Here is a 457,833-nt window from a genome sequence, read left to right on the forward strand (position 1 = left end):
GCGGGAATTCTGACACCACCACAAAATCACGTCCAAGTTGTCGCCTTTGATATCAAGACGGAGCGACGCGATGAACTCGTTGATTTATTAAAACGCTGGACACGGTTATGTGCCCGACTTGCGGCTGGGTTACCATATGGCGATTCCGACTCCCGTTACGTCCCACCGGAAGATACGGGGGAAGCCGACGGATTATCGGCCGGTCACTTGACGTTTACGTTCGGGTGCGGTCCGAGTCTGTTTGACGGTCGCTTCGGCATCCGTCATAAGCGACCGGAGGCGCTTAAACCGTTGCCGACGTTCGATCTCGATCGTTTAGATGAAAAATGGGGCGGAGGCGACCTCGTCGTCCAAGTTTGCGGTGATGATGCGCAAGTCGTCTTCCATGCAATTCGTAACCTCGTCCGTGTTGGGCGCGGAACGGTCGCGATGCGTTGGTCCCAAGCTGGTTTCCAGCGCAGTAAAGCAGCAGATGCCTCTGGCGGGACACCGCGCAATCTGTTCGGCTTCAAGGACGGTACGGGAAATCCTGACGTCTCGAATAAACAGGTCCGGAAAGAAGCACTCTTTTGCCAGTGGCAGGACGGGACGCCATGGTTGACGAACGGCTCGTTCCTCGTTGTCCGTCGCATTCAGATGCATCTCGAAGTCTGGGACCGGACGATCCTAAAAGAGCAAGAACGGACCTTCGGGCGCGAACGTGCTTCCGGGGCACCACTTGGCTCTACAGACGAATTCGCTTCCGTTACACCATCGAAACGGCAAGAACGGGGCGAAGCTGCTTTACCCGTTGACTCGCATACGGCTGTCGCGCACGGAGACGGGAAGACAGCCATCTTACGCCGTTCCTACTCGTATCAGGACGGCATCGATGAAAAAACGGGTGCCCTCGACGCTGGACTACTCTTTTTATCGTATCAGCGCTCGCCAAAACAATTTATCGAGATTCAGCGTCGTCTTGCCGCACAGGATCGACTGAATGAATACATCACGCACCGTGGAAGTGCCATCTTCGCCTGCTTCGGTGGGATCTCGAAAGGAGGCTACATCGGTGATGCGTTATTTGCGTAATCTTGTCCTTTTACTTGTACTCCTTGTAGCCGGTCAACACGCGGTGCCTGTCCAAGCTACTTCGACGGATGATCTCTATGTCGCAATCGGACAAGCTTTGTCTGCCGTCGCAAGTGAAGATCGCGCGGCACTGAATCAAGCGATTGATGAACTAGGACAAGCTGCTCAAGACTTAGCTGATCAACAAGCGGCAATCACGAAAGCTGTCAAACAGGTCGATGCGAAACGGTCGGCAGCGTTTCCGGAAGTCCGCGAGCAACTGACAGCACTCTCTGCTGCCGTCCGGAAGCAAGAAGAAGCTACTAAACCGAAGACAGATCCGGTCGCGAAAGCAAAGGTGAAACAATTGCTTTCATTGACGAAAGAGATGCGGCAGGTCAAAGCGAGCGACCGTCCGGCAGCGGAGCAACGATTGTTGACCGCATGGGCGACGCACGAGAGTCTTGTCCGAAATGACAGTGTCGGTCACTATGGCAACATCGAGATGGCGCTTGCCTCGATTCGGATCGCCGCGGCGCGAAAGCCTGCGGATACGAAGGAGTGGAAGACGGCACTTGATCAATTCGATACGGCCGTTCAGTCCTTCCTCGACGGAGAACAAGTCCAAGCGAAGAAAACAGGACTGCAGTCACTGCTGACACCGCTTGAAGAGGCGCAGACCGCGCTTGCAGCAAGTGATTTGCCGCAAGCGAAGCTGGCACTCGAATCGTTTCTGAAGACCTGGCCGCGAGCCGAAGGCGAGGTCCGGACACGAAATGAAGGTCTCTATTCCCAGCTTGAATCAGACGTACCCTTGCTACTTGCTCGGCTGACGCCGGAAACTCGGCAAAAGACGGCACAAGAACTCCAGTCGTTCGAGAATGCTATTGCACAATTACAAACAAAGACACATTATACGTTCATCGACGCGATGCTCGTGATGCTCCGGGAAGGTTTGGAAGCATTATTAATCGTCAGTGCACTTGTTGCCTTTGCACGGAAAAGCCGAACCAAACAAGAAGGTAAGGTCTGGGCAGGTGCCGGGCTTGGTCTGATCGCAAGTGGTCTGTTAGCCCTCATCCTGCAGACAGTCTTTCAAGCCTCATTCGCAGCAACAGGTCGCGAACAAATCGAGGGCTATACGGGAATCGTCGCGGTCGTCGTCATGCTGTTCGTCGGCTACTGGTTGCACTCGAAAAGCGCCGTCGCGAAACGCAAACACTTTTTGTCGACGCTCTCAACGACGTCCTTGTTCTTCGTCAGTTTCTTGACGATCTTCCGGGAAGGTGCCGAGACGTTGTTATTCTACATCGGAATGGCACCAGCGATGACGAAGACTGCCTTGTTGTCCGGGATTGGTCTTGCAATCGTCATCATCGGACTCGTCTCGTATGCGGTCATCCAGATCGGTGTTCGTTTACCGATCCATCGTTTGTTCCAAGTCGCATCCTGGTTAATTTATCTGATGGCATTCAAGATTCTTGGTACGAGTCTGCACGCGTTGCAGCTGACAAACGTCTTACCGATCCATCCGATCAATGGACTCGGAACCGCCGGCTGGATCGGCTTCTATCCGACGATCGAGACACTCATCCCGCAAGTCGTCCTGATGATTTTGATTGCGATGTTTACGATCTGGCAAAAACGACGCACAGCAGCAATCCAGACGGCTGCTTAATCCATTTTTCAATTTCAGGTTTTAACTATTATGTTTCGGGTATAACTTCTTATCAGCAGCTTGCTGCATGAAGGAGAGGGATTTTTATGCTTGAAACGCGCATCGTACGAAACATGACCGCTGTCGACGCAGAAGTGACGAGCCTTAAATCAAGTGGTTATTCGAATAAACAGATCTATATCTTTGCGAAAGACGAAGAACTCGCGGAACGCATCGCGAACGATACGCAGACGTTACCGTATCGCGTGACGAAGAAGTCGTTCTTCGAGACCTTATTATCAGCCGTCCGGAGTAACCGGAAAGACCGGATCGCTCAGTTGTCCGAGCTTGGTATGACGAAGGATGTCGCCGAGGACCTAGAAGATGAAGTCCGACACGGTCGGATTGTCATCGTCGGTTCGAAGTCTGATTTACTGAATCCAGCGTTTGCGGCATCGTATGTGGCGGATGAAGCAACCGATTATGGTGCTGGCGTCCCGAAACTCGAAGATGAGGAAACGACAACAACATTACCAGCCGATCAAAATGTCAAATTAAAAGATGAATGATACGTAAGCCTCCTGTTTCTCAGTATAGAGACAAGGAGGCTTTTGTTTAACCTTCTCTTGGAAGGGAATGGAAAGGATGAAAGGAGGAAAGATGATGCAATTCTTATATGTTGGCTATTACGATGCAGACCAGATGGATGCTTTATCGAAGGAAGAGATTGACGCCTTGATGTCGCGTTGTGATGCGTTGATGAACACCTTTAATAAACAAGTGAACGTTTTATCAGACTGGCACCCGGGTCTAGCGACACAAGCATTTTACTGGCGAGATGGTGTCGTGCAGACGAATGATGAACCAGATCGCTCGAGTGGGGAGCAAATCGGCAGTTTGATCGTCTTTGAAGCACGTGATTTAGATCATGCGATGGAACTAGCTTTCCTTCATCCGACGACTCAAGTCGCAGAAGGGGAATCTTACGGTTGGCGAGCGGAAGTTCGACCGTTATCAGGTACCTCATGATGTATGGATTATGGACGACATTTACGACTCAAAACGGACAACGCGACAACGTCATTGCCCTGTTGCTTGAAGCTGCGGCTTCTCTTGCGACGCATCCGGGCTGCCTGCACTACATCATCAGCCGTTCTGACGAGCCAGATGTTTTGCATGTTCGCGAAATTTGGACGGATTCGGCTACTCATCAAGCATCCTTAACTTTACCGGTGACACAGCACTTGATTACGCAAGCGCGTCCGTTACTTGAACATGTTGAACGTGTACTGGAAGATCAACCGCTCGGTGGCAAAGGACTCATATAAATCAAAACCCCTTCTCTCATCGAGAAGGGGTTGAATGCTGTTAGGTTGCCTTCCACTTGATATCGATGACGTCCGACGCTCGCACCATTCGGCGCATACCTGTCGATGTGACGAGTTCAATCGTTCCACGGTCATGAAAAATCGCTTGGATTGAACCGGATACCGTATCCAGTGGTTTCAATCGGACGTGGACCGTCTGTCCGGTCCGGACTGCACGTTCCATGATGTGTTGCAAGGAGAGGCGATCACGAACAATCGTCTCTTCGCGTGATTGATACAAATGTTCAAGATGAAGGATATGCTGGCGTGAAGTCAGTTGTTTCCACTTGCGATTCGATCGTTTTTTAGATGCGAACATGGCTGACCACCTCCTGAATTGAGTCGTACGCTAGACAGTCGTGCGCTCTGCTTCAGATAATTCCCTTCAAGATCCGTGCTTAAACACGTGCACCTGACATTTTTTCGCGAAACGCCTCGATGGCCACAATTGCTTCTTGATCGTGTTCGACCTCACCCGGTGCATTCCCTTCGGCAAGAATCGTTGTCTCAAGCGTCGCACCGAGGAACGACGCGATATGCTTGAACTGCGTGACGAGTGCCTGTCCTTTGATGCGCGGATCGTCTCCACCGACGGCAATCAAGTGGAATCGTTTCCCTGCCATTCGGCTTTTGAAGTCGAGCTCTTCGTCGCGAAGTGACTCGCTGAATCGGTCGATGAATAATTTCATCTTCGTCGACATCGAGTACCAGTAAATCGGTGTGATGAACAGGATGTCATCGTGTTTAAGCATCGCTTCGACGATTCGGCGATAATCATCACCGATCGGCAAAAAGCCACCATGATGACGGCGGTCTTCAATCGGCTGAATCGAGACGTTCGCCAAATCGACAGCCACATGAGGGATGCCTTTCAACGCTTGTTCACCGAGCCATTCACTGTTTCCTTTACGTGAGCTACCATAAATCGTATACATATCGTGCATCTCCTTTTGAATTCGATTGTTTTATTCTATTCCAAACTTCACTGTCAATACACCGATATGCTCACAATTGGTTTTGAATAAGGGTTTTGCGGAAAAAGACAAGAAGACGAAAAAACAAATGGGGGAGGAACAGTCGAATGGAGAGAAGTACGCTCATTGCGCTAGAAAAACACTTATATGCCATCCACCTCGAAATGGATGGACTGGCGCGGCTGATTACGAAACAATTGATTCATTTGAGCCAAGTGGCTGCATCCGTCGAACATTTTCGGCGGATGAGCTTTGATATCTATAAACATCGGACGTCGCTCGAACAGGTTCCGTCACAAGTCTTATATGAGACGGCTCTCGATTACGAAGATTGGCTCGAGGAAGAGTTTGATGAGATTCCTGCTAATTGGCAACTGGCGACGAAAGAAGAAGAGGTACTCGAGCAGCTCTGGTGGTTCGAATTCTCACGCATTCTAGCGGAACTCGAAGAATGGCTCAGTCTTTATCTGATTCGCCGAATTCGAGAAGATGTCCGCTATATGCCACCGGTGATCGAGAAGAACGCCTACGCCTTGTCGGAAGATGCCCGACACGTCTTTTGGCGACTTTTACAACGTTCCGTCGCGAAGCCTTCATCAAAAATCAAGGCCAATCAATTATCGTGCCGAATGGGGATCGCCGAGATCGCCCGCTGTGCCCGCCTCAATCAAGATCGAACACGTCGTGCGATCGGTGAACTGAAGAACCGGGGACTGGTTGCGATCGAGGAGGACGACGAGAAGTTGAAGATGCGGCTTCGGCTTCAAGTCATCTGATTGAAAGCGATGAAGCGTTCAATCATGCGTTCATCCCGACGCGCGGATGGACCAATCCAAATGAGATGACCGGGGCTCTTCGATTCGATGAACTGTGCATGCGGAATGCTTCGTCGAGCGTGTTCGGCGTGTTCGAACGGAACAGCACGGTCTGACTTTGAATGGACGATCAAAACCGGACACGTGACGGCTTTGAGTCGCTCTTGTCCTAAGTCTTGCGTGATATCGAACAACACACCCCGTCCTGGACCATTTTGAAGACCGACCTCATATAACAACGAAGCATCCGTCTCACTGATGTGAGTACGGATTGTTTCGCGTGGTAAGAGACTCGTCATCTCGACCATCCGAACGGCCGCTTCTTCAGGAAACTTCCGAATTTTATCCTTCACATACGCCCAAATCCCCCATTGAATGAACTGCAAGGGACGCTGCAAGACCGGTTGGATGAGTAGGCGATGATAAGGAAGTGAAATCCGATGCGTCATCGCACACGCTAAGACGAGGGCATGAACGCCCGTATCCATTCCGGCAAGGGCGATTGCCGTCGGTCCTCCGGCTGAAATGCCGTAAACGGTATAGTTTCCGATTTGACGGGATGCGAGCCACCCGGCGTAAAATGTCGCGAGCGCCTCTGGATTATCTGCGAGTTGAAGTGGTGTTCGCCCATACCCCGGACGCGATGGTACGATGACACGATACCCTGCAGCAATCAATTTCTCGACATGGTAGATTTCCCGATAATCCGACTGCGTCCCATGAATTAAAAGAATGACGGGACCGCTTCCGCTATCCCGGTAATCAAAGCGCTGACCGTTCCATTCTGCGATACAATGCATCCAAATTCTCCTATCTCTTAATATTTACCATTTTATTGTTAATCTAATTCTCTTTTTCATGTATACTGTAAAGTATAACCAAACCATTGTGACTTAGGAAATGAGGATGCGTAGTGTCAAACGAAAAATTAACAAACCGTGACCGCTTACTTGCTGTACGAGAAATCTTCGAACGTCAGTCGGATGAAGATCATACGTTGACGCTTGAGGAATTAAGCATGGAACTTTCGAAACGAGGCTTAATCGAGAAGCTATCCCGAAAATCGTTAAAGGATGATATTGCAGCACTTGCCAAATCAGGCTTCGACGTCGTGGCGGAAGAGACGAAGAATGGACTTGCCATTCCGTATCATCTCGTCAGTCGTCCTTTTGAACATCATCAGCTCCGATTGCTCGTCGATGCCATCGCTAGTGCGAAGTTCATCTCGGAAAGTGAGACAACAGCTCTCGTCAAGACGCTTCAATCCCTGACGAGTGATAAGATGGCGGAGTCACTTCAGCCGGTCCTACATACTGTCAAAAAACCAAAAGGGATGACATCCCGCTCAATCGATACGATTCAGAAAGCAATCAGCGAAGGTTTCGTCATCAGCTTCCAGTACCAAGGGAAATTCAATGAACGGACGCGAAAGTTCGAGTTACGCAAGGATGGCGAGCATTATCTCGTTTCACCAGCACACCTATTGATGGATAACGGAAATTACTATTTGATCGGAAGAGACGAACGGATCAAAGAGATTCGAACGTATCGGGTCGACCGAATCGTTGATTGTAAAGCATTCGAACCGATGGAAGAACCGGTCTATGTCGAGCCAAGTTACTTAAGTAATATGTTCAACATGTATGGAGGAGAGAACGAGCAATTGACGCTTAAATTCCAGGAGAGTCTGATGCCGACCGTCGTTGACCGGTTCGGGACCGATATCCGTTGTCGTCGTCTCGATGACCTCTGGTTCGAGGTTAAGGTCGATGCGCTCTTTTCTGACGGCTTCATGATGTGGCTGATCCAGTTCGGCAACCAAGCAGAAATCATCGCACCTGTCGAACGCCGAGAGGCATTCAAGAATAAAGTAGCGGGTCTTGCGACGATGTACCAAGTCGAAACACCTGCTCTTTAAGAGGTAAAGCAAGGTTCATTTGACCATGGATCTTGCTTTTTTAATGATTGAATAAAAAAATGTCGTTTTTTGTCGGATATTCATATTTGAATATTTTAAGCGAATAGTTCCAGTTACTATTATAGGTATCTGATACTTATGTAGGAGGAACGACATGCAACAGATGGAAAAAAGCCGATCAAACGGGATGCGGAAATTAGGTGCTTTCCTGTTCTTCGTTTGTTTATCCTATACATCTTGGTACTTATTCTCACTTTTTGTCTTTCGTCTCGTGTTACCAGAAGATGTCATGACATCACTCGACATCGTCGCGTTCGGATTCAGTCCGGTTATCGCTCTTGTTGTCACCATCGGATCGCTACGTTTGATCGAACGGCGCATGAAACCTAAATTTACCCCCCTTTTATTCATCGGGTATATGCTTTCAACAAGTGTTTTGATCTATTATTCAGTTGCCTACGCGCTTCTACCCCGACTGTAACTTGCAACTCCTAAGCAATTGGCATATGCTACGCTTATAGCTTGCTAGGTAAGGGGGGATACGATGAACGCACAGTATATCCTCGACTGGATGCCGCTCGTGATTCCTGTCGGTGCCATCGTCTTTATTGTCGTCATTGCGCGTAAGGCTTCAAAAATCGATGCTGAAAAGTAAGAAGACTCCAGCTAGGGAGTCTTTTTTTATCGGGTTCCGTTGACACTTTATTTACGCAATTTCCCTATTGTTCGAAAACATAACGCCACACATTTAATGGTATAAAGAAACTAGGTGAAAGACCTAATATCAGGAAACCATGGATGGACGGATGAGCCAAAGAACCGTCATGACTTTACTTGCACTCAGTCTACTGCTTACGGTGTGTATGTTGAAAAAATCGACGTTGACGCCAAAAGCTAGTACCATCGATCTCACCATCGCTGTCGTCGGAACGGCTCCGGTTCTTACACAATCTCCGAACCTCCACTCAATTGATCTGCAGGAAATCAAAGGAGATTTACGTCAATATGACGCCGTCATGATCATGCCGGAGTACTTACATAAGGCAGCGGGACGTGACTATGCCTCCGTCTACCGGAAAGCACATATTCCATTTTTCTTCATCGGCTCTCAAAAATCCATCGAACCGTTTCTTAATCCGAGTCTCTCCTATGAGGGAAGCCTCAATCAATTGATGCGCACTCAATGCGACAAAAAGCCCTTACTCCACGAGCAAGGGCTTTTTGTTAACGTTCGATTTGTTCGCGTACTTGACGCCGGAACGTTTGGATATCATAGGCGGGTTCGCTTGTGCTGAATTCAATCCCGTCGATTAAACGCGCATTGGATGACGCATCCGGGAACTCAATCCGCATCAACCACTCAAGCGTCGTCTCCTCATGACGTCTTGGGAAGGCTTGTTCAAGTTGCGAAGCAATCTTCAGCAGCGGGTGATGACTATAACGTTTTGGAGCATGCGTTCGTACCTGTTTGGAACGTTTGACAGTCTGTTCCATTTCAATCGGAATGACTTTTCGCTTCCGGATGACGTACAGCGTGATTGCAACGAACAGTACAGTCACGATTGCCGTCACGATCCAAATCCAATGTGACGTTCCCGCTTGGACCGTTGCTTGTTTGACGTCTTCCACGCTTTTGATGTTTTCAAGTCCCATCGCGCGGTTCGTCATGTTGTCCGCTTTTCGTCCGAGTGGCTCCGTCCAAAGGAAGAGGGAGCCAAATGCTTCAAACAGCGGTCGGATCGAATTCGTCACGGACCCTACGAGTGCTTCCTTCGTCAATCGAAAAAGACCGGCTAAAAGGAGCCCTAACGTCAGCATCAGACCAACTGTTGAGAAGATACGTCGCCATTCTGTCATATAGGTGACGACGAATGGATACGCGACGACAAGGAAGAGGAGCAAAAAGGCACCAAACGGTGGAGTCACACCTGGGAATAGAATCATCACGCCACCGACGATCAGTCCACTTGCGGCGTAACGCCAAGCTGACTCGACCGTATCAAGAAATGCGGTCCAGGCGACGAAGATAAGAGCTAAAATACAAGCAACCGGAGATAGAATGAACAGTAATCCCGCTGCGAGTAGCTGTAGTCCAATCCGAAGCGAGCGGTGCGGCACGAAGGCAAGTGCCGGGAAAACGAGTGCTAGATAGAACGGAACGGGTAATAGACTCGCTAGGAAAATCCACCAGAGAATCATGCGCTCACCCCTTTCTGCCGATGACCGAGATGGATCTCTGCCGTCGTTGACGGAACGCTCCGTTGTAAGCGTTTCGTGAAATAGCGGCGCTCGAGTGGTAAGTCATATTCCGAGATCCGGGCAAGACATTCCATCGTCCGCAGGAACTGATGTTTCCCCGTACCGGACGGGACATGATACCACTGACCCGTTCGATTGACCATCGAGATCCAAAGACTGTAGGAAGCGCCTTGTTTTTCGAGTTCGCGGATGATTGTTGCGGCACGCGATAAGAGTTTCTCGAAGTCAGAGCGGAGGGCGAGCCCATCTGCTGACAGACCATCGACGATCACGGCATAATCATGATTACGTTTCCGATCATATTGATACGAATACAGTTCGTTTGTCTTTGCATAGGCAGACCAATAAATCGATTTCGCGTCTCCGGAATAGGGAACGACTGAATGAAAACTCGAACGATCCGAAAACGGACTCGAACGATCAATCGTCTCACCCGGAATCATCCGCTCGTTCCACTCGACGGACGCTGGCGCGAAGTCTGGGAAGACATGCCCAAGTTCCTGGATGTCGAGCGTGATATAGATCGTCATCAGATGAAACGGATCCGAGATCATGATGTCAAACGATTGAATCCGAATTGTTCCTCGCTGTGCAGCGATGACATCGATTGAAAACGGGACGATCGTCTGTTTACCGACATACATGTGTTGACGCCAAAACTGACTACTCGCGTCAGGAAGCTTGATTTGATCCCCGAGTAGACCGGAAATCGTAATCCGTCCAAGCGGTAACTTCGTCGGATTCGTCAGCTCGAACGGAATCTGGATCGCTTCTTCTCGGAAAGCACGGACTGTCTCAAGGAGGCGGACGTGGATTCGCTTCGCGATGTATTCAAGATAATAGGGCATCACCCAGCCGTATATCGTATAGGCAAATAATATAGCCGCCATCCAAACAGGACCATAGAGTCCGACGATGATCCCACTTGCGCCCGTCATGGTGAGAATGATGAGGTTAAAGGCTTTTGGTGTGATCAATTGCATGATTACACCTCAGTCGGAACGGTGAGTGAATCGAGCACCTGCTGGACGAGACGTTCGTTCGACAACTTCAGCGTCGCTTCAAGTGTTAGGACGAGTCGGTGAGCGAGAAGCGGCGTTGCTAAGTGTTTGACGTCTTCCGGTGTGACGTACGTCCGCTCTTGCATCCAAGCACGCGCTTTTGCTGCCTTTAAAAGGGCGAGTGTCGCTCGTGGACTTGGTCCAATCTCAACGTCACGATGGGCGCGGAGTGCATCACAGACATCAAGTAAGTAATTTTCGACGCTGTCCTCAATCGTGACCGCAACCACTTCCCCTTTCCAGTCGTTGAGTTGTTCAAGTGGAATGTGTAGATCGGCTGCGGTCAGATGCGCTCCATGTAACAATGCTTTTTCCGCTTGACGCGTCAAGGGAGCGAACGACAACTTGAACAAGAAGCGGTCGAGTTGCGCATGGGGGAGCGGGAATGTGCCGTGTCCGTCGAACGGGTTTTGTGTCGCGATGACAAGAAAGTGTTGGGGTAGCGTATACGACATATCACCAATTGTCACTTGCGCCTCTGCCATGGCTTCAAGGAGAGCGGACTGGGTCCGTGGAGTCGTTCGGTTGATCTCATCAACGAGGACAATGTTGGCAAACAGCGGACCAAACCGTTGTTCGAACGACCCAGTGAGTGGGTTGAACAGCTCCATTCCGAGTAAATCCGTCGGTAACGTATCTGCTGTACATTGAACACGTGAGAATTTTGCATCGAGTGTCTGCGCGAGCGCTTTTGCTAGTGTTGTCTTACCAGTGCCGGGACGGTCTTCGAGTAAAATATGCCCCTCGGCAAGTAAACCAATCAACAAATGATCAATCACATCGTCCTGACCAAGGACGGATTGCTTAAGTGATGTCCGTAACGTTTGAAACATAAATGATTCCCCCTTTAAGATGCTTTGTATTTCTAAAGTGTACGAAAATTCAGAAAAAACCGCTAGTGATTTTCCTAAAACGATTGGTCTAGAAATACGTCTACCTTTTATACTACCATTTTCATCCAAAAGTTTCGTGAAATATCAAAAACATTGAAACAGGATTAGGAAGTCATTGATCGAATAATGTATTTAGGGTTGCTAAGATAAAGAGGAATGGACTCATGAAACCATATACTACGGAATCCGATACCACTCCAGTCTTTCAACATGACGTCGTCCATAGTCCGCTCGATGATTACCAACGCGTCGTTTCCGGAGGTCCCCCGAATCGTCGTGCCTTTGCCGCGATTCGTCGACTCCCAATCGGATTACGTTTGCTTACGTATACGCTTGGTTTCTTATTCACAGCAAGCATCCTCACTGGACTCATCATCAGTCTACTTGATTAAAAAAGACTCCCTCAGCGCACCGAGGGAATCCCATCATTCTTCAAAGAGATCATCCATCAGCTCGGTGATCTCTTTTTTACGCACGTTCGTCTCATCGCGTAAGATTCGAATCGAGCGTCCGCTCCAATCGAGTCGGTCGCCAATCGTCGCTTGGCGCGGTAAACGACTTTTCGGTAACGTGATCGTCTCACGGTCGTCGGTCTCACAAATTGCTAGATCATCTTCAAAATCAGCTACGGTCAATCGCATCTGATACACCTCCGCGTCTCGTTATTCCGGTCGTAAATCAGGCCGGTTTGATTCCTTGATACCGTCACCAGTCGAGATATACTGAATCGTTCCACTTTGATCGGTTCGGTCAATCGTAATCCGTTCTGCCTTCAGTTCTTGTAAGACGGAAGGACGTGGATGACGATAGGCATTGTCCTTTCCGGCTGAGATCAAGGCACGTTTTGGTGATACAGCTTGTAGGAAGGGCAGGGAGGACGATGTGTCTGCCCCGTGATGTCCAAGCTTTAAGACATCAGCACGTACATCGGCGTTTGACTCGAGTAATTGTCGTTCCGTTCGGATCGGCGCGTCGCCCATGAAGAGGAAGCGGTCTTGTCCATGTTCGACCCGGAGGACGGCACTCCAGCTGTTAAGATCCTGTGTCCCGTCTGTTAGAGGAGCAAGGAACGTAAAGCGTGCGGCTTCACTCGGTATTTTAAGACCTGCCTTAACTGACTTGATCGTCACCCCTTCGCGTTTGACGGCAAGGAGGAAATCGCGATACGTCTCCGTCGTATGCGTGACTCGCGGGGCATAGACGCTGTCGACTGGAAAGGCATCGAGGACGGTATCGAGTCCACCGATATGATCGGCGTCCGGATGTGTCGCAATGACCGCTGTTAAGCGTTTGATACCCAATTTTTGCAGGTAGCGGACGACATCTTCGCCTTTGCCGTTATTCCCACCATCAATCAAGATCGCATCTTCCTTCGTTCGGATGAACGTACTATCTCCTTGACCGACGTCAAAACCATAGATCTCCATCTGTCCTGCCGTCGGGGCAGGGGGTGCTTCGTCCCGTGTCGTATAGAAGATGACGATTAAACAGAGTGCTAATAGAATCGTTGATCCCCATTTCAACATGTCGGTTCCTCTTTCTCGAACAGATACAGCATGCCATTGCGCGGATGACCGAACCGTGGTCCGCTGTAACCGCGTCGTTTTAAGGCAGCGCGCATCAGGATCATCATGCCGCCGTGACCGACGAGTAGAACCCGTTCGTCGTCTTCGAACATTAATTGATTTAAGAGCACTTCAATCCGTTCATTCGCATCCTTGATTTCGGCTTGTATTCGTTTACTGAACGGGGCTGCGAATCGACCGAGAACCGCCCAGCCGAGGAACGGTAATCGGAGATTCGACCGAATCGTCGGAAACGGCACTTCACGCAGCAGATCCGTCACGATGATTTCTTGATCATAAACGCTTTGCGCCGTCTGGACGGCACGCGGCATGCTACTGGCATAACAGACTGTCCAGTCAATCTGACCGAGCTCGACCGGTTGAATATCGATCTCTGACGTATCATACCGTTCAATCCATTTTTCAATATCGCTAGCGCTAATCCAGCCTTTCGTCGGATATCCTTCCGTCACCCGGTGATGCCTGACTAATCCAATTTGTTTCATATGCCGTACGACGGATTAAACCTAAACCGTCTCCCTCACTTTCATTCATCGTTTACAAAGCGACACGGATCGCCAGTCCACATAAAATCGCTCCTAAGATACTGAGCAAGCTCCCGATGATGTAATATTCCGCAAAGCGGCGATCTTCAAACTGTTTAAAACGAGCCAGTGCCTTCAAGGCAATGATGAAGCCAATGGCTCCAGTTGCATTCGTGACAACGAGCAGGGTGATGATTGCGCGTTCGACGAGACCGATATAACGTCCGATCCCGCTTAATTCCGTCGTATAACTGCGTGCAGAATCTTCGACTTCGTGCGTGACGGTCCGCGAGATGCCATCTAATTGCTCTTTGCGTGTCACTTTCCGCTCGAAATGCGCTTCAATCAATCGCGGGGCGAATGGTGCGAGCATCAAGGCGATTCCGTGACCGAGTAACTCCGTCGTCACTAAACTAAAGCAAAGAATCCACAGGATCTGCTCCGGTCGCGAGAACGACAACGACCAATCGATCGAAACGAACACCCATGTCAAGGCGATGATGGCAACGATATGTAACGCTTGATCGATCCAGTACGCTACTGCTTGTTTGACGCGGCGTTTGAGCGGGGAAGCATCGAGTAGGGCGTGAAACACGAGAATGCTGCCTCCAAGCCATCCGGCGATGTCGATGGTCAATTCCCCTTGGATGACGAAGAACGCAAGCACAAGTAGCATCAGAGCCGCATGAACGGCAAGATGTTGGAGTAAGATTCGTTGGTGTCGATGTTTCAATTGCGCCATTCGTTTCGTCTGTAATGGAAAATCAGCAAGTAGATGGACAAGTAAAAGACTAAGTAAGACGGTCACCGAATCGCCTCCCAGACTTGGAATTGCTCCAGTGCCTGGGTCAAGGCAGCTTCAAGTCGCTTCCGTTGCTTACGTTGCGAGCGGGAGACGAGTTTTGCGACATTTACGCGGGCATCTTGTTCCTTGAAGCCCATCTTCAGTCCGATCTCCTCATACGTATCATCTGGATATCGATCCATCAACCGGTGCAGTTCAATCTGACGGTCCGTCTTCCCGAAGTAAGCCGGATACAGCATCTCGAGATAACCGTTCAGCAGGGCGGTCGGTAAGTAGGGCGGTCCAGCAAAAGCAATCCGCGATGGAAGCGTCTTCGCCAGTTTCTGTGCTTCAAAGGCATGAATGATTGCACTACCATTGGCTTCTTCAGCCCGCGTCGTCGAAATCGTCTCATATTGACCAAATCCAATCCCGATGTAACCTGGCAATTCTTGATTCAATAAGTGCAGAATGACCGGATAACTAACCGGATAATCTGCGAATACCGCTAGTAAACTATCGCCGGATTTGATTTGAAACGGAACGATACTCAATGGAAATGCTGTATTCAGATCGTTCGCGAGTACACGAAGCCCTTGAAGTAATGCTTCTTTGCTCGGATAATCGCGGGAGCCTTTGACATCAAACGACAAAGCAACAGCTTGCATGACGATTCCTCCTGTTCATTTGTTACCGCAATCATGGAAACATTTAATTTGTTACCGTTAAAAAGGTAACATTTGCAGTGTTACTGTTATTAGAGTAACAAAGAATAAGGAGGAAGACCAACAGGACGATAGACCGATTTTTAAATGGCAGGGGGATAAATGGATCTGACTAAAATATCATTTTTTTATTCAAGTTAACATAACATATATTATCAATAGTTATGAGAATTTGTCTCATAATAAAGGTAAACTTAAGATAGTGAGACAAAATAAAAAAACACGGGGTTAACCGTGTTTTCGACAATCATACGGACGTGTTCGTTCCAATCGATGAATCAAACGATCCAAGAATATATGATGGCGGCGTTCGAGTTGCGTGATCCGTTCAAGCGGCAACCACGCAAAATCAAAGAAATCACCGCAATCCTGACCGTCACCAGCAACACAGTGCGTCCAGCGGTTCTCTTGGCATTCGATGTGCGCATGATAGAAATACGTGTAATGCACCCGCATTCGCTCCGGATAGCGCATCTCTTCTTCGCCGATGTACTGGACGGATGTTAACGAGAGACCACTTTCCTCAAGCGTCTCACGGACAGCCGCTTCTTTTGCGATTTCAGCATCTTCGATCGTACCTGCAGGAATCTGCCAATCACTCTCAGGAGCCGATTGCGGATGAAAAACAAGTAGTTCCCATCCGTTAGGTTTTTCCCGAGTGATATAGATTGCTACTTTTTCGCGACGTCTGAATTTCATCTTCATCACCTCTCCAAGGTCGGCAGATTGCACAACAAGCAGCTAAAGGGACGGTCCCGTAGCTGCTTGATCAATTGACGCTATAAGCAAAGCTGCGGAGACGCGTGACCCGACGCTTGTTCGTGACGAATCGTGACCTGACTATTTCTTCTATTGTAGCCGTTATTGGTCAGTGTTTCAATTTGTAAACGATATTTCTCGCGATAAATCTCAAAATTCCGAGCATTTGTCTCAAAATCCCCTCTCCTGCCCTGCTAAATCTAAAAAAGCTCCCCCGTTATCCGGAGGAGCCTTATCTCATCGTGTATACCAGTCGAGCAATGGACCGAATTTCTCTTCATCATAGGCGAATGAACCGTTCGATAAGCGGTCGAGGAACGATAACGAACCGATTTGGATCGTTTTCTCCTGCTCTTTCCCGCTGAGAACTAATTCCTTTGCTTGCGTGACATCGATCAATGCTGCGACCCGGTGTGGTTTTGATTTCAAATCACGCAGTAACTGTAAGCCACGTAGCGCACGGCTCGAGACTTGGAACTGATCCGCGAGACGCATCTTCTTCAAGGCACCCCGTTGCGTCAAAAGAACGATCTGCGGCGCTTCCTTGAAGCCGATCGCACCCGCGACGACGTCCTGATCCTTCAGGTTGATCGCCTTGACACCAGCGGCCCGGACACCGACGACCGGGACGTCATCTTCCGTGAACCAGAGTCCGAAACCGTTCTGTGTCGCAAGGAAGAGGTCCGTTTGACCCGTCGAGACCTGAGCGTACAAGACTTCGTCATCTGCCTTCAGACGGACACCTTGGAGTGGTTTTGACTTCCGCTGTGCATTGTAATCACTCAGTTTCGAGCGTTTGACCATCCCTTGACGGGTAACGAACAAGCAGTGATGGGCTTCATCGAACGAGCGGACGAGATCCGCTGAAAGAACCCGGTCACCCGGTTCGAGAGGGACGAGGTTTGCGACGTGTTGACCGCCATCTTTCCATTTCGTATCCGGCAATTGGTGGACCGGAATCAGCAAGTAGTTTCCGCGAACGGTCCAGACGATCAAGTGATCGGTCGTCATCGCTTGCCCTTGGAGCAACGGACGATCCTGTTCCTTCAAGTCCGGCAAGTCGTTCGAGGCACCGAATGAACGGAGTGATGAACGTTTGACGTAACCGTTCTTCGACAGGAAGACCATCGTTTCCTCGACAGCGATCATGACTTCCGTCTTCAGCTTCAGTTCTTCAACTTCCGCTTCGATCGTTGAGCGACGTTTGTCCGCAACTTGTTCTTTCAAGACCGTCAATTCCTTGACGATGAGACGATTCCGTGTCTTTTCATCGTTGAGGATCTTCTCAAGACGAGCGATCTCCTTTTCGAGTTTCGCTGCTTCTTCCTGCAACTCGACGATATCGGTATTCGTTAACCGGTAGAGTTGAAGCATGACGACGGCTTCCGCTTGACGGTCCGTGAAGTTGAAGCGCGCGATCAGCTTCTCCTTCGCATCTGCTTTATTCGATGCAGAACGGATCAAGGCAAGTGTCTCATCGAGGACAGAGATCGCTGTCATCAAGGCGGAGACGACTTCCTGGCGGCGTTTCGCTTGCTCAAGATCAAACGCCGTCCGACGGATGACGACTTCCTTGACGTGTGCGAGATACGCATCAAGGAGCGTCAAGACGCCCATTTGCCGCGGTGTCCGCTCGTGGATCGCGACCATGTTGTAGTTATAGGCAATTTGTAAGTCAGTCTGTTTGAGGTAGAAGTGTAAGACACCTTCTGCGTCCGCTTCCTTCTTCAACTCGATGACGACCCGTAAGCCGTCGCGGTCGGTCTCATCACGGACTTCAGCGACACCTTCGACCTTTTTATCAAGACGGAGTTCTTCCATCCGTTTAACGAGATTCGCTTTATTGACCTCATACGGGAGCTCAGTGATAACGATTTGCTGGCGACCGCCCCGCAGTGTCTCAATCGTTGAGCGCGAGCGGATGATGACTTTCCCGCGTCCTGTCTCGAACGCCTTCTTGATGCCGTCAAGCCCTTGGACGACACCACCAGTCGGGAAATCAGGACCTTGCATGTGCTTCAATAAGTCATCGACGTTCTGAACCGTACCGGAGATCCGACCGATCGCAGCATCGAGGACTTCTCCCGCGTGATGCGGTGGAATCTCGGTCGCGTAACCAGCGGAGATCCCCGTCGAACCGTTCATCAGCAGGTTCGGCAGTAGTGATGGTAAGACGAGCGGTTCCTCCGTCGTATCATCGAAGTTGAGCGTGTAATCAACGGTCTGTTTGTTGATTCCGTCAAGAATGAGACTTGAAACTTTCGACAGACGGGCTTCCGTATACCGCATCGCTGCCGCACTATCGCCGTCGATTGATCCATTGTTTCCTTGCATATCGATCAACGGATAACGGAGTTTCCACTCTTGGCTCAAGCGGACCATTGCTTCATAGACCGATGAGTCACCATGCGGGTGGTAGTTACCGATGACGACGCCGACCGTCTTCGCCGATTTTCGGTAAGCACGGTCGAACAGGTTGCCTTCCGTATGCATCGCATACAAGATCCGGCGTTGAACCGGTTTTAGACCATCTCGGGCATCCGGTAAGGCACGATCTTGAATGATATATTTCGAATAACGACCAAACCGGTCGCCGACGACTTGCTCGAGCGACAGGTTCAGGATGTTTTGTAGATTAGACATGTTCGTTCACACTCTCTTTCGTCACGTGCTCATTCTCGATGATCGAGAGGTCTTCTGCGAGACCGAAGGCGACATTGTCCTCGATCCACGTCCGGCGGTGTCCGACGTTATCTCCCATGAGGACAGAGACGCGTTTTTCCGCTACGGCAGCATCGTCGATCGTGACCCGAATCAATGTCCGTGTCTCGGGATCCATCGTCGTTTCCCAGAGTTGCGGTGCATTCATCTCCCCAAGTCCTTTGTAACGCTGGATCATATAACCTTTACCGAATTTCTTCGTCGTTTTCTTAAGGGTCTCTTCGTCCCAGACGTATTCAAATTTCTCCGATTTGCCTTTTCCTTTTGAGACACGATAGAGCGGTGGTAAGGCAACGAAGACCTTCCCAGCGTCGATCAACGGACGCATGTAGCGGAAGAAGAACGTCAACAGCAAGACTTGGATATGCGCGCCATCGGTATCGGCATCGGTCATGATGATGACTTTGTCGAAATTACAATCCGACAAGTCAAAATCGGCTCCGACACCGCCACCAATCGCATGAATGATCGTGTTGATCTCTTCATTCTTCATGATGTCAGCGAGTTTCGCTTTTTCCGTGTTCAAGACCTTCCCACGGAGTGGAAGAATCGCTTGGAACGTCCGGTTTCGTCCTTGTTTCGCAGAACCACCGGCAGAATCACCCTCGACGAGGAACAATTCATTCTTGTCTGCGTTTTTTGAAGCCGCAGGTGTCAGTTTTCCGTTCAAGATGCTCGAACGTTTTTTCTTTTTCCCGTTTCGTGCTTCTTCGCGCGCTTTCCGTGCCGCTTCCCGGGCTTGCGCAGCGCGAATTGCTTTTTTGATTAACAGCGTCGCCGTTTGTGGATTCTCTTCCAAGTACGTCGAGAGACGACGACTGATGACAGCGTCACAGCTCGTCCGCGCTTCCGGTGAGCCGAGTTTCGACTTCGTTTGTCCTTCGAACTGAAGGAATTCTTCTGGAATTCGGATCGAGACGATCATGGTCAACCCTTCGCGGATATCATTTCCGTCAAGGTTCTTATCCTTTTCCTTCAAGAGCGTGTTCTTTCGGGCGTATTCATTCATGACTCGTGTCATTGCTGTTTTTGCCCCGACTTCATGTGTGCCGCCGTCGCGTGTCCGGACGTTGTTGACGAACGAAAGGACGTTTTCCGAGTACGCATCCGTGAACTGGAAGGCGATATCGACTTCGATCTCATTTTCCGTTCCTTCGAATGCAACTGTCGGATGAAGCGTATCTTTATCATCGTTCAAGTACTGAACGAATTCGCTGACACCGTCTTGGTACTGGAAGATGTCCTGTTTGTCGGACCGTTCGTCCGTCAACGTAATCTTCAGACCTTTTAGCAAGAAGGCTGATTCGCGTAAGCGTTCCGCAAGCGTATCGTAGTTGTATGTCAACGTACTGAAGATCGAGCCATCTGGTTTAAAGTAGACGCTCGTTCCTTTTTGACGCGTCGTACCCGTTTCAAGCAACGTCGTCTTCGGAATCCCGCCGTTTTCAAACGTTTGCTCATATTGTTTCCCGTCACGGAAGATCGTTACTTTCAAATCCGTTGATAAGGCGTTAACGACCGACGCCCCGACGCCGTGTAAGCCACCGGACGTCTTATATCCACCTTGACCGAACTTACCACCGGCGTGAAGGACCGTGAAGATGACTTCAGCAGTCGGTTTTCCCGATGCGTGCATCCCCGTCGGCATCCCACGTCCATGGTCACGGACCGTGATCGCATTATCTTTATGGATCGTGACATCAATTTGTTCCCCGAATCCTGCGAGTGCTTCATCGATCGCGTTATCAACGATCTCGTAGACGAGATGGTGAAGTCCACGGTGATCGGTAGAACCGATATACATACCAGGGCGCTTCCGGACTGCTTCGAGTCCTTCGAGCACCTGTATGGCATCATCATTGTAGTTATTTAAGTCTGTCGCCATTCATTTCACCTCAAAATTCAAAATTACGACGTCGTTTTTACAAACGTTCGTTCGTTATTTCAAGTAGTCTGTCTCTAATTGTAGGCATCTTCTTGCTTCCTGACAAGCATAACCTGTAATGGGCATGAAAAAAGACACCTTCACGAACGGGTGAAGATGCCTATAGTCGTGCGATGATTCACAGGTATTGATGCTCGATTTTGATGCAACGATTCTCAATATATGGAATGCCAGCGCCGAGCGCCAGGCTCTCTGCTTCGACACTTGAGAGACCCAGTTGATTCCAAATCATCCCGACGTCACCGTGAGCGACAGCATCTTTCGCGACATCCGCCAAAAACTCAGACCGACGGAAAACGTCAACGATATCGATGTGTCCTGGAATGCTTGCAACACTTGGATAGACTTTTTGACCGTTCCACTCGTTTAACGTTGGATTGACCGGAATGACTTCGTACCCGTGTTGAACCAAGTAGTCAGCAATCCAGTTCGCCGTCTTCCCAGAATCACTTGAGACACCGACGACGGCAATGCGTTTTGCATCCTTCAAATACTGACGTGCTTCTTGATCGGTAATCATTTAGAACTCCCCCTTATGAAAATAACTCTTACCTAACACTCTATACCCGAACCAAGATGAAGTATGCGAAATCGAGCACGTTTTCGACGTTTTTCAGAAATCGTCTTGAAATCAAATGAGTCGACCAATGACCCATCAGACGTCTTCTCGATGCAACTGAGAGCGAAATTGACTATTCATTCTTTTTTAGTGATTTAGGTGACATAATACTATTATTGTTATTAAATAGACTCTACAACCCTTAAACCTCTAAAAATAAGTTAAATTCTCACGTGCATCGAGTTGACCAACGACCCGTCTATCACCTTGTCGATGCAACTGAGCGCTCCCTGTCTGACAATTTAATGTTGCGTGAAATAACTATTTCACGCAAACAAGTGTCTGACGTACCAACGTTTGGTATACTACTACTAGAGGGGTGATTGTCGGATGAGTTTATTTAAAAACCTAGGAAAAACAATACATAAAACGACTGTTTCGGTTACAGCACCAGCGATTCCCGGTTATGAGCGAATGCCACGCTTCATTCAGTCCTATTTGGATCAGTTAGCAGCCAAACATTTCTCACTAGCAACGATGCGCCGCTACGTCTACGATTATGAGGCGTTCTTTCAATTCGTCGCAACAGCGTCAGGTGAAGAGGTAACGGCGCGAGATATTCCGCTTGAAGCATTCGTCGAGATCGATGCAGCAGGAATCGAAGCCTACGCCGAATACCTTGCCTTAACGAAACAAAATGCACCGAGCGTCATCAACCGGAAGTTATCAGCGTTACAGTCACTGTTTCGTTATTTGGTCGATACCGGTCAGTTGTCGGAAAATCCGGTCGCCAAAGTCAATCGACCAAAACAAGCGAAGCGGGAACCGGTTTACCTGACGAAACGCGAATGGAACGAATTGATTCAATTATTACCGTCGAACGTCGAGATGAATGCCCGGGAAGCATCGCATTATGAACGGGATCGTGTCCGCGACGTGACGTTGTTCCAACTGCTCGGCTATAGCGGGATGCGTTTAAGTGAGATGACGCAACTCGTCTGGAACGATGTCGATTTCCACGAAAACACGCTCCGCGTCATCGGGAAAGGCAATAAAGAGCGACTGATCCCGCTCGCAAAGCCAGCCCGGATCGCCTTACGCAAATACGCGATTCATTATCAGATGCCAACGAGCGGCGCCGTGCCTGTCTTCCAAAAACATGGGAAACCACTCAGTCCACGGGCAGTCCAGCATATTTTGCAACGGCACACGGAACGATTGAAACCGGTCCTACCCTTTTTAGAGCGCAAAAAAATTACACCGCATAAATTGCGGCATACGTTTGCGACACGTCTTGCGACCGGTGGGGTCGACGTTCTGACGATCCAGCAGCTACTCGGTCATGAATCCGTCGCAACGACACAAGTCTACGCCCATATCGGAGATTCCGAGAAAAAACGCGCCGTCGATTTATTCGATGGTGAACGATAATAATATTATGTCAACCAAAGGAGGGATTTCATGAATTACGGGCTCAGTGAACGCAAAATCAAACAGATGTCTGATGCCTATGCCTTTCGACGGGGAAAGAAGTATGTCGCTGCCCGAAAGGTCACGTTACACAATTACCGGATGGGTGACGAGCTGATTGAAGCGAGCGTCGACGGCGAGGAACGATTCACGGTGACGGTCCGCGTCAAGGCGCACGGCGTCGACGCTGGCTGTAATTGTCCGTCGCTTGCGATGGATACGTCATTTTGTGGACATATCGTCGCTGTTTTGCTGGCGATGCATCATGTACAGGCACACGGCACACCAACACTGCTCTCACCACAGATTCGTCCGTTCTCGGCGATTCAAGTCGACGACGCAGGCGCGCGCAACTATTTACGCAGTCTCACACCTGATCGTCGGGTGGCGATCCATTTCGAACTGACCGGACCCGTCGTGACGCTCAACCGATTGACGGATAAACAGCAGCATCAACTGTCCCTGCCCTATTTCGATCGTTTGCTTAGACAGACGGAGTATTTGCAGCGGGTTGCGGATGTTTCGTTCAGTCCAGATTTACAGGAACGGATCGTTTCCGTTACGCCGATCGTTAAGCTCCATCTCGATCGAACGGCGCGGGAAGTCGAAGTCCGCGTGTCGTTTGATTATCAAGGGATTCAGCTGAATCCACTCGACGAGACGATTTATGCTGGACGGGATCAAGTAACGGAGCAAAGTGTCTTACGCTATTTACGTGAATTCCAAGCAACACCATCGAATTCGCACTATGTCATCACCAGTGACGCCGCGCAGTATGCTTTTTTGCGGAGTCTGCTTGACGAACGGGTTGCGCTTGGTCAACTAGAGTTATTTGCAACGCAAGCCATCCGAACGACGTTACCAAAAGGACCATTTCATCCGCGGATCGAAGTCGACGTGACAGACCGCCTCGACTGGCTTGTGTTCAACTTTTCGATGGACGGAATTCCGGAAGACGAGCTGAAACGTGTCCTGAAGTCGCTTGTCTTACAAAAACGCTATCACCGCTTGAAATCCGGACAGTTCGTATCTTTAGAGGCACGGGCCTTTCAGCAGTTGCAACGGGTTCTCGCCCAGATGGAAGCAAGTGAACGCGACTTACGCGACGGGCGACTCGTCTTACCTGCCGTCCGGAACATGAAGCATCTGATCGGTGCCTCCATCCTGCATCTCCATGCCGATTTGCTCGAGAAATGGATCGAATTGAAATCCGGACAAGGATTCCGGCTCAACTTGCCGAATTCGTTAGAGTCACGACTCTATCCGTATCAACGGACGGGCATTCAATTTCTGAAGAATTTGGACGCGCACGGATGTCACGGCATCTTGGCCGATGAGATGGGGCTTGGAAAGACAATTCAAGCGATTGGTTATGTAGCAACGATTTCGGATAGTCGTGCACTGATCGTCGCACCGGCATCACTGCTCCGCAACTGGGAGGCGGAACTGAAGCGCTTTTTACCCGGTCGACCGGTTCATGTCGTGACGGGATCTCAAACTAGCCGACTTTCCGAACTGAAGTACTTGGCTGAAAACACAGTGACGATCGTCTCCTACACGACGCTTCGGACCGACGTCCGTCGCCACCCCGTATATGACGTCGTCTTCTTTGATGAAGCACAGCACTTGAAGAATCCGCAGTCACAAACGGTCAGTCAACTACGACATCTGCAAGCAAAACGCCGGTTCGCCTTGACGGGAACTCCACTTGAGAATCGACCGCGCGACATCTGGTCGATTTTCCATGTCTTGTTTCCGGAATTACTGCCGGATTTAGCGACGTTTGAGAAATGGTCGTTTGATGACATGCAACAATTCATTCAACCATTTTTATTACGGCGTGAGAAAAAAGATGTCTTACAGGACTTACCAAAGAAGCAGATCGAGCATCATTATGTCGAGCTTGGACCGAATCAAAAACGGTTATATGCGTCGTATCTCGCCAAATTGCAACTCGAGACGTTGCAACATTTAGACGAAACGAAACGTGAAGATCGTTTGAAGTTACTGGCGGGCTTAACGCGGTTGCGGCAAATTTGCAACGATCCGGGATTATTCGTCGAAGGGTACACAGGGGAAGCAACGAAACGAACGCGTCTGCTCTCACTGATTGCAGAAAAACGGGCAGCCGGAAAACGGATCTTGATCTTCTCGCAGTATACGCAAATGCTCGAGCGCATTCGCTCAGATCTCGCGCAACGTCACCTCCCCCATTTCCTATTGACGGGTGAGACACCGCTCGAAGAGCGGGTCGCGTTATGCGACCGGTTCAATGACGGTGAAGTCGATCTCTTCTTGATTTCGCTTAAAGCCGGCGGAACGGGACTGAATCTCGCAACTGCTGATACCGTCATCCTGTTTGACAGCTGGTGGAATCCGGCTGTTGAACAACAGGCAGCCGATCGCGCCCATCGCCTTGGACAACAATCCGACGTGACCGTCATTAAATTGCTGACACGCGGAACGATCGAAGAGAAGATGACCGAATTACAAGATCGAAAAGCCAAAATGGTCGATGCCGTCCTGACAGCTCCAGACAGTGACGCCTTGACCGTCAAAGAACTCGTACATCTCGTAGAAACAAAGGAGGAACAACGGTGATCCTTGATCTCCTGCTTGGTTATCTCATCGGTAGTATTTTAGGTGGTACGCTCTGGAAGTACGTCAGTCGTACCGATTTGGCTCAGGTTGGTTCCGGAAACATCGGTGCCCGCAATGCCCATCGTGCCGGTGGGCTTCCGGCTTTTGTATTCGTTTATCTGTTTGATGCCGCGAAGACGGTCCTTGCACTACAGATCACAGACATGTTTTATCCGGTCGCCCTCACCGTGCTCATCGGTCACTTGTTTCCGTTGTTTCACCCACGACGCGGCGGTAAAGGGTACGCTGTATTTTCCGGAATCGTCTTCTCTATCACGCCGTGGGCATATCTTGCCGGATTAGGCATACTCGGTTTGTCTTATCTCGTAACGAAAGATAGTGTCAAAGCGGGGCTTATTCCGGTCGTTTTACTTCCGTTACTACCCGTCTTCTTAGACGCAGGGTCAGTCAATATCTTGTGTACCGTTGCCGTAAGTCTACTTGTCCTGTGGGCTCATGATGCACTCCACAAGCCAGCCATTACATAAGGAGGACGTCTCCATGATCGACTTTTCCATTGCAACTGCGGACGACGCGGAAGCAATCCATGAATTGAACTACCTCACATTCACAGAAGAGATTCCACAACATCAACCGAACATCGAACGGAAACGAATTGATCGATTCCATGATCAGAACACTTACTTGATCGGTAAGGAAGACGATCGACTCGTCGCGATGATCGCCATTCGAAAGCATCGTCCCTTTTCGCTTGAGGAAAAGGGCGTGACGCTAGACGAGACACTGACGGATCCAGCAGAAATCCGCTTACTTAGCGTTCGTCCCGAATACCGCAATAGTCGTACGTTCATGCAATTGATGCGCTTTCTAATGGTCTACCTCGAGCGGGAGACGATTGATCATGTCTATATCAGTGGTACGACGCGAGAAGCAAAACTATACGCGCGGTTCGGCTTCACACCGATTGCAGCGACGCTTGGTAGTGGTGACGCCCAGTTTGTACCGATGTTGTTGTCGCGCGCAACATACGAACGATCCGTCATCGCGGATGTCTTACGTCCCCTGCATTTTCTAGCCGGTCCGGTCGAGGTTGCGCCGACGGTCCGTCAAGCGGCGCAACAAGCACCGCGTCCACACCGGACGGCCTCGATGCGTCAGCTCGATCAAGATTTACGTGGCCGAATGTGTCAGTTGCTGGATTTGCCACATGTCTCGATGGCCGTCGGCAGCGGTACGCTCGCCAATGATATTGTCGCGCAACAACTCACTGGACATGGATTGATCCTGAACGGTGGCGAGTTCGGTCAACGCTTGATTGACCATGCGGTACGTGCCGGCAAGTCTTTTGATATCCATACGCTTCCCTCCGGTCACCCGATCGATTTGGAGCAACTCGCTCATCAATTGAGGCAAACGGCATACAACTGGATTTGGTTGACGCATTGTGAGACGTCAACGGGTGTTCTCTATGATCTTGATGCAGTAAAAGTGCTGTTAGATCAACGAACCGCACTCGTCGTCGATGCGATCAGCGCTGTTGGAACCGGACATTTCTCATACGATGGCTGCACTTTCGTCACGACTGTTTCCGGGAAAGCGATTGGTGGTTTACCGGGTCTTGCGTTCATTGGTCACGCAGATCGCGTCCTACCTTCTCTCTGTATTCCCCGTTATCTGGATTTAGGACTCTATGCGGAAGGGGTTGCCTTTTCCGGCTCGTCGAACCTGTTGCTTGCCTGTCAGGCAGCGCTTGATGCCCTCGATCTTAATCAAGCAGCAATCAAGATGACCTATCTCGAACAAGCCGTCCGCGCAACTGGATTCCAACTGCTCGCACAACAGGAAGCACAAGCGCCGGGAATACTGACGATCGTTCATCCGTTCGCAACTGATTTAGGCGACGCTCTGCGCATTCAGGGGTATCACGTCCAGTACGAAAGCGACTATCTCGTTTACAATCAGTGGCTTCAAATTTCGACGATGGGACAGACGACGATGCGGCAAATTGAACGTCTCGTTCGTGTTTTAGTTCGTGAAAATCAACGAATCATCATAAAGAATGAAAAAAACGAAAGACCTCTCAACCCTTGATTTCAAGCGGTTTGGAGGTCTTTCGACTTCAAAAAGATAAAAAAGAGGTTTATGGATTTAAAACATAGGGGTATAAACTCATTAGCACCGCATCAAACCGGTGACTTATTCACACATGTTTCTCAATATCAGCGTAATGACCTGGGAGAGAAATGCAAAGTCACGAAAGCGTCAGACTCATGAGAGTCTGAAACCGATTGTCTTAGCATGATTCATATTGTTCAGGATTCGTCCTGCTCCTACATTCATTACCTTTTGAGGGCTATACCAAATTCAAGGGGGAAATGAACATGTCAGTTAATTTAACAGCCGAAAAACGCGAGGTACGTCCACGCTCACTCCGTAAACAATTGCGTCATGAAGGAAAAGCTCTTGGCGTCGTGTATGGTTACAAAGTGGAAAGTACACCAATCGCATTTGAAGAAAAAGAATTGCTTAAAATCGTCCGAGAAAACGGTGAGAACGTCTTGATTTCACTCAAACTCGACGGTAAAAATATTAACGTCTTGATCAATCGCCGTGATATGGATGTCTTCACACCAACTGTCGATCACGTTGAATTCATCGCCGTTAAAATGGATGAAGAAACAGAAGTCGAAGCAGACGTTGTACTCGTTGGGGAAGCAGCCGGTGCAAAAGTTGGCGGTTTCCTATCACAAACACTCTTTAAAGTAACAGTCGCTGCAACGCCAGATAAATTACCAGAGAACGTCGAAGTCGACGTCACGAACCTCGAAATCGGCGATTCGATTTCTGTAGCCGATCTTCCAGAACAAAAAGATTTCCGCATCGTTACAGAAGGCGACATTCAAGTCGCAGCTGTCGTCGAATCGACACTCGAGCAGGATCTTGAAGAAATCGAGGAAGCAGAGGCACAAGCAGAAGCTGGCGAAGACAACGAAGCGGAAGCAACAGAAGCGTCTTCAGAAGAAACAGCTGAAGAAAACGAAGACAACAAATAAGTCGTTTAACGATACGCCCTTTGTTGCGTATCGTTTTTTTGTGTCTTGACAACAGGCGCTAGATTGCCTAAAGTGAACAGCGTATCACCTATTACCATATCCACTAGGGGAGCCCAATTGGCTGAGACGATTCACTTCGGACCCTTCGAACCTGATCTAGTTCATACTAGCGTAGGAAAGTGGAGCGATCACATCCAATGACTCCTGCTGCGCGCAGTTTTTCTGAGGACCGCTCTCTTTTTTACGGAGGGCGGTCTTTTTTGGCGTCTCCCCCATTCAAAGGAGGACGTATCTGATGCAACACTGGAAAATGAAAGAAATCATGGTCATGATGATGCTAGCCGTCGCTTGCGGCGTCATCTATCTCGGTTGGTCAACACTCTGGTTACCGATCTCAGCGATCTTCGGACCTGTCGGTGCCAACTGGATGTTTGGTATCTGGATCATTGCGAGTCCGCTCGTCGCAGCAATCATTCAAAAGCCAGGTGCCGCTTTAATTGCGGAAGTCGTCGCGGCAGCCGTCGAACTGTTCACGGGAAGTCATTTTGGTTTATCCGCTCTTCTGATCGGAGTCTGCCAAGGACTTGGTGCGGAACTCGTCTTCGCAATGACGCGTTACCGTCGTTATGACACATGGACCTTGATGTTATCGGGTGTCGGAGCCGCGATTGGTAGCATCGTCTATAGTCTAATCGCGAACGGATTCGGTTACTACACAACGACGACGTTGCTTGCGACAACTGGCTTACAATTGATCAGCGGCGCATTACTCGGTGGCTTGCTTGCAGCGATTCTCGTCCGTCGCCTTGTTGCGACCGGTGTCTTGAACGGGTTTGCGGCAGGACGAGCGAAACGGAACGTCGCATGATTACTGTCGACGACCTCAGCATCCGCTATCCGGGTCAGATAAAATCGGTGCTCGATCATGTATCGCTGACGATCGAGTACGGGACGACCCTTTTGCTTGGTCGCAGTGGGAGTGGCAAGACGACATTACTTCATGCCCTTGCCGGACTGACACCGGAAACGATTGAAGTCGAACAGACTGGAACTGTTACCCGCTCTGGTTCGGTCGGAGTGCTGTTCCAAAATCCAGAAGAACAGTTTTGTATGGAGACGATCGGACGGGAAATCGCTTTTAGTTTAGAAAATCGCTCGATTCCACGCGTGGAGATGGATGAACGAATTGAACGCTTACTCGCACTCGTCGGTCTCCCTCTCCCCTTCTCGACACCAATCGCGAGTCTATCCGGAGGAATGAAACAGCGTCTCGCGCTCGCAGCGGTCCTAGCACTTGAGCCGACGATCTTATTACTCGATGAACCAACGGCTCAGATTGATCCAATCGGACAACATGAGCTGATGGCGTTGATTTTTCGGATTCAAAAAGAACACGATTTAACGATCGTCTTGATCGAACACCAACTTGATGTCTGTTTGCCGTACGTCGACCAAGTCGTCTTACTTGAGGACGGATCGATTACTGCGACGGCGGATCCACGGGATCTGTTCCCGCAGGATTACAAAGAGCTTCAAACGAAAGGTATTGCCGTTCCCTCTTTGTATCCGTATACCTTAGAGACGTTACCCATAGATGGACCGCAAGCGGCGCGACTTCAGGTGCCTTCCGCTGTCGCTACAGCTGGGAGCTCTTTGTTACACGTCGCTGCATTATCGACGAAAGCACCATATCCATTGACCGATGCGACATTTTCCATGCAGACAGGAGAATGGGTGATGCTGCTCGGGGCAAATGGATCCGGGAAAAGTACATTGCTTGCGACACTCGGGCGGTTGCTTCCCAATCGTGGAACGTATCAGCTCCAGGGGCGTCCGGTTCATCGTTACTCCCGGCGTCGCTTTTATGAGCACGTCGGCTATGTCTTTCAACAACCGGATCTGCAGTTTCTTAAGCTGACGGTCGAAGCGGAAATCGACTGGAGTCACCGGGCAGCGACGAATGTTAAGCGCGCGGCGTTGCTTGAACGGCTGGAACTGACATCTGTCAAACAGCAGTCACCACTTGCTCTTAGTACGGGGCAACAACGACGGCTCAGCGTCGCAACGATGCTCGGACAAACGAAAGACTTGTTGTTGCTCGATGAACCGACCTTCGGACAAGATGGATTGACGACACGACGCTTAATGGAACAGTTACAGATGGAACAACAGAACGGTACGACACTCGTCATGGCGACGCATGATATGGAGCTCGTCGCCCGGTATGCGGATCGTGTCCTCGTCATGGAGCAAGGACGGATTGCTTTTGACGGTCGCCCAAGCGAGTTATTCGCTGACGTTCCATTACTCGAGCGCTGTCAGCTACAACGTCCACTTTCGTACCAATTCCAGGAGGTGAAACGTGATGCAAACGAACGTGTCCCCGTTCGCTGAACTCAATCCCGTCATTAAGGGAAGCGGATTGTTTTTGATCATGTTTGCCTTGATTGCAACGAATGACTGGGTCAAAACGTTAGTATTCCTGAGTTTTGCTATCGCACTGCTACTCCTCTCCGGATGGGGTCCTTTTGATTTCTTGAAGCGACTTGCGCCGTATAGTCTATTATTCTTATTGACGTTCTGGATGATGGCGGCTTTCGGCAAAGGAACGAATACTCTTTGGTCGTTCGGTTGGTTTCATGTCACGTCGGAAAGCGTCACGCACGGCTGGTTACTTGCCTTGCGGATGGCCACGTTCGTCTGCTTGAGCCTCGCTTTCGTCACGACGACCGATGCGACCCGTTTCGTAATGAGCTTGATCCATCAGGCGAAGTTATCGCCCCGCTTTGCTTACGGATTCCTTGCCGGGATTCGCTTTCTGCCGCAACTGGTCGAAGAAGTCCGCGTTTTGCGGCAAGTCCGGATGATTCGCAATGTGCACAGTCGCTTTCCTGGTGATGGATTTCTTTCAATTGGCTTACCGCTCTTCTCACGGTCGATCCAGCGGGCAGAACGGATGGCGATTGCTCTCGAAGCCCGTCACTTTTCAGCAGAGCGAACGTATTACGAGGTACCGGTCGTTCAGCGTCAGGATATTATTTATCTCGTGGTCATCCTCCTATTCATTAGTCTTGTCTTTTGGCTATGATTACCGCCACCCGTATACGGGTACACTCTAGCAAGACAGATTGAAGGAGAACGACATGAAACGTATCCTCTTGATTGGTGCAGGTCACGCTCACCTGCATTGCATTACACACGGACCAACAGAAGACGTCGAGTGGCTGGTCCTGAACGCCTCGACGTACCAATATTACTCGGGCATGTACTCTGGACTTGCTGACGGAACATACGACATGGATGAGATGCGTATTGACGTCGCCGCCTTATGTCGTGCCTATGATAAACCATTCATCAAGGAGACCGTCATCAAAGTCGACCCTGTTGAAAAGGTCGTCTTCGGTGCATCCGGCAGACGTTACACCTATGACGTCGTCTCAACGAATATCGGTTCATTCGACTGGTCGGAAGATACGACGCGATTATCGATTAAACCGAACTACCGGTTACCGGATACATTAAAGCGACTGCAACAAGCAAAGCGTCCGGTCGTGATTGGGAGCGGACCAGCTGCCGTCGAGATGGCGGCGTCCTTGAAAGCGGCGGGTGTACCGATCACATTGATCACGGATCGAGATATCCTTTCTCGTCATCCGGCAGCGGAAGCCATTACGAGACGGTTAAAAGAACTCGGAGTGTACTGGATCAGGGAACGTCCTATAGATGACGAACTACCACTCCGCTTTAAGCAACACCCACCAATCGAGTCAGATGCAATCGTCCGCTTGACGGGTGCCAAAGCTCCGGCATTGTTTGCAGACAGCAATCTCTTCACGGAAAACGGATTTTTACTCGTCAATGAACAGTTACAAGCGCTCGATCATCCAAGCTTGTTTGCTGCGGGTGACGCGGCGACCCTCGTCGCCTACCCCGACATTCCGAAGAATGGTGTCACGGCTGTCCGACAAGCGCCAATTTTGCTTACGAACCTTTTACGATACCTCCAGGAAGAAGCACTGCAAATCTATCGTCCGCAAACGAACTATTTGACGATTTTATCGATGGGACCGCGTCATGCGGTTTCCCTATATGGTCGTCATTATTCGACTCACCCGTTCGGTTGGTACCTGAAGCGCTGGATCGATCAACGGTTCATGCGGAAGTATCGCTCTTAAAAGCGTGCGCCGGCGCACGCTTTTTCTGTACACAAAAATAAGCCATGGACGCGTGTCCATGGCTTATTAAATTAGACGGTTTGATTTCCTTTAACGTACGTCAGTAATGTCTCGTTGAACTTCTCTTGTTCGTCAAGTAACATCCCGTGTCCACTCTCTTCGAAGACTTCGAGTCGCGCATGTGGGATTTCCTTTTGCATCTCTTCCGCAAACTCGAACGGACAGACTTGGTCTTTTTTACCGTGGATGATCAACGTATCGACTTTGATGTTCTCGAGTTTTCCACGTAAGTCTTCGTCACGCAATGCGATTGCTGACTGAATCGTTCCGTGGGATGAAGCGGCGATGCTAAGACCATGGAACCATTGTTGTAGCGGTTCTGGATGCTCCTTCGCAAAGAAGATTTTCCCGAATCCTTTGAGCATCGACGGACGATCCTGTTTCGTGTCGGCAATCAACGCATCGACTTCTTCTTTTGTCATCCCGTATGGATAACCGTCGCGTTGCGTAAAGACCGGTGCCGCAGCTCCCGCAAGAACGAGCTTACTGACTTTTGAATCCCCGTAGTGCAAGAGATAGGACAAGGCGATTCCTCCTCCCATCGAGAAGCCAAGCAACGTGACATTCGCTAATTTCAGCTGTTCGATGACTTCATTGACATCGGACGCCATCGTCTTATAATCGTATCCCGTTGCTGGTGCATCTGATTTGCCATAACCACGATAATCGATTCCGACGTAACGATACCCTTCTTCGACGAGCAGGTTCTTTTGGTACTCGAACATGTTGTTGTTTGCCGGCCAGCCGTGTAAAAAGACGATCGGTTGACCCGAACCGACATCCTCAACGTAAATCTTCGTGCCATCAACTGCTTGAATGAATGTACCCACCATAAAACCCCCATAGTAACAGATTGACCATGCATGCCTCTATTATTCCCGAGTTAATGGATGTCAAACATCTTGATGTTGAAACGTTATAGAAAATTCTGTCTATTATAGAAAATATGGTAAAATACAGACAATCGTATAGAGGAGGTTTTTCATGAGACGCTATATACATACCAGTATTCTCGCAGGAGCAGTTCTCCTTGCCGGGTGCGGAAAAGAACAATACTTAGATCTTACATATGATGCCAATTACTGGGGCGGTATCTCGACTACCTTTGATGGTCAAGAGATACCGGATCTCCCGAAAAAACAAACGGCGGCTTTGTTGAAGGTTTGTCAGCAAAAACCAGATAAGATGCGCTTGCCAGATCGATATGTGCAACACGAAGGATTTGATTTATACTTCCTACCTCCGAGTGTCCAAGGGCGCGAGTTCCAACACGTTCGTTTCCTGTCAGACGAAAAAAAGGACTATTTGGCGTGTCAGCCGATTCGCCACGCGGATTATGCGGTCCACCAAATCAAGCGCAGTGATTACCCATTCGTCGATTGGTCGAACCAACCGCTTAAAGCTAAATCGACAGACGTTCGCTTTAAGCCTGTCCCAAAAGAAGTGACGGATCAACAAAAACAAGAAAATGAAGAAAGTAAAGACACGAAAGGACTTGGTCGTTACCTTTTCCCATCGTATCAATTGTCCTTACCACCGGAAGGACAATTCGTTCTCTTCATGAAAGACAAAAATAAGGATAAAGAACAAACACTCTTCGAGACGACAGAGTCCCGAGTCGGTTCCGAATTGAATTTAGCTTTTCGTGTCATTCCGAATAGTGGTTTGCAGCACACATCGATTGAACTCATGACCAGTGGTGATCGTATTGGGATTCCATCCGTCATTCAAGACCATGTAATGGGGCAATCATATCAAATCCAGCGAAAGCAACTTCCTGCTACGCTTTCAATGGGACAGACGGTTCCTTTTGCGACTGTTTGGAAGAAAGAAGGAGGCAAAATCGTTCAAGAAACATCGCTATATATGCGTCTCAATCAGACCTACAAAAAACCTGAGAATTACAAATATGGCTTTCTTGATGCATCACCAACCACATATGTCGGCTACATTCACGACTCACCAAAGCAGCTCGTCGATAACGATTTTAAATTCATCTCGGCCATTCCAGATAAACTAGCAAAAAAAATGGCTCAAGAATTAAAAGAGACCGATGTGATGGAGCCACAAGGAACAAAGCTGAAACAGAAAAAATTGACCTTGATCCGCAAAGGAAAAAGTCAAACGTTCGAACTATTCGAACGCAAACGAGCTAAAAAGCTTGAAATCTATGTTGTCAAACCGGGATCAAAGAAAGGTGCGAAGCTGTCAGGTACGACAAGTGAAGCACTTAGTGAGGTGCTCAATCAATGAATAAACGTTACTGGATCGGACTAACACTTGGAGCGACGCTCGCATTAAGCGGTTGTCAAAGTGACGCCCCGAATTTTAAATGGGATTACTTATCACAAATGTATGATGGAGGGCAATTCAACGAAAAAGAATCTCGCACTTTGTCAGCTAAAGAGCGAACCGTCATCCAAAAAACGTGTGCGTCTAAAGCGAGCGATGCACCCGTCAATTACGCAGTCGGTAACATCTATTCCGTCATGATGACGAATCCGTTCGAAGATTATGATAGTCAAACCGTTCGTTACGTGAAAGCTGGGAAAAAGACGTATTTATATTGTCAGACATCGTCTAAAGATGGGTATTATCCGTTACCAAAGAAAGAAGACATCTTCAAGAAGACTACTCTGACTCCACAACGGAAAAACTTTAGCATGAAGCCTGTTGTATTAAAAAAAGACGACTGGTTCAATCCTGATGAGAAGATCGCAGACCATTCTGCTCGAAAATTAGAACTTCCAGGATCAGGTTACCTCGTCATCGAGGCAACGGATGTCACAAAAAAAGATGCACGGACGACGACTTTCGCATACGCGAATTCTCTGACACCGTTCACCCGTGATGTCAATCTCTACCTCGTCTACAATCAGCAATACGATTCGACATACGACGTTTCGGTTCGTATACCGCAGTTGTATGGTGGACGCCGTGCGGAACACCCGATCCATTCAATGAAACAACCAGGAAAGGTCCGATTCGTTCCGGGTGACGGCACGCCGGAACATTATGGAACGGTCATCGCAACGGAGAAAAACGGACGCGAATTCCGCTACGAATTATCGATTCGCCATACGATGCAACAACCGACTGAACTCCAAGGACCGGATCGAACAACAGACGACGACGTTGCGGAAAACCAAAACGAGACACTGTTCCATCAAAAACAGTTTTCGCATATCCGTTTTGAAGAAGATGATCGAGGAAATCAGTTTTCGGAAAAAGATATTGATTGGGAAAACATGATCATGATGACAAGTGATGAATCCGGAAAATTAAAAAAAGCGATCAAGACGAGTGAACAGGCTGATGTGCGGGGCAAGAGGGCGAAGTGGAAATACTTGACGTTCCGAAAAGGCGTGACTGGTCAACAGTACGAAGTCTATCTTGATAAACGCGTCAAAAAGACTGACATCTACTTAAAGGATCCAAAGCGTGACGTGTCGATCCACTTATCAGCAACGGGTCGTGACATCATCCTCCCTTTATTCGAGCAGTATGAAAAATGACTTATGTCATGAAGACGAGGTGTTGCAGTAAATAAATCAAGGAACACCAGCAGATGAAAGCGATCCCCTCTCGCAACCACTCTTTACGTGTCAGCGGTTCACGTAAGAAGGAGACGCAAGCAAACAGTAAGACGAAGAAGTAGAGATAAATGAAGCCACCGCTCGTCAAGAAACCGAAGAGCAGGATCATACCACCGAGGACGGATAGGCTAGAGACGACAGGTTTACGATAGACCATACGATGCCACCTCGTTTCATCTAGTTTGTTAGAATATACCCAGATTACGGAAAGACAATCTATTTTAACTTACTAGACAAGACCCCTTGAGAGACGTCCTCTCAAGGGGTCTTGTATTTATTCGGTTGCAGCGCTATGGTCGGCGACGATCGCATATTCCGTGACGGTATTCGACGTCACGAGCGGTTTGACTTCGGACGTTCCGTTATCTCGTTTATGGTGAACCCCTTTATACGCTTGACTCTCCTGCCATGCATGAAACGCCGCTTGATTCGACCATGTCGTCATGATCGTGACGATGTCTTCTTCTTCCTGACTAATGTCGACGAGGACTTGCATCCGGTGGAACCCCTCCATCCGTTCGATTCCCTTCGTCGTCTTAAAACGCGCTGCGACTTGATCTGCTGCGCCCTTCACGACGTGTAGCTGATTCATGACGATCCACATGTTCTTTTCCCCCTTTTTCGTCTTCAGTATACTAAAAGTCACGGGTCATAGAAAACGCAGATGCGTTTTCGCTTCATGACGTCAAGCGTTGGATCGTCTCTTTTCCATCCATACGCGTCGCGATCATTTCGAAGTAGAGCGAATGTGGGAAGGCATCCGGTAACGGTTGGATGGTATGGAAACGTTCCTGACCCGCGACGGTTAACGAGCGCTGCATCGGACGTAATGGTACTTCCCCATCAGCCGTCATCTTATACGGCTCGAACCGAATCGTTTTCATTTGTTTTGAGCCATTCATGCCGTAGGCGACGAGATACCGACCTTCCGGTGTCGCAAGTAACCGTCCCTCGAACCAATCCGCCTCCGTCGTCTGCTTGGTGCGAATGATTCGATCGATTCGTTGTGCCTCATCGGTTTGTTGCAGGAGCAGAAACAAGCGATCATGTTTCGCTTCAAGATATGCGACGGTATAATGTTCAGACAATCGTTCGACGAAGTAGACATCACGCGCTTCGATCGATGTGTTCGTCATCTGTTTATATAACTTCGTGACCGTTTTTGCAGTGAAGGAAGGGGTCTCTGGACGCTGGTACATTCCCGTCAATGCTCCGAGTACTAATCCAATAACTAAGATAAAAAGAAGTTGGCGTTTCATCGGTCGACCTGCTTGACGAGCAGGTGATAGCTAGCACCCGGTGGATAATCATCGATTCGCCCGACTTCGATGAATCCCTTTCGTTCATAAAACGAGAGCGCTTGAAATGAAAAGGTCTCGACACGGATTCGGTCGATTCCTGCTTCTCGTGCCCATGTTTCCAATCGATGAAATAACGTCGTGCCGAGTCCACTTCCCCGCTCCTCCTTGACGACAAAGAACCATTCAATATGTAACCAGTCCCAATACGCATCTCCTGTGATGCCACCGATCGGTTGATCGTTTCGCTTCGCAAGCAGAGTGACGGCTTGTGTTCCATTTGACCGTTTTATGGCATGAAACGGCGAAGTCTCGACGTTATAGCGTCGCACCTGTTGTCTGATCCAATCTTGTCCGTCTTCATTTTCATTGAGTTGAAATTGCAGCATATCCGGACTCCTTTCTTGCTATAGTAGTAGTGGAGGTGAATACGATGGAACCTACATTCCAAATTGATTGTACAAATTGTTTTGGTTTATGTTGTACGGCACTCGCTTTTTCGAAATCCAGTGATTTCGGTCATGATAAACCGGAAGCGACACCGTGTCGCAATCTTGACGCGGATTACAGCTGCCGCATCCATGACCGGTTACGCGATAGCGGCTACAAAGGCTGTACCGTCTATGATTGTTTTGGTGCCGGGCAACATTTGTCACAGCGGACGTTTCAAGGCGATGATGCACCAAAGCGACGCCAAGCGATTTATGCTGCCTTCCCGAAGATGGTTCACTTGTTTGAGATGATGTGGTACGTAACGGACGGAAAACGTGATGTCACGCGTGACATCCACAATCAACTCGATGAGATGCTTGCCGCATTGACCCGATACGCTGCCTTACCGGCGGATCAATTTGCACGGCTTGACCTGATGTCAATCCGTCAAACCGTCCGTCCCCTCCTTGAAATGATCGCTTCTCGTGTTCAAGTTCAGTATAGCGGAAGACGCGACCAGACACCACGCGACTGGGTCGGAAAACAGCTACAAGGACGAGATTTTTCAGGTGCCAGCGTTCAGAACCAGTGGTTGCTAGCGACGAACTTGTCGAATAGCCGTTTGTGCGGTGTCAACTTTCTCGGGGCTGATCTGCGAGATTGTAACGTCAAAGATGCCGATCTGACAGACGCGCTCTTTTTGACACAAGCACAAATCAATGCCGCGATCGGCAACGCGGCGACACAGTTACCGCCGCGTTTGCTCCGTCCGTCCCATTGGCGTTAAACAGAAGCGAACGATAAAGAGACACGTTTTCGGATCATCGACCGAAAACGTGTCTCTTTTTGTATGCTTGTTATCTTTTGCCGAGCATAAAGCCGTCAAAATAACGCCCGCCAAACGGTGTGAGATAATCGTCGACTAACGCGATGACGACTCGGCGGTCATTCGACTGATAATATAACTCAAAAGCCATTGTGTGTCGACTGGCATACTCTTCGTCAAACTCCGCAAGAGCACGAATTGTCCACTTCCCTTGTCCGATGTAGCATTGATTGGCACGAAGGACGAACTCGATGCTCTGTTCATATAAACGTGACGCAATCGCTAGACCTTCTGCGCGGTTCGTCACACTCTCGAAGTCGTCGAGCAAGTCACTTAAAAAATAACGAGCGCGTTGTTGCTCCGGATTCGACCACGCAACAGGTCCATCCGCCAATTGTTGAACGGCTTCCTTGCGGACAGAGGCAAGATGTGGATGATCCTCGATCGTCCAGCTGTCAGCAATCATGCGTTGCAAGGACGGGCGACCACGTTCCCGGTCACTCTCGAAAAAATGCGCGATCGTCTCAAAGGAATGGACGAATGCTTCGATCGGGACACCGTCATAGGTAAACGATTCCCGGTATGCCTGCCGTCGCCTTGCTTCAAAGATGATTAAATCGACATCTGATTGTACGGTCGCTTGTCCTCGCGTATGACTACCGGCAAGTAAGACGGCACAATGATCCGGATAACGTGACGCGACGAGCGGCATGATCCAATCACACCACTCCATGCGTGTCCACTTAGTCTTCAACTTGTTCACCAATCCCGGAGAAGACGGCTAGTTCGTCACCCGGTACGGCAACGATCGTCGCGTCGGCTCGGTGTGGCGCGAGACCGATATCAATCGCCCACGATTCGTAATATGTATCCGATCCATTCAGGACGAGCGTTTGTCCGTTACTGAAGGTCAAGAATAAATGTGGTGCCGTCTTGCCGATCCGGACACCGGTGATCCGTTCCGCGTGCAGTGAAACGATCAAGTGTAGCATCTCTTCCTTTGTCGCATGTCGGACGACCCAATTCTGTGTCGTCTCGACATCGCCATAAAATAGACGGTCCGTCTCGATCCGAAGTCGCAGTTCAGGCGCTGTCGTATCGAACAAATTGATGAATTCGAGCGTGACGTAGCCTGCGACATGAACCGTCGCCAATTGTGTGCCGATGAAATAGGTCGTCAAAAGCTGACGGGCGAGTTGATGATCTTCTTTGTTCATGATGAGCACCTCATTTAAAAAGAATGAATGGTATAAGGATGAGTCCGAGAAACTTACTTCCACTCAATTTACCACAAATTAGTCGATCCGAACATGAGAAGAAAGGCATGTTTTTGGTTTTCTGCGGCACGAAGGTGAGAATACGGTATACTGATGAGGAACTGACGTCGATCGTGATCGACAGAGAGGAGCTCCATTTATGCAATATTTCTATATGAGACCCTATCCGGATGATCCAGACTGTTCTGCGCAACAAGCAGAGGCGGATCAGATTGATGTGACGGTACGTGTCGTTGAGACCCATAATTCGGCCAAACGCCGAATGGAACTTGAACAGATGCTTGAGGCGCTGCAAGCGGGAGACGAAGTCATCGTCACGCATCTCTACGTCCTAGCAGACTCGACGCGGCACTTGATTGAGATGCTCGAACAAATGGAGACACGTGGCGCGACACTGTGGTCGCTCCGCGAACACATTCGCACGAGCGAACGGGCATCTTTGTCGTTCCTTGAAACGGCCCGCCACCTGGTCCAGTTGCAAAGTGATGTCATCAGCATGTCGACGCGTGCCGGACTCTCAAAAGCAAAAGAGCAAGGAAAACAGACGGGTCGACCGCGGAAACCCGATGAAAATGTCCGCCGCGCGATTGCGATGTATCAAAGCAAAGAGTATTCGCTCGCTGATATCCGAGAACAGACCGGTATTAGTAAAAGTACGTTATACCGATATCTCGAAAGCGAGACGATCGATGCAACGGATAAAGGCTGATTCCACAATGGAGTCAGCCTTTTTTGTCAGCTATTTTGCTTTAATGTGTTGCCAAGCCATTTTTGGAGGGCTTTACCGCCTTCATAGAACGAACAATCCCGTAATTCATACGTATGACCGCCTTGTTCAATCAAGTCGAGGAACGTATTCCCGACGTCCCGGTTTTCCCATTTCCGCTGATCCGTCAAATACTTGAAGCCAAAGTTACACTCGACGTTGAAGATGATGTGGAAGGGTTCCTTGAAAGATTGGACGGCGCGGATCATCTCGATCAAAATCATTCGTTTTGGTGACGACGCTTCGAACGTATCGAACAGTGTCGTCCGGCGTCCGTGAAACTCGATGACGCGGATTGCGCGTCCGGTATCGGCTTTAAAGTCATAACTCGTCCGAATCGAGACGATGATTTCACGTTGGTCTGGTTGTACTGGCATGGTGTATCGCTTCCTTTCTCTCGGTCGATTATAGCATGGACCTGTTCCATTTTAATAGATGTCAACGACTCGGTCTCAAGAAGGATTGTCGTAACCCAAAATTTGTCTTATACTAAAATTACCAAATACATAAAGGAGCGTTTTCGTGAAACATCTATTTTCGATACTCCTCTCGGCGAGCCTCTTGATCACGGGTTGCTACTGCACTCTCGACGAACGGACGGACGAGCCACACTTCAAATCACGTGCCCGCTCCATCTCCTCGTATCATACTTTCGACATCGAATACGCAAAAGGACTACGCAAGGAACAAGTCTCAAACCGTACGGTTACCGTGACGGATTCAAATGGTGAGCGGATGCAAACGGAGATTGAAGTCCTAGACGGCAAAGAAATCCGAATCAAACCACCGCGTACTGGATACAAAAAAGGGCGTCGCTACATCATCCACATTCGGGATTCAATCGACGCCCGGAAAGAAGTACATACGAATACGATTCGGGAACGAACCTTCACTGTCGACCGCTGACAGCCAAGGTTCGTTTTTATTTAGAGCGAGCTGGAAAAACGGTATAACTCATCGAGATGACGCCGTCGATCACAAGAACGAGTCCCCACAGTTGTAACGTCCGCAAGAGGATTTTAGTTTGTTCGGTATTTCCGAGCCAGAGAATCATTGCTCCGAGTAAGGCACCACCAATCAAGAATGCCAGGATGTGCCGATAGAATCCGTTGCGTTCGCGTCGCGCACGCGATATGCGTTCTTTTGCTACTTGTTCCCTGAGGATCACTCGGCGATACACCCCATCCGCCCAAGCAATCATCTGCTTCCCAAATGCGAGCGATACGCCGATGTAAATCGCAGCAAGTCCGTGTGCAAGCGTAGCTGTGCTACCGCGACTTAAGTCAAACACTGTTAAGACCAGTAAGACGATATCAATCACGGGTGACATCGCCATCAATCGAAAACCAAGCTTCTCTCGTCTGAATCCATAACGCATGATCAGTCCTGAGATGATGACTACCCAAAATAGAATTTCACAACAGACGATTGCCCAAGCGACGAGTTGCATCGTGATCCTCTCCTTTTTAATACGACTGTATTATAAAGATAACATCACTTTCATTACTTGGCTAGTCTTTTTAATACATTCGTGCTAAAAAAGCTGATATACTTAATGTATGCCAAAACAAGTCAATCACGAAGAACGAAAACACCTCATCGCAGAAGCGACGTGGCGCACGATTTCTAATGTCGGTATCGAACAAGCTAGCGTCCGGACGATCGCCAAGGAAGCAGGTCTGTCCCTTGGTGCCTTACGGTATTACTTCACGACCCAAGAAGAATTGCTCCGTTTCTCGATGCAACTCGTTCAAGAAAGGGTCCAAGAACGCATTACAACCATTTTCGAGAGAGGAGGAACACCAGAAGAGACGTTATGCAACGTCTTACTAGAAGTCTTGCCGTATGCACCTGAGCATCAGCTTGAGATGCAGGTCTGGTTCCAATTCATGATGTCTGCATATGCGTCTCAATCAACAGAGAATCCAGACGACATTTACCACATGTGTCTGGTATTACTGACACGGATTCCGGACGGTACGTTCCGAGCAGATATAGACATCGAACTTGAGAGCGAACGTCTCGCAGCACTCGTTGATGGATTAGCCTTTCATGCGCTGTTTCGACCAGAACGTCTCCCGAAAGAACGATTGCGTCATGTCCTTGTCCATCACTTGAATGCCCTATTCGTCCGTCCTTTAGCGATCGACGACAAATAACCCGAAGTTCCTTCATCTACATGAGGGAACTTCGGGTTATTCATTGTTTCGCTTCTACAAGGATCAACGATAAGGAGCGGATTAAAAAGAACGTCAGAAATGCTGCCCAGACTCCTTGATTGTCAAAACTTGATGTCGACAGCAGCACAATCGCAAAACCGATCCCTGCTTGAATCATCGAGTTCCGGACTGGAGTTGCCTCGACACGACCAGCAAAGATTCCTTCGTAAATCATCGCCCACCCGGCAATCAGCGGTAGGATGATGATCCAGAGATAATAGTCGCGCGCCACGTCTAGGATCGCTTCTTCTGAAGTGAATAACTGAAGCAGCGGTGTTTCAAGGAATAGGAGCACAAGTGACCAGAACACGACTGAGTAGAATCCGAACGTCCGTGCCAAACGGACACTCGTCCGGTATGCTTCCTGATCTTGATACCCTCTCGCCCGACCGACAAGAACGGTTGACGCATGACCGAGTCCACCGAACCAATAAGAGATCAGATACTGAATCTGCAGTAGGATTGCGTTGGCTGCAAGGATATCCGGTCCGAATTGTCCTCCCGCTCGTGTAAACCAGCCGGTAACGAGTAACAGGAAAATCGTTCGAATGAATAAATCTCGATTGACACGAAAGAATTTCCGGTAGGCGTGCCAATCCGTCAAGGCACGCAGTTCGTCGCGCGTCATCAACAAATGACTCCGAATCAGATAGAGACTGCAGGCAACAATGCTGATTTCCGCAATGACGGTCGCAAGCGCAATTCCAGCAACACCGGTGTTCAATCCGTAGACGAATCCAATATCGAGTACGACGTTGACCCCGATACTGAATAATTGGACGAACAAAGCATGTTTGACTTGTCCCGTTCCGATTAACCAGCCAAGTAACGCATAACCCATCAAGACGAACGGTGCGCCAATCATCCGGTACGAGATGTATGTCTTGACCGCATCCAGCAAGTCAACAGGTGGTGCAAGTAAATAGAGTCCGAGCTGCTCGAGCGGCTGGCGGAATAATAAAATGAGCAAACCGATACAAGCTGCTAGGAACAGCGGTCGGTAGAGCGAAATCCGTAAGGCATGGGCGTCATTCGCGCCGCTTGCCTGAGCACTGAATCCTGTCGTACTGACTTTTAAAAAGCCGAACAACCAGTAGATTGTATTGAAGAAAACGGCACCAACAGCAATGCCACCGATCGCGCGCGGATCACCGGATTGACCGATGACGACGGTATCGGTCACACCAAGCAACGGAGTCGCAATACTTGAGAGAATGAGCGGATAGGCAAGTAACCAAAACGTTTTGTGGTTCGGTTGAGTACTCACCATACTAGCTGGACCTTCATATGTAAGACAAATGATGTAGTAGTGGGTTCAAAAATCATTGGTTCACATCCCTTCAAAGTAATTTTCGAACATACAAGGTATGTAAGCCCTAAGGATATCAAACTCTTTTTCTAAACACTATGGTTTTAGTAGCATGAACCAATTGTATAGATTAAACTTTATGTTGTATTTAAAAGTACAAGAATGAATTTGGTAAGTGAAATAAATAGTATGATATTTTCTTTATTTGCGATCTTTTCGTATTCTTTTTCTACCTCTATAACAGCATTGCATTGCTAATTGTTTGCCATATTTTTTGTAAATGCATAAAAAGAAGCCGGACCTAGGGTCTGACTTCTTAAGTCTATTTAAATAGTGTCACTCGTTCATAAGACATCGACGAATTGTTTTGCCTGGTGCTCCAGTTGTTTCGCAGAATCAGCCAACTGATCGAATTCACTCACCGTATGTTCAAGCTGACCGGTACTGTCCTTTACCTTGCTTGAAATCCGTTCGATACTGTGCGAGACCTCCTTGATCCGCTCAACGATCCCTTCGATATTCTCCTTGATTTCTCCGATCGAATGCGAGACTTTATTCGACAGGTTTCGGACTTCGGTCGCGACGACATCGAATCCACGTCCATGTTCTCCAGCACGTGCTGCCTCAATTGCCGCATTCAAGGCGAGTAGATTCGTCTGCGCTGCAATTTCACGGATCGTCTTGACGATGTCAGTGATCGAGTTTGCGTCTTCACGCAAGGCGACAAGACTCGATAAGTTCTCGACGGATTCCGACTCGATTTGTTGGATAGTCGCAAGAACGTTCAAACCGTCTTGTCGACCACTTTCCGATTTGACCGTCAAGAAGGCTGATGTCTCATTGAGTTCGGCCGCCATTCGTAAAACGTCCTGCTGGCGAATCGTGATGTCCGATGCAATTTTCGAGACCCCGACGACCCGGCGTCCGTCATCCGAGTAAATCGGCATATATGTCGCTTCGAGCCACTTCTGTTGTCCGTCAGCAGCCCGGCGTTCAATCTTATCCTGATACGTGATGCCTTGCATCAATTTTCGCCAAAACAACTCGTAATCTGGACTATTAACGAAAGCCGGAAAACAGAGATCACGATGGTATTTACCGATTAACTCTTCCACTTCGTACCCCATCGTCCGGGCAAACAATTCATTTACGTATGCGACTTTGCGTCGATCGTCAAAACGAATGATGGCTAGATTTTGTTCGATTGCCCGGATGACTTGTGTGTCGGTGACCTGTGTTACTTGCTCATGCATCGACATACCGATTCCTCCCTGGATTCAAACTAAAGTCATGATTTACCTATTGTCATATTATCCCTTATATCGACAAGTTCCTGCTATTTTAAATAAAATCTAGTAAATAAAGTGTTCATTTTAATATGCACTCCATCCCCCATCTAGGACGACGATTGCCCCGTTGATGAAACTCGCCTCGTCAGACACGAGAAACAATGCCAAATTTGCGATTTCATTCGGCTGACCGGCTCGTGGATTGAGACCCATGCCAAGCATCGCGCGCCCCATCCCGAATTCATTCAGGTTCGACATCGATTGTCCGATGTTCGTCTCGACAGCGCCAGGTGCGATTCCATGAAAAAAATACCCGACGATTTTCGTCAGGTCCTATAGCTAGTTCGTTGTAATTGGTTCATCGCGACTTCAGCACGTAGTCGCCGTCCGATTTTCAACGATGCTTGGAATATACTTGGATCAAATAATCTAAAGTGACTATCAATCCAGTTTTGTCGATAGATTTCATGTGCTTGTCTAACGATTTCTTCGTCTGACAACTGTTCCATGTCTATTTCCGTGCAGTCGAAATCATCTACACCGAACTCGAAACCACAACATTGACAAATTTCGTTACTCCCCGCAAAGTGTTCATAATATGGTGGACCCTCGAGTTTATTCCATCCACATACGGGACACATATAATACGAATCGTTTTGATTCAAAGATGTGATGCCTCCTTAAACAAATGATCATTCTTATATCTATCGTACCCCATCCGAAATCGTAATCGTTCCGTCACCCGTTTGGATTAACAGTCGTTGACCTTTCGAGCGGCTAAATAATCCTGTGAATAATAGAATGACGAATATGAATGCTAAAAATCCTCCAATGGATAGAACGGTATAGATATAACATTGCTGATCCTGCCATTGCTCGATTAACGAACTAAACCGTGGAACATCATACACACCGAGCACAAGCAGCCCGACACTGATTAGTCCGAGTAATGCCTATGATGACGAGTAAGAATCGTTTGAACCCATTCATCTGCACCTCTGCTTTACGATTATTGACTTCTTTCACCTAGGTGATTCAACACATGAAATATTATGTGTGTGGTGTGTTTATCCCCGTTCATTAGAACCCGAATCATTTAAATACACGTTCGTTAAAATGTTAATATATTCTGATTATTCAGACTAAATCAATCAAAACTAGTGCTTTAATTACTATATTTCACGAAAAAAACCTCTTCCAACTTAAGAAGAGGTCAGTATTCGATTTATTTATCATTAAACACATATCCCGTCAATACGTTTTTTCTGTTTTTTCATTTTACATCAATTGGAAAGGCAAAATCGCCATTACCTTCTTTCCAATCGGCTTTAATCTGATAGACGTACTTTCCGGGAGTCGAAGGAACGGTAACCCGCTCAATCTTCTTATATGTTTTCATCTTTTTATGATCTTTGACCGACCATAAGACAATCGCGACGGACTTCGGAGCTGGTCCGTCTTCAAAACGAATCGTCAATCGATCATCAGGATTTGTTCGCGTACTCGGATCACCTTTTACTAAATCGACGGCTTCGGCCTTTGCATCAGCTGTTTCTCCGCGAAACATGCCTGACCAACTATAGGTACCTCTATATACCTTTACTTCACGGTTTTCGATTATCACGGTTGGTTCTGGTGGTTGATGTCGAAATGGATCAAGTAAAAAAAAACATCCGACTGCAATCGCAATCAATCCAATAAATAAAAAACGTTTCATAGACAAACCTCCTATGGGCTAACCTAAAATTTTAAGACAATATAAAACACCTTCGGAGTGGTACACTTTTAAAAAGTACTAACATCGGAGGTATTTTTGCATGGGCAAAAACGTATATTCAAGTGAAGTGAAATGGGCAGTAGTAAAAGATAAGCTGAGTGGTAAGTTTGGTTCTGTTGATGCCATCGTCAACAACGCTGGATTAATGCCACTATCGCACCTCCATAAGAATCAGCAGGACGAATGGAACACGATGGTCGATGTCAACATTAAAGGCGTCCTCCATGGAATCGGAGCAGTCTGCCGTATATGCGCGAACAAAAAAGCGGACATGTCATCAACATCTCTTCTGTCGCCGGTCATGAAGTCATGCTGTCGAGCGCCGTCTACAGCGGTACGAATTCGCGGTGCGCGCCATCACGGAAGGTCTTCGTAAGGAAGAATCGGTCGACAATCACATCCGTGCAACATTCATCTCACCGGGAGCGGTCGATACGGAATTGAAGGACCATATCTCGGATGAAGAGATCAAACAAGGAATTGGTGACTTGAAAGCCATTGATGCGAGCGCGATTGCGCGTGCCATCGCATATGCTGTTAACGAACCAGAAGATGTCGCGGTCAACGAGATCTAATTCGTCCGACAGCGCAACGTTAATTGAATGTAGATGTGTAGACAGGACCCCTCATTAGCAAAACAGCTATTGAGGGGTCCTGTTCTGTTTAAAGAAGTCGCTCCGCGATGAGCTGGTACGACTGTAATCGCTTTTCTTGATCAAAGGCATTGTTGATCAGTAAAAACTGATCTGTTTGATAACGCGTTGCTAATGCCTCAAGCCCCTGCGCAACAACGTCCGGTGTACCGACAATCGCTCGCCGTCGATCTTTACGGATCCGTTCCGTTTGAACGTCATTCCAGACTTTTGCTTCAGTCGAGGCAAACGACGGAACGATTGAATTGCCGAGTCGAACGCCTTGAATCCAGGCATCTTGAGTTCGAGCGAGACGTTCTGCTTCTTCTTGCGTCGGGGCACAGATGACGAAAACGCAGACGATGACGTCTGTTCCTCCTGCCTCACGATAAGTGGAAAGTGTCTCTTCCCAACGATCTGGATTGATGAAGTGACCAAAAACAAGACCACGGTCTTGTTCTGCAGCAATTTTCGCACTACGTGGCGACAGACCAAGGATTGAGATCGGAGACGCTTTTCGATCACGCGGTGTCGTCTTGACGATCCGGTATGGGTGTCGATTCGATAGACTATCTGTCAAGAAGCCAGCCGTTTCCTGAACGAGTCGACTAAACTCAGCTGCCCGGTTTTTTTCACCATCTGTCAAAGCAAGTCGTGTCCGCTCACTTCCACCCGGAGAATTACCGATCCCAAGTTCGATCCGTCCCGGATAAAAGGCGTCGAGCGTCGCAAAGCTCTCGGCGACTTTCAGCGGATGATACTGCGGCAACAACACTCCACCTGAACCAAGCTTTATTTTTGACGTCTTCGCACCCATTCGGGCGATGAACAGTTCCGGTGCCGCACTGAGCAACCCGTTCGTATTATGATGTTCAGCGAACCAGTACCGTTCATAACCGAGTCGCTCAGCTTCTAAGACGAGTCGTTCCGTCGCTTCCATCGTCGCTTCAACCGTATCGCCCTCATGTAACGGCACTTGATCCAGTATTCCTAGTCGCATCACGCATTCCTCCTCTACTCTTTCAGTGTAAAGCGTGGAGGAACGGAGTTCAAAAACGAGGCTCAGACACGAACGAGTCGATCTTCGATGATGACGCCGTCTCGCATCTCGATCGTTCGGTTCGCTCGTTCGGCGAGTGCCGGGTCGTGGGTGACGAACAAGACGCCGCATCCCTTCTCTTCGTTTAATGACCGTAAGAGATTGAAGATGATTTCTCCCGTATCCGTATCGAGGTTCCCTGTCGGCTCATCGGCAAGCAACCATTTTGGTTCATGAACAAGTGCTCGGGCAACGGCGACCCGTTGTTGTTGTCCACCGGAAAGTTGCGACGGCAAACTGCCTGCTTTGTCGGCGAGACCGACTTGCGCGAGTAACTGCTCGGCGCGTTCTTTTTTATCATACGGTACTTTCCGACCGAACAGTGGCGCCATGACATTTTCAAGCGCCGTCAGCGTCGGAATCAAATGAAACTGCTGGAAGATGAAGCCGATGTTTTCGAAGCGAAAGTCGGATAATTCTTTACTGTTCAATTTGTTGATTGGTTTCCCGTCATAATGCAACGCCCCGCTCGTCGGTCGATCGAGCGTGCCGATTAGACTGAGTAACGTTGATTTTCCAGATCCCGAAGGTCCGATGATCGAAATGAAGTCGCCCGCCTCAAGTGTCACGTCGATGTCTTGTAACGCTTGTGTCTCGACACCGTCTCCTGAAAATGATTTTCCCATCTGTTTGCATTGAAATGTTCCTTCCATATGTACCCCTCCATTATTCTTGATAACGTACTATTCAAGAATAGATTGGTAATTCCTTCTAAATGAAAGGAAATAAAAAACAGTACTCTTATGGAACAAGAATACTGTCAGGAAACTCTCGGTTGAATAGAAACGAAATTTTTACGATAGACGATCTCATACGGTAAGACGAACAATATACATGCAAGAGTCGTGAACTGAATCATGCTACCGATTGGTGGTAGTGGTGACAGCGATGCTTCATGCCATACTTCATATAGACCAATGAACAAAAACAGAACGACGCTACTCGTCGTCACGTAGATAAGCAGCCGAAGGGGCAATGGATAATGTCGGACAATCCATAACATCGGTAACCCAAAGATAAAATAGGATAACGTCATCGCAAACGTCCCGAACTGATAGACGATCTCAAAATCAATCGTTGTCAGGAACGAATACGCCGTGAACGCTAAGAACGAAAGAATCGTCACAACAGCCGCATAACTGATCCAGCGCATACGGTTGGCTCCTCTCCTGAATGTTATTCCTGTACACGCGATTGTGACAGAAACCAAATATGTACAATTAGTGTAGGTAGTTCGATTTCATTTGTCAATTATCTTCAGATTAACTTATTCAGTCTATGTACGATTGCAATGAGAGCGAATTCATAGAATAATGAAAAAAGTGAATAAGAAAGTGAGGTTTTATCGATGGATGAACAATTAACGGTGTTTCGTGATCGCTTTGAAGCTACACCTGATTACCACGATGGTCTTTCGTTTATTGAGGTCGAGTCACGCCTGACACCTTCAAAACGAGCAGCACTCGCTTGGATGGAACAAACAGGAGGAGAACCGAATATCGTAAACCTTGATGGACGATTCGTCATCATCGATACGGTCAAAGAGAGTCCAGCCGGTCGACGAAGCGTTTGTTTTGACGAAGTCGCTCGACTCGGTCGAAAGAAAAATGCGCCCGGAGCTAGCGTCGAGTCAATGATTGAAGCACTCGAACTCGACCTGTTGACACCAGAACAATATCAAAAACTTCAGACACAGTTTTCGTTTGACGAAAAGACCTCCAGTTGGCTCGCAACACCAGACGTGATTCGTCAAAAAGGTGGCGCTTTGTTTGGAGATCGTCGTTATGAGACGACATTCATCTATCACAACGGAGTGGACTCCTATTATGCGAGCCGCGGATTTCGTGTTTTACTTGAATTGGAATAAGCCAAAAAACCGATTCGTAGTCCAAACGAAGCGGTTTTTTACAATAATAGGGAATAATACCCAATCGTGATATGATGGACGATGAGTACAGGAGGTGGACGTCATATTTGTATTGGGATTGATTATGGGTAGTCTTTTAATGTTGCTCAGTTTCCGGTTATTCCACCAGCAACAACCGGATACAATTGCGTTATGTAAAGATATCTTCTATGTGTTTGAAGTCCATCCGGAATATCGATTCCGATATATCAGTCCGTCCCTCGATGACCATATCGGCAAGGGAGTGGCAACAGCCAGCTATATGGATCCGGATCAGTGTTTTGCAAGGATTCATCCGGAAGACATCGAAGTCTTGATGTCGAAGATTTCGGGCGACTGTGACTACGATCAACCGTTCCGGCAACGCTGGCGGACAAATGACGGGACGTACGTCTGTTTCGAAGAATATGCGACACCCATTCGCGAAAACGGACAGATTGTTGCCATCCAAGGGGTGATCCGGAACATTGACGAGCAGTTGAAATCACAACAGTCGCTGCTCGATCAATACCGGATCGATGCCTTGACTGGTCTAGGAAATCGCCATGCCTTCAACGAGGCTGTCCGCGATCTCGATCAAGAGAAGACGACGTATGGATTGATTCTGCTTGACTTGAATGAACTAAAGGAGCTTAACGACCGGTTCGGTCACGCGGTCGGTGACGCCTTGCTTGAACAAACAGGACTTTGCATCCGCCGCTTAACAAATCATGGTTACCGGATTGGTGGTGATGAATTCGTCTTGATCGACGATAGTGCGTCGATTGACACGTTTGAGGCATTCGTCGAACACGTCCGCTCGACGTTCGCGACGCACGAGATTGGACTCGCGATCGGCGCCGTGCATACGACAACAGGACGCCGTGTCGACGACGTCCTGCATGAGGCAGATGCACGGATGTATCAAGAAAAGATGAATGAGCGCTTAAGTCGCCAGCATGAATTGATAGGCTTGAAGCAATAAGGTGTTGAAACGTTCCGGTTGATCGAGATTCGCTGTATGCCCGGCTCCCTCGACTGGTAAGACGATGACGTTCGGCACGTGTTCCGCAACGAATGCGGTTGCGTCGACTTCGTATATTTCATTCGTTCCGTTTAGAATGACGACCGGCAAGGTGATCGACTGCAACATCGTTTTCGTCAGTGCCGGGAAACGGAACGTCATCAAATCAAGGACTGCCCGCGCCGTCGTTTTCCAGGCAGGACCATGCAACTGTACGAACTGTTCGGCAATTTCTGGTGCTTGCTGTTCGAGGTCGAGGAAGAACTCTCGTTGCTTGCGCATCAGCGGTTCCATCGCTTTAGGAATGAATGGTGAAAAACCCGTGATACATACCCCTTCGAGTTCGTCCGGTGGGTCGAGTGCCAGTTGCATCGCAAGCGTCGCGCCGAGCGACAACCCGAGAATCCATCCTGGACCTTCCTGTGCCATCCGTTCGCGGATGGCACGTGTTGCTTGTTGTAGATAATCCTCCGTTGCCGGTTCCGTCGTCATTCCGTGACCAGGTAGATTGATCGGAATGAACGTAAAATCATCCGCTAAAGCGGAGAGCTGTGGTGCAAAGTGTGTTGCTGCTGTTCCCATTAATCCATGTAATACGTACATGCGTGTCATAAATTAAACTCCTTCGATTGATGTAGTGTCAATATCGCGTTTACGATGACGTCCGGACGATCGCGATGCATCAGGTGAGATGTGCCCGGAACGAACGTCACGTTCGCCTGATCGGATAGTTTCGCCTGTCGCTGAATCAGTTCCTGCCATTTTTCTTCCATTCGCTCCAGTTCGTCTTTTGGAAAATCAGCAGCGCTCATCGTTTCGATCGACTGCGCTTTGTCCCGTCCAAGAACGGTCAACGGAACACCGAGATCGCGCATGCGTGGTTGAAGATCTTTCGCATCAGGTTTCCACCGCGAGATGATCGCATGCATCGCCCGGTAATACGCTGGGTTCCAATCCGTGCGGTCATCCCCTTCCGGGAAACGGTCACGTAAATCAGTTGCTTTTGATAGTTCTTCGAACCGATCGATCCAGACGGCGTCATCCCCTTCCCGGTCGAGCATCGGTGTATCCAGCTGATCGAGTTCTGCTAAATCAACGGACGTCGCATCCACGAGAACGAGACCGGCGACACGTTCTGGATGATGTAGAGCAAAAGCTTGCGCGACAAGACCACCGTAGGAATGACCGACGAGGGTGACCGGAGTCGCAATATTCGTCGCGTTAAGAAATTGATCGATTTGCCGTAAGATGCCGGTCGTCCCGTCGATGTAATCCTCCGACCATTCGTGTGGATGAAAGCTGACGACGCGATAGTCCGGTGTCAGTTTCGTCAAAATGTCCGCCCAGTCTTGATACGTTCCACCGAGTGAGGGTAACACTAACAACGGTCGACCTGTCGAACCGTCATCGTAGTACGTCACTTGTTTCTCTTGTTGCTGAATCATTCGTTCCATTATAATCACTCCTCTATACTTTGAAAGATGGTGTTTACCTTGATTCGTGCTTTATTGTTTGATTTAGACGAGACGTTACATGACCGATCCGGTTCTCTTCCCTATTTCCTTCGGGATCAGCATCAACGTTTTCGTGAAGTTGCGCCTGTTCCGATCGACGACTACATCACGACGTTCTTATTGCTTGATCAAGAAGGACGCGTCTGGAAGGACGTCGTCTATACGGAAATGATTCGTCGCTTCGAGTTGTCGCTTTCTGTTGAAGTACTGCTACACGACTACGTGACGCGTTATCCGTTCTTCGCACGGAGCTTTCCGGGAGTCGACACCTTTTTTGCGCAATTATCGCCTGAGCTACCCATCGGCTTACTGTCGAACGGTCGGACGACGTTCCAACGTGCCGTCTGTGACGCCATCGGACTGTCTCCCTCCTTTACGCAGATCGGGATCTCGGAACAAGAAGGCGTTCGTAAACCGGATCCGACATTTTTCCTTCGCTTAACGGATCGTTTAGGTGTTCGCCCGGACGAAGTCCTTTATGTTAGCGACAATTACGACCACGACATCTTACCGGCACGCGCCCTCGGCATGCAGGCGCTTTGGAAGCGCACAGGCGATGTTCCATTGACTGACACGCAATTTTCGGACTGGCGCCAGTTACCTGCCCCACTCCAAGACTTGATACGAAAGGAGAACCAGCCATGACGGAACAGATTCGCCGTTTCCAACCTGACGATTTTGAGCAGATTCATCGATTGAACGCATTAGAAGGATGGCAGGATCTCGTCGCTGATCAAGAGCGAACCCGCAACGCGTGGATGAATGCAAATGCCGCTTTCGTCCTTGAGTCTGACGGAGAAATCCTTGCCTATGTCCGCGCTTTAACGGACGGTTCAGTGACGACGTTCGTCTGTGAGCTCCTCGTCAGCCGAGACGCACGCAAGCGTGGGTATGGGCAACAGTTGCTCGATCACTTGCAACTCACCTATCCGACGCGGATCGATCTCCTGGCAAACCGTCAAGCTGCTTCCTTTTATGAACAACAAGGATTTCGTGCTTTCCATGGTTTCCGTAAATCACGATGAAGCGAGTGATTTCGAATAACTCGTGCTCGTCACGCTGTAGCCCATCGATTGATAAAAGTGATGGGCTGCTTCGCGTTCTGGTCGATTACCACTGTTCAGTAAAACGGCAGTTGCTCCTCTTGCATGCGCCCAGTCTTCCGCTGCTCGGATCAAACGGCGTCCAATTCCCTGCCGACGATGTTTCGCGTTGACGACAAACGCGACGATTCGGACATAGGTCGTATCATGCTCGAACGCTTGCGCCTGAAACAGACCGACGCAGCCGAGAAGAATATCGTCGTCTTCTAACACAAGCAATTCATAATCCGGATGACGGGTGACCCGCGAAAATCGTTCGCGTAAGACGTCCTCGCTTGCAGGATAACCAAGCTGCGTCATCAATCCGACCAATTGTGGTAGATCGTCTGTTGTCCAAGACCGGATGGTCATATTTCTCTCCCCCCATTATCGTGTGGGCGACAGAATCATCACCCGTTCTCGACCCTCTTCCTCACCGACGACCAGCACGTGCTCAGATACCGGATCATCCTTGATTTGATAGACGGTAAACGCATCAAGGTTCGACGCAAAATCAGATGTGTCCTGTTCCAGTCCCGTATCGGTCAAGACATCATCCGTGACCCCAAGTCGTTTCCCTTTCAGCTGTTGCCAGTCTAAATTCGTCATCTCTTTTGCTACTTTGTAAAACTGTTCATCATAATACATGCCGACGACCATCGATTGCGACGATTGCTCGGGAACGGTCTCATGCAAGGAGCTGAAACCAATGATCGTCAGACCTGCAGCAAGGCAAACAGCTCGTACCGAGCGCCGGCGCCGTTTTGCTTTTCGGATACCCTGAATTGTTCGTTGCCTGACGGATGACGGTACGTCGGTCAAGAATTTTGGCTCGTGATTCATAGACTCATCCCCTTCTGTCGTCGTACTTTCTCGAGTGCGCGGTACAACGTGCTTTTGATCGTACTCAGTGGCACATTGAAGGTTTGCGCAATCTCTTGCAATGACAAATCTTCTTCATACCGGAAGTAGACGATTGATCGCTCGGTCGGCTCGAGGACATCCAGTAAATCGTCCAAGTACAAGCGATCGACGAGACGCTCTTCAAACGACGTCGTTTGACTGGGTTCGATCGCGAGCGGCTGAAACGACGCTCGATGTTGCTGGAAAGCGCAATTCATCGTGATGCGCGTCAACCACGTCTTAAAATACGAAGCATCCCGTAAACTCTTTCGCCCACGCCATGCCCGGTACGCGACCTCTTGGACGTTCTCAAGCGCTGCCACCTCCTCTTTCAGATAAATGAAGGAAATACGGTACACATAGTCTTCTTCTGCGAATAAAGTTGCTTCAAAAGCAGCGTCGGATAATGCTGCACCTGACTTTCGAAACACATCGGCATCCTCCTTTTTTACAATCACTCCCCTATTAGATACGCGACACGTTTAAAAAGTTTCATTTTTTTCAAATTTTTCTTATAATTCCCTTTTCTTGCATGAATGAATTCGATAGGATGGGAAGCAGAGAGGGTGATGAACGTGTACAAGAAACTCATTGCTTTACCGGAGCTTACGCACCTCGAAGGGGCGGTCTCCATCCACCAGCAAGGTGAACAAATCTTTAGCCATGCTAACGGATTCGCACATCGGGGCTACCGTATATCGAATACAGAAACGACGCGCTTCGGAATTGCCTCTGGTGCAAAACTCTTCACGGCGGTCGCCATCTTACGGTTAGTCGAGGCAGGAAAGGTTGCACTCGACGAACGCGTCGCGACGATTCTACCGGACATAGGAATCGATCTAGACGGTGTGACCGTGCATCATCTGTTAACCCATTCGTCAGGCATCGGTGATTATTTTGACGAAGCGACGATGACCGATTTCGAGGAGGTTTTTCAAGATTTCCCGATGTACCGTTTGCGTCGTCCCATCGATTTTTTACCGTTGTTTCAGGACCAAAAAAGACTGTTCACTGCGGGCGAACGTTTTCATTACAACAATGCGGGATACATCCTGCTCGGCCTCGTGATCGAACAATTGACGAAACAACCCTTCTCGGATTACGTGACGAACGAATTATTCGCTCGTGCGAAAATGACACAGTCTGGTTACTTCCGACTCGACTCGCTACCGGCAGATACAGCCATCGGTCATATCGAGAATGAAGACGGAACGTGGCGAACGAACCACTATGCGTTACCGATCATTGGTGGACCTGATGGCGGCGCCTTCCTCACAGCATCAGACATGGAACGTTTTTGGCGAAGTCTTCTGACGCATCAGTTGCTGTCCGAATCGATGACCGCGCAACTGTTTCATCCCCACGTCAAAGTCAACGATGTTGCGTCTTATGGTTACGGCGTCTGGCTGAAACGACTCGATGCCTCGCACGAGAAGTGGCACATCATGGGTTATGACCCGGGTGTCAGCTTTCATTCCGCCTATTATCCACAATCGAAAACGATCGTCACCGTCTTATCGAATACGTCTGACGGAGCCTACGCGCTCGTTCAGGCCATCGAACAACTTTTACTTGAGAAAGGAATCCATACATGAACCTTTATATCGCTTCTCGCTTTGATCACACGTTGACCGTCCGCTGGCTCCGCGATGAACTCCGCTTGCGTGGACACGATTTAACATACGACTGGACGATGAACAATCGGGCAGAGGATCCTGAAGCATTACGAAAGATTGGTCTTGCTGAATTCGAAGCTGTACAACAAGCGGACGCCTTCGTCCTCGTGTTACCGGCAGGAAAAAGTAGTCACGTCGAACTCGGGATTGCGCTCGCGACGAATCGTCCGATTTACTTATGCATGCCGGATGCGACCTACTTCACCGGACCATTGGCCAGTACGTTTTATCATATCGGACGGACGACCCCTTGCTTCGGAGCGAAAGAAGATTGGCTCGCGCAGATTCTCGCCGATCGCTTACCGGAAGAACAACTGACGTCATGAGGACCGTCCTGTTGACGATTGGACCGACCCATGCCGGGAAAACGACGTTCGCCCGACAGCTTGCTCAACGTCTACCAGCAAGCCTTGTCATCGATCAGGATCTTCAAGCACGCTTTTTGCTCGAACATTATTCGGACCTCGTTCCAACAGAAGGACCGAATCAGATCAAACATGACTTGACGGGATGGTTGATCGAACAGGCAATCACGTCTTCCGTCGAGACAATCATCTTATGTAATGCCAACACCTCGCGGATTGGTCGGAAACAATTATTAGATCCTTTCTCCCGTTCGACGTTCCGCTCGATCCTCGTCTGGTTCGATTTACCCGAAGCCACTTTTTTAAACCGACTGACTCACTCCAAACGCGATGGACGAGAGATTCGTGGCGACTCGTCGTACTACGACATCTATCAGCGGCAACAAATCGAGCCGCCAGTTTCCGGTGAAGCGGACCAAATCGTTCGTCTTCGTTCGACGGAAGACGTTGACACACTCCTCGACCATGTCACGAATCCGTCGCTTGATGCTCTCTTCGATGCGGTATCGACTGATTGAAGAACATGACAATCGCACGTAAAGCACCCGCTTCTTCATCAACGCATGCAAAAAGACTAGCCGATATGTAACCGATTACAAAAGAAAGAAGGAACACTCATGTCTGAAGAACAACGATTGACCGGCGGAAATGTCTCCGCTGTCTATCAAAAAGGTGAGCATGTCTATCGCTCACAAAAAGAGAACAGCAACAACGTCCAACGGTTATTACGCCACTTAGAAGCGAAACGCCTATCCGGTGTTCCCCGTTTCGTCGGTATCGACGAACAAAATCGAGAGATCCTGACCTTTCTCCCTGGCGAAACGGCCGATTATCCCCTAAAAGCATACATGTGGCATGATGACGTATTGGACGATGTCGCACGTCTGATGCGCCAGTATCATGACGCGACAGTCGACTTCGACGTCTCACCGGACTGGGCACCGTTGCTCAATACCCCGACTCCATACGAAGTCATCTGTCACAACGATTTTGCCGTCTACAATACGATTTTTCAGGATCAAAAACTGAGTGGCGTGATTGACTTTGACCTCGCGGCACCCGGTCCACGTGCTTGGGATATCGTCTACACGCTCTATACGTTCGTTCCGCTTAGCAGCAGACGACAAGCACCTGACGGATCCGTTCTTGCTTATTCACCGGAGCAAGATGACACACGTTGCGCCAAGCGAGTGAGTCGGTTCCTTGATGCGTATGGCTATGAAGGACCGCGTTCCGAACTGCGATCCATGTTATTGTTGCGCATCGAAGCCCTCTATCTATTAATTGATCAAAGAGCTGCGGACGGTGATGCTGCCTTCATCAAGATGAAAGAAGAGGGTCACGACACACATTACCGCGCGGAATACCGTTTCATCGCGGAACATGGGGAAAAGTGGTTCATCGATAAAGATTCATCAGAAAAATAACAGTTTATCTTTCACGTTAGATGTTCGTGATCTTCATAGAGGAGTGATTTCCCGTGAAAACGATTGATCTTGATTTTTTACTGGCGACTGAAGAATACGAACTTGAACTGGATAAGATGTCGCTAAAGGCAAATGATCATTATGCGATTGATTTCTATTTTTATGGGGCTGACGAAGCGTTCAAGCTTATAATCAACGATCCTTCGCGTGATTACTTTTTGATGCGTTTTGAAAAGTACGCCGTCTTCCTAGGGACATTACAAGAGCATGGCATCATCGACGAGAAGCTTCAAAATCCATATCCAGTCGTGAAGTCAAAAGAATCGATGTTCGGTGATTTTGCTGCGAAGTTTATGAGAACGAAGGAACTCTATACTGAACGGGGAGACTTGCACTTATTTGCCATCAGGACGCATGAACAGGATTTTTACATTTTGTCCTACAGCGATCCGATCGTCATTGATTATATGGCGAAAGAGGATTGATATAGAAAGCAGTTGTTACATCATAAAAAAGGAGGATGAACGTAACTTGAAAAAATCATTGATATTACTTTTAACTGCTCCCCTTCTGTTTTTGTCTGCTTGTACAGAGGAGCAAAAGACAACACAACCCACTACTGAACTGTTATCAAAGAGTACAAAAGTAAAATCCGAATCTGTAAAAATCGATGCCGAAAGTAAATTGAACATTGTTTTTCTTTATGAACCATATAAACAATATCTACAATCGTCCTTAAAAAACAATGATCCTGAAGAAGATAAAAAGAATTATGCGAAATATGTCTTAAGCTATATCGACAAAATCGGGGAAAAGGAGCAGTTTGCGACAGCCGACTTGAAAGGTTTCCCGATGTTGCAATCAACCGTGTACGAACAAGAGCTACTCGATAAAATCGAGAACTTGATGAAACAACAAGATGACATTACAAAAATCATCAAAAAAAATTACATCGCTTCTCATAAGATCCTTCCCAAAAAGAAAAGTACCATTATCGTCGCTCCGGTTAATCCTGAATCCTCTTTCGATCTTCAGTCGATGAAAGGTGTTACAGGAGCAGCCTATAAAGATGCATTCATTCTCTACCTGGATACAAACTACGATCAAGACATCCTGGCATATTCGACGGCACACGAATATCATCACTTAGTCCTCAAGGATACACCTGATTTTAGTTTAAGTACGACTCTTAATTCCGTCATCGTCGAAGGAAAGGCAGATGCCTTTGCCGACCGAATCGTCAAAGGCGTCTCCCCTCCATGGAATGTCGAAATGGATGAAGCAACGAAGAAACATGTCGTACATCTGGTCAACAGCAATGAAGTATCACAACTCGACTTCGTCGTAGGTAACGAACAAAAAGAGATTCCTCGTTGGAGTAACTACATGTTGGGGCGTGATATCCTCAATCACTATTTTGAATCGCATCCAGATCAGTCCATTGCTGACTGGACCTATACGGATCAAGCAGATATCTTAAAAGGATACACGTATCAAAAGATTCTTGAACAATGAGGTGCTTTCATGAAATACACATGTTCCGTCTGCGGATATGCGCAAATGGACGACGTTGCTTATGACGAAAATGGTGACGCTTCGTTTGAACTTTGTTCTTGCTGCGGCTTTCAGTTCGGAGTAGACGATGATGTCGAAATCGAAGACGGTATTTTTTTATCGAGAAGTGAGACACACGACTTGTATCGCGCGAACTGGCTCAAAGAAGGTGCTAAAGTCTTTAGCCCTTATGCCTTTAAGCCTGGTCCAGGAAAGGGTGAACCTTTAGCGAGAACGGCTTTGGAAAAACAATTACGAGCAATTCATATCAGACTAGAAACATATTAAAAGAGCGCCACACTTCACGAAGATCTCGTGTGAGTTCGCGCTCCTTTTTTATGTCATCATGCTCGAATCTCGTGCATCATCAACAAAACGGTCACGATAGTTCCTTGATGCAGATGATTCTCAATCGTTACCTCACCATCATGTGAATCGATCATCCGTTTGACGATTAACAGATACGTCTAGTAAATCAAGGACAATTCGAAGTGATTTCTTCGTCCACTGTTGTTCCAATATTAGGTGTGACGTCCGAGGTTGTTTATCGAGGCGGTACCGTTTCCTTTCAATGACCGTCTACCGATTTTTTGTTTCAAGCGTTTCTGAGAAATAGAAGAATATTTTTAATGTTTTCGACTCCACTACTCTTTTCGTTCCTTATGCCTCTCATCGTCCTAAAAAGATGGTGGTATCGATTCACAGGAGCATCAGCATGATTCTTCCACTGATCCATAGCCTTTTCTTGCATCTTCATTTCGTTTTAAATGCCTTCCTTGATCGGTGTTTAATCCAGTCTTAGAGAGAAGTTATGAGAAAAACATAAATGAGTAAGGATTTCGAAAATAAAAACACAATAGACAAAATTTTCTAAAAATAATACACTATATTTAACCAAATTATGTAAAAGGAGTGGTCGCATGAATATTACCTTTCAAGATGTTTCGCACTCGTTCGAGCGAAGCGGTGTCCGGACCGATGTCTTGCATCAACTAAACGGACAATTTTTGCAATCGGAAGTAACGGCACTCGTCGGTCCGTCCGGGTCCGGAAAATCGACGTTCCTTAGTCTCCTTAGTTCGCTCGATCGTCCGTCGTCCGGTCAGATTCTCTATGACAGACAGGACATTACGTCTTGGAAGAACAAACGGTTATCACAATTTCGCTCGCAAGAGATCGGCTTCATCTTCCAGCAGTTTCATCTCCTACCGTCACTGACGGTGTCTGAAAACCTAAAGGTCGCCTTGTTAAAACAAAAGACATCGTTTAATCAAGAAGAGCGAATCCTCGAGCTGCTCGATCGGGTCGGACTCGACGACAAACGAAATGCTTTACCTGCTCAACTATCCGGCGGGCAACAACAACGGGTGGCAATCGCCCGCGCCTTGTTGCATCATCCGCAATGGATTCTTGCAGATGAGCCGACTGGTAATCTTGATTCCATGACCGGTGACGCGATTTTTGAACTGTTGCTAGAACTGCATCGTGAAGACAAATGTGGCGTTTTATTTGTCACACACGACTTAGAACTCGCCGAACGCGCTGACCGAATTCTCTTCATGCAGGATGGTCGGATCGTCGAAGACCGCCGAAAACGCACGGTGCAATGTGTTTAAGTACTGTTTAAAGGGAGGTGTCTCGCGTTGCACACGTTTCGTGCCAAATTAATCACGAGCTTTATCGGCTCACTTGTCGTTTTTCTATTGTTGTCGGTATCGACGCAGTCTGCGTATGAAGCGTTTCGGAATGCGGACTTCTCGGAACAGGAGACGACGATCGTACGAGATTGTAATCATGATGACTTATCAAAACTTATTTTCAAAAAAAATAGTTGTACACTCGATAACACGATCGACGAAAATTCTGAAGGTGAAATTTTAGGTATAAGTACAGGTAAAACGGAAAAAGTGGATGGAACAGCACGTGGAAAAGCCAATGCTATCAAGTCGCCAGGCTTTTTGAAATCAGCCGAAGAAAAGGCAGGCTCTAGTTTTTCGATCATCCTTCTCTTGTTGCTTCTTGTCGGAAGTTTCATCATTTATTTTGTAATCAAAAAACGAAAGCGACTCACAGGAAAACATACTTTAGACATTACGGAGACTATGGAAGATCAATCAAATCTTTCTTTCAAGAATAAAACTTCGTCTACAACAACTCAGTCTATGCCTACTCCTCCTATAGAATCATTACGCCTGATGCTATTTGATTTTAACCAACGATTACCACGTGCCCTCAAGCGGCGAAGTCATGAGTCGTTGACAGACTGGACGGAGCGCATTCATCTGGTAACGCCACTCTCTCCTTACTTCGTCACCCGCTACGCAGCGCAAGCAGAAGTAGAAGCACTCGATGCACAAGCGATTCACCATTTCGAACAAGATCTTGCACATTATTTAAAGACGCAAATCTCCCAATAACAAGCAAAGGAGACTACATATGCTTCGTTTCGTCATCAATCAATGGCGCCGGCAGCGCGGGAAATTCATCCTTACGCTCGTCGGTGCGCTCATCATCAGCGCTGGACTCAGTCTGATGTTCAACTTGACCGACTCCAGTCAAGGCACGGTCGAACAGACGTTACAGAAAAAATGGTCATCCGCCTACGATATCGTCGTCCGACCAAAAGGCAGTCAGCTTGCAAGTGAGTCGAATGATTTACTCGAACCGAACTATTTAAATGGTATCAATGGTGGAATTTCCTTTGAACAATACCAACAAATCAAACAAATGAATGCGATTGATATTGCAGCTCCGGTTGCTGTCATGGGGTACGCCAATATCGGCATCTCGATTCCAAATCAAATCCACTTTCCGGACGAGCCTGGTATTTATCGACTGAGTAATTCACATTATGGTGCTGGTGGATTTTCGAAAGAACTCATCGCACAGGATGGTGCCTACTTTTCAACTATGGAAGAGCCGCTTGTTCCTTCGAATACGCGATTGATCCATCTTCAAAATCCGCAAGATTTTTCATCCATACAACCCTTTACCTATAGTCTTATCGTCGGAATCGATCCGGAGGCGGAAGCGCAACTCGTCGGTTTGGATAAGAGCATCCTGAATCAAAAGAAGTTTCGTTACTTTAGTCAAGAGGATGTCTCCTCAGCCAGCAAGAAGAGTTCCAATGAATTCAATATTCCGGTATTGATTAATCCAAAATCCTTCAATACGGGATATAGTCAATTCAAGTTAGAACAAGTTAACGTCGATCTGAAAACGAAACAAGCACGCGACACATTTTATCAACGACTAGCTCAATCGAACGCTCCTCAACCTCTCGATCAAGAAAAACGAAAGATCATCCAAGACATTAAAGTCGATGCCTCTAAAGTCGAGAGCGCTTTTTTTGATTCCCTACTCGGTCAAAAAACTAAGGTACTTCCGCATTCGGAAGCAAATACTAACGCTCAACTCGTCGCCCAGACAGGCTCATTGACTTATCAAACGGTGAAGAGTCCGTTCCCTACACGATGGGAGAATGCTTATGAAATACACACAGCACCTACTGCATTCAAAAATGCTATATTACCATCCTCTTATCTTCCGAAGCGTGGCTTCCGGATGGTAGATTCTTATGAAATAAAAATGAAAAAATCGGATGGATCTACTTTTAAGTCAATGAATCCTTATCTGACGTTTAATGTCGTCGGTTTGTATGATCCGAACAAGATCAATGTCTCCAAAGATCCATTGAACGAATTACCGATGGAGACCTATCGACCATCGGCTGCGAGTATCGTACTTGACTCAAAAAATGAACCAGTCAATCCTGCCCAACCGATCAACACGACCGGGAATCCAATTGGTCTGTTGACGAACTCTCCAAACGTTCTTACGACAGTCGATAGTGTCCAAGAGGTGATGGGCGATCAATCGATTTCATCGATCCGGTTAAAAGTAAAGGGTGCTTCTTCTGTCGGTGAACAATCAGATAAAACCTTACAAAGTATCAAGTCGGAAATCGAACGAGAGACTGGTCTTATCGCTACGATCACCAAGGGTTCCTCCCCACAACCGGTCGTTACGAAGGTCGTCGATGACGGCAAGACGCTCGGTTGGATCGAACAACCGTGGATCCACATCGGTGCTGCAATGACAATCTTCCGTGAGACAAGTGTCGGTTTCTCAGGAGTCATCTTCGCGATGCTCGCCGTCGCCATCGTTTATGTCCTTGCAACGAGCTACGTCTCGATGCTCGCTCGCCGGAAGGAGTTTGCCGTATTACTCGCACTTGGTTGGCGGACGAAGGACCTTTATAAAATCGTCTTGATTGAGGCAGCCATCCTAGCCGGATTCGTCTCGACGATTGCCTTGATCGTCGAAGGCATTTTCTCGCTCGTTCGGAACGAAGCGATGAACGGCTGGAGTCTTGTTTGGATTGCCCTATTCAGTCTCGTCATCTACCTGGCTGGCGCGACCTGGTCGGCGTGGACGATTCGCCGGATCTCGCCGTATGAAGCGATCAAGACCGGCGAATACGCGAAATCGGCTCGTATCGGACTGAAGCTTCGTTCGACCGTGACATTGGCGCTAAAAGAACTACTTGGGAAATGGAAGCGGAACAGTTTGTCCGTCCTCTCGATCGCTCTACCGACGGCATTGCTGACGTTCTTCTTATTCGTGACGTTCCATTTACAAGGAGTGCTTTATACATCGTGGCTCGGTCAATTCGTCGCCCTGCAAGTCGGTCCGATGCATTACGTGACGATGGGTATTGCCATCACAATCGCCATTTTGACGACGGGAGAGATCATGTGGCAAAACGTCACCGATCGCAGGGCATCACTTGCTGTCTTAAAAGCGCTCGGTTGGACGAACGGCGCGATCCGACAATTGATCGTCCTCGAAGGATTCCTTGTCGGTCTCATTTCCGGCATCGTCGGACTGATTGTCGCTTATACAACGATTTACTTCCTGTATGATCTTGTTCCGTGGAATGAACCATTATTGTTTGGCGTATCACTTGCCTTACCGATTTTGTTCGGTGTCATCGCTGCCTTCATCCCAGCACAACTGGCAGCACGTGTTCAACCGTATCAAGAATTAAAAGATGCTTCGTAAACTAAGGAGTTGTACACATGAATTCTATTCAAGCAATATTTTTTGACCGAGACGGAACGATTGGTGGAGATAACACCGTCCACTATCCCGGAACGTTTACGTTATTCCCTCACGTCGCTTCACTAATGGAACGTTTACGTAACCAAGGTATGTTGTTGATTGCGTTTACGAATCAGCCTGGTATTTCAAAAGGACTCGCGCGTGAAGAGGAGTTCCGGACAGAATTACAGGACTTCGGCTTTGATGACATACTAATTTGTCCGCATGCAGCGGAAGATCACTGCACCTGTCGCAAACCATCACCAGATTTATTATGGCAAGCACAAGCAAAACACGATCTCCGACTCGAGCAATGTGTCGTCATCGGAGACCGCTGGAGTGATATGGTGGCAGCCGCTCGTGCTGGATGTATCAAAATCTTAGTCCGAACCGGTGCTGGAGAGAGCTCCATTCGTGATTACGCTGACCGGATGGATCAAGCAAACGTCGACTATATCGCCGACGACTTGGCAGAGGCAATCGCTTGGCTCGACACGCAAAACTGAATAATCGAAAAGGCGCGACTTCCGTAAACGGAAGTCGCGCCTTTTGTTATTTCTTGGAACGTTTCGATTGAGAAGCTGCGTAAACACTGACCGCTAACACAAATAAGATTGCAAACCATGTCCAAAATGACATGCTACCGTCTCCTTTTGATGATGCGAGGGTACTTAAACTGTCTTCTTGTTCTTACCAAAAAGTTCCTGCAATCATTTGTTAGCGATTTTTCGTAATAGATAGAGTGCATAGATGATCGATGGGATCGCCATCGCCATAAGAATGAGATGGACACTCCCAAATTAAAGATTCATTGCTAGACTAAAATCTGACACTTTTGTTTCCTCCTACAGCTCAATTCTTCTTCTAGTTACTCTTCTAGAATAATACATTGATTCGTGTTCAACGCCTTACAATTATGTAATAAATTTCAATTCACATTCTTTTTCCAATACTTCACGGTTACACTAAACGTATGAAAAAGAGAAAGTACTCATCGATGGTCTTCTCTTTTCCTTGAATAATTAGCTGATATTGTACACCTGTTTTTGATCAATCATCATTATGAATCAGCTAATCGTTATTTAAAGGAGTGAACGTAGTGCATATCATAACTACCCAATTAATCGAATTCATTCTCGAGAAGTATCAGTTAAATGATTACATTTTCTATGAGTCATCTTACGCTCGACACAAAATAAACGACCAAACCGTCTACTCTTTTGAAACGTTTTGGATTCCGCGAGGTGCATCTGTTATCGAGGAAGAGGATGGAACGATGCTTCCAGAAGGAACCGTGCAGATTACGATTGACCCTGTTACGAAACGAACGACGACGTTATCCTTACACGGTCCGAACTCGATTCATTCCGTGCCTGACGATTTACGTGATTCAACCACTCGGATGGCATGGATCGAATCAGAGACCGATATGATCCATGGTACGCATTTCATGCTCGAAGAAGAAAATGACACTTTTTTCAGTTATGTGAGTTGTCACGAAGGGATTCGGCTGTCTCCCGGTTGTTTCATTCATCTGACATTAACGGAAAACGGTCAACTCGATGAGTTGTTCCTATACGGTCCTCACCCGAGTGATCATCATGTGAATCAGGAACCTTTCGCTTTAACGCTCGAGGACATCGACTCGCTAGCTAAACAACAAATAAAGTGGTTCTCCTATACAAAACCAGGACATCAATACGCGCATACTGTCGTCGAGACGTTCGTGACACAAGAAGGATCAATCCTTGTGCCTAGTAAACTGGATTTCACGTCATCACTCGATCGAAATGACATCTTAACGTGGGCAAATTCGTCAACTTCAATTCTCAAACGCCATCCTTTCCAATCAGCAGCAAGTGTGACAGCAGAGGATGTAATCATGCAGACCGAACATCCTGATTTTCATCCGATTTCGCAAGAGACAGTGAACGCCTGTCGAAACGCGATTCAAAAAATCGTCCAAAACGTCTACCCTAGTGAATCCGGACAATGGATGATTCGTCATATCTACCGGCAACATCCTTACCTTGCTGTCAAATTGTCACGCGCGCATCCGACGTCATATGTTGATCAGCAAAGACGCGTCACGATTCTCCTTGACGAAAAGACGCTTGACTGGATTAGCTTGACCGACGATCAGGAACTCCATACCGCGCTCGCATCCGTTACTCCACCGGAACTCGAAGATCATCAGCAAGACATCATCTTCAACGCATTACGTCCGTACCTTTTACTCACGCCGCGTTATGTGTTTGCCGCTTCAAAAGGTCAATACGTTCTCTGTGGTTTGCTTGACTCGAATCATGCTTACTTACCGGCAACGAACGAAGTCGTTTTAATGCGCGACTTATGAGTTAGTTCAGCCATTGATCTATCCGATTGCTTACGTCTTTCGGGAGATTAAGTCGTCTCAGTTGTTCGAGTCGTTCTCGGTCCACTTCCTGATCAGCAAGACAGTGCTCAATCATCACGACTTTTTGTTCTCGTCCTGGGATCAATTGATAGATGACATACCAATCGACGAGTGACATAAATGGAAGTCCGGTCTCATTAATAATCGTTTGTTCAGCAAACGGATAGATAAAGATCCCCTCGTCATGGCGAATCTGCAGACCGCTCATTAGATCGAGATCGATTCCTTCGATCATAAATTCTTGGAACACTTCCGTCGCGTAAAGTGACGTCTCGTCTTGTTCAACGACAGTTCCCATCTCAGATAACAATAGGACTGCCCGTTCGGCGTCCGCTAACGCGACGACGAGATCGATGTCGCGCGGAGTGACAGGCAGTCCATGATGGTATAACAATAATGAACCACCGATGCCAAAGTGAATCCGTTCTTGCTGCAAACACGCGACGACTTTTTCTAAGACTTGCTCAATACTCATCGTCGGAACCCCGCTGCTCGAAACGGCCCTTCCATCGAAATCGTAAAGATGATCCGGGCAATTTCTTCCGGTGATGTCTCGTTTGGATGGCGCAACCAGGATTCGATGACACCGAGATGGGCGGCTGAGAGATAGGCAATGAGATAATTTTCTGGAACGAGCCGTTCTCCTTGTTCCGGTAGTCCCAAGAACAGAATCTGTTGCATGTAATTACGGACTCGATTCCGAAACATCCCGTCACTCGTCGGACTGAGCAAGATTCGCATCAGCGTCCGATTTTCATAGAGGAAGATCAAAAACGGGATGATGCGCCGGTATGGCGAGTTCTCCTTTTGGTTGATTAAGACAAAGGGAATCTCGCGTTCAAACGTCGCTTCAATCTTTTCAAAAATCTCATTCGTCATCCGCTCGAGTAGTTCGTATTTATCCGCGTAATGATGGTAGAACGTCCCGCGGTTGACTTCCGCCCGATCCGTCAACAACTTAATCGTCACAGCATCAAAACCAACTTCGTCGATCAGCTGAAGGAACGTCTCACGAATCCTCCGGTCGGTCCGAATGACGCGTAAATCCTGTTTTTTCATTGAAATCGCCTCTTTCTTCAACAGTTTGTCGAGATGTGTCGCTTATGCGACAGATGGACGTCAAGTGGTCATTGCTCCCAGTTTATCTCCCTTTTATAATGAAATTAATCAACACGTTGTTCAATAATTATTTCATAAAAGGAGGGAGAATACGATGGATTTACAATTGCACGGTGTATCAAAATCGTTTCATCAACAGAACGTCCTCCAACAGATTGATCTTTTGATTCCGTCCGGTGAGATTTGTGGCTTGCTCGGTCCGTCAGGTTCTGGTAAGACGACACTGATTCGTTTGATGATTGGTGCGATCCAGGCAGACGCAGGTTCGATTCAGATTGGTGACACTTCGATGCCAAGCTTCAAGATGTTATCGCAGATCGGTTTCATGCCACAAAACGATGCCTTATACGAGGATTTATCGGGGCTTGCGAACCTACAGTTTTTCGGTTCCTTATACAACATGTCTCGTCAGGACTTAGCAAAACGAATCGAAGAAGTGTTGACACTCGTCGATTTAACGAATGATCAAAAAAAGCTCGTTCGCCATTATTCCGGCGGGATGAAGAAACGATTGTCCCTCGCCATCTCAATCCTACATCGTCCAAGCATTCTATTCCTGGATGAACCGACCGTCGGGATCGATCCCGTGTTACGCCGCCAGATTTGGAATCAATTCCAAGCGATTCGTGCGCAAGGTACGACGATTGTCGTCTCGACCCACGTCATGGACGAAATCAATGAATGTGACCGGGCAGCATTGATCTATAACGGTCGGATTATCGCCTACGATCCGCTCGACCGTTTGCTCGCACAGACTGAAAACGGTCAGGTCGAGGAACTGTTCCTGCTCGCTGGAAAGGACGTGACGTGATGTGGCAACTCGCACGACGGGTCATCCGTCAAACGTTGAACGATAAACGAAGCGTCGGACTGATTTTGCTTGCTCCGTTATTAATCTTCACCTTGATCTATTTCCTACTTGGAAACGATGACTACACGCCTGTCGTTGCCATCAGTCAAGATGTACCGGCTCCCGTCTCACAATCGATCGAAAAACAGGATCTGTCGCTTAAAACGTATAACGGCAGCGATGCTGACGCCTATCTCAAGGACCATGAAACGGTCGACGTCGTCTTAGACATGAAAGACAATCAGCTAGCGTTGAACCTCCGCGAACCTTCGACGAAAAGTTCCAAAGCGTTACGCGAAATTCAAACTGGACTGGCATCCCTGCAACCGACGATGCAACTCGAGACGAACTATCTGTACGGGGATGTTGATCAATCGACCTTTGACGCGCTCGGTTTCGTCTTTTTATCCTTATTCTCGTTCTTTTTCGTCTTTATCTTATCGGCAATGGCACTCGTCAAAGAACGCAGTGGCGGCACGCTCGAGCGCTTGATGATGACACCGATTCGCCAGACCGACGTCATCTTCGGCTATACGCTCGGTTATAGTGTCTTCGCCTCCATCCAGGCAATTCTTGTCGTCCTGTACGCGACGACCGTTCTTGACTTACCGTCTGAAGGTTCGATCATCTGGGTCTTCCTGACGATGCTTGGACTTGCCGTTGTCGCGGTCTTGTTCGGAGCAACGATTTCGATATTTGCCCAATCTGAGCTACAGGTCGTCCAGTTGATTCCCTTTACAATCGTTCCGCAGATCTTCTTCTCCGGTTTGATTCCGCTCGATCTGATCCCATATGGACTTGGTAACATCGGATATATCACTCCGATTTTCTACGGAGCGAGTGCGATCAAAGAGGTACTCGTCTATGGTAACGGTTGGTCGAGCATCTGGCCGTACTGGCTCGGATTATTTCTCTACGGAGCCGCCTTATTCCTGTTGAACATGCTTGCCCTTAACAAGTATCGCGGACATCAAAAAAGACACGGCTGATTACACGAGCCGTGTCTGATTTTGCTTAAGCTGTTCGAGGAAAGCAGTCCGTCGAGAGGGATCGAGTGTCTGCTCTTCCACGTCGGCATAGCGAACGAGCTGATAGATCTCATGCGGGACTGTGACTTCTAAGCGTGTTAACCACTCCGTCAGCGTCTCATGTGTCCGTCGTTGCTGCGCTGAAGCAAGTGACCGATTGAACGCGCGCAACGCTTCACGAATTTCCGATTCAAGGAGTCTGTCTTCTAAGGAGAACTGGACTTCAGGCGTTAGCGAAAGCGATGCAGGAGATCGTTTTGTTGGATAACGAGATCGAAATGACCACTGCATGCGGTTGAACCGTTGTCGACGATAGAGATAGATGATCATTACTAGAGCGACCATCCAAGGAGCCACGCGAGTGATTTGATTGATTGCATCCGTCCATGATCCCTTTCCCACTTCAACAACAGGTTTCTTATCCGGCTCTTTCCGATATCCTTTGTGCCCATTTTTTGAAGAGTCCAGTGCCTTTGTGATCAAATCTTTTTTCGTATAGATGACTTTTTTAGTCGGTAAGATCGTGCTCGGGACATGTACCCAGTTTCCCGTCGACTGATCGATCGGAGGATCGACTAATGCTTGATACGACAGTTTTACACCCTCGACGCCTAAAAATAGCAATACGCATGTCATGAACGTCATTCCAATCATTCGACTTCTCATTTCATTTTGCACCTCCAAAATGAATTGAAATCCTTAACACAAGACCTTTTCCCATATGTTACCATGAAAGGAGGCGATTCAGATGAGTTACGAAAAAGTATTTCAAATGCCGATGTTGCAGCTGTATCAGGTATACCGCCAAAAAGTCGAGCGTAAGCAACGGACACAAGAGGAGCTCGATGACGTGCTGTTCTGGTTGACCGGACACACGCCATCAACTCTTGAACAAGCCATACAAACCCAAACCGTCGCAACCTTTTTCGAGCACGCACCCGACCTGAACGAACGCCGCTTTCTTGTCACTGGCGTCATCTGCGGGATTCGTGTGGAACATCTAACGGATCCGTTAATTCGTAACATCCGGATTCTTGATAAACTCGTTGACGAACTGGCGAAAGGAAAAGCATTAGCTAAAGTCTTACGATAAGGAGGAATGCTGATTTCTACGATACTCAGTACACTGGCCATCCTCATCATGGTTACCAGTGTGGCTTATTTCACCGTCTATCAAGTTAAACGAAATAAAGGAACCCATCGTTCCCCCGTCTATCGACTTGTCTTTAGTGGTCTGTTGGTCGGCTTGATGGTCAGTTATTTTTTGTTGACGTGAGTCGTGATTTTCAGTTTTTGATTTAAACAATAAAATCATTAATACAGTATTTGAAATAATAAAGGAGGTATATGCCTGAAACTTCGAAAATGGATCCTTCCACTTTTATTGCTCACCTGTCTCGTCTCACCGAATGCTGCGACGTCGTATGTGAAATGGACGATCGCTCCGGCTGGTCACTATCTCGAAAGGCTTCAAGCGGCTGACATTTCTTATAAATTTCGGCAACAGACGCTCTACATTCAAGAAAAGGATTTGCATCGCGTCACGACGTGCTGTACGTAATTCCTATACAAAATCCCCTCATTTCAGTCCGAAATGAGGGGATTTTGTATAGGAAAAGATTTAGCGAATCGTTTTCAGCGCCGTTGCCCACGGGATGACTTGATCGAGCATCTGGTTGACCGATGTTTCTTGAACGGCTGCCGCTTTTAAGACCGATCCGTTCTCAAAATCCGTGAACAAGGATAACGCCGGATGCACACGGACATCGGCAATCAATAATTCACCGAGGATGCCGCGCAAATGTTCTGCTGCCCGTGCTCCACCGACGGAACCGTAAGAGACGATTCCTGCCGCTTTATTGTTCCATTCGACGCGTAAATAATCGAGCGCGTTCTTGAGTGACGCTGCAATCGAGTGGTTGTATTCCTGGACGATGAAGACGAATCCGTCTTGCGCCGCGACATCCTTCGACCAATCAGCAGCACCTGATGCATCCGCGTCTTTTTCACCAAGCAGTGGTAATTTGTAGTCCGCGATATCAAGAATCGTATAGTTTGCGTCCCCTCGTTGATCGGCGAGTTGTTTGACCCAGTTCCCGACCTGTGGGCTGAGACGTCCTTCACGTGTTGATCCTAAGATGATCCCAATGTTTAATTTCTCCATCTTCATTTCCTCCTCTTGTTTAGATGCTGTCAGCTTACTTTTCTTTTAAAGATATTCTTTTTCGATGTTGCGTGTGCTCCGGACCGTATCAATCGGACGGACCATTTGTTCAATCTGTGCCCGTTGTGGCTCGAGGAATGGTGGTAACGACAATTTCTCCCCGACCGTTTCGTATGGTTCGTCACCCATGAAACCAGGACCATCCGTTGCCCACTCGAACAAGACACCGCGCGCGACACGGGCATAGAGGGACTCGAAGAAGAAGCGATCGACGTAACCGGACGTGTTGAAGCGTAGTTGTTGCATCCGCTCGATCCATTCCTTTAAGGCAGCCGTATCTTCAACGCGGAAAGCGACGTGGTGCACCGTTCCGAATCCTTGCCGTCCGCTTGGTAGAACGACGTTGTGCTCAACGATGACTTGGGCGCCGTTTCCTCCTTCGCCCATCTCGAACAAGTGCAGGGAACCAGCTTGATCGACTTCGCGCATCAACATCGCTTGTTCAAGTACCGCTTTTAAATTGTCGAATTCCGCGATCCGGATGTGAATTGGACCGAGTCCCGTGATTGCGAACTCGAGTGGCACCGGACCGTTTTGCCACGGTGTGCCGGAAGCGACACCTTGATTGTGCTCGTCAGAGATCAACATGTATTGTTGCTCATCGAAATCGACGAACGAGAGCGTCTGCTTGCCGAATTGTTCTTTGATACCACGGTGCTTGACGTCGTATTTGTCAAAGCGTTTAATCCAGTATTCAAGTGCCGCATCCGTTGGAACACGGAACGCCGTCTTGAAGATTTCATTCGTTCCGTGTGATCCTTTTTGAATACCAGGGAAATCAAAGAACGTCATATCCGTGCCGGCAGATCCTTTATCATCGGCGAAGAATAAGTGATACGTCTGGATGTCATCCTGATTGACGGTCTTCTTGACCAATCGCATCCCTAAGACATTCGTAAAGAAGTCATAGTTTTTCTCGGCACTGCTCGTAATCGCCGTCACGTGGTGGATTCCTTTTAGTTCATTCATGAAAAATCGCTCCTTTAATCGTTATTATCTCGAATTCGAGATATCAGTCTAAAAAATTTTAATGTTTTTTTGCTTGATAGCCGATTGTTTTGGCTGTCTCGATGAATGCTTCGAGGTCTGACGGGGCTATTCCTTGAAATACTTGATTAATCGCTTGCTCGTGCTTTGGAAAAATCGTTTCCATCAGTTGTTGCCCTTCAGAGGTCAGTTCCGCAAATGTCACGCGCCGATCTTCTGGACATGCTTTCCGGAAGACATAATTCTTTTTTTCGAGCTTATCGATGACATAGGTGATGCTACTGCTCGTAATCAAGACTTTTTTCCCAATCAATTGAATCGGTTGCCTGCCCCTGTGAAACAGCAACTCAAGAACCGAAAAATCCGTCGGGTTCAGTCCCCACTGCGCAACGTCCTTCTTGATGACTTCATGTAAGGCATCGACTGCGCGCACCATGACTGTCAATGCTTTCAAGTTCGGATTCGGTCGCGTCATTTCGTTCACCTCTTTTGTATCTCTAATTCATATATCTTTAATTCGAGATAAATATACCATCTCAATTTTTGTTCGTCAACTGTTTTGATTCACTTTTAATCACGATGATGAACACAACGGATGTTCGAAGCGTTCATCATCATTTAAAACAAAGCACGTACCCTTCGCCTAATCGATAGTGATCGGTCTCAGATTGAATATACGCCGTATTGTCAGGTAATCCGATCGCATAATTCATTTGAGGCAGGTATTCCTGAAAACGAGCTGCTCGTTTTTCCTGATTCAAATGAGGACAGAGACAACCGCTCAGACAGCCTTGCCCCAAATCCAGGCAATAACCCGTTCCGCCCTCACTCGTTCGGATCCCGTATGTCATCGCATAGATTGCTCTAGCGCTGACACCGACGTACCGTGCTGTGATTCGGTATACGGTCAAAGTTCCCTCTTGCTCATCGAGCTTTTCACGTCCTCGATCTCCCCCGTCAGTTGTTCGATCCGTAAACGTGTCGCCTCCATCATATCGTATACCCCGTGAACGGAACCGGTGTCGACAATCGAATCCAAGTCGATGGTTTACCAAAGACAGACGCGTCATCGAGAAAACGTTCTAAAGTTGCAACGGACTATGTTTGCAACTTGACCATGAAGTTATAGCTACCGGTCAGGCGGTGGCACTCGACGACTTCCGGATGTCCTTTACAAAATTCAATCAAGCCTGCGCAACGTGTCCCTTCGAACATGACGATCGCGAGTAACCCTTGCGCGATTGCTTCTGGATTAATGACAGCGCGAAATCCTTCGATGATCCCTGCGTCCTCCATTTTTCGGACCCGTTCGATGACGGCTGGTGCCGATAACCCGATCTGTCGTCCGAGTTCCGACCATGGAATCCGGGCATCATCTTGCAGAATCCGGACAATCTGTTGATCAATTTGATCCATTTTCCATCCTCCTTCTGATTCAAAACCACTTTCTTCAAATTAACATGGAATCAAAGGAAAATATAGCCTTTTACTTTGTTCTGCTGCTGTGTTCATCGAGTAGTATTTCTTATACTACTAATAGGAGGTGATACGCATGGAACCAACCTGTGTCCGGTGCCAAGAAACAATTGAAACGACGGTCTATCAATGTTCACATGCTTGTACGTTTTGCGAACCATGTACAAAAACGCTCGATCATATTTGTCAAAACTGTGGGGAGCTGCTCGAACCCGCCACGCCAGTCACTACATAAAAAGACGGATGCCTCGGCACCCGCCTTTTGTCTATTCAGATCGTTTCTTGTGATTGCCGCTCGGATAGTCGTTCCTTTGCCTGTTCCTGGTGCGGTTTGATCGCCGACTCGCCAATCGAGTAACGCATGTGTCTTCCGAATTCCATAATCAAGTGTCAATAACCAGTATACGGCATCATTCGAGTCAGGATGGGAACGAATCATCGCGTCGATCGCTTGATACGTCTCAAGCCGTTCTTCGAGCAATCATGCATGCTCCTGAATTTTCTTCAAGGAGACCTCTTTTGAAGCATGCCGCGCAAAATAGAGCTTCAATAACAAGTCGTTTCGTTGCACCGGCAGTTCGATGGACGGTTCAGCGATCCACCGCGCGAGCTCCACATGTCCGTTTTCCGTCAGGGCGAATTGTTTTCGTTCCCCATTCGTGACCTCTTCCACGATCAATCCTCTCGCCTCTAACCGTTTAAGCGTCGGATAGACTTGTCCGAAGTTGATTTTCCAAAAGTGATTCAAGTTCGTGTCGATCGTATGTTTCATCTCATAACCAGACGTACATCCGCTGGCGAGGAGTCCGAGAATCGCATAACGGGCATGTTTTCTTTTGGCATCGGTCCCTCCTCTATCTAAAAGATACTATCTTTTAGATAGAGTTACCGTTCATTTAAATGCCAAACAGGAAATTTACTGGATGGAGCAGGAATTCTCGTTTTAAATCCGAATTCTTGTTCACATACTTAATTAAAAGGAGTTCTCACATGACATACGCTAAAGCTTCTATCTTTTTCAGTCTGATTGGTCTGTTCATTGCCTATATGATTTTCCCACCAATTAACTGGCCATTCGGTCCAAACTCGATGATTACGATTCCAATCGGACTTGTCATTTATCTGTTCGGAATCGGACTTGGGATCGTCGCCATCAAACGACGGGAGCCCGGGATTCTTAAATATGTCAGTCTCGCCTGTGCCATTCCGCTCGGTGTGCTACTACTACTCTTTCTCGGTTTCATCTTCAGCGGTCAAATTTAATCGTCTTTCTATAGATGTTCATGAGACGCTTTCTTGAGGGCATCGAATGTCAACCGGTGAATCGCTGGACTCGACATCGCATCTAACCATTCGTTCGCCGTTCGCCCAGTATATTTTTCAAGAACTAACGCCAATACAAGTCCATGTGTCGCGACGACCACTCGGTGGTGCGGGTGGGTTTTACGTAGCTGATCGATGACTGTTAGAGCACGATTACGTGCTATTTGATTCGACTCTCCGCCACTTTGCGCGTAATCATCATTTTGAAATGATCGCTTCAACAGTTCTTCTAGCCGTTCAGGCGATAAACTTTCGTCTGTTTCCTAAAAACGCCGTTCCTGAAACGCTACCTCGTAGATTCGCAAACCTCGTTGCTCAGCAAGTGGGCGAACGGAGTCTACCGTCCGTCACATCGGACTCGAATATATGGCGTCAATCGGCAGCGCTTCAAAGAACGCTACGAGTTTCTGCGCTTGTTCTTGACCTGCATCCGTTAATCCCCGCCCTCGATCACTGCCTGTTTTGATCGATTCGCAGTGGCGAATGAAATAGAGCGTCCTCATCGGAACTGGACCCACTTTCCTTCAGAAATTACGTCTACATTCGAACCGATGACACGAATCGCTGTCGCGTCGTCGATTGCGTAAGCTGGATTCGTCAATGTCTCGGCCCAAGACTTGGCAGCTTGTAAGTGATTGTCTGGTAACTGCGGATGATCGAGATGCGGGAAGATTGAAAAATCAACGAGACCTAATGTTACGTCCGATTGCTCCGGCGTCTTTTTCCATTCAACAAAATCCGTTCCGATTCGTGGTGTCAGAATCATGCTACCTGCGCTCATCCCGACATAAACCCCTGTCAAATTCGGTAACATGCGATCAAAACCCGATTCGACGAACCAGTGATGTAGAAAGAGTGGATCACCACCATTAACGAGAATGACATCCGCTTGTTCGACCGCTGGTTGCCAAATTGCTGGATCAATTACCGAGACCGCTGATAATTCCAACAGACCGACTGACTTCCATCCTAAATCGACCATCGGTGCCTCATCTTTTCCTTGAATGAAGTTGACAGCGAGGTCCGTTCCTCTGCCTAATGCGTAGGATGCTGTCGTGATCGCGATGGCATGGCATTCCTCAATCGGTTTTCTGAGCATCTCACGTAACGCGTTGTGAATCGATGGATTTTGTACCCCACCTGAAGTTAATAGATAGTCCATCGTGACACCTCCTGTTCTTTGCTTCAGTTTACAATATTTGTGCGTTTCTGGTATCCTTACTTTTATTCCCACTAGAATAGGAGGAATCATATGTCTTTCGACTTAATGACGTTACCTGAAACGACGTTACACTATCGTCTGATTCTCGGAACTTCCGATCAACCAACGTTTATCTTTGAAAATGGATATGGACAAGATCTTTCAACCTGGCAACCAATCATGGATCAAGTTGAAGGACTTGGAACGATTTTGATGTATGACCGTACGAACATCGGTGGTAGTATGCAGCATGATTCCGAGACTAGTCGCCAGAGCGTGAATCGCCTTCGCCGTTTGATCGATACCTTATCTCTCAAACCACCCTTTATTCTTGTGGGTCATTCCTATGGCGGCACGTTAGTTCGACAATTTGCATCGCAATATCCAAGTGAAATAAAAGGTCTATTGCTCATCGATGCAACACCAGAATCCTATATTCAACGCTTCTTACCAGTAATGCCAAACACGTTCCAAGCCATATACAAAAAAACAATTCACGCTCGAATGTACATACGAAGATTTTAAAGAGAGTATTGAAGCGACGAACGTCGATGTCCTCTATCCCTTTCCAGTCGTTGTTCTGTCTGCTGGTAAAAAGGATCATTATTCGCGTGAGGCGCAACTATTGTGGCACGAATTGCAACGACAAACTGCTGCACAGTCGATCCAAGGGTTGTTGATCGAAGTTCCAAACAGCCGGCACTTCATTCAACAGGATGCCCCCCATATTGTTGTCGATGCGTTACATCATTTGACTTCAGGTGATTCTTAAGCTCTTTTCAAAGGAACTATTTCCCATTTCCGAACGTATACTTAATATGAGCTTGATTCGACACACTGATTGGAGGCACATATGTACTCGATTCCTAGCTACTTCATACTTTACTTAAAAATCATGCTGACGGATAAGATTCCGGTCTTTTGGTCGTTGATCTTCCCATTGATTCTCGCGTTCGTCTTCGGGTCACGACTCGATTTCACAGAGAGCAGTTTCCTATCATTTCTTGCACTCTTTTGGGGCTATATCTTACTTTCGATTTATGTCAACGGCATTGGTCTCCAACTTGCCCGGATGCGGGAACATGGTTTGATGAAGACGTATATCATGATTTCCGGTAGTAAGATTGGTTGTATTCTCGCACTCGTTCTCGTTCAGCTCGTATTTGCAGCCGTTAGTTTAACGGTCTTTACGACAGTCCTGATGCTCGTATTCGGCCTCTTCTCACCTTTGACGTTGTTACTCGCTTTTCTCGTCTTGTTGCTCAGCATCCCGCTTGCTTTTGCAAGCATCGCCTTGACGATGCTTCCGGCTAAGATTTCGAGTATGTCGACATTAATCAACATCGTCATGTATCCTCTGTTCTTGTTCGCGAATAGCCAACCGGATCGCTGGTACAGTTACTTGAATCCTTTTTATGTCATAAAAACACTTGGTCTCGCCGTCTCTGAGCACGTTACGGGAGCATCGTTACTGATCTTGACCGTCGTACTCGTCGTTTATCTGTTACTTGGTCTATTCTCTGTCAAACGCTTTAATCTCATGTCATTACTGACCCGATAGGAGGATTCAGATGCACGTTCAACATGTACGCTTCAACTATCCGAAATCACCTGATCTGTTACACGATGTCTCCTTTTCGCTTGTTCCTGGGAAACTGAACGTCTTGATCGGGATGAACGGTGCCGGGAAAACGACACTGTTTGATTGCATGACCGGTGCCTTACCGATCACATCCGGAGGACTGGACTTACCCGATATCTCGGACATTCTCTATTTGACGCAATTCATCTATTACTCGGATGAACTAAAGGGTAAGGATGTCGCCGTCTTCGTCGGTCGGCTCGCTCGTTTGAAAGCATATCGCAAACAAGAGACCTATACGCGTCATCTGAAACAGCCGCGAGAGCTCGACCTATTCGCTCATCTGTGGGAAATGAAAATTGGTAAGATGTCCGCTGGTGAAAAGAAATGGTTGTTCGTGACCCTGTTGACGACAGTACCACGTTCGCTCTACATCTTTGACGAGCCGACGAGCGGGGTCGACCCGGCAACACGGCTTCATATCATGCGACGCTTCGAGCAGATGACAGCAAACGGTCAAACGTGCCTCTTCTCGACCCATCAATTACATGATCTATTGCATACCGATGCCCATGTCATCTTCCTTCATCAAGGTCGTATTTTGTACGAAGGCGACTTCAAGGATTGGTTGAACCGATTCGAGACGACAGATCCGGACGTCGCGTTCGTCCAAATGCTTGAACTAGCAGGATAACGTTAACCACCTCTCTTTTGGAGGTGGTTTTTTTGTAATATTTGAAATGTAGGTTTTTAATAAACATGTACAGGATATACACATTATAAGAAAGGAGGTCGTCCGATGAACTTCATTTCCGGTCAAGCATTTATCACGATGATGGATTCACTTTTCAACGAAGATGAATGGAATCGACACGTCTTATACATCACTGCGAATTCAGCAGCGATCCACTTACAAAAACGATCTACCACCATTCTCTCGCAGCCTATGGAATATCAGATTTCGTTTCTCGTGCATTTACCAACGCTAGAAAAACGACTGATCGTCAAATCGAATCAACAGGAGACGCGTCAATTTTTCTTTGATTCAATGGCTTCCATCGATTGTATGTGCACTAGTTTGATGCCATGGACGAATCCAGGGCGATTCAATAAGGAGGAAAACGTTCATGTCCACCAACACTCTTGAAGAACGCATGAATGCCGTCCTCGATTGTTTGGCGGCCGCAAAGGACTACCAACGCATCGCCGGAAGGCATGAGGTGTCGTATCAACAATTGTATAACTGGGTCCGGCGCTATGAGAGCGGCGGTATTCCTGCCCTGACGGATCGCCGTGGTCGGAAGTTACGAAGCGAACGATTTACTTCGACTCAGCATACGCCTTGAACCGATCAAGGATCGCCTGCCAGCCCGCTTGTTGCATTTCAGGCGGGTTGATTGTTTCGGCATCAAACGATTCGACGACTTCGGTTTGTTCCCCGTTCCGAGTGAAGTCGATCTTCACCTGACGACCATCCTCGAGGACATACGCAATGCGTTCGTAGGGAACGATTGCCTCATATGTACCCTTGAAATCAAATCCCATGCTACCGTCTTTTGCTTCCATTCGATTCGTGAATTGACCACCGACCGTCAAATCATTCGTTGACGCCGTCGTATGCCAATCGTCAGACGCTGCGTTCCAGCGTTTGATGTCTTCCGGTGCGTTCCAGATCTCCCACACGGTCTCGACCGGACGGTCAATCACAGCTTGAATCGTTAGTTTCGTCATCTTTTTTCCTCCTTACTAATTGAAGTTCCCTCCCTATTTCGAGGACGATTAAATGAATTCCTTGTTATTTTCGATTAATTCAGGTGTTAATTTGAACGCTTTGTTTTCCATACCATGAACATTAGAATCGCCGGAATGAGACAGATGATTGCATCGGTAACGGTCGGCAGTCGTAACGCGGGACTTGTTAAAAACCGAACGCCTTCCACTGTCCAAATCGTCAACATACAGGCGGTCAACGCTGCAAGCCGCCATCGTCTCGGAATCCGGATCCAGTAAGCGAGGAGTCGCTCCGATAACTTCATCTTCCTTCCACCTTTCGAACCGCTCTCAGGAAGCTTTGTTCCGTCTTATAGGAGGTGTCGCGCCACATGAAACGTTTCGTATGTTTGAACGTATTTTGTTCAAACTGGTTCCTAGAACTCGTCTTGAAGTAATGGGCGACACTTAACGAACCATCGAATGTGTTTTTGATGATCGTGTTGTCATGGACATCATGCTGGACGAGCAATTGACCACCCTCGAGCCCTTTCGTATCATTGCCGATCAGCTGATTTTGCTCGATCCGGACACGTTTTGTACCGCCTCGCTTCGTGTCATACCCACCGATCGCAATTCCGGTGTAGACGTTTTGCCGTACATCATTCTGGCGGACGATGACATCTTCTGCGTATCGTCCGGCATGTTCACTCGTCACTTCAATCCCGATGTCACTCGCTTCGACGAGGTTCTTCTCAATTGTTAAGTTTTTCCCACCATCGACATAGATACCGGCTGCATTGTATTCCTTCCCGTAAGCAGGATTGCCGTAGCTCGACGTCCGGTAAACACGATTTTCCGACACGACGCCCTCACGGACGTAGTCGTCTTTCTTCGACTGAGCGATCCCTTCGTGTCCGATCAAATCAATGCCGATGTTGTCGTTATCCCGTACGACGTTCTTCGTCACCCGGAAATGTTTGACGTTCCCGTTTAAGACGAGGGCTTCACTGAAACCGAGACGATTCTGCTCGACTCGGTTGCCGGTGATCGTCAGGTGACGAATCGCTCCCGTTCCGTAGACAGCGATGCCGTGTGCATTTCCGTCTTTCGCGAGCGTCTTGATCTGGCGGACCGTATTGTTCTTCAACGTGATGTGTGATCCTGATCCCGTAACCAAAATACCGATCGGTGTCGCGTCCGACCGTTTCGACTGAACGGCTTCGATTGTCAGTCCTTGGATTGTCACATATTTTTGATCCTTAATCTGGATGATCGGTAAGGTTGCGTCTCGATCTTTAATGTTTTCCCCATTTAAGACGACTCGTTCTTGTTTATAATTCCGAAAGACGATTGGATGTTGTTTCGTTCCACTTTGTCTAACGTTCAGCTTCTCGTGATACGTTCCTTTTCGCAAGTAAACCGTCGTACCCGCAGTCGCTTTTAGTGTCGCCTGTCGGATTGTTTTAAACGGATGCTTCAACGTGCCGGTATTTTTATCACTGCCGTTCGGTGCGACGTATAACGATTTTGCCGTCGATTCGGCCTCTTCCCCCGTCGAGGTACAACCGACGAGCAGGACGGTTGCTAATAACCATTTGCCTTTCATGATTTCCTCCTTTATTTAGCAAGAACATTGTTGGTATAATCTAGGTATCATTTCTAATTTTTTGAATATTTTATTTTTTCTCGATTCACTATGACTATGGAAAAGAGGAACACGTCATGAAATACGCGCTCTTATTCACCCTTCCCTTCTTGCTTGCTGGTTGCACAACGGAAGCAACCGTCCTTCCTAAAGAGACCGTCAAGATCAAGAAGTCGTACTTTTCGATCACACCTTCTACCACGAAGGACGAGTCGCAGCAACAGCGGACATTTTTCTTAACTGGTGCACTCGATCGCCCGCTCCAGCTCAAAGCGGTCCAATTTGACGATACAGAACCACCAAAGGTGCTGATCGACAAATCGATTCCTGCCGGTACATATGATCGCACACCGTTCCAATTGACGTATGATTTGAACCTGCTCAACGATTCGCATGCCTTCACCTATTCGCTTGATACGAAGAATGGTATTCCTGAGACGAAAACGGTCTATACCTTACCTCAAAACGTCCAGACTGACAGCGGTCAATTCAATGATCAGAAACAGACGAATGCTTCATTCTATCCCTTACTCCTCAAACGCTATACGACAGGAGAATCGATCATCGGTCGCTCGATCGACACGTTAGCCTCTCCTCACCTAAAGGTCAGAAAACAAGAAGGCGCAATTTTGATCTATTTGATGAAATCACGATAAGGAGAACGGCGGACCGAGAAAAAGTCCGCCGTTTTTTTAGTCCGCTATGACATGCGACATGTCAGCTTCTAATCGAATCACGGCTTCCCCATCCCTGTATTCGACGATCGTCAAACTCGTTCCATGAATGAACGGCGGATCCCATAATGTCGCGAACGGCTTACGTTGAAGATATGTCAGCAAGATGTTAAGGAAGATGCCGTGGGTGACGATTAAGATGTTTTCGTCTTCTTCATGGTCTGCCAGTCGTTCCAAAAACGATAGGATGCGCTCGCGGACCGCGTCAAAGGATTCTCCACTCTCCGGTATGTAGGTATGCGGCGTTTGCCAAAATGCAGCATGAGCTGCACTTCTGAGTCCTCTCGTAATCGTCGTTCGATATCCACTAGATTCATGCATTTCTCCTCCGAATCTACTTCCTAAATGATGACTCTTTCTTCAGTTTATCTCAATTCATCGATTAGGAAATCATTTCCTTCTTTTTATTAAGAACGATTAAACAAACAGCTCGTTCTCAACGTATCTATCCATACGTTAGAACGAGCTGTTCTTAAATGCGGATCAACACGATACCTCCAAGCATGACAAGCAGACTGACGATCTGCACACCCGTGACCGGTTGTTTTTTTGCACCGAACCAGCCGAAACGATCAATCAACAGACTGCCGGTCAGTAAACCAATCGTGACGATCACGACAGCGAGTCCAGTACCGACGAGCGGAACGATGAAGGCATTACCGGCAACGAACAATGCGCCAATCAATCCCCCGATCCAAATCCAAGCAGGTAAGGGTTGCGACCGATCGATGTGCCACTTCGTTCGGAGGATCAGATTCAGCAATAACAAGGTGATCGTACCGATGACGAATGAAATCAAGGCGCCTTTGACGGCTGACCCGAGAACACTTCCGAGATGACCATTGATCGCCGTCTGGGCAGCACTCATCATACCGGTCAGAACTCCAAGTATACGCCAAACGAGTAACGAATTCCCTTGAGATTCTAGTCGTTTCTGACGACGCCGTGCCAAATAGTCACCGAGCGCGACTGTTCCGACGACACCGAGTAACACAAGCATTGCACCGATGATCCGCGTTAACGAAAATGTCGTGACGTTCGCTTCAAACAATCCGAAATGATCAATCAACAGTCCCATGATGACCTGACCAAAAATCGGCATGATGACCGTTTGGACGCCTCCGAGTCGCGGAAACAACAAGATGTTCCCGGTCAAATAGATGACACCGAGTACCCCTCCAGCCCAGATCCAGTACGGTTCATCGGCAGCAGCTGTGAGACCTGTGAGGTTCCCGTCGACCAGCAACACAAGAATCAATAAGAATAATGAGCCAATCGAAAAGGAAATCAGCGAAGCGAGGAATGGCGAACCGACGACGCCCCGCAATCGCGTATTGACACTCGTTTGAACCGGTACGAGCAAACCGATGATAAATCCAATGATGATTGCAAGCATACGAGGACCTCCTTATTCATGTGCCCTTTCATCATACGGCAGTCTCGCACGCTGAAGCGACCGGAATGCTCAAAAAGGAGCCGGTTCAACGACCGGCTCCACCAATTAAATCTTTTTCCACGACTTCGGATGCGTCCGCAATTCCTTCTTCGTCGGATGCTCGACATCGAGACGTTTTCCGTTTTGTTCAAGTAGCATATCTGATACGAGCAAAGCGATAGCAAACACGACATAGACGGCAAAACTTAGGAAAAATGGTAAATCGAATACGATTAGTATTGGAAAGAATAATCCCATTAAGATGACGAACAGAAAATCCGTTACATACTGCCATTGAATGATTTTCTTCATCTGTGGTTCTATCGTTAAAGCCATATCACGTTCGACTTCTTGCGAGTGGATCCGCGCAATCCAGATTAGTGCTACAAATAATAAAAATAGTGGCCAGTACATGTCCCGATTGGCGACGACCAACAGGATGCTAAAGCCGTACAGTAACGAGCTGTACAAACGTGGTTTAGCGAGTTGACGTTTTTCTTCTTGAATGAACGCGATACGTTCGGCTTTCGTTTTCATTTAAATCCCCCAACTGATTCAACGTACCTGTTTAATCTGATCGAACGGTTCGTGATCGACCAATGTATTCGACCTTATTCTGAAATACACGGTACATCCGGTATTCTCCAGTCGGTGCCGATTTCAATTGAACGGCAATCTGGTGACGTCGTGATTTTGATGATTCGGACGCTACGAAATAAGGTTTGACTGACGCGATATTGTCGCGCCCGAACTGCTTCGTCACGTGCCGAACGACTTGCACTTCAACAATCTGCTCATAGGTTGCATCCCGTTCATCTGCGATCATCCACCAACCAACACCGCCAATCACTACAAGTAATAAAATCGCCCCGATCGTTTTTCGCAATTCGATCCCCCCGGTTCACTTGCCCATACTTACTGTTTCAATTCGTGAACGAGGTTTTCCTGCTTCCGTCGGGTGACGAACCAAGCTATGGCTAGGACAAGCACCACCAAACCGGCAATAGTTCCAGCAATCGTCGGGACGTTGAGATAGAATGATCCTGTATCATCAATCCGTGTCACGAAGATTGTCGCACCAAGACCACTGATCAGTCCAAAGATGATGCCGCTCCCAATGAACAAGAGCATTTGAATGAGTGTCAATTGACGCAGCCTGTTTCGAGTCAGCGCAATCGTTCGTAGCAAGGCATACTCGCCTCGTTTTCCACTCACGAAACTGAGTAAGGCGTTTGCAAGTCCGAACCAGACGGATCCACTCATGACGACAAGCGCAATGATGAAGACGAACCAACGTTCCGTCGTTTGTTGCTCCGCATCATGAAGCGCGTCAGATAGTCGATTCATTTGCAATGTCGGATAACTTTGCGTGATCTCTGATAATTTTTTTGTCACTTGCGCCTTCTTTAACTCGGATGGAACGTCGATAAAGACATTCAAGATGTGATCGCTTGGTTGCCGTAGCTCCTCATTCCGCCAATCCACGAGGATGTCTGGTGCTATCTTCTTTTCGATTCCAACGATTCGGAATTGACCGAGCGAAACGCTTCGCTCTTGTTCCCCATCCCATCGGCCGAGCGGCAACGTATCGCCTTTTTGGAGACTGTGTTTTTTAGCGAAGGTACGTGAGATGATGATTCCGTCTGTGTCACTCGTCTGTTCTCCCTCTAAGACGTCAAGACGACGATAGTCCGTCACTTCGTACTCGATTGAGACATCTTCCTGAAGCAACTGGTATTCAAAGGAGCTTCGAGACGATAGGAAGGTCGCTTTTGCGCCAGGTAACTCGGTTTCAATCCGTCGAATCAATTGTAGCGGGTCTCCTTGCGATCCTTCATCCAAACGACTCTTTAAGACGACCTCCGTCGGATATTGGCTGATGATGTACTTCCGCTCGTTTTGTTGCACCGTCTCAAGGAACGTCGATCCGATGACGACGATGATCATTAAGACTTGAACGATCAGCATCAACCAGGCATTTTTCCGAAGTTGCGGCAACACGCCCCGGAAGGCGACGAAACTCGTCGGTCCCGCTAACCGACGAACGATCGGTTCCGCTCGATGGAGCACTCCCTTCAAGAGCAGTGGCGTCGCAAGATACATTGTCAGTAAAAAGGCAATAGTTGCACCGATCCAGGTCATCGCCCGCGCCCCTTCTGTGCTTGCGATCACTTCTGCGAATAAGATCAAGCTAGCAGTCAACCCACTACTAGCAAGGACGAGACGTTTTCGTCGTGTCGGTCGTGACGCTGTTTTTAGATTTTCTCGTAAGACGTGGAGCGGTAACACATCTCGTTTTCGGTAAGCGGTGCTCGCGAGCAACATCAGAATCAACAAGGCACTACCGAGCGTGATGAGCATCAAGAACTCTCCCTGTTCGATCATGAGAGAGACGATCATTTTCCCTTCTGTTGGCCATACCAGTTGACCAAGTAACGGTAAGCAAATACCACCCAGGATTGCGAGGATCGTTCCCGCTAAGACAATCAAGCCGGACTGGACAAGGAACAACTGAAACAGTTGCCGAGTTGTCGCCCCAAGCGTCCGCATGATCGCAAATTGAACAGCATGTTTACGCAAATACAAGTCGAAATTCGCCATCAAGATGAAGCCGGACACGACAAGGATGAGCATTGATAAGATTCCAATATAGCCGTTCATTGCTGGAGAGAGTGCTTGTCCTTCTGCAAGTTCAATACGAAGCTTCGGATTCGCTTTGACGAACGTATCGGCATAGCGAACGGAACTTGTCTCTTTTTTTAGATCAAGCAAGACGGATTTCATTTCACCTGGATGGTTCTTTTTAAGGTCAGCATAAGAAAGCAAGACTTGATCTTGCGAAGTTTCAGATATTTTCGCATTTGGTAAAATCTCACGGATTCGATACGTCTCTTCTCCAACGCGAAGCGCTTGCCCGACACTACGGTCAAGCGACTTGGCAAGTCGATCTGACACGATTGCTTCTCCCTGTTGCAAATTATTTGTGAAATGATAACGACCTTTCGTCAGGGCATCCGAATGGACCCCAAGTGTTTTCACATCGGCGATTGTTTGACCAGCAACGCGTGCTGTCGTCTGTAAAATCGACGCTTCGCGCAAAACAGCTTGATCCTTTTTAAGTTTTTTATGCACGCTCTTGTCCATCCGTTCATCATGTGATGCATATTTGATTGTCAGATCGACTTGACCGTATCTTTGTTCACGATCTGTCTCGATCGCAGCTTGATTATGTAGTAAAAAGATGACCATCGTTAAGACGAGACCAATCGAAATCATGACGCTTCCGATTGAGGTCAATAGAATCATCGGACTTTTACAGTACAGTCGGTGAGAAAGACGGAAGAGATGTTGTCGTTTCATACAGCCCCCACGAACTGCTCGTATGTCTCTAAAATCGGTGCCACGTCTCCAGTCGACGGCTGATCGGCGACGATCTGTCCGTCATGAAAATACAGTACACGTTTCGCATGAGCGGCAACAGTTGCATCATGGGTCACGAGTAGGATGCTCGTCTGTTGTTCGCGATTAAGTTCTTGTAGCAACTGCATGATTTCAGCAGATGTCTTGAAATCGAGGTTCCCCGTCGGCTCATCCGCTAAGATGATCGGTGGTCGACTGATCAAGGCACGTGCGATCGCGACGCGCTGTTGTTGTCCACCAGACAGTTCTTGCGGTCGATGGTCTTTCCACTTCGTCAGTCCGACGCGATTGAGCCAAGTTTCGATCTCTTGATTGATCGTTTTGTCATCCATCCCCTTCAACATCAATGGTAAGGCGATGTTCTCCTGGACCGTCAAATCATCGAGCAGGTGAAACGATTGAAAGATGAACCCAATGTGTTGTTGACGGTATAACGTCGCAGCAGGTTCAGTGAAGATGTCGCATTGCCGTTTTCCCTTTAGCGTCAACGTTCCGCCGGTTGGTGCGTCAAGTGCCCCTACTATATTCAATAGTGTACTTTTTCCAGAGCCACTTGTTCCCATGATGGCGATGAAACCACCTTCTTCTAACGTGAAGGAGATTTGTTTTAATGCCTCGACCGTTTCTGTTCCCCGCGTATAGGTTTTTGATAATCGTTCTATTTCTAAAAAACTGTCCACCAAGACCCCTCCTGCAACATGATATCATTACAATAACCAATATAAGTATTTTTTAGAAGTAAATACATAAAAAGCTGTTATACACAAATTATCATGGTAATAAAAGGAATTGTACTCATTTGAACGAGCTAGTCCTACTAAGGAAAAGGCAAACATACAAATTAGAAAGTGAGTGAATAGATGATTTGCACGTTAGATCACTTTATTCAAGAAAAAGCTGTTTCTCAATCGATTTCTGGATTTTCGCTAGCGAGCGTCAAAGATCAGGAAGTCATCTACTCCAATGGATTTGGGGTGAAAAATCTTAAGGATAGCGGGGTTCCCGTCACAGCGAACACATTTTTTGAATTTGAATGGAATCGAGATGATGCTGTGTATGCACCAGGACAATCTCTACTTCACTCAGGATACGGATGAAAATCTAATTGTGACAATCGGTTTTGTCGAGAACGTAAACGAGGACGTCCATTATATCGTTCTAAATGGACAAACTTGCAATCGGATTGAACAGGGATTACTCGAAATAAAGGAGAACGAACACTGCAATACCTTGATTGTCCAAGGCAGTTGGGAGTTTGATCAACTGGGAATCAAATCGAGCCTTATCTGAGCTAATCGACTTTTACCTCATAAATACGAAAGGACCTCCCTATCATTTGATAAGGAGATCCAGCGTTTTTCAGTATTGTTACCGATTTACATCATCTCAGCCTCGGTTTCTGAGAATATTTTGCAAAATCCGTTCCACCCTATACTTACTACATATTTTCTGACGACGTTATTTTTTGTTATTACACTTCACAATTCTTACTTCGTACGGTTGTAGTAACACAGTTCCGATGAGTCGTTCTCCCGTCAAATAGTCTTCGACTGGTTTTTTTAGTTCAATCGTTTTGCGTTCTTCCGAAAAATTCATGATAAATCCGTAGATAGACGATGCATCGATTCTCACCTGCACCGAGACACCTTCTGGATGTTCAATCTGAAGAGGCGACAGCAAATTCAACGAAGAGATGATTTCTGCATAAAAATCGTTTTGGAATCGCTCCTCCAACCTTCCACCAATGTACCAAGCGACGCCCTCTCCGTGATTATTCCACGTCACTGCCGCTGTGTCAGCATAAAAGTCTTCTGTATAAACTCCAACTGTTTCAGCTGTCACTACTTTCAAGACTGTCGCATAATCCTTTAGTTCATATGTCTTATCGCGGAACTTCACTCCATTTTTATCCATTGGGTATAGCGTATCGTTTTCAACTGGCTCGATTCCGAACATCGTTGTTAACTCACTTGGCCATCCACCAAAATAAGTTAAGTCAGATTCATCAACTAGCCCGGTCAAATACGTCGATATGAGAGTCCCACCTTGCGCGACGAATCGATTTAACCGTTCGATTGTCTCTTGACTGACTAAATAAAGCATCGGAACGATCAACAGTTTGTAACCATCAAAATCTTGTTCTTTTGTAATGACATCTACCGGAATATCACGCTCGTAAAACGCCCGGTAATGTTCTTGGAGTGTTTGGGGATAACGCTTCGTGTCATTCGAAAATCCTTGCGCATCGTCAAATGCCCAGTTGTTCTCCCAGTCGTATAAAATCGCAACTTCGGCTGGACGATGTGTACCAACGACTTCATCTAAATGTTCTAACAAACGACCGACTTCTGCAACTTCTTGAAAGACACGATTTTCAGAACTTCCATCATGATCGACGACTGCCCCATGAAATTTTTCAGATGACCCTCGAGATTTACGCCACTGGAAGTAAAGTACGCTATCCGAACCATGGGCAATCATTTGCATCGAAGATAACAAATGCATTCCTGGTCGTTTAGCTTTATTGACAGGATGCCAATTAACGGCACTCGGCGTCGATTCCATTAACAAGAACGGTTGTTGTTTTAGATTACGAAATAAATCGTTAATAAATCCGACCTTCATCGCCAAACGACTCGTTGACTCCCTGTCGTTATGCCAAGCTGGATACGCATCCCAGCTCACGACATCAACATATTTCGCGAACTGACTATAATCAAGCGACTGGAAGGGAATCAAATCATCCGTATCTGCCATGAAATTGGTAGTCACCGGTATATTCGGAGTCACTTCGCGTAATGGCTGAATTTCATTTTGATAGAAATTAATGGTTTGATCCGTGATAAAACGACGCCAATCTAAATTTAAGCCGTGGACCATGCTTTCGCCGATTGGCGACGGCGATTCAATCTGCGACCACTCATTGAACGTATGGCTCCAAAATGCTCCCCACCAAGCAGCATTCAGCCGATCAAGTGTTTTATATTTTTCTTGTAACCAGATACGAAAAGCGGATTGGCATTGATCACAATGACACTCTCCCCCGTATTCATTCGAGATATGCCACATCAATAATGCCGAATGTTTCCCATAACGATTCGCCAATAGTCGATTGATGTGTTGCGTTTTTTGCCGATAAACACGCGAACTGAAACAATGATTATGACGTCCGCCATGAAGCTGTCGAACCCGTCGTTCATCGACGCGCAATACTTCAGGATATGCTTGCGATAACCATGCGGGTCTCGCTCCACTCGGTGTCGCTAAAATTACATTTCCACCACTTTGATGAATGTCATCTATGATTCGATCCAACCACTCGAACGTGTAAACCCCTTCTTCCGGCTCTAATGCACTCCAGGCAAAAATGCCGATGGAGTACGTATTCGTATGAGCGAGACGCATCAATTCGATATCTTGGCGTAAGACATGCGGAACATCCAACCATTGATCTGGATTATAGTCTCCACCATGGAGCATTCGCCTAGCAGACGTTACATAAGATTTACCTGATTTCTCCATAGATATTCCTCTCCTAAAAAAACTGATTTCTATCTATTACCCTTTTGTTCCACCAGCCGTCAAACCGGCTACGAAATGCTTCTGGAGCAGAACGAAGACGACAGCGATCGGAATACTAATCAAAATCGCACCTGCTGCAAATGTCGTATAACTTGCTCCCATCGCTTCATTCACTAAGTTAAATAGACCGATGGGTAATGTATAGGATTCTTGTGTTCGAAGTATCGTCGATGCCAAAACAAAGTCTCCAAGTGGTCCGGTGAACCCATTCATCGCAATGACCGCTAACATTGGTCGACATAATGGCATGATGATTTGAAGGAATATTCTTGTATTACTTGCACCATCCAACTTTGCACTTTCATCTAAGTCTAATGGAATTGAGTCCATATAACCCTTCATCAAGTACGTATTCATCGGAATTTGCCCGCCTATGTACAATAAAATTAACAACCAATGGCTGTTCATCATCCCTAGAATTTGCGCTAGCACGAACAACGCGATTAAAGCCGAAAATTGAGGAATCATTTGAAGTAACAAAAATAAAGTCAATGCTTGATTACGTCCTTTGAAACGAAAACGCGAAAAAGCATATGCAGTGAAAGAGACACTAATGACAGTTCCAATCATCGTAAACAAACTGATTTTCAATGAGTTCATGTACCACTGACTATATTGAAGGCTTTCTTTTCCAGCAAATAATTCGCGGTAGTGATCAAGTGTAGGATTTTTCGGAATGAGCGATGTACTGACCAAACTATTTCCTGGATTAAAACTCGCACCAATCGTCCATAGGAGTGGATAAAAGATGGCGAGCGATACGACTAACAAAATGACATAGGTGATCGTCATACGAATGAAACGTAGTCTTTTTATATTCGACACTAGCGTCACGCTCCTTCCTTAAACGAATTTGTTCGTCTAAACTGCCAAAGCGCAATTGTAATGACAAAAATCGATAGTAAAATCGTTAAAGCCGCGGCTAGTGCATATTGACCTGATTGCATCGTCAATTTGTAAATCCAAGATACGAGAATATCGGTCCCTCCCGCATTCGATCCAGGTACAGACGGACCACCACCATTGAACAGATAAATGATATTGAAGTTGTTGAAATTAAATGTAAACTGCGTAATGATGATTGGCGACATCGCAAGTAATACCATCGGCATCGTGATGAAGCGGAATTTTGCAAAGAATGAAGCGCCATCGATTGTCGCCGCTTCATATAAATCTTCAGGAATCGATTGCAAGACTCCTGTCGTGACAAGAAACACATAGGGAAAGCCTAACCACCCTTGCATGAATACGAGTGCCACCCTTGTCCACTTTTCGTTCGTCAGCCAAGGTATGGCGTCGATGCCAAAAAATGCGAGGACATCGTTGTTAATTGAACCAAAACTATCATTGAATAGTCCCGCAAATACTAGAATCGTCACGAATCCTGGAACTGCCCAAGGAAGGACGAATATTGTTCGAATGACTTTTTTAAAACGAACTTCTTTCTGGTTGACAAGAACCGCTAAAAATATCCCGACTGAAATTTGTAAGGTCGATGCGACTAATGTCCAAACAATCGTCCATGACAACACATCAAAAAATGTCGATCGCCATATATCGACTGTGAATATTTGAAGAAATGTAGAAAAACCGACCCAATCAGCTAATTTTGCTGGTGGAGAATGATAAAGATCATAGTTCGTGAAGGCTAAAGCAAAACTAAATAAAATCGGAAAAATAACCGCAAAAATCAAGAGAAACAATGCTGGACTACTTACTAAATAAGGGTATCCTTGTCCAATCAGGTTCAAGTAATCTGATTTGAATGAACTTATATGTAATCCATCGTCTCTTTTTTGTCCTGTTCGATATGCATCTCGAAGATTATAAAAATATAGGGCAAGACCGAACATCAATACAATAATAGCGATGATACCTTGTGCTAGTAAGAATATAGAGTTGTCTCGCGGCACTTCCGTACCAAGCGTCACGATACCCCACAACCCCATATTCAACAAGTCAGCGAACGCAATTAAAAATGCAATACTTACCGTAAATAACAACACGCCTTTAATCCACTGACGATGATACAATTGCCCGAGTCCGGGAATCACTGACAAAAGCATACCTATTCTACGATGTTGCACGCCTTTCACCTCTTCACAAATTATTTAGCAACAGACTGCATCAATGGGCTAACCGACGGATCGGAGTCATTTTTCTCATTTTGAGCTGTGCTTCGCTTTAATTTGTCCTTCAATGGTATCAACGGCTTGAGTCATCGCCTGTTTCGGTTCAGCTTTTCCTGTTGCGATGGTTTGGAGGGCTGCATCGACTGGCTTCCATACTTCATTCATTTCTGGGATATTCGGTGTCAACTCAGCGAATTTTGATTGTTCTGCCACGGCTTGAGCTGCTGGACTTTTTGTAACGATTGGGTCATTCGCCAATGCGCTGATGGCAGGTACTTCTTTAGTGATTTCGAAGCGTTTTTTTGAATTTTCTTCGTTCGTTAAATAGAGCGCTAATTTTTCAGTAAGCTCTGCGTGTTTTGAATAGCTACTAACGTTATAACTTTTTACACCTAAAAATGAACTCATATTTTTCCCATTTTCAAGCTCAGGAAGTTTGGCGACCCCAAAATCGATGCCCGCTTTCTCAAATGGTCCAACATTCCATGGACCAGAGATGATAGCTGCTGCCTTTCCTTCCGTAAACAGTGATTCCAAAACGTTAATCCCTTGTTCACCAATAATTCCCGACGGAAACAGCTTCTCCTTGTAGAATTTTTGAATGTGGTTTGCTCCTTCGATTGCGCCAGCATTCGCTAAACCGATGTCTTTTGTGTCGTATACTCCACTTTCCGAACGCTTGAATATGTAACTGCCATATCCACTCATGACACTCTGCGCATAATAAACTTGGTCAAACAATGCTAAAAAACCGAACGACTTTTCAGTTTTCATCTTTTTCGACAATGTATACCAATCTTCTATCGTTTTAGGTAACGCTTTATCTGAGACTAATTTCTTGTTGTAATATAGAATCGTCGTCTCCACAGCTTTAGGCACGCCGTAAATTTTGCCCTTGACGATTTGTGAATCAAGTGCAACATCCGTATATTGAGACTGGACTTCTTTCGGAACCTTTATTTCTTTTATGATTCCTTCCGTTACTGCCGTTCCGATTTGGTCTCCAGGCATCGTCAATAAATCGGGACCTGTTCCGGCAGGTCCGTCCAACCGGAGATCTTCAATTTGTTTTGCGTACGGTTTTTCAACAACTTTGATGTTAACATCATTCTCTTTTTCAAATCGTTTCACAGCAGACTTGATTCCTTCGCTTTTTTCGATATCTTCCCAAACAATCAATTTGATTTTTCCATTTTGAGTCTCTGTATTTTTTGCTTCATCTTGCGGACCACACGCAGCTAACGACATACTCAATACAAAACCACTAAGCACAGCAGAATATTTTAATTGTTTTTTCATAAAAAACCAAACCTCCTTAGAGAATTGTAAAACACAAATGAAAGCGCTTTAACAAATAAAATATAACACTCTAAAAAGATTTAGTAAATAATTTTAGTAAAAATTTTACTAAAATTAAATGGTGCTTTTTCTCATAATTAACTCAGAACCTATATACAATGTTTTTACTACTTTTCGTTTTTCAATGATTTGTTCAAGTAATAAGTGAATCGCGTTTTTACAAATTTCTTCAATATCAATATTGAAAGTCGTCAAGGGAGGCGAAACATACTTCGCGATACTCGTATTATTCACACTGATCAGGCTGACGCGGTTCGGGACATCAATTTGTTTTTCGTGAAGTGCTTGCAGACAGCCGACGGCGATTGGATCTGCCGCTACAAAAAAAGCGGTTGGCATATTTTCACCAAGGCGTTCAATCGCTTGACTCATTAAAAAATAGCCATTATCAACTGAAAAACCATGATGACAGAAGATAAATGTCTCATTTAGCATTCCTTCTTGCTGCATATACTTACGAAAAGCACGTTCCCGCCCATCCATTTCTTCTACATTTGTATCAGCATTCTGAAAAGTTCCACCGATAAATCCAATTTCTTTATGTCCCTGCTGCTTCAAAACTTCAATTGTCTTTCGTGTGATTTGGTCAAGGTCTGGACGCACCGAATCATAGTGTTCAGCATCTGGTGTCGAATCTATGAAGACCCCATTAGTCGTCAACTCTCTTAAATATTCCAGTTCTCGATCCATAAAAGAACCCACTGCAATAAATCCCTCGATGTTTAGCGGAATCTTTTCAATCCCATCCGCTACTTTGTAAGTCGTTAACTCCATGTTATTCTCCCTAGCCAATCTCTCGATCGCAATTCGCATCGTGTGAAAATAAATATCTTCAAGCTCCTCTTTATCTGTCAACCAATACAAAAAAGCAATATTTTTAACGAGTGATTTCATCGTCTTTTTTTTGTAACCAAGCTCTTCAGCTACCTCAAATATCCGCGTTCGCGTCTCATCACCAACCGATAAACTTAAATCATTATTTAATACCCGTGAAACTGTCGAAATTGAACAGCCTACTTTTTTAGCAATATCTTTAATCGTCGCCAAATGATAACACTCCTTTTAAATTTAGATTTAAGTAAAATTTTTAAGTAAAATTACAAATTTTATATTTTTAAATTATACCTTTCTTTTTTTTATATTACTTCATAATTCATAAAAAGAGGAAGGAAACCATAATGAGAAGAAAAGAATGCATTAACGATGTTGAGCTTTTTTTAATTACAAAACTAAGTGTTCTACAAAAAGAAAAACGAAGAAACTACACATCTCAGACGATGATAGTTCCTTCGTTTCTTTTTTAAATCAACGAATTTTATTCCATTCTTATAATCACGAACGAACATATTTAAGTGGAATTAAGTCTGCAATCCGCACTTTCGTCAACTGATCGTCGATCTTCAAGAGGACAAATGCGTCCGGTGCATAATCAGAAATCAATTCGCGACACATGCCGCACGGACTGACGACATGAATCGTTCGGTCCGTCTCATCCGAATAGGGATGTCGAACTGCGACGATCGTCTCAAAATCCGTCAATCCATCCGTGATGGCGGAACCGATCGTAATGGCTTCCGCGCACACCGTCACCCGTCCGATATACGCTTCGACATGAACACCCGTTTTCGTCGCGCCATCTTTTGTCCGCAACGCAGCTGCGACGTGATGTTTATCGTCAGCGTAACGGCTTTGAATCGTTTTGGTTGCTAGTTCGACCAGTTGCAGGTCGGCTTCAGTAATCGGATAAGTCTGCATAACGTGCTCCTTACGTGTCTTTTTTCTTATAGGTCAAACCGATGAATTGTGCTTTTTCATTGAATAGTCGACGGTAGGATAGAAAACCAACGAGGACCGATGCCATCGCCGCCGTCGTCAAGATCAGGAATAGAATCAATAGTTGATAAAGGACCGCTTCCATTGGATCCGCGCCACCGATGATCAACCCACTCATCATCCCTGGCAATTGGACGAGGCCCATCGTTTTTTGCGCTTCAATCGTTGGAATCATACTTGTCCGGATCGCGCCTTTTAAGCTCGTATCAATCGCTGTCTTCGCATCTCCACCAAGCGAAAGAATCAGTTCGATGACCTCGTCGCTTCGTTCGACCTCGTCCTTGAACTTATTAAGAAACAACAAGGACAAAATCATACAGTTCCCAATGACCATCCCGCTGATCGGAATGACTTGCTGGGCTTCAAACGGAATGATTTGTAATCCAAGCAAAATGCCCATCGTCAATGCTTCGACCGCAATCAATGTCAACAAGATGATCCACTGGATCCCGGGAATCCCGTCCCCTTTACGGATGACGTTCAGTGTCGCTGCACCGATCATCAACAGAATCATGAGTAACATGAAAATTGGACTGCTGCTTTCAAAGACGAACGTCAAAATATAACCGATGATCAAGAGTTGGACGATTGATCGAACGGTTGCGATGAGGATGTCCTTCTCTAGACCAAGCCGTAACGTCCGCGCTAAGACGAGGGGGATCAAAATGAAGATCAGCGAAGTCGCCAGTTGGAGGTAACTCATATCGATACCCCCTTCAAGAACGCTTGTGTCTCTGCTTGACCACTTGAAACGAGTTCTTTAAAAGCACCAGACTCGATCAATCGACCGTCTTTTAAAAACCAGACGTCGTCGCTGACCCGCTTGGCTTGCTCTAAGTCATGCGTAATCCAAATGATCGTCGTCTGCAACTCCTGCTGTAAATCAAGAATCAGCTTCTCAATTTCTTGTACCATCCGGTAATCGAGACTTGCCGTGATTTCGTCAAGCAACAGGACGTCCGGTCGATTAACGAGTGTTCGTGCGATTCCGAGTCGGCTCCGTTCGCCACCGGACAAATCTTTGACCGGTCGTTCAAGTTCGACGGATAGTTCGACTTGTTGTAGCAAGCGTTCCGCCTCCTCGCGTGGTAACGATTCCCCGAAGATCGATTTCGGTAAATTAATATTATCGTAGACGGTACCTGGAATCATCGGCGCGCTTTGGAACGCCATTCCGATCCGTTTGCGGACGTCGAGCAGATTCATCTGCTCGAGTGGTTCGCCTCGAAAACAAATTTCGCCGCGATCGGGAGAAATAAGTCCGTTGATGTGTTTCAATGTCGTGGATTTTCCGGCACCACTCGGTCCGACGAGCGTCGTAATGACACCTTCGCGGAACTCACCCGTTATTTCGTGTAAGATGTGTTGATAGCTGACTTCGTCAAACGTAAGAATCGACATACTGTGTGTTCACCTGACTTTCTACAAATTTCGGGTAAGGCTCCTGTAATGTTGTACCCGAAAATCCGGCACCTTAGTACGTCAAGCGACACTTCCTTACGCGTGAATGATCTCTCCGGCAAAATCATACGGTACCGTTCGACCAGCAAAAAGCGACTCTTTTGACGCTTCCGGTAAATTAAGATGTTTGAACGCTTCTTCACGGTCCATCCAGACGAGTCCGGAAATTTCTTCTGGAACATTCGTCTTCAATTGACCGGAAGTGATTTCTCCCGCGAAGAAGAAAAACAGACAATGTTCCCCCGCTTGCGGGAAGAATGCTTCCGCCACATGGACGATGTCCCCTGGAATGATGGTGAAGCCTGTCTCCTCAAGTACTTCACGCGTGATTGCAGTATGTAGCGTTTCGTCATGTTCGACGGTTCCTCCCGGCAGTGTATAGTAGTCACCGTGTTCGCCACGGTTCTCGACCATCAATATCTGACTGCCTGTAGTATTGAATAACGTCGCATAGACAATGTTTTTACGTATATTCATGTTCGTCCTCCTATCGTTTTGTACATCTGTCGCTCCGGATTAAGACTTTCTCTTTTTAACATCTTCATCGTCTAATTGATCTAACTCATTTATCCAAGCTTCGATTTGACCTTCTAGAAATGTCAGCAACTCTCTCATTTTCGCATCACTCGGTAAGAATGACACACCCGCTCTCGCATAAACCTCTTGAACCGAATGGGTTTGACTGAGCGCTAAAGCTGCAAGGAAGTCCTTCATCGTTTGGGCAGGATCTTTCGTATAACGGTGATACAACTGAAGAGCGGCAAGCTGCGCTATAGCATACTCAATGTAATAGAAAGGCGTCTCAAAGAGATGAATGACACTCATCCATTCGAGTCCTTTCCAATCAGGCGTTTCCGACCAATCGAGGATGTCCGTATCATAGGTCTCCCGGAGACGTGCAAAAGAAGCTTGTCGTTCTTCCGGCAGATGGTCAGGGTGAGCATAGAGCCATGATTGAAAACGATCGACGATGATCGTTTGCGGCAAGAACTCCACTATCGAACGGATCTGTTCGAGTTTCGCCCGGGCAACGTCTCTTCGATCTGGAATCACTTGGTGCCACTCGTTCATCGTCAACAGCTCAAGTGACATGGCGGCGAATTCCCCTACTTCGAGCGGAATCGGTTGAAGTCCATCATACGTCTCTTTCATTGCATCGTGATGGACGGCATGCCCCATCTCGTGCATGAAGATGACGAGATCATCGAATGTCTGCATACGATTCATGAACAAGAATGATAGACGTTCGACGGGAAAATACTCACAAAATCCTCCTCCAGCTTTGTTTGAACGGGCATCGATATCGAGATGAACCGCTTGGCGCATTTCTTGTAATATGTCAGCAAAAGACGGATGAACGCTCTCAAGAATCGCTTGTGCCTTATCTAAAAATGAAGCGTCAGAACCGGTTATGCGATGATCAATCTGCGTATAGGCCGATTGCCGGACGTCCCACGGATGGAGCGCCTGTTTGCCAAGAAACGTTTGTTGCTCGAGCTGAAATTGCTGTTTAACCGGTCGGAAATAAGTTTGAACGATGCTGGCGTAATGATTGACATCCTTGCTTGAATAATCGATACGACCAAGCTCCGAAAAAGCCAATTCTTCGTAACTCGCCTGATGGCTTGCAGAAGCACGCACTTGTCGCATGTCGACAAGTTGCGAAAATAATCGTTGAATGACGGATTCATTCGTCCGGAACGCTTCTTCAATCGATAAGAATGCTTGTTTCCGTGTCGGCTCATCTGCATCAAATAAGGCGGCATAGAGATCAGAAACCGCTTCTCCTGATTGTGTCAGCATCGTTGCCTCAATCCGAAGATACTCTTGGATGAGACGCGCTTCCTCTTCCGTTACACGCGTCGCTCTGAGTGACTGTTTCCAGAGTGCTCGCGTTCGGAGCGGGACATCGTCGCGAGAGATAAGATTCATTTTTACCGAACGTCTTAACGTATCGAGTTTGTCTAATAGCTGCTGACGTCCTTGTTCATATGTATTACTTGCGTCCGAGTCTGTCACGTCTTGGAGATAGGTGATTTTTTGTTTGAGTAGTGTCTCTTCGATTTGTAGAACCGAAGCGATTTGGCACGTACCATCCTCATCATGATAAAAAACATCGTTTACAGATGACTGAGATTTCATCGATATGTTTCACATCTCCTTTCGACTTATTCTAGTATACAATTTATCCCATCGATATGATTGATTTACATATTAATGACCATCATATTATCTTTTTTGACTATTATCGTTGTCAAAAAGACTATGATAAGTTACATTATATAGGAGGTGAATCCCTATATGAAATCCCGCTTAAAAGAATTACGTGCTCGTCACGGATGGAATCAGTCTGAACTGGCGCGGCGTGCAAACATTTCACGCCAGACAATCAGCTTAATCGAGCGTGAAGAATTCATGCCTTCGCTATTGATTGCTGTCAAAATTTCTCGTGTGTTTGATACGCCGTTAGAAGAAATTTTTTATTTCGATGAGGAGGAATTAATATGAAAAAAGAAGCAATCAAAGTCATCATCGCAGCACTGCTCGGTTTCATTAGTAGCTATATCGTTATGTCTGTCTTCAATCATACCAGCTTGTCAAAGTTTGAACTATCGCTCTATCTTAATTACATATTCACTGGTCTTTTCGTTATCTTGACGGTTCTTACCCTCAGTTATATCGTGCGCTATTTGCAAATTCGTCAATTGACTCGACGTCCTGTTTCTTCAGACGACGAGGATGCGATTGACGGTCAAGTGAATCGATACTATGCGGATGGCATGATGATGGTTCAGGTTTCTACTCTTCTCAGCATCGGTCTCGCATCTTTTAGCATCATCGAAAATCATTTCGGACTTCATTTATTACTAAGTGGTCTCTTTTTCATCATCAGTAGTTTTGCATCCTATTATTATCTTAATCTTATGCGTCACATCTACCCAAACCGTGATTTCCCAAAGTACTCGGAAACAAACTATGTCAAAAAGCTATTTGCCGCCTCTGATGACGGAGAACGACACGTCATGTTAGAAGGTCTCATTCGTTCACAATCTTCGTTGCAACTCCTATTGATGGGTGTCATCGTCGTATTGGTCATTTATTCGTATGAAACCGGACAGTCTCAGATCTTCGCAATCAGTTTATTGATTATCGCCTTGATTTGGAGCAACGCGAAATATTTCCTTTATGTACGCAATCGCTAAAAAGGAGCATACAGTCAATCGACCGGATGCTCCTTGACATGCCTTCAAAAATCACGATGATTTTGCTGCTGATGGACGTCGTGCTGGTTCAGCGTATACTCCTGACCATCGAGCGAACGATGCTTCGACTGACTGCGCGCTGAAATGAACCAGACGACTCCACCGACGGCGAGAAAAATAGCAATGAAGATCATAGACACCTTTCTTTAGATTCTTTTTTTACTTTATTCTTCCAACATCCTTAATTTTCCTTTACGATAAGGTAGAAGATAAAAATATAGGGAGCGATAGGATGTTTGGTAAAGAACCGACATGCATTCATTGTGGCAAAACGATCGAAGGAAACGAAAAGGTTTATATCCAGATGCGTTATCCAAAACATCGCGGGATGACGGAAGTAAAAGCTTACTTAAAAAGCGAAGGTCGTTTCATTTGTGAGAAATGTTTCGCTGAAAAGACGGAGTCAAAGGAGTAAGCATCATGAACTTAAACGAGAGTACGATTTTGATTACAGGGATGACCGGGACGCTTGGCTCACGTGTCGCGCAACGTTTTCTTAAAGAAGCGTGTGAAGTTCGAGGACTCTATCGTTCTCAGGAACAGGCGGATCACTATTCAACAAATGACGTTATTCCAATCATCGGCGAACTCGGTAATCCGGCTTCGCTTGTTGCAGCACTTCAAGGCGTCGATCTCTTGATCCACTGTGCTGCCTACCTTGGGGATGACCCCGACTTAGCGGAAGAAGCAAACGTCACAGGTGTGAAACATCTCGCCGATGCTGCAACAAATGCTTGTGTCAAGCGCATCATACATATCTCGACGACTTCCGTTTACGGAGAAGTCGTGAGTGGACATTTTTCGGAAACGTCACCGCTCCTACCGTCAGAGCACGTCTACATTCATACAAAGCAGTTATCGGAACGCCTGTTACAGGAATATACACCCGATTCCGATTTAATCATCCTCCGACCTGGTTCTATTTGTGCCGAGAAACAATCCTACTGGGGGGATCGACAAGTCGAGCGGATGAAAGTGGCAGATCTCATTACTTGGGTACACCCGGAAGACGTCGTTCCGTGGATCCATGCGGATAACCTAGTCGAGATGATTGTTCTTGCTGCAACAAATGCGCAAGATGGGGACATCTTTAATGCGATTGATGTTAATCTGCCAGAAACAGATTTCCGCATGAAATTGATTGAAGCAAGTGGTAAACAAATTCAAGCACCAGATCGTCCAGCGGAACAAGCGACATTTTCGAATGACCGGATCAAGCAACTCGGGTATGTTTCGTTTCGTACTCCTGAATCAACCGTTGAACATCTAGTCAAATCATTTTAATAACGAAAGAGGCATCGAATCGAATGATTCAGTGCCTCTTTCTGATTATCATCTTGCCAATATCCCCTTAATCCAGAGATTCCGGTCGTGAACCTGTAGTTCTTTTATCGTTAAAAGGACCTGCTCTGTTCCGAGCGTTCGTTCCGCTTCAGGAACACTGCGTTTCCCGAGTGAACGATCCAGATTGAACTTCAGCCAATCCAACTTTCCTTGGACACTGATATTGATGACATGAAGCCAGTCGACATCAGGCAAACGTTGATTTATCGTATAACCAGCAAGAACTGCGTTAAATCGATCACGATCAAACGTATCGTCTTTACGTTTTGACCAATAACAGGCGGTTTCAAATACGTCGACGGCTCGATGAATCAATCCTGCAGACTCCCAGTCGATCAAGACCGGACCATTCGTTGTCCAGAGAACATTTTTCGGATCAAGATCACGATGGCTGACGATCCAGTCTTCAGGTAGTTGCAGTTTTGCTTCCAGTGCTAATCGTTCCAGTCGTTGTAGCTGTTCCTGTTCTTCGACTAGCAACTGTAGCCAGTCTGATTGCTGTCGCTTTCCTTCTTCTAGGTAATCGTTCCAATCGATTGGCATACTGGAGGTATCTGGCTTTGGAAAGCCAGTCGTCGCCACGGAATGACCATGCAATCGTCCTAATTGAACTCCGATTTGTCGTGCATGTGTCGGTCGAATTTGATCGGCTGATAACGTCTTGCCATCGACCCAATCAAACACTTGATCGTTGACGCGACGTGCTGGTAATGCTGCTAAGTAAAGAGACGCTTGCATCGCAACGTCTTCTGACATCTTAAAGTTGTTTCGTGCTTCAGGACGTCGCATGATTTCCTGATTCAATCGTTTTAAGACATAGAATCCTGTCGTTGTCTGTAGTCGCCACGACTCATGCAGAAGACCACCCGTCAATCGGACAGGTTCGCTGATCGTTTGCCCTAACGAAAAACGTTCACACATCAAATTTATGGCATGTTGCATCGTATTCTCCATTTCTATCACTCCAACTGATCCGCGAAATGCTACACTAGTTCTGCATGATTTCATTGAACACGAAGGAAGGTTTTAGTATGAAACAAATTCATCACATCTGTATTCAGACGACGGATTACGTCGCGTCTAAACAATTTTATGAACAGCTCGGCTTTTCGCTCGTTCAAGAAACACCCGATTTTCATGACCGCGACTTTAACAGCTGGTTACGTCTCGGTGATTTCTACATCGAGTTACAGACACCCAAATCCGGTCAACCGTTCACCGATTACACAAAACAAGCAGCGGGTCCTGTTCATTTCGCCCTCTATGTTGACGACTTGCAAGAGGAAGTAACACGACTGGAACAACTCGGGATGCCTTTTTTACCAAAACACGGTGGCAACATCTATTTCGTCGTCAATGGACATCTGAGTAAATTAAAAGCACCGGAAGGAACGATCATTGAATTGCGTGATACGTTTGCGATCGAGGGTTGAATCGTGATCATGTCGGCTTTCATTTTCTTTATTGCTGGTTTAAGTGAGATTGGTGGCGGATATCTGATTTGGCTATGGCTAAGAGAGAGACGACCTTCGTACTTCGGTCTGATTGGTGGATTGATCCTGATTTTATATGGCATCATTGCTACGTTTCAGCAATTTCCAACATTCAGTCGCGTCTATGCAGCTTATGGTGGTGTATTCATCGTCATGTCCGTATTTTGGGGCTGGATCGTAGATCGTAAATCACCAGATACCTATGACATAATTGGTACCTTAATCTGTTTAATCGGTGTCAGCATCATGCTGTTTGCTCCACGCCACGGTTAAAGTAACATAACTTCTTACTACATATCATTAATAATAGCTAAATAGCTAACGACGCGTATCTTAGAAGTACTCAGGTACACATCGTTAGCTATACTTTTATTTAATTTTAATATGTTTTTGATCTTCTATACAGGCACCATTAGATGCAATTACTTTTTTATACCAATCAAAGGACGCCTTCTTCCGTCTACTATTCGTTCCGCTACCATCATCATGACGATCTACATAAATATAGCCATACCGTTTTGCATATTCACCGGAAGACGCACTGACGAGATCGATACAGCCCCAACTCGTATAACCGATGAGTTCTACTCCGTCTTGTATCGATTCGTACATTGCTCGAATATGATCTGTTAAATAAGAAATCCGATAGTCATCTTGAATGTTTCCTTCTCCATCCAATTCATCAAATGCACCTAAGCCATTTTCGACGATGAATAAGGGAAGTTGATAACGGTCGTATAGCTGATTTGCTGTTAGACGGAGTCCTTTCGGATCAATCGTCCATCCCCATTCTGATTGATTCAAATATGGATTTTTGACAGTCGGGAACACATTCCCCGCCGTCATTTTATCCAGTATTTCTGGATCAGTACTGATACAGCGACTCGAATAATAGCTAAAACCAATAAAGTCCACTGTGTGGTTGCGTAATAGTTCAATATCACCTTGTTCCATCTGAATTTCAATACCAGCCTCTTTCAATTGTCTTAATGCATAACCCGGATAGGCACCGCGAGCTTGTACATCAATGAAGAAGAAATTCTCACGATCACGTTCCATTGCTTTTTCGACGTCATCTGGATTACAGGTATAAGGATACGTCATGGCTGCTGCCAACATACACCCTACTTGAAGATTCGGATTGATCGTATGAGCAATTTCCACGGCACGCGCACTCGCTACCAATTGATGATGTGCCGCTTGATACTGAATCTGTTGTCGATTCTCTCCTTCTGCGAATACTAATCCAGCTCCCATGTAAGGAAGATGGAACAACATATTTATTTCATTGAAAGTCATCCAATAACGTACTTTCGAATGATAACGAGATACGATCGCCTCAACATATCGTTCGAAGAATGTGACCATTTTTCGATTACGCCAACTTCCATAATGCTCTACTAAATGAACGGGTACATCAAAGTGTGCCATTGTAACGACTGGCTCAATTCCATATTTTAATAATTCATCGAACACCTCATCGTAAAACTTCAATCCTTGTTCATTTGGTTGTTCTTCATCACCCTTTGGGAAGATACGTGCCCATGAAATCGATAAACGAAGCGCTTTAAACCCCATTTCAGCGAATAGAGCGATATCCTCCTTATAACGATGATAAAAGTCAATCGCCTCATGGGATGGATAAATTAATTCTGGAAGGGGCTCATAATGCGATAATTCTCCCTTCATAACGGCTCTTCGAGTTGAACCACTAGGAATTAAATCAACGGAAGATAATCCTTTCCCATCGGATAAATAGGCACCTTCTGCTTGATTGGCCGCAATAGCGCCACCCCATAAAAAGTTTTTTGGAAATTGCATCGTCTCATCCTTTCTTATGCAAAAGCAGGTTTATTGTATTCACTTACTGAAATTTGATCCTGATCAATCGTAATTTGTCGTTCTTCTGATAAATTCGTGAAAATCACAGGTGTGATGATGTCATATCCTTCCGCTTGAATCGATTCAATATCAAAAGTGATTAATACATCTCCTGGTTCGATTTTCTGGTCTTGTGCGACGTGTAATTCAAAGTGAGTTCCATCTAAGCGTACCGTATCAATCCCAACATGAATGAGGATTTCCATCCCATTCTCTGATCGAATACCAATCGCATGCTTGCTTGCAAATATAGCAGTTACTTGACCTGATACTGGGGCGATTACTTTTCCTTCAGTTGGAACGACTGCGAAACCTTGTCCCATCGCTCCACTCGCAAATACACTATCAGAAACTTTTTCGAGAGAAACGATTTGACCTGAAACTGGGCTTGGAATCGTCATATCTGTTGATGCACGAACATTTTTTTCTGCTTCTTTTTCAATCGGATCATCTTCAAATCCAAGGATGTATGTTAAGACCATCGATAAAAAGAATGAGACACCGACACCAATTAACAACCCGTAAAATGCTGTCATACTATCGCCAATGAAGACGGGTAACGTCAATAATCCCGGAGGACCAGAAGCTACTGCTACACTTCCAAAATGCCCTACGATCCCTCCACCCACTGCTGCACTAATGACAGCTGCAATGAAAGGACGCTTTAAGCGTAAAGTGACTCCATATACGGCAGGTTCTGTAATACCGAATAACGCGGTAATTCCCGTAGAACCTGCTAATGTTTTTAACTTTTTATTTTTTGAACGAAGCATGACACCGAACGATGCTCCTGCCTGTGCAAAAATTGCTGGAGCAGTTGCCGGTTTGATATAGTCATATCCTTTAGTGGCAATGTTATTGATGAAAATCGGAACGACTCCCCAGTGAATACCGAAAATGACGAGGACTTGCCATACACCAGCAATGAACGCCCCTGCTAAAATTGGGTTAAATGCTAATACCTTTAGAATGAAGGCAGCAATCAAGTCGCCTGACGTGACACCGATTGGTCCAAACACGATTAACGTTAATGGAACGATTGTAATGAGAGCAATCAAAGGTGTAACAAAATTTTTAACACTCTCATGGACATGTCGATTGAAGAATTTTTCAACATAACTCATAACCCAAACGGCAAGAATGATTGGAATGACCGTAGATGTATATGACATCATCGTCACGGGTATACCGAAGAATGTCGTCGCGACTGCATCCGTCTTCAGTTGAATGATTGTTGGATAGATCAAAGCACCCGCTACTGTCATGGCAACAAATTGATTGGCACCAAACTTCCGCGCTGATGTAACCGCTAACAAAATAGGTAAAAAGTAAAAGAGACTATCCGCTGTAGCATTTAAGATGATATACGTTGTTTCAGTAGGAATTAACCAACCTGCATTCGTCGCAATCGCAAGTAAACCCTTTAAGATACCAGCTCCCGCCATGACACCAAGCAATGGCGTAAAAATACTTGAAATAATATCGATTGCTCGACCAAAAATGTTTCCTTTTTCATTTGTCTTACTAGTTTCTGTCGACTCCTCCATCAGCTTTGTTTGTTTTCCAATTGCTTGATATACCTCAGGTACTGTATTTCCGACAACGACCTGAAACTGCCCTCCGCTCTCTTTTACAGCAATGACACCTTCTAATTTTTCAAGTTTTAATTTATCTGCCTTTGCTTTGTCTTTAAGTACGAAACGTAGTCGGGTCGCGCAATGAACAAGTGAACTAACATTTTGTTCGCCTCCGACAGATTCAATGATTTCTTTTGCCAATTGATCGTATTTCATAAGACACCTCCATAGTTGATAGACACAAAAAGAAACCCAGATGAGAACAAGTTACGTATTTCATAGAAATACGCATTGCTTCACCTAGGTTTCGCCTGCTTGACCAGTAACAATCCTATTAGATAAATATATATTTATTAACCATATAATAACAATACATTAATATGTCAATCTTTCTTTTTTTCTTTAATCAATCTTGTAATATGAACCGTTAGGTATAATTTCTCTTCATCCGTCAACCGATAATCATACTTTCTCTGAATAAAGGAACCGATTTTTTCAGTGCAGACATAGGATTTTGGATATTGCATTTTCACTAGATCAAAAAGTGCACTCTCATCTCCTTCGTATTCAGTACGTGTCACGAGTCGTTGCGCAAAAAATTTTAAATGAGTAACAAAACGATGATAAGCGAGAGCATTCTCATCCCATTCTAGTGCAAAGTGATATTTTACAAGATTCAATACTTCTTGAATGACTTTTGTCATTGAAACGATGTTCGGCATTTCTTCATTTAATTCAGCATTCACGATATGAAGCGCTATATAGGCTGCTTCGTCTTCAGGTAGTACGATATTAAATTTTTCTTCAACCAGTTCAAGCGCTTGCAAACCAACATTAAACTCATCTTGGTATAAACGTTTAATCTCCCAAAGCAATACATTTTTGATCTCTAAACCTTTTTCATGACGTTCAAATGCAAAATGTAAATGGTCGGCAAGAGCGATATAGACAAGTTCATTGAGTTTTTTTCCAAGCGTCAATTTAGCAATCGTTACGATATCATCAGTCAAGACGATGATTTCTTCAGGAATTTCTTGAAGTAGTAATTTAAATCGTTCATGATTGCCAGCATCATCGAGATAAAAGACTTTTTCAACATCAGAGGCTAATATCGTCTGCCCTGAATTCCGTTTAAACCCGATTCCCTTCCCCATGACGACTCGCTCACGCCCTGCTTCGTCAAATACACTGATGACATTGTTGTTGAAAATTTGGTGAATGATCATCGGTGACCTCCTTTCAAATCAGCAAAAATAGAAAAACCCAAATCAAACGTCACTCACGGTTCCAGTGATCGCTGATTTGGGTTTCGCCTGCTTGACCAGTAACAATCCCTATTCCATTACATTCTATACCATTGTTGATAACGGTTACAAGTAGCATTTTTATAAACATTCACTTCTTCACATCTTTCGATTCACGTACAGCAATACAAGAGGAAAGAATAAAAGTTGTCCTCCCAATGCCAGCAACAGAGCAAATTGAATGTCTTGAATGATCGACAGATTGACGAGTAGCAAGATTAAGAAAAGATATCCGATACTTACGAGATAAGCGATATGTCCACTACGAATTTTAATCGTTCCTTGGCGCTCATCATACGGTTCCGTTGGCGAGAAAACCGCTCCTGTGATACGTGACGTGATGCCAGCTAAAACGAGGATGATTCCGAGTGTTTTAGCCGCCGGATCTGTCATCGTTAAGTACAGACCTACTCCAATTAAAATGATGTCTAGTAACACATTGACTCGCTTCATTCTGTTCCCTCCTCGTTCATTCGATTCGGTGTAAAGATGTCTTCGATGCGCCGTTCAAACAGATCAGCTAGTGAAAACGCGAGGTCGAGTGACGGATTATACCGTTCTTTTTCGATGGAAATGACTGTCTGACGCGACACGTTCAATCGTTTTGCCAGTTCGCCTTGCGACCAACCTCGTTCTTCGCGCATCTCCTTCACCTTATTTTTCATGATTTCACCTCGTAATCCCACTATATGTAAATAACATACTACCTGTCAAGTTTCCTTTACATCCTCTTCATGCGCTCCCACATGATATACCGATCGTCTCTCCCGACCTGAATCAATCCCGCTTTTTCGAGTACTCGGATTGATGATTGATTCGTCGACTCCGTCTTCGCAAGTATCCCTGTCACTTCCGTTTGTTCAAACGCCCATTCAATCAATGCTTGAACTGCTTCCGTCGCAAACCCTTGATTGAGATACGCTGGTAACAGACCATAACCGATTTCGACCGCTTGACGTATGTCCGGCTTCCCCTTGAATCCGATATCCCCGATTACTTGACCATCCTTTTTCATGACGAGCCAGCTGCCCCTGTATAATAGCGAGGGATCTGACGCTATTGACATCAAATGATGCTGAACTTCCGGTCCGTTATCGTAGTGCTGTTGTTGTAAACGTGTCACGTCATTCGCTGTACATGGATAAATCATCAATCGCTTTGTTCGAAGGGTTATCATTACTTTGTCTCCTTTTTTAGGTTTGCCACCACTGTTGTAGGTAACGTTGGATATACCAACAAACGATGAAAAGACTTGTTGCACCGAGTACACTGTAAAAAACAGGAATACCTAAGCGGATCAATCCATATAAGACGGCAAGCAATAAGAACGTCGCTGGTAATCCGAGTAACACACTCTCTAAGAATGTACTCAGTTCTGCCCGTTCACTTCCCTGTTTAACGAGCCAGGCAAAGCTGATCAGACTGACGACGGGCAACGCGGACAACACGCCCCCCAGTGACGGTGAACGCCGGGCGACTTCCGTGACGAGACCGATGACCAGTGCGCTCGACAGCACCTTAACGAGAAAAGCAGTCATCTGCTGCCTCCCGCAACAATCGAAACGCCTGTTCAATCGCCTGTCGGTCTGTTTTTGACATCGTAGCAAGGACTTGATTCAACCGCTTGGGATCGAGTTCCGTATGACGACGAACGATTGTATCCCCCAAGTCTGTCAAACCAATCGTCACTTGGCGTTGGTCTTCTGGATTTCGTTTTTTTTCGATATAGCCTAATCCCTCCAACTTTTTGACGTGCTCAGACGTCGTATTATGTGAGAGGCGAAATGCCTCGGCAATCTGTTTGATCGTCGGATTCGTCGCAAATTGAATGTATTGCAAAATGCGCACACTTTGGTGAGACAGGTTTTCCTCGAACCGTGGATGTAGTTGATAATAGATTTTTGCAAAATCAGATGAAATCATAATGCTCCCCCTTATATCGTATAATCCGAATATATCGTAAATTACGATATATAACCAGAGAAAGAGGTATTTTCATGAAAAAAGTGTTAGCTACTATCGTATTGGTCATTCTTTGTCTCAGTGGATGCTTAGCGGAGACGACGATGACAACGGTGGACCTCATCGCGGCGGAAGCCATTGAACAAGCTCAAGACGTCATCCGCTTGAACGATCGCGTGTATCGACTAGATCAGGTCGTAACCGTCTCGAGTCTTTCTTTGACTCCCGGACCACGTATCCAAAAAATAACATCCGAAAAGACGCTCAAGGACGGCATGGCAACTCGTCTTCAGAGCGGTACGGTCATCTATCAAGAAAAAGATGATACGATGTTTTTATATGTACAGCGAAACAAGAAGTGGTATCGCTATCAATCCATCCCTGAAGGATGAGGAGGAAAACAGATGCAGTATCCAACGACATTGGGCACGAAAAATGGCTACATCCACAATCCAACTTCCGCTGAAGCGATTCCTGTCCGTTATCGTGCCGTGATTCAGGACGTCGTCGCCTATGTACAAACCTTATCTGCGTTTCATGGCGTGTACTTGTATGGCAGCGTCGCCAAAGGAACGGCGCGTCCCTTTGAATCCGACCTCGATTTTACACTGATTTTGACAGAACCGTTGACGGAAGAAAAACACATGCAGTTAGATAAACGGACGGAACACTGGTTGACGGACTATCCCTTCGTCACCAAAATCGATTATGACATCGGTCTGCTTGGCGACGTCATACGGGATGACGAAGCACTTCGCTGGGGCGTCTGGTTGAAATCCGTCAACTTGTTTTTGGCAGGCGAAAATCTCCAATCTCGATTTCCGTATCTCCGTCCGACACGTGCTCTTGGCTTCGCATTAAACAGTGGGCTATCCGAGCAGTTGAGGTCTGATCTATCACGTCTAGAGAAAGGGCAAGTCACCTTGCTTGATTCGGATTCGATCGTGAAGCGGATCGTTCGGAGTGCCTATCATTTCCTCTTAGAAGACGATCAAAGCTTCGTGCATGACTTAGAGACACTCCGCTCGATCCTGTTTCATTATTTTCCTGACGAACCGCGCTTTTTAACGTTGTTCGCCGCTTACGATACACACCAAATCGTCTCGCTAGAAGATGTCCGTTACTTTGTGGACTGGTTCACGTCTCGAATGCCGGACGAATCAATCCTTTAATCGAAACAAACCGGTCCACAGTCCAGCATGACCAAATAATGCCTCTGGATTGTCGACGGGTTTCATTTCCGTTAGTTCGATGACGTCGAATGCATCGAATATGGAGAGTAATCGCTCTTTCGTATAGCCGAGTCCGCCTTGGAGACTATTTTCTTGATAGACTTCCCAGTCAGTCAACGTCGCCCCGCCAAGCGGACCGCCCGCAACAAAACACGTTAATCCGAAATATCCTCCTGGTCGCAACATCTCCTTCATTCGCGTCACGTAGGTCAAACGTCGATGTGGCGCCATATGGTGAAAACAGCCTGAATCGTAAATGAAATCATATGTATTCTGTTCTGTCGTCTCTAAAAAATCTTGCTTTCGAAACGCAACGTGTGCTCCAGTCTGTTGTGCTTGTTCCGTTGCCCATTCTAATGCGGTTGCTGAAAGATCCAGTCCCGTCACCGAGAAATCGTGTGTTGCGAGATAGATCGCATTTCGCCCCGGTCCTGTTCCGAGATCTAGTGCTTCACCTGGCGAGATCCAGCCCTGTTCGACGTAGCGAACTAAGTTCTCGTCCGGAATGTTCTTAAAAAACGGGACCGGTTTCGTCCGATCTTCATAAAACTTGTCCCAAAACGGGTCTGGTTCACGAAATCGCGCATCAAGCATCTTTAAAATATCCTCCATCGTATCAATCGTTTGTGTTTCGTTCATTCATCGTTTCCCCCTCTTTTCTTCTATAATATTGCATTCGTGTTCCACCTCTTATTTTCCTGTATTTCTCGGATGAAAATGCTCTATTTTTCTTACCTTACGATATTGTTAGTATGTTCTCGCAATCGCCCATGCTACACTAGCCTTTAATTGAAACAACCATTCAAAAGGGAGATATCTTGCATGCGTCAACATCCGACTTCCACTTCCACCTTAGCAACGGATGAGAAGATCATCCGCTTGATTCAAGGTCTTCATCAAATGCACCATTCACCTATGAAAGCTACCCATTATCAAAAGTTAGCAGCTCAACTTCCTTACCCTTCGCTTGAAGAAATCAACGCCCGATTCGGTTCGTGGGCACACCTGTTAGAACGAGCTGGAATCGTCAAGGCTTCCCATTTATCGACGAAAGAACGCATGACGCTGAACCGTCCCGCTGCGGTCAAGCGAACGAAGCGGTGGTCGATCGAAGAAAGCGTTGCTTTTTATGTCGCACAAAAAGGAACGAACATGACGATTCGCTCCTACACGGAATTGCGGGATCTAAACCCCGAGATGCTGAGTGCGAATACGATCATTCGTCGGTTCGGCACTTGGAAAAAGGCCTTGGCACACTTCGATCTCACCTCGAACGGCTTCTTCACCGATCAAGACTGCTTAGACGCTCTTCAACAAGCTGCAGCCACACATGGACCGCTTCTGACGAGCCAACAATATGCCAAGTGGGCGCGTGCGCACCAAGCACCTTCACTAACGTTGTTGATTGAACGCTTCTCCAGTTGGCGCGAAGCCTTGCGTCGTCTCGACATCGAATAAAAAGGATCGTGCCCGCTGATTGATTCGACGGGACACGATCCTTTTTGATTATTGTGTTAGCAATCGTAAGAGCTCATGATCCGCCCCTTCAGCGCATTGGCGTAACGTATAGACCGACTGTTCCTTCTCGCTTGTCTTGACGAGTCTCTTACAGACTTCGTTTTTACGATCATCGTCTGTTGTACCGAACTGATCACGCGATGAATCGGACGTGTAGTGATACGACTTACCATCATACTTGACGTCATACAACACCGGGTCGCCTTCAGTCGTAAACGCCGTGATGCGAATCTGATCTGATTTCCCTTGCGTTGAGTTCTTCAAAAAGGACTCGAATCGGTCGCTGTTCGTAACATCCTTCTGGACGATGATATCGCCGTTCTCCTTCGCCTCTTCCATCGTATACTTTCCGCAACCGGCTAAACAAAGCAGACATACTATAAGACTGAGCTTCCGCATCCCTCACCGACTCCTTCTCACTGTTTCACTAATAGACGATCGAGGCGATACAGTTGCGACGTAAAGCCCTCCTTCATCCCCATACCGAGCACTTCTTGCACGGCTGCTTCTGTCTCATAGGTCGACTCGAAGACGATCAACGTCGTCTCCCCGTGGTCGAGAAATGTCGTGACATTCTCGCTTCCTGGTAAATGTTCAGAGATCGCTCCTGACGCGTCCGAGAAATAATCGGCATGACTATACGTGTTCGGAGCATCGATGTGTCTGAAAATCGCTTTCCCCCACGACTCCATGCCGTAGAAGTCACCTTGCGCCGGATCAATACAGCGCATGCAATAATGCCACACACCACCTGGTTGAAACTCAAACGTCTCGATCGTCGTCTCCCAGCCTTCCGGTCCCCACCACGCTTCAAGCTGCTCTTTTTCCGTGAATGCGGCAAAGACGCTATCTCGCGGCGCCTCACACGACCATTCCATTCGTAGCGTCTTCCCCTCAATCGAAGTCTTCAATTCCTTTTTCATTCGTCCCGTCTCCCTTCACGTTCGACTGAATCTGCTTCAAATGTGCGTCTAGACGATGCATGCGGGCTTCCATTTGTGCAAGCGAGTTGCTCCACATGACGAGCTCTCGAAACGCTTCTGGACGAAGGCTATACAAGCGACGATTCGCCTGCCGTTCGACAGTGATTAGTTCCGCGTCGAGCAACAGCTTCAAATGCTTCGAGGTTTGCGGTTGGCGTAAGTGTAGTTGTTCAGCTAACTCATTGACGGAGCGAGGACCGTTTCGTAACGCTTCGATGAGTTGAATCCGTGTCGCGTCTCCGAGAGCTGAGAATCGTATTGGTATCCGATCATTCATATCCGTTCACCTCTTTATTTTATATATTCCCAATTTAGAATATTCCAAACTAAGAATATAAAAAATGCAAAATGATTGTCAGATGCGTTCAAATGACGTACGTTCTAAACAACCTGTATGAAAAGAGCGTGAACCAATGAAGACCGAATGGATGGAAGCATTCCTCGTCACCGCGGAGACCGGCAGCCTGACGAAAGCAAGCGAAGTACTGCATATGACGCAACCGGCGTTAAGTAAACAAATCAAAAGTCTTGAGAGTGCACTCGACGTCTCGCTGTTACACCGTTCGGCACATGGTGTCACGTTGACGACAGCTGGCGAAATTGTCTTTGAAGAGAGTCGCGAACTGCTTGACCGGATCGATCAGATGAAACGGCGGATCGGTACGATCGACGAACGAACGACCCTGACGCTCGGATCATGGCCAAGCGTCGCGATGACGTATCTCCCCCGACATGTTTCACGACAAGCGACGGCACCGGATCTCAAATTAAAGACGGCGCATACGACGATCGATTTGATGCAAGGTCTTGAAGAACGCCGATATGATGCTGTCTTACTCGACGATCGTCACCATGTCCATCCTTATCATACGACCCATTTGTATACGGAGAACTTTTTGCTTTACGTCCATAAAGACGACGAACGATTCACAGGCTGTGCGTCTGTAGCGTTTGATCAAATTCGTGACGCCTCTTTCTTATCGCTTCCGATCGATTGCGATTCGACGAACATCCTAAAGGACGCGTTCATCGAGCGAGGTGCCGTCTACCAAGCAGAAAACGAGATGGAATTCGGATCGAGCGTCCTCGGTTTCATCCGTGCAGGACTTGGTATCGCTCTATTGCCGGAGATTTTCCAAGATGGACTGTCACCTGAAATCAAGACGTTACCGGTCGACGGGTTTGATGTCGTCCGCGAATTGTCACTCGTCTCACGAGACGCCTCCCATCATGCGATCCTGCTTGATTTACTCGGTCAGTCGCGCTGAAGGTGCACTTGTAGTTCATGTCTTAGATCATCGACCTGATCTTGTGAAATCGCCGAGTCCGGTGTCTCACCGTACCGGACGAGATGATAGATTGATGGATCGAGCGTGACATCAATCCGCTGTAACCATTCGCCGACCGTCTCTTCGGAGCGGCGGCGTTTTTGTCGTGTCAGTTGCCGATCGAACGTTTGTAACAGACGGCGAATCTCTGACTCTGATTCTTCACCAACAAGTGTTTGTCGTATCGAACGATTTGGGGAAAACACCGGCGGCGGCTCCATTAAATCGTCGATTACAGCCTCTCGTCTGCGTCGTTTTCGCAAATACTTCAAGAAGTAACGTACACTGAAGATGACAATCAGTAGTATGACAAGACCGACGACACCGTAAAAGGTAACAACTCCTAATGCATCCTTATCCGCAAATCCCCCGCTTTGGATGTCCATTTTTTGCTTGGTCGGTTTTCCTTCTTCCTTTCCGCCTCCATCAACCATAAATCGGGCTTGATAGGTTGCCGGATCATAAAAGAAATAACGATAGACTTCTGTACCGACTAGTTGAATCGTAGCAAGGCTCACGAGTGATATACATAATGTCACAACTAAACCACGCTTCATCCCATCCCTCCTTTTCAATATTTTACCATCTCCACTCTAGCTCGGAGTGATTTTTCTTTCTTTTCAGTCAATTTTTCATTAGAGTAAGTGATGACTCTCAATAAAAGGACGTGACATCATGTATCTTCCAAGTTTTTCGTTAACCGATCAGACATTTCTCATCACAGGAGCTGGTCGAGGCATCGGACGTGCGCTCGCCATCGGAATGGCAGAAGCAGGTGCCGACATCATTCTCGTCGCCCGGACGGAACGGGATTTGAAGGAGACGGCACAAGAAATCGAACGACTCGGTCGAACGGCTTACATCTTCCCGTGCGACATCACTGACCGGAAACAAGTCTTCGAGACGGTAGCTCGTGCCTACGAACAAGTACCGCAGATTGATGGGCTCGTCAACAACGCTGGAATGAATATTCGCTCGAAGGCACTCGATGTAACGGAAGAAGAATGGGAAACGATCCAACAGACGAATCTGAAATCCGCCTTCTTCTTTGCTCAAGAAATTGGGAAACGGATGCAGGAGACAGGTGGAAGCATTCTGAACATCGCCTCGGTTGCTGGTCACGTCGCCTTACGGACCGGCGTCGTGTATGCGACGACGAAAGCGGCAATGATTCAGATGACGAAAGTACTTGCGCTTGAATGGGGACCACAAAACATTCGTGTCAATGCGATCGGACCGTGGTATTTTAAGACACCATTAACGGAACCATTGCTGAAAGATCCTACATACCTGCAAGAGATCGTTGACGTGACACCGCTCGGTCGGGTCGGTGAATTAGAAGAACTGGTTGGACCAGCTGTCTTCTTATCGTCTGCTGCAGCCCGTTACGTGACCGGGCAAACGCTTTATGTCGATGGTGGGATGACGATTAAAGGTTTTTAAAGACAGAAGAAGACGGATGCGCATCTGCCCATCCGTATTCTCGTATCTGAAAGGAGTTTCATCATGTCAAAACGGATTGCACTCGTCGCTGACGCCTCGCGTGGTGCCGGACGTGGCATCGCTTATGCCTTGGGTGATGCTGGAACGATCGTCTACGTCACGGGACGGAGTACTAATGAACAGACAACGGACAACCGTAGAGAGACGATCGAAGAGACAGCTGCTGGTGTCACAGCACGCGGCGGACTTGGCATTCTCGTCGTTTGTGACCATAAGAATCAAATGGACATCGATCGTCTGATTCAGCAGATTCAGCACCAACATGGTCGAATCGATCTCCTCGTCAATTGTGTGTTCGGTGGTTCGAAAAGCCACTTACCGTCTGGAACTGGACGACGGTTTTGGGAGCGACCACCGGAACATTGGGACGCGATGATGTCTGCCGGACCAAAAGCGTATTTGTGGACGATTCGGGCTGCGATGCCCTTGCTACAACAAAGTCCAGCTGCGCTCGTCATCAATTTGACGTCATTCACTCCAGATCAGGTGGCCGGAAACCTCTATTATGATTTGGCGATGCAAACGATTAATCGAATGACACACGTCATGGCGCAGGAGTTAGCTCAGACGACCATTTCTGTCATCGCGCTCTGCCCCGGTTTCATGCGAACGGAACGAGTCGTTGATGCTGGTTTCGCGAGTGCTGCGACTGAATCGACGACTTATATCGGACGAGCCGTTACAGCGCTGATGGCGGATGACGCCGTTAGCCATTATTCTGGACAAGCCGTCTTCGTTGCCGATCTCGCGAAGACGTATCAATTTACAGATCAGGACGGGACGCAGCCACTACCGTTTTAATTGCTTTACTCGATGGATTAACTAGTTTTCAATCACTCACTTCCGTTCCGGTCGCGCTGGATCAAAGACCTTTTTCGCATCAAAGAATGGATCGAGGACACTCGTCTTTCCAGCAACGGCTTGACGTAAACGAATCCCATCAACGTTGATTCGAGCTTGGCGGAAGTAGTCGGGTCCAACTTGTTTCCACGCATGTTGACTCGCATCCACATTGAAGAAATAACGGAACCCACTATCGATGAGCAAACGATATTTCTCACCCGAATAATCGTGCCAATCCCCGACATCACTGCCGTACGGATAAATCAATTGCGTCGTTTTTCCGATCAGCGGTGCAACGTCCTGTTTGTAGCGTTTAAGATCAGCGCGAATCGTCGTGACTGATTCTTTCCCGACCCAAATATGTCCGTACGTATGACTCGCGAACTGCCAGCCGTCCTGTTTTAATGCGACGGCGGTCTGTTTCGCTTGTTTTCGAGCCGTTTCAACCTGTTTAATATGTCCGTATTGATTGTAAGAAGAACGATACCCGAGTACCCCGTTGTAACCTGTGATACCGAGCAACCCTTTTGCTCCTTTATATGAAAAGTCAGGATGAGACTGGACGAACGCATCGACGAGCGGTACGAGATCATAAGCACCATCCGGCTTTCCGACCATCTCGTTGACGATTTTACCATCCTTTACTTTTAAATTCTTCGCAAATCCATCCCCTTCCATGTATTCATAATAATTGACGTCGTCCTGAGAAAGAACGAGCGGTTGTTTTCCTTTTGGTAAACGGACGGGTGTCTCGACGATCTTGCCGTTCATCTCTTTTGCTAAATCCGTCGGTCGAATGAGTACGTAATCGTTTTTGTATAACGCATCTAAGATTCGTTCGAACTCCTGTTGCGTCACCATGTAATCATCGTATCCTGCTTCCTTCCGGTCGCCGTCAAATGCTCGTTTTGGATCGGCAATCAATGAATGGAAAAAGAGATGCGGCACAGGTTTCGTCACAGGCAGGAGCGCCTGCTTTTTCTGTTCGTATTCTTTCGTTCTTTGTATCGTCTCTTTTGTGCGTACAGGTTTTAATACCTTGATTGCTCGCTCATAATCGTACTGGGCAGCGTAACGCCCGGCACGCTGTATCGTCTTTTCTATGTATGCTTGCTGAGTAGCTTGCCTTTTTTGTTCAGTTTCTCGTGGTTTTTCAGACTTTTTCTCGGCGACTTCGCTTCCCCCACATCCACTTAGTAGAAGGCTCATCGTCATACCGCCAATGATCCAGTTCCGTTTCATTTCTTTCGACCCCTTTATCAATTTTGACATTTTGATTCCCCATATATTGTATCTGTTCCCGATTATTCAGTCGATTAACTATTTTGTTGAGTCATTCCGTTTCGTTATGACAGTCCATCCAAAGCGGAACTTCCGTTCACTCGTCTTGAGGTGTTTAATAAAGAACGTAACGAAATTCACGGAGGTGCAACAAGATGATTGAAAAGAACTTAATTAATGGGGAATGGTACGATAAGTCAGAAACGATTCCGGTCTATGACCCAGCAACGAAAGCATTGCTCGGACATGTTCCGGCAAGTTCAGCGGAAGACGCACAACGTTCCGTTGATGCAGCGAGCGAAGCATTCGTGAAGTGGTCAAACGAAACCGCAGACATACGTGCGAATTTAGTCGACGCCTGGTATCGCTTGATCAATGAACACCGCGAGGAACTCGCCCGAATCATGACGACGGAACAAGGGAAACCGTATGTCGAAGCGCTCGGTGAAGTCGATTACGGCAATCAATATGTCCGTTGGTACGCTGAAGAAGCACGTCGGATTTACGGTGAAACGATTCCGGCTTCCGTTCCAGGAAAGCGACTGTTCGTCGAAAAAGAACCGGTTGGTGTCGTTGCAGCAATCACACCGTGGAACTTCCCGGCAGCGATGATCACACGTAAACTCGCACCGGCTCTTGCAGCGGGTTGTACGATCGTCCTTAAACCATCGGAAGAGACACCGTTTACGGCACTTCGCCTCGTTGAACTAGCAGAAGAAGCAGGTATCCCCAAAGGTGTCATCAACGTGCTAACAGGTGATGCAGCAACCATTAGTGGCGTCTGGCAAGCAGATTCCCGTGTTCGCAAAATCACGTTCACAGGTTCAACAGCCGTCGGGAAATTGATCATGCGCCAAGCAGCCGATACGATGAAAAAATTGTCACTTGAACTCGGTGGTCATGCGCCATTCATCGTCACTGAAAACGCAGATCTCGACAAAGCCGTCGAAGGTGCGATGCGCTCGAAATTCCGCAACGGTGGTCAAGCGTGTGTCGCAACGAATCGTTTCTACGTGCAAGCATCGGTTCTTGACGCATTCACAGAAAAGTTCACAGCTGCCGTCAAACAATTACAAGTCGGTAACGGCATGGACGCTGATTCGACAGTCGGTCCATTAATCAATGCGAAAGCCGTCGCAAAAGTCAAAGCACACATCGATGACGCTGTCGCAAAAGGAGCAACCATCCTGACTGGTGGTACGATTGACGAATCCGTCGGCTACTTCGTCACTCCAACCGTGCTTGCGAATGTCACTGAAGATATGCTCTGCATGCAGGAAGAGACGTTTGGTCCGCTCGCACCGATCTCTGTCTTTGAGACGCTTGATGAAGTCATCGAACGGGCGAACAACACACCATACGGACTGGCAGCTTACGCGTTTTCTGAACGCATCGATGAAGCATTGATGCTCGGAAAACGACTCGAATACGGGATTGTCGGTCTGAACGATGGCGCACCATCTGCTGCACAAGCTCCATTTGGTGGCTATAAAGAGAGTGGCCTTGGTCGTGAAGGTGGCGTCTACGGCATCGAAGATTATCTCGAAGTCAAATACTTGTCGCTCGGTTAATCCATCAGACATTTCGTTTGAAACGAACGATCTTTATTCAAAGGTCACCCCTCATTTCTTGAGTGAAATGAGGGGTTTTTATATGACGCATGCTTCCATACCAATTTGTAAGGTATGATTGAATTCAAATGATTATACGAAAAGGAGTGATTAAACAATGGATGTTATCACTTTCGGGCAGAGAGAACAGAACCAACACTACATCACGAGACCTGCTGTTTATGCGGTCATGCGTGACTCTCAAACAGGTAAAATCGCCGTCATTCAAAAAGGGACGGTAAGTTGTTTCTTCCAGGTGGCGGTATCGAGGACTATGAGTCGCATGAAGACTGTCTTAAAAGAGAGGTAGTAGAAGAAACAGGGATGGACGTCGAAATCGTTGATTTCATCGGACGAGCCAATCAACATTTCTATTCACAAAATGAAACGGCATATTATTTGAACGAAGGGCAGTTCTATCGTTGCAATGCTGGGCAGAAAGTACAAGATCCGATCGAGGATGATCATGTCTTACAATGGATGGATCGATCCGGCTGATGCAATCAAACATCTATTTCATGAACATCAAAGATGGGCTGTTCAGAATGCACTAAAGAAAAAATATGAAAGTGTGTAGAAAAAAGTAAAATCAGGGACTATCAATTGGCTGTAAATTCATGATAGCTCCGTAGTATTGAGATGCTGTACAAAACGTAATGAACGCACATAACTCGCTGATTTCTGGAATAGTAAATGTTTCATTCATGAGTAAAAATATTGAATCAGGGATATTTCCTTTCACCTTTAAAAAAAGATCTGCAAATCCAGTTGCTAAAATCATTTTCTCATCCATCATGTTTTTCTTTGGCTTTCCCTTTGCCTTGCAATATGCACATCCATTTGATTGTGCTAATGTTCTTCTAACTTGTTCTTTCACATCCAAACTTAAGGTTCCCTCTTCAATCAAATCTTTTTCTAACCTTGTCCAACTGGATAAGATTTTAGGGTTATGACCTAGTAATTTTTGAAATGGTGTTTCTCCTATTTGGGATAAAGGTATTTTTGTCATTTTATTCACTCCTTCTACAATAATTTTATATAATGATTAAAAATTATCACATTTCATTTGAAACAAATATCGAACTAATACTTTATATCCAATAACTTATTTTGAAGGAGGATTTACATTTGAAAATCGATATGATTGATCGACAAATATTAAATGAACTGGCTCAAGATAGTCGACTGTCGATGCGTTCATTAGCTAAACGAATTAATTTATCAGCTCCTTCAGTAACAGAAAGAGTCCGCCAAATGGAATCTTATGGACTCATAAAACGATATGGTTTAACAATAAATTACGAAAAGTTAGGTTCCCCTATTGAATGCTTAGTAGAAGCAAGCATTAAAGAAGGGCGCTATGATAGATTCAAAAAGTACATACAGCAACTTTCGAACGTTGACTTTTGCTATCGAATTTCTGGTGATTCTTGCTTCATGCTAAAGTTACATTTCCAAACGTTCCAAGAGGCGGAATTTTTTATTGAACAAATCCATCCATATGCCCATACGGTTACTCGCTTTATTTTTTCAGAAGTAGATACTCGTGTCACTTTATAAAAAAAGACAAGAAGAGCATTCAAAGATTGCTCTTCTTGTCTTTTGATAAATATTATTCAACGTATTCGTAGAGAACGACACTCTCGATGTAGTGAATGAAGCGGCGTAACTCCTTCTCCTCTTCCTTCGAGAGATCGCCTTCTTTTGACATATTGGCGATTTCAAGACGCTGAACTTCGATTGCTTTTAAGCAAAGTTCTTCTTTTTGTTGATCGACGTCCTTGCCACCGATTGGTGACGACCAGCGCGTATGTTTGAAGCGGAGTCGCTTATAGAACTCAAGCACACTTTGAACGACGTCTGGCGGATAAGACGTGCGGCAATTCTCGAGACGTTCAATGACTGTGCCCATCACCTTTTCATATAGTTCATGCTCGACTTGCGTCATTTGAATCAATGCGTCAGATGACATATTCGATCGTTTCCGTTTCCACCACAATTTACGAATCGGTTGGACGATCTGGAAGCGCGAATCTTTGCCGATCGCCTTACGACGGTTTTCGATTGAGCGGAAGACATCCTTCTTCAATAAATCCGGTACCTTATGTTCAGCAACGAAGCGTTTCGATTCTTCCTTCTCCCACTGAACCGCTTCAAGACGTAGGGCTTTTAATTGATCATTGAACTGGTTTAGTTCTTCCTGACTCTTCTCCTGCGCTCGCAATAACCGAAGCATGACATGATATTCATTAAGGAGATCAAACGCAACGACTGCATTGTCTTCGTCCGTCACTTGTTTGATTTCTGAGATTGCCCGGCGAATCATCCGTTGTTTTTGAGCGTTCAAGTCGAGTGCGATTGGTGTTGACGCTTCGCCCCGGTTCAAGACCGGTAAAAGAATCGTCGCGAGAACGAGCGTATAGATGATGACACCCGCTGCAAGGAAGATGATCAACGAGCGTTCCGGGAAGGCTTCACCGGACTCCGTCAGGAATGGTAATGATAACACCCCGACCATCGTGATCGTTCCGCGAACTCCGACTAGTGTCGTAATCAAATCTTGCTTGAATGATGGTCGACGGTGTTCCCGGTCCTCTTTTTTGAAGAACCGATGATCGAACCAATTGAAGAACATCGTCCAGACGAGACGGATCGCAAGAATGAATGAACCGATTTCGATGACATATAACATGAGACGCCAGTTGTTGATCGCGTCATCCGCAAAAATCTCGCGTGTCGCTTCTGGCAATGTCAAACCGAGCAATAAGAAAATGATCCCGTTTAGCGTATACGCAATCATCGTCCAGATGTTATCCGTCAACGTCTGCTCTTGCGCAAAGAACGTTTCTGTTCGTTCTTTGATCAAGGCGTGCAAGATACCACCTGTGACGACGGCGATGACGCCTGACGCATGAAACCCTTCTTCAGCGATGAAGAAAATGATGAACGGCGTCAAGATTTGCAACAAGGCATAAAAAACGACGTCTTCAATACCGGCGCGACGCAAGCGAACCTTGAGAAAGTTCATCGTGAGCGAAATCAACAATCCGATCAAGGCTCCAACGAAGAACATGTAAAAGAACTCTGTTGTCGCACTCTGAATCGAGAAGTAACCCGTGACAACAGCGGCAACCGCGTAACTGAATGCAACTAATCCCGATGCATCATTAATCAGCGATTCTCCGCGAACGAGTGTCAAGATTTGTTCTGGAATCTGGACACGTTTTGCAATTCCGTTGACGGCAATTGGATCCGTTGGCGATAAGATTGCGGCTAAGGCAAACGCAGCAGCGACTGGAATGACCGGAATCAACCAGTTGATAAAGTATCCTCCGACGATCGTCGTCAATAAGACGAGGATGATTGCATTACCGAAGATCGCTGTGCGCATCCGCCATAAATCTTCACGCGGAAAATGAGAACTATCGTTGTAAAGTAATGGCGCAATGAATAATAAGAGGAACCACTCGGATTCGACCTCAATCGTCAAGCCGCTCATTAAGAGTGCAGCGACGGTTCCGGCAATGATTTGAATCAAAGCCGTTGGGATGAAACGGATGTAATGCCCGATGACTTGCGTCAGTAAGATGAGCGCAAGCATCAATAAAATTAGTGATAGTGTTTCCATGGAAGACCCCTTCCTCTATTGTTTCTTTCTAGCTATATCGTAACATAGTTTTTTAATCAATTCTGTCCGAACGGCTTATTGGACTGTTGCACAGCGATCATTTTTTCTGCTTGACGAATCAATTGTTCGCGGAGATCCTGCGGTTCTATGACTCGAACTTCCGGACCGATCCGCATCAATTGTCGTCCTAAAAAAGTGAGCTCGCGAATCGGAATTTGCCATGTTCGGTCACGACGAGGAGGTAAAATGCCTTCAAGCATTCGTTCACCTAAAGAAGTTAATTCTAGTTTCACCGTCGTCATCGGTACATGTGTCATATTCTTTTCTAAATCAGAAAAGGTCAAATCAGTTGCTGGCAACTCATGAAGCGATACACCTAGAACTCGGTCGACACGGAACTGCCGAAATCCACGGTCAGTCTGTCCATAAAAATACCAACGATTGTGTTCGAACGATAAGCCGATCGGATCCACTACGATCGACTTTTTACCTTTTGTCGTCTCATAGAGAATATTCCCCATACGTCCGCTCTCTAAAAGGTCGAGTAACGCAGGATTTTGCGGTGACGGTGGTGTATCGACCGCTTGAAAGCGAAAGCGGTCTTTCCATTTTACAATCTGTTGCTCCGTCATCTTCGGTAACTCGTTCGCATAGCGTTCAGCGACTTCCTGGCGGATCGTCCCGAACGGAAAATCTGGAATCTGACCGACCCATTCGAGTAGTATGAACAAGACAATCGTCTCTTCATTTGTCAAAACGAGTGGCGGCATGTTCCGGTGCGGCAGCATCCGGTAGCCCCCGGCTACACCCGGTTCACTGTAAATCGGATAACCATTTGCTTCAAGTACCGTCATGTCTCGTTGAATCGTCCGGATCGATACCTTACATTCTTCCGCCAGCATACGTGCAGAAAAGTGTTCCCCCCGGTTTAATAAACGGACCAAACGCCATTGTCTCGTATTCATACAGTTCCTCCTCAAATGACGACATCTTTTGTCGTCATTATACGCTAAGATGAAGTCAGATAAATCTAAAGGAGGAATTTTAATGTCTCACTCTACGACCGTACTGTATATCGCTTGTAGTCTTGATGGAAAAATTGCCAGACACGATGGTTCACTCGACTGGTTATTTGCTGTTGCTGGAGACGGTGATAATGGTTACCAAGCTTTTTATGAACAGATTGGTGCCGTCATCATGGGTCGAAAAACGTATGAGGAAGTCCTTCAACTCAGCGAGACGTATCTATACGCGGATATTCCAAGTTATATTTACAGCCGGACGCAACGAACGTCAGAGACGGTCACCTATACGGATGAACCGCTCGATCAATTACTTGAGCGGATCACACCGACAATTGATGGCAAGGTCTGGCTTGTTGGTGGTGGCGAATTGATTCAAGAAGCGCTACGGTTACAGTGCGTCAGTTCAATCGAACTCGCGATTGCCCCTGTCATTCTCGGAACGGGTATCCCGTTATTCCCAGAAGGAACCGTTGAAACGAAACTTCACTTGAAGGGCAGTCGTCAATCGGGACAATTCCTGATGGCGACATATGATGTCTTGACTTAAACAAAACAACAGCCAGTTCGAGAAATCCGAACTGGCTGTTCGTTTACATCGTATTACGCATTTTTCTTTGTCTTTTTCTCTTTTGGTTCCGTCCATTTGAAGATTTTATTCATGACGTTGTAAATGCGTTTCGATTCCTTCGTCATCAGTGGTCCGAGAATCGCGAGAATCAAGACATACAGAGCCGAGAATGGGGACAAGATGTCCATCAATCCACCAGCGATTCCGAGATTCGCGACGATGATCGAGAATTCTCCCCGCGAGACGATCGTTAAGCCGATGTTCGATGAAGCTTTATGCGAAAGTCCTGCTTTGCGTCCTGCAATCATTCCCGCGACATAGTTTCCGACAATCGTGATGACGACAGCACCAAGTGCGAGCCAGACAGCATCTAAGAGCATCGTCGGATCGATACTCAATCCGAAACTAAAGAAGAAGATGGCGCCGAAGAAGTCACGGAACGGTACGACAAGATGTTCAATCCGCTCTCCTTGATCGGTTTCCGAGAAAACGAGACCGAGCAACAAGGCACCAATTGCTTCTGCGACATGAATCGTTTCCGAGAATCCGGCGATGAAGAACAAGGCAGCAAAGACAACGATGATGAAGACTTCATCCGAAGCGATCTTCAGCATCTTATTCAAAAGCGGTGTTGCCTTCCGAGCGACGATGAAGAACAGCAACATATAGCCGAGGGCGATCAAAATCGAGGTAAGGGACGCGAGTAACGTCGTCCCACCACCGAGAAGCAGTCCCGATAAGACAGACAAGTAGACGGCGAGGAAGATGTCCTCGAACATAATGATTCCAAGAATCAATTCCGTCTCCGTGTTACCGGTCCGGCGGAGATCAACGAGGACTTTCGCTACAATCGCACTCGAGGAGATCGTGATGATCCCGGCGATGACGAGCACTTCATAGAGTGGGAATCCGGCGATGAATCCGTATAAGAGACCACCGGAAAAGTTAATCGATAAATAGATCGTTCCGCTCGTGACGATCGATTTTCCAGACCGGATCAACTTACCGATCGAAAATTCGAGTCCGAGATAGAACAAGAGGAACAGGACGCCAATTCGCCCGAGGAAACTGATGAACTCAGCACTTTCAATGAACTTGAAGTCTAGTATCCCGATTGTCGGAGCGTGCGGTCCAACAATCATCCCGAGAATGATCAGAAATGGGATAATCGAGAAATTGAGTCTGTTCGCGAGTACTGCCGCGATCGCCACTAAGATAAGCGCGGTACCGACTTCAAATATGAGATGATCCATATATTATCCGCCTCCTTCGATTGAGAATAATGCTTTCGTGATGTGACGGACGTTTTGACGTTCTCCTGACAGGACAATCGTATCTCCCGCTTCAAGGCGCGTTTCTGGTCCAGGATTTAACGATTTCGAACGGTCATGTTTAAGCACTGCAATGATCGAGATGTCATATTGGTTACGGACATCGAGTTCCCCAATCGTTCGATTGTTGACCTTTGAATCCTGACCGACTTTAAACCACTCGATGACGAGATCATCAAACGCCAGTTCAATTTTTTCAAGATCCTTCGGCTTATAGGATAATCCTCCGAGAATTCCTGCCATCTGACGAGCTTCTGCATCATTGAACGTCACGCTCGAGATGCTCTCATCAAAATCATCGTCATCATAATGATGCATTTCGCGTCGTCCGTCGTCATGGACGATGACGACCACCTTATCTCCTCGTGTCGTGATGCCTTCGAACTTCCGTCCGATTCCTGGTAAATCTACTTCGCGCATATCCATCTGTTATTTCCTCCTTATTTGTTTTTTACAAATGATGATTCGCTTTGTGGATGAGCGTCTTGAACGTCTCATCGCTCAATATATCTTGAAGGTCATGCAGCTGTTTCAAATCCGCTTTCGCCATGATGACAAACCCGTCCTCCTCAATGAATGCCACGCGATCTCCTACCTCCACTTGCAAGGCTTGCCGAATTTTTTTAGGGATGGTGATTTGTCCTTTTGACGTTAACTTTGATAGCTCCATCACAAACTTCCTTCTTTCTGTGTTTTTCTTGTATTCCTTACTTCCTTACTTTTCTTATTTCCAATATATCATACATTTAAACTTATTCCGAGTATTTTGCTTTGAATTAAAAATTTTAAAAAATGAATAAAGAAAAAACGCATCTTATGCTGAGTGGATGCGTTCGTTCTTCATATCGTTCTATTAGAAGGAATCGAGCAGGCTCAATTTACGGTAGTAACATAATCAATCATTGTCCGATATAGGCATGCATTAGCCGTGAACCCATCTCTTACCTTCCCTCATAATCACTACGTGTGATCGCATAAATCTTTAAATCCCAGAAACGCTCTTTAACGTACAAAGCACTCCGAGAGACGCCTTCAAATGTCATGCCAATCTTTTCCATGACACGAGCTGATCCGTCATTCGCAACAAAACAGCGTGCTTGAATACGTTCAAGACCGAGCGTCTCGAAACCGTACTGCACAAGACGCGCTGCTGCTTCAGGTATCAAACCCTTTCCCCAGAAGTCGCGCGACAGCGCATAACCGAGTTCTGCTTGGTGTTGCTCAAACGAGACTTTGATGAAATCAATCGTTCCGATGACCCGTCCGCTCGTTTTGTCTTCGATTGCCCATGGTGCCGGATTCCCTAGTTCGTATTGGCGAAGGATGTGTTCGACGAATTGTTCAGAATCCGTGAGGCTTTTATGCGCATGCCAGCTGACATATCTTGCTGTCTCTTCATCTTTCGTATAGGCATAGATATCTGCTGCATCTTCCGTGCGAACTGGTCGCAAACGGAGCCGTTCCGTTTCAAGTACAGGCAAAGCTTGATATAAATCGATGGTCGTTAACATGATCGAACCCTTCTTCCTTTGATTTTTTCCAAGTATACCCACTCTTTCTTAAAAAGTATAGAGATATATGAAAACGTTATCTGAATTTTCTGGTATACTATTGGAAAATGATGTAAGAAAGGATGCTGTCATGTCTTCTCGTGAACGGACGCTTCTAAGTGCTCTCGGTATCTCGCAGTTTGGCGACTTCATATACCTTGTTGCGATCAACGTTCATATTTATCGCTTAACCGGCTCCGCATCCGCTGTTGCTGCGCTGTGGATCATCAGTCCGGTCGTCTCTCTCGTCATCAAGTCGTTCGCAGGAAGTTGGGTCGACCGATCCGACTTACGTCGACTATTGATTCAGACTGATTTGTTGCGTGTTTTCTTAATTGGTATCATGCCATTTCTACCATTATCGTTGCTTTACATCGATTTGATTGCCTTAGCTATCATCAAAGCAGTCGTTGAACCGGCATCGTTGACCTACATCACGACGCTTGTTCCGCAAAACGATCGGACGTCGTTTAATGCCTATCGTAGTCTGATCACGTCTGGTGCTTTTTTAATTAATCCGGCTCTCGCTGGTGGACTCTTATATGTCGCTTCTGCTGACGTTGCGATTTGGCTCAATGCCGTCTCATTCCTCGGATCAGCGGTTCTGTTGATACGGTTGCCGCGTTTTTCCGCTTTGGTCAATCGAGGGATGCAACTACAAGACATCCTGTCCGATTGGCAGCTTGTCTATCAGTTCAGCAAAAGCGCACGCTACGTGACGGGATTATATATCCTCGCGATGCTAATGATGATTGCGACGCTTGCACTCGATACACAAGAAGTCATCTTTTTACAGCGAAGCATCGGCTTATCGGAAACCGACTACGGCTTACTCATGAGCCTGACGGGGATTGGTTCTGTTGCCGGTAGCTGGATCGTTGCTCGTTTCGCTAAAACCCTTTCCGTTCGGACGATGCTGACGATTGGCTATACGTTTGTCGCTATCAGTTATATGCTGTACGCAAGTGCAAATTCGTTTTCAATCGTCTGTACTGGTTTCTTGTTGCTCGGAGGTTTCCACGCATTTGCAGGAACCGGTTTTCTGACGTTCCAACAGATGAATATTCCGCTTCATTTGATGGGACGCTTTACGAGTCTTTACGGTGTCGGCGTCAGTCTGCTACAGATTCTAGCGATCGTCAGCATTGGTCTACTCGGCGATATTTGGTCGATTCGCTTCAGTACGATTCTATTTGCCTGCCTCCTCGTGATCGTGACAATCTGTTTTCTCGGATTGGTTCTCCTCCCGCACAAGCAACAGTATTTTACAACGGACGAAGTGAAAGAAGAACAACATGCCTAAAAAGCAGGGAATCCCGTCAGCGCGGGGTTCCCTGCTTGAGTTGCTGCTCTAACTGCCTTTTCATCACTTCTGCATGCGCGACTAGCGGAAAAGACCCGTCTTGTAGTTGGTTCTGGATTTGCTTTGCTTCTGCCCAAGCGAGCGCATAGTCTGATTGTGAGACCGTCCCTTGCTCCCGTGCTACTTCCAGTTCGTCCGCATCGACTAACAAGACTTCTCCCGATGGCAAAACAATCAGATCAAGAAATAGATCGTCCCAGTAGACACGTCCGTTTTCCATTCCAGTACGAAGGCAGATATCAATATAGGTTTGCACCAACTGACCTGAAGCATCAAACATCGAGGTCACGGCATAATGTGCATCACTTGGAAACTGTTGTATCCAAACGTAACCAGCGTCAGCGATTTGAATCGTTTCGTCGCCATACTTGACGTCTAATGGTGAAGCGACTTCAATAAGTTGAAGAAGCGTCACTTGCCCTTGAAACACTTCATTCTCGACCTGCTCTTGAACATAGTGTCGCTGTTTGATACGATCCCAGTCACACCGATCAGCATATCGTTTTTTGATCATCTATTTATCCTCCGTTTTTCTTTAGTGTGGCATACCTCGTCTCTTTTTCATTCCAATCCTTAAAAAAAAGAGGCAACGGATTTTTCCGTTACCCCTTGCTTCATCATTTTGCTGTCTCTGAACTGTGTAACGCAGCACCATTCGTCTCGATGACGTGACGGTACCAATTGAACGAGTCTTTTTTCATCCGTTCCATTGATCCGTTGCCTTCGTTATCTCGGTCGACGTAAATCATACCGTAGCGTTTTTTCATCTCACCTGTCGTAAAGGAGACGATGTCGATGACGCCCCACGGCGTATACCCAATCAACTCAACACCATCTTCGAGGACGGCTGCTTTGAACGCTTCGATATGCGCACGCAAGTAATCGATTCGCGCCGTGTCATGGATCTGACCATCTTCGATCGTATCAATCGCACCAAAGCCGTTCTCGACGATGAACAACGGAATCTGGTAGCGGTCATAGAGACGATTCATCGCGTAACGAAGACCAACCGGATCAATCGCCCAGCCCCAGTCACTCGACTGGATGTACGGATTCTCAACACCTTGTGCGAGACCACCGTTAACGATGTTACCTGTATTATTGACGACGGCATCATGTTTGACGGTTGTCGACATGTAGTAACTGAATCCGAGATAGTCGACCGTTCCGTTACGAAGAATCTCCGCATCACCGTCTAAGATTGGAATGTCATATCCTTCTCGTTTGAACTCATTCAATGCGTAAGACGGATAATAACCACGGACTTGAACATCCGGGAAGAAGTAACGCTGACGCATCGATGTCTCAGCAAGCAGAATATCTTCCGGGTGCGATGAGTACGGATAGATCGGTACATGGGAAACCATCGCTCCGATCTCGAAGTCCGGGTTGATCGCTTTCCCTTTCGCGACAGCTAGTGCACTCGCGAGTAACTCATGGTGTCCCGTTTGATACATGACTTCCATCGCGTTCTCATTCGGGTCGAGGAGGACACCTGAATTCGTCCAGAGGAACAGTGGATTGCTGACGTCCATCTTGTTGTTAATTTCATTGAACGTCATCCAGTACTTGACCTTGTCTTTGTAACGCATGAAACAGACTTCCGCGAATTTTTCGAAGAACAGCGCTACTTTCCGGTTGCGGAATCCACCGTATTCACGTGCGAGGTGGAGCGGCATCTCAAAGTGCGACAGCGTGATGATCGGTTCGATGCCGTATTTCAGTAATTCGTCGAAAACGTCATCATAAAACTTCAGTCCTTCTTCGTTCGGTTCTGCCTCGTCTCCGTTCGGGAAAATCCGACTCCACCCGATTGACGTCCGGAGACATTTCAGTCCCATCTCAGCGAACAGGGCGATGTCCTCTTTATAACGGTGATAAAAATCAATCGCCTCGTGATTCGGATAGAATTCATTCTCCTCTACCTGATCCGTGATGCGCCGTGCTACACCGTGTGCTCCTGCCGTCAATATATCAACGACGCTCGGTCCTTTTCCGCCAGCATTCCAGCCGCCTTCGAATTGATGCGCTGCTAACGCACCACCCCATAGGAAATCATTTGGTAATGTCTTCATCTTCATGTCCTCCTTCTATTTCTCTTACTTGATGATCGTCAAGATCTGTGTGTTTGCCGTCGTGACCGTCTCGTCCGTCGGTAGGATTTGTGCATAACTCTGCGTGTTCGTAATGATGATTGGCGTGATCGTCTCGAGTCCATTCGCTTCAATCGCTGTCGCATCAAACGTTACGAGGAGCTCGCCTGTCGTCACGGATTCGCCTTCTTTGACGTGAAGCGTAAACGGTTTACCGTCGAGCGTCACGGTCTCAAGACCGATATGGATCAAGACTTCGACACCACTCGTCGAGCGTAATCCGATCGCGTGACCTGATGGGGCGACCATGACGACAGTACCGTCAAACGGAGCCGTGACCCGGTTGTTCGTCGGACGAATCGCTACCCCTTGTCCCATCGCACCGGAAGCAAATACAGGATCCGGTACATCCAATAAGGCAACAATCGTTCCTTCAAGTGGTGCGCGAAGCGTCTCTTCATTTGTCAGAGTTGCGCTGACTTCTTGTTTTGCAACTGGTGTCGCTGTACTTGCAGGTGCTACGACCGGAGCAGCCTGCTCCCCGAAGCCGAACACTTGAATCAAGACGATCGGTAGAATCAAGGCAATTACCGTTCCGATCAATAAGCCGATGATCGACGATGGATAGTCGGAGTCGATGCCGTTGACGAGCGTCAATGGTCCCGGTAATCCGGCGTAGGCAAAGTAATATGGTTTAAAGAAACTAGCCGTGACAGCGCCGATTGCTCCGGAGATACAGCCATAGATGAACGGTTTCTTAAAGCGGAGCGTCACCCCATAGATAGCCGGTTCCGTGATACCGAAGATACCTGTCAGTCCGGCCGAGACTCCGACTTTTTTCGTTTCTTTGTTGCGTGCTTTCAAGATGACTCCGATGACGGCACCGATTTGTGCGATGACGGCAATCGTTTGGTAGGCCTGGAACGAGTCGCGACCATATTGTTCGAAGTTCGCGAGCACCATCGGCGTGACACCCCAGTGGACACCGAAGATGACGATGACTTGCCAGAAGCCACCGATGATGAGACCAGCAACCGCAGGAGTATTCTCTGCTAAGTAGTTATACCCGTTTGCGATCCCCTCTGCACCCAGTGTCGTGATCGGTCCGATCAAGAGAATCGTAAGCGGCACCATCAACACCATGCTGAAGAATGGGACGAACAACGGACGGACGACTTCATGGATCGTCTTGTTCAGGAATCGCTCGACATAAGACAGAATCCAGACGAGGAACAATGGCGGTAAGACCGATGACGTATACGTTGTCCCGGATAAAGCGATTCCTAAAAACGTGATGGATTCACCAGCCGTGATGCGTGCTGCGATATCTGCCCATGTTGGACTGACCAGTGCCGCACTACAGGCGACCGCAATGAAGGCATTGACCTTAAAATGATTTGCTGCCGTGATGGCAATGAAAATCGGCAAGAACGTAAACGGTGCCCATGAGATGAAGCTGAAGACTTCATAAGTACCTGTCTTCGCGAATGCTGGAAAAGCGAGCGTCGTCAAAATCAGAGTTCCCTGCAGAATCCCCGCTGCAGCTAAGATGTAGACGAACGGTGCAAAGACCGCTGACATCGTCGCTATAATTCGGTTAAGGACCGTCCCTTTCGGTGCCTCTTCCGTGTCCGGTTGCTCTAGATCGACGAGTTTCACAAATTCTTGATGGACTTCTCCAACGTGTTGACCAATGACGATTTGAAATTGCCCGCCAGACTCAACGACCGTAATGACGCCAGGTAATGCACTGACCGTTTCTTTGGCTACTGGATCTGAACGTTTTAAGACAAGACGAAGTCGTGTAGCGCATCGAACAGCACTGATGATATTCTCTTCTCCTCCAACCGCTTCTAAAATCGCGTGCGCCAATTGTTGATAATCGCGAACCTTGCCCATATGGTGTACCTCCCCTGAATATGACGCGTTGAATACCCTTTCATTTTAATTGTACATGCACAATTAATCAATACATAAATAATTAAATTTACCATGTTATTAATCAAGAAATGGCTTATGCTATACTGAAGAAAGAAAAAAGTTCGCAAGAAAAGAAGGTGTCCTATGCTGAAATACCAACAGACAGCCGATGAAATCGAACGGTACATAGAACAACATCAGTTGAAACAAGGGGACAAACTCCCGATTCTCGAAGAGTTGATCCGGCAGTTCGCTGTCAGTAAGACGACGATGACAAAATCACTTGAGTTACTTGAACGAAAAGGAATCATCTTTCAAGTCCGTGGAAGCGGGATTTTTGTCCGGAAGACGAATCGGACTGGCTACATTCGCCTGTTCTCGACCCAAGGATTCAAGCAGAATTTCGTCGGTCATACGATCGAGTCGACCGTTCTCGCACTCGAATCAATTGCTGCAACCGATAACATCGCGAAGAATCTCGGGATCGAGGCAGGTGAGACGATTTATTACGTCAAGCGAATCCGCTACATCGACGGCAAGATCCTCTGTCTCGAAGAGTCTTACTATCGTCAATCAATTGTTTCGTACTTAAATCGTGAAATCGTCGAGCAGTCGATCTTCGAATACTTAGAGACGGCACTCCAATTGAATATTGGGTTCTCGGATATGTATATGCACGTCGGGAAGTTAAGCGCTGAGTCGGCTCGTCATCTGGGGCTCACCGAGGGCGATCCTGGATTAACGATTGAGACAGTATTTCATTTGACGAACGGTCGTCCGTTCGACTATTCCGTCATCACATACCACTATGAACATTCACAATTCGTCGTTCAGGCAAACGGACTATATCTTTAACAAACGAAAAAAGTAAAAAAGCGAAGTCTGATGATCGTCTTCATTTTACTGAAGACGTTGCATCGGATTTCGCTTTTTCTTTTAAGAAACTAACTAAAATTAATATACAAAACGGATAAATCGCTAAAACGACAATCAATAATAAGCCAAGAACTGGGCTCGGAAAATCAGTAGGATACATGACTGGGAACCACTGACTCAATGCATACGACATGAAGACAAAATACGGTATCTAACTAAAGGAAAACGACCAAGTAAGTCGACTTCGAACTATTATCCCCTGCATCAGACGAATAGGTGTAAAGAATAGGATCATACACACCGTGATTATAGAAAATCCATTAGGTAAAAAAACTGATATGATGTTCCCGTTATGCGGATAATACGTTCAATGTTTAATGTCATCTCAACAGGAAGAAAGAGAATCAAAGCGAAAAACAGACTCCATCCGTTCCATTTTACAAATAATCGCATACTTTAAATACCGATCTCTTCTTTACTCGAATTTTCGAGATACAGTTCCCCATCAAACGTCGTCAAGGCAATCACTTTCCTGTCTTTTTCATACCATGCTGTCGCTCCTTCACGATCGAGCTCTTTCCAACCGGCTTGGCGAATCCGAGTTCCATAGAGTAGACCCGGTCCATCGGTTTCCGAGACAAGACGCGTTTTGATTTTCCACTCGCCTTGTTTTTCAACTGCCGTAGCAAATCGTGGCACTGGAAAACTGGATACCTTCGATTCTTGAAATCCAGCATACCAACCACCGACGACTACAATGAGCCCAAGACATATAATGGCGATCCATCTCTTTTTCATAAGCATTCTCCTTTACTTTCCACCCTCATTTTAAAATTACCAAAATATAGTTTTATTTCCCTCATCCTAAAGACGGATTACTGATTTTTTCGTTGTGAAAACACATGAAAATTATTTCGAATTTATGAAAACACCCAAAAAATTTTCAATTTTTTTCATAAAAAATGCACACCTTTGTTCGTCCTTAGAGTCGCAACGGTTTGACAACTCCAGGCACAGAGCCATTTTCAATCATTTTCAAGTGGTTAAGCACATTAGCAACTTGACTTCATTTCCTGCTATGGTACGATACGAACTTATTAAAGGGAGTGAACAGAACTTATGAAATTCAGAAAAGAAAAAGTCAATGTCGTTGACATGAAGCAAACCAAAAAAAGTGTCTACGCGACCGGAATTGGGAATGCGATGGAATGGTTCGATTTTGGTCTTTATTCCTATCTCGCAATCATCATCAGTCAAAACTTCTTTAGCGCTGTTGAAAATGATGAACTGAAGCTCGTCTTTACATTTGCGACCTTTGCGATCGCTTTTTTAATGCGACCAATCGGCGGAATCGTCTTTGGACGAATTGGAGATCGACTCGGGCGGAAGGTCGTCTTAACGACGACGATCGTCATGATGGCTGGTTCGACGCTCATCATTGGACTATTACCGACCTATGATCAAATCGGAATTTGGGCACCGATTCTGTTATTGTTAGCCCGTATTTTACAAGGATTCTCGACTGGCGGTGAATACGCCGGTGCAATGGTCTACATTGCCGAGTCGTCACCTGATAACAAACGAAGTGCTCTCGGAAGTGGACTTGAAATCGGTACACTCGGTGGATATATTCTCGCCTCATTACTTGCTACAACACTTTTCGTCACCTTATCGGATGATCAAATGGCATCTTGGGGATGGCGAATTCCCTTCATTCTTGGGGCACCACTCGGTTTATTTGGTCTCTATTTACGTCGTCACTTGGATGAATCACCGATCTTCGAAAATGAGATCAATGAAAATACAGAAGAACCCGCGACATTCCGCGAAATCCTGCGTGACCACAAACGTGATATCATCGTTTGTTTCATCGCTGTCGCCTTCTTCAACATTACGAACTATATGCTCTTGTCCTACATGCCATCGTACCTCGATGAAGTCATCGGCATGTCAAGTTCGACAAGTACGATTCTCATCACCGGTGTCATGGTGATCATGATTCCACTCGCTTATTTCTTCGGAAAACTAAGTGATAAAAAAGGCAATCGCAATATCGTCCTATTCGCGTTAGCAGGACTATCGTTGCTTTCGATCCTGTCGTTCTTCTTGATTGGTCTTAAACCACTCTTGTTCGTCGGAATCGGAATCTTCATCCTCGGATTCTTCTTGGCGATCTTTGAAGGAACGATGCCAAGTCTGCTACCAAGTATCTTCTATACGGATGTCCGCTACCGGACACTATCCGTGACGTTCAATGTCTCGGTCTCGATCTTCGGTGGAACGACGCCACTCGTTTCGACTTGGCTCGTCCATGAGACGCAAAATCCGCTCGCTCCTGCTTTCTATTTAACAGCAGTCAGCGTCATCGGGTTCGTCACGTTCTTCTTCCTCTTTAAAAATACAGCCGGTAAAGCACTTAAAGGATCGCATCCGACTGTATCGAGTGAAAAAGAAGTCGCGTCGATCGCAAAAAAACCAGACGATGCCCTCTGGTGGGCAGAATAATTGCTACAAGTAAGAGCCGTCTTCCGCAGAAGACGGCTCTTACTTGTAGACAGCACTCAGCTCTGTTACGATTCGGTCCGCAACTACGAGTTCCTGCTCTTGCGCAAAATCGAACTGGCAACCGATTGCTACTAGACCGTTCGCTTGCGCTGCTTTGAAATCGGACAAACGGTCACCGACGACGTATCCGGACGAGATATCGTGCGTCTTACAAATCTCTCGTACGAGAGCTGATTTATCACCGGAACGAATGTCTTCAATGCTATAGACATGATCGATATACGCTTCAAGACCATACGTCGTTACGATCGCTGATAGGTAGGACGGCCATCCGTTACTAGCGATATAGACCGAGTGACCCGCTTGTTTCAAACGAGCGAGCAACTCGACCGTTCCTGGATATAAACAACCATGCCCGGACTTGACTGCCTGCTCTAAGCCATGTCGAAACTTTTGATCCGCAGCCTGTTGGTCTATGGGTGAAAAGTCCGGTAGTAACGTCTGCCAGACTTCCGGTAACGAGACGCCCATGATCTGCTGATAGAGCGCGAGTGGAGTCTCTCCTTCCCAGCGCCCCGTCTGACGCAACTCATGAAAGACATCTTCTAGCGCATGCGCAAGCACAGCATTTGTTTGAAACAATGTTCCATCCATGTCAAAAATATAGTGTGTCATTGACTCTCTCCTATCTGCTCACGCTTTATTATCTGAATCATGGCTTCTATGGATCTATCCTCAGCAATCAGACGATCCGTCGGGCGGTGATCCTGATCAATCCACCAGCGTTTCATATCCGTCTCAGAAAACTCCGTCGGCTGGCGCATTGCGTGGCGACGGACGGTTTCTTCGAATGAAACGTCAAAATAATATGCCACGTACCGTGAAGTAAAGCGTCGTTCCAACCGGTCAATCATCTCACCGTACCAATCCTGTGCGAGAATTCCTTCTAGCAGAATCGTCGCATGACGTCCGTCAGCAAGTCCAACCAACTCCTCGATCCAGCGAATCGTCGGATTTCCTGGTCCATCTTTTACGTTCAACATTTCTCTACGGATGACATCTTGCGAAAACAGGATACTATCCGGTAAGACCGATCGTAATGCCTTAGCTAGCGTCGTTTTTCCACTACCGGAGTTTCCACGGATGACGATCAAGCGCGACTTCATGTCGTGAACCAGTCTCCGTTCAAGGCAGCAATGTACCGCTCTGCAGAGCGCGCTACAGCTTCAGACGCACCGGTTTCGATCTTCCGATAAAAGGCGTCATATAATTTTTCAAAGCGAAGCGGGCGTATCGTTTCTGCCATGCGCGCGACCGTCTTTGCAGGAAGCGGAATCATATTCGGATAACTGTACATGAAACTGACCCATGCCCGATCGGCAACGATTCGAATGATGTCTCCTGTCAACAACAGTCCTGCTGCCGCATCTTTTCGTTCACAGATGACTGCTCCTTTAAAGTGACCACCGACGCGATGTAACATCAACTCTTCCGTTAACTCCAAGCATTCACCACTCCAGAATACGATGCGCTCACTTGGTCGCGTCACGAACGACGCATCGTCTTCATGAATATAGATCGGTACGTCAAAAGTCTCCGCCCATTCGACTTGTGTCGCGTAATAATGCGGATGTGATAAAGCGATCGCCTGAAGCCCGCCTAATTCGTCAAGCTGCTCTTTCGTTGCGGAATCAAGATATGTAATGCAGTCCCATAACAGGTTGAACGATTTTCCTTGGACGAGATATGCCGTTTGACCGATGCCGAATGCTGGTGTCGTCTGAATCGCATAGACACCTGCTCCGTCGTCCATAATGATATTTTGGTACGTTCCTGACGCTTGCATGGCAGCGAGTGTCGTCCATGTTTGACCGGTCGGATTGACATACTGTCGTTCTTCTAAGCAAATCGGACACGTTTCGCGATGCGGATTGATTTGTTCGACACCACACGTCGTACAGATGATGGTTTCCATATCATCATTCCTTTCCAATTCGTAAATGATTTTCCTGATACATCATAACATATTCCAATTATAGGGATTAAGATGTGCTCGCTGAAATGAACAAGTATGAAAAATGAAGCATGAGATTATTATGTCGATTTCGTTTCCTCTCATTGTGCACTGTTTGAACACTGTCTTTTAGATGTAAAACGTTTCGCCACTTGGTATCACTAGTTACTTCAGCTGCCGTTTGATTCGTTATGTGTCACGTCAACTGTCTATAATAATCCCTTCGAAGGTCCAGCTCGTTTAACGCTCGATGATCACACGAATGACGCAATAGGCAGAAGATAAGACAAAAGCAGGTCGAACCACTGATGTGGCTCGACCTGCTTTATTTAATAAGACGTTCGATCGTCATTTATGACGCTTTGAAAATGTTCTGTGAATCGATTGATCGCTTCTTCTGTATCAAGATTTCCAGAAAACCAGATCTTTTTGTCTTCTGAAAATGTAAGATGCAATGAGTCATCTATTGTAGACTCCACTTTAAGTGTAGCAATCGTATCTGACTTCATTAATGTCTTTTGTGATAGAGTGACCAGTTCATTCGTCAACGTTTCGCGTGTATCTTCTGACGTCTTTTCCTGGAGAAGATCAACTGTCTTATGAAGCAATACGGCTTTTGAGACTCGCGATAAATTCAACTCTCGAATTTCAAACATGTAGGCGTTCTCATGTTCATGCTGACGCTGGACGATGAATCGTGGAGAATGTACTAAATGTTGAACGAAGTGAACGAACATTTCGATGGTCATTTCGGACATACCGAAACCCTCCCTTTTGCATGGATCAACGGACGAATGCCTTTAATCCTTTATGTGAATGGACAGTAAGAGTCCTGTATGAAATCAAGCAGGTGAATTGGGAAAAAAACCTCCCTTCTGTAAAGTTATACCACAAAAACAAGTACAAAGTGTACATGTTTATGTTTCAAAACTAAGATTCGAATAGCCTCCGAATCTTGTTTATAGTAACATAAAAGATACTAGTTATAATCATATTTAATATGATCATCTGATAAAAATCTGCATGACTGGAATATGTACACGGATAAAGAGCCAGAGATCATCTATTCCTCTCTGACTCTTCCATCAATCGTTCATCGTTGGCGCGATTAAATCTTGTAACGTATATGCCTGCAGCGCGTCCGTAAAGGACGTGAATGCTTGATCGAACGCTTGTCGTGTGTTTTGCAAACTACCATTTTTATTTGGAACTGTCACATTTTCAAGATAGGATACTTCTTCAAATAAATGAACGATTTCTCCTAACGTAATCGTTTCTGGGGATTTCGCTAATTTGAACCCACCATTACGACCTTGTACAGAAATGATGAGACCAAACTTGCTCAATGAATGGACAATCTTCATCAAATGATTTTTAGAAATATCATAATGGGTTGCCACTTCCTGAATTTGCACGAGCCGAGTCGGATGCGACGCTGCGAAAATAAGCACACGAATGGCATAGTCCGTAGAGCGAGTCATCTTCATCCATTTCACCTTCTTTTTCTTTCCTTTATATAGACATAGTACAGAAGCTCACTCATTTTCACAATCAATAGTATGGCTTAAAGTGTCGTTTATAGTGGTTTTGCACGTATGTATATCGTTTATCTTAAAGGATATGAAGTGTCAAAATCTAGGCATTTCTCGGAAAAAGTAAAATGGTATTTTAATTTGATGAAGCAAACCATTTAGTTATTTCAAGTCTATGATAAGATTCTTTTAAACATGTACGTTTAAAGTTTATTTATATATTTTTTAGAAAGAGGTCTTGTCATGAATTGGCTCTCATCAAGTATGTTCCATCGGTTTTATATTTTATTGTTTTCGAATTTCTTAATTTTTGCAAGCATCAGCGTCTTAACATTTTACTTTGCTCAAAAAGAGCTAGAGCAACACCGAACTTCATCACAGAAGATCACATTACAAAAAACGCAAGCTCGCACGCTTTGGAATGAAGCACAACAAGTCAATCTCCAAGTCCAACAAATTGATTTTAATGATCAAGATGATCTGAAGCAAATCAATAAAAGATTGAAACGTTTACAAAAAAACGTTGAATCGTTCAGTCAACGTTATTCAGATCCATCAGACGAACGATTTGCGCATCAACTCGTTCAATTTTCAAGATTTTTGGAACAGGAAGTCACTTTGCAAATACGTACGGATAATCAAAAGCTGGTTCAGCAGTCTGACTTCGTCGTTAACGACTACTTTCGAATGATTCATAATGAAGAGAAAAACGCACAGCAGTCGCTACAACAAAGAACCGCTGAAGTATTACGCTACGCCTTTGGTGTGATGATCATCGCTTTTTTTCTTCTCAGTTACTTGATTTTAAGACTTGTGCGGTCTTTTCGAACAGATTTACTCGATCTCGTCGATCAAACGAAACAGCCTGATCGATTGGAACAGAATGATTTTCAGAACCGTTCCGATGAGATTGGTACACTTGGGCGATCGATGCAACAAATGACGACGTTGCTCGCATTTGAACACCAGCAAACACAAGTTGCTAATTTACAACTTCAAGAGTCTTTATACCAACAAAAAACAATCGAGCGACAACTTCAATTTCAAAATCAGTTAGCCACTCAAATTTTGCGTCATCAATCTACTTCAGGTCTTCACACCTGGCTACAAGTAATTGGTAGTCATTTTCGGGCGGCTCATATCTATTTTTCACCGCAGTCGGAGAATTTTGAACCTGTCCATATCGCACTATCAGACGAACCAATTTATGACAAAGAACGGTTGGAGTTAGAAGCGAAGACCGAGCTAGATACATCCATCCATCTAATCGAGAAGGAGCAGTTGACGTTATGTGCTCTCCCTTTACACAGTCCGTCAAAATTCATTGGTTCATTGACGTTACAATTTCATCATCGTTTTACTGAGACTGTCGCACTTCAGAAAACGACTCATTTATTAAATATCGGGTTGATGCGATTGCTTGATGACATTCGTATAAAAGAACACCATCAATTAATTCAGCGCATTTTAAATGGTTTACGAGAAGCTATCTTATTCGTCGATGTGACGAATACGAATATCTTTACGAATCGCATGTTTCATCAATTATTTCCGAACTGGTCACCTTCTGAAAACCAATCTGAAAACTTAGCATTCGTCATCGAAGCCTTCGAACCGTTGATTCTCGAAACAGAGGCGTTATATGCATATGTCGAACAAATCAAAGCAGGCTTTGACCACGCATCAGTTATTCCAGCTCAGGATTTTTCAATGCCAGACGATCGTCATTTACGACTTTACACAGAATTTTTACCCGAACGTCAAGGTATTCTATTTGTTTTTCGTGAACGCACAGTTGAAGTCAACCATGCTAAAAAGGAGCAAAACTTCATTTCGGTTTTATCACATGAGCTTCGAACGCCACTTGCATCCATCGAAGGATTCAGTGAATTAATGTTACACCGGTCGTTATCTCCTTCAAAACAGCGAAAATATTTAGAAACCATGCGGAGTGAGACACAGCGACTCAGTCAACTGTTAACCGAATTCCTAGATTATCAGCGACTTAGTCATCAAAAAGAATCCTATCAGTTAGAATCATTTTGCATCGAACATATGCTCATCGAGTTAACGGAGTGGTTGAACGTTGCGACATCGACGCATCATTTACAAATCCAAACTGACGGTCCTTGCCTGATTACGGCTGACCAAGAAAAAATCCGGAGAGTCTTATTAAACATCTTGAATAATGCGATAAAATACTCTCCCGTCGATTCAATTATCCAAGTCTCGTTAGCGTGTTGTGAAGCGGAAGTCGTCATCACCATTAGCGATGACGGATATGGTATCCCAAAACAAGATCTCCCCTACCTGTTTGATCCATATTACCGTGTCGAACATGCAGACCATCTCCAAGTTCAAGGAACAGGTCTTGGTTTACCGATTTGTAAGGAAATCATCGAAGCGCATGGCGGACGGATCACCGTTCATTCAGAAGTCGGGAAAGGGTCTGACTTTTTTATCCGTTTACCTCGTGATGAAGAGTGGAACACAACCAATAACATGTACAATAACAGTATGAATAATCTACAACTAGGAAGTGAAGAACGTGGAAGCTGATTTAAATCAAATCGTTCACTGTTTAAATCAAGATTTTAAACAGCATAAAACTGTCTTCAGTGCAATGGCACTGAAAGAAACCAACCCCTGCATCGTTTTGATGGAGGATCACCGCAAAAGACGATTGAATGATGCTTTGTATCAATACTCTGATTTCATCGCTGAATTGGAATCTCTTATTTATCGCTGTTTAATTGATGTCCGGGGAGCTCGTGAATCCGCCTCCCCTTCCGAGATTTTTATCTCTAAAGCCCAACTTTATTCGCCTTATCATTATTTGATTACTTTTTTATGAGAGGAGTCCACCATGACTGTTCAAGAAAATACAGCATTGTTGATCATTGACGTCATTAATAAGATGGATTTTGAAGGAGCTGAGCAGTTAATGCAACAAACGCTCCCTATCCTCTCACCACTCACAAAATTAAAACGACATTGTAAACGTCAAAATATTCCCGTGATTTACGTCAATGACAATTTTGGTCTGTGGCAGGAAAATGTCAATCAAATCATTGATGAGTGCCGCGGGGGTCTTGGGGATGTACTCATCGAAGCACTCCATCCAGAAGAGGATGATTACTTCATCATCAAACCCAAGCACTCAGGTTTTTTCGGTACTCAGCTCGATATTTTATTGAAGCATTTGGATGTCTCGCGTCTTATCATTACCGGTCTAACGACCGACATGTGTATCTTATTTACAGCAAATGACGCCTATATGCGGGAATATGCCATTCATGTCCCTGCAGACTGTACGGCAGCAGAAACCGCTGTCGCAAAAGATCATGCCTTAGAAATTCTCAGTTCGACATTATCACTGGATTGCTCCTCGAGTTCATGCTTGATGAATAAGGAGGAATAACCATGCTTCATTATTTTTCTGGAACGTATGAATCAGCACGCGAACGTTTCAATGAGACTGCACAGTGCATTCTTTCTCAGCATTATCCGAAGCTAACGCATGATTCACTGGAACAACAAGCGTCACTCTATTCCGATTGGTGGCACGGCCAGTCCGGTAATAATTCAACATTACTGATCTTAACCAGTGGATTACATGGAATCGAAGGGTACGCAGGGAGTGCCATGCAGCTCCAGTTTTTATCAGACCATATGAAACAGGTAAATACGGGAGAAGTCGATATTTTGCTGATCCATGGTATTAATGCATATGGGATGAAACATCATCGAAAAGAAACACAACATAACCTCAATTTGAATCGAAACGCGATTCACGATTTTTCAAAGGCAGATTTACGCAATCCGGGTTTTGATGAGTTGCAATCTTTGTTTATAAAACGGTCAGGTTCAGGACGGCGTCTGGATTATATACCGTTTACACTGCATGTCTTATACGACTTGCTTCGTCTAGGTCCACACGCTTTTTTAAAGGCTGCGACACTTGGACAATTCAAGCATCCGACCGGATTCTATTATGGCGGACATACGCAAGACGCTTACTTCTCCGATGTGTTAAGTCGGCTCGTCGATACACTATCTGCTTACCAACACGTCGTGATGCTCGACTGCCATACAGGTTATGGACCAGCGGGTCAAGTCCAACTCGTCATGTCGTCGGAAGATCCACGACACGCTAGGGAGGTAGAAGTATACACACGTTATCCGATCGTCGATCAACCACGAGATCAACAGTTTTATGCAATTGAAGGAGAATGGTTAAACTATCTGTATGAAGAAACAAAAAATCGACACATCGGTTTTTTAGGTTTAACATTAGAGTGTGGAACGCTTGGAAAGCATCCTTTTGCCCTACTCCGAACGTTAAAAGCAACGATTGATGAAAATCGTCTCTTTTTCAATCAAGCAGTTGCCCCTCGACGGATTAGAGAGCGATTCGATGCACTTTACATCCCTAAAAATAAACAGTGGCGACGGTCCATCTTGAACGAGACATCCTTCATCTTTAACAACATCACTGAATGGATCAATGATCCTAAAAGTCATTCTTTGATTAAACGTTCACTTCAACCTATCGAAAAATAAGGTAAAACAGGTTTGAAAGAAACTGATTAAGGTATATAACATGTGTAAATCGCATATGTTTAAAACTTAAAGGGGGTTCTTTTCATGTTTCGCCATCAAAAAGAATTACAATTCGAAGTCAAGGTTGATCGACCCGATCCAAAGCTTGCTCGGGCCGTGCAAGAGGTACTCGGTGGACAATTCGGTGAGATGACGGTCATGATGCAATATCTTTTCCAAGGCTTCAATTGCCGTGGTGAAGAAAAGTACAAGGATATGCTGATGGATATCGGGACGGAAGAAATCGGGCACGTTGAAATGCTGTGTTCCCTCATTTCTCAATTGCTCGACGGGGCGTCACCGGATGATCAGGCAGAAGCTGCCAAAGATCCAGCGACGGCAGCAATTCTCGGGGGTATGAATCCACAGCATCTTCTTGTCAGCGGTCTCGGTGGACTGCCATCGAACGCCAACGGCATTCCGTGGAACGGATCTTATATCGTCGCGAGCGGTAACTTATTGGCAGACATGCGTTCGAATTTACATGCTGAATCACAAGGTCGTCTTCAGGTCGCTCGCCTCTATCATATGACGACGGATGAAGGCGTTCGCGCTACCTTCCGTAAGATGCTCGCTCGCGACCGGTATCATCAGTATCAATGGATGGCTGCGATCGAAGAACTGGAGACGAAAAATGGAGTTGTCGTGCCTGCTACTTTCGCACCGGAAGATGAAATGGAAGCGCAACCGCATGCTTATGAGTTCTGGGACCTATCGGAAGGCACAGCTTCAAAAGAAGGTCGCTGGGCTCAAGGGGAAGCGCAGGATGGAACCGGTGAATTCGTTCATCTAGAAAATCCTGCACCGCAAGGAAATATTCCGAACATGAAGGTACCGGCACACAAACTTCACCACGACCTAGCAGAAAAAACAGGAATGCAAAACGTCAAAGATACTGTCAAACGTATGTTACATGATAAGGAGTGAGATCGATGGCTAAATCACCACTCGCAATCCATGAAACACTCGAAATTCATTAGCCGTCCCAGTAAAAAACGCGGACGAGTTGATTGCGACAGACTTCTTGATTAGCAGCAAATCACTTGTCCGCGCTTATGCTGTTGCAATGACGGAAACGGCTTCTCCTGACGTTCGAAAAGTCTTGACTGAACAGCTGAACAAAGCCATTCAGACTCACGCAGCAATCGCCGGATACATGATCGATCATGAGATGTATCACGTGCATGACTTGAAAAAACAATTAAAACACGATCAAGAAAAACTAGAAGTCGCTAAAAACTTACTATGACGTTCCCCCTTCCCTTCTGATTTTGAAGTGGAAGGGGTTTTCTTTCAGAATTCGTGTAAGGAGCGATCAGTCTCATGATTGACATCAATCATATTCAAATCAAACAAAGTGGAGAAACTGTTTGTCTCACCTGGGAAGGGACAAGTAACGTCCGTCTCTTATTAAATAGTAGACCGTGTTTCATTCAGAACTCGAATAGCTATCAAACGGAGACACTTCCTTTATTTGAGCCTTTGTCATTCGAACTGATCGATTCAGATTCGAAGACACGTATCGTCACCGCTCTTGTTTCAAGTACAGATGATTTGTTCTGGAACCGAAAAATGACTGTCCTGATCCAACAAAATCATGCTGTCCGACTGTTGTGGGGTGAAATCCCAGAGGTATCGCATTATACGGTATTTCAAGATGGGCATCGATTAGGTCAAACTGCGTCACCCGAATGGAAAGGAACGATTAACCCTGAACAATTTACACGTTTTGAAATCCGGGTGCTCCGTCCAATTTCAAGAAAATCGATGCCGTTCGTACGGATGATCGAGACGTTCGCCCGCGTTACGAATCAGATAAAACAGGAACAAGACCGTGAACGAGAATTTGAACAATTCGTGCTCTATTTTTCTTTGTACCCGCTATCCGCTTCACATAAGAAGGTTTCTTCTTACCGATTGCGTGTACTGACGTTCATTGCTCCTCCAATTCTCATGAACCCGAATCCGTTTTCTCCGCATCGTTATTTCGAAGGCGATGCGCGACAATATTCGCCTTTTTCAAAAGAGTATCGCACCTTTACAGAAGTCCTGACATTTGATGGTGAAACCACTCATCAACTATCAAAACAAGCAAACCCTACCCGATCTTTTGATGCTCGTCATCAGTTATATCGAGAAGATGTAGCGTCGACTCAGCGGGTCTATTTATCAGATCAATCAAAAGCACGATATACGCTCCACCACTCTGTCGGCAATCCGCTCGTCGTCTCACCTAATATCGACTACGAAATCAAGGTAGCGCATCATGCAAATCTTTGGCGTATCGCAGGAACACATCTCCAATCACCGCACCATGAAGTATATCTGGATGAAGGAGACGATTGTTTTGAAACAATCCACCAAGCCCATGATTTAGGTTTAAGTTTCCTCGGCAATCCGTTGCCAAGTTGTAACTGGTTGCATGTGACTAACTAATGAACAGAAGAAAACCGCGACCGATTCGTCGCGGTTTTTCATCTTTAGTCGTGAAATCGAGCTCGCGTCTCCGGAGACGGCAGTGCACACTGCTGCTTTTGTCCAAACCAACGATGACGATTGTTTGCAACGAAATCATAGACGCGATCCCGGAGTGAACGTGGAACAATGCGAAGCACTCTCAACAGACGCCATCCACCTCGTAAATGACGGGCAATTCGTAACGCAGCATCCGATTTGATATACGGTACACCTCGGTCAATTACAACGACACTGTCAATCGTTTCCGGGAGATGGTGGCGCTTTACGAGTTCTTGCCCTGTCTCCCCTTGTAACGATGCAAAATCATGGTACCCCTGGTCTCGTTTTAAGATGAACTGGACGCTCGCGTCACAGAGATTGCATTCTCCATCGAATAAGACGATTGCTTTCATGATTGATTCACCCTTCCCTACCTGTTTAACGAATGATTTTGTACACTTTTCCTTTACCACACTTTGGGTATAAACATGCAATTATTTAGTATGTTAAATCATGATAACGCTTTCTCTTCTTCTCTTCATTCCGTTATACTGATTCTGTAAACATTTGGTTTTTACAAATCCATCTACTTAAAAGGAGCATATATATGACAAAACGATCGATTGCCATCGTGACCGGTGCCAGTCAGACACGCGACATCGGAGCTGCAATCTGCCGCCAACTTGTCTCTTCCGGACATGACCTGGTCTTTACTTATTTTAAAGCAACAGCGGATTGGGCGGATAGTTTTACAACCGAACTCGAAAATCAAGGTGCCCGAGTCCTTGCGATTGAAATTGATTTAAGTCAATCAGATGCTGCTGACGAGTTATTCGCACGCATAGAAGATGTTGGAGCACCAAGCATCCTGATCAATAACGCTGCTCATTCGACAATGACAGATTGGCAAACGCTCGATGCAGCAAGCCTCGACCAACACTATGCCGTTAATCTCCGGGCACCGCTATTACTCGCGACACGTTTTACAAAGCGATTCGCTGAAGCACATCTAACGTCCGGTCGTATCATCCAATTGACGTCCGGACAAGAACTCGGTCCAATGCCTGACGAGATTGCGTACGCTACGACGAAAGGTGCATTGTCAACATTTACGAAGACGTATGCGGCAGCCGTAGCACCGCTTGGTATCACCGTTAATGCCATCAATCCGGGTCCAACTGACTCGACTTGGATGGATGAAGCAACACGGACAGCGCTTAAACCTAGTTTTCCATTTGGGCGAATCGGTGCGCCGGAAGACGTCGCACGATTGATTCAATTCCTCGTTAGTCCAGACGGTGGCTGGGTGACCGGACAAGTCATTCATTCCGAAGGCGGATTCGAACGCTAAACGTGTAGCATGCAAAAACATCCCTCTGACGTCAAAATCAGAAGGATGTTTTTCATTATCGAAAGACCGGACCCATTTCCGTCAAAAAATCGTTCCAGGCGACTTGATGCAAGTCGCTATAGAGTTCTGGCATCTGGTCTCTTTCAAAAAAGGCAATGTCCAATGATTCATTGGAGTCGATCGTTAACTGTCCTCCATTGACTTGGCAAACAAAAAAATGAACGATTGGTTGGGCGACATCCCCATTCGGATAAATCTCTTCGTACTGCGAATAAACACCACTCAAACGTTCAATCGCGACATGAATTCCGGTCTCTTCGAAAATCTCACGCTTGGCTGCTTCGACAATCGACTCTCCGAGTTCCAGTGCGCCGCCGGGAAAGCCCCACGCTTGTTGCTCCCGCCGTTTTTGTAGAAGAATGCGTCCCTCTTCGTCGAAGACAATGCCACCTGCAAAGTTCAACATCACTTTTTCCTGACCGACCTTACTGCGGAGAAAACGTATATAGTCCATCTGTTGCCCCTTGAAGTTTGACTTGCTTCACCCAGACAATCAGTTGTTCGATCATCGCCTCCGTCACAGTATGATTCACACCCGGAAAAACACATAATTCAGTCGTTTGCGTCATACCTGCTTGAACTGCTGTTACGTGATAGTACTGCTGGATTGATAGTGGAATAATGTCATCAGCATCCCCGTGCAGGAGCAAACGTGGACGCTCATCCATCACATCGATCGGATCGATCTTCCATGGTACATCTGTTTCTTTGATAGCAGGTCGTCCGTCGCGCGTGCGGAATTGATGCTCCGCTTCAAGAAAGGCACCGCCCCCATTGATCGCAATGAGCGCTTTAATCGGCAAACGCGCCATGATTCCGTGGGCAATGAACCCACCCATCGAGGCGCCGATCGCGATCACATCTGAAACATGCCAGCCTGATTGTTCGATGATAGCTGTCGCTTCCTTGATCGATTGTTCAACGACCGTCCAAAAATAGGTCGTCGATACTTCTGGATCAAACGGATGATCAAACGGTTCACGTTGATCGTGTCGAATAAGTTCCGGGATAAAGACATCGAACCCTTCTTCAGATAATTGTCGTGCAAACTCTAGATAAGAAACAGCCGTACCGCCCCAACCATGGTAGAGTAAAATGGCTCCTGTTGGGTGAGAGGAGCGGACGCTATGGACATGAAAATCAAGCTTCATTTTTTAGCTTCTCCTGGTTCAAGCGGACGATCGTTCTCGCAAAGTCATCTTCCGGTAATCGTTGTCCGTTCTCGAGAAACGGTTTCCAGTACGGTCGAATCTTAAACAACGAGACCGTATCGCGATAAACTGTTCGACGGACGATTTGTTTCGTCGTCAACGGCAATCCGTTCTCGCTCTCGACCTGTATGCCACAGATCTGACCACCAACCGTTTTTCCATTCAACAGTTTTAATTGCGCGACTTCTCCTAGAAAACTGATCGTCGGTTGTGTCACGACGGCGTGAACGACTTCTGACTTCACACGTCGTAATACCGTTTTTTCGATGACGACGGAAAGTCCGAGATAGACAGCCTGGTTGATGATATACGCACCGATTCGTCGTTTTGTTGTTGAGTGCATGGATGATCCTCCTTATACGTTAAAATAGACGACAGCGCCGAGTGCACTGACAGCAATCAAATAAAAGACGATCGCGAGTCGTTTGTTTGCGGTAGAGATATCCTTTCGGACAAGGATTTTACTGTACCGAAACGTCAAGAATGCGAACACGAGCAAAGCCAAAATCAATAATGGTTCCATTCGACCTCCCCCTTCCCTTACTTATTCTACCTCATTTCTGGTTTCGAATTGTTATATTTTACAAGTAAAGTGGTATATGCTTGATCCATATGTCATCAATCCAACAATGAAATGAGGTTTACATGTTGAACACTACAACGATTTGCTGTCTTGTGGAGTCAAAGACACCTGGTTATCTTGTTCGGAACCTACCGCCGCTCGGCATCCATGACGTCCACGTCCGCACCCTTGCCGGTGCCATCAGTATCGGTGCCGAACTTCCCCAATGGCTGGAACAAGATATGACTGAAACCGATTATGTCTATCCGCTAGAGACCGGATATGAAAGTTACGGTAAGGTGCTTGCTGTTGGTGACGCCGTCCAAACCGTCAAGCCCGGTGATCGGGTCGTCAGCTTCTATGGTCATCAAGATCAAGCGGTCGTACCTGAGTCGAAGGTCATTCCGGTTCCTGCTCATGTCTCACCACGTGAAGCCTTGCTACTGATTCTATCTTGTGACGCGGCAAAAGGCGTTCGAAAGCTGACATTGACGCCCGACACAAGCGTCTTAGTTTCTGGAATGGGTACGATCGGTTTGCTTACGGTACATTACTTACGGCATTACGTTAACGTTCGCCAGATAGATATCATCGAGCCGCTCGCCTCCCGAGCTGAACTAGCACGTCAATTAGGCGCACACATCGTCACGCCGGATTCAGACACGTATGACGCCGCCATCGAATGTTCCGGACGTCAAGCGGCCTTTGCCGAGCTTCAGTCTGCTGTCCGTCCTCATGGTGCAATCTGCGTCTTATCGGACGGCAACCGGGAAGCCTTGACGTTGACGCCCGCATTTCACGCGAAAGAATTTCAGATCGTTGCATCGAGTGACGGTTGGGACTACCGCAAGCATGCGGACTGGCTCTTTTCCAACGATCGTCACGCGACATTGCCCGCTTTATTCGAACACGAGACTTCGTTTTCGGAGCTTGCCAGTTGCTTCGCTAGCTTAATGAAAACACCAGATCTCCCGATCAAAGTCTTCGCTGATTATGAGCAGACGAGCTGAACACCGTTCGGATCCGTGCCTGCTAGCGATCCGTCGGAAAAGACTGCTTCTTGCAAGACGGTCTTCTCCCCGCGGACGGTTTGAATTTGCGGAACCGGTTGATCGAACAGTTTCGCTAAATCCGCCTCTAATCCTTCGAGCGGCGTCGCTAGGATCAGACGCTCAAGTGTCGTTCCATCCGTATCCGCAATCGCATCTTCATGGATTTGCAGTTCAATCCGTAATCCGTATGGTGTCTGCAAGAACGTCCGACGCTCATTCGGTTGGACTGTAAACGAAAGTGTTTCTGCACGGTCAAGGATCATTTGTAAGTCACCAGGCTGTATCAAAAATCCGATGTGATCGAAGCGAACTATTTTTCCGAATCCGATCGTCACATTGACCCCTCTCCGTTTCATTTCAATGATTCGGAATAAAATTTGATCCGTTCGAAAATCATCCCATGACAGAGGTGGATTAAACGACGAAAATTCTCCGTCTTTCTTCCCAATCCGCTGAGAAACGTGAAACCCGCGTGCCGTGTACCAGGCTTCTGTTTCTTCCAAATGTGGTGTCCAAATATGGTAGTGAAATAGCATTTACATACACTCCTTTTCGTTGTTCCAATCATTCCACGTCATCTCTTCGACTTGGTTCGATTCATTCAAATATTGTCGTAATAACGGGAGGTGCGCAGCACCGTACAAACAGACGATTCGTTCGTTCGCCTGAGCGAGGTGCAGTAAACGATTTGCAATCTTTTGATTACGGACTCGCCAGTAGCGTTCAACCCAAATCCGCCCGCTCTCCAGTCGTTCGATTTGATCATAGACCTCAGCCGACGCCGCAATCGTTTCTTCAGCGTGCAATCGATCGAGCCATTCGGAGAAGGATAACTGCTCCATCGCGTGCTCTAACTGTTCAGTCCGATTCATCTCAGTCGCGACGATCGTCTCAAAGGCTTCCGGATGATGTGAACGGACGATTCCTAAATCCGGTACGCCGGGTACGATCTCGTTCCAATCGACCCCATGGAGATCTGCTACTCCTGCCATCCGGGCTAAGCGAAAGCCGATTTGTTGTCGTTCATTTTCGGTTAAATCGCTCTCGTGTTGATAGGTTTCATATGTATGTTGCAGGTCACTCATGCGTTCAGGAGCCGTCTCAAGAGCAACGCCTGTCGGTCGAAATGCATTCAATCGAGCAACGACTTCTTGAATTTCTCGTTACCTTCTCTCTGACGCGACATCAAAAATTGCTGGACGAATCATGTCACCATTGGTCGGGCGATCGAGATGGAACATGCCCAACAATAAAATCCGAGGTTTCATCTATCTCCCTCCTTTTCCTGATTTTACCTTATACTTGGTAAAGAAAGCGACTTTTACCTATCATGAATTTACATTACTATTCAACGAATACTTATATAAGGAGGTTCCGATGAAAAAGATATTCGTCATTGTGTTCATCGGATTTTTATTCGGATGCAATCAAACCGGTATAGAGGATGAAACAAGTTATGCCATGATCGTCATTGTGAACAATAAAGAATATAACGGAACAGAAGCTGAATTGGACGCATCTAAAAAACAAGGAGAAAAAATTAGTACGATATTAAAGAAAACAAAAGCTCATGAAATGCCCCAAGCGAACAGTCAATCGAATCTCTTTTCAGTCGGGTCCACCATCTATGCTGTTAAAGGAACAGAAGATTTTATCATCGTAAAAGACAAAGAAAATAAAAAATGGCTTTTACAAAAGGGAAGAGATATCGAAAATAATTTGAATGACTGAGGTAATCTAACATACCCTTAAAGTGGTACACCTTTAGAAGTACTAATAACGCGTGTATTTTAAAATATATGTTTAAACGAGGTATGATGAGAAATAATTAGAAGGTGGACAGCTGGTAGAGAAATAGAGGAAAGCGATTGTAGATTACTCTTTGATACCCATGTCCTCGTTACTTTACGATACCTGCTATATCTGACAGGAATAGAACAAAATCAGGGAAGAGTAAACCCTGACAAATTGTGTTTGCCTTGGACAGGTCAGTTGCTCATTGCACCAATATACTAAAGACAAGGAGGTGACAAGATGTGGCTCGAATCCATTCAACGCGTCATCGATTATATCGAGGATCATTTAGAGGAACCGCTTGATCTCAACGTTTTAACAAATGTTGCTCAGATACAGGCATATCCTTTACAACGAACGTTTTCCTTACTTGCGATGATGACCTTACCTGAATACATCCGGGGGCGACGTCTGACGCTTGCTGCACAACATTTGACACAGACGGATGAAAAAATTATCGATCTCGCCTTACGTTTTGGATATGAGACACCGGAAGCTTTCACAAAAGCTTTCAAACGTCAGCATGGTTGTTCCCCGACGTTGATGCGAAGCGAGCGACGTCCGATTCACGCCTATAACCGCCTGAGCATTCAGGTGACCTTGAAGGGACTGGAGCAAATGGATTACCAACTCATCGAACACCGGCTTTACAGATTTCAGGATGGCGAAAACATTTCTCGACGCAAGATGGTGCCCAACAACAACTGATTCCGTTGTTTTGGAATGATGTGAATCATTCTGGTCAAGATGCTACGTTGTTCAAACAAAATGACGGTCAGATTGAAGGTGTGATTGGTGTCTGCTCCAATTTCACCGAAGCATCGATGGATTATTGGATTGCGACGACAACAACGGAAGTCCTACCCGGTCAGGAAACGATGACGATTCCTGCTGGTCTTTGGGCGACGTTTCCGGTCGTCGGTCCAATGCCACACGCCATTCAAGTGATGTGGCAACGTATCTATCAAGAGTGGCTTCCGTCACATGATTATGAACCGTTACTTCATGCAGACCTCGAAGTCTATTCGGCAGGCGATCCATATGCCGCCGATTATCAATCAGCAATTTGGGTCCCGGTTCGTCCGCGATCATAATTCGAACGGTTTACGAGATATTCGAAAAACGAGACACCCCATCTTAGGGGCGTCTCGTTTCTTATATTTTTGCATGAAATATTTCATCCAGCGTATTGTTGTTTAATTAGTAATGTTTTTCCACTGATTTCTTTCGGAATTTCTGGTACAGCGCGCATGACGACATTCAGTTGTCCTTCAAACAATCGATCCAGAACGAAAAAGAGTTTCTTCTCGTGTTCTTTTTCGAAGCACCGTTCATCTGGTACATACAATAACACAATCTCATCCCGCGTCTCTTGAATATATTGCACACGTTCGATACAGTTCGGGAATGCTCGAACGATTCCCGCGAGCTCCCCTTCAAAGACACGGTGTCCATTTCGTAACTGGATGAAACTTCGTCCTCGTCCGTCAATCGAAGCGATGATCGGACCTTGATGACCACAAGGACACGTTTCCTGACTGAACGTCATACGATCGCCGACCCGGTAACGGATGAGCGGTGTACCATGTGTATCGAAGCTCGTCACGAGAATTTCGCCATCCTCATCGCGTTCAATGATTCCCATCTCATAATGTAAATGTTTTTTGCCATACGGACATTCGGCGACGATCGGCGCCCCTTCTGAAGACGCATATTGATCATATATGGGCGCATGGAAAACATCCTCGACAAGTGCTCGCTCATCTGCCGTCATCATCTCAGCCGTCGGAAAAATCGCTTTTGGACGAAACGTGCAAGTCATGCCATATTTTTTAGCATATCGTGCAACTTCGATCATTCCTGAAGGCAAACCATCAATCGATTCCGGCTGAAACCGATTGAGCTGTTCAATATATGCGGCTGCGGTTTTCGGATTGATGTTTTTGATCGAGAACAACATTTGATTGATGACTTTATTCGTCCGCCAATAAACCGGTGCCTTTTGTTGTGGTGAGGCAAGGGTTTGACCGGTAAAACTCGCGCGGCGCATCCCTTGATCGACGCCATGTGTCCATTTGAAAAAGTCGAGATGCGCCATGCGGATTTGCATGTCTTCTTTCGTGTAATGGACTTGAATCGATTTGCCGGTCGTACCGCCCGTTTTCCCGAGAATCGGAGCATGGACGCGCGCATGGACATCCTCATTTTGTTGTCGTAAGATTTCTTTCGTCAAAGGAGGAATTTGTGTTAGTTCGTCAATCGATCGTAGAGGGAGCTCTAACGCAAGAGAGGAAAACAATTCCTGATAATACGGACTATGCGTTCGACAAAAAGAAAGGAAGTCGTTTAATCGATGCAACTGTTCCGCTCGTACATCATTCGGTCGTCCTAACTTCTGCTTCAGTTCTTGTAGGCGTTGTTGATAGGCTGGACCATATCGTTCGTGGAACAGGCGACGTCCTTGTAAAGTCGTCAACAAGTTTTGGATGAAGATCGGTGAGTGAAAGTAGATCGATTCTTTGAGCTGCATGATGTCACTCCTTCCATAGATAAACCACCTTTTACTGATACTTTCATCTTATTTCCAGTCGTCGCCCACCTCAATTAGTTCTTCGTGAATAAACTTAGCTTTTATTTTCAGGACGATTTATTTTATTGAACTCTGATTTACGAACAACTTCTCATCGATTCTTGAACTTACAACTTTTCTTCCATCATAAAAAATCCGACGACGAATCAGGAAGTCTCTTCGTCGATCGGATTCATATACGTGTACCATTACGATTTCGCGACTTTTTGTAACATCTGACATCCGTAAGCCCGCAATTTAATCGCTTCGAGTACGAGCGACATCTGTTGCTCATCCAATCGTTCAATCAGCTCGATGATCGTGATCGTCGTTCGTCCATTATACAATTGGACGATCAAGTGGATGATCGCTTCTAACGCTGGACTTGGATAGGGTTCTGCCAGAAATTCACGATCAAAAAACTCACCACTATCCGGAAAGAAATAATCCGAGAATCGTTCAAGCACTTGTGGCTGTCCTGTTGCGAGATACAGCATCGAGACCATCGCTGCATCTTCTCGTTGTTTCGGCTTTAAGCGTCTCCACAACAGATCGAATCGTCGTTCATGTTCCGCTTGCATGAATTGTATCGTCTGCATGGTTGAAGCCTCCTTTGTTTTTCATTCTTCCTGTTGATTCTTTTCCTTATATTTTTATTCCCTATTCCATCTAACTGAATCATCTCAGCGTATCCTCTTGCGATTGAACTGACACGATTGGGGGTACATTACAACAGATATAAGAGAGGAGTTTACATCCATGCCAACGCGCCTAGCTTTAGCCGGAGCTACCGGTTACATCGGTCATAATCTACTAAACGAACTGAAGAAAAAATATGACGTCATTGCCCTTTCTCGAAACGGCGATGATAAGGACAATGAGGAACGTGTCGAATGGCGATCGTGCGATCTCTTTTCTCTAGACGATACGATTGCTGGTATGAAAGGAGCGGACATCGCTGTCTACCTCGTTCATTCGATGATGCCTTCTGCTAAATTGACACAAGGATCGTTTGAAAACATGGACTTATTGTTAGCCGATAACTTTGCCCGTGCAGCAAAAGAAAATGGTATCCGACAAATCATTTACTTAAGTGGTATCATTCCTGAGGAAACAGAAGATCTATCGCGTCACTTAAAGAGCCGACTCGAGGTCGAACGCGTTCTTGGTGCTTATGGCACACCGGTGACGACGATCCGTGCCGCATTGATTGTCGGTCCAAAAGGCTCATCTTTCCCAATCTTATCGAAGCTCGTCAAACGCCTCCCCGTCATGGCACTCCCACGATGGACACGTAACAAGACACACCCCGTCGCTTTACCGGATGTCATTCATGCACTTGGTGAAAGTGTCGATCGCGATGATGTTAAAGACCGGGCAATCGATATCGGTGGACCGGAAGCGATGACCTATAAAGAGATGATCCTTCGAACTGCTGACATCATGGGAAAACGACAACCGACCATCGATATTCCTTTATTGACCGTTAAATTATCCCGCCTTTGGGTGACACTCGTGTCCGGAGAACCAAAAGAAACCGTCTATCCACTCGTTGAAAGCATGGTCCATGAGATGGTCGCAGATCCTGAAAAAATGGTTCCCGGCATCAGTGACGGCAAAATCACATTCGAACAATCAGTCCGAGATGCGTTAAAAGAGGAGGAGGAACAAAAAGGATCTTCTTCCTCGTCGTCTTCGACACCAGACGTCCTTGACGTCCGATCGGTACAACGTGTTCTTTTGCCAAAGGATCGCGATGCCGACTGGGCAGCTGACGATTATATGAACTGGTTGTCATCATTTGCCCGCCCCTTCCTATCGTCAACCGTGAAAGATCAAGTCGTTGGAATCCACATTCCGTTTTACGAACAACCGCTGCTTGAATTGACGAAGGAACCGGTTCACGATCGACAAATGGCGACATACCGGATTACCGGCGGATTGTTCGCAAAAGTCGAGCAAGACAGCCGTGGCCGGATTGAATTCCGGCAAATTCCCGGTACGCAGGAATGTATCATCGCCATCCATGAATTCGTCCCTGCGCTACCGTGGATACTCTACAAGGCAACACAGGCGAATGTTCACCTGCTCGTCATGTATCTCTTCAAATTACACTTGTTGCGCCGGATTCATTCGACGGAACAAGAATCGACACGCGCGGACGAAATCGTTCCGTCATCTTGATCCCGATTAAAACGATCCGCCTCTTCCTTGGCGGATCGTTTTTTGTCGCTTGCAGAAGGATGACGAAACTAAAAAAATCGTGATACACTGAACGATGACTGAAAGAAAGGGGTTTCATTGCATGCGCTCATTTGAGGAACGATTATCGAACCAACTCGAAGCGACAGCTTCACTCGCCACGTTGATTCAACCTTCAACGGATCAACTCCGTTTAGATAAACTAGATAAATTCGCTATGAAACTATTGAAACGAGAGTTCACGATTGCTTTCGCTGGTCATTTCTCGGCTGGAAAGTCAAGCATGATCAACGCCTTGACGGGTGAATCGGTCTTACCGACAAGTCCGATTCCGACGAGTGCGAACATCGTAACACTTCAGCAAGGGGACACTGATTCAGCGATCGTTCACTTTCACGAACAGCCTTCTGTTCGTCTGACAGCAACAGAGCAAGAGGAGCATCTTAAAACACTTGGGAAGAGTGGTGATGTCCGTCAAATCGATTTGACGCATGCTGCGTCCAATCTGCCTCCTGGTCTCGTCTTGATGGATACACCAGGCGTCGACTCGGTCGATGATGCCCACCGTGTATCAACGGAATCCGCCCTTCACTTGGCTGACATCTTGTTTTACGTCATGGACTACAATCATGTTCAATCTGAATTGAACTTCATGGTGACGAATGAATTACAAGCTGCCGTACCGGAACTATATTTAATCGTCAATCAAATCGATAAACATCGTGAAGATGAACTATCATTCGACGTCTTCCGCCGCTCGGTCCATGCATCTTTCGCTGAACATGGTGTCGCGCCGAAAGGGATCTTCTTTACGAGCCTGCGGAAACCAGATCATCCGTATAACGATTTCATGGAAGTCGAACAGCTCGTCAAACAAAGCATTCGTGATGCTCAACCGAAGTTGTTGGCTTCTGCCGCTTTAACGCTTGAAAGTCTTCATCAAGAGCATACACGTTATCTCACACGTCTCGTCTCAGAAGCCCACGAGACGATGGCTGAACAATTGAATGACGCTGAACGACGTGATCCAGAGACGATCGAAACCGAATTAGCCCACGTTTCGCAACAATTAGAAGCACGTCAGCCGGACCGCTGGGTACAGACGTTTTCGTTGCATCGAGATCAACTATTGAAAAATGCGACATTGATGCCGTTCGAATTACGCGAGAAGATGCGCCGTTTCCTCGAGTCACGCCAACGCGACTTCAAGGTCGGATTGTTCCGAAGTACAAAAAAAACGGAAGCGGCTCAAGCAGAGATTGCACAAGATGTGTTGCGTGCCTATCAGACGGTGACCGCTTCCGAGATTTCGCTCCATTTACGTAACTTGATGAAACAATCGTTACGCGACCTTGGTCTCCTGCAGGATATGCATATCGTCGCGATCGATCAGCTTTCACTCGCCCCGCCGCTTTCCGTACTCGAGAGTGCCCTGCCGACTGGCATTACGATCACGGGTGAATCGGTGCTCCAGTTCACGAATCGTGTCGCCGAACAGACACAAGCTTGGTTCGTCAAGCAAACGAATGCATGGCGTGAGCTTATTCGTCAAGAGTTGACGACAACTTTCCCGAAACAGCAATCTGAGCTATTGCAACAACAGACGTCACTACAGCATAAATGGAATAGCGTTCAAGCATGGCAACAAGCTACCGTAGCACTCGAACGATATGAGCATGGCGTTGCTAGTCCATCCGACCAACAACTCGAACAGGCTCGGACGCAAGTTTCAATCTGGGAGGAGCAATTGATTCAGCAAGAAGCGGCAATCGTCTCCTTTACCGGGTATGAATCGGTGACAAAAACTACTGCGTTTGAAATTGCGACGACGATCAGTGAGCAACAAGCCGTCCGTTATGCACCGGAAGACGTCGCTCGAATCCGTCATCATCTGAATGGTCTACAGGGCTTTGAAGAAGCCGTCGCTTATTTGAATGACAAATTGGACCGACTGACACACCAATCGTTCACGATTGCCTTATTCGGTGCCTTCAGTGCCGGAAAATCATCGTTTTGCAATGCTTTGCTCGGAGAGAAGGTCCTCCCCGTCTCTCCGAACCCAACGACCGCGTCCATCAACCGGATTCATCCCGTTGACACTGCACACCCACACGGCGTGGCAGAAGTCACATTCAAGTCGGAAGCAGCGATGCTTGAAGACTTAAATGAAGCGATGGTCGCAACGATGACGTTCGAGTCAACGAAACAGGCATACGATACGCTCTTACCACGTGCCGCATCGCTGACGGATCCGTTCTTGCATGCCTTCTTGACAGGATTCCCAACCGTTCAATCATTCATCGGTACCGTCCAGACGGTCGATCAAGAAGCTTTTAAACAATATGTCGCACAGGAAGAGCGAAGCTGTTTCGTCGATGTCATCGACTTCTATTATGATAGTCCCTTAACTCGTCTCGGCGTGACACTCGTTGATACACCAGGAGCGGATTCAATCAATGCCCGTCATACCGATGTCGCCTTCGATTACATCAAAAATGCGGATGCAATCTTGTTCGTCACGTACTTCAATCATGCCTTTGCTCGCGCTGACCGTGAATTCTTGATTCAACTTGGTCGTGTCAAAGATGCATTCGAACTCGATAAGATGTTCTTCCTCGTCAATGCGATTGATCTCGCTGCGTCAGAAAGCGAACGTCAAGATGTCTTGAACTATGTCGCTACGGAACTGCAACGCTTCGGGATTCGGTCGCCCCGACTGTATGGAGTCTCGAGCTTACAAGGTCTCACGGAAAAGCAACAAGAGCGATCGGATTCAACTTCCGGTTTACCTGAATTCGAGGAGGCATTCCATCACTTCCTAGCGGAGGATCTGACCGGTCTCGCCAAAGTATCGTTGTCTGAGCAGACGGAAAAGACCGTCCAGCGACTCGAACGATTTATCGCTGCGACTGAAGCGAATCTGTTGCGAAAAGAAGAACGGTTGGCTGAGCTGTCTGCTTTAGAACAGCAGGTCACCGATCGTTTCGAGGACAATCGTGCTACTTTGATCGAACCTGCACTCAAAGCAGAGATTCATGAACTGTTGCACCATGTCGTACAACGCATTTATTACCGTTTCCCTGACTTCTTCAAAGAAGCCTATAATCCCGTTCGTTTTGCTCAGACGAGTAAAGGGGTAGCACTACAAGAAGCCTTGACGGAACTGTTGACATTCCTCCGGTTCGACTTTGAGCAGGAGCTCCGGGTCACGCATTTCCGCGTCGACCAATGGCTCGAAGCGGCCTTAGTCCGTCGTCAGCAAGAGGAGCAACAGTTGCTTGAGCAATGGAACGAATCCTTCCAGCTGGCGCCTGTCACGGTCTCTCGGTTGAACGAAATGTCGTTCGACGGACCCTTCGAGGATGCAACCCCTTATATTGGTGTCAAACGCCACTTCCGGAATGCGAAAGCCTTCTTTGAGAAGAATGAGAAAGAACAACTGAAGGAAGAACTGGCGACGTTAACTAAACAAGAAGCACTCGCATACACTACTGCTCAAGAAGAGCGTTTGCTGACAGTCGCGACGGCACATCTTGATGTCTCTTTAACATCCCTTTCAGAGCACCTGTTACGTCAAGCACTCGAACAACTCGAGAGTGAACGTGCGACGTTACAGGCACAAGAGACACTGACACCTTATAAACAAGCTGCCGCAAAGATTCGCAATCTGACGCAGCACGTCACGTCATGAAACATGATCAATCCATACAAAAGACCGGAGCGCGACGCGTTCCGGTCTTTTGTATTTTCTTCACCGCACAGGCGTTGGCCAGAACGATTGAAAATAGTGGACGATGTATTGATGGACGTGCCGGACGACTGGGCGTAATTCTGTCCCGACAAGTCGGTTCAACGAGACATCCCATAACATCGGCGGCTCGAACGGGATGATTTTAATGTCATCCGCATGATGAAACCGCAGAATCGGTTCCGGTAGGATCGAGATGACGTCGAGTTCTTGAACCATCCCGATCAACAAGTCCCATGCACCAGACATGAAGAAGATATTCGGTTCTTGCTGCACTTTGCGAAACTCCGATAGTATTTGATGATGTAACATGAATCGATCATTTAAGATGACGAGTGGTTCATTTCCGATATCACTATAAGATAGAGCTTCTTTTGCTTGAAACGGATGATTTGGGCGAACGGCAACGACGACTTCATCTTCAATCAATCGAAAACGTTCAATGCCATAGGATTCACCTGGTTCGATCAAAATGGCCAAATCGAGTTCTTCAAGTAGCAGTCGACGTTTGAGTTCAAACGCCCCTTCTTCGATGATTTCGAGTTCAATCCCAGGATGTTCCGCCATGAACTTCGGGATTAACTGTGAAAATAACACAGGGAGAATGACAGGAGGGATTCCGAGACGGACTTTCCCTCGGACGACGTTTGAGCGTTCGCGCAGATGCCCCATCAATGCTTGATGACGTGTCAGAACGATCTTCGCATCTTCATACAATTGACGTCCCGTTTCCGATAACCCTGTCAACCGTCCGTGCTTTCGAATGAATAATTCCACTTGCTCCAGCTGTTCGAAGTCGCGAATCATCTGACTAAGCGCCGGTTGCGAAATCGACAAGTGTTTCGAAGCACGCGTTAAGTTATAGCCTTGCTCGACAATTGTCGTAAAAAAAGTAACTGTCGAATATCCACTTACATCTCTCCTTATTCATCAAACCAACGATTTTTTTTGAAGAACAGAATCATCCCTAAAGCAAGGAGTCCCATTGCCCCTAACGTCACGAAATAACCATACCGGGTGGTCAGTTCTGGCATATGTTCAAAATTCATGCCATATATACCAGCGATGAACGTCAACGGCATGAAAATCGTCGTAAAGATCGTTAACGTCTTCATGATGCTATTCATCCGGTACGAGTTGAGGGAAATGAAGTTATCCCGAAACTCAGATGTCATCAATCGGTTGTATTCAATCATTTCGGATAACTTTAGTAAATGATCATACAAATCGCGAAAGAATGCTTGCTTCTTCGGATGAATCGATAACCGCTTCGATTCGACGACCCGATACAATAAGTCCCGCATCGGCATGACCGTCCGTGAGATTCGAAGTAACTGCGCTCTTAGTTCGAAAATTTCTTCCATCAACCGACGATCGTTTCCGCGTGATCGATAGCGTTCCTCAAGCGAAAACAATTCATCTTCTGTCGCATGGACGATCGGAAAATAACCGTCGACGATCTTATCCATGATTTTATGTACGAGATCGACCGTTTCTTGTGTGTGTAGGCAATGACTGTATTGTTCAAACACGACGTCAATTTCCGGCGAGGATTGCTCATGGTAGCTAACAAGATGCCGATCACTTGCGAACAAATTGATCTCTCGACTCATCAACGTTCCTTCATCAAGTGCATGAAGGACAAAAAAACTATGATCCGCATAATACTCGAGCTTCGGACGTTGTAAATAATGAAAACAGTCTTCAATCGCCAGTGGATGAAAATCAAAAACCTCAATCAATTTTTGCTTCTCTGCGTCTGTCGGTTGATCGAAATCAACGAAATAACGTTTGATGCCCGACTCCTGTATCCGACTTACATCATCGGTCAAAATGATTGTGTCATCCGCATCGATCAGTATACAACGAATCAACTTTTTCTCCCCCTTTTCCTATGTAAGCGTACTATATTTTTTCGTATGCAACAAAAAAAGGATTCCCTCGAAGAGAAATCCTTTCAGATTGTAGACAAATGAACTGACTCAAAGAATGACACACCTTTTCACGCCCTTTCCTCAGGCGAGATACAAGCCAGTTTTCCCGCTCCATTCGAGCAGGAAAACGGGTCTTGTTTGTCTCTGACAGCGCAAAATCGCACTTTTTCCTGTAGGAGTGGCGTGTAATGCGTCATTTTTTATATCCGGAAGAAGGACCGAGAAGCATTTTGTTCACTCGACATCGCTTCCTAGAGAAAAACAAGCAAGAGCGACCCTGCAGCGAAGCGAAGCGGCGCGATGCTTGTCCCAGGAAAACGATGCGAGTCGAACAAAAAAAGCGCAATCCTTCTCGTTAGAGAACAATTGCACTTGTCTTCAGTCTCAAAAGATTTCCCCGAAGAGAAATCCGTTTCATATAGCAATCAACCATGTTCAATATAAAATCCGCTCCAATAAACCTGACGATACGTAAACTCTTTTCCACTCTTCGTCGTCACAAGCATTTCATCTTCTGCCATGACGGCGATTTTAATGGGTACTTCACCGTGATCCGTCAAATAATTGAGGATCTCAAGATGCCGATTCAACCAAAGACGACGGCGGAACCAACGAAAACGACTGAATGCCGCACTGAAGTGGAGTAAGGCAAGCGCAAGGATAATTAAAGCAAACGGAAGTGGAATATCGAACAATGCAATCAAATATACATCTGCGATCAGCAAGGATAACGAGAGACCCATTTCCGTCATCTCCATGAAAGATGCTTTATAGGTCGCAAAGTAGGTCATCACACGAAATAGGAAAATGACCGTGAGGTACGGTACGAAATACATTTGAAACACATGGTCCGTGCCACTGTTGACGAACATGAGCAGTGGCAGGAAGAATAGCAATTTCCAGATTAGGATGGCGGAATAAAATAAAGTATGATCCGTGTAGCGTTTGCGTACGATGGCTTGACTCATATTCATTGCCTTCCCCTCCTTCATGATGGACCGTTTCAAAGTCAATGATGACAGGACATGATGCCTATAAGGGTATGTTTCCAAATTCAACTGTTTCTAATCATCTAATTCACAGTTTATAGAAATTGTATATTTAGTATACGTGATTGGTTTCGAAAAAGTTCACTTTCCCCATCATTTCCCATTATTCGATGTGCTACCGATCCGATTCTCACTCTTGCTAGTCGCCCAGATCTTCTACTGCTACAATATAAGATATTCCAATTGAATAGAATCGAGTTGAATTTTTCATGTACACCCATATCATTGTCGGTGCCGGAATTCTTGGTGCCTCGACAGCTTATCATTTATCAAAGGCTGGTGAACGCGTCTTACTCGTCGATCGGAAGGAACCCGGTCGCGCCTCCCATGCGGCAGCCGGCATCATCTGTCCATGGATGACACAACGACGCAATAAGGCATGGTACAAATTAGCGAATAACGGTGCTCATTTTTACAAGACATTGATTCCTGAACTCGAAGCACTCGGCGAGACGAGCACAGGTTATCAGCAAGTTGGAGCGATTGCCTTACACGAAACATCAAAAATCGATAAGATGGAGACGATTGCGCAAAACCGCTTTCCAGAAGCCCCTGCCATCGAACGGATCGAACGACTCGATCAAGAACGTGTCAAAACGCTGTTTCCGCTCGTTGAACAGATCGAAGATGCCTTATTCGTCTCTGGCGGTGCACGTGTTGATGGACGTGCCTTATGTGCCGCTATGATCCGTGGGGCTGTCGAACACGGTGCGACTGTACTAGAAGGAGATGCTTCTCTTGTCGTAGACAAAGGAGTCGTCACCGGTATAACCATGGAAAACGAACAGTACTCGGCAGACCACTTCATTTTAACGGCAGGCGTTTGGTTGAATGACCTTCTTCGGCCGCTTGACCTTAAAATCGATTTGCACCCAGAGAAGGGACAAATCCTACAACTCGACTTGACGGATTCTACATCAACGACGTGGCCTGTCGTCATGGGACAACGCGGATTGTACCTGGTTTCGATCCACGAAAAGAAACTGATCGTCGGTTCGACACATGAGAAACAGACCGATTACAACTTAAAGCCGACCGTCAAAGGAATGCATGCTTTATTGAATCGTGCTTTACCTGTCTTACCAAGTCTCGAGGAAACGACAATTGATGAACTCCGAATCGGCTTACGTCCCTATACAAAAAACTCGTTACCAGTAATCGGACCGCTTCAAAATCATCCAAACGTGTTCTTAGCAAACGGACTCGGCGCATCCGGTTTGACGATTGGACCTTATCTCGGTAGCCAATTAGCGAAGCTTGCAAATCATCAAACGCTTGATATCGAATGGCAGACCTATGAGCCGACATACGTCTCTTTCGACTCCTAACTCACTTTATGCTTTTTGAAAGGAAGTACGTCATTGTCCATGAAACCAGTAGTTTCACTTGAATTATTTGATGCTTTAGATATTCGTGTCGGTACGATCCAGTCGATTTCGAATCGCACGGATGGCTCAATTCAGCTTGAGCTACAATTCGACGGATTTACACGTTCTTTTTCACTCGCTTGGGATTCACTACGACCTGATGTCCACGAGCTGCTTGGAAAACAAGCGATTGCTGTACTCAACGTACCTGGTCGTACGCCAGAAGAGTCCGGACGAGTACTTGAGATTGGGCGTTCAGAGCAATGGATGCCGATTCTCGTCGTGCCGGAACATCCGATTCCAGAAGGTGCACGGATCGAATAAGACACTTTAATCTATGAAAAACACTCCCCAGTCATGCTTTTAACGGAAGCTTACGTGTAGGAGTGTTTTTTAGTTATGACGCCGTTACATTTTTTCTAAATAATGCACGCTAAATCGTTTGTCATCATCAATCCAGCAATTGACCGGATGAAAACCACTTTGACGAGCGAGTGTCTCAAACTCTTCTTTACTGTATTTATAAGAGTTCTCCGTATGAACCGTCTCCCCCTGTTTAAACGGAACTGTCACGTCTCCGACTTGTACTAATTGATCAAGTTGACTCCGAAGATGCATTTCGATTCGTCCTTTTTCTTCATTATAAAAAGCATGATGTTTAAATCGGGTCACATCAAACGTTCCATCGAGCATCTGGTTCAAGTGCGTCAACATGTTCAAATTGAATGCTGCCGTGATACCGGCTGCATCGTTATAAGCACGTTCAAGGACATCGGTCGATTTTTTTAGATCAACGCCGATCAAGAATCCATCTCCACTTTCAAGGATCCGCGATGAATGACGTAAAAAGTGCATCGCTTCCTCCGGTTCAAAGTTCCCGATCGTCGAACCTGGGAAAAAGATGACCCGTTTTTGAGACTCCTCTACCGGTAAGGAAATGGCTTGTGAATAATCACCACAAACAGCTTTAATATGCAATGCAGGATACCGCTCCGATAATTGACGAGCAGATTCCATCAAAAAGTCTTTTGAGATGTCGATCGGCATGTACGTATCCAAGTGCGTAAACGTCTCAAGCAACATCTGGATTTTACGACTGCTTCCACTTCCATATTCGATCAGCGTATGCACATCCCCAATACTCTGAGCGATTTCCGCTCGGTGTTGCTCCAAGATAGCAAGTTCCGTTCTTGTCGGATAATATTCCGGTTGTTGCGTGATCTGCTCGAACAACTGGGAGCCGATATGATCATAAAAGTATTTCGCCGGTAAGACTTTTTGTTCGCGCATCAGACCTTCGATGACTTCTAAACGCATGTTTTGTTGCGGCGTATATAAATCGTACCCAATGACCGTCTCGCGCATCACATATCACCCGCCAATCGGAAGCCACCAAATAACCAGCGTTTATCGGGTGGGAAGAAGTTTCGGTACGTCTCGCGAATATGATCGTCAGGCGTCACGCACGCTCCTCCACGTAGTACCATTTGATTACACATGAACTTCGCATTGTACTCTCCAAGTGCTCCCTCGAGTGGTTTACTGCCTGGGTACGAACTATAAGGACTTGATGTCCATTCCCAGACGTTACCGAACATGCTCGCAAGTGTCGTCTCTGACTCTTTGACTACGACTGGATGAAACGTACCGTTTCCCATCATGTTGCGCTTCGTAACGGAATCGACTTGACGAGAAGCCCATTCCCATTCCGCTTCTGTCGGCAAACGCTTCTCTTTAAAACGGCTGTAAGCATCCGCCTCATAAAAGCTAACGTGACAGACTGGTTCGTCGAGCCGTAATGGTTCGACGCCATTCATCGTAAAGATCGTCCATTCTCCCGCGTCATCCTTCATCCAATATAATGGCGCTTTCCAGCCTTCTTTTTGAACCGTCGCAAAGCCATCAGATAACCAATACTCTGACTTTTCATAGCCACCTGCTTCAATAAATGCCAGATACTCCCCGTTCGTGACAGGACGTGTCGCGAGTTCAAACGGATGCAGCCACGTTTTATGGCGCGGACTCTCGTTATCAAACGCAAAACCGTCTCCTGTATGACCAATCTCGACGAGTCCTTCCTCAAATGGGATAAAGGATGTTTCCATGAGTGCATTTTCAGGCACGTCCTGTTCTAACGACTTTGACTGATAGGCAGGTAATAACGGATTCGTGAAAAAGTTATACTTCACGTCCATCAAAATCAATTCCTGATGTTGTTGTTCGTGTTGTAGTCCCATCTCGACCAATGCTTCGATTTTTCGTTGATCTTCTGGAATCCGTTCTTCTTTCAAGAACTCGATCATTTGTCCATCGACATATGCCCTGTAAGCGATGATGTCCTCGACGGTCGGACGTGACAACATTCCCCGTTGTTGACGAGGTTGATAAGGTCCGATTGAATTGTAGTACGAGTTAAACAAATAATTGTATTTCGGATGGAAGACTTGATAGTTTTCACTATATTCCTGTAGTATCATCCGTTCAAAAAACCAAGTCGTATGAGCAATGTGCCATTTTGGCGGACTCACGTCTGAACTAGCTTGAATGATGAAATCCTCTGCTTCGAGCGGTTCGATTAAGGCGATCGTTTGGTTGCGAACGGTTGCGAATTTTTCAATTAAGTACGATGTCGTTTCAAATAGCATGTCAATCACTCCCTATCCAAAATATTCCGAATCTTTTGATCCATTTGACTTATACCCCTCCTATGGAAGAGTTATGCTAAGGAAACAAAAAAAGTCCGCTCTGTTAAGAGCGGATTCATCATACTTAAAATACTTTATCACCGTTGAAGATCGAGTTTTTGACGACAACGTAGTCGACCGTCCGAATCGCCTTCAATTTATTTCCACCAGCGTAGGAGATCGCTGATTGCAAATCTTGCTCCATTTCAATCAATGTATCTGCTAGACTTCCTTTATGCTCGACGAACATCTTTTTCCCTTCAACATTCTTGCGTTCGCCTTTTTGGAACTCAGAAGCAGAACCGAAATATTCCTTGACGAGCACCCCGTCCACTTCATGTGTCTCACCAGGCGATTCTTCATGCCCTGCGAAAAGTGAACCGATCATGACCATCGAAGCACCGAACCGAACCGACTTCGCGATATCCCCATGCGTCCGAATACCACCATCGGCGATAATCGGTTTGCTTGCTGCCTTCGCACACCAACGAAGTGCTGCGAGTTGCCAACCACCTGTACCGAACCCTGTTTTAATTTTCGTGATACAAACTTTACCTGGTCCAATCCCGACTTTTGTTGCGTCTGCTCCTGCGTTCTCAAGTTCGCGTACCGCTTCCGGTGTACCGACGTTTCCAGCAATAACGAAACTTGTTGGCAAAAGCGACTTGATGTGGCGAATCATCTGAATGACTGCTTCCGAATGACCGTGTGCGATATCAATTGTGATGTATTCAGGAGTTAGCCCCTCTGTCGCGAGCTGTTCAATCAGCTGATATTCTTCTTCCTTGACACCCACGCTAATCGAAGCGAACAGTTGACGCTCTTGCATCATACGAACGAACGCCAGGCGACGTGCCGGTTCGAATCGATGCATGATATAGAAATAATCGCCTTCAGCTAAGAACGAAGCAATCGATTCATCAATGATCGTTTGCATGTTTGCGGGTACGACCGGAAGCTTGAAACGACGACCGCCGAACTCGACTGACGTATCACATTCCGAACGACTACCAACGATTGATTTTGCTGGAATTAATTGAATATCTTCATAATCGAATACTACATCCATGAATAACACCTCTAATAACGAATATTTTTTGTATATCGGCGATAATCTTTCGCCCCTTGACCACTATAACGAACTGTTATCATGGTGTCAAAGAAATTTTCGCGTTTTTAAGGTTTTTCATGAACTTTTTTTAGTAAACAACAAAATAATGTTCGGATTTTAACAATATTGTTGTTGTAAATCAGTCAACCATTGTTCTTCCCACTCGAAAAAACTCGATGCCTCCGATTTCTCAAACACTTGATCAGGATAAGGCAAGGCAAGTGGCGGACGCTCATTTTTTGGAAAATAAGCCAGTTGCTTAGATTCCCCATCAATGGCCTCGAGCGTCCCACTGACTACCTCACATTCGAACATCGTTGCTACATACTCGACCTCGTTTCCGTCAGGGTACGTAAGTCGAAACGATTCCCCACCAAATGTCGCGATTAGTCGGACGGGTCGAACGAATAGACCCGTTTCTTCATAGACTTCGCGAATGACTGCTTGTGCAGGGGATTCTCCTAGTTCAATCGCCCCGGCAGGTAAACTCCAAAACGGACCACCTGGATCCTGGAAAAGGATATGCCCTGCTTCGTTTCGAATGATTGCTGCGACGCATGGTGTAAACAGACGTTGTGTTCCGACATATCGCCGTAGATTGGCATAATAATCAGAGATTGGCATGACGTGACTCCTCCCGGTCTTCTTTTAATAGAGCAAACAGAATAAAATCTTCCCAGGCATCATTGATGAAGAGATTTTGTTTCGCGATTCCTTCTTTACGAAATCCGACTTTTTCAAGAACTCGGATTGATCCGATGTTCCCCGGCATGACCTCAGCACGAATCCGGTGGAACTGATGGACATCAAATAGATGGTCTACGAACAATCCGACTGCTTGAGCCATAAATCCTTTTCCGCCATAAGCTTCATCTAACTGATAGCCGATCATGCACGTCTCGGCTGGTCCACGCTGGATGAACATCGCTGAGACATCGCCAATCAATTGATCATTCTCCGTTAAATAAACACCGTAAGCATAATACGCATCTTTTTTCATCAACTCTTGATGACGAAAAATTCGTTCACGCTGCCCCTCTAACGTGTACTGTTCAGGTAACGGCTTAACTGGCATCCAGTATTCGAAGTGTTCACGATTTCGTAAGTTCATCTCAAGAATAACTGCCGCATCATCTAAGACATACGGGCGAATATATATAGGTAACATCATTTTTTCTCCTTTAGATTATTATCTTTAGTTCAAGAAGTTTGCGTGTTTCATAATTCATCCAGCGGGAATCTACATAATAGTTCATTACATTACAGTGACAGCATGCTATAAAGAAAACTGTCGAAGAAGGAGTGACCTATGTATTCAGACACTGATTTGCTCAATCAAATCAAACGGCGTGATTCTGTTGCGCTCGAACGATTATACGATCGTTACGAAAAAACACTCTTTCTTTTATTTCGTCGTACACAGGTTGATGAAGCACTTATTCATTCTGCAATGACCGAGTTATTCCGCACTGTTTGGGAACAACCGACACGTTACCCGAACTTCCAAGGATTCATTTTGCATACATTACGACAACTCAGTAGTAAAAGAGAACATATTCCGACTTAATTGAAAGAATCAGTTATACTCTTTCGACACAGGTAAAATGAACCCTTTAAATCAATGATGTATTTAGAGAAGAACAGCTTACTTTGTTCTTTTTTTGTTTTGTCCTTTCTTTTTCGATACGGGCATGCTATATTATTAAGTAATTATTGTTGTTCGGTGGAGATACGAAGTGTTTCACTTTATATTCGATGAAATTGATCACGGTAGTAATAATCAGTGTGCCAGTCACACGCAGGAGGCAATACACATGGAACAAGGTAAAGTAAAATGGTTTAACGCAGAAAAAGGATTCGGCTTCATCGAGCGCGAAAGCGGAGACGACGTATTCGTACACTTCTCAGCAATCCAATCTGAAGGTTTCAAATCACTTGACGAAGGTCAAGAGGTTTCTTTCGAAGTTGAAGAAGGTCAACGTGGACCACAAGCAACTAACGTTGTAAAACTTTAATTTCTTTTAGACCCTGCTCACGCAGGGTCTTTTTTTGTTTATATATGCTACACTAGCGATTCAGGAAGAAAGGAGATGTAACATGACACTCGAACAAACGATGCAACACCTTCAAGATGCTATGCTAAAAGGAGATTTATCACAAGTCTCGCATCTATTATCTCCCGAATTTACGTTCATCGATGCATTAGGGCGGTCATTTGATGCCGAGACCTACCTCGATCATTACGTGGATCCTGCAAACATCCGCTGGTTATCCCGGACCGATGATTTTTCATACATTGATCATTTCGAAGATACGGCAATCCAGTATAGTTTGACAGAAGACCGATTTGAATACGGGACAACTCAATACGTTGGTCGTTTCCGGATCGTATCCATCTATCGTGCTACGTCAGATGGTTGGAAATGGCACTTTGGTCAATTGACATCTCTTGATCCTTCGTAACGGATTCAAGGGATGTTTTTGTTTTCATTTTCCATTCATCGTCAGTTGGAATTGCTTCTCATTTTTCATTCCGTTACACTTGAGTGGTACATATTTTCTGAAAATTCAAGAAGGAGTGTTCCTCATGACGGTTTATAACTTTTCTGCCGGTCCAGCAGTCCTTCCTGCCCCGGTCCTATTGAAAGCTCAATCCGAGCTACTCGATTATGAAAATTCAGGACAATCCGTTTTTGAAATGAGTCATCGTTCGCCAATCTTCGAATCGATTCGGGAGGCAGCTGAACAATCCTTACGGAGACTGATGTCGATTCCCGATTCGTACTCCGTATTGTTTCTTCAAGGAGGAGCTACACTTCAGTTCGCGATGTTACCGCAAAATCTGGCGACGAAGACCGGACGGATTGATTTCATCGATACCGGCGGCTGGTCGACGAAGGCGATTGCAGATGCCAAACTGTACGCCACGGTCAACGTGCTCGCCTCTTCCGCTGATCACGGATATCGCTTCATTCCAGAAGGTCCGTTCACGTCAACAGCCGACTATTTGCACATCACTTGGAACAATACGCTCGAAGGGACGACTTATCAGACACCGCCTCATGTCGATGTGCCACTCGTCGCTGATGTCTCGTCATCGATTTTGTCTGAACCATTGCCAATCGAGTCATTCGATGTGTTGTATGCTGGTGCTCAAAAAAACCTTGGTGTCGCTGGTTTAACGGTCGTCATCGTGAAGAACGAGTTGCTTGATCGTGTTCCTGACACGATCGGTGCCTACTTACGGTATGACATCCATGCCAAACAGCGATCTCTTTATAACACGCCACCGACGTTTAGTCTTTATATGACGAAATTAGTGCTCGATTGGATTGAAGAGACGGGACTCGAGACGATCGCGGCACGAAACGTCTCACAAGCGCGCATGTTATATGAAGCAATTGATCAATCCGATCTATTTCATAACCATGTAGCCGTCAAGGATCGAAGCCGGATGAACATTCCATTCTCGACTGGAAGCGAATCGGAAGACGCTGCTTTCTTGAACTTCGCTGCGCGTCACGATTTGATCAATCTTGCCGGTCACCGCTCGATTGGTGGAATGCGCGCGAGTCTTTACAATGCGATGCCGACCGAAGGGGTTACGGCACTGCTTCATATCATGCACCGTTTTGAACAGGGGGAACGCTAAATGTATCAAATTCAACTATGGAACGATTTATCGGATAAAGGATTAAAACGATTCACAGACGACTATCACGTCCAGCGGGAAACGGAGCAACCAGACGCCTTTCTCGTCCGCAGCAAGGATTTACATGACATGCGCTTCCCGGATAGTCTTAAAGCCGTAGCCCGAGCTGGCGTCGGTGTCAATACGATTCCACTTAATCAACTTGCGAATCGCGGGATTCCTGTCTTTTCGACACCAGGCGCTAATGCAAATGCCGTCAAGGAACTTGTCATCGGCAGCTTATTCTTAACGGCGCGAAAGCTCGTCCCCAGTCTACTTTGGACGAACAACTTACGCGGACCGGATATTCCGGAGCGGATTGAAGCGAACAAAAAACAATTTGTCGGAACGGAGTTGCTCGGGAAACGAATCGGGATCGTAGGACTTGGAGCAATCGGCGCGAACTTAGCCAACACTCTCCATGAGCTTGGCATGACCGTTACAGGCTATGATCCACATATGTCCGTTGAGTCCGCTTGGCGTGTCTCAAATCAAATTCAGCGGGCAACACAGCTTGAGGATCTGCTCGCGACAAGCGACTACATCACGTTGCATCTTCCGCTCGTTGACGCTACGAAGGGTTTACTCGATGCATCACTCTTGTCGAAGATGAAGCACGGCGCGACGTTGCTCAACTTCTCGCGTGGCGAACTCGTCGATGAACAAGCGTTAGCCGATGTACTCCGGTCTGGTCGTCTGGCTAATTATGTGACGGATTTCCCGAATGCCTTCATCTTGTCCCTTCCACGGGTTATCGCTTTGCCGCATATCGGGGCATCAACGAGTGAAGCGGAGGAAAACTGTGCCATCATGGCGGTCGATCAACTGCGTCTGTTCCTTGAGACAGGAAACATCCGTAATGCTGTCAATTTCCCAGCTGTCGAGTTACCGTTCACCGGAAAACGACGGATTACGATTGCTCACCATAACATTCCGAATATGGTCGGTCAAATTGCCTCCGTGTTAGCACAAGAGTCGATCAATATCGCGAATATGATCAATGGTAGTAAAGATGCTATTGCCTATACGATCATCGATATCGACAACCATGCGGACGAGTTGATTTCGCTCGACCGACTGAATCAAATTCCTGGCGTCTTGAAAACACGTCTACTTTAAAAGGAGTGATCCCCATGCCAACGTTCGAACCTTTTGCCGCGTTACGACCGGATTCAAAATATGCAGCAGATTTTGCTGCTTTGCCCTATGATGTTTATTCGCGCGAAGAAGCACGGTCTGAGATTCGTCGTCATCCGCTGTCTTTTTTACGGATCGATAAAGCAGAAGCCACGCTTCCGTCATTAATCGCTGAAGATGATCCACGCGTTTATCAGCAAGCAGCTCTCGCCTTCGAAGAGAGTCAAACAAACGGCATCTTACAGCTCGACACGGACGAGACGTATTATATCTATCAACTGTCTGACGGGACACATACACAATCCGGTTTCGTCGGATGTGTTTCCGTTAGCGATTATGAAACGAATCAAATTCGTAAACATGAGTTCACGCGTCCGGACAAAGAGCGCGATCGTGTCCGACATGTCGAACATCTAAAAGCTCATACTGGACCTATTTTACTTGCGCATCAAACGGATGCCCAGCTTCAAGAAATCGTCTCGACGATTACTGCAGGTGATTCCCTATACGACTTTACTGTCGATGGAATCACACACCGAATTTTTAAAGTCATCGATCGCCATCATCTGTTGACGATCGGAAGCCAGTTCGCACGCCACGACGCCCTCTATATCGCTGATGGTCACCATCGCGCTGCAGCGGCAGCCGTCGCTGCCAGTCGGACGGATCAGGAAGAAGCCCAACGCTTCCTTGGTGTCTCCTTTCCGCAGGAACAATTGCGAATCCTCGGCTATCATCGTGTCGTCGAAGATCTGTACGGTCAATCCGTCGTTGATTTTCTCGAACGTCTAGCCCATCGCTTCACGATCGCCAAAGGACGTGCCGAACAAACAAAACGTCACCAAATCGAGATGTATCTCAATCGGCAATGGTATACCCTTTCGTACGATTCTGAACGAACAGGGACGAAAGCGAATCTCGACGTCTCGATTTTACAAGAAGAGTTATTGACACCGTTACTCGGTATCGAAGATCCACGAACGGACGCACGTATCCAGTTCGTCGGTGGTCATAAGGGGTATGCCGGTCTTGAGCAAATCGTGGATTCCGGACATGCCGCGGTCGCTTTTCACTTGCATCCGACTTCGATCGAAGATTTAATGGCTGTGGCTGATGCAGGAGAAGTAATGCCCCCGAAGTCGACTTGGTTCGAACCGAAGCTTCGGAGTGGTTTACTGATCCATCCGTTTGATTCGTAATGCACACGCACTAAAAAAGCAAGTCATGGATATCGCATCCACGACTTGCTTTTTCTTAAACGTGTCGTAAAAGAAGAGCTGACACAGCTTTTACTTGAATAGTTCCCGATAACGTCGTTGCATCTAACAGACTTTCATACGTTCCCTCAAGCGAAAGAGATTGTGCCTCTTCACTTACGTTGACAACGAGCAAGTAAACCTGTTCGCCCTGACGTCGCTCGACGACAAATGTCTGTTTTGTATCATCGATCCTTTGGAAATGATACGTTCCGGAATTTGCTAAAACCGGATGCTGTTTTCGAAGGGCGATCAACTGTGCAGCGTGATCGAACAAATCACGGTTCTGCTTCGTCTCATCCCATTCCATGCATGCACGGTTGGCCGGGTCTTGTCCGCCCATCATTCCAATCTCATCGCCATAATAGATGACGGGTGAACCCGGAAACGTCAACAGTGTAGTGAAGAGTAACTTCATTCGATCGATATTCCCTTTCGCACGCGTTAGAGCACGCGGCGTATCATGCGAGTCAATCAAATTGAACATGACCTCGTTGACATTTTGAGAATGCCAGTTTAAATTCCGGATGACTGCATGTGAGAAATCACGAACGCTCGTCTCGCCCGTCGCAAAACAAGTCAAAAAGCTCTCTGTCAAACCGTAATTCATAACGGCATCAAATTGATCGCCGAGGAGCCATGGTTGTGAATCCGTCCAGCATTCACCGACGATATAACATGTTCCGTTCGCAGCCCGGACTTCCTTTCGAAAATCACGCCAAAACGCATGATCGACTTCACTAGCGACATCCAGACGCCAGCCGTCAATTCCGAATTCCTCGACCCAGTAACGTCCGACGTGAAGCAAATAGTCTTTGACGTCCGGATGGGCAGTATTCAACTTCGGCATGTTCCGTTCAAATGCAAACACTTCATAGTTCGGGATCGACGGATCGACCGGGAAAGAGTCAATCGTGAACCAGTTGACAAATTTTGAGTCTTGTCCCTTTTCTAAGACATCCTGAAATGCTGGGTGCTCTTCACTAATATGATTAAAGACGGCATCGAGTAATACGCGGATACCGTTCTCATGCAGCACATCGATCATCTTACGGAACGTTTTTTCGTCACCAAAGGCAGGATCAAGCTTTAAGTAATCAAGCGTATCGTATTTATGATTCGATGGTGCTTCAAACACTGGACAGAAGTAGACACCGGTGACGCCGAGCCGTTGTAAATGATCGACGTGATCGATGACCCCTTGAAAATCTCCACCGAAGAAATTCTGAAAAGCTGGTGCTTCACTTCCCCACTCCTTCGTTCCCGCTGGATCGTTCGCCCGGTCACCATTCGCGAATCGTTCCGGGAAAATTTGATACCAGACCGTATCTTTCACCCAATCCGGTGTATCAAAGACATCCGTCGCATGAACATATGGAACAGAAAAATAATAGCCCGGATGATCGAGTGGCGCTTCGTCATACCAACCGCGTTCGGTCAAAACGGCTGTGGTTTCGCCATGAACCTCGAACCCATACCTTACCCGCTTCCGTTCTGGACGGATTGCAATGAACCAATAGTCGTACGTCGCGTCACTTCCATTGTATTGCATCGACTTCTGTTGCACTTTCCAGGATTTTTCTTTCTCCGGATCAAAATTCCAATCTCGATCTTCTTCTTTTTCCGCTTCCCATTCATACGGATCACCATATATCAATTCAACTTTTTCAATATCGTCTTTAGCCGTCATGAGTCTAATATGAACGGTCTCTTGATCATAGGCATAAACGAATGGTGATAATGCGCGATGAACTACTCCAGCCTGGTTCAAATACTGTCACTCTCCCTTAAATTGATATTTCTCTATCGGTAAAGTTCCTTTCTTCCGCATCACTTAAACGCATTTAGTAGAAATTCAACTGTTCGACCGACATTTTAGTTCAGTCTGTCAGGTAGTTTAAGGTATACTGATAACGCATAGGAAATCAGGGATTTCTGATATTACGGAAAGAGAGTGGATATGAAATGGGTCGTAAATGGAACAACATCAAGGAAAAAAAAGCATCAAAAGACAAAAATACGAGTCGGATCTACGCAAAGTTCGGTCGTGAGATTTATGTAGCGGCTAAACAAGGTGAACCCGATCCAGAATCAAACCAAGCATTAAAGGTCGTTCTCGAACGAGCGAAAACATACAACGTGCCACGTGCCATCGTCGATCGGGCGATTGAAAAAGCAAAGGGTGGAGCGGAAGAAAACTACGATGTCTTGCGTTATGAAGGATTCGGTCCAAGCGGTTCAATGGTCATCGTCGAAACGTTGACGAACAACGTTAACCGGACGGCTTCTGACGTTCGTGCTGCATTCGGAAAAAATGGTGGAAACATGGGCGTGAGCGGATCCGTCGCTTATATGTTCGATGCGACGGCAATCTTTGCCTTTGAAGGTAAAACTGCAGATGACGTTCTCGAATTGATGATGGAAGCGGATATTGATGTGCGCGATATCCTCGAAGAAGACGAATCTGTCATCATCTACGCTGAGCCGGAACAATTCCATGCTGTACAAGAAGCGTTGAAAGCTGCAGGGATTACCGAGTTCTCCCTTGCTGAACTGGTCATGCTCGCCCAAAACGAAGTCGTGTTGTCTGAAGACGACGTCGCACAATTCGAGAAGATGATTGATGCACTTGAAGATCTTGAGGATGTGCAACAGGTGTACCATAACGTAGAGTTATAATCAAAAAGACAAGAGGATGGTCACGACCATCCTCTTGTCTTTTTGATTATACAGTTTCTGTATCGGCTAACGCCCGCAATCGGTTACGCACCGTCTGTCATCATCATAAAGTATGAAACGCGTTTCATAACAAGATTAAAAAAGATTCATTTTTGATGTTTATTTCTTCAATTTAATGGGAAAAGTAATATTCGGAGTTGATTATAACTTATCTTGTTTTGGAAGAAATAAAGGGAGGAACGAACGATGACATATTCTTTGATTGAAACATTCAAACACATCGTAAGCGAGGCAACTAGCTTTAAGCGCGTTGATTTCGGGGGTTACGATATTTATATGCAGACGACGGATGGACGAACGATTACGGCACACATCCGCTATGATGGTGGTGGTACGGACTTCAATGAAGCTTATTTAATGCTTGAATCGAGTACTGGTCAACGTCGCACAGCGACCTTAACGCTTTATCAATTCGAACATCTCTCTTCTTATACTGCACATAGTGAACGGACACGTGCCCTAGTCACAACAAGTGCTTAATGACCATAAAACACGCCTCTCATTCGAGAGACGTGCTTTTTTAATTTTCTTCTCGCTCGAGGCGTTCGAGTTCTGCGTGCGTTTGTGGGAATCCATTCGCTTGCCAATCTGCCCGATGAATGGAATCAAGTTGTGTCAGCCCGACTTCAGCCGGATCGCGTTTCGCGTCGACACTTGGACGATGATCAATATCGTCTGAAGTTGTTTTTCGTTGTTGGTATTGTTGATAGGCGATTGTCGCAATCGCCGCTAGACCACCTAAAATGACACCTGTCTTGAATGTTGCTCGCATGAAAGTTCCCCCTCTATGGTCATTAGTTGTGCTCTAGGTAGATGTACCCGAGTTACTTGAATTTGAATCATTCTTCTCATGGATCAACGTGTTATTTGAAAAAAATCAAAAAAAATTTCAGCCTATTTCTGCCGTGTTCCTACATATTTAATAATCAAGAGAGAAAATGGCTCTATCCCTTATGCTTCAACGCTTCACGTCATGCAAGAAGGAAAAAAGTACGCTATACTTGATTCAGAAACATCTTCGACGAACAAAATGAATTGTGTCTTCTACTGGACAGTTCCGAGCTTCAACAGCTTGCGTTCGCGTCCCTTTTTCATTTTTGGTCGTCGATGTCACAAAGGAGGGAATTTCGTGTCCGTGATGCACGGGGCTATTTTACTGCCCATATTGATCAGTCTTTTCATTCCGCTTCTAGCGAAACGCCTTCCGAACATTCATACCGGTTGGTTTGTACTTGTCGTACCTGTACTGCTCGTTTCGTATTTCAGCCGCTTTCTCGCTGGTACGATGTCAGGTGAGACCTTTACGGCACGCATGCCGTGGATACCATCGCTCGGTATCGATTTCGTCACGTATCTCGACGGACTCGGCTTATTGTTCGCACTATTGATCACAGGAATCGGCTCACTCGTCGTTCTTTATTCGATTTTTTATTTAGATGCGAAAAAAGAATCACTCGGAACATTTTATGTTTATCTGTTGATGTTCATGACCGCCATGCTTGGCGTCGTGCTGTCAGATAACATGATCGTCCTCTATCTGTTCTGGGAATTAACGTCGATTTCGTCGTTCTTATTGATCGCCTATTGGTACGAGCGGGAACGTTCTCGTTACGGCGCTCAAAAATCGATGCTGATCACCGTCTTCGGTGGACTAGCGATGCTTGGGGGAATCGCGATTCTCTCAACACTCAGTGGATCGTTAAGTATTCGTGAGACCTATGCGTCGCTTGAATCGATTCAAGGTGAACCCTTCTTTTCGGTCGCCCTCGTTTTATTCTTGCTAGCTGCCTTCACGAAATCGGCTCAATTTCCGTTCCACATCTGGTTACCGGATGCGATGGAAGCACCGACCCCTGTCAGCGCCTACTTGCACTCGGCAACGATGGTCAAGGCAGGGTTGTATCTTGTCGCTCGTTTCAGTCCGATTTTTGCGGATGAGTCGCTCTGGTTCTATCTCGTCTCATCTGTCGGAATATTCACCTTATTCTGGGGTTCACTCAATGCGGTGAAACAACATGATTTGAAAGGAATCCTTGCTTACTCGACGATTTCTCAGCTTGGATTGATCATGTCCTTGCTCGGACTCGGAGCAGCCGCCTTGCACGTCGACGCGTTAGATGACGGATTATATACGATTGCGACAGTCGCTGCGATCTTCCACCTGATCAACCACGCGACGTTTAAAGGCAGTCTCTTCATGATGGCGGGAATCGTCGATCACGAGACTGGTACTCGCGACATTCGGAAGCTCGGTGGTCTTGCGCAACTCATGCCGATTTCGATGACGATTGCGATGATCGGGACCCTTTCGATGGCGGGGATTCCACCATTCAATGGTTTCTTAAGTAAAGAGATGTTCTTGACAGGTGTACTTCAAGTTTCAGGATCTGACTTGTTCCACTTACCGTCTTACGGTTGGATTATTCCTGTACTCGCCGTCGTCGGAAGTATCTTTACATTCGTCTATAGCATCTTGATCGTCCGCAGAACGTTCTTCGGTAAGCGTCAAGACGACAAGTTACCGAAAACACCACACGAGGCACCGATTGGCATGTTGATTCCACCTCTCGTCCTCGTCTCGCTCGTCGTCATCATCGGACTCTTCCCGAATATATTATCGGATACGTTGATTCGACCGGCAGTCGAAGCGATCTTACCGCAAGTCGTTGATGCGGGTGGCAAGATTGATGTGCATATTTCAATGTGGCATGGATTCAATACTGAATTATTCCTGACACTCGTGATCATCAGTGCTGGCATCATCTTGTATAAAACACTCCCACGTTGGCAATCGTTTTACAACCGGATGCCTCATGCCATCTCCTTGAATCATCAATATGACGCTTTGTTACGCCGTGGTGAACAGACCTCGACAAAGATCCATGATACGGTCATGACCGGATACATGCGGTCGTATCTCGTCTACATCTTCGGATTCATCGTCATCTTGATTTTGACGGCATTATACGGGTTTGATGCCTTCCGCTTCGCGGTTGATCCCATCAGCACGATTGACGCGTATGAGATCATCCTTGCACTCGTTCTCGTTTCGAGTGCACTCTCGATCACCTTTGCGCGTTCACGACTGACATCGATCATCTTGCTCGGTGTGACAGGTTATACGGTCGCTCTGTTCTTCGTCTTATTCCGAGCGCCAGACCTTGCTTTAACACAACTCGTCATCGAGACAGTATCGGTCGCTTTGTTCCTGCTCGTTTTCTATCGTTTACCGGAAATCAGCCGGAAAGAAGAGCGCATCCCGTTCAAGCTCGGCAATGCCTTGATTTCAGCACTCGTCGGATTGACAGTGACACTCGTCGCCCTTGCTTCTCTCAGCCAACGATCGTTTACTTCAATCGCCAAGTATTACATCGATAACGTCGCTGATCTTGCCGCTGGCGGTAATATGGTCAACGTCATTCTCGTCGACTTCCGTGGCTTCGATACGTTGTTTGAGATTGCCGTTCTCGCACTGGCTGGAATCGGTATTTACACGATGATTAAATTCAGACGAAGAGGAGGGATAGATAAATGAAAAAGCAGGCAAAAAAGCATACGAATGACGTCATCTTAGAGTCCGCGACTTCCTTTATCACGTTCATCATCTTCCTGTTTGCTGTCTACTTGTTCTTTGCTGGACACTACACGCCAGGTGGCGGATTCATTGGTGGTCTCGTGACGGCTTCTGCTCTTGTTTTGATCCTACTTGCTTACGATATCAAGACATTGCGCCGGATTTTGCCATTCGACTACAAATGGATCACGGCTCTCGGTATGTTGATTGCCGTACTGACGGCGTCAGGAGCGCTTCTGTTCAACGTACCGTTCTTCACACATGCACATGATTATTTCAACCTGCCGTTGTTCGGCAAGACATCGCTTCACACCGCGATGCTGTTTGATCTTGGAGTGTATCTTGTCGTCGTCGGTGTGACGATGACGATTATTCAAACGATTGGGGAGAGTGATTAATATGGAAATCATCATGGCGATCGCCGCAGGCATCCTGACGATGTGTGCCATTTATCTCATTCTTTCGAAAAGTATTCTTCGCATTATCATCGGAACAGGGTTGCTCAGCCATGCTGCCCATCTGCTTGTCATGACAATGGGTGGACTAAAACGAGGCGCTGCTCCGGTTTTAAAGGACGGCGTGACTTCCTATACGGATCCACTACCGCAAGCACTCGTCTTGACCGCCATCGTCATCAGCTTTGGTGTCACTGCCTTCTTCTTGGTACTCGCTTATCGTGCCTATCAAGAACTCGGAACCGATAATATCGAAGAAATGAAAGGAACCGATTCGAATGATTAACTTACCGTTATTACCAATCATCATCCCGTTGTTGACGGGTGTCATCTTGATGTTTTTCCCGCGACACCTCAAAGGACAACGAATCGTTTCCCTCTTTTCGACGATTTTGACTGTCTGTGCCTCCATCTATCTTGTGCTGACTGTCCGGTCGAACGGCATCTTAACAGTCACACTCGGTAGTTGGCCAGCACCTTTTGGTATCACGCTTGTCTCTGACATGCTATCCGCTTTACTCGTCACGACGACGAGCATTCTTGTTCTTTGTATCATCTGGTATGCCATTGTCTACTTGAGCGTTTCCTATCAACGGTACTACTATTTCATTGCCGTTCAATTCCTGCTCGTTGGTGTCAATGGTGCCTTTACGACAGGTGATATTTTTAACATGTTCGTCTTCTTCGAAGTTTTCCTGATTTCGTCTTATGTCTTGATCGTTCTCGGCGGGAAACCGGCACAGTTACGAGAATCGCTGAAGTATCTTTTGATTAACGTCATCTCGTCCGCATTATTCGTCATGACGGTTGCCTTCTTGTACGGTATCATCGGATCGCTCAGCATGGCGGATATCAGTCAAAAGATTTCAGAAGTCGGACAACCGGCAATCCTAAACGTCATCGCCTTGTTATTCTTGATCGTCTTCGGATTAAAAGGTGCGATCTTCCCGCTTTACTTCTGGTTACCTGGTTCTTATCAAGTACCACCGACGCCTATTCTTGCTTTGTTCGGTGCCTTGCTGACGAAGGTCGGAGTCTACGGGATTTTACGGACGTATAGTTTGTTCTTCTCAAATGAGATTGGAACGATTCATCAAATCTTAAGTATCCTTGCACTCAGTACGATCGTCATCGGGGTGATCGGTGCGCTCGCGACACGAGATGCGAAGCAAATCATCATCTACAACATCATCGTCGCAGTCGGAGTCATCTTGTACGGGGTTTCCCTCATGACACCGCAAGCGCTAGAAGGTGCGATTTTCTACCTTCTTCATGATATGTTGATTAAAGCCGCTTTATTCCTACTCGTAGGAATCATGGTCGGCATTGCCGGCTCGAGTAAGCTGAAAGATATGGGCGGGATGATCAAAGCCTATCCTGTATTAGGTTGGACGTTCTTCATCGCGGCGTTATCACTTGCCGGGATTCCACCGCTCAGCGGATTCATTGGGAAATTCCTGATTGTTCGTGGTGGTATTGAAGCCGGTGAGTTGATTGGACCAATCATCGTTCTACTATCCAGTCTACTCGTCTTGTATTCGGTCGTTCAATTGTTCATGCGTGCCTTTTGGGGAACACCGAAGACCTACTCTGGTGATAAACAAGCGCTTGTTCCAAAGCTGCTCGTTCCTACGATTGCCTTAGTTGCGCTCAGCGTTCTCTATGGAGTAGGTACTGAGGCGATGCGTCCACTGATTCAACAAGCCGTCGAACCGTTGACGAATCCAACGCTCTATATCGATGCCGTACTAAAAGGAGGTCGTTAATTCATGGCATTTCAAGTCTTGCTCAACTTATTTCTTGCATTCTTGTGGATGTTTCTCTCAAACAATTTCTCGGCCTCCGGTTTCGTCATCGGTTACGCGCTAGGGCTGATTGCGATGTTCGCTTTCCGTCGCGGCTTCAAAGGTCGCTTTTATCTCGGACCTGTCGTCGCACTCGTCCTATTGTTTTTCCGCTTTCTCTACGAGCTTGTCGTCGCGAACATCGATGTCTTGAAAATCATTTTAAAGCCGAAGTTAGATATTCAACCTGGTATTTTCGCCTATGAGACCGAACTCGATCAACCGTGGCAAATCACGTTGCTGTCAATGCTGATCACGCTGACACCGGGAACGCTTGTCGTTGATATCTCGGATGATAATAAGACACTCTACATTCATGCACTCCACATGCCAGAGGTCGATGAAGCGGTCGCTTCGATTCGTGATAGTTTTGAGAAAGCCATTCTGGAGGTGAGTCGGTGATGTTCGATATTTTAATCTATATCGCACTCGGGGGTGTCTTTCTCTCGATGCTTGGTCTGTTCTACCGGGTCATCAAAGGACCAAGTGTTGCGGATCGTGTCATCGCGCTTGATTCAATTGGTATCAGCTTGATTTCAATCGTTGGACTTGTCTCGATCATCTTACGGACGAGCGACTACCTCGAAGTCATCCTGTTGATTGGTATACTCGCCTTCATCGGTACAGTTGCCTTTTCAAAATATATCGAGAAAGGAGAGATCATCGAACGTGATCGCAACCAATGAATGGATCGTCGCGGTCTTCGCCTTGCTCGGTATGGGATTTAGTCTCGTCACCGCGCTTGGTCTGATCCGCTTACCGGATGTCTATACGCGTGCTCACGCTGCATCTAAAAGCGCGACATTAGGTGTCATGTCGATTTTAATCGGCGTCATCATCTATTTCGTCACTGAAGATGGATTCTTCTCCTCTCGTGTCGTTCTCGGCATCCTGTTCGTGCTCATCACAGCACCGATTGGTGGACATTTAATTGCGCGTGCTGCTTACTATAGCGACGTGCCATTATGGAAATCGTCTGTCCGTGACGACTTGTCTAAGAATAAAGAACATGTAGAACCGAAGAAATGCCAAGATGACATGTGAGTATATCGACATGACAAAACCCTCGCTTCCGCTTACGGAAACGAGGGTTTTTGATTAGGAACGCTGTAAGGGTGAAGCAGCAAATAAGAGCGCCAACTCATCACGATTATCTAACAATTCTTCTAATGTATGCTGTTCCAGTTCCCGGATAAAAGCTCGAAGCGCTCGTCCGAGCACACCTTTTAGACGGCATCCTGGTTCGATGACACAATGACCGTTGCTTCCAAAACACTCGACGATATCCATCGGTTCCATTTCCCGAACGACTTTCCCGATGTTGATGTCTTTTGGATCACGAATCAAACGGAGTCCGCCTGACCGACCTCTTGTTGATTCGACATAGCCAAGTTTCGCTAATTGTTGTGTCACCTTCATTAAATGGTTGGATGAGATGCCATAATGATTTGCAATCTGCGGCATTGGTGTGATGACATCCCGGTGCACCCCGAGATACATCAACACACGTAGTCCATAATCCGTATACTGTGTAATTCTCACGATCCTCACTCCATTCCTTCCCAAAACTGCACTGTTATCGTACCATGAAATACGAAACTGACTACATTGTTTTGTCTCATGATTCGAAATTCTGATAAACCTCTATTAGGTTTACGTATGGAATGAAATATTGGATTTAAAATACGAGTTTTAAAAACAAAAAACTATTTCTTCTTTCCTGTTCGAAAGAAGAAATAGTCCTGTATCGTCCTTACTTTATTTTTTGTATAGTCCTTTCACGACATCATTAAAACGGTCGGCATAGTTCGTGAAGACTCCTGTGACACCATAGTCGAGCATACGAACCATATCCGCTTTTTCATTCACAGTATACGGGTGAAGTAACAAATCATGAGTCCGAATCGCTGAGATGTTTTCACGTGTCAATGCTTTGTAGGAAGGACCAACACCGACTGCATACTGACGGATTGCGGTTAATCGATCATCCGTCAAAGCCTTGACTTCATTTGCTTCCATCAACTGAACCAGTGGAACGTTCGGGTCGATGGCTCTGACTTTTTGAAGACTCGCTTCACTAAACGACTGAATCAAGACTTGTCCTGGTTTGACCTTGTTACTCGACAATCCGTTCTGCTTTAGTACGTCGAGCAATTTCTGTTCCATTCCGGGATACACTTCCGGTGATTTCGTCTCGATATAGTAATTCGCATGCTTCCCATACTTACTCAAGACTTCTTGAAGCGTCGGTACTTTCAAACCGACATATGACTTTTTCGCAAGCGTCGGGTTCGCTTCATTAAACCAGCTACCAGCATCAAGTTTCTTGATTTCAGCAAGCGTTTTATCTTTGACGGCACCTGTTCCGTTCGTCGTCCGATCGACGGTTTCGTCATGCATCGCAATCAAATGACCGTCTTTCGTCATCTGTAAATCAATTTCGATGTAATCTGCTTTAAATTTCTTATGTCCCATTTCGTAAGCTGGCATCGTATGCTCCGGCGCATAACCTGAAGCTCCACGATGAGCAACGTTAATGATTCGATTTGAATCGAGTAACGATTTGCCTTTTGATTGTGCACCGACATCTTCTGTCGGAAGTCCTGTACTTAATGCAACTCCCGCTACCATCGTCAATCCGATTTGTTTCAGCATCATCTATTCCCCCTTGAAATATTCTTACAACACTTATCTTAAATTGTTTGTATGAAGCTGATATAGAGAAGCTGTAAACGTCGTTTCGTGATTTGATGACAAAGTGATATCAACAAAAAAAAGACCCGCATCTAAAACGGGTCTTTTAATGATTACGCTTCGAAAATCAATGACTCTGGATCTTCAAGAAGATCTTTAATGTGTTTCAGGAACGTAACAGCTTCTTTTCCATCAACGATTCGGTGATCGTAAGAGAGTGCAACATACATCATCGGACGATTTTCCATGCGTTCTGCATCAATGGCAATAGGGCGCAGGTTGATTGCGTGCATGCCGAGAATCGCGACTTGTGGACCGTTTAAGATCGGCGTCGACATGAGTGAACCGAACGTACCACCATTCGTAATCGTGAACGTACCACCCGTTAAGTCAGATAGACCAAGTTTATTATCACGCGCTTTGACCGCTAATTGAATGATGTCCTTTTCAATTTCAGCGAAGTTCTTTTTGTCCGCATCACGAACGACTGGAACAACGAGACCGTCTGGTGCTGAGACGGCAATGCCGATATCATAGAATTTCTTCAGGACGATTTCATCGCCTTGAATCTCAGCATTCAGGTATGGCATCTTTTTGAGTGCTGCGACTGCTGCTTTCGTAAAGAATGACATGAAACCGAGTTTAACTTCGTTTTCCTTCACGAATTTCTCTTGACGACGTTTACGCAGGGCCATGACCGCTGACATATCGATTTCGTTGAACGTCGTCAACATCGCTGCCGTTTGTTGGACTTCAACAAGGCGATTCGCAATCGTCTTCCGACGACGTGACATCTTGATCCGCTCTTCCGGTTTCCCAGGAGCGGCTGCAGGTGCTGGTGCCGGTGTAGCAGGCTTCGTAGGAGCAGGTTTTGCTTGCTCACGTGGTGCTACTTCAAACGTCGCGACGTCTTGCACGCGAATCCGACCGAGCGGATCTTGCGTTGCCACTTGTGCTAAATCAATTCCTTTTTCACGAGCCAGTTTACGGGCAGCAGGTGAAGCAATCGGACGATCCGCAACAGATGTACTTTCAGTCGCTGCTGCAGCCACCGGTTGTTCCGCTTTTTCTTCTGCTTTTGGTGTCTCTTTTGGAGTTTCTTGTACTGTTTCTGCCGCAGCCGGTTTTGGAGCCTCGCCACCAGCAGAGATGACAGCAATCGTTTCCCCGACGCGGACTGTATCTCCTTCAGCAGCCATCACCTCCGTCAACGTACCAGCTTCATCTGACGGCACTTCGATGTTGACCTTATCTGTCTCGAGCTCAACGATGGCTTCCCCTTTTTCCACGTGATCACCTGGTTGTTTTAACCAAGACGCCACCGTTCCTTCTGTAATTGATTCGGCAAGTTCTGGTACTTTGATTTCCATCGTATTCTCCCCCTATGACTCGTTTCTATCTTACGTTATGATGTGTGATTCGATACGTGTGATGGTGCTGTTGGTGTAGAAGCTGTTGGTGTGAGTGCATCATTGATGATACGTGCCTGCTCTACTTTATGACCTGCCGGGTCACCTTCTGCTGTACTTGAACGGCGACGACGACCAATGTAACGAACATTTTGAATTCCGTTCGGTGCGACTGTTTCAAGCCGTGGTTCCATAAAGGACCACGCCCCCATGTTTTTCGGTTCTTCTTGCACCCAGACCATCTCTTCGACGGATTCATAGCGCGCAATGACTTCTTGTAAGGCTTTCGCTGGGAACGGATACAGTTCCTCAACCCGGACGATTTGTAACCAGTCGAGATTCTCGTCTGATTTCGAGACCGCTTCCGCTAGATCAATTGCCATCTTACCAGAACAGAACACAAGACGTTTGACACGATCTGGTGCTTCGCCAAGTCCCGCTTGTTCAATGACACGACGGAAATTACCCTCCGTCAATTCAGAGACGTCAGATGTCGCAAGCGGATGACGCAAGAGACTCTTCGGCGTCATGACGACGAGCGGTCGGACTTCCTCTTTTCCGAGAATCGCTGCTTGTCGGCGCAATAAGTGGAAGTACTGGGCAGCACTCGATACGTTCGCGACTGTCCAGTTTTTCTCACCCGATAACGTCAAGAAGCGTTCTAAACGACCACTCGAGTGTTCTGGTCCTTGCCCTTCATAACCATGCGGAAGCAACATGACGAGACCTGATGTTTGTCCCCATTTCGCTCGGCTCGCAGAAATAAACTGGTCAAAGATGACTTGACCTGAGTTTGCGAAGTCTCCGTATTGCGCTTCCCATAAGACAAGCGTTTCTGGTGCAAAGACATTATAGCCGTATTCAAAACCAAGAACACCCGCCTCAGAGAGTGGACTGTTATAGACCGAGAATGATGCAGTTGCCGTTGATAAGGCATGGAGTGGCGAGAAGCCTTCTCCTGTTTTCACATCATGAAGATTAATGTTCCGTTGTGCGAACGTTCCTCGTTCAGAATCTTGACCGCTCAAGCGGATTGGTGTTCCATCTGAGAGAATCGAAGCAAACGCCAATGTTTCGGCATGTCCCCAGTCAATACCGTTCTTTGTCGAGAACGCATCCGTCCGGCGCTTCAGGACCTTCTCAAGTTTATGGAACACTTGGAAGCCATCCGGCCACTGTAACAATTCTTCGTTGTACGCCGTCAATGTTTCAATCGAGACCCCTGTCTCAATCGTCGGAACGCCTTTAAAGACGACGTCCGGCATGACCCCACCATACTCTTTCTCCGCGTTCGGTACTTTTTCACGAGCCGCTTTCATTTGATCATTGATCGACGTTTCAATCGATTGAATTTCGTCAGCTGTCGCATCCCCGTTCGCGACAAGCGTTTTCCCGTACAAGACACGAATTGGATCATGTTTATGAATCAAATCGTATAAGACCGGGTTCGTATTCATCGGTTCATCCATTTCGTTATGTCCAAAACGACGATATCCGATTAAATCAATCATGACGTCTTTCTTGAATGTTGCCCGGTACTCGCTCGCGAGCAAAGCGACTGCGAGACAGCTTTCCGGCTCATCCGCGTTGACGTGGAAGACTGGGATCTCGTATCCTTTGGCAAGATCACTCGAGTAACGCGTCGAACGGGAGTCCGTCGGCTCCGTCGTGAAGCCGATCGTGTTGTTCGCGATGATATGAATCGTTCCGCCGGTGTTATATCCTTTGAGATTCGCTAAATTCAAAGTTTCAGCAACGATTCCTTGACCTGGGAACGCTGCATCCCCATGAATGAGGATCGCAGCTGCTGCTGCTTGCTCTTGACGTGGTGCCCCTTTTTGGGTTCGGTCATCTTGTGCCGCACGTGTGAAGCCTTCGACGACTGGGTCGACGAACTCAAGGTGCGACGGATTGTTCGCAAGCGTCATCCGCACGTTACGTGTCTCTTGCTCGAGTTTTCGGTTTAAACCGAGGTGATACTTCACGTCGCCCGTCCAACCGTACGTGATCCCGATCGATCCTTCAGATGGTACGAGGTCGTGGTTCGGTGCATGCTGGAACTCAGCAAAGATCATTTCATATGGCTTCCCAAGTACGTGCGCCAAAACGTTCAACCGTCCACGGTGTGCCATTCCGATATTGATCGTCTCCGACCCATTCGAGATGAGGTGTCCGACGATCGTGTCGAGCAATGGCACCATCGCGTCAAGTCCTTCAATCGAGAAGCGTTTTTGACCGACATATGTTTTGTGCAAGTATTTTTCGAAAAGGTCCGTTTCAGCTAAGCGTTTGAACAATTGTTTCTTTTGTTCAGCGTCTAGCGTCGCCGTCAAAGCACCTTGCTCGATTTTCTGTCGGAGCCATTTCTTTTCATCGAGATCGTCGACATGCTGGAACTCAACTGCGGCTGCTCCCGTGTACTGCGCTTTTAAATGTTCGATGCCTTCAAACGCGTCCTGTACACCAGTTGGTGGTTCAGGACAGACGAGTGAGACTGGCATTTTTCGAAGATCTGCCTCTGTCAATCCGTACTGACTCAATTCGAATAATCCTGTTTCTCGCGGATGGTCCTTCAGCGGATAGATATCCGCCGCAAGATGTCCTTTTGCACGAATTTGTTCCGCTAAACGATTCGCCGCAAGATATTTTTCGAAATCTCCTGTCTCGACTTGCATCGGTACGACTGCTTCCGTCACGGGTGCACCATGCTCTTCGAAATAAGCACGTGTCTCCTCATCAACGGATGTCTTGTCTTCTAAAAAACGCTCGTACAATTCAATGATGTAGCCAAGGTTTGGTCCATAGAATGCTTGTTGATCTTGCTCGTGGCCTGCCATGTACGGTTCCCCCCGTTTCTATATTTCTCCCCACACATCCAGTGGATACTCGATGTGTTTCCAGCCCCCTACCTGTTAGCGCTTTCAAAAGGAATTGCATGAATAAAACGCTGAACGTCATGAGAAGGAATGATCGTGTCATTCTTCCATGAAAGTGCCTTCGTTACTATATTACTACTCTTTTCCTATGTGTGCATTTCGAATTCCCAAATTCTCACGCTTAAATGTATAAGTTTTTCTTATGAGCGCTTAGACAGTTATTTATGATTCGTCAAAAAACCGGCGTATCCGCATTTAGATACGCCGGTTCCATCATAAGACCTTACTAAGGAACGATTGCGTCCGTTCGTGTTGTGGAAAATCAAACAATACTTGTGGCACGTTCTCTTCGACGATATAGCCACCATCCATGAATAAGACGCGATCTCCGACCTCTCGAGCGAATCCCATCTCATGGGTCACGACGACCATCGTCATGCCTTCAAGGGCAAGTTGTTTCATGACGGCAAGCACGTCACCGACCATTTCCGGGTCAAGCGCTGACGTTGGCTCATCAAATAACATGATTTTCGGATTCATCGCGAGCGCGCGGGCAATCGCGACCCGCTGTTTTTGCCCCCCAGATAATTCACCTGGATAATTATCCGCTTTTTCCCGTAATCCGACTTTATCGAGTAGTTCAAGTGCCCGCTGTTTCGCCTGTTCTTTATCCGATTTACGCACTTTGATCGGTGCAAGCGTGACGTTTTCTAGCACGGTCTTATGCGGGAAGAGATTAAAATGTTGAAAGACCATCCCGACTTCTTCCCGGACCTTGTTGATATCGACCTTTGGACTCGTAATATCGAAATCATCGACGATGACCGTGCCACCTGTAATCTCTTCCAATCGATTCAAACAGCGTAAAAAAGTACTTTTCCCAGATCCCGACGGACCGATGACACAAACGACTTCTTTTTCGGCAATCGAGACGTTGATGTCTTTTAAGACTTCATTCGAACCGAATGATTTCTTTAGATTCTTTACTTCTATGATACTCATCGTAATGTAAACCTCCGTTCCAAGAACTTCGCCACGAATGACAAGAGATAAATGATGACGAAGTACATCAATCCGACGACAGACCAAACGATGAATGGCTCAAACGTCGTCGATTGCTGAACTTGACCTTGTTGCGTCAAATCAGCGATGCCGATGATCGATAACAACGATGTATCTTTTAAGCTGATGATTGATTGATTCGTAATCGTTGGTAACATCCGTCGGAATGCTTGCGGTAAAATGATTTGAACCATCGTTTGACGTCCTGTCATCCCGAGTGAACGTGCGGCTTCTGTTTGTCCCTTATCAATCGACTGGATACCTGCTCGAATAATTTCCGCGAAATAAGCACCAGCATTGATCGCGACCGTCAGTATCCCTGCATACATCCGGTCCATCGATAACCACTCAAGCGAGTTGAGTCCAAAGTAGATGAAGAAAAGCTGAACGATGAACGGTGTACCACGAATGACATCGATATAGATGATCGCGATCGCGTTCAAAATCTTTAACGGTGACAACCGCATCAATGCGACGACTAAGCCAATCAGAAAGCCGATGATGACCGCAATGATGAAAATATACAATGTGACTTGAAGCCCTTCCAAGAAAAATGGAAATGCGGTTTTGACCACTTCCATTGGCTATCCCACTCCCTTATCGCCTTGCGACTTATTTCAGATACGTGTCAACGATTTTATCGTATTCACCGTTTTCTTTCAGATTCGCAAGTCCTTTGTTGATTTTCTTCAGCAGATCCTTATTCTCACCTTTTAAGACAGCGATCCCGTAGTTATCACCGTTGAGACGGTCTCCGACAAGTTTTAATCCAAGGTTTTGTTGTTTGTTTGCATATGAGATGACCGGATAATCTTCAATCAAGGCAGCTGCGTTACCGTTCTTTACTTCTTGGAACATCGCTGGACTGTCATTGAATTGTGTAACAGTGAAGCCAAGTTTATCCGCGTTATCCGTTGCATATTTTGCACCCGTCGTTCCCTTTTTGACGGCTACTTTTTTCCCTTTAAGATCGTTAACGGATTTAATACCATTCTCATCTTTTTTGACGACTAAAATAAGACCAGCTTTGAAATATGGGTCTGAGAATGTGACGACTTTTTTCCGTTCTGGTGTAATACTCATACCGGCAATGGCAACGTCCAATTGATTTGCTTGAAGTGCTGGAATGATACCGCTGAAATCCATTGCTTCAAATTTAATCTTGAAGTTTTGATCCTTAGCGATTGCTTTCATAAGATCAATGTCGATTCCTTTGTACGTGTCCCCGTCTTTGTACTCAAATGGTGGATACGTGACGTCGATACCAACTTTATACGTCTTTCCTTCTGAAGACCCTTCATCCTTCGAACCGATACTACATGCACCAAGTACGAGAATACAGCTCATCAAGAGCGCTAGCAAAATACTTCCTTTTTTCATGTTTGTTTCCCCTCTCCTATGTGTTAAAGATTGTCGACTCCACTTAGTACTTTCCCTGAAGAGTACCCTCTTTAAAACGTATTTTACCAGAAAAGTTCTAAAAAGATAAACATTTCTGAATTTTTATTCGATGCAATCGTTTTCTATTCATTATCAAAAAAGGAGGCAACCCCTTGATGGGATTGCCTCCTTCAATCATTTATGCCGCCGAGAGGACTTGAACCTCCACGGTGTTGCCACCACTAGATTCTGAGTCTAGCGCGTCTACCAGTTCCGCCACGACGACGTTGATTTATGATATTAATATAGCGGGTAACGAACTGAGTTGTCAATCATTTCGCAAGATGTTCCGGACGAACTTCTCAACGACGTCATCATACAAAGCCGGATCCTCGAAATATGCCATCGCGTGTGCGGCATTCGGAATAACGACCAGTTCCTTTTCCGTTGGACAGGCTTCGTACAGCTCATACACCATATCTGTCGGTACGAACGTATCCGCACCACCATGAATGAAGAGAATCGGAACCTGTGACTTTTTGACCTGTTTCAGCGCTGATGCTTCACGGAACGTATAACCTGCCTTTAGCTTCGTTAATACGCTCGTCATCCCTAAAAACGGGAAGTGTGGTAGTCGATACATCCGCTTCATCTGATACGCAAGAACAGCATTGACGGACGTATAGGCACAATCAGAAATGATTCCTTTGATTTGTGGTGGAAGTTGTTCGCCACTCGTCATCAATACGGTCGCCCCTCCCATCGACACACCATGTAAGAACAGTTTCGCATCCTGTCCAATCCGTTCAATCAGATAGTTCGACCAACTGAGACAATCTTCCCGATCATGCCATCCGAATCCGATATAATGACCGTCACTCATTCCGTGTCCTCGATTATCGGGCATCATGACATGGAAACCGGCCTGATGGTACAGATAGGCGAATCCGGCTAAATCCGTTCCGACGCCTCCGTATCCATGCACGAGAATGACAATCCGATCTGACGGAACAGGAGACGGGAGGAAATGTCCGCGCAACGTTAAGCCGTCTTTCGCTTCAATCTCGATCCGCTCGAGCGGCTGCTCCTTGATCCATGTTTGTCCAGGTTGCATCAACCGGACCATCTCATCACTCAAATCCCGATTATTCGATAAGAACGGCTTCGGATTCGTGGCGATTGCCATCTCATAAAAATAATAACTCGCTGCTACTAATCCGGATCCGATGACTCCGATTCCAATTTTTGTTCTGCGACGCATCTGCCCCACTCCTTCTTTCCGTTATAGCTCGATCTTCAGTTGAGCAGCATGGTCATCCTCTTCATCCTGCAAGACTTGTTGACGTAATCGTTGTTCCTGTTGCTGACGCCGGTAGGCAAACTCTTGGACAAGCTCTGTACCCGTGAATCCATCTTCTACGAGTTCGCTCAATAAATCCGTTTCTATCTCGACGACTTCCCCCGGACGACGCATGACGAGAACATCTCCGACTTGTGCAATCAGCAATTCATCTTCTAGACGAAGTGCATCGTAAAACGGTTCCGGTAACGTCATTCGACGTGTCTCCGGGTTAATATGGACGCGTTTATAAACGCCTAATGCTTGAAACTTACGACGTGCCATTGCGTGCTCTCCTTTTTAGTTGAACGTAATATCGATTCGTGAATCTTTTCCTTGAATACGAACCACACCTGTCGCTCCATTGATTAACGTCAACTGCGGTGGCTGATGACCGATGTCAAGATCATATAAGACTGGTAAGCCTGTTTCATCCGCTAGATAGTGATACACGTCTAGCCATGTCAGATCTTCAGTAATCCTTGCAGATGTACGCCCGAATAAAAAGCCAGCCGCATGGTCGAACCATCTAGCATACGCCATTTGTCGAAGCGTCCGATGCACCTCTGCAGAACTCGCTTCAGATACCTCAAAGTACCAGAGAATCGGTTCTCCGTTGATCTCTTCACGCTGAAAACGACGCACATCTCCGTACGGTGTCCCTATCAGATGGCGAATCGTCTCCAGACAGCCACCAAGTAACCGTCCGGTCACTTCTGTTCGCTCATCAAGTGCTTTCCATTCCGTCGCTTCCGTTAACTGAAATAATGAACCTGCTGGACGTTCTTCATCAGTCCACTCGGATTGATAACGATCGGAAGCCCACTGTGTGACGGTTCCTCCAGTTGGCGTCGCGAGCACCCGTCGCCAGGCACTTGTCGTCTCATCCCACTCTTCACTTCGAAGCTCAACGAAATTCGGACCATGCGCTGTCGCAATTCCTGTCTGAAGCGTCAGACTGAGCAATAACGTACTGATATCGGAATAGCCAAGCAACCATTTTGTTTGGTAAGTAGCTGGCGTCAACTCGGGTAAAAGATCAATGGCGCGTTCCCCACCAAATGGCGGGATGACGGCATCAATCGTCTCATCCGTCATCATGTGATTCAATTCCTCAGCCCGTTGTTTGACCGGTGCACTTTCAGCAAGTTGATGCGACCAAATCGTTTCGCCCAAACGGACGTTTATTTGCCGTGCTTGTACCTGTTCAACTGCTCGTTCGACCCATTCCTGTTGCTGTTCACGTAATCCGGAGGAGGGCGCCGTCACTCCGATCGTTTGACCTGTCCAACCTAAAAATGGATATTTCATGGTGACCCCCTATAATGTCTTAGTGTGAAAAAATCTTCTCGTCAAAATATGAGTTCATTATACCGTTCTTATGCCGCATTACCAACTTTTATCCTGTTAGAACGCTGTAATACGAACAAAAACACGATTCTGTACAAGCGACCTGAATGAACAAGTCGCCTAGACAAAATCGCGTTTGTATCCTTCATTAACTTGATGCTGATAGTTCAGCGTTTTCCTCTTGCGTGAACGCACGGGAGCGTGTCAAAAAACGTTTCCCTTCGACACCCTCAAGAGAGAACATTCCGCCTCGACCATCCACGACATCAATGATGAGTTGGGTATGTTTCCAGTACTCATATTGATCTTCATGAATATAAAACGGACAACCACCGATCTCTCCTAGTTTTTTATCCTGATCTCCCAGGAATAAATCGCCTTGCGCAAAACACATCGGGGAACTGCCATCGCAACAACCACCAGATTGATGAAACATCAACGGACCGTGTTTTTCTCTCAACTGGTCGATCAACTCAAGACAAGCTGCTGTCGCCTGAACACGTTCCACCATTTGCATCCACGTCCTTTCCGACTTAGAAGAAACCGAGTTTATTCGGGTTGTAGCTAACGAGTAGGTTTTTCGTTCGTTGGTAATGGTTGAGCATCATCTTATGGTTCTCGCGTCCGATACCTGACATTTTGTAACCACCAAACGCCGCGTGAGCTGGATATTGGTGATAACAGTTCGTCCAGACGCGCCCTGCTTCGATCGCACGACCAAACCGATAAGCACGGTTCATGTCACGTGTCCAGACGCCGGCACCAAGACCATATAACGTATCATTCGCAATTTCGAGTGCTTCTTCTTCCGTCTTGAATGTCGTGACCGATAGAACCGGTCCGAAAATTTCTTCTTGGAAGATGCGCACCTTATTGTGGCCTTTGAAGATCGTTGGTTGGATGTAATATCCTTCTGCGAGATCTCCTTCGAGCATGTTGCGCTCTCCACCGATTAGACACTCTGCGCCTTCCGACTTACCGATTTCAAGATACGAAAGAATTTTCTCCATCTGTTCGTTCGAAGCTTGAGCACCCATCATGACGTCGACATCAAGAGGATTTCCGATTTTGATGGCTTTGACGCGCTCTAGAACACGTTCCATGAACGGTTCGTAAATCGATTCTTGAATCAAGGCACGCGACGGACACGTACAGACTTCCCCTTGGTTCAACGCGAACATCAATAATCCTTCGATTGCTTTATCGAAGAATGCATCGTCTGCCTGCATGATATCTTCAAAGAAGATGTTCGGTGATTTCCCACCGAGTTCGAGTGTGACCGGAATCAAGTTCTGCGAAGCGTACTGCATGATCAAACGTCCTGTCGTCGTCTCACCCGTAAAGGCGATTTTGGCGATTCGTTTGCTTGAAGCGAGCGGTTTCCCTGCCTCAAGACCAAATCCATTGACGATGTTGAGCACACCTGGTGGAAGTAAATCTTCGATGATCTCAACGAGTACCATGATGCTCGCTGGTGTTTGTTCTGCTGGTTTTAAGACAACACAGTTTCCTGCTGCGAGAGCTGGTGCTAATTTCCAGACAGCCATCAGGAGCGGGAAGTTCCACGGAATGATTTGACCGACGACGCCAAGTGGCTCATGGAAGTGATACGCAACCGTATCTTGATCGAGTTCGCCAACCGAACCTTCTTGGGCACGAATGACCCCAGCGAAATAACGGAAGTGGTCGATCGCGAGCGGTAAATCGGCGTTAAGTGTCTCACGAACGGCTTTTCCGTTCTCAAGTGTTTCCGCATAAGCGAGCATCTCGAGATTTTCTTCCATTCGATTGGCGATCTTATTTAAAATATTCGAACGTTCGGTTACAGATGTTTTTCCCCATGCTTCTTTTGCCGCATGTGCTGCGTCAAGAGCGAGTTCGATATCTTCCTTTGTAGAACGAGCGACTTGGCACAACACCTTACCAGTAACAGGTGTCACATTATCAAAATATTCTCCCCCGACAGGTGCCGTCCACTTTCCATTGATGTAATTTTCATACCGTTCCTTGTACTGTACTTTTGACCCTTGCTTGTTCGGAATGTCATAAATCATGCGTTATTTCCTCCCTCAACTAAAATGGTCAAGCAGTGAGACGGATGCTTGTATGCGCTTACATTTTAATATAGGCTAAAACAGTCCCCTCGATACCATCGTATCAAAATTATATGAAAAGTCAAAAAATTCAGGTAACTATTTGTGATTTTTTTCGAAAAAAAACATCTCCATTTTCGGGAGATGTTTTGTCGGTCAAGACCGTGTCGGATCGATTCCATCTTCTTGATCAGACGGTGTATCGGAACTACCAAAGTCACTTACTTTCGAGAATCCGTCCGTATCACCGTCGATGTCTTTCCCGCGAGCTGTGACAGATGGATCTAGTACATCTTCTTCGCTTGGTCGCGAATTCGGATCGTTCTCGTTTTGTTCTGCTTCTTCTTTTGCATGCTCAATGCATAATCGGGTTTCTGGAATGATATCAAGACGTTCGAATTCAATCTCTTTTCCACAGACTTCGCAAATGCCATACGTTCCGTCCTCGATTGCTTTTAAGGCGCGATCCACATCCGATAGCATATCCTCTTGCATATCCGTGATTGCTTGATCACGTTCCCGCAAGAACAATTCATCGCCGGAATCGGCAGGATGATTATCGTAACTCGACAGTTCACCTTCATCGTAATCGGTATCGCGTTGTTCGATGTTTGATGTCGTCTTTTCTTTTTCCTTCAATAACCGTTGCTTGAATTCTTCCGTCTGTTGTTTAGATAACATGATTGTTCGACTCCCCTTCGTTAGAACCTCTGTTAAGAATGTAGCCTATTCGAAGAAGAATTAAACCATCACGAACATTTATAAGACCGAATTGATCCATGAAGATCACAGATAACCGTCATGCATTCATTCCCATCGTTAAAACAAATCTGATGTGATCGTCCGTTCTTGGATGTCGTGATGTCATCAATCCACAGTTGCGAAGCATCTGCTGAAGACAGCATCGCGATTTTGTCGCGAATCATGAATAAATCAAACGGTAACAGATTCAAGGATTGAATCGTCAAACCATGTTTACGGAAGAGTGGATCAAGCTGATATTGCGAGAGACTGTACAAACACTTCTCGGCCCCACCAATCAACAACTGAATCGAATGGGAGGGTTCATGACTATCGATTCGCTCCTTGTGCAGGATAATTCGTCCTCGAACACCAGACTCATTGAAAATTCGTTGCGTATCCTCTTGTGAAAGGCGTGGTCCACCTTCCTTCACCTTTAAGACGATATGAGCGAATTCTGCGAAATCCGGTTTTCCGATTTCAAGCGCTGGGATATGACGAACTTCTTCACGTTCAATGATTTCAATCAAGTCACGCTCGACTTGGATGCTGACCGTATCTGTTGAAAAGACACGGACGTCGATCACGAATTGATCAAGTACCGCATTTACTTCGATCGTATACGTTAAATCTAGGTTTTTTTCTTGCTCAACCAACAATCGATTCAAGATGAGTTGATGCAATAAATGGACTGGTGTACGTGAAGAAAACTGACTCGAATAAATCAAATGTTTTGGTCCGGTTCCTTTTGTAGTTTTTGGTCGTGCTCCGTTTAATCTATATACATTCACTTTATAATTCAACATATGATCACCTTCTCTTACCTGAAAAATCGGAATAGAGATGTTCCGTTCATATAGCGTACAATGTATTTTATTCGCTAAATATTCGTTTTCGAATATTCCAAATTTAATATACAAATTGTAATCAAATTGTGATAGCAAGATTTTTAGAAACTGCTTATTTTGTCGATACCATGACATATTTAAATCGCAAACTAAGAACACCCTTCACAGATGTGAAAGGTGTTCGGCTTACAGAGTTATTCATTCTTAAGCAATCGAGTTGAGTTGTTGTTGCATCGCTTCATAATGTTCAACGATCCGAGATCCAAGTGGATCCGTTGCTGACAGTTGTAGATATGCGTTCAGCGCATCTTCGATTCCATGTTTCGTAATATACGCATTTAATTCTGAAGATTCTGAATCATTTGGATCGAAATAGGTCAGGGCTGCTGCGATCCCACGTGCTAATCCATCTGCTTCAATCCCACGCTCCATCAATTCCTTTGCTGGTTTGACAAGTCGGTCACTTGGACTCAATTTACGAATCGGTGAACGGGCGACACGAATGATTTCATCATGAATTCGCGGGTTTTCAAAGCGTTTCATATTCTTTTGGATGTACGCACTATGATCGACCGGATTAAAGCCGTACTTTTCAAGTAACAACCACCCTGTTTCGTAAAGTGCCGTCTGGACACCCCGACGGATGCGTGGATCTGTTAGACTTTCAGCGATCGTCTCTTTATGAAATAGTGCTCCGAGGTATGAAGCAATTGCATGTCCCGTGTTGACAGTGAACAGCTTCCGCTCGATGAACGGTTCGATATCCTCGACATAGGTGACGCCTTCGATCCGTGGATAGGCTTCCGGTAGTCCAGTCGTTTCGATCACCCATTCGAAGAATTCTTCCACTTCGACGTACAACGGATCTTCGTGATGCTGAAGTGGCACGATCCGATCAACTGCTGCATTCGGGAAATACCAATTCTCCGCTACCGGTTGATGTTTCGCCACCTCTGTTTGTAAGTGTTTTGACCCCCCAATCATGTTTTCACAGGCAATGACGTAGACAGGTGTCTGTTGATCCCGTTGACGTAACCCTTCCGCGATCAAAGGAGCTACTTTCGACAACAAACTCGGTCCGACAGCTGTCGTGATTACATCTGCTTCACGAATCGCTGCAACGACCTGATCTGGTTCAGATAAACTGTTAAGTGCCGTCACGCCGTCGACCCGTTCACGCCCTCCTCTTTCAGAGGCATAACCCACCTCATAGGTATGTCGTGTTTTTAATGCATCGACGACTGTCGTATTGACATCTACGAAGCATACTTCGTAACCCGTCTTGACGAGTTGTAAGCCAATGAATCCTCGTCCGATATTACCGGCACCAAAATGGATGGCTTTCATCATTACACCTCCGCTGTCAATAACGCGATGATTTCTTCTTTTGATGTCGCTGCTACGATGCGCTCTACGTTCTCCTCATCGGAGCAAATGACTGCGATATTCGATAACAACTCGAGGTGTTCATCACCGACGCCAGCAATGCCGATAACGAGTCGTGCTTGTTCCGTTCCGAACGCTACGCCTTGCGGTACTTGTAGAATCGATAGCCCCGTTTTCTTGACCTGTGATTTAGCCGACTCTGTTCCGTGTGGAATCGCGACATGGTTGCCAATGTAGACCGTTGATAAGGCATGACGTTCCTGCATTGAATCGATATACCCCGCTTCGACATATCCGTGATCGACGAGGAGTTGACCGGCAGCCGTGATGGCTGCCGTCTCGTCTGCGAATTGTTGATCAAGTAATACAAGTTCCGGTGAAAGGTTCATTGTCGTTGTCATGTTTATTCCTCCTTGAGTGTCTTTATCTTTATCTTTATCTTTAAGAAATCTTATTCCGTGCTGTTTCGATCTCGTGGACGAGTTGATCATAATATCCGGCATTCAGGAAGTTATCGACTGACCGGTGTTCTGCCGTTGGTACCTGTTCCTTTGCCCGCTCCGTCAAATCACGGTGTGTGATGATCAGTTCAGCGTTTGACGGAAGTTGGCTGATCGACGTATTCGTCACTTTGATGGGTAAGCCCGCCTTATTGATTTTATTGCGAAGAACGGATGCACCCATTGCACTCGATCCCATACCAGCGTCACAAGCGAAAATGATATGTTCGACTTCCGCAAGTGGTTTTGCATCAGCTGAAACGAGTGATGAGGCAATTGATTGTTTTCCTTTCATCGCACTGACATTCGCGCTTGCCTCTTCAAGCGACGTTTCTTTTGCCTTGCTAGTTTTTAGCAGGACAGTCGAGACAATAAATGTCACAGATGCTGAAACAAGTACACCTGCAATCAATCCGACGTAAGAACCGCGTGATGCCATTGCGAGGACCGCGATGATACTACCAGGTGAAGCGGGTGCGACTAATCCGACATCAAACAGGACGAAGGTGAGGATCCCACTCATGCCACCTGCAATCATCGCAAGCAACAAGACTGGCTTCATCAAGACGTATGGGAAATAGATTTCGTGAATTCCACCGATGAATTGGATAAATGCTGCACCGGGTGCTGTCTTCTTCGCTGCACCAGAACCGAAGAACGAGTATGCAAGTAACAATCCAAGACCTGGACCCGGGTTGGCTTCGAGTAAGAACAGAACTGATTTACCCGCCTCATTTACTTGGTCGAGACCAAGCGGGCTTAAAATACCGTGGTTGATCGCATTATTTAAGAACAAGATTTTTGCCGGTTCGATGAACAAACTCGCTAGTGGTAACAAATGTGCGCTGACGATCGCACCAACTCCTGCGGCCATGATGTCGTCAAGACCTGTCATGAGTGGTCCGAATACTTTGAATCCACCGAGCATCAACAAACCACCGATGATTCCGACTGAGAAGTTATTGACGAGCATCTCGAGACCTGGTTTGACTTTTCCTTCAATTAAGTGATCGAACTTTTTGATGACGTATCCACCAAGTGGTCCCATGATCATGGCACCGAGGAACATCGGAATCTCTGTTCCGACGATAACCCCCATCGTCGCAAGCGTCCCGACAACGCCTCCCCTGACGTCATGCATTAACTTCCCGCCCGTGTATCCAATCAGCAACGGTAAGAGATAGGTGATTGTCGGACCGACAAGTTCACCGAGTTCCTTATTCGGTGCCCATCCAGTCGGGATGAAGAGTGCCGTGATGATCCCCCAAGCGATGAATGCACCGATGTTCGGCATGACCATACCGCTTAAAAAGCTACCGAACCGTTGAACTTGTACACGGATACCCCGTGCTCCATTTTGAGCTGTCGCCATTGCGTTAGCCTCCATTTCGTGTATGAGTTGATAAGATGATTGCTTTGCTATGCCCTTATTGTAAGATCATTGCAAGCGCTTACTCAATCTTTCCTAGTTCAGTCTTTGTCCAAGAAGTTGGACAGACTGGAAAGAAGCCTGCCTGATCCAAGAAAAAATCCCTGCCACTTCAAAGTTCGAGTGACAGGGGTTTTTCAAGTATTGCCTAGGAATTGATCAATTACCGTTCGAAACGTTCGATTTAAAAGCAGACGAATTGCATGTTCCTCTCCGAACTCAAATTGATCCATTTGTTCGGGACTTTCAATGATTGCGGCACTAATCGAACTGAGTAATTCAAGCAGTTCGTTTGAGGTCTCTTCCGGTGCGACAAGGACAAGAAGCCTTTCGACGGATTGCAACTGTTGATCCATCCCGAGTAAGTCGATTGGTTCAGGCAATTCAAAATGAGAAATCCTCCTCTTTGAATTGTCGCATCACGTCCGTGGAATAAAGCAAGCCGTGTTCCTGGAATACCAAGACCCGACATCTCATGACGACGCAACAATTGCGCCGAGAGTGAAACAGCTGATTTTGCTAATCCTTGGTCGACTATTCGTGTGCTGATCTCAAATAATAACGATTCAATCCCATCGTCCACACGCTCCAACCGTTCCATTTGAAATCCGTTCGACACTTGAATCGACGATGCAACGAGCCGATGCAATTGCTCGAGATCGAGCCATTCTGTTTTCGTCTGCCGTGGTTCTGGTTGGAAGGATTTTGGTAAGGCAAGAATCAATTTTCGGATCCGTTCGACCTCATCCTGAGGGAGCAACGGGTTGACAAGAAGATGTGGTGGGCGGATGTCAGGCAACGGCACGGTCGATAAAACGAAGTCATACGATTCAATCGGTAACCGTTCAATGCCAAACAGTGACGAGTTATCGATATGTTCAAGTTCAGTAAATTCTTGCCGTAACCGATTCATCAATAACTTTGAAGAGCCGAGTCCAGCAGAGCAGACGACTAAAACGCGATATGGTAGTTTAGGTGTCGGTTTGCTGAGAACAGCCCCGAAATGCATGACCCAAAATGCTAAATCTACGTCTTCAAATGTCGCATCTGTGAAGATCGATAATGCTGCTTGTTTGACCGCATCGAACAGACGTGGATATTCCCGTTCAATTTGTTTGATGACATAGGACGGATTAACGCTATTTTGACGCGTATAGGATTGTATATGCGAAACGAGCCCCCGCTCCAAAGCATGATCTTTCGTAAAGTTCGTTCCATACAATAAGGAGACATGTTCAATCAATCGTTTCACACGGAGGCGCGTGACGAGTTCTTCCGTATCTCCTGCGTCCGATTGAAAGAAAGCACGCAATTCTTCTGATAACCATTGGCGTTCGGCAATCGACAATGTGTCAGGTAATCGCTCTTCGACGCGTTCCACCCATTTGAGGATTTCGACCGGATACGCTTTTAACTCGTAACGTATCGGAAACTGATCTTTTCGTAACGCTTGTAAAGCTAAGCTGAGTGTCGCACGCATGATTTGTCGGTCATTAAGACGCCCTTCTTTCGTCAACGGTGCAATGACTGCATACGCTTGATTGATCATCTCAAGCCATGATGTTCGGTTCATTTGTAACAGATGAGGTAATTGCCCAGCGTCGCCTTGCAACAACCGATAGAAAGCAAGAACATCCCATTGCGTAAAGATCAATGAAATCAGTAAACGGCGTTTGTTGATTTCTTCGCCGATGACTTCGGCACCAATACCTTTTTTGCGCTTGATTTCAAGGTCATATTGTAGAAACCACTCATCAATCCGCTCTAAATCCTGGCTAACCGTGCTCGGAGCCACATACATCGCATGGGCGATTGCCTGTAATTTGACCATCCCGTCTTCTTGCAGTAGCCGATACGCTAACTCGACTTGGCGATCTTCAGCGTTCGGTAATTGTTTATGTGACAACAAGAGTTGGTCCCGTAATGCATGTTTGGCTTCGTCCGTTCCCTCAATCAAGAGACCTCTGCCGCGAACATATGTCAAACGCAAATCATGATCTTCTAAAGACTGGGCAAGACGATCGCGTTCACGTTGAATCGTTCGTTCCGATGTCTCGAGCGTTTCCGCAATCTCTTGTATTTGAACAGGTTCCTCGCGTGATAAGAGGAAAAATAAGATATCATGTTCACGTGGTGTAAATTCAGTCATGCAGCCTCACTCTTTTCTGCCAAGATTCGAGGATGACGTCATATGCAGTCGGATCAAGAATCCGATCGACTGGATGAACCGAACAATGTGTTTTCCATACGTGTCGATGGACGAGTTGCGCTTCTCCGACGATAAAAGCTGCTTGATCAGGTAGTTCTGCGATCCGACATGTCTTGACGTCTGTCGTAATACCGCATTCAAGTAAGCGCTTTTTTAAAATCGTAGCCCCCATGATACTACTCGCCATTCCACTCTCGCATACGAAATAGATGATTTCTGAATTCATCTGTCATACCTCCTCTTCATTTTATAAGAATAGCAGAAATATTTTCGGTGTTTCACCTTGAAACAAAATCAATAGTTATTTTTGAACTGGCAGATTTCTTTGCCAAACACAAAAAAGCCTGGATTTCCGATGTTGCCAGAAAATCCAGACGATGTGATTTAGCCTGTTTGTTGCATTGCTTTTAAATATTGTCCAACGGCTTCTGCTACTTCACGACCTTCGCGAATCGCCCAGACGATCAATGATTGACCACGTCTTGCGTCACCTGCGGCAAATACTCCTGGACGGTTCGTCGCGTAACGAATCGTCTTGATTTTCCCACGTTCCGAGGCGACTGCTAAATGTTCGAGTACGTTCTCTTCGACACCACTGAATCCAATGGCAATCCAGACTTGATCGACTGGGAAGTAACGATCGCTCCCTTTGATCTCCTCAAAGATCACCGCACCCGATTCATTTTTTGTTTTCGTCGTCTGAATCGTCCAGACACCGGTGACTTGACCCGATTCACTTGTCGTGAATCGCTTGATGGCGATCAAGTATTCACGGGGATCCCGACCGAATTGTTGGAATGCTTCCGCATATCCATAATCAATCGAATAAAGCAAAGGTGTATCCGGCCACATGTTTCCTGTTGCACGTGTCGTACCCGGTTGTTCATGCTTGCCGAATTGGACGACGGAGCGGCAGCGTTGACGGAGCGCCGTCGCTACACAGTCCGCTCCGGTATCGCCGCCACCAATGACGAGAATATCCTTATCTCTCGCATCGTGATCAGGAGACAACGGTTCTTGCGAGAGCACGTGACGTGTCACCCCTGTCAAATAATCCATCGCATAACCAACTCCACGCGTTGGCGCATCCGTTAATTTGCGTGGTTCCGTCGCGCCGACACATAAGATAACGGCGTCATACTCCGCTTCAAGTGTCTCGAGCGTGATATCTGCACCGATCGTGACGTTCGTCCGGAAGTGGATTCCTTCTGCTTCAAGCAAATCAACACGGCGCTGTACGACCTCTTTATCGAGTTTCATGGCTGGTATACCGTACGTGAGTAATCCGCCAATCCGATCTTCCCGCTCATAGACCGTCACTTGGTGACCGGCTTGATTCAGCTGATCGGCAGCCGCAAGACCGGCAGGACCAGATCCAACGATGGCAATCGAACGTGTCGATCGTATTGCTGGAATTCGGGGCACGACCCATCCTTTTTCGAAGCCAATGTCGATGATCGCCCGTTCGATATCTTTAATCGCGACCGCAGGTTCATGAATCGACAACGTACACGACCCTTCACATGGCGCCGGGCAGACGCGACCCGTGAATTCCGGGAAATTGTTCGTCTCAAGAAGGCGATCGAGTGCCTCTTGAAAACGTCCTTCTTCTACGAGCAAGTTCCATTCTGGAATCAAGTTATAGACTGGACAACCAATCTTCACTTGATCAAATACTTCCCCTACATGGCAAAACGGGGTGCCACAATCCATACATCGACTTGCTTGTTGACTCGCTTCTGCTTCCGTCAAAGCCGTCTTATATTCCTTAAAATCACCCACTCGTTCGCTTGGGTGTCGTTCCGTTCCACCCGAACGAGCAACTGTCATGAATTGATCGCGTCGTTTCATCGTACCCCTCCTGTTCTGCGCCCTAGATGTGTCTCGAATGCGAGCAACATCGCTTCTTCGGTGTTGTGTCCTTGTTTAGCGAAATCAGCCATCAACGTTGTCACTTTCTCATACGTCGAAGGAATGACGCGGATAAACGAATGAATGACATGATCCCAGTTCGCTAGAATCGCATCTCCCTGCTCACTTCCGGTCCGTGCGACGTGCCGCTCGATGAACGTCTTCAGTCGCGCAATCTCTTCGACATGCGTGACAGGTCCCGTCGAGACGAGTTCGCGGTTGACACGTTGTAAAAATTGTTCAGGATTACGCGGCAAGACATAGGCGACACCACCTGACATACCGGCAGCAAAGTTTTTTCCGACATCGCCAAGTACTACGACGGATCCACCGGTCATATACTCGAGTCCATGGTTGCCGATTCCTTCGACGACGGCGACGGCTCCACTGTTTCGAACCGCAAATCGCTCACCTGCCTGACCGTTGACATAAAGTTCTCCACTTGTCGCCCCGTAAAGTGCGACATTACCGATGATCGATTGATCGGACGAGACGAACGAAATCGAACGTGGAGGATGAACGGCGATGATACCCCCGGACAATCCTTTCCCGACGTAATCATTTGCTTCTCCCGTGACATCAAGCGTCATACCACGTGGTAAATAAGCGCCTAAACTTTGCCCGGCAGATCCCTGCAGTTCAAGTTTCAATCGATCCGTCGGAAGACCAAGGGCCCCAAATCGTCTGGTCAGCATGGCACCGGTCTGCGTGCCAATCGCACGGTCTGTATTTTGAATCGTTAAACGTAGTGTCTGTGGCTGACTGAAATCTGCCTCCTCCAAATACGGCGAGATTTCACGAGCGTCAAAGGAACGCTCAACGTGATGCTGTTGTTGTTCAGCCGGACCGTGTGACACATGAACGAGGAGACGAGAGAAATCAAGACTTTTCGCCTTCCAATGCGTTCGTTGTCGTTCCGATGGTTCGAGTAAATCCGTACGCCCTACGAGATCTTGCAACCGTCTCACACCTAGCTTTGCTAAATGTTCTCGTACTTCCTCAGCGATAAATGTCATGAAATGGACGACATCATCGGCAGATCCGGTAAATTTCTTGCGGAGCTCTGGATCCTGTGTCGCGACACCAACAGGACACGTATCGAGATGACAAGCACGCATCATGATACAGCCGACAGCGATAAGTGGTGCTGTCGCAAATCCATATTCATTCGCTCCTAGCATTGCTGCGAGGATGACATCACGACCGGTCAATAGCTTTCCGTCCGTCTCGAGAACGACACGCTCGCGTAACCCGTTTAATGTCAACGTTTGATGTGTTTCAGCAAGACCAAGTTCCCATGGCAGTCCGGCATGTTGAATACTCGTCTTAGGTGAGGCGCCCGTTCCGCCGTCATGACCACTGATGACGATAACATCTGCTAACCCCTTCGCAACGCCAGCAGCAATCGTTCCAACGCCTCCTTTGGCGACGAGTTTGACGCTAATCCGGGCTTGATCGTTCGCACGTTTTAAGTCATGAATCAACTGGGCTAAATCTTCAATTGAATAGATATCATGGTGTGGAGGTGGGGAGATCAATCCAACACCAGGTGTTGATGCACGCACACGTGCGATCCATGGATAGACTTTTTCACCAGGCAATTGACCACCTTCACCAGGCTTCGCACCTTGTGCCACCTTGATTTGTAATTCGTCGGCATGTACCAGATAATGACTCGTCACTCCAAAACGACCAGAGGCGATTTGTTTGATTCGGCTCATCCGGAAATCGCCATTTTCATCGTGTTCGTATCGCTCTTCTTCCTCCCCACCTTCACCACTGTTACTTTTTCCACCTAAGCGGTTCATCGCAATCGCGAGTGTCTCATGCGCTTCTTTTGATAACGAGCCGTATGACATTGCACCTGTTTTAAAGTATTTGACGATTTCGCTAATGGGCTCGACTTCTTCGATCGGGATTGCCGTCGTCTCCTTGAATGTCAACAGATGTCGTAGCACCGTTGCTGGTTCCTCCTGAATGCGTTGTGCGTACTTTTGATAGAGCCGGTAATCATTTGTGCGGCATGCGTGTTGCAGCAAATGAATCGTCGCTGGATTAAACGCATGATGTTCTCCTGCTTGACGGTACCGGAAGACACTGCCGGACTCTAAATGAATCCGTTCATCTGCAACCTGTTGTGCTCGTCGGACTTCTTCTTCCATCAGCTCAAGCGTCATCCCACTCAATTGAGAGACCGTGCCAGTGAAATGCTGTTCGATGACAGAGCGATCGATTCCGACTGCTTCAAAGATTTGAGCGCCCCGATAACTGAAGATCGTCGAAATGCCCATCTTCGACATGACTTTGACGACGCCTTCCGTGACTGCTTTTTGATAACGTTTGGCTACATCCGTAAAACGATCCCCTACTGCTTCTTCAAGCGTCGCATATGCAAGGTACGGATAAATCGCATCCGCACCATACCCGATCAACGTGGCGACATGATGGACCTCACGAATTTCTCCACCTTCAACGATCAAGCTGAGATTTGTTCGTAATCCCTTACGGATCAGCGCATGATGAATCGCACTCGTTACTAAGAGGATTGGCATCGGTAATGCTCCAGGGCGAACGAGACGATCCGATAACGTCAATAATTCATACCCGTTTTGTGCAGCGGTCACAGCCTCATCAACGATCATGTCAAGCGCTTCTTCAAGCGAGTCGGTGAACGTCGTTGAGATCGTTTTCTGCTTAAGTCCACATTGTTTAAGCACATGGGCTTCGTCTGGTCGCAGGATCGGCGTCTCTAAGCGAACACGACGACAGTTCGCACGGTTCGGCGTCAGCAGCTCCCCTTGTCGACCAAGCCATGTTAGCGTCGAGGTGACGATCTCTTCGCGTAACGCATCGATTGGTGGATTCGTGACTTGTGCGAATAGCTGTTTGAAATAACGGAACAAGGATTGAGGACGTTCACTTAAGACCGCTAGCGGTATGTCCGTTCCCATCGCGCCTAACGGATCCTTTTGTTCTTCGACGAGTGGAATCAAGTATTGATCGATATCTTCACGCGTGTATCCAAAATGCCGCTGTTTCGTTCCAAGTTCAATGAGTGTTTCCTTGAAGTCGTTACTTGAGAGGGAAACGACTTCTTGAGCGAGCCACTCCGCGTAAGGGTGACGTGTCGCTAACTCCCGCTTGATCTCTTCATCTGCGATTAACTGACCGGACGCAAAATCGAGTAAAAGGAGTTCACCCGGTGCTAATCGTTTTTTGTACAAAATGTCTTGTTCACGAAGAGGGAGTACTCCTGCTTCTGACGACAACATGAAATGACCATCGCGTAACAATACATATCGCGCCGGGCGTAAACCGTTTCGGTCAAGCGTCGCACCAATCTGTTTTCCGTTCGTGAAGACGATGGCAGACGGACCATCCCACGGTTCCATCATGCTACTGTGATACTCATAGTACGCGCGCTTCGCCGGTCTGATTTCGGCATGTTCGAATGGTTCAGGCACGAGCATCAGTGCTGTCTCAGCGAGAGAAAGACCTGACAGATGAAGAAACTCAAACGCATTATCAAGCATTGATGAGTCGCTACCTGTCTCATCCAATATCGGCAACACTTCCTCTGCCCGATTACCGTACGTCGTCTCAGCAAGTCGACGTTCTCGACCGCGCATTGCCCGGATGTTTCCTTGCAACGTATTGATTTCGCCATTGTGAATCAAATAACGGTTTGGATGGGCACGTTTCCAACTTGGGAACGTGTTCGTACTAAAACGTGAATGTACAATACCAAAGCCTGACTGATAGCGTTCGTCTCGTAAATCATCAAAGTACGCACGTAGTTGATCCGTCGTCACGAGTCCTTTGTAAACGATTGTTTCACTCGAGCTACTCAGGACGTATTGTTCAAGACCGAGTTGCTCCGATTCACGTTCAAATGCGCGACGAATCAAAAAGAGTGTTCGTTCAAATGTCAATCCTTCCATCGCCTGTGCACCAATGAAACATTGACGAATGACTGGCTCCGTGCGGCGGGCACCCGACCCAAGCACTTCGGACTGAACAGGTACGGTACGCCATCCTAAGACGTCTTGTCCTTCCGTCAAAATGATTGACTCTAACGTTCGTTCGAGTCGCATCCGTTCCCGTTCCTCACGTGGTAAGAACATCATGAAAACGCCATAATCCCCTTTTTTAGGGAAGGAAATGTGACGAACCGTTTCACGAAATAAACGATCTGGTAATTGCGTTAAAATACCCGCCCCGTCTCCGGTTTTCGCATCGCTTCCTTGTCCACCACGGTGTTCCATTTGACAAAGCATGGCCAATGCATGTTCAACGATTTCATGACTCGCTCGTCCTGTTTGATGTGCGTAAACCCCGATCCCGCACGCATCATGTTCCATACGAGGGTCGTATAATCCCTGCTGTTCAGGGTATTGATGAAATGTCATAGTAGCACTCTCCTTGCCTTCTTAATTTTCTGTATATTCAGTTAAATTATACTTTACACCCTTTTATGTTTATTCGCTACTATGCATAATCACCATTTTGTTCAACCTCTAGAGATAGAATTACCATATATCAACATTGATAACGCTTACATAAACTTGGATATTCATTCAATATTTTTTTTGGTTGAATTCTACACTTTGTGCGCGTATTACTTTGCCCGAACATATGATTCCGTGGTATTTTTAACTATGAAAAGAGTTATTGATCATGGAAATAAAGAGAGGAATAATACGATGAAAAAAACAATGCAATTTACGGGTCTCTTGATCGCAGGAAGCTCGATCTTATTAAGCGCATGTGGTCAGCAAGAGGAGAAGGCAACCGCATATGACAAGATTCAAAAAGAAGGAACGATTGTCGTCGCTACGGCTGGTACACTTTATCCGACATCTTATCATGAAGAGAAAAACAATAAGTTGACTGGATTCGACGTTGAAGTCGTCAAAGAAGTAGCCAAACGACTTGATTTGAAAGTGAAATTCAAAGAGATGTCATTCGACGGTATGTTGACAAGCGTCAATACAGGTCAAGTCGATCTTGCCGCCAACGACATTACGATCACCGATGATCGTAAAGAAAAATTCGCGTTCTCAAAACCATATAAATATACGTATGGTACGGCAATCGTTCGTAAAAGTGATTTGTCAGGCATCAAGTCTCTCGAAGATCTAAAAGGAAAAAAAGCTGCCGGAGAAGCTACAACGACGTATATGCAGATTGCTAAAAAATATGGTGCAAAAGAAGTCACGTACGATAACGCGACGAACGATCAATATCTACGAGATGTCTCAAATGGTCGAACAGACGTCATCTTGAATGATTACTACTTGCAAACACTCGCTGTCGATTTCTTCAAGGACTTCGATATTACGATTCATCCTGATATCGCTTATAATCCAAGTCAGGTTGGTTTAATCATGGATTTAGATAACAAGGAACTTCAATCCAACATTAACGAACAACTCGATAAAATGAAGGAAGACGGCACGTTAAAGGAAATTTCGAAGCAATTCTATGCTGGAAAAGATGTCTCCCAAATGCCTGACGTCAAAACGACAATCGTCGATGTGAACTGACGATGTCTTCGATTGATTGGCGGTCCGTCTTCAATCCGGAATTGGCGGTCGAATCGTTTCCTTATATTTTGAGTGGACTGGGACAGACGCTATGGATTTCCTTGCTCAGCATGGCCGTTGGTCTCGGAATCGGGTTAATCCTTGCCCTTTGCCGTCTGTCTCACCTTCGACTTTTACGCATCGGGGCTAGCGCTTATATCTCGTTCATGCGTGGTGTTCCGATTCTCGTGTTGCTGTTCATGTTGTATTTCGGACTGCCGGTCATCAATATTCAACTTGACGCGTTAACAGCAGCCATCACCGGTTTTAGTTTGAACAGTGCTGCGTACATGGCGGAGATCATTCGCTCCTCCTTGTTGTCGATTGATCGTGGTCAAGAAGAGGCGGCAGTGTCACTCGGTTTATCCAGGTATCGGACGTTTGTTGGTATCATTTTGCCACAAGCGATCCGGATTGCCATCCCACCACTCTCAAACGTTTTGCTTGATCTGGTTAAAGCTTCATCGCTTGCTGCCATGATTACAGTTCCTGAGATTTTTCAAAAAGCAAAAATTGTCGGTGGGCGCGAATTCGATTATATGACCGTCTATTTTGTCGTTGCGTTCATTTACTGGGGAATCTGTTCTTGTATCGCAGTCATTCAAGAGGTTCTCGAACGTCGTTTTGCGCGGTATCTGTGATTCATTGATATACAGTTATACAAACAGGCGATGGACTATGTCCATCGCCTGTTTCCTTTCTTTTTTTGATATACCATATCGTCAGCCTTCTCGATATATCGTCAAAAAGTGTTCTAATTGTCTTGGTTGTAACGGGCGATGGAAGAGATATCCTTGCAACGTATGACATCCCAATCGCTCGAGCAATGCCGCCTCTTCTTCTAATTCAATCCCTTCAGCTACAATTGTCATATCTAATCGCTTTCCTAACTGAATGATCGTCTCGATCATTGCTCGTTTCTTCTCTGAATGAATGGCTTCTTGAACGATTTCTTTTGGAATCTTCAATTGATCGAACGGTAACTCCACTAACGATTGCATCGATGAAAATCCCGTTCCGAAGTCATCGAGCGCAATCCGGATCCCGTATAAATGAAGTGCGTTTAATGTCTCGATGATTTGCTCTGTTCCTTCAATGAAGATGTGTTCTGTCATCTCGATTTCGAGTAATGACGGAGGGAAGCCAGACTGTTTTAAAATCCCCAATACGCGATCCATAAAATCGGATTGACGTAATTCCCACGGCGAGACATTCACGGAAATCGTTAACGGCTCCTTCCCCTCTTCCAACCATGCTTTTCCTTGGAAACAAGCTTGACGCATGACCCAAACGCCTAATGTCTCAATGAAACGTGTCCGCTCCGCAAGTGGAATGAACTCATTTGGCGGAACGAGACCATATTCCGGATGATTCCAACGAATCAATGCTTCGACTCCTGTAATTTGACGCGTTTTTGCATTGACTTGAGGTTGAAATAAAATAAAAAAGTCGCGATCCAACTCTGCATCGTATAAGTCGCGTGTTAACTGAAGCGCCCGTTTTCGTTCATTTTGTGTCGCCAAATCTGTAATCGCATACGTATTTTTACGATTGGATTTAGCAGTGAACAAGGCAATCTCCGCATCATTGATGACATGGTCCGTCGTTTCGTCATTCATATAGGAAACACCAATACTTGCAGTGACGTTAATCTGTTTAAAGTCGATTTGGACGCGTTCTGATACACTCGATAAAATATCGTCACAAAGGCTTCGTGCGTCGTAATGGCTTGGTGCATGCAGTAAAAAGGCACTTCCGCTTGCTTTCGCAATCGTACAATCCGGAAAGCGATTCATCAATCGACGACCAATGATGTGCAAAGTGCGATCACCTGTCCGGTAACCAAAAGCATCATTGACGGTTTTAAAATCATCCAGATCAACAAGACAAATCATATCGCCTTCTCGCTTTTTCTTATCCACTTCAATGACAAAAGAAGAACGGTTCGACAAACCTGTCACGGGATCCGTAAATGCTTGTTCCTGTAGACGGGCTAAGTAGACAATATTGCGTTCAAGACGAGTAACATATTGATTATGAATCAGTAAACTAATGATCGTCGCAATCAAGATGAGTCCGATGCGCGCGATGTGATCGGATGCAAACATCGAAGTATTTTCAAGTGACGGGGTTTGATACCAAATATAAAGAAGAGAAACCGTCGTGATGCTTGTTGCATACAGTAGCATCGTCCGGTTGATGACGACTAAGGACGCTAAAATGAAAAGAAGGGCACATGCCCAAACCGTCTGGACTCCCCGATCGATGAATGGATAATAAATATAAGGAATCAATAAAAAAATACTCGACATCATATGAGGTTTTAAACGATCTGACAACGAACTTTTACCGATGAAATATTGCACGATTCCAGCACTTGCAATGACAAGTGCACGTGTCCAATCCTCCCCGTTCAGACCAGAACGACTAAATACGTTGGCAACGATATATAAAACGGCACCACAACTCGTCAATACAAAAATGATCATCCCGAACAATTGATAATTTGCTCGAATCTCTCGATGATATTGCAGACTATTGGAAGAACGTCGCTGTGTATTCACCGCCATCCCCTCTTTCTAGTTCCTGTCGTTTATTTTTCCTTATCAGAACCGATATAAAACTTGAATTTTCTAAAAATAATAAAATATTGGGAAGTCATGATTTTAAGTAGAATGGGAATAGAGAGGTATAGAAAGGAGTAATGATTATGTCACATTTACTATTCATCGAAGCGAACGATAGCACACATCAAAAAAAAGGCATTAGCTCTGAATTGAACGATGCCTTTTTGAACGCGTATCGTGAAACACATCCGGATGATACAGTTACGGTTTTAAATTTATTTGAAGAACGTCTTCCCTTCTTCGATTTGAAACTGGCGAGCGCGGCAGGTCGCCTCTTTAAAGGCGAGGAATTAACTGGAGAGGATGCGACACATGCACAGCGACTTCAGGAGTATTTAAACGGTTTCTTAGATGCCGATAAGGTCGTCTTCTCATTTCCGATGTGGAACTTGACGGTTCCGGCACCGCTGCACAATTATATGGATTACCTTGCTCAAGCTGGTCAAACATTTCGTTATACGGCCGAAGGTTCGATTGGACTTGTTGAAGACAAACAAGTCTTGTTGATTCATTCACGCGGCGGTGATTACTCGACGAAAGAGAAAGCACCGAGTGAACACGCTGTTCGCTACATGCTCGACCTATTGGCATTTTTCGGCATTGAGGATGTATCGACTGTCATTCTCGAGGGACATCAGCAATATCCGGAACGTGCCTCTGAATTAATCGAACAAGCACTTCAAGAATGCCGACAATTCGGTCGTTCGTTCTAAGTTGGGAAGAGAACGTACTCTGCATGTTCTTCCAGAAGCAGTTTTTCATGAATTGGCATATCAAATGCTCGAAAAACGGAATAGGCCATCGTAAAATCGCGTTGGATAGCTGAAAGATCGCCATTCAGTTGTTGAGTGAAATATCCTCGCTGATAATAAAAGTGACCTAAGAAATGACCATCTTCTATTTGAAGACTCTCTTGAATACCTTGTTCGGTGATTTTTAGACCGGCAAGGTATTTTTTTTGCCTAGAAAGTTGTTGTCCATAGTTATATAAAATCTTGATTCGAACCTTTTTCAATTCGATGGATGGATAATTCGATTGAATCAATGCCTGGAAGATACCCTCCGCTAAATCGAAGTCACCGTGTTCAACATACAAATTCGCTATCGCCATCTGAATTCTTATATACAGAATAGCTGATTCAAACCAAAGGTGTTCTTTATTGAGTAATCGTTCGAGCAATTGAATGGCTTTTAAGTAGTGAAGTTGACCACTTTTTTCCTGAACGATGACTTGATAATATGCTGCCAAATCACGAACTTCCTCAAAATCTACCGTTGAAAGAACATGTTCGATCATCTCTAAAGCATCAACGTATTGATTAGTCCGCAATAGTTCTGCTAATTGCTCGTCATACGATTGAAAAACATCGCTTCGTAAATGATCCTGAAACAACATCGACAATGGTACTTTTAATCGTTTTGCGACTTGTTGGAGCAAATCGATAGTGGGTGAATTTTTACCATTTTCGATTTTACTGATTTCAGCTTGGCTACAAATGCCTTCACACAATTCTGCTTGTGTAATCTTTTTTTCTTTTCGAATTCGCTTGATTTCATAACCAATCGAGACGGGTAAGTGATCCATTATATCGTCCTTTCTTTCACTTCCGTCCTCACATTTGAAAGTGGAGAAATTGTTTTTTTCCTTTTAAGACTAACGCGGCATGATTATCATTGCCAAAGGCAGTAAAAAGGGAATAGGCAAGAGTAAACGCATCATGAATATCACACTTTCGATAATTCAATTCTTCATAGAAACATCCTCTTTGATAAAAGAAATGTCCTAACATCGCTGTATCTTTTCGTTCAATGGATAAACAAATTCCTTGTTCAGTAACCTGTAGTCCTGTTTTAAAGTCATTTTGAAAATACAACTGTTGCGCATGATTATATATGATTTTACACTGTAATTTTTTGAGTGCGTATGTCGAATACTCATACGTTAATAAATCTTCGTAGATTTTTCGTGCATATGGATATTGACCGTTCAAATAATAATAGTTCGCGACTGACATTCGAATACGTAAATAAAGAACAGGATACTCTATTTCCATTTGGTGTTCATCCGATAAGCGAAGCAATTGGGAGATACATGTCCGGTAATCGATATCTTTTTTACCTTCGCGAGCGACCCAGTCAAAATATTGAATCAATAATTGAACGGAAGAAGGAAGACTAGTCGGTAAACGTTTCATAAATTCTAGCATTTCATCATAACGACGTTGCCTAGAAAAGTCCGACAGTTGTACGTCATAGTCATGAAATAGCTTTACTTCATTTGAATCGATGAAGATTTGTCCCATTGAAATATGTAACTTTTGAGACAAACGTTGAACAAGATCGATTGTTGGCATTATTTTTCCATTTTCAATCTTACTTAATTCCGCTTGACTACATACATCCTTTGCCAATTCTTTTTGTGTTAAATTTTTCTCGATTCGTAGTTGTTTTATCTGTTTACCAAGTGACTCGATACGCAACCTTTTCTCCTCCTTTCTTGTATTTTTTAGTCATGATCTTAGTCCAGTACAGATTGTAAATAAGAACCTTTCGTTTTTAGAACGATGGTAGCGTATTGTTTCATCTGAAAAGCAGAGAATAATTCATACGCCATCGTATAATCATATTTCATCTGCGTGACGTCCATATCCATCCGTTCATGAAACTCACCACGTTGATAATACAAATGTGCTAAGTAGGAAGTCTGTTTCAATTGTCGACTGAGCTGTATGCCTTCCTCGATGATACGAAGACCCTTTTGAGGCTGACCCATTTTATATAATAATTTTGCATAGTTATAAAGAATCTTTAGTCGTTCACTCTTTAGACCGCTGATTTCTGTAGTAATGCGTAATACTTCATCATATATTTTTTCTGCTTGTTGGTATTGTCCGCATTCCGCATATAAAATGGATAATGCCATCTTGATTCGAAAGTAAAGCACCGGATCTTTCACCCATAAATCCTCTTGGTCCATCCATCGCGTAAATAAAACAGAGGTCGTTCGATAATCAACTTGTTTTTTTCAATATGCAATCACAATTTCATAGTAGGTCATTAATCGTCTTATTTCATCAGAGGATTCACTTACTGAGATTTTTTTCATTTCATGAAAACATTCATTAAAAGCATTCTCGCGTAGTAAGGTACTAAGTTTTTGATCAAGGATATTTACCTGCTCCAATTGATGTTCAGAATCGCTCTTTAATAATTCTGATATAGGAACACGAAGTACTGTTGCGATTTGTTGTAATAATTCCACAGTCGGCATCGTCTTTCCGTTCTCGATTTTACTAATTTCAGCTTGACTACAAATCCCTGCACTCAGATCTTTTTGCGATAACCCCTTCAATTGTCGGAAAAATTTTAGTTTCTTACCAATTGGATGTTCGTCCTTCATCTCATCACCTCTTTGAAATAAACGAGTTGCACTTTTCATGAAAAAACCTTCTTGTTTACCAAGAAGGTCACGTATCCTTTTTATTAATTCTCAAAAGTGAACAACATATAAGACTCCTTCATGCGAAGAATCATTTTCTTTCGAACGTCGTGCTCAAATGCATGAAATAGTGCATAGGCGACTGAATATTGTTTTTGGAGTGACTTCTCATCCTCACCTAAGTATTCATCATAGTGAGCGAGTTGATAATAAAAATGACCGAAGAGAAATGTATGATTATGCATCAAGCATAACTCATATCCTTTTTTTGCGATGACGATACTTTCCTCAGACTTCCCTTGGTACTCAAGGATCTGACAATGATTGAAGTAAATTTTCAATAGCGCATTTAGATGGGTAGTGGACTGAAGAACTTCGATTTCATTTTCTAATTCCTGATACACGGATTCCGTTAAATGAAATAAGTCCTGCTCTGAATACATATTCGCAATTGCCATTTTGATTCGAATGTACAATTGAATGGACCGAGACCAGACTTCTTTTTCAATCAACAAGTTGCTGAGTAAGCTTGCCGCTGTCCGAAAATCGATTCGATTTTGCTTTAATTCAATGATCGTCTTGATGTAGCTTTTTAAAATGTCGATTTCGACGATGCTATCCTTTTCTTGCTTGTGAATTCGCTCTAACGCCTCTTTGTATTTCTCTTCTCTAAGCAAATCGGATAAGAATCGATCTAGTTGAAAGAACTTTTCCTCATCGGTATGTTCTTGAAACAACAAAGAGATGGGAACTTGCAACCTTACAGCAAGTTGTTGTAATAAATCAACAGTCGGAGAATTTAACCCGTTTTCAATTTTACTAATTTCAGCTTGACTACATAAATCAACACATAGTTCTTTTTGAGTCATTTGCTTTTCGATACGAAATTGTTTGATTTTTGTACCAATCGATGAAGTTAAAGTATTCATCTCCATCGTTTATTCACTCACTTTCATTAATCGGAAATAAGAGGTGTTCAGAAAAATAGGTTTCAAGGATTTTTAGATAAGAGTGACTCTGAGTAGCAATGAAAAAAGAATAAGCGGTCGTATACGCTTCCTTTGTTTCTGATTCAGATCCTTTTAACGCCTCTAATAAAATTCCTTTTTGAAAATAAAACTGTCCAAGATACGTTAAATCCTGCAATTGTTTTGTCTCTTCGATGACCTTTTCAACTTCCTGCAGCCCTTCTTCGAATCGTTCAAACTCTACTAAATTACGTATGAAATTATACATGATCTTCATTCGAATTTTTTTATATTCTCTTGTTTGATAAGGTAAGTCTAATAGTTCCTTATAAATTTGATGGGCACGACTATATTCTTCGTGGTTCGTATACAGAACAGCAATCACCATCTGAATTCGTGTATAAAGAAGAAAGGATTTGTCTTTGACCTGTTCCTGTCTGACAACTTGTAATAAGGAGGCGATACATGTCCGAAAATCAATATTTCCTCTTTCATAGTCTAGTAATTCTTGATGGTAGCGAATTAAAATTTGAGTTTCAACCGCATTATTAACGTTCTCATATTTTGCTAAGTCTTTTGCCATATCTGAGTACGTTTTTTCACGCAAATGCCGAATCATTCGTTGGTCTATCTCATTTAACTTTTGTGATACGATTTCATCTTCAAAAAACAATGAAATCGGAATGCGCAGTCTTCGACAAATTTGCTGTAGTAAATCAATCGTCGGAGAATTTCGACCATTTTCGATTTTGCTGATCTCAGCCTGACTACAAATTCCTTCACAAAGTGCTTTTTGTGTCATTCCTTGTTTTTTTCGTTCTTGCTTGATCTTATCGCCAACAGAATGAATGACTGAATGCATGAAGTTCACTCCTCAATCAAAGATGAATCCATCATAAAAAAAGTCTTTCGTTTCAAGTATATATCACTTGAGACGAAAGACGCATGTATGCTTCCGGCGAGAATCGAACTCGCACTGCAGCATTACCATTGCTGAGGTCTGCCATTAACCTACGGAAGCTTGTAAAATCTGTTTCTAGTATAACTTATAAAAAAAGACAAGACAAGAAGTCGACGTGATTTCCACGCAACTCCTTGTTACTTTTTTACAGTGTCGTTTTTGTTAATGAATTATCATAGACGACTAAAACCGAATAATGTTCATCCGCTTTAGACGCGACGAATGTTGAAAATTTCAACGTAATGATGGCGTTTGACCCAACACCGTTGTTCTCAAAAAATTCGTTCAATCGTTCTTCTAATTCTTCAGGCGTTCGCCCGACAACTACTTTAGAATGTAACATGATCATCACTCCGTTCTGTTATGGTAGGTTCGAGTTAAATAATTGCCTGATCGAATAAATGTTAAACCTTTTATTTTCCGACTTGCTCCTTCCTCTCTTTATCCGCTATGGTGAAATGGAGCAGTTTAACTTAAAAAGAATAGGAAGTGAAGTCTGATGGAGCAGATTAATTTCGATGAAACGATTGAGAAACGAAATACAGGATCCGTCAAATGGGACGGACTTCATTCACTTTATGGATCCGATGAGCTGATTCCGATGTGGGTCGCCGACATGGATGTCCGTCCACCGCATCATCTCACAGAACGGTTGACAAGACGTGCTGCTACAGGTCATTTCGGTTACTCGATGTTTGAAGAGGAAGCAAAACGAGCGATTCAGCATTGGTTTCAAAAGCGGTATGACGTATCAATCACTACTGATTCCATTCTTTATTCAAGCGGTGTCGTTCCTGGACTTGCGCATACTGTCCTAGCATTGACTGAACCAAGTGATGAAATCATCATCCAAACACCGGTCTATCCTCCATTTCATCAAATCATTCAGTCTAATCAACGACAACTCATTGAAAGTCCGCTTCTTTTAGACAGTGAGACGTACCAGACCGACTTTCCACTTCTCGAACGACAAATGCGAACAGCACGTATGATGATTCTCTGTAGCCCGCATAATCCAAGCGGTAAAGTCTATCCGAGAGAAGAATTACAACAAATCGTCGAACTCGCGAAGCAATATGATGTTTATCTTGTATCCGATGAGATTCATGCGGACCTCGTCTATACAGGTTCCGTGCACACGCCTATTCTTGGTTTGGATTATGAAAAACTCATTTTAGTAAGTGCACCATCCAAAACGTTCAATATTCCGGGTCTCTATGCGTCTTATCTGATTGTACCTGACATCTCGATTCGTCAACAGATCGAGCGTATACAGCAGCGTCATTTCGTTCACCCGAATGCATTAGCTTCGACTGCTATTACAGCAGCGTATGGTGATGTTGCGAGTGAGCAATGGCTTTCACAATTACTTGTGTATTTAGAAGGAAATCGTGACCATGCCATCCGACGGTTTCGCCAAGAGATGCCAAAATTAGACGTCGTCATTCCAGAAGCAACTTTCCTGTTGTGGATCGACTTCAAAGCACTCGAGCTAGATAGTAAAACACGAGCAGATTGGCTCGTCAAGGAGGCAAAAATCGCTCTAACGCACGGTTCTTCGTTCGGATCTGGTGGCGAAACGTTTGAACGTTTAAACATCGGCTGTCCTCGTGCTCAATTAGATCAGGCAATAGACCGTTTAAGCGCCGCATACCAACGGTTTTGGACCAATTAACATCACATAAATGATCCTAATTTATTGGGGTCATTTATTTTTTATTCAATCATTCTGAATATTTCAAATTGATGAACTTCAATAGGGACTAAAACCGTCCCAATCCCTTAAGGCACTAGGCGTAGCGGCACTTTTCATGAATTTGACGTGACTTGCAAAGTCGTTTTATCCCCTGTAAGGTGGGGAACATATCATTTGGCGAACAAGTCAATACATGCTTGATCGCTGAAAAAACTATTGCATTTGGAGGATTTAACTTTATGACGCAAGAATGGATTTCGATCATCCTGTATCTTGTTCTCATGTTGGCAATCGGTTATTTTGCCTACAAGCGAACGACGAATACAGAAGATTACATGTTAGGCGGACGCGATCTCGGTCCAGGTGTCACAGCACTCTCTGCTGGTGCATCGGATATGAGTGGATGGATGCTTATGGGACTTCCCGGCGCCATGTATGCAACAGGTGTATCAGCCCTTTGGCTCGCACTTGGTTTATTGATTGGATGTTACGTAAACTATATCGTACTCGCACCACGTTTCCGTCTCTATACGGAAATGGCAAACGACTCAATTACGATCCCTGATTTCTTAGAGAATCGCTTTGAAGACAAATCACGCGTGCTTCGTACCGTATCAGCACTCGTTATCATCATCTTCTTCACGTTCTACACATCAGCTGGAATCGTCTCAGGCGGAAAACTATTTGTCAGCTCATTTGGATTTGATTACCATTATGGTATGCTCTTGACGATTGCGGTCGTAATCGCCTATACACTTTTCGGCGGTTTTCTCGCAGTTAGTTGGACCGATTTCGTCCAGGGCTGTATCATGTTCATCGCACTCGTGCTTGTTCCTGTCGTCGCATTGACAGACGTCGGCGGAATCGATGGTGCGTACAACTACGCTGAAAAATTAGACCCTTCGTTATTTGATCCACTTAAAGGAACAACAGTTCTTGGAATCATCGGATTCCTTGCTTGGGGACTTGGTTACTTCGGTCAACCACACATCATCGTCCGCTTTATGGCGATTCGTTCTGTTAAAGATTTAAAAAGTGCCCGTCGCATCGGAATCGGTTGGATGTTCGTCTCGATTCTTGGTGCCATGATGACAGGACTCGTCGGAATTGCCTATTTCGAAGGTCAAGGGAATGGACTTGGCGACCCGGAAACGGTCTTTATCCGCTTCTCTGACGTACTGTTCCACCCTTATATCACTGGGTTCTTGATGGCTGCGATTCTTGCAGCAATCATGTCGACGATTTCATCACAGTTGCTCGTTACTTCGAGTGCGTTGACAGAAGATTTTTATAAGACGTTCTTGAAAAAAGACGCATCGGATAAAGAACTCGTCCTGACAGGTCGAATTGCCGTTCTTGTCGTTGCCGTCATCGCAAGTATTCTCGCGTGGAATCCGTCAGCGACGATTCTTGCACTCGTCGGTTATGCATGGGCTGGATTCGGTTCTGCCTTTGGTCCGATCATCTTGCTTTCTCTTTATTGGAAACGGATGACGAAACAAGGTGCACTAGCTGGTATTATCTCAGGTGCCTTGACTGTCATCATCTGGGTTCAACTCGGACTTAGTACGACGCTTTATGAAATGGTACCTGGATTCTTCACAAGCTTGATCTTTACGGTCGTTGTCAGCTTGATGACAAAACAACCGGTCAATGCCGTTCAGGAAACGTTTGAAGAGATGGAAGACGAATTAAATGACGCAGTTCAATAATCAGCAAATAACAAGTAAGACCTCTGCCGAAACATCGGCAGAGGTCTTTTTTGACTTACAGTTCAATCACGCCATAATGCAACTTCGACGTCTTCCGCTTAGTTCGTTCAAACCCAAACCGTTCAAACAAGGGACTCTCATAATGTGCTTTTAAAACGATACGCTGACGTGCCACACGCTTCGCCTCCACCATCGCTTCCTCGGATAAAGCTTCATAGTTCGCAAGCGTTCGTAAAGCATCGAGATGCGTCGATTCTTCGACGGTCTGTTCGAACATAGGATCAAAGTAGATGACATCAAAGGAGTTATCCGGACATTCTTTCAAAAAGGCTAAATGGTGTTTGACTTTCACTTCGATTCGTCGCATCGCTTGATTGATCGGTTCGTAAGATTCTTCCCACCGTTTTAATCCATTCTTGACGACAAATGCTGTCTCAACCCGGCTTTCTAACCCGATGATCCGCCCCCGCTCTCCGATGGCATGACTCATGACGATGGCATCTGCTCCAAGACCAAGTGTGCAGTCAAGCACACGCATCCCTTCCGATAAGCGTCCGATTGTAACGAGAGGATCGCCTCCTCCTGCATCAATTTGTTTGATGCGAAACACCGCACTCGAAGGATGGAAAAAGAACGATGTGGTCTCACCTAGTGGATATAAATCAAGCCGTTGTTTATCGACGACAAGCACCGGTAATCCTGTCTCCTGTTGCAAGTGTTCTATGCTTTTTTTCTGACGCACGACATAGATAAAATGTATCGTCTCATCCGCTAACAACTGCTTCACACGATGATGCACGTCGTCAGTCGGACGAAGACATGTCGTCAGTCCAATGGTTGGTTTCATAATGCGTTCCTCCATAAAAAAATAAGCTAGCCGGAGCTAGCTTATTTCTTTTTCTTCAATAATCCTTCGATATCTTCAATCAATGCTTTTTTCGAAATCAGGTCTTCTTGCTTTTCCTGTTCGACTTTTGCATCGACCGTCGTCCGCTTCATGAGTGCCTGAAGCGTTTCATCGATGCTTGACTTCAAATGATCGCGGTCTTCTTTATTAAGGGAAAGATCATGTTGAACTTCATCCCCTTGTTCATCTAATTGGCGTAAGCGTTCCGTCAATTGTTTCGCTTCACGATTCAAGTCCGAATACAATCGTTCGATTTGCTCTAGACGCAATTTGATTCCGTCACGTTCTGTGAACACGTTTTCCAGCCCCTTCCAGTATGCAGTTGTCTACATCATTACTTTACCATATTCCGAGGTAATTAAAACAATCACAAGATGATTACAGAATGACTTTTTTTAGATTTCTTCCTGCGGATCGATTCCAGTTAATTTTTGCAATTGCACGGAGGGTATCGCTATAATGTAAACGAAGCATCAATTGGGATGAGGGAGGATTTTGTGATGGAATTGAGACGTCGAACATTACGTCATGTCGATCAAGCTGAGTACGATCATTTCTTGAAGTATGGCGAGCAAGCATATGGACTGACTCCGCAAGAAATCAAAGGGTATGACCATGAGCTTGGAGAAGAGCGGGCTTTTGATTCCGTCGAGCACAGTTATCCTGAAGATTATTACTTTGATATCGTTGAAGCAGATACGATCGTGGGGCGGGTTCTGCTCTTAAAAATGGGTCATTACTTCCAACTCGACTTCATGGTGTTTGATCCCTATACGCGTCGGGGTCTAGCTACTCAAGCAGTTGCTGAAGCATTGACGTATTCTGGGGTACTAGATCGTCACGAAGTACGCGCGCGTGTCCTTGAACAATCACCACACGCTTCGTTTGCAAAACGCATTTTGGAAGCGAATGATTTTACGTCGACAGAGAACTATTACGTCAAAGGAAGACGTCGCCGGTACTCTCTGCAACGAATGGGCTAAAGACCGTCCGAAAGACCATGAAACTCATGGTCTTTTTTTTATGCCCCTCGTCGCTTCGTCACCTTTGACAGTTGATGAATTTCAGCGTACAATTTTCATCTGTATGAACAGAAAGGAGTACATCTCATGAACGAATGGTTATGGATCCCTTCCATTTTTTTAACGATGGGATTATTGATTTTCAGTTATTATTTATTTGGTAAGACAGGATTGTTGATGTGGATTGCCATCGCAACAATCATTGCAAACATCCAAGTCACACAAACCGTCGATATTTTTGGTTTCGTCTTTACGTTAGGGAACGTCGTATATGGCAGTTGTTATCTAGCGACAGATATCCTCAATGAAAAATACGGAAAGCAAGTCGCTCGTAAAGGCGTCTATATGGGGTTCTTCTCCCTCATTACGACGACCGTCCTGATGCAGTTCAGTCTCTTATATACACCACTTGCTGATAAGGCTGCACTCGAAACATCCGATTCCTTGCATTTATTGTTCGGACTCTTACCATGGATTGCTGTTGGTAGTCTTGCCGCTTATCTTGTATCGCAACTATTCGATGTCTTTATTTATTCAAAGATCCGTCAGAAGACAGGCGAACGGAAGCTTTGGTTACGGACGACAGGGTCAACTGTATTAAGTCAATTGCTTGATACATTGACGTTTTGTGCGATCGCCTTCCACGATATGCCCTTCTCCATATGGTGGCAAATCTTCATTACGACGTATCTCGCAAAATTCGTTGTCGCTTGGTTCGCGACACCATTCATGTATTTAGCAAAACGTATCCACCCAACGAAACAATCGACAGACGCTGCCGCATGACCTAAAAAAAACTAGAAGACTTGACGAAATTGTCGGATAATGGGATTGGAGGTGCCTACATGAAAATCAAACGCAATGAACCGTTTCGATATACGCTGAAGACTCCTATAATTGGTGAATTTTACTTGCTCAAAGATGAACAGCGTACACCGAAAGGGTTGATGAAGATTCATAATATCTCACCGAACGGACTAGCAATCAGCACAGAACTAAAACTTCCACTCCTCAAATCAATGAAAATCGTCGTTGAATTCTCATTGATTGAAGGACAAGTGCCACTATGCATCGAAGGGTTTTTATTGCATGAGAAGCCTTCCGGTCCTGGGCGGTTGTACGGTATCCATCTCAATTCGACAACAACTGATCGTGAAAAAATCATTTCACAAGTGAAACAGATCGCGAAATCAGAACGATCCCTTCTTAATGATTAAAATGGCATTGCCCCTACATATGTAAGGGCAATGCCATTTTTTATCGAAACAATTTATGCGTCAAACGTACGGAAGACGACGGCTTCATAAGGTCGAAGCGTTAGTTCATCGGTAACAACGGACTCCTCATAGTTTCCGATGATCCGGTCTGACGTATCATGCGTAGACGGAATATTCACATCATGATCCGCAAACGAACAGTAGACATACCATGTCTCCCCTTCAAGCGTTCGTGAGTAGGCGTAAACTTCTGGATGATCTTCGAGTAAGAGTTCATAGCGACCATAGACGACGAGCTCATGGTCATGTCGTAGACGAATCAACTGCTGATAGTAATAAAAGATAGATTGCTCATCTGCAAGCGCCTGTTCGACGTTGATTTCCGGATAGTTCGGATTGACCTTCAACCATGGTGTTCCCGTCGAGAAACCAGCGTTCTCCGATGCATCCCACTGCATCGGTGTCCGCGCATTGTCACGTCCTTTGACATGGATGGAACGTAGTAGTTCAGCCGGTGATGCTCCTTGTTCCGTACGTTCTTTCCACATGTTCCGAATTTCGATATCTTCATAGTCCGCAATGTCTTCAAAAGCGACGTTCGTCATGCCGATTTCCTCGCCTTGATAGATATATGGTGTCCCTTTTAACAAATGCAATAATGTAGCAAGCATTTTAGCTGACTCGACGCGGTACGTCGTGTCATTTCCGAATCGACTGACGACGCGGGGTTGATCGTGGTTGTTCCAATAGAGCGAGTTCCACCCCGTCTCATGTAAGGCCGTCTGCCATTTGGTGAAGTTTTGCTTGAGTTTGAGTAAATCAAACGGAATGACGTCCCATTTCCCGTTCGGACCTGAATCAAGATCCATATGTTCGAACGTAAAGACCATGTTGACCTCTTTACGTGCCGGATCCGTGTAAAGAATGGCATCATCCGTCGTCGCTCCTGGCATCTCACCGACTGTCAGGACATCGTATTTACCGAAGGAAGCTTCGTTCATCTCGTGTAAAAACTCATGGACACGTGGTCCGTTGATATAATGTTCTCCACCATCTCCATACAGTGCTCCTGGATGGACCGTCGCATCTGGTAAGCCAGGTGTCTTCGAAATCAAGTTGATGACGTCCATTCGGAAACCATCAATCCCTCGATCCAACCAGCGACGAATCATCCCGTACACATCGTGACGCATCTGCTCATTTTCCCAGTTCAAGTCAGGCTGCTTCTTCGAGAATAAGTGAAGATAGTATTCATTCGTTGTTTCATCATATTCCCAGGCAGGTCCAGAGAAAATCGACCCCCAGTTGTTTGGTAGAGAACCGTCTGGATTTGCCGGGCGCCACATATAATAATCCCGATATGGATTGTCCTTGCTTTGACGCGATTCCGCGAACCACTGATGTTCATCTGACGAATGATTGATGACAAGGTCCATGACGATTTTGATATCTCGTGCATGTGCCTCATCTAGAAGACGATCAAAATCATCCATCGTCCCGAATTCCTTCATGATGGCTTCATAATCACGGATATCATAGCCATTATCATCGTTCGGTGAATCATAGACAGGACTTAGCCAAATGACGTCGATACCAAGCGTCTTCAAATAATCCAACTTTTCGATGATTCCGTTCAAATCACCAATCCCGTCCCCATTCGAATCATTATAACTACGTGGGTAAATTTGATAAACGACACTATCATGCCACCATTTACGTTCCATCCTCAACACTCTCCTCTTTTATGTACGTAACGTGCTACATATTGAGCAAACGATTGCATCAATTTGTAAAAGCGCTTTCAATTATCACAACGTCATCTTAACATGTCCATGAGAGGTGCTCAAGCAAGAACCTTAACATATTTGATATCATGAAATATGAAATACAAGTGTTTACTACATCCAAGATGATGGAAAAGAAAGGTATGAGAGAGGAGTGTGGACAAATGTATCGTCGATATTTGCTCTTCCTTGTCTGGGCGATTGCTATTGTCTTCATCTTATTATTTGGAAATAATCGTGTCTTTCCAGAAGGTTTCTTGATTTCGTTTTTATGTTTCGACCAAAGTCAATTTGATACATCCGCGTTAAGTTTATTTGCCTTACTCGGTATTTATCCGTTCGCTTTCTTTTTACTATTTCTAGATGAGAAACGATTCATGCGCCCAGGACCGCTCGTCGCAAGTATTGGATCGTTCTTCTTAGGTGCCTTCGTGTTGATGCCTTATGTCGCCCTCGCTATTCCAAGGAAAACGTTTCTTCCTTTTCGTCGTCGCGGGTGGATTCCTACCGTCGTCGCCTTACTTAGCGTCGTGACGACATTATTGCTTTGGATTGCTCTTGCTCGATCTGATTGGAGTATATTCCGCATCTACTTTGAGACCAATCAATTCGTTCGAACGATGACCGTCGATTTGTTATTATTCTACACTCTGCAAGTCTATCTGCTCCGGCGCATTCGTGTTCGGAATGCACAATCATTAGAGTGGCAAGACGTGATTCCGCTCTTTGGCTTATTTCGTTATCTATTCGCAAGACATTTACCGACATCCTCAAAATCTTAATTTATGGTACAATGAAATTTGGATTTTTCGAAAAGGAGATGTCATCCGATGGAACAATATCATGCACTTTGCGAACACATTTTGGAACACGGAAAAAAAAAGGAAGACCGGACAGGAACGGGAACGCTGAGCGTGTTTGGTCACCAAATGCGCTTCTCCCTTCAAGATGGCTTTCCGCTTATCACGACGAAAAAGCTACATATGAAGTCGATCATCCATGAGTTGATCTGGTTTATTTCGGGTGATACGAATATTCGTTACTTGCAGGAAAACGGAGTGCGCATTTGGAACGAATGGGCAGATGAGAATGGGGATTTAGGACCTGTGTACGGGGCACAATGGCGTTCTTTTCCACGTCCTGACGGAACAACGGTCGATCAACTCGCACAAGTCATCGAACAAATCAAGACGAATCCGGATTCCCGTCGTTTGATCGTCAGCGCTTGGAATCCTGGACAAGTCGATGAGATGGCGTTACCTCCATGTCATCTCTTGTTCCAATTTTATGTCGCTGACGGAAAACTGTCCTGTCAGCTGTATCAACGCTCTGCCGACGTCTTTTTAGGCGTACCGTTCAATATTGCATCCTATGCCTTACTGACACACATGGTTGCTCATGTGTGTGGACTCGAAGTCGGTGACTTCGTCCATACGCTCGGAGATGCCCACATCTATTCGAACCATGTGGAACAAGTCAATCTTCAGTTGACACGTACCCCTAAAAAATTACCGACGCTGCGCTTCGCTCGAACTGTCGATCGTATTGAAGACTTCCGCTTCGAAGATATCATCATCGAAGGATATGATCCTGATCCGCATATTAAAGGTGTAGTAGCTGTATGATTACACACATCGTAGCGTACACGAAAAATCATGTCATCGGACGCGATAATGCCATGCCGTGGCACCTTCCATCTGATTTAGCACACTTTAAGCGTACGACGCTTGGTAAACCGATCATCATGGGGAGAAAGACGTTCGAATCAATTGGACGCCCGTTACCTGGTCGAGAGAACATCGTCATCACGCGTGATCAAAATTATGTAGTAGATGGTGTGACAATTTGGCATGATTTATCTACCTTACACCCATATGTTGATTCAGAGGAAGAAGTCTTTTTGATTGGTGGAGGGGAATTATTCGTTCAAACGCTTCCTCTCGTACGGCGCATCTATGTAACAGAAATTGATGCGACGCTTGAGGGAGATGTCTATTATCCCGAGATCCCGTCTACTTTTCAAATCACGTCTGAAACGCATTATGATGCAGTAGAAGGAAATGATTACTCCTTTGTCATTCGCCAATATGATCGATCATTATAAAACCAGCCTCTTCCATCCGAATAGCGGAAGGAAAAGGCTGGTTTTTTTTACGGTATTTGCATAATCCACTCTGTGATCCATTCTTCCACTTCTTGATCTACATGAGTTACCATCACATAATCGGTAGCCCCTCGAGATAAGGCTTCTGCAAGACGATCATCTTCTTGTTCTGTCACGACCAAAACATCAATGATTGAATCTCGTTGTTTTCTCCATTCTTCTAGTCGCAGAAAGTTCTCGATCGCTAATTGATCAAGCGAAAGAATCGCCAGTTGTAGTTGTGTTGTCTGCCGATCGTCTAATGGAACCACTTCGAAGTGGTATTTGGGATGATCGGGTAGATCCAACTGACGGACTTGTTTAAGCAATCTTTCCTCGACACGGATAGACACCGATAATTTTTCAATCGATATTGCCGTAGAATAGGAAAGGACTTGGTTACGTCCATTACGTTTTGCTTGATATAACGCTTCATCTGCCTCCGCCGTCGCTTGAGCAAGCGTCGTATGTATATCAAATGAAAAGGATAGACCAATCGAAACAGTAATTTTTAATCCATTCGCAAAAACATGTCGTTCGATACGTTCACGTATTTTATTCATATTAGCGATTGCTTGAGGCAATGTTTCTGCTGAAAACAGTAAAATGAATTCCTCACCACCGAAACGAATGAACTCATCGTCGAGACGAGCCGCTTGTTGAACGACGGTCGCTAGTTCGGATAGGACTAAGTCTCCTGTCGGATGTCCATGTAAGTCATTGATTCGTTTGAAGTGATCAAGATCAAAAATCGCTAATCCAAATGTTCGTTGTTCACGTTCTAAACGTGCTGTGCGACGATCAAATGCATTCTGAAGGTATTTCCGATTATAAGCCCCTGTCAATTCATCGACCAAAATTGTTGACGATACAACTCTCAGTTTTCGTAAAAGTCGCGCAAGGCGGACATGACGTTCTTCATTCCTCACAGTTTCATCCCAATAATCATCGGCCCCCATCTCATAACTACTTTGTCGGACTTCTGATTGGCTCGGACCGACGATGATGATCGGAACGAATGCGGATTCCATCTGCTTCATGAGCTTTTTGAACACTTCCACTGAATCAGTGATACATGCATAATCGATGATGACGGCGTCCATCGTAATGTCGTGTGACATTGATAAGGTATCTTCTACCGAGCTAAAAAAACGTGACATATAGCGCGCTTGTTCCAGTGACTTTTTCCATTTGATATTCTCAAGAAAACGTTTTGTCACAGTGACGACTAATTCCTTTCGGACCCGGTTAGCACGTGAGCGCTCTGATAACTGATCGACGATAGGTTGCAATAATTCTTTGACGCTTGACTGATCAATGACAACGTCTACTCGTTCCCAAGTAATTTTTTCATGGCTTACTTGATCGGCGAGTCCCTTAAAGAGTTCCTCTCTGCCGAGTCCTTCCATCCAGCTCGCCAATGCAAGCAATTCTGATCGTGGTACAGCCGGCATCCGAAGTAATGTCTCTACCATATTGATCGTTTGCTGTAATTGTTTTTCTGCCCGCTTTCGATTTTGCTCCATGCAATTCCCTCTCTTTCTATAGATCCGAATAACATTTCTCGGATAAAGAGAAAGCGAGGGAATATCCCCCGCTTTTTCAACTCATGCTTTTAAGTTCGGACGAACCATGTCTGCTGGTACAATCCATTGATCATATTGTTCTTCTGTTAGCAATCCTGTCGCAAGTGCCGCTTCTTTTAATGTCGATCCTGACTGATGCGCCGCTTTCGCAATTTTTGCCGCATTCTCATATCCGATATGCGGATTGAGCGCTGTTACGAGCATCAGTGACCGTTCGACGTTCTCAGCGATGACGGACTGCTCAGGTTCAATGCCGATCGCACAATGGTCATTGAACGAATGCAAGGCGTCTGTAAGTAAACGAACGGATTGAATAAAGTTATACATGATGACCGGCTTGAAGACGTTTAGTTCAAAGTTACCTTGACTTGCAGCAAAACCAATCGTTGCGTCATTTCCGAGGACTTGCGCAGCGACCATCGTCAATGCCTCACTTTGAGTCGGATTGACTTTTCCTGGCATGATTGAGCTCCCTGGTTCATTTTCTGGAATCGTGATTTCACCGATTCCTGCTCGTGGACCAGATGCAAGCCAGCGGACGTCATTTGCAATCTTCATCGCGTCCATCGCTAGTGCTTTGACAGCACCATGTGTGAAGACGAGTTGATCGTGGCTTGTTAAAGCGTGGAATTTGTTTTCCGCACTCGTGAATTCATAACCCGTCTCTTCACTCATCTTCTTCGCTGCCAAATCACCAAACTCAGGATGTGCATTAATCCCCGTACCAACAGCCGTACCGCCGATTGCTAGTTCCGTTAATGGGTCAAGCGTCCGTTCGATCATTTGCTTCGAAAGCGCAAGCATCCGGACCCAGCCGCTGATTTCTTGACCAAGTGTGATTGGTGTAGCATCTTGCAAGTGTGTTCGTCCGATTTTAACGATATCCACAAAAGCCTTTGCTTTTTCATCAAGTGTCGCATGTAGAGCATCGATAGCTGGGAAAAGTGATTCCAATAAGACTGTTTTTGCCGCTAAATGCATCGCTGTTGGATATGTATCATTTGAACTTTGTGATTTATTGACATCATCATTCGGATGAATCGTCGTTTCACTGCCTTGTTCCTTTAATTTGCGTGTCGCGACCCGAGCGATCACTTCGTTGACGTTCATATTAGACTGAGTACCTGAACCCGTTTGCCAAACGACAAGCGGAAACTCATCATCGAATTTCCCCGCGATGATTTCGTCACATACTTCAGCAATGGCACCAGCTTTTTCTGTCTCAAGCACACCTAAGTCGCGGTTCGCAAGCGCCGCTCCTTTTTTCAGGACTGCAAATGCACGAATGACTTCAATCGGCATTTTTTCCGTTCCGATCTTAAAGTTTTCTAGACTACGTTGTGTTTGTGCGCCCCACTCCTGCGCTTCCGGTACACGAATTTCCCCCATCGTGTCACGTTCTACACGGTATTCCATAAACAAATTCCCCCTTTTGATTACTTCTCTTCTAGTTTACCGGAAAGCTCGCAGAATGGGAATGAGGGAGACAGTTTTGGGGAATAGTTTATTATCGAAAAGGAGTGAAGATTTCATGTGGTTAATAAATTTAATAATTGTTTTATTATTGATTCTGGCGAACGGTATATTTGCGATGACCGAACTCGCTTTGCTCTCTTCCAAACGATCGAAATTAGAAAAAGCAATGGATGATGGTAAAAAATCAGCCCATGTCGCATTAGAGTTGCTGGATCGACCGACTGACCTGTTATCGACTGTTCAAGTCGGCATCACGTTAATTGGAATCGTCAATGGTGCATTCGGTGGTGCCGCGCTCTCTGGTCCTGTCATCAATTGGCTCGCTCAATTCGGATGGATCGCTCCTTATGCCAGTACAATCGGTTATATTCTTGTCGTGACAATCATCACCTATATTTCGCTCGTCATCGGTGAACTCGTTCCTAAACGTGTTGCTCTTGTCAGTCCAGAACGAGTTACGATGTGGCTCGCCCCACCGATGCGCTTCTTCTCGATCGTTCTTCGACCATTCATCTGGGTTTTGAGTAAATCGACGAGTTCCATCTTCCGCTTGATTGGCCTCGATCGATTGCAGACGAAAGACGAGACGGAAGACGAAGTCCGGCAATTACTAATTCGTGGCACGAAAGAGGGAACATTTAATCGTTCAGAAGCTGAGCAAGTTTCTCGTGTCTTTGATTTTCATGATTTATATGCATATGAACTGATGGAGCCCAGAACGGTTACGGAGTGGATTGACTTAGCTGATGAACCCGACACGATCCTACAAGAGCTCCGACAAGCGCGACACCGAAACTTACCGGTCGGTCACGGGGATTTGGATCATTTTGTCGGATTCATCGATGCAAAAGAAATACTATCAACGGAACATCCTGTCAAAGAACTTGAACGATTAATTCAATCTCCACTGATTGTTCCCCGCCAACTGAAAGCAACCGTTTTACTTGAACGGATGCGGAAGGAAACTGTATCGATTGCATTCGTTTTAGACGAGTACGGTGGTTTTCTTGGCATGATCACCTTGTTCGATATTCTCGAAGCATTCGTCGGCGAGATTTCAAGCGTCGAGGAAGAACCGGAACTCGTCATGCGGAAAGACGGTTCGTTCCTAGCGGACGGATTATTGCACATCGATGATTTAAAACGAACGCTCGGCTATACAGATGACTTACCCGGTGAACAGTTAAACGCCTATCATACAGTTGCCGGTTTAATCCTGTATATGTTAGGTGATGTACCAACGCGTGGAAGTGCTGTCGTGATTGGATCATACCGCTTTGAAGTCGTTGACTTAGACGGACGTCGCGTCGATCAAATTCTGATTGAGCGCATCGAACATGAACAAACACCCCTTCCATAAGGATAGGGGTGTTTGCCTTCAATTATGCTTCGTATAATCGTAATGCCTTGCGTGCGACGCGATCTGCTTTATTCTCAGACCGCGGAATCCACTTCACGAAGGCGAGTGGTAAGAGTTGATAGCGTTCAAAAGCAGGATCAAAGATCGTCTGCGTTCGTTTATTCTTGACGAATTCACGTTCGACCGCTAATGCAACCGCTTCTGAATCCGTCCGAAACGAAATGACGCTTTCTCCTTGAGTAATTAGTTCGTGCGCCCACTCGACGGCTTTTGCAAATGCGATGAATTCTGCTTCATGATTATTAATTGCTTGAATTTGATACATTTTTTCTGTGACTTCGCCCTCGGAGCTTTTGCTAAACAGTCCAACCGCTGCTTCGTCGTTTGAGGGACGGACCGTTCCGTCAAAATAAAGTTCAACCATGTTCAATTGCCGCCTCGATTCCTTTTCGTATCGCTTGCTCATCTAGCCCTTTCCCAATGAAGACGAGCGTCGTCTTTGGTTGTTCGCTAAATGGTTCTCGGATTGCTGTTCCGTAAATCATCCCTGTCCCTTGTAAGATTACTTTTCGTTCTGTATCTGCAAAATGGATGATCCCCTTATAACGATAGAGATCTTCCGCGTAGGCTTCTAACACCTCACGTAGGACCATACCGAATCGATTTCGATTCAATGGTCGTTCCTCAACGATCGTTAGTGCCGTAAAATCTTCGACGGATTGATGAATCTGATCTGTTTGTTGGCTGAGTCGCACTTGTTCTTCTTTTGGAAAATGGAATGTTTCAAATAGTCGATTTGATTCCAGTTGTCCCTGTTCCGTTTCAATGATGGCTGCAGATGGATTTCGTTCGCGCAGCAAAGCAATCAACGTTTCGCGTTCTGATGCTTTAATTAAATCCATCTTATTTAATACAAGTACATCAGCAAATCCGATTTGTTTCACATTTTCTTGGAACGTCAATTGTCGTTCTAAGTGATACGCATCGATGACTGTGACGACACTTGAAATCTGATAAGACTGTTCAACGGCTGGTTCAAAATAAAATGTCTGAAGAATCGGTCCTGGATCAGCGACACCAGTCGTTTCGATCAATAATCGATCGAATGATAGTTCCCCATCACGGCGACGTTTGGCAATTCGTAGCAATGCATCCCGTAAATCACCTCGAATAGAACAACAGATGCAACCATTTGTCAATTCGATCATCTCTTCATCGCTTCGCTCAATCAATGCTTCATCAATGTGAACAGAACCTACTTCATTGACAAGCAACGCAAACTTCTCTGTCGGTTGAGAAACAAGATGGTTGAGTAACGTGGTCTTACCAGCACCTAAAAAACCAGTAATGACGGTCGTACGTATTTTGTCTTGCATGATTTCACTCCTTAGCGTCCTTGTTGCTGACGCCATTTTTCTTTTCGTGCATCGAGCAGATCAATCGCATGAAGATACCAGGCATCCGCCGTTTGCGGCGTAACACTTGATCCCCACTCGCGTTTCCCATGGTGTGATAATACCATATGCATGAGACGGTGATAGACCGCTCGTGGTAACCGAATATCTTCTTCTCGAAGCGTTTGTTCGAGCACGAAGCATCCGTATGGCATATGTCCTATAAGAACACCATCTGGATCAAGCGCAATACCTGCTAGTTCTTCTTCTTCTTCGGTTACGTGTAACAGTCTCGAAAAACGATCTGTCGATGCACCTGCATGTGTATATTCCCATAGTTTACCGATATCGTGCAATAAAATACCGAGCAACAATTCATTCGGATTCGGTCGTTGATCTAACAGAGCAATTCCTTTTGCTGCTTGATAAAGCGCATCAAAGCTGTCATCCCAAGAAAATTGACGCATCTCTCGTTCAGATGCTTGGAATAGTTCATTTTTGTGATCGGCCTCTGCTTCTTGGATACATTTCAGCAATGTCAAATACGGTTGTTCACTATCACAGATTCCTTGACCAATCGTCATCATACAGGCAGTATGTTTTAATAATCCACCGATATAAGCATGGTGATGAAATAAGGCAGCCGGTCGCGTTGAAAAGTCCGCCCAGTACTGTCTCAGAATCGATAGCGCGATTTCTCGGTAAGGCGTATCTAGTTGATCGATCAATCCAAGTAACTGATCACGATACGTTTCAAGCGACTCCTCTGACGGTAGCTGCGGCAAGAACTGCGTAGGTGAAGCATCATAAATCGGTGTGACGCGTTGAACCGTCAATGATTTATTACCGGATTGCGGCGGATACTCTTCTACTTTTGCTTCGACTCGAACAATTCGTGTCTCGAGATATGGACGGAGTGCTTCTTCTGCTGTTCCTTGATTGATCCATTGTTTTCCTTTACAAGATCCAGCAGGCGAGTTGAATGTAAACTGTAACCACTCTCGTCCGGTTTGACCTGTGCGAATTTCACCCGAGGCAACGAGTAGTACTTCTTCGATTCGCTCACCAGGAACAAGTGTATCTAGCGAAAGTCCAATCGGTTGATTTGATTGATTGATAGAAAAAGCGTCATTTTCATTAGAAGGCATCGTCACTTCTGGAAGCGCCTTGAATAATTGTATCACTTCATCTCACTCCTTTTTCTTCATCCATATCATAGCAGAGACGATTTCATCACGACTACTATCAAACATATATTGTAAGCGTTTTCTAAATGAATTATGATGAACGTGGAAGTCAATTTTTATGCTTAAAGGAGGAGAAACGATGATTCGACCACTTACTCATTTATACAGCGAAGCTGTCGTCACACACGATCAATTGGATCCATCCAAAATCGTGACACGCGACCAGATTCGGCAAGCTGTTCAATCGTATGATCCGTACCAATCGCATATGTCGCATGCACTGGAAGAGTTGTTGCTTCATGAGTTACGTCAGGCATGTCATTGTGTTAAAGAAGAAGGACTATCCTTGGCTGATATGCAGACGGAATTGTTGATCCTCTCTGCTTTCCAATGTGATGCAGGTTATTTAGCAGAAGAAATTCAACATATGTCACCGACCGCTATCAAACGACATCTTTCTACACTTGATGCCGCTTTCAATCGACTATTGCATCAACTGTTTTTACATCAGTCGCAACCAGACATTCTTTGTCAACGGTTTATGACAATCCTCGCTGGTGCAGTCGCTATGAAATGTAAAATCCGTGCTAAGCGTCTCAAGGAAACCATGCTTGTTCATCCATAATAAAAAAATCCTGACTCGTATGAGTCAGGATTTTTCATTCAACGACCTGGCATTCCAGCTCCTTGATTGGTTTTGTATGAAAATGCGGCGTTCCGCTTCGTCATATTCTATTGTCATCATGCCAAACTATTCAAGTGTTGTCAATTCTTTTCTAAAAAAAGTGGACCGATTTTCGATTGAAAATCAGTCCGAATGGAAGAGTGAATAATTACCATGGCAATGCTTGATTTCATCATACAATGCTATGGAAGCGTTTACAACCCTTTTCCGTTAAATTTTTTCAAGAAAATATTCGTTTGCGAGTGGCAAGTGGATGACTTCGATTCCACTTTGTCGCATCAGGTTCAATCCGTCCCCATATTCATATCCTGTCGAATAGACGACACGATCAATTTTAGAGGCAATAAGCGCTAAGCTACACGCATGACACGGACTATGTGTGACGTATGCTGTCGCATGACGCGCACTCGTCGAATCGGCAGCTAGCTTGCCGAGTGCATTGATTTCAGCATGAATCTCATGCTGCTTCGACCATTCATGATGTTCCTCTTGATTTTCACAACGATAAAAGAGAATCCCGTTTCGTTCAATCGACTCTTCAGTAATCGGATGGTCGGATCTTGATGTATAGAGAATACCCTCTTGCTTTAAGTAAATTTCATTACAATTCACATGCTGACTGGGTGTTCCGTTTATCCCGATCGAAATCGGCTTTTCGTCTTTGACGATGACACAGGCAACGGATTTTGAGGCGCATTTTGAATGACGATCTGCCATCATCCGCGCAAATAATAACCATGTTGTGTCCCACTTCAATTGCTTCTCTTCTATATTCATTTAAAATCCTTCCTTTCATGAAGGAAAGGAACACGAAAATCCGTGTTCCTTAGTATGGTCGATTCGGTAATTCTCTACTTTTTGAGGCAACTTCGATGACTTTTTGTTTCAATTCGTTTTCCATTCGTTCTAATTCATGCTCAGCGTCGCGACGTTTTTGTTTTCCTTCTTGTTGAATGCGTAATGTCTCATCAAGTGTCTCAATCAAGTTTTGGTGTGCCACTTTTAATGATTCGACAGAAACAATTCCTTTTTCGTTTTCTTCCGCAATTTCAATCGACGATTCTTTCAGTAACTTCGAATTTTGCTCAAGTAGCTGATTCGTCGTGTTGGTGACATCCTTTTGCATTTCGAGTGCTGCTTTTTGACGTGATAAACTTAAGGATAAGACGACTTGGTTTTTCCAGAGCGGAATCGTATTGACGACTGCCGATTCGATTTTTTCCGCTAAAATTTGGTTATTTTGTTGAATGACGCGAATTTGCGGCGCCATTTGCAAACTGATCGTTCGTGATAATTTTAAATCATGGATTTTCTTTTCGAAACGGTCCGTCAATTGAATCAAGTCATTTAATTCCTGTAACTTCGTCTGATCCCGAGATACCTCGACTTCTGTCCGTAGCGGTTCGATTTCATGCTGACGCACATGAGCGATTTTCGTCTCGCCAGCCGCAATATAGACGTTCAATTCTTCAAAATAACGTTTATTTTTTTGATACATTTGGTCGAGTAAAGTGATATCTTTCATCAATCCAAATTTCGATCGATCAAGATTGTGTACGACTTCCTCGAGATAAGCACTCATTTTCTCATACTGCAAGAAATACGTTTCTGCTTTTTTCTTTGCTCGCCCAATAACCGGAACGTTCGACCAGAAACTCTTTTTTTCTTGAAGTGTGTCTGGATCCATTTGACGTACACGTTGCATTAAATCACTCAGCAGTTTTCCTGCCTCCCCGCCGTCCTTCATTTTTACTTCACTTAAGACTTGATCGGAGAATTGAGAGAGTTCACGCTGGACGGGTGCTCCAAATTGCATGACGGCATCCGTCTTTTGAAGATCGATTACTTGTAGCAAACGTTCGATCTTTTGTCGCTGTTCTGCTGGAACATCCGAAGGAATCATCTCTTCGACAGGGCGTGCCGGCATTTTAGGAGGTGTCTCCGCTATATTTAGATCGACCGACGGATCGGAGATCGTTGGTTGATCTTGCTCATCAGGCCATTGTTGCCACGTTTCTTTATCAGAATGGGTCATGTCGGTAACTCTCCTCCTGTTTTTGTTGTTCGGTCTCTTGTGCTAGAACCTTTTCAATCGTCAAGAGTTCCCGTTCTAAATCAACGGTATCCCCTTCGAGCAATAAGGTTTGTTGTTGTTTTAATTTTTGACCAATCATTTTCAAATTCGAAATCAGTTGATTTTTCGTATCAACTTGAACTTGGGCACCTCGGCGTTCCAGATCGGCGTATTTTTCTGAAATCGATAATAAGGAATCTAGGTAGAATGTAAAGAAGTCCCGGACTTTTTTGACGTCTCGTGGACTTTCATATAACTCTTCGAACAATACATGGGCTTCGCGTGAAACCATTCGCATCTCACTTCTAATTTCACCATCTCGTATGGAGGGAACGATTTGATCATACGTCTGGATTTTCACAAATCCTTCCTCAATCGTCCGTTGCAAGACTTGAAGTTCTAAATCATCCGTCTCCTCAAAGCGTCGTGTCGCCCGCTCGGGTTTTAAGATGACACTGCCCACAAACTCATCTTCGTCATCGAGTAGTAGTTTCTTTTTGACATTTTTCCGCTTGATTTCGGTCGACTTTCGTTCAGTCCGATATCGTCGTCCTGGTTTAGTCCGGTAACCACTCCAAATGAACCATAACCCAAGTGCGATGAAGATTCCCGAAAAGTTGAACGTATCAGCCAATTGTAAAAATACGAACATCATACCGATGGAGCCAAATATCCACCATGAAGACTTCATATCATCCCCTCTTCCTTCTTGCTGATTCTTTTATCAGGTCTACGTGTCTTTATTTTAACATTACGTAACGTTTAACAAAAAGTTTCCCGTTTTCCCGAAATATTACGCCTCGTATATTTATATTTCAACATACTTTTGCAGTAATGACATCAGACCGAAGAACGAACTGTTCACCTTTTTTATATCAACTCTTACGATAAAGAAGGTAGTCGACATACGTTGTCGACTACCTTCCGAGAGTTTTATTTATATATCATCCAAAAATTGGCCAGATGAGAATGATCAAAATCGCAATCGGACTCAAGTAGCATACGCTTATCCGCCACACAGGAACGATTTTTTTCATGAATGGACTTGTTATTAGCTCCTGCTCGATAAGAGTTCGGTCGAGTTTGTAACCGGCAAAAATTGAAATCAATAATGCACCAATCGGCATTAGAATGTTTGAGACGAGGAAATCAACACTGTCAAAGAATGTTTTCCCCATGAATTGTACATCACCTAGAATTCCAAACGAGAGTGCAGATGGAATGCCGACGATGGCGATTGCGAGTGTCGCAAGCCAAGTCGTCCGCTTTTTATCACGCATCGTCGCGTTTTCTTTTCGATCCGTCAAGGAAGCAACGACGACCTCAAGCATCGCAATCGATGAAGTGATCGACGCGAAAGCGAATAACAAGAAGAATAGTATCAAGAACAACGAACCAAATTGAATTTGGCTGAAGACGGTCGGCAAGACGATAAAAAGTAACGCTGGGCCTTCTGCCGGGTCAAGACCTGAAGCAAAAACGGCTGGGAAAATCGCAAATCCTGCTAATAATGAGACGGCTACATTCATCGCAACAATCCATGCTGCCGAACGGTTAATTTCTCCACGTTCCTTCATATAGGATGCATACGTCAGCATCGCTGATACACCGAGCGATAAGGAAAAGAACGCTTGCCCAAGGGCACTCAGGACAGAAGTTCGGTTGAGCACCGAGAAATCAGGCTGAACGAAAAACTTGACGCCTTCCATCGCACCATCAAGCGTTAACGATCGTAAGACAAGAATGATGAAACACACGAATAATAATGGCATCATGATCTTACTCATTTTTTCAATACCAGATTGAACACCACGTAAAACGATCCAACATGTCAGAGCGAGAAAAATCAATTGCCCCGAGATGACATAAAGCGGTGAGGCTGAAATCGTTCCGAACAATTCACCGAGTGCTCCACTATCCATTGTCGTTAACCGACCTGTAAAACCAAGAATGGTATAAATTAAGACCCAGCCTCCGATGACGCTGTAGAAAGAGAGCAACAAGAAACAGGCGATGACACCCAGGACACCAATGAACGTGAACTTCTTATGACCAAGCGCCGAGAACGCTTGAAGTGCCGTTTTCCCACTCGTTCGACCGATTAAAAACTCAGCAATCAAGACAGGCAATCCAAGTAGCAAGGTAAACACGAGGAATAAAAGTAAAAAGGCGCCCCCTCCGTTTGTTCCAGTCGTATACGGGAATTTCCAAATGGCCCCCAGACCAATGGCGGATCCCGCTGCTGCTAAAATAAATCCAACTTTTGAAGCCCATGCGTTTCCTTTCATGGTGCTCCACCTCCTTTTCAAAATACTTTTTCATTGTACAGAAAGAAATCATGAAAGTCATCCTTTATCAAATATTTTCTTTAAAGCGTCAAAGCATAACCGCATATACGCATTGCATGAAAATAAAAAAAAGAAGGTCGAATATTATCTCGACCTTCTCTCGACTCAAATTGTATTAATCAGTGCCACCATACATTCGAAGGTATTCCGGTAACACTTTGACGGTAATTGGTGTATGGATGGCTTTTTCACCATCTGTATCAATGACTTTTGCTTCTTTTGTCTTTAATTGAAATCCGCTCGTCAAGATATGGGTAAAAGATGGATCATTGGCGAGACCAATTTTTTGAAGGATGACGTCCCGGATTGTCGTCAAATTTACCTCATCAACAATTACCAAATCTAGTTTTCCATCATTATAAGCTCCATCCGACAAATTCGTCTCGATTCCACCCAGTGATTCTCCATTTGCTGCCAGAATCAATACTGCTTCACCTGTCATTTGACGACCTTCATCTAAAATTAATTCATATTCGAATGGTTTTGCTTCTAAACTCGAGCGAATCGTCGATAAATAATAGCCCATCTTCCCAAGACGCGCTTTTTCTTCTGTATCGATCCCAATCGACGCTTCAGCGACGAGACCGACACCGAGAAAGTTCAAGAAATAGCTATCTCCGACTTGCCCAAGGTCGACTTGAACGACATGTTGCATAGCAATTGCTTCTGCTGCAAGCCGTGGCGCCATCGGTAAGCCAAGTGTTCGTGCGAAATCATTACACGTACCTCCAGGAATAATGCCAAGTATCGGGCGATTTTCTAATTTCGCTACACCATTGATCGTCTCAAAGACCGTCCCATCTCCACCGATGACGACGACAGCGTCAAACGCGGATGATTCTTCCGCAAAATGCATCGCATCTCCTGCTTGTTTTGTATTTCGAATGACGATCTCGTCGAACAACATACTTAACGGTTCGATGACTTCTCCGAGTAATCCTGTACCATTCGTACCGGCTGTCGGGTTACTGATCAGTAATAGTTTCATTGGATGATGCCTTCCTTCTTCAAGTAATCGCGGGCGACCGCATTTGCAGTTTTTCCACCATACGCGACAGCTTCGTTCATTTTCGACATCTCTTCATCGGAAATCTTACCCGATAATTGCTCAAGCGCTTGTTTTACCTCTGGATACTCATCGATTGTCTCTTGACGAAGTAAAGGTGCTCCTTCGTACGGTGGGAATAATTGCTGATCGTCTTTTAAAACAAGCATGTCGTATTTTGCAATCTCTGGATCGGTCGAGTACGCATCAATGACATCGATTTCACCAGATTCAATCGCTTTATAACGCAATTTCGGTTCCATCGTGACGACCTTCTTGAAATTGACATCATATTTATCTTGGATTCCTTTATAACCATCTTGGCGATCCTTGAATTCTAATGTAAATCCAGCCGTCAGTTGATTCGCGACCTGTTTTAAATCAGAAATCGTCTTTAAGTCGTAGCGTTCCGCTAATTTCTTCGGAACGGCTACAGCATAGGTGTTGTTATAGTTCATTGGTGGCAATAAGGTCAAATCTTGTTTTTTTAGACCGGTTTTCGCCTGTTCGTATACTTCTTTTGCATCGTTTGATTTTGGTTTTTCATTCGTCAAACTAGCGAGCACCGTTCCTGTGAATTCTGGATAAGCATCAATGTCTCCTGACTCGAGTGCTTTATAAACGAATGTCGTCTTCCCGAAGTTTGGTTTGACTTGAACCTTTAAATCCGTTTCATCTTCGATGACGATTTTATACATATTCATTAAAATTTCCGGTTCCACGCCCAGTTTTCCGGCAACGACGAGATCTGGTCGTTCGCTACGGCCGAATGCGAAAGGTGCGATGACGATTGCGACCATTAAGACGACTGCCGTCACGAGACGTGCCGTCTGCCGCTTACGAGTTGCGACTTCCGTTTGGCGTAGTAAACCGTCAAATAGAAGAGCAAGGAGAGCTGCTGGAATCGCACCAAGCAAAAGGAGATAGTTATCATTACGGTCAATTCCAAGGAGAATGATTGACCCTAGTCCACCGGCACCAATCAAGGCAGCAATCGTTGCCGTACCAATGATCAATACCATCGCCGTTCGAATTCCGGCCATCATGACAGGCAAAGCTAACGGAAGTTCGACTTTCCATAGACTTTGCATCGGGGTCATCCCACATGCGCGTGCCGCCTCTTTAATTGAAGGATCGACTTCGGCGAGACCTGTGTAGGTATTACGAACGATTGGTAATAAAGAATAGAGAACAAGTGCAATGATAGACGGGACTGTACCAATTCCGACAAGTGGAATCATCAGACCAAGTAGCGCTAATGATGGAATCGTTTGAATGACGGAAGTCACACCAATCGACCACTCACTCAGACGTTTATTCCGTGATAAGTAGATCCCAAGCGGAATGGCGATGAAACATGCGATAAGTAACGAAATGACCGATAGTTGAATATGCTCAATTAACGCTTGAAGCAATTCACTTTTCCGATCTTGATACGTTTCAATCAAGCCGTTCATTCGACTTTCCCCCTGACTTGACGCATGAACTCTTGAACAAATGGATCATTACTCGCTAGTACTTCTTCCTTTGTTCCGATGAAAGCAATCTCCCCAGCATTCATCAGACAAATGCGACTGCCCAGTTTTAATGCCTCGTTCATATCGTGCGTAACGAATAAAATTGTTTTTCCAAGCTCTTCGTTTAGATGCAACAAATCATTTTGTAATTGTTCACGTGAAATTGGATCAAGGGCGGAGAAAGGTTCATCCATCAAGATGACGTCTTGCTCTGCTGCGAGCGCACGCATGACACCGACACGTTGTTGTTGCCCCCCCGAAAGTTCACTCGGATATTTCTTCTTAAGCGATATGTTTAAACCTGTCAGACGGAATAATTCATCGACTCGACGCGCCACCTTTTCTTTGTCCCACTTTAATAATTCTGGCACGACACTGACATTTTCTTCGATCGTCATATGTGGAAAGAGGGCAATCTGTTGTAAGACGTAACCGATTCGCCGCCGCAGTTCATGTTCGTTGATTGACATGATCGGCTCACCGTCGATCCAAATTTGACCCTCTGTGTGATCGATCAATCGATTGACCATCTTCATCGTTGTTGTTTTTCCGCAACCCGATGGACCAATCAAACAAAAAATCTCACCCTGATCAACGGTGAAGTTAACGTGTTGCACCGCTTTTGTTCCATCCGCATACGTTTTGCCGACATCTTTGAACTCAATCACTCCTCATCCCTCGTTTCCCCTGTTTATTATCTTTGTAAAATTCCCCTTTCTTGGACATTCTAAAACCTATTCCGTCCACTCTTTCCCCTGTTTTCTAAATCCAACATCGAACAGATCGTTATTATATTCTTCATCAAAACAAAAAAGACGATGGAAACTATCCATCGCCTACCCATATACGCCTCTTATTCGAACGTCACCGTGACTTGACGACGTCCCCATTCTAGTGCTTCTTGTTTTGATCCTACTAGAAGGTCCATGATTCTTCCACGAATCGCACCACCTGTATCGAGTGCGATTGCGTCACCAAAACCTTCTACATGAACTTTTGTTCCAAGCGGTACGACCGATGGATCGACAGCAACGATGCGACGTCCTTCGTATGTAATCGTATTCGTGACGTCATAACCCGATGCCGTTAAGGCGCGACCATTATACAAGCGGCTTCCATTGTTTTCTGGATTTGTCGTATACGCTGTCGTTTCAAATGTTACCGTACGTTTTGATGAACGATTCGTCTTCACTTGCTTCCGGCTTTGCTTCGCAGCTTGTCGTGCTCTCTTTTTAGCATTTGCATTTGCTTTCTGCTCCGCTTCTGCTTTTTGTTTGGCTACGGCTTGTAATCGAGCTCGCTTTTCTGCCTCAGCTTGTTCCCGCTTTTTTTGAGCAGCTTGACGTTTCATCTCTAACGGATTTTGTACGATAGTCTTCTCTGTTCCAATCCCGATTTGTGCCGCTGAAGCTTCATGATGCGGCAAAAGAATAAATATGAATCCCACTAAACAGAGGGATAATAGGAATGATGTTCGTTTCATGTTGGTGCCAACCTTTCTCGCCGTTTTACGACCCGCACAACGTATCACGGCGACAAACCGTTTGAAAAGCGAACACCATGATTTGAAATATATCTGTCAAAAAGTAACGAAATGGTTACACGCTTACAAAAAACGCTCTCATTCGTTGTGTAGCAACGCTTTTATATTTTGTAACCGTTCCGTTACGATTCATCTTTTGTTACTCTTTTGTAATAAATGTATCTTTTCGATGTTTTCAGTCATTTCGATTGACCTATCTACACTCCAGCCAATATCATATTTCATTATTATTCAATTTGTTGAATGAACATAAAAAAAGCACACCATAGTAGCTTGGTATGCTTTCATGTATTATTTTGTTTTACGTTCTAACAATTCAATCTCTGTCTTTAACAAGACTTGTTTTTCAAATTCTAAACCGAGTGCCTCAAAGTTTTTCGTATGGGATACATCACCGACGACCGTATTTGTCAATACAGCTGTTACTTCCGCAACCCAGCCTTCTTTTGTTTTTACCATATCACCAACGATATAATCGAATAACTCTTCTGTTTCTTCCATTTGACTCATCTCCTGACACGTTCAATTACAGTTAATCATATAAAATAACGACCAAAAAAGCTAGTCACGCGTCAATTGAGCTAAGAACTGGCGCAAGATTTTAGCGGTTAATCCCCAAATTAGATAATCCCCGTGCTCATAGAAATGCTCCGTGACTGTATACGTACGATCGAGATATGCTTCTCGATTCGCCATTCGTTCGGTCGGCACTTCCTTACCAGGGCGTATCCGCCACTCCATATCCCCTTTGATTGGTTTCGAAGTCATCAATTCTGTCAAGGATACGAGAAAGACATGATCGACTTCTGCCGGTGAAGGATTAAAATCCGTTGCATGTAGAATACCAAGATACGGATAAATAATTGACCGGTTCGGTGTTACGAGTGGTTCGAGCGTTCCAATCACTTCAATCTCGGAAGCACTGACATTTAATTCTTCAATCGTTTCACGGATGGCTGCTGCTTTCGGTAATTCACCGATATCGATCCGACCACCCGGAAAAGCGATTTCGCCTGGTTGCGAACGTAGGGTTTTAGCTCGTACTTGAAATAACAGATAGACTTCGCCATCCTGTTCAACCAAAGGAACGAGTACGGCTGCTGCATGTCGAGGTAAACGTTCTTCTGAATCTACATAGTGTTTTCGGATATCGGCTAAGTTCACCTGCTTCATCGCCCTTCTTGTGCCACGTGTTGGTACGCTTCTTCAAGATGACGCATACGAACGATCAGATCCGCATTTTTAGCGATCCGGTCCGATAAAATCGACCCTGCTACCGTCTTGTAGTAGGCGTTTAAAGCATTGCGCTTTGTCAGATGAGCCTCGTTCTGACGGATATATTCCTTAAAATTCGCAATCAATCGTTCTGTCGTAAAAAGTTGTTCGTTCACAAGTTTCATCCTTTCACACGTCGAGCGTGTCATCAATAGTTTAATGGTAACGAGTTTTGGCTAAGATGTAAATTAAGGGGGGTTATCCGTGAATAAAAAATTAGATGTCCTCATTATTGGTGCCGGACCAACCGGTTTAACACTCGCACTCGCACTCTCGCGCTATGGATTATCCTTCCGCATCGTCGAACGTGCAAGTGGACCATCTGTCGTCTCCAAAGCCATCGGCATTCAAGCACGTTCCCTTGAATTGTTCGCAAGACTTGGCGTGGCAGAAGATTTAATGGAAAATGCGATCAAAATCAATCAAGGAAACCTCTATGTTAATGGTGCATGGCAGGCAAAGCTTGATTTTACTGATTTAAATACACCTTTTCCGTTTGTTACGCTCTTGCCTCAAAGTGAGACGGAACGGATTCTCGAAGCACGACTCGCCACTTACGGACATATCGTTGAACGAGATACGGAATTAACAGGATTCGCTCAATTCCCAACGTTCGTTACTGCTACCTTACAACATAAAGGAGAGACAGAGACGGTAGATGCTTCCTTTATCATCGGAGCTGATGGCGCGAATAGCTTTGTTCGTCGAGAACTTGGACTTCCATTTAGCGGAAAATCGTTCAAAGAGTCGTGGGCATTGGCCGATATCGAAGTCGACTGGCCGCTCTCTTCCGAAGAGGTCCACATTTTCTTCTCTGATCATGGAGTCATCGAGTCTTTCCCACTTCAGTCAAATTTATTCCGCATTACAGGCAATCTAACGAGCGGACCTGTTCCAACTGATCATAAAGCGATTGATGATTTTTTACAAAATCGAGCCAAAGTACCGTTCGAGCTAAAAAAAGTCCATTGGTACTCCATGTTCCGTGTCCATAATCGAATTATCGAGAAATTTGGTCACCATCGAATTTATTTGATTGGGGATGCGGCACACATCAATTCCCCTGTCGGTGGTCAAGGAATGAATACAGGGATTGCTGATGCGATGAACCTTGCTTGGAAACTTTGGTGTGTGCATCAGTTCAAAGCGAGTTTTCCGTTGCTTGATTCTTACAGTGTCGAACGCCGCGAAGCGGCACAAGGTATCTTACGATCAACGAATTTAGCAACCGAACTCTTGCAGATCAACATTCCGTTTTTGTTGCCTCTACAAGAAAAAGTCATTCGAAATAGTCTCAAAATCGCACCCTTACATCATTTCGTGACAAATCGAATTGCTCAACTCAACAGTCACTACCCAGCAAGCCTGACCTTTGTCACGCAAGGACACTTCAGTCCATTGACACCTAAGCCGGGTGAACCGATGCCTTACAGTGAAGTCGTACATCCGCGGACGAAAAAAAATGAACTCTTGTTACGTCGCGCGGATCGAAATTTCTTATTACTGTTGTTCTTACCAAAAAACGCAACTGACGATCTTCTTGAGCCATTTAAGGAACTCGCCTATACCTATCCAGATCTATTTGAGACAGTACCCATCCATCAATCCCTTAAAGAGGATGGTGTCGTCGATCAAGGTGGCGAACTCGCACGACGCTTCGGCATTAAGCAATCCGGACTATATTTGATTCGCCCTGACGGTTATATCGCGTATCGCCAGCAAGGTTTAAAAAGTAAATCGTTCGCCCGTTATGTTGAACGTTTACTTTATGCGCGCTAACTCGGTATGATAGAAGATGAGGTGAAGGCAGATATGGATATACAACTGATTCGAACGATTTTGATCATTCTTCTGATTGTGGCATTTCTTGTCATCGTCAGTAGACGAGCGAAGGAAAATCTCCGATGGTCGCTTCTCGGAGAAGCATTCGGTGAAAAAGGAGAAGATTTATTGAAGGATGCTGCTCGACTAGAGGCAGCTGATCTAGACATTCGAGTCGAACGTGGCGTCAAGACTTCGTTTTTATTCCGACGCTTCAGTAAAGATTTAGACGATCGCGTAGCGGTGTATGTCTTAAAAGAAGACCTGGATCAAGCCGAGAACATCCTTGCGTCTCGACCAAGACGATAAATTTAAATGAAAGGCAGTGAAGCGTTCGCTTCACTGCCTTTATTCATTCCTGTTGCTGCGCGAGATAAAACGCGACTTGTTTTCGTTCTTGCTCTTGAACAGGAGAGGATTTCTTTGAAACAATGAACGCTCGCACATCTTTGAATGTATGACCCGTCGGAAATTTAATTCGTTCCGTCCGCATCTGTGGTGCATTCGGAAAAAGTGTGATGCCATGAATCGGTATGACGATCCCTTGTTTTTTTAGCGTTTTTCGAACCATTTGGACAATTCGTTTCGATTGATTAATCGGATGGGGTGAAAACACCTTTTTCCCATGCATAGGATCGATGACATGACAGGATTCTTCCGTCATCCATTTAACGACTGCATCGTTTTGCAACACAAGAAACAACCCTTTTGGACCAATCAAAGCAAAGGGAATGATAATCGTTTCAGTTAGACGTATACGTTCAAATAACATCCAATCAAAACGACATACATGACGGATTTCATTGCAGAGCGCATCTGTTTCATGCGTCATCGTATTCACTTGCTTACTTGCAAAAAAGCGACGGCGTGGTGGTGCCGGAACAGAAGCAGTCATGACTTGTAACATGATTCATCATCCTTTGTAATATGTATTAGTAGTTATCTTAACACCGTTTTCGTATACATGACGATTCTTTCAAAAAGAAGGAAATCAAAAAAGACATTTCTGACGATTGGCAGAAATGTCTTTTTTCATTAGTCTTGATGAGGGCGACCGAAAACCGCCTTCTCAAGATTCGAAATACGACGTAACATGTCATAATTGGACGAGCTCGACACTTGCGGTTCAACGTGTTCGACACGACGCTCTTCCCGTTTTTCTGGTTGAGCCGGTGCTTGTTTCAACGCCTCATTCTCTTTCTTCAGACGCTCGATTTCACGTTCGAATCCTTCATAGTCTTTAATGATTTGATCCAAGTACCCATCGACATCCTCGATGACATAGCCACGGAGGCCGGTCTTGAATTCCTTTTTGTAAATATCGTCCGCTGTCAACAATGGCTTATACATCCTCTTCACTCCCACTGATCATTGTATTGTAATTCTTGTTCGAGCCAAGATAAATCATCTTGTGTAATCAAAAATAACTGATAATCGGATTGTTCCATTTCCATTCTAGCACGCTCTACTAAAAATTTCGCTGATCCTCCATGCTCTTCATCAAAAACCGACAACAATCCTTGGCTTTTTTGGATCATGAATTCAGTTTTATTGCGCAACTGCGATGGATCCGTATACGGTTTCTGACTGATTGCTTCGACAAAGTCAGCTTGTTCAAGAATCGAAAGATACTGTGCTTGGACTGGTTCTTTCCAGCGCGCTTCCTGTTCTAAAAACGGCAAGAGGATACCAAGATGAATATCTGGATACTCTTCTTTTAATTCAAGAACGACCTCGCATGCCCAGATTTCGCATCCAGGCGAGGCATTCGTAATGAACCACTCTGTTCCACGGTCTTCAATCAAGCGAATCATCCGCTCTCGGTATGCTGCCTTTAAGACCCGGATACCCGGGTGTTTTTGATCAAAGATGCCTAGTTCATTTGGTTTGTATCCTGTGATGGCGACTACTTTCACGAGTTACACTTCCTTTTTAACCGACGTTCTCGATGATCCAGTTCAGCTAATATTCGTTCTTTTTTAGTGATTAACCAATGATGCCGTTCGACGTGTTGTCGTGCTCGTTCCGTATAATCATAAGCAAGCACAGGATTTTTTGCAATGTGCTCTGCCCACTTCGCAAGTTCGAGATACCCCAAGTAACTATCGCTTTTTAAAAAGCAGTCTCTAGCTTGTTCATGGTTCTTCATTTTTTTATGCAAATACCCTTGGCGTAGCCATCCTTCTGATGATAATTCTTTAACCTGCTGAAAATGAGCATGGGATTCTTCATGGATTCCAAGATCCGCTAACCAAATCGCGATGTTCTCTTGAATAGGAGAAGGTGCTTCCGCCCGATGCGTGACAAGACGGTTACACGCATCATACAGTCCAACGAGCGTTAGACAGTCATCTAGATGATGTTGTAAGACGCCCATCATGATTTCCGGTTGCTGATGTTCGACATATTGGAAATAATGCATTGGTGCCAAAAAACCAGGTAGGTCACCTTCCCGCTCGAACCCAATCCGCTCTTCCATCGCTGTCAATCGATACGAGTCATACATTCCTTTAAAAATGCGCCGCGCAACATGGAGTAAATCAAGATGACCGACTTTCGGTAATCGTGGAACACGTTCCCGAACGAAAACGTGTCGTGTCTTGATTTGCGGCCAATCAAAGCTTTTTCCATTATAGGTCACGAATCGGACATCATCCCCGATATCATGCAGGAAATGATGGTAAAAGGCAGCCTCAAAGTGCGGATGCGGTAAGAAATATTGTCGCATCAACAATCCTCCCTGCTCAAAGCGCGCAAACCCGAGTAAAAAAATCGTCGTTCCGGTTCCCCGCAATCCTGTCGTCTCCGTATCAAAGAAGATGACCTGCTCAAGTGGGACATCCAGCGCAAGTGGTGGATGAGGAAGCTGTAAAGACTCATACACTTCGGCAAAACTCCGGTCTCCATGCCGGTCCGTCAAAGCATAGCGTTTGTCGATCCTGACAATCCACTCTTGTTCGAATGTTAAGATATCCGCCCCACGATCAATCCAGGCTTGTTGCTCTTCAGTCCATCCACTTGTTGGCTTTAGCGTTTCCACTTCGAGGACAGAAGGCTCTATATTCTCCGATGAGACGTCTGATGTAGATTTCAGCATTCGTCTAAGACGATTTTTCATGATAATTCCTTCTCCATTTCTGCTAACAACTGAATCGTTCGTTCTTTCTCGTCTGCTACGCCGACCATGCCGATACAAGCAGGACAACCGTCCTGGCAAGGACATGTGACAATCGAATCACGCGCTGCGCGTAGCATGACACCACGTTGTTTGTAGATTGATTCTGCGAGACCAACGCCTCCAGGATAACGATCATATAGATAGACGGTCGGTTGCTGCGTGTGTGTCGCCTTGACTTGCGGCACGACGAAGACATCACTAGCGTCACACATCAAATAAAGCGGAGCAACACGTCGTAAACTATTCGCGACACCTTCCAACACTTGTTCAAGCTCCGTCGAGGAGCGTGCATGATCGGGTAAGGTGAACCAGACACCTGTCGTATGAATCTCTCGTTCTGGTAAGTGAATCGGACCAGACCCGATGTTCTCATGTGTTCCGAACTTGATCTTCTTGAACATCGTCGCCATCCCCCGAACACTGACATCTCCACGCGCAACACTGTATTCTCCCACTGCATACTGTTCATCTTCTTCGAGAACGGAAAGGTCGACTGAAAAATTAGCATCTGTATAATAATCAACGTCTACTGCACGGACGAATGCTTTTTTCTCCTCAAAATCCAAGTACTCGACTTGGTATTGATCGGCCCCATGCAAATAAATGGCTTCGTCATGTAACAACGTCATTGCACTAAAGGTATCCATCTCGCCGATGACTCGATTCGGTACCTCGGTCTGATCGACAATGATGACATTCTCTTGATCACTCGACCGTAGCGATATCCCGTGTGCTGGAAACGCGTCATTCATCCAATAAAAACGATCGCCTCGCTCATGCAGGACACGCTCTTCGACTAAGTACTCGAGGATGTCTTCCGTATCAAGCGTTCCAAATGATTCGCCTTTCGTAAAAGGCAGTTCAAACGCCGCACATTTGACGTGATCGACGGCAATGATCAAATTATCTGGATCAAGTCGCGCTGCTTCCGGGGATTGATTCAAGAATAACTCTGGTCGTTCCGCAACATATTGATCGAGCATACCAGATGAGGCGACAAGAATGATTAGTGCATCATCTTGCCGACGCCCCGCTCGTCCTGCTTGTTGCCAAAGTGAAGCAATCGTACCTGGATAGCCGTTCATGATACACACTTGCAGTTGACCGATGTCGACACCGAGTTCAAGAGCATTTGTCGAGACGATACCTGTGATTTCTCCTTGGCGTAACCGTCGTTCGATATCGCGACGTTCACTTGGTAAATAACCACCCCGATACCCTTCGATGGATCGAGGACCAAGCTCGTGCGGATAGATACTTCTCAGATACGTCAGTAAGACTTCGACGCGGACGCGAGACCGTGCAAAGACGATTGTCTGAAACTTGTTCTTGATGAAGCGCATCGCTAATTGTTTTGTCTCAAGTGTCGCCGAGCGTCGAATACCGAGTTGTGCGTTGACGATCGGTGGTTGATAGACGAGAAAATGTTTTCGTCCTGTCGGCGCACCATTCTCATCAATTAGTCCGACTGTTTTCTCCGTTAATCGTTCGGCTAGTTCCTTTGGATTTGCAATCGTTGCACTTGTCATGATGAAGACGGGATTACTGCCATAATACCGACAAATCCGTCGTAAGCGACGAATGACATTCGCGACATGACTGCCAAAGACACCGCGATACGTATGAAGCTCATCGATGACGATATATTTTAAGTTCTCAAATAGTTCGATCCATTTTGTATGATGTGGTAAGATTCCGGAATGTAGCATATCTGGATTCGTAATGACGATGTTCCCGGCTTTTCGTACTTTTGTTCGAATCGTCGGTGACGTATCTCCGTCATATGTGAAACAACGGATTGGAGCCTCTAATTGATCGATCAGTTCGAGTAACTCACTATTTTGATCTTGTGCCAGCGCTTTTGTCGGGTACAGATACAACGCTCGTGCGTTTGGATGTTCGAGCAAGTGTGATAAGACCGGTAAATTAAAACAATAAGTCTTTCCCGAGGCGGTTGGTGTGACGATGACCGTCGACTCGCCTGCTTGTACGCGTTCATACGCCAATCCTTGGTGACGGTATAACTGAGTGATGCCACGTGTCCGGAGAGCTTGGCGCAAGCGTTCCGGTAACTGTTCTGGAAAATCGACATAGCGTCCCGCTGTCGCTTCCATCGTTTTCATATACGTAATCCGCTCCATGAATGAACGGTCCTGTTTCAATTCTTCAAGAAATGCAACGAGCGTTTGTTTCGCTTGCATGCCTTCACTTCCTTCCACTTTTCATTATACAAAAAAAGAAGCAAGACCAAAGAACGATCTACTCGTCTTTGGTCTTGTCTTTCTTTACAAGTCGTGCTTATGGTGTTGTAGAATTCGTAGCGTCGTTTCCACGACCATTATTTCCATTATCATTCGAGTTGTTTCGTTCCGTTGAACCGTTCGAATTGTTTTGTGCATTCGCACCATCATTTGAATTCGGTGTATCTGTTGACGGTTCATCCGTCGTTGGTTCGTCTGTCGTTGACTCGTCCGTTGACGGTTCATCCGTCGTTGACTCGTCCGTCGTTGGCTCGTCCGTTGACTCGTCCGTCGTTGGCTCGTCTGTCGTTGACTCGTCCGTTGACGGTTCGTCCGTTGACGGTTCATCCGTCGTTGACTCGTCCGTCGTTGGCTCATCCGTTGACTCGTCCGTTGACTCGTCCGTCGTTGGCTCGTCCGTTGACGGTTTTTCTTCTTCAGGATCGGTGACCGTTACCGTCGTCGAGACTGGTCCCGATTTTTCTCCTGACGCTTTCGCTACGACTTGGAATATCGAGCGACCTGGCTTTAACCCACTGATACTGATTCGATTCGTCGTACTCGTTCCGACTGTCGATGATTTACCATCAGCATCTGTCATCTTCACTTCAAACGATACATTATCATACCCATTGGCACGAAGCGCAGCGTCATTGTAGTTCCAAGTCAGTTCACCGCTCTTTTCGTCTTCATCGTAAGATGCTTGTAATCCAGTCGGAGCGGGTACCGTCTTTTTTTCAACGACAGGTTCCTTCGTCCCTTTCACGTATAATTCGTTTCCGATACTGAGGACAGAACTTGGTTGTTCAAATGGCGCTGGCGTTCGATCGCGTGTTTTTGTAATGAAATCTTTCCAGATTTGCTGTGCCATCGTACTGTTATATGGACCACTGAGTCCGGATCCATTGTTGTTTCCTGATTTCGTTGTTCCTGTCCAGACACTGATCGAGACATCAGATGTATATCCTGCAAACCAGACATCTTTATAAGCATTGGTTGTCCCTGTCTTACCGGCTGCATCAAACGACAACCCAGCACTTGGGAACGTACCACCTGGTTTCAAGACATCACGAAGCATATCCGTCAACATATAAGCTGTGTAGTCTTCCATCGCCTTTTTCGATTTGATTGGTGACTTGATTTTAGATCCGTCACTGTACTCAATCGATTTAATGACGTGTGGTTTGATGTAATCGCCCCCATTACCCAGTGTTGCATAAGCTCCTGCCATCTGAGTCGTATTAAAACCATGCTTCATCCCACCAATTGCATAAGCTGGTGAAATCGACTCATCGTCTTTCATTTTCAAGCCAGACTTTTCAGCGAATGCTTCGACTGCATCCCCACCAATTTCTTGGAACGTTTGAATGGCAGGTGTGTTAGCCGAGATTTTCAACCAATGACGAATCGTATTCGTACCACGATATCCATCATAATAGTTTCCAATCTCTTTTCCGTTGACTTCTGTCGGCTTATCCGTCAATTGTTTCGCAGTCGACCATTTGTCATTTTCGATGGCAGGACCGTATGCGAAGAATGGTTTTGCGGATGATCCCGGTTGATGGGGTTCATTTGCATAGTTTCGTCGCGCTGTTCCTTTACCTGGATTTTTACCATCGACGACTGCAAGAATTTCTCCGGTTTGCGTATTAATTGCCGTAGCAGCCGTTTCAGCATATTCCGGTAATTGAACGATTTGATCTTTTTTGATCGCTTCGTTCATATAGTCATGCATCGGCTTATCAATCGACGTATAGATCTTTAACCCTTGACCATAGATATCTTTTCCTTCTAGACCAAAATCATCTTCTAACTCTTTTGATACCATGTCGAAGATGACACTATCATATGATTCATCTTTCGTTGACTTCGGCGCCGGATTGATTAATTTCGAAATTGGTTGTTTGACCGCTTTATCTCGTTGCGCTTTTGTAATGACGCCTGTCGTTTGCATCGCATTGAGGACTTGTGTCTGACGCCATTTCGTTAGCTTCGGATCTCCTTTGATGGGATCATAAGCTGTCGGACGTTGCGGTAATCCCGCGAGCATTGCAGCTTCCGCATAATTCAACTTATCAACTGATTTATTGAAATAGGCTTTTGAAGCGGTCTGGATGCCAAATGAGTTTTGACCATAGTAGTTTTTATTCAAGTACATCTCTAAAATCTGATCTTTCGTATAATCCTGCTCTAAGCGGATCGCAAGCCATTGCTCTTGGACTTTCCGTGTGATTGTTTTATCAAAGCTGAGGAATGATTGTTTGACGACCTGTTGTGTGATCGTCGAAGCGCCTTCAGAACCAAATCCATCGGTGACGTTTGCGATGATGGCACCTCCGAGACGGCGGAAATCAATCCCGTTATGCTGATAAAAGCGACGGTCCTCGATCGAGATGAATGCGTCCTTGACGACTTCTGGTACTTCATCGATCGACACATATTCTCGGCTCGTTCCGCCTTTTGTGATTTCCTCTTTATTACTTGCATAAATCTTTAACGGTAAGGCATCACGAAGCTCTGCTTCATCAAGCTCAGGTGCCGTAGCAATCGCATAAGCCGCAAATCCGCCTCCGATCAACATCATCAAGATGAATAATCCGGTAGCAATCAACAATAACTTTTTCCAGAGTGGACCTTTCCCACCGGATCCTCCACCTGATTTTTTCTTTTGGGGACGTTTCGTCCGTTTCATCTTTTTCTCAGATGACTTCGTCTCTTCACGACGTGCGACACGACTTCTTTCCATATGCTATCCTTCTCCTTCAATCAAAAAGTGTCTGAATTGAAATATAGTTCGTCCACTGCCTTTAAATAATCGATAGCAGGGTACGCGCCAGTCTCGACTTTGATACCGTCTTGTTCGATGATCGTCAGCGGAATGGATTTCCGTCCGCTTTCGAGTTGATCCCACCAGGGGAACACGTGCTCGACTGAAAGCACATATTGCACATTATACAGACTGAATCGAATGATGACAAAACAAATTCCTCCATGTTCGACACATTGACGCATGTGTGCGATTTGATGGGGGTGAAAATTTTTTATCGGGAAGGACGTTTTATTTGTCGTCTCCTTCGCTTCGAAATCAATATATTTTCCGCGGTAGACACCATTATAATCGGTCGTCGATGGTTGCTTAAAATAAGCTTCTTTGACGACAGCTGCAGACCGCTTTGGATAATCCACTTGAACGATTTGTAACGGAGTGGGTTTCTTGTGAATGATTGCCCGATTATGAGTCAGATAAAACGTATTACTTTCATTCAATAATTTTTCGAGCGTCATCCCACGATTTGAAAAGGTTGAATCGGTTGATCGTGCCTTCTTGATTCGGGTTCCGTGCGACTCGAGTGGCTTTTGAAATTTTTTCCCATTCGGGTAGTTCAAAACGATTCCCCTCCTATCGTGTTTATTGTACCATGATATGTGATTGTACCGTATCGGCCGAGAGGAGTAGTTAAAAACCAATGACAATTGAACCGTTATTACAAGAGATTGAACGTATATATCAAGAAGGACGTGCCGGAACCGAATATGACTTCAATCGAGACGTCGTACCGTTCGTCGAACGAGCAGATCAACTGATTGCGCAGTGGCAAACGAATGCCCAAGATAGTCCTTACTTACGTCCGAGCATGGTCGAAAGTGCTGTGGATCAACTGAAGCAGATTTCTGTCCAAGCCTTTCAGCCGAAGACGAGTCTGAAACGTTTCAATGAAACGATTAAATCCGTCCGCTATATCGATCGATTGATGAATGGCGAAGAATAATAATTAAAAACAGGAGTTATCTTCCTTGAGTCGAACACCTAATCTATAAGGGAATGTTTCACCGGTTTCACTTGCCAGGCTATAGCTTTTCAGTCGCCTAGCGTGTAAAGTGGCATCAAGAGCATTTCTTTCTTAAGACTGTGTAATTATCGTGCAATTGGAGGAGATTCATTTGAACAAACGGGTACAATCGAACGTCAAAGGCGTTGATGTCAAAGGATTTCCTAAGAACTCAACCCCTGCCCCGAAGAAATACATCATGTTCGTTGACGAGACGGGAACACCTAAGGGGAATACACAATTCAATCTAACAGGTGTCTTGATGGAATATAAATATGCCATCGATTCGGATGAGACGGGCGAACCGAGTCCGCTTCGTCAACGTTTGATGGACTTCAAGGCAAAAGTCTTTGAGGATCCACATATTCCGCTTCATCTCAAAGAAATTTTAAAAGCCGAACATCCATATGGAAAAGAAGACGGGATCACGATCGATATGTTGCGTCACTTCTGGATTGCCTTACCGGAATTTTTAGTCGATATCGATTGTACGATCGTCAGTGTCGAAGTCGATAAACAGAAGCTGCAAGACTTCTTCTCGACACCGAAGGATCCGTATGTCGTTGCCTTCGCTCATCTAATGAAATCGTTCTATTCCTTCCTTGATGAGACAGAAGCAACGAGTGCACGTGTTGTGCTTGAAAGTCGTGATGATTATCAGAACTTGCTGATTCAAAAGGCATTCTTCGATATCTTCAATTCAGGAACGGTCCATCTCGACGTTGAAAAAAGCCGTCAAAAAATCAAGGGCTTCATCTTTGCTGAAAAAGACAGCGACCTCTACCAATCTGGTCTTGAGATTGCCGATTTGGTCTGCTTACCTTTGTCCCGCGTCCGTCGTGGTGTCATCGAGGTAAAACCACGGTTTGTCCATTATGGGGACGAAAACCGGATTTTTAAAGCCATCAAAGATAAAATTTACATTCGCCGCGATAGCCCGGACCAAGATTTCCGAAACTGGGGTTTCAAAAAAGTACCGATCACGAAAAAGCGTCGTGAATGGTCCGATACCCCTTGGAATGGTTGATGACTCAAAAAAAGTGGATCCGATAGGGATCCACTTTTTTATGGTGTCGCTAATCCTTTTGTCCGCTTTTTCCCTTCTCGACACATGTCGAGTAACGGGCAAGCTTCACAGTTCGGACGTTGTGCCTTACAGTGATAACGTCCAAAGAAGATGAATTGATGATGGAGTTTTGACCAACGTTCTCGTTTGAAACGGCGCATGAGTGTCGCTTCAACCTGTGTGACATTATCCTTCCACCGACAGATTCCGAGACGTTTCGAGACGCGCTCGACATGTGTATCAACCGCAAATGCCGGGACATCGAAGGCGACAGACAAGACGACATTTGCCGTTTTACGCCCGACACCAGGTAATGCTTCAAGTTCGGCTCGTTCCGTCGGGACTTCACCGTCGTGTTGCGCAAGGAGTTGTGCTGCCAGTGCCTTGATGTTTTTGGCTTTATTCCGGTATAATCCAAGTCGTTTGATCTTGTCCTCGATTTCCTCAACCGGTGCCGCAGCAAGTGAAGCAGGATCTGGATAAGCAGCAAATAATCCAGGCGTCACCTGATTGACGAGTACGTCGGTCGCTTGCGCACTCAGTGCGACCGCAACGACCAGTTCAAACGGATTGCGGTGAATCAACTCGCAAAATGCATCCGGAAACATCTCTTCTAACGTCGCTTCAATCCGATCGATTTCTGCTTTCCGTAACATCTACTCAGCCTCCTCGCCCGGCAAGATCCTCAAGTGTCTTGATGCCTTCGCGTTCCCATGTTCGTAAAATTTGATTGATATAAGTCATCTTGCGAACGTTATGATAGACCGCTTCTCGAAGTGCAGCGAGCACGAGCTCTTCCGAAATATTTTCGATCGTCAACCACTGAATGATTTGCTCCATCTGAAATGGGGACATCATGCCCAGTTCCCGTTCGAACTGTTGGAAGACAGACGGGTTGATTGTATCAAAGTTTGGTGCTTCCTGTTCCGGTGGTGCCATCAGTTTTTCGTAAAGTGGCACAAGCGAATAACGTTCTGATCCGTTGACATTCTCCATCGCTAGTAATCCTTTTTGCAATAGACCGAGAGTCGTCTCGATCGTTTCCGTCTCGGATAGTCCAAGTCGATTACTTAACTCTTCCGGAGACGGCATCTCCATGCCTTCTGCCCGACAGGCAAACAGTTGACCAATTAACGTGAACTCGACAAAACTGATACCTAATCGTTTTGCTTCGGTGAACAATCGTTTCGGTAAGACGACCGTCCCTTCCTCGAATAATTGCACTAAATTATGATTCATCGTATTTCCTCGATTCTCTAGTCTAAACAAGAAATCGACCCGTCGAGACGATGGGTCGATGTTTTTCCTTACTCTGCTTAAGGATAGAGACGGTTCAGCAGACGTGGGAACGGAATCGTTTCCCGAACGTGCTCGACGCCTGTAATCCAAGCAACTGTCCGTTCTAAACCAAGACCGAAGCCACTGTGTGGAACAGAACCGTATTGACGTGTTTCAAGATACCATTTATAGGCACCCGTCTCATCAAGACCATGTTTCTTCATCTCCGCGAGAAGTTTGTCATGATCTTCTTCACGTTGTGAACCACCGACGATTTCCCCGTATCCTTCAGGGGCAATCAAATCATCACATAAAACGAAATCTGGGTTTTCCGGATCTTCTTTCATGTAGAACGGTTTGATCGCTTTTGGCCAGTGCGTGATGAAGACAGGGCGCGCAAAGCTGTTGGCGATTGCTGTCTCGTGTGGTGCACCAAAGTCATCGCCGAATTCGATATCGTCGAATCCTTGCTCCTTGAGCATGTCGATTGCTTCTGTATACTTGACGCGTGGGAACGGTGCGTTAATGTTTTCAAGGACCGTCAAGTCACGTCCAAGCAATTCGAGTTCAGCACGGCAATTTTTGAGTGCCGATTGCACGAGGTGCGAGACGTAGTTTTCTTGGACTTCGAGGTTCATCTCGTGATCGTGGAACGCCATCTCCGGCTCCATCATCCAGAATTCGATCAAGTGACGACGTGTTTTTGATTTTTCAGCACGGAACGTCGGACCGAACGAGAAGACCTTTCCAAGTGCCATCGCTGCCGCTTCCATATAAAGCTGGCCAGATTGTGAAAGATAAGCATCTTCATCGAAATATTTCGTGTGGAACAATTCTGTCGTTCCTTCTGGCGCACTACCTGTTAAGATTGGCGGATCCACTTTGATGAATCCTTCTTGGTTGAAGAATTCGTATGTCGCACGAATCAATTCATTCCGAACGACCATGACCGCATGCTGACGCTTTGAACGTAACCAGAGGTGACGGTTATCCATCAAGAAATCCGTTCCGTGTGCTTTTGGTGTAATCGGATAATCGATCGCTTCATGGATGACTTCGATTTTTGAAATTTCCATTTCATGACCGATCGCTGTCCGACCGCCATCTGATTTGATGACACCTGTCACCCAAAGTGATGATTCCTGTGTTAAGCCTTTTGCTTGTTTAAATAAGTCTTCGCCGACCGTTTCTTTAACGACGACACCCTGCATGAATCCCGAGCCATCCCGAAGTTGGAGGAAGGCGATTTTACCACTCGAGCGTTTGTTTGCTAACCAACACCCAATCGTCACTTCTTCTCCTACATATTTATTTACATCCCGAATCATTGTTTTCAACAGTCAACATCCTCTCTCTATTAAACGGCTGTATGGGCCGTGATGAATCCTTCAATCCGGTCGAGTGCCTCTAAGACACGTGCCGGGTCCGTCGCATAAGATAGGCGGACATAGTCCGGTGCACCAAATCCTGAACCTGGAATCAAGGCAACCTTCGCTTCAGATAAAACAGCTGTACACCAGTCATCGACATTATCGAATCCACACATCTCAGCAGCTTGCTTTGCATGTGGGAACAAGTAGAATGCCCCTTCCGGCTTCAGACACGTTAATCCTTCAATCTCGATGAGTCGTGCATAGATTTTTTCAAGTCGTTCTTCAAAGATGACACGCATCGCTTCGACCGGTGCATCACCTTCAGCATACGCAGCAACCGATGCTGCTTGCGCAATCGATGTCGGATTCGACGTTGAATGGCTCGCTAAGTTCGTCATCGCAGAGATGATCTCCTTCGGTCCGATTGCATACCCGATCCGCCAGCCTGTCATCGCATGGGACTTCGAGACACCATTGATGATGACCGTCCGTTCGCGCATTTCTGGTAAGGACGCGATCGAAATATGTGTCGCACCGTTATAGAGCAACTTTTCATAAATCTCGTCACTGATGACGAGTAGATCGTGCTTGATTGCAACATCTGCTACCATCTCGAGCTCTTCTTTCGAATAGACCATTCCTGTCGGATTCGATGGTGAGTTCAAGACGAGTGCTTTCGTTTTTGGGGTAATATGTTGCTCGAGCAATTCCCGTGTCACTTTGAAGCGAGACGATTCGTCCGTCTCTAAAATGACCGGTACGCCGTCACTGAGTTTAATTTGCTCTGGATAACTGACCCAGTATGGTGCTGGGACGATGACTTCATCGCCTGGGTCGAGAATCGCTTGGAACAACGTTGATAGTGCATGCTTTGCTCCTGAAGCGACCATGACTTCTGAACGTTCATATGGCATCCATAAGTCACGGCGTGTTTTTTCAATGATCGCATCCTTCAAGGCAACCGTTCCGCCAGACGGCGTGTATTTCGTATCGCCTGCTTCTGCTGCCTCGAATGCTGCTTGGATGATGAATTCCGGTGTATTGAAGTCGGGCTCTCCCGCACCTAAACCGATGATGTCTTGACCTTCTTCACGTAGTGCCTTGGCTTTCGCTGTGATGGCTAGCGTCGTAGATGGTGTCAATTGTCGTACGCGTTTCGATAACATGTCGCCCACTCCCTTTACTTGATTCGTAATCGTTTGATGAAAGAACCTTCTTGATACGTGTAATACGAATAATCATAGCCTGTCGTTGTCTTTGAAACGATCTCGATGACGGCACGATCCTCAAAGCCGTACTTAGCAGACACGATATCTCCGAGTTCCGGATGATCCGCGATAACGGTCTTGATGGCAAAACCATCGGCAACCGGTCGTGTCTCAATCGCTCCTTTTTTCGGAACGAACGCCCGTACCGCCTGTCCACTCTGCTTCATCGTAAAAACGACATATTGGCGTTTCCCGTTAAAGATAGATTCGAACCGGACGTCCGTTGGCTTGAGTTCTTTTTTCAGACGTGCCTCTGCTTGCTCGGCGACGCTCTGTTCCCGGTCTTTTGCCTCAGCAATCGTCACCTGATAAACGGCTGTTCCAAGAACAGCCAAGATGATGAGTGCGCTCAGCAGACCAAGCGTGACTTTCCACTTCATGTGCGGTAGATGGTGAAGACCATCTGCTCCTTATCTTTTTCATCGAGAGCAAGACCGAACATTAAATCTTCCGTTTTCAGCGTCCGGTTCAATAAGTCGACGATTTTATACGTATCGTCATGGCGATTCACTTTGACGGTCGCAAGTGTTTCAATTTTTGAATCCATCTGTATGTCCTCCCTCATTTTTCTCTATCTATTATAATGCGATAGGGTTTATCTGAATAGACTCAATCGCCATCATTCAAGAACAATTCTAGTTCTGCCGTCAGTTCGTCGAGTGGTTTTGATAAAACAGGCACTTTCGGCAGACTCGTGACAAATCGTTTTCCATAACGCGTCGTCTCGATCCGGCGATCGAGCACGAAGACGACACCACGATCGTTCGTCGTCCGGATCAAGCGACCAAACCCTTGTTTAAAGCGAATGATTGCTTGCGGTAGGCTGTATTCGAAAAATGATGATTTTCCGAGTTTTTCAATCCGTTCCGAGCGTGCTTGGACGATTGGTTGATCCGGTGGCGCGAATGGTAGGCGGACGATGACGAGACAACTGAGATCATCTCCCGGGATATCGACCCCTTCCCAAAAACTAGCCGTCCCGAACAAGATACAGGCATCGAGTTGCTTGAACTGTTTCATCAGTCGTTGCCGTGAACCTTGCGTGACCCCTTGCGAGAGTAATGTAAACCGGTCTGGCAGCAACGGCTTCGTCGCCTCATGCGTCAGTCGTAGCAAGTCGTTCGAGGTAAATAAGACAAGCATCCGTCCCTCCGTCACCTCTGCGATTTGTAAGATGGCTTCCGCAATCGTCTCCGCGAATTCTGGCAATGGCACATCCTGTAAGAGTGGGAGATCCGTCGGAATCATCAGTCGAACGTTTTCGGCATATCCGAACGGCGACGGCACGACGAAACGGCGTGTCTCAAACGCATCGAGTCCTAATCGGTTCTCAATGAACTGGAACTTGTTCGAGACTGTCAACGTCGCCGACGTTAAGATACACGTCCGTTTTGAAAAGACATCGCGTCGTAATCGCTCTGAAATGTCGATTGGTTGTGTGTAGACGCGTGTTAGCTTCCGGTTCTTAACGGACGTCTCGATCCAAGATACCGTGTCATCGAATGGAGCAAGCATCGTCTCGAAGATTGCGAGCTCTGCTTCTTCGATTTGTGCCGTGATCGCTTTTAAATCCGCGACGAGCGAACGCTCCCGATAACTCATTTGCTCCCGGTGTTCATGGAACAGTTTATGAATCGCACGAATTGCTTGACGCAAACGCCGCAACACCAATTCAACCCGCTTGGCACTTTCCTGGACGGCACGCATCGAACGATCGAGTCGCTTAAAGCGAATGCTGACCATTCCTTCCCGTCGTGCTTTGCGGGAAGCCAGTTCGAGCCCATATGCTTGAACGATCATCAGTAGGCCGTCTGCTTCTTCGAGCAAAGTCGTCAGTGCTTCATCGACCGTCTCACTATGGGCTTCAACCATCTCGGCGATATCCCATTCTTCCGACAGATCGAGCAAGCGGTGTAATAATTTTTTGTCAGATGAATACCCGAGTTGGCGGAACAGACGATCAAACGTATGTCCATCAAAGACGAGACCAAAATGATGGCTCGCGACTTCTTCGATTTGGTGTGCCTCGTCAAGAATCAACGGACTTCCTTTCGGTAAGACCCCTGCTTCGAACTGCAGATCACTAAACAACAACGCATGGTTCGTGACGATAATCGTCGCATCTTTCGCTTGGCGAATTGCATGCTGGAAGAAGTCCCGACTGTACCAGGGATCAAACCGTCCAAGCTGCGATTGACTATCGGATTGAATCAATTGCTTGATTCCGATATTGCCTTGCGCTGCACCACCCGGTAAGCTGACTTCCTCTAAATCTCCTGTTTCCGTCTCCGTCAACCAAACGAGGAGAATCGCTTTTGCGAGCGTGAAGTTATAGACATCCTCTTGATCATTCAAGAAAAACTCGAATTTCCGTAAATCGATATAGTTACTTCGTCCTTTAAGCAATGCAATCTGGACCGGCGTATCGAACAATTGACGCAGTAGCGGTAAATCACGCGCGAACAGTTGCTCCTGTAATTGAATCGTGTGTGTACTGACGACAATTGGCACTTCATGTTCGAGCGCGTAGTGCGCTGCCGGGACTAAGTAACCGAGCGATTTCCCGGTTCCCGTTCCCGCTTCGACAAGTAACGGCGTTTCTTGATCGAGCGATTGATAGACATGACGCATCATCTCGAGCTGCCCACGTCGCTCTTCATATCCTTCGAATAGACGAGGGAACGTCACGGCATTCAATTCATCAACGAATGGTCCGAACGGTTCAAGAACGGGTGGATGTGCCAACCGCTCCATCGTCTGGCGCTTTTTCAAAGCGATTTTACGGAAACGATCAAACTGTGAATCCTCCTCGATGCCGACTAAACGAATCGCATGGTCGATTTCCTCTTCGATGGCACTGAACAGGCGTGGTGATAAACGTCTTAAGTGCTTCAATGTCTCAAGCGGCAACGTATGTAGTCGTTTGAGTAGTTCAAGCAACAATTCAGCCGTCGCCGAAGCGTCACTCCCTGCCCGGTGCGCCTCTTGATGGGCAAGTTGTAATGACTCTGACAGATGCGACAGCGCGTGGCTTTCTGCTGTCGGAAGTAAGATTCGTGCGAGTTCGACCGTATCGATGACAGGACCTGTGTACGGCAAGTATCCTTCCTCTTCTAACGCATCGTTTAAGAAGTTTAAATCGAACTGCACATTATGTGCGACGAAGACACCACCATCGAGCAATGATAAGACACGTGGTGCAATGACATCGAATGTCTCGGCCTCTTTGACATCCTCATCCGTGATGCCCGTCAACTGGGAAATGAACGGAGGAATCGGTTGGGTCGGACGCACGAAGGCAGACAATTGTTCTGTCAACTGTCCATCTTCAATGACCGCCATGCCGATCTCAATCATCTCATCGCCAGCCTTTATGGAATGACCTGTCGTTTCCAGGTCGACTACGACGTACTTTTTCTTCAACACTGATCCTCCACCTTTTATCCATCCTCTCCATGACCGGATGGCATTTCATTCTTCATCTTAACAAAAAAAGAGACCCGCTGACATGATCGGGTCTCTAAAATTTCATAAGATCGTGTGGGCGATTTCTTGAGACAACATTTGTTTGATGTCGTTCTGTTCATTTAGAACAGCCACTTTTGGAACATGTGTCGCGATTTCTTCCGTGGATAGTTGCGCGTACGCCATGATGATGACCTCATCTCCGACTTGGAAATGGCGAGCTGCCGCACCGTTCAAACAGATGACACCTGAACCACGAGCACCTTTAATCGCATACGTTTCAATCCGTGCACCGTTCTGATTGTTCGTCACTTGGACTTTTTCATTTTCAAGAATCCCGACAGCATCGAGTAAATCTTCATCGATCGTAATCGAACCAACATAGTGTAAGTTTGCCTCGGTGACCCGGGCCTTGTGTAGTTTAGCGTGCATGAATGTGCGTAACATCGTCATGCTCCTCTCGTATATAGTAAATTATCGATCAAGCGTGCCGATGCAAACTGCACGGCGACAGCTAAGAGAATCGTCGTCGTTTGTTCCGTAACGGGTCTTAGTGAGGGATAGTCGACGGCTTCGACGTAATCGATCGTCGTCCCTTCGAATTGAAGTGCTTCGCGCGTCCGATCGAGAACCGTTTCAACAGGCACCCCTTGATCGAGTGCTTGTTTCGCTTGTTGCAACGCCTGCTGGATGCCCGGTGCTTGCGTCCGCTCTGTTTCCGATAGATAGACATTGCGTGACGATTTCGCTAGACCATCCGCTTCGCGAATGATCGGACAACGGACGATCTCAACCGGAACAAAATAATCAGCGACATACGCTTCAATCAATGCGAGCTGTTGTGCATCCTTTAAACCGAAATATGCACGGGTTGGACGGACGACGTTCAATAGTTTGCTGACGACCGTCAACACACCATCAAAATGTCCTGGTCGTGATGCGCCGCATAAGACATCATCACCGGAGCGGACCGTAACACGGGCCATATCCAGCGGATACATCGTCTCGTTCGTCGGATAGAACAGATAATCGACCCCTTCTGCCTCCGCGATCTTCTGATCGCGTTCCGCGTCTCGTGGATAACGATCCAAATCTTCGTTTGGTCCGAATTGTGTCGGGTTGACGAAAATACTCAAGACGACGACATCGTTCTCTTGTCGTGCTTGTTTGAGCAAAGAGGCATGCCCTTCATGCAAGAATCCCATCGTCGGTACAAAACCGATTGAACCGGCTCCCGCTAAACGTTCGCGTAACGTCTGGACGTCCTGGATGATTTTCATTCTTTGGTCCCTCCATAAAGCGCACCAATCAGTTCTTCGTCCATCTGGAACGAGTGTGCTAGTTCAGGGAAAGCACCGGCTTTGACGTCTTTGACGTAAGCAGCGATTGCTTCCGTTCCTGAAGTATTCCAGTCCGTGTACGCTTTAACGAACTTCGGTAAACGACCGACACCATACGTCAAGATGTCATGATAAACAAGTACTTGACCGGCGACGTCTGCGCCAGCACCGATGCCGATGACCGGAATCGAGAGGAGCTCTTGAATGCGTTTCGCGAGCGGATGCGGTACACATTCGAGGACGAGCATCTTCGCTCCGGCACGCTCTGCTTCCAAACTGTCTGCAATCAGTTGTTCGGCTGCTTCTAGTGATTTCCCCTGGACTTTAAATCCTTCAAGGACACCGACGGATTGTGGTGTTAATCCGAGATGCGCGACACAAGGCATCCCAGCGTCCGTCAAACGACGAATCGTTTTTAAAATCTCCCCTGCCCCTTCCAGTTTCAAGGCATCTGCCTGCGATTCTTGGAAGATACGCGCTGCTGATTCAAGCGTGCGATCAAATGAACCGTGATAGCTTGCGAACGGCATATCGACGATCATGAACGTCTGTGGTGCGCCGCGGCGTACCGCGCGCGCATGATGAACCATGTCGTCGACCGTGACAGCAATCGTTGAGTCATAGCCGAGGATGACGTTCCCGAGGGAATCGCCGACGAGCAACATATCAACTCCTGCTGCCTCTGATAGTTTTGCTGAAGGATAATCATACGCCGTCAACATGACGAGCTTCTCTCCAGCTTGTTGTTTTTTGAGTAATGGACTCATTGTGTGCATCGTGTTCTCTCCTTACGTGTGTAGGGAGGACAAAAGGAAAACGCCTTCTTCTCCAAAATAAATGCATGCGGAAAAGAAGGCGGAATAATTGAATATCGTCCTTCTGTCCCTGTCCGTTAAGATCAAGGCAGTTGAAACAGCTAAAACTGGCACCTGTCAATTCGGTATGGTTCCGGCAAGCGGATACCATCCGTGGCTTTATTATACATGACAGGAAAAGCTCTCTGCAAACCGTCTGATTCAAACCCTCATTCTTTTTCCCAGTAAATCAGCTCTGCCGAATGGAAACGGGTCTCCCCCGTTTCCGTCTCAATCCGAATCGTGCCCGTCTCGTCAATACCAAGCAATGTTCCGGAAGCGGTCATCTGACGTGTCCGTAACGTCACTCGTTCATGTAAGCGATCTGCGAGTGTTTCCCACTCGGAGACGAAAGATCCGAACCCTAGCTCGAGCCACTGTGTGTATAGTCGTTCAAATCGATTCAAAAAAGTCGCGACGACCTCCGCACGTCGGAAAGTTCTTCCTGATTCTCGGACGAGCGAGGTAGCACGATCTTTGATCCCTTCCGGAAACTGCTCGTGATGCACATTGATCCCGATGCCAATGATGACTGAACTGATTCGGTCCGCCTCGGTCTGCATTTCCGTCAAAATGCCTGCCACCTTACGACCGTTGATCAAGATATCGTTCGGCCATTTAATCGTAACCGGAACATTGAATGTTTGGAGAGACTGGGCAAGTGCAATACCTGCTACGAGCGTTAATTGACCTGCTTGGTGCATCGGTACATCCGGTCGGACGAGTAGACTCATTGCGATGCCTTCATTTTTCGCTTCATGCCACGTTCTCCCTAGCTGTCCGCGTCCATTCGTCTGGTGATCGCATACGACGAGTGTTCCTTCCTGCGCTTGCTGTTGCGCTTGCTCATGTGCAATCCGCTGCGTCGTGTCCAGTTCTTCGAAATGAAGGATGTGGCGACCAAGACGCGCTGTCGTTAACCATTGTTCAATGGCAATCGGCGTCAGCAAATCGCCTTCATCGACTAATTGATAGCCTAGTTTTTTATTCGAGATGATCTGGTATCCTTCTTCCTTTAAGGTTTGCATATGTTTCCAAATGGCGGTACGTGAAATATTTAACGTCTCTGCTAATTCCTGTCCGGAGTACCACGTCCGCTGACGAAGTGCGATCAAGATTTGTTCTCGGACTGAGTGCGCCATCGCTCTACCTCCTTCAGTAATGTCACGCGGTCGTTTGGGCAAGCACGCGTGACGACACTGTATTCCAAATGCAAAAGTGCTTCCTTGATCTGTTGTTTTTGAAGACCGAGGCCAATCATGTCTTTTCCGTCGACAGAGAGCTCTTTACGACTGCGAATCGGTAAGTCTGATCGCTCTGGATAATCCGTTCCGGTCATTTCCTGAAGGATCATCAGTTCCTCGTCCGACAACTGATAACGATCCCAGTCTTGTAACGGTCGGTGTAACAGAGGTGTTAAACGCACAGCGAGCTGCACTTGATGTTTCGATCGTTTCCAGCGCGTCAATTGATCTTTCGCAAGACCGGCATCGAGTACGAGTGTCCAGACGGCATCTTTTGAGACACCCTGAAACGACTGCTGCGCTAGTCCTTTGACGATTTCTGAAGTCATACCGGGGAGGTAGCGTTCGATTCCTGTCCGGAGCATCGCCTGTAACGCCTGCTGTTTTCCAGGACCAAGTAAGAGTTTCTCGAACTCGATTGCGATCCGCTCAATCGCAACGGCCTCTAGATGCGGAGCGAGTTTAACGATTGCTCGTTCAGTTGCCTCGTCAAGCGAGAAATCCAGTTGGCTCATGAAGCGGAACGCCCGCATCATCCGAAGCGCATCTTCATTAAAACGTTCAGCTGGTTCGCCGACCGTCCGGATAATTCGCTCTTCGATGTCGCGCGCTCCGCCGAACAAATCCACACGTCCGGATGGTCTGAGTGCCATCGCGTTGATCGTAAAATCACGCCGGGTCAAATCCTCTTCCAAACTAACGCCAAGCGTCACCGCATCCGGTCGCCTACGATCGCTATACGTTGCTTCCGAGCGGAACGTCGTGATTTCGTACGGTATGTGGTTGAGAACGACCGTCACGGTTCCATGCTCGAGCCCAGTCGGAATGACGACAGGGAATAAGTCGATGATCTGTTCCGGTAACATCGAACTCGCTAAATCATAGTCTCCTGGTGTCCGGTCGAGTAACATGTCGCGAACGGCACCACCAACGATATAAGCCTCACCACCCGCTTGTTCGATCGTCTGAATGATATGATGCGCCCCTTCAAGCAAGTTCATGACGCGCACACACCCGTTCATAGACTTGTTCATAACGACGGACGATCTCATTCGAATCAAAACGACGACGAGTATCGCGAATACCCTCTTCTGCCATCCGTTCTCGTAACAACGGATCATCCGCAAGTTCACCGATGCGCGCCGCAGCGACCTTAACGTCGTAAGTCGGAACGATATATCCGGTGACGCCGTCCTGTATGACTTCCGGTAAGCCACCTGCTGTCGAGACGACACTCGGGACCCCAATTGCCATCGCCTCAAGGACGACGAGCCCGAACGCTTCTTTTTCTGACAACAGGACATGAATATCACTAATGGCGAGCAATTGCGCGACGTGTTCCTGTTTACCGGCAAAGATCACTTTGTCGTAAATGCCGAGTTCCTTTGCGCGACGTCTCGTTTGTCCCATCTCTGGACCATCCCCGACGAGCAACAGACGCATCTTCCGGTCTTTCGCTGCAATGGCGAACGCCGCAAGCGTATCATCGATTCGTTTGACCGGTCGGAAGTTCGAGATATGAATGACGACGACTTCGTCCGCTTCGATGCCGTAATGCCGCTTCAAGCGTTCATCCCGCATCGGATAATAGACACTCTCGTCAATCGAGTTCGCAATGACATCGATGTCGTAGTGTGCATTGAGCGTCGCATTCGTCTCAAGTGCTAGACTCTCGGATACGGCCGTGACCGCGTCTGATCGTTCGATGCCGTATCGAATAGCCGGTTGCATCTCTAAATCTTGCCCGATGACGGTGATGTCCGTTCCGTGTAACGTCGTCACGACGGCGACGCCTTTTTTCTTAGCCATGTTTCGTCCGAGATCTGCACAGACCGCGTGCGGAACGGCGTAATGGGCATGGATGACATCAAGATCGAATAAATCAATGATTTCTGCGACTTTTGATGCTAACGTAATGTCGTATGGTGGATATTTAAAAACGGAATACTGGTTGACTTCAACCAAGTGGACCGTGATGTTTGGTCGATATTCCGTCAGGCGAAACGGCATGCTCGACGTAATGAAGTGGACGTCATGTCCACGGTCCGCAAGTTTCATACCGAGCTCCGTCGCGACGACCCCACTCCCGCCGACGGATGGATAACAAAGAATCCCAATTGCTTTTTTCATGATAAAACCACACTCTCTTTATGTCTTCTATTCGTCTCTATTCTAAGCAATATCAATCGGAATGACCATACTGATCACTTTTCGAATGATTTTCATAGGAAAAGCTAGTCTTTTTCCGACCGTGCCGTTACCCTAGAGAAAGAGTCTTGATTTGAAAGGAGCATACGGAAATGGCACCTCCATTCCAATTCCCGATTCGGATCCAGAACATCCTCTGGATTTTAGTCGGATCGTTCATCTTTGCTTTTGGTATTTATCATTTTAACGTTCAAAATGAGTTAGCAGAAGGCGGTTTCACCGGAATCACGCTGATTCTAAAAGGTCTGTTCGGATTATCACCATCGATCACGAACTTAGTATTGAATGTCCCACTTTTTTTCGTCAGTTATAAAATTCTTGGTCGGACGACCTTCGTCTACACGTTGATCGGTACATTCAGTTTTTCCTTCTGGTATGGATTGATTGCCAAATATTCACCACTCGTCATCGACCTGCGTGACGATATGGTGCTTGCTGCGCTCTTTGCCGGTGTATTCATCGGCGTTGGTCTTGGTATCATCTTCAACAATGGTGGTACGACTGGTGGTGTCGATATCATCGCGCGTTTGACGAAACGCTACTTCGGTTGGTCGATCGGTCGAACATTCTTGATCTTCGATTTCTTTGTCATCGTCGCATCCTTGACGTATCTCGACTACAAGCAAGCGATGTATACGTTACTTGCCGTCTACGTCGGTGCCCGCGTCATCGATTGGATGCAAGAGGGCACGTATGCCGGTAAAGCAGCGATGATCATCAGTGATCACCGGACGGAGATTGCCGACGGTATTCATGCGACGATGAATCGTGGCACGACCCGCCTAATCGCAAAAGGCGGTTACTCTGGACGGGATCTCGAAGTATTGTACGTCGTCGTCGCTCGCAATGAAATCAATCGCTTGAAGACGCTCGTTAAAAGTGTCGACCAGCACGCCTTCATCACGTTGCATGATGTCTATGAAGTAACGGGAGAAGGATTCACGTTCGACGAAAATCGAGTCCCAATCAAAGAAACGTAAAAAAAACACGGATCGCTCAAACGAGCAATCCGTGTTTTTCATTTTAGTCATCACTTGACGGGTTGAAGACGAGCAGTGCGAGACGAAGAAACTCGGCGACGGCGACAAGTGTTGCTGCGACGTACGTCCAAGCGGCTGCGTTCAAGACACGGCGTGAACCACGTTCTTCTTCCGCGTCGATGATTCCGTGATCTGTCAATTGCGCCATTGCTCGGTTCGAAGCATCGAACTCGACCGGTAACGTGACGAGTTGGAAGATGACCGCTCCAAGCATCAGCACGACACCTAGCATCGCAAGACCAGTGAACCCAGCGAATAGACCAATCAACAACAGAGGGAACGATAAGTTCGACGTGATTGAGGCGACAGGTGCAATGCGGTGCCGGACACGCATCATGTTATAATCCGTCGCATCTTGGATGACGTGACCAATTTCGTGTGCCGCAATCGAAACGGCTGAGACCGTCGAACCGTAATAGACGTCTTCTGAAAGCCGGACGACTTTATTTGTCGGATCATAATGATCGGACATCGTTCCACCAATCGGCTCGAGCCGGACGTTCGTAATCCCGTTCTGCTTCATGATGAAGTCAGCGACCTGTGCTCCTGTCACCCCACTCTGAATCGGAACATCTTGATATTTTTTATAGGTGCTCCGCACCCGCATCTGAGCCCAAATCGGGACGATCATGATGATCGCGAGATAAATCAAATAGTTTGCCACGAGACATCGTTCCTTTCTTTTTTGTTTATAGGTCTATTTTATGTTCAAGCGACCTTATTGTCAATTGAATCGCGTGCGACAAACAGATATCCCATCAAAAGACATAATCCAGTCAACCAGAAAGAACCGTATCCGATCCATTTGATGTGCTCTGCAAGCGCCGGGTACCGGGGCCATTGCCCAAGGACATAATCGACGACATCGTTATGAACGACCCAAATCGCAACGAGAACAAGTTCCTTGATGCGAAATGTCATCAAAGGACTGAATAACAACGCCTGAAACGCCATCGCTCCGTGCGACACCATCAGCATCAGTGCCATCGTTGTTAAGTAGGCGTTTGATGTGCCGAGTTCGTTCAACATCAAGGCATTCATGACGACCGCCCAGACACCATATTTGATCAATGTCACGAATGCGAGCGCTTCAAACAAGCGGGAACGTCGTCCGAAAATCCATAGAAAAACGATGATCGTAAAGAACAGCGATGCGGTTGGGCTATCCGGAATGAACGGATAGAAGTACCACTTCGATGTCGCGAGTTGTGGTTCATACCAGTAGTAGCCGTATAGGGTGCCTGCTAAGTTGATCAATCCGACGATCCAAAGCACGGCTTTATGACGGAGTAAAGTAAGTATTCCTTGCAATCGTTTCACCTCATCATCGACAAAAGCCGGAGGATTGCTCCCCCGGCTTTTGGCTTATTTATTGTTTTCGCCGCCTTCACCGTATGAAGCGATGAATTTCGCAAGTTCTTTATGATCGGCATCTGAGCCTTTGAACTGACCAGCCGGCATCGAACCGACACCTTTGACTGCGATATCATAAATCTCTTTTTCAGTCTTTTTCGTTCCGACGAGCGCTGGAGCTGCTGCTCCACCTTCGAGGTTCTTACCATGACAGTTGACACATGACTGGTTCGAATAAATTTCGTATCCTTTTGCCGATGTATCAATTTTTGGTCCTTCGTTCATCGTCAACTCACCTTGCTTGTGGATGGTATCCCAGTGTGTCGTTTGAACAGATTCCCATGTCAAGAAGACGATCGAGACGACTGCGAGGAGCATCATGCTGACGGCGACTGGCCGTTTCGCAGGACGGCGTTCAAGACCTTGGTCGAGCCATGGCGCGACGAGAAGTGCTGTGAACGCAAGACCTGGAAGGATGACTGTTCCCATCAAGATGTATGGACCTGCAGCGAATTGGTATTTCAAGAGCTGATAGAGGAATAGGAAGTACCAGTCCGGAAGTGGAATGTACGACGTATTCGTCGGATCGGCAATGTTTTGAAGTGGTGCTGCTTCTACGATTGTCAGAGTCATGAAGCCGATCAAGAAGACCGCTCCAACCATCCATTCGCGAAGTAAGAAGTTCGGCCAGAACGCTTCCGTTCGACCTGGATATTCCGAATAGTCTTTTGACTTGTTCGGCATCCGGTTATTGATCGACACCCGTGAATCGGTGACGAATTTCATTCCTTTACCACGATGCATCGTGTTCTCCCCCTTTTTTGTTGTCTAGATGATAGTCGGTTTAAAGTGGTCCAGAGATCCCTTGTTTACGGATCATCAAGAAGTGGGCCCCGAGCAAGACGAACAATGCTGCAGGAAGGAAGAAGACGTGAATCGCAAAGAATCGAGCGATTGTACTTGCGCCGACGATTTCTCCACCCGCAAGGAGGGTCTTCGCGATACCACCGATGACCGGGATACTTTCAGCAATCTGAATCGTAACTTTTGTCGCGAACAACGCTTTCATGTCCCAAGGCAATAGGTATCCTGTCAGACCGAGAGCTAAGACGACGAAGAACAAGAGAACTCCGACGACCCAGTTCAATTCACGTGGTTTTTTGTATGAACCAGTGAAGAAGACACGTAATGTATGTAGGAACAACATTACGATAACGACAGACGCACCCCAGTGGTGCATACCACGAACGATTTGTCCGTGTGCGACTTCGTTTTGTAGATAGTAGACGGACGCGTGTGCGTTGATGATGTCCGGTACATAATACATCGTCAAGAACATCCCCGAAAGAATCTGGATGACGATCGTAAAGAACGTCAATCCGCCAAAACAATAAACGAAAGCTGAAAAGTTATGTGCCGGGTTGACGTGCTCCGGTACTTCATGATCGGCGATGTCTCGCCAGAGCGGCGTAATATCAACGCGCTCATCAATCCAATCATAGATTTTTTGCATCATCGCTTACGCACCTCTTTCGACTGGTTTACCAAGGTAGAGGTAACCATCTTTCTGTTGCATTTCATACTCATCGAGTGGTTTCGTTGGAGGCGTACCAGGTACGTTCGTGCCATCCTTCGTATACCGTCCGAAGTGACATGGGCAATAGAATTGCTCCGGGTGCGTTGGATCTGCGCCGAAGCTGACTTGGCAACCTAAGTGTTTACAAATCGGTGAAAGGGCCAAAATTTCTCCCTTATCATCTTTGAACACCCAAGCCGACAACGTTTCTTCGAACTCATACCACGCATCTTGCGTTTGTTTCTTGAAGTCGACCCGTTTTGGTTCTGTCGTGATATCCGACAACTTCATTACTTTTACTTTATCGCCTGCTCCTGATTTCTTCAGGACTGGATCAACTGCGAAGTTGACCATCGGCATGACCATTGTCGCAGCCATGAAACCGCCGACGCCTGTCAATGTATACGTCAAGAATTGACGACGTGTTACGTTAGACCCGTTTTGAGCCATCTCGATCCCCCCTTGTGATGTACGCTGTGCCCCAAGACGACAGTACTTCACACAAATTTCTCACATGGTAATAGTATCTTAATAAAATCATTGCGTCAACCGCTTCATAGCGCGGTCCAACGGTTTCCTAACTGTTCGAGAACTTGTCCAACAAAATTCCCGACCATCTGACCTTGTTGGTCACGACTCATCGTCTCAAGAGCTAGACGTGGCACGTAGATAATCTCTTCTGCGGCAGTCTCCTTCCACCTTAAATCAGCGGTGATGAAGGTGATGAAACGGAATTGCCCGGAAGCAGCCGCTTGACGCCATCCTTCCAACTGTTCGATCGACGGTACATCGATGTAGGTCATGGCAGGTAAGAGCAACGCCCGTCCAGATAGCTGGCGTTCGACTTCGGACGCCACCGTCAATGTCATGTCTGCGCATTCCGCATAAGCATGCATCGCCTCATCGAAACCGATCGGAAGCAAAGGCACGATTAGCGTGTCGATATACGCTTGCTCGCTTCGTGTCCGCTGTACGTCGGATGGTTTGAAACGCAAGTCATTTCCCCCTTTCTTTCTTACTTACAATTCGTCACATTTAATGTATCATATCCACATTTCCTCCTGCTCTCTTAATGTGAACGTTTTATGAAATTCCACCCTATTTTTCTTCATATTTTGCACAAATCTTCACATACGAAAAAGACTCTATCGCCTGTTATAAGCAATAGAGTTCTTTGATTAAGGGAGTTGATTTCGAACGAGACGTAACTGTTCGGAAAGGGAGTGGAATCGATGTTGATCGCGTGCATCAAGTGCTTCATCGATCAATCGGACCAACCGTTCTTCTTCTTGTCGATTGACCGTGACAGCGATGAAATGAGTCGCTTCATCTGCTAAACGCGGTTCAACAGCGACTTCCGGACGAAATGGATTTTCTTCCAGTAAAGACAAGTATTCATCGTCCATCATCATGCCTTGGAAGTTTAGCTCGATGTAGATATCTTCCGATGTCAAACGAATGTCATGATACGCTTTTTCTGGATCTAGCGTCGTGACGTCCCCTTTTTTAAAAAGAAACGGTTCCGCATCGAATCCATATGTCGTCATGATAATGGCTTTCGGAGCGAAAGTCGCATTTTGAACGAAGTGTACCTGCTCGAGTTTTGCCTCGTTACGCAACCAGTAATCGATGATCCATTTTGCTTCCCGTCGCTTTAACGTGTAATAGGTCAAGATGCGGCGTAAGAATCGCTGCTTTCTCTCTATCATCTCAATCCTACTCCCTTCTCCCGTGAAGTCATCCATCCATTCGTTCAACATAGTCGACGAGTTCGTTATCCTCTGGTGTCAACTGTGCAGCGCGTCGTAAGAGACGTTGTCCCTCTTCACGCCGTCCTTCCTCGACGAGTGCAAAACCATACTCTTTCAAGAAAAGCGCGTCTTCCGTGAATGCGCCTTCGACTATCGCATAGTTCTCCATCGCTTGCGTGTATTCCTCTAACGCATATAAAGCGCGCGCCCGGTACCATGTCAGAATTGGAGCCGTGACATGTTCTTCAATGGCTGAGATCGTCTCAATCATTGCTTCATGATCCTCATCTTCTGCCAGTAACGAAAGCAAACGTTCCGCTGCGACGATTGATTCCGGGTTTAAAGCGAGTGCTTCACGTAACGCTTGAACACTTCCTGCGCGATCGCCGAGTTTGAGAAGGAATAAGGCTTCCATCGTCCGTAACTCGTCATTATAATCATCGCGCTCCATCCCTTGCTTGATGACGTTCAGTGCTTCTTTCGTCAGCCCAAGTTCGGCTTGGCTTTCCGCGTACGGTACATACGCTGATGTATAATCCGGATCCTGCGCAATCAATTGTTGGAATGTCTCGACTGCTTTTTGGTGTTGACCGACACGGTGAGCCGTCATCGCAAGACCAAACAGCGTATGCAAGTCGGAACGTTCTGCGACAGCACGTTCATACAGTGGAATCGCATCCTCAAATTGTCCTGTCATCGCGAGTGATTCCGCGTACAGGGCATCGAGCGGCAATTCAGCACGTAACTCTGGACGCTCTGCGATTTCAGCGAATAGTGGTACCGCTTGATCAAACGCACCGAGCGTCATGTAGAGCTCGGCTAATCCGTATGCCAGTAATGGTTCTTCAGGAGCGAGATTACGTGCTTCCTTCAGCTTCGCTAATGCCACTTCGTCAAGACCTTGTGACTGATAGAGGTCAGCGAGTAATACGAGAGAACGGGGACCATATTCCATGTCCGTTGTGTCGACCTGCTCAAGGACAGAAATCGCTTCCTCTTCCCGGTCCAAATCGATATAACATTCTGCCAGTAACAAGGCGACTCCGGCGTTACCTGCGTATTCGACGTAAAGCGGTGCCAATAGATTAACTGCTCGGTCTGATAATCCAAGTTCGATATAGAGATCGGCAACCGCGAGGCGATCCTCATCCGTCCCTGTCTTTTCGAGTTGTTCTAGTGTCGCTAAGGCTTCCGAGGTATGGCCGTGTTCTAGTTCTTCGATGATGCCATTCAATACTTGTTCATTCAAGGCAAACGCCCCACTTTCTGTCATCCGCCTATTTCTTACTCAGATCGGTCGGATTGAAGTTTATTTAAATCATCATAGAACGTTGGGTAGCTGACTTCAACTACTTCGCGTCCATGCACTATAATTTCCGGGTTGATTGTCGCCGCGATCGTCAACATCATCGCGAGTCGGTGATCACCTGCACTGTCAACTTCCGCTGCTTGCAAAGGTGTCGGTCCTTCGATAATCATACCGTCATCCGTCGCCTCGATATTCGCCCCGAGACGCCGTAACGCCGTCACGACCGTCTCGATCCGGTCCGTCTCCTTGACACGGAGCTCTTCCGCATCGCGAATGATCGTTCGTCCCTCTGCTTGCGTCGCAAGCAATGCAAGTAACGGGATCTCATCGATCAAGGAAGGGATTTGTTCACCTTCGACCGTGGTCGCTTGCAACGATGTCGTCTCGACGGTCACATCTGCCGTCTCCTCTCCACCATCTTCTGAGCGATGATCGATTTCGACACTTGCCCCCATCTGGCGCAACGTCTGTAAAAAACCGATCCGTGTCGGATTCATCAAGACGTGCGTCGTCGTGATCCGACTATCCTGCCCGATCGCTGCTGCCGTCCACCAAAACGCTGCTGACGATGGATCCCCCGGGATGTCGAGTGACGTCGCTTGTAAATGTACAGGACCTTGAACACGAATATGTCGACCATCTTCGTAGTCATCGATCGATACGTCAACGCCAAACTGCGGCAGCATCCGTTCCGTATGGTCCCGTGATAGAATCGGCTCGATGACCGTCGTCTCGCCCGTCGCATGTAAACCTGCGAGTAAGACGGCACTTTTCACTTGCGCGCTTGCGACCGGTAACGTATACGTCGTTCCGACAAGTGGCGTTCCCGTAATGTGAAGCGGCGCCGTCTCACCTGTTATGTTCGCTCCGAACAAGGCAAGTGGTTCCGTGATCCGTTTCATCGGACGTCTGCGCAAGGAAGCATCTCCATCGAGTACATACGTTGCTTGACCGCCTGCTAGAATCCCACTTAAAAGACGGATCGTCGTTCCCGAGTTTCCGCAATCGATCGTTGCTTCATGAAACGTTTCCGTACCGGTGATGCGAATTTCTCCTGCTGTTCGCTCGACGTGTGCCCCAAGCGCTCGCATCGCTTCTAATGAAGCGAGACAGTCCGCTCCTTCGAGTGCATTTCTGACATGTGTCGTTCCTTTAGCGATCCCACCGAACAGAAAAGCACGGTGTGTCATTGATTTATCGCCCGGTACTTGTACTGTTCCTCTTAATCCCATTCTAAACACCTCATTGTTTGATTGAACGCTTGTTGCAATCGTTCTTCACTGAATGCCTCTAAGTCAAAACGTCCTTCTTTCTCAAGGACGAATCGGATCGTAGTTTGGTGATTCTTTTTGTCACGACGCATCAGTTCCAGATATGTCTCGAACGATTGTCGGTCCGGCAATCCGGTTCCGAGACGGTGGAGCAATCGTCCGAGTTGTTCCGCCTGTTCCTCATTTCCTTCCAAAAACTTGACGAAGACGAGTCCGATCCCTACTGCCTCGCCATGCGACAGACCCGGGCTCGCATATTCAACGGCATGCCCGAATGTATGCCCATAATTCAAGAAGGCACGCATCCCTTGCTCCGTCTCATCTTGTTCGACGATATCCCGTTTAACGTTAATCCCTCGTGCGAGCCAGTCTTCAAGATCAAGCTCTTTGATAGTATCCAACGAGACATCGAGTAACGTATCTGCAAACGATGGTCGTGCGAGGAATCCATGTTTGACCAATTCAAAGAAGCCGCTCCGCCATTCCCGATCTGGTAATGTCTGAAGAAGCGTTAAATCATACACGACACCGCTCGGTTGATAAAATGCCCCGACCAAGTTTTTTCCAAGCGATAAATTCACACCGACCTTTCCACCTACACTCGAATCATGTGCTAAGAGTGTCGTCGGAATTTGAATGAACGGAATGCCGCGCAAAAAAGTCGCTGCAACGAATCCCGCTAAATCACCTATCATGCCACCACCAAACGCAAGGATGATACTATGTCGTGTCATTCCATGACGTATTCCCTCTTCCAATAAAGAACCGTAGACCGCAAGCGATTTACTCTGCTCCCCAGCTGGCACAGTGCTGACATGAATGTTTGTTGATTGAGATATAGACCCTAATGCCTCTTGCAACGTGTGCAAGTGCAAGTCGCGAACTGTCTCATCCGTAATGATCCAGATGCGATCCGCCTCGTTCAGCGCCGAAAGATGCGACAAACGTGCTAATGCCCCATTTCCGACAAATACTGGATATGACGTTTTTAACCGGATATCAAGCTCGATCAAAACGTTCGAACCTCCTCTGTATAAGCGGCAACGGCAGCCTGAAGACGATCAATCGTTGATGTTCCGAACATTTCAAGGATAGCGACCGCAATCTCAAACGCAACGACGGCTTCTAAGACAACAGATGCGGCAGGAACGGCACAGGCATCACTTCGCTCGATTTGTGCCGTGAAGGCTTCCTTCGTCTCAATATCGACTGATTGCAGGGGACGATAGAGAGTCGGAATCGGCTTCATCGCTACTTGGACGCGGATCGGCATCCCTGTCGACATTCCGCCTTCGATTCCACCTAGATGGTTCGTCCGTCGATGATATCCAGCGTCATCATGAATGATTTCATCTTGGACGGTACTACCCTTGCGACGACCGAGTTCGTACCCGTCACCAAAACCGACGGATTTCATCGCATTGACGCTGATGACAGCTTGCGCGATTCGGCTGTCGAGCTTTAGATCGTTTTGGGTAAAGGATCCAATGCCTGGCATCATGCCCGTCACGACGACTTCGATCTCACCGCCGAGTGTGTCGCCTTCTTTTTTGGCAGCATCAATTTCCTCCATCATTCGTTGACCTGCAAGTTCGTCGGCACAGCGAACAGGTGAAGCATCAATCGTTTCCTGATATTCCTCAGGATCTTTCCAAGGGGCATCAATCCCACCGATTGATCGTACATGCGAGAACACTTCAATTCCGAGTTCATTCAGTAATTGTTTAGCGAAGGCACCGACGGCAACACGTGCTGCTGTCTCACGTGCTGAAGAACGTTCCAGCACATCGCGTAAATCACGATGACCGTACTTCAATCCGCCAACGAGATCCGCATGTCCGGGACGTGGACGCGTTAATGTCCGTGGGCGCTCCAACTCTTCTTCGAGCGGTTCCGCCTGCATGACTTGTGTCCAGTGCGTATGATCCTTATTCTCGATGAACAAACTGATCGGTGATCCCGTCGTATATCCGTGGCGAATCCCACCACGTGCATCAATCTGATCTTGTTCGATTTGCATCCGTCGACCTCGTCCATATCCCCCTTGACGACGCGTCATTTCACGCTGAATGGCTTCGAAATCAATCGTGAGTCCTGCCGGCATCCCGTCAATGATGACGGTCAATCCTTTTCCGTGTGATTCTCCTGCTGTCATATAACGCATTCGCTTCATCCCTTCCTGTTCAACCGATTTTTTCGTAAAAGAAGCTTTGTTTCATCTTTAATCCAAATCGTTCTGGTTGGAAAATTTGTTCCGTTCCTCCAACGAACAGAATACCGCCTGGTTTTAATGCCTCGACGAACGAACGATAGACATGTGCTTTCGCTTCTTCCGTAAAATAAATCAGTACATTACGGCAGATGATTAAATCAAAACCGGTATCGTACCGGTCGCCTAACAAATTATGTTTACTGAAACGAACAAGTCGTTTGATTTCTGGAACAACTTCGAATGTTTGCTCCTGCTCGATGAAATATTGCTTTTTCCGCGCTTCTACGACCTCATTCAATGCGGAAGCTCCGTATCGACCAAGCTTCGCTTTTTCAAGGACAAGCTCATCCAAATCCGTTGCTTGAATCGTAAAAGCCGACGAATCGAGTCGTTCACTTAAGATCATCGCTAGGGAATACGGTTCCTCTCCCGTCGAACAGGCAGCACTCCACGTTCGAATTCGTCCATGTGCACGTGATTCCAAGACCGGTAAGATGTCTTGCTCCAATTGTTGCCAACGTATCGGATTACGGAAGAATTCACTGACATTAATCGTCATCCGATCTAGAAATTCTTCGTATAACGAGGTACTTTTGTCCATTGCCTGCATATAGGATGCAAACGTACTGTACCCTTTTTTGTCACGTAACGCCGTCAACCGTCGTTTCATCTGTGCTTCTTTATACTGACCGAGATCAATCCCTGATTTGATCTTGAATCTTTGAATGAAAAGTTCGTAATCTTCCAAATGGCACACCTCGCTCACTCTCGATATCAAATGGTCATCTCTTTGACCGGTTCAACTTATTTTCTATAGTAGCATAAAGCTATAGGCATTCCAAAAAGCAATTAACCAATCCGGTCAGTCCGTTTTACAAGAATACGACAAAAGGGATTCGATTGAATCGAATCCCTCCCCGCTTGTCCTACTATTCATGTATTAGACATTAACTGGCTGTCCTTGAAACCAAAGACCCAGCTCACGCTCCGCACTTTCGATACTGTCTGAACCATGAATGACGTTCTCACTCATCGTGTTCGCAAAATCACCACGGATCGTTCCAGGTGCTGCTTCAAGTGGTTTTGTTTTTCCGATCATCAAACGAGAAACGGCAACGACGTCTGCCCCTTCAACACGCAGAGCGACGACAGGACCTGACGTCAGGAAAGTGACCAACTCTCCAAAGAATGGTTTCTCCGCATGTTCCTCGTAGTGTGCTTTTGCGAGTTCTTCTGTAACGTTCATCATTTTCATTTCACGAATGATGAATCCTTTGCGTTCGATCCGTCCGATGATTTCCCCAATCAATCCACGTTTTACGCCATCCGGTTTGACCATTAAAAATGTCTGTTCCATCTCTAGTTCCCCCTATGAAATGCTTTTAGAAAAGCGCTTACATAGTCAGTTTACTGGCTTTTTAGAAGAACAGCAAGAAATTTTTGACAATCTTTATCCTTTTCGTTTACCAACGTAGCGCGCCACTTCTTCGAGCGATCGTTTAGCGGAAGATTTAGGTAAGGGTTCGAGCCGGTTGATGGCACGACGAATGTAAAGATCGACCGTTCGTTGTGTTCGTTCGAGGGCACCTGAAGTTTGAAGAAATGCTAGCAATGGTGCAACTTCTTCATGGGTAGGCATCGTCTCGATTTTCGAAAGACTTTCGTAAAAGGCAGCATCTTCCGCTCCATAAAAGACGGGTAACGTCTTATGTCCATGACGTAGATCCTCTGCCACTGGCTTACCAAGTTGCGTTCGATTCGCTGTGAAGTCAAGCAAATCATCAGCAATCTGAAAAGCGAGTCCGATATCTCGTCCAAACAGTCGTAACGCTTTCGTATCGGCCGCTGAACAATTCGCAACGATTGCACCTAGATGGCAACTTGCTTCAATGAGAATGGCTGTTTTTCGTTCAATTCGTTTGATATAACGTTTAATCGACTGTTCCCAATCATATTGATCATAGATCTGTTCAATCTCACCCTCGCAAATTTCACGCATCGTATGGACCATGACTTGGACCAGCTCTGGTTTTCCGACTTCTCCAATCAACCGAATCGCTTCCCCAAACAAATAATTGCCTGAATAAAGCGCCACTTCTTCATCGAAGTATTGCATAACGGTCGGTTTTCCTCGTCGTAGTTCAGCGTCATCAATGACATCATCGTGTACAAGCGATGCCATATGGACGAGCTCAAGACTTGCTGCTACACGGATCAGTTCATCGCGATCTGCCTCACCGAATTTAGAGGCTAACAATACGAACGCTGGTCGAATCCGTTTTCCACCAGCTTTCAGCAGTTGTTTTCCTGCTGCATCAATCGTTGGTTCCTCCGAAGCGATATGACTGATCAGAAAACGATCGACTAAATTAATTTCCTTCGTGACATCACGGTAGATGGAATGCAGTGACATCTCACCACTTCTTCCCAAGGTGCATCGCAGCAGCCCCACCCGCGAATGCTTTGACTTCCACTTGCATGAAGCCTGCCTGTTCGAAGAGTTGTTTCAGTTCGACACGGTCGAGGAACACTTCCGTTGATTCTTGTAACCAGTTGTATTGATCATACGATTTAGCAAGCAAACGACCTACTTGTGGCATGATTTTTCCAAAGTATAGCGAATATGCTTCTCGGAAAATCGGTGCCGTCGGTTGACTCGTTTCCAGACAGACGACTGTTCCACCTGGTTTTAAGACGCGATGCATCTCTTTAATGACCTGAAGGTAATCAGGAACGTTCCGTAAACCGAAACCAATTGTCACGAAATCAAATGAGTTGTCACCAAACGGTAAATCCATTGCATTTCCGTGAATCAATTCGATGTTTTTCATATCGAGCGCTTCTACTTTCTCCACGCCGACTTTTAACATGTTCTCTGAAAAATCAAGTCCCTTGATGACACCAGTCGGACCGGCTGCTTTTGCCAGTTGAATCGTCCAGTCTGCCGTTCCACAACAAAGATCAAGACATTTAGCACCTGGGAAGACTTGCATCCGGCGCATCGTTTCGCGTCTCCACAATTTATGCAGTCGGAAGCTGATGACTGAATTCATTTGATCATAGTTCGTTGATATCGATTGGAACACTTCATACACTTTTTTTTCTTTATCTTTTGTCTGCACACTGCTCACCCTTTCCAAGATCTCATGCTACCGCCATCTGTTCGAGATGCGATAACAGTAATTTCTGTGCGACCAGATCTAGCTGCTCTGCCTGTTGCTGAATGATCTGCCGTCCTTGTCGTGTCAGCCATTCTCGTTTGGTGATTGCCGCGAGTCCTTGCATTAATCCGTACTCTGCTGTTAACCATAAGAGAACCCGTTCTTCCGTTGATTCATAGTTCATTTCGTGTAAGGCACACTTCGCTTCATTGACACGTTGAATGGTCCGTCCGAGTGAGACGAGAACCTCTTTCGGCAAACCCGCTAATTGTTCGAAGAAGTAGCTCGAGAAAAGATCTCCAGCTAATACAAGAAGCTGTCTTTCCTTCGAACCGCGTAATGTTTTATTGACGCGTTCATGCAGACGTAAGGCGACTTGTGCGAAATGAATCGCTTTGACGAGTGCTTCTGAATCTAGCTTGTCATGTTGAGCGACATCAATCAACCAACGGATCTGCTCACGATCGATGGAAGGGAAATCCACATGTCGAGCCAATCGTGTCGTTTGTTTAGTGGTGAGTGCAGTGATGATTTCATCCACGCGCAGCTCATGTTGTTCCATGCTTTTACCCCCCGATCTCCAGTGCCATCTCGTTGATGGACGTTCTTCTTTTTTAATATACCATAATCGGCGGGCTTTCACGCTTCTGAATGTCCACAAAAAAGCCGCCCGAGAAAATCTCGGGCGACTATGTAGCCGGATTACTTCACAGCATCTTTCAATGCTTTACCTGGTTTGAAGGCAGGTACTTTGCTTGCTGGAATCTCGATATCTTCTTTCGTACGTGGGTTGCGACCTTTACGGGCTGCACGCTCACGGACTTCGAAGTTACCAAATCCAATCAATTGGACTTTCTCTCCAGACTGAAGTGTCTCAGTGATCGATTCGAATGTTGATTCAACAACTTTCGTCACGTCTTTTTTTGTAAGACCTGATTTTTCGACGACTGCTTGAATGAGTTCAGTTTTGTTCATTACTTTCACCCCCTCCCAATCACTTCTTCGAGGGTAATCATACCCTATAAACGTTGCTATTACAACATTTTCGTGTAAATAACGTTCAATTTTCAGATTCTTCGCTCGATTTCTCTGAAAACACAGGTTCGCCTTTTTCGTTTATCGTGTAGCTTTGAGAATAGGCAGGAACAAAAGGTTGATCTTCATAAAGCAAATACCGAATATCCTGACCGACTTTCGGCTTTTTCTTCGCCGTTTGTACAGCTTTCTTCAACTCTGGCAAATAGTTGATGAAAAGACGACCTTGACCATCGACATAGATCGATAGCTTTTCATCTGAGTACGGACTTGGAACAGTCGGTTCTTTTTTGATGAATAACTTTTTATAGTCAAGGGTAAACTGATTTTTTCCGATGGAGCCTTTGAATGGGTACTTATCATTCTTCTTGCGATACGCATCAATTCGGACCTGAAGCTTCTGTAGTTCTTCCGCGACAAGCAAATCCATCAATTTGACAGTCGGCTTCGTCTCAACGTCGACCAACAAATAGATGAATGTTCCCCCGCCTTCGAAACTGTTCGTTGGTGGATCACTCATATAACGAGGTATCAGACGGCCCAGTTCGATTTGATAACGTTCCATGAGTGGCGTATCTGCCTCCATCGTTTTGATCGGCAAAACACCTGTGTCTTTCTGGTATGCATCGACGGCATCCTGAACGGTACGTAATTGTTGCGGATACGGCACGCGGTTCGACGGTTTCTGGCTGTCCGGAAAGAGACAACCTGATAATAACGTCACCGGAATGAGCATGAGTAGTACGAACCACTTTTTCATGCGCTCGGTCCCGCCATGACGATGAATACCATGATGATCGACGCAACGATGAAACAAACGAATGCCAAGGTTGACACGAGAATCTGCCAAATCCCTTTCAACTTCGTCCGACTGACCGTGACCAGCAAGACACTGATCGCAAAGAGTCCGATGCCAGCGAACGAAATCCACATTTTTAATAATCCTGGACTCAAGATTTCCACCCCACTCCGTTAATCTTTCGTCGTGAAGAGATGCTCGATCTCATTTTTTTGTGGTCGTTGCATCAATTTTTTGACTTCTTCTTCCGGTGTATGACCGTCAAAGAGAACATGGTATAAAGCAGAAGTAATTGGGAGTTCACATTGTTTCGACTCTGCTAGATCATATGCAGCTTGTGTCGCACGAACACCTTCTACGACCATTCCCATGTTTTCAAGCACTGTCTCTAGTTTTTCTCCTCGACCGATGGCATTTCCCGCACGCCAATTTCGGCTATGGACAGAAGTACAAGTGACGATTAAGTCACCCATTCCTGTCAAGCCGGTGAACGTCATTGGGTTTGCTCCAAGCATCGTTCCAAGACGAGCCATCTCGACCATTCCACGCGTAATCAAGGCTGCCTTGGCATTGTCCCCGTAACCGAGACCATCTGTCATACCCGCAGCAAGTGCAATGATATTCTTCAGTGCTCCACCGAGTTCTGCCCCGATGATGTCCGCATTGAGGTAGACACGGAAGTTTTCATTCGTAAACAATTCCTGCACACGACCAGCCTCTTCTAAATCATCCGATGCAACGGTCACCGTCGTCGGTTTACGTAACGCAACCTCTTCAGCATGTGAAGGACCTGTCAAGACACAAACCGCTTTACGTTTCGCCGGGTCGACCTCTGCTTCGATCAACTCAGACAATCGAAGATGTGTCTTCGGTTCGATTCCTTTTGATGCATGAATCAGGACGACTGGTTCTGTCAATAGTTCATTTAATTGACGAGAAACCGCACGAATCGCAGATGACGGTGTCACGATCAAAATATGTGTCGCGCCTTCGACCGCCACTTTGAGATCCGTCGTCGCCTTCAAGGATTGTGGCAACACGACGCCCGGCAAGAATTGCGCATTTTCATGATGTTCATTGATACGGTCGACATTTGTTTGTTCACGACCGTAAAGAATGACTTCCTGATCATTATCGGCTAAGACGAGCGAGAGCGCTGTTCCCCAGCTTCCTGCTCCGATGACAGCGATTTTGGTCATACTGAATCACCTCATTATTGTTTTTGACGAGCTAAAATCCGGATTGGTGTACCTGTGAAATCAAATGCCTCCCGAATCCGGTTCTCGAGATATCGTTTATAAGAGAAGTGAAGCAATTCTGGATCATTGACGAACAAGACGAACGTTGGCGGACGCGACGCGACCTGAGTCGCATAGTTAATCCGTAAACGAACTCCTTTATCTGTCGGCGCAGGGTTCATAGCGACAGCATCGACGATGACATCGTTCAAGACACTTGTCTGAATCCGTTGCGCATGACTGTGCGCTGCTTGCTGAATGACTGGTAATAACGTTTGTAAACGACGTTTTGTTTTTGCTGAGACGAAGACGATTGGTGCATAGTCAAGGAAACGGAATTCTTCCCGAATCTCTTCTTGCATCTTTTTCATCGTCTTATCATCTTTTTCAACAGCATCCCATTTATTGACGACAATGATGACCGCGCGACCTGCTTCATGGGCATATCCTGCTACTTTTTTATCTTGTTCGATGATACCTTCTTCACCATCAAGAACAACACAGACGACATCTGCTCGTTCGATTGCTTTTTGAGCACGCATGACACTAAAGCGTTCTGTCGATTCATAGACTTTCCCGCGTTTTCGCATCCCTGCCGTATCGATGATGACGTATTCTTGTTCATCCCGCGTAAATGGTGTATCGATTGCATCACGTGTTGTACCAGCGATATTCGAGACGATGACACGCTCTTCACCAAGAATCGAGTTCGTCATACTTGATTTCCCGACGTTTGGACGACCAATCAAGGCAAACTTAATCGTACTTTCGTCATATTCCAACTCTTCTTTATCTGGTGCTAATTCAAGGACACGGTCGAGTAAATCACCAAGTCCAAGACCATGTGTACCAGAAATCGGGAATAAGTCCCCGAATCCAAGAGAGTAGAATTCATACATTAAATCACGCATCTCAAAATTATCCACTTTATTGACAGCTACGACGACTGGTTTGTTCGAACGGAACAACATGTTCGCGACTTCCTCATCCGCTGCTGTGATTCCTTCGCGTCCGTTCACCATGAAAATGATGACGTCCGCTTCATCAATGGCGAGCTCCGCCTGATGACGCATCATTTGAAGTAGGGGCTCATCCCCAACTTCGATTCCACCTGTATCAATCAAATGAAAATGACGATTCAGCCATTCTCCAGTTCCGTAAATACGGTCGCGGGTAACGCCTGGCTTGTCTTCTACGATTGAAACCCGATCTCCAATCACCCGGTTAAAAATCGTCGACTTTCCGATATTTGGGCGACCTACGATCGCCACGACTGGAATTGCCATCCCAACACCTTCTTTCTCTTCTCTCGCTTCATAGCCGTTCTATTGTATCAAATCAAACTCTCATATACCATAACAAACCGCATATAAAAAGCGGACACGCTTGTGTCCGCTTTGTGTCATCCTTTATTCTTTCGTCTCTGAATCGTCTTCTGTCAAGTCAGCGACAGAAAATCCTTCTGATTGATTCGAGTAATCCGAATAGTCCTCAGAAGACCCTTCTTCCTCTTCGAGAACACGTGTCGAGAGCGAGATCTTGTGCTCATCAAGACGCACTTCAAGTACCTTCGCTTCAATTTCTTGTCCTTCTTCAAGTACTTCTGAAGGCGATCCGATATGACGGTTCGCGATTTGTGAAATATGCAAAAGCCCTTCTACCTGCGGTGCAAGCTCAATGAAGGCACCGAACTGGACAAGACGACGTACGCGTCCTTTGACAATATCCCCAGCTTCGATTTTCCCTTCCATCTGTTGCCATGGACCCGGTTGTGTTTCCTTGATCGACAACTTAACCTTTTCTGTATCACGGTCGACGCCAAGTACTTTGACTTCGACTTTCTGACCTTCCGTGACGATGTCCGAAGGACGTTCGACACGATGGTGCGCCATTTCCGAGATATGAACGAGACCATCGACGCCACCGATATCAACGAAAGCACCGAAATCTGTCAATCGTTGGACTGTTCCTTCTAGAACTTGCCCCACTTCTAGATTTTCGAGTGTCTCTTTTTTCTTCGCGTTCAATTCACCTTCAACGACGGCTTTGTGCGAGAGAATGACACGGTTCTTCTCTTGATCGAGTTCAACGACCTTGACGTCAATCGAACGACCGATGTAATCCGAGAAGTCCTCGACGTAATGCCGCTCGACAAGCGACGCTGGGATGAATCCACGGACACCGATATCAACGACAAGACCACCTTTAACGATGTCTTTCACGACAACTTCAAAGATCTCACCTGATTTATACTTCTCTTCAACTTGCTCCCACGCTTTAAGTGCATCGATTTCTCGTTTTGAAACGACGACCTCTTCATCCGTGATTTTCTTGACCTTCACTTGTAGTTCATCTCCGACGTTCAACACACCACGAATATCATCGAGATGAAGACTCGATACTTCGCTGATCGGTAAGATGGCTTCTGTTTTATATCCGATATCAATGAGTGCTTGCTTGTCTTCAATTTTCACGACCATTCCGGTAACTACCTGGTCCCGATGAATTTCAAAATCAGGCATATCTTTCATTTCTTCGACCATTCCAAAACAACCTCCTCACGATGAGTACAAGAAACGCCTGACACGTGTCAATGCGTTTATCCTGCTTCTAACTTCTTACAATTCTGACTATTTGTCAAGGTATTAAGCGTGATTGAAGTAGACGGATTTGATTTCGTCCATGATTCGATCAGAAATCGCTTTCGCAGCACCACGTTGATCACGTAAATCCGAAATATCGACCGATTTTCCAATTGCGACGCGCATTCGTTTGAAAGGGCGATACGATCCAATGATGGCAATCGGTAAAATCTGAGCATTCGATCGTAAGGCGAAAAACCCTACACCGGGTTGTGCTGATGTGAATTCTCCTGGAGCAGAACGCGTTCCTTCCGGGAAAATGCCAACGGTCTCATCCGTATTTAACAGCTCGATCGTCCGTTTCAAGGCTTGACGGTCCCCTTGACCACGACCGACAGGATAAGTTCCTGCCGCAATCATCAGCTGCTTTAAGGCTGGGACTTTAAACAACTCCTCCTTCGCCATATAACGAACCGAACGTTTCGGTGGAATCGCACTGACGAGGAAGACGGGATCCCAATTTGAACTGTGGTTGGCACAGATGAGTAAGGAACCGTCTTTTGGAATATTCTCTTGCCCCGTCACCTTCAATCGGAAGACTGTTTTGGCTATGACCCAGACGACAAACCGCGCAATCCGATAAATGGTATCTTGACGTTTCATTTTAGAACACCTTCCGCTAGTTCCATCAGGCGAACAACGACTTGATCAATCGTCATCTCTGTCGTATCTAGATATAATGCGTCGTCTGCTTGGCGTAAAGGAGAGACTTCACGTTCACTGTCCCGTTTGTCCCGCAGCGCGATTTCTTCTTGAAGAACTTTGATATCGCTATCCATCCCACGCGCGATGTTCTCCCGGTGCCTTCTAGCTGCACGCTCTTCCACAGTTGCCGTCAAGAAAACTTTTAATTCAGCATCAGGTAATACGACTGTACCGATGTCACGACCGTCCATGACGATGCCACCCTGCTCTGCTAATTTTCGTTGCGCCGTGACGAGTGCTGCTCGAACTTCTTTTTGACGAGCGACGAACGATACGTTATTCGTGATTTCGATGGAACGGATCGCATCCGTCACTTCGCGATCACCAATAAAGACACGTTGCCCGTTTTCGCCTGGTGTTAAACGAATATCAAGCGATTTCATCAATTCGCCAAGCACTTCTCCGTTGTTCAGATCAAGCGATTGTTCGAGTGCTGCGAGCGTAACGGCACGATACATCGCCCCTGTATCGATATATACATAGTCAAGGCGTGCCGCCAGTTGTTTTGCGATCGTACTTTTCCCAGCACCTGCTGGGCCATCTAATGCAATTTGAATCTTCTTCATCATCCATCCAATCCTTCCATCTTCCCCATATTTGATGGGGATTCATTCTTCCGAACGTTATCATAGCAAAAAAATGCGGTCAGGTGAATGGATTCATGCCCCTTCTTGAACTTTTCATTTGCATTTGATAACAGTGACGCAATACTAGCTCACGACTTCTGTCAGGAATCATTGTAAACTGGAATGCGAGTTCATACCGTTCTTCCCGTCGATCGATACGGACGAGCTCAGCAATAACATCTAACGTACTCGAAATACCGTCACCAGTAGGTAGAATGAATGTCATCTCCACCTCTTCCTCTTTTTGAATCGGTAACTGATCCGACAAAATCATCATGCCACCAGCCGATAAGTCAAGCGTCACCGTCGTAAACGGATCAAATTGCGTTTTATGCGGATGAACGGCGACATCGAGCATTTGTGGTACTCGAACGAATTGACGTCGTTGGATGCGCTCGATTTGATCATCACTCGGTCGCTTTAAGGCGTACCGCTGACCACGAAGTGGATCATTTTGTCGTTCCACGACGACCGTATCAAATCCAAATAATTTACCTTTTTCTTTAAAGAAGTAAAACGAAACTTCTTCGTGGTCTGACAAGATGAACGTTTTCAATGTCGCGACCTCACTTGGTGCCTCGATCCAAATCAATCGATTCGTTACGGCTGTTACTTTTGACCGTCCTTGTCGATCCTCACTATTCGAAAGCATTACTAAATCCCCGATTTCCATCATACTACTTCGCTCCTACTTTCTATTCGATGCCATCTGAATGTTGTTTTTTTCGTTTGAATCGACGATTCAAACGGTTGGCACCTCGTACTTGAAATAATCCGATCGTCCATAAAATGATCATGAAGACGATTGGCAAAACAGATATACCACCATTTTCCAATATTAACAAATTAAATAAGATATGTGCAAATACCGGAATCGTTATCGATAAGGACAACCACCGATACGGGTGAGGCGAGAATTTCGCCATTCCCATGAAGAAACCCATGATGACAGCAAACAAAGCATGACCGGATACCGGTAGTAAAGCTCGGAATAGCATATGTTCGACCGTTCCATTCACCATCAGATATAAGATGTTCTCAAGGGTAGCAAATCCAAGCGAGCACGCTACGGCATAGATGATCCCATCATAATAATCATTAAACCGTTGATGGATATACACGGTATAAAAGACGACGAACCATTTTGCAAACTCTTCTGTGACTGCTGTTCGAACCAATTGCACCTCTTCACGCCCACCAAACTCCGTTTGAACGATGTAGTCGATGAACATCAAGGGAAAAACGAGTAAAATTCCAAAAATGAAGCTTCGAAGGATATATCCAACGGGCTCTGATTCATGTTCGTGACGTAGATAAAAATAAGTTAGGAGTGCGATGCCTGGGGCAACTCCGGAGAAAACGATTTGAATCACGCTTCCTCTCCCCCTTTCTTCCTCTCCATAAGAATAAAGGTTTCTTGGAGAAAAGAAAACGTCCTCGTTGTTTCGGGAGGGAAAAAGGTTACAATATGGAAGAACTAATTGAATATGCTATAGAAAGTAGGTGAAGGTCTTTTGTCTTTTGACACAGACCATTTAGAATGAAATCATTATTATTAATTCATACGGGTGGAACGATTGCGATGGCGCAAGATCACTCAGGTCACGTCTTACCGAATGACATCAATCCACTGGATGCTTCACTACCTCGAGCGACGGATATCGCAAACATCACAACGCGTCATTTTTCAAATTTACCTTCTCCACATATGACTCCCGACATCATGCTACGTTTGGCACACTTCATCGAAAGTGAACTTGCTAAGGAACACTACGATGGAGTCGTCATCACCCATGGGACGGATACACTTGAAGAGACCGCTTATTTCTTACATTTGACAATTGGTGCACCTGTTCCGATTGTTTTGACTGGAGCTATGCGTTCATCCAACGAAGTCGGATCGGATGGCGAGTTTAATTTGATCACGGCACTCCGTGTCGCCGTCAGTGAAGCAGCGCGTGAAAAAGGTGTTCTCGTCGTCTTTAATGGTGAGATTCATTCGGCGTTCAACGTCACGAAAACGCATACGTCATCCGTCGATACGTTTAAATCGGTTCACTTCGGAAATCTTGGCATGGTGACGAAAGATCACGTTTACCTATTCAACACGCCACTTCTGAAGCAAACACATATGGTAACCTCGCTCTCTAAACGTGTTGCTGTTTTGAAAGTATATGCCGGAATGGAACCAGATTTATTACTAGCCGTGAAACAACTCGGTTACGATGGACTCGTACTTGAAGTTCTCGGTCAAGGAAACGTCCCTCCGAGTATCGTCGATGCCATTGCCGAATTGATCGCAGTCATGCCGATCGTCATCGTCAGTCGATGCTTCAATGGAATCGTGCAAGATGTTTATGGATATACAGGTGGCGGTCAACAGTTAAAAGAGATTGGTGTCATTTTCTCAAATGGACTGAACTCACAAAAAGCACGACTTAAATTAATGATTGAACTCGAAATCAATGCGACCCAATCAGAACTCGAAGAGTCATTCCGGGTCGAATAAATGAAAAATCCTCTTGAATCGGAACTCATCATTCCGAATCAAGAGGATTTTTTTAGGCATGAATCGATAGACCACGTAATCGTTCGACGAGATGATTCGCGATGTTCGCGCCATGAAAACGTCCGTTTTCAATGAATATCTTATTGGCATCGTATCCTGCTGCAACGACGCCGGCAATATAAATCCCAGGAACGTTCGACTCCATCGTCTCTTCATCATGACTCGGAACACCCGTCTTGCGATCGATCGCGATACCAGCATCAGCGAATAAGCCGACGTCTGGTGTATAACCCGTCATCGCAAATACGAAATCTGCTCGAACAGTCCGCTTGTCTCCCTCTACTCGGTAAACGACTTCTTGGTCCGTGATTTCCTCGATCATCGCGTCAAACACCATCTTGACCTTTTCCGAACGAACGAGTGATTCGAAGTTCGGCAAGACCCATGGTTTGATCGATGGACTATACTCGGGTCCACGATAAAGTACAGTTACGCGTGCTCCTGCCTTTTCAAGCTCGATTGCTGCATCAACACTTGAATTCTTCCCACCGATGACGACGACATCCTGATCAAAGTATGGATGCCCTTCCGTAAAATAATGCGATACGTGGGGTAACGTTTCTCCTGGGACGTCCATTCGGTTCGGTAATCCATAATAACCTGTCGCAAGCACAACGGATCTTGCTTCTCGCTGTTTCTTCACTCCAGAGCGTTCTGAATGGATGATGAAGCGATCCGCTTGACGTTCAATGTGCTCGACCGTCTCAAATGGACGAATCGTCAACTGCTTTCGTTTGACGACTTCTCGATAATAGACGAGTGCATCGAGACGACGTGGTTTTAATTCCTTATTGATGAACGGCACGCCACCGATTTCTAATTTTTCACTACTTGAAAAGAACGTTTGATGCGTCGGATAACGATAGATCGCTTCAACGATATTTCCTTTTTCGAGTACTTCGACGTCTAGTCCTCGATCTTGCATTTCGATCGCTGCCGATAAACCACATGGTCCTGCACCGATTACGATACAATCTAACATTCGAATATCTCCTCTTCCGGTTGCTTTTTTTATATCTTAGCAAATCTCATCAAGAGACGAAAGAAATTGCAATAGGAAAACACCCGCTCCTCATCTAGAGGAACGGGTGGTACGTATTTTTAACGTTTAATTAGACCCAACCACGGAAACGGGATGCTTCTGCCATTTTCCGCACACCTACCATATAAGCGGCGAGACGCATATCGACATTTCGCGTCTGTGCTGTCTGATAGACTTGGTTGAATGAGTTCACGAGGACCTTTTCGAGTTTCTCGTGGACTTCCTCTTCCGTCCAGTAATACCCCTGATTATTCTGTACCCATTCGAAGTAAGAAACCGTTACGCCACCACTCGAAGCAAGAACATCCGGAACGATCAAAATGTCACGTTCTGCAAGAATTTTCGTCGCTTCGTTCGTCGTTGGACCGTTTGCTGCTTCTACGACGATCGCTGCGCGGATATCATGTGCATTGTCTTCTGTAATTTGATTCTCGATTGCCGCAGGAACAAGAATATCACATTCGAGTTCAAGCAATTCTTTATTCGAGATCGTATTTTTGAACAATGTCGTAACCGTTCCGAATGAGTCGCGACGGTCCAGTAGATATGGGATGTCGAGTCCGTTCGGATCATGAAGTGCACCGTAAGCATCACTGATGGCGATGACTTTTGCACCTAAGTCATACATGAACTTCGACAAGAAGCTACCTGCGTTCCCGAACCCTTGAACGACGACGCGTGCTCCTTCAAGTGTAATGCCTTTTTTTGCTGCCGCTTCTCGGATCATGATTGCGACACCTTTCGCCGTTGCTGTTTCACGACCATGTGAGCCACCAAGAACGAGCGGTTTTCCTGTGATGAAACCAGGAGAGTTAAATTCATCGATCCGGCTGTACTCATCCATCATCCAAGCCATGATTTGTGAGTTCGTGAAGACGTCAGGTGCTGGAATATCCTTTGTCGGTCCAACGATTTGACTGATGGCACGGACATATCCACGGCTGAGACGTTCGATTTCGCGGAAGCTCATCTCACGTGGATCACAAATGATCCCGCCTTTCCCGCCGCCATATGGTAAATCAACGATACCAGCCTTCAGACTCATCCAGACGGATAATGCTTTGACTTCGATTTCCGTCACGTTTGGGTGGAAACGAATTCCCCCTTTTGTCGGTCCAACAGCATCGTTATGTTGCGCACGATATCCTGTGAAGATTTTCGTCGAACCATCATCCATTCGCACCGGAATCCGGACTGTCAACATCCGGAGTGGTTCTTTAAGTAATTCATACATTTCGTCTGGATACCCTAACTTCCCTAGTGCTTCCTTGACGATTTCCTGTGTTGCTTCCAGTACGTTCTTGCGATGATTCGCATGTTGTTGGTCAGTGATCATTCCAACGTTCCTCCCCATAAGTGGCATCCCCTATGCCGTTTCCTTGTTCGGATAAAGTATACTCTTTTCTCGAACGTAATGAAAGGGGTTACGCCCATATTTGTAAGCGCTTTCTCACTTCTTTTCCTAGGATATCAATGATTGGATTACTTGATTTGGGCGTGGCGTTCAATCGCTAATTCCATGAAATACTCGACCAATTCCGGATATTCGATACCAACTGCTCGTGCTCCGTCCGGGAATAAACTTGTTGACGTCATACCTGGCAATGTATTCGTCTCTAAAATAACTGGATTTCCGGACTCAGGAACAAGGAAATCTGACCGGGAATACCCAGCACAACCCAGTACTTGATGTGCTTTGACGGCCCACTCCTGAAGTGTTGCTGTCGTCGTCTCATCTAGTTCGGCAGGGCAGATATGCTCTGAACCTCCGATTGCATATTTCGATTCGTAATCATAAAAAGCATTCTTCGGAATGATCTCGATGACCGGTAATGCTTTTTCTGCACCTTTATGACCAACGACTGGAACCGTCACTTCGCGTCCTTTAATGAATTGTTCGACGAGAACCGCATCATCGGCTTCGAACGCTTTTGCAATCCCCTCACGTAACATCGTCTCGTCTTGTGCGATTGTCAATCCATTCGATGAACCTTCTTGTGCTGGTTTAACGACACAAGGGAATTGACCATTCCATTCTGCGATTTTCGCCTCGACATCATCTTCACGTTCTAATAATACATCACGTGCAATCGTGATACCCGCTTTATCAAAGTGAACTTTTGAACGTGCCTTATCCATCGCAAGTGCTGACGCTAACACACCTGAACCTGTGTATGGAATATTCGCAAGTTCAAGTAACGCCTGCACGCGTCCATCTTCACCAATTTTCCCATGAAGAGCGATGACAGCCACATCTACATCCAGCTGGAAGAGTTCATGTGCTCGATCAGGATGGAAATCAACAGCCGTGACTTCATGTCCTTTACTGTTTAACGCTTCCATGATTGATTTTCCACTGTTTAATGAAACCTCCCGTTCACCTGAAGTCCCACCATATAACACTGCCACTTTCATCCTACTTCACTCCTTCTTCTTACGTTCAATGATTATCATACCATCCTTCTGACCACGAAAAAATACAAAATGGTGCCACTTCTGGTAGAAGATAAAAAGGTGCGACATTGCCTGACGAGGCAATGTCGCACCTGATTGATGTTCTAAATGTGGAATTGTTCCGCAATCGTGGCAATGGCTTGTTTCGATTGAATCGTTTTTCCGTACTCTGACATGACGAGCGGACTTTTCGGGCTCGGTTCCCCGTATTCTGATAAAATCGTCGTCACCGTACGCTCGAGCGCGTCATTCATTCGTTCCTGGAAATAGAGATAATAGTTGCCTTCGAAGAAATAAAGACTACCGCCTGTCTCCGTGTACGACATATGTCGTAATAACCCATGGCTCGCTTGAATGACATCTTCGAGCGAATTCAAGGCATACAAGACATGATGGACGATGTCGACCGTCATGCGAATTTCGACTTGATCAAATTCGTCATTCATCTCTTCCGGTAAATCACCTTCACGACGCACATCAACGAGCATGCCGTCATTCGGAAAGAATGTGACGAAAAATTCGAGTGTTCCTGCTGCCTGAAAACCAAAATTCGATTCAGCTTCCTCTAACAAATTGCGCAATAGAGCTTGTCCCTTCCCAATGGCCAACGTTTCTGGTCGGACATCGTGAAGTGATAACTCTTGCTTTGTAATGAAGACACGAAGGTGCCCTTGTTTCATTTGTTCAAACCTCATATAGACTCCTCCAGTCAAGACCGGAAACATAGGTGTCTCCGTTCGCTATGAACCATACTATACACCAGATACCGGAGTGAGTCGACTTAACCAACTTTTCCACGATTGATCGTCCGCACCAAGTAAGTGTGGTCCGTATCGTTCCGGAAGCTGATCGACCGCGTATCCTCCAAGTCCAATTTCAAGATTCGGAAAATCAGCCATCAAACAGTCTAATGCTTCATCAAGCAATGGTAAATGATCGGATAACGTGCACGATAAGATGACAGCTTTCGGTTGCAATTGATGTGTCACGGCTACTAAGTCCGGCACCGGAATACCAGAACCGAGGAAAATCACATCAAAACCCGATTGCCGCAAGTAGAGTGTGAAGAAGAGTAGTCCGAGCTCATGTTCTTCTTCTGGTGCACAGACACAAACGATTCGCGGCAAGAACGGATTGATCGGCATCTGTAGTGATAACGTCGAAAGACGGGCTCTTAAGAAAGCTGTTGCAAAATGTTCATGCGCAATTGTAATCTCTCCTGACTCCCATTTCAGTCCGATTTCATGTAAGAGTGGACCAACGATATCTTGAATGACTTTATCGAAACTAAACATCGAGAACGCTTTATTCATGATGTCATGCGCGTGTCGTTCTTCGAAGTTCGTCAATGCACGGAATAACTGATCTCGTAGTTCGACTCCGTAATCATGGGGCACTTCAGCTCGATTGACAGGCATCTCATATAATTGAATTGCCTTTGAAACCGACAATCCTTCTTTTTGTTTATCGACGATCCAACGCAATTTCGCAACGTCACTATCACTATAAATGCGATGCCCGGATTCACTTCGATCCGGATCAAGCACTTGATATCTCCGCTCCCAAGCACGAATGGTCGTCGGGTTGAGTCCCACCAACGCAGCGACTGCTTTGATATTGTATTTCCCACGATCCATGCATCGTGCCTCCTTCCCCTTCCTTTCTAGTATACGCTGAAAGGAAAAAAATCTCCGTTCACAATGTGCCTTTACATCATGAAACCGATGGAGACGAAGGCGATGATGATCGTGATCATGAGTACCGTTAGCGTGATTGCTAGCGGATTTTTTCGAAATGGTTGCTTCAGTCGTTCATTTCGAACGTGTTCGATTCGCGAGGAACGTGGTGGTAAGAGTTGCTCCTCTTCGTTCTGATGTAACCGCCGTTGATCTTGTTTACTCAATGTTCATCACCTTTTCTTGAAAAAAATAAGGATATTTTCTAGTTTACACCGAATCTAGTGATGAAAAAAAGACTTGTTCTAAACGCTTTTTCCAATTTACCTGTTGAAGCACCTTACTCTTCACGGGATCCTGCCATTCGATCGTACCGCATATATCACAACAACGCGGCTGAACGATTGCCGGTTCATCAAAATGATGCAATAACATCTTACGGCGACATTCATTCCGGTGAATATAGTCCATCATCTGGTTGACTTCTCGTCCTTTGAGCTGTTTTCGTTTCACCTGCCATTGCATGATACGTTCCTTCGACCAGCCATTCTCAAGTTGTGATTTCAGTAACCGATATGCTGGATCTTCCGGATTGAGGTGTAGACGAGTCTCGATTTTCGTGTAGGACTCACCTCTTCTCACCCCTTGTTGTAACTGATCAATCCAAAGGACAGGCGCATATTGTGTCTCAATCAGAAAGGTTTGTAATTGTTCATCCTGAGGAGCATAAAGTAAGATCGCCGTCGCCTCTTTTCCGTCCCGACCGGCACGTCCGATTTCCTGCATATAAGCTTCAAGTGTCGCCGGCATCGTATGATGGATAACTGTACGAACGTTTCCTTTATCAACACCCATTCCAAATGCGCTCGTACAAACGAGACAGTCCATTTCATCATGAAGAAACTGTTGTTGAACAAGCTGACGGTCTTCCATCGTTAATCCGGCATGATAGTAGGTTGCCCCTTCAATGATTCCTGCAATCCGTTCCGCTTCTTTACGCGTTGTCGTATAGATGACACATGGACGAACGATACGTGTCATCCAACGGTCGAGTGCTGCGTCTTTTTCTTCTCGATCGACGCGATCCACGATGTATTGGATTTCCGGTCGATTGACGGAACGACGGATGACATGCGGTTCTCGCATCTGCAATTGTATTCGGATATCTCGTTCGACAGCTTGAGTCGCTGTTGCGGTTAAGGCGAGGCACTGCGGAAAACCTAGTTCCCGGCGAATTTGCCCAAGTCTTGCATACTCAGGTCGAAACTCGTGTCCCCACTGCGAGATACAGTGGGCTTCATCGACGACGAATAGCGCGATGTCGACCTGTTTCAGACGAGCCCGTATTTGTGGTAACGCAAGTTGTTCCGGTGATAAGTAGAGATACCGTAGATGTTCGAGTACGGATAAGATTTGCTCTTTTTCTTCTCGCGTCTCAACAGATGTTAATTTTGCGACAGAACGTTCTCCCCGACGTTTGATTTGCATGACTTGATCCTCAATCAAAGAGAGCAGCGGAGACAAAATCAATGTCAGTCCCTCTCCTTTTACATACGAAGGAAACTGATAACAAACAGACTTTCCTCCACCTGTCGGTAAAATTGCTAACGTATCTGTTCCATTCAGGATGGACTCGATGATTTGGCGTTGTCCAGGTCGAAACGCTTCATAACCGAAATGTCGATGCAATAACGCTTCCATTAACTTCCCTCCCATTTACTACGAGCTAAGACCAATCGAATTTGAAAATAGGATACGTCTGATTGCATCGCGCTTTTGATTCGCTTGAGCGCATAAGTTTTGAGTTGTTGTGCGATATGTCGAATTTCTTCTTGTTGAGCCGTATCAACGAAATGATCTAACGGAAAAGTGGGTGCATACATTGCAATTTCAACAAGATGGTCTTCCATCGTGCTATTTTTTAGACGTCTTCTGACCGCAACATCTTCAACAGTGAGTCCTTGTTGCAATAATTCCCAAGTCGTTTGAGCAGATTGCGTCATCTTCGGAGTATGGAGACCGGCTCCGATTTGTTGAATGAGCGGTGTACTTTTTAAGTCATTGATGCATCTTCGCCAAGCTATGATAAATTCGAACTGGACCGTCTCGACATCTACCTTCATCATTCGTGCCAATTGAGGATATGACCACCCCGTTTGCACACCTGATAATCGATGACTGATCAATGTCGCATCTCGTTCCGGTAAGCGCTCAAGGAGGAGCGTCAATTCTTGATACATCTGCGCTAACCAATCTGCTCGATTCGAGATGGTCGGAAGAACACTCTTGACCCACTCCCGAACGATCGTCTCTTGTTGCACGGGAATGAATGGTTGTTGCGCTTCTAGACAAATTACCGTTTGAACGAGAAGACTGAGCCGTTTCCACATCATTTCGGCATATCCCCGAAGTTCACCACCAAGTTGATCAATGATTACTCCATCCGTTTGTCCTACTAGTCGAGCGCCTTCGCTTGTCAGTCGAAGTGTCTCTTGCCGTTCGATCCACTTTTTCTGAGCGAGTTCCGTTAAAACCGACTCGAATCGCTGTTTACTGACTAATACGGTACCGAACGTCGACTCTAAATCATAAAAATGAGCATCTTGCAGAGAAGTTGCTGACTTCTTCCCTTGAAAAACATGATAAAGACTCCGGTCCGAGCGTTCGTCTCGAAGACGCTGAATCGATTCTAGAAAAATGCGCTCTAGTAATGAAATTTCCATCTGCCACGCTCCTTTCTAATATATAGTGTTTATCGATTTGAAGATGATACCTCATCCATTTTCTTTTCGTTACGTTTTAGACATACTGTTTGCGGGCATGTGATGATATATACATTTTCTGTTATCACTTACGCTTCGTCATTGAAATGCAACGATGAGTCCGATACAATGACATATAGATGAGAACAGCGTTTTTCAATAATGTTTTCGTATAGAGAGGAGACCGTTCAATGGCTAAATTTACGATTGTCGACAAAGATACTTGCATCGCTTGTGGTGCTTGTGGAGCAGCGGCACCAGATATCTATGATTATGATGATGAGGGTTTGGCATATGTCATTCTTGATGATAACAATGGTACTGCTGAAATTCCAGAAGCATTATTCGACGATATGATTGATGCATTTGAAGGATGCCCGACGGATTCAATCAAAGTAGCAGATGAATCGTTCGAAGGCGATGCGTTAAAATTCGAATAAGTGAATAAAAAAAGATGTTTCCTTGCGAAACATCTTTTTTTATTGGTCTTTTATTCACGCGATATATCTATCAATCATTAAAAAAACCGGATGTCGCCATTTGGCAACATCCGGTTTCTAAGTGGTAAAAAATTTAGCGTTTTCCTTTGATATATGGTACACCAACAGCTTTTGGTGCATCCGCCCGACCAACGACACCAGCGAGTGCTAGGATCGTCAAGAGATACGGTGCAATCAATAGATACACTTGCGGAATTTGATCGAGTAACGGCAATTGCTGACCGATGATTGAAATCGCTTGAGCGAATCCGAAGAATAGTGCAGCACCCATAGCCCCGAGTGGATTCCATTTTCCGAAGATCATCGCCGCAATCGCGAGGAACCCTTGACCGAGGATCGTCGTGACACTGAAGTTCAGTGAGATCGATGTCGCATAAACAGCACCAGCAAGACCACCGAAACCACCAGAGATCATAACACCGATGAAACGCATCTTCGTGACGTTGATTCCCATTGTATCTGCCGCCATCGGATGTTCCCCGACAGAACGTAAACGAAGACCAAATGGCGTCTTGAAAATGATGTACCACGCGACGAAGGCAAGGATGATCGCGATATACGATGTGTAGTAGACGTTCGCGAAGAACATCTTCAGCACAGGAATATCGGACAAGAATGGCACGTTCTCTTTTGAGATTCGGTTTGGAATCGAATCCGTTTGTCCTTTTCCGTAAAGCGCCCGGACGAGGAAGATGGCAAGACCGACTGCAAGCAAGTTGATCGCAACTCCAAGAACCGTTTGATCAGCCCGGAAAAGGATTGCCGGAATCGCAAGGAAGAGCGAGAAAACTGCTCCGACGACAATCGCAATGAGCATCGCAAGCCAAGGACTCGCAGCACCCAAGCCCATTTTTGATAGCGTCAATGCCGTGACGACACCCGTGAAGGCACCCATGACCATTAAACCTTCTAACGCGATGTTAACGACGCCAGAACGCTCACTGAAAATGCCGCCAAGTGCTGCAATGATCAACGGAGCCGAATAGGCAAGTGCGATTGGCACGATGATATAAAGTACTTCAAGAAAGCCCATTACTGACCGGCTCCTTTCGCTTTTTTAGATTCTTTCTTAACTGCGAACTTCTCGATGACGAGACGAATCGCGTATCCAGAAGCCACGAAGATGATGATGAACGCAATGATAATTTTGATCAGTTCCGGTGGAATACCAATCTGTTGCATCGACAGACCACCGATATTGAGTCCTGCAAATAGTAATGCAGCGAGCACGACGCCGATCGGATTATTCGCACCTAACAAGGCAACCGCGATCCCGTCGAATCCAACACCAGTGAAGGACGCATTCAGCGTCATGTTTTGGAACGTCCCAAGACCTTCCATCGCCCCAGCAAGACCAGCGAACACACCTGAGATGACGAACGATAAGATGATATTGCGGTTAACGCCCATCCCTGCATATTCAGCAGCATTTTTATTGAATCCAACAGCTCGAAGTTCATAACCGAGTGTTGTTTTCCAAAGAATAAACCAGAAGACGAGTGCAGCGATGATTGCGATGAAAATTCCGTTATGAAGACGTGAGAAATCCGTGATCTCTTGTAAGAACGGTGACGCAAGTGATGCTGATTCCTTGATTGTCTCCGTCCGCTCATTCGTAATGCCGATGACGTGACGTAAAATATCGTTCGTGACGTATAACGCGATATAGTTCATCATGATCGACGTGATGACTTCATGTACGTGGAATTTCGCTTTTAAGATACCAGGAATCGATGCCCAAAGCGCACCTGCTAAACCTGCTCCAATCAAAGCGAGTGGTAAATGAACAACTGTCGGCAAATCAAACTTGATTCCAATCCAGACTGCAACCATCCAGCCGACGAGCACTTGACCTTCGACACCGATGTTAAAAAGTCCTGTCCGAAAAGCAAACGCGACAGCAAGACCCGCGAAGATCAATGGAGCCGCCGCACGCAATGTTTCGCCGATGCTGTACGGTTCGCCAAAAATACCATAGAATAATTGATCAAACCCAGCAATCGGATCATACCCACCAATGAGCATGACGATTGCCCCGACGACCATCCCAAGCACGATGGAAAGAATCGGAATGAGGATGCCGTAAAAACGCTCTAACTTCATGAATGACCTACCTCCTCTTTCTTACCGCCGGCCATCAGGAAGCCAAGCTCAATTTCGTTCGTTTCTTTCGGATCCAAGAAGGCCACTGTTTTCCCTTCATATAACACGGCAATCCGGTCAGAGACTTGCAGAATTTCTTCGAGTTCGAATGAAATCAACAAGACAGCACGACCTTTTTCGCGCTCAAGAACCAATTGTTCATGAATGAACTCGATTGCCCCAACATCAAGACCACGAGTCGGCTGAGCCGCAATCAGCAAATCTGGTGACCGATCGACTTCACGCGCGATGATCGCCTTCTGTTGGTTACCACCAGACAAGGCACGAGCGAACGTCTCTGGACTTGGAGTTCGGACGTCGAACTTCTCGATGAGCGTTTTGGCTTTTTCCATGACTTGTTTATAGTTCATGATGCCTGCTTTTGAGTACGGTTGTTTGTAGTAGGTTTGTAAGACCATGTTATGTCCAATCGAATAATCAAGGACAAGTCCATGTTTATGTCGGTCTTGCGGGATGTGACCGACACCTGATTCCGTTACTTTCCGTGGCTTCAGGTTTTTAATCGATTTGTTGTTGAGGAAGATTTCGCCACTGTCTGCTTTACGAAGACCTGTAATGGCTTCAATCAATTCCGTTTGTCCGTTTCCGTCGATTCCTGCAATTCCAACGATTTCTCCGGCACGAATGTCGAGATTCAATCCATCGACTGCTTTGATGCCACGACCGTCCTTGACGACTAGATTCTTGATATCGAGAACGAGTTCTTGTGGAGTTGCCTTGGAATACTCCGCATTAAAGTTGACTTCACGACCTACCATCATTTCAGCAAGACGCGACTGTGTCATCGTCTCATCAATATCGACCGTGCCGATATATTTACCACGGCGAATCGTCGTACAGCGATCAGCTACTTCCATGATTTCTTTCAGTTTATGCGTAATGAGGATAATCGACTTTCCTTCCGCAATCAAGCGATTCATGATTTGAATCAATTCTTTGATCTCTTGCGGTGTCAAAACAGCAGATGGTTCATCAAAGATCAAGATGTCTGCCCCACGGTACAACGTCTTCAAAATTTCAACACGTTGTTGCATTCCGACTGAAATATCCTCGATTTTTGCATCAGGATCAACAGCAAGACCATACTGTTCAGAAATCTGGCGTACCTTTTCACGCGCCGATGCACGATCAATCTTAATCCCTGTACGTGGCTCTGCACCTAAAATGATGTTTTCAGTAACAGTGAAATTTTGAACGAGCATGAAGTGTTGGTGCACCATGCCGATTCCAAGATCATTCGCGACGTTCGGACTCGTAATATTGACTTTTTCACCACGTACACGAATTTCTCCAGCCTCAGGCTGATACAAACCAAATAAGACGTTCATCAGCGTCGATTTTCCGGCACCGTTTTCACCAAGTAAAGCGTGAATCTCACCTTTCCGAAGCTGGAGCGTGATATTATCATTTGCGACGAAATTGCCAAACTCTTTTCTGATGTTCAGCATCTCAATGACGTATTCCAAGAAAATCCACTCCCATGTTTAGTTTAAAAGGGGAGTCGCAATGCTAGCGACCCCCGCTTTCATTATTATTTAAGTGACGCTTCGTACTCTTTATACTCGTCGTCAGTCGATGGAACTTTAATGTCACCATCGATGATTTGTTTTTTGTACTCTTCGACTTTGTCGAGTGCTTCTTTTGAGACGTTGTCTTTTGAAGGAGCGATATCGACACCGCCGTCTTTTAGACCAAACTCAACGACTTTACCTGCTGGGAATTTGCCGTCCTTCGTGTCTTTCGCGACTTGCTCTACTGCTGTATCCACACGTTTGACCATTGATGTCAATGTGACGTTCTCTGGCATACCTTCTTCGACTTGGTCACGGTCTACACCGATAACCCAAACATCTTCACCGTTCTTTTTACGGTTTTTCGCTTCTGTGAATACCCCTTGTCCAGTACCACCAGCTGCGTGATAGATGACGTCGACTTTTTTACCGTACATACCTGAAGCGATTGCTTGTCCTTTTTCTGCAGCGTTGAAATCTTCTGCGTATTGAATTTCGATTTCCGCTTTCGGGTTAGCCGCTTTAACACCTGCTTTAAATCCGCTTTCGAACTTTTTGATCAAGTCCGAGTTGACACCACCGACAAATCCAACTTTATCCGTTTTAGTCGTTAGACCTGCAACGACACCAACGAGGAACGAACCTTCGTTTTCTTTGAAGACGATTGAAGCGACGTTTGGTTTATCAACGACTTGGTCAACGAGTGCGAAGTTGTTCTTTTTGAACTGATCCGCTACTTTACCGATATCTTCAGCCATCAAGAAACCAATCCCGAGAATTAAGTCGTATTTTGCACGTGCTAATTGCTGAAGGTTCGGTTGATAGTCTGATTGTTTTGCAGATTGGAGATATTTATAGCCAGTACCTTCTTTTAAGTCATTGTCTTTCCCGAACTTTTGGATACCTTCCCAAGCAGATTGGTTGAATGATTTATCATCCACGCCACCTGTATCTGTAACCATACCTACTTTAAAGCCTTCTGATTTGCTGCCGTTACCTGAATCTTTCGAATCGTCGTTGCCACCACATGCTGCAAGGACGGAACTCATTGCTAAACCTGTTGCTGCTAATGCGAGAAGTGACTTCTTTTTCATCTGGAAAAATCCCCTTTCGAATATGGTCATACAAAGTTCAAGACTACGTCTAGCACCTGAGGCTGGCGATGAGGAGCGTTACGTAGGTTTTGACGGGAAGCGCTTTCAGTATTCATCCTAAAACCATGGCTCACACACGTTTACGGATGACGTGGAAATCGAACTTATCTGCTCGGAAATAGTTCGCTGAAAAAAGAACGGAACGGTCGAGCTCATCATAATGCGTCTGACGCAAAGCGAGCAGAGGTTGGTCCGTATGTAATTGTTCAGCGATTTTCGGATCAATACGCGGCTCGATATGCGTCACAGCATGTGTGACACGTCGTCCGAGTTCTTTTTCTAAAGCATCAAACAATGATGTCGAAGAGGTGAACTGCTCTTCATTTTTAATATAATGGCTTGGAATCTTATCGATACAATAGACGACAGGAACATCTCCTGCGAGTCGGATTCGTTCGATTCGATATACCAATTCATCCGGACCAAGTTGAAAGCGTTCTCGGTCGCGCTCAGTCGGTTGGACCATCTCGGATGATAGTACTTCTGAGGTCGGAATCATGCCTGCGCGCGCGATCATCTCTGTCACGCTGTATAACTCCTCGATACCAGAAGTAAACGGTGGTCTTGCATTGATAAACGTACCGACACCGTGTTTACGGATGACAATGTTCTCATCTTCAAGAATTCGTAATGCCTCTCGAAGAGTAGCTCGACTGACGCCAAGTTGCTTTGAAAGTTCAAACTCTGAAGGGAGCTTCTCGCCTTCCTTGTAAACGCCGTCATCGATGTCTGACTTGATTTTTTCAATCACACGTAAATAAAGCAAACGATGATCTAGTTTAATCGACATGACGCATCTCCATCCTCTATCTAGTTGTAACCAGTGCTCAGACTTCTGACGTATGAGAACTCCAGCCAAGATAAGTATATGATGCTTAACACAATCCTGCAATCATTTTGTAACAGGTTAGAAGTCTGACTTCTGGCGCTTTTGTAACCCTTTTCATAACGTAATCAATAATGGAAGAAAATAGGGCATTCTACCTAAGAATGCCCTTTATCTTTTCAACGCTTATTGCTCAGGTACTTCGATTTTCCCTGAAACGACAGCCGCTTTTGCTTTCTCAAGCGCAGTCATCGTCTTTTTCGAGATTTTTTCAGATGGGACGATATCAACGCCGTCTTCTTTCAGACCATAACGAACCGTTTTACCACCTTCGAGTTTTCCATCTTTCGCTGCGTTAGCTGTATCTTCAACTGCGCGGTCGACACGTTTGATGACCGATGTTAACGTCACGTCTTCCGGCATACCTTCTTCTTTTTGATCACGGTCGACACCGATGACCGATACATCTTCTCCATTTTTCTTACGGTTCTTCGCTTCTGTGAAGACACCATTTCCTGTACCGCCTGCTGCTGGGAAGATGATATCCGCTCCTTTACCGTACATGCCGGCTGCGATGGCTTGACCTTTTTCAGGTGCTGCGAAGTCCTCTGCGTACTGAACATCGATTTTGATTTTTGGATTGACGGATTTCGCTCCAGCTTCGAAACCAGCTCGGAACCGCTCGATGACTTCCATTTTCATGCCACCGACGAAACCGATGTGATCTTTTTTCGTCTCCATAGCAGCAACGATCCCTGCAAGATACGCCCCTTCATTTTCCTTAAATGTGATCGATGTGACGTTTTTCCCTTCAACGACATTATCAACGATTGCAAATCGTGTATCCTTGAATTGATCTGCTACGGTTTTAACATCTTCATTGAATGTATTCCCGATACCGAAAACGAGATCTTCTCCACCACGTGCAAGACGTGACAAGTTCGGTTGATAATCTTGTTGTGATTTAGACTGTAAATAAGAGAACCCTTCATTTTGCTTGAGTTTGTTATCTTTACCGTACGCTTGCAGACCTTCCCAAGCTGATTGGTTGAACGATTTATCATCGATTCCACCTTTATCCGCTACCATAGCGACAGAGAACTGATCTTTTTGGTCAGCTTTCTCACCTGAACCACCGCAGGCTGCAAGTCCAACTGTTGCTACTGACATCATCGATACGATTACCTGTTTTTTCTTCATATCATCCATCTCCTCTGCATTTATGAGAGCGCTTTCATTATCTATTTGTGAAAAAGTCGCTCCCAGCCCTCATGTTGAAGGTCGGTCACTCATATGTCTGAGTATGCCAAAAAAAATATTGAAAATCAACAGACGTCTGACAACTATTTTCATGAAAGCGATTTTATTTTATTTTTGTCTTTTTTCCTTCCTTTCATTTCTAATTTTCTTATCTCATATACGACTCCTGTGTCATTTTTTTGAGCACATTATACGCGCATCCATATATATCCATTATTTTAATAAAAAAGAATCACGGTGGATACCGTGATTCTTGATTAACGTCCCATGACGCGGCGTGGTTTTGATCCTTCAGAAGGACCAATCAGACCATTTTCTTCTAGAGCATCAATCAACCGGGCAGCTCGGTTGTAGCCGATACGATACTTTCGTTGAATCATCGACGTCGATGCCGTCTCTTGGGTCAGAATGAACTGGACGACCTCATCATAGAGTGAGTCATCGACCTCTGTTTCACCTTCAGGTACATCTTTTGGAATCATCGCTTCAACATACTGCGCTTTTTGTTGACTGATGACATGATTGACAACCTTCTCGACTTCTTCGTCTGATAAGAACGCACCTTGTACACGGACGGGTTTGTTCATGCCGTTACCGAGCAACAACATATCCCCTCGTCCAAGCAATTTATCAGCGCCTCCCGTATCAAGGATCGTCCGTGAATCCGTCGCACTCGACACACTGAAGGCGATACGTGACGGAATATTCGCTTTGATGACACCAGTGATGATATCAACACTTGGTCGCTGGGTCGCGATAACCATGTGAATCCCAGCTGCTCGCGCCATTTGTGCAAGTCGCATGATTGCATCTTCAACTTCATTTGACGCGACCATCATCAAGTCGGCTAACTCATCAACGATGACGACAATATACGGTAATCGTTGATGCACTTTTTCCTCTGCGTTCATCTTATCGATTAGTGCATTGTAGCCTTCGATGTTGCGCGCTCCGTTTTGACTGAAAATCTCATAACGACGTTCCATTTCCGAGACGACCTGTTTTAACGCCTGCGCCGCCTTTTTCGGATCGGTGACGACCGGTGCCAAAAGATGAGGAATACCGTTGTAGACGTTTAATTCGACCATTTTCGGGTCAATCATCATCAGGCGGACTTCATCCGGTCGAGCTCGCATCAAAATTGAGACGATCATCCCGTTAATGCAGACCGATTTACCGGAACCGGTCGAACCGGCAACTAAGACGTGTGGCATCTTATTCAGCTTTGCTGTCACCGTCTCACCAGAAATGCTTCGTCCGAGTGCGACGAGCAAACGATCATTGTCGGATTGAACGCTCTCCGCTCCTAACACTTCTCGAAGTGATACCATGGCGACTTCACGGTTTGGCACCTCGATTCCGACAGCCGCTTTACCAGGAATTGGTGCTTCGATTCGAATATCTTTCGCCGCTAACGCAAGCGCTAAATCATCGGCGAGTCCTGTGATTCGACTAAGCTTGATACCTTGTTTCGGTTCAATCTCATACTTCGTGACACTTGGTCCGAGATGAATCTTCAACACTTTCGCTCCGATCCCGAACGATTTTAAGGTCGCAATCAATTTCGTCGCATTATCCTTTAGTCGCTTATTCTCACCCGATAAGTCTTTGGACGTCGGCTCTGCTAATAAATCAAGCGACGGCAATTGATATCCGTCCGGTGTCTCCGTCATCGTCAGTGGTCCTTGTGTCTCCGCTGCTTGCGGTTCAACGTGATCCGTGAAGCCGATAATTGGAACGTCTTGAATGTTGACCGAAGGATCCTCTGCTTCCTGTTCCGTTTCGATCGGTTCCTCGACAGTTGCTGGTCGCAACGTCTTCGGTTTTTTCTCACGAACCGGTTTCGCTTTCAACTCTTTTTCGACACGAGGACGTGGTGTCCGTTCACGATTGCGAAACTCTTCTGCACGTTCCCGGAGCCCAAGCCACAGCTCACTATAAAACGATGGGCGTAGGATATGAACGGCCGTTCCGATGAAGAACAGACCAATCAAGAAGGCACCCGCGCTCGAAATATAATAAGCTGCGTTTTGATAGAGCCATCCATTGAGAATGCCACGCGGTGCTCCGAGCAATAGATCAATCCAGACGACTGAACCCATCAGTAACATCGACCATGCCCATTTCTGAGCACGCGACGCATTCGAGAGGAGTAAAAGTAGCACAGCACCGATTCCACCATATATTAAGGAACCGAACTGACCAATTAACCGCTCTCCTCCATCGGCTAGCGTCAGTCCGACTTTCCCGAACTCCCCGAAAGCGAGAACGAAAGCTAGTAATGAGACGATTGCGATGATGGTCGCATATGTACGATACGCAATCGGCTGACGTTGTTTCTTCGCTGCCGGTCGTTTCCGTGGCGGCGTTTTTTTTCGTACAGGTTTTCGTTTCGTCGTCGCCATACGTCATCCCTCCTGATAAAAAAACGGCTCAGTGGACCAGGTATTGGTCAATCTGAGCCGCTCGTTTGTTAAATCTCCATGATGATCGGAAGAATCATCGGGCGGCGTTTCGTCTGTTCATAGAGATAAGCACTCAGTTTATCTCGAATCAACGACTTCATCTCCGTCCAATCCAATTCTCCGTTTAATTTACCTTGTAGTTGTTTCGCGACGATTCGGTTCGCTTCGTTGATCATATCCTCTGATTCACGCATGTAGACGAATCCGCGTGAGATGATTTCCGGTCCCGAGACGATCGTTTTGTTTTTCCGGCTGATCGTAATGACACAAAGGACGACACCGTCTTGCGATAACAAGCGACGATCACGAAGAACGATGTTTCCGACATCCCCCACACCGATTCCGTCGATCAAGACGTTTCCAGCGTTCACTTTGCGCGACATCCGTGCTTTGCGCTTCTCGAACTCAACGACATCCCCATTCTCGATGATGAAGATATTGTTCGCATTGACGCCAACCGTCTGTGCGAGACGACTGTGTGCCTTTTGCATCCGGAATTCTCCGTGAATCGGTAGGAAGAATTTCGGTTTGATCAAGTTGAGCATTAGCTTCAGATCTTCTGCATGACCGTGACCGGACACGTGTACTTTCCGTTGGTTGTAAATGACATTCGCACCAGCACGGAATAAGAGATCGATCGTTTTCGAAACCGACTTTTCGTTACCTGGAATCGGCGAAGCCGCAACGACGACCGTATCGTTCAAGCGAATATTGACTTGCTTATGTGCGTTACGCGCCATTCGTGTCAAGGCTGCCATCGGCTCACCTTGCGATCCTGTCGTCAAGATGACGACTTGGTTATCATCGAGGCGATTGATGTCAGATAGATCAATCAATGTTTTCTGCTTGAAGCGTAAGTAATTCAAACGCTGTGCCACTTCAACGTTGTTGACCATGCTACGACCGACGACCGCTACTTTTCGATTGTTCGCTTCTGCTGCTGCAAATACTTGTTGTAGACGATGAATGTTCGAAGCGAATGAAGCTACAATCACACGACCCGGTGCCTCATAGATGACGTCGTTCAATTCAGAACCGACAATCGATTCTGACCCAGACATCCCTGGTCGCTCTGCATTCGTCGAGTCAGACAGCAAGCACAGTACGCCCCGTTGACCAATCGCTGCAATTTTCCCGAAATCCGCCTGTTTTCCATCGACTGGTGTGTAATCGAACTTGAAATCCCCCGTATGAACGATGGCACCTTGAGACGTTTGAATACAAACCCCAACTGCATCCGGAATCGAGTGGTTGACCCGGAAGAACGTAATAAAATGACCAGCAACGGTTAATTTCGTCTTGGCATCAATTGGACGAAGATCTGCCTTTTTCAATAAACCGGCTTCTTTTAATTTGTGTTCAATCAAACCGAGCGTCAAACGTGTTCCGTAAACAGGTACCTTCAAGTCACGCAAGACGTAACTGAGTGCCCCGATATGATCCTCGTGACCATGGGTAATGAAAATCCCTTGAATCCGCTCTTTGTTTTCTTTTAAATAACTGATGTCTGGAATGACTTTATCGATTCCAAGCATCTCATCTCCTGGGAACATTAACCCGGCATCGATGACGAAGATGTCCTCGTCGAGTTCGACGACGTACATGTTCTTACCGATCTCACCGGCGCCACCAAGAGCAAAGACGCTTACTTTTTCCGTCTTCTTCTTTGACACGACATGACCTCCTATAATTCATATTCACTTTTCGTGAGCCGTCCACTTATCACTATCACTATTCTAGCCGAATTTTCACAATCTGCCAACAATCGGACTAGGAAATCTAAAAAAAACGTCATTCCTGCCACATTACTCCAGGAATGACGTTAATCATGTATTCAACAAATCTTCGACTTCTTCTGTTCGTTTCGCTTTTTCCGAACGGCTTGGACGTTCACCAGCCTTCAGTTCGTCGAGCGAATACTCGAACGTCATCTCAAAATGAGGGTAATCGACGAATCGCTTCCAATCGCCTCCCCATTCGAAACCGAGTGCTTTCCCGATATCAGCGACTTCACGCCAATCACTTTTCCCTGACCGATTCCCATCATATTCAAGATCATACGAAATCTGTCCATTTACGAGTTGCACGAAATCAATTGCAAGTCCGTAGTTATGCATCGATTCACCGCCTCGTGCATTCGTGACGACTTCACCTGCCTCAGAACGCCCTTGTTCATAAAGCGCATTCTGTTGCTGGATCGAGCGGTACCCTTGCGTGATCTTGATATCGATATTGTAGCAAGAATGTGCCACACGGATCAGATCCTTTGCCCCTGCCTCGACAGCTGGATGGAGACGCTTCAGGTTCGCCTCGCTTGCATTGATCAAACGGTTTTCCCCTGCTACGTCTCGTGGGCAACTATCAATCCCGAGTTCCGGTTGGTCCATCAAAATCGTCGGCATCCGGTTCATGGATGCCGCAAGAAACAATCCAATCGCAAACATCGTCAATAAAAATACGATCCAACCGAAGATTGTTCCCCGTTTCATCAGCGGCGAAGCTTCTTCCGAAGTTTTTGTAGAATCGGTAACCCCGTCTCGAGCAACAGATAGAGCGGACGATTGAGTACATAATCGAACTCACCGATTTTTTCAATCATCCGGCTGCCCCAACCAGATTTAAAGGCGTAGAGTCCCGCGTAATGATCATCCGGGTCTGTTGAACCACTGACTCCACCGAAGTCATAGGAGAGCGCACCATGTTCTTTCGCATATTGCATCATCGTCCATTGCATCAAATGGTTCGGCATGAATTCCCGGTACTCGTTCGATGAGGCTCCATATAAGTAATAGGAACGACGACCAGCAAGCGTCAAAAGACCACCAGACAGGATGACACCGTTTGGATGTTTGGCAGCAATCGTCATCAGTTCCGTTTTCGACTTTTCTGCTTTTTCGATTTGTGCTGTCGTCTGCTCCAAGCGATTGTTTAAGCTTTTTAGCTTCTTCTCAGCCGTCTCTTTCTCAAGCTGACGGTGAATCTTCGAGAGTTCCTTATCGGCTTGAAGTAATAAGGCTTCCGTATTCTCAAGAGCACGTACGACATCAAGTTTCGTCAAAAACAAGACCGCATCACCCTTTGGATGGAGATGATCATACAGATTCTCGAAATAATCCAGACCGCGGATTGAAAAACCATCCCGTTCGCCCGTCTCGACCATCAGCTTCGCAAATGTCTTGAGTCCTTCACGATCCGCTTGTTCGCATACGATCCCTTTGCGTTCAGCAAGACGGACGTTGTAGCGGAACTTCGAATGAAAACCGTCGAAGATCTCTTTTTCTGTCCCTACAAGACTCGTCTCCATCGTAAAGCGTGGTTGCGCGTAGTCAAAACCGCCACCGAAGCCATTATGTTTGAAGCCAAGTCCTTGCATCTCCTGTAACAGACCTGGATATTCTTCCCGCTCGACGTTCGGATCGAATTTAATCGCAATCGCCTTCTGTTGTTTTGCGACACGTATCGCTTCATCACGAAGAGCACGAAGTGCGTCCGTATCCGTATAATCGACGACGAAACCGCGCGGTGCATAACAAAGCGTGAACGGTAGCTTCGGTACTTTCTTAAACAAGAGCAGACCAACTCCGGCAATCTCACCGGAAGCCGTTCCGACTGCGATCCGTTCATGTGTCCATCCTGTCGCGCTTTTGACTTCTCCCCATGCCGGAAGCTGAAGTAAGTCGCCTTTTGGATGTGTTTTTACGAATGTTTCAAATTGATCTATGGTTACAACGATTGGTTGATAAGTCACTTCTGTTCCTCCATTTGCCGTATCATCTCTTTGACGATGATTTCCTCATCGAGCGGGAATTTCTCATCCCCAATGATTTGATATTTTTCATGGCCCTTACCGGCTAAGATGACGATATTATCTGGTCGTGCGAGCCGTGCTGCGTAACGCACGGCCTCTTCCCGATCACCGATTTCAACGAACTGATCGTGGGTCATCCCTTTGGCGATGCCGGATGTAATTGACTCATATGCTTCATATCGTGGATCATCCGTCGTGATGACGACGGTTCCTGCGTAGGTCGAAGCCAGTTCGCCCATCTTCGGTCGTTTCGTCACGTCGCGGTTTCCACCTGTCCCGATCAGGAAGACGATCTTTTCCTTCGGTACGTCAACGAGTGCTTTCAGACACTGTTCAATGCCGTCAGGAGTATGCGCGTAGTCGACATATACGTTATATCCTTCGATTGGTAAGCGTTGCATCCGACCTTTTGCCGGACGGATTGCTGAAATCGCTCCTGCAATCGTCGTTAGGTCGTATCCGCAAGACAAGAGGATCCCTGTCGCAAGCAACAGATTGTAGACGTTAAAGCGACCGATGAAATTCGCCGTGACGTCGACTTGTTCTTCTTTGTACAGCATCGTGAACGTCGTTTGTTGAAGTGACTGTTCAATCGCCGTTGCTCGGAGGTCAGCTGCGTTGTCGATACCGTACGTCATGACACGAGCACCTGTCATCATTTCGTACAGTTCGCTCGTCGGATCATCGGCATTCAAGACCGCGACTTTCTCTGTCGACAACCGTTGTCCGAGCTGTGCGAATAACAATCCTTTGGCACGTGCATAGTTCTCAAACGTTTTGTGAAAATCGAGGTGATCATGCGTCAGATTCGTGAATCCCGCAATGTCGTAATCGACACCCGTTACTCGACCAAGCTCTAGTCCATGCGAAGAGACTTCCATGATGACGTCTTGGACATCTTCTTTATGCATTTGATGCAAAAATGCTTGTAATTCGGAGCTTTGTGGTGTCGTATTGCGACTTGGTACAACGCGGTCACCAATCTTGACTTCGACCGTTCCGATGATACCCGTTTTCCGACCAAGGTGCGCTAATATATCACGGACAATCGTCGTCGTCGTCGTTTTCCCGTTCGTTCCTGTAATACCAATCATCCGCATCTTTTCAGAAGGATAATCATAGAATTTGCCAGCCAATTCGGCAATGGCACGTGATGTACTACGAACGAGAATGACAGGAATCGACACATTGACCGGTTGTTCCGCAACGATTGCGACCGCTCCTTGTGCTTCTGCCTGTTTGGCATAGTCGTGTCCATCAACAGTATACCCTTTGATGGCGACGAACAATGTTCCCGGTTTAACATCCCGTGAATCGGTCGTGATGGACGTGACGTCCACTTCTACCATTCGTTCGATTTTTTGCGTCTGTATGACTTGAATCAGTTCAGCTAAATTCAACGGTATTCCTTCTTTCTCGACATCGTCATTTCATATGTTTCATCTATTCCGTTCTGCTGTCATGCTTCCTCTTCCTGGTCTGCCGGAAGAATATAGGCCTTTGCCGGTTCCTCCGAAAAGATGTGCTCAATCAGCCCTTCGATGTCCGATGGACGAATTCGTTCTACATCCGCTAGTACTTCTTCGAGTGACGGGTGACGATGCAGATGCAACTCATTTCGGGCATTTCGGTTCATATGGCTCGATGTGCCTTCGTTTCCTAAAATCAGAGAACCTTTTAGCTGTTCAATGCCATCTTCGAGTTCCTTAGCGGATAGTCCGTCCCGCTTCAAGCGATCAATCTCAGCAGCGAGAACCTGTTCGACCTCTTCGACTGATTCCGGAGACGTACCGACATAAATCGTGAACGTGCCATGATCGTCAAACGTCGTGTAATAGGAAAAGACTGAATAAGCAAGACCGCGTTCCTCTCGGATAGATTGGAACAAGCGACTCGACATCGTCGCACCGAATGCATTGTTGAGTAAGGCGAGGGCAGGCAATCGTGGATCAGCAGAAGGAATCGCACGGAAATTATAACAAATATGTGCCTGTTCCGTATCCTTTTCCTTACGAATCACACCATTTTGTAACCTTGGTGACGCTGTCTCACGGGTCTTCGATCGTGATTCGAGGATCGACATCCGCTCTTGAATCTGCGTAATCAACTCGTTTGAGACGTTTCCGGCAACGGAAATGACGATTTGATCCGGAGCATATGCTTCTTCGAGATATCGTCCGATCATCGTTCGATCAATCCGAAGCACACTCTCTTCCGTTCCAAGAATCGGTCGAGCCATGACATCCTCTCCGTAAGCCGCAACAGCTAATAACTCATGGACGAGATCATCTGGTGTGTCATCGTACATTTTAATCTCTTCAATGACGACCTTTTTCTCTTTTTCCAGTTCATCCGCGTCAAACGTCGATTCGAGGAACATATCCGCCAATACGTGAAAGGCTTCACCTGCATGTTCATCTAATGTCTTGACGTAATAACACGTTTGATCCTTACTCGTGAACGCATTAATATTTCCACCAAGTCGGTCAAAATAAACTGCAATCTCTTTTGCCGTATGGCGTTTTGTTCCTTTGAACATCATATGCTCGATGAGATGACTGATCCCATGCTCCTCGATCTGTTCCGTCCGACTTCCTGCTTGAATGAAGATTCCGGTCGCGACGCTGCGTGCTTCTGGCATCCGTTCAACGATTAGTCGAACCCCGTTTTCTAGTTGTATCCGTTCGATCATAGTAATTCCTCCAAATATAGGAAACAAGGTGGCTCTCGTTGCATTCTCTGCACCGTCGAGCCACCTTGGATTCATTAGTTACGACGTGGTGGACGTTGTCCGTCACGTGGTGGGCGTGAACCCTGATCCCGGCGTGGCGGGCGGTTCTCACGCTCTGTCTTTTTCTTTTCTTCGTATGCGGCACGGTCTTCTTCGCTTAATCCTTCGACGAGCAGGACTTTGTGCGACGCGTTAACGCGTCCTTTGTCATCGATTTCTGTGACACGGACTTTTAGCTTATCTCCAAGTTTAACGACATCTTCCGTTTGACCAACACGGTCAAGTGCGAGTTCCGAGATGTGGACGAGTGCGTCTTTTCCTTTGAACAATTCAACGAATGCACCGAATTTCTCAACGCGACGGACCGTTCCATCGAACTCTTCCCCGACGACGACTTCACGGACGATATCTTCGATCAATTGACGGGCACGATCGATGCCAGCTTGATCCGTCGAAGCGATAAAGACTGTTCCGTCTTGATCGATGTCGATCTTAACGCCTGTCTCATCAATGATACCGTTGATGACTTTACCACCAGGTCCGATGACATCACGGATTTTATCTGGATTGATTTTAAGTGTGACGATTTTCGGCGCGTATTGCGACAATTCGACACGCGGTTCAGCAATGACAGATTGCATATGCTCAAGAATATGCAGACGACCAAGACGTGCTTGTTCAAGTGCTTCTTCAAGAATTTGACGCGTGATTCCGCCAATTTTCATATCCATTTGCAAAGCTGTGACACCTTCGTGAGTTCCAGCGACTTTAAAGTCCATATCTCCGAGATGATCTTCCATCCCTTGGATATCTGTCAAGATCGAGTAATTTTCGCCTTCCATGATCAAGCCCATCGCGATACCAGCGACAGGTGCTTTTAATGGAACACCCGCATCCATCATGGCAAGGATCGAACCACAGATGGAAGCCTGTGATGAAGAACCGTTCGACTCAAGGACTTCTGACACGAGACGAATCGTGTACGGGAAATCAACTTCATTCGGTAGAACTGGTAAAAGTGCGCGTTCTCCGAGTGCCCCGTGACCAATTTCACGACGACCTGGTGCACGCATCGGACGTGCTTCCCCAACTGAGAATGGTGGGAAGTTATAATGGTGCATGAAACGTTTCTCTTCCTTCAGACCAAGTCCATCAATGATTTGAGCGTCAGCTGCAACACCGAGTGTCGCAACAGACAAGACTTGTGTCTGACCGCGTGTGAACAAACCTGAACCGTGCGCACGTGGTAAGAGACCGACTTCTGAATCAAGTGGACGGATCTCAGCAAGACCACGACCATCTGGACGAACTTTGTCTTCCGTGATGAGGCGACGGACTTCGTCTTTGACGAACTTGTTGAGAACGCCTGATACTTCTGCCAATTGTTCTGCTGTGACGGACTCGTCAGCTGCATACAACTCGATGTATTTTGCGATGACTTCGTTGATGGCAACGTCACGTGCTTGTTTTTCTTCGACTTGAACTGCTTGTGTGACTTCTGCCAATGCTTCTGCTTTCAGGCGATTGACGATTGTCTCATCGAAGCTTGATACCGTATATTCGAACTTCTCTTTACCGACTTGTGCGACGATTTCTTCTTGGAACGCGATCATTTCCTTGATGACATCGTGTCCGAGCAAGATCGCTTCAAGCATTGCTTGTTCCGATACTTCCTTCGCACCTGCTTCAACCATGTTGACGGCATGTTTTGTTCCGGCAACTTGAAGGTCGATGTCGCTGACTTCCATTTGCGCTGAAGTCGGGTTCACGACGAATTCTCCGTCAACGCGACCGATCGTCACGCCTGCGATTGGACCGTCGAATGGAATATCCGAGATCGAAAGCGCAATCGAAGCCCCGATCATCGCAGCGACTTCTGGTGAATTGTCAGCATCTGACGAAAGAACCGTCGTCGCCACTTGAACGTCGTGACGGAAACCGTCCGGGAATAATGGACGGATTGGACGGTCGATCAGACGCGAAGTCAAGATCGCACTCTCTCCAGGACGTCCTTCACGTTTGAGGAATCCACCTGGGATTTTCCCTGCCGCATATAATTTTTCTTCATAGTTCACTGTTAATGGGAAGAAATCTAAGTCCTTCGGTTGTTTTGATGCAACGACCGTAGCAAGAACGGCTGTATCGCCGTAACGAATCAATGCTGCTCCGTTCGCTTGTTTTGCTAATTGACCGATTTCAATCGTTAATGGACGTCCACCGAGTTCGGTCGAAAACGTCTGTTTTGTTTGTGACATGCACAAATCTCCTCTCACTGCTATCCGTTTTTTCATTCAAATCTAATTATGTAGGTTCTTGCGCAAAAAGTCCATGAATCGGCAAAAAAAAGAAACAGGAGACGATGCTCCTGCTTCCCTACCTCGTTCTCGTCGGGATTAGCGACGGAGACCAAGACGCTCGATCAACGAACGGTAACGTGCAACATCCTTGTTACGAAGGTATGTGAGCAAGTTACGGCGACGACCGACCATTTTCAAGAGACCACGACGTGAGTGGTGATCCTTTTTGTGTGTACGTAAGTGATCGTTCAAAGTTGTGATCTGTTCAGTTAAAACAGCAACTTGTACTTCCGGCGAACCAGTATCGCCTTGTTTCGTAGCATATGCTTCGATGATTTCGTTTTTACGTTCTTTTGTGAGTGCCATTGTCACTCCACCTCCATCTTATGAATGACCGTATTCCCGAGCATCGGATGGTGAGACCAGATGCCAAGTGAATCGGCTGTACGTGATCGTACTGACCTATCATAACGAACCCTGTCCGTACTGTCAAACGCTTAATTGTACCTTTGCTTCTTCGCGGTCCCGTGCCAATTGTTCTTTCAATTGATCGATACCGTTGAAGGCTTTTTCATCGCGTAAGTAAGCAATCCATTCAAGCGTCAATTCTTGACCATAAAGATCCTCATCAAAGTCAAGAAGATGCGTCTCGATGCTGACCTCTCCCGTCTCATAGAACGTCGGGCGTCTGCCGACGTTCGTCATCGCCTTGAACCGACGACCGTCTGCTAGGCGAACGAATGTCGCATACACCCCGAGTTTTGGAATGACGTAGGCAAAATCTGGGCGCATGTTCGCTGTCGGGAAGCCAATTTGTCGACCGCGTGCGTCACCGTGAATGATCGTGCCTTTGATTTGGTAAGGTTCTCCAAGCAAACATGCAGCCGGTTCGACTTCTCCTGCAGCAAGTAAACGACGAATCCGGGTTGAGCTGATCTTTTCAGCTTCTTCTTGGAATTCTGCTACGACGGTATGCGTAAATGTGCCACGACTATGAAAATCAAGCGTCGCCATTTTGCCGGCTCCGAAACGACCGTAGGAATAATCGAATCCAGCAACGACGTGTTCTGCTCCAGACGCAATCAGATATTCGTCGACGAACGCTTGCGGTGATAATTCCGAGAAAGGAATCGTAAACTCAATCACATAAACACGATCTACACCAAGCTGCTCGAGTTTCTCTAATTTACGTTCAAGCGGTGTGATGTAGTGGACTGGTTCATCCCCTTTACCAAGCACTTGTTTCGGATGGGGATCAAAGGTCATGATAGCCAAGGGCAGGCGACGAGCCTCCGCCTCTTTCCGTGCTGCTGCGATGACTTGCTGATGTCCGAGATGTACACCGTCAAAAAAGCCGAGTGCGATGACAGCAGGGTCTTTTTGAGGTTGTTCCGGATATGTTAAATGTATGATGTCCATGATGCTCTCTCCGATCTTAATCGATTTGTAGCATGACCTCGACGCGTGCTACCTGTTCTTCTGGAAGACGTCGATATAGCGCTAAAGGTACGTCTTCTTCATTATAGACAGTAAACAGCTCGAATTCGACTGGAATGCTTGTTAGCTTTGCTCCGTTCAAGACCCGTTGCGCTGTTGACGCATCGACCGTCAAGCGTGGCCATTTTTGGATGACGTGTTCGATCGGTAGGACGTGTTGCATCCGTTCTTCGACTGTCTCATACGATTCGAGTGTCTCAAGAGTCACTGTATCCGTCTCAGCAATCGCACCAGAGCCTGTCCGGCGTAGTTCACTCATGTGTGCCGCGTAACCAAGTCGTTCTCCGATTTCTACTGCTAATGTCCGGATATACGTCCCTTTTCCACATGCAATATCGAGGCGGAAGCGACAAAGACCATCTTCGAACACAAGGGCCGATGTCCGCTCTAATCGATCGATGCGGACGATTCGTGTCGGTCGTTCGACTTCAATGCCTTTTCGGGCATATTCATATAATTTTTTCCCATTCACTTTAACAGCTGAATAATACGGTGGCGTCTGCTCGATCTCTCCTGTCAATTGAGTCAAGATGTCCTCAATTGCTTCCTCGGTAATAGTTCCCGGTTCAACCGCTGTTTCGCGAACTGTTTCCCCGTGCGCATCTTCCGTCGTCGTTGCAAAGCCAATCGTCACTTCCGCCGCGTAGCGCTTTCCTTCATCCGTGATGAAGCGGGCAAGCTTCGTCGCTCGACCGAGACAAATCGGTAAGACACCCGTTACTTCCGGATCAAGCGTACCTGTATGTCCGACTTTTTTCGTCTGAAACAAGCGACGTAGACGAAAGACACAATCATGACTCGTCATACCCGCTGGTTTATCTAACGGTAATACTCCGATGGGTTCCACGTTATTTCCTCCTTGAAAAAAGGCAACCACACACGTGGTTGCCTTAGATGTTAATCTTTGTTCAAATTCCGAAGCAACTCATCAATGCGTGATCCGTATTCGACAGAAGAATCGACCTCGAACAATAATTCAGGTGTTTTTCGTAGACGAATCCGCGATCCGATTTCCTTGCGCATGAAGCCTTTTGATTTTTCAAGACCGATGCGCGCATCCTCACGTGCTTTTTCGTCACCGAGGACCGAATAGAAGATCGTCGCTTGTTGCAAGTCTCCTGTCACTTCGACACCTGTGACGGTAATCGGCTTGACGCGTGGATCCTTGACATCTTTGATGAGCAGTTGCGTAATTTCCTTACGCACCTGTTCGGCGACACGATTCGAGCGTAAACTCATGTTTGTTCCCTCCAGTTCGGAAGAATGGATTCCGTTCTGTTACTTCCGTTTGACTTCTTCCATGATGAACGCTTCGATGACATCATCGACTTTTACGTCATCATAACGTTCGATCTTAATACCACATTCGTAACCAGCAGCGACTTCTTTGACATCATCTTTGAAGCGGCGAAGTGTGTCGAGTTTTCCTTCGTAGATGACGATGCTGTCACGAACGACACGGACGCCTGCATCACGCGTCAACTTACCTTCCGTGACATATCCACCTGCGATCGTACCGACTTTCGATACTTTGATGACATCGCGGACTTCAGCTTGACCGATGATTTTCTCGACGAATTCAGGATCAAGGAGACCTTTCATCGCTTGCTCGATTTCTTCAATCGCGTTATAGATGATCCGGTGAAGACGAATTTCGACTTTCTCCTGATCTGCCATTGATTTTGCGTTACCATCCGGACGAACGTTGAATCCGATGATGATCGCATTTGCTGCTGAGGCGAGGATGACGTCACCTTCCGTGATCGCACCAACACCTGAATGTACGATGTTAATTTTAACACCTTCGACATCAATTTTCTTCAATGAACCGGCTAAGGCTTCAACTGAACCTTGAACATCACCTTTGATGATGATGTTGAGATCCTTGACTTCGCCTTCTTTGATGCGGTCGAAGAGATCTTCTAAGCTGACTTTCGCTGAATCGCGACGTTGTGCTTCGATTTCACGTTGGTAACGTGCTTCACCGATTTGGCGTGCTTTTTTCTCATCTTCGAACGCGAAGAATTGATCACCCGCTTTCGGGACATCGTTCAAACCTGTAATTTCGATTGGCGTCGATGGTCCGACTTCTTTGACACGACGACCGATATCGTTGACCATTGCCCGGATACGACCGAACGTGTGACCGACGACGATTGGATCCCCAACACGAAGTGTCCCGTGTTGTACGAGAAGCGTCGCGACTGGACCGCGTCCTTTATCGAGTTTCGCCTCGATGACTGTTCCGCGACCGTTCATTTCTGGTGTTGATTTGTATTCTTGTACTTCTGAAACGAGAAGAATCATTTCGAGCAATTCATCGATGCCGTCACCTTTAAGTGCTGAAACGGGTACGAAGATCGTATCGCCACCCCAGTCCTCTGCAACGAGTTCGAACTCTGTCAATTCTTGTTTGACACGGTCTGGGTTTGCGCCTTCTTTATCCATCTTGTTGACAGCAACGATGATTGGAACGCCAGCTGCTTTCGCGTGGCTGATCGCTTCTTCCGTCTGTGGCATGACACCGTCATCCGCTGCAACGACGATGATCGCGATATCCGTGACATCTGCTCCACGTGCACGCATCGTCGTGAACGCCGCGTGACCTGGTGTATCAAGGAACGTAATTTTCTTGCCGTCGATCTCAACTTGGTAAGCACCGATGTGCTGTGTGATCCCGCCAGCTTCGCCTGCAGTGACCTTCGTGTTACGAATCGAATCAAGCAATGTCGTTTTACCGTGGTCAACGTGTCCCATGATCGTAACGACCGGTGGACGCTCAGACAATTCGTACTGGTCGAGATTCAATTCGTACTGATCAAAGTCCGTCTCATCGACTTGGACTGTCTTCTCGACTTCAAAGCCGAACTCTGTCGCGAGAAGTTCCACTGTCTCGTCATCAAGATCTTGGTTGATGTTCGCCATGACACCGAGACCCATCAATTTCATGATCAGTTCATTCGGTTTTTTCGCCATTTTTTCAGCGAGTTCACCGACTGTCAAGTTGTCAGAGTATTGAACGACGTTTGCCATCGCCTCTTCTTGTGCACGGCGAGCAGCTTTACGTTGACTCGACTTCGAGTTCGGATCCGCTACTTCAAGTTTACGCGGTTCTGCTTTCTTTTGGTTCGGACGACGTTTGCCGCCACGGTTGTTACGGTTGCCGAATTCTGGGCGTCCGCCTTTGCTGTTACGTGATTGGTTACCTGCTGGTTTGTTTGTACTTCCTGGTCGGTTCGGTTTATTATCTGATTTCACTTGTTTTGGAGCCTCCGTCTTTTGAGCCCGATATTTCTCGGGATTAAATACTTGATCGAGTTGCTGTACTGTCTGTTCATCTAATACTGCCATATGATTCTTGACTGGTTTCTCCAGCTTTTCAAGCTGGGTGATGACCTGCTTACTTGTTACATTTTGTTCCTTGGCGAATTCGTATACACGTTTACCCAAAGGATCCACCTCCAATTAGTCGTTCGAGAGGAGTTCAGTTAGCTTTTTCGCAAATCCGGCTTCATTGACTGACACGACAACACGCGCATCCTTTCCTAATGCTTGACCGAGAATCGTACGGTCGGCGACTTCTAGGTAAGGAACCTGATAACTCGTACATTTATCTGTGACTTTCTTACGCGTGGCAGCCCCCGCATCTGCTGCTAAAAGAACAAGCTTCGCTTGCCCTCCTCGTACTTCTTTCAGTACGAGTTCTTCTCCCGTCGTCACTTTTCTAGCTCGATTCGCGAGACCGAGAAGGGATTCCCATTTACTCATTTGTACCTCCCGCGATTTCAAGCAATTCATCGTATAAGGCATCTGTCGTCTTGACCTTTAAATGATGATCAAGCGTCCGTTTTTTCTTCGCCGTCGCAATGACTGCCGCATCTTTCGATAAATAGGCACCTCGCCCATTCATCTTACCATTTAAATCGATGACGACCTCTTGTTCAGGTGTCCGGACGACACGAATTAATTCTTTTTTCGGTTTCATTTCTTGTGTGATGACACACTTACGTAATGGTACCTTTTTTTGCACGAATTATTCCTCGCCTTCGACTTGGACCGCTTCTACTGCCGGCTCTTCCGTCGCGAAGACATCTTCGAGATCCATCGCTTCCGCTTCAGACTCGCTCTTGATGTCGATTTTCCATCCTGTCAATTTCGCTGCGAGACGCGCGTTTTGACCACGTTTCCCGATTGCAAGCGACAGTTGGAAATCTGGAACGACGACGATTGTCGCTTTCGCTGGTTCGTTGACATAGACCGCAACGACTTGAGCTGGGCTGAGTGCGTTCGCGACATATTCTTTCGGATCATCCGAGTAACGGACGATATCGATTTTTTCCCCGTTCAAATCATTGACGATGCGTTGAACACGCGCCCCTTTTTGTCCGACACATGCACCGACTGGATCGATGTCGTCCGCTGCGACTGCGATTTTCGAACGGTCGCCCGCTTCACGCGCCACAGACTTGACTTCGACTTCGCCACTTGAAATCTCTGGTACTTCGATTTCGAAGAGACGTTTTAAGAGACCTGGATGTGTCCGTGATACGAGAATCGATGCCCCTGATCCTTTGACCATCGGATCAACCTTCGTGACGTACACCTTGATGCGATCACGAATCCCGAAACGCTCGTTCGGCATTTGCTCGTGTGTCGTCAAGACAGCTTCGATACCTTCTAGGTTGACGTACAAGTTGCGTGCATCTTGACGCTCGACGATACCTGTCATGATCTCGTCTTCACGATCCGCGAAGTGATTGTAGATGCGTTCGCGTTCTGCTTCACGCATTTTTTGTGTGACGATTTGTTTTGCTGTTTGTGCCGCAACACGACCGAAGTCGCCTGGCGTCACTTCGACTTTATGGAAATCGCCGAGTTCATATGTCGGATCGATCTCGTGCGCCTCTTCAAGCGAAAGTTGCTCTTCTGGTTGTGTCAATCGTTCGACGACTTCCTTAAGCGCGAAGACACGGATGTCTCCTGTCTGCTGGTCGAATTCGACCTTTACAGCCTCCGACTCTTTTCCGAAGTTGCGTCGGTACGCTGAAATTAATGCCTGTTCGAGCGCATCGATGATGATGTTCTTGTCAATTTCCTTCTCTTTCGCGATTTGATTGATCGCCTCGAGTAACTGTGGTCCCATCGTTCTCTTCCTTTCCGTCAGAACATTACCGCAAGTCGCGCAAGTGAAATCTTGTCGACCGGTATCTCAATTTTCAATTTTCTTGTTTTGACACGCACTTCGATTTCAAGCATCTCAGGTGTGTACGCGAGCAACGTTCCTTCGAACTCAACCGCATTCTTTACTGGATCGTGCGTTTTGATGTACACATGTTTCCCAATCGCCTTTTCGAAGTCCTCGTCTTTCTTCAGTGGACGTTCCGCTCCTGGACTAGCGACGTCGAGGTAATACGGCTCGTCGATCGGATCATTGTCATTCAATGCTTCCGATAACTGTTCATTGATTTTGACGCAGTCTTCAAGATCCACGCCACCCTCTTTGTCGATGGAGACACGTAGGAACCAATCCGCCCCTTCTTTGACGAATTCAACGTCGACTAGCTCCATCCCCTCTCGTTCGACGATTGGTTTTGCGAGCGCTTCGACCTTTTCCGTTACGTTCGTCATCTTCATCCTCCTTCAAAAAACAAACAAGAAAGGAGCAGGTCCCCCTACTCCTTCCAAGTCGTAGTATAAAAAACATTTCCTCACTCAATATAGCATAGGAAAGCGCTCAAAGCAAGTGTTCCTAAGGGCTTACAAGTCGAACAAGGAGAGCTGATTCTCGTCTGGTAACCCTTCGAGACAGCCTAGGTTATCGAGCGTCTCGATGATGGATTTCGATAACTTGGCGCGTTTTTGGAGATCTTCCTTTGAGAGGAATTCGCCGCCTTTACGTGCTTCGACGATTTGCTTCGCAGCATTCGTCCCGAGACCTGTCACGGCGTTAAACGGTGGTAACAGCGTATCCCCGTCAATGAGGAATTCCGTTGCACTCGAGCGATAGAGATCGACCTTTTGGAACGTAAAGCCGCGTTCAATCATCTCAAGTGCGATTTCAAGAACCGTGTACAATCCCTTATCCTTCGCCGTCGCCTCGAATCCTTTGTCCTTGATGTCTTGCAAGACTTTCCGAACGGCAGCAGAGCCCTTATTCATCGCACCGATGTCAAAATCACCCGCACGTACCGTAAAGTACGAAGCGTAGTAATACATCGGATGATGGACTTTATAATAAGCAATCCGGACAGCCATCAAGACGTAGGCGGCAGCATGGGCTTTCGGGAACATATACTTGATTTTCTTGCAGGAATCGATATACCAGAGCGGCACATCGTTCTCAATCATCGCCTCTTCCATGTCAATCGAGAGTCCTTTCCCTTTACGGACCGACTCCATGATTTTAAAGGCGAGTGACGGTTCAAGACCAGCGTAGATCAAGTAGACCATGATATCATCTCGACAACCGATGACGTCTTTTAGTTCACACGTTCCGTTGTAAATTAATTCGCTGGCGTTTCCGAGCCAGACATCCGTTCCGTGCGAGAGTCCTGAAATCTGGACAAGTTCCGAGAACGTCGTCGGTTTCGTCTCTTCTAACATTTGGCGGACAAACTTCGTCCCGAACTCCGGAATACCGAGCGTTCCCGTTTTTGAATCAATCTGTTCCGGCGTCACACCGATCGATTCCGTCGAACTGAAGATTTTCATAACTTCCGGGTCATCGACCGGAATCGTCTTCGGATCACGTCCTGATAGATCCTGTAGCATCCGAATCATCGTCGGATCATCGTGACCGAGGATATCGAGTTTGAGCAAGTTATCGTGAATCGAGTGGAAGTCAAAGTGTGTCGTCTTCCATTCAGAACCCATATCGTCTGCGGGATACTGTATCGGACTGATATCGTAAATGTCCATATAGTCCGGTACGACGATGATCCCTCCCGGGTGTTGCCCAGTCGTCCGTTTAACACCGGTGACACCACTGACAAGACGATCGACTTCCGCATTCCGATATGTCAACTCATTCTCCGACTGATACCCTTTGACATAGCCATACGCCGTCTTCTCGGCGATTGTTCCGATCGTTCCGGCACGGTAGACGTAATCGTCACCGAACAAGACTTTCGTATAGGCGTGTGCTTGCGGCTGGTATTCCCCACTGAAGTTCAAATCGATATCCGGTACCTTATCCCCTTTAAATCCAAGGAACGTCTCGAACGGAATATCATGACCGTCTTTGAACAACGGGACATCACATTTCGAACAGGACTTATCCGGTAAATCGAATCCTGAACCGACCGAACCGTCATCGAAGAACTCCGATTCCTTACAATTCGGACAGACATAATGCGGTGGCAATGGATTGACTTCCGTGATCTCGGTCATCGTCGCAACGAGACTTGATCCGACCGATCCCCGTGAACCGACCAAATAGCCGTCGTCGAGTGATTTTTTTACGAGTTTATGGGAAATCAAATAGATGACAGCGAATCCGTGACCGATAATCGACTTCAACTCTTTTTCGAGTCGGGCTTCGACGATCTCTGGTAACGTGTCGCCATAAATCCGGTGCGCCATATCGTACGACAGATTCCGAACTTCTTCGTCTGCCCCTTCGATCTTCGGTGTATAAAGATCTTTTGGAATGATATCGATGTTCTCGAACTGTTCCGCGACGGCTTGACTGTTCGTGATGACGAGACGTTCCGACACATCTGGTCCGAGGAACTTAAAGTCGTCCATCATTTCCTTCGTCGTCCGGAAATGCGCCGGTGGCAATTGTTTTCGCATGTTCAGCATGTTCGCTCCACCTTGCGTCCGGATCAAAATTTCTCGATACGTGGCGTCATGTTGATCGAGGTAATGTACGTTACCAGTCGCGACTGGTAAGATGTCATGTTCTTCCGCGACACGGATGATCTTTTTAATCAGTTCGCGCAGTTCAAGTTCATTCTGAACGATTTCCCGTTCGATCAAATGACCATACATCGCTGGTGGTTGAATCTCGATGAAATCATAGAACTGCATCACTTTTGCTAAATCTTCGTCCGACTTATTCAAGGCGGCATCAAATACCTCGCCGTTATCACAAGCTGACCCGATGATCAACCCATCCCGATGTGCAATGAGTTGTGAGCGTGGTGTGCGGACGACACGGTGCACGTGTTTTGTGTGAGCAATCGAAATCAATTGGTACAGATTCTTCAAGCCCGTCCGGTTCTTCGCATAGACCGTCGCGTGGTATGGTCGTGCCCGCGAGATATCTTTTCCCATCTCTCGATTGAGTGAGGCATGTGTCTTCATGTTGAACATCTCATCTGCCATTTGAAGCAACTTGACCATCAAATATCCTGTCGCTTCCGCATCATAAATGGCGCGGTGATGCTGCGTCAATTCGATGTCAAATCGTTTCGCGAGTGTGTTCAACCGGTGGTTTTTAAGTGTCGGCATCAGGACACGGGCTAACTCAAGCGTATCAATGACCGGTAAGACTGATTCATCGTGACCACCAGACCGGAGTGTCGCATTCAAGAATCCAATATCAAACGAGGCATTGTGGGCAACGAGAATCGAGTCGCCGACCCAGTCCATGAATTCCTTGACGACTTGTTCCGGGTCTGGTTTTCCCCGGACCATATCATCGGTAATCCCTGTCAAGTCAATCGTCGTCGCCGACAATAGATGCTTCGGATCCGCGAATGCTTCGAATTTATCGATGATATCACCATCGTGGATTTTAACAGCTGCAAGTTCGATGATCTTGTTGTACATCGCCGATAAACCAGTTGTCTCGACATCAAAGACGACGAATGTCGCGTCATCCAAATTGCGCTCCACCGGATGGTAGGCGACTTGCACCCCGTCATTGACGACGTTTGCTTCAATTCCGTACAGTACCTTGATATCGTTTTTCTTTCCGGCATAGTAGGCATCCGGAAAACTTTGTGCACCGGCGTGATCCGTGATCGCGACAGCAGGGTGACCCCATTTTGCGGCACGCTCGACGTATTTTGTCACGTTCATGACGGCGTCCATCTGGCTCATTTGCGAGTGCGCATGTAACTCGACACGTTTCTCGCCTGCCCAAGGGTCAGCAGGGGCTTCCATCTTCACTTCTGACAGTTGGGCAATCATCATACAGAGATCGCGCAGGAACGTATCGAACTCGACACGACCTGCTGCTTGAATCCACATGCCTTTTTTGATGGCTGAGAGGATTTTGACGTCTGTTTCGTCACGCGCAAACATTTTGACGACGAGCGAGTCCGTATAATCTGTCATCTTGAACGTAAAAATTGTCTTCCCACTTCGTAGTTCACGACTCTCAGCTGAGAAAACAAGACCACGGATCGCAATCCGTCGTTCCTCATCTTGAATCGTCTTGATCGGAACGATCTCATCTTGAATTGGTTTCCCGATCCGGATTTCGACAGGGCCATCATCGTCATCTCGCGATTGTTCCCGTTTGAATTGCAACTCGAGCATCCGTTTTGCTTCTTCCATGTCTTCCTGTTTCACCTGATTTCGCAACGCTTCTTGTTTCGATTCGTTGATCTGAACAATCGGTTCACAGTTGAATTTTGGGAATCCGTAAGCACTATAGAGTAATTGTAATTCCCCACATAAGCTACTCTTTAAGAAACCTGCTTCCGGTTCACTTCGGACCGGAATGAATAGTTTCTGTTCTTTAAACTCCGGTAAGACACGCCCGAGTTGTGTCCGCATTGCCGATGAGACATCTGCGAGATCCTGCACGACATATGGCCAGTAATCATGATACATCCGTTCATCTGGACGGCTATCTGCGTGTAATATGATTTTGACTTCGGCAAATTGCTGATACCGACTTGTCAAACGACTCGTAAAGAGTTGATAGACGTTTTGGGGTAAAACATGTGGCAAGCGAATTTCAAATGTCCAGGTTGCCTTTGCTTTATTGACGCGAAGCTTCTCGAGAACTGCTTCGTGAAAGTATTCTTCAATGATACCGTTCGGTAATTCCAAGTCACTGAGCAACAGTGACATGCGTTGTTGTGTATCCACTCGCAATTGTGCTGTCTGATCGCTTCACACCGTGACAGCAACTCCTCCTCCTCTTGCGGATTGCCCAAGGGGCGAATGGGTGTGAGACAAGAAAACAGTCACTTTATGAAAAGTGACCGTCTCCATTCTTTATTCTAAACCTTCATAGAGTGAACGAACAGCCTCAACGACTTGTTCCTGTCCAACTTCTTCTGCATCGCCACCACGACGGGCTTTTAATTCGACGATTCCTTCTGTCGCTTTTTTCCCGACGTTCAAGCGAACCGGTAGACCGATCAAATCAGCATCGGCGAACTTGACACCTGCTCGTTCTTTCCGGTCGTCAAGCAAGACGCTGAATCCTGCAGCCGTCAACTCACGGTATAGTGTCTCTCCGAGTTCGAGTTGTTCTGCATTTTTACCGTTGACGACGATTAAATGAACATCGTATGGCGCGATTGCTTTTGGCCAAATGATTCCACGCTCATCATAATGTTGTTCGACGACTGCCGACAATGTCCGCGAGACACCAATGCCGTAACAACCCATGATGAGAGGTTGTGCTTTACCGCCCTCGTCGAGGAACGTCGCTCCCATTCCTTCTGAGTAACGTGTTCCGAGTTTGAAGACTTGACCGACTTCAATCCCGCGAGCGAACTTGACTTGACCGTTACCGTCTGGTGACGCGTCACCTTCTTCTGCGAAGCGCAAGTCTGTATATTCTGCTTCGAAATCACGGCTTGGGTCGACATGGATATAATGCGTTTCCGCTTTATTTGCACCACAGACAGCGTTCGTCAAGGCACGAATCGCGTAGTCCGCGACGACCTTCATATCTGCCCCGATTGGTCCAAGTGTTCCAGGCGTTGAGTGAAGCGCTGCTTCAATCTCTTCGTCGCTCGCCATCGTGATGTCGAGTGCACCGAGATAGTTTTTCAACTTGATATCGTTGACTTCGTGATCGCCCCGGACGAGTGCCATGACAAGCCCTTGCTCCGTCTTGAAGATGACGGTCTTGATTGATTCGTTTGCTGGTAAATTCAAATGTGCGCTGACCGCTTCGATCGTCTTCGCATCTGCCGTATGCACTTCTTCAAGTGCTTCTGGTGCTTTGTCTTGCTTCGGATAGGCGTCGATCGACTCTGCCATCTCTAAGTTTGCCGCATAGTCCGACTGATCCGAATAGACGATCGTATCTTCACCGATTGCTGCTAACGCATGGAACTCATGTGTTCCACTACCACCTATCGCACCTGAGTCAGCGACGACTGGACGGAACTCAAGACCGACACGTGTGAAAATCCGCGAATACGTATCAAACATGTTTTGATACTCTTCGTCTAAGCTCTCTTGTGAAGAATGGAACGAATAAGCGTCCTTCATGATGAACTCACGACCACGTAATAAACCGAAACGTGGACGACGTTCGTCACGGTACTTCATTTGAATTTGGAAGAGATTGACCGGTAACTTTTTGTACGAGTTCAATTCATCACGAACGATCGAAGTGATCAGTTCCTCGTGTGTCGCTCCGAGCGCGAACCGGCGATCGTGACGATCCGTCAAGCGCATTAATTCAGGTCCATAGATATCCCAGCGTCCTGTTTCTTCCCATAGTTCAGCTGGTTGAATCGCTGGCATCAGTAATTCTTGCGCACCCGCCGCTTCTAATTCCTCGCGGATGATCGTCTCGATGTTTGCGAGTACTCGTTTTGCGAGGGGTAGATACGAATAGATCCCAGCGGCATTTTGACGCATGAATCCTGCACGAAGCAAGAGTTGGTGACTGATGGCTTCTGCATCAGATGGTACTTCACGCAACGTTGGCATGAATAGTTTTGATTGTTTCATAATGAGTCACGAACTCCTTTGACTGAGTGATTAATTAAAAGAATTTTTGAATGTCGTTCCAAGTGACGACGAGCATGAGTAGCATCAAAAGCGCGAAACCGACGAAGTGAACCAATCCTTCTTTTTGAGGATCAACTGGTTTACCGCGTAAGGCTTCAAGGAAGAGGAACAACAATCGTCCTCCGTCAAGTGCTGGAAGTGGCAATAAGTTGAAGACTGCTAAGTTGACGGACAACAATGCTGTCCATGTCAATAGCATCGAGAACCCACTATCTGCGACCTGATCGGTCATTTTGACGATCCCAACTGGTCCTGATAACTGATCGACGCCGACGACACCCGTCACGAGATCTCCAACAGCTCCGACAATGAGCGTCGACATCCGCCATGTTTCTGAAACTCCGGTTTGGAGTGCTGTCCCGAATGATTTTTCTGTCTCATTCGTGACGCCGATGATGCCGACCTTCTGTTCTCCTTGCTGTTGTACTTTTGGCGTGATTTGTGTTGTCGTTTCTTTCCCATCACGTTCGTATTTCACTTCTGTCGCTTTACCGGCACGATCTTGGAATCCAGCACGTAAATCAGTCCATTTGGCTGTATCCTGACCGTTGACCGAGACAATCCGGTCACCTTCAACAAGTCCAGCTTGATCGGCCGGAGAACCCTTTTGAACTGTTCCGATGACGCTGTCCCCCGTTGGAGAGCCATTATATAAGGCAAGACCGAACAGGATAACGAACGCGAGGACAAAGTTCATGAACGGTCCTGCAGCGATCGCAAGGACGCGCTTCCATACGGATTTCGAACCGAATGTACGATCGTACGGTGCAATTTGTGTCCGTGTCTGACCTTCAACGAGAAATGCTGTCGGTGAAACGGGGTAGCGAACCGATGTCTCGTCTTGCAATCCAACGAGTTCGAGTTGACGCAATAAGTCAATCCGTTCGACAGTAACGACTTGGTCGACTTGTGGCTGATCCGCATCGAAATAAATCGTCTCGATGACGCCGTCCTTTAACTGTAATCCGACGGTTTGACCTGATTTGATTTCAACGAGTTCCGGTTCTTCACCCGCCATCTTGACGTAACCGCCGATTGGCAACAGACGTACCGTATACAACGTCTCATTCTTAAACACTGAAAAGATTTTCGGTCCAAATCCAATCGCGAATTCCCGACAGAGAATACCTGCCCGTTTCGCCATCACGAGATGACCCCATTCATGGACGGCGACGAGTACACCGAACATCAGCACGATTGAAATAAAGGTCGTCATTACTTATCCCATCCTTAGTTAGCGAATGTAAGAGACGATACGAACTCACGCGCCCATCGATCAGCCTCAAGGATTTGATCCAAGGAAGGCTCCTCGATAAGTTCATGAGCTTGAAGCGCCGCCTCAACGCTCGCTTCGATTTCTAAAAAGCGAATGTCTCCTTTTAAAAAGCGATCCACCGCTTGTTCGTTCGCAGCATTGAGTACTGATGGCATCGATCCGCCGGCTTGACCTGCTTCAAAAGCAAGTCGCAACAACGGATAACGCTCAAATGAAGCATCAGCAAAGTGTAGGCGTCCGATTTCCTTTAAGTTTAACCGTTCTCCCCCTTGAATTTCAAGGCGGGACGGATATGTAAGAGCGTACTGAATCGGTTCTCGCATGTCAGGCATACCAAGTTGTGCCATGACCGCACCATCGTTGAATTCGACCATCGAGTGGATGATGGATTCACGGTGAATGACGACATCGATATTTGCATAATCGACATCAAATAACCAATGTGCTTCAATGACTTCGAACCCTTTGTTCATCATTGTCGCAGAATCAATCGTGATTTTTGCTCCCATCGACCAGTTTGGATGCGCTAGTGCTTGTTCGACCGTAACATTCGCTAACTCATCCCGCGTTTGGTCGCGGAAGCTACCACCTGAAGCCGTCAAGATGATTTGACGCACATCTTCACGACGTTCCCCGTTTAAGCATTGGAAAATCGCCGCATGTTCACTGTCAACTGGTAAGATCGTCACGTTTTTCTCACGTGCCAACTTCATGACAAGATGACCTGCCGTGACGAGTGTCTCCTTATTCGCAAGACCAATCGTCTTACCCGCCTCGATTGCAGCAAGCGTTGGACGTAAGCCAACAGCTCCTACGACCGCTGTAATGACCGTATCGACTTCGGGATGCGTCACGACATCAAGCAATTTTTCTTCACCGACAACGATCGTTGGCTGATAAGTCAAGTGTTGCTCGAGTTCTTGACGTGTCGTCTCATCTTGGACGCCGACAAGCATCGGTCGCAGACGGTTCAACCACGGTATGGCGACCGTCGTGTTTCGACCAAATGCAAAACTCGTCAATTCAAAAAGGTCTGTATTAGCCGCAATGACATCGAGCGTCTGCGTACCAATCGATCCTGTACCACCGATGATACTGATTTTCTTCATAATGAAGTGCCTCCTCAAGCAAAGATATCAAGTACGACGAGGACCGTAAAGACGATCATCATGCTGTCGAACCGATCTAGAATACCACCATGACCTGGTAGTAACGTTCCAGAATCTTTCACACCATAATGGCGTTTGTAAGCAGACTGGACCAAGTCACCAAGTTGCCCAACGACGGCAACGATGATGGCAAGGACAATGACTTTCCCAAAACCGACTGTCGGTTCGATACCTTCAAATACGACACCGAGTAAGGTGGCAAGCAGTATGCCACCGACTGCCCCTTCGATCGTTTTATTGGGACTGATCGACGGCCACAGTTTATTCTTACCGAATCGTTTCCCGACGAAGTAAGCGCCTGAATCCGTGAACCAGATCAAGAGGATAATCAACAGTGACCACGTTAATCCGTGTTCGAGTAAGCGGATATAGGCGAATGATGCAAAACCGACACCGACATACACGGCCGTCAGCAGTAAAAACGCAACATCATCGAACGTAAAGACATTTTTTGAAAATACGTTCCAGAAGAGACCGATCAATAAAATGATCATTGCCCAAGCGATTGGCGAAAGTCCGATCGGAAGCGTCTGATCGACTGCTTCTTCATAAATACCAACGAAAGGCAATAACGTCCCAATACCAAACAGAATCCGAGGAACGCGTGAGCCGCTCCATTGTCGCATCCGAACGAGCTCGGTATATCCGAGAAGCGTTAAGATTGCCATAAATGCTAAAAAGGGAAGTCCGCCGAGATACAGAAGTGCCAAAAAGATAGCACCAGCCCATATCCCTGTGATGATTCGAGTTTTCATAAGCTAGTTCCTCATTTAATCAGACGCCACCGAATCGGCGTGTCCGTTGATTGTAATCTTCAATTGCTGCTAAGAAAGCATTTCGGCGAAATTCTGGCCACAAGACGTCTGTGAAATAAAACTCCGCATATGCCGCTTGCCAAAGTAAAAAGTTCGATAACCGTTGTTCCCCACTCGTTCGAATGACGAAATCGACGTCGGTTACGGATCCTGTCATCAACTCGCGTTCAATCGTCTCCGTTGTAATCGCATCCGGTGACAGTGTTCCTGCCTGAACCTGTTCGCCCAGTTTTTGCATGACTTGAACGAGTTCATCGCGTCCTCCATAATTCAGAGCGAAAATCAGACGAAGTCCTGTATTATGTTGCGTATCCAGTTTCGCTTGTTCCACTGCCTCACGTGTAAAATGAGGGAGGCGTGATACTTCTCCTGCTACCTCGACTTTAACATTTTGCGCGTCTAACTCTTTTAAATCCGACTCTAAGAATTGCGCCGGCAGCTTCATGAGAAAACTCACTTCTTCTTCCGGACGCGTCCAATTCTCCGTCGAGAAAGCATATAATGTCAGACTCTTAATGCCGAGTTCATTTGCAACCCGAACGACTTCACGAATCGATTTCATACCTTCGCGATGTCCCATGATACGCGGAAGTCCGCGTTTTTGTGCCCATCTACCGTTTCCGTCCATGATGATAGCGACATGCTCTGGTACCCGATCATAGGTTTCGGTTTCTTTCGTCTGATTCAACCATTGAAACATCCGCACTTCCTCCTCTCTCAATTATGAAGAAAGGGACTCTTCGTGTGACAAAGAGTCCCCCCCATGACGATCCGTCGCGTCATACTTCCATGATTTCTTGTTCTTTTTCCGTTGCCGTCTGATCAAGTTGTTTAACGAACTTGTCTGTCAACGTCTGAACATCTTCTGTGTATCCACGCAGATCATCTTCTGTCAATGCACCATCTTTTTCTTGTTTCTTTAACTGCTCGTTCGTATCACGACGAATATTACGGAGGGCAACTTTACCTTCTTCCGTATACTTCTTGACGAGTTTGACGAGTTCCTTCCGGCGCTCTTCCGTTAATGGTGGAATCGCAAGACGGATGACCGTACCATCAGACGACGGCGCAAGACCAAGATCAGCACGTTGAATCGCTTTTTCGATTTCGCTGACCATTGATTTATCCCAAGGAGTGATCAAGATCAGACGTGCTTCTGGTGTGTTGACGTTCGCTACTTGATTGAGCGGTGTCGGTGAACCGTAGTATTCGACTTGAACGGGATCCAAAATCGCAACGTTTGCACGACCTGCGCGGAGCGTCGCAAGTTCTTTCTTAAGTGAAAGATGTGCTTTCTCCATCCGTTCTTCGGCTTGTTTTAAGATTTCTTTTGACATATTATTTCCCCCTTACGATTGTCCCGATTTCGTCACCGATGACGACACGTTTGATGTTACCTTCTTCCATCAACGAGAAGACGATGAGCGGGATGTCATTGTCCATACAAAGTGAAGTTGCTGTAGAATCCATAACTTGAAGTCCATCTTTTAAGACGTCCAAGTAAGAGAGCGTCTCGAATTTCTTCGCTTCTGGATCAACATTCGGGTCAGCTGAGTACACACCATCGACGTTGTTTTTCGCCATTAAGATGACCTCTGCTTCGATTTCAGCTGCACGAAGAGCAGCTGTCGTATCTGTCGAGAAGTACGGGTTCCCTGTACCTGCTGCAAAGATGACGACGCGTCCTTTTTCAAGGTGACGCATCGCACGGCGGCGGATGTACGGTTCTGCTACTTGGCGCATCTCGATAGATGTTTGGACGCGTGTCTCGACACCTACATCTTCCAAGCTGTCTTGAAGCGCAAGCGAGTTCATGACTGTCGCTAACATCCCCATATAATCGGCGTTGGCCCGGTCCATCCCAAGTTCTGCACCTGTTTTGCCACGCCAAATGTTTCCAGCTCCGACGACGACCGCTACTTCAACGTTCAGTTCAACTAATTCGCGAATCTGTTCCGAGATAGATTTGACGATGACAGGATTGATTCCAAACCCTTGATCTCCTGCGAGCGCTTCTCCGCTCAATTTTAACACAATCCGGTTATATTTCGGTTGCATGACTATGTCCCCCTTGCTAAATTCCGTAAAAAAGGAACACGAACCACTTCCACACGAAAGTGGATTGAAGCATACGTGTTCCTTCTCTTGTCATCAGGATGATCCCGATTCTTATTTTTTAAGTTGGTTCATAACTTCTTCAGCGAAGTTCTCTTCGCGTTTTTCCATACCTTCTCCAACTTCGAAGCGTACGAATGACACGACTTTACCGCCTTTAGATTCTACATATTTACCAACTTTGAAGTCTGGATCTTTGACGAACGTTTGATCGACAAGGCAGATTTCCTCGAAGAACTTGTTCATACGACCAACGATCATTTTTTCAACGATGTTAGCTGGTTTTCCTTCGTTCAATGCTTGCTCAGTGAGGACTTTTTCTTCACGTGCTTTTTCTTCTTCTGTGACAGAAGTACGGTCAACGTAAAGTGGACGTGCTGCTGCAATGTGCATTGCAACGTCTTTTGCAACTGTTTCGTCTGTCGTACCTTCGATGACGACGACTGAACCGATGCGTCCCCCCATGTGGAGGTAAGAACCGAAGACTGCATCATCTGCTTTTGTGAAGAGCGCTACGCGACGGAGTGAGATTTTCTCTCCGATTGTTGAAGCTTCTTCTGAGATGTATGTGTCGATTGTTTTACCTGCTTCATATTCAGAAGCAAGAGCCGCTTCAGCTGTTTCTGAACCGTTACGGAGAACAGCGTTTGCGATGTTTTGAACGAGCGTTTGGAAACGTTCGTTTTTCGCAACGAAGTCTGTTTCTGAGTTGATTTCGACGAGTGCCGCTTTGTTGCCATCAACTGCAACTGCAGTCAACCCTTCAGCTGCAATACGATCGCCTTTTGCTGCTGCTTTAGCGATCCCTTTTTCACGCAAGAAATCTACTGCTGCGTTCATGTCACCGTCAGTTTCAACGAGTGCTTTTTTGCAGTCGAGCATACCTGCACCTGTTTTTTCACGAAGTTCTTTAACCATTGCTGCTGTAATAGCCATTCGATATTCCTCCTTATAACATCCTTAGTTTCAAAAAAAAGGTGATAAAAGGTCGATTCCCTTTATCACCTGGCATCACGAATTACTCAGCGTCTGCTACTACTTCTTCAGTAGTTTCAGGTGCTACGTTATCTTCGCCTTGTTTAACTTCGAGGATTGCGTCAGCCATTTTACCAGTGAGCAATTTGACTGCACGGATCGCATCGTCGTTCGCTGGGATGACGTAGTCGATTTCGTCTGGATCACAGTTAGTATCAACAATCGCAACGATTGGGATGTTGAGTTTGTGTGCTTCTGCAATCGCGATACGCTCTTTGCGTGGGTCAACGATGAAGAGTGCATCCGGAACACCTGGCATATCTTTGATACCGCCGAGGAATTTCTCAAGACGAGTCATTTCTTTTTTAAGAATGATGACTTCTTTTTTAGGAAGAACTTCGAATGTACCGTTCTCTTCCATTTTTTCGAGTTGTTTCAAACGGTTGATACGTTTTTTGATTGTAGAGAAGTTCGTGAGAGTTCCACCTAACCAACGTTCGTTGATGAAGTATTGACCTGCACGGATCGCTTCTTCTTTCACAGTGTCTTGAGCTTGTTTTTTCGTACCAACGAAAAGAACGTTTCCGCCTTCAGACGCTACTTCACGGATGAAGTTATATGCTTCGTCTACTTTTTTGACCGTTTTTTGAAGGTCGATGATGTAGATTCCGTTCCGTTCTGTGAAGATGTATTTTGCCATTTTTGGGTTCCAACGGCGTGTTTGGTGACCGAAGTGTACACCAGCTTCTAACAATTGTTTCATCGAGATTACTGCCATGATGAATTCCTCCTTTTGGGTTTTGGATGTCCTCCGCGATGATCGTCTGTCCAGCTAACCTATTAAAGGCACCGCAGCTGGCGATACATGCGTGCGTAATTAACACCGTAGACTAATATAGCATAAAGATTACCGAGGGGCAACCTTCGTTTGATGAGAAAGTTTAGCAATCAAAGCCACCTCGCCGGTCCCCCGATTCAAAGATCGTGCAAGCGTCTCAAGATCTGCTCCTTCTCGTAGTGCCTGCTTGACATCCGTTAACGATGGTTCCTTTGAAACGGACCGTTCGACTTCGACGGTTTCTGGCTTCTCATTTGTAGCAACTTGCACTATTTGTAAAGACGCATCCGGTACTTGATCAACGGGTTCGGTTGTCTCATATATAGATGTATCCGTCATGGCGTTGACGTGCTCCATGAAATGTAATAACACTTGTTCCGTCTCGTTTTTTTCGCGTTCTAAATGTGTGATCCGGTCTTTGAGCGCCGCCTGCTGACGAAATAAAACTAGCAGGGCATAACAGACGAGTGCAGCTAATAAGATATAAACGACAGTCATAATTCTCCCTTTCACATGGCGACACGATCTGCTAAATAGGCACTTCCGAGCGCATTTTTCAACTTACGAAGCGCTTTGGAATGGATTTGCGAAATACGGGAAGTCGAGAGTCCGAGAACTTCACCAATTTCAGTAAGCGTCAATTCCTCATAGTAGAACAAAGAAACGACAAGTTGTTCTTTTTCTGATAACCCTTCGACTTCCTCTGCCAGTTTAGCAATCAACTCACGCATTAACAACATATCTTCTGGTGTAGCGGTATCCGGATCAAGATAGGAGACGGTCATCGCTTTTCCCTCATCTTGTAACGTGACTGCTTCATCGATCGATAATACATTCGCGAAATAACTTTCTGCTAACGCACCCTTGACCTCGTCTGGTGTCATATTGACGATAGAAGAGACTTCTTCTATCGTCGGCGTCCGTTGCAAGGATTGTTCTAGGATCTCGACAGCTGCCTCGACCCGCTTTGCTTTTTCGCGTAAGGAACGTGGTAACCAATCGATTTTACGAAGCCCATCTAAAATAGCTCCTCGAATCCGAAAGGCGGCATACGTGTCGAATTTATTATTATGATTTTGATCGAATTTTTGAAGCGCATCGTACAATCCCATCATCCCTAAACTTTTCAACTCGTCTCGATCGACACTTTTAGGCAATGTCGCACTTAAACGCTGAACGTGGTATTGAACAAGTGGTTCATAATTGTGAAGTAACAGGTCTGCCACCGCAATATCGCGTGTGGTCAGCCATCGATCCCAAAGTTGTTGTAATTCCTCACGCATGACCATTCCTCCTCTAGATTTCCAGCGTCCCGACATTCACCGTCCGGATGACGAGACGCCCTGATTGTGAGTGGAACTCGATCGTTCGTCCATTCGTGCCGCCAACATCTTCAGCAACGAGTGGAATTTTGACTTGTTGAAGCATTGCTTTGACCGCAGCGATGTTTCGCTCACCGATCCGCATTGATTCATGTTCATATTTAAATTGAAACATCTGAGCCCCACCAGCAATCTTCGCACGTAATCGGATGGCACCACTTGCTCGAAGTTGGCGGGCTACTTCTAGAATTGCCGTATCGGCAAACTTCCCGACTTCAAGCTCCCGATTCCGACTGATAGCTGAATCAGGTAACATGACATGCGCCATACTCGATAACCCTTGTTCCAGGTCGTAGATGACAACGCCTACACACGATCCAAGACCTGCCGTTCGTAAAATGACGGGGTGCTTACTGATGGCGTACTCCGCAATGCCAATCCGTACGATTTCATCCATTCATGTCCACACCCAATCGTTCAAAGACCGTCTGAAAGGCGTTAGCTTCAGGCAACAAAAGTAAATGTCCGGTCAAATCGTTTCCTGCACTAGACAAGTGCGTGTCAATATAGACAGCCATATTTCCAGGAGTCGTTGATTCAAGTAAGGCTACTTCAAGTAACGCACCTACCATATCAAACGCCGATGCAGGAACACTGACATGTAACGATAAGTTAAGCCAATCGGAGATAGCCCGAGCATACGCTCCTATCAAAATATTCCCAATTTCTTCCCATGCGGAAACCCCCATTTCGTGGGATTCAGAAAAAAAGTGGAATTCCGTCTGCATCAATTGACTCACAAGTTTTTCTGCATCGCGTAGTGGCATCAAAAAGAGTAACGTGGCTTGAATGTCTCCAGAAAAACGTAATAATGCACCAGCAGTATACGTCTCAGCTCCTCCACTTCGCTCGACGATCGTCGTGAAATCCTCCAGCTCAGCAGAAGGGACTTCGATCTCAATCGGCTGTCCGAGTAAAGTAGAAAGTGCCGTTGCCGCGTGACCGGCTCCAATGTTGCCGACTTCTCTTAAGATGTCACGTTCGTTTGGGTTAAGCATGAACGATGTCCTCAAATAAGCGATTCGGTTCAATCAACGAGAACAATTGCTGATCGCCTTTGGCGACTGCAGTCAAATATGAGGCATCCTCCTGCTTTTGTTCACTGAGCGGTTCAATGCGAACATCCGTTGATTCGACGACTTCGTTTGCCCGGTCGACGATGAATCCAGCATCTCCATGCTCTAAAGTGGCGATGATGATGCGTGTCTCTTCTGTCTCTTCCACTAACTCGAATCCAAGACGAGCACGCAAATCAATCACGGGCGTAACGACACCGCGTAAATTGATGACTCCTTTGACATAAGATGCAGCGTTCGGAATCCGCGTGATCGGGATGAGCCGTTCGATTGAACGAACAGACTGTACATCAATACCGTATGCATTATCTTCTAATTGAAAAACAACCCATTTTTGTTCCATCTTCGTTCCCCTCACTTCCGTAATAGTGCATTGCTGTCAATGATCAACGCGACTTGCCCGTCTCCAAGAATCGTCGCACCAGAAATGGCACGGATTCCTTCAAGATAACTGCCAAGTGGTTTCATGACGATCTCTTGTTGACCAATCAATTCAGATACAATCAAACCAGCTAATTTTTCACCACTCCGGACGACGACGACCGAATAGGCTTCTGCCTCATGTTGCGGCAACCCATAAACCTCATTTAACGAAATAAGCGGAACCAACTGCCCACGGAAATCAAATACTTTTTCCCGGTGTGCTTGTAGAATGGCTGATTTACGTAAAGAGGTTGTTTCGATGATGGCAGTCAATGGAATCGCATACGTCTCTTGTCCGAGTTCTACGAGCATGGCTGAGATGATCGATAGCGTCAGTGGTAAACTGATTCGGAAAATCGTTCCTTCTCCTCGACGTGTCTCGACGAACACTTCTCCGCCCAGTGACTCGATCTTCGATTTGACGACATCGAGACCAACACCACGACCAGACAAGTCGGTGACTTCTTCTGCCGTCGAGAAACCAGGTGCAAATAACAGCATCGAAGCCTCTTCCATCGTTAATTGCATTGCCTCTTCTTCCGTGATCAATCCTTTTTCAATCGCGATTCGTGTGACACGTTCGTGATTGATACCGGCTCCATCATCTTCAATCTCGATGAAGACCCGGTTTCCTGAGTGATAAGCACGTAGCGAAAGATTTCCTTCGACCGGCTTATTTGCTAAAATACGTTCTGCCTTGTTCTCAATCCCATGATCAATGGCATTTCGGATCAAGTGGACGAGTGGATCACCGATCTCATCGATAACTGTACGGTCAAGTTCCGTCTCGGCACCCGTAATGTGTAATTTGATATGTTTTCCGACATCTTTCGAAACGGAACGCACCATTCGTGGGAATCGGTTGAACACTTGTTCGATCGGCATCATCCGTAACGTTAGGACGAGCGATTGCAATTCATTCGTACCTCGTTTGATCCGTTCGACCGTATCTGTCAATTCAGGTGAGCTGACTTCTGCTGCAATACGCTCCAAACGTCCGCGATCGATGATGAACTCTTCGAACAGGTTCATCAAACGATCGATTCGCTCGAGGTTAACACGAATCGTTTTCGAAGCGACAGGCGCAGATATGTCTGTCTGGTCGGATGATTCCGGTGAAGCTACTGATGCAGAGACAGATGTCGGCACAGGAACTTCCTGCGGCAGTGTGGACGTCGCCACCTCCGCTTCAGGTGTTGTCTCGAATGTGTCGATCGTTACTGTCGCAACTTCGGATACAGAAGCAATCGCTTCTTGAATCGTCACCTGATCTTGTTGCGTCACGAACAAGACTGAGAACGTCGTCTCAAAATGCTCCTGCTCCAGTTCATCAGATGTCGGGTTCGATAAGATGACATCTCCGAGTTGTTGTAAACGATCAAACACCATATAAACGCGTGCCGCTTTTAAAATGACGTCCGCCGAGAGTTCGACGTGGACGATATACGCTTGATAACCGGATGCAATCGATTGTTTGACGACTGCCTCCGAGTAAACGTCGCATTCAAAGGTTTGTGAAGCAACTATAGATGTAACTGGAACGATTTCTTCTTGCTCGGGACGAATGAACTGCTGTAAACGTCTCACTGTTTCAGTGACGTCAAGCTTTCCTTTCCCACCTCGACTGATATCTTCTACCATCGTCTCTAATTGCTCGGCGGCTACGAAGAGAACATCGATCAGTTCAGCAGTAGCAGGTTGTTTTTTCGATCTGACTAAATCAAGGGCACTCTCCATCTCGTGCGTTAAGTCAGCAATTGCGTCGTATCCCATCGTTCCTGCCATTCCTTTTAACGTATGGGCAGAACGGAAAATTTGATCGATGACCGCCTCGTCGTCTCGCCGCTCCTCAAAAACTAATAAGCTTGTATTGATTGCTTGTAAATGCTCCATCGACTCATCGAGGAACAACCCCACATATTCATTTAAGTCCATGACTGATACCCTCCTTTAATCTTAACGGACATGATCTTTTCTTTTTTTCAGACGATGTAACAATCGATCTAAAAACTTCCGTTCCTTGACTTGTACACCTGTTAACGATGTCGTGATGTGATCGAGCCGCCAACTGACGTCGCTCGTTCGATCCATTAAATAAAATGGCATCTGTGCCTTGACTGCTTTAACGACTGTCGGATCTTCTGGTAAAAAACCGGTAAAGCGAAGAGGTTTTTGCAAGAACTGTTGGCTGACGAGAGCTAGTCGATCAAACGTTTCAAGTGCTTCCCCACCATTCGTCGCCCGATTGACAACAACGGAAATCGGAAGATCCGTCGCATGATGGTGTGCCAGTTTGACAAACGCATATCCGTCCATGATCGAAGTCGGCTCTGGCGTGACAATCAACCATGCTTCGTCTGCACTACTGATGAAATCAAATGTCTGATGATTCGCACCGGCTCCTAAATCGAGTAACACATAGTCATATTCATAGAAAAATTGGAACTCCCGTAGAAGGAACATCACGTCTTCCTTCGTCAGATTCGTCAATTCTGCAAAACCACTTCCGCCATGAATGAAATGAAGAGACGGAGACTGTTCCACGATTGCGTGCTGGAGTGATTCTCGTCGTTTGACGCATTCCATCAAGGATGACTTCGACGATTTACCGAATAGAATCCCGATGTTCGCCATTCCAATATCAAGATCAATCAAAAGCACTCGTTTTTCTTGCAACGATAATGCCACGCCAAGATTCACCGCGATATTCGTTTTACCGACGCCACCTTTTCCACTCACGATGGCAATCGTCTTCGTTTCCTTGACGGTCACTTTAGATCGTAAGACACGTGCTTGATCTTCTCGCATCATCTCATCCCTCTCTCGACAATCATTCGGGATAACTCATCCGCCGTAGCGAACGTGATGTCTTCCGGCACTTCTTGCCCCGTCGTCACACAATAGATCGGCAACTTCGTCTCGGTCGCGAGTCCGAATATCGACCAGAGTTCACTTGTTTCATCTGCTTTCGAAAAGACGATTCCGGATAAGGGAATCTTGCCGAAACGGTCGTGGATTTGTAATAAATCTCGGTATTTCGAGGTCAAACTAAGAACCAAAAATACATCCGTATCCGCAAAATCATGCCGACTTCGTAACTGCTCCACATACGCTTCGTCTAAGAAATTTCGCCCCGCTGTATCGACAAGTACGATGTCACACGATGCTAACGCCTGCTTGGCTCGTTCGAAATCATCCAAGTCATATGCGACATGAATCGGAATGCCTAATATGTCTGCATATGTTTTTAATTGTTCAATCGCTGAGATCCGGTATGTATCGGTCGTGATGAGTCCAACTCGTTGATTTTTAATGAGAGCATGGTGAGCAGCAAGCTTAGCGATGGTCGTTGTCTTTCCGACACCCGTCGGTCCTGTCAACATGACATACCGTGCAGTCGACGGTGTCACGCGTAATGACGCTTTCACTTCTTCCGTCAAGAGATCCGTTAACTCCGTTTGTTGTGTTTGATAATACGCAGTCAATAACCGCTCGTGTAATCGTTCAGATACCTGCTGTAACGCTGGTTCAGCCAGTAACGGCGCATAATGTCGCAATTCTTTTGGTAATGGTCGCTCGCCGACCGTAACAATCGTCGGACGCACTGGTACTGGTTGGATAATTTCCACAACCTCCTGTCGACTCGTTGCTTGCTTCGAGACGACAGGTTCGCTTGAGACATGTTCATCCACCGATGCAACCAATTCCACTTTTTTCTTCGCAAATAAACCAAAGAATCCGCCCACTTTGATGTGGCGAGTATTTAATATAATGGCATCGTTCCCGAGTTCGCGTTTGATCCGTTCCATGGCCTCGCTAACAGAATCCGCCGTGACTTTTTTGACTATCATCTCTTAAATCACCCCAATACTCTTGACTTCGATCGTCGGCATTAATTCGTTATAGGACAAAATCGGAATATCTGGAAAATAGCGTTCTGTCAATTGACGAACGAACATCCGGATACTTGGAGAAGTCAGGATGATCGGATGCGCCCCGTATCGTTCGAATTCCATTGCTCGCTCTTGCAACGTCTCGATGAAACGTGTCGCCTTTTCGGGATCAAGCGCTAAATAATTACCGAACTCAGTCTTTTGGATGGCCGACTGGATATCCAGTTCCATCTCACTTGAGATCGTCACGACGTGCAAGACATCTCCTTGCATGACCTGTTCCGTAATTTGACGCGATAAGGATTGACGAACATATTCCGCGAGCAATTCGCTGTCTTTCGTCACAGCTGCATAATCTGCGAGCGTTTCGAAAATCAATGGTAGATTTCGAATCGAGACTTTTTCTTTTAGTAATTGAACGAATACTTTTTGAAGTTCACCGATCGATAACAGCTGTGGTGTGACTTCTTCGACTAGAATCGGATGCGATTCCTTCAAATGGTCGACCAATTGTTTCGTCTCTTCTCGTCCAAGTAATTCAGCGGCATGTTTCTTCAAGAGCTCCGTCAAATGTGTCGCGACGACAGATGGTGGATCAACGACCGTATACCCTGACATCTCTGCTCGACTACGTGTCTGTTCATCAATCCAGAGTGCTGGCATACCAAAGGCTGGTTCGACCGTTTCGATACCTCGAATTTCTGGATCATCGACACCTGGGCTCATCGCTAAGTAATGATCCAGTAAAAGCTCACCACTTGCCATCTCACTTCCGCGAATCTTGATTCGATACTGGTTCGGGGATAACTGCAGATGATCGCGAATCCGAACGGTCGGTAGAACGAATCCAAGTTCAAGCGCTAGCTGCCGACGAATCATGACGACACGATCGAGTAAATCGCCGCCTTGGGCTTCATCAGCGAGTGGAATCAATCCGTAACCGAATTCGAATTCAATCGTATCGACATTGAGTAAGGAAATGACTGATTCGCTTGATCGTAAGTTTTCACTCGGTGCTTCTTCGACCGCAACTTCTTCTTGCATCGTCTTCGTCGTCTGCTTCATCCGCCAAGCGAAGAAGCCGAACAGGATTGCAATCGGCATCGTGACGTAGTCGGGAATCGCCGTGAACAATCCGAGTAAGAAGATCGCCCCAGCTGCGATTTCGACAAGTAAAGGTGTCCGTGCCAATTGACCGATGACATCCTCACCGAGGTTTCCGTCTGAAGTCGAGCGCGTGACGATGATCCCGGTCGCCACCGAAATTAAAAGGGCTGGGATCTGACTGACAAGTCCGTCTCCGACTGTCAGTAACGTGTACAGTTCGACTGAATCCGCCATCGGTAAACCTTGCTGAACGACACCGATGATCATACCGAAGATTAAGTTGATGATGACGATGATGATTCCGGCGATCGCATCTCCTTTAACGAATTTCGAGGCACCGTCCATCGCACCGTAAAAGTCTGCTTCAGACTGGATTTTTTGGCGGCGGGTCCGAGCTTGTAATTCATCGATCATACCGGAATTCAAATCGGCATCGATTGCCATCTGTTTCCCTGGCATCGCATCAAGCGTAAAACGTGCCGACACTTCTGAGACCCGTTCCGAACCCTTCGTGATGACGAGGAACTGGATTAAGACGAGAATCAAGAAGACGACGAAGCCGACGAGCGGCTTACCGCCGACGACGAAATCACCAAATGCTTCAATGACTTCGCCACCGTTTCCATTTGACAGGATTGCCCGTGTCGTCGAGACGTTAAGCGCAAGACGAAACAAGGTAACGATCAATAACAATGTAGGAAAGACAGAAAACTCTAGTGCCTCTTTGGCATTCATCGCAACGAGCAATACCATCAAGGCAATGAGAATATTGATGATGATCAAAAAGTCGAGCATGATAGCGGGCAGTGGAATGACGAGCATGAAGACGATCATGATGACGCCTAGCAGGACCGTTAAATCTCGTGTTGATATACTCATGATGCTTCATCCTTTCATTTTGCTTGTTTCAGTTGATAGACAAAGGCGAGTGTTTCAGCGAGCGCCTGATAGAACGTTTCATCCACTGCCATACCAATTTCTGATTGAGCGAACAACGCCCGCGCGAGCGGACGGTTTTCAACAATCGGGACCTCAGCTGCTGTCGCCTTCTCCCGAATCCGGAACGCGACAGCATCTACGCCTTTCGCAACGACGATCGGTGCCATATGTTTACCGTCATCGTATTGGATCGCTACCGCATAATGGGTCGGGTTCGTGATGACGACGTCGGCATTTGGTATTTCTTGCATCATCCGCCGCATCGCCATCTCCCGTTGTTGTTGTTTAATCTTTCCTTTGATTTGAGGGTCACCCTCTGTGTTTTTATGCTCATCCTTTAAATCCTGCTTACTCATTCGGATCGACTTCTCGAAATCAAATTTCTGATAGGCAAAATCAAGAATGGCTAATGCAATCAAGGCGATACTGACCGATAAACCGAGTAAAAATGTTAAATGACCAATGATAGCTAACGCATCGCCAATCGGTTCCGAGGTCAATCTCGAAATCTCGACCTTGTTGTTCCATAAGACTGTTCCACTTGTTACACCGATGACCAGCAGTTTAAAGACCGATTTCAAAAACTCGACGAGCGCTTTGACGCTCACGATCCGTTTGACGCCTTGAAGCGGATTGATCCGGTCCAGTTTTGGCTGAATCGCCTCACCGCTTAAAAGCACACCGATTTGGACGAAGTTTCCGAGAATACCGATCACGACCGCTGTTAAAAAGAAAGGTGCGACTAAAATCCCCATTTGCATCAGCATCTCGATGAGAATCTGTTCAACTCGTCCTTCTTCGACCGCTTGCAGGACTTGACTAGCACTAAGACCATCTTGCAGGACGAGAACGAAACGCCGTCCTAGAAACGGACCAAAAAAATAAAGGACGAGAAACATGGCGAACAACATGAAACTGCTTGTTAAATCTGCTGATTTTGCGACTTGTCCCTTCTTACGGGAGTCATCCCGCTTTCGAGGTGTCGCCTTTTCCGTCTTTTCACCAGCGAAATACTGAAGATCAAGGCGTAATCGATATGAATGCATGTCCTCAACCTCCTAGTAATCGAATGGCATCTGCAAGTACATCCTGCAACAACGGAACGAATCGACCGATTCCTGTGATCGTCGCACCTGCTAATAAAAATAGAATCACATATCCCATCAATAGTTTGACGGAAAAACCAATCGCGAAAATGTTGAACTGAGGTGCCGTCTTCGCGAGGAATCCGAGTGCGAGATCCACTAAAAACAGGGAAACGACCAGTGGCATTGCCATTTGCAAAGCAGTCAGCATCGCAAGTCCGACGACACGAATGACCAGACTCATTCCTGCGTCACCCGATACCGCAAGCAGACTGCCCGGCGGAAAGATTTGAAAACTCGTGTAGATTCCGTCAAGCAGGATTAAATGCATATCGGAAGCGAGCAGAACAAGTAACGTCAACATGTAATAAAATCGTCCGACGATCGGTGACTGTCCGCCAAACATCGGGTCATAAGCGGAAGCCATCGCGAGACCCATCTGCAAATCGATGATCGAACCGGCAATTTGTGGCGCATACAATAAAAAACTAGCGAGTAAGCCAAGCGCTAGACCCACTAAAACTTCCGTTCCCATCCGAAAGAAAAAATCGAAGTCTTCTACTCGAACGTCTGTCTTTACAGCGTAACTCGCAAAGTAAGCAAGACCGGCCGCAAGCGCTAATTTATGTTGCGCTGGTAATTGCTTTGAGGAAAACAATGGAGCCGCGACAAGAAAACCGACGATTCGTCCAAAGACGAGCAAAAAAACACTCAGGAAAGATAGTAACGTCATTTGCGGGAAACCTCAGCGATTTGCTTAAATAAATCAATCGTAAAGGTCTGTAATTCCTGCATGATCCATGGTCCGAAAAAAACGAGTGCTAAAAATACGGCAACGATCTTCGGAACGAACGATAGCGTCTGTTCCTGAATCTGTGTCGTCGCCTGCAAAATACTGACGAGCAGACCGACGACGAGCGAGACCAGTAACAAGGGAGCTGATACTTTTAGTAATGTCCAGACAGCAGAGCTTGCCAACTGAATAATCATTTCTTGAGTCATCTTCTCTCCCCCTAACGCATACTGACGAGCAGTGATTCAACGATCAGGTGCCAGCCATCGACTAAAATAAATAACAAAAGTTTAAACGGTAAGGCAATCATGACCGGCGGTAACATCATCATCCCCATCGACATCAAGACACTCGAGACGACCATATCAATGACAAGGAATGGAATGAAGATCATGAATCCGATTTGAAAAGCCGTCTTTAATTCACTAATCGCATATGCTGGAACGAGTGCGACGAGTGGGATATCTTCAATCTTTTTCGGTTTTTCATAATTGCCGTATTTTAAGAACAACTCTAAATCATTCGTTCGCGTGTGTTTTGACATGAATCGCTTCATCGTATCCCCAGCTTTATCAAATGCCTCATCTTGACTGATTTTATCTGCCATATACGGTTTCAAGGCTGTCGTGTTCAATTCTGATAAAACGGGTGACATGACGAACAGCGTGATGAACAGTGCCAGTCCAACGAGTAGTTGATTCGGCGGCGTTTGTTGTGTTCCAAGGGCAGAACGGACAAAAGACAACACGACGACGACACGCGTAAAACAAGTCATCAAGATCAGTAATGAAGGGGCTAGTGACAATAATGTCAGCAATACGAGTAGTTTGATCGATGTCGCCGTTCCTGAAGGAGTATCAAGTGAGATTAGATTTTCAATCGTGTTCATGAGCGTCCTCGATTCTTTTGCAATTGTTCGAGTTGTTGTTTGAATGTCTCAAGAAACGGTGAAGATCCCGTTTTAGATGAAGACTCTTCAAGATCCATCGGCTCATATCCCTCTAAATCATCAAGTGTATCTAACAACTGTACGTTCTCTCCAACACCTACGACATAAATCTTGTCCTGCACCTTCACTAACTGGACCGATCGATCCTTTCCTAGTGGTACACCACCTAGGTGAGTCAATCGACCAGAATGTCTCACACCTCGTGTCCGTTCATGAATGAATCGTGTCACGAGGATGAATCCGCCGATCAAAACGACGAGAACGACGACTCCTTTGAAGATAGTCAACGCCATGGAAGGACTCTCATCGACTTGCTGAGTCGTCGGTGCATCACTCTGAGTTGGATTCAATTTTTCTTCGACTGTTTCCGCTTGCACAGGAAGCGCAAGCAGAAACAGGAGACAAATCAGCAAAGTCACTTTTTTCATGACGAGACAGTTTTCGAGACCGCTTCAAGTACACGATCCGCTTGGAACGGTTTAACGATGAAATCTTTTGCACCTGCTTGAATCGCATCGATGACCATCGACTGTTGCCCCATTGCTGAACACATGATGACTTTAGCGGCAGGGTTAAACGCTTTGATTTCTTTAAGCGCAGAGATTCCGTCCATCTCAGGCATCGTAATGTCTAGCGTGACGAGGTCCGGTGTCAATTCCTTGTACTTAGAGACCGCTTCGCGTCCGTTTTCTGCTTCACCGACGACATCATAGCCGTTCTTCGATAAGATTTCCTTGATCATCATCCGCATGAAAGCGGCGTCGTCTACGATTAATACTTTTGCACTCATATTAGTTCCTCCTTAGAACATCCGAAGACGTTCTTTTGTATTTACGATTTCTGTAATGCGTACACCGAAGTTTTCTTCGATGACGACCACTTCACCCGTTGCGATCAATGTATTATTGACGAGAACGTCAACCGGTTCCCCTGCCAGTTTATCCAGCTCAATCACGGAACCTTGTGTCAATTCCAATATGTCACGAACGGAGCGACGTGTCCGTCCTAACTCAACCGTGACGTTCAACGGAACGTCATATAACATCCCAATATTTCCTGGCGTACCTTCTACTTCCATCTCACCTAATTGGCTGAATTGAACCGGACTGACACCGACTGGCGTTGCTTTCGGTTCAGGTGATGCAACTGTAGTTTGTTGTGCCGTTGCTGGCGCCGATGGTGGTGCTTGTTGTGCTTGTTGTGCTTGCTCCGTTACTTGTGGTGCAGGCGCTGCTTGTTGAGTCGTACTCGCGCTAAAGAGTTTTTGAATCAATTGTTTCGAGAAGTCCAGTGGTGCTAATTGAACGATTTTTGAATCGATCATCGTGCCGATCTTAAGATCAAACTCGATGATGACCATGTTCTCCCAAAGAGAAAAGCTATCGACGATACTCTTATCTTGAGAAAAGTCGAAGATTTCAACTGCTGGCGGCGAAATATCGATTCGCATCGAGAATACAGTCGACATTGAGGTAGCAGCTGCTCCCATCATCTGGTTCATCGCTTCCTGTACGGCAGATAGAGCAATCGGGTCCATCTCCAGTGACTCGTCGATGACGCCATCGCCTCCCATCATCAGGTTCGCGATGACGGAAGCATCTCGCTGTGTCAGGATCAGGACGTTTTCTCCTTTGAACCCTTCCGTATAACCGACACGTAGCGCGACGTGCGGGATCGGATAGCGACTGCGTAATTCTTCCATGGAGATCATTCGGACGTGCGGTGTCGTAATCTCTACTTTTTGATTCAACAATGCCGATAAGGCCGTTGCTGAATTACCAAGTGAGATATTTCCGACCTCCCCTAATGCATCAATCTCCATGTCATCTAGCATTTCCTTTACGTCTATCTCTTGCGGTTCATCGGTGGATGGCGTTCCGCGTAATAACGCATCGATTTCATCTTGCGAAAGCATATCGCTCATGTTATTCCTCCTCAATTCGTTGTAAGACTTGCAAAGCGAGGTGTTTCCCGTTTAATCCCGGTCGCGCCTTAAACATCTTCCGGTCGTCGACGAATACATCGACGGCATCCGAGGCTCGTGTCTTCAGGGATAAACAATCGCCTACTTCGAGGTGTAACAATTCACCAAACGAAAGCTCTGTTTGGCCGAGCACTGCTTTTAAATCGACGACGGAACTCATCAACTGCGTTTGCATGTGTTCAGACTCTTGATTATCTGCTGTCGTTCGCTTTTCTTGTTGCATCCAATAATGACTTGATAATTTCGGAAGAACGGATTCAAGGGTCACGAACGGCAAACAGACATTCAACGTACCGCTCACTTCTCCGACCGTTACGTAAATCGAGACGAGGATGACTGTCTCATTTGGAGAGACCAGTTGCAGGAACTGCGGATTGATTTCCAAATCATCGTATTCCGCTTCGACTTCTGTTACCGACTCCCAAGCCGCCCCGTATTGAACGAAAGCACGCTTGAACAGTTGTGTTAGTATACGTGTCTCGATTTCCGTCAAATTCTCGATCTTGTTCATTCCTTCACCTGGCCCCCCAAGTAAACGATCGAGCATCGCATAGGCGATGTTCGGATTGACTTCAAATAAGACTTTTCCATCAAGTGGATGAAGATTGACTAGATTGATCAACGTCATGTTCGGAATGGAATGAATGAATTCATCATACGGAAGTTGTTCGACCGTATTAACCGTGAACTGAACATATGTCCGAAGTTGTGCAGAAAAATGTGTCGTCAAGACTCGGGCGAACTGTTCATGAATACGCGTCAAATTCCGTAATTGATCTTTTGAGAAACGGAGTGCTCGTTTAAAGTCATAGACCTTGACTCGACGCTGCTCCTCTTGACTTCGGATTTCCTCGACTTCCATATCTCCGCTTGAAATGGCTGATAGCAAGGCATCGATTTCATGTTGGGATAATACTTCGCTCATGCTGCCACCTCACTGGATGATTTTTTTCGTCGTGTAGACACGCTGGACATCGCCTTCTTGGATGAGCTTTTTGAATTGCATCCGTAACCGCTCTTCAAGCTTCTCCATATCAGCTTTTGAGTCTAAGTCCGACTTTTTCATAGCCGAAAGGTCACCCAAGATGATGTTATTGATTTGAAACTTTCGTAATTCTAAATCGTCACGTGTTGCTTGATCATCGGTGACGATCGTGAACTGAACATTTAAGAAACGTTCGTCAGCGATGTTCGTTGTCAAGTCGTCCGTTTGCAGACTTCGTGCATCAAGTTCTTCACCTGTCGGTTGTTCAACTTTTGCTTCCGTCATGTCATTTGCTAAAAAATAATTCATGATCATGTATCCTGCCCCGATCATCAATGCTGCAACAATGATCATGATCAAGGGGATTTTCAGTTTACTCTTCTTCTTTTCCTCGGCCATCTTCGAGCCTCCTTACACTGTTCAAGCCCGCTAATCCGATTTCTTGATAAAAAGCGATTGCGATTGCTTTGACCTCTTCCATTGATTCCTTCACGACATAAATCTGTCCTCCGATGAGTTGAATCGTCGTATCCGGTGTAGAACGGACGGATTCGATCAACACGGCGTTCAGTACGAGTGGTGCGTTACGTAATGTCGTTAACGTGATCATCGTTTCAAATTGACTAGTTCCTCAAGAACCTGGTCCGATGTCGTGATGATTCGTGTATTCGCCTGGAAACCACGTTGAGCAATGATCATCTCCGTGAATTCTTCTGATAAGTCGACGTTCGACATCTCAAGCGTTCCCGACGTCAACTGTCCCATTCCGTTCAAGCTCGGTGTTCCGAGTACCGGTGGACCTGAGTTCTGTGATGCGGCGAATACGTTGACACCTGATTTTTCTAGACCACCTGGGTTAGCAAAGTTCGCGATCGTGATATAACCGACGTTTTGCAATGCTCCCGTCGTATCGACGTAAGTGACGAGACCGTCTTTACCAATCGATAAGTTACGTGCATCCGTTGGTACTTTTAGTTTTTGGAATCCTGCACCACCTGCTTCCGGAAGGGGTACCGGTGGTGTCTCCCCATCTGCAATTGCTTGAGAGTCACTACCAATTAAATAGTTTCCGTCGCCGGTAACTAAGTTTCCATCAAGATCCGTATAGAAGTTACCAGAACGCGTATAACGAATCCCTTCCGCTGTGACGACCTGGAAGAATCCTTCACCAGAGATCCCGACATCGAGAACGCGACCCGTATTTTGAAGCGCACCTTGGTTATACACATTATCGACTGTTGACATCGATGCTCCCAGACCGACCTGTTTCGGGTTCGTCCCACCGACATTGCCGCCTGCACCAGATGATGAGCCGACCGATTGACTGACGAGGTCTTTAAACGTCACCCGTCCTTTTTTATAACCGAACGTGTTGACGTTCGCGATGTTATTCCCGACGACATCCAGTTTCGTCTGGAAGTTCTTAAGCCCACTGATTCCTGAATACATTGAACGTAACATTATTTTTCCTCCTTTGATTGAATCTGCGTCAACTCGTAAACACTGATCTGTTTTCCGTTCGATAGTTCGGCCATGATATCCAGCCCATCCCGTTTTACACTAACGACACTGGCTGTCTCTTCGACGGTCGTCGTCTGCTCAGCTCCTGAAGCATCCGTCGTCTTCGACTCCGCTTCATAACTGACTTTTTTACCAATCAGATTGCTGTAGGACAGCAATGCTGTTGCATGTTGGTTCAAGACCATCGTATCCATCGTCTTCCCAATTGCTTGCATCTGTTCCAGCGACGAAAACTGGGCCATTTGAGCGATGAAATCCTTGTCTTCCATCGGTGCTGTTGGATCCTGATTCGAAAGCTGGGCAATCAGAATTTTCATGAACATATCCTTATCCATCGCTTTATTCGTCGGTACCTGTGATTTTTCAGGAAGCTGGTATGAACTACTATCCGTTTTGATTGCCTCAGTCATCGTCTTCCTCCTCTTCTTCGTCTACTGGAACGGGTGTCTCTTGATACGGTGACTCATGCTCCTGCTGATCACGTGTGAAAGATTGTTGGAACTCCCGCGCACTCGAAGCAATCATCCCCGTCTCGATCTTTACGACTGGCGTCTGTTGATGCAAGACGGTTTGTAATTTCCCAAGTTGTTGCTCGATTGATTGTTTTGCATGCTCGGTGCTCGCAAATAGTTTGACAGTCAATGTCCCTTCTTTACGATCGAGTCGAACGACAACCTCACCAAGTTGCTCTGGGTACAGGCGAATCGACAATCGTGTGGACCCATCCGCACCTTTTATGAATGGTGCTTGTTGCAGTGCGGCCTCAATCCGTTGTTGAATCTGTTCTGGGACAGGTAGCGGCACTGGACGAATCGTTTGCAACGGAGTACCTTTGTAAATCGGCATGCTCATTGGAGTCGGCGCGACTTTTCCTTCTGAATCAACGTGCATGGTCGCTTTTCGCATGAGTGAAGCGAATGCCAACGGAAGCGGTGTCTTTCCTTTTGCCTGCTCAGCTACAGCTACAGTGTCCGACTTGAGCGTTTCGACAATAGGACCAGTTTGCGGGAGCGTCTGTTTCACAGGCAACGCGGAAATGTCTCCTTCAATCGTAGGAAGTAATGGTTGTTTTAAGTTGTTCGTATGATGATCTTTCATTTTGATCGTATCGTTCGTTACTGTCTGCAAGACGACTTGCTGAAGCAATGGTGGCAATTGATCGAACTGATTTTTCGCCTGCTCGACATTTCCCTCAAGCAATTGTTTGACGAACGCTAGTAGTTGTTCCATTTTCTTTGGTTCTTGTTTTAACGTCTCTACTTCCGGTTGTTTCAGTAAAGAGAGAAGCTCGTCCGGTTGATCTACGAGTTCTTGTATCCAATCCGGTAATAGTGGTGTCTCCACTTTTGTCTCGAGTGCTGTCAAATCAGCTGAGACCGGTGACGATGACGTTGTTGGTAACTTCGTCAGATAATCCAGTAACGAAGCAAATTGACCACCAACCGTGGTCATCTCTCCTTTTTTCCCTGTTCCAGTATTCAAGTTCGGGGAGGATGATTGTATTACTTCCGTCATGTTCATCTGGCTTCCCTCCTTACTTCGTCGCGAGTAGCTGTGTTAAGGCCGCCGCTTTTTTAGCATCCATCTTGGCAATGATCGCCGCCTGTTGTTCCGCATCGATGTCCTCGATGATCGGTACGACTTCTGTCGGACTAAGTTCGTTTAAGATGAGCGCAGCATCCTTTGGTGCCATTTCAGCATAGACATCTGTCACAGATGCTGCTTTTTTCTTCGTCGTCTTCGTTTGATCAGTCGTCGCGGGCGTGGGTGTTTGTTTTAAACGATCCCGTTCTACAATCAAACGTTCGACTTCCTGTTCTTTAGCTTTTAAAGTATCCGATTGTTCCTTGCTTTGATTGCGTAGTTTCTTGATTTCTTGATTCGCTACTTTCAGACGACGTTCGAGTTCTGCTGACGGATTTGCTTGATTCGTAGTCGTTTTTTCCGTTGCGAACGGTAAGGATAGCAGTGGACGTCCATTCGCATAATTTAATACGAAATAAGCTGTCAGCAAGATTAAAATCAAAGGGATGATCAATAAAGGTAAGATCCATCCTTTTGACGTTTTATTTTCACTCATATCATCCGTCCTCTTCCAAACTGTAACAATGCCAGTTCATCTAATTGATTTTGTTCCGTCAATGCTTCGATACGTTTTGTTTCAACCGTATGATTCTCCTGCAGACGACTAAACTTCTTCTCCTCAATCAATGCTCGTTCGAGTGCTTCCTGTGCGCGTTCATAGCGATTTTTCGATTGTGTCACGTACAGTTGTTGCCGTTCGATTTCTTGCTTCACGACATCTCGAGCCCGCTCTCGATATTGCGAAGACGTTAATTCGACGATGCCAATCTCATCTTGCGCTTTCAGAAAGGATTCATAACGGACGAGCAGATGGTATAGTTTTTCGACTTCGATCTCATATTGTTTTTTATGAAGGCTCAATTCTTTTGCGACGCGATCTTTCTCTGCTTCAGCCAAAGGAATGATTCGTTCATAAATCGTCTTCATCTTCCGTCCTCCTTACTGAATCGTTGCCATGAGTTGCTGACAAGCTTTCTCGAAGTCACTGTCTTCATGGATTTGTTGTTTTAAAAAACGGATCAGCTCCGGATATTTATCAACGGCACGATCAATTTCTGGGTTCGTCCCTTTTTTGTAGGCGCCGATATTGATTAAGTCTTCCGAATCAAGATACGTCGATAACAGCTGTCGAAATGCGACGGCAGATGTCTTTTGTTCAGCAGTCGTGATTTGATTCATGACACGACTGATGGATCGTAAGACATGAATCGCCGGAAACTGTCCTTTGTTCGCAAGATTACGATCAAGAACGAAATGACCATCTAAGATCCCTCGTACAGCGTCAGCAATCGGTTCATTCATATCGTCTCCATCGACGAGCACAGTATAAAAAGCCGTAATCGAGCCATCTTGCGTTTTTCCGCTACGTTCGAGTAACTGAGGAAGAAGAGCAAAAACGCTTGGTGTATACCCTTTTGACGCAGGCGGTTCACCTGTCGCAAGACCAATTTCTCGTTGTGCCATCGCAAAACGTGTGACAGAGTCCATCATCAAGACCACATTTTTCCCTTGATCCCGAAAATGTTCAGCGATGGCTGTTGCCGTATAGGCGCCCTTTAGACGAACAAGTGGCGGTTGATCGCTCGTTGCTACGACCAAGATGGAGCGTTTCATTCCTTCTTCACCGAGTTCTGCCTCCACGAATTCCTTGACTTCGCGTCCGCGTTCACCAATCAAGGCAATGACGTTGATGTCTGCTGTCGATCGTTTCGCGATCATCCCGAGTAATGTCGATTTTCCGACACCTGATCCTGCGAACAAACCCACACGTTGTCCTTGACCGACTGTCAACAGTCCATCAATGGCACGGATGCCAGTCGAGAGAACATCACTGATGCGAGGACGTTCGAGTGGACTAGGTGGTTTACGAACGATCGATGTCGTGCGTAAATTTTCTAATGACTCACCATCTAGTGGTCTTCCTAGACCATCAAGCACCTTACCAATCAGTTCGTTCCCTACTGGAACGTGGAGTGGTTTTCCTGTCGCAAGAACAATCGAGCCTGGAGCAATCGATGTCGTTTCACCGTATGGCATGAGTAGGACATGCCCTTCTCTAAATCCGACGACTTCTGCTTCGATTGTCTGACGTTGTTGGATTTGGATTAAACACCGCTCACCGATTGCCACTGCTGTCGGTCCTCGCGATTCGATCATCAACCCGATCACTTGGACGACCTTACCAGAGTGCTGTACAAGTTCTTCTGAGCGAATTTCTCGAACCGCGGCCTGCATCGCATTGAGATTAAACATGATGTAAAACCTCATTGATTTTGGTTTGCAATGCTTCAAAGCCACTGGTTAAACCGCCAGTGATTGCTCCATTCTCCGAATCAATCCGATAATCGCGTGCCTTTAACGCTGGATCAAATCGCAATTGAATCGTTGCGTTGGCACCTAGAACGCCTTGTAGTCGTTCTTCAAGTAACACGACCCGTTCAAAATCAGTCGGTGACGCATAGATGATGATTTTTTCACGATCTCGGAACTGAATGATCAATTGATGTAACAATTGGTATAACGCTTCTTCCTCTTCATCATGTAACTTTTCTAAAAATTGATGTGTCACTTGGAGTCCGAGGACACATAATTCATGTTCTAGTCGCATCAATCGTTCTTGACTCTGCTCTTCTAGGCGATCAGCAAACGAATTCGTTTTGGCAATCTGCTCTTCAAACGTTGCTTGTCCTTCCGCATGTCCTGTTTCAAATCCAGCTTGATACCCTTGTTGACGTGCTTCTTCTAACGCTTGAAGGCGTTCTTGCTCGAACTGCTGTTGACGCTGTTCGAAATCTAGGAGCATCGCCTGTCGAAGGCGCTCTAACTCAGCGTGTCCTTCTGCCATCTGCTCTTCGTAGAATGTATCTGGAACGATCGCAGGCTTTTCCTGATTAGTGCGAACCTGCACGAGCGTTCGTTCCTGTCGTTCAATTACTGCTTGTCTTTTGATGACGTTAGACAACAATATCATCTCCTCCACCACGAGCAACGACGATCTCACCCATGTCCTCTAAGCGGCGGATGATTCCGACGATTCGACTTTGAGCTTCTTCGACGTCTCGGAGACGCACAGGACCCATGAATTCCATGTCCTCTTTGAACGACTCGACCATCCGTTGTGACATGTTGCGATAGACCATGTCCTTGACATCGTCTGACGATACTTTGAGTGCCAATAGTAAATCCTCGTTTGAGACTTCGCGAATGATTCGCTGTATCGCCCGCGCATCGAGTGTAACGATGTCTTCGAAGACGAACATCCGTTTTTTGATTTCTTCCGCAAGCTCTGGATCCTGAATCTCGAGCGTATCGAGAATCGTTCGTTCCGTCGTGCGGTCGACGCCATTCAATACTTGAACGACAGCCTCGATGCCTCCCGATTGAGCAAAATCTTGCATCCCTGCTTGTGATAGATTCCGTTCAAGAATTTGTTCTACCTCGCTGATGATTTCCGGATTCATCCGGTCCATCGTCGCAATCCGTCTTGCTACATCGGACTGTGCTTCTGCCGGGAGCTCCGAGAGAATCTGACCGGATTTTGCTGGATCGAGATGGGCAAGAACAAGTGCGATCGTTTGTGGATGTTCATTTTGAATGAAGTTCAGAAGCTGTTTCGGGTCTGCCTTTCGTGCAAACTCAAACGGACGGACTTGTAACGTCGACGTCAGGCGATAGATGAGTTCCATCGCTTTTTCTTCGCCAAGTGCTTTTTCAAGGACAGATTTAGCAAATCCGATTCCACCTTGCGTGATATAGTTCTGCGCCATCGCTAGTTCATGAAACTCATCAAGGACGACTAACTTCTCTTCTGGATCAATCCGTTTCATGCTAGAGATTTGAAGGGTTAACCATTCCATCTCTTCTTCCGATAAATGTTTATATACACTGGCAGCGACTTCAGGACCTAACGAAATCATGAGAATCGCAGCCTTTTCACGACTGTTCATTTCTAGCTTCTTCATCTCATCAATCCTCCGCTAACCAAGTACGTAATAATTTTGCGAACTCATCCGGATTAGACGCGGCGAGTTTCTCAAGCTGTTTGCGTTTGACCGCACCATCGCTTGTATCTTCTGTTGAAAGTTCAGGAATTTCGGTTTCGATCGGCGTCCATTCCTCAAGTTCTTCGATTTCATTCGCTCTCCGTCGACGCATGAGGAGAATGACTGCTCCAATGACGAGGATTGCTGCACCACCAAGCGCGAACCATACCCACATCGGTGTCGTCGTCGTCGTTTTCGTCGCCGTCGTTGTTTTAGCGAACGGTCGAGACATGACAACGACTTTATTAGCAAGTTCTGCATCCGTCAGCGTCGTTTTCGCATCCGTCTTCGTTAACGACGTCCGGATGATGGAATACATCATCGTTTGTAAATCCGTCTGTAATTGCGGATCGATTTGATTTTGACCTTTTGGCGGCTCGACGATGATTTGAATTCCTAAATCCCGAATTTCATAAGGAGCACCTGTAATCTGTTTCGTGATGCGATTGACTTCATAGTTGATGATGTCGTGCGTCTTCTCACTCGTATCACCGGTCGTTCCAGTACCTGCTGGGAAGTTCGTCGTCTCATTTTGTCCCGTACCTGCTGTTCCGGCATTCGCAGACCCTGTATACGCCTCTGCTACTTTTTCTGCCGATGTGACAATCCCTTCGATTTTATCGGGATCTACTGGTTCAACAAGCTTTTGTTCTTCCTGACGTTTCGTGACATCGACATCTGCCGTAACCGAAACGAGCGCTTTTTGTGGACCGAGAACGACAGACAACATTTGTTGAATCTGTTTACGTAAATCGTTTTCCGTCGTTTTTTTCAGCGCCATCGGATCTGTCCCGCCCGCTGTTTGCGTAGCGTTACCTGGCTCGTAGTACGTAAAGTACTGATCCATGATCGTAATATTTTCTTCTTTTAAGTTCGGGATACTCTTTGCAATCAGATGGTAAAGACCTTGGACTGTTTGATTGTTCAGATTACTACCCGCACTAGAAGTCAAGACGACAGAAACCGTTGAAGATTCTTTTTCATCGGAGAGAAAGACGCTCTTTTCTGGAAGAGTAATCATGACTTTTGCAGACTCGATCCCGTTAACTTGTGTAATCAAGTTTTCAAGTTCTGTCTGCATCGTATCGCGTTCAAGAATATTCATTTCTTTATCTGTCGTACCAAACCCAGCATTCTCACTAAAGAAGGAATAATCAATCTGACCGGACTTCGGAATACCTGCCGTTGCTAATTCGACTTTCAAGTTTTCCACGTTTGCTTCCGGAACGAGAATCGTCACACCGTTTGCTGAGCTGACGACTTCCGACGCGATTCCATCCTCATTTAGCTTTTCTGTTACTTGCCCTGCCTCTTGAGGTGACAATTTCGAATAAAGTGGCGTCATCGTTGGTTTAGATAACCAGATAATGGCGACAATCAACGCTGCTAAAACGACGACGATGCTTCCAAGAACCATCGCTTTTTTCGCAAGTGACCACTCTTTCCATGTCGTATTCATAGCTCCGAATCGAGCTTTTATTCGTTCGTTCATTCAACATCTCCCACGCTTTCCTTAACAGTCACAGTTGCATACGCATCATTTCTTGGTATGCTTCGATGCCTTTGTTTCGGACTTCAAGGGCGAGTTGCATAGAAAGCGATGCCTCTTCTGTTTTAATCATGATGTTATGTAGATCCGTCGTCTTCCCTGTCGCTAGGTCGACACGCGCTTGAGATGAGGCTTGCTGTGTTGCATTCAGTCCGTTCATCGCCTCGCTGAGCACCTCACTGAAATCACTTGGTGTCGTCTTCGCGATTGTCTGAGTGGGTAAGACCATTTGCATGTTTTGAATAGGTTGAATTGCCATCCCGTCATCTCCTCTATTTATTTACCGATCTCCATCGCTTTGACGAGCATCGCTTTTGTTGCATTTAAGGCCGTTACGTTCGCTTCGTATGAACGTGTCGCTCCCATCATGTCGACCATTTCTTTCAATAGATCGACATTCGGCATCTTGACGTATCCAAGTTCATCCGCATCTGGATGCGTCGGATTATATTCTAATTTGAACGGTTCAGGATCTTTCTTCAATTCGCTGACCGTGACCCCATTAGCAGTTTCTTTTAAAACAGCAAGTTTCCTCGCATAGGGTTGCCATTGACCGTTGACAAGCTCACCACGTGTCGTTTGAGCATTGGCGATGTTTGCTGAGACGGTATCCAGTCGTAAACGCTGGGCAGTAAGCCCAGACGCAGATGTATGAAAGCCATTGAACATACTCATCGATTATTTTCCTCCCCGGATGACAGACTGGATACCCGAGAACTTACGATTTAATTGCTCCACGAGCGCCTCATACTCAATTTGATTGCGTGATAATTCAGACATCTCAAGATCGATATCGACACCGTTTCCATCATTACGCATCGTATTTGGTCGATCGACGATACTACCGGTCGTTCCGATTGTTGCATGACGTTTTAGGCTCATCTTCATCTCTGAATCGAGAACATCTCCAAACGCCACTCGCTTCGCCTTATAACCCGGTGTATCGACATTCGCGATATTTTTAGCAATAACTTCTTGTGCCATGACCGTTCGATTGACGGCTTGCGTCATCAAACTGTAGTCAGACCCTAACCAATTCATGTTCTTTCCTCCACTCATGGAACTAGTATTCGAATTTGCGACAAATATTAAGTCATTAGTAACACATCTGAAATAATTGAAACAAATAGGTCAATGTTTGAAAAGAAGTTTTTTGAAAAATAGGGTAATGAGATGCTAATATTCTATTTTTTATTCCCTTTTCTTATAAAAATGATAAATAATACCTAGTCAAACAAAAGAGACCTAGTACTTTACTAGGTCTCTTATTTATTAATAGCCATTTTCTATTTTTAGTTTGATTTAATTCTCTCTAATTCATATAGGAAGTTATCATTTAAGATTTTAATATACGTTCCCTTCATACCAAGCGAACGTGACTCGATGACTCCTGCACTTTCGAGTTTACGAAGTGCATTGACGATAACAGAACGCGTAATACCAACACGATCGGCAATTTTTGAAGCGACAAGTAGTCCTTCATTACCCTCGAGTTCTTCGAAGATATGCTCGATTGCTTCGAGCTCTGAATAAGATAACGAATTGATCGCCATCTGAACGACTGCTTTCTTACGTGCCTTGTCTTCCGCTTCATGAGCCTTCTCACGAAGGATTTCCATTCCAACGACTGTCGCCCCATACTCTGCAAGCACGAGGTCTTCTTCGTTGAAGTCTTCCACCATACGACCGAGGACAAGCGTACCAAGGCGTTCTCCACCACCGATGATTGGTACGATCGTCGTTTTCGACGTTTCGAACGTATCACGGTTGTCGACTGGGAATGCCGTGTGTTCGCTGTCGATGGCAATGTTTGCTGTCGTTTCAGTGACGTTAAATAGTTTTTTTGTGTAATCTTCCGGGAATTGGCGTTCTTCCAAGAAACCACGGACCCGGTCATTTTCGATTTGTTGCTTAATTGCGATACCTAGTAACTTACCGCGTCGACTTACGATGAATGTGTTCGATTCCATGACTTCGCTGAGCCGATCAGCCATGACCTTGAAATCAACATGTGTGCTTGCTTCTTGTTGTAACATCGTATTCAGCTTCCGCGTTTTCGCCAATAAATTCATTTTTTCTTCCTCCACTTTATAAGATGAACTGACTTAAGTCTCGATCATCTGCTACTTTTCCAACACGATCCGTCACGTATTGTGGCGTGATCGTTACATCCGTTTCAGGCATGTCTGCTGCTTCGAAGGATAATTCTTCAAGTACGCGCTCCATGATCGTATACAAGCGCCGCGCTCCGATATTATCCGTCTCATCGTTTACCTGTGCAGCAATTCGTGCAATTTCACGAATGGCCTCTTCTGTAAAGGTGACATGAACGTGCTCTGCCCCTAGTAATGCTTTATATTGTTTGAGTAATGCTTGATTCGGTTCAGTTAAAATTTTAACAAAGTCATCTTCCGTCAAACTGTCGAGTTCGACACGGATCGGGAAACGACCTTGGAGTTCAGGAATTAGATCAGACGGTTTCGCCATATGGAATGCACCGGCAGCGATAAACAAGATATGATCCGTCTTGACTGGTCCATATTTCGTGACGATCGTCGATCCCTCAACGATCGGCAAAATATCTCGTTGAACACCTTCTCGTGAAACACCTGCTGAATCATGTCCCTTTGTCGCAATCTTATCAATCTCATCAACGAAAATGATGCCCATTTGTTCTGCACGGCGGACCGCTTCGTCATGAACTTCATTTAAGTCAAGCAATCGTTCCGCTTCTTCTGCTGTCAAAATCGGACGTGCTTCCTTAACAGTAAGCTGGCGCTTCTTCGTTTTCTTCGGCATGACTTGTCCAAGCATATCCTGAAGATTTGCGAGCCCCTCCATGCCTTGTTGTCCGGAGAATAAATCAACTTGACGTTCTTCAACATCGACCTCGATCATTCGATCTTCGAGTTGACCTGTCAGCAATTGCTGACGGAGTAGCGAACGATCAGCTGTCGCTTCCGATGTATCTGGCTCTTGCTGCTTCTGGTTCCCACCGAACAACATCTCAAACGGATTCGTACCACCACCGAGACCAGATGACGCTTTTTTGCCAGACAACGCATCAACGATTCGTTCGTTCGCCACTGCCTCCGCCCGATCTTTAAGCGCTTCTTTTTTCTCATCTTTGACTAGACGTAGAGACGCTTCCACAAGATCTCGCACCATCGATTCTACATCGCGACCGACATATCCTACTTCCGTGAACTTCGTCGCTTCGATTTTAACGAACGGCGCTCGGACGAGTTTCGCGAGACGTCGCGCAATCTCTGTTTTTCCGACACCAGTAGGTCCGATCATCAGGATATTCTTTGGCGTGACTTCATCCCGCATCGATACATCGAGTAATTGTCGACGGTATCGATTACGTAAAGCGATCGCCACCGCACGTTTAGCATCAGCTTGTCCGATGACATGTTCATTCAACTTCTCGACGATTTGTCTTGGCGTCAATTCATGCATGGTCATTGCCTCCGATCGTTTCTAAGATGATTTGATCGTTCGTAAAGACACAGAGTTCTCCAGCCGTCTCAAGCGCCGCACGAGCGATTTCTTCTGCCGTGAGATGACTTGCGTGTCGAGCTAACGCGCGACCTGCAGCCAGCGCATAATTACCACCTGAACCGATCGCGAGAATGCCGTCATCCGGCTCGATGACTTCTCCGTTTCCGGATACAAGTAACAGATGTGTTCCATCCATGACGAGTAAGAGTGCTTCTAGTTGACGCAACATCTTATCGCCTCGCCATTCCTTCGCCAGTTCAACAGCTGCCCGTTGTAAGTTCCCGTTATACATTTCAAGCTTCGCTTCGAATTTTTCAAAGAGTGTGAACGCGTCCGCGACACTTCCAGCAAATCCGGCAATGACTTTGCCACCATAGAGGCGCCGTACTTTTTTCGCACTTTTCTTCATGATGACCTGGTTTCCGAAAGTCACCTGTCCGTCTCCACTCATCGCGGATTGTCCGTTATGTTGAATCGCAAAAATCGTCGTTGCATGAAACATCAATGTTTCCTCCCTTAGGCACGAGGATGTGCTTGTTGATAAACATGTCGTAATCGTTCCGTTGTTACGTGTGTATACTGACCGGTCGTCGAAAGAGATGCATGTCCAAGTAGCTCCTGGACCGCTCGCAAATCGGCTCCTCTTTCTAGCAGATCCGTCGCGAAACTATGACGAAGCGCATGGGGTGTCACATGTTTCCCAACGAGTTGTTCCCCTTTTTTCATGATTTTCCGAATCGCATCTGTCGTCAATCGACGCCCTGAATGAGACAAGAACAACGCTTGCTCATGACCTGCGATTGGATCTCGTGATGGTAAGTACAGTTCTAATGCATCTTTCGCAAAGGTTCCAATTGGCGCAATGCGCTCTTTCCCACCTTTTCCATACACATGGACGTAGGAATGATCAGTTGCGAGATCACGAAGATCCAGTTGAACGACCTCGCTGACTCGCATACCCGTCGCATATAAAAGTTCCACTAACGCGACATTCCGGTTACCAAGCGTATCACTCGATCGAAATGCATCGAGGAAACGTTCATATTCCGTTGGGACAAGGAATGTCGGAAGTCCTTGTTGTCGTTTTGGTGCTTTTAATCCATCAAATGGATTAGGTTCATCGGTGTCACGTGTCAAAAAACGACCAAATTGTTTGAGGCAGGAAACTTTTTGTGCAATCGTCGCCCGCGCCAGCTCCTGATCGTAAAGAGCATACAAATAACGCCGTGCACTTGCCAATTCAATCGATCGTAATTGATGATCGCGGCAAAAAGCGGCGTATTGTCGAAGTGTTTGATCATAAGAGCGACCTGTATTCGGAGATAATTGACGTTCAATATGAACATACCGCATGAAATCTTCTAGCAGTCGCTCAAAAGCAGTGTCTATCCCCATGAATGCGCCCCCTTCTGACCATTTCATTCTCGAATCGCCCTTAGCATAGCACAGACCAAGTAGTCTGACAATAGACCAAAAACCGAAAAATTAACGAAATTATCGCGCTTTTGTGACAAATTAAGAAATGGGGAGAAAGAGCGCTGAATCACGCCTTTCTCCCCATCAAAAATCACATATCCGTGAAATCTTTGATCGCTTCAAGTGCTCGCTCTGCGTAGAGCGCATACTTCTCAGGTTTTTTCATCCGAACCGGATGACCGACGAGTGCTGGTACCAATCCGAAGTTGGCATTCATTGGCTGGAAGTTCTTCCCTTCCGTCGTCGTGATATAGTGCGACATCGCACCCATCATCGTTTCCTGCGGGAACGTTACCGGTTCCGCCTCATTGACGAGACGTGCCGCATTGATTCCGGCCGTCAAACCGGACGCTGCTGACTCGACGTATCCTTCGACACCTGTCATTTGACCAGCAAAGAACAAATCGTCACGTGTACGTGTCTGATACGTTGGTTTCAACAAATTCGGTGAGTTGACGAACGTATTACGATGCATGACACCATAACGGACGATTTCTGCATTCTCAAGACCAGGAATCAAGCGAATGATCCGCTTTTGTTCGCCCCATTTCAAATGTGTCTGGAAGCCGACAAGGTTGAACAATGTTCCAGCTGAGTTATCCTGACGCAATTGAACGACAGCATATGGTCGTTTGCCTGTCTTCGGATCTTCCAGTCCGACTGGCTTCATTGGTCCGAACAAGAGTGTTTTCGGTCCGCGAGAAGCGAGAACTTCAAAAGGCATACAGCCCTCGAAGTAAATCTCTTTTTCAAATTCCTTCAGTGGAACGACTTCCGCATTGATCAGCTCATCATAGAAGAGTTGGAATTCTTCTTCCGTCATTGGACAATTCAAGTAGGCAGCTTCGCCTTTATCATATCGTGATTTCAGATAAACCTTCTCACGATCAATCGTGTCTCCATCGAGAATCGGTGCCGCTGCATCGAAGAAGTATAGGTAATCTTCACCTGTGAATTGTTTAAGTGATTCCGATAAGGCCGCACTCGTCAACGGACCTGTCGCGACGATCGTCGGACCATCTGGAATCGCTTCGATTTCTTCATGATGGACAGTAACGTTCGGATGGTTTTTCAACGTTTCCGTCACATATCCTGCGAAGTCATGCCGATCGACAGCAAGTGCTCCACCTGCTGGAACGCTCGCTAAGTCTGCCGCTTTCATGATCAAGGAATCGAGCTGACGCATCTCTTCCTTTAATACACCGACTGCATTCGTCAACTGATTTGCTCGAAGTGAGTTCGAACAGACGAGTTCTGCGAATTGGTCTGTATGGTGTGCGGGTGTCTGTTTGACTGGCCGCATTTCATATAAATCTACTTGTACGCCGCGTTTTGCAAGTTGCCATGCTGCTTCAGAACCTGCAAGTCCCGCGCCGATTACCGTTACACGTTTCAACGGTCATTCCTCCTCTTGCTCCTGATCGATGCGTGTTTCATGATGTCCACAAGATGTACATTCTACTTTCACACCGTTCTTGATTTTCTTTTGTACCATCATACTGCTACATACCGGACATGGTTCTTCGACCGGTTTATCCCATGAGACGAACTCACACTCCGGATAGTTCGAACAACCGTAGAACAAACGTCCTTTTTTACTACGACGTTCGACGATGTCGCCCGTTCCACATGTCGGACACTTCACACCAATCTCGACTTGGATCGGTTTCGTGTTACGACACTCTGGGAAGTTCGAGCACGCCATGAACTTACCATAACGTCCCATCTTGATGACCATCGGATGACCACAGACTTCACAATCTTCTCCAGCCGGTTCATCTTTGATTTCAATCTTCTCGATTTCTGCTTCTGCTCGTGTCAGACGTTTCGCAAAGGATTTATAGATTGGATCGACGACTTCCGTCCACTGCATGTCGCCTTTTTCGATCGCATCGAGTAAAGCTTCCATGTCTGCCGTGAACTGGACGGTGATGAACTCCTGGAAATAGTCGCTGATCATATCGATGACGAGTTCACCGAGTTCCGTTGGTAAAAACTTTTTCTCCTCGAGTGTCACATAACCCCGTTTTTGGATCGTATCAAGTGTCGGCGCATACGTCGACGGACGACCAATTCCGAGTTCTTCCATCGCCCGGACAAGACGTGCTTCCGTATAACGTGGTGGTGGTTGAGTGAAGTGTTGCTTCGGTTCGATCGCTGATCGTTTCAACTCTTCCCCTTCATCAAGTGGAGGAAGTAGTCCTTCCTTGACGTCTGTGACGGCCTCATCATCGGTATCTTCGATGTAAACCTTCATGAAGCCTGGGAATTTAACAGTTGATCCGTTCGCACGGAACATAACATCGTTCGAGACAAGGTCAATTTTGACGGTATCGAGAATTGCTGGCGCCATCTGACTTGCGACGAATCGTTCCCAGATCAGTTTATATAAACGGAATTGGTCACGCGATAGATACGATTTAACGAGTTGTGGCTCACGCATTGTCGAAGTCGGGCGAACCGCTTCGTGCGCATCCTGTGAGTTCGCTGATTTCTTTTCTTTGCGTTTTTCACTTGCGATGTATTCTTTTCCATACGCCTGCTCGATGAACCCGTGTGCTTCGAGGTTCGCCGATTCAGACGTCCGTGTTGAATCGGTACGCATATACGTGATCAAACCGACCGTACCTTCTTTTCCGATCTCGATTCCTTCGTATAGCTGTTGTGCGATCATCATCGTCTTCTTCGCTCGGAAATTTAGTTTACGTGCTGCTTCCTGTTGCAAAGAACTAGTCGTAAACGGTAACGCTGGATTCCGTTTCCGCTCTTTTTTCGTGACGGAATCTACTGTGAAGTCTTCTGAAAGTTGATTCAAGATTTGATCGACTTCTTCTTGCGAATGAAGTTCACGTTTCTTACCATCCACTCCGTAGAAGTTTGCTTCGAGCTTTTCACCGTTTGCATCGAGTTCGAGTTTGATCGTCCAGTACTCTTCTGGCATGAACGCATTGATTTCTTGTTCCCGGTCGATAATCATCTTAACGGCAACCGATTGTACACGTCCTGCAGATAAACCTTTTTTGATCTTCTTCCATAACAATGGACTCATGCTATAACCAACAAGGCGGTCCAAGATACGACGTGCTTGCTGTGCATCCACAAGATCATAATTGAGCTTGCGTGGTCGCTTGAACGAATCCTTAATGGCATCTTTCGTGATTTCATTGAAGACGACGCGGCACTCTGTTGATTCATCAACGCCTAATGCTTTGGCTAAATGCCATGCGATCGCTTCCCCTTCACGGTCGGGGTCGGCTGCGAGATAAATTTTTTGTGCTTTTTTCGCAGCTGTCTTGAGTTCTTTTAAGACCGGACCTTTGCCACGGATCGTGATATATTTCGGTTCATAGTCATGTTCGACGTCGACTCCCATTTGGCTTTTCGGCAAGTCAATGACGTGCCCCATCGACGCTTTCACGGTATAGTTGGATCCGAGATAACGTTTAATGGTTTTTGCCTTAGCGGGTGACTCGACGATTACTAGATATTTTGCCATTGCAATCGCTCCCTATTAGAGGCGTACTCCGTATTTTAATCTCACTTATCATAGTAGTCTCGATTCCCATTTGTCAACGTTCAGCCGAATAGTTTTTGAAACTTCTTCCGGATCAAGGAGTGGAATCGCTCCTTCTGCGATCAATTGATTCGTTCCGGCAAAGAACGTTTCAGTCGGACATCCCGGCAAACAATAGACATCTTTTCCTTGATCGAGGGCGTGACTTGCTGTGTTCATCGTACCACTTCGTTTTGCTGCCTCGACGATGATCAACGACGAGGACAATCCGGCAATAATCCGATTTCGTTCTAAAAATTGAAATTTTTGAATGGGTGTGCCAGGTGGATATTCGGAGAGAAGAAGACCATTCGAGAAGATACGTTCAAAAAGAGCAGCATGGGAAGTAGGATATAGACGATCAAGTCCGCCGGCAAGAACCGCGATCGTTGTCTGTTGATGTTTTAAGGATAGACGATGGACGAGGGCATCGATGCCATATGCGCCTCCGGAAACGGTGGCGAGATCTGGATGAAAGAAGGGTTGTAGAAAATGCATGCGGGAAAGGTGTTGCGGTGAGGGAGTTCGACTACCGATGATACTGATGCGTGGAAGAGTTAGGTGGGACGGATCACCGCGGTAAAAGAGGGCATAGATAGGTTGAGGAATCGTCAGTAGTACGGTTGGAAATAGTGGATCTCCTTTGACTAGAATTGACTCTTCGATCCGATCAAGTTGCAGTGCCTGTTCATATCGTTTTCGAAGCCGATTTGAAACGGGCAATTCATGACTTGGAACGATTCCGAACCGTTCAATCAATTGAACAATCGGATACGGTACCTGACACATGGCGAAGCGGACATACAGTTCTCGATTCATGAGATCAACGCTCCTTCTTTAAGCTTCTTATTTATATAGAAGAAAGCCGTCCTGATTTGATCAGGACAGCTCTTTTTTTGATTTATTTGACTGTGCTGTTCGTCACGCACTCGTCATAGATCCCTGCTTCTTTGATGACACGGATTAACGTCTCACCAATGACAGCTGGTGTTTCTGCCACTTCAATTCCGTTTGCACGGAGTGTCTTGATTTTTTCAGCAGCTGTTCCTTTACCGCCGGAAATGATCGCACCTGCGTGACCCATCCGTTTACCGGCAGGAGCCGTTTGACCACCGATGAAACCGATGACTGGCTTCGTCATGTTCGCTTTGACCCACTCAGCCGCTTCTTCTTCCGCTGTTCCACCGATTTCACCTAACATGATGACGGCTTTTGTTTCTGGATCTTCATTGAACGCTTTTAGTGTATCGATGAAGTCTGTTCCATTGACTGGGTCGCCCCCGATACCGACAGCTGTCGATTGACCGATGCCTGCCGTCGTCAATTGATGAACGGCTTCATACGTCAACGTTCCAGAACGCGAAACGATTCCGACATGTCCCGGTGTATGGATGTATCCTGGCATGATACCAAGTTTTGCGACACCTGGAGTGATGACGCCTGGACAGTTTGGTCCGATAAGACGAACTGGCTTGCCCTCAAGGTAACGTTTTACTTTAACCATATCAAGGACTGGAATACCTTCCGTGATACAGATGATTAATGCGATGTTCGCATCTGCAGCTTCCATGATCGCATCTGCTGCGAATGCTGGTGGCACGTAGATAATCGATGCGTTCGCACCTGTTTTGTCGACCGCTTGTGCGACCGTATCGAAGACAGGAACACCACCAAGTACTTCCGTACCGCCTTTTCCTGGTGTGACACCACCTACGAGGTTTGTTCCGTAGTCGATCATCTGTTCACCATGGAACATCCCTTGATTACCTGTAATCCCTTGAATAATGACTTTCGTCGATTCGTTCACCCAAATACTCATCTTTAGCTCCCCCTTACTTCACGAGCGCAGCAATTTTTTCTGCGCCGTCTGCCATTGATGTAGCTGCTGTAATCGCTAGACCTGAATCTTTGAGAATTTGTTTTCCTGCATCAACGTTCGTCCCTTCAAGACGAACGACGAGCGGCAATTCGAGACCGACTTCTTTTGTCGCCGCAACGATACCTTCTGCGATGACGTCACATTTCATGATTCCACCGAAAATGTTAACGAAAATCCCTTTAACGTTCTCATCCGACAAGATTAGTTTGAAGGCTTCTGTTACCTTCTCCTTCGTCGCACCACCACCGACATCAAGGAAGTTCGCAGGATCACCACTGAAGTGTTTGATGATATCCATCGTTGCCATGGCAAGACCAGCACCATTGACGAGGCAGCCGATATTTCCATCGAGCGCGATGTAGTTCAAATCACTCTTCGATGCTTCGACTTCGCGTGGATCTTCTTCTGTTTCATCACGTAACGCCACGATGTCCGCATGACGATATAATGCGTTCGAGTCGAAGTTCAACTTCGCGTCCAGCGCGAGAACTTCACCATCCTTCGTCGTAACGAGTGGGTTGATTTCTGCGATTGAACAATCCTTGTCGACGAAGAAATTATAAAGTTTCGTGACCATACCGACGAACTTGTTGACGAGCTTCACAGGAACACCCATTGCGAACGCAAGTTTACGCGCTTGGAATCCTTGAAGACCAACTGCAGGATCGACGACTTCTTTAATGATTTTTTCCGGTGTCGCTTCCGCCACCTCTTCGATGTCCATACCACCTTCGCTTGATCCCATGATGACGACACGTCCTGTCACACGATCAAGTACGATTCCAAGATAGTATTCTTTATCAATCGCACAGCCTTCTTCGACAAGAAGACGTTGAACGACTTTTCCTTCGGGACCTGTTTGGTGCGTGACGAGCGTTTTGCCGAGTAACTCCGTCGCATATTCCTTCACTTCTTCTTGCGATTTCGCAAGCTTGACGCCACCTGCTTTACCGCGTCCCCCCGCGTGAATTTGAGCTTTGACGACTTTAATCGGGCCTGACAATTGTTCTGATGCATCGACCGCCTCTTCGACGGTGAAGGCTGCGATTCCGTTTGGTACGGGTACCCCGTACGAACGAAGTAATTCTTTTGCCTGATACTCATGTACATTCATGAAAAAATCCCCCTTAACCCCTTTAGTTTCGGCTCTTTCATTGTAGTTAAAATTGGAAGCGCTGTCTATCGTTATCGACCGAAAGCTTTATTTTTTCAGAATTCCATTTTGATCAAGACGATATAAAAAGGCGAATAATTCGGCAATGACACCGTATAGTTCTTCTGGGATCTGTTCTGATACTTGAACAGCATCCAGTAACGTCATTAGCGTTTCGTCCTGCCGGATCGGAATATCGTGCTTTAATGCCTCTTCTAAAATCCGTTCCGCGATGTGTTCTGATCCCTTAGCGACGACTTTCGGCGCATGCATTTGTTCTTCGTATGATAGAGCAATCGCTTTTTTCATATATGGAGATCCACCCTTCCATTACGCGTCGAGATATCATGTGGTATGCGTTCTTTCGTCTGTTCGACCCAATCGAATCGTGTCAATGCGTAACCTTGTTCCTCAAGACGCGTCTGAATTTGCGGCGTGTAGGCTTGCATGAACGTATTGACGTATGCGTTTGGATGAAAGACGGAAATTGAAACGTTCCGGTCTACGATCAAGACATCAATTGCGACCTCACCAAGCGTCGGTAATTGTAAGTATAAGACGACCCGGGCATGATTTGGATCAAACGTTCGTTCGAACGGTGCTTCCATCATGAGATCAACATCTTCGAAAGGTCCGAATTGAGGTAATTGAAATAAATATACTCCTTTTCCTACTTCATTCGTTGCTTGAACGAGTTGTTGCGCTAAAATCTGATCACTCGTCTTTCGATCAAGCGATCGACCTGCCTCGTCGCCCTTTGCCAATTGAACGAGTTCAGTAAGAGCGTGTTTTAACTGCTTCGCTTCTCCTTCCGTCACGGGTTGACCGATTTGCCTTAGTAGTTCCCGTGTTTCCGCAGTCGGTACCATCTGGCGCTGTAAAAAGGAATCGAGTAACTGTGGTAGAGCCGACTTTTGCGGAACAGACTCGGTCGAGATGATTTTTAAGACCGGTTGTCCCTCTGCTGAAACGACTTGAAAGCGATACATGTTCCCTTCTTTTAGTTCAGCCGTCGTCCCAGCCGTCAAGACGCGTTGACCGACTTGGAGTTCCATCAATCCGTCCGGCAACAGTTTCAATACTTTACCGACGATGTTTGCGCCTTCCCGTAACGGTAAGTTCGCATGATCGATGATTTTAAATGGTAGTAAGGCACGATGTTCGATGTGCATGCTCGATCCCTCCTAGAGACGTTCTTTGACAGGACGGAATGTTTTTCGGTGAATCGGTGTGACGCCAAGTGTATCAAGCGCTTGTAAATGCGTCGCAGTCCCGTAACCTGCGTGAGTTTCAAATCCGTATCCCGGATACTCGATCGCGTATTGTTCCATCATCGCATCTCGTGTCTCTTTTGCGACGACGCTCGCTGCAGCGATGGAGACACTTCTCGCATCTCCTTTGATGAGAGAGAGTTGTGGTGTATCGTCGTCGAGTGTCATCGCATCAACCAACAAGGCATCAGGTTTGAGTTGACGAACCGCGACTTGCATTGCCCGTTTCGATGCTTGATAGATGTTGATCTCGTCAATTTCAGCTGGTTCGATGATGCCGACCGCAATCTCTGCAACGTCTTGTAGGTGTTTAAATGCCGCTTGTCGTTGTATTTTACTCATTTGTTTTGAATCTGTTAGTCCTGGATGATAGAACCCTTCTGGTAAGATAACAGCTGCCGCGACGACTGGACCAGCAAGCGGTCCCCGTCCCACTTCATCCACTCCGGCAATCCGTCTATATCCTCGCTGATGATACTGTTCTTCGAACGTGAACCGCTCCTTGAAATCGATCCGTTGTTGCTCTTCGAGAGCAAATCGTCGTTCTGTCTGACGAAACAGTGTATGCACCCCTTTTCGCGCGTCCGATGCGAGTTCCTGCTTCAATTGTGAAAACTCCTCGATCGTGATGTTGTGTAGACGTTCCTTTAATTCCGTAATCTTCATCTGTTTCGCTCCTTTGAAAAAAACTTGGACATCGAAGGATGTCCAAGTCCGTTATGCACGCGTTTCCCATTCTTCCACTGTTTCGAGCGTCACACGCCCTAGCTTTTCCGTCCGTAGTTCATGCAGAAGCATTTCACTCGTCCGTTCGAAATCGACGTAGCCACCTGAAACGAATCCGCGCTTTTTACCGATGGCTTCGAGTACATCAACCGCTTCTCCTGATACTTCGTCGAGACGATAACGCTCACGTAACTGCTCCGGATAACGCGTCTTGAGCTCACGAAGGGCAAACAGCGCGATATCATCGATGTTTAAGATATCATCCTTGATCGCTCCTGTCGCTGCCAACCGATACCCGACGACTTGATCGTCGAACTTCGGCCAAAGGATACCTGGTGTATCGAGTAATTCCATCTCGCCTGTCTTCATCTTGATCCATTGCTGGCGTTTCGTCACACCTGGGCGGTCACCCGTGATCGCAATGTTCCGACCGGCGAGTCGATTGATGAGTGTCGACTTCCCAACGTTTGGAATGCCGATGATCAAGGCACGAATCGCACTCGGATTCCGACCTTTCTCCCGCATTCGTGCATGTTTTTCTTTCATTAGTCGTAAAGCACCTTCATGAATTTGATTCAATCCTTTATTGTGCTTCGCGTCGACCGCGACGACATCGACACCATCTGCCCGTAATGCGTGCATCCACTGTTCTGTCACTCGTTTGTCCGCCATATCCGCTTTGTTGAGGACGATCAATCGTGGCTTACCTGCCGTGATTTGTTCGACCATCGGGTTACGGCTCGACATTGGAAGACGTGCATCGACAAGTTCGATCACGACATCGATCAACTTTAATTTTTCTGTGACTTCCCGCCGTGCTTTGGCCATGTGACCGGGGAACCATTGAATCGTCATATCCTTCACCTCGTTCATATATTCCTGGACTTCTTGCTGATCATACGATACTTGAAAAAACATCCACTCTCTAGTATACGCAACTTAAGACAAGAAAAGAAGATGAGGTACTTACTTTTCACGGTAAGCGTCTCATCTTCTTTCGTTTTAATCGACAGAGCGTACATCATTGAATGGATAGAATACGAAGTTCGTCGTTCCGACGATTTGATCCTCATCCACAAAACCGATATCACGACTATCTTTTGAATTTTGACGATTATCTCCCATGACGAATACCTTCCCTTTTGGAACAGTCGTTTTTCCTGTCCGTTCCTCAAGTGTAAAGTCCTCCGTCAATGGAACACCATTCATCTGAGCTTTGTACTCTTTTAAATACGGTTCAGCTACTTTCTTATCGTTGACGTACAACGTATCGTCTTTATAATACATCGTATCTCCTGGAACAGCGATCACTCGTTTGATATAGTCGCGTGTTTCCGTTGCATGAAAGACGACGATATCGCCTCTTTCTGGTTCATTAAAATAATACGGAATCTTATTGACGATCATCCGATCCGCATTGTGTAAGGTCGGCATCATCGATTCCCCATCGACGATGACGGGTACGAACAGGAACGTTCGAATGATGAACGCGATGACAAGCGCTACGACGAGCGCTTTTACCCAACTGAATAACTCCTTCACGAATTCCACTCCCTTGATTAACGCAATTTCTTCCTATGGACTAGTATACGCATAAACAACAAAAAAAAGAAGCTTGTCCGGAGACAAGCCACTTTTTCACATGATTAACGACGAATTTCTTTAATACGCGCCGCTTTACCACGAAGGTTACGGAGGTAGTAAAGTTTCGCACGACGGACTTTACCGTAGCGAACAACTTCGATTTGTGCAACACGTGGTGAGTGGAGCGGGAAAGCACGCTCAACGCCAACTCCGTAAGAAATTTTACGGACTGTGAATGTTTCACTGATGCCGCCACCGTGACGTTTGATGACTACGCCTTCGAAGAGCTGAATACGCTCACGCGTACCCTCGACGACTTTAACGTGTACACGGACTGTATCCCCAGGACGGAACGCAGGGACGTCTGACTTGATTTGTTCTTGTGTAAGTTCACGGAACAATTGTTGTGTGTTCATGAATGATTTCTCCTTTTTTCACCAATGTTCTTATCTTCATTTGCTTTCAGCATCCGACAGCGGAACATCGTTAATGGGTGGCTTTTGCCACATGTTTTAACTTATCATAGATTCAATCGTTTGACAATCCTGAAATCGATTCTAAATAAAGACGATCATCCTCGGTTAATGGAGCATCAGTCAACAGATCCGGACGACGCTCAAATGTCCGCTTTAATGACTGTTCCCGTCGCCATTTTGCAATCCGGGCATGATTGCCTGATAACAAGACGTCTGGCACCTGGTATCCGGCATATTCAGCAGGACGTGTATAGTGTGGATATTCAAGAAGTCCCGTCGAAAAGGAATCATCTTCATGACTCTCAGACGCACCGAGGACATCCGGTAAGAGGCGGACGACAGCGTCAATCATTGTCATCGCAGCCAGTTCCCCTCCCGTCAAGACGAAGTCCCCAAGCGAGACCTCATCCGTTACAAGATGATCATGAATCCGCTGATCAAATCCTTCGTAATGACCACATAGGAAGACCAGTTCTTCTTCTTGTGCCCACTCTTCTGCCATCCGTTGCGAAAAACGTTTACCGGTCGGTGTCATGACGATGATTCGTCGTTTTCGTTCCGGCAGACTCGCCATCGCGTCGAAGACGGGTTGAGGGGTCAACAGCATGCCTGCTCCCCCACCATACGGATAATCATCGACTTTACCATGACGATTCGTCGAGAAGTCTCGAAAATTGATTGTTTCAAGACTGACACGTTCATCATCTTGCGCTCGCTTGACGATTGAATGATCGAGCGCTGAAAACATTTCCGGAAACAGCGTCAACACTCGGATGTTCATTCTTCAATCAATCCTGGAAGCGGTGTGATCTGGATACGTTTTTGCTCGACATCGACGGAAGCAACGACTTGCTCGATATACGGGATCAGGACATCCTTTTTCCCATCGCGTTTGATCGTCCAGACGTCGTTTGCGCCTGTTTCAAGAATGTCGGATATGACTCCGATTTTCGTCTCACCGTCATAAACCGTACAACCGATGATCTCATGATAGTAAAATTCATGCTCGTCTAAGTCTTGCAAATCTTCTGCGTGGACATAGAGTTTCAATCCTTTATACTTCTCGACTTCATTAATATGGTGCATCCCTTTGAACGTCACCATGATGAATTGTTTGTGTTTTCGGTAACCACTGATCGTCACCGGTGTATACGTACCTTCAGAGCCAATGAAGACTTCCTTTCCGACTTTAAAGCGTTCTTCCGGGAAGTCCGTGCTCGCGAGTAACTTTAATTCACCTTTTAGACCATGTGTATTGGCGATTTTCGCAATTTCCAACCATTCCATTCATTTCACTTCCTTTCTTGAATTAAAAAAAGGAGGTAAGCTTTTGCTCACCTCCTAACGTCTTACTTCGCGAGTTTCGCGTTGTGGAATTTCTCCATGATACCAGCTTGTGAGAAGAGGTTACGAACTGTGTCCGAAGGTTTAGCACCTTCAGAGAGCCATTTAAGAGCTAGCTCTTCGTTGATTTTAACTTCTGCTTCTGGTTTAGCAACTGGATTGTAGTATCCGATTTGCTCGATGAAACGACCATCACGTGGTGCACGTGAGTCTGCTACTACCACACGGTAGAAAGGTGATTTTTTTGCGCCCATGCGCTTAAGACGAATTTTAACTGCCATTCGTAAGTCCCTCCAAATAATAGATGATTTTTTCGTTTAGTCAAATTGACAACTTCATTAGTATACAACGTTACAGCAAAAGAGAAAAGACTTTTAAAAGAATGGAAGGCCAAAGCCTTTCTTTTTCCCTTTGCCCATCTGTCCGGAAAATTGTTTCATCATTTTCCGCATGTCTTCGAACTGTTTAATGAGACGGTTGACTTCTTGGATACTGCGTCCGCTACCACGGGCAATCCGCTTCCGACGACTCGCATTCAAGATTTCAGGTTCAGTCCGCTCTCGTTTCGTCATCGATTGGATAATCGCTTCGACATACACGAGTTGCTTCTCATCGATTTGGGCGTTTTTCAACCCCTTCATCTTCCCTTTACCTGCCCCAGGGATCATTCCCAACAGTTCGTCGAGTGGACCCATCTGTTTCACTTGCTGCAACTGCTCGATGAAATCATCGAATGTAAACGATGCATCGCGCATTTTGCTTTCTAACTCTTTGGCACGCGTAGCGTCCATTTGTGACTCTGCTTTTTCAATCAGTGTCAGCATGTCTCCCATGCCTAGAATCCGAGACGCCATCCGCTCGGGATAGAATGGTTCGATGGCATCGAGCTTCTCTCCAAGACCGACGAACTTAATCGGTGCTCCGGTGACTGCCTTGATGGAGAGTGCTGCACCACCTCGCGTATCTCCGTCGAGCTTCGTCAGAACAACCCCCGTCACGCCAAGCTTCTCGTTGAAGCTTTCTGCGACGTTGACGGCGTCCTGACCCGTCATCGAATCGACGACAAGGAAGATTTCATGCGGTTTGGCGATCTCTTTAACATCAACGAGTTCCTGCATTAGTTCCTCATCGACGTGCAGACGACCTGCCGTATCGATCAACACGATATCGTGATGATGCTCTTTTGCATAATCGAGTGCACCGGTAACGATTTCTTGCGGACTGACCTGATCTCCCATTGAGAAGACCGGCAACTCCAATTGTTGCCCGAGTGTCTCTAATTGTTTGATTGCTGCCGGACGATAAATATCCGCCGCAACAAGCAAAGGACTACGATTATGTTTTTTACGTAAATGATTGGCAAGCTTACCCGTTGTCGTTGTTTTACCTGCCCCTTGCAGACCTGTCATCATGATGACGGTCGGAGGACGGTTCGCAAGCGTCAATGGTGACACTTCCGCACCCATCAGATTCGTCAATTCATCATGGACGATCTTGACGACTTGTTGCCCTGGCGTCAAAGATGTCATGACGTCCTGTCCGACGGCACGTTCCTTTACATCATTTACGAATTGTTTGACGACCTTGAAGTTGACGTCGGCTTCGAGTAGCGCTAAGCGAACTTCGCGCATCATCTCTTTGACGTCTGCTTCAGAAATCTTACCTTTACCTCGCATTTTAGCGAGACTGGCTTGAAGCCGTTCCGATAATCCTTCGAATGCCATTAAGAATGCCTCCTACTCTAATTGCTCCAATGTCTCAATGATCACTAGGGCTTCACCCGGAAGGTCGCATTGCTTCAGCTGATCGAGTAACTGCTTTCGCCGTTCGTGTTTCTTGAACAGTGATAATCGTTCCTCATATTGCTCAAGCATGGCTTCCGTGCGTTTTATGTTGTCGTAGACTGCTTGTCGGCTGACTTCAAACTCATCGGCGATCTCACCTAAGGAAAAGTCATCTAAGTAATAGAGTGACATGTAATTCCGTTGTTTTGGCGTCAAAAGCTCCTGATAAAAGTCAATCAGATAGTTCATCCGGTTCGTTTTATCAAGTGTCATCCGAGCACCTCCGCAATGTTAAGTGAAATTCCTTTACAGATAGTATAGTACAGCCCTCACAGTGTGTTGTCAAGTTTTTTTCTTTACATGAAACGTCGCTTATTCTGCGCTTTCTTCCGTGTCAACGTTTTCTTTTTCTTCAAAGACATCACCGAACAATCCATAAACGAATTGTTCTGCATCAAACGGTTGTAAATCATCGATTTTTTCACCAAGACCAACGAACTTGACCGGGAGGTTCAATTCGTTCTTGATCGCAAGGACGATTCCACCTTTTGCTGTTCCATCAAGCTTCGTCAAGACGATCCCGCTGACGTTCGTCGCTTGTTTGAAGGCTTTCGCCTGCACCATCGCGTTTTGTCCTGTCGTCGCGTCAAGCGCCAGCAATACTTCATGAGGAGCGCCTGGAATTTCACGTTCGATGACACGCTTGACCTTTTCAAGTTCGTTCATCAGGTTGACCTTGTTTTGAAGGCGTCCTGCCGTATCGCAAATCAGGACATCGACCTTACGTGCTTTAGCTGCTTGGACAGCGTCGTAAACGACAGCGGCCGGATCCGATCCTTCTCCTTGACGGATGACCGGTACACCGGAGCGTTCGCCCCAGACTTGCAGTTGATCGATTGCACCCGCACGGAACGTATCACCCGCTGCTAACATGACGCTCTTGCCTTCTTGTTTCAAGCGATTCGCAAGTTTCCCGATCGTCGTCGTCTTCCCGACCCCGTTGACACCGACGAAGAGAATGACGTTCAGCTCGTGATCGAGATCAAGTGCTGTCTCTTCCTCTTCAACTAACATCTTCGCAACGACTTCAACGAGGACATCACGTACTTCTTTTGGATCCTTGACGTTACGTCGTTTAACTTCTGTCTTTAAGTCTTCGACCAAATCCATTGTCGTCGTCACGCCGACGTCGGCTTGAATCAATACTTCCTCTAATTCTTCGAAGAAATCCTCATCGACTTCGCGGAAACGATAGACGAGATCATTGACGGCACTTGCTAGTCCATCGCGTGTCTTCGTCAGTCCTTGTGTGAATTTCGTCGTGACTTCTTGCGTCGAAGTCGTCAAGCGGTCTTTCAGTTTTTTAAAGAAACTCATTGTTTAATCTCCTTTGGTTCTTCACTTAATGTACGTCGTGCCTCTTCTAGTTTAACGGATAACACTTCAGATATCCCGTTTTGCTGCATCGTGACGCCGTACAAGACGTCTGCCGCCTCCATCGTCCCTTTCCGATGAGTGATGATGACGAACTGTGTCTCGCGCGCTAGCTGATGGACGAATTCGCCGAATCGCGCGACGTTCGCTTCATCAAGTGCCGCCTCGACTTCATCGAGGACACAGAATGGGACAGGACGGGTCTTTAGAATCGCGAACAAGAGAGCGATCGCCGTCAAGGCACGCTCTCCACCTGACAAGAGCGACAAATTTTGTAGCTTTTTACCTGGCGGTTTCGCGACGATATCGATTCCGCTCGTCAGTAGATCAGTCGGATCGACGAGTACAAGATCGGCTTCTCCACCCCCGAACAACTCCCGGAACGTTTCTCGGAAATGCTCACGGACGGCATCATACGTTTGTCGGAACAATCGAATGACTTCACGGTCCATCTCTTCAATGACACTATAGAGATCCGTTTTAGCTGCGACGAGATCATCTCGTTGCGCCGATAGGAACGTAAACCGTTCATCGACTTCCGCGAATTCTTCGATTGCACCGATATTGACGATGCCGATTTCTTCGAGTTGACGCTTGAGCAGATGAATTTCCTCTTTCGCCTCATCATACGATTGATCGAGCGGAGCGATCAACTCGAGCAGTAGTCCCATCTCTTCGAGCATTTCTTGTCTTGTCTCAAGGCGTGTACTCGTTTTCCCTTGTGAGAGTCGTAATTGCTCAAGTGCCTGTTTCGTCGTATGTTGATCGTCCTTCGTCTTCGCTTCGCGAATTCGAATTAAGCGCAAGGATTCTGCCTGCACTTGAATCCGTTGTCCAATCGCGACAATTTCGGTCTCGACTCGCTTCTGCTCCTGTTCCTGTTCACGCTGCTCGCCGTGCAAGGCATCGATTTTCGCTTCATCAAAGCCTTCAAGGACATGACGTAAGTCACGGCGTTTATGACCTCGTTCAAGCTTCGCGTGACTGACCTGTTCCGTCAGACGCTCGATATCTTGCGTGAGTTGCGCTTGTTTCATTTGAATCGTCCGCTCTTCAAGAACTGCTTCTGCTTGTTCCTTCTTCAGTTCGTCCATCGTGACGGCACCACGGGCTTGAGCATCCTTGAGACGATCAAGTGCTTGTCTGAGTTCTGTTTGACGTTCTGTCCATTTCGCGATCTCGACTTCTGACATTTCGATGATACGGCGTGCTTCCTGTTCTTGTTCGAGCACACGTGCCATCTGCCGATCTTCAACCGATAATTCGGACGTCATGACGGCGAGGTGACGCTTCGCATCTGCCAACGTATCCCGCGATTGCTCGAGTTGTCCTTGTAATTCTTGAATCGTTTCTGTCCGCGTCCGAGCAGTAGCATCAAGCGTCTGAATCGCCGCTCTTAGATCTTCCAAGCGGCGCATCTGCTCCCGAATGACCGCTTGCCCTCGCGTCAGTCCCTCTTTTAACTCGTCGAGCTCGCGCGATTGACTGAACAATGGTGTGCCTTTTTTCCGACTTCCGCCGGTCATCGTTCCACCGACGTTGACGACATCCCCTTCGAGCGTGACGAGACGATAGCGATGTCCTGTCGAACGGGCAATTTGGTTCGCTTGTTCAAGTGATTCGACGACGAGTGTCGTACCGAGTAAGTTCATCTTTAATTTCGTCAGCGTCTCGTCTGTCGTCACAAGATCACTTGCGATCCCGACGAATCCAGACATCCCCCCGACTTGTTCTCGCACCGAACGGTTGACTTCACGTGCTTGGAGTGAGGCGAGCGGCATGAACGTCGCTCGACCGGCATTTAAGCGTCGCAGTTCCTGGATTAGACGACGTCCTGTCGCATCGGTATCAACGACGATGTTTTGCATCGCCCCACCAAGCGCCGTCTCGATTGCCGCTTCAAATCGCGCCGGGACCGAAATCAACTCCGCGACCGCTCCGTGAATACCTGGGTACTGATCTCGTTGTTTTAATATCGTCTTAACGGCACCGAAATAACCGCTATAGTCGGCTTTGACGGATTCAAGAAATTCAATCCGATCTTCCGTCTTATGACGACGTCGCTCTAAATCCGCAACGGACTGTTCGACTTGGCGTAACGCATGTTGTTGTTCGTCTCGCGCCGCGAGTGCCGTTGCCTCTTCCTCAATCGCTTGATCTAATTCTGTCCGGATCGAACCAACGTCCGCTTCTAGTCGAGCGACGTCTTCCTCGAGTTGACGACGGGTCGATTGTTTCGTACCGCTGTCCGCCGTAAAAGAACGTTGTTGTTCTTCTGCCTGCATGAGATCTTGCTTCGCCCGATTATAAGCATTATTCGTCGCAGCTAATCGGCTCGCCACTTCAAAGGCTTCCGAACGTAATGCTTCGGCTTCCTTATCAAAATCACGATCGGTTTGTGTCAGCGCTTGATCAGCTCGTTCTCGCTCAGCCGTAATCCGTTTTGCTTCCTGATCGACTTCTGCTTGACGCTCCTGTAAAGCGGTTAGTTCGAGTTCCAGTTCCTTGACGCGTTCTTCGACGATCGCGACCTCTTGTTCGAGTCGCTCTTTCGTCTCGGTACCGTGTTTTTCACGTTCTTTTGCTAGGTTAAGGGCACCTTGGATCTCAACAAGTCGCGTCGAGACATGTCGAAGTTGCTCCTGCAACGCGTTTTCTTGTTGTCGTTCTTCTTCAAGCGTTGCTTCTTGTTTCTCCCGGGACACGACGTTCTCTTCGTGAGTCGTCTTTTGAGATGCAAGACGTTCTTCACATTGTGCGATATCACGCGCCAGTGTTTCGAGCTCCGTCTGATACGTCGTGATTTCATGCGCCAAGATGCCACGTTCCAGTACATCATGCCGTTCTCGAGCGACGAGATACTCTTTCGCGAGCGCCGCTTGTTCACGTAACGGCTCGATTCGTCCACCAAGTTCATATAAAATATCATCGACACGTGATAGATTCGCTTCCGTATCATTTAATTTCCGTTCGGCTTGCTTTTTGCGATGACGATACTTCAAGACGCCTGCTGCTTCTTCGATGACAGCACGACGTTCTTCCGGTTTTCCGGAAATGACTTGTTCAACTCGCCCTTGTCCGATGATCGCAAAGGCGTCACGCGACAAGCCTGTGTCCATGAACAAATCAAGGACATCCTTCAGGCGACATGGTTTTTTATTTAAAAAATAATCGCTATCGCCATTGCGGCTGACACGCCGCGTGACACTGATCTCCTGATACGGTAACGCGACCGTTCCCGACTCGTTGTCTAAGACGAGCGTCACTTCGGCAAATTGTTTCCGGTGTTCAGACAGACTGCCGGCAAAAATAACATCTTCCATCTTCGCCCCACGTAGTGACTTCGCAGATTGTTCTCCGAGTACCCAACGGACAGCATCCGATATATTTGATTTTCCACTTCCGTTCGGTCCGACGACTGCCGTGACACCCGGAAGGAATTCTAGTTCAGTTCGACTGGCAAATGATTTGAAGCCATTAATTTCAATTCGTTTTAAGTACATCTTGATCACCCGTATGTTTAAATTTCTTTTGAATTTCTTTCAGTTTACCATAGCCGAAACGCTAGCAACATGATAGGTTTTAAGGTAGTATCATGCGAAACGAGAAGAAGAGGAGCGAATAACACGATGACGATTGAACAAATGATTGAAGCGATCTTAGATAAATTGAATATCATCAACAAAGGGGTCATTAAAGCAGAACAGTTCGATGGCTCAAAAAATGAGGACTTAAAAGAGATTTATGAGTTCGTCATGATGCGAGACTCGTTATCACTCGCAGAGGTCGACGCGATCGTCGACGAACTGAAATCCCTCAAGACCGTCTAATCAAGCGAGCCTCAGACGATAAAGGCCGATCATCTCTCACGCGTTTGAGAGATGGTCGGCCTTTTGTTGCTTAAAACTGTTTCTTTAATTCAAGTAAGGCTTGTTTTGCCGCCTGTTGTTCTGCCTCTTTTTTCGAACGACCCGTTCCAATCCCTTCGAGCTCATCCGCGACTTGAACACGCGAGATAAATTCCCGACTATGCGCTGGACCGCGCTCCTCGATGATTTCATACTCGATGACACCTAAACCGACACGTTGAATCGCTTCCTGTAATTGACTCTTGAAATCCGTCTGTTCTTCGAAGAAGCCCGTCGCCACTTTCGGAAAAACCGCTTCGGCGAGGAATCGTTCGGCTGCTTCGATGCCTTGGTCAAGATACAAGGCGCCAATAAAGGATTCGAAGACATCCGCAAGTAAGGCTGGACGATTCCGACCACCGGTCAGTTCTTCCCCCTTACCTAACAGAATCATATCGGAAAACTGATAGTGATTCGCAAATTGGACGAGTGACGGTTCACAGACGATTGCCGCTCGCAATTTCGTTAATTCCCCCTCGGAACGTTCCGGGTAGTGTTCGAATAGATAGCGTGACACCGTCAACTCTAAGACAGCGTCCCCTAAAAATTCTAGGCGTTCGTTATCCCCTTCCGACTCGCGTTGTTCATTGACGAACGAAGAGTGCGTGAAGGCTTGTTTCAATAGTTCAACATTAGAAAAAGTGATATTCAGACGCTCTTGTAACGCTTCGAATTTTTGCTCGATCTGAGCGAGCGTCCGAGCATCCTTGCGTCGTTTTACATAGGGTCCTTTTCGGACACGACGTCCTTTTTGATTCGTCATAGTTCCTCCTAAACAGCTAAAGCCCACCGCAAATTGCGGTGGGTCAGCTTCAATGATCAGACTTGTGTTTCGATGTAGTTGACGACATCGCCGACAGTCTTCAAGTTTTCTGCTTGCTCATCTTCGATCGTGATTTCGAACTTGTCTTCTAAGTCCATGACGAGTTCCATGACTTCAAGAGAGTCAGCTCCGAGGTCGTCTTTGAACGACTTATCAAGTGTGATTTCACTTTGTTCTTTACCTAATTTTTCTGCGATTGCTTCTTGTACGTCTACTAAGATTTGTTCTTTTGTCATTTTAAAATCCCTCCATGAGTTGAGTATATAAGATGATTGCGGTTTTGGCAAAGTACTTCCGTTAGTTCTGTTACATCGTCATGCCGCCATCGACGGCTAGAGTTTGACCTGTGATGTATCGTGCTTCATCTGAAGCGATGAAACTGACGAGTGAAGCGATATCGTCGGTTTGACCGAAGCGTTTCAACGGAATTTGCCCGAGTGACAGGTTCCGCTGTTCTTCTGTCAATTCATCCGTCATGTCCGTCTCGATGAAGCCTGGACAGATGGCATTGACTGTGACGCCTTTACTAGCGAGTTCACGTGCGACGGATTTCGTCAGCCCGATCAGACCCGCTTTCGCTGCGACATAGTTCGCTTGCCCTGGATTTCCAGAAATACCGACGACTGATGCGATATTGATGATACGACCGCTTGTCTTTAACAATGAACGTGTCGCGGCTTGTGTGACGAGGAATGCCCCTTTCAGGTTCGTATCGACGACGGCATCAAAGTCTGCTTCCTTCATACGCATCAGTAAACCATCGCGCGTGATGCCAGCATTATTGACGACACAATCCAGTTGACCGAACGCATCAATCGTTTGTTTGATCATCTGTTTGACAGCATCCGCTTCAGCGACATTCGCTTGAATCGCGAGTGCTTCACCGCCTGCCTCCTTGATTTCACGGACGACAGCTTCCGCCTTGTCCGTGCTTCCTGCATAGTTGACGACGACACGGAAACCATCTTTTGCCAATCGCTTTGCGATGGCCGCTCCGATACCGCGTGACGCGCCAGTGACGAGTGCTACTTTACTCAACGAATTCCCTCCGCTTCCAATTGCTCAAGTGTCGTGATGCTGATGATTTTCGCATCTTTTTTGATTCGTTTCACGAGACCGCTAAGTGGAGATGACGGACCGAACTCGATGAACGTATCCGCACCCTCTTCGATGAGACGCTCGACGCATGATTCGAACCGGACCGGCGAATAGAGTTGCTGAACGAGCAAACGAATCAATTCGTCTGGTTGATCGTGAAATGCACAATCAACGTTCGAGATGAATTTCGTCTTCGCGGCTTTAAACGGTGATGATACGAGAATATCTTCGAATCGTGGTGCGAAAGGTGTCATGAGCGACGAATGGAACGCACCCGAGACATCAAGTGGTAAGACTCGTTTTGCTCCGAGCTCTTTTAACTTCGCTGTGGCAGATTCGACCGCCGCGATTTGTCCAGAGATGACGAATTGTCCAGGACAGTTGTAGTTGGCGATTTGAACGATTTCTCCCGTTGCCGCAATTGATTCAACCGCGTGATGGGCTGCCTCGACATCATTCATGCCAATGACTGCTGCCATCGTTCCACCCGTGACTTGATTCATGAGTTTTCCGCGTTCGCGGACGAGATAGACGGCTTCAGACGGTGTGATGACAGAAGCTGCGACGAGCGCGCTATATTCTCCAACACTGTGTCCGAGTACGAAATCAGGTGTATGTCCTTGTGCTGCGTACTGCTGTGCGAGTAATGCACTGTGTGCGACGATGGCTGGTTGAGCGATATCCGTCGCTTTCAATTCATCCTTCGTCCCTGTCGTCATCAGCGTCGTCAGATCCAGACCAATTCGCGTTCCGAGGTCAGCGAGTGCTTGGCGTGTCTCGTCTTGCGTGATGAGCGTCTGTCCCATTCCAGGCGTCTGTGACCCTTGTCCCGGAAACATCCAAACTGTTTTCCCCATCTCGTCTCACTCCTTCTTAACGTGCTTCAGTTGCTTTCGCCTGAACGATTTTGGCAACGACTTCTTGTTCGACCATCTTTTCCGCTTGAACGAGCGCTCTGCTGAATGCATAGGCATTACTTGATCCATGCGCCTTGATGACCGGAGCCGCAATACCGAATAGTCCGGCACCGCCATATTCTTCATAGGCGAGCAACTGCTTCATTTTTTTCAACTTCGGTTTCAGTACGAGAGCGGCGAGCTTTGATGTCCACGAGCTCATGAATTGTTCTTTCATGACACCCATGATCATACTGGCTGCCCCTTCAGTACTCTTAAGTAACGTATTGCCGGCAAAACCTTCCGTGACGATGACATCGACGTCACCGCTCATCGCTTCTCTCGCCTCGACGTTCCCAACGAAATGAATCGGTGCTGTCTCAAGTAGCGGATACGTTTCCTTCGTCAATGCATTCCCTTTACCGGCTTCTGATCCGATATTCAGGAGCCCGACTTTAGGACGTGTGATACCGCGAACTTGTTCTGCGTAGACAGACCCCATGATGGCATAATCGAGCAAATGCTCTGCCTTCGCATCCGGGTTGGCGCCGACATCTAAGATGACGACACCCTTCCCATTACGTGTCGGGAAAGTCGGGGCCAGTGCAGGACGGTCAACTCCTTCGATCCGACCGATGACGAACAATCCGGCAGTCATGAGCGCTCCCGTGTTGCCTGCTGAAATCAAGGCATCTGCTTCTCCTGATTTCACCAGGTTTGCAGCCACAACGAGTGAGCTATCTTTCTTGCGGCGAATGGCACGTACCGGTTCATCTTCTCCGGTGATGACGGATGCTGCGTGGACGATCGTCACGCGCGGATCCTCGATTGTGTATGAGCGTAACTTCAACTCATCTCCGACTAGTCGGATATCGATGTTGTCGTTTGGACGTTCTGCCAGATAGGCAACGACCCCTTCTACGATGGCACGGGGTGCATGGTCGCCCCCCATGGCGTCAACTGCTAAAATCATTTCGATTCCTCCTTACTACTTCGATACACTGTGAATTCGCCGATAAAGACACATTCTTCACCGACATAACTCTCTACCGTGATGTCAGAACGTCCATCTTGGCGATGGGAACTGACGAATGCCTTCGCAACGACGCGTTCTCCGACGTGGACGGAGCGTGTGAACTGAACGTTCGCACGGGTCGTTAACGCGAGTTCATCATCGATGAGCGCAATCGCAAGCGAGTTTGCCTGTGCGAACAAGATATGTCCGCGGGCGATTGCATTTCGACTAAACGCATGTTCCGGCAAAACCTCAAGGATCGAGATGGCAGATGTATCGAGTTTCAGGTCAATCATATCACCAATGACTTCATTTTCAGTCAAAGTACGCACATCATCCAGCCGTTCAGTCGCGACATGTTTAATTCGCTCCCGTAATTCCGGAATCTTTAATTCCATCCGGTCCAGACGAATCGTCTGGATACTGACATGGAATCGTGTCGCCAGCGCTTCATCCGTGATGAACGGATTTTGCTCGATCGTCTGTAATAATTCTTGTTGTCTCTCTTTTTTAGGTACCCGCATGTACGTTCCTCCCACAAGAAGGATGACTACTATTATTACCTGGTACTAACAGTAGTATATATCCCTTGTTGTTCACTTTCAAGTATTATTCGATTCTTTCTCCTTCAAGAAGCCCTTGCCGTTCGATATATTCACGTAAGACATCGTATTCCGGCGCTTGCCAAAAGGCGTCCGATCGCAGTAATCGGACTGCATCTTGCCGCGCCGTTTCCATGACTTGAATATCAAGTGCCGGATCGGTCAAGACGAATCTCGGTAATCCACTTTGTTCGGTACCGAAGAAATTTCCGGCTCCGCGCAGTTTTAAATCCTTTTCCGCTAGCTTGAAGCCATCGTTCGTCTCCGTCATTGTCTTGATCCGTTCTTTTCCCGTATCGGAAGAGGGATCGGCGATTAGAATACAGTAAGACTGGGCATCGCCTCGACCGACGCGCCCTCTTAATTGGTGTAACTGCGCAAGACCAAAGCGTTCTGCATCATGAATGACAATGATCGACGCGTTCGGAACGTTCACGCCGACCTCGACGACCGTCGTTGAAACAAGGATTTGAACAGTATTCTCCTTAAAAGCCTGCATGACCTCGTCTTTTTCTGAAGAAGTCAAGCGCCCATGCATCAAACCGACATGATAGGGCTTGAACCGCTCGGTCAATGTCGCATGTAATTCGATCGCATTTTGAACTTCGAGTGATTCGGATTCCTCGATCAATGGCGTGATGACGTAGGCTTGTCGACCTTGCGACAATTCTTTCTCGACGAACCCGAAAACACGTTCCATCTGTTGCGGTTTCGCCCAGTAGGTCTCGATTTCCTTTCGTCCCGCCGGCATCTCATCGATGATCGAAACATCCATATCTCCAAAGACCGATATCGCAAGCGTACGCGGAATCGGTGTCGCTGTCATATATAATACATCTGCCTGTTCAGCTTTCGCGCGCAAACGCTTCCGTTGTTCGACACCGAAGCGATGTTGTTCATCGGTGATGACGAGGTGCAATGCCTTGAACTGGACAGTGTCTTGAATCAGCGCATGTGTTCCAACCAAGACGTCGATCTCTCCTGTTGCGAGGGCTTCGAGCAAGTGTGCACGCGCTTTCCCTTTAACGGAACTCGTCAGTAGACCGACTCGGATCCCAAGTGGTTCAAGCAATGGGGCGAGCGACGCTGCATGCTGTTCCGCTAAAATTTCGGTCGGCACCATCAAGGCGCCTTGTTTTCCGGCACGAACCGTCGCGAACAAGGCGATGGCAGCGATGACGGTCTTCCCGCTTCCGACATCCCCTTGCAGCAACCGATTCATTCGTTCGCCGCGACCGATGTCGTCTAGAATCTCTTTTGTCACACGTTGCTGTGCACCTGTCAGCGGAAACGGCAGGCTCTTGATGAAATTGGCAATATCCGTTTCATGAAGGGGAAGAGCAATCCCTCGACCTTTCCGTCGTCCAAGACGTAACGCCTGTAATTTCAGCTGGAAATAGAGGCACTCCTCGTAGACATAACTGCGACGAGCAGCCGTTAACTCTTGTCGATTCGTTGGGAAATGAAGCGACTTCAACATCGTCATCCGGTCTTGCAACCGATACGTCTTCCGGATGCTATCCGGGATTCGTTCAGCTAATGTCTCAGTCTCCTTGAACGCCAAGTCGACGACGCGTCGAAACGTCTTCATCCGCATGTCACCTCGGAGCGAGTAAACGGGTGTCAATTCGCCTTCGATTGCCCCGAATTGCAATTCCGTCGCAGAGATCGTCATCCGGTGTAAATCCCACTTGCCACTGACCGTCACTTCTGCCCCGAGTTGCAATTGGTCTTTGTAGAATGCCCGGTTGAACATCGTTACGGTCACACTATACCGTTCTTCAACGAGCAGACGGAACGTCAAACGATTCTTTCCTTTGCCGTAATAGCGCACAAGTGGTTCAGACTGGACTTGACCCGTGAACTTGACTTTATCCTCATGGATTGCTTCCGTTAGACTTCCCGTCACGAAGTCGTCATAACGAAACGGGACGTGCTCGAGCACGTCCGCAACGGTGAGAATATTCATCTCTTCTAGTTTTTTCGCTAAATCCCGTCCGACACCTTTTAATGTCTTGACGTCACGTGATGGATTCATTCGATAACTCTCCGAAGATTTTTGCTTCGAGCCAGCGTCCTGTCGGTGTATTCGCGAGTCCACCTTTTGCTGTCTCGCGAAGCGCAGACGGCATCATCTGACCAATCTCATGCATGGCTGAGATGACTTCATCACACGGAATCCGTGACGTGATTCCAGCGAGTGCCATGTCGGCAGCGACAACAGCATTCGCCCCGCCCATCGCATTGCGTTTCACGCATGGCACTTCGACGAGTCCTGCAACAGGATCACAGACGAGTCCAAGCATGTTCTTCAGCGCGATCGCAAAAGCATGCGCTGACTGATCCGGTGTCCCACCTGCCATCTCAACGATGGCAGCAGCTGCCATCGCTGTCGCTGAACCGACTTCTGCTTGACATCCACCTGCCGCTCCGGAAATCGACGCATTGTTCGCGACGACAAAGCCGAATGCACCAGATGTAAACAAGAAGCGTAACATCTGCTCACGCGTCGGGTTTAATCGATCTTTGACCGCAAATAGTGTACCAGGCACGACACCCGCACTCCCAGCCGTTGGTGTCGCACAAATTTTTCCCATCGCAGCATTGACTTCATTCGTTCCGATTGCCTTACTAACGGCGTCCAGTAATAAATCACCGGATAATCCTTTACCCGAAGCACGGTACCGTTGAAGCAAGACAGCATCCCCACCGGTCAGTCCTGTCACCGATTGGACACCATCACCATCAAGTGAACGAGCGACCGCCTCTTCCATCACTTGTAGGTTTCGTTCCATCATCGCATAGACTTCATCTCGCTCCAAATGACGAACCGTCATCTCTTGTTCGATCATGACTTCCGAAATCGGAATATTGCGTTCCGTCGCGATGGCGACGAGTTCTTTCACGGATTTAAACATGTCTTCACTCTCCCATCATGACGGCACGCTCGACTTGAGGTAACCGATCGATTTCTTCCAACACTTCTGCCGTAATCCGGTCATCAATCTCAATTGCCATAAGTGCTTGTTTTCCTTTTTCATGCCGTGACACTTCCATATGCCCGATATTGATTTCGTAATCAGCCAAAATGCTCGTCACGGCTGCAATCGCACCAAAGCGGTCATGGTGCAAGACGACGAGTGCCGGTCCCCCACCGGACAAACGAAGCGGTACACCATTTAATTCTGTGATTTCAATCGTTCCCCCACCAATTGAAATACCAACCAATTCAAACTCTTCTACTCCATTCGTCAAATGGACACGAGCCGTATTCGGATGATCCGTCAACGCTTCACTCGTCTCGAAATGAATCTCAATCCCTTTCGACTTCGCGATATCGATCGATTGTGGAATCCGATCGTCAAACGTATCGTATCCGAGAACACCGCCGATGATGGCGACATCCGTTCCATGTCCACGATACGTATCCGCGAATGAACCGTAAAACGTGATGTGGATGACAGTAGGCGTTTCCCCGAATAATTTACCCGCCATCAATCCAATCCGTGCAGCCCCTGCTGTATGCGAGCTCGATGGACCAACCATGACTGGTCCGATGATGTCAAAGACGCTACGATATTTCATTTCTTTTCCCCTTTCTATGAAACAAACGAAATCCCACCTCTATTATCGCAGATGGTGGGATTCGTGAAAAGGCTAGTCGCCCTTTTTCAGTATGATGGTTTTATTCGACGCTTAAAATGTACGAATAAAGTGGTTGTTTGCCGTCGTGGACTTCCACTTCAGCATCCGGATTGACCGATTCGATGTACGCGACGAGTTCGTCGACCTCTTCCGAAGCCACGCCTTCACCGTAAAGAACCGTGACGATTTCGTCGTCCTCCGTGACGAGTGTATCGACCAGTTTCTTGACAGCACCAAGACTCGAAGTGTCCGTAGCAACGATTTGTTTTTCAGCAATCGCCATGTGATCGTCTTTCTTGATTTCAACACCATCAATATTCGTATCACGTACGGCATAAGTGACTTGACCCGACTTCACAGCTGCGATCGCATCCTCCATATGTGCTTCGTTCTCTTCAACAGTCGCTTCCGGATTATAGACGATCGTCGCCGCCAAACCTTGTGGAACTGTCTTTGATTTCACGACGGTTACGCCACAATTCGCAACAGATGCTGCTTGTTCAGCGGCCATGATGATGTTCGAGTTGTTCGGATAAACATAGACATGTTCAGCGTGTGCATCCTCGATCGCCTTGACGATGTCTTCCGTTGACGGGTTCATCGTTTGTCCGCCTTCGATGACGACACTGACACCGAGTGATTTAAAGAGTTCACTGATACCTTCACCCATTGCGACTGTGACAAGGGCCGCTTTTGCTTTTGCCTTCGGTGCAACGACTGGAGTGACTTGGTTCGCGCCCTCTTCTTCGAGGATCGTCGAGTGTTGTTGACGCATATTTTCAATCTTAACAGCAACGAGCTCACCGAAACGTTGTCCTTTTGTGATGACTTCTCCTGGCGTTTCGACGTGGACGTGAACTTTAAGGAGCTCTTCGTCCGCGACGACGAGCAACGAATCACCGAATTCCGATAATTCGTTCCGGAATGCTTCTTCACTGAACGGTGCATTTGCTAACTTGTCATCTTGGAAGCGAACCATGATTTCCGTACAGTAACCGTAATGGATCTCTTCTGTCGACATGAAGCTTTGAGCCGATTTATGATGCTCTGCTTCGACGAGTGCTTCCATGACTGGCGCATGTGGCTTATCAAGTTCTTTTCCTTCGAGTGTCGCGAGGAATCCTTCATAGATACAGACGAGACCTTGACCACCAGAGTCAACGACGCCGACTTCTTTTAATACAGGAAGAAGTTCTGGTGTACCGTCGAGCGATACTTTCGAAGCTTCGACGAGTTGACGCATCAACTCTAAGAAATCCGTCGTCGTCTCAGATTGTGCGATAGCAGCGACAGCTGTTTCACGGGCAACTGTCAAGATTGTCCCTTCGACCGGTTTCATGACTGCTTTGTATGCTGTATCGACACCTTTTTGTAATGCATCTGCGAATTCCTTCGTATCAATCGTTGTTTTGCCTTCGATTGATTTCGAGAATCCACGGAACAATTGACTTAAGATGACGCCAGAGTTTCCGCGCGCCCCCATTAATAATCCACGTGCGAAGACGTTCGCGACTTCCGATACAGAATCCGAAGTGGATTTACCTGCTTCTTTTGCTCCTGAAGTCATCGTCAAATTCATGTTCGTTCCCGTATCACCATCTGGCACAGGGAAGACGTTCAATGAATCGACGAAATCTGCGTTTTGATAAAGATTCGCCGCGCCATTTTGAATCATCTTGACTAACTGCGCTCCTGTTAAACGATCTACACTCACTAAAGTTTCCTCCTCTATTTCCGCCTTAGACATTCGTCAAGCGGACTCCTTGGACAAAGATGTTCACAGATGTCACGTCAAGACCTAGTGCCTGACTGAGCGTGTATTTCACGCGACTCTGTACGTTGTTCGCCACCTCTGAGATTTTCGTCCCATAACTTACGATAATATGCATATCGATATGAACTTGCTCTGAAGCCTGTCGAACGATGACACCGCGTGCAAAGTTCTCACGTTTTAAGAGTTCAGCAAGACCATCCTTGATTTGAGACTGGGATGCCATACCAACGACACCAAAACATTCCATTGCTGCGCCGCCCGCAAGTTGCGCGACGACATCATTATCTACATCAATCTTTCCATAGGTCGTTTTCATCTCGATCGCCACCTGAGTAGCCCCCTTTGAATATTGTATTCTTCTCATAATTCTACTATAAGGACCTACTATTGAAAAGTCGCCGTACTGACTATACAATGAATAAGTGAAAAATAGTAGCGGTCAAATGAACTTTTACCATCATCCTCATCCATTATTTTAAATTTCGAGGTTGTCTGTCAAGTTTTTTTCTTGTCAGCTACTTTTTTTATGTTGCAACCGCCCTGACACCATGCTAAGATAGCAAAGTGTCTATTAGGACGAACGCAAAACAACATAAAAGGAGGCGGAACGCATGGCACGTAAATGCTACGTTACTGGGAAATCGCCAAAGTCGGGTAACAACCGTTCACACGCATTGAACAAAACAAAACGTACTTGGGGAGTCAACGTACAAAAAGTACGTATCCTCGTCGACGGTAAGCCAAAAAAGGTTTGGGTTTCAGCTCGAGCTCTTAAATCAGGTAAAGTCGAACGCGTATAAGGCGCAACCACCGGATGGGAATCTTCCCTTCCGGTTTTTTTATGCCCTCATTTATTTTTCTCATAAACTAATTGTCGCTTTTATTGAAAACGCTTACAATAGGAACGTACTTTATTTTGTCAGAATTGGGGGAAGTCATCATGCAACTCAAACGAGAGATGACGAGTCGACACCTGTTCATGATTTCACTCGGTGGAATTATCGGAACAGGCTTATTTTTAGGGTCAGGATTAACGATTTCACAAGCAGGACCTCTCGGGGCGGTCCTCAGTTACATCGTGGGTGGGACCATCATGTATCTGACGATGTTATGTCTTGGAGAATTAGCGGTCTATCTGCCGGTCTCGGGGTCATTTCAGACCTATACGACCCGCTTTATCGGACCAGGGGTCGGCTTTGCCGTCGGTTGGATTTACTGGCTCGGCTGGGCTGTGACGGTCGCACTTGAAATCACAGCTGCAGGTAGTTTGATGGACCGTTGGTTTCCGAATGTGCCGGTCGTTGTCTGGTGTACCGTCTTTACGGTCTTGTTATTCGGTTTAAACGCCGTCTCCGCCAAAGCGTTCGGGGAAGCGGAATTCTGGTTCTCAAGTTTAAAGGTACTCGCCATTCTTTTCTTCATCATTCTTGGTGGCGCAGCTTGGTTTAGCTGGTTACCGATGGAAGCAGATCGTCCATCCTCATTGTTTGCAAACTTCACGGCAAGCGGTTGGTTTCCGAACGGAATTCTCGGTGTCTTGACGACGATGATTGCTGTCAACTTTGCTTTTCAGGGGACCGAATTGATCGGTGTCGCGGCTGGGGAGTCCGATAAGCCTGAAAAATCGATTCCAAAAGCTATCCGGAATACAGTTTGGCGCACGTTCATTTTCTTTGTCTTATCGATCACGATCGTCGGTGCATTGATTCCGTATGAGACGGCTGGCGGAGTCAGTAGTCCATTCATCATGGTCTTTGATGCGATCGGCATCCCGTATGCCGCTGACTTGATGAACATCGTCGTCTTGACAGCACTATTATCCGTCGGGAACTCGGGATTGTATGCCGCGACCCGAATGTTATGGGCAATGGCACAAGAAGGGATGATTTCAAAGAAATTATCTTATGTTAATGCCCGTGGTGTGCCGATGCGCGCTTTACTCTTTACGATGATGTTTGCGATGTTATCTCTTCTGACAGCTTTTTTCGCAGAGGATACCGTCTTTATCTGGCTCTTGTCTTTAGCTGGACTCGGTGCTCAAGTCGGTTGGATTTCAATTTCCGCTTCGCAACTTGCGTTCCGCCGTCAGTTCATCCGAAACGGACATGATCTATCCGAACTAAAGTTCAAGACGCCATTCTATCCAGCATTACCGTTGATATCGTTGACACTTAATGTCGTTGTCCTTTTCAGTCTTGCGTTTCAAGCGGATCAACGAATTGCTTTATACATCGGTGTTCCATTTTTCCTCGTCATGTGGGGAAGCTATCATCTGTTCATTAAAGGAAAACACCTATCGGCTCAAAGTGACATTCGAGTCGCCCCTTCCCAACTCGAAGAATAATGCCATATGAAAAGAGGCCGCGGTATCATCCACGGCCTTTTTTCATATGCTTGTTCTATTCCTTAAGTGTTCGCATCATCAATAGTTCTCCTTGATGGAGCTCTACTGTCGCTTCTGACGTACTCCATTCATTACTGACGGTCAAGGAACCTCCGACCGGAACAGGATGCATATCAAGTGGATATTTGACTCCAGCTAAACTCAAGATTGACGGCACAAGTGGAATGAAAGAAAGATAATGATAGCTTTCGGCTTCGACTGCATACGATCCTACTGCCAAATATCGCACCTCTTCCCGTTTCGTGACGAGTCGCGCTTCAGGGTATTGCTTCAATAAATACACATTTTGAACGGTCATGTCGAGTCGTCCACCTGTTGCTCCGACGATGATAGTATCATCAAACCGTTTCATCTCTGATACTGTACGAAGGGCGAGTTCGAGATCCGTCTCATCTTTCTCAGCCGGATGAACGATTGCTCCTTCAGGTACGTAACCAAGCGAATCAAAATCACCGATCGTCATGTCGCATGTCAGCCCAAACAATTCAATAGTCTGAACACCACCATCGACACCAATGATGAAATCACTAGACTGACAAAGCATCCGCAAATCAGGCACTTCTTCTTGAGGACCGGCGCACACGAGAATCGCCCGCATCTCAGACGCCTCGTGCTGAATAACGTAGTAAACGTGGCGCAGTTGTAAAGAGGAGACCCGCGACGACACCGCATAAAACATAAGATGGTACCATGTATGTCGCGTTATAAACTAATGAATATGGCACGACTGGACCTTCTGCATATTTCGCGAAGAACACGATTCCGCTGATGACATGACAGATATAACGGAGTCCTGCGCCTAATAGTGTTGCAAGGAGAACGAACGCCATCAAACGTTTCTTTTGTCCGTTACGTGCAGTTTGTCTAACCTGACGGGCGAACAGACCGCTCAGTCCGACGACACCGTATGCAATCGTGTAATCGAGTAATGGTTGGACGATCGTCAAGACTTGTGGGGCGAACATCAGTTGGATCGTACCAACAAGCGCTCCTGTGACGACACCTCCGATGACACCGTGGCGAAATGCCATGACAAAGATCGGTAACATCGCTAAGCTGATTGAACCGCCTTGTGGCATTTTAAATGGAATCAGTAAATCAAAGACGACCCCGAGACTTGCGAAGATGGCAATTTCCATCATCATTTGTAACCGTTTCATGCTATTTCCTCCTTCATTGTACGAGAGGACGCAAAAAGGCAATACGACGAACGCCGTACTGCCTGCGTGCGCCACATCCCTACGTCCGTTTGAACGGAACAGGTTCGAAGGGTTAAAGTCTAAAAGACTCCTCTCAGCCGCTTTTCAAGCGACACCCCTTGCGGTCATCATATTTCGTTTTCTCGTTCTTATTATACGGCAGCCCCTTGACGAATGCTAGTGATCGCTTCCGCATAATCTGGTGCATTGTAGATTGCTGATCCCGCGACAAGAACGTTCGCGCCGTTTTCGATGCAAAGTTTTGCTGTTTCCGGGTTGACGCCACCATCAATCTCGATTTCAAATGTCAGATCACGATCTGCTTTCATTTGTGCAAGTGATGCGAGTTTTGGCATGACATTCTCGATGAAGGCTTGTCCACCAAAGCCCGGATTGACCGTCATCAATAAGACCATATCGACATCCTCAAGGACGTGTTCAATCGTCGATAATGGCGTGTGAGGATTCAAGACGACCCCTGCTTTTGCACCGGATAGCTTGATTTGTTGTAAAACACGGTGGACGTGGTTCGTCGCTTCGACGTGGAACGTCACGATATCTGCCCCTGCCTTAACGAAATCTTCAACGAAACGTTCTGGCTGGTCAATCATTAAATGGACATCAAGGACCATATCCGTCTTTTGACGTAAACTGCTGAGCACAGGTAGTCCAAACGAGATATTCGGTACGAACTGACCATCCATGACATCGAAATGGATATAGTCCGCGCCTGCTGCCTCGACTGCTTTGACATCACGCTCAAGATTCGCAAAATCTGCTGATAAGATAGATGGTGCAATTTTAATCATCTTCAATACCTCCGGGCTCGATTCTTGATTTCGTCTATAAACATACCATAGTTCTCATAACGAGAGGACATGATTTCTTGTGCTTCGACGGCTTCCTTGACAGCACATCCGGGTTCATTCAAGTGCAAACATCCTCGATACTTACATTCGTCCTGTACAGCCACGAATTCAGGAAAACTCCACCGTACATCCTCGATTTCCATATCATACGGAAAATCAAGGTTCGAGAAACCTGGTGTATCAGCAATCAAGCCTTCGGCAAGTGGCATCAACGTGACGTGTCGTGTCGTATGCCGCCCACGTCCGAGTGATTTCGAAATCGCACTCGTCTCTAAGTCGAGTGTTGGTTCAAGTGCGTTCAAGAGCGAACTTTTCCCAACTCCAGATTGTCCGGCAAGAACACTCGTTTTCCCGGCCAGTAACGGACGGACTTGCTCAACACCCGACAACGTCTCACTGGATGTCTCGATGACCGTATATCCAATCTTCCGGTAAGCGGCAATTGCCTCTCTAACTGCAGGACCTTTGACATCATCAAGCAAGTCCATCTTCGTTAACAGGATGACGGGTTGGATTTCCTTCGCTTCGATCAAGACGAGGAAACGATCGAGCAAGTGCGCTGAAAAATCAGGTTCTGCAGCCGAGACGACAAGCAACGCTTGATCGATATTCGCGACAGGCGGGCGTACTAAAAAGTTGTCCCGCTCCTTCACTTCGAGAATATACCCGGTCTCACTTTCGATATGAAGAACGACTTCGTCTCCAACAACTGGACTGATGCCGCGTTTTCGGAAATTCCCTCTTGCCCGTGAACGGACCTCTCCTTCTGGTGTCATGACATCATAAAAGCCACCCTGCAGGCGTATGATCGTTCCTTCTCGATTCTCTTCGATGCGTTGTTCCGTCATCCTATGCACTCCTTTTTCATCACATTCACTGTGCGTCTTTTGCTTGATTGTACGTGATGGTTTTTGAACGATACACCGTATCGTCTTTATAAATCGTAATCTTGCCTTCTTCTCCCGGATCAATCGTCACCGGCACGTCGAATGTCTCATCTTGGTCAATTGATTCTTCGATGACGGTCCGCTTCCCTTTCGCATCTTCCGTCTCAATCCGGATGACTTGTTTCGGTGGTTCCTCGTCCTCGTTCTCGCTGACTGCGTCATAGACGACCTTTTCAGGGAACGTCGCTGTCAACGTTTTTTCTTCCTCACCTTTTGAGATGAAGACCGTCACGGAGTCGTTCGGTTCGACTTGAGTCCCTGCTTGTGGGAATTGACGGATAACTTGATCGAGTTTCACGTCGCTAGAAAATTCTTGCTCGAACGTTCCATCGAGCCCTTTTTCGTCCAGGTAGGCTTTTGCTTCGTCACTCGATAAGTTCGTCAAATCCTTCAACTCGAAGGAAGATGTTCCTTCCGAGACGGTGATCGTAATCGTTTGTTCTTTCGCGATGACCTCCGTACCAGCCGAGATCGATTGCCGGATCACATTACCTCGCTCGATTTCATCCGACTTTTCACGTTCGACCTCGACTTTAGCGAATCCAGCCTCTTTTAACGTCTCAATCGCCTCTTTTTCAGCGTCATCTGTCACATCCGGTACTTCGACCGGAGCACTTCCGGTAGAGACGACCAAGTTGACTGTCGAGCCCTTCTTGACCTGTGCGTTTTCACGCGGTGTCTGACTGATGACGTCTCCCTCATCGACCGTATCACTGTTTCGTTCTGTCGTCTCGACAACAAATCCAAGTTTCTCAAGCTTCGTTTCCGCTTCATCTCCATCCGTTTTGACGACGGACGGTACCGTAACGGTAGGATCCGGCCACATCGCAAACGTCGTAGCCGCTCCACCGAGTAATACCAGTAATAATAGGATGACCCACCAGCGTTTTTTCTTTTTCTTTTCTGACGGTTTCGGTTGAACGGTCGTGACGACAGGTGTGTCCGGTTCCGCTTTTGATTCTTCTGGCACTTGTACAGGTGATAAGACCATCGTCTTTTCCATCTCATCCTCTTCTGCACCTCGGATGCCTTCACTTGCTCGTTCGTCAGACAACGCCGTCACCATATCTGCCTTAAAGGCTGCGACGGACTGCTGACGGTCATGCGGTGCTTTTGCGAGCGCCTGCATGATACAGTTCTCAAGCGCTTGTGGCACTTTCGGATTCAAGACGGATGGACGACGCGGTGTATCTTGCAGATGCTTCAAAGCGATTGCAACCGGTGAATCACCCTCGAACGGTACTTGTCCTGTCACAAGTTCGTATAAGACAGCACCAAGCGAATAGATATCCGACTTCTCATCGGCAAATTTACCTTTTGCTTGTTCTGGCGAGAAGTAATGGACAGACCCAAGGACGGACATAGTATGCGTCAGAGTCGCATTCGACATCGCCACAGCGATTCCGAAATCCGTTACTTTGACGGTACCATCCTCTCGAATCAACATGTTTTGCGGTTTGATATCGCGATGGATGATTCGGTGTGCATGGGCATGATCGATCGCATCACAAATTTGAGCGATGATATCGACGGCCTGCGGCACAGGTAATGCTTGATTTTCACAAAATGTCTTTAATGTCATACCATCGATATACTCCATGACGATGTAATAGATGGCATCTTCTTCGCCTACATCATAGACGGCAACGATGTTTGGATGATTCAAGCTGGTAGCAGCATGCGCTTCACGTTCGAATCGACGAATGAACTGTTCGTCATGCGAAAATTCAGTCCGTAAAATCTTAATGGCAACATGACGCTTTAAAATCTCATCATAGGCTTGATAGACATTCGCCATCCCGCCACTTCCAACTAGCCGTTCTATGCGGTAGCGGTCATTTAATCGATCTCCGTATCGCATATTCAGACCCTCTTTCTTTCTTTGAACCGGATGGCGGCAATCGTAATATTATCCGCGCCTCCTCGAGCATTCGCTTCTTTCACCAATCGTCCGACGATCTCATCAAGCGGATCATCCCGTAAGATGATTTGTTCGATGACATCATCTGGCACTTCATCGGTCAACCCGTCGCTACACACAAGGACGAGGTCATAGTCTGGAGCATCTCTTACTTGAATGTCGACTTCGACCGTTTCGTTCGAGCCGACCGATCGTGTGATGACATTTTTACGTGGATGATTTTCGACTTCCTCGTCCGAAAGCTCTCCCATTTGTCGTAACATGTTGACGTAAGAATGATCATCCGTCAATTGTTTTAACGCCGTACCCTCAAGGGCATAGACCCTACTGTCTCCAACATGACCGATGACGAGCAAATCCTCGACCCAGCACACACAGGCAATGGTCGTTCCGACGATCGCAAGTTGTTCTTCTTTTGAAAACTGAAGAATCCGGGCATTCGCTTCGGCTACGCGTTGTTCTATCCATTCGGACAATTCCATCGGACGATTTGGCATGAGGGAAAAGGATGCTTCAAATACCTCGCGAACGATCGCACTTGCGATATCGCCAGCAGCGTGACCTCCCATACCATCCGCAACGACGGCAAGACCACGTTCAGCGTTCCCGATGAGTAATACCGTATCCTCATTTTTAGTCCTGACTTTCCCAGTGGTCGAAAGGTGAGCTAACTCCATGACAGTCCTCCGTTCGTATCAATCTTCTCGTTTCTTAAACGCGGCAATGTAGAAGCCATCCGTTCCGACTGTCGTCGGTAACAACTTGAGTTCTGCTCTATCTCCGATTAGATGCCGCACGGATTCTGGCATGCGTTCCGCGAAAGATGCATCAAAGTCAAAACCCTGATCGAGAATGAACGCTGTCTGCTCCTCGTTTTCGGTCGGATCAATCGTACAAGTCGAATAGACGAAGATTCCACCTTTTTTAACGAGTGGTAAGACAGATGTCAAGATGTCTCGTTGAATTTTTGGGAGTTGCTCGAGTTGTTCTGGACGTTTCGTCCATTTGATATCCGGTTTTCTCCGAATGACACCAAGTCCTGAACAAGGTGCATCGACAAGAATCCGGTCAAAGGATTCTACTTTGAAACGTTCCCCTGCTTTACGGGCATCTAACGCTTCTGCTTGAACAGTCGTAAGACCTAATCGTGTCGCTTGCTGTTCAATCAATTTAATCTTATGTGGATGAAGATCAAGTGCCTGTAGTGTACCCGTCGTCAAACCTTCAGCAATATGCATCGCTTTCCCACCAGGTGCGGCACAGCTGTCGAGTACATGATCGGATGCTTCTGCACCAAGCGCACGGGCGACGAGCATTGAGCTCTCATCCTGAAGAGAAAGATACCCACGGTCAATCAGATCAGTTTTTTGGACGCTTCCTCGTTCGATTTCGAGACCGTCCGGCGCGACCGTAGATGGTTTTGCCGTCACACCTTGATCGAGTAGAAGCTCGATTGCTTCCTCCCGCGTCGTTTTCGTGCGATTGATGCGGACCGTGACCGGTGCCGGTGTGTTATTTAATTGACAGATCTGAAGCGTTTCTTCCGGACCAAACAGTTCGATCCAACGTTCGACGAGCCACTGCGGGTGACTCGTTTCAATGCTGATTCGTTTTGCAGCAGGCTCAATCTCAGCGAAATGAGGCATTCCCGCCCGTAATACATTCCGTAGCACTCCGTTGACGACTTTCGAGACATGGACTTTCCCACGTTTTTTAGCAATTTCAACGGCTTCATGAATGACGGCATGATCCGGTACACGATCGAGATAAAACAACTGATAGACACTCATTCGTAACAATGGGCGCATGAATGGATCAAGTTTTTTCTGTTTCGCTAAATATGGTTCTAAAATATAATCAAGCGTCAATTCACGACTGAGCGTCCCGTAAACGAGTTCCGTGAACAAGCCGACATCTGTTGCTGAGATAGCACGCTTTTCAAGCATCTGGTGGACGGTGATTGTCGAGAAGGCACCACCTTGACCAATTTTCATCAGTGTCGTTACTGCTGCGTCACGTACATTCATGCGTTCTCACCTACTTGTTGTCCGAGTTCAAGCGATTGACCGATCCCACGCATGAACGTAGCACCGTCCATCCGTTTTTTGCCGGACGGCTGTAAGTCGATCAGCTTCAACGCTGTTTCGGAACCTGTCGCGATGACGGGACCATCCGCTTCTAATGCGATGATTTCACCCGGTCGTCCCGTTCCTGAGACTTTCGTTGCGAAAAAGACTTTTAATCGATCGTTCCCAAGCATCGTATACGTACTCGGGAATGGATTCATCCCACGAATTTGATCATAGAGTGTCTCACCCGGTAGCGTAAAATCAAGTCGTTCCCGCTCACGTGAAATGTTCGGCGCAAATGTCGCTTCTTCCTCGACTTGTGCTTCCGGTGTCAATTCACCTGCGAACAGACGTGGTAACGTTTCAAGTAACAGGCGCGCTCCTGCGTCCGCTAACTTCTCGAACATCGAACCGGCTGTATCGTTCTCTTCGATTGGAACGATGATTTTTGACAACATATCACCTGCGTCTAGCCGATCGACCATATACATGATCGTCACACCTGTCTCTTTTTCTCCATCGATGATCGCTTGATGAATCGGTGCACCGCCACGATATTTAGGTAAGAGTGACGCGTGGACATTAATCGCCCCAAAACGTGGTGCTTCCAAAATAGCTGTCGGGACGATCTGACCGTAAGCTGCGGTGATGATGAGATCAGGTTTTAAATCGAGAACATCTTGATAATCCTCTCGAATTCGTTTCGGTTGCAACACAGGAATATCGTGTTCCATCGCGACGAGTTTTACAGGCGTCGGTTTGACTTCCCGTTTTCTTCCGACTGGTTTATCTGGTTGTGAGACGACACCGACGACGTCATACCCAGCATCGATCACTTCACGCAGTGTCCCTGCCGCAAACTCAGGTGTCCCCATGAAGACGACGCGCGGTTTTTCTTTCTGGACGAGTTTATCCGTGAACAGGACACCGTCTAAATGATCCATCTCGTGCTGGATGGCACGTGCAAAAAAGCCCTTTGCTTTGATTTTAACCGTCCGCCCGAGACGATCTTGAGACTTGACGACGATTCGGTCGAACCGTTCAACCGGTCCGAAGATGCCTGGCATGCTAAGGCAGCCTTCGTCATCGATTTGCGAACCATCCGCTTCGATGATTTCCGGATTGATCAGCTCGATTGGTCCCGTCTCATCATCGGTATGAACGACGGCTACACGAATCGGCTGGTTGATTTGCGGTGCGGCTAAACCAACCCCGTCATATTCGTACATCGTATCGAACATCCGGTCGATCATTTTACCGAGTTTTTTATCAAACTTCGTGACAGGTTCACACACCTGTCGTAATACATCATTTGGTACTTCTACTACTTTATACATACAGACACCTCACATGAATACAAATGGATTCAAGTCAATCGCGACTTGTGTTTTTGATTTTTGACGACGGGATAAGATATCACGGAGATGTGTCCGGACATCCTCCTGTCCTTTATGTTTAATTAAGACCTGTTGCCGGTACATATTTTTGAGTCGAGCGAGTGGTGCATCAAACGGTCCATTGACGACTAAATCCTCAGATTCAAAGGCACGAAGCTCGGAAGCGATTTGCTGCGCTTCTGCTTGTGCTTCGAGCGGATGCGCTGCTGAAACTGTAATCAGACCAAGGAACCAAAATGGTGGATGCCCACCGAGCTTTCGCAATTGCATCTCTCGCTTATAAAACGTTTCGAAATCATGCTGTTTGGCAGTTTGAATGACGTAATGCTCCGGGTTGTAGGTCTGGATAATTGACTGACCAGCGAGTTGACCCCGTCCGGCACGACCGGACACTTGGGTGATCAACTGAAACGTGCGCTCACTTGCTCGAAAATCCGGAATACCAAGCGTCGCATCGGCAGCAATCACTCCGACGAGTGTAACGTTCGGAAAGTCGAGACCTTTTGCAATCATCTGTGTTCCGAGCAGAATGTTTCCTTCCTTGCGTTCAAAGGCATCGAGTAATTTCTCATGCGCACCTTTACGCGACGTCGTATCCTGATCCATCCGGATGATTCGCGCCTCCGGAATCAAGTGTGCCAATTCTTCCTCAATCTTTTGCGTACCCGTTCCGAACTGACGAATTTTCGTCGATTCACAGGACGGACAAGTTTTCGGCATTGCGGCTTCAAACCCACAGTAGTGGCATTTCAAACGATCTTCATGTTGGTGATAGGTTAAATTGACGGCACAATGCGGACATTGTAGCGTCTCCCCGCAATCCCGACATAAGACGAAGGTCGTATATCCGCGACGGTTCAGGAGTAAGACGGTCTGTTCCCCACGTTCGATGCGTTCTTTGATGCCTTCGACTAGCGCGAGGCTGAACGGCGTACGATTGCCCCGTTCGAGTTCCTTACGCATATCAACGATGTCAACTGGAGGCAGTTCCCCACCAAATCGTTCACGAAGCGGTAAGTAACGATAAACCCCTTTTTGTGCCCGTGCATACGTCTCGAGTAACGGTGTTGCACTTCCGAGCACGACGGGACAACGATGATAGGCTGCCCGCCATTTTGCGACATCGCGCGTATGATAGCGCGGATTCTCTTCCTGCTTATAAGTTGTTTCATGTTCTTCATCGAGAATGATGATTCCGATGTTCGTCAGCGGCGCAAACACAGCAGACCGTGCACCGACGACGACATCGACCTCGCCTTGGGCGATTTTGCGCCACTCATCATACTTTTCTCCGAGCGATAGACCGCTATGCAAGACAGCGACCCGTTCTCCGAAACGGCGTTTAAACCGTTTGACCATCATCGGCGTCAGACTGATCTCTGGGACGAGCAAGATCGCTTGTCTACCGCGTTCGAGTTGTGCATGAATCGATTCAAGGTACACTTCCGTCTTACCGCTTCCTGTTACGCCATGTAACAAAAATGTTCCGGTCTCAGCTTCAGCCGTAATCGCCGAGACAGCTTCCTGTTGCTTTTCCGTCAAAGAGGACGGCACAAAGATGTCTTGGACGAGATGTTCATAAGGATTTCGCCGAACATCGATCGTCTCGACTTGAATGATGCTCTTTTTCTCGAGAGCGTTCAACGTCGCGCTCGTTGCGCCCGTTGCCTGCTTGACTTCACTCCAAAGCGCATCCGGAAATTCTTGAATATACGAGTAAAGTGCCGCTTGTTGGCTCGCTTGTTTCGTAAAAGTTGCTTGCTCCTCTAGAAGACGAATCCGTTTATCGATCTTAGACGTCTTCTTCTCGCGAATGACTGGTTGAAGCGTCACGTCAGCTTGTTTCGCCGCTGTTAAGACGATTTGCTGCACTTCCGTTGGTAATTGACTCATTTTCTTACCATGATATGCCCGAAGTGGGCCCGACTCGACTATGACCAGTTTATCATAACTCACCTTTAAGGCAGCCGGCAGCATCGCAAGCAATGCCGTCGCCTGAAAACACAAAGTCGTTTCCGATAGATACGCTGATAACTCGAGTAATTCCTGTGTATAGGTCGGGGTCTCATCTAAGACACGCACGATCGATTTGACGTTCGTCAGATCAGAGGTAGCTTTCGTTCCGACGACGATTCCAAGCAACGCCCGTGGACCAAATGGTACTTCGACGCGCATACCGGGAACGATCAGCTCTTGCCAAAGTTCTGGCACTGCATAATCGAACGGACGATCGACCGTTGCTGCTGCGACGTCAACGATGACTTCGGCTATCATGCCAATGCCTCCGCGAATTGGCGCATGAGCGATTTGGCGAGCGTCGATTTCAATTGTTGATCGTATCGCGTGACGGAATCATTCTCCCCAAAAACGACGACCTCATTTTCATCACTGACGAATCCGATATCAGATCGTGACACATCATTCGCGACAATGAAATCGGCTTTCTTTCGGACGAGCTTTTGTTTCGCGAACGTCTCGACGTCCGTCGTCTCAGCCGCAAATCCGACTAATAACTGATGTTGTTTCTGCTCACCAAGCGTCTTCAGAATATCGGTCGTCTCTTCGAGTTCAATTCGAAGTGGTCCGTGGATTTTCTTTTGCTTCTGATCGTATTGGATAGACGGTCGATAGTCAGCTACGGCAGCAGACATGATGACGATGTCTTGCGTCTCATAATCACGTAACATAGCCTCGAGCATCTCTTCTCCCGATTCAACAGCAATCGTCGTTATCCCGGTCGGTAATCCGATCCGAAGTGGTCCATGGACGAGCGTGACATCGGCACCTGCGTCTCTTGCCGCTTCTGCTAGCGCAATTCCTGTCTTTCCTGAAGAATCATTCGTCAAGTAACGAACCGGATCAATCCGTTCCACGGTCGGTCCCGCACTGATCAAGACTTTTCGTCCGGCTAGATACTTCTCTTCAAAGAACGTTGAGAGTGTTGCGACTAAATCTTCCGGTTCAGGTAAACGACCTTTCCCGACCCAACCACATGCGAGATTTCCGACTCCCGGTGCAATCACCTGGACACCGTCCTGCTTCAGTTGTTCGATGTTGCGGACTGTCGCCGGATGTTCGAGCATGTTGACATTCATCGCTGGAGCGACGATGACGGGACATGTCGCTGCAAGGATCGTCGTCGTGATGAAATCATCCGCGATCCCGTGCGCGAGTTTTGCAATCAAATTCGCGGTCGCTGGTGCGACGACGATCAGGTCCGCTTCGTCCGCTAAATCGATATGGGCGATCTTTGACGGATCATGCTCGATGAAGACGTCATCATAGACCGCTTTTCGCGTCAGTGCTTCAAACGTCGTCTTACCGACGAATTGTTGCGCATTACGCGTCATCGCGACTTGAACGTGCGCGCCTGCTTGAACAAGCTTTGAAGCGAGTGCTGCTGATTTGTAGGAAGCGATTCCACCGCCGACACACAGTAGAATGTTTCGGTTGGTTAACATGTAGGTGTCCTCCTTATTGAAAAAAACAGCCACGATGACAAGTGGCTGCTTCAAAATTAGTCTTGCGGTTGGTTCGTGACGGATACTTCTTCGAAATAAAGCTCTTCTAAAGCTTTCCCGACCGGTTTATGCGATTTTGGGTTCGTGACTTTCACGCGTTTCCCGTCTTGGATTTGACGCGCACGCTTAGCGGCAACTGTAACGATTGTATATTTCGACGGTACTTTCTTTTGAAGCTTATCAACTGATGGATATAACATATCACTTAACCTCCATGGCTTTTTTATATAGGGACGCGACACGTTCCCGACTGCAATGTTCCGCTGTGACGATCGCTTGGATCCGGTCACAGGCTTTATGAATTTCGTCGTTCGTCACGACATAGTCATAGGCATCCATCATCTCGATCTCTTCCTTAGCGACGAGAAGACGTTGCTTAATGACTTCCTCCGATTCCGTTCCACGCCCTACGAGGCGGTTCCGTAATTCTTGGAGGCTTGGAGGTGCAAGGAATAAGAAGACAGCTTCCGGAAAATGTTCTTTGACCTGCATGGCCCCTTGAACTTCGATTTCGAGAATGACGTCTTTTCCTTCATCTAGGATCTGGTTCACCCATTCGACAGGTGTTCCATAGTAGTTCCCTACGAATTCAGCATATTCCAAGAGTTGATTGTTCGCAATCATCTCTTCGAATTCTTCACGCGATTTAAAGAAATAGTGGACACCATCTACTTCTCCTTCACGCGGTTGGCGCGTCGTACAGGATACCGAGTAATGCAGATCGTTATCCTGATCTTCGCGCAAGGCACGACAGACCGTTCCCTTTCCGACACCACTTGGACCAGATAATACGAGTAATAAGCCACGCTCTTTGAAAATCACTTCAAAACCCCTCCATCTCACAAACTTCACATTGTTTCATATTAGCAGTAGAGACGGGAAGTTCGCAAGTCATCTTTTTTAGCTCGACTGCTTTATCATACCATAACGATGCCATTTCTGTTACCTTTAGAAAGTGAGAACGAAATCAAGAAAGAAGGTAATCGTATGGCTTTTGACGGATTGATGACGACACGCGTCGTCAAAGAACTCCAACCGCTCGTTGGAGGACGGATCAATAAGGTATACCAACCATATACATTGGATTTAGTATTCCAGGTCCGCGCCGAGCGAAAAAACGTATTGTTGCTCGCCTCTGCGAATGCCATGTATGCACGGATGCACATTACGTCGGAAGCGGTCAGCAACCCGAGTGAACCCCCACTCTTCTGTATGATGCTTCGCAAGCATGTCGAAGGCGGATTCATCGAATCGATCGAACAACTCGAACGCGACCGAATCATTGTCTTACGTGTCCGTTCCCGGAACGAACTTGGCGATGAGGAAGCGAAAAAAATCTATGTCGAGTTGATGGGACGACACTCGAACATCATTTTGACCGATGGACAAGATAAGATCCTCGATGCGATCAAACACTTACCACTCAGTCAAAATACATTCCGGACGATCATGCCAGGGATGACCTATCAACTTCCACCAGCACAGGATAAAGTGGATCCACTCACAGGAGATATCGAAAAGGCACTCCACCGAATCGACTGGAACGCTGGGAAACTGGATCGCCAGTTACTTGGTCTGTTCAGCGGTTTGTCTCCACAAATCGCTAAGGAAGTCGTCACGCGGGCAGGTCTTGCGAACCGGACGAATCTTGCTACCGCTTTCCAGGACGTCTTAAAAGAACTAAACGGTCCTTATGTATTGCAACGGATGGAAGGCGGCAAAGAACGCTTTGCACCGGTCCGCTTAACGGAAGGTTCAATCATTGACGAAAAGACGTTCGCGACGAGTGGTCAAGTCCTCGACGCATTCTTCCATCAAAAAGCAAACCGCGATCGTGTCAAACAACAAGCGGCCGATCTCGAACGGTTCATCAAGAGTGAGTACGATAAGAATATCTTAAAGCGCTCAAAACTCGAAAAAGATTTAGAAGCGACGTTACGAATGGATGAATGGAAGCATAAAGGAGAACTGCTGACGACTTATCTCTATCAGCTCGAACGCGGGATGAAGGAAGCAACCGTCGTCGATTACTATGATCCAGACGGTGCTGAAATCACGATCACGCTTGATCCCCGCTTCTCGCCAAATGAGAACGCACAGCGTTATTACAAACGGTATAACAAATTAAAGACCGCCAAAGTCGAAGTCGCGCGCCAGCTTGAGAAGAACCAAGCCGAGATTGCGTACTTCGAAGGTTTGCTTGCGCAACTCGACGTCGCATCCCCGGAAGATATCCGGGAAATGCGCGAGGAACTCGTCGAAGAAGGTTATCTGCGCGAACGACAAAAGAAGAAAAAGAAACCGCAACTCCCACAACTCGAAGCATACCGTTCTTCGACCGGCCTTCCATTCTTCGTCGGAAAGAACAATAAACAAAATGATTACGCGACGTTCAAGTTTGGACGTCGGTCCGATACGTGGTTACACACGAAGGATATCCCAGGATCGCACGTCATCATTCAAAGTGATGCACCGGATGAGACAACGTTAAAAGAAGCAGCGATTGTTGCCGCCTACTACTCGAAAGCACGTGAATCGAGCCAAGTCCCGGTCGATTTTACGGAGTTACGATATGTCAAGAAACCGAGTGGTGCAAAACCCGGCTTCGTCATCTATACGGATCAAACGACACTTTACGTCACACCTGATCCAGATGTCGTCCAATCCTTACGTCAATGACGCTACACAAAAAAGCGCTGTTTTTCCTAAATATCACTTAGGAGAAACAGCGCTTTTTCATCTTCACTTCATTTTTTCTAACTGTTCCCGGTAATCGAGCAAATGCCCATGGATGATATCCTTCGCCTCGCTTAATTCTTGATCGAATGAGAACATCGCTTGTTTTCGTTCGTGGGAGAAGATGACATCGTAATGATGGCTGAGTAAGAAATCAATTTCCTGGCCGAGCGTCTTTTCCTGTTCTTCTGTCATCGGGATATCCCGATGACTGGCAATGCTTTCAAGCAAGACGAGCAACTTGTCTTCAAGATCGACAAGCTCCTTCAGTCGGATGAACGCTTCACTTTGACCGCTTGCCATCAATGGATATTTTTGATCTTCTTGAAGCATCAACATCATTTCTTCATGTTTGAGAATTTGTTTCCGAACGGCAAGCAACCTCGTATCATCTTGCACAAGGCTCCGCCAATCTTCCATCAACTGTTGCGTCGTTTTTTTGACAAGCAAGAGTAAACGATCCTCATAATGTGGCGGGAAGACGATGTAATTGATGAGGACAGCAGATAATACACCGACGACAGTCAGCAACGACCGTGATAAGGCATAGTGGACGTAGTCGGCGGTCGGACTCTCGAACATCAACACGATGGCAAAAGCCGCGAACGTCGACATATCCGTTCTTCCAATCATCGAATTAAGGACGAGCGAGACAATTACGGCGAGTCCAATCGTCAGCGGATTCGCCCCAAGTGTCGCAACAATCGCAAGACCACACATTAATCCAAGTACTGTTCCGAAAATCCGGTTGAAGACGATTTTAAACGACCGATGAATCGTCGGTTGCATCGCAACAATTGCTGCGACAGCCCCCATTCCCGAATAAATATCGAACACATACCAGGAGATACTAAGCGCAAGAGCTACCGCGATACCGGTCTTGACCGTTCGTAGTCCAATCCGAAACTTTAATTTCACTCGAGCGTCACCTGCCCGACTTCACTATTGACTGTCACTTCCGGTTTTTCTTGTTTCGACAGTTCATAAATTGTCTCATCCTTATTCTTTTGTTTCGTATATCGGTCAGAGGCTTTAATGTCGCCTCCTGTGTCAATCGTAATCGTACCGGCTGATTTATTTGGTTTTAGCTTCGTAGCGCCGTCAATCGTTGTGACGTCGAGACTCAACTTCGCCACATATTCCGCAAGAGAAACACTTTCACCTGTCACTTGCGCATGGACGGCATCCATCTCTTTGATGGAAATCGCACGTGATGCATTCAGTGTAATTTCATCACCTTTTACTTTATCGAGACTCATCGCTTCTCCGTTCATCTCGATTGTTTTTGCGTAGATGCCCATTCCTTTAAGTGTTCCAGCATCGACATCGACACGGTTCATATAACTCGGTAGTCCCACTTGAATCGTATAGTCTGCTGTTTTTTCGCTCGGACGATTGCCGAGTCGAGACAGCCAACCATCTCGTCCTGTCACCGTTACCGTATTCGTCGATGTACTGATTTTCAGTCGTTTTCCACTCGATGCACTATCGACGAGTTTGATTTGGACGTTTCCGTCTGTGCTTCGAACGAATTGTACGGTTGCGTGCGGCGCCTCGATGGCGAGAGACTTATAGCGATTCGTCGTCTTGAATGTTTCACCGCGCGATAACAATTCCGTTGAGACGAGCAATGTAATCGAATAGATGACGACAAGTCCGAGAACGACACCACCGTACAAATAAAGCGGTCGCTTCACTGGTCCTTTTTCTCCAATGCGATTCAACCGTGCATCCATCTTTTGTTTTTGTTTATTTTTTAAGCGTGTGAACGACGATTGTTTTCGTTTCCGCACACTCCTACTGTTATGCTCTTCCATGTCAGTCCCTCCATCTCATGTCTACCATTATTCCGAATATCTGAATCGGCTGTCAACAGCCCCTACTTATCATAGAAGAAGTTCACTGTTTCGCCATCGGGCGGAAGAAGGAAGCGTCATCGGATGAACTACAGATATTCCAGAAGAATAATCGACAAAAAGGAGAGGAACCTTGACGTTTCCTCTCCTTTGCTTAAGAACGGATTATAATTCGAGTGACTCGCCGATCGCGAGTAAATGACCAGTTTGACCTTGCGCTTCAATTTGTTCACAGAATGCGTTCGCATCTTGTTTGATTAAATCAAATGTATCGTAGTGGATCGGTACGACTGCTTTCGCTTGCAACATATCTGCAGCGATCAACGCATCATCCGGACCCATCGTGAAGTTATCACCGATCGGTAAGAAGGCTAAATCGATTTCATGATGGGCGCCATAAAGGGCTAAATCCCCGAACAGTGCCGTATCGCCTGCGTGATAGATTTCTTTGCCTTCGATCGTCAGTAAGAATCCAGCCGGCATCCCCATATACGTAATGGTTTGTTTCTCTTCATCGATGATGCTTGATGAATGGAATGCCTGTGTCATCTTTACTTTACCAAACGAGAATTCAAACTGTCCGCCAAGGTTCATCGGGTGGACATTCAATCCTTTGAAGCTTAAATACGTTGCCAACTCATGCGTAGCGATGATCGTCGCCCCCGTTGCTTTCGCGATCCGCTCTGCATCAAGCATATGATCGGCATGGGCATGGGTTAACAAAATAAAATCTGCCTTGACGTCATCTGGATTCGTCGTCGCTTTTTCATTACCGCTAAAGAAGGGATCGATGACGAGATGGTGACCATTCGTTTCAATCGTTACTGTTGACTGTCCATGATAAGTTAGCTTCATCTAATTCACTGCCTCTCGATTAGGATTCGGATAATTGATTCCCTTCCCCCCATGCGCATAAACCTTTCATGGCTGGTTGCAGTGTAAATGCCGCTTCTGTCAATTTGTATTCGACATGTAAGACGGCTTCATCATACTCAATCCGTTCAATCATTCCGAGACGTTCGAGTTCTTTTAATTGATCCGTCAAGACTTTCCGAGAAATCCCGGGAATGGCACGTTGTAACTCTAAAAAACGTTTCTGACCGTTCTCTAACGTGCAATATAATTGTGGACGCCATTTTCCGCCGATGATGGCGAGCGCCCGATTGACCGGAAATTGTTCTGTCGACATGTTGTTCTCTCCTCCAGAGTAGTTACTTCAAAGTGCGTACTATGCAATCGAGTGTAGCGTAAGTTAGAGTATGCGTAAATCATTTTGCAAAAGGAGTGTTAAGCATGACGTATCCACGTAATTTTTCGCACATCGGTCTTTCTGTACCGAATCTCGACGAAGCCGTCCGTTTTTATCAAGAGGTGATGGGTTGGTATATCATCATGGAACCATCTGATGTCCTCGAAGATGACTCTGCCATCGGTGTCATGTGTACGGATGTCTTTGGTGCAGGATGGAACAAGTTCCGGATTGCTCACATGGCGACAGGTGACCGCATCGGAATCGAGTTGTTCGAGTTCCCGAACAATGAACAACCCGAAAATAACTTCGAATTCTGGAAAACAGGCATCTTCCATTATGCGATCCAAGATCCAGACGTCGAAGGACTCGTCGAAAAAATCGTCGCCCACGGCGGCAAACAACGGATGCCAATCCGCGAATACTATCCGGGAGACAAGCCGTATCGAATGGTCTACTGTGAGGATCCATTCGGTAACCTCGTTGAAATCTACTCTCACTCGTATGAACTTACCTATTCGGAAGGAGCTTATTAAACATGAAAGCATGGTTAAATCACTCAGGTACAGCGATTGATCAATGGACATTCGAAGAGGTCAAGACGCCGACGCCAGGAGAAGGACAAGCCTTGATTCGCGTCAAGACGGTCGCACTGAATCCCGTCGACTATAAGGCGACCAACAATCCAGCTTGGACGTTCCCGCATATTCCAGGCGTCGATCTAGCGGGTGTCGTCGAACAAATCGGCCCAGGCGCAGAAGTGAAAATCGGTGATCGTGTAGCGATTCATACGAACCTGCAACGCGATGGTGCTTTTGCTGAATATGCACTCGTCGATACGCGTGCCCTCGCCCTGATTCCGGAAGACATCTCATTCACTGAAGCCGCTGCGATTCTTTGCGCAGGCATGACTGCCTATGAAGCGATCGTTCAGAAGATGAACACGACAGGGAAAGAAACGATCCTCATTCATGCTGGTGCAGGTGGTGTCGGTGGCATCGGCATTCAACTCGCGAAACGCCTTGGTCTTAAGGTCGCGACGACTGCTTCGACAGAAAACCATGAGTGGGTCAAGCGACTCGGTGCCGATCTTGCCATCGACTACAAAAAAGAAAATGTCACGGATGTCATTCGCGATTGGACGAACGGTCGCGGTGCTGACTTGATTTTCAATACGGTCGGTCGAGATGAAGCAACAGCGGATCTCGGACGTCTTGCCTTCTCGGGGCAACTCGCCTTCATCGCCGGTGGTCCCGATCAGTCGGTCGTCAAGCCGTTCACGCTCTCCCCTTCGATCCATGAAGTGGCACTCGCGGCTGCTTATGCCAGCGAAGATGACCGTGCGATCCGAAACCTCGGTCATATGGCAAGTGAATTATTAAAACTCGTCGCAGCGAAAGAACTCGATCCACTCGTCACAGAGGAGATTCCAGCAACTGACATCGTCAAAGGATTACAACGTCTATCTGAACGTCACGTCCGTGGTAAAATCATCGCTAAATTTAACTAATACTTGCCGTGGCACAAAACAGCCGACTGTCCTTAGATAATAGGACGGTCGGCTGCTGTCGTACTCTATTTTTTAATTCCTGAACGTTGACTGAAAAAGCATCAGCCATGTTCACCGGTAGCGTTCTTGTTTTTTGATATGTAAGGATCGTCCGACTAACTCGAAACCGACATGCTGATAGATTTTATTCGCTGTCTGGTTCGACCAATCGGTATAGAGCGTCACGACCGGATAAGACTGTAGGAGGTGTTCAGATAGTTTTGCGACAAGATAAGAAGCATATCCATTCCCACGTAGTTTTTTCGGCGTATAGACGTAAGAAATCGTAATCCCAGTTTGCGTGGGACGTGTCGCTGCCGCCATCGCGACGAGCGTATTTCCACTAAACAATCCGAACAAGCTTCCTTGCTGAATGTGTCGCGTCATTGACTGATGGAGTTGCGTAAGCTGTCGATCAGATGGACGCGTTTCGACCTCATATAAAAATCCGGACGCAAATTCTAAGGCTTGTTGTCCTTCATCGTTCAAAACCGGTCGGAAGACGACGTTCTCCTGAACATGTGGCATCTCGACCTTCGTCAATGCATACATCCCTTGTTCCATATGTACCTCATACATGGAATGTGGGAGTAAAAGCGGCGCTAAGATGACCTGTTCTCCGACGAATCCTGGACTATCCAGAATTCGCGCAAGCTTTCGAATCCCTTCTTGCGAGAACATATCCCCTGCGACGATGACTTGCTCCGGTATCGTTTGCAATATGACGAGACGATGATCGCCTTCTTGTGCCGTTGCCATCAAGAGCGGTTCATCTCCCCGTTCCAATATACCTAGAATCAACTGATGCGTATCTGGACGTTCAAGCAGAAACGGGAGGACGACCATTTTGAATTGTTCATAATCACGATAATGCGTCACCATAGTCGACGACCTCCTTTATTTCTATAGTGTACCAAATCATGCACTAGAAATCGTAGGTCGTCCGACGGAATCTATCTGTTTTTACACGTTTGCGGTAAAACGTTCGCTCCAAGCAACTGGGTCCTTCGACCAATCTGCCAATTGTTCCTGTTCTTCTAGCGTGATATCCCCTTGTTGTTGTGCCGTTTCGAGTAACGCTTCGAACGTCAGTAATGCATCCGCGTCAATCTTCGCTTCTCGGAGATTATTCTTCAAGCGTTCCATCCCGTAAGAGAAAATCGCTTGAATCCGAATGACGTTCGCTCCCTTTGCTTGGAGTGCTTCCGCTGCCTCGATCGCAGACATCCCCGTTGACAATAAGTCTTCGATGACGACGACGCGTTGGCCTGGTTGAATAACACCTTCGATTTGATTACCTTTCCCATGTTTCTTACTGCCACTACGCACGTAGACCATCGGTAACCCTAATCGTTCCGCGACGAATGCCGCGTGAGGAATACCTGCTGTCGCTGTTCCGGCAACGACTTCGATTCCTAAATCCTTCACTTTCTCAGCGAGGGCATCGGCAATCAAGGAGCGGACTTCTGGGTACGAAAGTGTCAACCGATTATCGCAATAGATCGGAGAACGGAGCCCACTCGCCCACGTATACGGATCGTTTGGAGATAACGTGACGGCTTTGATACGGAGTAATGCATTTGCAATTGGATTTACCATGATAATTGCCCCTTCCATTCTTCGAGTAACGCCTGATAGACCTGTTCTGGATGTTTGGCACGTGTAATCGGGCGACCAATTACTAAATCCGTCGCTCCATTTCGACGCGCATCAAGAACGGTCGCGACTCGCTTTTGATCATCTGCTTCACTGCTAGAAGGACGAATGCCTGGTGTGACAAAACGGAAGTCCGTTCGGCAAACTTCGATTAGTTCAGGAAGATCGAGCGCCGAACAGACGATACCATCTAGTCCGGCTGCTTCTGCCAGTTGCGCATACTCACGAACGACTGCCGGCATCGCTCCTTCAATCTTTAAGTCGCGTAACATCGCTTCATCCGTCGATGTCAACTGCGTCACGCCGATTAGTTGTGTCTCGGCATTCGTTTCACGAAGTCCTTCTCGCGCCGCGATCATCATCTCTTTCCCACCGGCAACATGGACGTTCGTCAATTCAACACCTAATTGCCCGATGATGCGCATCGTCCGGCGCGCCGTTTCTGGAATGTCATGGACTTTGACATCGAGGAATACAGCGTGCCCACGCTCGACGAGTTTTTGGACGAACGGTCCACCTGCAGCATAAAATAATTCCATCCCAACTTTTACGGCTGGTCGTGTCTCTTTGAACTGTTCGAGGAACGAAAACACTTCTGTTTCGGTCGGAAAATCAAGCGCGATGTAAAGTTGATTCATATGCTTTCCCCCTGATGTCTAAGATATGGTCGATGCCGAGTTCATCCATGCGACCCGGTAACTGCTGGATTAATTCTTGACAGATGTATGGATTGACGAAGTTTGCGGTACCGACGGCAACAGCGGAAGCCCCAGCGTATATCATTTCTAAGACGTCATCGACTTCCATCACGCCACCCATCCCGATAATAGGAATCGAGACTGCTTGTGCGACATCATGAATCATCCGAATCGCGACTGGCTTGATGGATGGACCGGATAATCCACCAATCCGGTTGGCAAGGATTGGCTGTCCCGTTCGGACATCGATTCGCATCCCAACGAGTGTGTTGATCATCGTCAGCCCGTCTGCACCTGCTGCTTCGACGGCACGTGCCATCTCGACGATTGAAGTGACATTCGGTGAAAGCTTAACGTAAACCGGTTTGGTCGAGACCTGTTTGACTCGACGCGTTAATTCAGCGGCAAGCAACGGATCCGTTCCGAACTGGATTCCACCTGATTTGACGTTCGGACAGGAGATATTTAATTCCAATGCATGAATGCCAGGGTGACGGCTCATTTTTTCTGCGACAAGCTCATACTCTTCTGGTGTCGATCCGGCGACATTCGCAATGATTGCTGTATCAAACGTCTCAAGGAACGGTAGTTTTTTCATTAAGATACCATCGACACCCGGATTTTGGAGACCGATTGCATTCAACATCCCCATTCCACTCTCCGCGACACGCGGCGTCGGATTTCCGTAACGTTCTTCGCCCGTCGCTGCTTTGATCATGATTGCCCCAAGCTCTGATAAATCATATAACTTCGCGTATTCCTCACCGAATCCAAAACATCCAGATGCCGGCATGATCGGGTTTTTCAAGGAAAGTCCTGGCAACTCGACATGTAATCGTTCCATCATAATACGACCTCCTCTGCCCGAAAGACTGGACCATCGGAACAAGTCTTGACGTACCCGCCTGTCGGTGTTTGACAGACACAGGCAAAACAAGCACCGATGCCGCACCCCATTCGATTTTCGATGGAGAGATACTTATGCTCAATCGGTTGTTGCTGGAGTGACCGCAACATCGGCTCTGGTCCGCAAGCGAGTAGGACGTCATAGCTTTCTGGACGTAAGGCTGCCGTGACGAATCCTGTCGTGCCATGCGTTCCATCGACGGTCGTGACCGTCGTCTTACCGAGTGCTTGGAATTCCGCTTCGTAAAAAACACTTGTTGCCGTATCAAATCCTAGAATCGCTTCACATGTCACGCCCCGGGCGACAAGTTGGCGCATCGTCTCATACAGCGGCGGTACCCCAATCCCTCCACCAACGAGAACGACCCGTTGATCTCGGTTGATGGCGTCGATCGGAAAACCGTTTCCGAGTGGTCCGAGGGCATCGATTTTGTCGTCGGGACGCAAGGAAGCTAGTTCTGCTGTCCCTTGTCCGATTTCTTTAAAGAGAAACGTAATCAGATCACGATCGACCCGAGCAATCGAGATCGGTCGGCGTAAGAGTGGACCGACGCGTAGATGCATGAATCGCCCCGGCGCAATGTCCTGCGGTTGCTCGAGGCGACAGACGAGTTCTGTCGCGCCTTGAGCTACCGTTCGTCGAGAGACGACCGTCAAGAGTTGCTTCATTGGATCACCACTTTCTTTTCGTGTGTGAAGGCTTGAATCGCACTCGCTTCGAACGAGCGACTCTCGATGACGCGTAGAATCGCTTCCGCCGTATCGAGTGATGTTAGACAAACGACTTGATTCTCCGCTGCTGCCCGGCGAATGATGAAGCCGTCTTTCGTGACTTGTGAGTCGCGACTCATCGTATTGATGACATACTCGATCTCCCCTTTTTCAATCACGTCGAGCATCGATTCGGAAGACGAGTCGATTTTACCGACCGTCTGAACCGGTAACCCTTGCTCCGTCAAGTACGCTGCCGTTCCTTCCGTCGCAAGCAACGTGAATCCAAGTGAGGCAAAGCGTCGTGCGAGATCTGTCATTTCTGCTTTGTCCGGGTCTGCGACCGTCAAGAGAACACGACCGTGTTCTGGAATCGCCATCCCAGAAGCAAGCAATCCTTTGTAGAGTGCTTTTTCAAGTGTTCGGTCTGTTCCGATGACTTCTCCGGTCGATTTCATTTCCGGTCCGAGCGTCGGGTCGACTTCTTTAAGCTTCGCAAACGAGAAGACCGGTACTTTGACCGAGACGAGCGATTCTTCCGGTAGGACACCACTTGTTAACCCGTAAGAAGCGAGCGTTTCACCGAGAATGATGTCCGTCGCGAGCCGCGCGACCGGAAGTCCCGTCACTTTCGAGATGAATGGCACCGTCCGGCTGGCACGCGGATTGACTTCAAGAACATAGAGTGCGCCGTCCGCATAGACAAACTGGATGTTGAGCAATCCTTTGATGCCGAATGCTTTGGCGATTCGTGTCGTGTAGTCGACGATCCGATCCTTGATGTCTTGGGAGACACGTTGTGGCGGATAAACTCCAATCGAGTCACCTGAGTGAACACCGGCACGTTCGATATGCTCCATGATGCCTGGAATGACGACATCTGTTCCATCACAGATCGCGTCGACTTCGAGTTCAATTCCTGTCAGGTAACGGTCGACGAGGACCGGTCGTTCCGGTGAGGCGATGACCGCGTGTTTCATGTAATGTTCCAGTTCTTCTTGTGCATAGACGATTTCCATTGCCCGACCGCCGAGAACATACGATGGACGAACGAGGACCGGGTAACCGAGTGACGCTGCTGCCGTGACCGCTTCTTCGACCGTGACGGCCGTTTTACCTGGTGGCTGTGGAATGTCGAGCGCCGTCAACGCTGCTTCGAACTGTTTTCGGTCCTCTGCCCGGTCTAAATCCTCAAGCGATGTCCCGAGGATTTTTACACCTTCTGCTGCTAATGACTCAGCTAAGTTGATTGCTGTCTGTCCACCGAACTGGACGATGACACCGAGCGGACGTTCATTTCGGATGACTTCGAGGACATCCTCCGTCGTTAATGGTTCAAAGTAGAGTCGATCGGAAATCGAGAAGTCGGTCGACACGGTTTCCGGATTGTTGTTGACGATAATTGCTTCATAACCAGCTTGACGAATCGCTTGAATCGAATGGACTGTCGCATAGTCGAACTCGACTCCTTGACCAATCCGGATCGGACCCGATCCTAAGACGAGGATCGAAGAACGATTCGTCGCGATTGCCTCATTTTCGCGTTCGTATGTTCCATAGTAGTACGGTGTATCAGAAGCGAACTCTGCCGCACACGTATCGACCATTTTATACACTGGATGAATCGCTTGCGCTTCACGCATCCGGCGAATCTCTGTTTCCGTTTGTCCTGTGATCCGGGCGAGCATTGGGTCACTGAATCCATACCGCTTCACATGAAGTAGCAGTTCAGGTGTCAAACCGGTAGCGACCGATTGCTCAAGTTGCCAAATGTGCTGTAGCTTTTCGAGGAATAAGCGATCAATTGCCGTCCAAGCATGAATCTGTTCGACGCTATAGCCGCGGACAAAACCAGCGTATAAGGCGAAAAGTCGATCATCTGTCGCCTGGCGAATCGCTTGTTGCAAAGCATCATCTGCCATTTCGATGAAGCGTGGCATGTACAAATCCGCTGTACCGATTTCAAGCGAACGAACGGCTTTCAGTAATGCCTCTTCCATCGTCCGCCCCATTGCCATAACCTCACCGGTCGCCTTCATCTGTGTCCCGAGCGTCCGATCTGCCATTTCGAATTTATCGAACGGCCAGCGCGGAATTTTGGCGACAACATAATCGAGTGCCGGTTCGAACGAAGCAAAGCTCGTCTCGGTGATCGGGTTCTTTAATTCAGATAAGGCATACCCGACGGCAATCTTTGCAGCAAGTTTTGCGATCGGATAACCGGTCGCTTTTGAAGCAAGTGCGGACGAGCGGGAAACACGTGGATTGACTTCGATGACATAGTAGTCAAAGCTCGTCGGATCCAGCGCGAACTGGATGTTACATCCACCTTCGATACCGAGTGCGCGAATGATATCGAGCGAGACGTTACGTAGCAGTTGATAATCGCGATCCGATAACGTTTGCGTCGGAGCAAAGACGATCGAGTCTCCGGTATGAACACCAACCGGGTCGAAGTTTTCCATCGCACAGACGATGATGGCTTGGTTCGTTGCATCACGCATGACTTCAAATTCGACCTCTTTCATCCCAGCAATTGATTTTTCAAGGAGTACTTGTGTTGCCGGACTTGCCTTGAGTCCCCCTTCGACGATTCGCGTGAACTCTTCCGGTGTATGGGCGATTCCACCACCCGTTCCTCCGAGTGTATATGCTGGACGGATGATGATTGGTAGACCAATCTGTTGTCGGAATTGTTGTGCTTCTTCGAGCGAATGCACGATTTCACTATCCGGTACGCCATGTCCGCGTCTAAACATCAGTTGACGGAACAAATCACGATCTTCTGCCTCTTCGATTGCTGATAATTTCGTTCCGAGCAACTCGACATTGTATTCAGCTAGGACACCAAGACGATCTAGTTCAACAGCCAAGTTCAGACCCGTCTGACCGCCAAGTGTCGCAAGCAAGGCATCCGGACGTTCCTTGCGGATGATCCGTGAGACGAACTCTGCTTGGAGGGGCTCGATGTAGACACGATCAGCGACCGTTGGATCCGTCATGATCGTTGCAGGGTTCGAGTTGACGAGGATGACTTCATATCCTTCTTCCTTCAAGGCTTGACACGCTTGTGTTCCAGCGTAGTCGAATTCAGCTGCTTGTCCGATCACGATAGGACCGGACCCGATAACGAGAATTTTCTGGATATCTTGACGTTTAGGCATGAGAGACCTCCTGTTGTTTCGTGATTTCTTCTAAAAACTGTTGGAATAGACCGTTCGCATCCATCGGACCAGGTGATGCTTCCGGATGGTATTGGACGGAGAAGACCGCTGCTGTCGTATGACGGATGCCTTCGACCGTTCCGTCATTGATCGCAAGATGCGTCACTTCAAGCACGGTATCGCGTAATGACTGTTCGTCGACGGCATACCCGTGGTTTTGCGACGTGATATCGACGCGACCTGTCCGGATATCTTGGACTGGATGATTCGCCCCTCGGTGACCGAATGGGAGCTTGAACGTATCCGCCCCGTGCGCTAGTGCAATCAACTGATGACCGAGACAGATGCCGAAGATGACGACTTTTCCCGTCAATTCTTGAATCATCGGAATCGCCGTTGGGACATCCTTTGGATTCCCTGGTCCGTTCGATAGCATTACACCGTCCGGACGATAGCGTAAGACTTCCGTTGCGCTCACGTCGTATGGTACGACGACAACTTCACAGCCGCGTTTGACAAGTTCGCGGACGATTCCGAGCTTCGCTCCGAAGTCGACGAGAACGATTCGTGGTCCAGCTCCTGGGATGATATACGCCCGTTCCGTTGAAGCACGTTTGACTTGATCCGTCTCGATTGGTGCATTTTGCAGGTGGCTTAATTCCTCTTCTAGGTCGAACTCTCCATCAACGAGTCGGCCGCGCATGACGCCTTTCGAGCGGATATGTCGTGTTAACTGTCGCGTATCGATTCCACTTAATCCTGGAATATCAAGATCTCGAAGAGCTGCATCGAGCGACATCTCACTGCGGAAGTTCGACGGTGTTTGGCAATGTTCGCGGACAATCAATGCTTTAGCGAGTGGACGCGTCGTTTCATAGTCTTCTCGATTGACTCCGTAATTGCCGATCAACGGATTCGTCAGCACGATCATCTGATCACAGTAAGATGGATCCGATAGCATCTCTTGATAACCAGTCATTCCGGTTTGGAAGACGACCTCTCCTGTTGTTGTCGTGTCCGATCCAAACGCCGTTCCTTCAAACGTCATACCATCCTCTAACACCAGTGTCCGTTTACGCATGTGCTATGTCCTCCTTGAATACGATTTCTCCCTTGACGAGCGTCATGACCGGGAATCCTTTTAACCGTTCTCCTGCGAACGGTGTGTTCTTACCTTTTGAACGGAACCGTTCCGGTGAAACCGTCCGCTCCGTCTCTAGATCAAGCAGGACTAAGTCTGCTTCCGCCCCCACTTCGAGTTTGCCGTAAGGTAGTTCAAAAATCGCTGCTGCCTTGTCCGTCAAATTCCGAATCAGTGTCTCAAGTGTCATCTTGCCTTCAGCGACAAGCTTCGTATAGAGGAGCGGGAATGCTGTCTCGAATCCTGTGATGCCAAACGGGGCGCGTTCGATACCGAGTGCCTTCTCTTCTGCTGCATGAGGAGCGTGATCCGTTGCGATGCAATCAATCGTTCCGTCTGCTAATCCTTCGAGCAATGCTTGGCGATCTGCCTCACTCCGCAGTGGTGGATTCATTTTAAAGTTCGGATCCTGATTCGATATGTCTTCATCGATCAATACAAGATGGTGCGGTGTGACTTCTGCTGTCACTCGGATCCCTGCTCGTTTGGCGTCACGAATGACGCGAACGGATTCTTTCGTCGAGACATGACAGACGTGATAATGACAGCCGGTTTCTTCTGCAATCAGGACATCACGTGCGATGTGGATACTCTCAGCAAGCGATGGAATACCTTGCAAACCTTCCCGTCGACTGTAGTTTCCTTCGTGCACACATCCTGCTTTTAACGAATCATCTTCGCAGTGGGCAACAATCGTCTTCCCGAGCCGTGCGGCTTGTTGCATTGCCGTTCGCATGACGGCTGCCGTCTGGACCCCGACACCATCATCCGTGAATGCCACGGCATCCGTTAATTGATCGAACGCGACGAGTTCTTGTCCGAGTTGATTTTTTGAAATCGCCGCGTAAGGCAAAACCCGGACAGATGCCGTCTCTTCAATCTTTTGGAACAATGCATCAAGTGTTTGACGATCGTCCGGTACGGGACGCGTATTCGGCATCGGGCAAATCGTCGTAAATCCACCAGCTGCCGCAGCTGCCGTACCTGTCGCAATTGTCTCCTTATGTTCGCCGCCCGGTTCCCGCAGGTGGACATGGATGTCGACGAATCCTGGTGCAACGAATAATCCGGAAGCATCAATGACCGTTTCCCCAACTTGCGGTATTGCTGCTAAGTCCGTGATTTTTCCAGCTTCGATTCGAATATCCCCTGTTCGAACTTGTCCAGCCTCGTACCATCTCGCATTTTCAATTCGTGTTGTCATCTGCATCGTCTCCTTTGATTGTTTTCATCGAAAAGCACCATTCCAGAATCGCCATTCGCGCAAAGACACCATTTTTCATCTGTTCAAAAATCCGCGATTGCGGGTGTTCGACGAGTTCGTCGGCAATCTCGACTCCGCGATTGACCGGTGCCGGATGTAGGACGATCGCTGAAGGTTTCAGTCGATTCATCCGCTCATGCGTCAATCCATGTGTGACGTGATAGACATCTGGATCAAACCGTGTCGTTCCGTCATGCCGTTCGTGCTGGACTCGAAGCAACATCAAGATGTCACACTGTTCAACTGCTTCGTCCATTGAAAGATACGGTATTCCCATCGCTTCGTCATACCATTCGCGTGGCCCTGATCCATAGACGATGGCGCCAAGTCGTTTTAAGATATCGGCATTCGACCGAGCGACACGACTATGTTGTAAATCCCCACAGATGACGACTACTTTTCCTACAATCGTTCCAAACGTCTCGACCATCGTCATCAAATCAAGCAAGGACTGCGATGGATGCTGTCCGCTCCCGTCTCCTGCATTGATGATCGGAATATCGAGTGTCTGAATCAATTCTTCATAATAACCGGTGTCACCGTGACGAATGACCAATCCATCGGCGCCAATCGCTTCGAGTGTTTTGCACGTATCGTGTAACGTCTCCCCTTTTTGCACGGATGACGTCGCTGTTTCAAACGGCAGTAGATGCATGTTCAAGCGATGCTCTGCCATTTCAAAGGAAGAGCGTGTCCGCGTCGAGTTTTCAAAAAACAGATTGACGAGTGTCTTGTCGGAAAAGTCTGGTGCCGGTTCGCCTTGTTTAAAAGCGAGACTACGTTCAATCAACGAATTGATCTCCGTTATGGATAAGCTTTCTAAATTGACGAAATGTCGGGTTTGCAAGATCGTTTTCATGTATTTCACTCCTTCAGGTCATGAAAAAGGCGCACCTTCTAAGTGAAGGTGCGCCGAAAGAAGACAGAGGAGTCCCTGCATCTTTTCATGGCCTTCACTTTATCGTTCTCTCGGAACGTCTTAAAAGTTGTTCGCTACAGATTGAGTTGTAGAGTTTTCCGTTGTTTCAGCTGTTTCTTCGACCTGTTCCGTCGTTTTCGGAAGGATCAGATTCAGGATGATCCCAAGAATCGTCGCCAGTGCCATACCTTCGAGGGAGAAGTTCCCGATTTTCAAGGCGGCCCCTCCGATTCCCGTGACAAGAATGACAGCTGTGATCGTCAAGTTCCGTTTATCAGCAAGGTCGATCTTACTTTCCGTCAGTGTCCGGAGACCGTTTGACGCGATGACTCCGAATAAGAGAATACTGATGCCACCCATGACTGGTGTAGGAATCGTCTTGATGAATCCTTCGACATATCCGAGGAATCCGAAGCTGATCGCAAGAACCGCTGCCCCACCTAGAACGAAGACACTGTAGACCCGTGTGATCGACATGACGCCGTTGTTCTCACCGTACGTCGTAACCGGTGGTCCACCAAGCATCGAAGCGACTGTCTTCGCGATTCCGTCGCCAAGTACTGTCCGGTGCATCCCTGGATCAAGGAGCGTCTCGCGCCCGATGATCCGTGATGTCACTTTTTGTTCGCCGATGTGCTCCGTCAGTGTGACGAGCGTCACGGGAACGATCAGAAGCAAGGCAGCTGTATTCCATGATGGTGTGTAATTCAAGAACGGAATCGTGAAGTCCGGCACGTGGAAGAACGTTGCCTGTTGAAGTGGTTTGAAGTCAATGATTCCGACCGATGCCGCAACGAGATAACCGACCGTGATTCCGAACAGGATCGGAATCGTGCTCCACATTCCTTTTAAATACGTCATTGCGAGAAGTGTGACACCGAGCGTGACCATCGCGACGAGGAAGTAAAGTCCGTTGTACTTACCGTCCGCTCCGTTCATCGCCATGTTGACAGCGGTCGGGGCAAGCGATAACCCGATAACCATGATGACCGGACCGATGACAACAGGCGGGAGTAAGCGAAGCAACCAAGCAGCCCCCGTGTAACGGATGAGAAGTGAGACAAGTCCGTAGACGAGTCCAGCGACCATTCCGCCGATTAAGGCGTCCTCGACACCCCACCGTTCACTGACGGCGATGATCGGGGCGATGTAGGCAAAACTAGAACCAAGATATGTGGGTACTTTGAAGCGAGTGACGGCGAGGAAAATCAGTGTGCCGACTCCGCTTGCGACGAGCGCGACCGATGTGTTGAGTCCCGTTAAGAGCGGGACGAGCACGGTCGCACCAAACATCGCGAAGACGTGTTGTAGGCTGAGCATCAGCCAATTTAGAGGGTGAGTAGGTACTTCTTGTACATCAAGTACTGCGGCATGTTTTGCCATATGGATGACTCCCTTTCTGGTCTCTCTGGACCACCTTAAAGGTTTTGATTTTTAGCGTTTAATGAATACTTGATCGGCTTCGTCGACTTCAGCGAGCGCGACGACGACTTGCTCGTCACGTGACGTCGGAACGTTCTTGCCGATGAAATCTGGACGGATCGGTAACTCTCGATGCCCACGATCGACGAGGACAGCGAGTTGAATCATACTCGGTCTTCCGTGGTCGACGAGTGCGTCCATCGCGGCACGGACGGTGCGTCCTGTGTAGAGGACATCGTCAACGAGGACGACGATTTTTCCGGTGATGTCTTCCGGTAGATCAGATCCTTTTATTTCTGGCTCTAAACTTCGCTTTGACAAGTCATCTCGGTACATTGAGATGTCGACGACACCGAGTAAGACCGGCTTTCCTTCAATCTGTTCGATCCGCTTCGCAAGGCGGCGCGCGAGTGTCTCACCACGCGTCTTGATTCCGACGATCATTAAATCAGCAATACCTTTGTTACGTTCGATGATTTCATGGGCGATCCGTGTCAGTGCGCGTCCAATCGCGGCTTCATCTAAGATGACGGCTGGTTTCATGGTTTCTCCTTTCATACAAAAGACCTTCTGCGGAAATCCGCAGAAGGTCTTCGAAGACAGAATCATGGCATACGTCTTGTATGCATGCCTACGCACGTTTGTGGTAGGTTCTCCCTTTCGCAGCCTCTCCGGACTCGATTAAAGGTGATACTAGTTTGGTAGGATCGTCGCTCGGACGACCGAAGTGTCAGTAGAGGATGTCTCGCATCGCTCTCTAGGTGATACTCTACCGTTTTATTAGAAAAACGTCAAGACTCTAATTCAAGTTTTTTCAGCTGACCGATTTCAAATGTCATCTCTTCTGGGAGTGGTGCTTCAAAACGCATCCATTCGCCTGTCCGTGGATGTTCGAAGCCGAGAACCGCAGCATGCAAGGCTTGACCATTCATTTTCATCGTCTTACGTGGACCATATTTCGGGTCACCGGCAAGCGGGAAACCGATATAACGCATGTGGACACGGATTTGGTGTGTCCGCCCTGTTTCGAGTTTACATTCAACGACTGTAAACCCTTCGTACCGATCGAGAACACGGAAATGGGTTACGGCAGATTTTGAATTCTTATCCGTTACCGTCATCCGTTGACGATCGTTCTTATCGCGTCCGATCGGTGCTTCAATCGTTCCGAGCTCGTGCGGAATCTCACCGTGTACGAGCGCAATGTAGAGACGTTCCGTCGTTTTCTCTTTCAACTGATGCGCGAGTGATTCATGCGCTAAGTCGTTCTTAGCAACCATCAATAGACCAGACGTGTCCTTATCGATTCGGTGAACGATTCCTGGACGTTTGACACCATTAATGCCCGAGAGATCTTGACAATGATGTAATAAGGCATTGACGAGGGTCCCTGAGACATGACCTGCCGCTGGGTGGACGACCATTCCTTTTGGTTTGTTGACGACAATGACATCTGAGTCCTCGTAGACGACCTCAAGCGGGATATCTTCTGGTAAAATCTCGAGTTCTACCGTTTCCGGGATATGAACGGTAATCGATTCTGTTCCCGATAATTTATAGTTTGGTTTAACGACACGACCATCGACTTCGACGCGTCCCGCTTTTAACCATTCCTGTACTTGCGAACGCGACCATTCATTTTGTTCTGCGAGCCACTTATCAATGCGCCCTGTCGCTCCATCCGCTTGTACGGACCATGTTTCTACTTCATTCATTTATCCATCGTTCCTTTCTTAGTCAACCGTTCTTCGAACATGACGCTAATCAGCATCGTGATGACACCAAACGTCAAACAGACGTCTGCGACATTAAAGATCGGGAAATTATAGCCGAACGGGAAGAAGTGGAAGAAATCAACGACTTCTCCTCGAACCATTCGATCAATGAAATTTCCGATCGCACCACTAAGTAGTAGCGAGATACTCCAAGCAAACACCTTATTTTTCGTGCCTTCCTTGTAGAGGAAGTAAATCAATCCAATGACGACGATAATCGTGACGAAGAAGAAGAAACCGAATTTACCTTCGAGCATTCCCCATGCGGCGCCACGGTTCCGATACGAGTTGAGATAAAAGAAATCCGGAATGACTGTGATCGCTTGACCGATCGTCATATTTTGAACGACGATCCATTTCGTCAACTGGTCGATTCCAACGAGTAAAGCAGCAATCCCTAAGTAAAGCCACATCCTATTGTCCTCCGCATCCAAAAATAATGAGGGACGTCCTGCGAAGTCGCAGTCGCCCCTCCCTTTGTATCATTATAAAGAATTGACGACTTCAGTACAACGTGGGCAAAGCGTCGGATGAGCCGGATCTTGTCCGAGTTCTGTCGAATATGTCCAACAACGTTCACATTTTTCACCGTCAGCTTTTTGAACTGTAATACCGGTCGTCTCATACATCTTATCCGTTGTATCCACGAATTCGAGTTGTGAGACTTGGAGCAACTGCTCAAGATGATCAATCGTTTTAAGCAATGCTTTCGTTTCTTCCTTCGGTGCAAGCAAGAGTTTTGCTTCGAGTGTCTTACCGACGAGTTTCTCGACGCGTGCTTCCTCGAGTGCTTTTAAGACATCATCACGGAACGTCAGGAACGCGTTCCATTTCTCGATGAGAGCAAGTCCTTCTTCTGAGACTTCGACCGTTTCTGGAAGGTCCGTCAAGAAGATGCTCTTCGTCTCAACAGCTGGTACGAATTCCCATGCTTCGTCTGCCGTGTGTGGCAAAACAGGTGCCATCAATTGCAACAAGGCGACGACTGTATCATACATGACCGTCTGAACCGCACGACGCGATGTCGCGTCTGCTTTTTCGATATACAGGATATCTTTCGTGTAATCGAGGTAGAACGACGACAAATCAAGGACACAGAAGTTGTGGAGCAATTGATAGACCGACATGAAGTCGTACGCATCATAAGCCGCTTTTACTTTTCCAACAAGTTGGTCCAGTTTCGTACGCATGAAACGGTCTGACTCTGGTAAGTCTTCAAATGCGACTCGGTGCGTCGCAGGATCGAATTGATCCAAGTTTCCGAGAAGGAAACGAACCGTGTTCCGGATTTTACGATATGATTCTGAGACTTGTTTGAAGTTATCCATCGATGCCCGAACATCAGCTTGATAATCGACAGATGCCACCCACAAACGAAGGATCTCTGCTCCGAATTGTTGCATGACTTGGATTGGTGCAATCGTGTTACCAATCGATTTCGACATCTTGCGACCTTGACCATCCAGAACGAATCCGTGACTGACGACCGCTTTGTATGGTGCTTTCCCAGTCGTTGCGACGGCTGTCGATAGCGACGAGTTAAACCAACCGCGGTATTGGTCAGAACCTTCAAGATAGAGATCCGCTGGACGTGTCAATTCAGGACGTGTCGCAAGGACACCGGCATGTGATGAACCAGAATCGAACCAGACATCCATGATGTCCGTTTCTTTTTTGAAGATACCGTTCGGACTTGCTGGATGTGTGAATCCTTCAGGAAGCAAGTCGACTGCTTCGCGCTCATACCAGACATTTGATCCGTGAGTCGCAAATAGATTCGCGATATGATCAATCGTTTCTGGTGTGACGATTTCCGTTCCATCTTCAGCGTAGAAGATTGGAAGTGGAACGCCCCAAGCACGTTGACGGGAGATGACCCAGTCGCCGCGGTCTTTGAACATGTTGTGGAGACGTGTTTCACCCCACTCTGGTACCCACTGGACACCTTTGATCTCATCAAGGATTTCCGCACGGAAGTCTTTGATTGAAGCGAACCACTGTGGCGTTGCCCGGAAGATGACCGGTTTTTTCGTCCGCCAGTCGTGTGGATACGAGTGTTTGATGAATGACAGTTTTAAGAGAGCGCCAGCTTCTTCGAGTGCGAGACCGATTTCTTTGTTCGCATCTTCATAGAACATGCCTTCGAATCCAGGAGCTTCTGCCGTCATGACACCTTTATCGTCAACTGGGCAGAGAACGTCAAGCCCGTATGCTTGACCAATACGGAAGTCATCTTCCCCGTGTCCTGGAGCTGTATGAACGACACCCGTCGCTTCAGCTGTAACGTGGTCGCCAAGCATGACGAGTGATTCACGGTCGTAAAGCGGATGTTTCGCTTTCACGTACTCGAAGTCCGCACCATTGAAGACACGTCCAATTGTCGCGTCTTCCCATCCGAGCGCTTCGATGACTTCTGGAACAAGTGTTTCCGCTACGATATATCCTTTTCCTTGATACTCGATCCGCGCATACGTCAATTCCGCACTGACAGAGATTCCAAGGTTCGCTGGGATCGTCCATGGAGTGGTCGTCCAGATGACGAAATGATCCGTCGGCTCAAGGATGTTTTTTCCATCCATGACTTGGAATGCAACATAGATCGCAGCTGACCGTTTGTCTTGATATTCAATTTCTGCTTCAGCTAGTGCTGATTCAGAAGACGGTGACCAATAGACCGGCTTTTTCCCTTTGTAGATATAGCCTTTGTTCGCCATATCCCCGAACAAACGAATTTGAGCTGCTTCAAATTCTGGTTGAAGCGTGATATATGGATTGTCATAGTCACCAAGAACACCGAGGCGTTTGAATTGATCACGTTGGTGATCGACTTGTTCCAGCGCATACTTCGCACATAACTCACGGAATTCCGCGACCGTCATCGATTTGCGGTCAACACCTGCTTTTTGAAGTGCTGTCTCGATAGGCAAGCCATGTGTGTCCCAACCTGGTACGTAAGGGGACTGGAAGCCATTCATCGATTTGTAACGGACGATGAAGTCTTTTAAAACTTTGTTTAATCCGTGCCCCATGTGGATGTCACCGTTCGCATAAGGAGGACCATCGTGAAGGATGAACGTCGGCTTTCCAGCATTCTTTTCTTGGACCGCAGCATAGAGATTCATCTCTTCCCATCGTGCTTGCATATCTGGCTCACGTTTTGGCAAGTTGCCTCGCATTAAAAACTCCGTTTTCATCATCAATAAGGTTTCTTTGTAATCCATCTGACCATCTCTCACCTTTCGCTTTAAAAGTACAAAAAAACCAAGCTCATCCCTGAGATAGGGACGAGCTTGGCTGAACTCGCGGTACCACCCTACTAATCCTGCTCGTATGTTCGACGACGCAGGACCGCTTAAGAACTCGCTAACGGGAGTGAACCGGCATGACTTACTGTTCGGCGAACGTTCAGTCATACACTCTAAGGGGATATCCCATCTCTTTCGTTGCTCGGGCTTCCACCATTTCCCGATTCGCTGTCAACTGTCCAAGATGCGACGTGTCCTTATCATTGATTTTATTTATACGACATCGTCGTCATTATACGCAACTGCTGGAACATCGTCAAGCGCTCCACGTGAAGAGAAATCAAATGCATCCCAGTCGTGGCTCGTCAATAATTCCATTTGAGCATCGATCAACACTTTGAAGCGATTGCGATAGAGTTCGATTTTCTTACGCATCTGTTCCACTTCGAAGTCCGTCCGTTGTGCCCGGCGTTGTGCCGCATCTTGCAATTGCTCTGCTTCGCGTTCTGCCTGTTTCAAGATCAAGCTTGCTTCTTTTGAAGCATTCGCTTTCACTTCTTCTGCCGCTTCCTGTGCGACAATAATCGATTTATTCAATGTTTCTTCCATCGAACTAAAGTAATCGACACGCGCTTGCATGTTTTGGATGACTTCCTGTTGTTGACGGTTCTCACGTAACAACAACTCAAAATCCTTGATGACCTGATCTAGGAATTCGTTCACTTCATCCTCGTCGTAGCCGCGAAACTTTCGTGTGAACTCCTTATTATGAATATCGAGTGGCGTTAATGGCATGATGAATTCCTCCTCCGCATTTTTTATCCTTTTAAAATACCGTATTGTAGTTTGATTCGATCCCGTTTCGTTGATCCGAGAATCGCAATCAGTTTGACGCGTCCCGTTCCACGTAAGGAAAGCAGATCCCCTTCTTCAAGCATGAAACTCACGTCATCGACTACCTTATAATTCACTTTACTTTCACCCTGTTTAATGAGCGTCTGTGCCTTTTGACGGGAGAAGCCGAGAATTTCACTGACGACAGTATCGAACCGAAGTGAGCTGACGAACCCGAGCGTCTCTTCCCACTCTTGTTCCTTCACTTTCAAGCGATCTTCTGCGTCTACGCGCGAAAGACGAATCTTCGTCTTACCTGCGCGTTCGACGTTTGCTTCGATATATGTCGCAACTTCGTCCGCGACAGCAAATTGCACTTGATCCTGGATGATGACGTCGCCGAACTTGGCACGTTTCAATCCGACGTTCAATAATGTACCGGTGACTTGACGATGAGATAGTTCAACGAATTTAGTAGGATAATGAATGCGATAAATGGAAATGTCAAAGTCATCCGCGTTGTATTCATAATAGTCTGGTGCGAGGATTGCTCGTTTACGTTCGGCGCCTTCGAAACCGCCCTCAAAAAAGAGGGCGCATTTCGAACCGACGAGTTCTTGTGTGATTTGCTGTTCACGAGGGTCTAGAAAATCCGTTAATTTAAACGTATACGTCGCTTCCACGTGATCAATCCAGTTCAAGACCGAATCGACGAATTCCCGCTCGCTTCCACGATAATGATCATATACACTCATACGAAGAAGATAGCTCGGATACCGGATTGTGCCAAGTTCAAGACGAGAAAGGCAACAATCGGCGAGATATCTAGCATGCCTCCGATAGGCGGGATAATACGACGGAAGGGTGCTAGGAATGGCTCGACCAACATCGCGAGCACTTGTCCGAATTTCGAATCACGGGCATTCGGGAACCAAGATAGCAGAATGTACACAATCATGACATAACTATAATATTGTAATAACGTACTTAATGTACGACCAATCGCGTACATCACTTGTGAATCCATACTTACCACCCCTTATGATTAATATCATCTTCTCCTAGAAGATTCGAGATGCTACCAGCCAACTCGACATTGTTTGGAACACAGAGGAGGGTATTCTGACTGATCGTCGTGATCGTTCCATCGAGAGCGAAAACGACACCAGATAAGAAGTTGATCATCTGTCGTGATTGATCTTTTGACATACGTTGCATATTGACGATGACAGCACGGTTCTGACGAAGATGTTCCCCAATCTCTTGGGCTTCGTTAAAGACACGTGGTTCACTCAAGATGACCTGCGATTTCGTTTTTTTCGTCGCATGTAGCGGCACGATATTCGATTGTCTCACGCTGTCCTCCTTTTGAGTAACACTTGGGGTAGATTCCTCGTAATACTCTTCGTACTCTTGTTGTGAAGCACCTCTACCTTTATTTATTGTAGCATCATTTTCATATTCCAGTTCATCTAAATCATCGCTGTTGCCGAGAAATAGATTTTGCATTTTTGATTTGAAACCCATATCCATTCTCCCTTCTTCTCGTTTAGGTGTGAACGAGCGTCGTCCCGACTCGGACGAACGTCGCCCCTTCTTCGATGGCAATCTCAAAATCCGATGACATCCCCATGGATAACTCTGTACATGGAGCATACGACAATTTTTTTGCCTTGACCTCTTCTTGCAATGTTTTTAATGACCGGAATACCTCACGTATACGCGTCGTGTCTTCCGTCAACGGTGCCATCGTCATCAGTCCGATGACACGAATCGCTGGATACTGACCGATTTCGTGTAAGAACGACGGTACATCCTCCGGTGCAATACCTTGCTTCGATTCTTCTCCCGAGATATTGACTTGAATGAAACAATCAATGATTCGGTCCGTTCGTTTATTGATCTCTTCCGCTAAATGAAGACGATCGAGCGAATGCAGCACATCAATGGCATCGATGATCTGACGAACTTTACGGGTCTGTAACGTGCCGATGAAGTGCCATGTACAGGCTGTACGTCCGAGCTCTGCCTGTTTTTCGAGCAGTCCATCCGGACGATTTTCTCCAAGATGCGTTACACCGGCCTCTAATAATTCAGAAGCAACTTGACTTGAGACTGATTTCGTCACGCCAATCAACTGTACCTGCTTTTTGGATGAACTCTTTTCACTCGCTTGTTTTATCCGTCGTGTAACCTCTTGTACATTTTCAAGAATTGACATCCAATGACTCCTTTACAATCAAACTCGCAAACCGACCGCCGTGGTCGCCGTGGCGATAAGAGAAGTAATCTTCCGCCTGACAATGTGTACATAGACCTGAGTCAAGGACATCACCCACTCCACAACGCTCAGCAAGCGCAGCATTTGTTTTTTGTAGCGATAACATCGCTTTTCCATCTTCCTTGCGTATGTAAGGAGACTCCTCGAGTTCAAGTGCGTCGATCGCATCAATGACGGGTTGATCGACTTCGTAACAACAATCACGAATCGATGGACCAATGACCATCTGAATTGATGAGCGGCTCGCACCTGCACGCTCCATTTGTTTGACTGTCTCTTCAACGATATTGCCAACAGTCCCCCGCCATCCGGCGTGCGTATTCGCGATGATTCCTGTCGTCGGATCACAGAAGACAAGCGGAACACAATCAGCGAAGAGCATCATCAATAAGACATTCGAGTCAGTCGTCACCAATCCATCTGTACCCGGAATTGCCGTTTCGTAATCCAGAGCGCCGCGTCCGGAGTCAAGTGTCGTCACCTGTTCAACGTGATTCCCATGGATTTGCTGCGCCCAAATTGAGTTCTCAAGAGACAGATCAAGCTGTCGAGCAATGACTTGTCGGTTCTGAATGACGCCATCACGATCATCGTTGACATGTAATCCTAAGTTACCGTTTCCATGTGGTGCTGCAAACTTCGTCGTAAAGGCGGCACGTACGGTACCTGTTGGTGTATCCCATTTGATCCATTGTCCAAACATGTCGATGCCTCCTTCGATTTTAAAAAAAGAGGCGCCGCTTTCGCGACACCTCTTGGTTTAGCAGTCGTGTCACTGGAACATCGATCAACGATTATTCCGGCGAAGGAAAGATGGGATGTCCATCGTTTCTTCGACATCTGGCGCTTTAGCTGGTTCAGGATTTGAGCTGACAGGCGTCTCTTCGACTTGTGGTTTAGACTCCTCTGTTGGTGGTGGAGTCGCTTGTTTTTTCTTCAATAGGTTTTTCATCATCTCTTGTGCGGATGGAATTTCGAAGTCGAGTGGTTCGTTTTCGAATTCCGTCGCGATGACTGTGACGATGATTTCATCTTCTAGGTTATCATTGATGACCGAACCGAAGATCAAGTTAACTTCCTCATCTGCTGCACTTTGAACGATCTGTGCGGCTTCCGTTACTTCATACAAGCTGAGGTTCGCACTACCCGTGATGTTCATTAGAACACCTTTCGCGCCTTCGATTGATGTTTCAAGCAACGGACTTGAAATCGCTTTTTTAGCGGCTTCCGTCGCACGATGTTCACCTGTTGCGACACCTACACCCATCAAAGCAGAGCCTTTTTCAGTCATGATCGTCTTCACATCGGCGAAGTCGAGGTTGATTAGACCAGGAACGGCGATCAAGTCCGTGATCCCCTGTACACCTTGACGTAAGACGTTATCCGCTTCTTTGAACGCTTCAAGCATCGGTGTGTTCCGATCGACGATTTCAAGCAACTTATCATTCGGGATGACGATCAACGTATCGACTTTTTCTTTGAAGTTCTGGACACCAGAAACAGCATGTTGCATCCGTTTACGTCCTTCGAACATGAATGGCTTTGTCACGACACCGACTGTCAATGCGCCGATTTCTTTTGAAATCTCAGCGATGACTGGAGCAGCTCCTGTTCCAGTTCCGCCACCCATACCGGCTGTGACGAAGACCATGTCAGCTCCTGAAAGGATTTCTGTTAATTGTTCACGGCTTTCTTCTGCCGCTTTTTTACCGATTTCCGGATTTGCACCCGCACCGAGACCACGTGTCAATTTTGCGCCGAGTTGTAATTTCACGTCAGCTTGTGACATGTTCAATGCCTGAGCGTCTGTGTTTACAGCGATGAACTCTACGCCTTGGACACCGTGTTCAATCATTCGGTTGACGGCGTTCGAACCGCCACCGCCTACACCGATGACCTTGATTTTTGCTACTTGGTCCATCATTTCATCAAAATGCAACATAAAAAGGGCCCCCTAATATTTTTTACTCATTGGATTTTTTTGTAGGCATTAACCAAAGAATTTCTCAAAGAAACTACTGAATGACTTTTTCTCTTTTGGAGGCTGTTCACGCGTTGGTCGTTCTTCACGAGCAGGTGATGCCTGTTCGTTCATGAGCAGTGCATCCTGCTCACGTCCGGATGCTACGACTTCTTTCTCTTCTGCCCGGTCGAAACCTGATTTCGATACGGCGCTTCTTGAGAGTACATAACGTAACATACCAGCTGCAACGGCGTACTTCGGATGACGAATACCAAGACTAGCAGGCTGATAGACATTGACGCTCTGCTTGAAAATCCGTTTTCCGAGCTGATCGATGCCAGGTAGTGAAGAACTTCCACCACATAAGATCAAGCCGCTGTTCATGTGAGCGTATCCCGCTTGCGTCATTCGTTTTTGAATCATCTCGAAGATTTCCTCAAGTCGCGCTTCTAAAACGAATCCGATCTCTGATTGTGGTTCGAAACGATGTTCCCCGTTGATCGTGACGTATGAGACTTTTTCCTCCGGATCACCGAGTGCTTCGAGTGCAACGCCGTATTCTTCTTTAGCGAGTTTCGCATCTTGGTATTTGCAGTTCATCTTGTACGTCAAATCACGTGTCAGATGATCTCCGCCGTAAGGCAACGTCGTCGAGTAGACGAGATCGTTCTTTTCATAGATGGAAAGCGTCGTCGTCTCATGTCCGATATCGATGATCCCAACACCGAGTTCTAGTTCATCAATCGATGCTGCGATTCTAGATACCGCTAAACTCTCCAGCACATATCCAGCAAGCTCTAAACCAGCCCGTTCAATGGAACGTTTAATGCTATGTAGGATCGTCTTCGCTCCGATGATGAGCTTCCCTGTTACTTCGAGACGATAACCAATCATTCCTCTTGGATCAGTGATTTCTGTTTGCTGATCAACCGTAAACGTCTTCGGCAAGACATCAACTACACTGAGTTCATTTGGAATTCGCATGACCATTGCGGAATGCAAGACATCTTTCACATCATCATCCGTGATTTCATTGTCCTCACCTTTGATCGACGTCATCCCCTGGCAATCCTTGACTTGAATGTGCTCGCCGGAAATAGCGACATATACTTCACCAATTGGTTCACCAAGTGTGCGTTCCACTTCTGTAACCGCTTGTTTAATGGCATGTACCGTTTGATCGATGTCAACGATGACACCTCGTTTAACACCCGCGGATGGTGCAGAACCTTCAGCAAGAACGTTCAGCGTTCCACCAAGTAGTTCACCGACGATGAGTTTCACCTCCGATGTCCCAATGTCGAGTGCGGCAATCGTACCTTTCGTTTCCATGGGAGTGACACCTCCACTTTCATAATACTAATCCTTTTTATTCCTAATTATATTCTAGGAATAGATCAGGCTTCTTCTCGTTTAAGTCTACACTATATAAATACTTACGAAAAGAAGTTATTGCCCGTCTTAGCGTCCTAATAGATTACGATTTGATGACGATTCAAACAAAGGTCGACGAATGAAAACACATGTTTGTTTTTTTGTTCGTCAGCTCTTTACGAATCTTCTATTTTTTCCCTTTATATGGTTTGAAATAGATACCACCATCAATTGTAATTGTTCCTGTCTTTCCTTTTGGTAAGGCAGAAATGACCTTTACATATTCATTCAATGAATTGGAAAAGGCAGAAGTACTGAGCAAAACCGTATTCCCATCCGTCATGAATAATTTCAGACCACCTTTGTCAGTCTTATCATTAGCGACGATCTCGGATATCCGGCTTCGTACTTTCGGCTCGATTTTAACAAGCTCCTTCGTCAATCGATTTAGAGATTGATCGGTGAAGCCAGTCAGGATCGGAGCGTCAAACAATTCTTCCTTCGACTTACCGGGAATGATCGTTCCATCCGCAAGGACGATCCGGTCTCCCGGTTTATCTTTCGCATAGGCAATCTCTTTCTCTTCCGTCACCGTCACGCGATATTGGTGCAAAAATTGCTTTTGCATCGTTGCTTCTTGAATACCTGGGACCTTCTCAATCCGTTCAAGAACGTCTTCCTCTGACACATTAAAGGCATGTGTCTCTTTCACCTTGATCCCGGATGCTTGCAAAATATCCTCTGATTTCACATTGACGTTACCATCAACATCAAATCGAGCGACCCGGGAATAGCTTGACTGCAGATAAAAGACGACACCGACCAATAGACCAATCAAAATCAGGACATAAATGAGTCTTCGGTTAGCTTTTTTGCGACGTTGTTCACGGATATAAGGTATCTTATCCTCGAGACTGCGGACGTTCTTGTCCTCTTGCGGTCGTTCGACCGCTCTCCGTTCCCTCACGTCTCATTCCTCCTCTATACGTAACAGTTCATTTCCCTATCGGTCTTTTCCTGCAATAGTTTAGTTTTTTTGTCCTGTTAGTCGTAACAATTCATCAACTAAGTCTCGTGATGCATTCGGCATACCGAGCGCAAGTGCTGCTTCAGACATTTTTTGTTGTTGCGCCAATGCTTTTTCACATGCATCAAATAACCGTTCACCTGTCAGTTCTTGTTCACGAATCAATAGACTCGCACCTGTCTCGACGAGCGATGATGCATTGACTTCTTGATGGTTTTCTGTCACGTAAGGACTTGGAATGAGGACACTCGGTAACCCAAGCGTCGTCAGTTCTGCTAATGTACTTGCTCCCGAACGCGAAATGACAAGTTGACTTGCTTTTAGGATGTTCGGTAAATCATATACGAATGGACGCAGTTGAATGCGTTCAGGTACTGAGCCAACGCGTGAAACAATCGTATCGTAATGAATCTGACCCGTAACGAAGAGGAGCGACCATCCGGCTTGTTCAACTTTCGGCATCATGTCGACGACTGCTTCATTGATGGCAGGCGCACCACGACTACCACCATAGATGACGACGAGTGGACGCCCTTCCTCGAAACCGAAACGTTGACGCTCTTCCGTTGGGTTGATTTGTAACTCCGCTACTTCAGAAGCGCGTGGGTTTCCGATCAGAACCGTCTTTGTTTCGTTTTTACCGAAGTGATGACCGGATCCTTTAAAGGATAATGCGACACGGTCCACATAACGCGCTAAAAATTTATTGGTGATACCGGGAAGACTGTTTTGTTCATGAACGAGTGTCTTAAAACCCATTTTTGCTGCCGTGTACAGAACAGGTCCACAGACGAACCCACCTGTACCGACGACAATATCCGGTTGGAACTGGCGCAGTAGTCGGCGAACCCGTCGGACACTCTTGACGAACCGGATACCCGTCTTGACGTTCTCGAACGACAGCGAACGACGGATGCCAGAGATCTCAATCGATTCAAATGGAATTCCTGCCCGACGGACGATATCCGCTTCGAGACCGTTTTCTGTTCCGATATAGAGGACCTCACACGGCATGCGTTCTTCGAGCTCTCGGATCATGGCAAGTGCCGGATAGATGTGACCACCTGTACCGCCACCAGAGACGACGATTTTCATACTGTTGTTCCCCCTACTTCATGTACGGCACGAACGAAATGATCGCCGCGCTCTTCATATGTCTTATACTGATCCCAACTTGCGGATGCTGGTGATAAAAGAATGATGTCTCCAGGTTGTGATACTTCAAACGCTACTTTCACGGCTTCATCCATCGTCTTGACGACCGTTGATGAATAGCCGTTTTCAGATGCAAGCGTTCCGAAGCGATGTCCGGTTTCTCCCAGTCCGATGACATGTTTGACGTGCTTCATCGCATCGAGTAGCGGTGTCAAATCCGCTCCACGCTCGAGCCCACCACATAACCAGATGATGTTTGTCGTGAATCCAGATAGGGCTGCTTCCGTCGCGACGTTATTCGTCGCTTTCGAATCGTTATAAACTTTTCGACCAGCAATTTCACCGACGAACTGTGTCCGGTGCTCTACTCCTCCGAATGTCCGTAGCACATGCTGGACATTCGCTAATGGTAAGTCGAATGGTTCGACGAGCGCTAAGGCCGCGAGGACGTTCTCAACATTGTGACCACCACCGAGAGCAAGTTCTTTGACGGGTAGAATACTCGATCCATTGATCGTCAACACATCATTCACTATTTCTGCATAAGCAGATTGACGACGTGAGAATAGGAGCGGCGTCACATTTGCTGTCTTACCGAGCTCGTTGACCGATGCATCATCAGCGTTCAAGATAAGCCGATCCGAAGATGTCATGTTTTTGAAAATCCGAGCTTTTGCTTCTCCGTATGATTCAAAATCACCATGATAATCGAGATGTGCCGGTGATAGATTTAAAAAGGCTGCTGTGTATGGTCGGAACTGATCGATCCCCATCAATTGAAAACTCGATAATTCAATGACGATGATGTCATCTTGTTTCGCCTGACGTGCGATTTCAATTGCCGGGAATCCAATGTTTCCTGCCAAATGCACACGTCGAGACCCTGTTTTCAACAATTCATGAACGAGTGTCGTCGTCGTCGTTTTCCCGTTTGATCCTGTGATAGCAATCCACGTCGCATCTGTTGCGTGATACGCCAGTTCCACCTCTGTCCAAACGGGAATGTTGCGTCGTAATGCTTCTTGTAACAATTCGATCTGATACGGAATCCCTGGATTCTTGACGATTAAATCGATGTCATCGAGTAGTGTAAGCGGATGCCCACCATAAACCGTTTGGACATCGAGTGATGCAAGCACTGCTTGATCACTCTCGGACGGTGTTTTCCCGTCATTCACTGTCACTTCTGCACCTACGCTCGCTAAATAACGAGCGGCTGCGATTCCACTTTTCGCCGTTCCGAGAACGAGCACCTTTTGATCATTCCATTGTCGTTGTTCCATTGTTGAATCGCTCACTTTCTCTCTTCGTTTTTATCACATAAATACGTAGGCGATAAATGCCATCAAACAGCTGATTCCTGCGAATGTACCGACAATCCGCCATTCGCTCCAACCAACCATTTCAAAATGGTGATGAATCGGACTCATTTTAAAGATACGTTTCCCTGTCGTCTTAAATGAGATGACTTGTAGAATGACAGATAGTGTCTCTACAACGAAGACAATGCCGATCAAGACAAGGAGAAGTTCTAGTTTTAGGACAATCGATAGACCTGCTAGTGCGGCACCGAGTGCAAGGGACCCTGTATCACCCATGAAGATTTTTGCTGGATGAGCATTGAATAAGAGGAATCCAATTAGGGCACCAACTGCTGAGAAGGCAAAACAAGCAGCACCCACTTCATCCGCGATGAACCAACTGTACAAACCGAAGAAGAGGAATGTCGGAATCGCCGTAAATGATACGAGACCGTCTAATCCGTCTGTCAAGTTGACAGCATTCGAGAATCCGACTAACCAGAACAGAGCAACGAACGGATAGATGATACCAAAATCAAGTTTGAAGTCTGTGAATGGAATCGACAGATACGTCGCGTCACTCGTAAATCCACCACTCAACCAAACGAATAACAATCCGACGACGATTTGCCCAATCAGTTTTTGCTTCGAATTCAAACCGAGATTACGCTTCTTGACGACTTTGATGTAGTCATCGATGAAACCAATCGCACCATATGCAAGTGTTAAAAAGAGTAACGATAACTGTGTCGTTGATAAATCACCCATGACGATCGCACCAAGAACACTGACGATCATCGCAACGAGAATGACGATCCCGCCCATCGTTGGCGTTCCCGATTTGACTTGATGCCATTGAGGTCCTTCTTCCCGAATTTCCTGACCGAACTTCAATCGGTGTAGAAACGGAATTGCCTTTGGCATAACAAGTAGTACAACAAGAAATGCAAGAATAAGACTGATGAATAATGTGATCATAGCAGACACCCTTTTTCAAAAATTAGTTTTCGTTCAGATAGGTCAATATCCGTTCGAGCGCCATCCCACGTGACGCTTTCAATAAAACGATTGTTCGTTCTCCAAGCAGCGGACGCAATTGTTCAGCAGCATCCTCAACAGTTGCCGCAAATTGGATTTGGACAGATGGGTCGCTGATTCCTTCAGCAATCCACGCGCCTTTCTCCCCTACTAGAATAGCATGCGAGACCGGTAACGTAATCCGCTTTCCGACCGAGGCATGTAACAAGCGTTCCTGGTCTCCTAGTTCATACATATCGCCGAGCACGAGAACGCGCGTCGTATACCCTTCTAATGCAGTGATTGTCTCAATCGCTGCATTCATCGATGTCGGACTTGCGTTATACGCATCGTTGATGACCGCTGTCTCCTCAAAGAGCAGTCGTTCCATCCGCATTGGTGTCAGTTCAACCGCGTCGAATCCTTCTTGGATCCGGGCATCCGTCACGCCAAGCGCGCGCGCTGTCGCAATCGCGTACGCTGCATTTCGGACTTGGTGTTTTCCTAACACAGGGAGATGAAAGGCAGTACCATCGTAAGCAAAGGCTGTTCCGAGAAATGTTGCTTCTGTCGTCTCGATCCGGTACGTATTCCCAATCTGATAACCGATTTTCTCCGCTTCGACTTCTGCTAGAAGTGGTTCATCCCCATCAACGAACAGATGACCTCCTGGTTTAAGACCAGACCGAATCTCAAGCTTTGCTTTGGCGATTCCACTACGTCCACCGACTTGCTCCGCATGGGATTCACCGATGTTCGTGACGAGCGCAATATCTGGTTCAGCAAGATTCGATAAGAATTCGATATCGCCAAAACCGTTCATTCCCATTTCCAGTACGGCGACTTCCGTGTCAGCCGGCATCATGAGAATCGTTAACGGCATCCCGATATCCGAATTGAAGTTCCCTTGTGTCTTATGTGTCTTGAACGTTGTCTTGAGTACACTTTCGACCATGTCTTTCGTCGATGTCTTGCCATTCGATCCAGTGATGGCAACGATTTTTGGCGCAATCCGCATTAAGTATTGTTTAGCGATCTCTTGCAAGGCAACCAGTGGTTCATCGACTTCTAAGAAAACGACATCGATGTCCGGTCGATCAATCCCTTTCTTCCATAAGGTGACGATCGCTCCTTGATTTTTTGCGCCTTCCAGGAAGCGATGACCATCGACGCGTGCTCCTTGAATCGGAACATAGAGACCATCTTCAAGATGTGCGCGTGAATCCGTTGCGAAGTGGCGGACGACCCGATCGTCTCTGACATCAAGATGCAGCCACTCAGCAATTTGCGTAATTGTTAACATGATATATACCTCCATTCGATGACAACAAAAGAGGACGAATGCAAAAGTCAACGAATGACTCCTGTTCGTCCTCGTCTTCCTGTAGAAATCAGGAAACTTGCCCCACCGTTATTCTTTAGGTTCAGCTAGTTCGACCGTCAACTTTCCATTTTCCTTCACTAGTGTACCAGTTCGAGCTGATTGTTTGGTTACAAAACCTTTACCGATGACATCGAGCTTCAAGTCATATAAGCTGACGAGCTTTTTGACGTCTCGCTGCGACCACCCCGTCAGATTCGGCATCTTAAATGTGTTCGCTGTCTTCAGCAAGACACGTTCTCCACTGACGAATTCTTGACCACGAGACGGAATCTGCGAAACGACCTCCGCTCCATCCCCAAGGATGATTGGAACAGCTTCTTGTTCTTTCGCCAAATCCGTTGCTTGTCGAGCGCTCTTCTTGATATAGCTCGGCGTAATCTTCGCTTTGACATCCACCGAATCTTTTTGCGTTTCCGGTTGAATGCTCCGGTACTGTAATGCTGTATTCATGACACTTTTGAACACCGGACTCATGATGAGTGGTCCTGAAACCGATGATTCATTTTTTGACGGACGATCGACCGCGATGTACATGATCAATTCCGGATCATCTTTTGGTGCCATGCCGATGAACGAGTGAATGAATTTTCCTTGAATGTATTTTCCGTTCTCAGAAATTTGAGCTGTACCGGTCTTACCGATGACACGGTAGTCTTTCAACTTGTACATTTGACCCGTTCCGATTTTACTGTTGACGACACCGTCCAGTGCATCCCGCGTCGCTTTGGCCGCCTCTGCCGAAATTGGCTTACCGACGACTTCTGTTTTCGCTCGGTAAGGTGCTTTATCCGTATGATCAGCTTTTTGGATGATATGCGGTTTGACCATTTCACCGTCACCAGCAATTGCTGTTGCCCCTTGGAGTAATTGCATTGGTGTGACTGCAGTTGATTGTCCCCATGAAGTGATGAGCGCATTCAGCGGTTTTGACAAATCAGACTGACTGTTTACTTCTCCCGAGATGTCTATACCCGTTCGTTGGTCAAAATGAAACTTCTTAAAGTATTCTTTATACCGTTCGATCCCAAGTTTTTCTGCTGTCAACTTCGAGAACATGACGTTCGAGGAGTGATAGACGCCCTCGATCATCGGAATTGTGCCCCAACCAACATCATTGTAATCCTTGATGACCGTTCCTTTGTAATTATAGCTACCCGATTTATACTTCTCGTTCGGACGGAAGACTCCCGCATCAATCGCTGCTGCGAGCGTAAAAATCTTCATCGTTGAACCCGGTTCGAATCGTGAGGATACGGCGAAATTCGTAAAATCTTTCATGTCACGTAAATTCGGGTTGAACGATGGCCGATCCGCCATGGCAAGGATTTCACCAGTCTTCGCATCCATGACGATACCCGTTGCGTTTTTCGGCTTATACGTGTTGTACATTTTTTGCATCTGTTTCTCAAGCGACTGTTGAATGCGATGATCGATTGTCAAGTACAGATTCGATCCGTCCTTCGGTTCATTCGAGACACGTGAAGAACCTTGGATCAACGGATTACCACTCCGGTCTTTCTCGAAGACGCGTGCACCGTAAGACTCACTCAAGGCATTATCATACTGTTTTTCGATCCCCATTTGTCCCTGTAACGCGACACGACCATTCTCCTCG

The 457,833-nt window shown here is 46.7% G+C and carries 489 protein-coding genes, 2 tRNA genes, 4 pseudogenes, 2 riboswitches and 1 other annotated feature (2 of these 498 running past the window's edge); of the genes and pseudogenes, 133 read left to right on the forward strand and 362 right to left on the reverse strand.

Going from position 1 to position 457,833, the window contains the following annotated elements; genetic code table 11:
- From efeB to HZS85_RS04695, 5 genes are all read left to right on the forward strand, one after another.
- Nucleotides 1-1,071, forward strand: partial view of an iron uptake transporter deferrochelatase/peroxidase subunit gene (efeB, locus tag HZS85_RS04675; RefSeq protein WP_251137841.1) — the 3' portion only. Its footprint begins 162 nt before the window's first position; 1,071 of the gene's 1,233 nt are visible here — the last part of the coding sequence; the start codon falls outside the window, past its left edge; its stop codon occupies nt 1,069-1,071.
- On the forward strand, nt 1,055-2,728 hold the full coding sequence (locus HZS85_RS04680) for an FTR1 family iron permease (RefSeq protein WP_214854704.1): 1,674 nt from the start codon (nt 1,055-1,057) through the stop codon (nt 2,726-2,728). Before efeB ends, HZS85_RS04680 begins: the two co-directional genes overlap by 17 nt.
- Before the next feature lie 86 nt (nt 2,729-2,814).
- The gene (locus HZS85_RS04685) at nt 2,815-3,276 is read left to right on the forward strand and encodes a YflT domain-containing protein (RefSeq protein ID WP_035407992.1); all 462 of its coding nucleotides are present in this window, start codon (nt 2,815-2,817) and stop codon (nt 3,274-3,276) included.
- Nucleotides 3,277-3,370: 94 nt separating this feature from the next.
- Complete coding sequence (locus HZS85_RS04690) at nt 3,371-3,736, forward strand: YciI family protein (protein WP_035407990.1); 366 nt, start codon at nt 3,371-3,373, stop codon at nt 3,734-3,736.
- Complete coding sequence (locus HZS85_RS04695) at nt 3,733-4,035, forward strand: putative quinol monooxygenase (protein WP_214853777.1); 303 nt, start codon at nt 3,733-3,735, stop codon at nt 4,033-4,035. Before HZS85_RS04690 ends, HZS85_RS04695 begins: the two co-directional genes overlap by 4 nt.
- Before the next feature lie 40 nt (nt 4,036-4,075).
- Here the strand turns inward: HZS85_RS04695 and HZS85_RS04700 are convergent, their stop codons facing one another.
- On the reverse strand, nt 4,076-4,393 hold the full coding sequence (locus tag HZS85_RS04700) for a hypothetical protein (protein ID WP_214853779.1): 318 nt from the start codon (nt 4,391-4,393) through the stop codon (nt 4,076-4,078).
- A gap of 79 nt (nt 4,394-4,472) precedes the next feature.
- Nucleotides 4,473-5,009, reverse strand: coding sequence for a flavodoxin family protein (locus HZS85_RS04705; RefSeq protein ID WP_214853782.1), 537 nt, complete (start codon nt 5,007-5,009; stop codon nt 4,473-4,475).
- A gap of 146 nt (nt 5,010-5,155) precedes the next feature.
- Here HZS85_RS04705 and HZS85_RS04710 point away from each other — a divergent pair, with 146 nt between their 5' ends.
- Complete coding sequence (locus tag HZS85_RS04710) at nt 5,156-5,824, forward strand: hypothetical protein (protein ID WP_214853785.1); 669 nt, start codon at nt 5,156-5,158, stop codon at nt 5,822-5,824.
- On the opposite strand, the gene HZS85_RS04715 is transcribed toward HZS85_RS04710, so the two are convergent.
- Nucleotides 5,812-6,663, reverse strand: coding sequence for an alpha/beta fold hydrolase (locus HZS85_RS04715; RefSeq protein WP_214853787.1), 852 nt, complete (start codon nt 6,661-6,663; stop codon nt 5,812-5,814). The genes HZS85_RS04710 and HZS85_RS04715 overlap by 13 nt on opposite strands.
- Nucleotides 6,664-6,776: 113 nt before the next feature.
- Here HZS85_RS04715 and HZS85_RS16950 point away from each other — a divergent pair, with 113 nt between their 5' ends.
- The 3 genes from HZS85_RS16950 to HZS85_RS04730 all read left to right on the forward strand — a co-directional run bounded on the left by HZS85_RS16950 (nt 6,777) and on the right by HZS85_RS04730 (nt 9,076).
- Complete coding sequence (locus tag HZS85_RS16950; protein ID WP_214853790.1) at nt 6,777-7,781, forward strand: helix-turn-helix transcriptional regulator; 1,005 nt, start codon at nt 6,777-6,779, stop codon at nt 7,779-7,781.
- Between the two features lie 154 nt (nt 7,782-7,935).
- Entirely contained in the window at nt 7,936-8,262 is a 327-nt protein-coding gene (locus HZS85_RS04725) for a hypothetical protein (RefSeq protein ID WP_214853793.1), read from the forward strand.
- Nucleotides 8,263-8,587: 325 nt separating this feature from the next.
- On the forward strand, nt 8,588-9,076 hold the full coding sequence (locus tag HZS85_RS04730; RefSeq protein WP_214853795.1) for a hypothetical protein: 489 nt from the start codon (nt 8,588-8,590) through the stop codon (nt 9,074-9,076).
- Here HZS85_RS04730 and HZS85_RS04735 read toward each other — a convergent pair.
- Genes HZS85_RS04735 through HZS85_RS04745 form a run of 3 tightly spaced genes read right to left on the reverse strand, consistent with a single transcriptional unit; the run spans nt 9,006 to nt 11,934 of the window.
- Nucleotides 9,006-9,980 (reverse strand): hypothetical protein, encoded by a 975-nt coding sequence (locus tag HZS85_RS04735; RefSeq protein ID WP_214853797.1) that lies wholly within the window; start codon nt 9,978-9,980, stop codon nt 9,006-9,008. The genes HZS85_RS04730 and HZS85_RS04735 overlap by 71 nt on opposite strands.
- On the reverse strand, nt 9,977-11,023 hold the full coding sequence (locus tag HZS85_RS04740) for a DUF58 domain-containing protein (RefSeq protein WP_214853799.1): 1,047 nt from the start codon (nt 11,021-11,023) through the stop codon (nt 9,977-9,979). Before HZS85_RS04740 ends, HZS85_RS04735 begins: the two co-directional genes overlap by 4 nt.
- A 2-nt stretch (nt 11,024-11,025) precedes the next feature.
- On the reverse strand, nt 11,026-11,934 hold the full coding sequence (locus tag HZS85_RS04745) for an AAA family ATPase (RefSeq protein ID WP_214853801.1): 909 nt from the start codon (nt 11,932-11,934) through the stop codon (nt 11,026-11,028).
- A 224-nt stretch (nt 11,935-12,158) separates the two neighbouring features.
- Between HZS85_RS04745 and HZS85_RS04750 the strand changes: the two genes are divergently transcribed.
- Complete coding sequence (locus HZS85_RS04750; protein WP_214853803.1) at nt 12,159-12,386, forward strand: hypothetical protein; 228 nt, start codon at nt 12,159-12,161, stop codon at nt 12,384-12,386.
- A 33-nt stretch (nt 12,387-12,419) separates the two neighbouring features.
- On the opposite strand, the gene HZS85_RS04755 is transcribed toward HZS85_RS04750, so the two are convergent.
- The 9 genes from HZS85_RS04755 to HZS85_RS04795 form a co-directional block, all read right to left on the reverse strand.
- Complete coding sequence (locus HZS85_RS04755) at nt 12,420-12,635, reverse strand: DUF3006 domain-containing protein (RefSeq protein ID WP_214853815.1); 216 nt, start codon at nt 12,633-12,635, stop codon at nt 12,420-12,422.
- 21 nt (nt 12,636-12,656) lie between these two features.
- Nucleotides 12,657-13,520, reverse strand: coding sequence for a ComEC/Rec2 family competence protein (locus HZS85_RS04760; protein ID WP_251137842.1), 864 nt, complete (start codon nt 13,518-13,520; stop codon nt 12,657-12,659).
- Complete coding sequence (locus tag HZS85_RS04765; RefSeq protein ID WP_035407960.1) at nt 13,514-14,065, reverse strand: histidine phosphatase family protein; 552 nt, start codon at nt 14,063-14,065, stop codon at nt 13,514-13,516. Before HZS85_RS04765 ends, HZS85_RS04760 begins: the two co-directional genes overlap by 7 nt.
- A 52-nt stretch (nt 14,066-14,117) precedes the next feature.
- Nucleotides 14,118-14,912, reverse strand: a complete 795-nt coding sequence (locus HZS85_RS04770) for a DUF3307 domain-containing protein (RefSeq protein WP_214853819.1) — start codon at nt 14,910-14,912, stop codon at nt 14,118-14,120.
- Nucleotides 14,909-15,556, reverse strand: coding sequence for a hypothetical protein (locus HZS85_RS04775; RefSeq protein ID WP_214853822.1), 648 nt, complete (start codon nt 15,554-15,556; stop codon nt 14,909-14,911). The genes HZS85_RS04770 and HZS85_RS04775 overlap by 4 nt, the downstream gene beginning before the upstream one ends.
- Nucleotides 15,557-15,841: 285 nt before the next feature.
- Complete coding sequence (locus HZS85_RS04780) at nt 15,842-16,312, reverse strand: NUDIX domain-containing protein (protein ID WP_251137843.1); 471 nt, start codon at nt 16,310-16,312, stop codon at nt 15,842-15,844.
- 297 nt (nt 16,313-16,609) lie between these two features.
- The gene (parC, locus tag HZS85_RS04785; protein ID WP_214853828.1) at nt 16,610-19,015 is read right to left on the reverse strand and encodes a DNA topoisomerase IV subunit A; all 2,406 of its coding nucleotides are present in this window, start codon (nt 19,013-19,015) and stop codon (nt 16,610-16,612) included.
- Nucleotides 19,008-20,978 (reverse strand): DNA topoisomerase IV subunit B, encoded by a 1,971-nt coding sequence (gene parE, locus HZS85_RS04790; RefSeq protein WP_035407952.1) that lies wholly within the window; start codon nt 20,976-20,978, stop codon nt 19,008-19,010. The genes parC and parE overlap by 8 nt, the downstream gene beginning before the upstream one ends.
- A gap of 178 nt (nt 20,979-21,156) precedes the next feature.
- On the reverse strand, nt 21,157-21,558 hold the full coding sequence (locus HZS85_RS04795; protein WP_035407950.1) for a CoA-binding protein: 402 nt from the start codon (nt 21,556-21,558) through the stop codon (nt 21,157-21,159).
- A 429-nt stretch (nt 21,559-21,987) separates the two neighbouring features.
- On the opposite strand from HZS85_RS04795, the gene HZS85_RS04800 reads away from it, so the two are divergent.
- From HZS85_RS04800 to HZS85_RS04840, 9 genes are all read left to right on the forward strand, one after another.
- Nucleotides 21,988-23,028 (forward strand): tyrosine-type recombinase/integrase, encoded by a 1,041-nt coding sequence (locus tag HZS85_RS04800; protein ID WP_214853831.1) that lies wholly within the window; start codon nt 21,988-21,990, stop codon nt 23,026-23,028.
- A gap of 30 nt (nt 23,029-23,058) precedes the next feature.
- Nucleotides 23,059-25,668, forward strand: a complete 2,610-nt coding sequence (locus HZS85_RS04805) for a DEAD/DEAH box helicase (protein ID WP_214853833.1) — start codon at nt 23,059-23,061, stop codon at nt 25,666-25,668.
- A complete protein-coding gene (locus tag HZS85_RS04810) occupies nt 25,665-26,195 on the forward strand; it encodes a glycerol-3-phosphate acyltransferase (RefSeq protein ID WP_214853836.1) in 531 nt (176 codons plus the stop codon). The genes HZS85_RS04805 and HZS85_RS04810 overlap by 4 nt, the downstream gene beginning before the upstream one ends.
- A 13-nt stretch (nt 26,196-26,208) precedes the next feature.
- Complete coding sequence (locus tag HZS85_RS04815; RefSeq protein WP_214853838.1) at nt 26,209-27,759, forward strand: GNAT family N-acetyltransferase; 1,551 nt, start codon at nt 26,209-26,211, stop codon at nt 27,757-27,759.
- Between the two features lie 290 nt (nt 27,760-28,049).
- On the forward strand, nt 28,050-28,721 hold the full coding sequence (locus tag HZS85_RS04820) for a 50S ribosomal protein L25/general stress protein Ctc (protein ID WP_214728666.1): 672 nt from the start codon (nt 28,050-28,052) through the stop codon (nt 28,719-28,721).
- Nucleotides 28,722-28,816: 95 nt separating this feature from the next.
- Nucleotides 28,817-28,916, forward strand: a riboswitch (TPP riboswitch).
- Nucleotides 28,917-29,016: 100 nt separating this feature from the next.
- Complete coding sequence (locus tag HZS85_RS04825; RefSeq protein WP_214853841.1) at nt 29,017-29,589, forward strand: ECF transporter S component; 573 nt, start codon at nt 29,017-29,019, stop codon at nt 29,587-29,589.
- On the forward strand, nt 29,586-31,115 hold the full coding sequence (locus HZS85_RS04830) for an ABC transporter ATP-binding protein (RefSeq protein ID WP_251137844.1): 1,530 nt from the start codon (nt 29,586-29,588) through the stop codon (nt 31,113-31,115). Before HZS85_RS04825 ends, HZS85_RS04830 begins: the two co-directional genes overlap by 4 nt.
- Complete coding sequence (locus tag HZS85_RS04835; protein WP_214853844.1) at nt 31,087-31,809, forward strand: energy-coupling factor transporter transmembrane component T family protein; 723 nt, start codon at nt 31,087-31,089, stop codon at nt 31,807-31,809. The genes HZS85_RS04830 and HZS85_RS04835 overlap by 29 nt, the downstream gene beginning before the upstream one ends.
- Nucleotides 31,810-31,864: 55 nt before the next feature.
- Nucleotides 31,865-32,896 (forward strand): NAD(P)/FAD-dependent oxidoreductase, encoded by a 1,032-nt coding sequence (locus tag HZS85_RS04840; protein ID WP_214853847.1) that lies wholly within the window; start codon nt 31,865-31,867, stop codon nt 32,894-32,896.
- 71 nt (nt 32,897-32,967) lie between these two features.
- Here HZS85_RS04840 and HZS85_RS04845 read toward each other — a convergent pair whose 3' ends face one another.
- Nucleotides 32,968-33,786: an alpha/beta fold hydrolase gene (locus HZS85_RS04845; RefSeq protein WP_214853850.1), complete on the reverse strand. Its 819-nt coding sequence runs from the start codon at nt 33,784-33,786 to the stop codon at nt 32,968-32,970.
- 154 nt (nt 33,787-33,940) lie between these two features.
- Here HZS85_RS04845 and HZS85_RS04850 point away from each other — a divergent pair, with 154 nt between their 5' ends.
- Nucleotides 33,941-35,209, forward strand: a complete 1,269-nt coding sequence (locus tag HZS85_RS04850) for a hypothetical protein (protein WP_214853853.1) — start codon at nt 33,941-33,943, stop codon at nt 35,207-35,209.
- The gene (locus HZS85_RS04855; RefSeq protein WP_214853855.1) at nt 35,206-36,471 is read left to right on the forward strand and encodes a hypothetical protein; all 1,266 of its coding nucleotides are present in this window, start codon (nt 35,206-35,208) and stop codon (nt 36,469-36,471) included. Before HZS85_RS04850 ends, HZS85_RS04855 begins: the two co-directional genes overlap by 4 nt.
- Nucleotide 36,472: 1 nt before the next feature.
- Here the strand turns inward: HZS85_RS04855 and HZS85_RS04860 are convergent, their stop codons facing one another.
- The 4 genes from HZS85_RS04860 to HZS85_RS04875 form a co-directional block, all read right to left on the reverse strand.
- Nucleotides 36,473-36,709, reverse strand: coding sequence for a hypothetical protein (locus HZS85_RS04860; RefSeq protein ID WP_214853868.1), 237 nt, complete (start codon nt 36,707-36,709; stop codon nt 36,473-36,475).
- A gap of 117 nt (nt 36,710-36,826) precedes the next feature.
- Nucleotides 36,827-37,156, reverse strand: coding sequence for an antibiotic biosynthesis monooxygenase (locus HZS85_RS04865; protein WP_035407890.1), 330 nt, complete (start codon nt 37,154-37,156; stop codon nt 36,827-36,829).
- A gap of 73 nt (nt 37,157-37,229) precedes the next feature.
- Nucleotides 37,230-37,811 carry a hypothetical protein gene (locus HZS85_RS04870; protein ID WP_214853871.1) on the reverse strand — a complete coding sequence of 194 codons (582 nt, stop codon included), beginning with the start codon at nt 37,809-37,811 and terminating at the stop codon, nt 37,230-37,232.
- Nucleotides 37,808-38,239, reverse strand: a complete 432-nt coding sequence (locus tag HZS85_RS04875) for a GNAT family N-acetyltransferase (protein WP_214853874.1) — start codon at nt 38,237-38,239, stop codon at nt 37,808-37,810. The genes HZS85_RS04870 and HZS85_RS04875 overlap by 4 nt, the downstream gene beginning before the upstream one ends.
- Nucleotides 38,240-38,283: 44 nt before the next feature.
- On the opposite strand from HZS85_RS04875, the gene HZS85_RS04880 reads away from it, so the two are divergent.
- Nucleotides 38,284-39,069, forward strand: coding sequence for a pentapeptide repeat-containing protein (locus HZS85_RS04880; RefSeq protein ID WP_214853877.1), 786 nt, complete (start codon nt 38,284-38,286; stop codon nt 39,067-39,069).
- Between the two features lie 70 nt (nt 39,070-39,139).
- On the opposite strand, the gene HZS85_RS04885 is transcribed toward HZS85_RS04880, so the two are convergent.
- Entirely contained in the window at nt 39,140-39,841 is a 702-nt protein-coding gene (locus tag HZS85_RS04885) for a nucleotidyltransferase domain-containing protein (RefSeq protein WP_214853880.1), read from the reverse strand.
- Between the two features lie 10 nt (nt 39,842-39,851).
- Nucleotides 39,852-40,325 carry a hypothetical protein gene (locus HZS85_RS04890; RefSeq protein ID WP_035407879.1) on the reverse strand — a complete coding sequence of 158 codons (474 nt, stop codon included), beginning with the start codon at nt 40,323-40,325 and terminating at the stop codon, nt 39,852-39,854.
- Nucleotides 40,326-40,524: 199 nt separating this feature from the next.
- On the opposite strand from HZS85_RS04890, the gene HZS85_RS04895 reads away from it, so the two are divergent.
- Nucleotides 40,525-41,094, forward strand: a complete 570-nt coding sequence (locus tag HZS85_RS04895; RefSeq protein ID WP_214853883.1) for a recombinase family protein — start codon at nt 40,525-40,527, stop codon at nt 41,092-41,094.
- 26 nt (nt 41,095-41,120) lie between these two features.
- Here HZS85_RS04895 and HZS85_RS04900 read toward each other — a convergent pair whose 3' ends face one another.
- A complete protein-coding gene (locus tag HZS85_RS04900; RefSeq protein ID WP_035407875.1) occupies nt 41,121-41,528 on the reverse strand; it encodes a hypothetical protein in 408 nt (135 codons plus the stop codon).
- Between the two features lie 145 nt (nt 41,529-41,673).
- On the opposite strand from HZS85_RS04900, the gene HZS85_RS04905 reads away from it, so the two are divergent.
- The gene (locus HZS85_RS04905; RefSeq protein WP_214853912.1) at nt 41,674-42,057 is read left to right on the forward strand and encodes a hypothetical protein; all 384 of its coding nucleotides are present in this window, start codon (nt 41,674-41,676) and stop codon (nt 42,055-42,057) included.
- Between the two features lie 16 nt (nt 42,058-42,073).
- Here the strand turns inward: HZS85_RS04905 and HZS85_RS04910 are convergent, their stop codons facing one another.
- Complete coding sequence (locus HZS85_RS04910) at nt 42,074-42,601, reverse strand: hypothetical protein (RefSeq protein WP_214853915.1); 528 nt, start codon at nt 42,599-42,601, stop codon at nt 42,074-42,076.
- A gap of 109 nt (nt 42,602-42,710) precedes the next feature.
- Between HZS85_RS04910 and HZS85_RS04915 the strand changes: the two genes are divergently transcribed.
- Nucleotides 42,711-43,310 (forward strand): TetR/AcrR family transcriptional regulator, encoded by a 600-nt coding sequence (locus tag HZS85_RS04915; protein WP_214853918.1) that lies wholly within the window; start codon nt 42,711-42,713, stop codon nt 43,308-43,310.
- A gap of 40 nt (nt 43,311-43,350) precedes the next feature.
- Here the strand turns inward: HZS85_RS04915 and HZS85_RS04920 are convergent, their stop codons facing one another.
- The 4 genes and pseudogenes from HZS85_RS04920 to HZS85_RS04935 all read right to left on the reverse strand — a co-directional run bounded on the left by HZS85_RS04920 (nt 43,351) and on the right by HZS85_RS04935 (nt 47,685).
- A complete protein-coding gene (locus HZS85_RS04920) occupies nt 43,351-44,640 on the reverse strand; it encodes an MATE family efflux transporter (RefSeq protein ID WP_214853922.1) in 1,290 nt (429 codons plus the stop codon).
- A gap of 383 nt (nt 44,641-45,023) precedes the next feature.
- A complete protein-coding gene (locus tag HZS85_RS04925; protein WP_353048860.1) occupies nt 45,024-45,938 on the reverse strand; it encodes a methyl-accepting chemotaxis protein in 915 nt (304 codons plus the stop codon).
- A 114-nt stretch (nt 45,939-46,052) separates the two neighbouring features.
- Nucleotides 46,053-46,271: pseudogene (locus HZS85_RS04930) on the reverse strand (SDR family oxidoreductase); the annotation flags it as partial.
- A gap of 970 nt (nt 46,272-47,241) precedes the next feature.
- Nucleotides 47,242-47,685 carry a hypothetical protein gene (locus tag HZS85_RS04935; protein WP_214853928.1) on the reverse strand — a complete coding sequence of 148 codons (444 nt, stop codon included), beginning with the start codon at nt 47,683-47,685 and terminating at the stop codon, nt 47,242-47,244.
- 100 nt (nt 47,686-47,785) lie between these two features.
- Here HZS85_RS04935 and HZS85_RS04940 point away from each other — a divergent pair.
- Nucleotides 47,786-48,189: pseudogene (locus HZS85_RS04940) on the forward strand (SDR family oxidoreductase).
- The gene (locus HZS85_RS16740; protein ID WP_251137894.1) at nt 48,093-48,320 is read left to right on the forward strand and encodes a Rossmann-fold NAD(P)-binding domain-containing protein; all 228 of its coding nucleotides are present in this window, start codon (nt 48,093-48,095) and stop codon (nt 48,318-48,320) included. Before HZS85_RS04940 ends, HZS85_RS16740 begins: the two are co-directional and overlap by 97 nt.
- An 88-nt stretch (nt 48,321-48,408) precedes the next feature.
- Here HZS85_RS16740 and HZS85_RS04945 read toward each other — a convergent pair whose 3' ends face one another.
- The 3 genes from HZS85_RS04945 to HZS85_RS04955 all read right to left on the reverse strand — a co-directional run bounded on the left by HZS85_RS04945 (nt 48,409) and on the right by HZS85_RS04955 (nt 50,629).
- The gene (locus HZS85_RS04945; RefSeq protein WP_214853930.1) at nt 48,409-49,377 is read right to left on the reverse strand and encodes an LLM class flavin-dependent oxidoreductase; all 969 of its coding nucleotides are present in this window, start codon (nt 49,375-49,377) and stop codon (nt 48,409-48,411) included.
- A 62-nt stretch (nt 49,378-49,439) separates the two neighbouring features.
- Complete coding sequence (locus tag HZS85_RS04950) at nt 49,440-50,129, reverse strand: ABC transporter ATP-binding protein (RefSeq protein WP_214853933.1); 690 nt, start codon at nt 50,127-50,129, stop codon at nt 49,440-49,442.
- 107 nt (nt 50,130-50,236) lie between these two features.
- Nucleotides 50,237-50,629 carry a hypothetical protein gene (locus HZS85_RS04955; protein ID WP_214853936.1) on the reverse strand — a complete coding sequence of 131 codons (393 nt, stop codon included), beginning with the start codon at nt 50,627-50,629 and terminating at the stop codon, nt 50,237-50,239.
- A 195-nt stretch (nt 50,630-50,824) separates the two neighbouring features.
- On the opposite strand from HZS85_RS04955, the gene HZS85_RS04960 reads away from it, so the two are divergent.
- Both HZS85_RS04960 and HZS85_RS04965 read left to right on the forward strand, forming a co-directional pair.
- A complete protein-coding gene (locus HZS85_RS04960; RefSeq protein WP_035407838.1) occupies nt 50,825-51,343 on the forward strand; it encodes a DUF4256 domain-containing protein in 519 nt (172 codons plus the stop codon).
- Between the two features lie 112 nt (nt 51,344-51,455).
- Nucleotides 51,456-52,346 (forward strand): sensor domain-containing diguanylate cyclase, encoded by an 891-nt coding sequence (locus tag HZS85_RS04965; RefSeq protein WP_214853939.1) that lies wholly within the window; start codon nt 51,456-51,458, stop codon nt 52,344-52,346.
- Here HZS85_RS04965 and HZS85_RS04970 read toward each other — a convergent pair.
- Together HZS85_RS04970 and HZS85_RS04975 are read right to left on the reverse strand one after the other, a co-directional pair.
- Nucleotides 52,308-52,997, reverse strand: a complete 690-nt coding sequence (locus HZS85_RS04970) for an alpha/beta fold hydrolase (RefSeq protein WP_214853942.1) — start codon at nt 52,995-52,997, stop codon at nt 52,308-52,310. The genes HZS85_RS04965 and HZS85_RS04970 overlap by 39 nt on opposite strands.
- Nucleotides 52,994-53,839 (reverse strand): alpha/beta fold hydrolase, encoded by an 846-nt coding sequence (locus HZS85_RS04975; protein ID WP_214853945.1) that lies wholly within the window; start codon nt 53,837-53,839, stop codon nt 52,994-52,996. Before HZS85_RS04975 ends, HZS85_RS04970 begins: the two co-directional genes overlap by 4 nt.
- Before the next feature lie 39 nt (nt 53,840-53,878).
- Here HZS85_RS04975 and HZS85_RS04980 point away from each other — a divergent pair, with 39 nt between their 5' ends.
- Together HZS85_RS04980 and HZS85_RS04985 are read left to right on the forward strand one after the other, a co-directional pair.
- Nucleotides 53,879-54,544 (forward strand): HAD family hydrolase, encoded by a 666-nt coding sequence (locus HZS85_RS04980; RefSeq protein ID WP_214853948.1) that lies wholly within the window; start codon nt 53,879-53,881, stop codon nt 54,542-54,544.
- Complete coding sequence (locus tag HZS85_RS04985) at nt 54,541-54,924, forward strand: GNAT family N-acetyltransferase (protein WP_214853951.1); 384 nt, start codon at nt 54,541-54,543, stop codon at nt 54,922-54,924. Before HZS85_RS04980 ends, HZS85_RS04985 begins: the two co-directional genes overlap by 4 nt.
- On the opposite strand, the gene HZS85_RS04990 is transcribed toward HZS85_RS04985, so the two are convergent.
- The 3 genes from HZS85_RS04990 to HZS85_RS05000 are packed head-to-tail and all read right to left on the reverse strand — an operon-like array spanning nt 54,916 to nt 56,315.
- Nucleotides 54,916-55,353, reverse strand: coding sequence for a GNAT family N-acetyltransferase (locus tag HZS85_RS04990; protein WP_064299835.1), 438 nt, complete (start codon nt 55,351-55,353; stop codon nt 54,916-54,918). The two genes, HZS85_RS04985 and HZS85_RS04990, sit on opposite strands and share 9 nt — an antisense overlap.
- A gap of 15 nt (nt 55,354-55,368) precedes the next feature.
- Nucleotides 55,369-55,824: a hypothetical protein gene (locus tag HZS85_RS04995; protein ID WP_214853953.1), complete on the reverse strand. Its 456-nt coding sequence runs from the start codon at nt 55,822-55,824 to the stop codon at nt 55,369-55,371.
- Entirely contained in the window at nt 55,821-56,315 is a 495-nt protein-coding gene (locus HZS85_RS05000) for a sigma-70 family RNA polymerase sigma factor (protein ID WP_214853955.1), read from the reverse strand. Before HZS85_RS05000 ends, HZS85_RS04995 begins: the two co-directional genes overlap by 4 nt.
- A 138-nt stretch (nt 56,316-56,453) precedes the next feature.
- On the opposite strand from HZS85_RS05000, the gene HZS85_RS05005 reads away from it, so the two are divergent.
- From HZS85_RS05005 to HZS85_RS05060, 12 genes are all read left to right on the forward strand, one after another.
- Nucleotides 56,454-57,479, forward strand: coding sequence for a serine hydrolase domain-containing protein (locus HZS85_RS05005; protein WP_214854709.1), 1,026 nt, complete (start codon nt 56,454-56,456; stop codon nt 57,477-57,479).
- On the forward strand, nt 57,476-57,886 hold the full coding sequence (locus HZS85_RS05010) for a group-specific protein (protein ID WP_214770199.1): 411 nt from the start codon (nt 57,476-57,478) through the stop codon (nt 57,884-57,886). Before HZS85_RS05005 ends, HZS85_RS05010 begins: the two co-directional genes overlap by 4 nt.
- Nucleotides 57,883-58,443 (forward strand): P-loop nucleotide/nucleoside kinase family protein, encoded by a 561-nt coding sequence (locus HZS85_RS05015; protein WP_214853957.1) that lies wholly within the window; start codon nt 57,883-57,885, stop codon nt 58,441-58,443. Before HZS85_RS05010 ends, HZS85_RS05015 begins: the two co-directional genes overlap by 4 nt.
- Before the next feature lie 99 nt (nt 58,444-58,542).
- Nucleotides 58,543-59,352 carry a phosphotransferase gene (locus HZS85_RS05020; protein WP_214853959.1) on the forward strand — a complete coding sequence of 270 codons (810 nt, stop codon included), beginning with the start codon at nt 58,543-58,545 and terminating at the stop codon, nt 59,350-59,352.
- A gap of 53 nt (nt 59,353-59,405) precedes the next feature.
- Nucleotides 59,406-59,837, forward strand: coding sequence for a hypothetical protein (locus HZS85_RS05025; RefSeq protein ID WP_214853961.1), 432 nt, complete (start codon nt 59,406-59,408; stop codon nt 59,835-59,837).
- A gap of 46 nt (nt 59,838-59,883) precedes the next feature.
- Nucleotides 59,884-60,867, forward strand: coding sequence for a DUF2268 domain-containing putative Zn-dependent protease (locus tag HZS85_RS05030; protein WP_251137846.1), 984 nt, complete (start codon nt 59,884-59,886; stop codon nt 60,865-60,867).
- Between the two features lie 9 nt (nt 60,868-60,876).
- Nucleotides 60,877-61,194 carry a hypothetical protein gene (locus HZS85_RS05035; protein WP_214853964.1) on the forward strand — a complete coding sequence of 106 codons (318 nt, stop codon included), beginning with the start codon at nt 60,877-60,879 and terminating at the stop codon, nt 61,192-61,194.
- Nucleotides 61,195-61,826: 632 nt separating this feature from the next.
- Complete coding sequence (locus HZS85_RS05040) at nt 61,827-62,522, forward strand: ABC transporter ATP-binding protein (RefSeq protein ID WP_214853967.1); 696 nt, start codon at nt 61,827-61,829, stop codon at nt 62,520-62,522.
- Between the two features lie 27 nt (nt 62,523-62,549).
- The gene (locus tag HZS85_RS05045) at nt 62,550-63,323 is read left to right on the forward strand and encodes a hypothetical protein (protein WP_214853970.1); all 774 of its coding nucleotides are present in this window, start codon (nt 62,550-62,552) and stop codon (nt 63,321-63,323) included.
- A gap of 19 nt (nt 63,324-63,342) precedes the next feature.
- Nucleotides 63,343-65,970 carry an ABC transporter permease gene (locus HZS85_RS05050; protein ID WP_214853973.1) on the forward strand — a complete coding sequence of 876 codons (2,628 nt, stop codon included), beginning with the start codon at nt 63,343-63,345 and terminating at the stop codon, nt 65,968-65,970.
- A gap of 17 nt (nt 65,971-65,987) precedes the next feature.
- Nucleotides 65,988-66,515: an HAD-IIIA family hydrolase gene (locus HZS85_RS05055; protein ID WP_214853976.1), complete on the forward strand. Its 528-nt coding sequence runs from the start codon at nt 65,988-65,990 to the stop codon at nt 66,513-66,515.
- Between the two features lie 593 nt (nt 66,516-67,108).
- Nucleotides 67,109-68,365, forward strand: a complete 1,257-nt coding sequence (locus HZS85_RS05060) for a hypothetical protein (RefSeq protein ID WP_214853979.1) — start codon at nt 67,109-67,111, stop codon at nt 68,363-68,365.
- Between the two features lies 1 nt (nt 68,366).
- Here the strand turns inward: HZS85_RS05060 and HZS85_RS05065 are convergent, their stop codons facing one another.
- Both HZS85_RS05065 and HZS85_RS05070 read right to left on the reverse strand, forming a co-directional pair.
- Nucleotides 68,367-68,900: a nucleotidyltransferase family protein gene (locus tag HZS85_RS05065; RefSeq protein WP_214853982.1), complete on the reverse strand. Its 534-nt coding sequence runs from the start codon at nt 68,898-68,900 to the stop codon at nt 68,367-68,369.
- Nucleotides 68,897-69,484 (reverse strand): TetR/AcrR family transcriptional regulator, encoded by a 588-nt coding sequence (locus tag HZS85_RS05070; protein ID WP_214853985.1) that lies wholly within the window; start codon nt 69,482-69,484, stop codon nt 68,897-68,899. Before HZS85_RS05070 ends, HZS85_RS05065 begins: the two co-directional genes overlap by 4 nt.
- A gap of 154 nt (nt 69,485-69,638) precedes the next feature.
- Here HZS85_RS05070 and HZS85_RS05075 point away from each other — a divergent pair, with 154 nt between their 5' ends.
- A complete protein-coding gene (locus HZS85_RS05075) occupies nt 69,639-70,355 on the forward strand; it encodes an ABC transporter ATP-binding protein (protein WP_214853989.1) in 717 nt (238 codons plus the stop codon).
- On the forward strand, nt 70,355-71,383 hold the full coding sequence (locus HZS85_RS05080) for an ABC transporter permease (RefSeq protein WP_214853995.1): 1,029 nt from the start codon (nt 70,355-70,357) through the stop codon (nt 71,381-71,383). Before HZS85_RS05075 ends, HZS85_RS05080 begins: the two co-directional genes overlap by 1 nt.
- Here HZS85_RS05080 and HZS85_RS05085 read toward each other — a convergent pair whose 3' ends face one another.
- Entirely contained in the window at nt 71,384-72,088 is a 705-nt protein-coding gene (locus HZS85_RS05085) for a hypothetical protein (RefSeq protein WP_214853998.1), read from the reverse strand.
- Between the two features lie 82 nt (nt 72,089-72,170).
- Here HZS85_RS05085 and HZS85_RS05090 point away from each other — a divergent pair, with 82 nt between their 5' ends.
- On the forward strand, nt 72,171-72,515 hold the full coding sequence (locus tag HZS85_RS05090; RefSeq protein WP_214854001.1) for a DUF2200 domain-containing protein: 345 nt from the start codon (nt 72,171-72,173) through the stop codon (nt 72,513-72,515).
- Nucleotides 72,516-72,521: 6 nt separating this feature from the next.
- The gene (locus tag HZS85_RS05095; RefSeq protein ID WP_214854004.1) at nt 72,522-72,698 is read left to right on the forward strand and encodes a hypothetical protein; all 177 of its coding nucleotides are present in this window, start codon (nt 72,522-72,524) and stop codon (nt 72,696-72,698) included.
- Between the two features lie 345 nt (nt 72,699-73,043).
- Here HZS85_RS05095 and HZS85_RS05100 read toward each other — a convergent pair whose 3' ends face one another.
- The 5 genes from HZS85_RS05100 to HZS85_RS05120 all read right to left on the reverse strand — a co-directional run bounded on the left by HZS85_RS05100 (nt 73,044) and on the right by HZS85_RS05120 (nt 76,049).
- The gene (locus tag HZS85_RS05100; RefSeq protein WP_214854007.1) at nt 73,044-73,586 is read right to left on the reverse strand and encodes an NADPH-dependent FMN reductase; all 543 of its coding nucleotides are present in this window, start codon (nt 73,584-73,586) and stop codon (nt 73,044-73,046) included.
- Between the two features lie 45 nt (nt 73,587-73,631).
- On the reverse strand, nt 73,632-74,615 hold the full coding sequence (locus HZS85_RS05105; RefSeq protein ID WP_214854009.1) for a ring-cleaving dioxygenase: 984 nt from the start codon (nt 74,613-74,615) through the stop codon (nt 73,632-73,634).
- A 58-nt stretch (nt 74,616-74,673) separates the two neighbouring features.
- Nucleotides 74,674-75,108 carry a MarR family winged helix-turn-helix transcriptional regulator gene (locus tag HZS85_RS05110; protein ID WP_214854011.1) on the reverse strand — a complete coding sequence of 145 codons (435 nt, stop codon included), beginning with the start codon at nt 75,106-75,108 and terminating at the stop codon, nt 74,674-74,676.
- Between the two features lie 139 nt (nt 75,109-75,247).
- Nucleotides 75,248-75,703: a type 1 glutamine amidotransferase family protein gene (locus HZS85_RS05115; RefSeq protein ID WP_214854753.1), complete on the reverse strand. Its 456-nt coding sequence runs from the start codon at nt 75,701-75,703 to the stop codon at nt 75,248-75,250.
- 28 nt (nt 75,704-75,731) lie between these two features.
- Complete coding sequence (locus tag HZS85_RS05120) at nt 75,732-76,049, reverse strand: Lrp/AsnC family transcriptional regulator (protein ID WP_251137847.1); 318 nt, start codon at nt 76,047-76,049, stop codon at nt 75,732-75,734.
- Nucleotides 76,050-76,185: 136 nt separating this feature from the next.
- On the opposite strand from HZS85_RS05120, the gene HZS85_RS05125 reads away from it, so the two are divergent.
- Nucleotides 76,186-76,344: a DUF1272 domain-containing protein gene (locus HZS85_RS05125; RefSeq protein WP_081780359.1), complete on the forward strand. Its 159-nt coding sequence runs from the start codon at nt 76,186-76,188 to the stop codon at nt 76,342-76,344.
- A 246-nt stretch (nt 76,345-76,590) separates the two neighbouring features.
- Here the strand turns inward: HZS85_RS05125 and HZS85_RS05130 are convergent, their stop codons facing one another.
- Complete coding sequence (locus HZS85_RS05130; RefSeq protein WP_214854713.1) at nt 76,591-76,881, reverse strand: PadR family transcriptional regulator; 291 nt, start codon at nt 76,879-76,881, stop codon at nt 76,591-76,593.
- 218 nt (nt 76,882-77,099) lie between these two features.
- Between HZS85_RS05130 and HZS85_RS05135 the strand changes: the two genes are divergently transcribed.
- Nucleotides 77,100-77,372 (forward strand): hypothetical protein, encoded by a 273-nt coding sequence (locus HZS85_RS05135; protein WP_214854013.1) that lies wholly within the window; start codon nt 77,100-77,102, stop codon nt 77,370-77,372.
- A gap of 8 nt (nt 77,373-77,380) precedes the next feature.
- On the opposite strand, the pseudogene HZS85_RS16745 reads toward HZS85_RS05135, so the two are convergent.
- Nucleotides 77,381-77,935 (reverse strand): annotated as a pseudogene (locus HZS85_RS16745) (histidine phosphatase family protein).
- Entirely contained in the window at nt 77,932-78,594 is a 663-nt protein-coding gene (locus tag HZS85_RS05150) for a Type 1 glutamine amidotransferase-like domain-containing protein (protein ID WP_214854019.1), read from the reverse strand. Before HZS85_RS05150 ends, HZS85_RS16745 begins: the two are co-directional and overlap by 4 nt.
- 90 nt (nt 78,595-78,684) lie before the next feature.
- On the opposite strand from HZS85_RS05150, the gene HZS85_RS05155 reads away from it, so the two are divergent.
- The 6 genes from HZS85_RS05155 (at nt 78,685) to HZS85_RS05180 (ending at nt 81,561) form a co-directional block, all read left to right on the forward strand.
- Nucleotides 78,685-79,158, forward strand: coding sequence for an alpha/beta fold hydrolase (locus HZS85_RS05155; protein WP_214854022.1), 474 nt, complete (start codon nt 78,685-78,687; stop codon nt 79,156-79,158).
- 100 nt (nt 79,159-79,258) lie between these two features.
- A complete protein-coding gene (locus HZS85_RS05160; protein WP_214854026.1) occupies nt 79,259-79,405 on the forward strand; it encodes a hypothetical protein in 147 nt (48 codons plus the stop codon).
- Nucleotides 79,406-79,486: 81 nt separating this feature from the next.
- Nucleotides 79,487-80,194, forward strand: a complete 708-nt coding sequence (locus HZS85_RS05165; protein ID WP_214854028.1) for a hypothetical protein — start codon at nt 79,487-79,489, stop codon at nt 80,192-80,194.
- 10 nt (nt 80,195-80,204) lie between these two features.
- Complete coding sequence (locus tag HZS85_RS05170; RefSeq protein ID WP_214854030.1) at nt 80,205-80,909, forward strand: AAA family ATPase; 705 nt, start codon at nt 80,205-80,207, stop codon at nt 80,907-80,909.
- Nucleotides 80,910-81,014: 105 nt separating this feature from the next.
- Nucleotides 81,015-81,362, forward strand: a complete 348-nt coding sequence (locus tag HZS85_RS05175; RefSeq protein ID WP_214854032.1) for a hypothetical protein — start codon at nt 81,015-81,017, stop codon at nt 81,360-81,362.
- Nucleotides 81,343-81,561 carry a helix-turn-helix domain-containing protein gene (locus HZS85_RS05180; RefSeq protein WP_214854034.1) on the forward strand — a complete coding sequence of 73 codons (219 nt, stop codon included), beginning with the start codon at nt 81,343-81,345 and terminating at the stop codon, nt 81,559-81,561. The genes HZS85_RS05175 and HZS85_RS05180 overlap by 20 nt, the downstream gene beginning before the upstream one ends.
- Here HZS85_RS05180 and HZS85_RS05185 read toward each other — a convergent pair.
- The 3 genes from HZS85_RS05185 to HZS85_RS05195 form a co-directional block, all read right to left on the reverse strand.
- On the reverse strand, nt 81,536-81,946 hold the full coding sequence (locus HZS85_RS05185; RefSeq protein WP_214854036.1) for an SRPBCC family protein: 411 nt from the start codon (nt 81,944-81,946) through the stop codon (nt 81,536-81,538). The two genes, HZS85_RS05180 and HZS85_RS05185, sit on opposite strands and share 26 nt — an antisense overlap.
- An 86-nt stretch (nt 81,947-82,032) precedes the next feature.
- Nucleotides 82,033-82,251, reverse strand: a complete 219-nt coding sequence (locus HZS85_RS05190; RefSeq protein WP_214854039.1) for a hypothetical protein — start codon at nt 82,249-82,251, stop codon at nt 82,033-82,035.
- Complete coding sequence (locus HZS85_RS05195; protein ID WP_214854042.1) at nt 82,248-83,534, reverse strand: right-handed parallel beta-helix repeat-containing protein; 1,287 nt, start codon at nt 83,532-83,534, stop codon at nt 82,248-82,250. Before HZS85_RS05195 ends, HZS85_RS05190 begins: the two co-directional genes overlap by 4 nt.
- A gap of 116 nt (nt 83,535-83,650) precedes the next feature.
- On the opposite strand from HZS85_RS05195, the gene HZS85_RS05200 reads away from it, so the two are divergent.
- The gene (locus tag HZS85_RS05200; protein WP_214854045.1) at nt 83,651-84,229 is read left to right on the forward strand and encodes a hypothetical protein; all 579 of its coding nucleotides are present in this window, start codon (nt 83,651-83,653) and stop codon (nt 84,227-84,229) included.
- 36 nt (nt 84,230-84,265) lie between these two features.
- On the opposite strand, the gene HZS85_RS05205 is transcribed toward HZS85_RS05200, so the two are convergent.
- The 16 genes from HZS85_RS05205 to HZS85_RS05280 all read right to left on the reverse strand — a co-directional run bounded on the left by HZS85_RS05205 (nt 84,266) and on the right by HZS85_RS05280 (nt 101,671).
- Nucleotides 84,266-84,628, reverse strand: coding sequence for a histidine phosphatase family protein (locus HZS85_RS05205; protein ID WP_214854047.1), 363 nt, complete (start codon nt 84,626-84,628; stop codon nt 84,266-84,268).
- Between the two features lie 151 nt (nt 84,629-84,779).
- The gene (locus HZS85_RS05210) at nt 84,780-85,703 is read right to left on the reverse strand and encodes a DMT family transporter (RefSeq protein WP_214854050.1); all 924 of its coding nucleotides are present in this window, start codon (nt 85,701-85,703) and stop codon (nt 84,780-84,782) included.
- A gap of 105 nt (nt 85,704-85,808) precedes the next feature.
- Nucleotides 85,809-86,279 (reverse strand): hypothetical protein, encoded by a 471-nt coding sequence (locus HZS85_RS05215; RefSeq protein ID WP_214854053.1) that lies wholly within the window; start codon nt 86,277-86,279, stop codon nt 85,809-85,811.
- Between the two features lie 31 nt (nt 86,280-86,310).
- Nucleotides 86,311-86,628, reverse strand: coding sequence for a hypothetical protein (locus HZS85_RS05220; RefSeq protein ID WP_035407705.1), 318 nt, complete (start codon nt 86,626-86,628; stop codon nt 86,311-86,313).
- 29 nt (nt 86,629-86,657) lie between these two features.
- Nucleotides 86,658-89,102, reverse strand: coding sequence for an ABC transporter permease (locus tag HZS85_RS05225; RefSeq protein ID WP_214854055.1), 2,445 nt, complete (start codon nt 89,100-89,102; stop codon nt 86,658-86,660).
- A complete protein-coding gene (locus HZS85_RS05230) occupies nt 89,099-89,845 on the reverse strand; it encodes an ABC transporter ATP-binding protein (protein ID WP_214854057.1) in 747 nt (248 codons plus the stop codon). The genes HZS85_RS05225 and HZS85_RS05230 overlap by 4 nt, the downstream gene beginning before the upstream one ends.
- A gap of 775 nt (nt 89,846-90,620) precedes the next feature.
- Nucleotides 90,621-92,684 carry a beta-galactosidase gene (locus HZS85_RS05235; protein WP_214854059.1) on the reverse strand — a complete coding sequence of 688 codons (2,064 nt, stop codon included), beginning with the start codon at nt 92,682-92,684 and terminating at the stop codon, nt 90,621-90,623.
- 36 nt (nt 92,685-92,720) lie between these two features.
- Nucleotides 92,721-93,536, reverse strand: a complete 816-nt coding sequence (gene ganQ / locus HZS85_RS05240; RefSeq protein ID WP_214854717.1) for a galactooligosaccharide ABC transporter permease GanQ — start codon at nt 93,534-93,536, stop codon at nt 92,721-92,723.
- Nucleotides 93,537-93,574: 38 nt separating this feature from the next.
- Complete coding sequence (gene ganP / locus HZS85_RS05245) at nt 93,575-94,831, reverse strand: carbohydrate ABC transporter permease (protein WP_214854061.1); 1,257 nt, start codon at nt 94,829-94,831, stop codon at nt 93,575-93,577.
- A gap of 75 nt (nt 94,832-94,906) precedes the next feature.
- On the reverse strand, nt 94,907-96,175 hold the full coding sequence (gene ganS, locus HZS85_RS05250; RefSeq protein ID WP_214854063.1) for a galactooligosaccharide ABC transporter substrate-binding protein GanS: 1,269 nt from the start codon (nt 96,173-96,175) through the stop codon (nt 94,907-94,909).
- 114 nt (nt 96,176-96,289) lie between these two features.
- Nucleotides 96,290-97,282 (reverse strand): LacI family DNA-binding transcriptional regulator, encoded by a 993-nt coding sequence (locus HZS85_RS05255; RefSeq protein ID WP_214854065.1) that lies wholly within the window; start codon nt 97,280-97,282, stop codon nt 96,290-96,292.
- 285 nt (nt 97,283-97,567) lie between these two features.
- Nucleotides 97,568-97,990 (reverse strand): cytidine deaminase, encoded by a 423-nt coding sequence (locus HZS85_RS05260; protein ID WP_214854068.1) that lies wholly within the window; start codon nt 97,988-97,990, stop codon nt 97,568-97,570.
- A gap of 10 nt (nt 97,991-98,000) precedes the next feature.
- On the reverse strand, nt 98,001-98,771 hold the full coding sequence (locus HZS85_RS05265; protein WP_214854071.1) for an ABC transporter permease: 771 nt from the start codon (nt 98,769-98,771) through the stop codon (nt 98,001-98,003).
- Nucleotides 98,768-99,469 carry an ABC transporter ATP-binding protein gene (locus HZS85_RS05270; protein WP_214854074.1) on the reverse strand — a complete coding sequence of 234 codons (702 nt, stop codon included), beginning with the start codon at nt 99,467-99,469 and terminating at the stop codon, nt 98,768-98,770. The genes HZS85_RS05265 and HZS85_RS05270 overlap by 4 nt, the downstream gene beginning before the upstream one ends.
- A gap of 96 nt (nt 99,470-99,565) precedes the next feature.
- Nucleotides 99,566-100,006, reverse strand: a complete 441-nt coding sequence (locus HZS85_RS05275; protein WP_214854077.1) for an NUDIX domain-containing protein — start codon at nt 100,004-100,006, stop codon at nt 99,566-99,568.
- A 39-nt stretch (nt 100,007-100,045) separates the two neighbouring features.
- Complete coding sequence (locus HZS85_RS05280; RefSeq protein ID WP_214854080.1) at nt 100,046-101,671, reverse strand: M3 family metallopeptidase; 1,626 nt, start codon at nt 101,669-101,671, stop codon at nt 100,046-100,048.
- Nucleotides 101,672-101,830: 159 nt separating this feature from the next.
- Between HZS85_RS05280 and HZS85_RS05285 the strand changes: the two genes are divergently transcribed.
- Entirely contained in the window at nt 101,831-102,037 is a 207-nt protein-coding gene (locus HZS85_RS05285; protein ID WP_035407684.1) for a helix-turn-helix transcriptional regulator, read from the forward strand.
- Complete coding sequence (locus HZS85_RS05290) at nt 102,034-102,732, forward strand: DUF3169 family protein (protein ID WP_214854083.1); 699 nt, start codon at nt 102,034-102,036, stop codon at nt 102,730-102,732. Before HZS85_RS05285 ends, HZS85_RS05290 begins: the two co-directional genes overlap by 4 nt.
- 44 nt (nt 102,733-102,776) lie before the next feature.
- On the opposite strand, the gene HZS85_RS05295 is transcribed toward HZS85_RS05290, so the two are convergent.
- Complete coding sequence (locus tag HZS85_RS05295) at nt 102,777-102,926, reverse strand: hypothetical protein (protein WP_197026211.1); 150 nt, start codon at nt 102,924-102,926, stop codon at nt 102,777-102,779.
- 98 nt (nt 102,927-103,024) lie between these two features.
- On the opposite strand from HZS85_RS05295, the gene HZS85_RS05300 reads away from it, so the two are divergent.
- Together HZS85_RS05300 and HZS85_RS05305 are read left to right on the forward strand one after the other, a co-directional pair.
- Entirely contained in the window at nt 103,025-103,207 is a 183-nt protein-coding gene (locus HZS85_RS05300; RefSeq protein ID WP_035407678.1) for a hypothetical protein, read from the forward strand.
- Nucleotides 103,208-103,212: 5 nt separating this feature from the next.
- Nucleotides 103,213-104,076 carry an NAD-dependent epimerase/dehydratase family protein gene (locus HZS85_RS05305; protein ID WP_214854086.1) on the forward strand — a complete coding sequence of 288 codons (864 nt, stop codon included), beginning with the start codon at nt 103,213-103,215 and terminating at the stop codon, nt 104,074-104,076.
- 48 nt (nt 104,077-104,124) lie between these two features.
- On the opposite strand, the gene HZS85_RS05310 is transcribed toward HZS85_RS05305, so the two are convergent.
- Nucleotides 104,125-105,090 carry a phosphotransferase gene (locus HZS85_RS05310; RefSeq protein ID WP_214854088.1) on the reverse strand — a complete coding sequence of 322 codons (966 nt, stop codon included), beginning with the start codon at nt 105,088-105,090 and terminating at the stop codon, nt 104,125-104,127.
- A gap of 77 nt (nt 105,091-105,167) precedes the next feature.
- Between HZS85_RS05310 and HZS85_RS05315 the strand changes: the two genes are divergently transcribed.
- On the forward strand, nt 105,168-105,569 hold the full coding sequence (locus HZS85_RS05315) for a VOC family protein (protein WP_214854090.1): 402 nt from the start codon (nt 105,168-105,170) through the stop codon (nt 105,567-105,569).
- Nucleotides 105,570-105,578: 9 nt separating this feature from the next.
- Entirely contained in the window at nt 105,579-105,902 is a 324-nt protein-coding gene (locus HZS85_RS05320) for a YnfA family protein (RefSeq protein WP_251137848.1), read from the forward strand.
- A 96-nt stretch (nt 105,903-105,998) separates the two neighbouring features.
- On the opposite strand, the gene HZS85_RS05325 is transcribed toward HZS85_RS05320, so the two are convergent.
- The 8 genes from HZS85_RS05325 to HZS85_RS05360 all read right to left on the reverse strand — a co-directional run bounded on the left by HZS85_RS05325 (nt 105,999) and on the right by HZS85_RS05360 (nt 112,314).
- On the reverse strand, nt 105,999-107,450 hold the full coding sequence (locus HZS85_RS05325) for a 6-phospho-beta-glucosidase (protein WP_214854095.1): 1,452 nt from the start codon (nt 107,448-107,450) through the stop codon (nt 105,999-106,001).
- 14 nt (nt 107,451-107,464) lie between these two features.
- Entirely contained in the window at nt 107,465-109,303 is a 1,839-nt protein-coding gene (locus tag HZS85_RS05330; protein WP_214854097.1) for a beta-glucoside-specific PTS transporter subunit IIABC, read from the reverse strand.
- A gap of 167 nt (nt 109,304-109,470) precedes the next feature.
- Nucleotides 109,471-110,313 (reverse strand): BglG family transcription antiterminator LicT, encoded by an 843-nt coding sequence (gene licT, locus HZS85_RS05335; RefSeq protein ID WP_214854099.1) that lies wholly within the window; start codon nt 110,311-110,313, stop codon nt 109,471-109,473.
- Nucleotides 110,314-110,490: 177 nt separating this feature from the next.
- Entirely contained in the window at nt 110,491-110,844 is a 354-nt protein-coding gene (locus HZS85_RS05340) for a DUF2178 domain-containing protein (protein ID WP_214854102.1), read from the reverse strand.
- Nucleotides 110,841-111,056 (reverse strand): helix-turn-helix transcriptional regulator, encoded by a 216-nt coding sequence (locus HZS85_RS05345; RefSeq protein ID WP_058704700.1) that lies wholly within the window; start codon nt 111,054-111,056, stop codon nt 110,841-110,843. The genes HZS85_RS05340 and HZS85_RS05345 overlap by 4 nt, the downstream gene beginning before the upstream one ends.
- Before the next feature lie 56 nt (nt 111,057-111,112).
- The gene (locus HZS85_RS05350) at nt 111,113-111,568 is read right to left on the reverse strand and encodes a GNAT family N-acetyltransferase (RefSeq protein WP_251137849.1); all 456 of its coding nucleotides are present in this window, start codon (nt 111,566-111,568) and stop codon (nt 111,113-111,115) included.
- A 16-nt stretch (nt 111,569-111,584) separates the two neighbouring features.
- Complete coding sequence (locus HZS85_RS05355; protein WP_251137850.1) at nt 111,585-111,929, reverse strand: DUF3147 family protein; 345 nt, start codon at nt 111,927-111,929, stop codon at nt 111,585-111,587.
- On the reverse strand, nt 111,910-112,314 hold the full coding sequence (locus HZS85_RS05360) for a MarR family winged helix-turn-helix transcriptional regulator (RefSeq protein WP_214854105.1): 405 nt from the start codon (nt 112,312-112,314) through the stop codon (nt 111,910-111,912). The genes HZS85_RS05355 and HZS85_RS05360 overlap by 20 nt, the downstream gene beginning before the upstream one ends.
- 74 nt (nt 112,315-112,388) lie before the next feature.
- On the opposite strand from HZS85_RS05360, the gene HZS85_RS05365 reads away from it, so the two are divergent.
- Together HZS85_RS05365 and HZS85_RS05370 are read left to right on the forward strand one after the other, a co-directional pair.
- A complete protein-coding gene (locus HZS85_RS05365) occupies nt 112,389-112,745 on the forward strand; it encodes a hypothetical protein (RefSeq protein ID WP_214854108.1) in 357 nt (118 codons plus the stop codon).
- A 12-nt stretch (nt 112,746-112,757) separates the two neighbouring features.
- Entirely contained in the window at nt 112,758-113,525 is a 768-nt protein-coding gene (locus HZS85_RS05370; RefSeq protein ID WP_214854111.1) for a nucleotidyltransferase domain-containing protein, read from the forward strand.
- Here HZS85_RS05370 and HZS85_RS05375 read toward each other — a convergent pair.
- Nucleotides 113,514-114,224, reverse strand: coding sequence for a class I SAM-dependent methyltransferase (locus tag HZS85_RS05375; RefSeq protein WP_214854114.1), 711 nt, complete (start codon nt 114,222-114,224; stop codon nt 113,514-113,516). The genes HZS85_RS05370 and HZS85_RS05375 overlap by 12 nt on opposite strands.
- A 183-nt stretch (nt 114,225-114,407) precedes the next feature.
- On the opposite strand from HZS85_RS05375, the gene HZS85_RS05380 reads away from it, so the two are divergent.
- The gene (locus HZS85_RS05380) at nt 114,408-115,043 is read left to right on the forward strand and encodes a homing endonuclease associated repeat-containing protein (RefSeq protein WP_214854117.1); all 636 of its coding nucleotides are present in this window, start codon (nt 114,408-114,410) and stop codon (nt 115,041-115,043) included.
- A 48-nt stretch (nt 115,044-115,091) separates the two neighbouring features.
- Here the strand turns inward: HZS85_RS05380 and HZS85_RS05385 are convergent, their stop codons facing one another.
- The 3 genes from HZS85_RS05385 to HZS85_RS05395 are packed head-to-tail and all read right to left on the reverse strand — an operon-like array spanning nt 115,092 to nt 116,363.
- The gene (locus HZS85_RS05385; RefSeq protein WP_214854119.1) at nt 115,092-115,502 is read right to left on the reverse strand and encodes a DUF4362 domain-containing protein; all 411 of its coding nucleotides are present in this window, start codon (nt 115,500-115,502) and stop codon (nt 115,092-115,094) included.
- Between the two features lie 17 nt (nt 115,503-115,519).
- On the reverse strand, nt 115,520-116,026 hold the full coding sequence (locus HZS85_RS05390; RefSeq protein WP_214854122.1) for an SRPBCC family protein: 507 nt from the start codon (nt 116,024-116,026) through the stop codon (nt 115,520-115,522).
- The gene (locus HZS85_RS05395; RefSeq protein WP_214854125.1) at nt 115,998-116,363 is read right to left on the reverse strand and encodes an ArsR/SmtB family transcription factor; all 366 of its coding nucleotides are present in this window, start codon (nt 116,361-116,363) and stop codon (nt 115,998-116,000) included. The genes HZS85_RS05390 and HZS85_RS05395 overlap by 29 nt, the downstream gene beginning before the upstream one ends.
- Before the next feature lie 136 nt (nt 116,364-116,499).
- Between HZS85_RS05395 and HZS85_RS05400 the strand changes: the two genes are divergently transcribed.
- The gene (locus tag HZS85_RS05400; protein WP_214854128.1) at nt 116,500-117,354 is read left to right on the forward strand and encodes a LysR family transcriptional regulator; all 855 of its coding nucleotides are present in this window, start codon (nt 116,500-116,502) and stop codon (nt 117,352-117,354) included.
- Here the strand turns inward: HZS85_RS05400 and HZS85_RS05405 are convergent.
- Nucleotides 117,342-117,971 carry a hypothetical protein gene (locus tag HZS85_RS05405; protein WP_214854131.1) on the reverse strand — a complete coding sequence of 210 codons (630 nt, stop codon included), beginning with the start codon at nt 117,969-117,971 and terminating at the stop codon, nt 117,342-117,344. The genes HZS85_RS05400 and HZS85_RS05405 overlap by 13 nt on opposite strands.
- 118 nt (nt 117,972-118,089) lie before the next feature.
- Between HZS85_RS05405 and HZS85_RS05410 the strand changes: the two genes are divergently transcribed.
- On the forward strand, nt 118,090-118,857 hold the full coding sequence (locus tag HZS85_RS05410; protein ID WP_214854134.1) for an SDR family NAD(P)-dependent oxidoreductase: 768 nt from the start codon (nt 118,090-118,092) through the stop codon (nt 118,855-118,857).
- Between the two features lie 63 nt (nt 118,858-118,920).
- On the forward strand, nt 118,921-119,718 hold the full coding sequence (locus tag HZS85_RS05415; protein ID WP_214854137.1) for an SDR family NAD(P)-dependent oxidoreductase: 798 nt from the start codon (nt 118,921-118,923) through the stop codon (nt 119,716-119,718).
- Nucleotides 119,719-119,754: 36 nt separating this feature from the next.
- Here HZS85_RS05415 and HZS85_RS05420 read toward each other — a convergent pair whose 3' ends face one another.
- Nucleotides 119,755-121,002, reverse strand: coding sequence for a polysaccharide deacetylase family protein (locus HZS85_RS05420; protein ID WP_214854140.1), 1,248 nt, complete (start codon nt 121,000-121,002; stop codon nt 119,755-119,757).
- Nucleotides 121,003-121,196: 194 nt separating this feature from the next.
- Between HZS85_RS05420 and HZS85_RS05425 the strand changes: the two genes are divergently transcribed.
- Together HZS85_RS05425 and HZS85_RS16750 are read left to right on the forward strand one after the other, a co-directional pair.
- Nucleotides 121,197-122,612 (forward strand): NAD-dependent succinate-semialdehyde dehydrogenase, encoded by a 1,416-nt coding sequence (locus tag HZS85_RS05425; RefSeq protein ID WP_035407615.1) that lies wholly within the window; start codon nt 121,197-121,199, stop codon nt 122,610-122,612.
- A 282-nt stretch (nt 122,613-122,894) separates the two neighbouring features.
- Nucleotides 122,895-123,149, forward strand: coding sequence for an NUDIX domain-containing protein (locus tag HZS85_RS16750; RefSeq protein ID WP_251137851.1), 255 nt, complete (start codon nt 122,895-122,897; stop codon nt 123,147-123,149).
- Nucleotides 123,150-123,240: 91 nt separating this feature from the next.
- Here the strand turns inward: HZS85_RS16750 and HZS85_RS05435 are convergent, their stop codons facing one another.
- A complete protein-coding gene (locus HZS85_RS05435; protein ID WP_214854143.1) occupies nt 123,241-123,660 on the reverse strand; it encodes a carboxymuconolactone decarboxylase family protein in 420 nt (139 codons plus the stop codon).
- 119 nt (nt 123,661-123,779) lie between these two features.
- Between HZS85_RS05435 and HZS85_RS05440 the strand changes: the two genes are divergently transcribed.
- A complete protein-coding gene (locus HZS85_RS05440) occupies nt 123,780-124,211 on the forward strand; it encodes an Lrp/AsnC family transcriptional regulator (RefSeq protein ID WP_214854146.1) in 432 nt (143 codons plus the stop codon).
- A 52-nt stretch (nt 124,212-124,263) separates the two neighbouring features.
- Here the strand turns inward: HZS85_RS05440 and HZS85_RS05445 are convergent, their stop codons facing one another.
- Together HZS85_RS05445 and HZS85_RS05450 are read right to left on the reverse strand one after the other, a co-directional pair.
- Nucleotides 124,264-126,279 (reverse strand): Na+/H+ antiporter, encoded by a 2,016-nt coding sequence (locus tag HZS85_RS05445; protein ID WP_214854149.1) that lies wholly within the window; start codon nt 126,277-126,279, stop codon nt 124,264-124,266.
- 56 nt (nt 126,280-126,335) lie between these two features.
- Complete coding sequence (locus tag HZS85_RS05450; RefSeq protein ID WP_214854152.1) at nt 126,336-127,244, reverse strand: helix-turn-helix transcriptional regulator; 909 nt, start codon at nt 127,242-127,244, stop codon at nt 126,336-126,338.
- Nucleotides 127,245-127,326: 82 nt separating this feature from the next.
- On the opposite strand from HZS85_RS05450, the gene HZS85_RS05455 reads away from it, so the two are divergent.
- A complete protein-coding gene (locus HZS85_RS05455; RefSeq protein WP_214854154.1) occupies nt 127,327-127,851 on the forward strand; it encodes a dihydrofolate reductase family protein in 525 nt (174 codons plus the stop codon).
- 53 nt (nt 127,852-127,904) lie between these two features.
- Here HZS85_RS05455 and HZS85_RS05460 read toward each other — a convergent pair whose 3' ends face one another.
- The 4 genes from HZS85_RS05460 to HZS85_RS05475 form a co-directional block, all read right to left on the reverse strand.
- Nucleotides 127,905-129,125 carry a cation:proton antiporter gene (locus HZS85_RS05460; RefSeq protein WP_214854156.1) on the reverse strand — a complete coding sequence of 407 codons (1,221 nt, stop codon included), beginning with the start codon at nt 129,123-129,125 and terminating at the stop codon, nt 127,905-127,907.
- A gap of 3 nt (nt 129,126-129,128) precedes the next feature.
- Nucleotides 129,129-129,629, reverse strand: coding sequence for a cation:proton antiporter regulatory subunit (locus HZS85_RS05465; protein WP_023468484.1), 501 nt, complete (start codon nt 129,627-129,629; stop codon nt 129,129-129,131).
- Between the two features lie 25 nt (nt 129,630-129,654).
- Nucleotides 129,655-129,873 (reverse strand): AbrB/MazE/SpoVT family DNA-binding domain-containing protein, encoded by a 219-nt coding sequence (locus HZS85_RS05470; protein WP_214854158.1) that lies wholly within the window; start codon nt 129,871-129,873, stop codon nt 129,655-129,657.
- A gap of 271 nt (nt 129,874-130,144) precedes the next feature.
- A complete protein-coding gene (locus HZS85_RS05475) occupies nt 130,145-130,714 on the reverse strand; it encodes a GNAT family N-acetyltransferase (RefSeq protein ID WP_214854160.1) in 570 nt (189 codons plus the stop codon).
- 130 nt (nt 130,715-130,844) lie between these two features.
- On the opposite strand from HZS85_RS05475, the gene HZS85_RS05480 reads away from it, so the two are divergent.
- Complete coding sequence (locus tag HZS85_RS05480) at nt 130,845-132,056, forward strand: MFS transporter (protein ID WP_214854161.1); 1,212 nt, start codon at nt 130,845-130,847, stop codon at nt 132,054-132,056.
- Nucleotides 132,057-132,072: 16 nt separating this feature from the next.
- On the opposite strand, the gene HZS85_RS05485 is transcribed toward HZS85_RS05480, so the two are convergent.
- The 3 genes from HZS85_RS05485 to HZS85_RS05495 form a co-directional block, all read right to left on the reverse strand.
- Complete coding sequence (locus tag HZS85_RS05485) at nt 132,073-132,630, reverse strand: ribonuclease FAU-1 family protein (RefSeq protein WP_214854163.1); 558 nt, start codon at nt 132,628-132,630, stop codon at nt 132,073-132,075.
- Nucleotides 132,631-132,733: 103 nt separating this feature from the next.
- Entirely contained in the window at nt 132,734-134,191 is a 1,458-nt protein-coding gene (gene bglA / locus HZS85_RS05490; RefSeq protein WP_214854165.1) for a 6-phospho-beta-glucosidase BglA, read from the reverse strand.
- Nucleotides 134,192-134,215: 24 nt separating this feature from the next.
- On the reverse strand, nt 134,216-136,108 hold the full coding sequence (locus HZS85_RS05495; protein ID WP_214854167.1) for a beta-glucoside-specific PTS transporter subunit IIABC: 1,893 nt from the start codon (nt 136,106-136,108) through the stop codon (nt 134,216-134,218).
- Between the two features lie 165 nt (nt 136,109-136,273).
- Between HZS85_RS05495 and HZS85_RS05500 the strand changes: the two genes are divergently transcribed.
- A complete protein-coding gene (locus HZS85_RS05500) occupies nt 136,274-136,984 on the forward strand; it encodes a GntR family transcriptional regulator (protein ID WP_214854169.1) in 711 nt (236 codons plus the stop codon).
- Nucleotides 136,985-137,461: 477 nt separating this feature from the next.
- Here HZS85_RS05500 and HZS85_RS05505 read toward each other — a convergent pair whose 3' ends face one another.
- Nucleotides 137,462-137,803 carry a hypothetical protein gene (locus tag HZS85_RS05505; RefSeq protein WP_214854171.1) on the reverse strand — a complete coding sequence of 114 codons (342 nt, stop codon included), beginning with the start codon at nt 137,801-137,803 and terminating at the stop codon, nt 137,462-137,464.
- A gap of 321 nt (nt 137,804-138,124) precedes the next feature.
- On the opposite strand from HZS85_RS05505, the gene HZS85_RS05510 reads away from it, so the two are divergent.
- Nucleotides 138,125-139,510: an MFS transporter gene (locus tag HZS85_RS05510; protein ID WP_214854173.1), complete on the forward strand. Its 1,386-nt coding sequence runs from the start codon at nt 138,125-138,127 to the stop codon at nt 139,508-139,510.
- A gap of 39 nt (nt 139,511-139,549) precedes the next feature.
- Here the strand turns inward: HZS85_RS05510 and HZS85_RS05515 are convergent, their stop codons facing one another.
- The 5 genes from HZS85_RS05515 to HZS85_RS05535 form a co-directional block, all read right to left on the reverse strand.
- Complete coding sequence (locus HZS85_RS05515) at nt 139,550-140,185, reverse strand: HAD hydrolase-like protein (RefSeq protein ID WP_214854175.1); 636 nt, start codon at nt 140,183-140,185, stop codon at nt 139,550-139,552.
- Complete coding sequence (locus tag HZS85_RS05520; protein WP_035407558.1) at nt 140,182-140,676, reverse strand: AAA family ATPase; 495 nt, start codon at nt 140,674-140,676, stop codon at nt 140,182-140,184. The genes HZS85_RS05515 and HZS85_RS05520 overlap by 4 nt, the downstream gene beginning before the upstream one ends.
- Nucleotides 140,673-141,485: an MBL fold metallo-hydrolase gene (locus tag HZS85_RS05525; protein ID WP_214854177.1), complete on the reverse strand. Its 813-nt coding sequence runs from the start codon at nt 141,483-141,485 to the stop codon at nt 140,673-140,675. The genes HZS85_RS05520 and HZS85_RS05525 overlap by 4 nt, the downstream gene beginning before the upstream one ends.
- 368 nt (nt 141,486-141,853) lie before the next feature.
- Entirely contained in the window at nt 141,854-142,282 is a 429-nt protein-coding gene (locus HZS85_RS05530) for a hypothetical protein (RefSeq protein WP_056061808.1), read from the reverse strand.
- A gap of 327 nt (nt 142,283-142,609) precedes the next feature.
- Entirely contained in the window at nt 142,610-143,011 is a 402-nt protein-coding gene (locus HZS85_RS05535) for an RrF2 family transcriptional regulator (RefSeq protein WP_056061810.1), read from the reverse strand.
- 288 nt (nt 143,012-143,299) lie between these two features.
- Here HZS85_RS05535 and HZS85_RS05540 point away from each other — a divergent pair, with 288 nt between their 5' ends.
- The 7 genes from HZS85_RS05540 (at nt 143,300) to HZS85_RS05570 (ending at nt 150,094) form a co-directional block, all read left to right on the forward strand.
- Complete coding sequence (locus HZS85_RS05540) at nt 143,300-145,615, forward strand: sensor histidine kinase (RefSeq protein ID WP_214854179.1); 2,316 nt, start codon at nt 143,300-143,302, stop codon at nt 145,613-145,615.
- Nucleotides 145,605-145,910 (forward strand): hypothetical protein, encoded by a 306-nt coding sequence (locus HZS85_RS05545; RefSeq protein ID WP_035407545.1) that lies wholly within the window; start codon nt 145,605-145,607, stop codon nt 145,908-145,910. Before HZS85_RS05540 ends, HZS85_RS05545 begins: the two co-directional genes overlap by 11 nt.
- 12 nt (nt 145,911-145,922) lie before the next feature.
- Complete coding sequence (locus tag HZS85_RS05550; protein ID WP_214854181.1) at nt 145,923-146,477, forward strand: cysteine hydrolase family protein; 555 nt, start codon at nt 145,923-145,925, stop codon at nt 146,475-146,477.
- Between the two features lie 2 nt (nt 146,478-146,479).
- The gene (locus HZS85_RS05555; protein WP_214854184.1) at nt 146,480-147,619 is read left to right on the forward strand and encodes a M14 family metallopeptidase; all 1,140 of its coding nucleotides are present in this window, start codon (nt 146,480-146,482) and stop codon (nt 147,617-147,619) included.
- Between the two features lie 84 nt (nt 147,620-147,703).
- On the forward strand, nt 147,704-148,585 hold the full coding sequence (locus HZS85_RS05560; RefSeq protein ID WP_058264888.1) for a manganese catalase: 882 nt from the start codon (nt 147,704-147,706) through the stop codon (nt 148,583-148,585).
- A 79-nt stretch (nt 148,586-148,664) separates the two neighbouring features.
- Entirely contained in the window at nt 148,665-148,907 is a 243-nt protein-coding gene (locus tag HZS85_RS05565) for a spore coat protein (RefSeq protein ID WP_214854187.1), read from the forward strand.
- 74 nt (nt 148,908-148,981) lie between these two features.
- Nucleotides 148,982-150,094 carry a hypothetical protein gene (locus HZS85_RS05570; protein ID WP_214854190.1) on the forward strand — a complete coding sequence of 371 codons (1,113 nt, stop codon included), beginning with the start codon at nt 148,982-148,984 and terminating at the stop codon, nt 150,092-150,094.
- Nucleotides 150,095-150,138: 44 nt separating this feature from the next.
- Here HZS85_RS05570 and HZS85_RS05575 read toward each other — a convergent pair whose 3' ends face one another.
- Complete coding sequence (locus HZS85_RS05575) at nt 150,139-150,528, reverse strand: thiol-disulfide oxidoreductase DCC family protein (RefSeq protein ID WP_214854193.1); 390 nt, start codon at nt 150,526-150,528, stop codon at nt 150,139-150,141.
- Nucleotides 150,529-150,716: 188 nt separating this feature from the next.
- Between HZS85_RS05575 and HZS85_RS05580 the strand changes: the two genes are divergently transcribed.
- The gene (locus tag HZS85_RS05580) at nt 150,717-151,466 is read left to right on the forward strand and encodes an SDR family oxidoreductase (protein ID WP_214854724.1); all 750 of its coding nucleotides are present in this window, start codon (nt 150,717-150,719) and stop codon (nt 151,464-151,466) included.
- A 55-nt stretch (nt 151,467-151,521) separates the two neighbouring features.
- Here HZS85_RS05580 and HZS85_RS05585 read toward each other — a convergent pair whose 3' ends face one another.
- From HZS85_RS05585 to HZS85_RS05600, 4 genes are read right to left on the reverse strand one after another with little or no spacing between them, the layout of a single operon-like run.
- Nucleotides 151,522-151,980, reverse strand: a complete 459-nt coding sequence (locus HZS85_RS05585; protein ID WP_056061840.1) for an NUDIX hydrolase — start codon at nt 151,978-151,980, stop codon at nt 151,522-151,524.
- A complete protein-coding gene (locus tag HZS85_RS05590) occupies nt 151,952-152,677 on the reverse strand; it encodes an alpha/beta fold hydrolase (RefSeq protein WP_214854195.1) in 726 nt (241 codons plus the stop codon). The genes HZS85_RS05585 and HZS85_RS05590 overlap by 29 nt, the downstream gene beginning before the upstream one ends.
- A complete protein-coding gene (locus HZS85_RS05595; protein WP_214854197.1) occupies nt 152,667-153,080 on the reverse strand; it encodes an RDD family protein in 414 nt (137 codons plus the stop codon). The genes HZS85_RS05590 and HZS85_RS05595 overlap by 11 nt, the downstream gene beginning before the upstream one ends.
- 12 nt (nt 153,081-153,092) lie before the next feature.
- Nucleotides 153,093-153,260, reverse strand: a complete 168-nt coding sequence (locus tag HZS85_RS05600) for a hypothetical protein (RefSeq protein WP_156358986.1) — start codon at nt 153,258-153,260, stop codon at nt 153,093-153,095.
- Nucleotides 153,261-153,382: 122 nt separating this feature from the next.
- On the opposite strand from HZS85_RS05600, the gene HZS85_RS05605 reads away from it, so the two are divergent.
- A complete protein-coding gene (locus tag HZS85_RS05605; protein ID WP_214854199.1) occupies nt 153,383-154,309 on the forward strand; it encodes a zinc-dependent alcohol dehydrogenase in 927 nt (308 codons plus the stop codon).
- Here the strand turns inward: HZS85_RS05605 and HZS85_RS05610 are convergent.
- Entirely contained in the window at nt 154,291-154,887 is a 597-nt protein-coding gene (locus tag HZS85_RS05610; RefSeq protein WP_214854201.1) for a hypothetical protein, read from the reverse strand. The two genes, HZS85_RS05605 and HZS85_RS05610, sit on opposite strands and share 19 nt — an antisense overlap.
- Entirely contained in the window at nt 154,888-155,487 is a 600-nt protein-coding gene (locus HZS85_RS05615) for a DUF5694 domain-containing protein (RefSeq protein ID WP_214854203.1), read from the reverse strand. It abuts the gene before it with no gap.
- Between the two features lie 241 nt (nt 155,488-155,728).
- On the opposite strand from HZS85_RS05615, the gene HZS85_RS05620 reads away from it, so the two are divergent.
- From HZS85_RS05620 to HZS85_RS05630, 3 genes are all read left to right on the forward strand, one after another.
- On the forward strand, nt 155,729-156,082 hold the full coding sequence (locus HZS85_RS05620; RefSeq protein WP_214854205.1) for a hypothetical protein: 354 nt from the start codon (nt 155,729-155,731) through the stop codon (nt 156,080-156,082).
- Between the two features lie 303 nt (nt 156,083-156,385).
- The gene (locus HZS85_RS05625; RefSeq protein WP_214854207.1) at nt 156,386-156,853 is read left to right on the forward strand and encodes a helix-turn-helix domain-containing protein; all 468 of its coding nucleotides are present in this window, start codon (nt 156,386-156,388) and stop codon (nt 156,851-156,853) included.
- Nucleotides 156,799-157,239, forward strand: coding sequence for a GyrI-like domain-containing protein (locus HZS85_RS05630; protein ID WP_214854726.1), 441 nt, complete (start codon nt 156,799-156,801; stop codon nt 157,237-157,239). Before HZS85_RS05625 ends, HZS85_RS05630 begins: the two co-directional genes overlap by 55 nt.
- 83 nt (nt 157,240-157,322) lie before the next feature.
- Here HZS85_RS05630 and HZS85_RS05635 read toward each other — a convergent pair whose 3' ends face one another.
- Nucleotides 157,323-158,675, reverse strand: a complete 1,353-nt coding sequence (locus tag HZS85_RS05635; RefSeq protein ID WP_214854209.1) for a phenylacetate--CoA ligase family protein — start codon at nt 158,673-158,675, stop codon at nt 157,323-157,325.
- Between the two features lie 248 nt (nt 158,676-158,923).
- Complete coding sequence (locus HZS85_RS05640) at nt 158,924-159,313, reverse strand: hypothetical protein (RefSeq protein WP_214854211.1); 390 nt, start codon at nt 159,311-159,313, stop codon at nt 158,924-158,926.
- 160 nt (nt 159,314-159,473) lie between these two features.
- Between HZS85_RS05640 and HZS85_RS05645 the strand changes: the two genes are divergently transcribed.
- Nucleotides 159,474-160,898: an NAD(P)H-binding protein gene (locus HZS85_RS05645; RefSeq protein ID WP_214854213.1), complete on the forward strand. Its 1,425-nt coding sequence runs from the start codon at nt 159,474-159,476 to the stop codon at nt 160,896-160,898.
- 121 nt (nt 160,899-161,019) lie between these two features.
- Nucleotides 161,020-164,607 carry a dynamin family protein gene (locus HZS85_RS05650; protein ID WP_214854215.1) on the forward strand — a complete coding sequence of 1,196 codons (3,588 nt, stop codon included), beginning with the start codon at nt 161,020-161,022 and terminating at the stop codon, nt 164,605-164,607.
- A 60-nt stretch (nt 164,608-164,667) separates the two neighbouring features.
- On the opposite strand, the gene HZS85_RS05655 is transcribed toward HZS85_RS05650, so the two are convergent.
- The 3 genes from HZS85_RS05655 to HZS85_RS05665 form a co-directional block, all read right to left on the reverse strand.
- On the reverse strand, nt 164,668-165,591 hold the full coding sequence (locus HZS85_RS05655) for a LysR family transcriptional regulator (RefSeq protein ID WP_313635514.1): 924 nt from the start codon (nt 165,589-165,591) through the stop codon (nt 164,668-164,670).
- Nucleotides 165,588-166,538, reverse strand: a complete 951-nt coding sequence (gene corA, locus HZS85_RS05660) for a magnesium/cobalt transporter CorA (protein ID WP_214854220.1) — start codon at nt 166,536-166,538, stop codon at nt 165,588-165,590. The genes HZS85_RS05655 and corA overlap by 4 nt, the downstream gene beginning before the upstream one ends.
- Nucleotides 166,539-167,023: 485 nt before the next feature.
- A complete protein-coding gene (locus HZS85_RS05665; RefSeq protein ID WP_214854222.1) occupies nt 167,024-167,572 on the reverse strand; it encodes a hypothetical protein in 549 nt (182 codons plus the stop codon).
- 284 nt (nt 167,573-167,856) lie between these two features.
- On the opposite strand from HZS85_RS05665, the gene HZS85_RS05670 reads away from it, so the two are divergent.
- Together HZS85_RS05670 and HZS85_RS05675 are read left to right on the forward strand one after the other, a co-directional pair.
- Nucleotides 167,857-168,975 (forward strand): NAD(P)/FAD-dependent oxidoreductase, encoded by a 1,119-nt coding sequence (locus tag HZS85_RS05670; RefSeq protein WP_035407485.1) that lies wholly within the window; start codon nt 167,857-167,859, stop codon nt 168,973-168,975.
- Between the two features lie 39 nt (nt 168,976-169,014).
- The gene (locus tag HZS85_RS05675; RefSeq protein ID WP_056061877.1) at nt 169,015-169,338 is read left to right on the forward strand and encodes a hypothetical protein; all 324 of its coding nucleotides are present in this window, start codon (nt 169,015-169,017) and stop codon (nt 169,336-169,338) included.
- Nucleotides 169,339-169,422: 84 nt separating this feature from the next.
- Here the strand turns inward: HZS85_RS05675 and egtD are convergent, their stop codons facing one another.
- The 5 genes from egtD to HZS85_RS05700 form a co-directional block, all read right to left on the reverse strand.
- On the reverse strand, nt 169,423-170,379 hold the full coding sequence (gene egtD / locus HZS85_RS05680; RefSeq protein WP_214854224.1) for an L-histidine N(alpha)-methyltransferase: 957 nt from the start codon (nt 170,377-170,379) through the stop codon (nt 169,423-169,425).
- Nucleotides 170,379-171,659, reverse strand: coding sequence for an ergothioneine biosynthesis protein EgtB (gene egtB / locus HZS85_RS05685; protein ID WP_214854226.1), 1,281 nt, complete (start codon nt 171,657-171,659; stop codon nt 170,379-170,381). Before egtB ends, egtD begins: the two co-directional genes overlap by 1 nt.
- Nucleotides 171,660-171,783: 124 nt before the next feature.
- Nucleotides 171,784-172,767, reverse strand: a complete 984-nt coding sequence (gene guaC / locus HZS85_RS05690) for a GMP reductase (RefSeq protein ID WP_214854228.1) — start codon at nt 172,765-172,767, stop codon at nt 171,784-171,786.
- A gap of 159 nt (nt 172,768-172,926) precedes the next feature.
- Nucleotides 172,927-173,433, reverse strand: a complete 507-nt coding sequence (locus HZS85_RS05695; protein WP_214854230.1) for an NUDIX domain-containing protein — start codon at nt 173,431-173,433, stop codon at nt 172,927-172,929.
- Nucleotides 173,420-173,977: a GNAT family N-acetyltransferase gene (locus HZS85_RS05700; RefSeq protein ID WP_214854233.1), complete on the reverse strand. Its 558-nt coding sequence runs from the start codon at nt 173,975-173,977 to the stop codon at nt 173,420-173,422. The genes HZS85_RS05695 and HZS85_RS05700 overlap by 14 nt, the downstream gene beginning before the upstream one ends.
- Before the next feature lie 141 nt (nt 173,978-174,118).
- Here HZS85_RS05700 and HZS85_RS05705 point away from each other — a divergent pair, with 141 nt between their 5' ends.
- The 6 genes from HZS85_RS05705 (at nt 174,119) to HZS85_RS05730 (ending at nt 178,836) form a co-directional block, all read left to right on the forward strand.
- Nucleotides 174,119-174,376, forward strand: coding sequence for an RNA polymerase sigma factor (locus tag HZS85_RS05705; protein WP_035407462.1), 258 nt, complete (start codon nt 174,119-174,121; stop codon nt 174,374-174,376).
- Nucleotides 174,377-174,623: 247 nt separating this feature from the next.
- Complete coding sequence (locus HZS85_RS05710; RefSeq protein WP_023468529.1) at nt 174,624-174,824, forward strand: cold-shock protein; 201 nt, start codon at nt 174,624-174,626, stop codon at nt 174,822-174,824.
- Between the two features lie 82 nt (nt 174,825-174,906).
- Nucleotides 174,907-175,272 carry a nuclear transport factor 2 family protein gene (locus HZS85_RS05715; protein ID WP_023468530.1) on the forward strand — a complete coding sequence of 122 codons (366 nt, stop codon included), beginning with the start codon at nt 174,907-174,909 and terminating at the stop codon, nt 175,270-175,272.
- Nucleotides 175,273-175,396: 124 nt separating this feature from the next.
- Nucleotides 175,397-176,461 carry a 3-phosphoserine/phosphohydroxythreonine transaminase gene (serC, locus tag HZS85_RS05720; RefSeq protein WP_214728281.1) on the forward strand — a complete coding sequence of 355 codons (1,065 nt, stop codon included), beginning with the start codon at nt 175,397-175,399 and terminating at the stop codon, nt 176,459-176,461.
- A complete protein-coding gene (locus HZS85_RS05725; RefSeq protein ID WP_214854236.1) occupies nt 176,462-177,619 on the forward strand; it encodes a phosphoglycerate dehydrogenase in 1,158 nt (385 codons plus the stop codon). It begins immediately after the preceding gene.
- 14 nt (nt 177,620-177,633) lie between these two features.
- Nucleotides 177,634-178,836 (forward strand): DUF1015 domain-containing protein, encoded by a 1,203-nt coding sequence (locus tag HZS85_RS05730; RefSeq protein WP_214854239.1) that lies wholly within the window; start codon nt 177,634-177,636, stop codon nt 178,834-178,836.
- Nucleotides 178,837-178,891: 55 nt separating this feature from the next.
- Here the strand turns inward: HZS85_RS05730 and HZS85_RS05735 are convergent, their stop codons facing one another.
- Entirely contained in the window at nt 178,892-180,664 is a 1,773-nt protein-coding gene (locus HZS85_RS05735; protein WP_214854242.1) for a glycoside hydrolase family 13 protein, read from the reverse strand.
- A 194-nt stretch (nt 180,665-180,858) separates the two neighbouring features.
- Here HZS85_RS05735 and HZS85_RS05740 point away from each other — a divergent pair, with 194 nt between their 5' ends.
- Both HZS85_RS05740 and HZS85_RS05745 read left to right on the forward strand, forming a co-directional pair.
- Nucleotides 180,859-181,572, forward strand: coding sequence for a YebC/PmpR family DNA-binding transcriptional regulator (locus HZS85_RS05740; RefSeq protein WP_214854245.1), 714 nt, complete (start codon nt 180,859-180,861; stop codon nt 181,570-181,572).
- A gap of 246 nt (nt 181,573-181,818) precedes the next feature.
- Nucleotides 181,819-182,112: a hypothetical protein gene (locus HZS85_RS05745; protein WP_023468536.1), complete on the forward strand. Its 294-nt coding sequence runs from the start codon at nt 181,819-181,821 to the stop codon at nt 182,110-182,112.
- A 40-nt stretch (nt 182,113-182,152) separates the two neighbouring features.
- On the opposite strand, the gene HZS85_RS05750 is transcribed toward HZS85_RS05745, so the two are convergent.
- Nucleotides 182,153-182,404 carry a hypothetical protein gene (locus tag HZS85_RS05750; RefSeq protein ID WP_023468537.1) on the reverse strand — a complete coding sequence of 84 codons (252 nt, stop codon included), beginning with the start codon at nt 182,402-182,404 and terminating at the stop codon, nt 182,153-182,155.
- 357 nt (nt 182,405-182,761) lie between these two features.
- Here HZS85_RS05750 and HZS85_RS05755 point away from each other — a divergent pair, with 357 nt between their 5' ends.
- The 7 genes from HZS85_RS05755 to mnhG are packed head-to-tail and all read left to right on the forward strand — an operon-like array spanning nt 182,762 to nt 188,549.
- Entirely contained in the window at nt 182,762-185,167 is a 2,406-nt protein-coding gene (locus HZS85_RS05755) for a Na+/H+ antiporter subunit A (RefSeq protein ID WP_214854248.1), read from the forward strand.
- Entirely contained in the window at nt 185,164-185,604 is a 441-nt protein-coding gene (locus tag HZS85_RS05760; RefSeq protein ID WP_214854251.1) for a Na(+)/H(+) antiporter subunit B, read from the forward strand. The genes HZS85_RS05755 and HZS85_RS05760 overlap by 4 nt, the downstream gene beginning before the upstream one ends.
- 1 nt (nt 185,605) lies before the next feature.
- Complete coding sequence (locus HZS85_RS05765; RefSeq protein WP_023468540.1) at nt 185,606-185,947, forward strand: Na(+)/H(+) antiporter subunit C; 342 nt, start codon at nt 185,606-185,608, stop codon at nt 185,945-185,947.
- The gene (locus tag HZS85_RS05770; protein ID WP_214854254.1) at nt 185,940-187,427 is read left to right on the forward strand and encodes a Na+/H+ antiporter subunit D; all 1,488 of its coding nucleotides are present in this window, start codon (nt 185,940-185,942) and stop codon (nt 187,425-187,427) included. The genes HZS85_RS05765 and HZS85_RS05770 overlap by 8 nt, the downstream gene beginning before the upstream one ends.
- A gap of 3 nt (nt 187,428-187,430) precedes the next feature.
- Entirely contained in the window at nt 187,431-187,907 is a 477-nt protein-coding gene (locus HZS85_RS05775) for a Na+/H+ antiporter subunit E (RefSeq protein WP_023468542.1), read from the forward strand.
- A gap of 47 nt (nt 187,908-187,954) precedes the next feature.
- Nucleotides 187,955-188,191 (forward strand): Na(+)/H(+) antiporter subunit F1, encoded by a 237-nt coding sequence (locus HZS85_RS05780; protein WP_369792030.1) that lies wholly within the window; start codon nt 187,955-187,957, stop codon nt 188,189-188,191.
- Nucleotides 188,175-188,549: a monovalent cation/H(+) antiporter subunit G gene (gene mnhG / locus HZS85_RS05785; RefSeq protein ID WP_214854257.1), complete on the forward strand. Its 375-nt coding sequence runs from the start codon at nt 188,175-188,177 to the stop codon at nt 188,547-188,549. Before HZS85_RS05780 ends, mnhG begins: the two co-directional genes overlap by 17 nt.
- Nucleotides 188,550-188,603: 54 nt before the next feature.
- Here the strand turns inward: mnhG and HZS85_RS05790 are convergent, their stop codons facing one another.
- The 22 genes from HZS85_RS05790 to gltB form a co-directional block, all read right to left on the reverse strand.
- Nucleotides 188,604-189,047, reverse strand: coding sequence for an Rrf2 family transcriptional regulator (locus tag HZS85_RS05790; protein WP_050678277.1), 444 nt, complete (start codon nt 189,045-189,047; stop codon nt 188,604-188,606).
- Between the two features lie 216 nt (nt 189,048-189,263).
- Nucleotides 189,264-190,136, reverse strand: a complete 873-nt coding sequence (locus HZS85_RS05795) for a glycerophosphodiester phosphodiesterase (protein ID WP_251137882.1) — start codon at nt 190,134-190,136, stop codon at nt 189,264-189,266.
- 176 nt (nt 190,137-190,312) lie between these two features.
- Nucleotides 190,313-191,569, reverse strand: coding sequence for a 2-oxoglutarate dehydrogenase complex dihydrolipoyllysine-residue succinyltransferase (gene odhB, locus HZS85_RS05800; protein WP_214854260.1), 1,257 nt, complete (start codon nt 191,567-191,569; stop codon nt 190,313-190,315).
- Between the two features lie 35 nt (nt 191,570-191,604).
- Nucleotides 191,605-194,445 (reverse strand): 2-oxoglutarate dehydrogenase E1 component, encoded by a 2,841-nt coding sequence (locus HZS85_RS05805; protein WP_214854262.1) that lies wholly within the window; start codon nt 194,443-194,445, stop codon nt 191,605-191,607.
- 312 nt (nt 194,446-194,757) lie between these two features.
- Nucleotides 194,758-195,486, reverse strand: coding sequence for an amino acid ABC transporter ATP-binding protein (locus HZS85_RS05810; RefSeq protein ID WP_251137853.1), 729 nt, complete (start codon nt 195,484-195,486; stop codon nt 194,758-194,760).
- Nucleotides 195,483-196,127: an amino acid ABC transporter permease gene (locus tag HZS85_RS05815; RefSeq protein ID WP_214854265.1), complete on the reverse strand. Its 645-nt coding sequence runs from the start codon at nt 196,125-196,127 to the stop codon at nt 195,483-195,485. The genes HZS85_RS05810 and HZS85_RS05815 overlap by 4 nt, the downstream gene beginning before the upstream one ends.
- 31 nt (nt 196,128-196,158) lie before the next feature.
- Nucleotides 196,159-196,926: a transporter substrate-binding domain-containing protein gene (locus HZS85_RS05820; RefSeq protein ID WP_035407400.1), complete on the reverse strand. Its 768-nt coding sequence runs from the start codon at nt 196,924-196,926 to the stop codon at nt 196,159-196,161.
- Nucleotides 196,927-197,128: 202 nt separating this feature from the next.
- Nucleotides 197,129-197,212 (reverse strand) — tRNA-Leu (locus HZS85_RS05825).
- Nucleotides 197,213-197,254: 42 nt separating this feature from the next.
- Nucleotides 197,255-198,187, reverse strand: coding sequence for an alpha/beta hydrolase (locus tag HZS85_RS05830; protein ID WP_214854268.1), 933 nt, complete (start codon nt 198,185-198,187; stop codon nt 197,255-197,257).
- Between the two features lie 21 nt (nt 198,188-198,208).
- Nucleotides 198,209-198,550: a hypothetical protein gene (locus HZS85_RS05835; protein WP_214854271.1), complete on the reverse strand. Its 342-nt coding sequence runs from the start codon at nt 198,548-198,550 to the stop codon at nt 198,209-198,211.
- Nucleotides 198,551-198,565: 15 nt separating this feature from the next.
- The gene (locus tag HZS85_RS05840; protein ID WP_214854274.1) at nt 198,566-199,576 is read right to left on the reverse strand and encodes a S66 family peptidase; all 1,011 of its coding nucleotides are present in this window, start codon (nt 199,574-199,576) and stop codon (nt 198,566-198,568) included.
- Nucleotides 199,577-199,763: 187 nt separating this feature from the next.
- On the reverse strand, nt 199,764-200,126 hold the full coding sequence (locus HZS85_RS05845) for a DUF779 domain-containing protein (RefSeq protein WP_214854277.1): 363 nt from the start codon (nt 200,124-200,126) through the stop codon (nt 199,764-199,766).
- 22 nt (nt 200,127-200,148) lie between these two features.
- The gene (gene adh / locus HZS85_RS05850) at nt 200,149-201,669 is read right to left on the reverse strand and encodes an aldehyde dehydrogenase (RefSeq protein WP_214854280.1); all 1,521 of its coding nucleotides are present in this window, start codon (nt 201,667-201,669) and stop codon (nt 200,149-200,151) included.
- 195 nt (nt 201,670-201,864) lie between these two features.
- Nucleotides 201,865-202,389 (reverse strand): TraR/DksA C4-type zinc finger protein, encoded by a 525-nt coding sequence (locus HZS85_RS05855; RefSeq protein ID WP_214854282.1) that lies wholly within the window; start codon nt 202,387-202,389, stop codon nt 201,865-201,867.
- A 68-nt stretch (nt 202,390-202,457) separates the two neighbouring features.
- Nucleotides 202,458-203,255, reverse strand: coding sequence for a hypothetical protein (locus HZS85_RS05860; RefSeq protein ID WP_214854284.1), 798 nt, complete (start codon nt 203,253-203,255; stop codon nt 202,458-202,460).
- 246 nt (nt 203,256-203,501) lie between these two features.
- Nucleotides 203,502-204,644: a mannitol-1-phosphate 5-dehydrogenase gene (locus HZS85_RS05865; RefSeq protein WP_214854286.1), complete on the reverse strand. Its 1,143-nt coding sequence runs from the start codon at nt 204,642-204,644 to the stop codon at nt 203,502-203,504.
- A gap of 2 nt (nt 204,645-204,646) precedes the next feature.
- On the reverse strand, nt 204,647-205,084 hold the full coding sequence (locus tag HZS85_RS05870; RefSeq protein ID WP_200934376.1) for a PTS mannitol transporter subunit IIA: 438 nt from the start codon (nt 205,082-205,084) through the stop codon (nt 204,647-204,649).
- A gap of 40 nt (nt 205,085-205,124) precedes the next feature.
- Complete coding sequence (locus HZS85_RS05875; RefSeq protein WP_214854288.1) at nt 205,125-206,555, reverse strand: PTS mannitol transporter subunit IIBC; 1,431 nt, start codon at nt 206,553-206,555, stop codon at nt 205,125-205,127.
- A 241-nt stretch (nt 206,556-206,796) separates the two neighbouring features.
- Nucleotides 206,797-208,761 carry a BglG family transcription antiterminator gene (locus HZS85_RS05880; RefSeq protein WP_214854290.1) on the reverse strand — a complete coding sequence of 655 codons (1,965 nt, stop codon included), beginning with the start codon at nt 208,759-208,761 and terminating at the stop codon, nt 206,797-206,799.
- Nucleotides 208,754-209,047, reverse strand: coding sequence for a PTS sugar transporter subunit IIB (locus HZS85_RS05885; protein WP_214854292.1), 294 nt, complete (start codon nt 209,045-209,047; stop codon nt 208,754-208,756). Before HZS85_RS05885 ends, HZS85_RS05880 begins: the two co-directional genes overlap by 8 nt.
- Nucleotides 209,048-209,205: 158 nt before the next feature.
- Entirely contained in the window at nt 209,206-210,672 is a 1,467-nt protein-coding gene (locus HZS85_RS05890; RefSeq protein ID WP_214854294.1) for a glutamate synthase subunit beta, read from the reverse strand.
- Nucleotides 210,669-215,141 (reverse strand): glutamate synthase large subunit, encoded by a 4,473-nt coding sequence (gene gltB / locus HZS85_RS05895; protein ID WP_214854296.1) that lies wholly within the window; start codon nt 215,139-215,141, stop codon nt 210,669-210,671. Before gltB ends, HZS85_RS05890 begins: the two co-directional genes overlap by 4 nt.
- A 294-nt stretch (nt 215,142-215,435) precedes the next feature.
- On the opposite strand from gltB, the gene HZS85_RS05900 reads away from it, so the two are divergent.
- Nucleotides 215,436-216,278 (forward strand): transporter substrate-binding domain-containing protein, encoded by an 843-nt coding sequence (locus tag HZS85_RS05900; protein ID WP_058705360.1) that lies wholly within the window; start codon nt 215,436-215,438, stop codon nt 216,276-216,278.
- A 2-nt stretch (nt 216,279-216,280) separates the two neighbouring features.
- Complete coding sequence (locus HZS85_RS05905; protein ID WP_214854298.1) at nt 216,281-216,958, forward strand: amino acid ABC transporter permease; 678 nt, start codon at nt 216,281-216,283, stop codon at nt 216,956-216,958.
- Nucleotides 216,959-217,039: 81 nt separating this feature from the next.
- Here HZS85_RS05905 and HZS85_RS05910 read toward each other — a convergent pair whose 3' ends face one another.
- Complete coding sequence (locus HZS85_RS05910) at nt 217,040-218,881, reverse strand: putative bifunctional diguanylate cyclase/phosphodiesterase (protein WP_483297906.1); 1,842 nt, start codon at nt 218,879-218,881, stop codon at nt 217,040-217,042.
- A gap of 146 nt (nt 218,882-219,027) precedes the next feature.
- On the opposite strand from HZS85_RS05910, the gene HZS85_RS05915 reads away from it, so the two are divergent.
- The gene (locus HZS85_RS05915; RefSeq protein WP_050678294.1) at nt 219,028-219,657 is read left to right on the forward strand and encodes an FMN-dependent NADH-azoreductase; all 630 of its coding nucleotides are present in this window, start codon (nt 219,028-219,030) and stop codon (nt 219,655-219,657) included.
- Here HZS85_RS05915 and HZS85_RS05920 read toward each other — a convergent pair.
- From HZS85_RS05920 to HZS85_RS05955, 8 genes are all read right to left on the reverse strand, one after another.
- Nucleotides 219,654-220,529 carry a helix-turn-helix domain-containing protein gene (locus HZS85_RS05920; RefSeq protein ID WP_214854303.1) on the reverse strand — a complete coding sequence of 292 codons (876 nt, stop codon included), beginning with the start codon at nt 220,527-220,529 and terminating at the stop codon, nt 219,654-219,656. The genes HZS85_RS05915 and HZS85_RS05920 overlap by 4 nt on opposite strands.
- Nucleotides 220,530-220,557: 28 nt before the next feature.
- Nucleotides 220,558-221,424 carry a helix-turn-helix domain-containing protein gene (locus tag HZS85_RS05925; protein ID WP_214854305.1) on the reverse strand — a complete coding sequence of 289 codons (867 nt, stop codon included), beginning with the start codon at nt 221,422-221,424 and terminating at the stop codon, nt 220,558-220,560.
- Between the two features lie 38 nt (nt 221,425-221,462).
- On the reverse strand, nt 221,463-221,900 hold the full coding sequence (locus HZS85_RS05930) for a tetratricopeptide repeat protein (RefSeq protein ID WP_214854307.1): 438 nt from the start codon (nt 221,898-221,900) through the stop codon (nt 221,463-221,465).
- Nucleotides 221,901-221,969: 69 nt separating this feature from the next.
- Entirely contained in the window at nt 221,970-222,383 is a 414-nt protein-coding gene (locus HZS85_RS05935; protein ID WP_214854309.1) for a helix-turn-helix domain-containing protein, read from the reverse strand.
- 44 nt (nt 222,384-222,427) lie between these two features.
- The gene (locus HZS85_RS05940) at nt 222,428-223,318 is read right to left on the reverse strand and encodes a helix-turn-helix domain-containing protein (RefSeq protein ID WP_214854311.1); all 891 of its coding nucleotides are present in this window, start codon (nt 223,316-223,318) and stop codon (nt 222,428-222,430) included.
- A 7-nt stretch (nt 223,319-223,325) separates the two neighbouring features.
- On the reverse strand, nt 223,326-224,213 hold the full coding sequence (locus HZS85_RS05945) for a helix-turn-helix domain-containing protein (RefSeq protein ID WP_214854313.1): 888 nt from the start codon (nt 224,211-224,213) through the stop codon (nt 223,326-223,328).
- Nucleotides 224,214-224,301: 88 nt separating this feature from the next.
- Nucleotides 224,302-224,372 (reverse strand) — tRNA-Thr (locus HZS85_RS05950).
- Between the two features lie 85 nt (nt 224,373-224,457).
- Nucleotides 224,458-224,655, reverse strand: coding sequence for a hypothetical protein (locus HZS85_RS05955; protein ID WP_035407347.1), 198 nt, complete (start codon nt 224,653-224,655; stop codon nt 224,458-224,460).
- Nucleotides 224,656-224,811: 156 nt separating this feature from the next.
- Between HZS85_RS05955 and HZS85_RS05960 the strand changes: the two genes are divergently transcribed.
- Nucleotides 224,812-225,987, forward strand: coding sequence for a MalY/PatB family protein (locus tag HZS85_RS05960; protein WP_214854315.1), 1,176 nt, complete (start codon nt 224,812-224,814; stop codon nt 225,985-225,987).
- Nucleotides 225,988-226,247: 260 nt separating this feature from the next.
- Nucleotides 226,248-227,720, forward strand: a complete 1,473-nt coding sequence (putP, locus tag HZS85_RS05965; RefSeq protein ID WP_214854317.1) for a sodium/proline symporter PutP — start codon at nt 226,248-226,250, stop codon at nt 227,718-227,720.
- A 55-nt stretch (nt 227,721-227,775) separates the two neighbouring features.
- Here the strand turns inward: putP and HZS85_RS05970 are convergent, their stop codons facing one another.
- Nucleotides 227,776-228,567, reverse strand: coding sequence for a class I SAM-dependent methyltransferase (locus tag HZS85_RS05970; RefSeq protein ID WP_251137854.1), 792 nt, complete (start codon nt 228,565-228,567; stop codon nt 227,776-227,778).
- A 41-nt stretch (nt 228,568-228,608) separates the two neighbouring features.
- Nucleotides 228,609-228,923 carry a hypothetical protein gene (locus tag HZS85_RS05975; protein ID WP_023468579.1) on the reverse strand — a complete coding sequence of 105 codons (315 nt, stop codon included), beginning with the start codon at nt 228,921-228,923 and terminating at the stop codon, nt 228,609-228,611.
- A 204-nt stretch (nt 228,924-229,127) separates the two neighbouring features.
- Here HZS85_RS05975 and HZS85_RS05980 point away from each other — a divergent pair, with 204 nt between their 5' ends.
- From HZS85_RS05980 to HZS85_RS05990, 3 genes are all read left to right on the forward strand, one after another.
- The gene (locus HZS85_RS05980) at nt 229,128-229,610 is read left to right on the forward strand and encodes a GNAT family N-acetyltransferase (RefSeq protein WP_064299696.1); all 483 of its coding nucleotides are present in this window, start codon (nt 229,128-229,130) and stop codon (nt 229,608-229,610) included.
- Between the two features lie 126 nt (nt 229,611-229,736).
- Complete coding sequence (locus HZS85_RS05985; protein ID WP_029341956.1) at nt 229,737-230,435, forward strand: queuosine precursor transporter; 699 nt, start codon at nt 229,737-229,739, stop codon at nt 230,433-230,435.
- A gap of 59 nt (nt 230,436-230,494) precedes the next feature.
- Nucleotides 230,495-230,866, forward strand: coding sequence for a PilZ domain-containing protein (locus HZS85_RS05990; RefSeq protein WP_214747276.1), 372 nt, complete (start codon nt 230,495-230,497; stop codon nt 230,864-230,866).
- Nucleotides 230,867-230,919: 53 nt separating this feature from the next.
- On the opposite strand, the gene HZS85_RS05995 is transcribed toward HZS85_RS05990, so the two are convergent.
- Nucleotides 230,920-232,590, reverse strand: a complete 1,671-nt coding sequence (locus HZS85_RS05995) for a glycoside hydrolase family 13 protein (RefSeq protein WP_214854321.1) — start codon at nt 232,588-232,590, stop codon at nt 230,920-230,922.
- 224 nt (nt 232,591-232,814) lie between these two features.
- Here HZS85_RS05995 and HZS85_RS06000 point away from each other — a divergent pair, with 224 nt between their 5' ends.
- Genes HZS85_RS06000 through HZS85_RS06010 form a run of 3 tightly spaced genes read left to right on the forward strand, consistent with a single transcriptional unit; the run spans nt 232,815 to nt 234,754 of the window.
- Nucleotides 232,815-233,432 (forward strand): hypothetical protein, encoded by a 618-nt coding sequence (locus HZS85_RS06000; RefSeq protein WP_214854324.1) that lies wholly within the window; start codon nt 232,815-232,817, stop codon nt 233,430-233,432.
- A gap of 48 nt (nt 233,433-233,480) precedes the next feature.
- Complete coding sequence (locus tag HZS85_RS06005; protein ID WP_214854327.1) at nt 233,481-234,275, forward strand: thymidylate synthase; 795 nt, start codon at nt 233,481-233,483, stop codon at nt 234,273-234,275.
- Nucleotides 234,272-234,754, forward strand: coding sequence for a dihydrofolate reductase (locus HZS85_RS06010; protein WP_214854330.1), 483 nt, complete (start codon nt 234,272-234,274; stop codon nt 234,752-234,754). Before HZS85_RS06005 ends, HZS85_RS06010 begins: the two co-directional genes overlap by 4 nt.
- Before the next feature lie 47 nt (nt 234,755-234,801).
- Here the strand turns inward: HZS85_RS06010 and HZS85_RS06015 are convergent, their stop codons facing one another.
- Together HZS85_RS06015 and fumC are read right to left on the reverse strand one after the other, a co-directional pair.
- Nucleotides 234,802-236,319, reverse strand: a complete 1,518-nt coding sequence (locus tag HZS85_RS06015; RefSeq protein WP_214854333.1) for a diguanylate cyclase — start codon at nt 236,317-236,319, stop codon at nt 234,802-234,804.
- Between the two features lie 81 nt (nt 236,320-236,400).
- A complete protein-coding gene (gene fumC, locus HZS85_RS06020; protein ID WP_214854336.1) occupies nt 236,401-237,795 on the reverse strand; it encodes a class II fumarate hydratase in 1,395 nt (464 codons plus the stop codon).
- Nucleotides 237,796-237,910: 115 nt separating this feature from the next.
- On the opposite strand from fumC, the gene HZS85_RS06025 reads away from it, so the two are divergent.
- Nucleotides 237,911-239,215 (forward strand): hemolysin family protein, encoded by a 1,305-nt coding sequence (locus tag HZS85_RS06025; RefSeq protein WP_035407316.1) that lies wholly within the window; start codon nt 237,911-237,913, stop codon nt 239,213-239,215.
- A 22-nt stretch (nt 239,216-239,237) separates the two neighbouring features.
- Here the strand turns inward: HZS85_RS06025 and HZS85_RS06030 are convergent, their stop codons facing one another.
- The 3 genes from HZS85_RS06030 to HZS85_RS06040 are packed head-to-tail and all read right to left on the reverse strand — an operon-like array spanning nt 239,238 to nt 241,793.
- Complete coding sequence (locus tag HZS85_RS06030) at nt 239,238-239,639, reverse strand: reverse transcriptase-like protein (protein WP_214854339.1); 402 nt, start codon at nt 239,637-239,639, stop codon at nt 239,238-239,240.
- Nucleotides 239,632-240,591: a CobW family GTP-binding protein gene (locus HZS85_RS06035; RefSeq protein WP_035407311.1), complete on the reverse strand. Its 960-nt coding sequence runs from the start codon at nt 240,589-240,591 to the stop codon at nt 239,632-239,634. The genes HZS85_RS06030 and HZS85_RS06035 overlap by 8 nt, the downstream gene beginning before the upstream one ends.
- Before the next feature lie 11 nt (nt 240,592-240,602).
- Nucleotides 240,603-241,793 (reverse strand): HD domain-containing protein, encoded by a 1,191-nt coding sequence (locus HZS85_RS06040; RefSeq protein ID WP_214854342.1) that lies wholly within the window; start codon nt 241,791-241,793, stop codon nt 240,603-240,605.
- 142 nt (nt 241,794-241,935) lie between these two features.
- Here HZS85_RS06040 and HZS85_RS06045 point away from each other — a divergent pair, with 142 nt between their 5' ends.
- On the forward strand, nt 241,936-242,421 hold the full coding sequence (locus tag HZS85_RS06045) for a hypothetical protein (protein WP_214854345.1): 486 nt from the start codon (nt 241,936-241,938) through the stop codon (nt 242,419-242,421).
- A 270-nt stretch (nt 242,422-242,691) separates the two neighbouring features.
- Here the strand turns inward: HZS85_RS06045 and HZS85_RS06050 are convergent, their stop codons facing one another.
- The 11 genes from HZS85_RS06050 to yvfG form a co-directional block, all read right to left on the reverse strand.
- Complete coding sequence (locus tag HZS85_RS06050) at nt 242,692-243,258, reverse strand: deoxycytidylate deaminase (protein WP_056062130.1); 567 nt, start codon at nt 243,256-243,258, stop codon at nt 242,692-242,694.
- Nucleotides 243,259-243,307: 49 nt separating this feature from the next.
- On the reverse strand, nt 243,308-244,516 hold the full coding sequence (locus tag HZS85_RS06055) for a toxic anion resistance protein (RefSeq protein WP_214854348.1): 1,209 nt from the start codon (nt 244,514-244,516) through the stop codon (nt 243,308-243,310).
- Entirely contained in the window at nt 244,503-245,246 is a 744-nt protein-coding gene (locus HZS85_RS06060) for a 5-bromo-4-chloroindolyl phosphate hydrolysis family protein (protein ID WP_035407298.1), read from the reverse strand. Before HZS85_RS06060 ends, HZS85_RS06055 begins: the two co-directional genes overlap by 14 nt.
- A 253-nt stretch (nt 245,247-245,499) precedes the next feature.
- Nucleotides 245,500-246,843, reverse strand: coding sequence for a sodium-dependent transporter (locus tag HZS85_RS06065; protein ID WP_214854352.1), 1,344 nt, complete (start codon nt 246,841-246,843; stop codon nt 245,500-245,502).
- A gap of 175 nt (nt 246,844-247,018) precedes the next feature.
- Entirely contained in the window at nt 247,019-247,891 is an 873-nt protein-coding gene (locus tag HZS85_RS06070) for a diacylglycerol/lipid kinase family protein (protein WP_214854356.1), read from the reverse strand.
- The gene (locus HZS85_RS06075; protein WP_214854359.1) at nt 247,888-249,405 is read right to left on the reverse strand and encodes an ABC transporter permease/substrate-binding protein; all 1,518 of its coding nucleotides are present in this window, start codon (nt 249,403-249,405) and stop codon (nt 247,888-247,890) included. Before HZS85_RS06075 ends, HZS85_RS06070 begins: the two co-directional genes overlap by 4 nt.
- Nucleotides 249,402-250,133 (reverse strand): ABC transporter ATP-binding protein, encoded by a 732-nt coding sequence (locus HZS85_RS06080; protein WP_214854362.1) that lies wholly within the window; start codon nt 250,131-250,133, stop codon nt 249,402-249,404. The genes HZS85_RS06075 and HZS85_RS06080 overlap by 4 nt, the downstream gene beginning before the upstream one ends.
- 185 nt (nt 250,134-250,318) lie before the next feature.
- Nucleotides 250,319-250,948, reverse strand: a complete 630-nt coding sequence (locus HZS85_RS06085) for a 3D domain-containing protein (protein WP_214854365.1) — start codon at nt 250,946-250,948, stop codon at nt 250,319-250,321.
- Between the two features lie 351 nt (nt 250,949-251,299).
- Nucleotides 251,300-251,509 carry a hypothetical protein gene (locus HZS85_RS06090; RefSeq protein ID WP_214854368.1) on the reverse strand — a complete coding sequence of 70 codons (210 nt, stop codon included), beginning with the start codon at nt 251,507-251,509 and terminating at the stop codon, nt 251,300-251,302.
- A 60-nt stretch (nt 251,510-251,569) separates the two neighbouring features.
- Entirely contained in the window at nt 251,570-252,181 is a 612-nt protein-coding gene (locus HZS85_RS06095; protein ID WP_214854371.1) for an NUDIX hydrolase, read from the reverse strand.
- Nucleotides 252,178-252,399, reverse strand: coding sequence for a protein YvfG (gene yvfG / locus HZS85_RS06100; protein WP_214854374.1), 222 nt, complete (start codon nt 252,397-252,399; stop codon nt 252,178-252,180). The genes HZS85_RS06095 and yvfG overlap by 4 nt, the downstream gene beginning before the upstream one ends.
- Nucleotides 252,400-252,487: 88 nt before the next feature.
- On the opposite strand from yvfG, the gene HZS85_RS06105 reads away from it, so the two are divergent.
- Both HZS85_RS06105 and HZS85_RS06110 read left to right on the forward strand, forming a co-directional pair.
- The gene (locus tag HZS85_RS06105; protein WP_214854377.1) at nt 252,488-254,062 is read left to right on the forward strand and encodes an FAD-dependent monooxygenase; all 1,575 of its coding nucleotides are present in this window, start codon (nt 252,488-252,490) and stop codon (nt 254,060-254,062) included.
- Between the two features lie 33 nt (nt 254,063-254,095).
- Nucleotides 254,096-254,413 carry a hypothetical protein gene (locus tag HZS85_RS06110; protein ID WP_056062146.1) on the forward strand — a complete coding sequence of 106 codons (318 nt, stop codon included), beginning with the start codon at nt 254,096-254,098 and terminating at the stop codon, nt 254,411-254,413.
- Between the two features lie 43 nt (nt 254,414-254,456).
- On the opposite strand, the gene HZS85_RS06115 is transcribed toward HZS85_RS06110, so the two are convergent.
- From HZS85_RS06115 to recU, 7 genes are all read right to left on the reverse strand, one after another.
- A complete protein-coding gene (locus HZS85_RS06115) occupies nt 254,457-255,011 on the reverse strand; it encodes a nuclease-related domain-containing protein (RefSeq protein ID WP_214854380.1) in 555 nt (184 codons plus the stop codon).
- A 128-nt stretch (nt 255,012-255,139) separates the two neighbouring features.
- On the reverse strand, nt 255,140-255,454 hold the full coding sequence (gene gpsB / locus HZS85_RS06120) for a cell division regulator GpsB (protein ID WP_035407267.1): 315 nt from the start codon (nt 255,452-255,454) through the stop codon (nt 255,140-255,142).
- 5 nt (nt 255,455-255,459) lie between these two features.
- The gene (locus HZS85_RS06125) at nt 255,460-256,020 is read right to left on the reverse strand and encodes an SLOG family protein (RefSeq protein ID WP_035407264.1); all 561 of its coding nucleotides are present in this window, start codon (nt 256,018-256,020) and stop codon (nt 255,460-255,462) included.
- Nucleotides 256,017-257,222 (reverse strand): ribonuclease H-like domain-containing protein, encoded by a 1,206-nt coding sequence (locus tag HZS85_RS06130; protein WP_214854383.1) that lies wholly within the window; start codon nt 257,220-257,222, stop codon nt 256,017-256,019. Before HZS85_RS06130 ends, HZS85_RS06125 begins: the two co-directional genes overlap by 4 nt.
- Nucleotides 257,219-259,483 carry a DEAD/DEAH box helicase gene (locus HZS85_RS06135; protein ID WP_214854387.1) on the reverse strand — a complete coding sequence of 755 codons (2,265 nt, stop codon included), beginning with the start codon at nt 259,481-259,483 and terminating at the stop codon, nt 257,219-257,221. The genes HZS85_RS06130 and HZS85_RS06135 overlap by 4 nt, the downstream gene beginning before the upstream one ends.
- Before the next feature lie 97 nt (nt 259,484-259,580).
- A complete protein-coding gene (locus tag HZS85_RS06140) occupies nt 259,581-262,268 on the reverse strand; it encodes a PBP1A family penicillin-binding protein (protein ID WP_214854390.1) in 2,688 nt (895 codons plus the stop codon).
- 20 nt (nt 262,269-262,288) lie between these two features.
- Nucleotides 262,289-262,915: a Holliday junction resolvase RecU gene (gene recU, locus HZS85_RS06145; RefSeq protein WP_035409519.1), complete on the reverse strand. Its 627-nt coding sequence runs from the start codon at nt 262,913-262,915 to the stop codon at nt 262,289-262,291.
- Nucleotides 262,916-262,989: 74 nt separating this feature from the next.
- Between recU and HZS85_RS06150 the strand changes: the two genes are divergently transcribed.
- Nucleotides 262,990-263,292: a DUF1798 family protein gene (locus tag HZS85_RS06150; RefSeq protein ID WP_023468613.1), complete on the forward strand. Its 303-nt coding sequence runs from the start codon at nt 262,990-262,992 to the stop codon at nt 263,290-263,292.
- A 172-nt stretch (nt 263,293-263,464) separates the two neighbouring features.
- A complete protein-coding gene (locus HZS85_RS06155) occupies nt 263,465-264,379 on the forward strand; it encodes a DUF3800 domain-containing protein (protein WP_023468614.1) in 915 nt (304 codons plus the stop codon).
- A gap of 38 nt (nt 264,380-264,417) precedes the next feature.
- On the opposite strand, the gene nth is transcribed toward HZS85_RS06155, so the two are convergent.
- From nth to panB, 10 genes are all read right to left on the reverse strand, one after another.
- The gene (gene nth, locus HZS85_RS06160; protein ID WP_214854393.1) at nt 264,418-265,074 is read right to left on the reverse strand and encodes an endonuclease III; all 657 of its coding nucleotides are present in this window, start codon (nt 265,072-265,074) and stop codon (nt 264,418-264,420) included.
- A gap of 4 nt (nt 265,075-265,078) precedes the next feature.
- Entirely contained in the window at nt 265,079-265,657 is a 579-nt protein-coding gene (locus tag HZS85_RS06165) for a DnaD domain-containing protein (RefSeq protein ID WP_023468616.1), read from the reverse strand.
- 77 nt (nt 265,658-265,734) lie between these two features.
- On the reverse strand, nt 265,735-267,024 hold the full coding sequence (gene asnS / locus HZS85_RS06170) for an asparagine--tRNA ligase (protein WP_396201014.1): 1,290 nt from the start codon (nt 267,022-267,024) through the stop codon (nt 265,735-265,737).
- Between the two features lie 29 nt (nt 267,025-267,053).
- Nucleotides 267,054-268,235 carry a pyridoxal phosphate-dependent aminotransferase gene (locus HZS85_RS06175; protein WP_214854399.1) on the reverse strand — a complete coding sequence of 394 codons (1,182 nt, stop codon included), beginning with the start codon at nt 268,233-268,235 and terminating at the stop codon, nt 267,054-267,056.
- Between the two features lie 14 nt (nt 268,236-268,249).
- Complete coding sequence (locus tag HZS85_RS06180) at nt 268,250-268,717, reverse strand: hypothetical protein (RefSeq protein ID WP_214854402.1); 468 nt, start codon at nt 268,715-268,717, stop codon at nt 268,250-268,252.
- Nucleotides 268,714-268,884, reverse strand: a complete 171-nt coding sequence (locus HZS85_RS06185) for a YpmA family protein (protein ID WP_012370646.1) — start codon at nt 268,882-268,884, stop codon at nt 268,714-268,716. The genes HZS85_RS06180 and HZS85_RS06185 overlap by 4 nt, the downstream gene beginning before the upstream one ends.
- Before the next feature lie 62 nt (nt 268,885-268,946).
- The gene (dinG, locus tag HZS85_RS06190; protein ID WP_214854405.1) at nt 268,947-271,760 is read right to left on the reverse strand and encodes an ATP-dependent DNA helicase DinG; all 2,814 of its coding nucleotides are present in this window, start codon (nt 271,758-271,760) and stop codon (nt 268,947-268,949) included.
- A 105-nt stretch (nt 271,761-271,865) separates the two neighbouring features.
- Nucleotides 271,866-272,249, reverse strand: a complete 384-nt coding sequence (gene panD, locus HZS85_RS06195; RefSeq protein ID WP_029341994.1) for an aspartate 1-decarboxylase — start codon at nt 272,247-272,249, stop codon at nt 271,866-271,868.
- A 2-nt stretch (nt 272,250-272,251) separates the two neighbouring features.
- Nucleotides 272,252-273,082 carry a pantoate--beta-alanine ligase gene (gene panC / locus HZS85_RS06200; protein ID WP_214854408.1) on the reverse strand — a complete coding sequence of 277 codons (831 nt, stop codon included), beginning with the start codon at nt 273,080-273,082 and terminating at the stop codon, nt 272,252-272,254.
- Nucleotides 273,079-273,918 (reverse strand): 3-methyl-2-oxobutanoate hydroxymethyltransferase, encoded by an 840-nt coding sequence (gene panB, locus HZS85_RS06205; protein ID WP_214854411.1) that lies wholly within the window; start codon nt 273,916-273,918, stop codon nt 273,079-273,081. Before panB ends, panC begins: the two co-directional genes overlap by 4 nt.
- Before the next feature lie 88 nt (nt 273,919-274,006).
- Between panB and HZS85_RS16875 the strand changes: the two genes are divergently transcribed.
- Nucleotides 274,007-274,129 carry a hypothetical protein gene (locus HZS85_RS16875; protein WP_256429275.1) on the forward strand — a complete coding sequence of 41 codons (123 nt, stop codon included), beginning with the start codon at nt 274,007-274,009 and terminating at the stop codon, nt 274,127-274,129.
- Between the two features lie 37 nt (nt 274,130-274,166).
- Here the strand turns inward: HZS85_RS16875 and HZS85_RS06210 are convergent, their stop codons facing one another.
- From HZS85_RS06210 to bshA, 3 genes are read right to left on the reverse strand one after another with little or no spacing between them, the layout of a single operon-like run.
- Nucleotides 274,167-275,138 (reverse strand): biotin--[acetyl-CoA-carboxylase] ligase, encoded by a 972-nt coding sequence (locus HZS85_RS06210; RefSeq protein ID WP_214854414.1) that lies wholly within the window; start codon nt 275,136-275,138, stop codon nt 274,167-274,169.
- Nucleotides 275,108-276,241: a CCA tRNA nucleotidyltransferase gene (locus HZS85_RS06215; protein WP_251137855.1), complete on the reverse strand. Its 1,134-nt coding sequence runs from the start codon at nt 276,239-276,241 to the stop codon at nt 275,108-275,110. The genes HZS85_RS06210 and HZS85_RS06215 overlap by 31 nt, the downstream gene beginning before the upstream one ends.
- Nucleotides 276,228-277,370, reverse strand: coding sequence for an N-acetyl-alpha-D-glucosaminyl L-malate synthase BshA (gene bshA / locus HZS85_RS06220; RefSeq protein WP_214854417.1), 1,143 nt, complete (start codon nt 277,368-277,370; stop codon nt 276,228-276,230). The genes HZS85_RS06215 and bshA overlap by 14 nt, the downstream gene beginning before the upstream one ends.
- Before the next feature lie 170 nt (nt 277,371-277,540).
- Here bshA and HZS85_RS06225 point away from each other — a divergent pair, with 170 nt between their 5' ends.
- A complete protein-coding gene (locus HZS85_RS06225) occupies nt 277,541-278,428 on the forward strand; it encodes a YitT family protein (protein WP_035396836.1) in 888 nt (295 codons plus the stop codon).
- 43 nt (nt 278,429-278,471) lie between these two features.
- On the opposite strand, the gene HZS85_RS06230 is transcribed toward HZS85_RS06225, so the two are convergent.
- The 26 genes from HZS85_RS06230 to prsW form a co-directional block, all read right to left on the reverse strand.
- On the reverse strand, nt 278,472-279,152 hold the full coding sequence (locus HZS85_RS06230) for a zinc metallopeptidase (protein ID WP_214854420.1): 681 nt from the start codon (nt 279,150-279,152) through the stop codon (nt 278,472-278,474).
- 44 nt (nt 279,153-279,196) lie between these two features.
- On the reverse strand, nt 279,197-279,799 hold the full coding sequence (locus tag HZS85_RS06235; RefSeq protein WP_251137856.1) for a DUF1405 domain-containing protein: 603 nt from the start codon (nt 279,797-279,799) through the stop codon (nt 279,197-279,199).
- Between the two features lie 54 nt (nt 279,800-279,853).
- Nucleotides 279,854-280,645 carry a menaquinol-cytochrome c reductase cytochrome b/c subunit gene (locus HZS85_RS06240; RefSeq protein ID WP_035407183.1) on the reverse strand — a complete coding sequence of 264 codons (792 nt, stop codon included), beginning with the start codon at nt 280,643-280,645 and terminating at the stop codon, nt 279,854-279,856.
- Nucleotides 280,646-280,685: 40 nt separating this feature from the next.
- Nucleotides 280,686-281,357, reverse strand: a complete 672-nt coding sequence (gene qcrB / locus HZS85_RS06245; RefSeq protein ID WP_214854423.1) for a menaquinol-cytochrome c reductase cytochrome b subunit — start codon at nt 281,355-281,357, stop codon at nt 280,686-280,688.
- A 3-nt stretch (nt 281,358-281,360) separates the two neighbouring features.
- Entirely contained in the window at nt 281,361-281,867 is a 507-nt protein-coding gene (locus HZS85_RS06250; protein ID WP_035396830.1) for a ubiquinol-cytochrome c reductase iron-sulfur subunit, read from the reverse strand.
- A gap of 104 nt (nt 281,868-281,971) precedes the next feature.
- Complete coding sequence (locus tag HZS85_RS06255) at nt 281,972-282,412, reverse strand: DUF2487 family protein (protein ID WP_035407181.1); 441 nt, start codon at nt 282,410-282,412, stop codon at nt 281,972-281,974.
- A 183-nt stretch (nt 282,413-282,595) separates the two neighbouring features.
- Nucleotides 282,596-283,126 carry a ReoY family proteolytic degradation factor gene (locus HZS85_RS06260; RefSeq protein ID WP_035407179.1) on the reverse strand — a complete coding sequence of 177 codons (531 nt, stop codon included), beginning with the start codon at nt 283,124-283,126 and terminating at the stop codon, nt 282,596-282,598.
- 28 nt (nt 283,127-283,154) lie between these two features.
- Nucleotides 283,155-284,441, reverse strand: coding sequence for a tetratricopeptide repeat protein (locus tag HZS85_RS06265; RefSeq protein WP_231496842.1), 1,287 nt, complete (start codon nt 284,439-284,441; stop codon nt 283,155-283,157).
- 11 nt (nt 284,442-284,452) lie between these two features.
- Nucleotides 284,453-285,709 carry a 3-phosphoshikimate 1-carboxyvinyltransferase gene (gene aroA / locus HZS85_RS06270; protein ID WP_214854426.1) on the reverse strand — a complete coding sequence of 419 codons (1,257 nt, stop codon included), beginning with the start codon at nt 285,707-285,709 and terminating at the stop codon, nt 284,453-284,455.
- Nucleotides 285,700-286,761 carry a 3-dehydroquinate synthase gene (gene aroB, locus HZS85_RS06275; protein WP_214854429.1) on the reverse strand — a complete coding sequence of 354 codons (1,062 nt, stop codon included), beginning with the start codon at nt 286,759-286,761 and terminating at the stop codon, nt 285,700-285,702. Before aroB ends, aroA begins: the two co-directional genes overlap by 10 nt.
- On the reverse strand, nt 286,758-287,912 hold the full coding sequence (gene aroC, locus HZS85_RS06280; protein WP_214854432.1) for a chorismate synthase: 1,155 nt from the start codon (nt 287,910-287,912) through the stop codon (nt 286,758-286,760). Before aroC ends, aroB begins: the two co-directional genes overlap by 4 nt.
- Nucleotides 287,913-287,931: 19 nt before the next feature.
- The gene (locus HZS85_RS06285) at nt 287,932-288,708 is read right to left on the reverse strand and encodes a CheR family methyltransferase (RefSeq protein ID WP_035407169.1); all 777 of its coding nucleotides are present in this window, start codon (nt 288,706-288,708) and stop codon (nt 287,932-287,934) included.
- A 192-nt stretch (nt 288,709-288,900) separates the two neighbouring features.
- Nucleotides 288,901-289,317 carry a nucleoside-diphosphate kinase gene (gene ndk, locus HZS85_RS06290; protein ID WP_214854435.1) on the reverse strand — a complete coding sequence of 139 codons (417 nt, stop codon included), beginning with the start codon at nt 289,315-289,317 and terminating at the stop codon, nt 288,901-288,903.
- 93 nt (nt 289,318-289,410) lie between these two features.
- On the reverse strand, nt 289,411-290,373 hold the full coding sequence (locus HZS85_RS06295; RefSeq protein WP_214854438.1) for a polyprenyl synthetase family protein: 963 nt from the start codon (nt 290,371-290,373) through the stop codon (nt 289,411-289,413).
- A gap of 1 nt (nt 290,374) precedes the next feature.
- Nucleotides 290,375-291,082, reverse strand: a complete 708-nt coding sequence (locus HZS85_RS06300) for a demethylmenaquinone methyltransferase (RefSeq protein WP_035407160.1) — start codon at nt 291,080-291,082, stop codon at nt 290,375-290,377.
- Between the two features lie 22 nt (nt 291,083-291,104).
- Nucleotides 291,105-291,683, reverse strand: coding sequence for a heptaprenyl diphosphate synthase component 1 (locus HZS85_RS06305; RefSeq protein WP_214854441.1), 579 nt, complete (start codon nt 291,681-291,683; stop codon nt 291,105-291,107).
- A 140-nt stretch (nt 291,684-291,823) separates the two neighbouring features.
- Complete coding sequence (locus HZS85_RS06310; RefSeq protein ID WP_012370671.1) at nt 291,824-292,096, reverse strand: HU family DNA-binding protein; 273 nt, start codon at nt 292,094-292,096, stop codon at nt 291,824-291,826.
- A gap of 85 nt (nt 292,097-292,181) precedes the next feature.
- Nucleotides 292,182-292,916, reverse strand: coding sequence for a hypothetical protein (locus tag HZS85_RS06315; protein ID WP_035407154.1), 735 nt, complete (start codon nt 292,914-292,916; stop codon nt 292,182-292,184).
- Complete coding sequence (locus tag HZS85_RS06320) at nt 292,913-293,110, reverse strand: DUF2768 domain-containing protein (protein WP_231496841.1); 198 nt, start codon at nt 293,108-293,110, stop codon at nt 292,913-292,915. Before HZS85_RS06320 ends, HZS85_RS06315 begins: the two co-directional genes overlap by 4 nt.
- An 18-nt stretch (nt 293,111-293,128) precedes the next feature.
- Nucleotides 293,129-294,154 carry an NAD(P)H-dependent glycerol-3-phosphate dehydrogenase gene (locus tag HZS85_RS06325; RefSeq protein ID WP_035407152.1) on the reverse strand — a complete coding sequence of 342 codons (1,026 nt, stop codon included), beginning with the start codon at nt 294,152-294,154 and terminating at the stop codon, nt 293,129-293,131.
- A 14-nt stretch (nt 294,155-294,168) separates the two neighbouring features.
- A complete protein-coding gene (gene der / locus HZS85_RS06330) occupies nt 294,169-295,479 on the reverse strand; it encodes a ribosome biogenesis GTPase Der (RefSeq protein WP_029342014.1) in 1,311 nt (436 codons plus the stop codon).
- A 123-nt stretch (nt 295,480-295,602) separates the two neighbouring features.
- Nucleotides 295,603-296,736, reverse strand: a complete 1,134-nt coding sequence (gene rpsA / locus HZS85_RS06335; protein WP_056062180.1) for a 30S ribosomal protein S1 — start codon at nt 296,734-296,736, stop codon at nt 295,603-295,605.
- Nucleotides 296,737-296,838: 102 nt separating this feature from the next.
- A complete protein-coding gene (locus HZS85_RS06340) occupies nt 296,839-297,438 on the reverse strand; it encodes a lysophospholipid acyltransferase family protein (protein WP_214854444.1) in 600 nt (199 codons plus the stop codon).
- Nucleotides 297,435-298,109 (reverse strand): (d)CMP kinase, encoded by a 675-nt coding sequence (cmk, locus tag HZS85_RS06345; RefSeq protein ID WP_214854447.1) that lies wholly within the window; start codon nt 298,107-298,109, stop codon nt 297,435-297,437. Before cmk ends, HZS85_RS06340 begins: the two co-directional genes overlap by 4 nt.
- A 76-nt stretch (nt 298,110-298,185) precedes the next feature.
- Entirely contained in the window at nt 298,186-298,842 is a 657-nt protein-coding gene (locus HZS85_RS06350) for a flagellar brake protein (RefSeq protein WP_035407143.1), read from the reverse strand.
- A gap of 19 nt (nt 298,843-298,861) precedes the next feature.
- A complete protein-coding gene (gene prsW / locus HZS85_RS06355; RefSeq protein ID WP_035407140.1) occupies nt 298,862-299,539 on the reverse strand; it encodes a glutamic-type intramembrane protease PrsW in 678 nt (225 codons plus the stop codon).
- Between the two features lie 167 nt (nt 299,540-299,706).
- On the opposite strand from prsW, the gene HZS85_RS06360 reads away from it, so the two are divergent.
- Nucleotides 299,707-300,675, forward strand: coding sequence for an asparaginase (locus HZS85_RS06360; RefSeq protein WP_056062186.1), 969 nt, complete (start codon nt 299,707-299,709; stop codon nt 300,673-300,675).
- Nucleotides 300,676-300,727: 52 nt separating this feature from the next.
- Here the strand turns inward: HZS85_RS06360 and HZS85_RS06365 are convergent, their stop codons facing one another.
- The 8 genes from HZS85_RS06365 to HZS85_RS06400 all read right to left on the reverse strand — a co-directional run bounded on the left by HZS85_RS06365 (nt 300,728) and on the right by HZS85_RS06400 (nt 308,630).
- Nucleotides 300,728-301,717 (reverse strand): YpdA family putative bacillithiol disulfide reductase, encoded by a 990-nt coding sequence (locus HZS85_RS06365; protein WP_214854449.1) that lies wholly within the window; start codon nt 301,715-301,717, stop codon nt 300,728-300,730.
- Between the two features lie 130 nt (nt 301,718-301,847).
- Nucleotides 301,848-303,113, reverse strand: a complete 1,266-nt coding sequence (locus HZS85_RS06370) for a Glu/Leu/Phe/Val family dehydrogenase (RefSeq protein WP_214854451.1) — start codon at nt 303,111-303,113, stop codon at nt 301,848-301,850.
- 146 nt (nt 303,114-303,259) lie between these two features.
- Nucleotides 303,260-304,192 carry a D-alanine--D-alanine ligase gene (locus HZS85_RS06375; RefSeq protein WP_214854453.1) on the reverse strand — a complete coding sequence of 311 codons (933 nt, stop codon included), beginning with the start codon at nt 304,190-304,192 and terminating at the stop codon, nt 303,260-303,262.
- Nucleotides 304,193-304,335: 143 nt separating this feature from the next.
- Nucleotides 304,336-304,926, reverse strand: coding sequence for an adaptor protein MecA (locus HZS85_RS06380; protein WP_214854455.1), 591 nt, complete (start codon nt 304,924-304,926; stop codon nt 304,336-304,338).
- 57 nt (nt 304,927-304,983) lie between these two features.
- Nucleotides 304,984-305,868 (reverse strand): MerR family transcriptional regulator, encoded by an 885-nt coding sequence (locus HZS85_RS06385; protein ID WP_035407123.1) that lies wholly within the window; start codon nt 305,866-305,868, stop codon nt 304,984-304,986.
- A gap of 71 nt (nt 305,869-305,939) precedes the next feature.
- A complete protein-coding gene (locus tag HZS85_RS06390) occupies nt 305,940-306,134 on the reverse strand; it encodes a hypothetical protein (RefSeq protein ID WP_035407120.1) in 195 nt (64 codons plus the stop codon).
- Nucleotides 306,135-306,177: 43 nt separating this feature from the next.
- Entirely contained in the window at nt 306,178-307,608 is a 1,431-nt protein-coding gene (locus tag HZS85_RS06395) for a RecQ family ATP-dependent DNA helicase (protein ID WP_251137858.1), read from the reverse strand.
- On the reverse strand, nt 307,608-308,630 hold the full coding sequence (locus tag HZS85_RS06400) for a YpbB family protein (protein ID WP_214854459.1): 1,023 nt from the start codon (nt 308,628-308,630) through the stop codon (nt 307,608-307,610). The genes HZS85_RS06395 and HZS85_RS06400 overlap by 1 nt, the downstream gene beginning before the upstream one ends.
- Before the next feature lie 230 nt (nt 308,631-308,860).
- Here HZS85_RS06400 and HZS85_RS06405 point away from each other — a divergent pair, with 230 nt between their 5' ends.
- Nucleotides 308,861-309,109, forward strand: a complete 249-nt coding sequence (locus tag HZS85_RS06405) for a ferredoxin (protein WP_029342027.1) — start codon at nt 308,861-308,863, stop codon at nt 309,107-309,109.
- Nucleotides 309,110-309,242: 133 nt separating this feature from the next.
- On the opposite strand, the gene HZS85_RS06410 is transcribed toward HZS85_RS06405, so the two are convergent.
- The 85 genes from HZS85_RS06410 to smc form a co-directional block, all read right to left on the reverse strand.
- Complete coding sequence (locus tag HZS85_RS06410) at nt 309,243-310,202, reverse strand: ABC transporter permease (protein ID WP_035407114.1); 960 nt, start codon at nt 310,200-310,202, stop codon at nt 309,243-309,245.
- Nucleotides 310,202-311,272 carry an ABC transporter permease gene (locus tag HZS85_RS06415; RefSeq protein ID WP_035407110.1) on the reverse strand — a complete coding sequence of 357 codons (1,071 nt, stop codon included), beginning with the start codon at nt 311,270-311,272 and terminating at the stop codon, nt 310,202-310,204. Before HZS85_RS06415 ends, HZS85_RS06410 begins: the two co-directional genes overlap by 1 nt.
- Complete coding sequence (locus HZS85_RS06420) at nt 311,269-312,798, reverse strand: ABC transporter ATP-binding protein (RefSeq protein WP_035407107.1); 1,530 nt, start codon at nt 312,796-312,798, stop codon at nt 311,269-311,271. Before HZS85_RS06420 ends, HZS85_RS06415 begins: the two co-directional genes overlap by 4 nt.
- 65 nt (nt 312,799-312,863) lie before the next feature.
- Nucleotides 312,864-313,937, reverse strand: a complete 1,074-nt coding sequence (locus HZS85_RS06425) for a BMP family lipoprotein (protein ID WP_214854462.1) — start codon at nt 313,935-313,937, stop codon at nt 312,864-312,866.
- A gap of 130 nt (nt 313,938-314,067) precedes the next feature.
- Nucleotides 314,068-314,787 carry a GntR family transcriptional regulator gene (locus HZS85_RS06430; RefSeq protein ID WP_035407101.1) on the reverse strand — a complete coding sequence of 240 codons (720 nt, stop codon included), beginning with the start codon at nt 314,785-314,787 and terminating at the stop codon, nt 314,068-314,070.
- Nucleotides 314,788-315,009: 222 nt separating this feature from the next.
- Entirely contained in the window at nt 315,010-316,023 is a 1,014-nt protein-coding gene (locus HZS85_RS06435) for a BMP family lipoprotein (RefSeq protein WP_214854465.1), read from the reverse strand.
- Between the two features lie 317 nt (nt 316,024-316,340).
- Nucleotides 316,341-318,488: a DNA translocase FtsK gene (locus tag HZS85_RS06440; RefSeq protein ID WP_214854468.1), complete on the reverse strand. Its 2,148-nt coding sequence runs from the start codon at nt 318,486-318,488 to the stop codon at nt 316,341-316,343.
- A 68-nt stretch (nt 318,489-318,556) separates the two neighbouring features.
- Nucleotides 318,557-320,221, reverse strand: coding sequence for a ribonuclease J (locus tag HZS85_RS06445; RefSeq protein ID WP_023468670.1), 1,665 nt, complete (start codon nt 320,219-320,221; stop codon nt 318,557-318,559).
- A gap of 153 nt (nt 320,222-320,374) precedes the next feature.
- Entirely contained in the window at nt 320,375-321,037 is a 663-nt protein-coding gene (locus HZS85_RS06450) for a M15 family metallopeptidase (protein WP_251137859.1), read from the reverse strand.
- The gene (locus tag HZS85_RS06455) at nt 321,037-322,296 is read right to left on the reverse strand and encodes a lipid II:glycine glycyltransferase FemX (protein ID WP_029342035.1); all 1,260 of its coding nucleotides are present in this window, start codon (nt 322,294-322,296) and stop codon (nt 321,037-321,039) included. The genes HZS85_RS06450 and HZS85_RS06455 overlap by 1 nt, the downstream gene beginning before the upstream one ends.
- Entirely contained in the window at nt 322,293-323,756 is a 1,464-nt protein-coding gene (locus HZS85_RS06460) for a UDP-N-acetylmuramoyl-L-alanyl-D-glutamate--2,6-diaminopimelate ligase (RefSeq protein ID WP_214854471.1), read from the reverse strand. The genes HZS85_RS06455 and HZS85_RS06460 overlap by 4 nt, the downstream gene beginning before the upstream one ends.
- Nucleotides 323,757-323,815: 59 nt before the next feature.
- Nucleotides 323,816-325,048 (reverse strand): M16 family metallopeptidase, encoded by a 1,233-nt coding sequence (locus HZS85_RS06465; RefSeq protein ID WP_214854473.1) that lies wholly within the window; start codon nt 325,046-325,048, stop codon nt 323,816-323,818.
- 74 nt (nt 325,049-325,122) lie between these two features.
- The gene (pnp, locus tag HZS85_RS06470; protein WP_214854476.1) at nt 325,123-327,342 is read right to left on the reverse strand and encodes a polyribonucleotide nucleotidyltransferase; all 2,220 of its coding nucleotides are present in this window, start codon (nt 327,340-327,342) and stop codon (nt 325,123-325,125) included.
- Nucleotides 327,343-327,480: 138 nt separating this feature from the next.
- A complete protein-coding gene (rpsO, locus tag HZS85_RS06475; RefSeq protein ID WP_023468676.1) occupies nt 327,481-327,750 on the reverse strand; it encodes a 30S ribosomal protein S15 in 270 nt (89 codons plus the stop codon).
- A gap of 123 nt (nt 327,751-327,873) precedes the next feature.
- Nucleotides 327,874-328,803 carry a bifunctional riboflavin kinase/FAD synthetase gene (locus tag HZS85_RS06480; RefSeq protein WP_214854479.1) on the reverse strand — a complete coding sequence of 310 codons (930 nt, stop codon included), beginning with the start codon at nt 328,801-328,803 and terminating at the stop codon, nt 327,874-327,876.
- Between the two features lie 16 nt (nt 328,804-328,819).
- Complete coding sequence (gene truB, locus HZS85_RS06485; RefSeq protein ID WP_214854482.1) at nt 328,820-329,728, reverse strand: tRNA pseudouridine(55) synthase TruB; 909 nt, start codon at nt 329,726-329,728, stop codon at nt 328,820-328,822.
- Between the two features lie 50 nt (nt 329,729-329,778).
- Nucleotides 329,779-330,120 carry a 30S ribosome-binding factor RbfA gene (gene rbfA, locus HZS85_RS06490; RefSeq protein WP_023468679.1) on the reverse strand — a complete coding sequence of 114 codons (342 nt, stop codon included), beginning with the start codon at nt 330,118-330,120 and terminating at the stop codon, nt 329,779-329,781.
- 39 nt (nt 330,121-330,159) lie between these two features.
- A complete protein-coding gene (infB, locus tag HZS85_RS06495) occupies nt 330,160-332,331 on the reverse strand; it encodes a translation initiation factor IF-2 (protein WP_251137860.1) in 2,172 nt (723 codons plus the stop codon).
- Between the two features lie 15 nt (nt 332,332-332,346).
- On the reverse strand, nt 332,347-332,649 hold the full coding sequence (locus tag HZS85_RS06505; protein WP_023468681.1) for a YlxQ family RNA-binding protein: 303 nt from the start codon (nt 332,647-332,649) through the stop codon (nt 332,347-332,349).
- Complete coding sequence (gene rnpM, locus HZS85_RS06510; protein WP_023468682.1) at nt 332,642-332,911, reverse strand: RNase P modulator RnpM; 270 nt, start codon at nt 332,909-332,911, stop codon at nt 332,642-332,644. The genes HZS85_RS06505 and rnpM overlap by 8 nt, the downstream gene beginning before the upstream one ends.
- Nucleotides 332,912-332,914: 3 nt before the next feature.
- Nucleotides 332,915-334,024: a transcription termination factor NusA gene (gene nusA, locus HZS85_RS06515; RefSeq protein WP_023468683.1), complete on the reverse strand. Its 1,110-nt coding sequence runs from the start codon at nt 334,022-334,024 to the stop codon at nt 332,915-332,917.
- Between the two features lie 17 nt (nt 334,025-334,041).
- Nucleotides 334,042-334,509, reverse strand: coding sequence for a ribosome maturation factor RimP (gene rimP, locus HZS85_RS06520; protein WP_023468684.1), 468 nt, complete (start codon nt 334,507-334,509; stop codon nt 334,042-334,044).
- Nucleotides 334,510-334,638: 129 nt separating this feature from the next.
- Nucleotides 334,639-338,910: a PolC-type DNA polymerase III gene (locus tag HZS85_RS06525; protein WP_214854740.1), complete on the reverse strand. Its 4,272-nt coding sequence runs from the start codon at nt 338,908-338,910 to the stop codon at nt 334,639-334,641.
- Nucleotides 338,911-339,057: 147 nt separating this feature from the next.
- Nucleotides 339,058-340,758, reverse strand: coding sequence for a proline--tRNA ligase (locus HZS85_RS06530; protein WP_035407061.1), 1,701 nt, complete (start codon nt 340,756-340,758; stop codon nt 339,058-339,060).
- 34 nt (nt 340,759-340,792) lie between these two features.
- The gene (gene rseP / locus HZS85_RS06535; RefSeq protein WP_056062204.1) at nt 340,793-342,034 is read right to left on the reverse strand and encodes an RIP metalloprotease RseP; all 1,242 of its coding nucleotides are present in this window, start codon (nt 342,032-342,034) and stop codon (nt 340,793-340,795) included.
- Between the two features lie 14 nt (nt 342,035-342,048).
- On the reverse strand, nt 342,049-343,203 hold the full coding sequence (locus tag HZS85_RS06540) for a 1-deoxy-D-xylulose-5-phosphate reductoisomerase (protein ID WP_214854486.1): 1,155 nt from the start codon (nt 343,201-343,203) through the stop codon (nt 342,049-342,051).
- Nucleotides 343,204-343,217: 14 nt separating this feature from the next.
- Nucleotides 343,218-344,018 (reverse strand): phosphatidate cytidylyltransferase, encoded by an 801-nt coding sequence (locus tag HZS85_RS06545; RefSeq protein WP_214854489.1) that lies wholly within the window; start codon nt 344,016-344,018, stop codon nt 343,218-343,220.
- A 19-nt stretch (nt 344,019-344,037) separates the two neighbouring features.
- Nucleotides 344,038-344,778 (reverse strand): undecaprenyl pyrophosphate synthase, encoded by a 741-nt coding sequence (locus tag HZS85_RS06550; protein WP_035407050.1) that lies wholly within the window; start codon nt 344,776-344,778, stop codon nt 344,038-344,040.
- 79 nt (nt 344,779-344,857) lie between these two features.
- Nucleotides 344,858-345,415 carry a ribosome recycling factor gene (frr, locus tag HZS85_RS06555; RefSeq protein ID WP_023468691.1) on the reverse strand — a complete coding sequence of 186 codons (558 nt, stop codon included), beginning with the start codon at nt 345,413-345,415 and terminating at the stop codon, nt 344,858-344,860.
- Nucleotide 345,416: 1 nt separating this feature from the next.
- The gene (pyrH, locus tag HZS85_RS06560; protein ID WP_029342047.1) at nt 345,417-346,136 is read right to left on the reverse strand and encodes a UMP kinase; all 720 of its coding nucleotides are present in this window, start codon (nt 346,134-346,136) and stop codon (nt 345,417-345,419) included.
- A 111-nt stretch (nt 346,137-346,247) separates the two neighbouring features.
- Nucleotides 346,248-347,129 carry a translation elongation factor Ts gene (gene tsf / locus HZS85_RS06565; protein ID WP_056062207.1) on the reverse strand — a complete coding sequence of 294 codons (882 nt, stop codon included), beginning with the start codon at nt 347,127-347,129 and terminating at the stop codon, nt 346,248-346,250.
- A gap of 82 nt (nt 347,130-347,211) precedes the next feature.
- Nucleotides 347,212-347,946, reverse strand: a complete 735-nt coding sequence (rpsB, locus tag HZS85_RS06570; protein WP_012370721.1) for a 30S ribosomal protein S2 — start codon at nt 347,944-347,946, stop codon at nt 347,212-347,214.
- A 129-nt stretch (nt 347,947-348,075) separates the two neighbouring features.
- Nucleotides 348,076-348,504 (reverse strand): hypothetical protein, encoded by a 429-nt coding sequence (locus tag HZS85_RS06575; RefSeq protein WP_214854492.1) that lies wholly within the window; start codon nt 348,502-348,504, stop codon nt 348,076-348,078.
- An 11-nt stretch (nt 348,505-348,515) separates the two neighbouring features.
- Nucleotides 348,516-349,289, reverse strand: a complete 774-nt coding sequence (locus tag HZS85_RS06580) for a FliA/WhiG family RNA polymerase sigma factor (protein ID WP_035407044.1) — start codon at nt 349,287-349,289, stop codon at nt 348,516-348,518.
- 13 nt (nt 349,290-349,302) lie between these two features.
- On the reverse strand, nt 349,303-349,785 hold the full coding sequence (locus HZS85_RS06585) for a chemotaxis protein CheD (RefSeq protein WP_035407042.1): 483 nt from the start codon (nt 349,783-349,785) through the stop codon (nt 349,303-349,305).
- Nucleotides 349,778-350,386 carry a chemotaxis protein CheC gene (locus tag HZS85_RS06590; protein ID WP_035407039.1) on the reverse strand — a complete coding sequence of 203 codons (609 nt, stop codon included), beginning with the start codon at nt 350,384-350,386 and terminating at the stop codon, nt 349,778-349,780. Before HZS85_RS06590 ends, HZS85_RS06585 begins: the two co-directional genes overlap by 8 nt.
- Nucleotides 350,379-350,807: a chemotaxis protein CheW gene (locus HZS85_RS06595; RefSeq protein WP_214854495.1), complete on the reverse strand. Its 429-nt coding sequence runs from the start codon at nt 350,805-350,807 to the stop codon at nt 350,379-350,381. Before HZS85_RS06595 ends, HZS85_RS06590 begins: the two co-directional genes overlap by 8 nt.
- Before the next feature lie 11 nt (nt 350,808-350,818).
- A complete protein-coding gene (locus HZS85_RS06600; protein WP_214854498.1) occupies nt 350,819-352,822 on the reverse strand; it encodes a chemotaxis protein CheA in 2,004 nt (667 codons plus the stop codon).
- Between the two features lie 21 nt (nt 352,823-352,843).
- A complete protein-coding gene (locus tag HZS85_RS06605) occupies nt 352,844-353,698 on the reverse strand; it encodes a MinD/ParA family protein (RefSeq protein ID WP_214854501.1) in 855 nt (284 codons plus the stop codon).
- Nucleotides 353,695-354,738 (reverse strand): flagellar biosynthesis protein FlhF, encoded by a 1,044-nt coding sequence (locus HZS85_RS06610; RefSeq protein ID WP_035407027.1) that lies wholly within the window; start codon nt 354,736-354,738, stop codon nt 353,695-353,697. Before HZS85_RS06610 ends, HZS85_RS06605 begins: the two co-directional genes overlap by 4 nt.
- 3 nt (nt 354,739-354,741) lie before the next feature.
- Nucleotides 354,742-356,766: a flagellar biosynthesis protein FlhA gene (flhA, locus tag HZS85_RS06615; RefSeq protein WP_214854504.1), complete on the reverse strand. Its 2,025-nt coding sequence runs from the start codon at nt 356,764-356,766 to the stop codon at nt 354,742-354,744.
- Between the two features lie 14 nt (nt 356,767-356,780).
- Nucleotides 356,781-357,872, reverse strand: a complete 1,092-nt coding sequence (flhB, locus tag HZS85_RS06620) for a flagellar biosynthesis protein FlhB (RefSeq protein WP_035407021.1) — start codon at nt 357,870-357,872, stop codon at nt 356,781-356,783.
- A gap of 4 nt (nt 357,873-357,876) precedes the next feature.
- Nucleotides 357,877-358,644: a flagellar biosynthetic protein FliR gene (gene fliR / locus HZS85_RS06625; RefSeq protein ID WP_035407018.1), complete on the reverse strand. Its 768-nt coding sequence runs from the start codon at nt 358,642-358,644 to the stop codon at nt 357,877-357,879.
- Entirely contained in the window at nt 358,641-358,913 is a 273-nt protein-coding gene (gene fliQ / locus HZS85_RS06630) for a flagellar biosynthesis protein FliQ (RefSeq protein WP_023468705.1), read from the reverse strand. The genes fliR and fliQ overlap by 4 nt, the downstream gene beginning before the upstream one ends.
- Before the next feature lie 11 nt (nt 358,914-358,924).
- Nucleotides 358,925-359,593, reverse strand: coding sequence for a flagellar type III secretion system pore protein FliP (gene fliP / locus HZS85_RS06635; RefSeq protein ID WP_035407016.1), 669 nt, complete (start codon nt 359,591-359,593; stop codon nt 358,925-358,927).
- Nucleotides 359,590-360,081, reverse strand: a complete 492-nt coding sequence (locus tag HZS85_RS06640; protein ID WP_214854506.1) for a flagellar biosynthetic protein FliO — start codon at nt 360,079-360,081, stop codon at nt 359,590-359,592. Before HZS85_RS06640 ends, fliP begins: the two co-directional genes overlap by 4 nt.
- Complete coding sequence (locus tag HZS85_RS06645) at nt 360,078-360,443, reverse strand: response regulator (protein ID WP_035407009.1); 366 nt, start codon at nt 360,441-360,443, stop codon at nt 360,078-360,080. The genes HZS85_RS06640 and HZS85_RS06645 overlap by 4 nt, the downstream gene beginning before the upstream one ends.
- A 12-nt stretch (nt 360,444-360,455) precedes the next feature.
- On the reverse strand, nt 360,456-361,577 hold the full coding sequence (fliY, locus tag HZS85_RS06650) for a flagellar motor switch phosphatase FliY (protein ID WP_214854508.1): 1,122 nt from the start codon (nt 361,575-361,577) through the stop codon (nt 360,456-360,458).
- Nucleotide 361,578: 1 nt separating this feature from the next.
- The gene (gene fliM / locus HZS85_RS06655; RefSeq protein WP_029342065.1) at nt 361,579-362,562 is read right to left on the reverse strand and encodes a flagellar motor switch protein FliM; all 984 of its coding nucleotides are present in this window, start codon (nt 362,560-362,562) and stop codon (nt 361,579-361,581) included.
- Nucleotides 362,563-362,571: 9 nt separating this feature from the next.
- Entirely contained in the window at nt 362,572-363,021 is a 450-nt protein-coding gene (locus tag HZS85_RS06660; protein ID WP_214854510.1) for a flagellar basal body-associated FliL family protein, read from the reverse strand.
- Entirely contained in the window at nt 362,996-363,232 is a 237-nt protein-coding gene (locus HZS85_RS06665) for a flagellar FlbD family protein (protein WP_214854512.1), read from the reverse strand. The genes HZS85_RS06660 and HZS85_RS06665 overlap by 26 nt, the downstream gene beginning before the upstream one ends.
- Nucleotides 363,229-364,083, reverse strand: a complete 855-nt coding sequence (gene flgG, locus HZS85_RS06670; protein ID WP_214854514.1) for a flagellar basal body rod protein FlgG — start codon at nt 364,081-364,083, stop codon at nt 363,229-363,231. Before flgG ends, HZS85_RS06665 begins: the two co-directional genes overlap by 4 nt.
- A complete protein-coding gene (locus HZS85_RS06675) occupies nt 364,083-364,553 on the reverse strand; it encodes a flagellar hook capping FlgD N-terminal domain-containing protein (RefSeq protein WP_214854517.1) in 471 nt (156 codons plus the stop codon). Before HZS85_RS06675 ends, flgG begins: the two co-directional genes overlap by 1 nt.
- Nucleotides 364,546-365,664 (reverse strand): flagellar hook-length control protein FliK, encoded by a 1,119-nt coding sequence (locus HZS85_RS06680; RefSeq protein WP_214854520.1) that lies wholly within the window; start codon nt 365,662-365,664, stop codon nt 364,546-364,548. The genes HZS85_RS06675 and HZS85_RS06680 overlap by 8 nt, the downstream gene beginning before the upstream one ends.
- Nucleotides 365,665-365,677: 13 nt before the next feature.
- On the reverse strand, nt 365,678-366,223 hold the full coding sequence (locus HZS85_RS06685) for a MotE family protein (RefSeq protein WP_214727173.1): 546 nt from the start codon (nt 366,221-366,223) through the stop codon (nt 365,678-365,680).
- A complete protein-coding gene (locus tag HZS85_RS06690; RefSeq protein WP_029342072.1) occupies nt 366,220-366,654 on the reverse strand; it encodes a flagellar export protein FliJ in 435 nt (144 codons plus the stop codon). Before HZS85_RS06690 ends, HZS85_RS06685 begins: the two co-directional genes overlap by 4 nt.
- Before the next feature lie 12 nt (nt 366,655-366,666).
- Nucleotides 366,667-367,962 carry a flagellar protein export ATPase FliI gene (gene fliI / locus HZS85_RS06695; protein ID WP_285801409.1) on the reverse strand — a complete coding sequence of 432 codons (1,296 nt, stop codon included), beginning with the start codon at nt 367,960-367,962 and terminating at the stop codon, nt 366,667-366,669.
- A gap of 10 nt (nt 367,963-367,972) precedes the next feature.
- Nucleotides 367,973-368,698 (reverse strand): FliH/SctL family protein, encoded by a 726-nt coding sequence (locus HZS85_RS06700; protein ID WP_214854526.1) that lies wholly within the window; start codon nt 368,696-368,698, stop codon nt 367,973-367,975.
- The gene (gene fliG, locus HZS85_RS06705; protein WP_035406978.1) at nt 368,682-369,689 is read right to left on the reverse strand and encodes a flagellar motor switch protein FliG; all 1,008 of its coding nucleotides are present in this window, start codon (nt 369,687-369,689) and stop codon (nt 368,682-368,684) included. The genes HZS85_RS06700 and fliG overlap by 17 nt, the downstream gene beginning before the upstream one ends.
- A gap of 4 nt (nt 369,690-369,693) precedes the next feature.
- Nucleotides 369,694-371,262 (reverse strand): flagellar basal-body MS-ring/collar protein FliF, encoded by a 1,569-nt coding sequence (fliF, locus tag HZS85_RS06710; RefSeq protein ID WP_214854528.1) that lies wholly within the window; start codon nt 371,260-371,262, stop codon nt 369,694-369,696.
- A 28-nt stretch (nt 371,263-371,290) separates the two neighbouring features.
- Nucleotides 371,291-371,578: a flagellar hook-basal body complex protein FliE gene (fliE, locus tag HZS85_RS06715; protein ID WP_035406973.1), complete on the reverse strand. Its 288-nt coding sequence runs from the start codon at nt 371,576-371,578 to the stop codon at nt 371,291-371,293.
- A 17-nt stretch (nt 371,579-371,595) separates the two neighbouring features.
- On the reverse strand, nt 371,596-371,994 hold the full coding sequence (gene flgC, locus HZS85_RS06720; protein ID WP_035406970.1) for a flagellar basal body rod protein FlgC: 399 nt from the start codon (nt 371,992-371,994) through the stop codon (nt 371,596-371,598).
- 3 nt (nt 371,995-371,997) lie between these two features.
- A complete protein-coding gene (flgB, locus tag HZS85_RS06725) occupies nt 371,998-372,360 on the reverse strand; it encodes a flagellar basal body rod protein FlgB (protein ID WP_035406967.1) in 363 nt (120 codons plus the stop codon).
- Between the two features lie 251 nt (nt 372,361-372,611).
- A complete protein-coding gene (gene codY / locus HZS85_RS06730) occupies nt 372,612-373,391 on the reverse strand; it encodes a GTP-sensing pleiotropic transcriptional regulator CodY (protein WP_023468725.1) in 780 nt (259 codons plus the stop codon).
- Between the two features lie 16 nt (nt 373,392-373,407).
- Nucleotides 373,408-374,781: an ATP-dependent protease ATPase subunit HslU gene (gene hslU, locus HZS85_RS06735; protein ID WP_214854530.1), complete on the reverse strand. Its 1,374-nt coding sequence runs from the start codon at nt 374,779-374,781 to the stop codon at nt 373,408-373,410.
- Nucleotides 374,774-375,325 carry an ATP-dependent protease subunit HslV gene (gene hslV, locus HZS85_RS06740; RefSeq protein ID WP_023468727.1) on the reverse strand — a complete coding sequence of 184 codons (552 nt, stop codon included), beginning with the start codon at nt 375,323-375,325 and terminating at the stop codon, nt 374,774-374,776. Before hslV ends, hslU begins: the two co-directional genes overlap by 8 nt.
- Nucleotides 375,326-375,339: 14 nt before the next feature.
- On the reverse strand, nt 375,340-376,245 hold the full coding sequence (locus HZS85_RS06745; RefSeq protein ID WP_251137861.1) for a tyrosine recombinase XerC: 906 nt from the start codon (nt 376,243-376,245) through the stop codon (nt 375,340-375,342).
- Between the two features lie 145 nt (nt 376,246-376,390).
- A complete protein-coding gene (gene trmFO, locus HZS85_RS06750) occupies nt 376,391-377,695 on the reverse strand; it encodes an FADH(2)-oxidizing methylenetetrahydrofolate--tRNA-(uracil(54)-C(5))-methyltransferase TrmFO (RefSeq protein ID WP_023468729.1) in 1,305 nt (434 codons plus the stop codon).
- Nucleotides 377,696-377,698: 3 nt separating this feature from the next.
- Nucleotides 377,699-379,795 carry a type I DNA topoisomerase gene (gene topA, locus HZS85_RS06755; RefSeq protein WP_214854532.1) on the reverse strand — a complete coding sequence of 699 codons (2,097 nt, stop codon included), beginning with the start codon at nt 379,793-379,795 and terminating at the stop codon, nt 377,699-377,701.
- 48 nt (nt 379,796-379,843) lie between these two features.
- The gene (dprA, locus tag HZS85_RS06760; protein WP_214854535.1) at nt 379,844-380,671 is read right to left on the reverse strand and encodes a DNA-processing protein DprA; all 828 of its coding nucleotides are present in this window, start codon (nt 380,669-380,671) and stop codon (nt 379,844-379,846) included.
- Nucleotides 380,672-380,753: 82 nt separating this feature from the next.
- Nucleotides 380,754-381,671, reverse strand: coding sequence for a succinate--CoA ligase subunit alpha (sucD, locus tag HZS85_RS06765; protein WP_035406957.1), 918 nt, complete (start codon nt 381,669-381,671; stop codon nt 380,754-380,756).
- Between the two features lie 13 nt (nt 381,672-381,684).
- The gene (gene sucC, locus HZS85_RS06770; RefSeq protein ID WP_023468732.1) at nt 381,685-382,845 is read right to left on the reverse strand and encodes an ADP-forming succinate--CoA ligase subunit beta; all 1,161 of its coding nucleotides are present in this window, start codon (nt 382,843-382,845) and stop codon (nt 381,685-381,687) included.
- Between the two features lie 87 nt (nt 382,846-382,932).
- Entirely contained in the window at nt 382,933-383,193 is a 261-nt protein-coding gene (locus HZS85_RS06775) for an EscU/YscU/HrcU family type III secretion system export apparatus switch protein (RefSeq protein WP_056062244.1), read from the reverse strand.
- Nucleotides 383,190-384,056 (reverse strand): flagellar hook-length control protein FliK, encoded by an 867-nt coding sequence (locus tag HZS85_RS06780; RefSeq protein WP_214854537.1) that lies wholly within the window; start codon nt 384,054-384,056, stop codon nt 383,190-383,192. Before HZS85_RS06780 ends, HZS85_RS06775 begins: the two co-directional genes overlap by 4 nt.
- A gap of 12 nt (nt 384,057-384,068) precedes the next feature.
- On the reverse strand, nt 384,069-384,821 hold the full coding sequence (locus HZS85_RS06785; protein WP_214854539.1) for a ribonuclease HII: 753 nt from the start codon (nt 384,819-384,821) through the stop codon (nt 384,069-384,071).
- Between the two features lie 51 nt (nt 384,822-384,872).
- Nucleotides 384,873-385,736, reverse strand: coding sequence for a ribosome biogenesis GTPase YlqF (gene ylqF / locus HZS85_RS06790; protein WP_214854541.1), 864 nt, complete (start codon nt 385,734-385,736; stop codon nt 384,873-384,875).
- Nucleotides 385,737-385,883: 147 nt separating this feature from the next.
- Nucleotides 385,884-386,423, reverse strand: coding sequence for a signal peptidase I (gene lepB / locus HZS85_RS06795; RefSeq protein ID WP_035406947.1), 540 nt, complete (start codon nt 386,421-386,423; stop codon nt 385,884-385,886).
- Between the two features lie 104 nt (nt 386,424-386,527).
- On the reverse strand, nt 386,528-386,881 hold the full coding sequence (gene rplS / locus HZS85_RS06800; RefSeq protein ID WP_023468738.1) for a 50S ribosomal protein L19: 354 nt from the start codon (nt 386,879-386,881) through the stop codon (nt 386,528-386,530).
- Nucleotides 386,882-386,993: 112 nt separating this feature from the next.
- A complete protein-coding gene (gene trmD / locus HZS85_RS06805; protein ID WP_214854542.1) occupies nt 386,994-387,722 on the reverse strand; it encodes a tRNA (guanosine(37)-N1)-methyltransferase TrmD in 729 nt (242 codons plus the stop codon).
- Nucleotides 387,719-388,228, reverse strand: a complete 510-nt coding sequence (gene rimM / locus HZS85_RS06810) for a ribosome maturation factor RimM (RefSeq protein WP_214854543.1) — start codon at nt 388,226-388,228, stop codon at nt 387,719-387,721. The genes trmD and rimM overlap by 4 nt, the downstream gene beginning before the upstream one ends.
- 62 nt (nt 388,229-388,290) lie before the next feature.
- Nucleotides 388,291-388,566, reverse strand: coding sequence for a 30S ribosomal protein S16 (gene rpsP, locus HZS85_RS06815; protein WP_023468741.1), 276 nt, complete (start codon nt 388,564-388,566; stop codon nt 388,291-388,293).
- Between the two features lie 93 nt (nt 388,567-388,659).
- Nucleotides 388,660-390,009 carry a signal recognition particle protein gene (gene ffh, locus HZS85_RS06820; RefSeq protein WP_214854544.1) on the reverse strand — a complete coding sequence of 450 codons (1,350 nt, stop codon included), beginning with the start codon at nt 390,007-390,009 and terminating at the stop codon, nt 388,660-388,662.
- 12 nt (nt 390,010-390,021) lie between these two features.
- Nucleotides 390,022-390,342, reverse strand: a complete 321-nt coding sequence (locus HZS85_RS06825) for a putative DNA-binding protein (RefSeq protein WP_023468743.1) — start codon at nt 390,340-390,342, stop codon at nt 390,022-390,024.
- Between the two features lie 99 nt (nt 390,343-390,441).
- Nucleotides 390,442-391,446 carry a signal recognition particle-docking protein FtsY gene (ftsY, locus tag HZS85_RS06830; protein WP_214854545.1) on the reverse strand — a complete coding sequence of 335 codons (1,005 nt, stop codon included), beginning with the start codon at nt 391,444-391,446 and terminating at the stop codon, nt 390,442-390,444.
- Nucleotides 391,443-395,006 (reverse strand): chromosome segregation protein SMC, encoded by a 3,564-nt coding sequence (gene smc, locus HZS85_RS06835; protein WP_214854547.1) that lies wholly within the window; start codon nt 395,004-395,006, stop codon nt 391,443-391,445. Before smc ends, ftsY begins: the two co-directional genes overlap by 4 nt.
- A gap of 126 nt (nt 395,007-395,132) precedes the next feature.
- Here smc and HZS85_RS06840 point away from each other — a divergent pair, with 126 nt between their 5' ends.
- A complete protein-coding gene (locus HZS85_RS06840) occupies nt 395,133-395,333 on the forward strand; it encodes a DUF1128 family protein (RefSeq protein WP_023468746.1) in 201 nt (66 codons plus the stop codon).
- A gap of 70 nt (nt 395,334-395,403) precedes the next feature.
- On the opposite strand, the gene rnc is transcribed toward HZS85_RS06840, so the two are convergent.
- The 11 genes from rnc to HZS85_RS06895 all read right to left on the reverse strand — a co-directional run bounded on the left by rnc (nt 395,404) and on the right by HZS85_RS06895 (nt 405,592).
- On the reverse strand, nt 395,404-396,174 hold the full coding sequence (rnc, locus tag HZS85_RS06845; RefSeq protein ID WP_023468747.1) for a ribonuclease III: 771 nt from the start codon (nt 396,172-396,174) through the stop codon (nt 395,404-395,406).
- A gap of 56 nt (nt 396,175-396,230) precedes the next feature.
- Nucleotides 396,231-396,470, reverse strand: coding sequence for an acyl carrier protein (gene acpP, locus HZS85_RS06850; RefSeq protein WP_029342095.1), 240 nt, complete (start codon nt 396,468-396,470; stop codon nt 396,231-396,233).
- 70 nt (nt 396,471-396,540) lie between these two features.
- Entirely contained in the window at nt 396,541-397,272 is a 732-nt protein-coding gene (gene fabG, locus HZS85_RS06855; protein WP_214854549.1) for a 3-oxoacyl-[acyl-carrier-protein] reductase, read from the reverse strand.
- Nucleotides 397,269-398,189 carry an ACP S-malonyltransferase gene (fabD, locus tag HZS85_RS06860; RefSeq protein WP_214854551.1) on the reverse strand — a complete coding sequence of 307 codons (921 nt, stop codon included), beginning with the start codon at nt 398,187-398,189 and terminating at the stop codon, nt 397,269-397,271. Before fabD ends, fabG begins: the two co-directional genes overlap by 4 nt.
- 16 nt (nt 398,190-398,205) lie before the next feature.
- Nucleotides 398,206-399,201 (reverse strand): phosphate acyltransferase PlsX, encoded by a 996-nt coding sequence (gene plsX / locus HZS85_RS06865; RefSeq protein ID WP_035406922.1) that lies wholly within the window; start codon nt 399,199-399,201, stop codon nt 398,206-398,208.
- A complete protein-coding gene (gene fapR, locus HZS85_RS06870; protein ID WP_214854554.1) occupies nt 399,198-399,767 on the reverse strand; it encodes a transcription factor FapR in 570 nt (189 codons plus the stop codon). The genes plsX and fapR overlap by 4 nt, the downstream gene beginning before the upstream one ends.
- An 85-nt stretch (nt 399,768-399,852) precedes the next feature.
- Nucleotides 399,853-401,883 (reverse strand): ATP-dependent DNA helicase RecG, encoded by a 2,031-nt coding sequence (gene recG / locus HZS85_RS06875; protein WP_214854556.1) that lies wholly within the window; start codon nt 401,881-401,883, stop codon nt 399,853-399,855.
- Complete coding sequence (gene sdaAA, locus HZS85_RS06880) at nt 401,867-402,763, reverse strand: L-serine ammonia-lyase, iron-sulfur-dependent, subunit alpha (protein ID WP_023468754.1); 897 nt, start codon at nt 402,761-402,763, stop codon at nt 401,867-401,869. The genes recG and sdaAA overlap by 17 nt, the downstream gene beginning before the upstream one ends.
- Nucleotides 402,764-402,767: 4 nt before the next feature.
- Nucleotides 402,768-403,430 (reverse strand): L-serine ammonia-lyase, iron-sulfur-dependent subunit beta, encoded by a 663-nt coding sequence (gene sdaAB / locus HZS85_RS06885; protein ID WP_023468755.1) that lies wholly within the window; start codon nt 403,428-403,430, stop codon nt 402,768-402,770.
- A gap of 100 nt (nt 403,431-403,530) precedes the next feature.
- Nucleotides 403,531-405,204, reverse strand: a complete 1,674-nt coding sequence (locus HZS85_RS06890) for a DAK2 domain-containing protein (protein ID WP_396200978.1) — start codon at nt 405,202-405,204, stop codon at nt 403,531-403,533.
- 25 nt (nt 405,205-405,229) lie between these two features.
- Entirely contained in the window at nt 405,230-405,592 is a 363-nt protein-coding gene (locus tag HZS85_RS06895) for an Asp23/Gls24 family envelope stress response protein (RefSeq protein WP_023468757.1), read from the reverse strand.
- A 283-nt stretch (nt 405,593-405,875) separates the two neighbouring features.
- Between HZS85_RS06895 and rpmB the strand changes: the two genes are divergently transcribed.
- Both rpmB and HZS85_RS06905 read left to right on the forward strand, forming a co-directional pair.
- Nucleotides 405,876-406,064 carry a 50S ribosomal protein L28 gene (gene rpmB / locus HZS85_RS06900; protein ID WP_023468758.1) on the forward strand — a complete coding sequence of 63 codons (189 nt, stop codon included), beginning with the start codon at nt 405,876-405,878 and terminating at the stop codon, nt 406,062-406,064.
- A 140-nt stretch (nt 406,065-406,204) separates the two neighbouring features.
- On the forward strand, nt 406,205-407,608 hold the full coding sequence (locus tag HZS85_RS06905) for an amino acid permease (RefSeq protein ID WP_214854560.1): 1,404 nt from the start codon (nt 406,205-406,207) through the stop codon (nt 407,606-407,608).
- 55 nt (nt 407,609-407,663) lie between these two features.
- Here the strand turns inward: HZS85_RS06905 and HZS85_RS06910 are convergent, their stop codons facing one another.
- From HZS85_RS06910 to gmk, 13 genes and pseudogenes are all read right to left on the reverse strand, one after another.
- A complete protein-coding gene (locus HZS85_RS06910; RefSeq protein ID WP_214854562.1) occupies nt 407,664-408,266 on the reverse strand; it encodes a thiamine diphosphokinase in 603 nt (200 codons plus the stop codon).
- A 1-nt stretch (nt 408,267) separates the two neighbouring features.
- A complete protein-coding gene (thiT, locus tag HZS85_RS06915) occupies nt 408,268-408,828 on the reverse strand; it encodes an energy-coupled thiamine transporter ThiT (protein ID WP_214854564.1) in 561 nt (186 codons plus the stop codon).
- A 59-nt stretch (nt 408,829-408,887) separates the two neighbouring features.
- A riboswitch (TPP riboswitch) is annotated at nt 408,888-408,997 on the reverse strand.
- A 22-nt stretch (nt 408,998-409,019) separates the two neighbouring features.
- Nucleotides 409,020-409,676 (reverse strand): ribulose-phosphate 3-epimerase, encoded by a 657-nt coding sequence (rpe, locus tag HZS85_RS06920; RefSeq protein WP_214854567.1) that lies wholly within the window; start codon nt 409,674-409,676, stop codon nt 409,020-409,022.
- Nucleotides 409,677-409,678: 2 nt separating this feature from the next.
- On the reverse strand, nt 409,679-410,584 hold the full coding sequence (gene rsgA, locus HZS85_RS06925) for a ribosome small subunit-dependent GTPase A (protein WP_214854570.1): 906 nt from the start codon (nt 410,582-410,584) through the stop codon (nt 409,679-409,681).
- Nucleotides 410,585-410,609: 25 nt separating this feature from the next.
- Nucleotides 410,610-412,544, reverse strand: a complete 1,935-nt coding sequence (pknB, locus tag HZS85_RS06930; RefSeq protein ID WP_214854573.1) for a Stk1 family PASTA domain-containing Ser/Thr kinase — start codon at nt 412,542-412,544, stop codon at nt 410,610-410,612.
- 2 nt (nt 412,545-412,546) lie between these two features.
- Nucleotides 412,547-413,281: a Stp1/IreP family PP2C-type Ser/Thr phosphatase gene (locus HZS85_RS06935; protein ID WP_056062297.1), complete on the reverse strand. Its 735-nt coding sequence runs from the start codon at nt 413,279-413,281 to the stop codon at nt 412,547-412,549.
- Between the two features lie 18 nt (nt 413,282-413,299).
- Nucleotides 413,300-414,631, reverse strand: coding sequence for a 16S rRNA (cytosine(967)-C(5))-methyltransferase RsmB (rsmB, locus tag HZS85_RS06940; RefSeq protein WP_214854575.1), 1,332 nt, complete (start codon nt 414,629-414,631; stop codon nt 413,300-413,302).
- Nucleotides 414,628-415,548: a methionyl-tRNA formyltransferase gene (fmt, locus tag HZS85_RS06945; protein WP_251137889.1), complete on the reverse strand. Its 921-nt coding sequence runs from the start codon at nt 415,546-415,548 to the stop codon at nt 414,628-414,630. The genes rsmB and fmt overlap by 4 nt, the downstream gene beginning before the upstream one ends.
- Nucleotides 415,549-415,572: 24 nt before the next feature.
- Nucleotides 415,573-416,010: pseudogene (gene def, locus HZS85_RS16755) on the reverse strand (peptide deformylase); the annotation flags it as partial.
- 9 nt (nt 416,011-416,019) lie between these two features.
- The gene (gene priA / locus HZS85_RS06950) at nt 416,020-418,344 is read right to left on the reverse strand and encodes a primosomal protein N' (RefSeq protein WP_035406880.1); all 2,325 of its coding nucleotides are present in this window, start codon (nt 418,342-418,344) and stop codon (nt 416,020-416,022) included.
- Entirely contained in the window at nt 418,341-419,531 is a 1,191-nt protein-coding gene (coaBC, locus tag HZS85_RS06955) for a bifunctional phosphopantothenoylcysteine decarboxylase/phosphopantothenate--cysteine ligase CoaBC (RefSeq protein ID WP_214854579.1), read from the reverse strand. Before coaBC ends, priA begins: the two co-directional genes overlap by 4 nt.
- Nucleotides 419,532-419,587: 56 nt before the next feature.
- Complete coding sequence (gene rpoZ, locus HZS85_RS06960) at nt 419,588-419,791, reverse strand: DNA-directed RNA polymerase subunit omega (protein ID WP_029342114.1); 204 nt, start codon at nt 419,789-419,791, stop codon at nt 419,588-419,590.
- Between the two features lies 1 nt (nt 419,792).
- Nucleotides 419,793-420,410 (reverse strand): guanylate kinase, encoded by a 618-nt coding sequence (gmk, locus tag HZS85_RS06965; protein ID WP_174316772.1) that lies wholly within the window; start codon nt 420,408-420,410, stop codon nt 419,793-419,795.
- Between the two features lie 168 nt (nt 420,411-420,578).
- Between gmk and HZS85_RS06970 the strand changes: the two genes are divergently transcribed.
- Nucleotides 420,579-422,270, forward strand: coding sequence for an Rqc2 family fibronectin-binding protein (locus HZS85_RS06970; protein ID WP_214854581.1), 1,692 nt, complete (start codon nt 420,579-420,581; stop codon nt 422,268-422,270).
- A gap of 63 nt (nt 422,271-422,333) precedes the next feature.
- Here HZS85_RS06970 and HZS85_RS06975 read toward each other — a convergent pair whose 3' ends face one another.
- The 4 genes from HZS85_RS06975 to HZS85_RS06990 all read right to left on the reverse strand — a co-directional run bounded on the left by HZS85_RS06975 (nt 422,334) and on the right by HZS85_RS06990 (nt 425,372).
- A complete protein-coding gene (locus HZS85_RS06975) occupies nt 422,334-423,245 on the reverse strand; it encodes an FUSC family protein (RefSeq protein WP_035406871.1) in 912 nt (303 codons plus the stop codon).
- Nucleotides 423,242-424,144: a DUF4097 family beta strand repeat-containing protein gene (locus HZS85_RS06980; RefSeq protein ID WP_214854582.1), complete on the reverse strand. Its 903-nt coding sequence runs from the start codon at nt 424,142-424,144 to the stop codon at nt 423,242-423,244. Before HZS85_RS06980 ends, HZS85_RS06975 begins: the two co-directional genes overlap by 4 nt.
- 204 nt (nt 424,145-424,348) lie before the next feature.
- Nucleotides 424,349-425,038, reverse strand: a complete 690-nt coding sequence (locus tag HZS85_RS06985; protein WP_214854583.1) for a metal-dependent hydrolase — start codon at nt 425,036-425,038, stop codon at nt 424,349-424,351.
- Between the two features lie 19 nt (nt 425,039-425,057).
- Nucleotides 425,058-425,372, reverse strand: a complete 315-nt coding sequence (locus tag HZS85_RS06990; RefSeq protein WP_214854585.1) for a winged helix-turn-helix transcriptional regulator — start codon at nt 425,370-425,372, stop codon at nt 425,058-425,060.
- A 104-nt stretch (nt 425,373-425,476) separates the two neighbouring features.
- Between HZS85_RS06990 and HZS85_RS06995 the strand changes: the two genes are divergently transcribed.
- Together HZS85_RS06995 and HZS85_RS07000 are read left to right on the forward strand one after the other, a co-directional pair.
- The gene (locus HZS85_RS06995; protein ID WP_023468778.1) at nt 425,477-425,968 is read left to right on the forward strand and encodes a lactoylglutathione lyase family protein; all 492 of its coding nucleotides are present in this window, start codon (nt 425,477-425,479) and stop codon (nt 425,966-425,968) included.
- Between the two features lie 2 nt (nt 425,969-425,970).
- A complete protein-coding gene (locus HZS85_RS07000) occupies nt 425,971-426,942 on the forward strand; it encodes a zinc-binding dehydrogenase (RefSeq protein WP_214854587.1) in 972 nt (323 codons plus the stop codon).
- 111 nt (nt 426,943-427,053) lie between these two features.
- Here HZS85_RS07000 and HZS85_RS07005 read toward each other — a convergent pair whose 3' ends face one another.
- From HZS85_RS07005 to HZS85_RS07140, 28 genes are all read right to left on the reverse strand, one after another.
- Nucleotides 427,054-427,863, reverse strand: a complete 810-nt coding sequence (locus tag HZS85_RS07005) for a GNAT family N-acetyltransferase (protein WP_214854591.1) — start codon at nt 427,861-427,863, stop codon at nt 427,054-427,056.
- An 81-nt stretch (nt 427,864-427,944) separates the two neighbouring features.
- Nucleotides 427,945-428,586, reverse strand: coding sequence for an orotate phosphoribosyltransferase (gene pyrE, locus HZS85_RS07010; protein WP_483297907.1), 642 nt, complete (start codon nt 428,584-428,586; stop codon nt 427,945-427,947).
- Nucleotides 428,574-429,275 carry an orotidine-5'-phosphate decarboxylase gene (gene pyrF / locus HZS85_RS07015; RefSeq protein ID WP_214854596.1) on the reverse strand — a complete coding sequence of 234 codons (702 nt, stop codon included), beginning with the start codon at nt 429,273-429,275 and terminating at the stop codon, nt 428,574-428,576. The genes pyrE and pyrF overlap by 13 nt, the downstream gene beginning before the upstream one ends.
- Complete coding sequence (locus HZS85_RS07020) at nt 429,250-430,179, reverse strand: dihydroorotate dehydrogenase (RefSeq protein WP_214854743.1); 930 nt, start codon at nt 430,177-430,179, stop codon at nt 429,250-429,252. Before HZS85_RS07020 ends, pyrF begins: the two co-directional genes overlap by 26 nt.
- Nucleotides 430,179-430,910 (reverse strand): iron-sulfur cluster-binding protein, encoded by a 732-nt coding sequence (locus tag HZS85_RS07025; RefSeq protein WP_214854597.1) that lies wholly within the window; start codon nt 430,908-430,910, stop codon nt 430,179-430,181. Before HZS85_RS07025 ends, HZS85_RS07020 begins: the two co-directional genes overlap by 1 nt.
- Nucleotides 430,907-434,116 carry a carbamoyl-phosphate synthase large subunit gene (gene carB, locus HZS85_RS07030; protein ID WP_214854598.1) on the reverse strand — a complete coding sequence of 1,070 codons (3,210 nt, stop codon included), beginning with the start codon at nt 434,114-434,116 and terminating at the stop codon, nt 430,907-430,909. Before carB ends, HZS85_RS07025 begins: the two co-directional genes overlap by 4 nt.
- On the reverse strand, nt 434,109-435,197 hold the full coding sequence (locus HZS85_RS07035) for a carbamoyl phosphate synthase small subunit (protein WP_214854599.1): 1,089 nt from the start codon (nt 435,195-435,197) through the stop codon (nt 434,109-434,111). Before HZS85_RS07035 ends, carB begins: the two co-directional genes overlap by 8 nt.
- On the reverse strand, nt 435,190-436,461 hold the full coding sequence (locus tag HZS85_RS07040; RefSeq protein ID WP_056062328.1) for a dihydroorotase: 1,272 nt from the start codon (nt 436,459-436,461) through the stop codon (nt 435,190-435,192). The genes HZS85_RS07035 and HZS85_RS07040 overlap by 8 nt, the downstream gene beginning before the upstream one ends.
- On the reverse strand, nt 436,445-437,380 hold the full coding sequence (locus HZS85_RS07045; protein ID WP_035406837.1) for an aspartate carbamoyltransferase catalytic subunit: 936 nt from the start codon (nt 437,378-437,380) through the stop codon (nt 436,445-436,447). The genes HZS85_RS07040 and HZS85_RS07045 overlap by 17 nt, the downstream gene beginning before the upstream one ends.
- Before the next feature lie 120 nt (nt 437,381-437,500).
- Nucleotides 437,501-438,823 carry a uracil-xanthine permease family protein gene (locus tag HZS85_RS07050; RefSeq protein WP_056062331.1) on the reverse strand — a complete coding sequence of 441 codons (1,323 nt, stop codon included), beginning with the start codon at nt 438,821-438,823 and terminating at the stop codon, nt 437,501-437,503.
- Nucleotides 438,824-438,874: 51 nt separating this feature from the next.
- Nucleotides 438,875-439,405, reverse strand: a complete 531-nt coding sequence (pyrR, locus tag HZS85_RS07055; RefSeq protein ID WP_035409506.1) for a bifunctional pyr operon transcriptional regulator/uracil phosphoribosyltransferase PyrR — start codon at nt 439,403-439,405, stop codon at nt 438,875-438,877.
- Nucleotides 439,406-439,653: 248 nt separating this feature from the next.
- Nucleotides 439,654-440,577: an RluA family pseudouridine synthase gene (locus HZS85_RS07060; protein ID WP_214854600.1), complete on the reverse strand. Its 924-nt coding sequence runs from the start codon at nt 440,575-440,577 to the stop codon at nt 439,654-439,656.
- Entirely contained in the window at nt 440,574-441,050 is a 477-nt protein-coding gene (lspA, locus tag HZS85_RS07065) for a signal peptidase II (RefSeq protein WP_056062334.1), read from the reverse strand. Before lspA ends, HZS85_RS07060 begins: the two co-directional genes overlap by 4 nt.
- Before the next feature lie 72 nt (nt 441,051-441,122).
- Nucleotides 441,123-443,858 (reverse strand): isoleucine--tRNA ligase, encoded by a 2,736-nt coding sequence (gene ileS / locus HZS85_RS07070; RefSeq protein ID WP_214854601.1) that lies wholly within the window; start codon nt 443,856-443,858, stop codon nt 441,123-441,125.
- Nucleotides 443,859-443,914: 56 nt separating this feature from the next.
- Nucleotides 443,915-444,155: a binding site (T-box leader), on the reverse strand.
- Nucleotides 444,156-444,677, reverse strand: a complete 522-nt coding sequence (locus HZS85_RS07075; protein WP_023468794.1) for a DivIVA domain-containing protein — start codon at nt 444,675-444,677, stop codon at nt 444,156-444,158.
- 23 nt (nt 444,678-444,700) lie between these two features.
- Entirely contained in the window at nt 444,701-445,471 is a 771-nt protein-coding gene (locus HZS85_RS07080; RefSeq protein ID WP_035406822.1) for a YlmH family RNA-binding protein, read from the reverse strand.
- Nucleotides 445,468-445,743, reverse strand: coding sequence for a YggT family protein (locus HZS85_RS07085; RefSeq protein ID WP_035406819.1), 276 nt, complete (start codon nt 445,741-445,743; stop codon nt 445,468-445,470). The genes HZS85_RS07080 and HZS85_RS07085 overlap by 4 nt, the downstream gene beginning before the upstream one ends.
- Before the next feature lie 2 nt (nt 445,744-445,745).
- Nucleotides 445,746-446,072, reverse strand: coding sequence for a cell division protein SepF (locus HZS85_RS07090; RefSeq protein WP_231496839.1), 327 nt, complete (start codon nt 446,070-446,072; stop codon nt 445,746-445,748).
- A 193-nt stretch (nt 446,073-446,265) separates the two neighbouring features.
- Entirely contained in the window at nt 446,266-446,937 is a 672-nt protein-coding gene (locus tag HZS85_RS07095; RefSeq protein WP_214854603.1) for a YggS family pyridoxal phosphate-dependent enzyme, read from the reverse strand.
- Nucleotides 446,924-447,700, reverse strand: coding sequence for a peptidoglycan editing factor PgeF (gene pgeF / locus HZS85_RS07100; RefSeq protein WP_214854606.1), 777 nt, complete (start codon nt 447,698-447,700; stop codon nt 446,924-446,926). Before pgeF ends, HZS85_RS07095 begins: the two co-directional genes overlap by 14 nt.
- Nucleotides 447,701-447,784: 84 nt before the next feature.
- On the reverse strand, nt 447,785-448,939 hold the full coding sequence (ftsZ, locus tag HZS85_RS07105; protein ID WP_029342137.1) for a cell division protein FtsZ: 1,155 nt from the start codon (nt 448,937-448,939) through the stop codon (nt 447,785-447,787).
- A gap of 48 nt (nt 448,940-448,987) precedes the next feature.
- Nucleotides 448,988-450,292 carry a cell division protein FtsA gene (ftsA, locus tag HZS85_RS07110; protein WP_035406809.1) on the reverse strand — a complete coding sequence of 435 codons (1,305 nt, stop codon included), beginning with the start codon at nt 450,290-450,292 and terminating at the stop codon, nt 448,988-448,990.
- 229 nt (nt 450,293-450,521) lie between these two features.
- Complete coding sequence (locus HZS85_RS07115) at nt 450,522-451,301, reverse strand: cell division protein FtsQ/DivIB (protein WP_035406806.1); 780 nt, start codon at nt 451,299-451,301, stop codon at nt 450,522-450,524.
- Nucleotides 451,302-451,361: 60 nt separating this feature from the next.
- Nucleotides 451,362-452,456, reverse strand: a complete 1,095-nt coding sequence (murG, locus tag HZS85_RS07120) for an undecaprenyldiphospho-muramoylpentapeptide beta-N-acetylglucosaminyltransferase (protein ID WP_035406803.1) — start codon at nt 452,454-452,456, stop codon at nt 451,362-451,364.
- Nucleotides 452,453-453,799 carry a UDP-N-acetylmuramoyl-L-alanine--D-glutamate ligase gene (murD, locus tag HZS85_RS07125; RefSeq protein WP_214854609.1) on the reverse strand — a complete coding sequence of 449 codons (1,347 nt, stop codon included), beginning with the start codon at nt 453,797-453,799 and terminating at the stop codon, nt 452,453-452,455. The genes murG and murD overlap by 4 nt, the downstream gene beginning before the upstream one ends.
- Nucleotides 453,800-453,832: 33 nt before the next feature.
- Nucleotides 453,833-454,795, reverse strand: a complete 963-nt coding sequence (mraY, locus tag HZS85_RS07130; RefSeq protein ID WP_035406797.1) for a phospho-N-acetylmuramoyl-pentapeptide-transferase — start codon at nt 454,793-454,795, stop codon at nt 453,833-453,835.
- 22 nt (nt 454,796-454,817) lie between these two features.
- On the reverse strand, nt 454,818-456,137 hold the full coding sequence (locus HZS85_RS07135) for a UDP-N-acetylmuramoyl-tripeptide--D-alanyl-D-alanine ligase (RefSeq protein WP_251137862.1): 1,320 nt from the start codon (nt 456,135-456,137) through the stop codon (nt 454,818-454,820).
- Between the two features lie 108 nt (nt 456,138-456,245).
- Nucleotides 456,246-457,833, reverse strand: the 3' portion of a protein-coding gene (locus HZS85_RS07140) for a penicillin-binding protein (protein WP_231496838.1). The gene runs 425 nt beyond the window's last position; the window shows 1,588 of its 2,013 coding nt (coding positions 426-2,013); its start codon lies beyond the right edge, outside the window; it ends in the stop codon at nt 456,246-456,248.

The sequence above is a fragment of the Exiguobacterium sp. s130 genome, from assembly GCF_018619055.1.
Taxonomy (GTDB): Bacteria; Bacillota; Bacilli; order Exiguobacteriales; family Exiguobacteriaceae; genus Exiguobacterium_A.

What these genes read in the sequence shown, in the direction of transcription:
- HZS85_RS04680 (WP_214854704.1), top strand. Translation starts at nt 1,055, where the DNA reads ATGCGTTATTTGCGTAATCTTGTCCTTTTACTTGTACTCCTTGTAGCC.
- HZS85_RS04685 (WP_035407992.1), top strand. Translation starts at nt 2,815, where the DNA reads ATGCTTGAAACGCGCATCGTACGAAACATGACCGCTGTCGACGCAGAA.
- HZS85_RS04690 (WP_035407990.1), top strand. Translation starts at nt 3,371, where the DNA reads ATGCAATTCTTATATGTTGGCTATTACGATGCAGACCAGATGGATGCT.
- HZS85_RS04695 (WP_214853777.1), top strand. Translation starts at nt 3,733, where the DNA reads ATGATGTATGGATTATGGACGACATTTACGACTCAAAACGGACAACGC.
- HZS85_RS04700 (WP_214853779.1), bottom strand. Translation starts at nt 4,393, where the DNA reads ATGTTCGCATCTAAAAAACGATCGAATCGCAAGTGGAAACAACTGACT.
- HZS85_RS04705 (WP_214853782.1), bottom strand. Translation starts at nt 5,009, where the DNA reads ATGTATACGATTTATGGTAGCTCACGTAAAGGAAACAGTGAATGGCTC.
- HZS85_RS04710 (WP_214853785.1), top strand. Translation starts at nt 5,156, where the DNA reads ATGGAGAGAAGTACGCTCATTGCGCTAGAAAAACACTTATATGCCATC.
- HZS85_RS04715 (WP_214853787.1), bottom strand. Translation starts at nt 6,663, where the DNA reads ATGCATTGTATCGCAGAATGGAACGGTCAGCGCTTTGATTACCGGGAT.
- HZS85_RS04725 (WP_214853793.1), top strand. Translation starts at nt 7,936, where the DNA reads ATGCAACAGATGGAAAAAAGCCGATCAAACGGGATGCGGAAATTAGGT.
- HZS85_RS04730 (WP_214853795.1), top strand. Translation starts at nt 8,588, where the DNA reads ATGAGCCAAAGAACCGTCATGACTTTACTTGCACTCAGTCTACTGCTT.
- HZS85_RS04735 (WP_214853797.1), bottom strand. Translation starts at nt 9,980, where the DNA reads ATGATTCTCTGGTGGATTTTCCTAGCGAGTCTATTACCCGTTCCGTTC.
- HZS85_RS04740 (WP_214853799.1), bottom strand. Translation starts at nt 11,023, where the DNA reads ATGCAATTGATCACACCAAAAGCCTTTAACCTCATCATTCTCACCATG.
- HZS85_RS04745 (WP_214853801.1), bottom strand. Translation starts at nt 11,934, where the DNA reads ATGTTTCAAACGTTACGGACATCACTTAAGCAATCCGTCCTTGGTCAG.
- HZS85_RS04750 (WP_214853803.1), top strand. Translation starts at nt 12,159, where the DNA reads ATGAAACCATATACTACGGAATCCGATACCACTCCAGTCTTTCAACAT.
- HZS85_RS04755 (WP_214853815.1), bottom strand. Translation starts at nt 12,635, where the DNA reads ATGCGATTGACCGTAGCTGATTTTGAAGATGATCTAGCAATTTGTGAG.
- HZS85_RS04760 (WP_251137842.1), bottom strand. Translation starts at nt 13,520, where the DNA reads ATGTTGAAATGGGGATCAACGATTCTATTAGCACTCTGTTTAATCGTC.
- HZS85_RS04765 (WP_035407960.1), bottom strand. Translation starts at nt 14,065, where the DNA reads ATGAAACAAATTGGATTAGTCAGGCATCACCGGGTGACGGAAGGATAT.
- HZS85_RS04775 (WP_214853822.1), bottom strand. Translation starts at nt 15,556, where the DNA reads ATGCAAGCTGTTGCTTTGTCGTTTGATGTCAAAGGCTCCCGCGATTAT.
- HZS85_RS04780 (WP_251137843.1), bottom strand. Translation starts at nt 16,312, where the DNA reads ATGAAATTCAGACGTCGCGAAAAAGTAGCAATCTATATCACTCGGGAA.
- parC (WP_214853828.1), bottom strand. Translation starts at nt 19,015, where the DNA reads ATGTCTAATCTACAAAACATCCTGAACCTGTCGCTCGAGCAAGTCGTC.
- parE (WP_035407952.1), bottom strand. Translation starts at nt 20,978, where the DNA reads ATGGCGACAGACTTAAATAACTACAATGATGATGCCATACAGGTGCTC.
- HZS85_RS04795 (WP_035407950.1), bottom strand. Translation starts at nt 21,558, where the DNA reads ATGATTACCGATCAAGAAGCACGTCAGTATTTGAAGGATGCAAAACGC.
- HZS85_RS04800 (WP_214853831.1), top strand. Translation starts at nt 21,988, where the DNA reads ATGAGTTTATTTAAAAACCTAGGAAAAACAATACATAAAACGACTGTT.
- HZS85_RS04805 (WP_214853833.1), top strand. Translation starts at nt 23,059, where the DNA reads ATGAATTACGGGCTCAGTGAACGCAAAATCAAACAGATGTCTGATGCC.
- HZS85_RS04815 (WP_214853838.1), top strand. Translation starts at nt 26,209, where the DNA reads ATGATCGACTTTTCCATTGCAACTGCGGACGACGCGGAAGCAATCCAT.
- HZS85_RS04820 (WP_214728666.1), top strand. Translation starts at nt 28,050, where the DNA reads ATGTCAGTTAATTTAACAGCCGAAAAACGCGAGGTACGTCCACGCTCA.
- HZS85_RS04825 (WP_214853841.1), top strand. Translation starts at nt 29,017, where the DNA reads ATGCAACACTGGAAAATGAAAGAAATCATGGTCATGATGATGCTAGCC.
- HZS85_RS04830 (WP_251137844.1), top strand. Translation starts at nt 29,586, where the DNA reads ATGATTACTGTCGACGACCTCAGCATCCGCTATCCGGGTCAGATAAAA.
- HZS85_RS04835 (WP_214853844.1), top strand. Translation starts at nt 31,087, where the DNA reads ATGCAAACGAACGTGTCCCCGTTCGCTGAACTCAATCCCGTCATTAAG.
- HZS85_RS04840 (WP_214853847.1), top strand. Translation starts at nt 31,865, where the DNA reads ATGAAACGTATCCTCTTGATTGGTGCAGGTCACGCTCACCTGCATTGC.
- HZS85_RS04850 (WP_214853853.1), top strand. Translation starts at nt 33,941, where the DNA reads ATGAGACGCTATATACATACCAGTATTCTCGCAGGAGCAGTTCTCCTT.
- HZS85_RS04855 (WP_214853855.1), top strand. Translation starts at nt 35,206, where the DNA reads ATGAATAAACGTTACTGGATCGGACTAACACTTGGAGCGACGCTCGCA.
- HZS85_RS04860 (WP_214853868.1), bottom strand. Translation starts at nt 36,709, where the DNA reads ATGGTCTATCGTAAACCTGTCGTCTCTAGCCTATCCGTCCTCGGTGGT.
- HZS85_RS04865 (WP_035407890.1), bottom strand. Translation starts at nt 37,156, where the DNA reads ATGTGGATCGTCATGAATCAGCTACACGTCGTGAAGGGCGCAGCAGAT.
- HZS85_RS04870 (WP_214853871.1), bottom strand. Translation starts at nt 37,811, where the DNA reads ATGAAACGCCAACTTCTTTTTATCTTAGTTATTGGATTAGTACTCGGA.
- HZS85_RS04875 (WP_214853874.1), bottom strand. Translation starts at nt 38,239, where the DNA reads ATGCTGCAATTTCAACTCAATGAAAATGAAGACGGACAAGATTGGATC.
- HZS85_RS04880 (WP_214853877.1), top strand. Translation starts at nt 38,284, where the DNA reads ATGGAACCTACATTCCAAATTGATTGTACAAATTGTTTTGGTTTATGT.
- HZS85_RS04885 (WP_214853880.1), bottom strand. Translation starts at nt 39,841, where the DNA reads ATGGAGTGGTGTGATTGGATCATGCCGCTCGTCGCGTCACGTTATCCG.
- HZS85_RS04890 (WP_035407879.1), bottom strand. Translation starts at nt 40,325, where the DNA reads ATGAACAAAGAAGATCATCAACTCGCCCGTCAGCTTTTGACGACCTAT.
- HZS85_RS04895 (WP_214853883.1), top strand. Translation starts at nt 40,525, where the DNA reads ATGCAATATTTCTATATGAGACCCTATCCGGATGATCCAGACTGTTCT.
- HZS85_RS04900 (WP_035407875.1), bottom strand. Translation starts at nt 41,528, where the DNA reads ATGCCAGTACAACCAGACCAACGTGAAATCATCGTCTCGATTCGGACG.
- HZS85_RS04910 (WP_214853915.1), bottom strand. Translation starts at nt 42,601, where the DNA reads ATGCAACTCGTCGCTTGGGCAATCGTCTGTTGTGAAATTCTATTTTGG.
- HZS85_RS04915 (WP_214853918.1), top strand. Translation starts at nt 42,711, where the DNA reads ATGCCAAAACAAGTCAATCACGAAGAACGAAAACACCTCATCGCAGAA.
- HZS85_RS04920 (WP_214853922.1), bottom strand. Translation starts at nt 44,640, where the DNA reads ATGGTGAGTACTCAACCGAACCACAAAACGTTTTGGTTACTTGCCTAT.
- HZS85_RS04925 (WP_353048860.1), bottom strand. Translation starts at nt 45,938, where the DNA reads ATGTCGATGCATGAGCAAGTAACACAGGTCACCGACACACAAGTCATC.
- HZS85_RS04935 (WP_214853928.1), bottom strand. Translation starts at nt 47,685, where the DNA reads ATGAAACGTTTTTTATTTATTGGATTGATTGCGATTGCAGTCGGATGT.
- HZS85_RS04945 (WP_214853930.1), bottom strand. Translation starts at nt 49,377, where the DNA reads ATGCGACTAGGAATACTGGATCAAGTGCCGTTACATGAGGGCGATACG.
- HZS85_RS04950 (WP_214853933.1), bottom strand. Translation starts at nt 50,129, where the DNA reads ATGGAAGGAACATTTCAATGCAAACAGATGGGAAAATCATTTTCAGGA.
- HZS85_RS04955 (WP_214853936.1), bottom strand. Translation starts at nt 50,629, where the DNA reads ATGCGCTGGATCAGTTATGCGGCTGTTGTGACGATTCTTTCGTTCTTA.
- HZS85_RS04960 (WP_035407838.1), top strand. Translation starts at nt 50,825, where the DNA reads ATGGATGAACAATTAACGGTGTTTCGTGATCGCTTTGAAGCTACACCT.
- HZS85_RS04970 (WP_214853942.1), bottom strand. Translation starts at nt 52,997, where the DNA reads ATGACACGCATGTACGTATTACATGGATTAATGGGAACAGCAGCAACA.
- HZS85_RS04975 (WP_214853945.1), bottom strand. Translation starts at nt 53,839, where the DNA reads ATGGAACGAATGATTCAGCAACAAGAGAAACAAGTGACGTACTACGAT.
- HZS85_RS04985 (WP_214853951.1), top strand. Translation starts at nt 54,541, where the DNA reads ATGACGGAACAGATTCGCCGTTTCCAACCTGACGATTTTGAGCAGATT.
- HZS85_RS04990 (WP_064299835.1), bottom strand. Translation starts at nt 55,353, where the DNA reads ATGACCATCCGGTCTTGGACAACAGACGATCTACCACAATTGGTCGGA.
- HZS85_RS04995 (WP_214853953.1), bottom strand. Translation starts at nt 55,824, where the DNA reads ATGAATCACGAGCCAAAATTCTTGACCGACGTACCGTCATCCGTCAGG.
- HZS85_RS05005 (WP_214854709.1), top strand. Translation starts at nt 56,454, where the DNA reads ATGAACGTGTACAAGAAACTCATTGCTTTACCGGAGCTTACGCACCTC.
- HZS85_RS05010 (WP_214770199.1), top strand. Translation starts at nt 57,476, where the DNA reads ATGAACCTTTATATCGCTTCTCGCTTTGATCACACGTTGACCGTCCGC.
- HZS85_RS05015 (WP_214853957.1), top strand. Translation starts at nt 57,883, where the DNA reads ATGAGGACCGTCCTGTTGACGATTGGACCGACCCATGCCGGGAAAACG.
- HZS85_RS05020 (WP_214853959.1), top strand. Translation starts at nt 58,543, where the DNA reads ATGTCTGAAGAACAACGATTGACCGGCGGAAATGTCTCCGCTGTCTAT.
- HZS85_RS05035 (WP_214853964.1), top strand. Translation starts at nt 60,877, where the DNA reads ATGAAATACACATGTTCCGTCTGCGGATATGCGCAAATGGACGACGTT.
- HZS85_RS05040 (WP_214853967.1), top strand. Translation starts at nt 61,827, where the DNA reads ATGAATATTACCTTTCAAGATGTTTCGCACTCGTTCGAGCGAAGCGGT.
- HZS85_RS05050 (WP_214853973.1), top strand. Translation starts at nt 63,343, where the DNA reads ATGCTTCGTTTCGTCATCAATCAATGGCGCCGGCAGCGCGGGAAATTC.
- HZS85_RS05055 (WP_214853976.1), top strand. Translation starts at nt 65,988, where the DNA reads ATGAATTCTATTCAAGCAATATTTTTTGACCGAGACGGAACGATTGGT.
- HZS85_RS05065 (WP_214853982.1), bottom strand. Translation starts at nt 68,900, where the DNA reads ATGAGTATTGAGCAAGTCTTAGAAAAAGTCGTCGCGTGTTTGCAGCAA.
- HZS85_RS05070 (WP_214853985.1), bottom strand. Translation starts at nt 69,484, where the DNA reads ATGAAAAAACAGGATTTACGCGTCATTCGGACCGACCGGAGGATTCGT.
- HZS85_RS05075 (WP_214853989.1), top strand. Translation starts at nt 69,639, where the DNA reads ATGGATTTACAATTGCACGGTGTATCAAAATCGTTTCATCAACAGAAC.
- HZS85_RS05080 (WP_214853995.1), top strand. Translation starts at nt 70,355, where the DNA reads ATGTGGCAACTCGCACGACGGGTCATCCGTCAAACGTTGAACGATAAA.
- HZS85_RS05085 (WP_214853998.1), bottom strand. Translation starts at nt 72,088, where the DNA reads ATGAGAAGTCGAATGATTGGAATGACGTTCATGACATGCGTATTGCTA.
- HZS85_RS05090 (WP_214854001.1), top strand. Translation starts at nt 72,171, where the DNA reads ATGAGTTACGAAAAAGTATTTCAAATGCCGATGTTGCAGCTGTATCAG.
- HZS85_RS05095 (WP_214854004.1), top strand. Translation starts at nt 72,522, where the DNA reads ATGCTGATTTCTACGATACTCAGTACACTGGCCATCCTCATCATGGTT.
- HZS85_RS05100 (WP_214854007.1), bottom strand. Translation starts at nt 73,586, where the DNA reads ATGGAGAAATTAAACATTGGGATCATCTTAGGATCAACACGTGAAGGA.
- HZS85_RS05105 (WP_214854009.1), bottom strand. Translation starts at nt 74,615, where the DNA reads ATGAATGAACTAAAAGGAATCCACCACGTGACGGCGATTACGAGCAGT.
- HZS85_RS05110 (WP_214854011.1), bottom strand. Translation starts at nt 75,108, where the DNA reads ATGACGCGACCGAATCCGAACTTGAAAGCATTGACAGTCATGGTGCGC.
- HZS85_RS05115 (WP_214854753.1), bottom strand. Translation starts at nt 75,703, where the DNA reads ATGACGCGTCTGTCTTTGGTAAACCATCGACTTGGATTCGATTGTCGA.
- HZS85_RS05120 (WP_251137847.1), bottom strand. Translation starts at nt 76,049, where the DNA reads ATGGATCAAATTGATCAACAGATTGTCCGGATTCTGCAAGATGATGCC.
- HZS85_RS05125 (WP_081780359.1), top strand. Translation starts at nt 76,186, where the DNA reads ATGGAACCAACCTGTGTCCGGTGCCAAGAAACAATTGAAACGACGGTC.
- HZS85_RS05130 (WP_214854713.1), bottom strand. Translation starts at nt 76,881, where the DNA reads ATGAAACATACGATCGACACGAACTTGAATCACTTTTGGAAAATCAAC.
- HZS85_RS05135 (WP_214854013.1), top strand. Translation starts at nt 77,100, where the DNA reads ATGACATACGCTAAAGCTTCTATCTTTTTCAGTCTGATTGGTCTGTTC.
- HZS85_RS05150 (WP_214854019.1), bottom strand. Translation starts at nt 78,594, where the DNA reads ATGGACTATCTATTAACTTCAGGTGGGGTACAAAATCCATCGATTCAC.
- HZS85_RS05155 (WP_214854022.1), top strand. Translation starts at nt 78,685, where the DNA reads ATGTCTTTCGACTTAATGACGTTACCTGAAACGACGTTACACTATCGT.
- HZS85_RS05165 (WP_214854028.1), top strand. Translation starts at nt 79,487, where the DNA reads ATGTACTCGATTCCTAGCTACTTCATACTTTACTTAAAAATCATGCTG.
- HZS85_RS05170 (WP_214854030.1), top strand. Translation starts at nt 80,205, where the DNA reads ATGCACGTTCAACATGTACGCTTCAACTATCCGAAATCACCTGATCTG.
- HZS85_RS05175 (WP_214854032.1), top strand. Translation starts at nt 81,015, where the DNA reads ATGAACTTCATTTCCGGTCAAGCATTTATCACGATGATGGATTCACTT.
- HZS85_RS05180 (WP_214854034.1), top strand. Translation starts at nt 81,343, where the DNA reads ATGTCCACCAACACTCTTGAAGAACGCATGAATGCCGTCCTCGATTGT.
- HZS85_RS05185 (WP_214854036.1), bottom strand. Translation starts at nt 81,946, where the DNA reads ATGACGAAACTAACGATTCAAGCTGTGATTGACCGTCCGGTCGAGACC.
- HZS85_RS05190 (WP_214854039.1), bottom strand. Translation starts at nt 82,251, where the DNA reads ATGAAGTTATCGGAGCGACTCCTCGCTTACTGGATCCGGATTCCGAGA.
- HZS85_RS05195 (WP_214854042.1), bottom strand. Translation starts at nt 83,534, where the DNA reads ATGAAAGGCAAATGGTTATTAGCAACCGTCCTGCTCGTCGGTTGTACC.
- HZS85_RS05200 (WP_214854045.1), top strand. Translation starts at nt 83,651, where the DNA reads ATGAAATACGCGCTCTTATTCACCCTTCCCTTCTTGCTTGCTGGTTGC.
- HZS85_RS05205 (WP_214854047.1), bottom strand. Translation starts at nt 84,628, where the DNA reads ATGCATGAATCTAGTGGATATCGAACGACGATTACGAGAGGACTCAGA.
- HZS85_RS05210 (WP_214854050.1), bottom strand. Translation starts at nt 85,703, where the DNA reads ATGCTTGCAATCATCATTGGATTTATCATCGGTTTGCTCGTACCGGTT.
- HZS85_RS05215 (WP_214854053.1), bottom strand. Translation starts at nt 86,279, where the DNA reads ATGAAAACGAAAGCCGAACGTATCGCGTTCATTCAAGAAGAAAAACGT.
- HZS85_RS05225 (WP_214854055.1), bottom strand. Translation starts at nt 89,102, where the DNA reads ATGAAACGACAACATCTCTTCCGTCTTTCTCACCGACTGTACTGTAAA.
- HZS85_RS05235 (WP_214854059.1), bottom strand. Translation starts at nt 92,684, where the DNA reads ATGGAGAAATCAGGTAAATCTTATGTAACGTCTGCTAGGCGAATGCTC.
- ganQ (WP_214854717.1), bottom strand. Translation starts at nt 93,536, where the DNA reads ATGACGATCACCTATGTCATTTTGTTAGTCGTATCGCTCGCCATCTTT.
- ganS (WP_214854063.1), bottom strand. Translation starts at nt 96,175, where the DNA reads ATGAAAAAACAATTAAAATATTCTGCTGTGCTTAGTGGTTTTGTATTG.
- HZS85_RS05260 (WP_214854068.1), bottom strand. Translation starts at nt 97,990, where the DNA reads ATGCAGACTTATCCGATTACTGAAGCCGACCTGCAACTGGTCGAACTA.
- HZS85_RS05265 (WP_214854071.1), bottom strand. Translation starts at nt 98,771, where the DNA reads ATGAGTTACCTCCAACTGGCGACTTCGCTGATCTTCATTTTGATCCCC.
- HZS85_RS05270 (WP_214854074.1), bottom strand. Translation starts at nt 99,469, where the DNA reads ATGTCGATTCTTACGTTTGACGAAGTCAGCTATCAACACATCTTACAC.
- HZS85_RS05275 (WP_214854077.1), bottom strand. Translation starts at nt 100,006, where the DNA reads ATGAATATACGTAAAAACATTGTCTATGCGACGTTATTCAATACTACA.
- HZS85_RS05280 (WP_214854080.1), bottom strand. Translation starts at nt 101,671, where the DNA reads ATGAAATCTCAGTCATCTGTAAACGATGTTTTTTATCATGATGAGGAT.
- HZS85_RS05285 (WP_035407684.1), top strand. Translation starts at nt 101,831, where the DNA reads ATGAAATCCCGCTTAAAAGAATTACGTGCTCGTCACGGATGGAATCAG.
- HZS85_RS05290 (WP_214854083.1), top strand. Translation starts at nt 102,034, where the DNA reads ATGAAAAAAGAAGCAATCAAAGTCATCATCGCAGCACTGCTCGGTTTC.
- HZS85_RS05295 (WP_197026211.1), bottom strand. Translation starts at nt 102,926, where the DNA reads ATGATCTTCATTGCTATTTTTCTCGCCGTCGGTGGAGTCGTCTGGTTC.
- HZS85_RS05300 (WP_035407678.1), top strand. Translation starts at nt 103,025, where the DNA reads ATGTTTGGTAAAGAACCGACATGCATTCATTGTGGCAAAACGATCGAA.
- HZS85_RS05305 (WP_214854086.1), top strand. Translation starts at nt 103,213, where the DNA reads ATGAACTTAAACGAGAGTACGATTTTGATTACAGGGATGACCGGGACG.
- HZS85_RS05310 (WP_214854088.1), bottom strand. Translation starts at nt 105,090, where the DNA reads ATGGAGAATACGATGCAACATGCCATAAATTTGATGTGTGAACGTTTT.
- HZS85_RS05315 (WP_214854090.1), top strand. Translation starts at nt 105,168, where the DNA reads ATGAAACAAATTCATCACATCTGTATTCAGACGACGGATTACGTCGCG.
- HZS85_RS05320 (WP_251137848.1), top strand. Translation starts at nt 105,579, where the DNA reads ATGTCGGCTTTCATTTTCTTTATTGCTGGTTTAAGTGAGATTGGTGGC.
- HZS85_RS05325 (WP_214854095.1), bottom strand. Translation starts at nt 107,450, where the DNA reads ATGCAATTTCCAAAAAACTTTTTATGGGGTGGCGCTATTGCGGCCAAT.
- HZS85_RS05330 (WP_214854097.1), bottom strand. Translation starts at nt 109,303, where the DNA reads ATGAAATACGATCAATTGGCAAAAGAAATCATTGAATCTGTCGGAGGC.
- licT (WP_214854099.1), bottom strand. Translation starts at nt 110,313, where the DNA reads ATGATCATTCACCAAATTTTCAACAACAATGTCATCAGTGTATTTGAC.
- HZS85_RS05340 (WP_214854102.1), bottom strand. Translation starts at nt 110,844, where the DNA reads ATGAAGCGAGTCAATGTGTTACTAGACATCATTTTAATTGGAGTAGGT.
- HZS85_RS05345 (WP_058704700.1), bottom strand. Translation starts at nt 111,056, where the DNA reads ATGAAAAATAAGGTGAAGGAGATGCGCGAAGAACGAGGTTGGTCGCAA.
- HZS85_RS05350 (WP_251137849.1), bottom strand. Translation starts at nt 111,568, where the DNA reads ATGATAACCCTTCGAACAAAGCGATTGATGATTTATCCATGTACAGCG.
- HZS85_RS05355 (WP_251137850.1), bottom strand. Translation starts at nt 111,929, where the DNA reads ATGACTGCTTTTCTCGTTAAGGTGCTGTCGAGCGCACTGGTCATCGGT.
- HZS85_RS05360 (WP_214854105.1), bottom strand. Translation starts at nt 112,314, where the DNA reads ATGATTTCATCTGATTTTGCAAAAATCTATTATCAACTACATCCACGG.
- HZS85_RS05365 (WP_214854108.1), top strand. Translation starts at nt 112,389, where the DNA reads ATGAAAAAAGTGTTAGCTACTATCGTATTGGTCATTCTTTGTCTCAGT.
- HZS85_RS05370 (WP_214854111.1), top strand. Translation starts at nt 112,758, where the DNA reads ATGCAGTATCCAACGACATTGGGCACGAAAAATGGCTACATCCACAAT.
- HZS85_RS05375 (WP_214854114.1), bottom strand. Translation starts at nt 114,224, where the DNA reads ATGAACGAAACACAAACGATTGATACGATGGAGGATATTTTAAAGATG.
- HZS85_RS05380 (WP_214854117.1), top strand. Translation starts at nt 114,408, where the DNA reads ATGCGTCAACATCCGACTTCCACTTCCACCTTAGCAACGGATGAGAAG.
- HZS85_RS05385 (WP_214854119.1), bottom strand. Translation starts at nt 115,502, where the DNA reads ATGCGGAAGCTCAGTCTTATAGTATGTCTGCTTTGTTTAGCCGGTTGC.
- HZS85_RS05390 (WP_214854122.1), bottom strand. Translation starts at nt 116,026, where the DNA reads ATGAAAAAGGAATTGAAGACTTCGATTGAGGGGAAGACGCTACGAATG.
- HZS85_RS05395 (WP_214854125.1), bottom strand. Translation starts at nt 116,363, where the DNA reads ATGAATGATCGGATACCAATACGATTCTCAGCTCTCGGAGACGCGACA.
- HZS85_RS05400 (WP_214854128.1), top strand. Translation starts at nt 116,500, where the DNA reads ATGAAGACCGAATGGATGGAAGCATTCCTCGTCACCGCGGAGACCGGC.
- HZS85_RS05405 (WP_214854131.1), bottom strand. Translation starts at nt 117,971, where the DNA reads ATGAAGCGTGGTTTAGTTGTGACATTATGTATATCACTCGTGAGCCTT.
- HZS85_RS05410 (WP_214854134.1), top strand. Translation starts at nt 118,090, where the DNA reads ATGTATCTTCCAAGTTTTTCGTTAACCGATCAGACATTTCTCATCACA.
- HZS85_RS05415 (WP_214854137.1), top strand. Translation starts at nt 118,921, where the DNA reads ATGTCAAAACGGATTGCACTCGTCGCTGACGCCTCGCGTGGTGCCGGA.
- HZS85_RS05420 (WP_214854140.1), bottom strand. Translation starts at nt 121,002, where the DNA reads ATGAAACGGAACTGGATCATTGGCGGTATGACGATGAGCCTTCTACTA.
- HZS85_RS05425 (WP_035407615.1), top strand. Translation starts at nt 121,197, where the DNA reads ATGATTGAAAAGAACTTAATTAATGGGGAATGGTACGATAAGTCAGAA.
- HZS85_RS05435 (WP_214854143.1), bottom strand. Translation starts at nt 123,660, where the DNA reads ATGACAAAAATACCTTTATCCCAAATAGGAGAAACACCATTTCAAAAA.
- HZS85_RS05445 (WP_214854149.1), bottom strand. Translation starts at nt 126,279, where the DNA reads ATGGAAACACTATCACTAATTTTATTGATGCTTGCGCTCATCTTACTG.
- HZS85_RS05450 (WP_214854152.1), bottom strand. Translation starts at nt 127,244, where the DNA reads ATGAATACGAGACAATGGCGTTTGGTCCGTTTATTAAACCGGGGGGAA.
- HZS85_RS05455 (WP_214854154.1), top strand. Translation starts at nt 127,327, where the DNA reads ATGTCTCACTCTACGACCGTACTGTATATCGCTTGTAGTCTTGATGGA.
- HZS85_RS05460 (WP_214854156.1), bottom strand. Translation starts at nt 129,125, where the DNA reads ATGGATCATCTCATATTTGAAGTCGGTACCGCGCTTATCTTAGTGGCG.
- HZS85_RS05465 (WP_023468484.1), bottom strand. Translation starts at nt 129,629, where the DNA reads ATGGATATGCGCGAAGTAGATTTACCAGGAATCGGACGGAAGTTCGAA.
- HZS85_RS05470 (WP_214854158.1), bottom strand. Translation starts at nt 129,873, where the DNA reads ATGGAGCTATCAAAGTTAACGTCAAAAGGACAAATCACCATCCCTAAA.
- HZS85_RS05475 (WP_214854160.1), bottom strand. Translation starts at nt 130,714, where the DNA reads ATGTTAACGACCATCGATTTATATCAAGCTTTGCCTGTACTTGAAACG.
- HZS85_RS05480 (WP_214854161.1), top strand. Translation starts at nt 130,845, where the DNA reads ATGTCTTCTCGTGAACGGACGCTTCTAAGTGCTCTCGGTATCTCGCAG.
- HZS85_RS05485 (WP_214854163.1), bottom strand. Translation starts at nt 132,630, where the DNA reads ATGATCAAAAAACGATATGCTGATCGGTGTGACTGGGATCGTATCAAA.
- bglA (WP_214854165.1), bottom strand. Translation starts at nt 134,191, where the DNA reads ATGAAGACATTACCAAATGATTTCCTATGGGGTGGTGCGTTAGCAGCG.
- HZS85_RS05495 (WP_214854167.1), bottom strand. Translation starts at nt 136,108, where the DNA reads ATGGGCAAGGTTCGCGATTATCAACAATTGGCGCACGCGATTTTAGAA.
- HZS85_RS05500 (WP_214854169.1), top strand. Translation starts at nt 136,274, where the DNA reads ATGCTGAAATACCAACAGACAGCCGATGAAATCGAACGGTACATAGAA.
- HZS85_RS05505 (WP_214854171.1), bottom strand. Translation starts at nt 137,803, where the DNA reads ATGAAAAAGAGATGGATCGCCATTATATGTCTTGGGCTCATTGTAGTC.
- HZS85_RS05510 (WP_214854173.1), top strand. Translation starts at nt 138,125, where the DNA reads ATGAAATTCAGAAAAGAAAAAGTCAATGTCGTTGACATGAAGCAAACC.
- HZS85_RS05515 (WP_214854175.1), bottom strand. Translation starts at nt 140,185, where the DNA reads ATGACACACTATATTTTTGACATGGATGGAACATTGTTTCAAACAAAT.
- HZS85_RS05520 (WP_035407558.1), bottom strand. Translation starts at nt 140,676, where the DNA reads ATGAAGTCGCGCTTGATCGTCATCCGTGGAAACTCCGGTAGTGGAAAA.
- HZS85_RS05525 (WP_214854177.1), bottom strand. Translation starts at nt 141,485, where the DNA reads ATGGAAACCATCATCTGTACGACGTGTGGTGTCGAACAAATCAATCCG.
- HZS85_RS05530 (WP_056061808.1), bottom strand. Translation starts at nt 142,282, where the DNA reads ATGTCCGAAATGACCATCGAAATGTTCGTTCACTTCGTTCAACATTTA.
- HZS85_RS05535 (WP_056061810.1), bottom strand. Translation starts at nt 143,011, where the DNA reads ATGAAGATGACTCGCTCTACGGACTATGCCATTCGTGTGCTTATTTTC.
- HZS85_RS05540 (WP_214854179.1), top strand. Translation starts at nt 143,300, where the DNA reads ATGAATTGGCTCTCATCAAGTATGTTCCATCGGTTTTATATTTTATTG.
- HZS85_RS05550 (WP_214854181.1), top strand. Translation starts at nt 145,923, where the DNA reads ATGACTGTTCAAGAAAATACAGCATTGTTGATCATTGACGTCATTAAT.
- HZS85_RS05555 (WP_214854184.1), top strand. Translation starts at nt 146,480, where the DNA reads ATGCTTCATTATTTTTCTGGAACGTATGAATCAGCACGCGAACGTTTC.
- HZS85_RS05560 (WP_058264888.1), top strand. Translation starts at nt 147,704, where the DNA reads ATGTTTCGCCATCAAAAAGAATTACAATTCGAAGTCAAGGTTGATCGA.
- HZS85_RS05570 (WP_214854190.1), top strand. Translation starts at nt 148,982, where the DNA reads ATGATTGACATCAATCATATTCAAATCAAACAAAGTGGAGAAACTGTT.
- HZS85_RS05575 (WP_214854193.1), bottom strand. Translation starts at nt 150,528, where the DNA reads ATGAAAGCAATCGTCTTATTCGATGGAGAATGCAATCTCTGTGACGCG.
- HZS85_RS05585 (WP_056061840.1), bottom strand. Translation starts at nt 151,980, where the DNA reads ATGGACTATATACGTTTTCTCCGCAGTAAGGTCGGTCAGGAAAAAGTG.
- HZS85_RS05590 (WP_214854195.1), bottom strand. Translation starts at nt 152,677, where the DNA reads ATGAAGCTTGATTTTCATGTCCATAGCGTCCGCTCCTCTCACCCAACA.
- HZS85_RS05595 (WP_214854197.1), bottom strand. Translation starts at nt 153,080, where the DNA reads ATGCACTCAACAACAAAACGACGAATCGGTGCGTATATCATCAACCAG.
- HZS85_RS05600 (WP_156358986.1), bottom strand. Translation starts at nt 153,260, where the DNA reads ATGGAACCATTATTGATTTTGGCTTTGCTCGTGTTCGCATTCTTGACG.
- HZS85_RS05605 (WP_214854199.1), top strand. Translation starts at nt 153,383, where the DNA reads ATGTTGAACACTACAACGATTTGCTGTCTTGTGGAGTCAAAGACACCT.
- HZS85_RS05610 (WP_214854201.1), bottom strand. Translation starts at nt 154,887, where the DNA reads ATGCTATTTCACTACCATATTTGGACACCACATTTGGAAGAAACAGAA.
- HZS85_RS05620 (WP_214854205.1), top strand. Translation starts at nt 155,729, where the DNA reads ATGAAAAAGATATTCGTCATTGTGTTCATCGGATTTTTATTCGGATGC.
- HZS85_RS05625 (WP_214854207.1), top strand. Translation starts at nt 156,386, where the DNA reads ATGTGGCTCGAATCCATTCAACGCGTCATCGATTATATCGAGGATCAT.
- HZS85_RS05635 (WP_214854209.1), bottom strand. Translation starts at nt 158,675, where the DNA reads ATGCAGCTCAAAGAATCGATCTACTTTCACTCACCGATCTTCATCCAA.
- HZS85_RS05640 (WP_214854211.1), bottom strand. Translation starts at nt 159,313, where the DNA reads ATGCAGACGATACAATTCATGCAAGCGGAACATGAACGACGATTCGAT.
- HZS85_RS05645 (WP_214854213.1), top strand. Translation starts at nt 159,474, where the DNA reads ATGCCAACGCGCCTAGCTTTAGCCGGAGCTACCGGTTACATCGGTCAT.
- HZS85_RS05650 (WP_214854215.1), top strand. Translation starts at nt 161,020, where the DNA reads ATGCGCTCATTTGAGGAACGATTATCGAACCAACTCGAAGCGACAGCT.
- HZS85_RS05665 (WP_214854222.1), bottom strand. Translation starts at nt 167,572, where the DNA reads ATGAATATGAGTCAAGCCATCGTACGCAAACGCTACACGGATCATACT.
- HZS85_RS05670 (WP_035407485.1), top strand. Translation starts at nt 167,857, where the DNA reads ATGTACACCCATATCATTGTCGGTGCCGGAATTCTTGGTGCCTCGACA.
- HZS85_RS05675 (WP_056061877.1), top strand. Translation starts at nt 169,015, where the DNA reads ATGAAACCAGTAGTTTCACTTGAATTATTTGATGCTTTAGATATTCGT.
- egtD (WP_214854224.1), bottom strand. Translation starts at nt 170,379, where the DNA reads ATGCGCGAGACGGTCATTGGGTACGATTTATATACGCCGCAACAAAAC.
- egtB (WP_214854226.1), bottom strand. Translation starts at nt 171,659, where the DNA reads ATGCTATTTGAAACGACATCGTACTTAATTGAAAAATTCGCAACCGTT.
- guaC (WP_214854228.1), bottom strand. Translation starts at nt 172,767, where the DNA reads ATGGATGTAGTATTCGATTATGAAGATATTCAATTAATTCCAGCAAAA.
- HZS85_RS05695 (WP_214854230.1), bottom strand. Translation starts at nt 173,433, where the DNA reads ATGCCAATCTCTGATTATTATGCCAATCTACGGCGATATGTCGGAACA.
- HZS85_RS05700 (WP_214854233.1), bottom strand. Translation starts at nt 173,977, where the DNA reads ATGTTACCTATATATATTCGCCCGTATGTCTTAGATGATGCGGCAGTT.
- HZS85_RS05705 (WP_035407462.1), top strand. Translation starts at nt 174,119, where the DNA reads ATGTATTCAGACACTGATTTGCTCAATCAAATCAAACGGCGTGATTCT.
- HZS85_RS05710 (WP_023468529.1), top strand. Translation starts at nt 174,624, where the DNA reads ATGGAACAAGGTAAAGTAAAATGGTTTAACGCAGAAAAAGGATTCGGC.
- HZS85_RS05715 (WP_023468530.1), top strand. Translation starts at nt 174,907, where the DNA reads ATGACACTCGAACAAACGATGCAACACCTTCAAGATGCTATGCTAAAA.
- serC (WP_214728281.1), top strand. Translation starts at nt 175,397, where the DNA reads ATGACGGTTTATAACTTTTCTGCCGGTCCAGCAGTCCTTCCTGCCCCG.
- HZS85_RS05725 (WP_214854236.1), top strand. Translation starts at nt 176,462, where the DNA reads ATGTATCAAATTCAACTATGGAACGATTTATCGGATAAAGGATTAAAA.
- HZS85_RS05730 (WP_214854239.1), top strand. Translation starts at nt 177,634, where the DNA reads ATGCCAACGTTCGAACCTTTTGCCGCGTTACGACCGGATTCAAAATAT.
- HZS85_RS05740 (WP_214854245.1), top strand. Translation starts at nt 180,859, where the DNA reads ATGGGTCGTAAATGGAACAACATCAAGGAAAAAAAAGCATCAAAAGAC.
- HZS85_RS05745 (WP_023468536.1), top strand. Translation starts at nt 181,819, where the DNA reads ATGACATATTCTTTGATTGAAACATTCAAACACATCGTAAGCGAGGCA.
- HZS85_RS05750 (WP_023468537.1), bottom strand. Translation starts at nt 182,404, where the DNA reads ATGCGAGCAACATTCAAGACAGGTGTCATTTTAGGTGGTCTAGCGGCG.
- HZS85_RS05760 (WP_214854251.1), top strand. Translation starts at nt 185,164, where the DNA reads ATGAAAAAGCAGGCAAAAAAGCATACGAATGACGTCATCTTAGAGTCC.
- HZS85_RS05765 (WP_023468540.1), top strand. Translation starts at nt 185,606, where the DNA reads ATGGAAATCATCATGGCGATCGCCGCAGGCATCCTGACGATGTGTGCC.
- HZS85_RS05770 (WP_214854254.1), top strand. Translation starts at nt 185,940, where the DNA reads ATGATTAACTTACCGTTATTACCAATCATCATCCCGTTGTTGACGGGT.
- HZS85_RS05775 (WP_023468542.1), top strand. Translation starts at nt 187,431, where the DNA reads ATGGCATTTCAAGTCTTGCTCAACTTATTTCTTGCATTCTTGTGGATG.
- HZS85_RS05780 (WP_369792030.1), top strand. Translation starts at nt 187,955, where the DNA reads ATGCTTGGTCTGTTCTACCGGGTCATCAAAGGACCAAGTGTTGCGGAT.
- HZS85_RS05795 (WP_251137882.1), bottom strand. Translation starts at nt 190,136, where the DNA reads ATGGTAGCGGGAGTTGCATTAAGTACAGGACTTCCGACAGAAGATGTC.
- odhB (WP_214854260.1), bottom strand. Translation starts at nt 191,569, where the DNA reads ATGGAAATCAAAGTACCAGAACTTGCCGAATCAATTACAGAAGGAACG.
- HZS85_RS05805 (WP_214854262.1), bottom strand. Translation starts at nt 194,445, where the DNA reads ATGGCAGGCCACGAGCAAGATCAACAAGCATTCTATGGACCAAACCTT.
- HZS85_RS05810 (WP_251137853.1), bottom strand. Translation starts at nt 195,486, where the DNA reads ATGAGTATCATAGAAGTAAAGAATCTAAAGAAATCATTCGGTTCGAAT.
- HZS85_RS05815 (WP_214854265.1), bottom strand. Translation starts at nt 196,127, where the DNA reads ATGGAAGTGGTCAAAACCGCATTTCCATTTTTCTTGGAAGGGCTTCAA.
- HZS85_RS05820 (WP_035407400.1), bottom strand. Translation starts at nt 196,926, where the DNA reads ATGAAAAAAGGAAGTATTTTGCTAGCGCTCTTGATGAGCTGTATTCTC.
- HZS85_RS05830 (WP_214854268.1), bottom strand. Translation starts at nt 198,187, where the DNA reads ATGCGTCGCAGAACAAAAATTGGAATCGGAGTCATCGGATCCGGATTA.
- HZS85_RS05835 (WP_214854271.1), bottom strand. Translation starts at nt 198,550, where the DNA reads ATGGCACGTCGTAAGTTTCAAGCATTAGGCGTTTATAAACGCGTCCAT.
- HZS85_RS05840 (WP_214854274.1), bottom strand. Translation starts at nt 199,576, where the DNA reads ATGAAATATCCATTTTTAGGTTGGACAGGTCAAACGATCGGAGTGACG.
- HZS85_RS05845 (WP_214854277.1), bottom strand. Translation starts at nt 200,126, where the DNA reads ATGGTGGAACGTGTTCAGGCGACAGCAGCTTGTCTTGAGTTGATCGAC.
- adh (WP_214854280.1), bottom strand. Translation starts at nt 201,669, where the DNA reads ATGATTTATGACATTCCGAACAAGCAAGGGTCAAAAGTACAGTACAAG.
- HZS85_RS05855 (WP_214854282.1), bottom strand. Translation starts at nt 202,389, where the DNA reads ATGTTATCTAAACAACAGACGGAAGAATTCAAGCAACGGTTATTGAAG.
- HZS85_RS05860 (WP_214854284.1), bottom strand. Translation starts at nt 203,255, where the DNA reads ATGTTGAATTATAAAGTGAATGTATATAGATTAAACGGAGCACGACCA.
- HZS85_RS05865 (WP_214854286.1), bottom strand. Translation starts at nt 204,644, where the DNA reads ATGAAAGCCATCCATTTTGGTGCCGGTAATATCGGACGAGGATTCATT.
- HZS85_RS05870 (WP_200934376.1), bottom strand. Translation starts at nt 205,084, where the DNA reads ATGACAACGACAATGAACCTTTCACCGGAACTTGTATTACTTGATCAA.
- HZS85_RS05875 (WP_214854288.1), bottom strand. Translation starts at nt 206,555, where the DNA reads ATGGCGACAGCTCAAAATGGAGCACGGGGTATCCGTGTACAAGTTCAA.
- HZS85_RS05880 (WP_214854290.1), bottom strand. Translation starts at nt 208,761, where the DNA reads ATGACTGAATTTACACCACGTGAACATGATATCTTATTTTTCCTCTTA.
- HZS85_RS05885 (WP_214854292.1), bottom strand. Translation starts at nt 209,047, where the DNA reads ATGAATTCAGAAATCATCTATTTCGTATGCGAGAGTGGAATGGCGAGT.
- HZS85_RS05890 (WP_214854294.1), bottom strand. Translation starts at nt 210,672, where the DNA reads ATGAAACGACGCGATCAATTCATGACAGTTGCTCGTTCGGGTGGAACG.
- gltB (WP_214854296.1), bottom strand. Translation starts at nt 215,141, where the DNA reads ATGACATTTCATCAATACCCTGAACAGCAGGGATTATACGACCCTCGT.
- HZS85_RS05900 (WP_058705360.1), top strand. Translation starts at nt 215,436, where the DNA reads ATGAAAAAAACAATGCAATTTACGGGTCTCTTGATCGCAGGAAGCTCG.
- HZS85_RS05905 (WP_214854298.1), top strand. Translation starts at nt 216,281, where the DNA reads ATGTCTTCGATTGATTGGCGGTCCGTCTTCAATCCGGAATTGGCGGTC.
- HZS85_RS05915 (WP_050678294.1), top strand. Translation starts at nt 219,028, where the DNA reads ATGTCACATTTACTATTCATCGAAGCGAACGATAGCACACATCAAAAA.
- HZS85_RS05920 (WP_214854303.1), bottom strand. Translation starts at nt 220,529, where the DNA reads ATGGATCACTTACCCGTCTCGATTGGTTATGAAATCAAGCGAATTCGA.
- HZS85_RS05935 (WP_214854309.1), bottom strand. Translation starts at nt 222,383, where the DNA reads ATGAAAAGTGCAACTCGTTTATTTCAAAGAGGTGATGAGATGAAGGAC.
- HZS85_RS05940 (WP_214854311.1), bottom strand. Translation starts at nt 223,318, where the DNA reads ATGGAGATGAATACTTTAACTTCATCGATTGGTACAAAAATCAAACAA.
- HZS85_RS05945 (WP_214854313.1), bottom strand. Translation starts at nt 224,213, where the DNA reads ATGCATTCAGTCATTCATTCTGTTGGCGATAAGATCAAGCAAGAACGA.
- HZS85_RS05955 (WP_035407347.1), bottom strand. Translation starts at nt 224,655, where the DNA reads ATGTTACATTCTAAAGTAGTTGTCGGGCGAACGCCTGAAGAATTAGAA.
- HZS85_RS05960 (WP_214854315.1), top strand. Translation starts at nt 224,812, where the DNA reads ATGGAGCAGATTAATTTCGATGAAACGATTGAGAAACGAAATACAGGA.
- putP (WP_214854317.1), top strand. Translation starts at nt 226,248, where the DNA reads ATGACGCAAGAATGGATTTCGATCATCCTGTATCTTGTTCTCATGTTG.
- HZS85_RS05970 (WP_251137854.1), bottom strand. Translation starts at nt 228,567, where the DNA reads ATGAAACCAACCATTGGACTGACGACATGTCTTCGTCCGACTGACGAC.
- HZS85_RS05980 (WP_064299696.1), top strand. Translation starts at nt 229,128, where the DNA reads ATGGAATTGAGACGTCGAACATTACGTCATGTCGATCAAGCTGAGTAC.
- HZS85_RS05985 (WP_029341956.1), top strand. Translation starts at nt 229,737, where the DNA reads ATGAACGAATGGTTATGGATCCCTTCCATTTTTTTAACGATGGGATTA.
- HZS85_RS05990 (WP_214747276.1), top strand. Translation starts at nt 230,495, where the DNA reads ATGAAAATCAAACGCAATGAACCGTTTCGATATACGCTGAAGACTCCT.
- HZS85_RS05995 (WP_214854321.1), bottom strand. Translation starts at nt 232,590, where the DNA reads ATGGAACGTAAATGGTGGCATGATAGTGTCGTTTATCAAATTTACCCA.
- HZS85_RS06000 (WP_214854324.1), top strand. Translation starts at nt 232,815, where the DNA reads ATGTATCGTCGATATTTGCTCTTCCTTGTCTGGGCGATTGCTATTGTC.
- HZS85_RS06005 (WP_214854327.1), top strand. Translation starts at nt 233,481, where the DNA reads ATGGAACAATATCATGCACTTTGCGAACACATTTTGGAACACGGAAAA.
- HZS85_RS06010 (WP_214854330.1), top strand. Translation starts at nt 234,272, where the DNA reads ATGATTACACACATCGTAGCGTACACGAAAAATCATGTCATCGGACGC.
- HZS85_RS06015 (WP_214854333.1), bottom strand. Translation starts at nt 236,319, where the DNA reads ATGGAGCAAAATCGAAAGCGGGCAGAAAAACAATTACAGCAAACGATC.
- fumC (WP_214854336.1), bottom strand. Translation starts at nt 237,795, where the DNA reads ATGGAATACCGTGTAGAACGTGACACGATGGGGGAAATTCGTGTACCG.
- HZS85_RS06025 (WP_035407316.1), top strand. Translation starts at nt 237,911, where the DNA reads ATGTGGTTAATAAATTTAATAATTGTTTTATTATTGATTCTGGCGAAC.
- HZS85_RS06030 (WP_214854339.1), bottom strand. Translation starts at nt 239,639, where the DNA reads ATGGTTGAACTTTATTTTGACGGAACGGTCCGTCCCTCAAACGACGAA.
- HZS85_RS06035 (WP_035407311.1), bottom strand. Translation starts at nt 240,591, where the DNA reads ATGCAAGACAAAATACGTACGACCGTCATTACTGGTTTTTTAGGTGCT.
- HZS85_RS06045 (WP_214854345.1), top strand. Translation starts at nt 241,936, where the DNA reads ATGATTCGACCACTTACTCATTTATACAGCGAAGCTGTCGTCACACAC.
- HZS85_RS06050 (WP_056062130.1), bottom strand. Translation starts at nt 243,258, where the DNA reads ATGAATATAGAAGAGAAGCAATTGAAGTGGGACACAACATGGTTATTA.
- HZS85_RS06055 (WP_214854348.1), bottom strand. Translation starts at nt 244,516, where the DNA reads ATGACCCATTCTGATAAAGAAACGTGGCAACAATGGCCTGATGAGCAA.
- HZS85_RS06060 (WP_035407298.1), bottom strand. Translation starts at nt 245,246, where the DNA reads ATGAAGTCTTCATGGTGGATATTTGGCTCCATCGGTATGATGTTCGTA.
- HZS85_RS06065 (WP_214854352.1), bottom strand. Translation starts at nt 246,843, where the DNA reads ATGAAAGGAAACGCATGGGCTTCAAAAGTTGGATTTATTTTAGCAGCA.
- HZS85_RS06070 (WP_214854356.1), bottom strand. Translation starts at nt 247,891, where the DNA reads ATGAAACTATTACTGATCAGTAACCCGACAGCCGGTACGAATGGTACA.
- HZS85_RS06075 (WP_214854359.1), bottom strand. Translation starts at nt 249,405, where the DNA reads ATGAACGGCTTGATTGAAACGTATCAAGATCGGAAAAGTGAATTGCTT.
- HZS85_RS06085 (WP_214854365.1), bottom strand. Translation starts at nt 250,948, where the DNA reads ATGAAACGAACATCATTCCTATTATCCCTCTGTTTAGTGGGATTCATA.
- HZS85_RS06090 (WP_214854368.1), bottom strand. Translation starts at nt 251,509, where the DNA reads ATGGAAGAAACAGAAGAGTTATTCGATTATATCGTTGGTGATATGGTA.
- HZS85_RS06095 (WP_214854371.1), bottom strand. Translation starts at nt 252,181, where the DNA reads ATGAAGCAGGTGAACTTAGCCGATATCCGAAAACACTATGTAGATTCA.
- HZS85_RS06110 (WP_056062146.1), top strand. Translation starts at nt 254,096, where the DNA reads ATGGATATACAACTGATTCGAACGATTTTGATCATTCTTCTGATTGTG.
- HZS85_RS06115 (WP_214854380.1), bottom strand. Translation starts at nt 255,011, where the DNA reads ATGTTACAAGTCATGACTGCTTCTGTTCCGGCACCACCACGCCGTCGC.
- gpsB (WP_035407267.1), bottom strand. Translation starts at nt 255,454, where the DNA reads ATGTATAAGCCATTGTTGACAGCGGACGATATTTACAAAAAGGAATTC.
- HZS85_RS06130 (WP_214854383.1), bottom strand. Translation starts at nt 257,222, where the DNA reads ATGAAAAATCGTCTTAGACGAATGCTGAAATCTACATCAGACGTCTCA.
- HZS85_RS06135 (WP_214854387.1), bottom strand. Translation starts at nt 259,483, where the DNA reads ATGCAAGCGAAACAAACGCTCGTTGCATTTCTTGAAGAATTGAAACAG.
- HZS85_RS06140 (WP_214854390.1), bottom strand. Translation starts at nt 262,268, where the DNA reads ATGGAAAGAAGTCGTGTCGCACGTCGTGAAGAGACGAAGTCATCTGAG.
- HZS85_RS06150 (WP_023468613.1), top strand. Translation starts at nt 262,990, where the DNA reads ATGACAATTGAACCGTTATTACAAGAGATTGAACGTATATATCAAGAA.
- nth (WP_214854393.1), bottom strand. Translation starts at nt 265,074, where the DNA reads ATGTTACGGAAAGCAGAAATCGATCGGATTGAAGCGACGTTAGAAGAG.
- HZS85_RS06165 (WP_023468616.1), bottom strand. Translation starts at nt 265,657, where the DNA reads ATGAATCATAATTTAGTGCAATTATTCGAGGAAGGGACGGTCGTCTTA.
- asnS (WP_396201014.1), bottom strand. Translation starts at nt 267,024, where the DNA reads ATGATTCGGGATGTAAATAAATATGTAGGAGAAGAAGTGACGATTGGG.
- HZS85_RS06175 (WP_214854399.1), bottom strand. Translation starts at nt 268,235, where the DNA reads ATGTTATCGAAACGCGTACGACAATTGACACCATCTACGACGCTAGCC.
- HZS85_RS06180 (WP_214854402.1), bottom strand. Translation starts at nt 268,717, where the DNA reads ATGAAGTGGAAAGTCACGCTTGGTCTGCTGAGCGCACTCATCATCTTG.
- HZS85_RS06185 (WP_012370646.1), bottom strand. Translation starts at nt 268,884, where the DNA reads ATGGATTCAAAAATTGAAACACTTGCGACCGTCAAAGTGAATCGCCAT.
- panD (WP_029341994.1), bottom strand. Translation starts at nt 272,249, where the DNA reads ATGTTACGCACATTCATGCACGCTAAACTACACAAGGCCCGGGTCACC.
- panC (WP_214854408.1), bottom strand. Translation starts at nt 273,082, where the DNA reads ATGAAAATCATCCAGGACGTCCAGACGTTACGCGAACGTTTAGCGGGA.
- panB (WP_214854411.1), bottom strand. Translation starts at nt 273,918, where the DNA reads ATGCACACAATGAGTCCATTACTCAAAAAACAACAAGCTGGAGAGAAG.
- HZS85_RS06210 (WP_214854414.1), bottom strand. Translation starts at nt 275,138, where the DNA reads ATGGCGCACTCAGTCCGAGAACAAATCTTGATCGCACTTCGTCAGCGG.
- HZS85_RS06215 (WP_251137855.1), bottom strand. Translation starts at nt 276,241, where the DNA reads ATGAACTTGCTTGAAGGGGCGCATCATATCATTCAGACGATCGAACAA.
- bshA (WP_214854417.1), bottom strand. Translation starts at nt 277,370, where the DNA reads ATGAAAAAAGCAATTGGGATTCTTTGTTATCCATCCGTCGGCGGGAGT.
- HZS85_RS06225 (WP_035396836.1), top strand. Translation starts at nt 277,541, where the DNA reads ATGGCACCTCCATTCCAATTCCCGATTCGGATCCAGAACATCCTCTGG.
- HZS85_RS06240 (WP_035407183.1), bottom strand. Translation starts at nt 280,645, where the DNA reads ATGCATCGTGGTAAAGGAATGAAATTCGTCACCGATTCACGGGTGTCG.
- qcrB (WP_214854423.1), bottom strand. Translation starts at nt 281,357, where the DNA reads ATGATGCAAAAAATCTATGATTGGATTGATGAGCGCGTTGATATTACG.
- HZS85_RS06250 (WP_035396830.1), bottom strand. Translation starts at nt 281,867, where the DNA reads ATGGCTCAAAACGGGTCTAACGTAACACGTCGTCAATTCTTGACGTAT.
- HZS85_RS06260 (WP_035407179.1), bottom strand. Translation starts at nt 283,126, where the DNA reads ATGATAGAGAGAAAGCAGCGATTCTTACGCCGCATCTTGACCTATTAC.
- HZS85_RS06265 (WP_231496842.1), bottom strand. Translation starts at nt 284,441, where the DNA reads ATGACAGAAAGTGGGGCGTTTGCCTTGAATGAACAAGTATTGAATGGC.
- aroA (WP_214854426.1), bottom strand. Translation starts at nt 285,709, where the DNA reads ATGGGATTAAGAGGAACAGTACAAGTACCGGGCGATAAATCAATGACA.
- aroC (WP_214854432.1), bottom strand. Translation starts at nt 287,912, where the DNA reads ATGCGTTATATGACAGCAGGAGAATCACACGGAAAAGGATTGACCGTC.
- ndk (WP_214854435.1), bottom strand. Translation starts at nt 289,317, where the DNA reads ATGGAACAGACATTTTTAATGGTCAAACCGGATGGCGTAAAACGTGGA.
- HZS85_RS06295 (WP_214854438.1), bottom strand. Translation starts at nt 290,373, where the DNA reads ATGTCACTGCATTCCATCTACCGTGATGTCACGAAGGAAATTAATTTA.
- HZS85_RS06305 (WP_214854441.1), bottom strand. Translation starts at nt 291,683, where the DNA reads ATGGAACAACATGAGCTGCGCGTGGATGAAATCATCACTGCACTCACC.
- HZS85_RS06310 (WP_012370671.1), bottom strand. Translation starts at nt 292,096, where the DNA reads ATGAACAAAACTGAACTCATTCAAGCAGTCGTCGAAAAATCAGGTCTT.
- HZS85_RS06315 (WP_035407154.1), bottom strand. Translation starts at nt 292,916, where the DNA reads ATGAAAAAGTGGTTCGTACTACTCATGCTCATTCCGGTGACGTTATTA.
- HZS85_RS06325 (WP_035407152.1), bottom strand. Translation starts at nt 294,154, where the DNA reads ATGACCAAAATCGCTGTCATCGGAGCAGGAAGCTGGGGAACAGCGCTC.
- der (WP_029342014.1), bottom strand. Translation starts at nt 295,479, where the DNA reads ATGGCAATTCCAGTCGTGGCGATCGTAGGTCGCCCAAATATCGGAAAG.
- rpsA (WP_056062180.1), bottom strand. Translation starts at nt 296,736, where the DNA reads ATGGTCGAAGAAATGAAAGATATGCCTGATTTTGAAATTCATCGGGAC.
- HZS85_RS06340 (WP_214854444.1), bottom strand. Translation starts at nt 297,438, where the DNA reads ATGAAACGTCAAGATACCATTTATCGGATTGCGCGGTTTGTCGTCTGG.
- cmk (WP_214854447.1), bottom strand. Translation starts at nt 298,109, where the DNA reads ATGATGAAGAAGATTCAAATTGCATTAGATGGCCCAGCAGGTGCTGGG.
- HZS85_RS06350 (WP_035407143.1), bottom strand. Translation starts at nt 298,842, where the DNA reads ATGATGGAAATCGGGGATTTAGTAATGCTTTCGAATAGTGAGGATCGA.
- HZS85_RS06360 (WP_056062186.1), top strand. Translation starts at nt 299,707, where the DNA reads ATGAAATCATTATTATTAATTCATACGGGTGGAACGATTGCGATGGCG.
- HZS85_RS06365 (WP_214854449.1), bottom strand. Translation starts at nt 301,717, where the DNA reads ATGTTAGATTGTATCGTAATCGGTGCAGGACCATGTGGTTTATCGGCA.
- HZS85_RS06370 (WP_214854451.1), bottom strand. Translation starts at nt 303,113, where the DNA reads ATGATCACTGACCAACAACATGCGAATCATCGCAAGAACGTACTGGAA.
- HZS85_RS06375 (WP_214854453.1), bottom strand. Translation starts at nt 304,192, where the DNA reads ATGAAAGTGGCAGTGTTATATGGTGGGACTTCAGGTGAACGGGAGGTT.
- HZS85_RS06380 (WP_214854455.1), bottom strand. Translation starts at nt 304,926, where the DNA reads ATGAGGTTTGAACAAATGAAACAAGGGCACCTTCGTGTCTTCATTACA.
- HZS85_RS06385 (WP_035407123.1), bottom strand. Translation starts at nt 305,868, where the DNA reads ATGGATCGTGGGAAATACAATATCAAAGCAGTCGCTGCGTTGGTGGGA.
- HZS85_RS06395 (WP_251137858.1), bottom strand. Translation starts at nt 307,608, where the DNA reads ATGGAAGCGTTATTGCATCGACATTTCGGTTATGAAGCGTTTCGACCT.
- HZS85_RS06400 (WP_214854459.1), bottom strand. Translation starts at nt 308,630, where the DNA reads ATGGAAATTTCATTACTAGAGCGCATTTTTCTAGAATCGATTCAGCGT.
- HZS85_RS06405 (WP_029342027.1), top strand. Translation starts at nt 308,861, where the DNA reads ATGGCTAAATTTACGATTGTCGACAAAGATACTTGCATCGCTTGTGGT.
- HZS85_RS06410 (WP_035407114.1), bottom strand. Translation starts at nt 310,202, where the DNA reads ATGGGCTTTCTTGAAGTACTTTATATCATCGTGCCAATCGCACTTGCC.
- HZS85_RS06415 (WP_035407110.1), bottom strand. Translation starts at nt 311,272, where the DNA reads ATGAAGTTAGAGCGTTTTTACGGCATCCTCATTCCGATTCTTTCCATC.
- HZS85_RS06425 (WP_214854462.1), bottom strand. Translation starts at nt 313,937, where the DNA reads ATGAAAAAGAAGTCACTTCTCGCATTAGCAGCAACAGGTTTAGCAATG.
- HZS85_RS06430 (WP_035407101.1), bottom strand. Translation starts at nt 314,787, where the DNA reads ATGTCGATTAAACTAGATCATCGTTTGCTTTATTTACGTGTGATTGAA.
- HZS85_RS06435 (WP_214854465.1), bottom strand. Translation starts at nt 316,023, where the DNA reads ATGAAGAAAAAACAGGTAATCGTATCGATGATGTCAGTAGCAACAGTT.
- HZS85_RS06440 (WP_214854468.1), bottom strand. Translation starts at nt 318,488, where the DNA reads ATGGCGACGACGAAACGAAAACCTGTACGAAAAAAAACGCCGCCACGG.
- HZS85_RS06450 (WP_251137859.1), bottom strand. Translation starts at nt 321,037, where the DNA reads ATGAAACGGGGAACAATCTTCGGTTGGATCGTATTTTTATTGACGATG.
- HZS85_RS06465 (WP_214854473.1), bottom strand. Translation starts at nt 325,048, where the DNA reads ATGATCGAACGGATACAACTAGAAAACGGGGTTCGACTAATCGTTGAA.
- pnp (WP_214854476.1), bottom strand. Translation starts at nt 327,342, where the DNA reads ATGTCACAAACAAAACAGACGTTTTCGACCGAACTCGGTGGACGTCCA.
- rpsO (WP_023468676.1), bottom strand. Translation starts at nt 327,750, where the DNA reads ATGGCACTCACAAAAGAACGTAAAAACGAAATCATCGAAGCATATGCT.
- HZS85_RS06480 (WP_214854479.1), bottom strand. Translation starts at nt 328,803, where the DNA reads ATGGACATCATACATTTAACATATCCGGAACAACCTCAAAAAGACCCT.
- rbfA (WP_023468679.1), bottom strand. Translation starts at nt 330,120, where the DNA reads ATGAGTTTACGCTCGAATCGTGTCGCCGAACAGGTGCGTAAGGAAATT.
- HZS85_RS06505 (WP_023468681.1), bottom strand. Translation starts at nt 332,649, where the DNA reads ATGAGTAAATGGGAATCCCTTCTCGGTCTCGCGAATCGAGCTAGAAAA.
- nusA (WP_023468683.1), bottom strand. Translation starts at nt 334,024, where the DNA reads ATGGGACCACAGTTACTCGAGGCGATCAATCAAATCGCGAAAGAGAAG.
- rimP (WP_023468684.1), bottom strand. Translation starts at nt 334,509, where the DNA reads ATGACGAACGTAACGGAAAAGGTCGAAGCGCTCGCAAAACCAATCGTC.
- HZS85_RS06525 (WP_214854740.1), bottom strand. Translation starts at nt 338,910, where the DNA reads ATGTCACTGTTGCTCAGTGACTTGGAATTACCGAACGGTATCATTGAA.
- HZS85_RS06530 (WP_035407061.1), bottom strand. Translation starts at nt 340,758, where the DNA reads ATGAAACAATCAAAACTATTCATGCCAACGTTGCGTGAAGTACCATCT.
- rseP (WP_056062204.1), bottom strand. Translation starts at nt 342,034, where the DNA reads ATGACGACCTTTATTTCAATCGTGCTGATGTTCGGTGTACTCGTCGCC.
- HZS85_RS06540 (WP_214854486.1), bottom strand. Translation starts at nt 343,203, where the DNA reads ATGAAGAAAATCAGTATCATCGGTGGTACAGGATCGATTGGTACGCAG.
- HZS85_RS06545 (WP_214854489.1), bottom strand. Translation starts at nt 344,018, where the DNA reads ATGAAAACTCGAATCATCACAGGGATATGGGCTGGTGCTATCTTTTTG.
- HZS85_RS06550 (WP_035407050.1), bottom strand. Translation starts at nt 344,778, where the DNA reads ATGTTTCAATGGTTGAATCAGACGAAAGAAACCGAAACCTATGATCGG.
- frr (WP_023468691.1), bottom strand. Translation starts at nt 345,415, where the DNA reads ATGTCAAAAGAAATCTTAAAACAAGCCGAAGAACGGATGGAGAAAGCA.
- pyrH (WP_029342047.1), bottom strand. Translation starts at nt 346,136, where the DNA reads ATGCAACCGAAATATAACCGGATTGTGTTAAAATTGAGCGGAGAAGCG.
- tsf (WP_056062207.1), bottom strand. Translation starts at nt 347,129, where the DNA reads ATGGCTATTACAGCAGCAATGGTTAAAGAACTTCGTGAAAAAACAGGT.
- rpsB (WP_012370721.1), bottom strand. Translation starts at nt 347,946, where the DNA reads ATGGCAGTAATCTCGATGAAACAATTGTTAGAAGCTGGTGTACACTTC.
- HZS85_RS06575 (WP_214854492.1), bottom strand. Translation starts at nt 348,504, where the DNA reads ATGACTGTCGTTTATATCTTATTAGCTGCACTCGTCTGTTATGCCCTG.
- HZS85_RS06580 (WP_035407044.1), bottom strand. Translation starts at nt 349,289, where the DNA reads ATGCGTGAGGAATTACAACAACTTTGGGATCGATGGCTGACCACACGC.
- HZS85_RS06585 (WP_035407042.1), bottom strand. Translation starts at nt 349,785, where the DNA reads ATGGATGAAATCGTACGGATTGGCATTGCGGAGTACGCCATCAGTAAG.
- HZS85_RS06590 (WP_035407039.1), bottom strand. Translation starts at nt 350,386, where the DNA reads ATGCTTAACCCAAACGAACGTGACATCTTAAGAGAAGTCGGCAACATT.
- HZS85_RS06595 (WP_214854495.1), bottom strand. Translation starts at nt 350,807, where the DNA reads ATGGAACAAAAATGGGTTGTTTTTCAATTAGAAGATAATGCATACGGT.
- HZS85_RS06600 (WP_214854498.1), bottom strand. Translation starts at nt 352,822, where the DNA reads ATGGACTTAAATGAATATGTGGGGTTGTTCCTCGATGAGTCGATGGAG.
- HZS85_RS06605 (WP_214854501.1), bottom strand. Translation starts at nt 353,698, where the DNA reads ATGATGCGAGAAGATCAAGCACGTGTCTTACGATCTAAAGTGACCGTC.
- HZS85_RS06610 (WP_035407027.1), bottom strand. Translation starts at nt 354,738, where the DNA reads ATGATAGTCAAAAAAGTCACGGCGGATTCTGTTAGCGAGGCCATGGAA.
- flhA (WP_214854504.1), bottom strand. Translation starts at nt 356,766, where the DNA reads ATGAGTATATCAACACGAGATTTAACGGTCCTGCTAGGCGTCATCATG.
- flhB (WP_035407021.1), bottom strand. Translation starts at nt 357,872, where the DNA reads ATGCATTCATATCGATTACGCCTTGATCTTCAGTATTTCGCTGGTGAA.
- fliR (WP_035407018.1), bottom strand. Translation starts at nt 358,644, where the DNA reads ATGACGTTACTATCTTTCCTGAGTGTTTTTTTGCTCGTCTTTGGACGA.
- fliQ (WP_023468705.1), bottom strand. Translation starts at nt 358,913, where the DNA reads ATGACTCAAGAAATGATTATTCAGTTGGCAAGCTCTGCTGTCTGGACA.
- fliP (WP_035407016.1), bottom strand. Translation starts at nt 359,593, where the DNA reads ATGAACACGATTGAAAATCTAATCTCACTTGATACTCCTTCAGGAACG.
- HZS85_RS06640 (WP_214854506.1), bottom strand. Translation starts at nt 360,081, where the DNA reads ATGAAAAAAGTGACTTTGCTGATTTGTCTCCTGTTTCTGCTTGCGCTT.
- HZS85_RS06645 (WP_035407009.1), bottom strand. Translation starts at nt 360,443, where the DNA reads ATGAGTGCAAAAGTATTAATCGTAGACGACGCCGCTTTCATGCGGATG.
- fliY (WP_214854508.1), bottom strand. Translation starts at nt 361,577, where the DNA reads ATGAGCGATATGCTTTCGCAAGATGAAATCGATGCGTTATTACGCGGA.
- fliM (WP_029342065.1), bottom strand. Translation starts at nt 362,562, where the DNA reads ATGAGCGAAGTATTATCCCAACATGAAATCGATGCCTTGCTATCAGCC.
- HZS85_RS06660 (WP_214854510.1), bottom strand. Translation starts at nt 363,021, where the DNA reads ATGGCCGAGGAAAAGAAGAAGAGTAAACTGAAAATCCCCTTGATCATG.
- HZS85_RS06665 (WP_214854512.1), bottom strand. Translation starts at nt 363,232, where the DNA reads ATGATCACGTTAACGACATTACGTAACGCACCACTCGTACTGAACGCC.
- flgG (WP_214854514.1), bottom strand. Translation starts at nt 364,083, where the DNA reads ATGTTACGTTCAATGTATTCAGGAATCAGTGGGCTTAAGAACTTCCAG.
- HZS85_RS06675 (WP_214854517.1), bottom strand. Translation starts at nt 364,553, where the DNA reads ATGACTGAGGCAATCAAAACGGATAGTAGTTCATACCAGCTTCCTGAA.
- HZS85_RS06680 (WP_214854520.1), bottom strand. Translation starts at nt 365,664, where the DNA reads ATGAACATGACGGAAGTAATACAATCATCCTCCCCGAACTTGAATACT.
- HZS85_RS06685 (WP_214727173.1), bottom strand. Translation starts at nt 366,223, where the DNA reads ATGAGTGAAAATAAAACGTCAAAAGGATGGATCTTACCTTTATTGATC.
- HZS85_RS06690 (WP_029342072.1), bottom strand. Translation starts at nt 366,654, where the DNA reads ATGAAGACGATTTATGAACGAATCATTCCTTTGGCTGAAGCAGAGAAA.
- fliI (WP_285801409.1), bottom strand. Translation starts at nt 367,962, where the DNA reads ATGCAGGCCGCGGTTCGAGAAATTCGCTCAGAAGAACTTGTACAGCAC.
- HZS85_RS06700 (WP_214854526.1), bottom strand. Translation starts at nt 368,698, where the DNA reads ATGATATTGTTGTCTAACGTCATCAAAAGACAAGCAGTAATTGAACGA.
- fliG (WP_035406978.1), bottom strand. Translation starts at nt 369,689, where the DNA reads ATGAAGAAGCTAGAAATGAACAGTCGTGAAAAGGCTGCGATTCTCATG.
- fliF (WP_214854528.1), bottom strand. Translation starts at nt 371,262, where the DNA reads ATGAACGAACGAATAAAAGCTCGATTCGGAGCTATGAATACGACATGG.
- fliE (WP_035406973.1), bottom strand. Translation starts at nt 371,578, where the DNA reads ATGGCAATTCAACCTATTCAAAACATGCAAATGGTCTTACCCACTCAG.
- flgC (WP_035406970.1), bottom strand. Translation starts at nt 371,994, where the DNA reads ATGAGTATGTTCAATGGCTTTCATACATCTGCGTCTGGGCTTACTGCC.
- flgB (WP_035406967.1), bottom strand. Translation starts at nt 372,360, where the DNA reads ATGAATTGGTTAGGGTCTGACTACAGTTTGATGACGCAAGCCGTCAAT.
- codY (WP_023468725.1), bottom strand. Translation starts at nt 373,391, where the DNA reads ATGAATTTATTGGCGAAAACGCGGAAGCTGAATACGATGTTACAACAA.
- hslU (WP_214854530.1), bottom strand. Translation starts at nt 374,781, where the DNA reads ATGCATGAATTGACGCCAAGACAAATCGTCGAGAAGTTGAATGAACAT.
- hslV (WP_023468727.1), bottom strand. Translation starts at nt 375,325, where the DNA reads ATGTTTCATGCAACGACGATTTTTGCGATTCAACATAACGGACAATCC.
- HZS85_RS06745 (WP_251137861.1), bottom strand. Translation starts at nt 376,245, where the DNA reads ATGAAATGGTCAGAAGGGGGCGCATTCATGGGGATAGACACTGCTTTT.
- topA (WP_214854532.1), bottom strand. Translation starts at nt 379,795, where the DNA reads ATGGCAAAATATCTAGTAATCGTCGAGTCACCCGCTAAGGCAAAAACC.
- dprA (WP_214854535.1), bottom strand. Translation starts at nt 380,671, where the DNA reads ATGAATCGAGAACTGTATGTCCGCTTCGCCATGTGTCAGGTACCGTAT.
- sucD (WP_035406957.1), bottom strand. Translation starts at nt 381,671, where the DNA reads ATGAGTATTTGGGTGAACGAATCGACGAAAGTCATTATTCAAGGGATT.
- sucC (WP_023468732.1), bottom strand. Translation starts at nt 382,845, where the DNA reads ATGAATGTACATGAGTATCAGGCAAAAGAATTACTTCGTTCGTACGGG.
- HZS85_RS06775 (WP_056062244.1), bottom strand. Translation starts at nt 383,193, where the DNA reads ATGAAAAAAGCGATTGCTCTATCATACGAAGAACAAATGCATGCGCCG.
- HZS85_RS06780 (WP_214854537.1), bottom strand. Translation starts at nt 384,056, where the DNA reads ATGCACATCGAACATCGTGCCTTACTACCATTTAAAATCATCGATCAT.
- HZS85_RS06785 (WP_214854539.1), bottom strand. Translation starts at nt 384,821, where the DNA reads ATGAAGATTACGGAATTAAAGGAACGTCTACACAACATCACGATCGAG.
- ylqF (WP_214854541.1), bottom strand. Translation starts at nt 385,736, where the DNA reads ATGACGATTCAATGGTTCCCCGGTCACATGGCCAAAGCACGGCGGGAA.
- rplS (WP_023468738.1), bottom strand. Translation starts at nt 386,881, where the DNA reads ATGAACACACAACAATTGTTCCGTGAACTTACACAAGAACAAATCAAG.
- trmD (WP_214854542.1), bottom strand. Translation starts at nt 387,722, where the DNA reads ATGAACATCCGAGTGTTGACGCTGTTTCCGGAAATGTTTTCAGCGCTC.
- rimM (WP_214854543.1), bottom strand. Translation starts at nt 388,228, where the DNA reads ATGGAATGGTTGGAAATTGCGAAAATCGCCAATACACATGGTCTAAAA.
- rpsP (WP_023468741.1), bottom strand. Translation starts at nt 388,566, where the DNA reads ATGGCAGTTAAAATTCGTCTTAAGCGCATGGGCGCAAAAAAATCACCT.
- ffh (WP_214854544.1), bottom strand. Translation starts at nt 390,009, where the DNA reads ATGGCATTCGAAGGATTATCGGAACGGCTTCAAGCCAGTCTCGCTAAA.
- HZS85_RS06825 (WP_023468743.1), bottom strand. Translation starts at nt 390,342, where the DNA reads ATGACACTTGATAAAACGAACCGGATGAACTATCTGATTGACTTTTAT.
- ftsY (WP_214854545.1), bottom strand. Translation starts at nt 391,446, where the DNA reads ATGAGTTTCTTTAAAAAACTGAAAGACCGCTTGACGACTTCGACGCAA.
- smc (WP_214854547.1), bottom strand. Translation starts at nt 395,006, where the DNA reads ATGTACTTAAAACGAATTGAAATTAATGGCTTCAAATCATTTGCCAGT.
- HZS85_RS06840 (WP_023468746.1), top strand. Translation starts at nt 395,133, where the DNA reads ATGACGATTGAACAAATGATTGAAGCGATCTTAGATAAATTGAATATC.
- rnc (WP_023468747.1), bottom strand. Translation starts at nt 396,174, where the DNA reads ATGACGAATCAAAAAGGACGTCGTGTCCGAAAAGGACCCTATGTAAAA.
- acpP (WP_029342095.1), bottom strand. Translation starts at nt 396,470, where the DNA reads ATGACAAAAGAACAAATCTTAGTAGACGTACAAGAAGCAATCGCAGAA.
- fabD (WP_214854551.1), bottom strand. Translation starts at nt 398,189, where the DNA reads ATGGGGAAAACAGTTTGGATGTTTCCGGGACAAGGGTCACAGACGCCT.
- plsX (WP_035406922.1), bottom strand. Translation starts at nt 399,201, where the DNA reads ATGATTTTAGCAGTTGACGCCATGGGGGGCGACCATGCACCCCGTGCC.
- fapR (WP_214854554.1), bottom strand. Translation starts at nt 399,767, where the DNA reads ATGCGGGTACCTAAAAAAGAGAGACAACAAGAATTATTACAGACGATC.
- recG (WP_214854556.1), bottom strand. Translation starts at nt 401,883, where the DNA reads ATGAATCCATCACGTGACGTCAAGACATTAAAAGGTGTCGGACGGGAT.
- sdaAA (WP_023468754.1), bottom strand. Translation starts at nt 402,763, where the DNA reads ATGTTTAAATCCGTGAAAGAACTCGTCGCCATCGCGACGGAACGCAAT.
- sdaAB (WP_023468755.1), bottom strand. Translation starts at nt 403,430, where the DNA reads ATGAAATATCGTAGCGTCTTTGACATCATCGGACCAGTCATGGTTGGT.
- rpmB (WP_023468758.1), top strand. Translation starts at nt 405,876, where the DNA reads ATGGCACGTAAATGCTACGTTACTGGGAAATCGCCAAAGTCGGGTAAC.
- HZS85_RS06905 (WP_214854560.1), top strand. Translation starts at nt 406,205, where the DNA reads ATGCAACTCAAACGAGAGATGACGAGTCGACACCTGTTCATGATTTCA.
- HZS85_RS06910 (WP_214854562.1), bottom strand. Translation starts at nt 408,266, where the DNA reads ATGCGGGCGATTCTCGTGTGCGCCGGTCCTCAAGAAGAAGTGCCTGAT.
- thiT (WP_214854564.1), bottom strand. Translation starts at nt 408,828, where the DNA reads ATGAAACGGTTACAAATGATGATGGAAATTGCCATCTTCGCAAGTCTC.
- rpe (WP_214854567.1), bottom strand. Translation starts at nt 409,676, where the DNA reads ATGATTAAAATTGCACCATCTATCTTATCAGCAGATTTTGCGAATCTT.
- rsgA (WP_214854570.1), bottom strand. Translation starts at nt 410,584, where the DNA reads ATGACGGAACAACGCATCGAAGAGAATCGAGAAGGAACGATCATACGC.
- pknB (WP_214854573.1), bottom strand. Translation starts at nt 412,544, where the DNA reads ATGCGATACGGAGATCGATTAAATGACCGCTACCGCATAGAACGGCTA.
- HZS85_RS06935 (WP_056062297.1), bottom strand. Translation starts at nt 413,281, where the DNA reads ATGGAGTTAGCTCACCTTTCGACCACTGGGAAAGTCAGGACTAAAAAT.
- rsmB (WP_214854575.1), bottom strand. Translation starts at nt 414,631, where the DNA reads ATGAATGTACGTGACGCAGCAGTAACGACACTGATGAAAATTGGTCAA.
- fmt (WP_251137889.1), bottom strand. Translation starts at nt 415,548, where the DNA reads ATGGGGACACCTGAGTTTGCGGCAGGGACACTGCGTGAAGTGATCGAT.
- priA (WP_035406880.1), bottom strand. Translation starts at nt 418,344, where the DNA reads ATGATAGCCGAAGTCATCGTTGACGTCGCAGCAGCAACGGTCGATCGT.
- coaBC (WP_214854579.1), bottom strand. Translation starts at nt 419,531, where the DNA reads ATGTTAACCAACCGAAACATTCTACTGTGTGTCGGCGGTGGAATCGCT.
- rpoZ (WP_029342114.1), bottom strand. Translation starts at nt 419,791, where the DNA reads ATGTTATATCCATCAGTTGATAAGCTTCAAAAGAAAGTACCGTCGAAA.
- HZS85_RS06970 (WP_214854581.1), top strand. Translation starts at nt 420,579, where the DNA reads ATGGCTTTTGACGGATTGATGACGACACGCGTCGTCAAAGAACTCCAA.
- HZS85_RS06980 (WP_214854582.1), bottom strand. Translation starts at nt 424,144, where the DNA reads ATGGAAGAGCATAACAGTAGGAGTGTGCGGAAACGAAAACAATCGTCG.
- HZS85_RS06985 (WP_214854583.1), bottom strand. Translation starts at nt 425,038, where the DNA reads ATGAAGCTAACTTATCATGGACAGTCAACAGTAACGATTGAAACGAAT.
- HZS85_RS06990 (WP_214854585.1), bottom strand. Translation starts at nt 425,372, where the DNA reads ATGTCGACAGAACAATTTCCGGTCAATCGGGCGCTCGCCATCATCGGC.
- HZS85_RS06995 (WP_023468778.1), top strand. Translation starts at nt 425,477, where the DNA reads ATGACGTATCCACGTAATTTTTCGCACATCGGTCTTTCTGTACCGAAT.
- HZS85_RS07000 (WP_214854587.1), top strand. Translation starts at nt 425,971, where the DNA reads ATGAAAGCATGGTTAAATCACTCAGGTACAGCGATTGATCAATGGACA.
- HZS85_RS07005 (WP_214854591.1), bottom strand. Translation starts at nt 427,863, where the DNA reads ATGGTGACGCATTATCGTGATTATGAACAATTCAAAATGGTCGTCCTC.
- pyrF (WP_214854596.1), bottom strand. Translation starts at nt 429,275, where the DNA reads ATGAATCAACTTTACATCGCGCTTGATTTTCCGACCGAAACAGAAGTG.
- HZS85_RS07020 (WP_214854743.1), bottom strand. Translation starts at nt 430,179, where the DNA reads ATGGAACGATTACATGTCGAGTTGCCAGGACTTTCCTTGAAAAACCCG.
- HZS85_RS07025 (WP_214854597.1), bottom strand. Translation starts at nt 430,910, where the DNA reads ATGAAGCAACTCTTGACGGTCGTCTCTCGACGAACGGTAGCTCAAGGC.
- carB (WP_214854598.1), bottom strand. Translation starts at nt 434,116, where the DNA reads ATGCCTAAACGTCAAGATATCCAGAAAATTCTCGTTATCGGGTCCGGT.
- HZS85_RS07035 (WP_214854599.1), bottom strand. Translation starts at nt 435,197, where the DNA reads ATGCGTAAACGGACACTGGTGTTAGAGGATGGTATGACGTTTGAAGGA.
- HZS85_RS07040 (WP_056062328.1), bottom strand. Translation starts at nt 436,461, where the DNA reads ATGACAACACGAATTGAAAATGCGAGATGGTACGAGGCTGGACAAGTT.
- HZS85_RS07045 (WP_035406837.1), bottom strand. Translation starts at nt 437,380, where the DNA reads ATGAAAACGATCTTGCAAACCCGACATTTCGTCAATTTAGAAAGCTTA.
- HZS85_RS07050 (WP_056062331.1), bottom strand. Translation starts at nt 438,823, where the DNA reads ATGGCAAAACATGCCGCAGTACTTGATGTACAAGAAGTACCTACTCAC.
- pyrR (WP_035409506.1), bottom strand. Translation starts at nt 439,405, where the DNA reads ATGAAACCAGCCGTCATCTTAGATGAAGCCGCGATTGGACGCGCACTG.
- HZS85_RS07060 (WP_214854600.1), bottom strand. Translation starts at nt 440,577, where the DNA reads ATGAATGAAGTAGAAACATGGTCCGTACAAGCGGATGGAGCGACAGGG.
- lspA (WP_056062334.1), bottom strand. Translation starts at nt 441,050, where the DNA reads ATGTGGCTTTACTTAGGGATTGCTGCTTTACTCGTTGGAATCGACCAG.
- ileS (WP_214854601.1), bottom strand. Translation starts at nt 443,858, where the DNA reads ATGGATTACAAAGAAACCTTATTGATGATGAAAACGGAGTTTTTAATG.
- HZS85_RS07075 (WP_023468794.1), bottom strand. Translation starts at nt 444,677, where the DNA reads ATGCCATTAACGCCACTCGATATTCATAATAAGGAGTTCACACGAAAG.
- HZS85_RS07080 (WP_035406822.1), bottom strand. Translation starts at nt 445,471, where the DNA reads ATGAGTGTATATGATCATTATCGTGGAAGCGAGCGGGAATTCGTCGAT.
- HZS85_RS07085 (WP_035406819.1), bottom strand. Translation starts at nt 445,743, where the DNA reads ATGGATTCACAAGTGATGTACGCGATTGGTCGTACATTAAGTACGTTA.
- HZS85_RS07095 (WP_214854603.1), bottom strand. Translation starts at nt 446,937, where the DNA reads ATGTCAATTCTTGAAAATGTACAAGAGGTTACACGACGGATAAAACAA.
- pgeF (WP_214854606.1), bottom strand. Translation starts at nt 447,700, where the DNA reads ATGTTTGGACAATGGATCAAATGGGATACACCAACAGGTACCGTACGT.
- ftsZ (WP_029342137.1), bottom strand. Translation starts at nt 448,939, where the DNA reads ATGTTGCATTTTGATGAAATGATGGACCAAGTAGCAAAAATCAAGGTC.
- ftsA (WP_035406809.1), bottom strand. Translation starts at nt 450,292, where the DNA reads ATGGAAACGAAAGGTACGATTGCCGCACTCGACATTGGGACATCGGAG.
- murG (WP_035406803.1), bottom strand. Translation starts at nt 452,456, where the DNA reads ATGAAAATCGTCGTCTCTGGTGGCGGTACAGGTGGTCACATCTATCCG.
- murD (WP_214854609.1), bottom strand. Translation starts at nt 453,799, where the DNA reads ATGGAACAACGACAATGGAATGATCAAAAGGTGCTCGTTCTCGGAACG.
- mraY (WP_035406797.1), bottom strand. Translation starts at nt 454,795, where the DNA reads ATGATCACATTATTCATCAGTCTTATTCTTGCATTTCTTGTTGTACTA.
- HZS85_RS07135 (WP_251137862.1), bottom strand. Translation starts at nt 456,137, where the DNA reads ATGTTAACAATTACGCAAATTGCTGAGTGGCTGCATCTTGATGTCAGA.